Below are 335,092 nucleotides of genomic sequence, written 5' to 3' on the forward strand. Positions count from 1 at the left end.
CCGTTCCCGTTCCCGTTCCCGTTCCCGTTCCCGTTCCCGTTCCCGTTCCCGTTCCCGTTCCCGTTCCCGTTCCCGTTCCCGTTCCCGTTCCCGTTGCGGCAGTGCTTTTTACGGTTGCCTGCGGCCGGATTTGTGCCTGAATAGTTGCGCCTGAATAGCTGCGTGTGAAGAGCTGTACCTGAAGAGTTGCGGCCGGAAAATGTGGGTCCGGTACGGCAGGCGAAAAAAAAGCCCGTGCATAGGCACGGGCTGTCGGGCAGCGTGTACAGGGTCCGCTAGCTGGTCTGTTCAGCCGGCACAGGGTGCTGCGGCAGCGGAAAAACCGTGTCGTACGTCAGATTGAAAAGAAAAGCGTACACAGGGATACCCACCAGAAAACCGGCATCGTAGATGATGGCTTCGATAAAGGTGAAATTGAGCCACCACATGATGACGGGAATGGTGAGCGCCGCGAACAGCAGTTCAAAGCATACAGCGTGAACGGCACGGGTGATGAAAGGACGCGGCAGCAGGGGTTTGCCCAGTGCCAGCAGTATTTTGTCGAACATCACGTTGTAGGCGAAGTTGGATCCCATCGCCAGCATGCTCATAATCACGCTCAACCCGCCGATTTTCTGTACGGAAACACCGAGCAGCGGGGGGAGAATGAGAATGAGCAGAACCATGAGAACTGCTTCAAACAGCAGGGTATGACGAATTCGATCCATGCGTGTGCGCATTTTGACCTCCGGACACAAAAATACAGGGCAACGGGGCCTGCCGGAATTCTTCAGTTTCGGGAGAAAGTCTGATCAGGAGTTTCCTGTCCGCATGGCATAGCCATGTACGGGGACCGGACGGGAAATCAGGGCAGATCAGAACGAAACAGCGATGAATACCGGCAGTGCCGCTTGCCCAGAATGTGGGTATGAACTATCACATTGAGTGAGGGTGTAAAGATAGAGTCTATCTAATTTTGTGATAGAAAATGGAGGCGACGTGTTTTCTCTTGATCAGCTTGAGGCTTTCCGCGCGGCGGCGGAAACCGGTTCTTTTTCCGCTGCGGCCCGCAGACTGGGCAAGGTGCAGTCTGCCGTCAGCACCGCGGTGTCCAATCTGGAAATCGATCTGGGGGTAGAGCTTTTTGACCGCAGGGGGCACAAGGCGGTGCTTACTCCGGCGGGAGAAACTCTGCTGCGTGAGGCGTGGACCGTACTGGGCGAATGCGACCGTCTGCTGGAACGTGCCGTGGCCATTGCCGGCGGTGAAGAGGCCAGACTGAGTCTGGCTGTGGACGACGCCGTGCCGGTGGACTGGTTTGTGGACGTGCTGGCGGCCTTTGGCGAGCGTTTTCCTTTTGTGCAGCTGGAAACCTATTACGGCGCCATGGGCGATGTGGCCCAGATGGTGGGCGAAGGACGCGCCGATCTGGGCATTGTGATGCCGGTCAGCGGCACTCCGGCCGCCATAGATGCCGTACTGGTGGGGCATATGCCTTATGTGCCGGTGGCGGCAGCGCATCATCCTCTTGCCGCACTGCCTGCGGTGGGGCGGCGTGACCTTATGCGCTACCGGCACATTGTTGTTGCCAGCCGTACAGGTGACAGAGAGCCCGACTGGGCGGGGCACGGCGGGCCGGTGTGGTTGCAGGAATCCACATATGCCACATTGCAGCTGGTGTTGCGGCATGCGGGCTGGGCGTCGCTGCCGGGCCATCTGGTGGACAGGCACGTGCGCGCAGGACGGCTTGTGGTGCTGCCGCTTGATTTTCATGCGGTGAAGTTTGCGGCTCCGGTGTTTGTGGTCCGGCGTCCGGGAGCGGCACAGGGCGTTGCCGGTATATGGCTGCGCAAGGAACTGGAAGGGCTGCGGCTTGAAGAGTAAGTCTGCGCGCAAGGGGCAGCGCAAGTGCGCCCGCAAGTGCCCGGGCGAGTGCGCCCGTGAGTGATCGGGCAAGTGCGCCCGCGGGTGCTCGGGCGGATGTGTACAGGCTGCACAGTCATGGCATAACGCAAGCATGCAGTCCGTGCTGAGCATGCGCAGACGGCGCGGGTTATGATGCTGCCGCGGGCTGGCCTGCCAGCTCCAGCATCTGGGCATAGCAGGCGTCAATGGCCTGCTTGTCCTGCACCTGCTGCTGCAGAAACTGGTTGATGCGCGGTACCATGCCGATGGCCTGATCAATGTCCGGATTGGAACCCTGTGCGTAGGCACCGATGTTGATCATGTCTTCGACCTTGCGGAAAGTGGCCAGATGACGCGTGAGGGTGCGGCCTGCGGCGATGACTTCCTGAGGGCAGATGTCGGTACGCAGACGGCTGATGGAGCGGAGCACATCAATGGCCGGATAGTGCCCCATGTCCGCCAGATCGCGGGTGAGCACAATGTGCCCGTCCAGAATGGAACGCACCGCGTCTGCTATGGGTTCGTTGAAGTCGTCGCCGTCAACCAGCACTGTGTAGATGCCGGTGATGGTGCCGTGCCGGTTTCTTCCGGCACGTTCGAGCAGCTTGGGCAGCTGGGCGAAGACGGTGGGGGTGTAGCCTTTTGTGGTGGGCGGTTCTCCCACGGCCAGTCCCACTTCACGCGCAGCCATGGCAAAACGTGTTACGGAATCCATCATCAGCAGCACGTCTTTACCCTGATCGCGGAAAAATTCCGCCACGGCTGTGGCGGCGTAGGCTGCGCGCATGCGCACCAGCGGCGACTGGTCACTGGTGGCAATGATGAGCACCGAGCGTGCCATGCCCTCAGGACCAAGATCTTTTTCCATAAATTCGACAACTTCGCGGCCACGTTCGCCAATGAGGGCAATGACGTTGACATCAGCCGATGTGTAACGGGCCATCATGCCCATCAGGGTTGATTTGCCGACGCCAGAACCGGCCATGATGCCGACACGCTGGCCTTTGCCGAGTGTTATCAGGCTGTTGATGCAGCGCACGCCCACATCAAGGGGTTCGTCTATGCGCGGCCGCGAAAGCGGATTGGGTGGCTGTGCATAAATGGGGTTGTGTCCGGCCACCGGCGGCATGGTGCTGCCGTCCATCGGTGCCCCGAAAGCATCGAACGCCCGCCCCAGCATGGATTCGCCCACAGGAAACAACGGCGGCATGCTGGTGTTGCGTATGAGGCTGCCCGACTGTACGCCGCGCATGTCACCGTACGGCATGAACAGAATATTGCCGTCGCGGAAGCCTACGACTTCCGCAGGCAGCGGGGCGGAACCGTCTTCCGGAATGATGTGGCACACGGCGCCCAGAGGCGCTTTTACACCGCAGCCTTCGGCCACAAGGCCGACAATCTTGTTTACCTTGCCGTAGGTGTCCACCAGTTGCACATCGTGCAGAAGTTCAAGACAGGCTTTGGGGTGCATGAATCTGTTCCGGAAAAAAAGATGTATGCCGACCGCACGGCGGGTCACGCCTGACCGGGGTCGTCCGCGGGCAGTTCCAGCTGCGAGAGTATTTCATCCACAACGGCAAGCCTGCTTTCCACTGTGCAGTTTGCCATGCCTTCGTTGTTGTCGATGACCAGTCCGCCGGGCTGAACGGAATCGTCGGGCTTCACAGTCCAGCGTTCCAGTTCCGCCATGCGCTCCTTGGCGGTGCCCACAATATCCTCCACCGCGGGGGTGTCTTCCGGATTGCAGCGGATAACCAGCACGCGGCGCGAATCAAGAGCTTCGGCAGCTTTTGTGAACATGGCCTCAAGCACGGCTTCGCGCTGCTGCGAAAGCTGCATGGCGACGCTGCGCTGTACACAGGCACGCAACAGGGTGACAAGATCCTGACGCCATGCGTTGAATACGGAAGTGCACTGGGCCTGAATGGCTCCCAGCACGGCGGAAACCGAATCGCCCATGGTTGCGCGGAACTCTTCCAGTTCCTGCTGTGCCTGTTCTATGCCCTGCTGGTATCCCTGCCGCCGGGCTTCTTCACGCAGCCGTGCAGCGTCGGAATGTGCTGTTTCCAGTATGATGCGCGCTTTCTCTTCCGCGCGGGCGCGAACACGGGCAAGATATTCCGCTTCGGTATCTTCGTCCCAGCGCGGAGAATTGCGCCCGCTTTCCAGCTGGCTCAGGGTGCGTTCTCTCATGGAGCCCGGCCCCATATATATGGTGCCCCAGCGTTTTGCCGGTGATTCGTCAGATGAAGACATCTCCGCCTCCGCGTCCGATGGCTATACGGCCTTCCGTCTCCAGCCTGCGCACGGTTTTCACTATGTTCTGCTGTGCGCCTTCCACATCGGCAAGGCGGGTGGGGCCCATGATTTCCAGATCTTCTCTGATCATGGTGGCCGCGCGTTCCGACATGTTCTTGAAGAATTTTTCCTTCAGGTCGTCGGAGGCGCCGCGCAGAGCCATGGTCATGTCCTCGTTGGATATTTCCTTCATCAGTTCGCGGATGGCTCTGTCGTCCAGCGAATTGACATCCTCGAACACGAACATGAGGTTGCGGATATCTTCTGCCATCTGGGAGGATTCTTCCTCGATTTCCGAAAGCACTTCTTCTTCCGTGGCACGGTCCACGGCGTTGAGTATTTCGGCAACGGACTGGACACCGCCCACTTTTTTGCCTTCTTTGCCGCCCATGGCGATAAGCTGGGTCTGCAGCACCTTGTCCACTTCCATCAGCATGTCTTCGGGCACTGCTTCCAGTTTGGCAAGGCGCATCAGCACTTCGGGGCGCACACCTGCCGGCAGGTTGCTGATAAGCTCGGCGGCCTGTTCGGCATGCAGGTGTCCCAGAATGAGCGCCAGCGTCTGCGGGTGTTCGTTGCGCAGTATCTGAGCCAGAATACGCGGGCTGACGTTTTCCAGTTCTCTGAAAGGAGCCGGGCCGGTATCCAGCGACAGCGCGTCCATGATGTACTTGGCCGTATCGCTGTCGAGGTTTTTCATCAGCATGCGTTTTACCGCGTCTTCGCCGCCCATTATCAGCTCCTTGCCGGTGACAAGGGCGTAATGGAATTCGCGCAGCACCTCTTCAACCTCTTCCTTGGGCACGGTGTCCAGTTCGACCATGGCCTTGGATATGGCCGTGATCTCAGACCGGTCCAGCCTTTTGAAGACTTCAGAGGTGAACTTGTCCCCCATGGCAAGGAGGAGAATCGCGGTCTTACGGGGACCCTTAAGCTGCTCCGCCAACTTTGGCTCCTTCGCTGTCCTTCAGCCAGCTTTTCAGAATACCCACTGCCTGTTCCATGTTCTGTTCGGAAAGCTGCAGCGCATGGGCTTTGATATCGTCGATTTTTTTCAGGGCGTCCATGGCGTCCATGTCTTCTTCGCCCTCGATAAGGGCCAGACGCTCTTCGCCGGTGGGCAGACCTTCCAGGCCTTCGACCACTTCACCTTCGACCTTGGGCCGTATGAGGGCCAGAACCACGGGCCGCACCACCATGACGAGGAAGAGGAAGACCAGCAGCGCGTTCAGCAGGGGTTTACCCAGTCGCAGCGCGTAGTCCATGATGACTTCGGCCAGCGACATGTAGGTGTCGGCTTCCGGCCCGCCAAAGGATATGCTGCTGACTTCCAGCACATCGCCGCGGGCACGGTCGAACCCGACGGCACTGGCCACCAGCTGGCGGATGCGCGCCACCTCTTCGTCGCTGCGCGGCACATATGTCCATTCGCCCGTTTCTTCGTTCTTTTCATACGTGCCGTCGACGATAACCGCAACACTCAGCCGGTCAAGCTGCCCCACGGGAGCGATGATATTCTGTTCTTCTTCGTTTATTTCGTAGTTGGTGTTGCGGGTTTCACGGTTGGAGTCTTCCGTGCTGGTGCCGCCGGACATGCCGTCGCCGCGGAAGTTCGCTTCCGGCACGCCGGCATTGACGTTTGACGTGCCTTTGCGGGCCTCTTCGGTACGTATTTCGCTGCGTACCACAGAGCTTTCGGGGTCAAACAGCTTTTTGCGGATGGTTTTCTGCGAAAAATCAAGATCGGCATTGACCTTGGCAATGACTTTGCCCGGGCCGATGACAGGGTAGAGCAGCTCTTCGATCCGGCGTTCGAAATTCTGCTGCATGGTCAGCTTGTGTTCCAGCTGGGTGGAGGTCATGCCGTCAAGCGACTGTTCGTCTTTGGGGTAGTACAGAATCTTGCCCGAAGTGTCCGCCACGGAAATTTTGCCCTGGTCCAGCCCTTCCACAGACATGGTGACCAGATTGACGACGGCCTGCACGTCCTTTTCGTCCATCTTTTTGCCGTCCTGCAGCTTCAGCACCACAGAAGCGGAAGGCTGCATCTGCTCTTCGATGAACAGGCTGCGGTGCGGAATGACCAGATGCACGCGGGCGCTCTCCACAGCGGGAAATTCAGCTATGGTACGCGAAAGCTCGCCCTGCAGGGCGCGCTGGTAATTGATTTTCTGAACAAAATCAGTCTGACCGACCTTGATCTGGTCAAAAATTTCAAAGCCGACACCCTGTCCCACCACTGAACCTTCACCGGCAACCATAAGCCGCATGTCGTACACGCGGTCGGCGGGTACCATTATGGTGCTGCCGCCGTTATCCAGCCGGTACCTGACCTTCTGCGCCTGCAGCACGGTGACCACCCTGTTGGCGTCTTCCGGGGTAAGCTTGGAATACAGCACCCTGTAGTCGGGCTGATTTATCCAGAAGATAAGGCCGAAAAATATGCCCACCACGACCACAGTCAGGCCGACGATGAACACCCGCTGCGACATGCTGATGCGGGTCCAGAAAGTTTTTGCCTTATCCACGGCGGAATTGAGCGCGGTCATGTGTTTCTCCGGAAAAATAAGTAGCGGGAATCAGCCGGTTTTAGAACTGCATTTTGCTCAGTTCGCGGTACGCTTCCATCACTTTGTTGCGTACTGCGGATGTCATTTTTACGGCAACACTGGCCTTTTGCAGCGTTATCATCAGTTCGTGCACGTTCTGTGTTTCGCCGGAGGCGAACGACTGGATCATGGTGCTTTTTTCACTCTGCATGTCGTTCACTTTTTTTACCGACGAGTTGATGGTGTCGCTGAAGGAGCGCTCCACTCTCGGTTCCGGCGTCAGTTTGCCCGACTGGATGCTGCGTTCTGCCTTGGTAAAGTTTGACAGCGCGTTGCTGTAGGCCTTCAGGCCGATACTCTGAATGGTCATGATGCGTTACCCCGCCTATGAACGGCCTATTTCCAGTGCCTTGGTGTACATGCTTTTGACAGCCTCGATGGTGGACACGCTGGCCTGATACCCGCGCTGCGAGGTCATCAGGTTGGCCATTTCCTCCACCACGTTGATGTCCGGGTATTTAACGTAGCCGTTGGCATCGGCGTCGGGGTGTCCGGGTTCGTACACCTGACGGAAAGGGCGGTTGTCGCGCACGATGTGTTGTACGCGCACCCCGCGCAGTTCGCGGTCAAGCGCGCTCTGCATATGCTTGCTGAAGGGGTCGTCCACCTCTGTGGCAGCCATGACAACGGCCTTGCGGCGGTATGGCCCGCCGCCTATGGTTCTGGTCGTCTTTGCGTTGGCCAGGTTCATGGAGGTTATGTTCATGCTCGTGCGTTCCGCACTGAGTGCCGATGCGCCGATGTCGAGTGCTGTCATGAAATCCATTATTTCTGCCCTGTCATGATGACGTCTTTAAGGCCCTGAAAGTTGCCTTTGATGATGGTGGAAAGCGTGTTGTACTGCAGGGTGTTCTTGGCCATCTTGGCCATTTCCTTGTCCAGATCGACCTGATCTTCGCCGTGGACGACACGCGGTCTGAACGCCTTGGTCCATTCCGGGCCGAAAGTCTCGGGGTCAAAGGTCGCCGGTACGTGCTTTTCATGGGTACGGGCTATCTTGCCTTCCGTACCCAGCGAAAGTGCTGCCTGCAGGTCTTTTTCAAAGTCCAGTTCGCGGGCCTTGTACCCGGGCGTGCGCACGTTCGCCATATTGCTCATGATGACGTTCTGGCGCTTGAGCTGCATGTCCATGACCTTGGCGGTCACTTCCATGTGCTGTCCGAAAAGTGTTTTCATGGTGTCTGCCTCCGATGAAGCCATGCGCCGGAAAGCCGGACGCTGCCATCTGCACAAAGCAAGGTGTGTTCCATGATTGTTAACTGTTTGAAAAATATATTTTAAATATGATTTCTGCGCAGTTTTGCGGCCATGGTGTCAATATTTGGTCACTGGTGACCGTCGCCGGCGGCAGAGGGGTTGCTCTTTTGGCGCACGGGGCGTATCTGCCTGTGATTCTGCAGGGTGGCACGGTTCCTGCTTGTTCCGTGGCAAAGGAAAAAAGTTCCCTGAACTCCGCGGGGTCGCGTCGGCCCGGAATTTGCTTAACTCTTGCAGCGGCAGAAAAAAGGGAACAGGTTGCCGTTTTCGAACGGAGGGGAACCATGAGCAATCATCTTGATTACGAGATCAACAAGGAACTGGGCGAGTGCTACCTGTTTATGGGTGAGCTGGATAAAGCCGAGGAATACTACCGCAAGGCTGCGGGCAGTAACGGTGTGCATCCTGACCCGTATCTGGGGCTGGCTACCATTGCCGTGCAGCGCGGGTTGTTTGACGATGCGCTGGTGCTGTACAAAAAAGCCGCCGATATCGAACCCGGCGACAAGGCACTGGCCGGCATGGGCCTGATTGAAATGGAACGCGGCGAAAATGAACCCGCTTTCAGCCATTTCGCGCAGGCGCTGGATATGAATCCGGCCAATATGATCGCCGTGCACGGTCTGGTGCAGCTTGGCTATGTGCTGGGCCGTATCGACGATGTCATTCCCAGACTGCATGCTTTTCTTGAAGTGGACCCTGCAAAGGACGCAGTGCGCGTTTCTCTGGCGGGTTGTTATATTTCCGTCGGCCGTACAGAGGACGCCGCAGGGCAGCTTGAAGAACTGCTGCGCCGCGACCCTGCCAACACGGCCGCGCAGGAACTGTACGCCACGCTGCACCGTTAGCGGCGTATGGTTCTTGTTTCCGGCTTTGCCGGATGAAAAATCTCCCCTCCCCATTGATTTTCCGGCCCTGACGCTGGCGCAACGGGCCGGAAAATCACCTTTTTGCGGGAAGAGGAAAATAAGAACAAAGCCACGCACGGGCCTATGGGCACCGTGCGTGGCTTTGTTCTTGTTATGCAGGCAGGCTGCTACAGGTTTGCTGCGTACCAGTCGCCGGAAATGCGCAGCCCCTGACGGACGGAAATCTGCGGATCATAGCCCAGCAGGGTGCGGGCACGGCTGATATCAGCCAGAGAGTGGCGCACGTCGCCCGCGCGGAAATCGCGGTACTGTGCTTCTTTTTCTGACGCCTGCGGATTGTGGCGCGCCACTTCCTCGCGGATGAGGCCGTACAGTTCGGTCAGCGATGTGCGTTCTCCGAAGGCCACGTTGTATACAGTATTGGTTGCTTCGGGATCGGGAGCGGTGGCCGCCAGCAGGTTGGCCTGCACAGTGTTGTCTATGTGGCAGAAGTCGCGGCTGGTTTCGCCGTCACCGTTTATGAATACTGGCTGGTCGCGCAGCAGACCGGCAAACCACAGCGGGATGACCGCGGCATAGGCGCCTTCAGGATCCTGACGTTTGCCGAATACGTTGAAATAGCGCAGTCCGGTGCATTCCATGCCGTAGGTTCTGGCAAAGACGTCTGCATACAGTTCGTTGACATACTTTGTAACGGCATACGGCGAAAGCGGCCTGCCGATGCGGTCTTCCTGCTTGGGCAGGTTGGGCTCGTCACCGTAGGTCGAGCTGGAAGCGGCGTAGACAAATCTGCGGACATCCGCATCGCGTGCGGCCACCAGCATGTTTACAAAGCCGTCGATGTTACAGGTATTGGTCAGCAGCGGGTCATCAATGGAACGCGGTACCGAACCGAGCGCAGCCTGATGCAGAACGTAGTCCGCGCCGGCGCATGCTTCGCGGCAGGTTTCCAGCGAGCGGATGTCACCTTCGATGAACCGGAAGCGGCTCCACTGTTCCGGAGTGACAGCGTCGCGCACCATGTCGAGGTTTTTTCTGTGTCCGGTCATGAAATTATCAAGACCGGTGACGGTCTGGCCGTGGCTGAGCAGGGTTTCAAGCAGGTTGGAGCCTATGAAGCCCGCCACGCCGGTTATGAGCCATGTGCGGGGAGCCTCCTGCAATTGACGGAGCAGTTCGGTATATCTGGACATGCGTTGTCTCCTGTCGGACGTGTGATGTGCCGGAGTTGCGGACACCTGCCGCAGGGCGTATGCTGCGGACTCTGTTGTATCTTCCGGCTGCCTCCTTCCGCGTCCTTGAGCGCCGGAGGGAAGCACGGTCTTGTTCCGGCGACTGATACACCATTACGGGCGCTGCGTCCATTCACTGCATTTTCTGTACTGGCGGTTGGATTATCATGGATTCACTTGTTCTTTTTGGTGCGGGCGGCCACGGCAAAGTGCTGCTTGATGCGGCGCGTGCCGGCGGCGGGCGTGTGCTTTTCTGCGCGGACGATGATGCGGCACGTGCCGGAACGGTTTTCTGCGGTCTGGAAGTGAAACCGGCCGCGCAGCTGGGCAGTTTTTGCAATTGCGGCAACGTCGCACTGCTGAACGGCATCGGGTATGTGGGCGGCCGCAATGTGCGGGCACATGTCCATGCCCGCCTGACAGCCGGGGGCTGGCGTTTTGCGACGGTGTGTCATCCGGCGGCCGTCATAGCGCAGGATGCCGTGCTGGCGGATGGCGTGCAGGTGCTTGCAGGCGCTGTGGTGGCGCCGTCGGTCAGAGTGGGGGTGAATTCCATCATTAATCACCGTGCGGTTGTCGACCATGACTGCGTGGTGGGCGAACATTGCCATGTGGCGCCCGGAGTCACGCTGTGCGGCGGGGTGCGGCTGGGCAGCGGTGTTTTTGTGGGAGCCGGAGCCACCGTTGTTCCGGGGGTCAGCATAGGCGACGGTGCGGTCATAGGCGCGGGGGCCACTGTTCTGCGCCATGTGTCCGCAGGCAGTGTGGTGGCGGGCACTCCGGCCATACCCCTTGCGGGCAACGTGTGATATTTTTTTATATTTCATGATTATAAAAAAGCGGCCCCGGCGTCATGCCGGGGCCGTTTGTTGTATCTGCGGGGCAGCGAACGTCACGCAGGTTCCGGCCGGAGTGCGGCAGGTTCCGGCGCGCCAGACGCGCCGGTCTCTGTGTGCGTATGTTCAACTTCGGTGTATTCGGGCACCAGCACATGCAGCGCTCTGCGCACTGCTGCACCGTCGTGCGCCTGTGCTGCCTGCACGGCCTGTTGCAGGCCCTGTTCCAGAGCCTGCAGGGCGCTTTCAGATATCTGGGCGCTGTCACAGCAGCGCAGCACCATAATCTTGTCATGCTCGGTGCGCACCACGCCTTCGTCAGCGGTAATCAGCTCTTCGTACAGTTTTTCACCTTCGCGCAGACCGGTGAAGACAATGGGAATATCCACTTCGGGTTCCAGTCCGGCAAGGCGGATAAGGTCTTTGGCCATATCTGCTATTTTGACAGGTACCCCCATATCCAGCACAAATATCTCGCCGCCCTGCGCCATGGTGCCCGCCTGCAGAATAAGCTGCGCGGCTTCGGCAATGGACATGAAGTATCGGGTTACTTCGGGATGCGTGACCGTGACGGGGCCGCCTCTGGCAATCTGGTCGAGAAACAGCGGCACAACGGAGCCGGACGACCCGACCACATTGCCGAAGCGCACGGCCATAAACCGTGTGGAACTGCCGGAGAACCTGCGCATGAGCAGTTCTGTTACCCGCTTGGAAGCCCCCATGACGTTGGTGGGGCGTACCGCCTTGTCGGTGGAGACCACCACAAAACGCTGCACTCCGGCATCGTGGGCGGCCTGCATGAGTGTCTGGGTGCCCAGAATATTGTTCTGCACGGCCTGCCACGGGTTACGCTCAAGCATGGGCACATGCTTGTACGCCGCGGCGTGGAAGACAGCCTCTGGTTTGTGTGCGGCAAATGTGGTGCGCATCAGGTGGGCATCGCGGATATTGCCCAGTACGGCCACATAGTCGTGAAAGCCGTGTACGTGTTCAAGATCCATCTGTATTTTATACAGATTGAATTCGCTGGCATCCACCAGCACCAGACGGGCGGGAGCATACCGGATAATCTGCCTGACCAGCTCTGATCCTATGGAGCCGCCGCAGCCGGTGACCAGAATGCATTTGCCCTGCAGGTAGCGGCTGATGGCTCCGGTATCCAGTTCCACCGGCGACCGGCCCAGCAGGTCGAGGTAGTTGACCTCGCGCATGTTTTTTATGCCGCGTTTGAAATCCAGAATTTCGTTCATGGGCGGCAGTATTTTGCAGGGCAGACCCGTTTCCGAACAGGCCTGCACTATGTGGCGCACCTGCTCGGAAGAAGCTTCCGTAAGGGCGATGAGCAGTTCTTCGGCACGGGTGGAGACAATGGCTTCGGGCAGGCGGTCCAGCGTGCCCATGACGGGACGGCCGTGGATGGTTCTGCCTTTCAGGGCGGGGTTGTTGTCCACGAACCCCACGGGGAAGTAGCCCAGCGACACATCACGGTTCAGTTCGCTGACCAGCCGTTCTCCGGCTCTGCCGGCGCCGATTATGATGACCCTTCTGGCTCCCTTGCGCGCGGTGCGGCCCGTCATGGGCAGCCAGAAGCGCCCTGTCTCGCGCAGGGAGAACAGAATGCGGATACCCAGACGCGCGCCGCCGGTGAACAGAAAGGTAAGCAGAAAGTCCATGCCGAAGACGGCGCGTGAATAGCCCGCAAATCCGGTAAGGTATGCCACCCCTGCGATGACAAGCAGGCTCTGCACGCTTGCGGCGCGCAGCAGCAGGATGGAGTCGCGCAGGCTGGTGTAGCGCCACATGCCGCGGTACATGGAAAATACCACGAACACGGCGAGCTTCATGGGCAGTACCCATGGCAGCAGTCCTTTCATGCGTTCGACATGCAGATAGGGAATGGAAAAGTCGAACCGCAGCATATAGGCGGCGTACAGCGCGGCTGCAAAGCACAGCAGGTCCACGCACATCATGATGTAGAAGTTGGCGGTGCGCAGTGCTATTCGCATGGCTGTCCGTCAAGCGCGCGCAGGATGGCATCCGTTACGCGGGTCAGGTCTTGTCCGGTCATGGCGGTACCCGAAGGCAGGCACAGACCGGTGTGGAAGAGACGTTCGCTCACGCTGCCGCCGAACACCCTGCAGTCTTTGAATACCGGCTGCATGTGCATGGGTTTCCATACGGGGCGCGATTCGATGTTGCAGTCTTCCAGTGCCCGGCGCAGTCCTTCCGGCGTGCACCGGCAGCGGGCCGGATCCAGCGTTATGACCGTAAGCCAGCGCGAGCTCTGGCCGTAGGGCGCTTCAGGCATGAAGGCGATGCCCTCGCGCGGCTCCAGAACCCTGCGGTAATGTTCGCATATGGCTCTTTTCTGGGCCACGCGCCGTGCCAGCACTTCCAGCTGACCGCACCCTATGGCGGCGCAGATGTTACTCATGCGGTAATTGTAGCCTATCTCGCTGTGTTCGTAATAGGGGGCGGGGTCGCGTGCCTGCTGGGCAAGCCAGCGGGTTTTTTCGGCCACGGCCGGATTGTCCGTGCACAGCATGCCGCCGCCGGAAGTGGTGATGATTTTATTGCCGTTGAATGAGAAGACAGAGCAGTAGCCGCCTGTGCCGGCATGACGGTTTCTGTAGCGCGCACCGGCCGATTCCGCTGCATCGATGATCAGGGGAATGCCGTGAGGGGCGCATATTTCAAGCAGCCTGTCATAGTCGGCGCATTGTCCGTACAGGTCGGTAACTATGACCGCACGGGGAATGCGACCGGCAGCTGCGTATCCGGCCACGGCTTCGGCCAGCAGGTCGGGGTTCATGTTCCATGTTTCGGTGTCGCTGTCGATGAAAACAGGCTGCGCTCCGGTGAAGGTGATGGGGCTTACGCTGCCGATGAATGTCAGTGTGGACGCCAGCACGATATCGCCGGGACCCGTGCCCAGAGTGCGCAGGGCAAGGTGCAGGGCGGCGGTGCCGCTGCTGAGGGCGGCGCAGTGGGGAATACCGGTAAACGTACTGAAATTGCGTTCAAAGGCATCTACCATGGGGCCGAGCGGTGCGACATAATTACTTTCAAATGCGGTATGTATGAAATCAAGCTCGCTGCCGCCCATATGCGGCGGCGAGAGGAATATGCGTTTTTGTGTCTGTGTCATAAAATTCTCCCCTGTGAGGGTGATATGGAACGCAACAGCGGTGCTGTTATAGTCTATCAGGGCAGTTGTTACAATGCCTGTTGTAAATTATGCAGCATGTCTGAGAATGTTCTGTGCTGAGTAACAGATATGGCAGTCTGTGTGCCGTAGGAAGGTTACGGCGCGGAAGGAAGACGTGCCTGCGGCACGCTCAGGCGGGTGCGGCGCGGCATCCTGCGCAGGGCACCGGATAAAACGGCGGATATGCGGCCTGCGTAGCTGCCGGTGGCGCGGCGCCGCATGAAGCACAGGTTACTGTTCATGGTTGCGGCCGTATCTGGCAGAGCGTCCGTCATCGTTCCGTGCACTGCCGGTGAACGTATCCGTGGTGGCGTGCCCCTGTTTGGCCACACCTTCACGGCGGAAGACTTTTATGACGGTCATTAAGATGATGCGGATGTCAAGGCAGAGCGTGTGGTTGTCCACATACCATGCATCCATTTCCAGCTTGTCGTCCCAGTCCACGGCATTGCGGCCGTTGACCTGCGCCCAGCCGGTTATGCCGGGCAGTACATCCATGCGTGACGCCTGTCTGGGTGTGTACAGCGGCAGATACTGCATCAGCAGCGGCCGCGGGCCGACCAGACTCATGTCGCCCCGTATCACGTTCCACAACTCAGGCAGTTCATCAAGCGAGCTTGCGCGCAGAAACCGGCCGAAGTCTGTCAGGCGTTCGCCGTCGGGCAGCAGGTTGCCGCGGGAGTCTCGCGCATCGGTCATGGTGCGGAATTTGATGATGGTGAAGGGCCTGCCGTTTTTACCGGGGCGTATCTGCCGGAAGAACACGTCTCTGGACAGCTTGCGCCGCACGGCAACCGCAACGGCGGCCATGACCGGCAGCAGCAGGATGAAAGCGGGGACAGCCAGCCCGAGATCAAAGGCCCGTTTGAGCGCGGGAGGCGTCACCCTGCGCGGGCGGGGGCCGTTGGCTGCTTCGGGCAGGCGCATGGTACGGAATATGATGCGGTTCACTTCGCGTACGTCGTACCGTTCTTCGGCCATGGCGCGGCTGCGGGCGCCCATGGGCGCGATGAGCTGCGGCTGTGTGATAAATTTTTCCATGGCGGCAGCCAGTGCCGCAGTGTCACCTGCGGGTACCAGAAAGCCGTTTTCGCCGTGTTTTACGGTCTCACGGCAGCCGGGTGCATCTGTGGTGATGACAGGACGGCCGGTGCTCATGGCTTCCATGGTGGAGCGCGGAGTGCCTTCGCGGTGAGAGGGCAGCACATACACCGAGGCGCTGTGCAGCGCGGGGCGCACATCGTCCGCGGGGCCGTCATACTGCACGCCGCCTGCCGTCCAGCGGGCGATATCAGCCTCCGAGACGGAATCGGGCCCCTTGTCGTGCCAGCCCACAAGGCGGAACCGTGCCTGAGGATAACGCGGGGCGAGCATCAGTGCGGCCTCGCAGAATTCCGGCACGCCCTTGGCCCTGAGCAGCCGCGCCACCAGCAGAAATTCCACAGGGTCCTGCTGCGGCGGGCGGCAGGCATAATGGTCAAGGTTCACGCCTTCACCGTTCAGCACCACGGCCGTGGTGCTGCGGGTCAGCTTTTCAGCGTCGAACAGGGCTTTGTCGTCCGGATTAAGAAAAAAAACGGCCTGATACCGGGGCATGACAAGAGCATAAAGCCCCCTGACAAGCCTGTTGAGCAGTCCCCGCAGGCCCTGCCTGTGCGAAAATGCGTACCCCAGTCCGGTGATCATGCCGAAACGGCGGGGCACGCGGGCAAGCCACGCCGCCAGTCCGCCGTAGATGACCGGCTTGATGGAGCTGGTGAGCACCACATCGGGACGTTCTTCAAGAAAAGTCCACAGATAGCAAAGGAATGTGATGCAGTCGCGCAGCGGGTTCATACCGGTGCGCTTCAGCGGAACCGTCCGGTAACGCACCCCCATCTGTGCCAGTGCGTCGCGGGTTTTTTCGTCGTCTTCCGGCGCGGTGCACACCACTTCGTGACCGGCGCGCACCAGATCACGGATGAATTCGCCCCTGAAGAGCAGCAGGGCGGGAGCATAGTTGCCCGCCAGAAGGATTTTGGTTCGCATGCTGCACCATAATTGAGAACGCCGGACAGGACCGTCCGGCGTTCTGTAAATTGTTTATGTCGTGCCGACGGCACCGCCTGTACACATCAAAAAAGGCGGTACGTCAACAGGTGCCGGGGTGCACCGCAGACGGCTGTCAGCAGATGCGGGGCAGCTGTTCGCCCTCCAGCATGTTCAGCAGTCTGTGGCCGCCCAGCGGGGTCTGCATCACCACCTGACCGGCTTTGCCCGGGCCGTCGCCGGGGGCAAGCACCTGTCCGATAACGGCAGCGTCGCCGCCGAACTGGGTCTGGCGCATGATTTCCAGCGCCTGCTGTGCTTTATCGGCGGGCAGTATGCAGATGAGTTTTCCTTCGTTGGCCAGATACAGCGGGTCGAGACCGAGAAACGAGCACCCGCTGCGTACCGATTCGCGCACGGGGATATCCTCTTCGCGAATGGTGAAGACCATGCCGGACTGCGCGGCGATTTCGTTGAGTGTGGTGGCCAGCCCCCCGCGGGTGGGGTCGCGCAGCACATGTATGCTGCCTGTTTCGTATGTCAGCCGCTCGACCATGCGCGCCAGCGGTGCGGAGTCGCTGGCCACGTCGGTGGCAAAGGAAAGGCCTTCGCGGTGCGAAAGGATGGTCAGTCCGTGGTCACCCATGGTGCCCGAAACCAGTATGACGTCTCCGGGGCGGGCTTTGTCGCCGGCAGGGGCGGGGTCGGCGATTATCTCGCCCACGCCCGTGGTGTTGATAAAAATTTTATCCACGCAGCCGCGGGGAACAACCTTTGTGTCGCCGGTAACGATAAGTACGCCGGATTCGCGCGCGGCAAGCCCCATGGAAGTGACAATGCGTTCCAGTGTTTCCATGGGCAGACCTTCTTCCAGAATGAAGCCGCAGCTGAGGTATGCCGGACGCGCGCCCATCATGGCCACGTCGTTGACTGTGCCGTGCACGGCCAGTGTGCCTATGTCTCCGCCGGGAAAAAACAGCGGGTCAACGGTATAGCTGTCTGTGGACATGGCCACGGGGCCGCGGATGTCCAGCACGGCACCGTCGTTCATGGCCGTCAGATAGGGGTTGTCAAAATGCTTGAAGAACAGCTCGGCGATAAGCCTCTGCGAGGCGCGGCCGCCGCTTCCGTAATCGAGCAGCAGAGTTTCTGCAGTCATGGGGTCAGCTCCCGATATTGTATTTGAAATAGGCGGCGCAGCTTCCTTCGGTGGAAACCATGCACGGTCCCACGGGGCGGGCGGGTGTGCAGGCCTTGGCAAACAGCGGACAGTTGTCGGGCTGCATTTTGCCCTTGAGCACATCGCCGCATCTGCATCCGGGTGTGTTGGGCACGTCCCGCAGGGTCAGTTCCTGCTGTTCCATGGCGTCGAATTGTCTGTAGGCGTCGGTGAACACCAGCCCGCTGTCGGGTATGGTGCCGATGCCGCGCCACAGCGCGTCTGCAGGACGGAATACCTCGTACATGATGCTGCGCGCCTTGGGGTTGCCGTTGTCGCTTACCGCGCGGCTGTACTGGTTGGTGATGGCGTATTCGCCTCGGCGGCGCATCTGCACCATCAGCAGCAGCGCCTGCAGAACGTCGGCAGGGTCAAAACCGGCCACCACGCCGGGGGTGTGAAACTGTTCGGCCACAAAGTTGTACGGGGCCGTGCCCAGAATGGTGGAAACATGTCCCGGCAGCAGAAAAGCATCCACTGCACAGTCAGGGTCGGAAAGCAGCGCGCCCAGAGCGGGGGGCACCAGTTTGTGAAAGGAAAGTACCTGAAAATTCTTCAGCCCCTGCCGGTCTGCGGTTTTGATGGTGGCGGCCACGGCGGGGGTGGGGGGTTCAAAACCGATGCCCAGAAAAACCACCGTGGACTGCGGGTGGGCAGCGGCAAGTGACAGTGCGTCCACGGGTGAATAGACCACTTCGATGCGGGCACCGGCGGCCTGTGCGCTTTTAAGTGTTTTGCCGCCGGGGCCGGGAACACGCATAAGGTCGCCGAACGTGGCGATGATCACCTTGTCGCGTTCCGCCAGTTCCAGATAGGCGGCTATCTCGCTTTCGTGGGTCACACAGACCGGACACCCGGGGCCGGACACATGGACGACCTGTTCCGGCAGCAGCGGGCGCAGACCGCTCTGGAATATGGCCACGGTATGTGTGCCGCACACTTCCATGAAACGCAGCGGGGCGTCTGTCTCGGCACGAAGCCGGTCCAGCAGCCCGCGGCACAGCACAGGATCTTTGAACGCATTGGAAAAGTTCACGTGGTATCCTTCCTTCCTCTAGAGGTGCGGGGGCCGCAGAAGCACGGAACGGCAGAAGGGCGTTTTTTCCGCGCGTTGCGGCAGGGCCGCGGTGCGGCGGGCCCGACGCCGCGGCACCGGTACGCGTGACAGTCTAGTAGCTACGCTCAAGAACCTTTACCTGTCAACTTGGCGGGATTCGTGATGATTTGGGCATACAGACAGCCCGCACGGGGGCGGCGGCTTTGCTTTTTTATCTGCGTGTTGGTACACCGGAATAAAGCAAGATGCAGCACGGGCTGCCGAGCGAGGTATTGCAGTTATGAAAACGGGCACACAGGCCGCGGAACGCAGACCGCTGCGGGAAGAAGAAACCCCGCCGCGGTTTTTTGCCGCGGATGCGCGCTGGAACGTGCCGGAACCGGCAGCCTGCCGGCTGCTGTGGAATAAATACGCCATGCCGGACCACATCCGGCAGCACAGCGAGGCCGTGGCGCAGGTGGCGCACACCATAGCCCTGCATGCGCGGCGCAGCGGTATGAATGTCTGCGCCGACACGGTGCTTGCCAGCGCCCTGCTGCATGATCTCGCGAAAATATATACCATACTGCACGGCGGCAACCACGCACAGCTGGGGGCTGCATGGGTGCTGAAAGAAACCGGCAACCCCGCCATAGCACAGGGTGTCGTGCACCATGTGTGGTGGCCGTGGAGCATCTCGCTTGACAGGCATTTTCTGCCGTGCGTCATCATATATGCCGATAAACGCGTACGCCACGAGCGTATCGTGTCGCTTGCCGAACGGTATGACGACCTTATGGTGCGTTACGGCAGAACGGAAAAAAGCAGGCAGTACATAACCCTGTCGCTGGAACAGGCTGCAGATATTGAGCGCGCTCTTGCAGAGCGACTGGAGATAGATTTCAATGCGTATTCTTTTGATAGCCGGGGGCTGGTCTGAGGAACGGGACGTATCGCTTTCCGGTGCGCGGGGCATTCACGCCGCGCTGGAGCGGCTGGGGCATCAGGTTACTCTTTTTGACCCCTGCCGGACGCTTGCGGGCCTTCTGGAGGCTGCACAGGCACATGATTTCGCCTTTTTAAACCTGCACGGGCAACCGGGAGAAGACGGCCTTGTGCAGGCGCTGCTGGAAACGGCCGGCGTGCCGTATCAGGGGTCCGGCCCTGCGGGGTCTTTTCTGGCGCTGAACAAGGCCGCGGCAAAGGAAGTGTTTGTCAGAAACGGCCTGCCCACACCGGAATGGGTTTTTCTGCCGGCGCATCCGGGAGCGGACTGGGAGCCGCCTTTCGCTTTTCCGGCATTTATCAAGTCCAACAACGGCGGATCAAGCCTTGCTCTGCACCGCGTCAGCTGCCCGGGCGAGCTTGCCCGCGCGCTTGACGAGCTTTTCACCCGCGGCGGCGAGGCCATTATAGAACCCGCCGTGGAAGGCGTGGAGGTGACTTGCGGTGTGCTGGGCGACGAAGCCTTGCCGCCCATTCTCATCCGTCCGCTGGGCGCCGGATTTTTTGATTATGCCAGCAAATACACTCCGGGGCAGGCGGAAGAACTGTGTCCCGCGCCGCTGCCCGGAGAAGTTACGGCCAAGGTGCGCGAATACGCGCTGCGGGCGCACCGCGCACTGGGGCTGCGCGGTTACAGCCGTTCAGATTTTATTCTGACGCCTGCCGGAGCATTGTCCCTGCTGGAAGTGAACACGCTGCCGGGCATGACGGCCACAAGCCTGCTGCCGCAGGAAGCGGCTGCCGTGGGCATTTCCTTTGACGGGTTGATCGGGCGGCTTATCGAGCTGGGACTGGCCGCCCACGGCAAACAACAGGAGAAGGCATGACCCTGAGCGCAAGACACCGTCTGCTGCTTTCGCTGTATGGCGCGGCATGGCGGCTGTGCCGCCCCCTGCTGGCACGTCACCGCCGGCTGCGGCACGGTTTTGACGAGCGGCTGGCACCCCGCGGGCGCACCCCGCAGGCAGATCTGTGGATCCAGTCGGCATCGGTCGGTGAATCGTATCTTGCGTGGCAGCTGCTGCGCCATCTGCCGCAGGGCAGTGCAGGCAGCGTGCTGCTGACCACATGCACGGTGCAGGGGCGCGGTATTCTTGATTCTGCCGCGGCCTGGTGTGCGGAGCACCGGCCGGACATGCGTGTGGAAGTGCGCTTTTTTCCTTTAGACGAACCCGCCGTGATGCGCCGCGCGCTGCAGCTTACGGGCGCCCGTGCCGTGGTGCTGCTTGAAACGGAGCTGTGGCCTGCGCTGATGGCGGCCTGTGCGCAGGCCGGTGTACCCTATGTTGTTGTCAACGGACGCATGACGCCGGGAAGTCTTGCGGGCTATCTCAATTTTGACGGATTTCTGCGCGCGGTGCCTCCGGCTGCCGTGCTGGCCATGTCGGAGCACGATGCGGCCCGTTATGCGGTGCTGTTCGGCCACGGGCGGGTGCGCGTGATGCCCAACATCAAGTTCGACAGAGTTCCGCAGGGCGCAGCGCAGGGACCCAACCCGCTGCTGGGTACGGTGTTCAGGCCGGGAACATCAGTTGCCGTGCTGGCTTCTGTGCGCCGCGAGGAAGAAGAGGATGCGGAATATCTGCTGCGGGCGGTGGCCGGAGAACGTCCGCGCACCTGCATCGCGCTGGTGCCGCGCCATCTGGAGCGGGTGGCCCGCTGGCGCGTCCGGCTTGACGAGGTGGGGATGCCGTGGGTGCTGCGTTCTGCCGTGCGTGAACCCGTGGCGCCCGGTACGGTGGTTCTGTGGGATGCTTTCGGCGAACTGGACCATGTGTACGCACTGGCCCGCGGTGTCTTTGTGGGCGGCAGTCTGCGCCCGCTGGGCGGACAGAATTTTCTTGAACCGCTGGCACACGGCATCGTGCCTGTTATCGGGCCGCACTGGAGTAATTTTTACTGGGTGGGCGACGATATAATGGAGCAGGGGCTTGTGCAGCGTACCGGCGGGCCGGAGGAGGCAGCGCAGGAACTGCTGCGTCTGCTCAGACGTCCGGCCCCCAAGACAAGAGTGGCGGCACGGTTTGCCGGATATGTTGAAAAACGCCGCGGCGGTGCCCGCATGGCCGCTGAAACCGTGGCGGAAATTATCCGCAGCTGACCTGCATTTTCGGTTTACGCACAGCTTCAGGCTGCCGCCGGTGTTATCTCCGGTTGGCAGCTTTTTTAGTGTCTGCGGGGTGCCGCAGCCGCGCGCATGGCGCACGCCAGCGCATTGCTGCATGCGTGTGTAGCCCGCAGTTTGCATAGTGCAAACTTTTGTTTGCATTTATTCTGCCGGCAGAAAAACGTCCACAGCACATAACCGTTGTAAAGACGAACGTCTGTGGTGTTCAGTGCCGGTGGCATTTAATTTGCTTGATATACGGATTTGTTCTTCCGCACTGTGGCGGGTATTCTTTCATGCTTTCAAAGGGGGAGGCATCGTGAATTGTTTCAAGACCATTAAAGGCAAGATAACAGGTATCATTGTTATCTGTATAGTCTCCATGCTCTGCATTCTCGGTTTATCTGTGGGTACGCTGGCCAAGCTGCACGGATCTTTTGTCAGCATGAAGGAAAATACACTGGATGGTAAAGTTGCCACAACGGCCATAAACAGAGACATTAACTATGTAAGCCGTCTTACCCGGAATATAATGCTTGGTAGTGACGCAGATAAAGATATAGATAAGCTGCAAAAGCGCATTGAAGCCATAGAAAAAAACTTTGTGATACTTGAAGGCGGCGCTGTGGGTGCAGAAGAGCGACAGCTTGTTGTCAAGGCAAAGAGAGCTGCGCTTGCTTTTGTACAGGACGGATTGCGCTTTGCCACAAAAATGCAGTCCATTCCTGAGGGGATGCGGCATCTGCAGTATGCGGAATACGGTCAGTCCGCCACACCGCTGGCGCAGCAGTCGCGTAAATATTTCGGCGAACTGACTACAATAAAAGACAAAGCCTACGATAACGAAGTCTACCGTTTCAAGGACACCATAGCGTTTCTCAAGTGGTGCATCATCGGTGTTTCAGCAGGAATCATTGTGCTTATAGTCACATTGTGTCTGCTGCTTATGCGTTCCATTATCCGTCCGCTGGGCGAACTGACAGCCTACACCGGTGCAGTGGCCGCAGGAGACTACAGCTGCAGCATTGATTCCACACGTTTTTCCGGCGAACTGGGCGAAACGGCTGTTTCTGTGCATACCATGGTGGACAGTTTGCGGCGCAGCATGACGGAAGCCGAGGAACACAGCGCGCAGGCAGATGAAAAGGCGGAGCAGGCAAGGAAGGCGACTCTTGAAGCCGAAGAGGAACGGGCACGCATTACATCGCTGCTTAACATGATGCACGATCTTACGTCGCAGGTGGCTGCCATTGTTGACGAGCTGAATGTGGAAGCGGCGGGGCTTGAAAGTGATTCCAACGAGATTGCGGCAGGGGCGCAGTCCCAGCATGCCCGTTCGCAGGAAACGGCCACCGCCATGGAGGAGATGACTGCCACCATAGCGGAAGTGGCGCGCAATGCTTCGCTGGCGGCGCGTAATGTCACGCAGAGCAAAGCCGATGCAGAAAGCGGTTTTGCCGTGGTGCAGCAGGTTATCACTGCCACCAACGACGTCCATGTGCAGACCACGCGTATGCAAGAGACTCTGGGCGAACTGAGCCATCGCGTGGAAGGCATCGGAGACATTATGGGCGTGATCACCGATATCGCCGACCAGACAAATCTGCTGGCGCTGAACGCCGCCATCGAGGCCGCACGCGCAGGTGACGCCGGACGCGGTTTTGCCGTGGTGGCTGACGAAGTGCGTAAACTGGCCGAAAAAACCATGCAGGCAACCCGCGAGGTGGGCGAGGCCATCAAAGGTATTCAGGCCGGAGCCGGAGCCAACGTGGAGAGCATGAACAAGGTTTCGGAAGCCGTGGCCCACAACAATGCGCTGACCAACGAGGCGGGTGCCGCACTGGAAGCCATCACCGCACTGGTGGGAGAGTCGGCCGTGCAGGTGACTTCCATTGCCACGGCCGCGGAACAGCAGTCTGCCGCCTGCGAGGAAGTGAATGAAGCCACTGCCGCGGTGAACAGAATCTGCGCGCAGACTTCTGAAGGCATTTCCCGCTCCGTGCAGCGTATCCGCAATATCGCCGCGCTGACTGCCGAACTGCACGGTCTGACGGATAAAATCAGTGACGGTTCCGCAGCCTGATGTTCATGCACGGGTTGCCATAGATTCTTCCGGTGCATGCGCCGTGGCCCGCAGTGCGGCGTATGCGTATGAAAAAGGCTTCCCCGTCGGGGGAAGCCTTTTTGTTTTTGCAGCCTGTATGTGCCGGTGCATGCGCAGGCGAGGGGGATGACCTCCGGCATTATGTTTTGTGTGCGGGGGACTGTGATGGTTCCCGCTGCGTTTTTCGGGCTTCGCGGTGCGGCTCCGTATCGTCGTTGTCCGTCGTGCCTTCTGTCTGCTGCCTGCCTGTCTGGGGGATGACGGTATGGCCGGTGCGCTGGTTTTCCAGCATGGTGACTTCCTGTGCGGCGTCCGCAGCGGCGGTGCCCTGTCCGGACTGACCGGTGGTTGCGGTGTCGCCTGCCGCACCTGCCGGCGGCTGCCCGGATGTCTGCTCTGCCTGCCTGTCCGTCGTCACCGTAGTGGCGGATTTGTCGGCCTGCCTGTCTGTCATGTGTTCTGTGGTGTGCTGCGCAGCTGCAGGGGGCTGTTTTCCGGAAGTTTGTTTTCGGGCAGCCTGTTCTTCGGCAGTCTGTTCGCCGGTAGCTTGTTCTTCGGCAGTCTGTTCCGCCAATTTTTCCGCATTTTGCCCCGCCGTGTGCTCTTCGGGGGCAGGCAGCTTTGCACCGTCTGCCTGATACTGCGGTGCGGGGGCTCCCGTATTGCGTTCCAGCATGGCAAGCAGCTGCTGCTTACGGAAGGGTTTGGTCAGATAATCGGTAAAGCCCATGGCAAGACAACGCTGCTTAAAATCTTCCAGCGCATGAGCGGTAAGCGCCACCACAGGAACGGCGGGCATACGGTGGCGCTGTTCATAGTCGCGTATGGCGGTGGTGGCCATGTAGCCGTCCATGACGGGCATTTCCAGATCCATGAATATGATGTCGTAGCTGTTGAGCATGAAAAGGCGCAGCCCTTCTTCACCGTTCTCCGCTTCGTCCACCTCGTGGCCGGTGTTTTTCAGATACATTCTGAACAGCAGGCGGTTGTTGGCGCTGTCTTCCACACACAGTATGCGCAGCGGTGCGGCCTGTACCGGCATGGCACATTCTTCGGGCTGCGTTTCCGCGGCGGAACGGTCATGGAGGTCGAGCCGCATTTCCACATACACGGCTGTGCCCTGTCCCTGTGTGCTTTCCAGCCAGATGCGCCCGCCCATCATGGTAGTGAGCATACGGCAGATGGAAAGCCCCAGCCCTGTACCGCCGAACTGCCGCGTGATGGAAGAATCAGCCTGCGTGAAGCTTTCAAAAATGGTCTGCTGCACGTTTTCCGGAATGCCGATACCCGTATCGCGCACGCAGATGCGCACCATGACCGGTTCACCCGCTGTCAGTTCCTGCTGTCCGGGGGCAGGGCCGACATGTACTTCCACCGAGCCTTCCCGGGTGAACTTTATGGAGTTGCTGAGCAGGTTGCCCAGAATCTGACGCAGCCGCAGCGAATCACCGCAGTAATTGTCGGGCAGTGTTTCGTCCACATGCAGCGAGAGAGACAGCTGTCTGCTTTCGGCCTGCGCCGCATGCATGTTTACGGTCATGGTCAGGGTGTCCCGGAGAGAAAACGGCAGACGTTCCAGCGTCAGGCGTCCTGCCTCCAACCTTGAGTAGTCAAGGATGTCGTTGAGAAGAGCGAGCAGGGTCTGGCCTGACTTGCGGAAAATGTCCACATACAGCCGCTGGTCCGGCGTCAGGTCCGACTCCCAGAGCAGATCGGCCATGCCCACCACTGCATTCAGAGGGGTGCGCACTTCGTGGCTCATGCGGGCAAGAAATTCACTTTTGGCCTTGCTGGCGGCTTCTGCCGCTTCACGCTGCTGTTCGGCCTCGCGGCGCCGTTCGCGTTCTGTAATATCTGTCAGTGCGCCTTCAAGATACTGCGGCAGGTCATTTTCGTCATAAACAAGCCTGACGGAAATGGACACAGGTACCTGACTGCCGTCGCGGCGGTAAAAGCGGGTTTCAAAATCGGAAAGACTGCTGCGTGTGGAAAGCAGTGATTTCAACCGCTGTCTGTCTGCGGGGTTCACATACAGCTGCGACCCGATATCGGTCACCGTGCCGATGAGTTCTTCGGCGGAACCATAGCCCAGCATTCTGGCCAGTGCTCTGTTGGCCTTGATGAACCTGCCTTCCAGCGTGGTCTGGTAAATACCCTGTACGGAGCCTTCAAATATTTTGCGGTATTCTTCACGTGCTGACAGCAGTTCGCGGTTAGCGTATTCCAGCCCTTTGTTGGCATTGGCCAGCCGCAGGGTGGTTTCTTCGTGCTCGTGCAGGGCGTCTAGCAGGTGCGCGCGCTGCTCTTCCAGACGTCCGGCCATTTTATTGAACGACTGCGCCAGTTCTCCCAGCTCGTCGGAGCCGCCTTCGGACACGCGTACACTCAGGTTGCCGCCTGCCATGCGCCGGATGGCCTGTACCATTTCATGCAGGGGGCGGGTCAGTTTTTCCGCTGTCCACATGCCCAGCCCCGCTGCCATGACAAGGGCAAGAACAAGGGTGAGCACCAGTGTCTGCACGGCGTCGTGCAGATACTGCCGCAGCATGTTGCGGTTGAGCGCCACGGAAAGCACCGCCTGTGTCACGCCGGCGTTGTTGCGCAGCGGAATGCTGCTGAGCGCATAAGTCGAACCGGCTATCTGCGCCTCGTACTGTGCAGGGCCTTCGGCATTGCGCATGACATCGTAGGTGTTGTCCCAGTCATGTGTCACCGGCAGCTTGCTTGCGTCGTGCAGAGTGCTTTCCACCCGGAGGTCGGGGTAATGCAGGGTAATGTCGGCCTGTGTCTGTTCTTTGATGTGCTGGAGCATGCTGCGGTCCAGCGGAAAGGTGGTAACCACGGCGCCGATGGCCTGCAGAGACGACGGCCGGTATACGGGGGCGACGGCTCGCGCGGCCAGACCCGCCGGAGTGCGTACAATGTCCGATGCCGTGTGCAGCAGAATGCCCTGCATGACCAGCGGGTCTTCCGGCGGGGTCATCCACTGGCGGTTGGCCGTGCGCAGCGGAACACTGCGCGCAAGTATCCGCCCCTGTGCGTCAAAAACCTCCACAAAGCCCTTGTCCCAGAAGTGCTGACGCGAGAACAGCATGTCGCGCAGGGAGTCAGGCTCGGGGTTGCCCTGCAGCGTGTTGAATCCGGCAACCAGACGCGAGACGTTTTCCGCTTCGCGCGTGGTTCTGGATATGGCGGCGCTGACTTTATCCAGCGCCGTGCGGCTTTGCAGACTCAGGGCGGATGCCGTCTGCTGCATGCTGACCAGCAGCCCCGCCACGGTCATGGTGCAGACAGGCACAAGCGCCACAAGCAGGGTTACAAGAATGACCCGTAGTCTGATGGATGAAATGCTGAGGCTGATCTTCATGGTGCCGGCCGTTGCTGAGCGCGGTCTGCAGGCGCTGTTTTTACGGTGTTGCGAAAGATCAGGTACGAGCCCGTGGTAATGCGCATGCCGGAAATTCCGCGGCGCAGTATGACCGGCAGGCTGCTGTGCATGACGGGTATGCACGGCAGCTGTTCACGTTCTATACGCTGTATGCGGCGGTAGGCCCGCGCTCTTTCGCCGCGTACGGGGGTGGAAACACTTTCTTCTATCAGCCGGTCCAGCTCGGGTATGTGTACCCTGTGCAGCGGGTTGTCCGGCCCTGCATACAGGTGCGTGCTGTACAGATTGTCGGGGTCTGCCGTATCGGCAACCCATGCGTTGATGAACAGATCATAGTCGCCCTGTGCACGGCGTTCCCGCAGAGCATCGGGGGGCAGGGTTTCTATGGAAAGCGTTATGCCGGCTCCGGCCATGAGATATTTGAGCGTGACGGCGAAAAGCCGCGGCGAAGGCATGAAAGGCCGTGAGGCGTCGAGCTGCAGCGCCGTAAGGCTGATGCCCTGCGGGTAGCCGCTGCGAAGCAGAAGTTGCCGGGCTTTATCCGGCGCGTATTCGTACGGAGGCAGCGAATGGTCTTTGGCCCACATTTCCGGCGGCAGCAGCCCTGTGGCGGGCATGCCGTTGGCGCCCAGCACCACGGTGGCCAGACTGTTTCTGTTGATGCTCAATGATACGGCGCGGCGGATTTCGGGGGAGCGCATTTTTTCACTGGCACCGTTGCAGGCCAGAAAAATGACCGAAAGCTGCGGGTGTCTGATGATGGTGTAGGCACCCAGCCGCTGAGCCGTTTTTTCATCCTGTTCTGTCAGGCCGGGTACAATGTCGGCCCTGCCGGAGAGCAGCGCTTCCAGAGCGCTGCTGCTGGAGGCATAGTATTCGTAGCGGACATTGCAGCGCGGCGGCGGGGTATGCCCTGCGGCGGGTATCAGGGTGACTGCCTCGGGCGAATATGACGCCACGCGGAACGGCCCTGAACCGGCAGGGATGGCGGTTCTGCCGTCGTGCATCTCCTGCAGCGAGCGCGGCGAGACTATGCTGGCACCGGGCGTTGCCAGATTATGCAGCAGCGGGGCATAGGGGTTGTCCAGTTCTATTTCCAGCGTGTTGTCATCCAGAGCACGTATGGAATTGACCTGACCGAACAGCAGCCGTTTCCAGTCGGGATAGGGGGTGTACTGCGGGTGCGCCGGATCCATGAGCCGCTGAAAGCTGTATTCCACGGCATAGGCGTTCAGGGGAGAACCGTCGTGAAAGCTGCGGCCTTCATGCAGGGTAAAGGTCCAGCGCCTGCCGTCGGGCGTCACATTCCACGATTCCGCCACAGCGGGCTGCACGGTGCCGTTGCGCGAAACGGTGACCAGTGTTTCAAAAACATTGGCAGCGATGCTGTGGGGTTCGTACAGGCTGCTGTGTGCCGGGTCCAGACTGGCAATGCGCTGGAACATGGCCACGGTGACTGTCTGCCCGGCTGTGGTTGCCGCAGCCGCTGCGCCGTGAGCGGAAAACACGAGCACGCAGGCAAAAGCCACGGCCGTAAGAGTCCCCCCGTATGAACGGGGAGCGGGCAGAACGCTTCGGGCACTTGCTGACGCCTGAGACCGGAACAAAGCAGCTCCTTGTGCTCTTTTTCACATTTGAAGGACTATATAGAAAGCGGATAAGCCTTGCAAGGATACATGCTACCCTGTTGTCAATCACAAGGGAATGATTACGATTTGCGTCAGGAGGGCCGCTCTATGGCAAAGTTTCGCGCGTTGAAAACCCGTATCCGCTGTCTGCTGGCGGATGACGGCTGGGAAGGGAATCTGGACCAGATAACGGCACTGCCGCCGGCGGAGGTTGTGGGGCCGCTGCTTTCTTTTCTGCTGTCGGGCGGTGAGATGAAATGGCGCGCCGTGACGGCGCTGGGCATTGCCGTTTCACGTATGGCGGACGAGGGCATGGAAGACGCCCGCGTGTTCATGCGCCGGTTGCTGTGGCACATGAATGAGGAGTCCGGAAACATAGGCTGGGGCATTGCCGAGGCCATGGGGGAAATTATGGCCTGTCACGCCCGTCTGGCTGCGGAATATGACAGAATGCTTGTTTCGTATGTGCGCGAGACAGGCGACGACGACAACTTTCTTGACCATCCGCCCCTGCGGCGCGGGGTATACTGGGGTATAGGCAGACTGGCACAGGCGGAGCCGGCGCGCATGCGGCTGGCGGTGCCTGCACTGGTACGCGCGCTGGATGACGAGGACGGTGAAGGCCGCGGACTGGCCGCATGGGCGCTGGGAAATCTGGCGGAACACTGCACACCGGACGAAATCAGCCAGGCACGGGCGCGGCTGCTGTCTTTGCAGGGTGATGCATCGTCTGTCGAGCTGTTTGAAGACCGGCGGCTGTTGTGCACCACCGCGGGCGCTCTGGCTGGTCAGGCGCTGGTCAGGCTTGACGCCGTTTCGTAAGGGCGCTCTGCGCCATGCGCAGACACTGGAGCACCACCAGCGCCACGGCTATGCCGGTCAGCCATCCGCCGATGACATCACTGGGGTAGTGTTTGCCCAGATAAACACGAGACCAGCCGATAAGCAGCGGCAGGGGCAGCATGAGCCAGCGCAGGGCGGGCCATACGGCGCATCCGGCAAGCACGGCGGCCATGCTGTTGGCTGCATGGGCTGAAACAAACGAGGCCCCGCGGGGTTTGGTCTGTACAAAACCGGCGGGGCGCTGTGTCCACTGGCCGTGCTCCACAAAATGAACCGACGGCAGGGCGTTGAGCGGCCTTACCCGCCCGAAGGTGTCTTTTACCACTCCGCAGCTCAGGTCTGATATGCCTGCCGTGGCCGCCACCAGCAGCAGGCCCGCCAGAATGCGGCGGCGTCCCTGCGGGGTGCTTCTGAAAGCCGCTCCCAGAGCAATGACAGCCGCTATGCCCCACAACAGGGCACTGTTTGAAACAAGCGGCATGAACACATCAAGAAACGGTGTGCGCCAGTCATTGTTGAGCACCGTGAACAGCTGTGCATCCCATGATGGTGTGGCAAACGGCATGAGTTCTCCTGAAATTTTCTGTGCGCGCACTGTAGCCGTATGCTTTTGTACAGGCAAGCGGCGGAAGGCATGAAAAAAAGCGGCGCGGCCGTATGGCCGCGCCGCGGTGATGCCGGATGGGCGGATCAGATTTCGTTGCCCTGCTTGGTCACCGAAGCCATGCCGCCCTGAACGCTCAGGCTTTTGCGGCCGTGACGGTTCATGATCAGCTGCGATTCAAAGGAACGCAGACCGGTGTTGCAGATAAGCACCACGGTCTTGTCTTCGGGTATTTCGTCGAGGCGCTGCTCCATTTCTTCCAGCGGAATGGAAAGCCACTGACCGGGGTATTTTTCCACCAGCGATTCAGCGTTGGAGGCCAGACGCGTGTCCACAAAGGTGCAGCTGCCCGACTCGCGGTTCTGCCACATGACGGCGAATTCATCGGGGTCCAGCGTGTGGTTGCGGCCCTCAAGCACGTTTTCCGCCACGTTGGCCACGGTGTTGATGATGTCCATGGCAGAGGCGAAAGGCGGCGAGTAAGCCACTTCAAGGTTGGATATGTCTTCCAGCTTGGGTTTGTTCTGCAGCAGCGGCGCCACGGCATTGATGCGGGCCACAAGCGCGTCGCCCAGACTGCTGGTGCCCTGAATGCCCAGTACGCGGCGGGTGGGGCGTTCCACAACCAGATCCAGTGCCATGACGGTGTGTTCGGGGTAGAAGTGAGCGCGGTCGAAGCCTTCCACGTGCACGTTGACCGCATCAAATCCTTCGCGCAGGGCCGACTCGATGGTCAGACCCGCACCGGCCGCGTTCTGTTCAAACAGTTTGACGGCCCAGGTGCCCACGCCGCCGGGGAACCGGGCATCGCCGCCGGCAAGGTTGGTGCCGATGACGCGTCCCTGTCTGTTGGCCATGGAGCCGAGAGGGAAGAAGCCGGGTTTGCCGGTAACCAGATTGGGCACGGTTACGCAGTCGCCGCCGGCATAGATGTCGGGGTCGGACGTCTGCATGCGGTCATTGACGATAATGGCGCCGCGTTCGTTCAGCTCGATACCGGCTGCACGGGCAATTTCGGTGTTGGGTCGGATGCCTGCCGCCATGACTACCAGTTCGGCGTCAATGGTGCGTTTGTCGGTGACCACACGGGCAACCTTGCCGTTTTCGCCTTCGATGCGGATGACTTTTTCGCCGCAGAAGACGTCCACGTCATTTTTACGCAGATCGTGTGTGGCAATCTTGACCATGTTGCCGCTCAGAAAACCGGGCAGAATCTGGTCTGCTATTTCCACCACAGAGGTTTTGATGCCCCACATGTCGGCCAGCGAGACAGCCACTTCAAGGCCTATGAAACCGCCGCCCACAACCACGGCACCGCTTACGGAACCGGCGGCCACGGCTTCGCGGATGGCCTGCGCGTCGTCCAGCGTGGTGCAGGTGTGCACGCCTTCAAGGTCAATGCCTTCAAACGGGGGACGGTTGGGTGCGCTGCCCATGGCCAGCACCAGCTTGTCGTAGGGCAGTTCTGCTGTCTCACCTGTGGTCAGGTCTCTGATGAGTACTTTTCTGGCCTGCCGGTCGATGGATTCGACCTTGGTGCGGGCCAGCACCTTGACGTCTTTGTTCACCCGGAAAAATTCGGCGTCGCGGATGGTGTGGTAGGGGGTCATCTGCAGCTCTTCAAGCGTGTTGACCTCGCCCGAAACATAGTAGGGAATACCGCAGCCGCCGTAAGAGATGCGGTCGGACTGGTCGATCATGATGACGTTGTCTTCGGGGCACAGCCGCTTGAAACGGCATGCGGCTTTGGGACCTAGCGCAACGGCGCCGATAACGACGATATTCTGGGGCATGAATTCCTCCGGTCTGCGTGAATTGAACGGCAGCGGCGCAACAGGAATCCTGCTGCCGCGGCATGATGACCGCATACCGTCTGTCGCCTGTATCCTTGCGGCAAAACTGTTCAAAAAAAGGCACTGTGTGCCGGAGTAAGCCTACTTTTCAGGTAGGACTTAGGCTTTTTTTTATGCATTGGCAAGGTGTGTGCGCACTTACCGCAGCATGATGCAAGGCACAGAAAATAAGACTGTTTCCTGTTTTTGACAATACCCCATAAGGGTATATGTGCCGTTACGGCGATGCAGGGCATGGGGCGATGGGCGCAGATAATGCCGCAGCCCGGAAATTCTGCCCGTGGCGGCGGGCGGGAAGGCTGAGGGAACCATTGTGCAGGTGTGAAAAAGCGGGACAGAGCGTGAAAACGCGAAAAACGGAGCGGTTAAGGAGTCAGACCGGAAGTATCAAAAAGAAGAAGCGTGTGCGTTCCGGTGACCGGAAGGCCCTGACATTTCAATGCTGTTCAGGGGTTTTGCACACGCTTCGTATACTGACTTGCGTCGTTGGTTTCCATTATGGGCAACTCACTTTGCCGTTATGTGTTTGCATCTCTTCCAGAAGCACCCTCCCGTTGCAGTTGGGCAAGTCCGGGTTCCAGCCTGGTTTGTGCGTCGGGCCGTACAACGGCGTGGTTCTGATGCAGCGCCTTGTGCATCGACGAACCTGAAGGCACGGTTCAATACACTGGCAACTCAATTTGCCGTTTGTATATTGCAAAAGGTCTTATTCCTGTGCGCGGCCATAACCACTGCCGCGGATCCGGATGCCTTTGGTAATACTTTATGACAGTGTTGTTACTGTGTCCATAGGGTATTTGCAATTGTAACGATGTGTTTTTACAGTATGGTTTTTTAACGTGCTGTAAAAAAAGAATAAAAATGTGAAAATAAAATAGTGCAGCGCCAGCGGCGTGTTAGCTCCGCTTGCGGGGGCCTGCGGCCTGTGCGGAATATGCCGCAGCGTGTTCTGCCGTGCAGGCCCCGGCTTACGGTTGTGTGCGGCGGTTAATACGCGGAGGCTGCAGGGGCCGGCTACAGCATCCGCTCCCAGTCTATGCGTCTGATGATTTCTGCGGTGAGGTCATCAAGGCCAAGCCGTGTTCTGGCGGAAACGCGGATGGCGGCAGGGTACAGGGCGGCAAGGGCCAGACGGGTTTCATCGTCCAGCGTTTCCCATTTGTTGAGCACCAGAAGCCGCGGAATATCCTGCAGTTCCAGCTCGTCCAGAATCTCTTCCACCGCGCGCAGCTGCATTTCCAGCTCGGGGTGTCCGGCATCGGCCACATGCAGCAGCAGATCAGCGGCTTCCAGTTCTTCAAGAGTGGCCCGGAATGCCTCTTTGAGTTCCTTGGGCAGCGAGCGGATGAAACCCACCGTGTCGGTGACGATGAGTTCGCGTTCCTGCGGAAAGCGCAGTCTGCGGGTTGTGGTGTCCAGTGTGGCAAACAGCTTGTCTTCGGCCAGCACGTCTGCATTGGTCAGTGTGTTGAGCAGCGTTGATTTGCCCGCGTTGGTGTACCCCACCAGCGATGCCACAGGCACACGCGCCTTGGCTCTGCGGCCGCGGGTGAAACCGCGCTGGGTGCGCAGAGCTTTGAGGTCCTGCTTGATGCGGGCTATGCGTTCGCGCACCTTGCGGCGGTCGGTTTCCAGTTTGGTTTCACCGGGGCCGCGGCCGCCAATGCCGCCTGCCAGCCTGTCCATGGCGCGGTTTTTTCCGGTCAGGCGGGGCTGTGTGTATTGCAGCTGGGCCAGTTCCACCTGCAGTTTGCCCGCACGCGTGGAAGCGCGCTGGGCGAAAATATCCAGAATAAGCTGGGTGCGGTCTATAACCTTGCGTTCGGTGATATCGGCAAGGTTGTGCAGCTGCGCGGGCGACAGTTCTCCGTCAAAAAGGATGACTCCGGCGTTTGCCGTAAGCGCAAGCACTTCAAGTTCGGCCAGTTTGCCCTTGCCCAGAATGAATTTGTAGTTGAGCTGCCGTACGCGCTGCACCATGGTGCCCGCTACGGTCAGCCCGGCGGTATCGGCCAGTTCGGCCAGTTCGGCCAGCGACGATTCCTGCACGGAACGCGGGTCGGGAGAAACACTCACCAGCACTGCCCTGCCGGATTCGCTGCCGGTTTCGCGGGCATCGGCGGTGATGCGCGAAAGTTCTTCTTCCAGCGCCTGCGCCTGTGCGGTGAAATCTGTTATTACCCTGTCCCACCCCTGCGGGTCGTGCACCATGTAGGGCTGTGTGCCGCCGGGCAGCAGATGCGCATGCTGAAAGCTGGCCGGCCCGCCGTGCTGGTCCACGGTGAGCACGCCCACGTCGTCAAGACGCAGAAACAGCATGTCCATGAGGTCTTCCTGCGAAAGCAGGGAGTCAGTCAGGTGGGTGTGCAGCAGCCTGAGCCCCCGCAGCCTGCCCGCGCCCGTTCGGGCGCGGGGAAGCTCGGGAATATAGATGGAGCCCGTATCGCCCACAATAACCAGAGAAACCCTGCCCTGTCTGTCGAGCATCAGCCCTATCTGACGGCCTATGCTGCGGCTCAGGGCGGCCAGTTCTCTTGCCTGTTCCGTGGTGTAGCCGCCCTCGGCAGGGTAGCGGCGTGTGTACAGACGCGAAAGCGCCTTGACCTGACTGGGCTTCAGCCCCTGAGTATTGCCGAGAACCTTGGTTGCTATGGCGGGTCTCCGTCCGGCGTTTAAGCCGTTTTGCTGCCCAGATAACCGGCAATCATGCCGTCATAGGCGGAAGTGGCGCGGAATGTTTTGACAGCCATGGCCTGACGCATGGCAAGTCCCACCCGCATGTCGTTGTCGCGCATTTCCTGCATGGCTGCCTGATAATCGGCAGGGTCGGGCAGTACAAGCATGGAATGGAAGTTTTTGGCGGTGGCGCGCAGCATGCACGGCCCGCCGATGTCCACTTCCTCCACGGCACCGCGCAGGTCAAGACCGCGGGCGGCGGCATCCGCAAAGTTGTACAGGTTGACACAGATGAGGTCGAACGTGCGGATTCCCAGCTCCTTGAGAGTGGCAAGGTGTTCGGGGTTGTCCTTGTCGGCCAGAATGCCGCCGTGGATGTGCGGGTGCAGGGTCTTGACGCGGCCGCCCATTATTTCAGGAAAACCGGTGACCTTGCTCACAGGGGTGACGTCCAGTCCCGCTTCGGTCAGCGTCCGCTGGGTGCCGCCGGTGGAAACCAGTTCCACGCCGTTCTGTGTGAGAAACGTGGCAAATTCCACAAGCCCGCTTTTGTCGGTCACGCTCAGCAGCGCTCGCCGTATGGGCAGAAAATCCATATCGCCTCCGTATTCGGTTTTTTGAGGCAGTGCCAGAAACATCGGCCCTTGGCAACAGTATCCGCACCTGACGGCAGGGGCAACGTGTTTGTGCCGGTGCCGTCGAAAGGCTGACACGGCCTTGCCCTGCCGCCTTTGCCAAAAGGCCGTACGCGGCATTTACCGGCCTTGCGCGGGCTTTTGCGTCCGGCTGCGGTGCGATGGTCTGTTTTTTGCTTTTTGAGACGGCATGGATCTCTTCAATTTTGATGAAGCCTCTTTCCTCAGCTTTCTGCTTACCCTCATGCGCATCAGCCTTGTGGTTTTTCTGCTGCCGGTATTCGGGGGCAATTCGGCACCCCGGCTGGTAAAAGGTGCGCTGTGCATGGTGCTTACGCTGGCGCTGTGGCCGCATCTTTCCTTTTCCGGAAGCCTGTTGCCGGGGCATCCGTTCGGCATTGCGCTTATGCTTGCGGGTGAAATCATCATGGGCATCATGCTTGGGCTGCTGGTGCGTTTTTTCTTTGCGGGTATCCAGACCGGCGGCGAACTGCTCGGGTTTCAGATGGGGTTTACCATGGTCAGTGTGGCAGACCCTCTTTCGGGGCAGAGCACCAGCATCAGTTCACATTTCATGTATATGGTCAGTCTGCTTATTTTTCTGGTGCTTGACGGGCATCTGGTGATGCTCAAAGGCCTTACGGACAGCTTTGCGCTGGTGCCGCCCGGTCAGCTGGTTTTCAGACACGCCTCGCTGCACAACATGCTGACGTTGGCGGGGGGCATGTTTGTCATGGCCGTGCATATTGCCGCGCCGGTCATGGCCGCGTTGTTTCTGGTGGAACTGGCGCTGGCACTCATGGGGCGCGCGGCACCGCAGATGAACCTGCTGATGATCGGGTTTCCGCTGAAGATCGGAGTGGGGTTTCTGTTCATGGGGCTGCTGTTCACGATCATGCGGCATCAGGTTCAGGATTTCATTCTGGGGCTGGGCCCGCAGATGACCAACATGCTCAAACTGATCAGCCCGCTGTAGGAGCCGGACACCATGCCGCAGCAAGACCCGAGCAGAACAGAACAAGCCACCCCGAAACGCAGGCGTAAAGCGCGGGGTGAAGGTAATGTGCCCAAATCGCAGGAGGTGCCCAAAACCTTTGTGACCATGGCGGGCACCATAGCGCTGTATGTGTACATGGACCATATCGCCAGCGAGATGATGGGGCTGTACGAACATTTTTTCCGCAATGCCGTGATGTTCGAGGCAACACCGCAGGCCGTTTATGATCTGCTGCTCTGGATTTCGGGCAAGCTGGCGCTCATGCTGCTGCCCATCATGCTGTTTCTCGCGCTTGTGGCGTATGTGGTCATCCGTCTGCAGGTGGGCAAACTGTGGGCGCCCAAAGTTTTTAAACCAAAATTTGCGCGGTTCAACCTTATCAAGGGGTTGAAACGTCTTTTCATATCGCCGCAGACACTGATCCGGCTGGGCAAAAGCATACTGATGGCTGCGGTCATCGGTATTGCGCCGTACATTGTCATCCGCAACGAGATGCATCACTTTCTGCCGCTGTTTTACGCCACACCCACCGCCATAGGGGTGTACATGCTGGAAATGGGCATGAAAATGGTCAAGTACGCCATGCTGCCCATGCTGGTTATAGCCATCGCCGACCTGTGGTACACTAGGTGGGATTATGAAGAAAATCTGAAAATGACCAAGGATGAGGTGAAGGACGAACGCAAGCAGGCCGAAGGCGACCCCGCGGTGAAAGCGCAGCAGCGTCAGAAGATGATGGAGGTCATGGCCCAGCGCATGCTGGAGAATGTGCCCAAAGCGGACGTTGTGGTGACCAACCCCACGCACTATGCCGTGGCGCTGCGCTACGATGCCGTGGAAGCTCCTGCGCCTGTGGTGCTGGCAAAAGGGGTGGATCATCTGGCCGAGCGCATCAAGGAAGTGGCCCGCGAGCACCGGGTGCCCATCCGGGAGAACGTGCCGCTGGCACGGGCCTTGTATAGGCAGGTGGAGGTGGGGGACATGATCCCTGAGGAACTCTATCAGGCAGTGGCTTCGCTGCTGGCTTCACTGATGAAATTCAAGGCCCGCCCGCAGGGGCGGTAAACGGAACGGAGCGTCAAAACAATGGCGGATGTAGGAACAGCACCCAGAATAGATTACGAGCGCTTCTCCAAGCACGGCGATGTCCTGCTCGCCGGCGGCGTGGTGGTGATTCTGTTCGTCATGCTCATTCCCATGCCCACCATTGTCATGGACATCATGCTGTCGCTCAGCATTTCGCTGGCGCTGCTGGTGCTTGTGACTTCCATGTTCATGCTTTCCCCGCTTGAATTTTCCATTTTTCCTTCGCTTCTGCTGGTTACCACGCTGCTGCGTCTTGCTCTTAACGTGGCAAGTACCCGTCTTATTCTGCTGCACGGTGACGAAGGCACAGATGCGGCCGGTTCCGTTATCCAGTCCTTCGGCGAATTTGTTGTCGGCGGCAGTTATATCATCGGTATCGTGATTTTTCTTATTCTGTTCATTCTGAACAAAATGGTTATCACCAGCGGTACCACGCGTATCGCGGAAGTGGCGGCACGTTTTACCCTTGATGCCATGCCCGGCAAGCAGATGGCCATCGAAGCCGACCTGAACGCCGGACTCATAGACGAGACGGAAGCCACGCGGCGGCGTGAGAATATCCGCAAGGAGGCTGATTTCTACGGCGCCATGGACGGTGCCGGCAAGTTTGTTCAGGGCGATGTGAGCGCGGGCATGTTCATCACCATGGTGAACATCATCGGGGGTATTCTCATCGGCGTGCTGCAGAAGGACATGACATGGCAGGACGCCATGACCGTGTACACGCTGCTGACCATCGGTGACGGTCTGGTCTCCACCATTCCCTCCATCATCATTTCCACCTCTGCGGGTATCATTGTTTCGCGTGCCGCTTCCGAAGCCAAAATGGGCGAGGAATTCATAGGCCAGCTGACGTTCAACTCCCGCGCGCTCAAACTGGTTTCCGGCGTGCTGCTTGTTTTTGCACTGGTACCGGGCATGCCGTTCATCCCGTTTGTCATTTTTGCTTCGCTGCTGTTTTTTATCTCCAGAGTGGTCGGCGGTGCCAGCGACGATGTGGCCGAGCGCAGCGGTGCTGCGGGCAAGGCCGGTGTCAAGGGCGGCGCCCCCGGCGGTGCGCTGGACAGCCCGGAAGAGGTGCAGGCTCTGCTGCCGCTGGACGTGCTGGAACTGGAAGTGGGCTACGGACTTATTCCGCTTGTGGACGAGGAACAGGACGGCAACCTGCTCTCGCGCATCCGCTCCATCCGCCGGCAGTTCGCTCTGGATATGGGGGTTGTCATCCCCTCGCTGCACCTGCGCGACAACCTGCAGCTCAAGCCCGGTCAGTACACGCTGCTTATCAAGGGCAACGAGGTTGCCTCGGCAGAGATTCTCATCGACCATTATCTGGCCATGGACCCGGGCGACGCGCGGCACCGCATCAAGGGTATCGAAACGCGCGAACCGGCATTCAATCTGCCTGCGCTGTGGATTCCCGAGTCGCAGAAGGAAGAGGCCATGCTGGCCGGTTACACCGTGGTGGACCCCGCAACCGTCATTGCCACGCACCTGACCGAAGTGTTCCGGCGCAATCTCGGTTCGTTCCTCGGCCGTCAGGAAGTGCAGAACCTGCTGGACAACCTTGCCAAACATTCGCCCAAGGCGGTGGAAGAACTGGTGCCGGGCATCCTGTCGCTGGGTGTGGTGCAGAAAGTGCTGCAGAATCTGCTGCGCGAAAACGTATCCATACGCGACCTGCTCAGCATTGTGGAAGCGCTGGCAGACTACGGCCCGGGCGTAAAGGACGCCGATACGCTGACGGAATACGTGCGCGAACGGCTTGCGCGGACCATCGTGAAGCCCTACATGGACAGCCAGGGGCAGCTGCCCATCGTGACACTGGACCCCGGCGTGGAGAAAACTTTGCAGGAGGCCATCCGTCATACCGACGGGGGGGCGTATCTGGCCATGGACCCCGGCAGGGCGCATCAGCTCATCCAGCGGGTGAATGCCGCCGTGGAAGGAGCCGTGGGTACCGACGGGCAGCCTGTGCTGCTGTCGTCTCCGGTGGTGCGGCCGCATCTGGCGCAGCTGCTCCAGAGGTTTCTGCCCACAGTTCCTGTTATTTCGCAGGCGGAAATTCCTGCTGACATACGGCTGACCGCCGTGGCAAACGTGGTGCTTGACTGATGCAGGTGAGAACATTCAAAGGCCCCAGCGCCAAAACAGTGCTGGATATGATCAAGGCGGAGATCGGCCCCGAGGCGGTCATTCTGTCGTCACGCGACTGTTCCGGTGACGGGGTCACATGGTGCGAAATGACCGTGGGGGTGGAGCGTGAAGCCGCAGCCGCACCCCGCATGGGCCGGGACGAACCCGCAGCCGGTGATCATACGCCTCCGGCCGGATGGGATGAGTGGCACAGGGAATGGGACGAGATAAAAGGGCACATCATGGCGTTGATGAAGCCCGCCCTGCGCCTTGACGAGCTTGCCCCCCGCCAGCGGGTGGCGCTGGAATATCTGGAACGCGAAGGCGTTGAGGACAATGTGATTCTGGCCCTGTACAGAAGGCTGCGCGGTGCGCCCTCGCTGTCTGTACTTGAGCCGCTGTCCGCCGTGGTGCCGGTGAAAGGCTGGGGCGGGGCGGACTGGCCGCAGAAAATGCAGATAGTATGCGGGCCTTCCGGCGTGGGTAAAACCAGTGCCGTGGTGCGCATGGCGCTGGCACTCCGGCGACAGAATGCGGGGGTGCGCATCTGTGTGCTGAATGCGGACAGCCAGCGCGGCAGCGGCCGCATGGTGCTGCGCCATTATGCCGAACTGTGCGGCATGGGCTATCATGAAATTTCCGGCCCGGCAGACGCCGCTGCCTTGCTGGGTGAACTGGACGGATACGACAAGATTCTTGTGGATACTCCTGTTCCCGGACGCGGCGCAACGCTGCGCAGTCTGCTGGAAGAGACCGGTCTGGATGTGCTGGAGCAACAGGTGCCCGCAGCGGTGCAGCTGGTGATGTCGCCGCTGTACGGCGATGCCCAGATAAGTTTCTTTCTGCGGCAGTACGCGTGCGGACTGCCGTGCGGCCTTGTCTGGACGAAGCTGGACGAAGCCTGTAACTTCGGAGCGCTGATAAATGTTCCGGCGGCTTCGGGCCTGCCGGTGACGGCGCTTTCATTCGGTTCCGGCCTGAAGAATTCTCTGGCGTCCGCGCGCGGAACCATGATCTGGCGGCTGGTGTTTAAAAAACAGCTGCCGGGCGATGTGGCCGCACGCTGACGGCATTTTTCTGTAACGCTGATTTTTTGTGCAGGCGAACGTGAACCTGTTGGAGCATAGCTGATGAGTGCTGAACTACCTCTGGTTTTTTCCGTCACCTCCGGCAAGGGCGGGGTGGGTAAAACCAATATGTCTGTGAACATAGCCTGCTGCCTGAGCCGCATGGGCAAGCGCGTGGTCCTGCTGGATGCCGACCTCGGGCTGGCCAACGTGGACGTGGTGCTGGGGCTTGCGCCGCCCAGAAACCTGTTTCACCTGTTTCACGAAGGGGCGGATCTGGGCAGCATTCTGTGCGAGACGCCTTACGGGTTCCGCATTCTGCCGGCTTCGTCGGGCGTGGGCGAAATGCTTTCGCTTTCCACCGGTCAAAAGCTTGACCTGCTGGAGGCCATGGACGTTCTTGAAGATTCTGTTGATTATCTGCTAGTGGACACTGGAGCAGGTATCAACGATAATGTACTGTATTTCAATATCGCCGCGCAGGAACGCATTGTCGTGCTGACGCCGGAGCCCACATCGCTGACCGATGCCTATGCGCTTATCAAGGTGATGAAGCTCAATCACGGCGTGGAACATTTCAAGGTGCTGGTGAACATGGCGGGCGACATGAAGGCCGCGCGCGAGGTTTTTTCCCGGCTGTACAAGGCCTGCGATCATTTTCTCAGCGGTGTGTCGCTGGATCTGCTGGGGTATGTGCCCCGCGACAGAACCGTGCGGCGGGCAGTGGTGGAGCAGACGCCGTTCTGCGTCCTCGACAGCCGGAGTCCGGCGAGTCTTGCCGTGCAGAAAGTGGCTGAAACAGTGCAAACATGGGACGTATCGGCGAGCTTAGATGGCAATATCAAGTTCTTCTGGAAAAAGCTCCTCTTCAGGTAATCAGCCCTGGGAACGGCTGGAGTCCGGTGCCACCGCGTGGCCCGACTTCACCCCCGCGGAACAGGAACAGGTGGTCAGGCACTATGCGCCCAAGATCAAGTTTCTGGCTTTGCGGCTCAAGGGCAAACTGCCGAAGAGTGTCGAACTGAACGAGCTGATCAGTGCCGGAACGCTGGGGCTTATGGAAGCCTTCGGCAAATTCCAGCCCAAGCTCGGTATCAAGTTTGACACCTATGCCGAAAACCGCATTCGCGGGGCCATGCTTGACGAGCTGCGCAGGCTGGACTGGTTTCCGCGAAGTCTGCGGCAGCGCGTGCGGCTGCTGGAAGACACTATAAACCGTCTGGAGCACGAAAAAGGGCGGCGTCCTTCGGAAGAAGAACTGCAGAAGGCCACGGGGCTTGAGGAAAAAGACCTGCGTAGTGGCCTGGAAGCATTGCAGAATCATCTTTGTATCAGTCTTGATGCCATTCAGGAGACCTTTGCCGCAGACGGCAGAGACCATCTTGAGGGCGAGCCCTTCCATTCTACAGCCACACAAGAGCTGATCGAGCGCATAGCTTCGCTTATAGATCAATTGACACCAAGGGAAAAGCTGGTATTGTCGCTATATTATAGTGATGAACTGAACATGCGGGAAACTGCCGAAGTAATGGGTGTTACCGAAGGCAGAGTGTCGCAGCTTCATTCTCAGGCTCTCAACCGGCTCCGCAAACAGTTTCATGAACAGTTTGGAACTCAGGGCGCCGTTTAATACCAAGGAGATACGAGCATGCCTTATGATCCGAATATGCGTGTGCTGGTGGTAGACGATTTTTCGACCATGCGCAGAATCATCAAAAACATCCTGCGTCAGCTCGGGTTCAACAACGTGGTGGAAGCCGATGACGGAACAACCGCATGGGATGTTCTGAACAAAGATAAAATCGATTTCATCATCTCCGACTGGAATATGCCGCAGATGACCGGCATCGACCTGCTGCGCAAAGTCCGCTCCAGTGAAGAATTCGCTGACCTGCCTTTTCTTATGGTAACGGCAGAAGCACAGCAGGAAAACATCATCGAGGCTGTTCAGGCCAAGGTTTCCAACTATATCGTCAAGCCGTTCACTGCGGAAACCATGAAGCAGAAAATCGACAAGATTTTCCCGTAAGGCCCCGCCTGCCGGACGGCGGAACGGACATGGGGTAGAGGGCGCGATGCATGTTGCTGATGTTAGACGACGACCCTTTGGGCGGCGAGGCCGGCGACAGCACCCAGCTTGACACCGAAGAGCTGCAGCCTGTGGATGCGTCTGCGGGCGGTGACGAAAAGGTTGAACTTGACCTTGAGGATGCTCCTTTTCTGGAAGAAGAAGAGGAGCCGGTGGAAGAGCCCCCTTCCGATGACGGCGGTGACGGTTCGCTGGATATCGACGCGGACGGCGGCGGAAAAAGAAAAAGCGGATTCAGCGCTGCTGCGCTGCTGCGCGACAGGCGTGTGCAGATAGGCGGCGGTGCCGTCTTGCTTCTGCTCGTCGGGCTGCTTATCTTTCTGTTATGGCCATCGGGCGAACCGCCCGCAGAAAAGCAGGCGCAGCCCGTGGTCAAAAAAAAGATTGTCCGCAAGGCGGGTGAGCTGCCCCCCCCGAAAGAAGAAGAACCTGCAAAGCCGGAGTATGTGGTTGCGTGGGAGCCTTTCTGGGTTGAACAGACAGACCAGCAGGGAAATATCCGTTTTCTGGTCTGCAAGTTTGCCGCCGTTACCGAAAGCGAAAGGCTTTCGTGGGAAATCGGCACAAAGAAAGTCGTTCTGCGCGATGCAATCTTTTATTACCTGCGCAACAAATCGCTTCTGTTCCTGACGGAAAAAACCAACGTGGAAACGCTGAAAAGCGATCTGCTTGCCGTAATCAACCAGTATCTGGACAATGGTCAGCTTCAGGACTTGCTTATAGAAAACTATCTGGTGAAATAATATGTCGTTGCAAAGCAGCCTTCCGGTGCTGCTCGTCCAGATGGGACATGTGCAGAAGATAACGCACAACGAGCAGGCACATCCGGAAACGCAGCAGGCCGTTGCACAGCAGTCGGTTGCGGAAACGCTCAAGCGCGGCCAGAGCCAGGTGGAAAAAACGCAGAAGTCCGGTAAAGGCAGGATCGAACCGGATGGCGGCGGCAAAAGCGGCAATCAGGCCGCGGCAGAACAGCAGGAGCGGCAGGAGACTGCTTCCGGCGAACAGTCACCGGAGCAGGAGCAGAAGAAAAGCCCCTGGACAGGAAACATTGTCAACGTGAAGGTCTGATACGGCCCGCCACTGCGGCGCGTTCCACAAACGCGGCGGCCAGAGGCGGGCGTTGTTGTTCCGTGCACCCTGAAGTCTGATTTTTCCGGAAAGCTTTGTCATGCAGTTATCACTTCTGGCGCTTGTTCTTGTCACCGTGGCGGAAATTCTTCTCCTCGGCCTGCTGGTGATCTTTTTTTTCCGTCTGCGCCGCTCGGAAAACGTGCTCAGCCAGCTGCAGGCCAACCATGAAAAACTGCTGGCCCGTCTGCATTTTAATGCCGAGCTTGAACAGGAGCTTGTGGAGTCGTTTGCACAGCGTCAGGAAGAGCTGCGCCAGCTGGATATCAGGCTGGAACAGCGGGCGGCCGACCTGCGCAGACTGATGGAGCAGGCCGAAGGCATAAGCCGCAGTCCGCAGTTTCTGCGTGAGATAATTATGAACGGCAGGCGCAAGGGGCGTACTGTGGATCAGCTGGCCCGTTCCACGGGGCTTTCCGCAGACGAGGTGGAGCTGATTCTGGGCAACGGTTCCGCGGGGTGATCAGGCGGTGATGATGCAGTTTTTGCAGCGGCGCAAGCCGCTTTTTTTTACCGGCACGATGCTGCGCCCGCCGCGCGGCTGATGACGCGGAGAGAAGCGCATGGTGCGTATCGGACAATACGGAGGCCGCGGGGGTAGTGGCGGCGCCGGCGCGCGCGGAGGCAGAGCCGCTGTCTTCCGTCAGGGGCGTCGTGTGGGTGACCGGCTGTGCGGGACGGTTGTTTCCGCCGCGGACGGCGGCCATGCCTGGGTCGAGGTGGACGGACAGCGCCTGCTGGCGCGTCTGGAAGTGGCGGCCGCGCCGGGCGATACCCTGGAATTTGTCATAACCAGCCTGCATCCTGAAATAGTGCTGCGCACGATACAGGGCCGGGCCGGAGGACAGGGCGGCGGGGCAGGCGACAGCGAGCTGGCGGCACGGTACAGGGCTGCGCGTGATGCGTTCTGGCTGCGCTTGCGCGAAACGGAAACGGCTGATACGCAGCCCTGCGCGCAGAAGGATTCCCGCGATCTGTTCCGTGACAGGCTGTGCCGGTTTCCGGAACTGGCGCTGGCTTTTATGGAGGCGGTCCACGCACTGGGCGCTGTCCGTGCTTTGCCCGTCATGCGGCAGGGCGCGCTGTGGTTGGCGCCGTGGCGGCTGCCCCGTGCTGATGCGGTGGAAATTTTTGTGTACGGAACACAGACGCCTTCTGCTGCCATGACCAGAATGCTGGCCGCTTTCAGACCGGCGGGTTTTTCTTCCGGTGCGGGGCAGGTACTGGCGGACGTGCGCGCCGGTGGCGGGCTTGTTTCGTTTAAACTGTATGCGGAGCATCCGTCCGTGCTGGGTCATGTGGATATGGTGGCGCTTACGGGCGGATTTGCCGCCGAAGCCCGTTGCATCGGGGTGGAACGCCTGACATTTTTTCCGGGGGACGTCCCCGCTTTTCTGATGCAGGGCGGCAATGCGGGCTATACTGCCCCGCGGGGCCGCATCTGATATTTTGTGGAATGAACATGATGAAGGTTTCCCGCGAGTCTTGTTTTGATGCGGCATCAGTGGTGCCCGGCGTGCCGTCCGGTTTTGCACAGCCCGTGGTTTCTGACGGGCTGACGGTGCTGCCCGCCGGCGGTGATGCCCCGTGGCTTGCCCCGCTTGCCGGATTCACCGATCTGGCGTTTCGCCTGCTGTGCCGTGAATTCGGCGCGCGTGTTGTCTGTTCCGAGATGGTCAGCGCCAAGGGGCTGGTATACCGGAGTCCGGGTACGCATGCTCTGCTGGAAACCTGTCCGCAGGACGCGCCCATGGTGCTGCAGCTGTTCGGCAACGAGGTGCCCATCATGGATGCGGCCATGCGCGAACTGGTGGACAAGGGATACCGCTGGTTTGACCTCAACATGGGCTGCTCTGTGCGCAAGGTGGTCAAAACCGGCTGCGGCGCGGGTATGCTGCGCGATGTGCCCAATGCTGTCCGCGTGGCCCGTGCCATGACGGCCGTGGCGGGGGCGGGCCGTGTGGGGTTCAAGTTCCGGCTGGGCTGGGAACAGGGGGCACAGGTCTGCATGGACCTTGCCCGCAGGCTGGAGGACGCCGGAGCTGGCTGGCTTACCCTGCATCCGCGGTTTGCCCGGCAGGGATTCAGCGGGACGGCGGACTGGGATGCGCTGGCGCGTCTCAAGGAGCATGTGACTATTCCCGTCATTGCCAGCGGCGACCTGTTTACCGCCGGAGATGCTGTGCGCTGCATGCGTGCCAGCGGGGTGGACGGAGTCATGTTTGCCCGCGGGGCACTGGCCAATCCTGCCGTGTTCGAAGATTTTTCCGCCATGATGTCCGGCGGTGAGCAGCCGCAGCCCGACCCTGAAAGGACTGTGCGCATCATACGTCGGCATGTGGCGCTGGCAAGGGCGCTGTGCGCCGACAAAACAGCGCTGTTCAAAATGCGGACTTTTGTGCCCCGCTATGTACGGCAGTTTCCCGGAGCGCGTGCGCTGCGCAACCATCTGGCCTCGTGCCTGACATGGGAAGGGCTGGACCATCTGCTGGATACTTTTTTTGAGCGGTGGCGGGCGCAGGGCGCGCCCATGCTGGATGACGGTGCATGCCGTGTTCAGACCGCCCCCGCGGGAGACGATCAATGCATGTAAAACGTGCGGCCACTGCCGGTTTTTGCATGGGCGTGGGACTTGCCCTGAAAAAACTGGACAGGGAACTTGATAATAACGCGAAAGATATAGCCACGCTCGGCCCTATCATTCATAATCCACAGGTGCTCAGACGCTACGAGCAAAAGGGCGTGCGCTGTTATACCGACCCTGCGGAAGCCCGTTCCGGGCAGCGGGTCGTCATACGGGCGCACGGTATTCCCGAAGAAACGGAAAGAGCGCTTGCCGCGGCGGGGGTCGATCTGGTGGACGCCACCTGTCCCAAGGTCAAGCGTGCGCAGCTGGGCATAGCAAGACAGCGGGAAAAAGGCCGTACGCTGTTGTTGTTCGGCGAGCATGACCATCCTGAAGTTCAGGGACTGCTGAGCTACGCCGGAGAGGGCGCCGTGGTTTTCGGTTCGCTGGAGGAACTGCAGAACGGTCCGCTGGAAGATGACCGGCATTATTTTCTGGCAGCCCAGACCACGCAGGATAAACATGCCTTTACAAGTGTGATAGAATGGGTGCGCCGTCGTTTCGGCGACCATGTGCCCGTGCTGGACACCATCTGCGATGCCACCCGCGAACGGCAGGACGAAGCCATAGCCATTGCGCGCAGTGTGGATGTGATGGTGGTGGTGGGCGGATTTGCCAGCGGTAACACGCGGCGGCTGGCCGAGGTGGCACAGGCTCAGGGTGTGCCCACATACCATGTGGAAACGCCGGACCAGTTGCCTCTGGACGCCATACGCGGGTATGGTGCGGCCGGACTTACTGCCGGGGCTTCCACACCCAAGAGTATTATTGACGAGACCCAGAAATTGTTGGAGTCTTTGTAAAAGGGCTGACAGCCCCGCTGCTGATTTCATCCGGAGGAAACCATGTCGCAGACAAATATCCTGCTTGAGGCGGGCACCAATGAACTGGAAATCGTCGAATTCTATCTGGATGAAGTGACGAACAATCCGGATGAGCCGCCTTACAGGGGGTATTACGGTGTAAACGTTGCCAAAGTGCTGGAAATAATCCGTATGCCCAAGGTGACGGAAATGCCCGAGGTGCAGCATCGTTCGGTGCTGGGGGCATTCAACCTGCGTAACCAGATCATTCCGCTGGTGGACCTGAGCATGTGGCTGGGTAAACAGCGTGCGGGAGAAGAACCCCCCAAGGTTGTGGTGACGGAATTCAATAATGTCACCACGGCATTTCAGGTTTCAGGGGTGAACCGCATTCACCGCATCAGCTGGGAAGAGGTGGAACCGCCCAACAGGTATGTGGCCAGCCTGTCCAACAATTCCATTACCGGCGTGGTCAAGATGGAAGGGCGCATCATCTTCATTCTTGATCTTGAGCGTATTGTGGCCAGCATGAACCCCGATCTTGCCCTGAAGCTTGATGAAGCCGTGGACTGGGAGGCGAACACCGGCTACAGAGCTCTCATCGCCGATGATTCCGGTCTGATCCGCGAGATGCTCAAGGACCTGCTGCAAAAAGCTAAATTTGAGGTGGAGGCCGTGAACAACGGCCGCGAGGCATGGGACCGGCTGGTGGAACTGAAAGCAAAAGGCGAAGAAGAGGGCCGTCCTGTCACCGACTATGTGCAGGTGCTTGTCACCGACATTGAAATGCCCAGCATGGACGGACACAATCTGTGCAAACGCGTGAAGGATGACCCCGCGCTGCGCATGCTGCCTGTTATTCTGTTCTCATCGCTGATTACAGACAAGCTGCGGCACAAGGGCACTTCGGTGGGGGCCGACGACCAGATTTCCAAGCCTGAGGTGACACACCTCGCCCGCCGTGCACAGGCACTTATCGAGGCCATCGGCACGGAATAACAGTTCGGAACATTGTCTTTCACACGCCCCCGCAGTTGCTTCCGGCAGCCGCGGGGGTGTTTTTTATGCATATGGCGGGCTAGCGTTGCCGCACGTTCTGCCGCCACGGGTTCTGGGGGGCGCAGCAGCCTTCGCCCATGCGCAGATTGTCGCGGAACCTCCGGCCGCGCACCGCATCGGCCGCCAGCCGGCACAGGTACCGGTTCCGGCTTTTGCTCCAGCAAAGTTCGGGGCAGCGGTCTGTGTAGCCGTGCAGGTAAACGGATTCATCACAGGGATGATCAAGACAGCACCACCCGCAGCCGTTGCAGGGAGTGCACGCGCGGGTGGAAACGGCGGGCGCCGGTGCCGCGAATTCATGAAATGCCGCCGGACGCGGCTGGCAGGAGTCGAATTCTGCCGGTGCGGTGCCATGCTGGCAGGAAAAATGTGGCATGATGCCCTCGGGTGTTTTTGCATCCGTACCGGAAAATCGTCTGCGGCGTGGCTCGCGGGGGGCCGGGCTCGGGCGGCTGTTGCAGGCAGTCAGTGACGGTCAGCGGCGGTTGCGTGGCATGGATATCCGCAGCCTGACAGCTGAAGCCGCAGGTGGCAAGCGGCAGATGAAAAAAACCGCCCGGAGGCGGTTGTCCTGACGGGGGTCAGCCCCGCAGCGCAGGAATCCGTTCCAGTTTTTGCAGGAACACGGCTGCGGGCCGGAAACCGGGGTTGGTGCTGACAGCTTTTTGCAGCACCGCCTGGCATTCTTTGTATCGCTTCATATCAAACAGTGTGCGGGCGATGTTGAAGTCGAGATGTTCGTCTTCGCCGTGAAATTTGCGCAGCACCATGTAACAGTCCAGCGCATTCTGCGGTTCGCCGCCTTTACGCAGCGAAACAGCCACCTTGTTCAGCAGCATGCGCAGCTTTTCATTCAGCCCCGCGCCGTTCTGCACCAGATACTCCACCACGGTTTCCGCTTTCGGGCGTTGCCCTGTGGCCAGATAGGCGGGAATAAGCGGCAGATAGGCACGCATGTTTTCGGCTTTGTTTTGCGGATAGCCCGTGGCTGCGCCCTGAAGGGCCACTGTGGGCATGGCATCGCGTTGGTACAGGGCCGGTTCCGGCCAGTACTGGGCAAGAAAGCGCATGCGCTCCACGCGCTTGGCAAGTTTGAGCGCCGGGTCTGCCGGAAGGCCGTTGAACAGCGGAGTCACTTCCACGGCTCCGCCGTCAAGTGTACGCGCAGCCCACAGAATAGCTCGCGGCGATGCGGCGGCGGCGCCGTTCTGCGTGTTTTTGTTGCCTGCACTGGAAAAAAAGCCTGCGGGCCGGATGCTCCCTGTCAGCTGCCTGACAAGGGCCTCTGTGGTATTCTCGGACGGTTCCATGTGAGTATGTCTCGGGTTCGTAAAACTGAAATGCGCTGCCTGTGTGCAGCGCGGGTGAAAGACTCTTCTAGGCCTACGAAGGCGGGTTCGTCAATGCGGCGCGGAAGGCGCGGCAGGGGAGGAAAACGGGCTAAACGGCAAAGCTGCCGGTGCAGGATGGCCGCCCTGTACTTGCGGAAAGTGCGGCATCGCGGGCGCGTTCGCATGCCTGCCGGAAACGCTGTGCATACAGGCTCAGGCAGCGTTCTGCCATATGTCTGTGCGTGAACCCGCACAGCACATGCATCCGGCAGTCATAGGGGTTTATGCTGTCCATGTGCCGCAGCTGCATGCGGGCGTCGTCCATGCAGCGGAAAAAAAATCCCGTCACCCCGTGGCTGCATACTTCGGGCAATGCGCCGGTGGCCGTGCACAGCACAGGAGTGCCGGAAACCAGCGCCTCAAGAACGGCCATGCCGGTCCAGTCGGGGGTGAGCGCAGGGTGAATCAGCGCTCTGGCTCCCGCCAGCAGTTGTGCATACTCTGCGTGTGTCAGACTGCCGGCAAAGCTGACGTGCGCGTTGCCGGCAGTGCCGGCAAACTGCTCTGCGGGAGCTGCAACCACCAGCGGCAGTCCTGCTGCGCGGGCCAGACCGGCGGCCAGCAGAAAACTGTGCTGCGGCAAAAGGCAGTCCTGCATGTGCTCCTGTGCCGTCTGCCCCGTGCCGCGGGTACCGGCATAGAGCAGGTACCCGTCATTATCCGCCCTGAAAAAGTACTGCTGCGGATCGATGCCGCAGTGTACCACGGCCCCTGCAGGATGGTTGCAAAAACGGCCCAGCGCGGCGCTGGCGTATACCGGTTCGCTTTGTGCCGCGGGGTGCGTGGTGCAGGACATGACGTGGTGCAGGCAGATGCTGCCCTGCACCGGTGCAAAGGGTTGCAGTGCGTGTATCACATCGGCGCCGTCCGGCAGACGCAGCATGTCTTCTGCCTGCTGTGGCGGCAGGAAGCGGGTGCTTTCGGAGAGTACGCAGGAGCAGGCCTCTCCGGCGGGCTTTGCGGCAGGTTGTTCTGGTGCAGGCGTTGCGGCGGCCTGTGTGTCGGGCGGGCACGGACATGCGTCGGGGTCTGCTCTGCGGGGCGGTTCTGCGGAGGGTTGGTGCAGCACCCCCTGACTGTCATACAGCGCCACGGCATGACCCATCTGCCGCAAGGCATCAGCCAGCGCGGGCATGGGGCCCGTACAGGGGGCGGTATGCGGCGGGCAGCCCGCGGCATTGTCAAGCAGGGCGATGCGCATGACCGACGATAGCAGCATTCATGCGGCCGTGCATAGTATAACGCCGCAGCGTGTATCCTGCGGTATGGCTTTGACATGCATGGCGGCACGGCATTGACAAGCATGGCGGCGCCCGCATACTTCATCAGACCATCAACGCGCAGGAGGACGCTTGTATGCAGACAGCCATCCGGAAGCTGAAGACTGTTCTGGTGCTGCTGTGCGCCGTGCTGACGGGGACAGCCGGCGTATGTGCGGCACAGGGGCTGCCCGATCTCGCAGGGCGCACGGTGCATGCCGTGACCGGCAACGACTACCGGCCGCTCAATTTCATCGATCCGCAGACCGGCAACGGCATCGGGTTTGAGTATGATGCGGTGAATGAAATATGCCGTCGCCTCAACTGTACGGTGCAGTGGCACGTCACATCCTGGGATACCATGATTTCCGCCGTGCGCGGCGGACAGTACGACGTGGGCATGGACGGCATAACCATCAATGATGAACGCCGAAAGCAGGTTGAGTTCACCGAACCCTACCTGACCAGTGAGCAGTTTATGCTGGTGCGCGCCGACGAGCAGCGTTTTGCCGATGCGCAGACCTTCCGCGCCGACGAGCGGTTGCTCATCGGCTCGCAGCCGGGCACCACCAATTTTTATGTGGCCGTGTACGATGTGCTGGACGGCGACGAGGCCAACCCCCGTATCAAGCTTTTTGAAACCTTCGGACCGGCCGTGCAGGCCCTCATCCACGGCGATGTGGATATGGTGCTGATGGATGCCTCGTCCACACGCGGCTACATAGGCGCACGCCCCGGCAAGCTCAAGGTTGTGGGCGGTCCGCTTGGTTCGGAGCAGTTCGGCTTTATCATGACGCCGGGCTCGGATCTTGTGGAACCGTTCAACGCCGCCATAGGCAGCATGAAGAAGGACGGCACGCTGGACGCTCTGAGCCGGCGGTGGTTTTACGAATACAGGTAACGCAACGTGCAGCGGCCGGTTCTGCCCGGGCAAAGCCGTTCCGCTGTATCCGTAAGAGAACGATGTCATCATCCCGTACTGCCGCAGGCCGCCGCGGGGGCCTGTTTGAACGCCTGCCTCTGTGGCTGCTGGCCGCTTTGTTCATTGCCGTGCTGATATGCTGGAACATGGCCGCCGATGCAGACTATACCGCTATTTTCGTGACGGTCCGCAAAGGCGTGGCCGTCACCCTTTATGTATCATTCATCGCATATGCGCTGTCTCTGCTGGCAGGGCTGGTGCTCGGGCTGTGGCGCGTTTCGCGCTGCAGGCTGCTGCGCGAGGCGGCCACGTTTTATATTGAAATAGTGCGCGGCATCCCCATGCTGGTCATTCTGTACTACATTGCCTTTGTGGGTGCCCCCGGTCTGGTGGATGCACTCAACTGGCTGCTTTCGCCGCTGATTGAAGCCGGTCTGACCGCCCGCATCAGTGTGCGCTCGCTGGATTTTACATGGCGGGCCATCCTGGCGCTTACGGTGGGGTATTCTGCATTTATTGCCGAAATAGTGCGCGCAGGTGTTGAGTCTGTGGCCGCAGGGCAGATGGAAGCGGCGCGTTCTCTGGGACTGAGCCGCTGGCAGGCCATGCGCAAGGTAGTTCTGCCGCAGGCGCTGCGCAATGTGCTGCCGCCTCTGGCTAATGACTTTGTGGCCATGCTCAAGGATTCGGCTCTGGTTTCGGCTCTGGGCGTTCAGGATATCACGCAGCTGGGCAAGGTGTATTCCGCATCCACATTCATGTTTTTTGAAACGTACAATGTTGTGGCTTTTTTGTATCTGGTGATGACCATTGGTCTTTCGCTGTGCATCAGGGGGCTGGAACGGCGGCGGGGCTGCGGGCCTGTAAGGTTGTAGATGCGCAGACCCGCGGTGCGGCAATGCCCCCCGCGGTGCGGTGGCTGAGTGTGCAGACACCCGCACCGCGCGGCGGGCAGTGGGACGGCAGGGCATATCCGCCACCCGCGTATGGCGGGCCTTCCCGGCGGACAGCAGCGGCGTTGGCCGTGGCATGCCGTTACGGCTGCCGGCAGAACGCTCTTCCGGTATTTCTGCGGCAGCGGCCCGGCCGCGGCACGGTACGGGCGCGGCATGTCGGATAACGTATCTGCGGCGGGGCGTCATCTGCATTCCGGCAGGTGATGAAAGGGTGCTGTGCAGTCTTTCACAGACTGTATGCGGCTCCAAATAACCTGTTGACGAAAACGTCAAGCCGGGATTAGGGTTTTTCAGCTTCACTGCTCCGTGAACGCGGCAACGCGAAAAAAAGAGATTACGAATGACTTACGGCTACGCTGACAACGCTGCTTCTTCCCAGACCCTACTGGGTCTCTGCGCCGTTGTTTCCGTCGTCGTCTCTGTCGTAGTCGTCGTCGTTCGCGTCGTTATAAGCGCGCCGTAGCGGAGGAGCACATACACAGTATTCAGTCCAACCCCCGCCGGCGCAAGCCGGCGGGGGTTGTCTTGTTGCAGCCGGTCGCCGGAAGCCGCCCGGGGAAAGCGAAGGAGGAGTCTCCATGAGCCGTTCCCGATCACGCGACCATGCCGCCGAAGCGCGGCCGTCTGCCGGAAAGGCTGCCATGCATGGCAGCAAAACGCAGTGTCCGGCGCCGGAAAAACAGCAGCCTGCCGCCCGGCCGGAGCGCATGACAGGTGCAGCAGCCGTTGTGCGGATGCTTGAGCGACAGGGGGTGCGGCATGTGGCCGGCATTCCGGGCGGTGCCAGCCTGCCGCTGTACGATGCACTGGCAGCACGCGGCAGCATCCGGCACATTCTCACCCGTCATGAACAGGCTGCCGGCTTCATTGCGCAGGGCATGGCCCGTGCCACCGGTGTTCCTGCCGTATGTCTTGCCACTTCCGGTCCCGGCGCCACCAATATCCTTACCGCACTGGCCGATGCCAAGCTTGATTCGGTTCCGGTTGTCTGCATCACGGGGCAGGTACCCACCACACTCATAGGTACCGATGCCTTTCAGGAGGTGGATACCTATGGCATGAGCATTCCTGTGACCAAACATAATTTTCTGGTCCGCACGGCGCAGGAACTGCTCACGGTCATTCCCGAAGCATTCCGCATTGCGGCTTCCGGCCGTCCGGGGCCGGTGCTTGTGGATATTCCGCGTGATGTGCAGCTGGCCACGCTGGAGATAGACAGCTGGCCCGGACCGGGGCTGCCCGATGCTCCCCTGATGCCGGATATGGAAGACGTGGTGGGTGCCGCCGCCATGATAGACGAGGCGGAGCGTCCGCTGATGTATCTGGGCGGCGGGGTCATCAGTTCCGGTGCCGCACCGGCGGCAAGGCGCATAGCCGAAAAGGCTGGCATACCGGTGGCCATGACGCTTATGGGACTCGGGGCCGTTCCTTCGGAGCATCCTCTTTCACTCGGCATGCTGGGCATGCACGCCGCGCGCTGCACCAACATGGCCATGGAAGAGTGCGACCTGCTTATTGTGGCGGGTGCCCGTTTTGACGACAGGGCCACAGGGCGTGTGGACAGCTTCTGCCCGCGGGCGCGGGTGATTCATATCGACATCGATGCCAGCGAACTGGATAAAATCCGCTCTGCCCATCTGGGTATTCAGGGCGATGTGCGGGCAACTCTGGAGGCGCTGGAGCCGCTGGTTGCCCCGTGCGCCCGCGAAAACTGGCTGCACCGCGTGGAAGAGCTGCGCAACGGCTGGGGGCTGGATTTGCCGCGCACCGACGACCCCGTAAGTCCTTACGGCATGATTTTACGGACGGCGGAAATAGTGGGTCCGGAAGCCGTGGTGACCACCGATGTGGGCCAGCATCAGATGCGTACGGCACAGGCATATCCTTTCAGCAGACCCCGTCAGTGGCTTACCTCTGGCGGGCTGGGCACCATGGGGTTCGGTCTGCCCGCCGCCATCGGGGCCGCGCTTGCCTGTCCGGAAAGAACGGTGGTCTGCTTCACGGGTGACGGCAGCCTGCAGATGAATATTCAGGAACTGGCCACCGCCGTGGAGCAGCGCTGCAACATCAAGATAATTCTTGCCAATAACAACGCTCTGGGACTGGTGCAGCAGTTGCAGAACCTGTTTTTCGAGCGGCGGGTTTTCGCCACGGATTATTCGGTACAGGTTGATTTTGTGCGTATTGCGGAAGGATTCGGCATGCCTGCCGTTGATCTGGGCGCCAGCCGTGATCCGCTGGGCATGCTGGAGGCCGCACTGACCACGGCGGGGCCTTGTCTTGTGAACATTCCCGTGGCGGTTTCGGAAAGTGTTTTTCCCATGGTGCCTCCCGGCGCCGCCAACACAGAAATGATAGAAGGAGACGGCCATGACCGTACAGAAGCAGCAGCCTGACAGCGCCGCGGGGCTTATTGCCCTGCGCCTTACCGTGCGTAACCACCCCGGTGTCATGTCGCATGTGTGCGGTCTTTTTGCCCGCCGCGCGTTCAACGTGGAAGGCATTCTGTGCACGCCGGTGGACGATGGTTCCATAAGCCGCATATGGCTGCTGGTACACGATGATGCCCGTCTGGAGCAGATGATCAGGCAGGCGGCCAAACTGCAGGACGTGAGCGAAGTGCGTCCTTTTCCGGCTGACGGAGCTGCTTTTGCCCGTCTGGAATCCTGTGTTGCCGCGTGGGAAACCGGTGATGCGGTGTATGAGCGGCCTGCGGTTTCTGCACCGGTTTCGTGACGCTGTGCGGCCGGATGCCGTTGCGGGGTGCATGACAGAAAAAGGGCCGGAATATTCCGGCCCTTTCTGTGTCTGTGCGTCTGAGACTGCCTGCAACGGTCAGCGCTGACTGCTTCCGGCGTCCTGCGCCGTCTGCTGCAGTGCTTCCATGGTCTGCCATCCGCCGCCCATGGATTTGTAGATGCGTACCAGGCTGTCCACCACGGCGCCCTTGCTTACTGCCAGCTGGTCTTCGTACGAGAGCAGCGACCGGCGGGCTTCCAGCACGTCGCTGAAGTCCACAAGGCCGTTCAGGTACTTGTCCTGCGCCAGTTCAAGCGCTTCGCGGGCTGCCAGTGTGGCTGCCTGCAGCGCGTCACGGCGGTTCTGTTCCTTGGCGTAGTCCGTCATGGCCGTCTGGGCTTCATTCAGCGCGGCCAGCACCGTGTGCTGGTAACGGTGCAGGTACTGTTCCTGCACGGCTTCAGCCACATCTATATTACGGCGTATGGCTCCGGCGCGGAAAATGGGCCAGCTGATGCCCGGCCCGAAACTGTAGACCTGACTGCCGCTTTCAAACAGGCTGCTCTGGGCAAACGATTCCAGCCCGATGGAGCCGACCAGCCGGAATTTGGGGTACAGTTCAGCCGTGGCCACCCCCACTTCAGCGGTTCTGGCTGCCAGCGTGCGTTCCGCCATGCGGATGTCGGGCCGGTTGCGCAGCGCGTCTGCAGGTATGCCCACGGCCACACTGACCGGTGGCATGGGTATGGGACGCCGGGTGATAAGCTCGGCATGCAGCGTGTCGGGCTGCTGCCCCAGCAGCAATGCCAGCCGGTTGATGGCGGCATCCAGCTTGGACTGCAGTGCGGGAATCTCGGCGCGGGTGCTTTCAAGGCTGTAGCGCGCCTGCTGCACACCCAGCGCATCGCTCAGGCCGGAATCGTAGCGCGAGGCGACGATTTCATAGGTTTCTTTCTGTTCTTCAAGGTTGGCCTGAGCCACGGAAAGCCGGGTCTGGTAGGTGCGCACGTCCACGTAGGTGGATGCTATTTCCGCCAGCATGGATACGTATACATCGCGCAGGTCGGCTTCGCTGGCTTCCAGTTCGGCTCCGGCGGCTTCAACGGCACGGCGCGTGCCGCCGAAGATGTCTATTTCCCATCCGGCATCAAATCCGGCTTTGTACAGGTCACGTTCCTTGCCGTCGTATCCCGCGTTTTCAGACTGTTGGCCGGTGGACAGGCTGCCCGAGGCATCCAGCGTGGGGTACAGGTCCGCCTCGCTGATGCCCAGACGGGCCCGTGCGGCGCGGACGCGGGCCCGGGCTTCCTTCAGGTCAAGGTTGCCGGTCACGGCGCGCTGCATCAGGCTGTCCAGCATGGGATCTTCCAGCACTTTCCACCATTGCGACAGCGCGGTGGTGGCGTTTCTGGTCTGCCGCAGGCCGGAAACGTCCTCCGTGCGCCATGCGGCGGGCGAATCCAGTTCCGGTGCGGTATAATCCGGCCCCACGGCGCAGCCGCCTGCAAACACTATGGTCAGCAGAGCGGAGGCCAGCAGACCGTTTCTGCGCGGCGTGGCGTATGCCTTGTTATGCGTCATTGTTGCTCCCCGTATCGGTCAGTTCTGCGTGCGCGGCGTCGCGCCTGCGGTGTACCCAGTCCATGGTTCTGGTGCGCATGGTTTCAAAGGCGGCATACAGCGGCGGGATGAAGAATATCCCCACCATGGTGGATGCCAGCATGCCCGCGAACACCGTGGTGCCGATGGACTGACGGCTGCCTGCACCGGCACCCTGGGCGATGACCATGGGGAACACGCCCAGAATGAACGAGAACGCCGTCATGAGCACCGCACGGAATCTGATACGCGCGCCCGTGGTGGCGGCTTCCATGATGGAGGCGCCCTCAAGCCGTTTGTCGCGCGAGAATTCCACGATGAGGATGGCGTTTTTGGCCGCCAGCCCCACCAGCAGCACAAGCCCTATCTGGGCGTATATGCTCAGCGGCATGCCTGCTATCATCAGCCCCGCCAGCGCGCCGCCGGAGGCGAACAGAATGGAGAGCATGACAGGCAGCGGCGTTGTCCAGCTTTCGTACTGTGCCACAAGGAACAGGTAGCCGAACAGCAGTGCCAGTCCCACAAGAATGCCGGTCTGTCCCTGCGTCTGCTTTTCCTGATAGCTCTGGCCGGACCATTCATAGGTGTAGCCTTCGGGCAGTGTTTTGTCCGCCAGTTCCTCGAACAGATCCATGGCCTGACCGGAGCTGAAGCCCGGAACAGGTATGGCCATTATCTGCGCCGAGGGGAACTGGTTGTAGCGCGAGTAGCTTTGCGGTCCAAGCACAGTCTCTATGGTTGCTATGCTGCCCAGCGGCACCATGTGTCCGTCACCGCTGCGCACGTGCAGGCGGCTGATGTCGTCCACCGCATTGCGGTAGTCGTTTTCGGCCTGAATGTTGACCTGAAACGCGCGGCCCAGCATGTTGAAGTCGTTTATATACCGCGAACCGAGCTGTGTCTGCAACGTGGCGAATACGTTGCTGACGGCCACACCCATGCTTTCCGCCTTTGCCCTGTCCAGCTTGATGAACACCTGCGGCACGTTGGCGGAATAAGAGCTGAACGCGGCCATTATTCTGGGGTCGCTGTTGGCCGCGATGAGCATGGAGCGCACTGCGGCGGCCAGTTCCTGAGGGCTTTGACCCTGCGTGGCCAGCACGCGGAAGTCTATGCCGCCCGCCATGCCCAGACCGGGAATGGCCGGCGGCAGCAGTACGCGGGTGTTGGCGTAAGGGATGGCGTTGAAGGCCACGGTCATTTTGGCCTGCAGGGCCGTTGCGTGCAGCGAAGCATCGCTGCGTTCGTCCCACGGGAGCAGGTTGGCGATGAGCAGACCGGAGTTTGCCCCGCGGCCGCTCAGAAAGCTGAAGCCGTTGATGCCCAGCACTTCCTGCATGCCGTCCATGGTTTCCATCTGTGCGCCGATTTCGTCAATCACATTGCCTGTTCTGGGCTTTGCGGCTCCGTCGGGCAACTGCACATCCACAAACAGAGCGCCCTGATCTTCATCGGGAACAAAACTGGTGTGGATACTGTTCATCATGTAGTACGTGCCCGCGGCCACTGCCAGAAAGAGCACGCCGGAGATGACCATCTTGCGGATGAGCCATGCCGTGCCGGAAACAAAGCTGTTGCGGCACTTGTTGAGCACCGTGTTGAACACGGCCAGAGGTCCGTGCTGATGCATGCGCACCGGCCGCAGCAGAATGGCGCACAGCGCGGGGCTGAGCGTCAGCGCGTTGACCGAAGACAGCAGCACCGACGTGGATATGGTGACCGCAAACTGCCGGAAGATGTTGCCGGTGATGCCCGAGATGAAGCCAATGGGCACAAAAACGGCCAGCAGCACCAGCGTGGTGGCGATGACCGGCCCGGTCACCTGTTCCATGGCCTTGATGGTGGCCTGAGGCGCGGGCAGTTTTTCCTCGTACATGATGCGCTGTACGTTTTCCACCACCACAATGGCATCGTCCACCACCACGCCGATGGCCAGAATGAGCGCAAACAGGGTGAACGTGTTTGCGCTGTACCCCAGCGCCATGAGCACCGCAAATGTGCCCAGCAGCGAAACAGGGATGGTCAGCGTGGGAATGAGCGTCGCCCGCAGGTCCTGCAGGAAGATGTATGTCACGCCCATGACCAGTGCAAAGGTGATGAGCAGGGTGAGGATTATTTCCCACAGCGCGGCACGCACATAGTCCGTGGTGTCGTACATCAGCCGGTATTCCACGTCTTCGGGAAAGAATCTGGAAAGCCGGTCGAGTTCTTTGTTCAGGTTTTCAACGGTATCCAGAGCGTTGGCTGTGGGGCTCTGGTACACGCCCAGCGCAATGGCGGGGTGTCCGTTGAATGTGGCCTCTGTGCCGTAGTCCTTGGCGCCCAGCTCCACGCGCGCCACATCGCCCAGACGCAGCAGGCCGCCTGTGTCGTTGCTGCGGATGACAATGTTGCGGAACTCTTCCACCGTGGTCAGACGGCCTTTGGCGCGTACGGTGAACGTGAGCTGCTGGTCGGGCGAAGACGGGGCGGAGCCCACACTGCCCGCGGCAGCCTGAATGTTCTGCGAGCCGACGGCTTCAATGACTTCCTCGGGGCTTACCTTGAGCGCGGCCATTCTGTCCGGATCAAGCCAGATGCGCATGCTGTAGTCTTTGGCACCGAACACCGTGACGTCGCTGACGCCGTTCACGCGGGTAAGCGCGTCTTTGATGTTTATGCTGACGTAGTTGCTCAGATAGAGCGAGTCATGCGATCCCTGAGGGGAGATAAACGAGTATACAGCAAGCATGTTTGAGGATTTCGAACGGATGGAAACCCCCTGCTGCTTGACTTCCGTGGGCAGAACAGGTTCTGCCAGCGCGACGCGGTTCTGCACGTTGACCTGTGCTATATCGGGGTCCACATCAGGCCCGAAGGTCACTGTAAGTGAGTAGTTGCCGCTGTTATCGCTGCTGGACGACATGTAGACCATGCCTTCGACGCCGTTGACCTGCGACTCGATGGGCGCTGCCACGGTATCGGCCAGAACCTGTGCGCTGGCACCCGGATACGCGGCCGAAACCACGATTTCCGGAGGGTTGATCTGAGGGTACTGCGCCACGGGAATGGTGAACATGGTCACCAGACCGGCAATGGTGATGACCAGTGATATGACCATCGCCAGCCGCGGGCGGCTTACAAACAGTTTGGCGATCATGGGCTACTCCTGACCGCGGGTGGCGTCAAGCTTGGGTTCCACGGGCTGGCCCACGCGGGCTTTCTGCAGTCCGTGCACAATGATGGTTTCGCCGCCCTGCAGTCCGTCTTCCACAACCCAACTGGCGCCGACGGTTGCTCCGGTGACGATGCGGCGTACACTCACCACGTTGCCTTCTCCCACTACCAGTACAAACCGGCCGTCCTTGTCTTCCTGCACGGCTGCCTGCGGTACCACCGGGCGCGGCTTTGCGGCGGCCTTGGTCAGTTCCACGGTTACATAACCGCCCGGCAGCAGCAGCTGGCCCGGGTTGTCAAACACCGCGCGCACGGCAATGGTGCCGGTACGGGCATCTATTTCGTTATCCACAAAATCTATGCGTCCCTGTGCGGGGTAGACCGTTCCGTCGGAAAGGCGCAGGCGCGGCACAACCACGTCGGAAAATGAAACCTCGCCCGAAGGCAGCGGAGACACCTGCCGGCTCATGGCCAGATAATCCTGCTCGTTCAGCGAAAAGACCACACGGATGGGGTCTACCTGTACGATGCGTGCCAGCGCTCCCGTGGAGGGAGTCACAAGGTTGCCCTTGGTCACCTGAACACGACCGATGCGTCCGTGGATGGGGGCAGTGATGGTGGTGTACCCCAGATTAAGTCTGGACTGCTCAAGCGCGGCCATGGCTTCCTGCAGCTGGGCCTTTGCCTGCAGCTGGTCGCTGACTGCCGCGTCCATGTCTGCCGCGGCCACACCGCTTTTACGGGTGGAACGCAGGCGCTTTAAGTATTTTTCGGCCCTGTCCAGCGAAGCCTGTGCCTTGTCCACGGCGGCGGCGTCGGCGTTGACACGGGCACGGTAGGTTGTCTGCTCGATGACAAAAAGAACGTCACCGGCGTTTACCATGCCGCCTTCGGTGACGTTTACTGCCGTGAGATATCCTTCGACTCTCGGCTGCAGGTCCACTGCCTGAATGGCTTCAACCCTGCCCACATATGCCTGCGGGGGGTTGGCGTCCTTCACCTGAACTTTTTCCACGGTGACGGCGGGGGCAGGGCCTTGTGCTCCGGCGCCGGGCGCCGCATAGGCAAAGGTGGCCAGCACGGTGAACCACAGCAGTACCGATGCCGTGAATACCGCGGAGACGTGAACTGTGCGCGATGTTGCCGGTGCAGGATGACCGGATCGCAGATGACAATGGTTATGCATACGTAAATCCATAAAAAAAGTTTGTGGAATCCCGACGAGTGCCCGTCTATCGGGTCGTTTCCAGTTCTCTGATGATGATATCCACCACTTCTGACCAGCAGCGCATGCGTTCTTCTCCGATGATGGATGAAATGCCGGCAAGCTTTTCATTAAGCAGCTGATCGGATGCCAGTAAATAACTTTGCAGCGGGCCGGAAAGCGAGATGCGTACCGCCCGTCTGTCTTCCGGACAGTTCCGGCGTTCAAGGATACCTTTTCTTACCAGCGCGTTCACCATGGTGGAGGCGGAAGAAGGGGAAACCTCCGCTTTTTCGGCCAGTTCTTTAAGCAGCATGCCCGGACGGCCCGATTCGGTATGGTCACGGATGATCATTACCATACGTATCTGTCTTTGGGTAAGGTTGCTTATGGGGTCGTTGCCCAGTCTGCGCGAAAGCTCACGGGTGCTGTAATCGCCCAGTGCGGCAGCGGATTTGAAATGGCGCTTCCAGATGGGATGGCGTTGGAGGTTGCTCATGATCAGGCTCCTGTAAAATAAATAATTCGATGGAGCAAAGTATGTCTGTTTTCAAATAATGTCAATACACATAATTCGACACTGGTGTATGTTTATGGCTGCGGGCGCTATAACATGCATGATTGTATTTAAAATTTCCACAAAAAAATAAGGCGGGCAGATGCCCGCCTTGTTCTTTGGCGTTTTGTGGCTATGCGGAACGGCGGCGCAGACGTCCGGCTACGCCCAGCAGGCCCAGTCCTGCGCCGAGCAGCAGCAGGGTGGAAGGTTCCGGCGTGGCCACAATGGCCACCTGTGTCAGCCGCGAGTTAAGGCCGCCTTCACCGGTTATCCAGCCCACTGCCAGCGACGGGTCACCGAAGTAGTCAGGGTCGTTGGCAAGGAACTGCTGATAGCCGGCCGGGATGGGATCAAATCCGCCCTCGAACGAGAATCTGTATTCCTGACCGCCATAGACGAAAGATTCAGTTGTCGCTTCGGGATTGAGCAGTACAAACAGGTCATCCGGCATGCTGCCCGAGTTGGGAGTTTCATAGAAGACAAAGTCGAGAGTGGTGGAGAACGGCGGCAGCGAAGGATCGCCTGCGGGAGTGAGCGTGAGCACCGCCCGCACCACGCCGCGCTCCAGCTGGATGCTGCCTGCGTCGATGGCCTGATTGTTATGGTTGAGCACAAGCCCGTCTTCGGCGGGACCGTTGGTGGTCAGCGTGCCGCCGGCAGGGGTGATAAACAGCGAGCTGGTTGTTGCTCCGGGCAGAACATCACCCAGATCTTCACCGAATCCGGTTCCGTCCGCGATGTTGCCCCACGAGATGTTTCTGTAAGCGTTCTGGATGCCGGGCGAAAAGACTCCGCCCTCGAACACCCACGAAAGAGCGACCGGATCTGCCCCTGTGATGCCCAGAGCAGGGGCGTCAGCCGTGCCTGTGGTGCCTACCGTGGTGTCCCAGCTGATGAAGGCGCCGTCCACGGTATAGGTCCAGTCAGTGACAATGGCAGCCGAGGCGTTGAAAGCCAGCGTTGCTACCAGAACCAGTGCGGTTGCGATAATGCGGGAGATTCGGGTTGCCATAGAGGTATCCTCCTCGGCAGTAGCCTTTGATGGTGGCAAAGGTGGTGCCACTTCATTTGTCTGCCGTGATGCATTAGGTGTGCCGGAGAAAATAAATTTTATATATCAAGATATTAAAAAAACTGCTTTGCCTGAGGGAGGTAATCCGCTGTCAGATAAGTCGACAAATCAGGCAGGAGTCCGGCCTGAATGCCATTCCATGCAGTAAAAAATAATTGTTTCAGCGTGATGTATGCAGGCAGCAGGATAAGGGGCGTGTAATGAGTTCCGACAGACAGCCGTTGCGGCTGCGCGCGCAAACGGGCCTTTGCAGATAAAAAGTTTTTTATGGCGGTGTATTATGAATTATTGTCAAGAAAATATGACTTTTGTATTGCATAATTCACACGGGGTGACATATGTTCATACTGTGAACATATGTTAAACGCGGCGGTCACAGCAATGTACGCAGTAAGGCAGCACCATAGCATAGTCAGTCAGGCAGAGGCAGCATGTTTCTGTCGCTCCGGCATGTGCGGCTGCCGTGTCCCGCTGCCTGCCGGGCTATGGAAAAAACTCTCCGCATTCCGGCCTGCCGGTGCGTATCTTTCTCCTCCCGGCATATGCTCACATGCAGGAGTAATGCAGAACAGCCCTGAAGCCGCCTGTTGCGGAACCAAGGGCTTTTTTCATGCCGTTTGTACACTCACTCAATGTCTGTTGCAGGTCGCAAGGCATGCCTTGCGGCCGGCATACGCATAAGGCTGGTGGACGATGTCCGGATATTCGCATGAAGAACGCGAACTGCTGAGCAGGATTGCATGGGCGTACCATGTGAACGGCATGACGCAGGCCGAGGTGGCCGACTGGCTGGGCGTGAGCAGAGCACGGGTTGTCCGGCTGCTGCAGGTCTGCCGCGACGAGGGGTTTGTCCAGATTATCGTCAATACGGACAGAGCCGTGTGCAATGAACTGGAGCGGCAGCTCGAGGCTGCATTCGGTCTCCGGCGGGCCATCGTCATTCCTGCCCCTGCCAATCCGCGGCAGCTTAACCATAATCTGGGACAGGCGGCGGCGCATTATCTTTCGGGCGCGCTGCGCGACGGTAATTCGCTGGGGCTGGGCTGGGGCACCACCGTGGCCGCTGCGGCCTCATCCGTGCCGGTGGAGCCGGCGCAGGGGCTTACCGTCGTTTCCATGTACGGCGGGCTGCCCTACAGCATTGTGGTCAATCCTTATGAAATCGTGACAACGTTTTCGCGCAGGCTGAAAGCCTCGCAAACCTACTATATCGCGGCGCCCATGTTTGCGCCCAGTCCAGAGTCCTGCCGGCTCCTGAAATCACAGGAACTGTTCCGGTCTGTCTATGCACGCGCCATACAGGTTGATATCGCCCTCATCGGTCTGGGTGAACTGGCGGTGAACGCGACCAACATCGTTCTGGGCGCCATCACCCGCGAAGACTTCCGCTCGCTGGTGGATGCCGGTGCCGTGGGCGAAGTGTTCGGTGCGTTTGTGGATGCCGCAGGCCAACCGGTGGATCATCCCAAGAACCATTGTTTCATGGGGCCCACTCTGGAAGAGGTGCGCAGCATTCCGTTGCGCATTGCCGCGGCGGGCGGTCCCAGCAAAACGGCCATCCTCAGAGCTGCTCTGGTGGGCGGCTTTGCAGATGTGCTTGTGACGGACGAAACCACGGCAGGGACGCTGCTTATGGCAGAAACCGGAGGTGAATCATGAAAAGAGAAGAATTACTGGACCGCCTGAAGGCCGATAAGGAATTCGACCTGCTTGTTGTCGGCGGCGGAGCCACCGGCTGCGGCGTTGCGCTGGACGCAGCCACCCGCGGACTGGATGTGGCGCTGGTGGAACGGGCTGACTTTGCCGAGGGGACAAGCAGCAAAAGTACAAAGCTGGTGCACGGCGGCGTACGCTATCTTGAAAAGGCTGTGCTCAAGCTGGATAAGGAACAGTTTGATCTGGTGCGCGAAGGGCTGAAGGAACGCGGGCTGCTGTTGAAGAACGCTCCTCATCTGGCGCATCCGCTGCGGCTTATCACACCGGTGCACACGGCACGCGAGGCCGGGTACATGTATGCCGGACTGGTGATGTATGACCTGCTGGCCGGCAGGCTGGGGCTGGGGCGCAGCAGGCTTGTGACGCGTAAAAAGGCGCAGCAGCTTTTTCCCACGCTTAATCTGGATGGCTACAAGGCGGCGGTCATATATTATGACGGTCAGTTCAATGATGCCCGTATGGCCGTGACTCTGGCCCGTACGGCCAACCTGCACGGTGCCACCTGCGCCAACCATGTGGAAGTGACCGCCCTTGTGCGCGAGCACGGTAAAATACGCGGAGCCGTGGTGCGCGACAACCTGACAGGTGACGAATGGACCATCAGGGCGCGCGGTGTGGTCAATGCCACCGGCCCCATGGCCGACAGGCTCAGACATATGGACGACACCCGGCTGCCCGATATCCTTAAAGTGAGCTCGGGTATCCACATCATGCTGGATGCCGGATTCACTCCCCCCGATCTTTCATTGATGATTCCCAGAACAGAGGACGGGCGTGTGCTCTTCATGATTCCGTGGATGGGACATGTGGTGTTCGGCACCACAGATGAACCCGCCACGCCGGAATACAGCCCGGTACCCGTTGAAAAGGATGTGGAATACCTGCTGGAATATGCGCGCAGATATCTGAACCGCCCCGTGGACCGCAGTGATGTGCTTTCCGTGTGGAGCGGGCTGCGGCCGCTGGTGTTTGCATCGGGCAAATCAAGCACGCAGGAACTGGCCCGTACGCATGTCATCGAGGTATCACCCGGCGGGCTGCTGACCATTACCGGCGGCAAGTGGACCAGCTACCGGCGTATGGCCGAAGACACCGTGGACAGGGCCGATTCGCTGTTCGGTTTCAATCTGCGGCGTCCGTGCGTGACGGAAAAGCTGAAGGTGCTGGGATCACGCGGGTATGTGCCCGGCGCCCATGCCGAACTGGCCCGAGAATACGCGGTGTCAGAAGAGCTGGCAGCAGCGCTGTACACCACATACGGCGATGAAGCCTGCGCGGTGCTGCAGGTGGCCCGCGAAACTGGATTCACCGAACCTCTGCATCCCGACCACCCGTATATCGGGGCGGAGGTTGTGTATCAGGTGCGGCACGAAATGGCCTCGCATGTGAGCGATGTGCTGGTGCGGCGCCTGCCGTTGGGACTTGTGAATATTGCCCATGCCGTCGAAGTCGCCCCCGTTGTGGCGGAAATCATGGGCAGCGAGCTGAGTTGGGACCCGGCCCGGTGCAAGGAGGAATCGGATGCCGCCATAGCCATGCTGCACAGCTGGCATATGCCGCAGGGCAGCGAAGGGTAGCAACGGGGATTGTATCTGTGACTCGGAAAATGCGGCGCAATGGGCGGCGCACCAACATGATTCAAGGATTGCGGAGGATGTATGAAGGAACTGTCTCTGGGTAAGGAACTCGTTTCCGAGTTCATGGGCACACTGGTGCTCATTCTTTTCGGTACCGGTACGGTAGCCATGACCGTGCTGTTCGGCGAAGCCCTTAACATCACCTGGGCAAACATCACCCTCGGGTGGGGTCTTGCGGTGCTTCTGGGCGTCATGGCCGGTCTGCCTTCCGGTGCACACATCAACCCTGCGGTCACTCTGGGGCTGGCTGTGACGGGCCGCTTCCCCTGGCGCAAAGTGGTGCCCTTCACCCTTGCCCAGACCGCAGGCGCATTTGTGGGTGCGGCTCTGGTTTTTATCGACTTCAAGGCCAAGTGGCTGCTCGTGGACCCCAATCTGGCCAGTACTGCCGGTATTTTCTGCACCTTCCCCGCCATTCCCGATTCGTTCATGCCCGGCTTCATCGACCAGATAATCGGCACCGCCATTCTGCTTTTCGGCATTCTGGCTGCCGGTGACTTTGCCGCAAAAAATAATGCCGGCTGGTCCGTGCCTTTCATCGTTGCTCTGCTGGTTACCGTCATCGGTATGGCTCTGGGCGCCATGAACGGGTACGCCATCAACCCCGCCCGTGATTTCGGTCCGCGTCTTTTCGCGCTGGTTGCCGGATTCACGCAGGCAAACCTGATGGATATTTCCATCGTGCTCACGCCCATCATCGGTCCTTTCATCGGCGGTGCCGTGGGTGCCGTGGTGTACGACTGGACCACCGGCGCCGTGCATAAGGCTCAGAACTAACAACGTGTAATCTCCCGCAAGGAGGACGAAATGAGCAAATACATTCTGGCACTCGATCAGGGCACAACCAGCTCCCGCGCCATTCTGTTCACCCGCGAGGGCGACATCAAGCAGATCGCCCAGAAAGAGTTCACGCAGATATACCCCCAGCCCGGCTGGGTTGAGCATAATGCCAACGAAATATTCGACACCCAGTCGTGGGTGATGACCGAATGCCTGCAGCGTGCCGGCGTCAACGCCAGCGAAGTGGCCGCCATAGGCATCACCAACCAGCGTGAAACCACCGTGGTGTGGGACAGAAAAAGCGGCGCTCCCGTGCACAACGCCATTGTGTGGCAGGACCGCCGTACCGCCTCCATCTGCGATGAAATGAAAAAACGCGGACTGGCGGAAACCATCCGCGAAAAAACCGGCCTTGTCATCGACGCCTATTTTTCGGGCACCAAGGTCAAATGGATTCTGGATAACGTGCCCGGCGCCCGTGCAAAGGCGGAACGCGGCGAACTGTGCTTCGGCACCATCGACACGTGGGTTATCTGGAACCTGACCAAAGGCAAGGAACACGTCACCGACGAATCCAACGCCAGCCGTACCATGCTGTTCAACATCCACACCGGTGACTGGGATGAAGAACTGCTCAAGATTCTGGATGTTCCGCGTTCCATGCTGCCCCGCGTGGCCGGTTCTTCCGAAGTGGTGGCCGAAACGCATCCCGAGTTCCTCGGCAAGGCTGTGCCGGTTTCCGGCATCGCCGGCGACCAGCAGGCTGCCACCTTCGGCAACGCCTGCCTTACCGAAGGGATGGCCAAAAACACCTACGGTACAGGCTGCTTCATGCTGCTGAACACCGGCAAGCAGGCTCACATCAGCAAAAACAACCTGCTGACCACCACCGGTTGGAACACGCCTTCCGGCCGTTACTACTGCCTTGAAGGCAGCGTGTTCATCGCCGGTGCCGTGGTGCAGTGGCTGCGTGACGGTCTGGGGATTATCCAGAGCGCTCCCGAAGTGGAACAGCTGGCACTGAGTGTGCCGGACAACGGCGGTGTGGTGCTTGTGCCTGCATTTGCCGGTCTGGGTGCACCGCACTGGGACCAGTACGCACGCGGCACCATGGTGGGCGTCACCCGCGGTACCACCAAGGCGCATATAGCCCGTGCCGCGCTGGAATCCATAGCACTGCAGACGCTGGATATCATGGACTGCATGCAGAAGGACGCCGGAATCAATCTGGCTGCCCTGCGTGCGGACGGCGGTGCCACCCGCAACAACCTGCTCATGCAGTTCCAGGCAGATGTGCTCGGTGTGCCTGTCGAGCGTCCCAAAGTGACGGAAACCACCGCGCTGGGCGCTGCGTATCTGGCAGGTCTTGCCGTGGGCTTCTGGAAGAGCGAAGACGAAATCACCGCCATGTGGCAGCTTGACCGTCGTTTTGAGCCGAACATGAGCGCCGAAGTGCGTGAAAAGCTGGTCTACAACTGGAAGCGCGCCGTGGAACGTTCCAAGGAGTGGGCGGAAGACTAACCGCCGCGTACTGATATGACCATACGGTGTGCCCGCAGCGGCGTGCCATGAAAGTGCAGGCACCCCCGTCCGCAACAGGGCGGGGGTGCCGTATTATTGGGGTTATTCATCCCGCAGGTAGGGTGCCGGTTTTTTGCCCAGTGCCGAGACTGTGCCTGCCAGTCCGAAACACAGTGAAAACAGGGTGCCTGCGGCGATGGTGGCGGCCACGGCGTCCGGCTGCACGGTAAAATGCAGCCCCAGCAGCCCTTCAACGGCCACAAAGGCGGCCAGTGTGCCCGTGGCCGCGCTGAAGATGCCTGTGGCTGTGCCGGAAACAGCGAATTCCGTCACCAGCGCCAGCACTATGTCCGTACGGGTGGCGCCGCAGACCTTGTAAATGACGGCGTCGTAGATACGCTGGTGTCTGTCTGCCAGTATGGCACCCGCCAGCACCAGCAGGCCGGTTGCCAGCAGCACTCCGGCCATGGCGCGGAAGACAGTGCCCATGCGCTCCATGATGCCGCGCACATCGGCCAGTATCTCGCGCATGCTGAATACCGTGATGTTGGGATATTCCGATGTTACCGTGCGGTACAGCCTGTCCATGGCCTCGCCTTTGCCGTACGCGGTCATGATCCACGTGACAGGGGCCTTGTCCAGCAGCCCCGGAGCAAACAGTACGGCGAACTGCAGCTGAAAGGTCATCCAGTCCACATTGCGGATGTTGGCAATGGTGGCTTCGGTTTCGCGGCCCAGAATGTTGAAGGTCAGCGTGTCGCCCACAGACACCCCGAAACCGCGCGCCAGATCAGCCGTCAGCGAGATGAGCGGAGGGCCGTCATAATCTTCGGGCCACCATTCACCTGCAATGATTTCAGTATCTTCAGGACGGGCCGCAGCCTGACTGAGCCCCCTGTCACCCCGGACAGCCCAGCGCACGTCCTGCGCCACCTCGGCCTGCCCGACGGGAACACCGGCAATGCGCACAATGCGGCCGCGCACCATGGGGCCTTTTTCCATGCGGGTCACACCACTGGCGGTTCCGAGCGTTGTTACCGGCTCCAGCTGGTTCTGCAGCACGTTGACAAAAAAGAAGGCCGGAGCGTCGCGGGACAGGTCGCGTTCCAGCGTGGCGCTGAGATTCTGTTCTATCTGGGCGATGGCCACCAGTGCGGTAAGCCCAAGCCCCAGCGCCAGCACAAGATGCACGGTGGGCGCCCCCGGTCTGTGAACGGCCGACAGGCCAAGCCGTATGCTGGGATGACCCGCAACAGGCAGTCTGCGGGCGATATGCTGCAGCCCCAGCGCCACACCTCTGAATATCAGTGCGCAAAGCACTGTCAGGCCCAGAAACCCCCAGGCCATGCGTTTGTCCGGTGTATACAGCAGTACCAGCCCGGCCAGAACGCCAAACGCCGCAACGGTGAGCAGCCTGCCTGCCGTGCCGCTGCCCGCCGTGCTGTCTGCAGTGTAGCCGCGGAAAAGCACTGCGGGAGAAACACCGCCGGCCTGCAGCAGAGGCCGCAGCGAAAATGCCGTGATGATGGCAAAGCCCAGCAGTGCCGCACGCAGCAGAGGCGCCGGATGCACCGCCGTGTCCAGCGGGACGGGCAGCAGCGTTTCCAGCAGGCGGCCGGCGGCCGGCGGCACCAGCGCTCCTGCCAGACATCCGGCGGCTATGCCGGCGGCGCCGATGATGAGTATCTGGAAATAATAGGTCCACAGCACCGTGCCCACGCTGCCGCCCAGACATTTCATGGTGGCCATGTGCCGGATGCGGCTTGTCATATACCCGCGCACGGCTTCGGCTATGCCCAGCCCCCCAACCAGCAGCGCGGCAAGCCCTATGAGCATCAGATCCATGTCCAGCCTGTCGAGAATGGAACGGATGCGCGGTGCGGCTTTGGTATAAGGTTCCGCCCGCCAGCCCTGTCCGCCGAACCGTTCGCCCGCAAGAGCTGTGAACGCGTTGACCTGCGCTTCCGGTGCCGGACGTCCGGTGTCGGTATGCAACCTGATGTGCATGCGGCTGTGCAGCAGGCTGCCCGGCAGTATCAGGCCTGTTTTGCGCAGCGAAGACAGACTCATGATTACCCGCGGCCCGAAGGTCACCCCCTGAAACGCCCTGTCCGGTTCGCGCAGCAGCGCGGCCCGCACGGTGAACGTCTGGTTGCCGATGCGCAGCGTGTCGCCGGTACCGATGCCAAGACGGGTCAGCAGCAGACCGTCCGCCACCAGAGGCGGATGTCCGTTGTCCGGTTCTTCAAGCATGGCTGCAAAAGATGTTTCACGGGGGACCGCCGGACTGGTCTCCACAGTGCCGTATAACGGGTATGCCGCGTCCACGCCTTTGACTGAGACCAGCGCCGATTCGCCCGCAGAGCTACGGGCTATGCCGCGCAGTGTTATGGTGTGACTGACTGCGCCGCGGGTTTCCAGCCAGTTGCGTTCGTCTGCCTCGATAAAGGGCGCGGGCAGTATGATGCTGGCGTCGCCGCCCATGAGCATGCGGGCGTCGCGTGATATGGCCGAACGTGCCGCTTCGGAAATGGATCCCACGGCGGCTATGGCGAAAACGCCCAGAAAGAGGCAGGACAGAAAAACGGTGAATCTGCGTTTGCCTGATCGCAGTTCGCGTATTGCCAGTGTGAACGCCAGATGCAGGTCGCGGTATGTCATATGCGGCTCCGGTGGTGCTGCTTTCCGGTGGGTATGGGGCCTTTGTAACGCCGTGCTGCGCAGGGTCAGCGTGCGGGGGCGGTCTCTGCGCTGTCTGCGGGTTCCGGCGCGGCGGAACACCGGGGGCAGCCGTCGTGCAGCATGCCGTCTTCCATGTGCACCTGCCGCGAGCAGTTGGCTGCAAGCGTTTTGTCGTGGGTTATCAGCACCAGCGTGGTATCCAGCTTCTGCTGCATGCTGAAAAGATGTTCCATGACGCGGCGCCCTGTTTCGGAATCAAGGTTGCCGGTGGGTTCGTCGGCCAGAATGACCCGCGGTTCACCGGCAAAGGCTCTGGCCAGCGCCACCCGCTGCTGCTCGCCGCCGGAAAGCTGCGCGGGGTAGTGACCGGCCCGGCCCTGCAGTCCCACGGCGGCCAGTGCGTGCATGGCCCTGTCGCGTGCATCGGGGCGGTGGGCAAACTCCAGCGGCAGTGCGGTGTTTTCCAGTGCGGTCATGGTGGGCACCAGATGAAACGACTGGAACACAATGCCCAGATTGCTGCGACGGAAACGGGCCAGCGCGTCTTCGTGCATGCCGGTAAGATTCTGCCCCGCAACGCGCACAAAGCCTGATGACGGCCTTTCCAGACCGGCCATGATCATAAGCGTTGTGGTTTTGCCCGAGCCGGAAGGCCCCACCACGGCGAGGGTCTCTGCCTTGTCCACCTGCAGGTTGACACCCCGCAGTATATTGACCTTGCCCGAACCGCCTTCTAGAGTCAGATGTATGTCCGAAAGTTCAATCATGAGGTTGTCTGTCATGAGGTTATCCATGGTCGAGGTCCTTATGCGTCCGGCAATGTCCGGTTTGCGGTATCTGCCGGTGCTGCTGTGCTGGTGTTTTGTGCTGGCCGCCGTAACGGCGGCCCCTGCTTCAGATGGTAAGCAGCCTGCGCCGGCTGGCAACGGTTCTGCAGGGTCAGCAGCCAGAGTAACGTATATTCTGGCATTAGGCGACAGCCTGACTGCGGGATACGGCCTCGAATCCGCGGATAGCTTTCCCGCCGTGCTGGAAAAAAGACTGCGCGGGGCGGGCCTTTCTGTCCGGGTGATCAACGCCGGTGTGTCAGGTGATACCTCCGCAGGCGGGCTGGCGCGTCTCGGCTGGGCAATGGACGCCGTGCCCGGCGGCAGGCCGGATCTGGTCATTGTGGCGCTGGGGGCCAATGACGCGCTGCGGGGGCTTGATCCGGCAATGATGCGCACCAACCTGGCCCGGATACTGGAACAGTGTCTGGATGCAGGGGCGCGGGTGTTGCTGGCAGGTATGCAGGCACCGCGCAATATGGGAACAGATTATGCCGCACAGTTCGATGCGGTGTATCCGGAACTGGCGCAGCAGTATGATGTGCCGCTGTACCCTTTTTTTCTTGAAGGCGTGGCTCTTGATCCTGCATTGAACCAGCCGGACGGAATACATCCCGATGCGCAGGGCGTGCAGGTGATTGTGGAAAAAATGCTGCCCCATGTGCTTTCAGCGCTGCGGGATTTATAGCAGGGAGTGTTGTGTCGTGCTCTCCGGCGGCTGTGGCTTTCTGCACAGGATAAAGGGCCGCTGCTCTGCATGCGGATGCACAGCATGGTGACTGTTATACAGCGTTTCAGCGTTGTATAATGTGTACGATAAATAAAAAAGGCGGTCTTGAGACCGCCTTTTATGTTTTTTTTCTTTTTATCTACCACAAAGTGCAGATGTAGAAAGAAGAAGCAAAAACAGTAGCGTACATAACTCCGAATCCGATAGCGTAATTTTTCATGGAAACTGACATCCTTTCCCGTATAACAGGAATTCAGGTTCACGGAACAAGGCGATTTAATGCAGTTATGCATATGTCGTATTGCATTTGGCGCAATACGTAATCGCTGTAAAAACCCTACGACGAGCGCACCGTAACAGCCATGAGGCTGAGCGCAATGAAAAAAAGGATGGCGTTTCAAAATGTTTTGAGTCCGGTAACACTTTGAAAAACAGAAGATAAACAGCATCCGGCAGATAACGGTCAGATAACGGGGCAGCTGTTTTTTTCTGTTTGTGTGTCAGGATATGTTCAGAATCTCCGGCAGGTTATTGGCCAGCCGGTAAAAAAGCAGAAAAAAAGTCCGTTTTTTTACCCTTCGGCGGATTTGTGCTGTGCAGGGCCGTCCCTCCGGCTCATGGTTCTTGCATATGCGCCCGGCCGGCGGTAGACCATGCGCCATGTCAGCGGGCGCGGGCCCGTGTTTTCCGGTAACTGCAACAATCTGGATGAAGAAGTATGACACCGGCTATTGCAGCAGCAAAAAAAGCGAAAATATGGTTTGCGGTGCACGAATACGAGCATGACCCCGCCGCGGAGTCGTTCGGTAAGGAAGCCGCGGAAAAGCTGGAAACGGACCCTGCGAGGGTGTTTAAAACGCTGGTGGTTGCTGTTTCGGAGCGTGATCTGGCCGTGATGGTGGTGCCTGTGCTGCACCAGCTGGATCTGAAGCTGGCGGCAAAGGCGCTGGGTGTGAAAAAGGCGGCCATGGCTGATGTGAAACAGGTGGAGAGAGCTACAGGCTATGTGCTCGGGGGCGTGAGCCCGCTGGGACAGAAAAAGCGGTTGCCCACCGTGGTGGACGCTTCCGCGGCGGAACATGCCAGTGTTTTTGTCAGCGGAGGACGCAGAGGGCTTGATATCGAGCTGGCACCGTCAGACCTGTGCGCACTGACGGGCGGCGTGTTTGCTCCGGTTGCCCGCTGATTTCGTGTGATCCTCGTGTGACTGCCGACCTGCTTTCCGGTGTGCTGCGGGCGCTGTTGAGGCCTGTTTTTTTGCGGCGCAGCGGTGGGCCTGTGTTGTTCAGCGGTTGTAAGGGGTTATGCTGAATGAAAAACAGGGAGCTGGTATGACCTTGCGCACACCGTTGCCGAAACGTGACGTGTCATCCACTTCCTGCAGCGAGAACATGATTCTGGCAAAAAAAGACGGAGAAGCTTCGCGGTAGGTCACCATGCACAGCGCAGCGGCCGAATCTCCGGTCAGTGTGATGCGCAGTCCGTGGCGGGCGTCGCCGAATTCCGCCGTACCTTCTGTCATACCGGCGGCGCATGACGCCGAAACCAGAAACGATACAGCTCTGCCGTGGTCTGTGCTGCTGCCGTACAAAAGATGTTCTTCCGGTTCGGTTCCGCCGTTGTGGGTGGCATAACGCAGCGTGCGCCGGTCATAGGACTGCGGCGTAAGGGTGATGTACCCCAGCCGCAGGCTGCCCGCAGGCAGGGGAGCGCCGAAGCGGTAGCGTATGTCCGCACGGGGGGTGTCTTTATACAGCGTGATGCTTTTATGCAGGAGCAGCGGAGCGCGGCTGATCTGCGTTTCCACGCGGATTGTCCGCGCTGTTTCAGTTATGCGGGGCACCACGGGCACAAGATCAGTGGCTTTGGGTTCGCCGGGCATTTCAAATGTCACATGTCCCGAATAGAAATCAGCCCCCAGCGCCATGTCGTCATATGTGCCCAGTGCCAGCGTGCCCGCTACGGGCAGTGTATTTACGCCGCCGAACCGCAGCGCCTGTACGGCCAGCCCGCGGTTGCGGTTGAGCGTGATGGCTGTATGGGGTGTTTCCAGTTTCAGCAGGCGGTTGGCGGCGGGCACGCGCTGGGGGGGCACGGTACAGGTGGCGGGCAGCGCGTCTCCGGCGGGCATATGCGGCATGTGGGTCTCATAAAATGCCAGCAGCCGCTGGCGGAATGCCTGCCACCGTTCCGGTACGATGTGCGTGCGGAAGTCGCTTGAGCACAGGTAGACAAGCTCTTTCCAGAGGCTGTCATGCCCGCTTTGTGCAGGGCTGTCCGGCCGGTCTGATGCGTTTTTGCCTTCGCAGGCGGCGAAATGCCGTGCAAGGCGTCTGCACAGCGTGTTTGCTCCGGTGTCGTCCACGCCGGTCACACCCCAGCGGGTGATGTTGTATTTGGCCTGCTTTTTTACAGGGACGGGTTGTGCGGGGCTTTCCAGATGCAGCAGTGCCGGACGCTGCGGCATGGTGTTTTTCAGCGCCTGCGAGGGCAGCACGGGCCGGACGCCCGGCAGGGCGCGCACGGCGCACAGCAGGTCCCGGATGGTCTGCCATTCGCTGCGTCCGGTCAGTTCGGGTTCGGTGCAGAACCTTCCCGGACGGAAGTCGAAAATTTCCGCATCATTGCCGTACAGACACAAGGCGGCGTCCGTACCGGTCCGGTTTCGCAGGCCCTCCAGATATTCTTCCGGCGTGACTTCGTCGTGCACGGCGCGCTGAAACTGCTGAAAGGGCAGTGAATGATTCCACAGCAGGTCCATGCTTTCACCCCGCGTGCCCGCAACCCGCTGGGGGGCGGCCTGCAGATGGTGCTCCCAGTGCGGGTGCGCCTGCCGTGCGTTTTCCCATTCCATGATGATGCCCGTGTAGCCGGCGGCACGGTACAAAGGCACAAGGCCCGGAGAAAAGGCCTGTTCGTTGACCAGCGCCAGCCGCGGCGTTACGCCCAGCAGCGAGCTGTAGACGCTGTTGCCCAGACGCAGGTTGTGCATGTTGACACTGGCCGGATTAAGGGGGCCGATGATCTGGGCATAGCCGGAGCCGATGAATTCGCACGCGCCGTCGCGGACCAGCCCCGCCAGCCGGCTGACCCATCGGGGGCAGCAGTCGTGCAGCAGCTCAAGGGTCAGCCCGGAAGCTTCGATGCCCAGCGGAAAGCAGCCCTCTTCCGCCAGATCAAGCAGCGGCGTATAGCATCGCCTGACCAGCTCCGTACGCATGGATTCGGGTACGGAAGAGAACATGAGATTCATGTGGAAAAAAATGTAGACGTTCATGGCGGCGATCAGGTCAGCCCGTGTATCCAGGCGTGGGCGGGGTCGTCAGCAATGATGCTGCGCCGCTGCGTACCGCACAGCACCCACAGATAATACAGGCTGTACCCCGGAGCTGCCGCCACGGGATGATAGCCGCGGGGCAGCACTGTCACATCAAAGTCGCGCACGGCGTAACATTCGTCCAGCTGCGGCCCGCGGATGCCCGCGGGAGCGTACACATGCTGCACTCCGAACCCCTGAGGCTTGTCCAGCCGGAACAGATAGACCTCTTCGTGCTGCGTTTCATGCGGCGGGGCGTCGGTATCGTGCTTGTGGGGCGGATAACTGGACCACCTGCCGGGCAGGTTGTACGTTTCTCCCAGCACCAGCCGGTGTGCGGGAAAATCCGGCGGAATGACATCATAGACGTTGCGCAGCCATTGTTCACGGCCCACTATGCGGCGTCCGTTGTCCTGAGGAGAGATGACCACCGGCACCGGACTGCAGCGGTCGGCATGGGCAGGCACGCGTACCACGGCGCATTCCGCCGCATCCAGCGCTGTCAGCACGGCGGTGTGTCCGGGGGGCAGATACAGCGCGTGGGCCTGCCCTGCAAAGACGTCTTTCCTGCCGCCAATGACGGTTCCTTGCGGCAGCCCCGTGCACGAAACCAGCAACCGGCCGCTGTGCGGTATGACTGCCCACTCGTCTTCAGGGCTGCCGGCAGATAATGTTTCCTGCCGCGCCAGCACTGCGGTGCCCGCGCTGATAAATTCCAGCTGCGCGTTCTGCGGAGTGACGGCCCAGTGCAGACCCGCACGCCCGCAGCCGCGGTACAGCAGACTGCCGCTGTTTTCTGTCTGTGGATGCATGAATGTTCCTCAGCGGTCTGTCCCGGCGGACAGGGCTTCATCAAAGCATTGTGTCAGTACGTCGATCCCCTCGAGCACGGCGTCCGGCTGCATGATCAGCGGGGGGCATATTTTGATGGTTGCGCCGCCTGTGCCCACGGGAGCGAACAGCAGCAGGCCCTTGCGGAATGCCCGCTCTGTCACGTCAAAAGCCAGCGCCCCGTCCGGACAGGGGGTGCCGTCCGGTTCTGTCCGGCCCACGTGGATGCCCTGTACCATGCCCCTGCCGTGTATGGCCATTATGTGCCCCGCATGCCGCTGCCGCAGACCTTCCAGACCCTGCCGCAGAATGTGCCCTGTGGCGGCGGCAGCTTCTGTCAGTCCGTCACGCAGCAGTACCTCCAGATTGGCCGCTGCCGATGCGCAGGCCACGGGGTTGCCGCCGTGCGTGCTGGTCATGGAACCGGGGGCATGCATGTCCAGCACATCGGCCCTGCCTGCCACGGCGGAAACGGGCAGCCCGCCGCTTACGGCCTTGCCCAGACAGACAAGGTCCGGCGCGATGCCGTAATGTTCAAAGGCGAACAACCTGCCGGTACGGCCGAATCCGGACTGCACTTCATCCATGATGAGCAGTGCCTCGTGGCGGGAGCAGAAACTGCGCAGTTCGCGTACGTATTCTTCGGGGGCAAAACTGGCCCCGCCGCCCTGATAGCTTTCCATGATAACACCGGCCACGCGTTGCGGGGCGATGCCCAGCTGCGCCAGCCGCCGGCTGAAAAGGTTGAATGACGTGTCCGTGCAGTGCAGTCCGTCGGGAAAGGGCACCTGTACAAATGCCGGATCAAGGTTGCCTATCCAGCTTTTGGCTGCGGGGTACCCGCCCATCTGCTGCGCGCCCAGCGTGCGTCCGTGAAAGGCGCGGTCAAAGCTGACGATGACGTTTTTTTCGGGATGCAGGCTGCGGCCGTGCGCCCGTGCGAGTTTCAGGGCGTTTTCCGTTGCCTCGGAACCGGTGCTCATGATGAAGGCTTTGCATGCCGTACCTATGTGCGGTTGCAGCATGTCCACCAGTCTGCGGGCCAGCCGGATACGCGGTTCAGTGGCAAAGCAGTACGAAAAAAAACGGTGTGCATCCAGTTCTGCCCGGGCGGCCTGCACCATTTCGGGCTGGCAGTGGCCGATGTTGGTCACAAGCACGCCCGAGGTGAAATCAAGCCAGATGTTGCCGTAGGGGTCGTATACCTGCACGCCCTGTGCGCCGTGCCAGACCAGCGGCGGCTGGCAGTCAACCGAACGGGGTTCGCAGGCGCGCATTTCTTCCAGCAGTGCAAGGGATTCCGGCACCGGCAGCGGTGTGGCGATATGTCTGTAGCCTGTGTGTACAGGCGGTACCGGCACAGGGGTTGTGCAGAATTGCGGGGCCATATGTTCTCCTGAGGACGGCAGCGGTACCGTCCGTTGTTCAAAAAAAGTGTGGTGCTGCGGTGCGGGATTCTGCGTCCGGTCACACCGGTTCTGTTTCAATGCGGATGCACCGCACGGCCGCTTCGGCGCGGCTGACGGCCTGCTGCCGTGTATCGCCCGTGGCCATGACGGAGGCAACACGCTCTCCCATGCATGTGGCGGGAGAAATCACAGTGCCGGTGGTCAGGTTCTGCCAGTGCGGTTCAAAGCGCACGGCGTATACGCCCGGCATGCTCCGGGCCTCTTCCAGACCTGTCACCGCGGTCACTCTGCCCGGACGCGGCCAGACATACCGCAGGGCCACGCCGTTGCAGCGGTCCGGTATCAGGCGTGCGGAATCCACCGGCAGCCCCAGCGCCTGATCCATCACCATGTCCAGCAGGCGGACTCCGTTGTGCAGCGGCACGGTTTCGCTGCAGAAATAATCACCGGAAAGACGTGCAGCCATTTCCAGAACACGCGGCCCCGCGGCATCGACAAGAATATCGCCTTTGACAGGGCCGCAGGTGATACCCAGTGCGCGTACCGCCATGTCCGCGGCGCGGTGCACAGCTGCCAGAGTCTGCGGGGCAAGAATGGTCGGCAGGGTGTCTCCGTCTTCCAGAAAATAGGGCGGATACAGTTCCTTGCGGTCATAGTTTCTGTCAGAAAAACCCGTCCAGTGTATGCGTCCGTCCAGTACAATGCCTTCGATGCTGTGTTCGGTGCCGGTAAGAAATTCTTCCACCAGAAATTCAGGCCGTTGCGAAATGCGGCGTATCTCCGCCACGGCATCGTCCATGGCATCCGGGTGCGGCACTTTGCGCACGCCGCGTGCTCCGGCACTGTCGGCCGGTTTGACCACCACGGGCCAGCCCAGTCTTTGCGCGGCAGCGCATGCCTGTGCGGCGTTTTGTGCCCGTGCGTACAAAGGGGCGGGTACGCCCGCCGCGGCAAAAGCTTCCTGCCGCAGCACTTTGTTGGTGGCCTTCATGGCGGCCGCGGTACCTGTGCCGGGCAGGCCGAGGGCTTCGGCCACGGCGGCCACGGTGACGGCGCTTTCCGATGCGATGGTCATCACGCCGTTCAGCGGTCTGCGGTCATGCAGGCTGAGGGCGAACGCCACGGTCTGTTGCGGACTGCGTGTGTCGGCGATGCCTGCATATGTGGCTTTGCGCAGCCCCGGTGCCTGCGGATTCATGTCCGTCGCGGCCACCTCGTATCCGCGCTCAAGGGCTTTTTCTATGGCGGGCAGCTGGTTGGGGCCCGCGCCCACTATCAGTATGCAGGGTTTCATGGAGTGTGGTCTCCGGCAGGGGCGGCAAGTGCTGCCGCAATGTCGATGTAGCCTGCAAGCTGCTGTTGCAGCTGTTCTATACGGTGCAGCATGTGGTCGCGCACGGCCTGCACCCGTAGCATCAGGCTGTCCAGCAGGGCCAGAATATCCGTTGCCGGTGCATCCCACGGCAGGCACTGGTCTTCCGCCTGCAGCTGTCCGAAAAATCCGCGCACCTTGTCTTCGTATGCCAGCCCCACAACGGGTATGCCCATGCGTGCGGCAAACACGCTGCCGTGCAGGCGCGTGGCCACGGCACAGTCAGCCTGTGTGTACAGCGATTCTATGTCGTCGTAATGGTAACAGCCCTCAATTACATGCACTTTGTCAGAAAACCGGCTGCGTCCGCGCAGGGTGCGGCCCAGAACTCTGTCGTCGGTGATGCCGGAATCGGCATGGTAGCAGCACTGCGGCACCAGCAGCACGTCGTTGTCCTTGCGGGCGCACCACAGGTTTATCAGTTCTGTCTGATGCCGTTCGTACAGTGCGGCGGCATGGCTGCCCATCCACGACAGGTCGCGTACGGCCAGTGCCAGCCTGAGTCCAGCAGTACGGGAAGGAATTTGTTCCTGCCGCAGTATTTCGTCTCCGCGTCCCTGCGGTGCACGGGGTGCGCCCAGAGCGGCATCGGGCAGCAGCGTATGCTCCGGCAGGGCCACGCCGCAGGCGCGCAGATTTTCCACGGCCATGCGCTCGCGGAAGGTGACAGCGGCGGCACCCCGCAGCAGCCAGCCTGCTGCGCGGACGGCCCACGGATTGTGCAGCACATTGGCGCTCAGTCCGAAGAGCATATACGGCGTTCCGGCCATCTGGGCCATGAGAGCCATGGTGCAGAACCGCGGAAGATGGCCGCGCAGCACGTCCATGCCCACTTCGGTGATGAAGTTGCCCGCTCCCATGATCAGAAGATCAGCCTGTGCAACGGTGTCGGCAACAGCCGCAAGTTCGCCGCGCGGATCGGTAAAATTTAGCCCGCGGAACCAGCGTCCCGCGGCTCCGGCTTTGGATTCATGCTCCAGATTGGGCAGTGTCTGCACGCCGAACCGTCTGTCAAAAGAGGCATGGGGATGCCGGACAAACGCCTTGAACACGGGGGTGCCCAGACGGCGGGCAAGTCCGTCGGTCATAAAGGCAAGCGGCGCGTCGTCACCGGCGCTCCACAGGGTGTAGCCGCCGTCAAACACAATGGTGGGCGTCATTCGGTAGTTCCTTTTACCGCGTAAACAAGAAGTGAGCGGCCCGCTCCCTGTTCCGCAAGGGCACGGTACAGCGTTCTGCGCAGTCCGCCCTGCGGTCCGCGGCCCAGATTCAGGTCGGCGGCCACGCGTCGTTTATGGCATTGCCTGCCGGTTTGCGGGGCGTCCAGATAATTGTCGCCCTGCATGATGAAAAGCTCCATGGGAAACGTGGCATCGCGCACGGCAATGCGGAAGCCGCACTTTTCCAGCAGTGCGCACAGGCTGTCCATGGAAAAATAACTTACATGGTCAGGCGTTATCCACCACATGTCCTGCTGCCGCACAGCCTGACGGGTCTGTTGCAGCGCAGCATACTGCAGCTGACTGAAGTCGTTGCTTGTTTCAATTATCAGCACGCCGCCCGATGCCATAAACGCATCATGAATCAGGGTGAGTGCCTCACGGGGGGAACGCATGTGGTTGAGCACCTCGCCCATGTGCACCACATGAAACGGGCCGCCCAGCGTATGGGGGGACGTGTCTTCCAGCAGGGCGTTTACCACGTGCACGCCCGGAATCTGCGCGGCCTGCGCGGCAGCCAGTGACGAAGGCTCGATGCCTGCGCACTGCCATCCGGCAGCTGCCCAGTGACGCAGAAACTGGCCGAACGAAGCCCCGACGTCCAGTACGCGGCCCGGGATATGTGTGCCGCCTGCGGACAGCAGCGCCGCAGCCTGTTCCATTTTTTCCCGCGCCCAGAAAGCGAAATGCCCGGCGTCTTCCTGCACAATGCGGCTGTAGTCCGGTTTCATTTCTTCGTAGTAGCCTTCGTGGTACAGCCGGGTGCTGTGTGCCGCAGGGGGAAACGGTATCTGATGGATAAATCCGCATGTTTCGCAGCGGACCACGGTGACGCCGTTGCGTGTCCACTGTTCATTCCAGCGGCATGGGGTCATGATCTTTTTCCTCCGGAGAAAAAATCGTGCAAAATGCCGGCCACACGCAACGCACCTTTACCGTCCACGGCCTGTTTGTGCGCAACTGACATGGCCGCGCGTACATCACTTTTGCTAACTTCTTGAAAAGATTTGATGAACTGCCTGCAGAACGGGCTTTCGAGCACATGCCCGCCGCGTATGGAACGGACATCTCCGGCCGGCAGGCTGCCTGCGATGCGGGCAAATTGTGCCGCAGCGGCACTGTTCAGGTCGTTGTCCGTCACCAGCAGTACCGGCAGGCCGGTGGCGGCCATTTCATACGTGGTCACACCCAGCGCGGAAATGCCTGCATCGGCCTGTGCCATGGCTTTGTCCATGCGGCGCACATCCCACAGGGCACTGCCGCGCAGCCCGCAGTGTTTCATGATGTGCTGTGCGGTGCGTGCCTGCTGCCGCGTGCCGCATATCACCTGTACGGCCGCCGTGCAGCCTGCTGCGTGCAGGGCCAGCAGCACCGGTTCAAGCACTGTGCCGCGGTCTCCGCCGCCCAGCGCCACAAGCACCCGCCTGAGAGACGGCGATATGATTCTGCGTGCTCCCGCACGGGCGAATCCGGAGGGCAGCGGCAGGTATTGCAGCCCGTCGTAACAGGCGGGGTGTTCATGGGGTGAGTACCCCTGATAATCAGGATGGGGCAGCGCATTAAGCAGCAGGTCCCCCTGCCGCCATCCGGGCGGCAGGGGGTTATCCTGAAATATCAGCCGGCAGCCTTCTTTTTTCAGAGCGGCAAAGCCGTCCTGATACCGTTCAAGGTCTGCCTTGCAGCAATTGAATACCAGACAGGAATGGTCAGCCAGCGCATAACGGCGGGCGGCAAAGCGCAGTTCATCTTCCGGTGCGGCATCCTGCGGCAGCAGGGAAACGGCAAATCCCGCTTCTGTCACAAGGCGCTGCGAACGCTCATCGGGACGCATGATGAATTCCACTCCGGCACCGAGCTGCTGTGTCATCACACGGGCAAGCCGCAGGGCACCGGATATGTGCCCGTACCCTGTCCGGCCATTACCGTGACATACAAAGGCGGCCCGCAGCGATTCGTGCAAGGTTGTCTTGGCTCCGGCACAGGCATTGACGGCGGCAAGCTGCGGGTGCCGCTGCAGGTGCCGCATGATGTCGTGCACGGTGAGACTGTCCGGCGTGCGCCCCATGGAAGCGCAGAGCCCCGTGAAAAATTCCATGTCTGCGGGGGTATCCACGGTAAGCCGTACCCCGCCTTTTTTCAGCAGGGGATCGCCGTCTATGTACCGTACGGCAAATTCTGCGGGCAGGCGGTACATCAGCGCGGTGACATGCTCTTTGTCGTGCGCCGTGGCTGAAGGATGATGCCACGCCCGCCGCAGCGCCTCTGCGCTAACCGCTTCAACGCCTTTATCGGCGTATTCCGCTCCCGGACGGTAGTTGACGATGTCGCAGCCGGTATGCTGCAGCTCGTACAGCATGCGGCGCAGCCCGCCGGCATTGATGACCGGACAGTCCGCCGTGACGCGGATGACGTTTTCAGCAGGCATGGAGTCCAGCGCGGTCACAAACCGGCCCAGAACATCGTCTTCCTGCCCCCGCACGAGGTGTACCGCAGGCCAGTGTCTGCGTATGTGCGCGGCCAGCGGATCATCCTGCGGCCGGTTCGATGTGGCCAGCACCACACCGTCCAGCACGGCCTGTTCCGTCGGGCGCCTGCCGCGCAGCAGCGCCGTGAGGTGACAGAGTACATAATCCACCAGCGGACGACCGCACAGAGGCAGCAGCATTTTGCCCTTCAGCCGCGCAGAACCCATGCGGGCCTGAACCACGGCTATGGTCCGGCCTGTCTCAGCGTTTGCCAAGGGCTGCCTCCTGCCGCAGGTCTGCATACATGATGATTTCCCCCGTATCGGGTGTTTCTTCCAGCGTTGCCCAGCCCAGCCGCCGGTAAAAAGGTGCAGCGGTCTCCGTGACAAGGTAGAGGCGGGAATAGCCCAGCCGTGCGGCGTTGCGTTGTGCGGCGCAGACCAGCGCGGTGCCTGCGCCCCTGCCTCTGCAGGCAGGATGCACATACAGGCTGGCCAGCCACGGGGTGAGTTCCGGCCGCGCGGGGCAGTCGCCGGTGCGCAGCACCACACAGCCTGCCGGTGTGCCTGCGGCAAACGCCAGCAGCATCATGGGCAGCGTTGTTCTGCCCGCGTACCGGGCTGTTCTGCCGCGGGCTTCTTCCAGCGTCACACCGGGGGCGGCCCCCCATTGTTCATAAATCCATTGCAGGGCCAGAGGGCCGAAGGCCGGCTCGTCCGCCAGCAGACGGACGGCAAACGGGCTGTCATGCATGTTCCGCCTCCAGACCGGCGCGCACTGCGCGCAGCGGACGCAGACCGTCCTGCGGGTCGGCGCGCCAGTTGCGCTCCTGCTCCTCGCATGGCGCAGGCTCTTTCACACCGTTGCCGTCGGCGCTGAAAGCCTGCCGTATCTGGCTGATGACCGGTGCTATCTGATGGGGCAGCCAGCAGTGGCCGCTGGCGTATTCCGCACCGTCGCCGTCAAGATCAAGATGAAATTCCACAACCTGAGCACCCCAGCGGTGCACGGCGCGGTGAATGACACCGGCATGCACGGTATGGTCGGACCAGCCTGCGGCGCAGCCGAACTGCCTGCGCAGGGTCTCCACCGCCGCAAGATTGCATTGTTCCGGCGGGGCGGGATAGCCGGACGTGCAGTGCAGCAGCGTCATATCACGGCAGCCGGCGGTGCGCAGCACGTCCGCGGCATGGGCCACTTCCTGCAGAGCTGCCATGCCGGTGGAAAGCACAACGGGCTTGCCCGTGCCGGCACAGGCGTGCAGCAGGGCATCCCAGAGCAGTTCGTAGGATGCAATTTTATAAAAATCGACATGAGGTTGCAGTGCATGCACCGCCTGAAGCGAAAAAGGGGTGGCGCTGAATGCCACACCGTGTCTGCGGCAGGACTGCGCCAGCACGGGCAGGTAGTCTTCAGGCAGTTCCCATGCTCTGCGTCCGGTTACCTGCGGCATGGCGGCAAAGACTTCCGGCGCAAACAGATCGTCCAGCCGGAAGAGCTGGAATTTGACCGCATCGCATCCGCAGCCTGCGGCTGTTTCGATAAATGCCAGACAACGGTCCAGATCGCGGTTGTGGTTACTGGAAACTTCTGCAATGAAATACGGCTGCATGTGGTATCTCCGGCTTTGCGGCTGTTGCGCCATACCGTCACCGTGCTGACGGGGGCGTGTGTTTGTGCACGCCGGTGCGGTGCGGCGGCGCGCCGTGCGCGGTGCAGATTCTCTTACCGTGTCTTGGCAAAAAGCAACAGGGGGCATGGCGTCTGTGTACCGCCTGCTTTTGCATCTTGCATGGAACACGCCGTGGTTTATTGTTTTTTGCTGCGTACTGATGCAGGGTTGCGGGGGCTGCGGTATCAGGATGCTGCGGCGGACACACCGGAAGCGGTTTGCCGTGTTTGCTGCTGGACCGGTTTTTGCTTGCCACAGGGGTGCGGCCGACGCAGCCGCGGCGCCGGGTGTGCGGACGTCATTTTTTTGGGCTTTTGTATATGTAAGGGTATGTCATGACCATTGATACGGATGCTTCGATTTTTGTAGCCGGCCACCGGGGACTTGTGGGCAGCGCCATTGTCCGCTGTCTGCAGGGGCACGGTGCACGCAATCTGCTGCTGAAGACTCATGCCGAGCTGGACCTGACCGACCAGCATGCCGTTGCCGGTTTTTTTGCACGTCACCGGCCTCAGGTGGTGTTTCTGGCGGCGGCCAGAGTGGGCGGCATTCTGGCAAACGATACATATCCTGCTGACTTTATACACATCAATCTGGCAATTCAGAACAATGTGCTGCATCAGGCGTATGTGCACGGGGCGCGCAGGCTGCTTTTTCTGGGCAGTTCGTGCATTTACCCGCGGCTTGCTCCGCAGCCGCTGCGCGAAGAAAGCCTGATGACCGGACCGCTGGAGCAGACCAATTCCGCCTATGCCGTGGCCAAAATAGCGGGCATTGAAATGTGCCGCGCCTATAACCGGCAATATGGTACGTCATTTGTGCCTGTCATGCCGACAAACCTTTACGGGCCGGGCGATTCCTTCAGTCTTGAGTCGTCGCATGTGCTGCCTGCGCTGCTGCGCAAATGCCATCTGGCGCGGATGGTCATGCAGGGCGATATGCAGGCCGTGGAACGGGATGAGCAGGTGTTCGGTCCGCTGCCCGCCGACGTGCGGACGCATCTGGGGCTGGACGCTGCGGGGACTGCGCCGCGCATCGCCGTGTGGGGATCGGGCAATGCGCTTCGTGAGTTTCTGCATGTGGATGATCTGGCGGCGGCGTGCGTGCATCTGGTGTTCCGCACGCAGGAAACGGACCTTGTGAACATAGGTACGGGCGAAGACCTTACCATCCGCGAACTGGCGGAACTTGTCCGCAGTGTGGTGGGTGTGGATGCGCCGCTGGTTTTTGATGCTGCAAAACCCGACGGCACACCGCGCAAGGTGCTTGACGTCTCGCGGATGCATTCGCTGGGCTGGCGGCCTTCCATCGGGCTGCGTCAGGGCATTGCACAGGTGTACCGCTGGTATCTTGACCGGCTGGAAAGCGCGGCATGAGGCATGCCGCAGACGGGCTGCCGTGCAGGCCGCAACGGAGAATCCGATGACACAGGAATACGGCGGGCTGAAGCTGTCAGTAATTATTCCCACGCATAACCGCATGGATATCGTGGTGAAAAATTTGCTGTGCCTTGCACGGCAGACGCTGCCGGCGGACAGCTTTGAGGTGCTGGTCTGTGACGATGCATCGACGGACGGCACATGGGAAGCGCTTCAGTCGCTGTCCACCCCGTATGCGCTGCGTCTGTTCCGCCTGCCGCAATGCGGGGGGCCGGGCAGGGCCAGAAATCTGCTTATCCGCGAGGCGCGCGCAGAAGCGTTGGTTATCCTTAACGATGACGCGCTGCTGACACCTGCCGGACTGGCCATGCACGCGGCGGCGCTTGAAATGACCAGAGGCGAGCGCATAGCGGTGCTGGGTCGTTTTTCCTTTCCTGCCGATTACCAGCGCACGCCTTTCGGCTGTCTGCTGGAACATACAGACCTGTCTTTCCGTTTTCCGCTGTTCACACCTGGTAACTTTTACGGTGCCAACGCGTTTTATTCCTGCAACCTTGGCATTTATGCCGAAGCCGTGGCCGAAGCAGGGTATTTTGATGAAGGATACGCCGGTGCCGGTGCCGAAGACATGGAACTGGGCGACAGGCTGGCGAAGCTGGGCAATATGGTGGTGTATCTGGATAAATGCGTTGCCGTGCACGAGCACAGACTTACCGTGCATGACTTCTGCCGTTCGCAGATAGGCAGAGGCGGCGGCGGAGTGGTGCGCTGCATGAATGATTTCAGTCAGGTGTTTCATTACGATGACATGGACACAGCCGCGCTGGAACGGCTGCGCAGGGGGCTGCACAGGGCCGAGGATGCGGTGCTGCGTCTGAAAGATGCCGTACACGCGCTGCACCGGCGTGCTGCCGTAGGCGAAGATGTGGCGCCGCAGGACATTCCGTGGCGGGGCGTGCCGCTGCGGTACAGCGCGCATGACCAGTGGCGCATGCCGCCGCGCGCCGTGGAGCGCGAGGCGCAGCAGGCACTGGCGGATATGGTGCCGCTGCTGAAAAGCAGAGAACTTTCCGCCGGCGATATGGGCGCGCTGTATCAGGTGTGCTCTTTTCTTAAATGGCGGTACGACACTGTGGGCATTTCCCGTTCGCCGTGGATTGACGAATACGCGGCCCGCAAGGCCGAGCGTCAGGCTTCGAGACAGGCGGGACAGTCCTTGTGCGCAGCGGCGCAGAATCAGGAATCCCCGGCCGGGCGGCAGGAGACATGATGGTTAAAACGGTTCTGGTGACAGGGGTCAACGGCTTTATCGGCAGCCATGTGGCCGCGCTGCTGGGCAAAAGTCACCGTGTATACGGCACGGGCGGCGCGCCTGCCTGTTCCGTGCCGCTGGCCGGATACAGGCAGATGGTTCTGCCCGACCCGCAGCTGGCCGCGTTCATGCGTCAGGTGCGGCCCGATGTGGTCATCCATTGTGCCGGTCGCGGTTCCATACCGTATTCCGTCAACCATCCTGCAGAGGATTTTGACGCGGGACCGCGTCTTGTTGCCCATGTGCTGGACAGCATGCGCCGTGCGGCAGTGCCTGCGCGGTTCTTTTTTCCTTCCAGCGCTGCGGTGTACGGTAATCCGGAGCGCCTGCCCGTATCCGAGGACGCCCCGCTGTGCCCTGTTTCGCCCTACGGTTGTCACAAGGTCCTCAGCGAAAAACTTATCAGCCAGTATCACAGCCTGTACGGCATTGAGTACGTGGTTCTGCGGGTGTTTTCCTGCTACGGCGAGGGGCTTTCAAAACAGCTGTTGTGGGATGCGGCGGTGAAGGCCTGTGCCGGCAGGGTGGAACTGAGCGGCACCGGCGAAGAAACACGCGATTTCATTCATGTGCACGATCTGGCCCGGCTGGCTGAACTGCTGATGCTGCGTGATGTGTCGTGCGTTACGCTCAACGCCGCAAGCGGCAGACAGGTTTCTGTAAAAGAGCTGGCCGGTCTGCTGATGCGCGGGCTCGAGGCCGATGTGCCTGTGCTGTTCAGCGGCGCACAGCGGCAGGGCGACCCGCTGCGCTGGCAGGCCGATGTTGCGCGCATGCAGTCGCTTGGTTTTGAGCCGCATATTTCTCTGGAAGAAGGTGTGCGCCGCTTTGCCCGCTGGTTCAGGCAGCAAGGGGCCCGCCGCAACGGCAGCTGACGGCGTGCGCGCCGCGCAATACGCAACACGATTCAAGGAGGCGGCAGTGTCCACACTCGGACTTGTCATTCAATGGGGCAGTGACGGCTGGCAGGGCGGTCCCAATTATCTTAAAAACCTCGCGCTTGCCGTGGCTTCCGTGCCGCAGGCCCGGCGCCCCCGCATGGTTTTTTTTGTCAGCCCCGATCAGGTGGACCATCTTGAGCAGTACAGGAACATCATTCCGCTGGCTCATGACGTGCGTGTGTTCGATCCTGCCGCACAGATGGACGATATCGATGTGCTGTATCCTTTTCCCGGCAAGGGACAAGCCCCCGCCGGAGTCACGCGGGTGCACTGGATTCCTGATTTTCAGCACTGCCACCTGCCGCATCTTTTTTCCGAAGCGGATCTTGCGTGGCGTAACAGGCATTTTGCCGCGCTGGCTGCCGGTTCCGACATGGTGGTGCTGAGCAGCCGTGCGGCGCTGGATGATTTTTGCCGTTATTTTGATGTCCGGTGCCCCACCCATGTGCTGCGCTTTGCCACATCGCCCGAACCGGACTGGTTTTCCGGAAACCCGCGGGCGGTGCAGGCCCGTTACGGTATCAGCGGCCCGTATCTGATGTGCTGCAACCAGTTCTGGGTGCACAAGGATCATAAAACCCTGTTTGCCGCTCTTGCCCTGTTGCGGCGGCAGGGGGTGGAACTGCCGCTGGTGTGCACGGGAGCCGCTGAAGATTCCCGTCATCCGGAGTATATGGCTTCGCTGCGCGGTATGCTGGAAGATAACGGACTTTCCGGTCAGGTCGCCATACTGGGGCTTATTCCCCGCAGCGATCAGATACAGCTGCTGCGCGGCGCCAGAGCAGTGGTGCAGCCGTCGCAGTTTGAAGGCTGGAGCACCGTCATTGAAGACTGCCGTCTGCTGGGTACCAGTGTGGTTTATTCCGACATTCCCGTACATCTGGAACAGGCCGTGCCCGCGGGCATTCCCTTCCGTGCGGGAGATGCCGCCGCGCTGGCCGATGTGCTGGGTACTCACTGGCAAAGCTGGCACGCTGCTGCCGGTACCGCGGTGGAAGAAAAAGCGCTGCAGGATTCGTATGAAACCCGCGTGCGTTTCGGTCTGGAGGTGGCCGGTATGATGGAACAGGCGCAGAAAGCCGCCGCAGGGTCTGCCGCCGTGTGCGCAGGTCCGGCACCGCGGCAGGACGCAGCGGTTCGCGGGGCAGTCCCCGTGACGGACGAGGTTTCGGGCAGAAACAGCTACCGGGTGAAAGGCACCCAGTGGTATGCGCCGCCGCTTGCCGGTGCGGCCACGTTTGCGGCGGCCTTGTTCGAGGCCCCGGTTTACGAGGGCACACTGGAGGTGCTGCGCAGGCTGCCGCAGGACGACTATCTGCGCTATCTCAAGGGATTCATGTCCAGCGGTATGCGCCGTTTCGGTCCGCACTGGAAATATGCCGATATCTGCACCGTGCTGTACACGCTTGCCGGCATGCTGGGTGCCGGACATTATCTGGAAATAGGTGTGCGTCAGGGCCGCAGCATGGCCATGGTGGCCGCGCGCCGGCCTCAGGTCGACATAGCCGCATTTGATATGTGGTGCGCCGGTTATGCGGGCATGGACAATCCCGGCCCCGACTTTGTGCGCGCCCGGATGCAGGCGCTGGGACATACGGGAAAGCTGGAGTTTGTGGACGGAAACTCGCACGAGACTCTGCCCGCATATTTTGCCCGCAACCCGCAGGCGGCGTTTGATCTGATAACCGTGGACGGCGACCATACCCCGCAGGGCGCGGAGCAGGATATTACGGATGTGCTGCCGCATCTGCGTGTGGGCGGAGCCATTGTTTTTGACGATGTGGCTCATCCCGCCCATCCCGAACTAATGCAGGTATGGCAGGACGTGGTGCTTTCGCGTCCGGAAATGAGCGGCTTCACCTTTTCCGAAGTGGGATACGGTGTGGGCTTTGCAGTGCGCATGCGCTAGCGCCGTGCGGAATTTATGGGAGAAACGTTGATGAACGGCATACAGTCTGACTCTGCCGGAGCCGCCCGTCTGGTAAAGGATGTCCGGCGTTCGCCCGAACCGCTTTCGTGGGCAACCCAGCTGTATGCGCTGAAGCCGGTGCAGCAATGTCTTAAACAGGGGAACTATTCGGGAGCTGTTGAAAAACTGGCCGCGTTGGGCAGAGAGTACCCCGGGTCAAGCGTGTTTGCCTGCGAACTGGCGGCACTGCTTTACAACCTGCAGTACCGGACGCAGGCGGTTGCCGCTCTGGAGGCTTTTTCGCGCCTTTATCCCCGCGACCACAGGTCACGGGCGTATCTGGGCACGATCAGGCTTCAGGAGGGGGACTTCAAGGCGGCGCTCGGGTTGCTTGCCGGAGCGCTGGAGTCGGGCAGCCACGATCTGTTCACCCGTACGAACTACAAGTATGCGGTGCGCCGCATAGCAGGAGCAAAGCCCGTACAGGCGGAAAAGCCGTCCTATGTCATAGCCACCAGCATTCCTCCGCGGGATATTGAGGAAAGCCGCAGAGCGCTTGCATCGTGGACAGCGACAGGCGCTGCCATACATTCGCTGAACACGGCGGAAGAGATAGAACTGCTCAGCCCGCATTTTGACAATGTGCATTTTGTGCACAGCCCGCGTACGGCCAAAGCCAGTTTCGGTAAAGACTATCAGTACCTTTCCAGCATACTGGAGCATCTGGCACAACAGACGGCGCAGGTGTGCGCCATAATCAATTCCGACATAATTCTGAGTTGTGAACCCGAAGACATGGCGCTGCTGGTGGAACAGGCCCGAACAACCTTTCTGTTCGGTTCGCGGCTGAATGTGGATACTGCCGGGGATGACTGCGGCAGAGTGTATGAGCGCGGATTTGATTATTTTCTGTTTCCGCGTCAGCTTGCCGCCGCCATTCCCCGTACCGAGTATTGTCTTGGCATGCATTGGTGGGATTATGCTTTTCCATGGCTCGCAAAGAGGGCTGGGGCTGCCCTTGCGTTCTGCTATTCCCCCGTAGCCAGGCATGTCAATCATCCGGCGCGCTGGAATGAACAGATGTTTTATGATTTCGGAATGTATACGGCAAAAATTATGATTCCGGAAATTGCCGCACTTATTGAGCAGAGTGCGGCAGGTCATATTTTTTCCGATGAATTTTTCTGCAATATGGCATTGTCCACATATTCTTCGCTTGTCGGGGCCTCCAAGCCTGTGCATTGCCGATCAGAATGCATGCAGAATGTAATAGCCCCTGTTGACGGAATGCGTATCGCCGTCGACCTGCTTTCGACAAATCTTTGCACAACCAGCGTAAAAAGCGAGGATAGTCATGCATAATGCGTCTTCATCAGCCAACAGTGTCAGAATGATACCCGCAGAAAGCGACGCACTGCGGGCACTGCATCAGGCAGGTCTGTACAGGGCGGGTACTCCGCTCAGGCTGCATCTCGGATGCGGCGAGACGCATCTTGAGGGGTATGTGAATATAGATTACCCGCAGGACAGGCATGCCGTGATGCGGACAAAGGCCGACATCTGCGCGGAGATAAAGCAGCTGCGTTTTCCCGACAACAGTGTGGATGAAATCAGGCTGCATCATGTGTTCGAGCACTTTAACCGTGTGGAGGCACTGGGACTTCTGGTGCGCTGGCACCGGTGGCTGCGTACGGGCGGAGTGCTGCACATCGAAACGCCTGACCTTGAAGGAAGCGCCCGCACGGTGCTGTCGGACGTGCCCCTGAAGGAAAAAACCGCCGCGGTGCGGCATCTGGCGGGCGATCAGACAGAGACATGGGCGTATCATATCGATCATTGGTTTCCTCAGCGGTTTCAGACCACGCTCAGTCATCTGGGGTATGGTGAACAGCGTATAACAGCAGATCGGTGGAAGAAGCCTCCGCACCTTGCCAATGTTACCGCCGTGGCTGTCAAACAGGCTGATATACCGCTGGAAAAACTGCTGCAGGCTGCTGATGAACTGCTGTGGCTGAGTACCGTGGCTCCGGCGGAAATTCCCACCTATGAGGTGTGGAAAAAACAGCTGCGCGAATTTATGGCCTACCGCCCTGTGCACCCTGCTGCCGGGCAGCCTGCACAGCAGCAGACTGCCGGTACTGTGCTGCCGCCGCTTTGCGCCGCCCCGTTGAAGGACATTCATGATTTCAATCAGCGCGGGCGCGACCGCTGGATGGCGGCAAAGGCGGCCGCGGTACCGGACGGCGCCCGCGTGCTGGACGTGGGGGCGGGAACGTGTCCGTACCGTCCGCTTTTTTCACACTGCCGCTATGTGGCTCATGATTTCAAAGAGTATCAGGGCGAAAAGCTGGGTGGCGGCACGGACTACGGCGATATTGATCTGGTGGGCGACATTACCGCCATACCGGCTCCCGATGCGTCGTTTGACGTGGTGCTGTGCACGGAGGTTCTGGAGCATGTTCCTGATCCGGCAGCAGCCCTGCGCGAGATGGTCCGGCTGCTGCGTCCGGGCGGCAGGCTGCTGCTTACGGCCCCTCTCGGGTCGGGGCTGCATCAGGAGCCGTTCCACTATTATGGCGGATTCACTAGGCATTTTTATGAAAAATTTCTGCCGCCTCTGGGCATCAGGATAACGGAGCTGCGGCCCAACGGCGGTTTTTTCCGTCATCTTGCGCAGGAATGCGCCAGAGTATCGTGGCTGCTCGATAAAAAACCGGAACTTGCCGACGGGCGGGCAGAAGAACTGCGTGCGTTTTTCGGCGAAATGCTGCCCCGTTATCTTGCAGGGATGGATGACAGATACATGCTGGAAGATTTCACTGTGGGATATTTTGTGGAAGGAGTGAAAGCGTGAGGACGCAGGCCGTCGTATTCAGCAAGGACAGGGCGCTGCAGTTGCGCGCCACCCTCGAATCGCTGCTGCTGCGGTGCACTGATGCCGCGGAGGAACTGCGTGTGCGAGTGCTGTACAAGGCTTGCGGCGAGATGCACAGGCGGCAGTACGACAGTCTCAAAGAGAGCTTTCCGCAGGTGGAATTTGTGGCCGAGACGGATTTCCGCATCCAGCTGCTGCGTCTGCTGGCGGACACGCCGTACGTGCTGTTTCTGGTGGATGACAATATTTTTTACCGCGATTTTTCACTGGGCGGCGTGCTGGAATGTCTGGAAGCCGCCCCCGGGGCTGTGGGGTTTTCATTGCGGCTGGGGCGCAACACCACCTACTGCCACACGCAGGATGCACCTCAGCGCGTTCCCGGCTGTACGGTACTGCGTGACAACGTGCTCTGCTGCCGGTGGCGCGGGGCGGACCATGACTTCGGGTATCCGCTCGAAGTTTCCAGCTCGGTGTACCGTACAGCGCACATGCTGGCTTTGCTGCATGATATGCCGTTCACCAACCCCAACCTGCTGGAAGCGGGGCTCTCGCGCCGGACGGGTGCGGTGGAAGATTCGTTTCCGCAGCTGCTGTTTTTCGACCGGTCAGTGACTTTCTGCAACCCGTTGAACAGGGTGCAGGATACCTTTGCAAACCGGGTTGCGGACGAGCCGGTGGACGCGCAGGCGCTGGCGCAGCTGTACGCGCGCGGACAGATGCTGGATGTGGCGGCATACGGTGACGCCCTGCCTGACGCGGCACATTACGAAATGCCTTTGCGGCTGCGGTCTGTGCCCGCAGAGCCGGAGCATCTGTCAGTTACGGACAGGCCGTTTATTTCCGCGGTCATCCCTGTGTACAACGGGGCGTCGTTTTTGCCCGATGCCGTGCGCAGCCTTCACCGGCAGCGCTACGAACCCATGGAAGTCATCATAGTCAACGACGGCAGCACAGACGATTCTTCTGCCGTCGGCGCGGCGCTGGCAGCGCAGTATCCCGCCCTGCGCATACGGGTGGCGGACAAGGAAAACGGCGGGCTGGCATCGGCCCGCAATGCCGGTATAGGTCAGGCCGGAGGCGGCTGGATACTGCCGCTGGACTGCGATGATTGTTTTGCGCCGGAATTTGTGGGCCGGGCGGCTGAAATAATATCGCAGCGGCCCGGGGTGAATCTGGTATTCGCCAATATGCAGGAATTCGGAGCCCGTCAGGGGCGCTGGAATCCTGAACCGTACTCTCTGCAGGAACTCATGCGGCGCAATACCTTTCCGTACGCTTCGCTGTACCGGAAAGAGCTGTGGGAACAGAGCGGCGGGTATGACCCTTCCATGCCGTGGGGGGCCGAAGACTGGCTTTTCTGGCTTTCCTGCGCACCGTTCGGGTTGTGCCCGCACAGAATAGAAGAGCCGCTTTTTCTGTACCGTACCCATCCGCACGGTTCCATGTACACCCGCATGATGGAACGGTGGGATGTGGTGCGCGCCTGTCTGCGCACGCTGCTGCCCGCCCTGTATCCTGCCGCGGCACTGCTGCAGGACCATACCCTTGTGGCCGGTATGGATGCGGATACGGCCGGTGTCATAGCGGACATACGCACACGGCATCCCCGTGCGGCCATGCCCGCCTTCTGGCAGGGGCTGGTGCACGAGGCCTCGGGCCGTACGGCGGAAGCCGTTGCAGGGTACATGCATGCCGCCGCGCATGCCCCGTATGCGCAGTGGCAGCCGCATCTGCGTCTTTTTATGTGCAATCTGCGGCTGGGCCGGAAAAAAGCGGCGCACGGCGCCGCGGTGCAGGCCGTTCTGCGCCGTCCCGAACTGGCTCCGCTGTTCAGCGGATATCGCGAACTGGACCTGCAGGCGCTGCTGCCGCGGAACATGTGTCCCGAAACTCCGCCCCGCTGAGGAGCCGCAGACGTCCGGACCAGAAACACAGGTATGACCATGACCACTACCGCGCCGGAACGAACCGGCATTCCGCATATTTCCGTAATTATTCCGGCACGGCGTTTTACGCCGGAGCTGGCGGATTGTCTGCGCAGTCTTCAGGCGCAGCGGCTGGCTGCGGAGCATTATGAAGTTTTGCTGGCCGGCGATCTGCCCGATGAGAATCCGGCCGGACTGGCTGAAACGGCCGGACTGCGGCTGCGTGTGCTGCGCGGTGCGGACATGGCCGGATGCGGCAGAGCCCTGACGGCGGCCGTGCAGGCAGCGGCGGGGCGCATAGTGCTTTTTCTGCCGCCGGATGCGGTGGCAGACCCTGCCTGTCTGCTGCTGCATGTGCGTGCGCATGATTCGGTTCCCGATGAGGAATTCGGTGTGTTCGGCAGGGTGGATGCCGTGTGCGGTCCGCAGGATACTGTCTGGTGTCATATGCTTGCGCGCTGGAACGCGGTGCAGCGCGGCGGGCCGTTTGAAACCGGCAGGCTGTACGGCGCGCAGGGTGTTTCCGCCGTCAACTTCAGCCTGCCGCGCAGAACCCTGCTGGCGGCACTGCCGTTGTCCGGAGATTCTGCGGGTGCAGTTGCCGGTGTGCTGGCGGCCCATCTTGAGTCGCTGCCTGCGGGAGTGGTCTATCTGGACGGGTGCTGCATCCGCCGTCGGCAGAACGGCGGGGTGCGTGATTTTGTGCAGGGAGCCGCCGGAGATGATGTCAGGCCTTTTCTGCGGCAGGAGCACTTCAGCGCCGCGGACAGGGCGTACTGGGCCAAGCCCCCTGCGCGGCTGCTGCGTGCCGTGGAAGAGATGACTGCCGTGCTGGAAGGACTGGAGCGGCAGATATGCCCGTTGCCTTCTTTTGCGCACATGCTGTCGCAGCAGGCGGTTTCCTGTCATGCAGAAGGGCTGGCCGCCCTGCGCACGCGCGATGTGCTGGCACTGCTTGAAAACGCCCGTACCGGACTGGATGCGTTTGTCCTGAATGTCGGCGGTGCGTGCGGGACCGGCCGGAATGTGTCTGCCGACTGGTTTTCCGCCATGTACCTGTTACGGCGGCTGCATGAGGTCATGCACCTTTCCGCCTGCGGTGCGCTGGCAGAATCCGGAGACTCTGCCGCCGCCCCTGCCATGCAGACCGCACAGCAGGGCAGAATTCTGCTGGCCTGCAATTATTTCTGGCCCATGGTGGGCGGCACCGAAGTGGTGGTGGAAGAGCTGGGTGAGCAGTTTGTGGCGGCCGGTTATGCTGTGGATGTGGCCTGCCGGCACATGGATACCCGTCCCGCGCTGACGCACAAGGGCATGCGCATTATTCCTCTGCACTGCTGGAAGGGGTTTCGCGATGACATGGGGCCTGATGCCCCGGCGTACCGCACGCTGGTGATGCAGGGGGGCTACGATGCCGTCATAGCGCTGGCCCATCCTGACAGCTGGGTCTGCTGTCTGCTGCGCGGCTTACCGAGCAAAGGCCGTCCGCGCATTATCATGATGCCCAGCATGAACGCCGATAACCTGCGTACATGGCGGCAGCAGAACGAAATGGACAGCATCCATGACGTGCTGCGTGCGGCAGACAGGCATGTGAGCGTGTCGGAACGGGGAGTGGATGCGGAGGTGCTGGACGGTCTGGGGCTGACGCACACGTTTATTCCCCATGCCGTGGACACGCGGCGGGCCGATATAAACATGCGGCAGCGTCTGGGTCTGGATGAGGACGTGCCGCTGGCGGTCTGTGTAGGAAACTTCTGGCCGGTGAAAAATCAGCTGGAGCTGCTGCGCACCATGACGGCGGCGCAGGGACGCTGGCAGCTTGTGCTGGCCGGAGGGCCCGCGCCGTGGCCTTCGTTGCGTGAGTATTTCATGCAATGCTGCGCGGCTGCGGAGCGCGATCCCAGAGTCCGCATGACGGGGACGCTGCCCAGAGAGGAGGCGGCCGCTCTGATTTACGAGGCGGATGTTCTGCTGCTTCCCTCGCTGGGAGAAAGTGCAGGCCCGCTGGTGGTGCTGCAGGCCATGGCCATGGGGACACCCTGGATAGCCACACCGCAGTGCAATTCCGTACAGGACGAGGCGGGCGGGCTCATTGTTCCGCTGGATTCTTTTCCCGCCGCCATGCAGGCCCTGCTCCGCGGGCCGCACAAAGCCCGTCTGCTGGCGGCGCTGGGGCGCGAACACTGGCAGCGCTGCTTTACGTGGGCGCGTTCGTTTCCGGTATTTATGGATCTGGTGCAGGGGCGCGAACCGGCCGCAGACCTGTCCATGCCTGCCGGGTTGCGCAGCCGCTGGCAAGAGGTGGCTCAGCAGATTGTGCCGCTGCAGACCTGCGACGGCAGTCCCGGCCTGCATGACTGCGGGCAGACTGCTGACATCTGTTCATGTGCTGTCGGCGGCGGTGCACGGGACTTTCTGTTCAGCGTGGTGACGGCCGCGTATAACTGTGAACCGTGGCTGGATGCCTGTATTGCTTCGCTTGCTTCCCAGTCACTGGGGTTTGAAGAGCACATCCAGCTGGTGCTGGTGGATGACGGTTCGCAGGACGGCACGGCAGCTGTTGCCGGACGCTGGGCCGCGCGGTATCCGGATAATATTCTGGTGCTGCGTACGGAAAACGGCGGTGTGGCTGCCGCACGCAACACGGGGCTGCCCCATGCGCGGGGCCGGTGGGTGACTTTTATAGACGCCGACGACTGCGTGAGCGAAAACTATTTCACCGCCGTGCGGGAAGCGCTGAAAAACAATGAGGACGGTCTGGCGGCGGTGTCCTGCCGTCCGGTGTATCTGTTTGACGACAACACCCTGCACGACACCCACCCGCTGCGGTATAAATATGCCCGGTCTGCGGCCGTCGTGAACCTGCAGAAACAGCCGGAATACATTCAGCTGGCGGTCAATGCGGTGTTTCTGGACAGGCAGCGTCTGGCGCAGTCGGGTGTGCTTTTTGACAGCCGGGTCAGGCCTTCCTTTGAAGATGCCCATTTTCTTAACAGATACTTTCTGCATACCGGCATGAGCACGGTGTGTTTTCTGCGTGACGCCGTGTATTTTTACCGCAAGCGGGGCACACAGGACAGTCTGGTGGACAGCGGCTGGAAACGGCCGGAAAAATATCGTGACCAGATAGTGTTCGGTTATCTGGACCTGCTGCGGGCATACGCTGCAAAAACAGGGACTGTGCCGGAATTTATCCAGAATACGGTTTTTTACGATGTGTACTGGTATTTCCGTAAAATGCTGGACAGTACGCTGGAGTATGCTTTTTCCGACGGCGAGGCCGCGCAGATGTTCGGTCTGCTGCGCACGGCGTTCCGTTTTGTGGACGTGCAGACCATGCTGCACAGCCCGCTGCCCATGATTCCCCTTTTTGAGCGGCTGGTCATGCTGCATGCACTCAAGTCGCTCGATCTGTCTTCGTTTCCGCTGGTGGTGCAGGAAGTGGCCGCGGACCGCGGTGCATTTGCCGTGTCCTGTTACGGAGGAGCTTCGGCCGTTATCAGTGCCGTGTCTGCCGAAACGGCAGGGCAAGGAGCGGGCCGGACGCTGGAGCCTGCGTGGTCCGCGGTTATCCGCTATGCCTGCGGCGGCGAAGACATGCTGGTGGAAAAGCGCGTCTGGTTCCGGCCGGAGCATGGGCGGAAGCTGCGGTTTACGGTAAACGGCAACCCCGTGCAGGTTCTGTGCGGCGGGCAGTTGTCCGATGAGGTCTCTGCAGCGTCGGTGGCCGCCGCCCGGTATCTGCCGCTGTCTGCCATGCCGGAACCGTTGCGTGCCCGTTACGACCGCGCCTGTGCCGGTGCGCAGGAATATGCAGGCTGCTGGCTGCTGATGGACCGCGTGCACAAGGCGGATGATAACGCCGAACATTTTTATTTCTGGCTGCGCGAACACGCCCCCCATATTCCCGTCTACTTTGTGCTGTCGCGCCGCTGTGCGGACTGGACGCGTCTGGCGCACGCCGGAGTGCGCCTGCTTGCATACGGCAGCGAGGCGCATTTCAGTGCGCTGGCGGGTGCTGCATGGCTTGTCAGTTCTCAGGTGGACCCGCCGGTGGTGGACCCGCTGGAAGTGCGCGAAAATTTCGGCGTACCTGCATACAAAGTGGCTTTTCTGCAGCACGGTATCATTACGCAGGACCTGTCCCGCTGGCTTAATAAAAAGCAGCTTGATCTTTTTGTGACATCATGCCGCAGGGAATATGATTCCATAGTGGAGGGTGATTACAAATTCACCCCCCGTGAAGTGGTGCTTACCGGTCTGCCCCGCCATGACACCCTGCTGCATCGTGCCCGTCAGCGCAGGCCGGGCAGGGTAGTGCTGTTCTGTCCCACATGGCGTATGCATCTGCGGCAGACCGCCGACCTGACAAGCCCCCTGACGCCGGAGGAAGGCCGGATTTTTACAGCAAGCTGCTACTTCAGGGCGTGGAATGCCGTGACCGGCAGCAGGCGGTTGGAACGGCTGGCTGCGGAGCATCGCTACCGCTTCATTTTTCTGCCCCATCCCGAAGTGTCGCGGTATCTGCCGCTGTTTGAAAAAACGGAAGCGTTTACGTTCATGAGTTATGCCGACCTTGCTTCCGTGCAGGATATTCTGCTGAGCAGCCGCATGCTGGTGACGGATTATTCCTCGCTGGCGGCGGAGGCGGCTTTTCTGGGCAGAAGCCTGCTGTATTATCATTTTCCGGAAAAGCGTTCGATATTCAGCGGGCATGTGTACACAAAAGGATACTTTGACTACGCGCGTGACGGCTTCGGCCCGCAGGCGGACAGCTTTGAAATGCTGGCGCACGAGCTGGAGACGGCCATACACCGGGGGTGTGTCAGGACCGCAGAATACGAGAAGCGTGCCGGTGAGTTTTTTACCCTGAGGGACGGCGGCAGCTGCCGCAGGGTGTTTGACGCCATAACCGCCCGTTCGTGATTGCAGGCGCGGTGCAGACGCGGTGCTGGCCTTTGCGGCGGCATGATGCATCATGCCGCCTGATGTTTCAGGCGGATGTAAAAAAGCGGGCAGGATGCGGTGCATCCTGCCCGTCGTTGCATGCGGCCGTGCCGGAAAAACAGAAAAAAGTTGCGGATGTGTCTGCAGCGTGCGCCGGGCGTACGTTGCGGTGCGTCTAGTCGTTGTATTCAAAAACGGTGAAGCCGCTGTCCAGACAAACGCGGTCGCGCGCGGCGATGTTCACATCTGTCTGCACCATTTCACGGACCATCTCTTCAAAGCTGATGCGCGGCGTCCAGCCGAGTGTTTCCTTGGCCCGCGAGGGGTCGCCCAGCAGTGTTTCCACTTCCGTCGGGCGGAAATAACGCCGGTCTACTTCAACTATGACATCACCGGGCGACGGCATGCGTGCCGTGCCGCTTTTACCGTTCAGGCATGCGGCAAGCCGGGTTTCGTCCACGGCCCGTACCACACCTTTTTCTTCGGCGCCGCTGCCCTGCCAGTCCAGAAAAATACCGACTTCAGCTGCCGAAATATTGACAAAATCACGAACGGAATGCTGTCTGCCCGTGGCGATGACAAAGTCCTCGGGGTGTTCCTGCTGCAGCATGAGCCACTGCATTTCCACATAGTCGCGGGCATGGCCCCAGTCGCGTTTGGCGTTCATGTTGCCCAGATAGACCTTTTGCTGCAGTCCCAGCGCTATGCGGGCCAGAGCACGGGTTATCTTGCGGGTGACAAATGTTTCGCCGCGTACGGGCGATTCATGGTTGAACAGAATGCCGTTGCATCCGTAAATGCCGTATGCTTCACGGTAGTTAACGGTAATCCAGTATGCGTACAGCTTGGCGCAGGCGTAGGGAGAACGGGGGTAGAACGGCGTTGTTTCCTTTTGCGGAATTTCCTGAACCTGCCCGAATAGTTCTGAAGTGGAAGCCTGATAGAAACGGGTATGCTTTTCCAGTCCCAGTATGCGGATGGCTTCGAGAATGCGCAGAGTACCCAGCGCATCGGTGTTGGCCGTGTATTCCGGAGAGTCGAATGAGACCTTTACATGGCTCTGTGCGGCCAGATTGTATATTTCATGCGGCCGCACTTCCTGAATGATCCGTATCAGGTTTGTGGAATCGGTCAGGTCGCCGTAGTGCAGAATGAACTTCCGCCCGTCCACATGCGGGTCCTGATACAGGTGGTCGATGCGGTCGGTGTTGAACGAGGAAGCGCGGCGCTTGATACCGTGCACCTCGTAGCCTTTGTTCAGCAGAAATTCGGCAAGATAGGCACCGTCCTGTCCGGTGATGCCTGTGATGAGTGCTTTTTTCATGACGTTCCGGAAAGTTTGTGTTGCTTTTTATGCGGTATTGTCAGGTTCTGGACATACAACGTAGTTGCCACCGTGACAATAGCATAAAGAATGCCGCAGCGGGATATATGCCGGTACTGCGGCATGATGCATACCCGCGCAATACGGGCGGCTCCGTCAGGGATGCCGTGCGCCGGAAAAATGCCGCACCGGTGTCCGGAGCGGCATCTGCGGGCGTATGCGGCGGTAAGGCTGTTCAGGCGGCATGCGGCTGTGCGGGAGTGCCGGGGGGCAGGCGCGGGGCGTCAGCGCACCCCTTTGCTGTTCAGAAACGCGGAGTACTGCTTATCCACCACCTGAATGTGGTTCAGTATCCATTCCTTGAGAAATTCCAGCAGTTCCAGCGAGACGGTTATTCTGCCTGAAACAATGTCCTGCTCCACGCTGAGCACTTTTTCACGCAGACTCTGGTGTATTTTTTTGTGATCTCTGGCACCGGGCACATCGTATCTGTCAAAAAGATCCTCTTCTTCCTTGAAATGGGTCAGCGTGTATTCCTTCAGCCTGCCCAGTGTATCCAGCATGACGCTTTTTGCCTTACCGGCCTTCATGGCGGCGGCCAGCTCGTTGATGAGCGCCACCAGATTTTTATGCTGGCTGTCCAGATGCCCTATATTGACGGAAAGGTCGTCCGTCCAGTTGAGGAACTGCCCGTCGCCCGTTGATACGGTTTTGCCGGTTTCGGCTTTTGCCAGAGCTGCCAGAATGGATTCCAGCTCCGCGATGAGCCCTGTAATGCGTGCCAGAGCTTCTGCCGAACGGGTCATGCCTGCGGTCGTTTCTTCTGCCGTGTCTTTTATTCCGGCGATGGCCGCGTTGATCTGGTCCGACGTGGCTGATTGTTCCTCGGATGCTGCGGCCATGTTCTGCACCATGTAGGATGCCTGAGAGATAATATCGATAAGATCGGTCATGTAGCGTTCTGAGTCGGCCGCGGCTGTGGCGGAATGGCCTATCTTGCCGGCAGCTTCGTCCACGGCATCCATGCTGTTTCTGGCCACGCGCCGGATGCCGTGCACCACCTCGTTCACTTCCTTGGTGGCGGATACCGTTTTTTCCGCCAGCTTGCGCACTTCGTCGGCCACCACGGCAAAACCGCGTCCCGCTTCACCTGCGCGGGCCGATTCTATGGCCGCATTAAGCGCCAGCAGATTGGTCTGGTCTGCAATATCGTTGATGACATTAAGCACCACACCTATGGATTCGGCCTGCGCGCCCAGTTCGTCCATGGTTGTTTTCAGGGCGCCTATGTTTTCCTCGACATCGGTTATAAGCTCCAGTGCCTTGTGCACCTCGCGCGATCCGGCCTGCGCCTTTTCCTGCGACCGGGCAGCCTGTGATGCCGCAGATGCCGCGTTGCGTGCCACTTCAAGCACCGCCGTGTTCATTTCGTTCATGGCAATGGCTATCTGTTGTGTTTTACTGTTCTGCACGCTTATGCCGCCGGTCACATGGTCTATGTCCGCCGTCACGGTTCTGAGCGAACCGGTAAGTTCTCCGGATATGTCGCCGGCCTTCTGTGTGGCTTTGTGCAGCGAAGAGAGCATAATTTCCACATCGGTGCGGTAGGCCTGTGCCTCACGGGTACTTTGTTCGAATTTTTCCGACAGGGTGCCGGCAGCCTGCGCTGCGGGGCTGTAGCTGTCGGCATTCTGCACCAGCGTCGTTGCCGTGCGGTGTATTTCCTTTGCCAGCGCGTGCAGTTCCGCCGCGCCTGCAAGCTGTGGCGTTACAGTGGCGGGGCTGTCACGCAGGGCGGCCGTATAGGCATGCAGCTTTTCAAGGGGGCGGCTGAAGCCCGCATGCAGCTGATACAGCCCCGCGGCAATGAAACCGCAGCCCGTGAGAGTCAGTACGCCGTACACGGTTATAAACGTGCCTGTGTGCGCCTGTACGGGCAGGATGAGCCATGAGCACACCGGAAAAAGCACAATGCAGATTCCGGCTGCCAGTAAAACGGTGTTCATGCGTGTGTAAAAAGACATCGTTCCCTCGCGGTTGCCGGTGGCAGATATGACCCTGTAAAAAATCAGGGTGCTGTATACTGTAAACAGGACAGGCCTTCCGCCCCCATGATTTTTACAACACATGAATGCCGTATACGGCGTTTTACGCGATAAGCCCTTGTTTTTACCGGAAGGGGGCCATACACTGAAACAGCCCCCGCATATGCGGCGGTTACAAAGAATCACCGGCGGGCTGCGCTGCCGCAAACCGGCCGGTTGTCGGCTGTTGCGCGGCGTACTGCCATGCCGGAAATCAGGCCAGAGGGTGACCATGTTTTATGAACTGATTCCCGCGCACGCTGTGTGCGCACATCGCGGCGCACGTTCTCTTGCGCCGGAAAATACCATGCTGGCCGCACATAAGGCTCTTGCATGCGGCGCGCACTGCTGGGAACTGGATGTGCAGCGTTCGCGCGACGGTGTGCCGGTGGTCTTTCACGACCACGACCTGTCGCGCACCACCGATGCGGCGCGGTTGTTTTCGCACGGCGGTTCTGCCCCGGTGCTGCAAACGGCGCTGCATGATTTTGCGCAGCTGCGCAGTCTTGACGCGGGCAGCTGGTTCGGCCGCAAGGATCCTTTCGGTACGGTGGCGTCGGGCGAAGTGACCCGCGGAGCGCTGGCAGCCATGGAAGGACAGCCCGTGCCCTCGCTGGCGGAAGCACTGCGCTTCACCCGTGAACATAGTTTTCCCGTCAACATAGAGATAAAGGAACAGGTGCATTCCCCGGGTGACATGCGCATCATCACAGAGGTGCTTGACATCATACAGGCCGAAGACTGCGCCGGACTGGTGCTGCTGTCTTCGTTCAGCCATGAGTATCTGCGCGAAGTCCGCCGCCAGTGGCCCGAGGTGCCTCTGGCGCTGCTGAGCGAAGGCGCAACGCCAGAAGAAACCCACCCGGCGGACGGCACTGCCAGCGGCATAGCCGGATACCTGCGGGGAATAGGGGCGCAGTCGTACCATCCCGACCATACGGTAACCGATGCCGGGCTGGTGCGCGAGCTGGCGGCGCTGGGCATAACCGTCAATGTGTGGACGGTGAATGACGCCGCCGCAGCCCGCGGTTTTCATGATGCCGGAGCGCGCTGCATCATCACGGACATGCCCCAGCGGCTGGTGCCGGACGGGCGGGGTTAGCGGTACTGCAGAACAGAGAGTGCTCAGTCCGCGCGGTTTTCCGCGCGGACTGTTTTTTTCTGCATCGTTGTGTATGCTGAAGGGCACAGGCGCAGGCACACCCGCACGGTGAACACCGGCGGCCCTGCCACGGAGGAATCATGGCCCGTTTTCTGAAAAAGATGGACACAAGGGCGGGGCGTCCGCCGGGTGCTCTGGTTTTTGTAGGCAGACAGAAAATAGATACGCCGCGTCTGCGTGTCATCGAATACGATGCGGACATGGCACGCGACGATTTTGTGCAGCACCCCGGTCAGCTTGCCGGCCGTACGCGGCCCGATACCGTGCTGTGGTGCAACGTGGACGGCGTGCACGATGCCGGACTGATGGAAACGCTGGGCGGGCTGTTCGGCATACCGGCGCTGGTGCTTGAAGACATCATGAACACAGGTCAGCGCCCCAAGCTTGAAGAGTTTCCCGGCATTGTCTTTGTTTCCATCAAAATGCCTTCACTCAGTCAGGACCGTTCGGCAGTGACGACAGACCAGTTGAGTGCCGTGCTCAGCGACGGCTGTCTGCTTACTTTTCAGGAACGTCCGGGAATGGTTTTTGAGCCGGTGCGCGAGCGGTTGAAAGGGCAGACAGGAAGACTGCGGCGGTACGGGCCGGATTATCTGCTGTACGCGCTGCTGGATTGCGTGTTTGAGGGGTATCTGAAAACCATTGAGGCACTGGGCGAGCGCATAGAAGAGCTGGACGACGAAATTTTTGAAGACCCCACGCCTGAACTGCTGCAGGAGATAACGCATTATCGCCGCGAGATGGCCTACATACGCAAGGCGGTGCGCCCCGCGAGGGAAATCGCGTTGCGCATGGCGCGGGTGGAAAACGGCCTTGTGGGCGAGGGCATTCAGCCTTTTCTGCGCGACCTTGCCGATATGGCCGAGATGACCGCCGATGCCGTGGAGGTGTACCGCGAACTGCTGAACGACCATCAGAACAGTTATAACATGGCGGTGGGCAACAGACTGAACGACATCATGAAGTTTCTGACCATTTTTTCCACGGTATTCATTCCGCTGTCGTTTCTTGCCGGTGTGTACGGAATGAACTTTGACGTGATGCCCGAACTGCACGTGGAGTATGCCTATTTTGTGCTGCTGGGCGTCATGGTGGCTGTCGCGGGGGGCATGCTGGTGTATTTCCGCTGGCGCCGCTGGCTGTGACACTGCACGCCGCGGCATGCCGCCGCGGTGCATGACAGTGGCGGAGACAGCACGGACGCAGTCTGCCGGAACCGCTCCGGCAGGCAGACTGCCGCCTGAAGGCGCCGCGCCGGCTACAGCGTTACCGGAGTGCTCCGGGTTGTGTGCAGGGTTACATCGCCGGCAAGCCAGTCTTTTGTGGTGCGGCGGTGCTCGTTCATGTGGGGCTGTTCAAGGTGGGCGCGCAGCGCATCCATGTCCTGCCATTCTTCGTACATGAAAAGCATATCAGGCCGGTACGGGTCGGTGTACAGGTTGTACGTCAGACAGCCCTGTTCGGCGCGTACCACCGGTGCCAGCGCATGCATATGGCTGATGAAGTCCGCCGCATGCTGCGGTTTGACGGGTATGTGTACGGTGACGGTTATCATGATGCTCCTTGCTGCCGCGCTGCGGAACAAGCCGCCCGCGGCCGGTGTATGAGGTCTGACGGGGTTTTGACAGCGACTCCCGCCTGCCGGTTGTATATCAGATGCCGGTCAGTCAGTCACGGGCCGCACGGCGGGCAGCGTCCGGCAGTTTCTGGCAGTTTCAGGCTGTGTCAGGCCGTGCCGGGCAGACTGTGCCCGGACGTGGCATGCAACTTGCTTGGTTCTGCGCAGGCCGGGCCGTTTTTCTTACCTTTAGCCACAGGGGCGTATGACATGAAAGCAGTCATCCTTGCCGCCGGCGTCGGAAGCCGTCTTGGCAGACCGTTTCCCAAATCGTTGTCCCGTCTGCCTTCGGGCGAGTGCATTCTGGGCAGACAGATACGCATTCTGCGCGAGATAGGCATCAGAGAAGTGCATGTGGTCGTGGGCTTTAAAAAGTCGCTGCTCATGGAAGAATTTCCCAATGTGTGCTTCCGCTACAATCCGGTGTTTTACATCACCAACACTTCCAAGAGTCTGCTTGCGGGCATAGAAGATCTGGACGATGATATTCTGTGGGCCAACGGTGATGTGGTTTTTGACCCCGAGGTGGCGCTGCGTCTGATGCAGGCCGGGGGCAATGCCGTGGCGGTGGACCGCAAAAAATGCGGAGAAGAGGAAGTGAAGTACCGCACGGATGCCGCAGGCTTCATAACCGCCATTTCAAAGCAGGTCGAGAATCCGGAAGGTGAGGCCGTGGGACTTAATCTTGTTTCGCGCGGAAGCCTGCCCGATCTGGTTGCGGCGCTGGAATCCTGCCGCCCCGACGATTACTTTGAACGGGCGCTGGAAATGCTGGTGGAAAAAACGCCTTACCGGGCCGTTGATATTTCCGATTACCGGTGCATTGAGGTGGACTTTAAAGGGGATCTGGACGAGGCGCGCCGTCTTTTTAACGAAGGTGCGTGACGTTCTGCCCGTAACTGACGCGTAATTGCGGGGAAACAGATGGGAACCGATATCGGCAGCCTGTTTACGGCGCTATCGCAGCGTGCACCCAAGGAAAATCTTGCAGTGTTCATCGGGCGCATAGGCGGGCGCTTCATGGACAATACCAAATATCTGTTCCGCCACTGCGTGCAGACAGAGCAGCCGTTTTCTTCGGTCTTTCTTACCCATCATGCCGATGACTATGACATGCTGCGTGACGCCGGACTGCCGTGTCTCATGTTTCCGTCGGAAGAGGCCATAGCCATGTTGCCGCGGGCAAAGGCAGTGGTCTGCGATGATTTCTGGTGGCGTATGGAGACACCGGCGCGTTTTCTGCTTTCCGGCGCGCAGATACTGCAGTTGTGGCATGGTATTCCGCTGAAGCTGATAGGCATGCCGGAAGCGGAATCTGCCGTGAACATGGATGCGGAAAAACGGCAGATGCTGCGTGCGGGCTATTCGGGATACGATGCGGTTGTCTCCACGTCGCCCTTTGTCACCGGAACGGGGCTGGGGCGGGCTTTTGCATGTGATGAAATATGGGAGACCGGGTATCCGCGCAACGACATGCTGTTCCGCACGCCTGATGCCATAGATATGCTGGGCGTGGACAGGGAAGCATACGACGCCATGGAGCGGTTTCGCGGGGCGGGGTTTAAAACGGTGTTTTACATGCCGACCTTCCGCGATACCGGCGGGGACGCTTTTGAAAACGGTGCGCTTGATCTTGAGCGGCTGGATATTTTCTGCCGCCGTCAGAAAATCGCGTTCTTCTTCAAGTTTCACCCGTATGTGAACGTACCCGTGCCCCGGCATCTCAAGGCCGTGCACAGCGTGCAGTTCAGTTCCGACGCCTACCCGCTGCTGGCGCAGACAGATTGTCTGCTGACCGATTATTCTTCGGTGGCCTATGACTTTCTGCTTACGGGCAGGCCGGTCGTGTTTTTCCCGTATGATCTTGAAAAATATCTGGCCTGCGACAGGGCCATGTTCTACCGCTACGAAGATATGTCTCCGGGCCCGCGGCCGGTGAACGAGCCTGAGCTGTTCGAAGCGTTGTTCAGGGTATGCAAGGGCGGTGAAGACCCGTGGCGGGAAGAGCGCAACGCGTTGTGCGCCAAACTTTTTTCCGCATGTGACGGCCATGCTGCCGGCAGGGTGGCCCGGCTGATGCGGTCGCGTTTTTTTGCAGGGGGGGCATAGCGCGCGTTACGGTATGTTTGCAGAGAACTTTCTGCTGTGGCACCCTGCCAGGAGAGACGGGGATGTTCCGCTGATATGCGGAGATGTTCCGGGGTGCAAAGCATAACAGGAGGACGCCTGTGATTCTCGGAGTTGAAGGCAGTCCGCGCCGGTCCGGTAATTCGCATAAACTGCTTGAAGCGATACTGGAAGGCGCTGCGGATGTGGGGCAGGAAGGGTACGCCGTACACCTGCGCGATTACCGGTACGACCCGTGCGTGGGCTGCGAACAGTGCAGAACGGAAAAGGCCTGTACGCGTTTCCGTGACGGCATGACGCTGCTGTATCCGCATGTGGACGGCAGCACGGGACTTGTGCTTGTTTCGCCGGTGCACAATTACAACATCACGGCGTGGATGAAAGCTTTTATCGACAGATTGTACTGTTATTACGATTTCAGCGATACACGGCCACGCGCGTGGCGCAGCAGGCTGGCAGAACAGAACAGGGCGGCCGTCATTGCCGCGGTGGCGGAGCAGGAAACTCCGGAAAATCTGGGTGTTGCGCTGGAGGCCATGCGTCTTCCGCTGGAGGCGCTCGGGTACCGTGTGGTGGCGCAGCTGCCTGTGCTGAGGCTGTTTGACAGGGGGCTGGTGGCAAAGCATGAAGATGTGCTGCAGGCCGCCCGTGAAGCGGGCAGAAAGCTTGCTGAAGCCGTGACATAGTCTGTCTGCGGCGCGGTGGTCTGGCTGTCCGCCGCCAACAGTTGTTCCGCTGCGGTTCATGCGCTGCCGCGTGCGTTGCCGCTCTCCGGCCATGCGCTCTATAAAACCGGTGCCTGCAGATATTGCCGTGCCCATCTGCAGGCGGGTGTCATTTGTGGCAACCGCTCTGTTGCTGCTTTTTGTCCGGCAGATATAGCGGCAGATATACCGGCAGCCATGCGCCGCTCCGGCTGTCTGCAGACGGGCCGTGTTCATCCGGCGGCAGCATGTTTCCTGCCCGCTGTTTGTCCGCTGTTTGCCCGCTGCATTTTTCCGCGGTTATCCGCAGTTCTCCGCCACACTCCGGCGTTCATCTTTTTTCCGCAGAACCGGCCGCGTTGCATCGCGGTTTTTTTGTGTCCGCATGCAGTGCCGCACCGGTATACCGCATTGTTGCGGTGCGCTTTTCTTCGGGTATCTGTTCATGTCTGCCCCTTTGCAGGGGGCATCATACCGCTGCGTAACGTCTGTGTGTCGTGTTTCGCAGCTTTTTTACGTGCGTTCTGCTGTGTGCAGCCGTCCCGCTTTTCTCTCAGGCAGCCCGTTGCACTGATGTATCGCTTTCATTGTCTGGTGTGACGATCGGACATGATGAAAAATGCATAATCCGCTTGCCTTTTACGGAGGGGTTGGGTACTGGACGGACTGAACCCAATAATGAAAATAAATTTCATTTTCATAACGTAGAAAACACAACATTCCGGGAGAGATCATGCGTCAGTTGAAAATGGTTCCTGTTCTGTTGCTGCTTATGGTGGCCATAGGCTGCGTGCGGACAGTTGCCCCGCAACAACCTCAGGGTGAGGCATGGTGGCTGGACGGCCTGTGGCCGCATGAAAAAAGCGACCTGCCGCAAAGCGACAAAGCTGTGTTCGGACGTCTGGACAACGGTCTGCGCTACATAATCATGCAGAATGAAAAACCCGAAGACAGGGTGACGGTGCAGCTGAATGTGCAGGCGGGCTCGCTTATGGAGCGCGACGACGAACTGGGGCTTGCCCATTTTCTTGAGCACATGGCCTTTAACGGTTCCACAAACTTCGCTCCGGGCGAGCTGATTCCCTTTTTCCAGGAGAACGGTCTTGCTTTCGGGCGCGATGCCAACGCGCACACCTCGCTTCTGGAAACGGTGTACAAGCTTAATCTTTCGGCAGAAGAGGCCAATGTGGAAAAAGGGCTGCTTGTCATGCGCGACGTGGCGGACGGTCTGAGCATTCTGCCTGAAGAGGTGGAAAAAGAGCGCGGTGTCATTCTTTCGGAAAAAGCGGCCCGCGATTCCAAGCAGTACCGTGCCGCACGGCGACTGACCGCGCAGGTGTACGAGGGTACCCGTTTTGTAAACGACACCATAGGCAGCGAAGAGATTATCAGAACCGCCACGGCGGAGACCATCCGCGGATTCTACGATGCGTGGTACCGTCCCGAGCTTATGGTGCTGGTGGTGGTGGGCAGTGTGGACCCTGCCGATGTTGAAAGTGATATCAAAAAGCTGTTCGGCGATCTGGCCGCCCATGGCGAACGCCGCGTGCTGGAGCCGTGGGGCGATGTGCAGCGTGAAGGTGTGCACGGTTTTTACGATAATTACGATGCCGACTTTACAGTGGTGCGCATAGGCGCCATGAAGCCGCGCCGGTGGGCCGATGATTCGCTGGACCTGCAGCGCCGCATGGCGCTGGGCGCCATGGCCAACAGCATTGTCAGCAAGCGGTTGCAGCGGCTTAAAGCTGCCGGTAACGCACCTTTCCTTAATGCCTTCGTGCGAGAAGTCGACTCCATGTATCTTTTTCCCACGGCGGACATGATTGCCCGTACCGAGGCTGCAAACTGGCGCGAGACGTTTGCCGTGTTGCAGGATGAGCTGCGCCGCACCATGAAATACGGCTTTTTGCCTGAAGAAGTGGATGAAGTGCGCGCCGAACTGCTGCGCAGCTATGAACGCCGCGCCAGATTCGAATCCCAGATTGCCAATGATGATGTGGCTTCGGTCATGATCGGCTGCTTTAACGGCAACCGCGTGTATCAGTCGTGGCAGCAGACCTACGACATGTACAAAACATTTTTCGCCGGGGCCACTGCAGAAGAGCTGCACCGCGTGTTTCTTGATATGTGGGACAGCGGAAACAGAATGCTGTTCATCACCGGTGATGCCGTGATCGAGGGCGATGCCGGCGAAGAACTGCGCAGGCTCTGGAAAGAGGGCATGCAGCGTCCTGTGGCTCCGCTGCAGTCTGCTGCCGCGCTCGATTACCCGTATGTGGATGAACCTGCCGTTCCCGGTGAAGCGGCTTCCTCCGTCACCCGCCCCGTTCCGGGATCCGATCTGGTGCTGCACGAGGTGGTGTTCCGCAACGGACTGGTGCTGCGCATGCTGCCCACTCCGTTCATGAAGGACCACAGCTCGCTTTCGCTGCATGTGGGCGGCGGCAGCGATGCGCTGGACGATGAAGAATACGTTGTTGCGCAGTTCGCCGTGGACGCCGACAAACGTTCAGGTTTCGGCAGACTGACGGCGGAAGAGGCCGGACGTCTGTTCCGCAGTACCGGGTACGGAGCATCCTATAATCTGGGCTCTGAATCGCTGCAGATAAGCGGCCGCGGAGAGACCGCCGACATGCGCGGCATACTGCAGGCCATGTGGACGCAGTTCCGCGACCCGCATATCGAAGAAAAAGACCGGCAGGAAAAGCTGCGCGAACTGGCCATTGCCGACGCCGCCCGCGACAAGGATGTCTCTTCTGCCGCAGGCACGGCCGGCCGCAGGCTGTTCTTCGGTGATTCCGTGCGCATCAACCCCCTTACGGCGCAGCAGGGTGCCGGTATCAGCCTGCAGCAGATGCGTGATGCTCTGAAAAAACTGTATGCCGGTGGCGGCGGTGTATTGAATATCGTAGGCGATTTTGATCCGGAGGAGGCCCGCAGACTGGTGGCGGCATACTTCGGCGCGCCCGAAGTGCAGTGGCAGCCCGCCGCCGCCCCCGTGCACGCCTTTGTACCGCGTTTTCCCGCACCGGACAGCCGTACGGAACATGTGGTAGTTGATGCCGCGCTCAATCAGGCCGAACTGCGTGTGGGATATCTGCGCAGACTGCAGGACCCCGCCGACAGAAAAACGCTGGCCGCGCGCCGTCTGCTGGCTTCGGTGGTGCGTGACAGGCTGCGTACCGAAGTGCGCGAAGAGCTGGGCGCATCGTATTCTCCGGGGCTGTTCTACTGGGCGGATGATGTCAACGGCTACGGTATGTACATGGTGCGCATCGGCACGCAGCCCGACAAACTTGATATGCTGGTTTCCGTGGTGGACGACGTCATGCGTGACGTGGCCGCAGGCGGCGTGACCGCCGAAGAAATGGAGCGCCAGCGGCTGCCCATGCTCAGCGGATGGGAAGAAAACCGCCGCGAAAACGGGCTGTACATTTTTGCGCTTGACGCCGAAGCCCGCCGCCCCTTCCCGTACTTTGTCTGGGATATCGAATACATAAAAGCGCTGCGTGCGCTGACTGCGGAAGACCTGAACCGTGAGGCCCGTGCCGCCTTTACGGAAGATTCCAGAGCCGTTCTGACAGTCACCGAATCCGGAACCGCCCCTCAGGCATCTGCGGAGTGACAGAGCAATGAGCGTACTCATCGAATGCCGTGACCTGAGCCATTCCTACGGCGAAAAAACGGTTCTGCACGACCTGTCGTTCACCGTGCGGCAGGGAGGTGTGTTCGGGCTGCTGGGAAAAAACGGCGCGGGCAAAAGCACGACGATCAACATTCTGATGGGATTCCTCAGACCCGGCAGCGGCAGCTGCCGGGTGCTGGGGGAGCCCAGCCACGCCCTGAGTCCCCATGCGCGCAGGCGTATCGGCCTGCTGCACGAAGGATTCATCCAGTATGATTTCATGACCATAGCCGAACTGGAACGCTATTATGCCGCGTTTTACCCGTTGTGGGACCGCAGCGTGTTTTTTGACCTGACAGACCGCCTGCAGGTGCCCTACAGCCGCCGCATATCGTGTCTGTCATGCGGCCAGCGTTCACAGGTGGTGCTGGGGCTTATCATGGCCCAGCAGCCGCAGCTTATGATTCTGGATGACTACAGCATGGGGCTGGATGTGGGCTACCGCAGGCTGTTCATCGATTTTCTGCGCGAATATGTGGCCAAACGGGGAACAACGGTGCTGCTTACCTCGCATGTGGTGCAGGAACTGGACAAAATCGTGGACAACATGATCGTGCTCCGCGAGGGAAGAGTGGCCGTTTCCGGTTCCAAAAAAGAATTCATGGATTCTTTCCGGTGCTATTCTTTCGCCCGTTCGCCCGCCTCGGACGCGCTGCATGCCGACACGGTGCTGGAAAACGTGGAACATATGGGTTCCGTAACCACCGTATATGCCTTTGCCGACGGCGAAACCGTCGCACGCCACCTGAGGGACCGCGGAGTTGACCCGCAGAACATGACTCCGGTTCCCATGGATTTTGAAGACGCCTTTGTCGGACTGACCGGAAAATACTGATTCCGGACAGGGCGCAGACACACAGCGGGCGGGGGGTGAGCCCTGTCCGCCGGTCCGCTGCATCCTGTGTGCGGCTTCATGGACTTTTTAAAAATGCCTAACATGCTATAATCGCGGAACAATCATGAATAGACAGGTACAGGCCCTGCTGGCCAAGGAATGGATAAAGCTGCGCCGCGGCATATGGATAATCCCGCTGCTGCTGGGATATGCCGCCATCGACAGCGTGCTTGTTCTGAACACCATAGACAGAGTGCACGGCACCTTCGGTCTGTGGGCGACGCTGATAGCAAAGCAGCCTCCGTTTTTCGCGTCGTTCCGTCTGCTGGTTGCCTGCGGCGTGCTCACAGGGTTTCTGCAGGCCTGGCCGGAGTGTCAGGGCAAAAGGCTGCGTCTGCTTTTTCATATGCCTGTCATGCCCGGTAACATTGTCGGGGTGATGGTGGGCACGGGTCTGTGCGTGATGCTGCTTACCGGTGCGGCAGCCTGCGGGCTGCTTGCCGCGTCCATGAACGCCTTTCACATGCCGGCGGACATGATACTGCCTGTTATGGTTTCGCTGCTGCAGTGGGTGCTGCTGGGCATAACCGCCTATCTGGGAACGGTGGCTTTTTTTGCCATGCGCACCATGGGCGGCAGGGTGCTGGTGCTCTGGGTAATGCTAGCTGCTTTTAAACTGCTGTGGAATTACGGCGACTACGGCGCCTCGGAACAGGCTTTGTGGCGGTACGGACTGTTTGCGGCCGGTTTTCTGCCGCTGGTGTTTTTCAGTTACCTGCGTTTTATGGGCGAACGTGCGGACAGCCGTCTGTACAACGGCACACGCGCTGCCGGTCTGTTGCTGTTTGCTGTGGCGCTGTGCGCCGTGCTGCCCGACCTTTACTGGCGTACGGTCATGCCTTCGCGCGTCAGACAGCAGCTGCATTTCAGCCCTGTCGAACAGCAGTTTGTGATTATGAGCAGCTACCCCGAAGGAACAACGGGGCCCGGAGGTCTTTCGGGAACGGTCGTCACGCTGGAGGACGGCAAGGTGCTCAGCAGGAGCGAGACGGCTCAGGCTCTGCCCGTGAAGTATTCCCATGACCTGATCAAGTGGAAGGCCTTTCCGGAGTCTGTAAACGGTATTCCGCTCAGCGAACATGAAGCCCAGTACGGCTGGCAGTTCATCCGGTTCATGCCGAGAGACTGGAATTCCCCCGCACCCATGCTGCACATGCTTCTGGAGTCCGCCCCGCAGGGGGCACGGCTTGAAATGCCTGACGATATGTTCCGTCTGGGTGCCGGAGCCGGTTCACTGGAATTTCTGCGCCCTGAAGACGGCAGCGTGGATACGGTCAAAAGCGACAAGTTCACCGCGGCGCTGCGCGATGCGGGCTTTGTGTTTCCTGTAAAGGCGCTGGGCGGCAATCCGGATACCCGAAAAGAGTATGATGCGGGGTATCTGCTTGTGGATGCTCAGGGCACGTTGTTTAACCTGCAGATGGTGCATGGACTGCCGCGCTGCGTGAACAGCGGCGAGCGTGTGCCCGGCAATGTGCGCGGCGTGGTTGTGACAGAAAGCAGACGCCGGGAAATGGTCGGTTTTGTCATGACCGACACGGCGCTGTTTGCGGTGATGCAGGACGATCTTTCGTTGCGTGAACTGCCGCTGGACAACCTGAATGCCGATTCCGGCCATATGTATCTGTGGGCCGACAAACTGGGCAAGTATCTGGTGCAGGGCGACATTACCCGGCCGGAAGAGGGCCTGACGGGCAAGGCCATGACAACCGGCTTTGCCGTGACACACACCTATTCGCTTCCCATGCGCGCCGCGGACATCAAGGCGCTGGAAAGGGTCACCGACGCCGCTTCCGTACTGCTGCCTGTGCGGGTGGTGCAGCGTTCACCGCAGAGCAGATTCCTTTCCATGGGCTTTGAATATGCCACCAGCCCGCTGCTGGCGCTGGGCAGCGGCATGCTGCTGGCACTGCTGCTGGTGTGGCGCACCCGGGCTGCGGGGCGGTCTGTACGCTGGTGGGACTGCCTGCTGGTAATCGTCTTCGGCCCTGTGGCCCTGCTGGGCATCGGCCTTGTCAGTCCGGCGGTCCGCCTGCCCCGCTGGCGCTGATTGTATGTGTTCCCGTCCCTGCGGCGACGGAGACTCGCCGCAGGGATTTTTTTATACATCTTGGTTGAAAATGAGACTCATTACCTAAGGGGGTAGAGATGAAAAAGCTTCTTCTGGGCTGCATGCTTCTGCTGCTGATGTCCGGCGCATTGCCTGCGTCGGCTGCAGAGGCTGAACAGAAGGGTGATCCGGCGGCGGGAGACCGGCCGGAAAACGCGGTGCAGCTGGAACCGGCGCGCAAAAATGGCGGGCCTGCAGCCAATGCCACCGGTCCGGCGGCACATAACGGCACCGTGTACCGGCTTGCTCCGGTTGATGTGCAGGAGGAGACGCGCGAGACCGGCCGGGCCACCATAGGCGGCAAGGCGCTGCGGTCCATGCCTTCGCATACCGGTTCGCTTACCGAAGCCCTGAAGGGCATGCCCAACGTGCAGTTTTCCAACGACATGATTTCCGGACAGACAGCAGGGGAAATAGCTCCGCCGCGTATCTCCATTTCGGGTGCAAAGCCGTATGAAAACAACTTTATGATTGACGGCATGAGCATAACAAACCGCATCAACCCGAGCGGGCTGGGGGACAGTGCCTCCCAGAATGATCTGACCGTGGGCGGGGGGGACCAGACACTTTTTTACGATACCCAGCTGCTGGACAACATAACCGTGTACACCAGTAATATTCCTGCCAGTTTCGGAGGATTTGTGGGCGGCGTGGTGGACGGAGAACTGCGTGATCCCAAAATGGATGAATGGCATTTCAGCGTGACAGGCAAACATACCCGCAGCAAGTGGTTCACCCTGCGCGGCGTGGATGAAAATTCTGAAAAACCGTCCAGCCAGCCCCGTTTTTCCATCAACACGGTTTCCGCCACTGCAGAAGGGCCGGTGAGTGATACCGCGGGGCTGCTGCTGGCAGTTTCGCGCAAGCATTCTGTCATACCCCTTAAGCGTGAAGAAAACGACGGCACCATCAATGATGGTGACCAGCACCGCATAAGCGACAACTTCATGGCCAAGATGGTCGTGCGTCCTTCCGACGACCTGACGCTGAAAATCGACGCGACCTATGCCCCCTACGAAGAAAAACGCTGGCGCGAAAAGTGGCCGGACAGCGACTGGTTTTTGCAGAACGATGCATACCGTCTGGGGCTGCAGGCCGAATACGAGACTCAGCACGGTACGCTGAGCGGCAAAACATCGTACATGCTGCACGGCTACAACCGCGAATCGTCTTCGGCGCACCGTTACAGCAACACCTCCACCGATGAGCAGCGCGGCGGCGTGGGTGACCTGAAGCAGGACACGCAGGAACTGGACATGCGTTTCGACTTCGACTCGGTGGACTACACCGCGGGCATGCTGACGTGGAACGTTTCCACAGGGGTGCTGTGGCACAACACGCTGGTCGATTTTACGGCCGGTGCTGCGGAAGTGGACGTGGACGTGCTGATGGCGGGCAACCGGAGGATTCTCACCAATTCCAAATACCTTGAGCATAGTCAGGAACTGTCGCTGAACACGCTTGGCTACTACGCGCAGACCGAACTTACGCTGGGCAACTTCACCCTTACTCCGGGGCTGCGTGCCGATTATGACGATTTTTCCACCAATCTGGACATAGCCCACCGCCTGAAGGCCGAATACGACACCTTCGGCGACGGTTCTCTGCGGCTGACAGCGGGCCTGAACCGTTATTACGGCGGTCAGCTTTCGGCCTATGCGCTTAGGCGGTACCGCCCGCAGATTGTGTTTCAGCAGCGCGACATGGATGGCGACGGCGTGTTCGAGTCGAGCAAGACCACCTATGGAACGGACAAGAAGCACAGCATGTCGGGGCTGGATACGCCGTATACCGATGAAATTTCCGCCGGTGTGCAGGGTGATTTTCTGGGCTTTGAATACGGGGTCGAGCTGGTGAAGCGTGACTATAAGAACCAGCTGGTAAGCAAGAGCGACGACAAGAAAAGCTACTATATGACCAACGAAGGCAAGAGCGAATACGAAGGCATAACGCTGACCCTTGCCAGAGCCGTGCAGACGCAGTCCATGGGCGACCACGTGTTCGGTCTGGGCATTACCAAGTCCAAGCGCAAGACATTCAACGGCAGCTACGACGAAGATGCCTACGACGAGTCCAACGGTGTGCGGCTGGATTATGACAAGGTCTACTACAACGGCGAACTGACCGACCGTAATGCGCTGCCGGCAGACGATTACAACGCGCCTGTGGTGCTGACCTTTTCGTGGCAGGGGCATTTTATGGAAGATACGCTGCGCCTGAATACCGTCACCCGCTGGCGTGATTCGGCAACGGGGCTCATGGCCGATTCCCGTTTCAGCGATGACACGCCCCACGGCACCACTTCGGGCAGCAATACCAACAAAAGCGACAAGTGGATGGGTGAAAACGGTGAATACCACAACGCCTACAGACACGGTGTGATTTCCGGCGGGTTTGTGACCGACCTCGGCGTGGAATGGGATGTGCTGAAAGAAGAAGAGTACACCCTGACCATGCTCATGGATGTGAACAACGTGTTTGATGAATCGCAGGAAGTCAGTGTGACCGAAGGCGAAGCCTCGCGCGGGCGTTCCTTTTATGCCGGTTTCCGCTGCGAGTTTTAGCTGAATCGCGGAGTATATGACGCAGTACCCGGCGGCGTGCCGCCGGGTGCTGCCTGTCCTTTCCGGCTGGGGCGTGTACGGGCGCCGCAACCGGATGATGTTGTTTTGCAAGGTAAGGAGAATAGCAATGCAGTACGCATTGAGACGGCGGAAAGGCGTGAATATGCTGGCTGTAGTGAGCGGTACGGCGGCAAGGGTATGCATGATGGCTGTGTGCGCGTTGTGGCTGATGCAGGCCGGTGCGGCAGCGGCGCAGCCGCTTACGGTGCTGACCATGGACGGCGAACCGCGTTTTGCATGGAATGGCCGTCACTTTCCCCATGCCGACCCGGCCGCGCCCAAAGGCGGCACACTGCGTCTTTCGGCCAGAGGCAATTTCGACTCCATGCATGCCTTCATCGCACGGGGACTGCCCGCGGCGGGCATAGGGCTTACCGTGGAGACGCTGGGCACGGGAGCACCTGATAATACCCTGTTTGAATATTACGGGCTTATCGCGCAGTCATTTGAGGTTGCACCGGATTTTTCCCATGTGACGTTCAACATCAATCCCGCGGCGCGTTTTCATGACGGCAGGCCCGTCACCGCGCACGACGTGGCCGTCACCTTCCGCCTGCTGATGGAGCACGGCGCTCCCCGCTACAAGCAGTATTATGCCGCGGTGGACAGAGCCGAAGAACTGTCGCCCCTGAGCGTGCGGTTTTATCTGAAGGAAAAAAACAACAAGGAGCTGCCAGTCATACTGGCCCAGCTGCCGGTGCTGCCGGCGCACTACTGGCAGAATCATGACTTTTCGCAACCTTCGCTTGTGCCGGCCGTCGGCAGCGGGCCTTATCGGGTGAAGGATTTCGCCATGGGCAGTTACGTGGAGTACGAGCTTGTGGACGATTACTGGGCGCGCGACCTGCCCGTGAACAAGGGGCGTTATAATTTCGGCACCATCCGGTACGAATACTACCGTGACGAGACCGTGGCCAGAGAGGCGTTCAAAGCGGGAGAATTTGATCTGTACCCCGAGGGCACGGCCAAGGCATGGGTTTCTGCCTATACGGGACCGGCGGTTGCGGCGGGGCATATCAGACGTGAAGAGCTGACCACCAACAGGCCCATGGGCATGTACGGTTTCTTTTTCAATACCCGCAAAGATTTGTTTCAGGACAGACGCGTCCGTCAGGCGCTGGCCCTGCTTTTTGACTTCGAATGGACAAATAAGGCCATTTTTCACGGATCCTATACCCGCAGCACCAGCTTTTTCGCCAACAGCGAACTTGCCAGTTCCGGCAAGCCTTCTCAGGCGGAACTGGATGTGCTGCGGCCTTTTGCCGGACAGCTGCCGCCGGAAGTGCTGACCTCTGCCTGGGATGTTCCCCGTACGGCGGGCGACGGTAACATCCGTCCCCAGATGCGTCAGGCGCTGGCCCTGCTGCAGCAGGCCGGCTGGACGCTGCAGGACGGCCGTCTGCGCGATGCTGCCGGCAGGCCGTTTGAGTTCACCCTGCTGTTGCAGTCGGCGGGTTCCACCCGCGTGGTGCTGCCGTACCGCCGCAATCTGGAACGGCTGGGAATAATCATGAATGTGGCCATGTCAGACCCCACACAGTACGTCAACCGTGTGCGTTCTTTCGACTATGACATGATCATGGGCCGTGTGCCGCAGTCTGCCTCGCCCGGCAACGAACAGCGGTCCTACTGGACATCAGCGTCGGCCGGTACACCCGGATCGCGCAATTATGCCGGTGTGCGGTCAGCGGTGGTGGATGCTCTTGTGGAGCGGCTCATCGCTTCTCCGGACAGAGACTCGCTGGTGGTCAACTGCCGCGCGCTGGACAGGGTGCTGCTGTGGGGCGCCTATGTCATTCCCGGATGGTATTCGTCCTCTGTGCGCATTGCTTACTGGGACAAGTTCGGGCGCAGCGAAACGCCACCCGCCACAGGTTTTGACGTGCATTCGTGGTGGGTGGACAAAGAGGCGGAAAAAGCGCTGCGCAATGCCGGAACAGGATACGGGAACTGACCATGGCCGCGTATATCCTGCGCAGACTGGCACTGCTTGTGCCTACGTTTTTCGGAATAATCGCCCTGAATTTCTTTGTCATCCAGTCGGCACCGGGCGGGCCTGTGGAGCAGTACCTGCTCCGGCTTGAAGGTGCGGATTCGGTGTTCATGGAAAGGGTGGGCGGCGAGTCGGGCGATACAGGTATAGCCACCCCGCAGCTTGATGGCGGCAGTGCCGCACAGGGCGACGGGCTTTACAAGGGGCAGCGCGGTCTGTCGCCTGAAGTGGTCGAGGCCGTCAGACGCATGTACGGGTTTGACAGACCCGTGCACGAGCGTTTCTGGCTTATGCTCAGGAACTACCTGACCTTTGACTTCGGCGACAGCTTTTTCAAAGGGCGCAGCGTCATGCAGCTGCTGGGCGACGCCCTGCCGGTGTCCATCTCGCTGGGACTCTGGAGTACGCTCATCATATACTTTGTGTCCATTCCTCTGGGTATCCGGCGTGCCGTCAGACACGGTAGCAGGTTTGACGCGGTTACGGGCACACTGGTGGTCATCGGCGACGCCATACCCGGGTTTCTGTTTGCCGTGCTGCTGGTGGTGCTGTTTGCCGGCGGCAGCTACTGGAACATCTTTCCGCTGCGGGGGCTTGTTTCGCCCGATTTTGCCCAGATGACCCTGTGGCAGAAGATAGGCGATTATTTTTCGCATCTTGCGCTGCCGCTGACATCGCTGGTCATAGGTGGTTTTGCCACGCTGACCACGCTGACCAGAAACTCGTTTCTGGACGAGATACACCGGCAGTACACGGCTACGGCACTGGCCAAGGGACTGACCATGCGGCAGGTGCTGTACGGCCATGTGTTCCGCAATGCCATGCTGATTGTCATTGCCGGCTTTCCCGGTACGTTCATCCACATGTTCTTCACCGGCTCTGTGCTCATCGAAGTCATCTTTTCGCTTAACGGGCTGGGGTTGCTGGGGTTTGAAGCGGCCATGACGCGGGATTATCCGGTCATGTTTGCCACGCTGTACATGTTCACCCTGCTGGGGCTGCTGACGCGCATCATTACGGATATCACCTACTCGCTGGTGGATCCGCGGATAACCTTCGGCGGCAGGGGGGTGGCCCGTGGCTGAGCTTTCTCCCCATACCGTGCGCAAGCTTGCGGCTTTCCGTGCACACCGGCGCGGCTGGTATTCGCTGTGGGTGCTGGCGGTCTTTTTTGCACTGAGCATGTGCGCCGAGCTGGTAGCCAACGACAAACCGCTGCTGGTCTCGTACAAGGGCGAATGGTTCGTCCCTGTTTTTAAAAGCTATCAGGAAACGCAGTTCGGCGGCGTACTGCCCGTGGAAGCCGACTACAGAGACCCCGCTGTCAGTGAAGCGATACGCGGACACGGATTCATGATCTGGCCGCCTGTGCGTTTTTCGTACGATACCGTCAACTATGCGGCCGAGCTGTATCCGGCACCGCCTTCCGCCCAGAACTGGCTGGGTACTGATGATCAGGGCCGCGATATTGTGGCCCGGGTGCTTTACGGGTTCCGTCTGTCCATTCTGTTCGGCTTCGGGCTGTGCCTTGTCAGCTCCGCTGTGGGCATTACTGCCGGAGCGGTGCAGGGGTACTACGGCGGCGCGGTTGATCTGGTGTTTCAGCGTTTCATGGAAATCTGGTCAGGCATGCCGGTGCTGTATCTGCTTATCATTCTGTCCAGCATCGTCACCATGGGGTTCTGGTCGCTGCTGGGCGTAATGCTGCTTTTCAGCTGGATGGGGCTGGTGCATGTGGTGCGCGCCGAATTTCTGCGCTGCCGCCAGCTTGATTATGTACGGGCGGCACGCGCCATCGGCGTGCGCGATTCGACCATCATGTTCCGTCACATACTGCCCAACGCCATGGTGGCCACCATCAGCTACCTGCCGTTCATTTTCAGCGGGGCCGTGACCACGCTCACTTCGCTCGACTTCATCGGATTCGGCATGCCGCCGGGATCGCCGTCGCTGGGCGAACTGCTGGCACAGGGCAAAAACAATCTTCAGGCTCCGTGGATAGGGCTGACCGCATTCGGCGTGCTGGGCACGCTGTTGTGTCTGCTGGTTTTCATCGGCGAGGCCGTGCGCGATGCGTTTGATCCCAACGGAGGGAAAAAATCATGACACAGGCAGACAATGACGTGCTGCTGGCCGTGGAGGGGCTGCGTATCCGCTTTGACGGTCCCGCCGCGGAAGCGGAAAAAACGGGCGGAACCGGACAGGACGTGGTGCGGGGGGTCAGCTTTTGCCTGCGCCGCGGCAGGGTGCTGGGCATAGTGGGCGAGAGCGGTTCAGGCAAATCGCTTACGGCACGGGCCCTTATGGGGCTGCTGCCCGCCGGGGCGCGCATCTGCGGCGGCACCATTGAATACGGCGGCAACAATCTGGCCGGACTGGATGACGACGCCATGCGTCTGCTGCGCGGCAGACGCATAGCCATGCTGTTTCAGGATCCGCTGAGCAGCTTTAATCCGCTGCACCGCATCGGCAGACAGATCGGCGAAACACTGGCTGTACACAGCGGCTGGAAAACAGCCCGGATCCGCCGCAGGGTGGCTTCGCTGCTGGAGCAGGCAGGCATGGACGAGCCGCAGCGCATCATGGATTCGTTTCCGCATCAGCTTTCGGGCGGACAGCGGCAGCGCGCCATGCTGGCCATGGCTCTGGCGGGCGGGCCGGAAATCCTTATTGCCGACGAACCCACTACGGCGCTGGATGCCGCCGTGCAGCGTCAGGTCATTGATCTGCTGCTGGCGCTGCGCGCCTCACTGGGGCTGTCGCTGGTGGTTATCAGCCACGATCTGCCCATGATGCGGCTTCTGGCCGATGACCTGTGCGTCATGCAGGACGGCTGCGTTGTGGAGTCCGGCCCTGCGGAACGTGTGTTTGCCGCCCCGCAGCACCCGTATACACGCATGCTGCTGGACAGCGGGGCCGACGAACAGCCCGTGCCGGTCGATGCCGCAGCGCCGGAAGTGCTGCGTGTGCAGGGGCTGGACGTACGCTACCCCGCCGGACAGGCACTGCCCTTTACGCCCCGCCGTTATCACCATGCGGTGCGCGATGTATCGTTTACGGTGCGCCGCGGCGAATGTCTGGGCGTGGTGGGTGAAAGCGGTTCGGGCAAGTCTTCGCTGGGGCTTGCCGTACTGCGCCTTATAAGGTCGCAGGGCAGCATTTTGTTTGAAGGCGCCCCGCTGCACACGCTGGATGAAAAACAGCTGCGCCCGCGCCGCAGCCGTCTGCAGATAGTTTTTCAGGATCCGCTGGCCGCGCTTAATCCCAGACTGAGTGTGCAGGAATGCATTGCCGAAGGGCTGCATGCCCGCGGAGAACTTTCCCGTGCCGAAACAGAAGAGCGCGTCATCAGGGCCATGCGTGAAGTGGAACTGGATCCCGCCATGCGGCACCGGTATCCGCATGAGTTTTCCGGCGGGCAATGCCAGCGTGTGTGTCTGGCACGGGCGCTGGTCATGCAGCCGGGGTGCATCGTTTTTGACGAGCCTACTTCCTCGCTGGACCGCAACACGCAGTTTCAGGTGGTGCGTCTGCTGCGCGCTCTGCAGCAGCGCCACGGCATGGCGGGAATTTTCATAGCGCACGACCTGTCGCTTGTGCGCCGCATCTGCCATCGGGTGCTGGTGATGCAGGGCGGGCAGGTGGTTGAGGCCGGCGATACTGCAACAGTGTTTGCCGCACCGCGGCATGCTTATACACGCCGCCTGCTCGAGGCCGCTCCGGCGGGGCTGCAGAGTGCGGCGGGAGGAATAACCGGATGAACCGTATCATGATGAACCGCGCCGTTCCGACGGGCTGCGCGGCATTGGCCCTGTGCCTTGTTGTTATGTGGGGCGGCTGCCGCGCTCTGGCGGCCCCGGCGTCACCGGATGCACTGCTGGATACAGTGACATCGGCCATCGCCATAGAAAAAGCAGCGCATGAACGCGGCTCCGAATGGGAGCGCGAGCAGGCCCTGCTGCAGGAAGAACTGCGGCAGGCGCGTCTGGAAGAGGCGTGGTACGCGCTGCAGGTAAATACTTTTACCCGTTATGTGGATACGGCCCGCAGCCGTGTGGATGAGCTGACGAAAACCCGTGACGAGCTGGTGCGCATGGAGACAGAGCTTGAGGGTTCGCTGGTGGAAAGCGTGGAGGCGCTGGAAAACTTTGTGCGGCAGGATATGCCTTTTCTGCAGCAGGAGCGGGACCAGCGTCTGCGGTTTCTGCATGCAAGCATGAATGACTATGAACTGGGCGGAGCGGAAAAGCTGCGCAGAGTGCTGGAGGCGTTGCAGGCGGAACTCGGCTACGGCCGGGGTGTGGAACTGGCCGCCGCGCAGATAGACGTGCAGGGCGTTTCCCGCCGTGTGCAGTTGCTGAGGACGGGACGCGCAGGGCTGTATGCGCTGTCGCCGGACGGTTCCGCCGCATGGCGCTGGACCCGTGCCGCGGGGTTTGTACCCGTGGAAGACGTGTATCTGGATTCGCTGCGTGAGGCTGCGGAAATGACGGAATCGGGCAGTGCGTTCTCGCTGCCGGTGTTGCCTTTCGGGGAGGTGCGGTAATGCGGCGTTTGTTAACGGCAGTGATGCTGGTGGTGCTGGCCGCATGGCCTGTATACGGCGCCGAAAGGCAGGAAAAACCCGTACTCGGGCGCGTGGCCGAGGATGTTTCGCAGATGCGGCGCGAGACTGTGGAAAATGTGGAGGAGGTCCGGCGCTCCATAGACGCGCAGCGCAAAGAGCTGAAGGAAACCCTGCAGCGTGTGAAGCGCGATGCCGCGGCAGCGCGTGAACATGCCGGAAGGCTGGAGACCGAACTGGCCGGCCTGAGAGCCCGCGAAGCCGAACTGACCGCTGAACTGGGCGGCAGGCAGGAGGCCATGCGCAAAATACGCAGTGCCGTGCGCGACAATGCTGCCCTGCTGCTGGAATCCGGCCCCATATATGATGTTCCCGGCATGGCGGAAGGCTGGCGCGGTGCGCTGGAGGGCATGACCGCTCCGGAACATTTTCCTTCGCTGGAGGAAGTCAGACTGCTGCTGCACTCCATGCTGCTGTCCGTGGAGGCGGGAGGCCGCATGGCCGTGGTGCGGCAGCCTGTGCATATCCGCGACGGCAGTCTGGTTGAAGCGCAGGTGCTGCATTATGGCGCGTTTCAGGCTGCATATGCCGCGGGTGACGAAACAGGTTTTCTTACAAGAGTGCGCGGTGCTGATGCGCCTCAGGCTTTTGCCTACCGGCCGGACAGTGCCGAGTCCGGCATGATTGCGCAGGCCGTGAGCGGTACCGGAAAAGGGCCGGTACCTCTTCCGGCGGATGTCACCGGCGGCAGAGTTCTGGCTGACCCCCCTGCGCGGCATACCATGCTGACGGCTGTCATGGACGGCGGCATGTTTCTGTGGCCCATTATGCTCATAGGCGTGGTGGGACTGCTGCTGGTGGCAGAGCGGTGCGTGACGCTGGGCAGGGTGCGTGCCAACGGCAGGCAGGCCGTGGAGCAGGTGCTGCACGGGGACCGGAACATGACTGCACAGGCCGGGCGTACTCCGGCGGAACGAGTGGTCCGGCGTATGTGCACGCCGGGCGGCACACCGGATGATGCCGAACAGATGGAGCGCCGTCTGGAACAGGCGGTGCTTGAAGAACTGCCGCCCCTTGAGCGTTTTCTGCAGACCATACGCGTGCTTGCCGCCATATCTCCTCTGCTTGGTCTGCTGGGTACGGTGTCAGGCATCATCCAGACGTTCCGGATTATCACGGCGCACGGCAACGGCGATCCCAAGCTGCTTTCCGCAGGGATATCCGAAGCGTTGCTCACAACGGAGGCGGGCCTTCTGGTGGCCATTCCCCTGCTGCTCTGCCACCATTTTCTGACCCGCAGAGTCAACACGGTGATGCTGGACATGGAAGCCGCCGGAACATCGCTCATCGCGGCGGGGAGCAGCGGGAGGCAGCAATGATGCCGGGTATCTTTTCCGAAGGCTTCATGAGCGGTCTTGCTTCGCTTTCTTCCGGCGCCGGTATTCTGGCGTTGCTGGGGGTGCTGTGCGTCTGGGTGTGGACGCTGATCATTCTGACGGCGGTGGCCCTGCGCGATGCCGCGCGCGGCACTGCATGCACCGGCGCTGCCGCCGGGCAGCAGGATGACGGATGCCCCGCTCCGACGGCGGCAGGTGCGGCGGGGCTTGTCGCCGCACATGCCGTTTTTTGCCGCGGGCTGCGTCATGGCGGGCTCAGCCTGCGGTTGCGGCGGCGTATTGTGCGGGCCCGTATGGATATGGTGCTGCGGCAGGTGACAAAAAATGTGGGCACCATTCTGCTGCTTTCGTCGCTGGCGCCTTTGCTGGGGCTGCTGGGCACGGTGGAAGGTATGGTGGGTACATTCCGTGCGCTGGCAGAGGCGGGCAGCGCAGACAACGCCGCACTGACCGGCGGTATTTCAAAAGCGCTGGTGACCACGCAGGGCGGCCTGCTGGTAGCCATTCCCAGCCTGCTTGCGGGCGGCATTCTGTACCGTAAAAGCCGCAAGCTGCGTAATGCGCTGCGTTCCGTTTCGCTGCGGGCCGCAGAAGCATCGGGCCGGACGGCGCCCGCCTGTTCCGGGCAAGGAGATATACAATGAGATGGCGCGGTACGACACAGGATGAAGTGGTCAACGATATCGATCTGACACCCATGATCGACATGGTTTTCATTTTGCTGATCTTTTTTATTGTATCCACAAGTTTTATCAAAGAATCCGGCGTGGTGGTGGAACGTCCCGCTGCGGCTACGGGCGAAGGCCGTCAGGTGCAGGTGGTTGTGGCCATAGACAGCGACAACGTGCTGTGGATGGAAGGTGAAAGTGTTGATATCCGCTCGCTGGAGTCGCGCATGGCGGGGCTGCTGGCGGAAAAAGACAACCTTGCGGTGATTGTGGCTGCCGATGTGCAGTCCAGTTCCGGTGTGCTGGTGCGCGCCATCGACCTGTGCCGTCAGGCCGGAGTGCGCGATGTGAGCGTGGCCACCAAGGATGCGCCATGACGGATTGGTGCGTGCGGATGGCGGCCGTGGGCGGCGGAGTGGGGGTCACGCTGTTGCTGCTGCTTTTCCTGCTGGCAGGAACTGCTCCCCGCGTGGTGACAGATGAGCCTGTGGTGCATGGCGCGGTCAGGCTGTCTTCGTTTACCGAAGCTCCGGTACGCGAGACCGAGACCTATGCCACCCGCGATGTGCAGCAGGTGCAGCCCCTTGAAAAGATGTCAGAAATGGATGTGTCTCTTGATTCGCCGCAGTTGGAAATGGACATGCCCTCCATGGAAATGGATTTCGCGCCCGAGCTGGCAGGCACCGTGCCGCTGAGCGGAGTCCCTTCCGTGGCTTCGGCCGGCGGGTTGTCGGCGCCGTCGGGCGGTGCCTTTACGCTGGGCGAGGTTGATGAACAGCCGCGCCCGCTTTATGCGCCGGCCCCGCTGTATCCGATGCAGGAAAAACGTCTGGGGCGTGAATGCACCGTGGTGGTGCGCATTCTGCTGGCTGAGGACGGAACGGTGAAACAGGCGACTCCCGTGTATGCGGAAGACGATACCCGGACGTTTCATGAGGCCGCCGTGGAAACGGTGCTGCGGTGGCGTTTTGTACCCTGCCGCAAAGACGGCAGGGCCGTGCAGTGCATTGCCGAGCAGCCTTTTACCTTTTCACTGCACCAGTAAAGGGCATGGAGGTGGTTATGACCGGATATGCCATGCTTGAACGATTGTGGCACACCCCGGCGCGGCAGATGCGGTTGGCGGTGCTGTGCGTGGCTGTATGCACAATGCTGCCGGTGCTGTGCGACAGCGCGTTGGCGGGCGTCCGCTCCGTGACGGCCATGGAATACGAGATATTCACGGAAGCCAAGCGGCTTGCGGACAAAGGCCGTCACGATATGGCCGCAGAAAAGATGGCCGTGTACTTCCGCCGTTATTCGGACAGGCATCAGTACGCGTACGAGCTGTACGGGGCCGTGCTGCTGGAGATGAAACGCGAAGACCTGGCGGTTTCCGTGCTGCGTGAAGGCGCCGGAGAGTATGCCGACAGCGGGTCGCTGGCCCAGATGCTGGGCACGGCGTTGTACCGGGCCGGAAAGCCGCTTGAGGCTGCCGACGCCTTTTTGAAGGCGTATGCGCTTTCGGGAGAGGCCAAAACGTATCTGGCATATTCGGCCGCGGTGTTTCTGGCCCGCGGCGAACAGTACGGCAGGGCCGCCGCCGTACTGCGCCCTCTTACGGGCAGGGCGGAAGCGAAAGCCGACTGGCATATTCTGCTTGCCCAGTGCCTTATGCGGCAGGACAAATTGCAGGAAGCGGCGCAGGGACTGCGCGCCGCAGTGCGGGTGTACCCTGAAGATGCCAAGGTGTGGCGCATGCTGGGCCTTGTTTATTACCGGCAGGGACTGCGCGACAAGGCTGCGGCAACCTATGAGATAGCGCACAAACTTGCACCGCCCAGCAGCCGCGAATCAGCCCAGCTTGCTTCGCTGTATTGTTCGCTGGGGGCTCCCTCTCTGGGGGCCCGCGCGGTGGGTGAAGCTCCGCCGACTCCGGAAATGCTGGACAATCTGGCACATTCGCTGGCCCGCGGAGGCGATCTGCCCGCTGCGCTGGAACATGCGCAGAAGGCCTTGGAACAGGCCCCCACTGATGACCGCCGTTTCAGAAAAGGGCAGATACTGCTGCGTATGGAAAAAAAGGCCGAGGCTGCGGTTGTTTTTGGCGATCTGGCAGCAGGCGGGGGGCGTCTGGCGCGCAAGGCCCGCTGGATGCTGGCCGTGATGGCGTGGAATGACGGGGACTGGCAGCAGGCGCGGGTCGAGCTTGAAAAACTGGCTTCGGGAGGGGACCGCATGGATAAACGTGCCAGAAGGCTGCTGGGAATTCTTGATCAGGTTTCCGGCGGCGCGGAACATGAAGGCAGACAGCAGAAAGAGGGCTCCGCTTCCTGACGCTGTGACGGTTTGTGAACCGGACTCCGGCGCGGGAGGCAGGGGAATGCCGCACGGCATCCTGCCCGCGCGGAACCCGCTGTCCGCCTGCGGGGGCGCCGGTCTCTTTTGCGTTTAAGCGTGCGCCTGCGGGGTGGCGGCAGTGCGTGCTGCGGCAACGGGTCAATCGTATTGCGATACACTGGCTCTGCCTTGTGCCTGAAAAGAATGCCTGCGGGAGATTCCGGCTTTGCCGGAAGCGGCGCTTTGCATGCACACGGGCGGAAAAAGCGTTCAGGCCGCCCCGTACGGGGCGGCCTGTCTGTTTTTTTGTGCGGGGTCTGCCGGATTGCACCTGTGTGCGGTTCATCACGCGGGTGCAGGCGCTTTACGCTGCTGTTTGCGTGCAGTTCATGCTGTTTTTCCGGCTTCTTCCAGCGACTGGATGAGCGAACGCAGTTCGTTGGCCTGCGTGGCCAGTTCCTGCACTGCTTCCGCCGCCTGCATCATGCCTTCGGTGGTTTCGCTGACTATCATGGTCACCTCTTCCACCGAGCGGTTTATCTGCTCCATGGCCGCGGCCTGTTCTTCGGCTGCGGTGGCGATGCTGGAAACCTGCAGTGCAGTGCCGTCCGCCACGGTGACAATGGAGTCCAGCGCCGCGCCGGAGTCGTTCGCTTTGCCTGTGGCCTGCTGGATGGCGGCCACGGCCTTGTCCATGCTTTCAATGTTTTTGCCTGCGGCCTGCTGAATGCTGCTGATGCGGTCGCCCACTTCCTTGGTGGCGCTCATGGTTTTTTCTGCCAGTTTGCGCACTTCATCGGCCACAACGGCAAAGCCGCGTCCCGCATCACCGGCGCGTGCGGCTTCAATGGCCGCGTTGAGCGCCAGCAGGTTTGTCTGGTCGGCTATATCGCTGATAACGGTCATCACCTGTCCGATGGAATCGGCCTGTTCGCCCAGCGACCGCATGCTGTCCTTGAGCGACAGAGCAGTGGTGTTAACCTGATCTATGGCCTCGATGGCCTGCTGCACGATGCCCGCCCCGTCCTGTGCGCGGTCCCGTGCTTCGGAAGAGCTGGTGGCGGCCAGTGTCGAGTTCTGGGCCACCTCGTTCACCGTGGCGTTTATCTGTTCCATGGCGGTGGCTGTTTCCTGCATTCTGTCGCGCTGTATGGAGGCACCGTTGCTTACCTGATCGACCTGTGCGGTCAGTTCGTCGGCGGCTGATGACATGCGTTCGGCAATATTGTTTGCCCGGCCGGAAAGTTCCTGCATATGTTCCACAAGCTTGGCCACGCGGGCCTGCTGCTCTCTGGCCTGCTCCAGAGCCTGCTGCGCATTGTCGGCCTGTAGCGAGGCTTCTTTGCTTTTGGCGTTGGCCTCGGCCATTTTTTCTTTCAGCGATCCCACCATGGTGGCAATGGAATGTTGCATGGAGGCTATTTCGGGCGAGAATGAGCCGCTTACCTGCGCATCCAGATTGCCGCCGGCCACGTCGCTGGCGTAATGTTCGATGATGGAAAGCGGAGAGATGAGCTCGCGCCTGAGGATGAACAGTGTGGTGGCGGTGACCAGCAGCAGTATGCCCGCACCGGCGATGAAAAGGGCGTTGCGCAGTGCCGTTACGCCGGCAAAGGCTTCAGCCTCGTCTATTTCGGCGATGATGCCCCATTTTACGCCGGACAGCACTTCCAGCGGTGCGAATGACGACAACACCGGATTGCCGTTGTAGTCGGTGATGATGCGTGTGCCGGACCTGCCCTCAAGCGCGCTGCGTGATGCTTCGGTATCCACCTTGCCTTTCTGCGGATTGCGGAATGATCCGGCAACGGAATGAAATTCCGGTTCAAGGAATGAATCCGAGCGCATCAGCTTGTCCTGACCTACAAGATAGGTTTCACCCGTTTGACCCATGCCGTCGCGCAGCTGCATGAGCGCGTTGATGCGGTCGAGGGGTATCTGCAGGATGACGGTGCCCTCAATGCCGCTTCTGTTTTCCATCTTTCTGGCGATGAAGGCGGCGGGCTCTCCGTTTGAGGGGGCATAGGGCCGGAAATCGGCAAAGCCTATATCGCTCTGCTGTGCGGTCTGCCATGCCTGCGCTATGCTGCTGCCGGCAAGCGGTCCCTGTGTCAGACTTTGTCCCAGGTCTGATTCTCTGGCCTGTGTAAAAAGAATGCGTCCTTTTCCATCCACCAGAAAAAGGTCGTAATAGCCTTTTTCGAGCACATAGTTTTCAAAGTGCGGCACCGCGCGTTTGTGCAGGCGGGTATATGCAGCGGAGGTGATATCAAGGCCTGATGCCGTGTTTGCATCCGGTGTTTCGGCATACATGATGAAGCGTGAAAGAAAATCCGCAGCCGCCGTGCTGCGTGCCAGCTGCAGTATTTCGTTGTTCCATGAGCGGATGATTTCCTGCGCGGCATGCTGCTTGATTGCCCTGAGCGAGGTAAGCTGACCGAAATACTGTTCTTCGAGTTTGTCTGAAGCTGATGTGAAGGCGTAATACCCCATGCCGATGAACGGCAGAAGCCCGATGGCAAGGCAGAACGCGATCATTTTGGTCTTGAGCGATATGGTTCCCTTCATGCTGAATCCTCCGGAATGTGCATGTGCACAGAAAAAATAAGCGTGCTGTCAGGTGAGCCCGGCGGCAATGATAACTCCGCAGGCTGCGCGGATATGTCGGCTCCGGCGGCGGAACAACAGGTTATCATCTGTCTGCCTGCGGCTCCGGATCTGCAGGGTGGTCACTCCTGCCCGGGCATGAAGTATGCCCGGTACAGATCCCGGTACCCTTCTGACGCTTTGTACTCCTTCAGCCGGAAGGAAAACTCCTGTACAAATTTTTCTGTCACGGTGTTTTTGTTGAAGATGGCGTACAGACCGTCAGTCTTTACTACAATATCGGTATGCGGTCTGATTCCCTTTAGGTGGAGGGAGTTCAGCACATGCCGCCCGTTGCCGTATTCCGCGGCAATGGCGTCCAGCCGGCCCATGGCCAGTTTTTTAAAGTTGATGGCGTCGGAATGCACCTTTTCCACCACGCAGTGGGTCTCGATGTAGTCCCAGAATTCCAGAGTATAGCTGTAACCGCTTACAACACCGATTTTAAGCCCCCGCAGGTCGTCAAGCGAGCGCAGGTTTTTCTTCCTGCTCCAGAGTATCCATGGTGAATCCACCAGAGATTCTTCCGGGTAGCGCGCAAACATCTCCCGGTCGGCCGTATGGTTTGCCGAAAACAGCACATCGGCCCCGCCTGCCTGAAAAATGCCCATGGCGCGCTGCCATGGAAACGCCTTGGTGCTTTTTACCGGCACCCCCATGCCGTTAAGCACGTGGTGCACAACGCGTGTGGCAAACCCGTTGACACGCCCGTCGTGCTGGGTCTGATAGGGTGGCCATACGTCGCATACAAGCACCAGCGGCCGTTCCGTTTTTTGCGCGGCATAAAACGGCAGCGCCGTAACGGCCAGCAGAAGCATGATGAAAACAACTGTACGTATGGAATACCACATGGTTGAGGATACTACAGAAAATGCGGGGAACCAGACAGTATTTTTTTAAGTCGGCTTCTGTCCGGCGCGCACATGGCACGAGGCGCGGGTGAGCATTTTTTCACAAAAAGGGCAGACTGTAGCAAATGCTACGGTGCGGGACTGCGGGTGCCGCTAGAGTCTGTCATGCTGTCAGGCGGCGGACACAGGCGGTAGTATGGTGGCGGACACCTTGCGCACATTGCCCTTGTGCGGAATATAAAATGACTGATATGCGCTGTGGTGCCGGACTGTTCCGGCGCGCGGAAGCTGCCTGAAAGCGGCGGACCGGCCGCACGGACGCGTGCGGAGAACCGGTTGATGTTGCGCAACTTTTACTACGCGAGGAGTGGATATGAGCGGGTCTAACAACAGAAACACGCAGGACGCCGGTGCCGGTCCCAGACCGGGATTGCTCTGGGCCGTGCTGTGCTTCACGCTGCCTGTGGGCGTCATCCTGTACGGAACCGTTTTTGTGGGAGTGCGCCCGCCCGTGCTGCCGTTGCTGGCCGCCGTGGCGCTGGCCGGATTGATGTGCCTGCCTGTGGGCTACACATGGAAAGAGCTGCAGGAAGGCATGCTGGAGTCTCTGGGCAGGGTGCAGCTTGCCGTGGCCATTCTGGTCATGGTGGGCATGACCATCAGCGCGTGGCTGGCATCGGGCACCATTCCGGCCATCATCTACTGGGGGCTTAAACTTATCGCTCCGCAGTATTTTTTTGCATCGGCTTTTGTGCTGTGCGCCGTTGCTTCTGTGGCCACAGGAACATCGTTCGGCACCATGGGCACCATCGGTGTCGCCCTGCTGGGCGTGGGCGGGGTGATGGGTTTTTCGCCCGCCATGACCGTGGGGGCCATCGTTTCCGGAGCCTATTTCGGTGACAAAATGTCTCCGGTTTCCGACTCCACCAACATTACCGCCACCATCTGCGAAACTCCGCTTTTCACGCATATCAGTTCCATGATGTGGACCACCGTGCCCGCCGCGCTGGTGGCCATGGCCGGCTTTATGCTGCTGGGGGCCACGCAGACGGCTGCCTCCGGCAGTCTGGAAAGCCTTTCCGGCATTCTGGCGGGCCTTGAAAACGGCTTCAACCTGTCGCCGGTGGTATTCATTCCTCCGGTGCTCATGGTGATACTGGCTTACAGAAGATACCCCGTGCTGCCGGTCATGGGCGTATGTCTGCTGAGCGCGCTGCTCATCGCGCTGGCAGGCGGCGCCACGCTGGATGTGCTGGCAAAGCAGCTGACCACCGGCTACAAGGCCGCCACGGAATCGGCACAGCTTAACAAGCTGCTTTCGCGCGGGGGGCTTATGTCTGTCATGCCCACCATTCTGCTGCTGACTTCGGGTATGGCTTTCGGCGGCATTCTGGAGCGCGCCCGCGTGCTGGAAGTGCTTCTTGATGCCATGCTGCGCGGTTCCAGGTCGCCTGTGCGGCTTGTGGCGTCCACGCTGGGGTCCGCATATATCATACTGCTGGGCACCGGCAGCCAGATGCTGGCTGCCATTATTCCCGGCCGTGCCTTTCTGCATGCCTACGATGAAAACGACCTGCACCGCTCCGTGCTTTCGCGCACCTGCGAAGACGCCGGTACGCTTGGCTGCCCGCTGGTGCCGTGGAGCGTGCACGCATTTTATATAATGGGGGTGCTGGGTGTCAGCGCCTATGAATTTGCCCCGTACGCTTTGCTTAACTGGGGCGTTCCCGTGTTTTCCATTCTGTGCGCCATGACCGGCATCGGCATGCGCAGGCGCGACGGTTCGCCCGTGCGCCGTGCACCCGCACAGGTGGAAAACGCCTGACAAAACATGAAAAAACGGGAGACCGGTGTATAGTATGGCTTCAGAATCCATAAAGAACGTCATCTTCATCATGCTGGATACTCTGCAGTTCAACTATCTGGGCTGCTACGGCAATAAAGAGGTGAAGACGCCTAATCTGGACCGTTTTGCCGGGGAAGGCTTTCTTTTTGAAAACGCCTACAGCGAAGGGCTGCCGACCATCCCTGTGCGCCGTGCGCTGATGACCGGACGCTACACGCTGCCTTACGGCGGCTGGAAGCCGCTGGACCCCGAGGATACCACGCTGACCGATATTCTGTGGTGCCGCGAGGTGCAGACGGCTCTGGTATACGATACGCCGCCCATGCGGCTGCCCAAATACGGCTATTCGCGCGGGTTTGACTATGTGCGGTTCTGCAACGGGCACGAACTGGATCACGAGACCTTCAGCAAGGTACCGCTTTCTGAAAAGTTCAAGCCGGAAGACTATGTTTCGCCCAACTGGCTTACGCGTGATGCGGACGGCGAACTGGACAGCTCCGGCAAATCGCTGCTGCGCGAGACGGAATGCTATCTGCGTCAGCGGCAGAAGTGGCAGTCGGACGCGGACAACTATGTGGCTGTGGTTGCCCGCGAAAGTGATGACTGGCTGCGGACCAAGCGCGATCCCGAACGTCCGTTCTTTTTGTGGGTTGATTCCTTTGACCCGCACGAACCGTGGGATCCGCCTTCGGTGTGGGAAGGCCGCCCCTGCCCGTACGATCCCGACTACACGGGCAATCCGCTGCTGCTGGCGCCGTGGTCCGAAGTGGCCGGTGTGCTGACTGAAGAAGAATGCAGGCATATCCGCGCCCTGTACGCCGAAAAGGTGACTCTGGTGGACAAGTGGATGGGCCGTCTGTTTGATTCTCTGAAAGAACAGGGGCTGTGGGACAACACCATGGTTGTGGTCACATCGGACCACGGACAGCCCATGGGCGAAGGCGAACACGGCCACGGTATCATGCGCAAGTGCCGTCCGTGGCCCTATGAAGAGCTGGTGCATGTGCCCCTGATGGTGCATGTCCCCGGTCTGAAAGGCGGTAAGCGTATCAGCAGTTTTGTGCAGAACGTGGACATATCGGCCACCATCATGGACGCGCTCGGATACTATAATACGGAAGCCCTGCATGATGCGGGGCACGAAAGCATAAGCACCTACGATGCGGAAGATATGCACGGCATCAGCCTGCTTCCGGTCATGCGCGGAGAAACGCAGACCGTGCGCGATTTTGCCATTGCCGGGTACTATGGCATGTCATGGTCTATTATAACACATGATTACAGCTATATACATTGGATAACGCGCGAGATCGACACAGACTCCATGAACAAGATATTCTACGACGGTTCCGGCAAGGGCGGTAACGCCGGCAGGCAGTCCGCCCAGCTGGAGGTCAAGGAAGAGATGTGGACCTGTGTGCCCGGTGCCGAGGTGGCATTGCCGCAGCAGGACGAGCTGTACGACCGGAAAAACGATCCGTTCCAGCTTAACAACATCATCGCCGAACAGCCGGAAAAAGCGAAAGAGCTGCTGCAGCAGCTCAAGCTGTTCATCGGCGAGCTGAGAACAACCTGACAGAAACCCGCCGCGGCAGGCAGCCGCCTGCCGCGGCGGGCATGGCGCGCAGGGCGCGCCGGAGAACATCATGGAAGATTTCTGGAGAATACGCGCCACGGACACCGCATGGAAAGGTGTGCTGCATCTGGCGTCGCCGCGCAGGTACAGCAGGGGCGAAGTGATTATCCGCGCCGGAGAAATGGTGGACAGCCTGTTTTATCTCGAATCCGGCGAAGTGCGCATGATCCGTACCAGTATGGAAGGATCGGAAAAGATCCTGATGTACATCGAGGAAGGCACTCTGTTCGGCGAAACGCCGTTTTTTACCGGTCAGCCCATCCTGAGCACGTTTGTGTGTTCGCGGCCTGCGGTTATCTGGCGCTTTTCGCGGCACAGCGTCTATGCCGATCTGCTGCCCAACCATCCGGAAATCGTCAGTTCGCTGCTGCACACGTTTGCGGCAAAGGTGAGCACGCTCAGCAACCAGTCCGCCTCGCTGGGACTGCAGAATGTGGCGGAGCGGCTGTGTACGTTTTTGTATGTCACCAGCGGCGAGAGCATATCCGGTGCCCATGGCGCCGAACTGAAACTTTCCATGAAAATGCGCGATATCGCCAACCTGCTGGGCGTGCATCGCACCACGCTGTACAAAGCCATCCGCGATCTTGAAAAAGAGGGTGTGCTGGAAAATTTTACCAGAGACAGTGTGCGCATTGCCGATGTGACGCGGTTTCTGGAAATGGTGCATAAATAACGGACCGCTGCGGCGGTTTTTTTCTCACGCAGGGGCGGGCTGCATTGCCCGGCACCTGCCGTGCGGAACATGACGGCAAGGAGCTGTATATGAGTTTGCAGACTGTGACGCCGGGCGATCTTGATGCCCGCATAGAACAGACCGCGCAGGGTATTGTGCTGTTTCACAAGGAACTGTGCCCGCATTGCAAGAATATGGAAAAAGTGCTGGCCAAATTCGGCGCCAAAAATCCCGATGTGGAACTGCTGGCCGTGGACAGCGAAGCAGACCCCGCGGTGATGGAAGCCTACGGCGTGGAGCGTGTGCCGTCGCTGGTCATCGTGCGCGGGGGGCGGGCCGTGTATACCCGCACCGGTCTTATGAATCCTAAGGAACTGACAACACTGTATCATTCAGTATAGCGCCGCGGCGCGGGGAGTATGGCTGAGCACCATGGAAACCAGACAGGTTGATGTGCTTATACTGGGCGGCGGGGTGGCCGGCATGACCGCCGCCGTTTACGCCGCCCGCGCGGGGCTGCGTGTGACGCTGCTGGAGGAGAATGCCTGCGGCGGGCTGGTAAACTGGACGCGTGTTGTCGAAAATATGCCGTCCTACATCAGCATACCCGGCATGGAACTGGCCGACCGCATGGCGGAACAGGTGGCCGCGCTGGGGGTGGATGTGGAAGAGGCCGCCTGCATTGAAGAAATATCACTCGCGGCCGGAGACAAAACTGTCGTGGCCGACGATGTGCGGTATGAGGCCCGTGCCGTCATTGCCGCCACGGGGCGCAGGCCGGTGCTGCTGGACTGTGCCGGCGACTGCTGTCAGGTGCATTACTGTGCCATATGCGACGGCAGCGCGTACAAGGGCCGGCACGTGCTGGTGGTGGGCGGCGGCAACAGCGGATTTGACGAGGCTCTGGCCCTGCTGGACACGGGTGTGGCACGGGTGACTCTGATCGAGGCGCAGGACAGGTTTTTTGCCGCGGCCGCGGCGCAGCGTGCGCTGGCCGCCCGTGAGGGTGCAGTCATGTATACCTCCACGCGGGTGACGCAGCTGCACGGGACGGATGCTCTTGAGTCCGTCACGCTGACCCGTGCAGACGGTTCGGAACAGCAGCTGCCGTGCGACGGAATATTTGTGTTCATGGGGCAGGAGCCAAGCACGCAGCTTTTCCGCGGGCAGCTGGAACTGGACGCACAAGGCTACGTAGTCACTGACGGCCTGATGGCCACATCGGTGCCCGGCGTGTTCGCGGCGGGTGACGTGCGGCCCAAGCGTTACCGGCAGATAACCACGGCCCTGTCTGACGGCACCGTGGCCGCGCTGGAGGCGGAAAGGTATATCCGCCGTACGGCGGGCTGATGCCGGTTTTTTACTGCGGTCGCCGGGCAGGGGCATGATGCGCGGCGGCTCCGGATTTTCGCGTCCTTTCCGGCTGACGCTGTATGACCCAGACCCGCGCCGGTGCCGGGCCACGGCGGATATGCTGCGTCGCGAGCTGGGCCGGCATGTGTTTCGGGACTTGCGCGGCGGCGTTGTTTCGGCCAATGTCACCGAAGTTGCCTGTTATCTGGCCATAGCCCGGCAGGGATACGCCGACAGTGTTCCCGTGCTGGAGCTTGACGGCGTTCCGCTGAGCCGGTGTCTGGTGCTGGAACCGCCTCATGTGCGCAGCTTTGCCGCATGGCTGGAGCAGCAGGCGCAAAAGGAAGACAGGGGCGGTTCTCAGCCGCCCTATCTGCAGCATTGTGGCGGCAGGTTCCCCGACAGGAGTCAGGAGAGCGAACTTATTTTTCCGGAGGATAAACCGTGAATCCCATTGAGAAACTGTGTAGGGACGAGGCCGGCAACTCTGCCGTGCTTCAGGGGAACATCGCTTTTGCCGTGGGCTGCGTGCGCGCCGGCATCCATGCCGCGGACGGTTATCCCGGCACACCCAGTTCCGAAGTGATAGATAAAGGCCTTTCGCAGGTGCAGGACATGATCGCCGTGGGATGGTCCGTCAGCGAGGCCGTGGCCGCCGGTGTGGGGCACGGACATTCTCTGGCCGGACGCGACTGCGTCGTGACCATGAAAATACCCGGCCTGTATCAGGCGGGTGACATATTCACCAGCGTGGCCACCTATACCGCTGACCGCGGCGGGCTGATATTTTATGTGGCCGCCGACTATACACCCAGTTCCACGCAGCACGTCATCGACCCCCGCTACCTGTACAAAAGCTGCTTTGTTCCCGTTTTCGAGCCGCGAACCCATCAGGAACTGCACGAGTCGGCGCTGGTGGCGGTGGAAATAGCCCGCCGGTTCAATACGCCCGTGGTTATCCAGCCCAGCGGCGTGCTGTGCCACAGCGAAGGCCTCGTGCGCATGATGCCCGTCACTTCCCGCGAGCCTGCTCCGGTGTCTCCGCTGCGGCTGCAGAACTCTCTGCCCGTGTTTGCCCGCGCCAACTACGACAAAGTTATGGCCGAACGCATGCCCGGTCTGCTGGAAATGGTGGAGCAGAGCCCCCTCAATGTGCATATCAAAGGTTCGGGCAAGCGCGGTGTCATCACCCACGGCATCAACTCCATGTACATGGATGAGTACCGGGCGCTGTTCGACAACGACATCGATATCCTCTCGCTGGGATTCACCAACCCGCTGCCCATGGAAAAAATCCGCAATTTCTGCGAATCCATCGAAGGCGAAGTGTTTGTCATCGAGGACGGCTACCGCTTTATTCAGGAAGCATGCGGTGCCGCAGGTCTGAAGGTGACCGGCAAGGAAGAATACAGCAACGTGACGGAATGGACGCCTGCCAGCATTGCGGCATTTCTGGGCCAGCAGGCCGCGGCGGCTCCCCGTCCGCAGGCTGCGCCTGTGCCGCGTCCGCCCATGATATGCGCCGGATGCCCGTACCGCCTGTTCGGCGAAGTGGTTGCCCGTATGAAGCGCAAAGGCGAGATTGAAGCCGTTTTCGGTGACATAGGCTGTAATACGCTGCTGTATTTTCTGGGTGCGCTTGATACAGGCCTTGCCATGGGCGCCAGCGAAAGCAAGCGTACCGGCTATGTTCTTTCCAAGCCCGAATCGGTGAGCAAATGCATCAGCCTGCTGGGCGACGGCACAGAATGCCACAGTGGCATGGATGCCACCAGAAATGCCGTGTTCCGCAACGTGGCCGGTGTAAAGGTGGTGCTGGACAACGAATGGACAGCCATGACCGGCGGTCAGCCCGGTCCTACTTCTCCCGTCAACCTTGCGGGCGACCCCACACGGTTTGATCTTGTGGCATCGCTCAAGGCGCAGGGGGCGGAAGTGGCGCTCATCGACGCATACGACATGAAAAGCGTGCGCAAAGGGCTCAGGGCAGCGTTGAAAGCCGCGGAAGACGGCACCTTTACCACGCTTGTCATCCGCGGCACCTGTATCCGCAAGGTACCCGCAGCCGATTACGGCCAGAAGCTTATCGTGGATACCGAAAAATGCGTACAGTGCGGCGCGTGCAATATCTGCTCGGGCATTCAGCCTGATGAAAACGGTGTGCCTTTCTGGAACAACCTGTGCACCGGCTGCGTTTCCAAGACTCCGGCCTGTCTGCAGATGTGCCCCAAGGGTGCCATAGCGGTGGATACCGAATGCAGCACCGGCGCCTGTGCCGAAAAGCCCGTACTGCCCGAAGCTCCTGAACATATCGATGTGCCTGTGCTTACCGATGCCCAGCGTCCCGCTCGTCTCAGCCTCGGGATCCGCGGTGTGGGCGGGCAGGGCAACCTGTTCTTCGGCAAGGCGCTGGCGCAGATGGCGTTCATCGCCGGTTACGGCGAAAAGAATATCCTGAAGGGCGAAACCCACGGTATGGCCCAGATGGGCGGTCCCGTCATTTCCACATTTGCCTGCGGCGACGTGCACAGCACCCAGTTTGTGCCGGGTACGGCTGATGCGCTTATCGTCATGGAGCAAAGCGAAGTGCTGCGCCCCGGTTTTCTTGATATGCTGCGCCCCGAAGGCACTGTTCTGCTGGCGGAAACCGTCATTGTGCCGCAGGGCTTCGACCCGGAAAAATACCCCACCAGACAGGCCATTGACGAGCTGCTTTCGGGCTGCAACGTGGTGCGTATCGACGTGCTGAAGATGGCCCTTGCACTGGGAGACGAACGCGGCCGCTGCGCCAACGTGGTCATGCTGGGTGCGCTCAGCAGGCTGTCGCCGTTTGACGCCTTCCCCGTTGAGGTATGGCTGCAGGCGCTTAAAAAAGTCAGCCCCCGTCCCGCGGTATGGACACTGAACCACGCCGCCTTTCTGCAGGGGCGCACACTGGTGTAGGCCCATGTGATACCAAGGCCCGGAGTGTGACGCTTCGGGCCTTTTTTTACCCCGCAACACACTGTAAAAAATTTGAAAGAGCCTCCGCATGAGCATGACCATTCCCATTGATTATTCGCGCATAACGGATCTGTTCCGCACCGCGCGGGAAGAAGGCCGTGATTTTCTGTATGAGTACGAGGTCTACACCCTGCTTGCCAGTTCCGGAGCGGAAACCCCGCCGCGGGCGAATCTGATTCCCCGCGGGGCCAGACCCTCGGACGAGGAACTGATGGCCATTCCCGGAGACAGGGCCGTGCTCAAGATTGTCTCGCCCGCCATTGTGCATAAGACCGAAGTGGGCGGAGTGCGCATTGTGGAAAAAACGCCGGACCGCATCCGCTCCGCCATGCGGCGCATGCTGTATGAAGTGCCGGAGAATTTTGCCGCCTGCATAGAACGCGACCCCGACCATGCCCCGCTGCCGTACAGAGGCCTGCGCGGAGAAACATTACAGGCTGCCATCAGCAGAGACCTGAAGGGGGTACTGCAGGTACAGTTCATGCCGCCGGATTCCGGTGCGTTCGGCAATGAACTTATTGTGGGCCTGCGGCGCACGCGCGAGTTCGGAACTGTGATAAGCGCCGGTCTGGGCGGTACGGATACCGAGCTGTATGCCGAGCGCTTCCGCAAAGGGCAGGCCGTTGTGGCCGCGTCCACCCAGCTGACGGACGAGGATGCTTTTTTCGAGCTGTTCCGCAAAACCATTTCGTATCGCAAGCTGGCCGGTCTGACACGGGGACAGCAGCGCATTGTCACCGATGAACAGCTGGTGGAATGCTTCGGGTCGTTCATCCGCATGGCACGTTATTTTTCCGACGCCAACCCGCAAGCGCCTTTTGTCATTGATGAGCTGGAAATAAATCCCTTTGCATTCAGTGATTACCTGATGGTGCCGCTGGACGGCCTGTGCCGTTTCAGTGAACCGGCACAGCCGGCCAACGTCCGGCCCGTGGCAAAAATAGACAGACTGCTGCACCCGCGGTCGATCGGTATTGCCGGTGTTTCAGCTTCCCGCCGCAATTTCGGGCGTATTATTCTGGAAAACGTGCTCAACGAAGGTTTCGGGGCTGAAAACGTCACGGTGTTCCGTCCCGGTGCTGCTCCGGGCGATACGCAGGAAGGCGTACGCGTGCTGCCGGAACTGGCCGCGCTGGGGCTTGATGCGGCAGGCGGCAAGGTGGCGCCGCAGAATGCGCTTGATCTGTTTGTAGTGGCTGTGGGGGCACAGCAGGTGCCCGATATGGTGGATGAGATCATCAGACTGGGGGCTGCCCACAGTGTTATGCTCATACCCGGCGGCATGGGTGAAACAGAAAACAGCCGTGAACGTGCGGCGCGCGTCATAGCGCGCATCAACGATGAACACGGCAGGGGCGACGGCGGGCCGGTGTTTCTGGGCGCCAACTGCATGGGGGTGGTTTCCCGTCCGGGCCGGTATGATACATGGTTCATTCCGGAGCAGAAACTGCCCAAGGACAGAAGCGGCACCTGCCACAGGGCCGCGCTTGTCAGCCAGAGCGGCGCGTTCATGCTGCACCGCAGCAGCCAGTGCCCCGAACTGAAACCCGCCTATATGATATCCATGGGCAACCAGACAGACCTGACGCTGGGAGACATGGTCACATATTTCAAGGACAGCGATGCGGTGGATGTCATCGCTGTATACGCCGAAGGATTCAATGATCTTGACGGGCTGGCATTCTGCCGCGCTGTGCGCGAAGCTGTCATAGCCGGAAAGGAAGTTGTTTTTTACAAGGCCGGGCGCACGCCGGAAGGCCGCAGCGCCACCAGCGGACACACTGCTTCGCTGGCCGGCGATTATATGGTCTGCGAAAGCTGCGTACGTCAGGCCGGAGCCATTGTTGCCCGCACCTTTACCGAGTTTCAGGAGCTTTTTCTGCTGGCGGAGAAGCTGTACGGCAAAAAAGTGCGCGGCACCCGGCTGGCGGCTGTGAGCGGAGCGGGCTTTGAGGCCGTGGGCATGGCGGACTCCATCCAGTCCGACGATTACCGCATGGAACTGGCGTCGTTTTCCGCTTCAACAGTGGCAGCCATAAGCGAACTGCTGCGTGGCAAAAAACTTGATGCGCTGGTTACGGTAACCAACCCGCTGGACATCAATCCCGCCGCCGATGACGAAGTGCACGCCGAAGTGGCCCGCCTGCTGGCGGCAGACCCCGCTGTGGACGCCGTTGTCATCGGACTTGACCCGCTGTCACCCGCGGTGCACACGCTGGACAGTCCCGATGTGCCGGATTTTTCCATTCATGAAGAAGGTGCCGTGACACGCCGCATCATACAGGTGGCTGCCTGCAGTGATAAGCCCGTGGTGGGCGTGGTGGACGGCGGCAGGTTGTTCGACCCCATGCGGGCGCAGGTGCTGGCCGGCGGAGTGCCGGTGTTTTCCGTATGCGACAGGGCTGTCTCTTCACTGGCTGTGTACATAGAAGGCAGGCTGCGGGCGGACATACTGCGGGCCTGTGTCCATGACAACAGCTGCAACGGCTGACGGAGGCACTCTGTCCGGCCTGTTGACATTCAGCGGCCGCGGCATCAGTCGCGGCCGCATTTTCATAGAACTGCGGACGGAGTGGCATGCTGTGTAAAGCCGATGTGACAGTGGCGGCCAGTGCGGTCGGTGCGGCCGGTGTGTGCTGCACAAAACCATTCCGTTGTTCTGTGTTCCCGCGCATACGGTCACGTTTCTGCTTCCGGCGGCGCTGCAGACACTCTTTGTCGCCCTGCCGGGCATAGTGCGGGGGGCTGCCTGCCATGGCTGCCCTGCGCAGTCCCAAAGCGCGGTCTGATTTTTTTATATCTATCCAGTCGGCCTTCCCGGGCGGCGCGGGCTGTAAAGACGCCTGTGCCGCCCTTTTTATATGCGGCACGCAAGTCCGTCACGGCATAGAGCAGTATCCGTGCGTGCGGTACCTGATGGCGTCTGTACCGGCGTTACCTTTATTTTTTGCCGTAAACACACATGTACTTTATGATTGATAGTCAAGATGAATGGCGTGAGTGCATGCTTGAACTGTGTTCATGCAGCAGTTTTTTACAATGCATAAAAATGACTTGTCCTTTTTATCTGTACGGGAGTAAGGCAGGCGTGTCCGTAAGCCAAGTGTAAAATGCGGCTGCTACGGAATGCAACAGCAACGCCGGAATGCAGTTACTGCTTTCCGGCATACTGCGTACAGGTGGTAAAAGATGAAAGAAGTATTAACAACGTGTCCTTACTGCGGTACAGGGTGCGCTTTTTACCTTCAGGTGCATGACGATACTGTGACAGGAGTCCGTCCGGCCGTCAGCAACACGGTGAATAAAGGCAGGCTGTGTTCCAAGGGGCATTTCGGCTTTGATTTCATTCACCATGGTGACCGGCTGAAAACTCCGCTTATCCGCAGGGATGGCCGGCTGGTGCCCTGCAGCTGGGAAGAAGCCTACGATTGTATCACATCGCGGCTTTCAGAGATTATCCGTCAGAGCGGGCCCGATGCCGTGGCAGGATTCAGTTCCGCCCGTTGTACCAACGAAGAAAATTATCTGATGCAGAAGTTCATGCGTGCGGCCGTCGGCACCAATAATGTCGACCACTGCGCCCGTCTCTGACACGCTCCCACCGTGGCCGGTCTGGCCGCAGCATTCGGAAGCGGAGCCATGACGAATTCCATTGATGAACTGGAGAGCATGGGGGCCGGCGATGTGATTTTTGCCGTGGGTACAAACACCACGGAATGCCATCCGGTCATAGGGGCCAATATGCTTCAGGCCGTGCGTCAGGGGGCCCGTCTGGTGGTGGCCGACCCGCGCGCTGTTACGCTTGCGGCGCACGCCGCGGTGTGGCTGCGTCTGCGTCCCGGCACTGATGTGGCGCTGCTGAACGGCATTGCTCATGTGATTATTTCCGAAGGTCTTGCCGACGAGGCATTCATCGCGCAGCGCACCGAAGGATATGCGGCGTTCCGCGAAACCGTGCTGCGCTGCACGCCGCAAAAGGCATCGGCAATCACAGGCGTACCGGCGGACGACATCCGCTCCGCGGCACGCATTCTGGGCTGCGCCGCCAACGTCTCCACCTATTACACCATGGGCATCACGCAACACACCTCCGGCGTGGACAATGTGCGCGCCGTGGCCAACATCGCGCTGCTTACCGGTAATGCGGGGCGGCCGGGTACAGGGGTCAATCCGTTGCGCGGACAGAACAATGTGCAGGGCGCATGCGATATGGGTGCCCTGCCCGATGTTTTGCCCGCGTACCAGCGTGTGACCGACCCTGCCGTGCGTGAGCGCTTTGCGGCCGCGTGGGGCAGAGAAGTTCCCGGAAAGCCGGGGTTGCGCATACCTGACGTGCTGCACGGGCTGGAACACGGCACTGTGCGGGCTTTGTATGTTTTTGGTGAAAATCCCATGCGCAGCGATCCTGATGTGGGCCATGTGGAACACTGTCTGGACGCTGCGGAGTTTCTGGTGGTGCAGGATATTTTTCTTACCGAGACAGCCGCAAAGGCGCATGTGGTGCTGCCGGGAGCGTCCTTTGCCGAAAAGGACGGCACGTTTTCCAGTACCGAACGCAGGGTGCAGCGCATCCGCAGGGCGGTGCCCCCCGCAGGCGGCAGCCGCCCGGACTGGCAGATACTCAGCGAGCTTCTGACCCGTATGGGGGCAGGGCCGGAGTATGGTTCGCCGGAGGAAATATTTGACGAAATGCGGGCGCTGACCCCCAGTTACGCAGGCATAACCTATGCCCGTCTGGAAAAGGGCGGCCTGCAGTGGCCTTGCCCGGATGTTGATCATCCGGGCACGCCGGTGCTGCACCGGAACGCATTTATGCGCGGCCGGGGGGCTTTTCTTGCCGTGGAGCACCGTGAACCGGCGGAACTGCCGGATGACGCGTATCCGCTGATGCTGACCACCGGAAGGGTTGTTGCCCATTATCATACCGGCACCATGACCCGCCGCTGCTGGGGGCTGAACGGCGTGGCCCCTGAAGAGCAGGTGGAGCTGCATCCTGACGATGCGGCGCCTCTGGGAATAGCCGACGGCGATATGGTGCGGCTCACTTCGCGCCGGGGCAGTATGACCGCGCGGGTGCATGTGACCGAAAAAACCATGCGCGGTCTGGTCTTTGTCACATTCCACTACAGCGAAAGCTGCGGCAACGTGCTGACCAACAGCGCGGCAGACCCTGAAACAGGCACCGCGGAACTGAAAATATGTTCGGTGCGCGTGGAAAAAGCAGACCGGCAGGGCCCCTGTCCGGCGGATACCGCCGAACGGCGGCCGGTGGCGGCTGCTCAGAAACACTATTCCGAACCGGCGGTGCATCCTGCCGGAACACCGGAGAAAATATGCAATCCCAGTTGAGTGATTTTGTGGTGGCAGATGCCTCGCGCTGCATAGGCTGCCGCGTGTGCGAGGTGGCCTGCGCCGTGGCGCACAACGCTACAGGCAAGGAACACCCCGTGGCCGGCAATCTGGACAGCCCGTTGCTTCCCCGTCTGTATCTGGTGCGCACGCCGCTGGCCACAGCCCCTGTGCAGTGCCGTCACTGCGAGGATGCCCCCTGCGCTGCAAGCTGCCCCGCAGGTGCCATCAGACGTAAGGACGGCGCACTGGTGGTGGAAGAGGCCCGCTGTGTGGGCTGCAAGACCTGTATGCTGGCCTGCCCGTTTGGCGCCGTGGAACTGGTGCCTGTATACGCGCAGGGTCGTGCCGTCATGCAGACCGTGCAGACAGAGGACGGGGGTGTATGCACGGTTTCTCCGGTCATGGTGGCCGTCAAATGCGATATGTGCACCGGCAGGCAGGCAGGACCGGCGTGTGTGCAGGCCTGCCCCTGCGGCGCTTTGCGCATGGCCGCGGTGAGTGATCTGCGCCGCAGACGCTGCGCGCAGGCTGCGGCCGGACTGGCAAAATACGTGACGGCATTGCATCCGGAGGACGGAAGGTCATGAATGGACAGCAGAATGTGATACGCATTGACAGCGATATATGCACGGGCTGCGGCCGGTGCAAAGATGTCTGCCCCGTGGGGGCGGTGGAAGGGGTGCAGGGGACGCCGCACAGTATCAGAGAGGATGTCTGCGTATTGTGCGGGCAGTGCGTGCAGCAGTGCAGTGCTTTTGCCTCTTTTTACGAACAGCACCCTGCCTGCATTGCCGAAAAGAAGCGGGAAAGAGGCCTTTTTGTTTCGGAGGCAGCACCGCTTTTTGCCGCATGGCACACGGGGGATGCACCGCGGGTGGCCAGTCGTCTGGCAGAAGGCTGCCACAGCATGGTTCAGTGTGCGCCAGCCGTGCGTGCTGCCATCGGCGAAGAGTTCGGTATGCCTGCGGGGGCGCTGACCCCCGGAAGGCTGGCCGCAGCATTGCGCAGGCTGGGATTCGACAGGGTTTACGACACCAATTTTGCAGCCGACCTGACCATAATGGAAGAGGGCAGTGAGCTGCTGCAGCGTATGGAAGGCGCCGGACCGCTGCCCATGTTCACGTCGTGTTGCCCCGCATGGGTCCGTTATGCCGAACAGCAGTTCCCCGACCTGCTGGAACATCTTTCATCCTGCAAGTCTCCGCAGCAGATGGCCGGAGCCGTTTTCAAGTCGTACGGGGCGCAGCTGGACGGTGTGGACCCGCGGCAGGTTTTCAGCGTGGCGGTGATGCCCTGTACCTGCAAAAAGGCAGAAGCGCAGAGACCCGGGATGGAGCATGACGGGGTGCGTGATGTGGATGCGGTGCTGACCACCGGCGAGCTTGCGGCCATGCTGCGTCAGGCGCACATAGATTTTGCCGCTTTGCCCGACGAGCCGTTTGACCGGCCTTTGGGCAGCTACTCAGGTGCCGGGAACATTTTCGGACTGACCGGCGGAGTGATGGAAGCCGCGCTGCGTACTGCCTATGAACTGGTGACCGGAGAACCCGTGCCCTGCACGGAACTGGTGTATGTGCGGGGCGGCGAAGGAATCCGGCACGCAACCCTGACCATGGACGGCCGCACCTTCCGCGTGGCTGTGGTGGCCGGATTGCAGCATGTGCGTCCGCTGCTGGAAGCCGTGCGCGCGGGTACCTGTGATGTGAATTTTGTGGAGGTGATGTGCTGCCCGCAGGGCTGCATAAGCGGCGGGGGCCAGCCCAAAGTGCTGCTGCCTTTTCAGCGGGATGAGGTGTATGCCGCGCGCAAGGCGGCGCTGTACCGCCACGATGCCGAGCTTGCCTGCCGCAAATCGCATGAAAATCCGCAGGTGCAGGCGTTGTACCGTGAGTTTCTGGGCGAACCTCTGGGCCATGTTTCGCACAGTCTGCTGCATACTGTTTACGGCCAGACGCGTTAGGGAGGCTAAGATGAATGCTTTTATTGTGGCGGACCCGCACCGGTGCATCGGGTGTGCCGCGTGCGAGGTGGCGTGTGCCGCGGCGGCGGCAGGTCAGTCCGTGTTTGCCCCCGGGGGACAGTCAGCCGTATTCAGCCCCCGGCTGCATCTGGTGGCGGAAGCTGCGGTTACAGCGCCGGTGCAGTGCCGGCAATGCGCCGATGCTCCCTGTGCGGCAATTTGTCCGCGCGGAGCCATACGGATGGCGGAGGGCGTGGTCACCGTGGACAGCGGGCTGTGCATCGGCTGCAAAATGTGCATGGTGGCGTGTCCGGTGGGGGCCATTGAGGTGCGGGGCGGCAGGGCGTCCAAGTGCCAGCTGTGCACGGACCGTCCGGAAGGTCCGGCCTGTATGCAGGTGTGCCCTGCGGAAGCATTTACGCTGGTGCGTGCGCAAACCCTGCGCGCCGAACTGGTGCGCCGCAGAGCGGCCGGATTATGCCCGGCTGCTGATGCGCGGCCCTGACAGTAGGTCGGGCTGTAATGCCGGATGCTGTCTGATGTGCATTGAACGCCGTATCCTGTAAAAGGATACGGCGTTTTTTTATTTGCGGCCGGTAGGGTGCGGCAGGGTTACCAGACTGTGCCGGACAGGGCGTCGCCGATAAGTTTTTCCATACGGGTGCGGAAAAACGGGGCATCCCATGCGGCAGCATGTGCGGCGATGTCAGCGGCTGAAAAGTCCACCCCGCTGGATTCAAAGCGGCTGATGGCTTCTGCCAGACATTGCGCGGTCTGCTGCCCGAAAAACAGTCCCGTGCGGTTGTCCTGCACCGTTTCCAGCGCGCCGCCTCTGCCGTAGGCGATGACAGGAGCGCCTGAAGCCATGGCTTCCAGCGGTATGATGCCGAAGTCTTCCGTTCCGGGAAAAAGGAGTGCCTTGCAGCGGGAGTAGTGGTCTGCAAGTACGTTGTCCGGCTGGCGCCCCATGATGTGCACCGTAGGGCCGGCCATGCGGCGCAGCATCGGTTCCATGGAGCCGCCGCCTATGACGACAAGGGGTTTTGCCAGCGCGTTGCAGGCCTGCACGGCAAGCTCGGGCCGCTTGTAGGGTGCCAGTTCGCCGGCATACAGATAAAAATCGTCGCGTTGTGGAGAGTATGAAAACTGTTTTACATTCACAGGAGGATGTATAATGCGGCTTGCCCGCCTGTAGCATTTGTCAATGCGTTTTGCTACGTACTGCGAATTGGCGGCAAAGCGGTCAACCCTGTCTGCTGATGCTCTGTCCCACAGGCGCAGGTAATGCATCACGGGTGCAGCTAAAAGACGCTTTATCCGGCCGCTCTGCTCCATATAGTCGTGATACATGTCCCACACATACCGCATGGGGCTGTGGCAATAGCACAGATGCAGTGTGTCAGGCGAGGTTATTATTCCTTTGGCAGGTCCGGATTCGCTGGAAATGACCAGATCATAGCCGCGCAGGTCCAGCTGTTCGAGAGCCAGAGGCATGAGCGGCAGGTAGTACTGGTACAGTCTGCGCGCGCGGGGCAGACGCCCGATGAACGATGTGTGTATGCGGTGGCGGGTAATGACGGAAGACGCGAACTGCGCGGGGTCGTACATATGCGTGTAGATATCCGCATGGGGAAACATGTGGCAGAGTTCTTCAAGAACCCGCTCCCCCCCGCGTCTGTTGACCAGCCAGTAATGTACAAGTGCAGTTTTCACAAAGCATATATACCGGTTGTGATGATGTGAGTCCAGTGCGGACTATACAAAAAGTCTTATAGATGCTAGTGCGCTGAACGTTATACCCGACTGTTGGAGTCTTCGATGCAAGAGACCGGTTCGTCTGATATGCGACATGTTTTGTGCCGGAAAGGGGGCTGGGCACGCGCTGCCGCTTTTTCCGCGTCTGCTCTGCGCCGGCTGAAAGTCTGGCTCGGGCAGGAAAAGATTGTGGCGCAATCGTATGCCCTGCTGCGTGTTGTTTTTTTTGCCGGTTGTCTGCTTTTTCCGCTGGGCAAGGCGTTTCAGGTGGGTGCCGGTGTTGCCGGACTTGTTCTGCTGGCGGCGTATTACACCGGCGGGTATGCCCGTTCCAATCTGGCCCGTCTGCCGTTCCGCTGGATTTTCGCAGTTTTTTTCCTCTACCCGTTTGCCGCGACGATTTTTTCGCAGTGGCCGGGGCACAGCTTCGGCTACACACGACATATTCTGCATGAATCTCTTGTGTTTTTTTTCATGGGACTGGAATGCATCAGGTCGCCCCGTGACATGCGCACGGCGGGCGTGTGTCTGCTGCTGGCAGTATTCGGGCAGGGGGCCGACGGCATATGGCAGTTTGTGACGGGATACGATCTGGTCAAGGGTACCCCCGTAACTGTTGACGGCAGACTGACAGGGTCCATGGGGACATACCGCGTGGGCAATTATCTGGCCATCGCCATGGTGCCGGCACTGCTCACGTTCTGGGCTCTGCCCCGAAGCCTGTCCGTCCGGTGGCGCAGCCTGTTTGTGGCCGCTGTTTCCGTCCCTCCGTTTTTTGTGCTGGTCATGTCGCAGACGCGCAGCGCCATGCTGGGGCTTGCCGGTGCGTTATACTGCTATGCCGTGCTCTGTCTGCGTGTGCACCGCAGGCTGCTGATGGTGCCGCCTGTGCTGCTCGGTATTCTGCTGCTGGCAGGGCCGGACAGAATCCGTCTGTCCACCGCGCTGCGTGACGGCCGCTGGGAGCTGTGGGAAGCGGCATGGCGTATCTTCCGCGAGCATATGTGGTTCGGCACGGGAGCAAGCACTTTCAATCCGGCGTTTAACAGCATGGGCATAACGCTTGTCATCAATGACAACACCATTCCGCATCCGCATGGTATTTTTGTACAGTTTCTTTCAGATGGCGGCATTGCGGGTTTTCTGCTGCTTGCCGGTGTTCTGGCGGGTATAGGTTTTATCTGGTGCGGCATCCGGGTATGGAAAGGTGTCCGTGCGGCAGACGTGGATGAAATCCGCTACTGGCGTATGGCCGGTCTGTTGTGGGCGGGGTTTGCCGCATATCTCGGAACCGGTGTGTTCGGCCATAATTTTTACCGGACATGGTGGCTTGCCATGGGACTTATGATGTTCGGGTGTATCATGGGAGCGGTGGTTTCCGCCGGCAGGTGCACCCGCGGGGAGGCTGTGCCCCATGAATGAGGGATGTACGCTGCAGGGCTGTTGCCGGCTGATGACTTCCGGCATGCGTATGACGCTGCTGATGCTGGCATCGGATATCTTTGCACTGGTCTGCGCCATCGGGGCCGCTGTGGTGGTCCGGTATCTGTTTGACGGGCAGTTTCATCTTTCCTTTTATCTGCGGTGTGCGCCGGTGGTGGTGTTTTTTCTGGCGGCATATGCCATGCGCGGGCTTTATCCCGGAGTACTGGTGGCTCCTCATGAGGAACTGAAAAGCCTAACACTGGGTACCACATTGATTTTCTTCTTTCTCATCACCACCACCTTTTTTTTCAAAGCCAGTGAAGAATTTTCGCGTCTGGTGATGCTGGGCGGATGGCTGGGGTCGGTCATTCTGGTGCCGTTCTGCCGTATTGCCGTGCGCCGGCGGTTTTCACGCCGGCCGTGGTGGGGGATTCCCGCCGTGATATGGGGGGCAGGAGCCGACGCCGACACATTGGCCGGGCGCTTCAGTAAAGACCGGCGGCAGGGGATCAGCGTGCTTGGCACGGTGCAGCCCGATGATGCAGGCGATGACCGCCTGCAGCCGCTGAGAGAGTACGCCGCCATGCGACCGCAGCCCATGCTGGTGTGCACGCCTGAAAGTCGCGATTTGTTTTTTTCCGACGAGGTGCTGCGTATCGAGGAATTGTTTGAGCGGACGCTGGTCATGCCGCCCAAGGCTTTCGATGCACTTAATGTTCAGGTGCGCGATGTGGGGGGTGTGCTTTTTTTCCAGATGCAGACCAAACTGCTCGACCCTGTGCGCCAGCGGCTTAAGCGGGCACTGGACCTGACGGTCATCATGCTGGCGCTGCCCGTGCTGCTGCCGGTCATGGCGGTGCTGGCCGCCGCGGTGCGTCTGGAAGGGGGCGGACCGGTCTTTTATTCACAGCCGCGCATCGGACGGTGGGGCAGACACTTCAGAATCATCAAGTTCCGGACCATGGTGTGCAATGCGGATACGGTGCTGCAGCAGCATCTGGCGCAGCACCCCGAACTGGCCGAAGAATGGGCTGAAAATCAGAAGCTGCGCTGTGATCCGCGTATAACCGCCATTGGCGGCTTTTTGCGGCGTACCAGTCTGGACGAACTGCCGCAGCTGCTTAATGTGCTGCGTGGTGAAATGAGTCTGGTGGGGCCCCGGCCCATAGTGGATGCGGAAGTACCGCGTTATGGCGAGGCGTTTGAACTGTACAAGCGCACTCTGCCGGGCATTTCAGGCTTGTGGCAGATATCCGGACGCAATGACACGACATATGAAGAGCGTGTGATGCTGGATACCTATTATTCACGCAACTGGTCGGTGTGGATGGATCTGCATGTGCTTTCACGCACATTGTGGGTGGTTATTAAACGCAGCGGTGCATACTAGCTGCGGTTTTGCATGCGGACTGTGACAAGCCCCGCCGGTAACCGGCGGGGTTTTTTTCGTGGTGCGGCAGTCTGACCGGATGCGTTGTCCGGCAGGCGTGCTGCAACGTACGCTGCGCACTGTGCTGTACACTATGCGCCATGGCACGCCGTTTTCTTCTCCCCGCTGTGCAGGCGCAACTCCGCACGGTGTCAGAGTTCTTTCCGGCTTTTTCAGATGCTCCGGTGCAGCGGACGTGGCCGTCCGGCATGGCAGGAGAGCTTTGCGGCGGGTGCGGAGGCTGTGCGGTCTGCCTGCAGCATTCCGGAACTGTGGTATGTGCCTGCAGCATCCTGTCATGTTTTGTGCTGGCGGCAGTATGGCTGTGTACGCGTACCGCCCGCAGTCATGCATATGCCGTCCGCATGCCTGCACCTGCAGCCCGGCACAGACGTTTTTAGCGTAATACCCGCAATGGTCTTGCCGCGGGCACCATCTGCACGGGCGTATCTTCGGGTTGACTCTGAGATTGGTTTTCAATATCAGTCTTGAAAGAAGAACGTCCGCCTTTGAGGTCGCCGTGTGTTCTTCAGTTGAAAATGAAATTTATAGTCAGGAGGCGCAATGCGTCCTACGGAAATAAAAAAGGCTCTGGAGCTGCTTGTTCCTCTCGGGCAGCCCGCCTTTGTATGGGGTGCCCCCGGAGTGGGAAAAAGTCAGATTGTGGCCCAGACAGCCCGCCTGCTCGGCCGCGAACTGGTGGACCTGCGGGCGGTTCTGCTCGATCCTGTGGATCTGCGCGGCATTCCCAAGATAGGGCAGGATGATGTGGCCCGCTGGTGTCCGCCCTCGTTTCTTCCCCGCTGCGGCAGCGGCATTCTTTTTCTGGACGAGCTTAACGCGGCACCGCCGCTTGTTCAGGCGGCCTGTTATCAGCTGGTGCTGGACAGAAAGCTGGGTGAATACGAACTGCCCGCGGGGTGGACTGTTGTTGCCGCGGGTAACCGCGAGTCTGACAGGGCGGTCACGCACAGAATGCCTTCCGCCCTTGCCAACAGGTTTGTCCATCTCGATTTCGAGCCTTCGGTGGAGGACTGGATAGCGTGGGCGCAACAGGAAAACATGCCCGAAGAACTGGTGGCGTTTATCCGTTTCCGGCCGTCCCTGCTGCATTGTTTTGATCCGTCCGGACCGGAAAAGGCTTTTCCTTCGCCGAGAACATGGGAATACGCCGGCCGTATAGTGCAGAGCCGTCCGGAGGAGGCACTGGAGTATGCCCTGCTTAAAGGTACCGTAGGAGAAGGTGCGGCAGCCGAATTTACCGGTTTCTGCCGTCTGTGCCGCGACCTGCCCGAACCGGAAGCGGTGCTTGCGGCGCCCGACTCGGCTCCGGTGCCCGAAGAACCGGCCGTGCTGTATGCATTGTGCGAGGCGCTGGCACGGGCCATGAACCCCGCGACCATGGACGGGCTGGTGCGCTACGCTTCCAGACTGCCTGCAGAGTTCGGCGTGCTGCTGGTGCGGGGAGCGGCCGCGCGTGACAAAGCCGTGCTCGATTCCGGAGCCTTCACCCGCTGGGCCACTGCCAATGCGCAGGTGCTTTTTTAAGGGGCCTGTATGTCATATTCCGCAGCCGTGGCAGAGTGCCGTGCGCGTATGGTCAAAGCCCGCATACGGCTTGTCATGGCCCATCCCTTTTTCGGAACACTGTGCCTCAGAATGAATCCGGAGCCTGACATCCGCTGCCGCACCGCATGGACTGACGGTACGCGTCTGGCTTTTAATCCGTACTATGTCAGAGGACTGTCCGACGCCGCTTTGCAGGGATTGCTGGCGCATACGGTGATGCATCCTGCCTGCCAGCACCATATGCGCCGCGGCAGACGTGATGCCGACCTGTGGAACAGGGCCTGTGACTATGCCATCAACTGGGTGCTGACAGATGCCGGCATCACGCTTCCGCCCGGATATCTTGATGATTCACGGTATCGCGGGCTGAGTGCCGAAGCGATTTATGCCGAGCTTTCGGCGGGCATGGGGGGCGACGGCATGCGCGGAGACAATAACGCCGCCGACGGTCCCGAAAAGGAAGAGACGCAGGCGGATGAAGGCGCTGCCGCACAGGCGCAGACCGGCGACGGTGAAGAATCTTCCGGCAGTGATGAAGGAGCCGGTGCAGAGCAGGGCGACGGGGCAGAGGTTCAGCCTTTGCCACAGGATACCGGTGACGACTATGATGCGTCGCAGGGGGACCCCGGCGGTTCGGGCGAGGTGCGCGATGCCGTTTCGGACAGCGGATCGTCGAGTCCCGCGGGTACGCCCCCCGCTGATGAAAACTGGCTGGTGGCACTGGCGCAGGCGGCGGAGCAGGCCCGCGGCAGCGGTGATCTGCCCGGCGGGCTTGAACGCCTTGTCCGCACGGTGCTTGCACCTTCACTGGACTGGCGCATGCTTCTCGACAGATTTCTGCAGCACCGTGCCCGCAACGATTATACATGGTTTCCGCCCAGCCGCAGGCATGTGCACATGGGCATGTACCTGCCGTCGCTGGCGCAGGTCAGTCTGGCAGAGGTGATACTTGCCATTGATACGTCGGGCAGTATCGCCCCCCGTGAACTTGACCTTTTCGCTGCGGAGCTTTCGTCGCTGCTGGAGCAGTACGAAACCACCGTGCGTGTCATTTTCTGCGATACGCAGATAACAGGAGAACAGGTGTGCGGCAGGCAGGACCTGCCGCTCAGTCTGGCGCCGGAAGGCGGCGGCGGAACAGATTACCGTCCCGTCTTCCGCCATGTGGATACCATGGGATATCTGCCTTCCTGTCTTGTATATCTCACCGACCTTGAGTGCATGCATTTTCCGGAGGACGAGCCGCCTTATCCTGTGCTGTGGGTGCAGACCGGCGGGCAGGAAAGGTCTGTTCCTTTCGGCGATATAATTCACATGCACTAGGAGAGCCTGCATGATTATCGAATGGCGTATTGTTAAAAAACGGGGGAATTACCGGCCCGAGCTCTGCTACAGCATCACGCTGGAACCGTTCGAACGTGAACTGGCGGTGCCGCAGGTGCTTATGGAAAGTTCCATCCCCTGTCCGCCCTGCGAATGGGAGCCGCATTGTCTGCCCGGAACCCATGAGCGTGCGGGGCGGCAGCCGGGCGTGTACAGACTGTATACGCCTGACCACAAGCGTGGCGAAGCAACGGGAAGACTGCGTCTGCCCTGGCGGGAAGAACAGCAGTATCCGGAGGTCGAGGAGTCATTCAGGGAGCTGCGCGCACGGTTCGAGGTGGTGCTTAAAAATGCCTATGACAGCGCTCCGGCTGATATTTCGGGCTGCCTTGAGCTGACGCAGGCCACCCGCAGCCATATTGCCTGCGGGGTGGTGCGGCAGCAGTTTCTGCAGGTGATGGGACTTTAAAGCACAGTCGATAACTGAGGTCAGCCATGAGAATGAAAGCCAATGGCCTGCGTTGACAGTATTATCGCATATGCAGCATAGGATAACTGTGAAAAATAGAGTCCGGATAAAACATAGTGTTGCGGGGCGTGTGCGTTTTTATGTGCAGGCACTGCGCCGTAATGACATACTGGCAGATTCCGTGTGCAGTGCCATGTTGCAGTACGACGGCATAGAGCATGTGCGCGCCAATACGGCCTGTTCAAGCCTTGTGGTGTTTTTCGTACCGGCACAGATGTCGGTGCACGATGTGACAGCCGGCCTTGAAGCCGTGATGGCGCAGAACCACGCTGCGCGGCAGCCGGTGTGCGAGCCTGCCTGTGCCTCCGGCTTATGCGGGGGTGTTGCCTGCAGGACAACGCGTACCGGATGCGATCCCGTGCGTCCCGCCGCCCGTAAGTTCGCTGTTCTCAGCGCGCTGATGGGCGGCGTTTTTGTGCGCCGGACAGTGCTGGGGCTGCCCCTTGCCGTCACCGCCTTCAGTCCGCTGGGGCTTGTGACCGTTGCTGCCTGCGTGCCGTTGTTCCGTCAGGCGTACAGGCAGATACGCCAGCGGCGGTTTACGCTTGAAGCATTTTTAGGTGCCAGCTGCGTGGCTGCCGTGGCTGCGGGAGAAGCTGTCACCGCGCTGGAGGTGCTGTGGATAAATTCCGGTGCGGACCTGCTCAAGGCATGGATCACGGAGCGTTCGCGCAAATCCATCTCTGATATTCTTACGGTGACGACACACCATACGTTTGTGCTGGTGGACGGTGTGGAGGTTGAGGCGGATGTGGCCTCGCTGCGCTGCGGCGATGTGGTGGTGTTCCATACCGGAGAAAAAATTTGTGTCGACGGCGAAATAGTGGACGGTGAAGCCCTGATTGACGAATCACCCATAACCGGCAGGCCGGATTTTGTGCCGCGCACGGTGGGAGACGAGGTGCTGGCCGGTGTTTTTGTACGTCAGGGAGTAATTTACGTCAGGGCGCGTTGCGTGGGCGACCGCACCTATCTGGCGCGCATGCTGCGGCGGGTGGAAGACGCACTGGAGCACAGGGCACCCATCGAAGGCGCCGCGGACAGGCTGGCAGCCCGTCTGGTAAAGCTGGGATTTGCCGCCACGGCGGCCACATTTGTATTCACCGGCAGCGCATGGCGGGCGTTCACTGTCATGCTGGTGATGGCCTGCCCCTGTGCAACGGTGCTTGCGGCGTCCACCGCGGTCAGTGCGGCCATGAGCGCCGCTGCACGCCGCAATATATTGATCAAGGGCGGCCGTTATCTGGAAGAGGCAGGCAAGGCCGATGTGGTCTGCTTTGATAAAACAGGCACTCTGACCGGCACAGCGCCGGTGCTTGCCGACATGGTTGTGTTTGCTTCTGAAAACACCGCGGGCGCGGCCGGACAGCCTGAAGACCTGCTGCTGCGTCTTTCCATGTCCGTCGAGATGCACAACCACCATCCGCTGGCGCAGGCCATAAAGGCCGAAGCGGAGCGCAGGGGGCTGCAGCCGGAACCGCACGCCGTATGCGAATATTTTCTGGGCAAGGGAATGCGGGCGGAAATCGGCGGAGACGAGGTGCTGGTGGGCAACCGAAAGCTGCTGGAGCAGTTCGGCGTGGCCACCGGCAAGGTTTCCCGCAGGGCGTCCGTGCTGCGCAAAAAAGGGCTGACGGTGCTCTATGTGGTGCGCGGCGGTGAAATTCTGGGTCTTCTGGGCTTTGATAACCAGCTGCGTCCGGAAAGCCGTGCCGTGGTGCAGCGCCTGAAAGCATGCGGAGTGCGGCGGGTTGTCCTTGTGACCGGCGATGAGGAGAACACGGCGGCGGAACTCGCTTCCAGACTGGATATCGAAGAGGTGCATGCCTCCGTCATGCCGGAAGAAAAAGCTCTTATTGTGGAAAAACTGCAGGCTCAGGGAGCCTCTGTGCTGATGGTCGGTGACGGCATAAACGATGCGCTGGCGCTTACCGGGGCCGATGTGGGTATAGCCATGGGAGCCATGGGGTCTGAAGTGGCCATAGAAGCGGCAGATATCGCACTTGTGACCGATGATCTGCAGGGAATTACCTATGTGTATTCCCTCAGCACGGCCACCATGCGTGTCATCCGTCAGAATTTCTGGATTGCCACCGGTTCGAACCTGCTGGGTGCGGCACTGGGCGCGGCGGGTATTCTTTCGCCTGTCATGGCCGGTGTGCTGCATATCGTGCATACGCTGGGCGTGCTGGGCAATTCATCGCGGCTGCTGCGCCATGAGCCGCCGGCGCTGTCAGATTTGCCGGGCAGCGCGGCAGAAGCGGCATCTGCAGGAGACGGATAGATGGATCTTGAATTGATAATGCGGCTGCGGCGCCATTTCGGCATAGCGCATCATATTCCGGGCAGACTGCGCGTGAAGTTCAGCCTTTCGCTGCTTTCAGACCCTCAGGCCCGGCCGCTGCTCGACGGTGCCGCCGCTGGCGGTCTGCCCCCCGCGGTGCGCGATGTCAGGGTTAACCCCGCGGCACGCACCGCTGTCATCGAATATGACGCGGCCGCCATCAGGCCCGCACTGCTTGACGAGGCATTCCGCACGCAGGACGGCGCGCGGTTTGAGACATTGATGCAGGAACTGAAGGACAGCCTGAAGGCTGCCTGACACATAAAGGAGGAATGAACATGTCTGAAAAGTATCAGGAAGGTTCCGCAGCCGGAAGCGGTGCGGCAGCCGGTGCATGGGGCGCCGGACAGGCCGCGCCCGAAGGTTTCCGTCCGGAAGCCGGGCCGCAGCCGGGCGGATTGTATCAGTTCTGGCCTCAGGCCGGATTTGTGCCGGTGCAGTGCCCCACTCAGGGGTATGCCGGACAGGAACAGGGGCCCCGTTATCAGCCGGTGCAGGGTGCTCCCTACGGCGGGCAGCAGATGTATTACGGTCCGCAGGGTATGGCGCAGGGCATGGCGCAGGGCGGATACGCCCCGCAGCCGGAAGCAGGCATGTACGGCGGACAGGGCGCGGCCGGTGCAGGCATGAACACCGCCGGAGCTTCCGCGGCGGAGGGCCTTAATCACGACCAGAACCGTCTCGGCGAAATGTACGGCATGGTGAACGACCTGATGGAAGGCAAAGCCGACAGCTCAAAAATTCTGGGTTTTCTTGGCGGTTCGGGCGGCGACTTCTGGAAAGGCGCTCTGGTAGGAGCCGCGGTTGTTTTTCTGCTGAACAACAAGGACGTTAAAGACGCAGTGGCCGGTACGCTGGGGGCTGTTTTCGGCGGTGCCGCAGGTGCGGCTGCCGCGGAAGAGCCGCAGGAGGAACAGCAATGAGCAAACATGTGCACAGACCCACAGTGACCGCAGGTGCGGCTTTTAATGCCGGTCTGCTGGGTGCGCTGGTGGGCGGAGTGGCAGAAGCCGCCGGCTCGGCTGCGCAGGTGCGTGCAGGAACCATCACGCGGCAGCAGGCGGTGACGAACGTGGCCCGCGAGGCGGGCACCACGGGGCTTGCCACCGGCGGTGCCGTGGCGGTGGCCGGTTCGCTGGGGCTGACAGGGTTTGCTTCGCTGGCGGGTATCATTCTTGTGGCCACAGGGGCCAAATATGCTCTCGATTCTCTGCTGCGGCCCGTGAAAACATCATGCTGCCCGGCTGCCGTCAGTCCTGCCGCAGAGGAGCAGCCCGTTTGCGCGGCTGTCGATGCGGCGGAGAAAAAGACTCCGGCCAGACCCCGCAGGCAGTCATCGGCAAAAGGTGCCGAAAAGAAAGCAACATCTGCTGACAACGCCGGTACGCATGCAGCCGGAACAGAATAACGAGGTGATTCCATGAGCGAGTATAAACGTGTTCCGTATCCTCAGGCCGGTCAGGCTCCCGACGGTTCGTATTACAGCGGGCAGATGCCTCAGCAGGGCTATGCACAGGCGCAGGCCGGCATGCAGTACGGCGCCGGTGCGGCGGTTCCTTCCTCTCCTTCCTCTCCTTCCGCCGCTCCCGCTTCCGGGCTGTCTTCGTGGGTCAATGTGTCTAACCCCGACTACCTGAAAGGGCTGGCACTGGGAGCGGGTGTCGCTCTGGTTGCCTGCAACCCCTCAGTGCGGCAGGCCATTATTTCCGGTGCTGTCAAAGTATGGTCGGCAGTGCAGGGCGGGGTGGAAGAGGTAAAGGAACAGATTCAGGACGTGAAAGCGGAGCTCAGCTACAAGGAGTAGCCCTATGGCCGGTTCGCGACCTTATACCGGTGCGGAGATGACCCCCGCTGTGGTTCTGCGCAATAAGAAGACGCTGGCAAAGACCGGCATGGCGGTTGCGCTGGGGGCCCTTGTGGCCACCGGACTTATGAACACAGACCGGACACCCGCCGCGCGCAGGGTGCACCTGCTGTCCGGTACGGCGCTGGTGGGTTTTTCGCTGTGGCATGTGAGCCTTTATAACAAGACCCGCGGCAGGAGCGGCTAGACAGTCATGAATGCAAGGGAATCTTCTGCGGCATGCAGCGGACACTGCAGCGTGGCGCATGAAATACCGGGGCGTATCCGTCTGCGCAGCAGGCGGCTGTACGACCCCGAGCTCGATGTCGCCTATCTGCAGGCCGTTGTGGAAGCCTTGCCCGGTGTGACGCAGGCGCGGATCAATCCGCGGGCGTTTTCCATGACGGTGGAATATGACGGCAATCCGCATACCAGAACGCGGGTGCTGGGCGTGCTGCGCGATATCCCCGCGGAAGCGTATCTTGCGGGGGCGCGGCACGCCGCGCAAGCTTCGCTTTCCGGCGTGGTGACGCAGGGTGTTTCGGCGGTGCTCACACCATTTCTGCCGGAACACATCAAGGCGCCGCTCAGCTGGCTGCTTGGTCTGGGCACCATTAACGACGGGTTGCTCACGCTGCTGACGGAAGGAGTCAAGGTGGAGGTTCTGGATGCTTCCGCCGTGGGGTTCTCGCTGCTGCGCAGGGACTATTCAACGGCCAACGCCATAGTGGCCATGCTGGGGCTGGGTGAATATCTGGAGCAGTGGACGGAACAGAAATCCAATGACCTGCTGAAAAATCTGCTGCGGCCTTCAGTGGAGCATGTCTGGGTAGAACGGGACGCAAGAGAGGTTCAGGTACCGTTCGGCTCCCTCGGCGTGGGTGATATCGTTATCTGCGGTGCGGGAGAACTGGTGCCGGTGGACGGCACTGTGGCGGACGGCGAAGCCGCGCTCAACCAGAGTTCCATCACCGGCGAATCACTGCCCGTACATGTCCGTCCGGGCGATGATGTGCTTTCCGGTGCGGTGGTGGAGGACGGACGGCTTAAAATAATAGCCCGCACCGTGGGCGGCGAGACCAGCATGGCCCGTATCGGCCGTTTTCTGGAAAATTCGCTGCGCAGCAAATCCTCTTCGCAGACACGGACCGATGAGCTGGCGGACAGGCTGGTGCCTGTGACGTTTGCTCTGGGTCTGGGGCTTTTTGCCCTGACGCGCGATATCCGCCGAGCTGCTTCCGTGCTTACCGTTGACTATTCCTGCGCCATCAAGCTGGCATCGCCGGTGGCTGTAAAGTCGGGCATGTACACCGCCGGACATTGCGGTGTGCTGCTCAAGGGCTCTCAGGCGCTGGATAACCTTGCCCGCATAGACACCATTGTTTTTGACAAGACAGGCACCCTGACCAGAGGCAACCTGAAAGTTACCGATCTCATTCCCCTGACAGATATGGACGAGCACGAGCTGCTGGCGCTGGCAGCCGGTGCCGAAGAGCATTATTCGCACCCTGTGGCGCGCGCGGTGGTGGCTGAAGCGCAGCAGAGGGGACTGACTCTGCCACCCATCAGTCAGGTCGATTTTATTGTGGCCCACGGAGTGTCTGCCTTTGTGCAGGGCGAGCAGGTGCTTGTGGGCAGCAGGCATTTTCTTGAAGACGACGAGGGCGTGGATTGCTTTGCCGCGGCCTCATTTGCCCGCAGGTTGCGGGGACAGGGCAAATCGTTGCTGTATGTGGCGCGTCAGGGTGTTCTGGCAGGAGTCATAGCCCTGCGTGACCAGCTGCGCCCCGAAGCCGCAGAAGCGCTTGCCCTGCTCAAAGAGCGCGGTATCCGGAACATTGTCATGCTTACCGGCGACCACAAAGATACGGCGCAGGCCATAGCGGAGCAGCTCGGCTGCATCGACGAAGTGCACTGGGAGCTGAAGCCCGATGACAAGGCCGATATTGTCCGCAGGCTGCAGAGCCGCGGGGGACTGCTGGCCTTTGCGGGTGACGGTGTGAACGATGCTCCGGCGCTTATTTCCGCCGATGTGGGCATATGCATGCCGGGCGGTGCCGACCTGGCCCGCGAGGCGGCGCAGGTGGTGCTGCTGGAAGACAACCTGAAAGCGCTGGCTGTTGCCCGTGACATTGCCACACATACACAGCATGTTCTGCGGCGTTCATTTCAGGCTGCTGTGGGCATCAATTCCGCGGTGCTTCTGCTGGCGGCCGCGGGCAGGCTTTCTCCCGTCACATCGGCGTTCATGCACAATGCGAGTACTCTGGGCATTCTGGGATATGCCGCGGCAAGCGGCGGCAGAAAGCCCGCATCGGTACGGCATGTGCGGACACAGCATGATTCTGTAAAGGGGGTCGCATGATTTCCAGCCTGACCAACGCGCCTTGTGGTGCGGGACTTGTCATCCAGCGTATTGCCGACCCTTCGCTGGAGCGGCGTCTTGCGCGCATGGGGCTGTTTCCTTCAAGCGTCATCACCCGTCTGGACGAAGAAGTGGCCCTGCACACCGTGCGGGTGCGCGGTCCCCGCGGAGAAGTGGTGCTGAGCGGCGGCATGGGGGGCAAGGTCATCGTGCATCTGGAAGACGGACGCATGCTGCCGCTGCCGGAACTGCATGTGGGTGATAAAGGTCACATCGAGGCGGTGACAGCCGGAGAGTCCCTGCTGGCGGCACTTGCCGCTCTGGGGTTGAAGAACGACGACGAAATAGAACTGCTGCGCCGGTTGCCGCCCATGGAATACGTGACCGTGGTCGAAGGCAGAGGGCGTATACGCCTGCCTGAAGGCATGGCAGCCAAGATTCTGGGCGTCATGGGAGACATCGAGTGCCAGTTTGTCAATGCACAGGCAGGCAGTCCTTTTCTGGTCAGGCGCATTCTGGGCGGCGAAAGAGCACAGAAGACCATTGCTCTTCTGGATATCCGCGAAGGAGGCACGCTGCGGCTGGAATCTGTGGAAAAGGCTCCCAGCTACAGAATGTCTTCGGGTGACCGTATCATTGTGAGCAGCCATGAAGGGCTGCGGCTTTTTCTGCGTGTGGATCAGGCCGATCTGATCATTGTGAACAGCGAATCAGGGGAGGCCTAGCTTGAGCGGCAAAAACGCGTATCAGACTTTTGTGGATTATCTGCTTTCCAATTCGCAGAACATGACACCGCAGCGGGCAACCATAGTGGGAGCCTTTCTGGAGACGGAAGGACATTTTTCTTCTGAAGATCTGTACCACAAGGTCAGAAAGACCGAGCCGGGAATAGGGCAGGCCACAGTGTACCGCACGCTTAAGCTGCTTGTGCGCTCGGGGCTGGCAGACTGCTTTGATATGGGCGAGGGGGTGACGCTGTACGAACATGCGTATGATCATCCCCATCATGATCATCTGATCTGCACACGCTGCGGCAGAAAAGAAGAAATTGTGGATGAGACCATAGAGCGCCGGCAGGTGGAACTGGCGGAGCGTTCCGGCTTTACACTGAGCCGCCACAGGATGTTTCTGTACGGACTTTGCCCCGCATGCCGCCGTAAAGGTATAAAGGACTGACCGTGGCACAGTATCCTTTGCCGCAGCTTGTACACCGCACCCGCGGCAGATTGCGCTACAGGTGGCGCAGGCTGTCCGACCCCGCGCTTGATCCGGAGTATTTTGAAGCATGGCTTGAAAATACAGAAGGTGTGGCGCGGGCCAGAGTGAACCCCCGCGCCGCCTGTGTGGTGATAGAGCTTGCCCCGCAGGGGAGCGGGGCGGATTTCGGCAACGTGCTGCTGCGGGTACCGGCACGGGCTTTTTCGCGCGGGGTGCCCGCACCGCCGCGCAGAGGTCTGGGCGATGCGGTGTTTCATGCGGCAATGACCGCAGCTGTTGCCGCGATGCCGCCCGGGCTGCAACTGCCGGTGGCGGCCGCAATGGGCGCTCCCGCAGTGCTGAAAGGGGCTGAAACGCTGCTCACTCAGGGACTCAAGGTGCGGGTGCTGGACATGGCGACCATAGGCTTTTCGCTGCTGCGCGGCGATTATGTGGCTGCCGCGTCCATATCCACCATGGTTGTTGTGGGCGAATTTCTGCGTCAGGCAACCGAGGACCGCTCCAACGGGCTGCTGAAGAGCCTTGTGGCCGCTCCTGTGGAGTCGGTATGGGTGCGCCGCGGAGATGCGGAGGTCGCCGTTGCCTTTGCCGATGTGGTTCCCGGCGATCTGGTGCTTGCAGGCAGCGGCGGGCTGGTGGCTGTGGACGGACTGGTGGTGGCGGGTGAGGCTTTGCTGGACTGCAGTTCCATAACCGGAGAATCCGCTCCGGTGTATGTGAAGGAGGGAGCGGAGATTCTCTCCGGCTGCATTGTCCGTGAAGGCGCTGTGACCATTGAGGCCCGGCGTACCGGTGCCGAAACAAACATGGCCAGAATTTCGGGCTTTATGGAAAATGCGCTGCGTGAAGTTTCGGCCAGAGAACGCCGCAGCGACAGGCTTGCGGACATGCTTGCCCCCATCACGCTTGGTCTGGGCGCCGTCCTGTATGCCGCCACGCATGACGCCTCGCGCGCTCTTTCTGTTCTTACCATCGATTATGCCTGTGCGGTAAAGCTGCCCGCGCCCGTGGTTATTAAAACTTCGCTGCATACCGCTGCCAGAGAGGGCGTGCTGATTAAAAGCGGCTCCGGACTGGATGCGTTTGCAGAAGCCGACACTCTGGTTTTTGACAAGACCGGAACTCTGACCACAGGGCGGCTGCGGGTCACTGATGTGCTTACGGCCGGTATTGCTGATGATGAATTTATCCGTCTGGCCGCATCGGTGGAAGACCGGTCGGATCATCCCGTGGGGCAGGCCGTGGTGGCGGAAGCGGCGCGCAGGGGCCTTGATCTGCTGCCGGCGGGCAATGCCTGCTGCAGTATCGCACACGGCATAGAGGCCGTGGTGGCCGGCCGCGTGGTGCGTGTGGGCAGCCATCACTACATTGCCGAAGACTGCGGCATCAGCTGCGCGGCACTGGCCGGAGAGGCTGAACGGTTGCGCAGTGAGGCCAAGACGCTGGTGTTTGTTGCTTCCGGCGATTCGCTGCTGGGCCTTATTGCCCTGCGCGACGAGATACGCCCCGAAGCATGCGATGTGCTGCGGCAGATGCGTTTGCGGGGCATACGGCATGTTTATGTGCTGACAGGCGATCATGCCCGGACTGCTGAGACTCTGCTTGCACAGGTGCCCGGTATTGACGGGATGCATACGGACCTGCTGCCGGAAGAAAAAGCCGCTTTTGTGAAAGACCTGCGGAGCAAAGGGCACAAGGTGGCCATGATCGGCGACGGCGTGAACGATGCTCCTGCTTTTGTGGCGGCAGATGTGGGGGTGTCACTTTCACGCACGCAGGGACTGGCCAGAGAATCGGCCCGCATTGTGCTGCTGCGTGACTCTCTGCACGGGCTGGTGGTGGCGCGGGATACCGGCCTGAGGGCTGCGGGAATACTGGATAACTGCTTTACGGCAGGGGTGGGCATAAATACCGGCCTGCTGCTTGTGGCCGGTGCGGGGCTGCTGTCACCTGTTGCGGCAGCTGCTGTTCATAATGCCACAACGTTCGCCATACTTGGCGGCTCAGCCTGGGCGGCCGGCAGACGGCCGGCAGCCGGACAGCAGGCAGACCGGCGGAACTGACCCCGCCGCGCAGACGGAATACAAAAAAGCCTTTCCCCGCGGAAAAGGCTTTTTTTGTGTGTCAGCAGGATGTCAGGCTTTTTCCTCTTTTACCGTCACGGGACACGGTGCCGGTTCTTTGCGGGCTTCTTCCACCATGTCTTTTACATTATCACGGGCGCATTTGTAACGATCTTCCGCCCATGCCGAGGCCTTTACCCCGCCGCGGATGACTCCCACGGCAGCCTTGCGCAGCAGCCCGCTTTTGTAGACCGCATATGCAGCCAGCCCGATGACGGCCACACCAAGAGACGTTGATACAGTTGAACGCAGATGAAGCATATGTCCTCCTGAGGGGTTTGTCTGTATATATGCCTTATACACCTGCAGCGGGCAAACCGTGAAAACGGAAATCAACGCTGATGATATATTTCCCGCAGCAGGAGCATATTTCTCTCTGTAGAATCAACTGTAACAGATTGCGTACGGTAACGGAGTATTTTCCGGACAGAGACTGCGCGGCCTGCGCCCGTCGGTTTTTCAGGCCGCAGGTGCGTTGTGTTCCGCCTGATGCCTGTGGGCAGTATGCCGGGATGAATGAAGACAGCGCGCGGGCCGCAAAAAAAAGCGCTCCCCGCACGCCTTCAGATAAAGGCGGCAGGGAGCGCATCGGGTGTCTGACAGACCGCTGTTATTCCACGGTGACGCTTTTTGCCAGGTTTCTGGGCTGGTCAACGTCTTTGCCCAGATAGTCTGCGGCTTCATAGCTGAAGAGCTGCAGAGCGGGCAGGGCCAGAAACGATGAGAGCGGGCCCCATGCCTCGGCCATGACCCACGGGCTGTCCACGGCAAGGTCGGCCCCCGGATGCACCAGTGCGATGATGCGGCCGGAGCGTGCCTGTACTTCCTGCAGGTTTGATTTGACTTTGGGGTACAGATCGTCGGCGGGCGCCACGGCAAACGTGGGGAATTCCGGATCGATAAGCGCTATGGGGCCGTGCTTCATTTCACCGGCGGCATAGCCTTCGGCATGGATGTAGGAAATTTCCTTGAGCTTGAGTGCGCCTTCCAGTGCCAGCGGATAGCTGAGCCCGCGCCCCAGAAAAAAGAAACTGCGTGCCGAAGAGTATTCGCGGGCAAGACGTTTGGCTTCTTCCCGCATTCTGGGCAGTTCCGATTCAAGCTGTCCGGGCAGTTTTTCCAGCCCGTCCACCGCGGCTCTGCGGGTTTCATCGGGCAGCACGCCTTTGCGTATGCCCCAGTAAAGCGCCAGCAGTGCCAGCGCAGTCATCTGGCTGGTCATGGCCTTGGTGGAAGCCACACTGATTTCCGGCCCTGCCTGCGTGTAGACCACCGTGTCCGCTTCTCGCGCGATGGATGAGCCGACAACGTTGCACAGGCCGATGACCGGCAGGCCCTGCTCTTTGGCCAGCCTCAGCCCTGCCAGTGTGTCTGCGGTTTCACCGGACTGGCTGATAACCAGTACGGCTTCGCCCTGTTGCATGATGGGCTGGCGGTAGCGGAATTCAGAGGCTATTTCAACGCTCACCGGCACACCGGCCCATTGTTCCAGCAGCTGTTTGCCCCACAAACCGGCGTGAAAACTGGTGCCGCAGGCCACGATATGCAGCCGCGAGGGAATGGCAGCCTGTTCCAGTTCCGGCAGGGTGACGGTGCGCTGTTTCCAGTCCATGCGTCCGGTCAGGCAGTCGCTGATCACACGGGGCTGCTCGAAGATTTCCTTGAGCATGAAGTGCTTGTAGCCGCCTTTCTGTGCGGCCTGAACGTCCCACGTGATGTGGTGAACCTGTTTTTCAACCGGAGAAAGGTCTTTTACATTCATGACGCTCCAGCTGTTGGCGTCGATGCGGACCATTTCTCCGTCTTCCAGAAAGACCACGTCACGCGTGTAGGGCAGAAATGCGGGAATGTCGGAAGCAAGGAAATTTTCGCCCTGCCCTATGCCCATGACCAGCGGGCTGGACTGCCGTGCGGCGTACAGCGTGCCGGGGTTGCGCGAATCGCATACCACAATGGCGTATGCGCCTTCGGCCCGCTGCAGCGCCATGGATATGGCCGTATCCAGCGAGCCTGTGCTGCGCAGACATTCGGCAATGAGGTTGGCACAGACTTCCGTGTCGGTTTCAGACCGGAACTCATACCCTTTTTCCAGCAGTTCAGCCTTGAGCTGCTGGTAGTTTTCGATGATGCCGTTGTGAATGATGGCCAGCGAACCGTCCTGACAACAATGCGGGTGTGCGTTGCGTTCTACGGGCACCCCGTGTGTTGCCCAGCGGGTATGACCGATGCCGCTGGTCGCCATGGTCACGTTTATGCTTTCCAGCTTTGTTTCCAGATTGGCCAGTTTGCCTTCGGCGCGGACGATGTTCAGCTCTTTGTTCTGTACAAAGGCGACCCCTGCGGAGTCGTAACCACGATATTCCAGCCTGCGCAGGCCTTCAATGATGACGGGAACGGCGGGGCGGTGCCCCGCGTAGCCGATTATGCCACACATAGGGTTCTCCTTGCGGGATGTGCCGGAGACTTGCGATTCCGGACGGGAAGTAACAGTCGGGCATAGTACGTTGTCGGGGGCATCAGCGCAAGAGTATGAGACACTCACCACCACCAGCGCGGATAACTGCGCCTGCGGCTGAGGTTGTTGACCACAAGAGCCACGCCCAGAATGATGGCTGCACCCGCGCCGGCGGGTATGATTACATACATGTAGCCCAGCGCGTGCACGGCGGGGCTGCCGATAACGGCGATAAGCGCGGTGGCACCGCCCGGAGGATGCAGCGTGCCGGTAAGATGCATGAAAAAAATGGCCAGCGAAACAGCCGTCGCCGCGGCAAAGGCGTCGTTGCCCAGCAGCTGGAAACAGGCAACGCCTGTCGCGGCCGACAGCAGGTGCCCGCCCACCAGATTGCGCGGCTGCGACAGAGGAGCATCGGGGGCGCCGTAGGCCAGCACTGCCGATGCGCCGAAGGACCCTATCAGCAGCACGCTGTCTGCGCGGGAAAGAAACGAATTGAGCAGTCCCAGCAGCAGGATGCCCGCAAAAGCACCTGCGGCTGACCAGCAGGCTTCGTGCATGCAGGGGCGCCAGTCATTGGTTGCACAGCCCCGCATTTTGCACAGGTATCCCGCAGGGGCCGATTTTTTCTCCGGTTGTGTCATGTGCCGGATATGCCCTGTCCTGCGGCGGAACACTGTGACGTGCGTCACATCCGGCATGCGGTGTGTACCGCCACGCCCGGCCGTGCGTTTTAAAAAAAGCCCTGTTCCTGACAGGATAGTCAGAAACAGGGCCGGAAGTGTGCGGCTGCGGCAGCCTCAGCAGGCCTGCTGCCAGAACTCGGGCCAGATACGCATGAGTGCGGCAAGAGCCTTGCCGCGGTGCGAGCGGGCATTTTTCTGTTCGGGCGGCAGTTCTGCGGAGTGCAGGCCGGAGTCTGAATCGATGAACAGCGGGTCGTACCCGAAACCGTTGCTGCCTCTGGCGGCTGTGGCTATGTGGCCTTCCCACGAGCCGCGGGCCGTGGCGGTGTGTCCGTTGGGCGCGGCTGCGGCCATGACGCACATGAACCGCGCTGTACGCTTTTCGTGCGGTACGCCTGCCAGCGCCCCCAGCAGCTTGGCATTGTTGCGCTGGTCGCGGGTTTCGCCGGGCAGGTGCGGGCTGTCGTCACTGTAGCGGGCCGAATATACGCCCGGTGCCCCGTCCAGTGCGTCCACGGACAGGCCGGAATCGTCGGCCACGGCCACCAGACCTGTGGCCTGCGCCACGGCACGCGCTTTCAGCAGGGCGTTTTCTTCAAACGTCGTGCCGGTTTCCTCTATTTCGCCCACCTGCGGAAAGTCATCCAGTCCGCGTACGGTCAGTCCCGTGTCTGCAAGCATGGCGGAAAGTTCCGCGATTTTTCCTCTGTTGCGGGTGGCAAGTACGATAACCTGCTGTTTCATGCGGTTCAGGCTCCTGAAAGACGGGTAAACGGGTCAGAGCGCTGCCGGTGCGTCGTCCACCGTCAGCAGCGGTTGCAGAAACAGGGTGACGGATGTCCCCTTGCCCTCGGCGGTCTGCAGTTCAACGGCGCCGCCCATTTCCTCGATAAGTTTTTTGGTCATGGCAAGGCCCAGACCGGCCCCTTTGTCTTTGGTGGAAAAAAACGGGCTGAAGACATTTTCCCGTATCTCTTCGGGAATGCCGGTTCCGGTATCCTCTACCTGAATGAAGATTCCCCTTTGCTTCATTCCGGTACGCACCGTCAAGCTGCCGCCCCGGGGCATGGCTTCCTGTGCGTTTTTAACAAGGTTGATAAGGCACTGTTTGGTCATGTCGGCATCGCCGCGCGCCAGAGGCAGCGGTTCTGTCAGATCCACGCCGGTGGTTATGCTGCGTTTTTCATCGTTCAGCCGCATCAGCCCCATGGTGTCGCGTACTATGTGGTTCATGTCCACATCGCCGCGGCGCGGGTCGCTGGGCTTGGCAAAATTCATGGTGCTGCGCAGAATTGTGTCCAGCCGTCTGGATTCTTCCAATATGATGCGTGCTTTTTCGCGTGCGTTGTCGTCCAGCGAAGGCGACCGGAGAAGCGCATTGGCAAAGCCGCCGATGGCAAAAAGCGGGTTGCGGATTTCATGCGCGATGTAGGTTGCCAGTTCGCCTATGGCCGCCATTTTTTCAGATTGATGGAGTTTGCGTTCCATGTTGGTGCGGCCTGTGATGTCGCGGCGCATTTCTATGATCCGTGTAAGGGTGCCGTGTTCGTCATGCACGGGATACGTGTACACGCGGTGGTAACTTACCTTGCCTTCGGGGGTTACGCGGGTGTGTATCTGTTCCGCCTTGGCTCCTGTGCGCAGGGTCTCTTCAAACGGGCAGGCTCCCTGACAGGTGGAGCAGAAGTCCTGTCCTTCCAGATCGCAGCAGTAGCGGCCCAGCCAGTCTTCTTTGGCCCCGCCGCGCCGTTCCAGCACCTTTTTGTTCAGGTCGGTTATGCGTCCTTCCGCGTCCAGCAGCAGAATGTCTTCGTCAATCTGGTCGATGAGAGCGGCGAAAAGAGTGCGCGCATGTGAAAGATGCACATGGCATGTGCGGCACAGCTGTTCCGATGTGATGATGCTGAAAAAAGCCGTGACGGTACAGGCGTCCAGCACTGCCATGCGCGGCGGTGCCTCGCGGCGCAGACAGGCCATGTGTCTGCCGTCTTCCGTCATGTCTGCCAGCACGGTTGTCAGCGGTTGCGCTTCCAGCAGCGGCGCAAGCTGTGCATAGCGCGGAATGTGCGCCAGACCGGCGGGCGGCTGGGTGTCATCATCCAGCAGCAGCGCGGTGATGCATACCTGCGGAAATGCCTGCCGGAAATCGGTGCGGCTGAACAGCCCCGCCAGAAGCTCCAGACTGCTTCCCGTGCCCACTGTGGCTATGCCCAGTCTGACAGGCCGCACGGGGTGCAGTTCCGCCAGCGGCGGCTGGTGTGTGTTTGCGGTCATGATGCCTCCTTGACTGTGACGTACGCGGTCCCGTCCGGCCGGCATTATTTTACTTGCATAGTGAGTCCCGCCGTGGCAATGCGCGGGTTGCACAGTTACCTTTTACCCTGTCTTACTCCTTATGATAAGCGTTTATTCGATAAGTCTCGGCTGTCCCAAGAACCGCGTGGACACCGAGTGGCTGCTGGGCGTGCTGGGGCCGGAGGTCCGACCCGTCCGGGAGATGGCGGATGCCGACCTTGTACTCATCAATACCTGCGGGTTCATTGCTCCGGCGGTGGAAGAGTCTGTCCGGACGGTGGTCGAGGCCGTGGCCGAACTGGAAGACCTGCCCCGCAGGCCGCTGCTGGCTGTGGCCGGCTGTCTGGTGGGCCGGTACGGCCGGCAGGATCTGGCCGCAGAACTGCCCGAGGTTGATCTGTGGCTGACCAACAGAGACATGGATGCATGGCCGGAGATGATAGGCCGCGCGCTGGGAGTTGCGGTGCATGTGCCGCCGGTGCGTCTGCTTTCCACCGGTCCGTCATATGCCTACCTCAAGGTCAGCGACGGCTGCGGCCATAACTGTTCTTTCTGCACCATACCTTCCATCCGCGGCGGGCTGGTGTCCACTCCGGCCGACGTGCTGGAAGCGGAGGCCGTCAACCTGCTTTCCCGCGGGGTGAAGGAGCTGATATTTGTGGCGCAGGATGTTGCCGCCTACGGCAGAGACATGGGACTCAGGCACGGTCTGCGTTCGCTGCTGGACAGGCTGCTGCCGCTGGACGGGCTGGAACGGCTGCGGCTCATGTATCTGTATCCTGCCGGTCTTGATGCCGGTCTGCTCCGTTATCTGCGTGATGCGGGCAAACCTTTTGTGCCGTATTTTGATATTCCCGTGCAGCACGCCCATCCTGATGTGCTGTCGCGCATGGGACGTCCTTTTGCCCGCAACCCGCGCGAAGTGGTGGACCGCGTGCGCGATGTCTTTCCCGAAGCGGCGCTGCGCACGTCCATCATAGTGGGCTTTCCCGGTGAGACACAGCAGCACTACGACCATCTGACGCGCTTTGTGCAGGATGTGCGTTTTATGCATCTGGGCGTGTTTGCCTATCGTGCCGAAGAAGGCACCCCCGCAGCCGGCATGCCCGGTCAGGTGGATGAAGTGGAAAAAGACTGGCGCCGCGATGCCCTGATGGAAGTGCAGGCAGAGATAAGCGAAGAAATTCTGGAAGGGTTTACCGGCAGCGACGAAGACGTGCTGGTGGACGCCGCGCACGAGGAGTGGCCGGGGCTGCATGTGGGCCGCACATGGTTTCAGGCGCCGGAAATTGACGGCGTGACCTACATAAGCGGACCGGGGGTGAAACCCGGAGCCATGGTGCGTGCCGAGATAGTGGAATCGCGGACCTATGATCTTGTGGCACTCTCATAAACAGGATTTACAGTTGAGTTCCTGCCGCCTTTTTGGTAATGAGGCAAATCCCGCAGGACGGTAGCGGGAAAATTTGTTGGTTGGAGGAAACGTATGACAACCGAAACCATTGATACCTCTCTCGATGCAGAAATGAGCTTTGAGAGCGCCCTCGAAAACTACCTCAGCTCCGATTTCGGAGATCTTGAAGAAGGTTCCATTGTAAAAGGCGAAGTTGTCCGTGTGGACGGCGACTACGTGCTGGTCGATGTGAACTTCAAGTCCGAGGGTCAGATTGCTGCAAGCGAATTCAAGGACGCCGAAGGAAACCTTGCCATCAAGGTGGGCGACACCGTAGACGTGTTCGTAGCCCGCAAGAACGAGATGGAAGGCACCATCACCTTGTCCTTTGAAAAGGCCAAGCGCATGCAGGTCTTCGACAAGCTCGAAGAAGTACAGGAAAGTGAAGGCACAACCTGCGGTCGTATCATTCGCCGCATCAAAGGCGGTTACACCGTCGATCTGGGTGGAGTGGAAGCGTTCTTGCCCGGCTCTCATGTGGACCTGCGCCCCGTGCCTGACATGGACGCACTGGTCAACCAGGAATTCGACTTCCGCGTGCTCAAGATCAACCGCCGCCGTAGCAACGTCATCGTTTCCCGCCGCGTGTTGCTGGAAGAAGAACGCGATTCCAAGCGTCAGGATCTGTTGAAAACCCTCGAAGAGGGTCAGATCGTTACCGGTAAGGCAAAGAACATCACCGAATACGGTGTGTTCGTTGACCTTGGCGGTCTGGACGGTCTGCTGCACATCACCGACATGTCCTGGAAGCGTATCCGTCATCCCAAGGAACTGGTTTCTCTGGGGCAGGAGCTGGAACTGAAGATTCTGAGCTTTGACCGTGACAGCCAGAAGGTTTCTCTGGGCATGAAGCAGCTGGTGAACGACCCCTGGGCCGATATCACCTCTAAGTACCCCGAAAACGCCCGCCTGAACGGCAAGGTGACCAATCTGGTCGACTACGGCGCATTTGTGGAACTGGAACCCGGCGTTGAAGGTCTGGTGCACATTTCTGAAATGTCCTGGACCCGCAAGCTGCGTCATCCTTCCCAGATGGTTCGCGTCGGCGACGAAGTGGAAGTGGTCATTCTGGGCGTTGATCCCGACAAAAAGCGCATTTCTCTGGGCATGAAGCAGGTCAAGCCGAATCCCTGGGAAGTTGTTGCAGAAAAATACCCCGAAGGCACCATCCTTGAAGGTGTCATCAAGAACATTACCGAATTCGGCATGTTCATCGGTATCGAAGACGGCATCGACGGTCTTATCCACGTCTCCGACATCAGCTGGACCAAGAAAATCCGTCATCCCAACGAACTGTACAACGTGGGCGACACCGTGCAGGCAAAAGTGCTGACCGTGGATCAGGAAAGCGAAAAGTTCACCCTCGGCGTGAAGCAGCTGACCGAAGATCCGTGGAGCAAGGTGCCCGCAAACTACCCCGTGGGTACGCTGGTGAACGGCGTTGTTACCAACATCACCGACTTCGGCCTCTTTGTGGAAGTTGAAGAAGGTATCGAAGGTCTGGTGCACGTGTCTGAAATCAGCCAGAAAAAGGTGAAGTCTCCCTCTGAAATGTTCAAGGAAGGCGTGACCATTCAGGCGAAAGTCATTCACGTGAGCGCGGAAGAACGCCGCCTCGGTCTGTCCATCAAGCAGATCAAGGACGACGAAGAACGCCGCCGTCCCAAAGAGTTCCGTTCCGGCCCTGCAGAAGCAGGCGGACAGACTCTGGGCGACATTCTCAAGCTGAAGCTTGAAGAGGATGCAGCAGACAACTAGGCTTACCTTTAGCCAGAGGCATCCTTTTCTCTTCGGAATGATGCTTATACTGGTGGCTGTGGCCCTCTTCTGGGGGGCCATGGCCACTTTGCGTTTGCTGTTCGGCGATGAAGATTTTTCGGGCGGCCAGCGGCTGGGTCTCATCAACGTGCAGGGCATGCTGCTGGACACCACCCCCTATGTTGATTTTGCCGAAGAACTGCGCCGCGACCCCGACGTGCGCGGGGTGCTGCTGCGGGTCAATTCGCCGGGCGGGGCGGTGGCGCCTTCGCAGGAGCTGCACGACGCGGTGAAGCGTCTTGCGGCAAGCAAGCCTGTGGTTGTTTCCATGGGGGCCGCTGCTGCTTCCGGCGGCTACTACATATCTGTTCCGGCAACCCGCATTGTGGCCAATCCTTCCACGCTTACGGCCAGCATCGGCGTAAAGATGGAAATGGGCAACGTGCACGAGCTGATGAAGGCGCTGGGCATACACCATGTGGCGCTGACCAGCGGCGAGTTGAAAAATGCCGGTTCTCCCTTTGCGGAGATGACCCCCCGCGAGCGGGAGTATCTGCAGTCCGTTGTGATGGATATGTACGACCAGTTTGTGCAGGCCGTGGCCGAAGGACGGCATCTGCCGCCCGAGGATGTGCGGCTGGTTGCAGACGGCCGGGCCATGACCGGCAGACAGGCGCTGCAGGCGGGGCTGGTTGATATGCTGGGAGACAGACATACGGCCATGCAGGAACTGCTGCGGCTGTGCAACGCCACGGGGGAACTGCCGGTGCAGGCGGGCCCCGAAGAAAAACGCAGCATTCTGCGCGAGCTGTTTCTTTCCGTGCTGCCTGCCGGTGTCATTTCCGGTATGGACGATGCCCCGTACCGCTTTTTCTTTTAACGCCATCCGGCGTACTTCTTTTTTTCCTTTCTTTTTTCACCGCTGCTCATCTGCGCCGAGCCTGCTGTCAGCGTGACCGACAGGCAGTTGCAGCCGGCAGCCGATGTTTGTGACCAGTCCGGCGGAACCACGGAGCCGCCGCGGTTGATGGCGCGTGAACGTGTGCCGCGGCACCGCGTACCGGTTGTTTCTGCCTGCGGGCGGTGTTCTGTTCTCTTCAGACAGAGAACCGCGGTGCGGGCGGATAACACATGGCAGGAAGTGTCGCGTTGTGGTACGCTGGCGGGAAAGCAAGAAAGCGGGAACGCATGCTGTGTCAGACTGCGTTGTTCCGTATTTCAGCCGGGAGGTTTTTTCATGAATGTACGTTCCAGCGGCGTGCTGCTGCATATCACCTCGTTACCGTCGGGGTACGGCATAGGAGATCTGGGACCGGCCGCTTACCGGTTTGCGCGGCTGCTGCGTAATACAGGTCAGCTGTACTGGCAGTTTCTGCCGCTGGGGCCCACGTCGCCCGCCATCGGCAACTCTCCGTATTCCAGTCCTTCCGCATTTGCGGGTAACCCGTTGTTCATCAGTCCCGAACTGCTGGTGCAACAGGGCGTGGTGGCATGGCCCGACATTCAGGTTGCCGATCACGCACCGTTGTACGACGACCCCGCGCGGGTGGAATATGACAGGGGGGAGCGGCATCGGGAACGGGTGCTGCGCGCCGCGTTTGAGCGCAACAGCCATACGCTGCCCAGTGACGGGTTTTATGCGGAATTCTGCAGACAAAACAACGCATGGCTGGACGATTACGCCCGTTTTGTGACCATCAAGCGGGCACATGGCGGGGCGGAGTGGCGACACTGGCCGGCTGCGCTGCGCAACCGCGACGAAGAGGCTCTGGCGGCATGGGACGAGGACAACGCCAGAGAGATGGAATATGAGCGCTTTGTCCAGTACCTCTTTTTCCGCCAGTGGGACGCTTTGCACGCCTACTGCCGCGAACTGGGCGTGGTGCTGGTGGGTGACGTGCCCATATATGTGACATATGACAGCGCCGATGTATGGGCCAACCCCGAATATTTTCAGCTTGATGCGTCAATGGATCCGGTTTACGTGGCAGGTGTTCCGCCTGATTATTTCAGCGAGACGGGGCAGCGTTGGGGTAACCCTGTTTACAACTGGCAGGCCATGCGGCAGGACGGTTTCCGCTGGTGGATAGACCGTATGCGGCATAATTTCCGGCTGGCGGACGTGGTGCGTCTTGATCATTTCAGGGGGTTTGCCGGTTACTGGCAGATTCCCGCGGCGGAAAAGACGGCTGTCAACGGCCGCTGGGTCGATGCACCGGGCATGGAGCTTTTTTCCGCGTTCGGGCGGGCCTTCACCAGCCTGCCAATCATTGCCGAAGATCTGGGAGTCATTACCGCCGATGTGCGCGAGCTTAAAAACACATGGAATCTTCCGGGCATGAAGATTCTGCAGTTCGGCTTTTCCGGTGATCTGACCCGTAATCCTGATGCACCTTTTAACCACGAACGCAGGTGTGTGGTGTATACCGGCACCCATGACAACGCTCCTGTGCGGGCCTGGTTCACGCAGGAAGCGGGCGACGAAGAGCGTTTCAGACTGGGGGAATTTGCCGGACATTCGGTGCGGGAGGAAGATGCCCATCATGCATTCATGCGGCTTGCCATGGCCGGTGTGGCCGATACGGTTGTTTTTCCGCTGCAGGATGTGCTGGGACTTGGCGCGGAATCGCGCATGAACACGCCTTCGGTGGCTGAGGGCAACTGGGCATGGCGCATGACTGCGGATCAGCTGGAAGCGTATCATTACGAACGCTTTGCGGCCATGACCCGTTTTTTCGGAAGGCAGAGCTAACGGCAAAGGAGCACGCATGAGCGGGCTGTTCATTGTAATGGTGGGGCTGCCCGCCAGAGGCAAATCCACTGTGGCATCCAAGCTGCGCGAAGGGCTGGAAAGTGAAGGCCTGCGGGTGGAGATTTTCAATAACGGTGAACTGCGACGGGAAAGGCTGGGGCAGGATTCATCGGCGCCTTCATTTTATGAGCCCGGCAATGAAGAAGGGCGTATGCGGCGTGAAGAGCTGGCGCGGATAAATATACGCCGTGCACTGGCATTTTTGCATGCCGGGGGCGATGTGGCAGTGCTGGATGCCACCAACGCCAGCCGCGCCCGCAGGGCCATGATAGAAGAATCCGCGCGCGGGCTGCCGACGTTGTTTGTGGAATGCTTCAACGACGACCCCGACCTGCTGGAAGCCTCGGTCCAGCGCAAGACGCGCCTGCCGGAATTTGCCGGTCTGACGCCGGAAGCGGCAGCCGAAAGCTTCAACCGGCGTATCGAATACTACAGGCGGATTTATGTGCCGCTGGGCGAGGAAAGCTGTTTTCTGCGGGTGGATACGCTGAACAACCGTATCGTGGAGGAACGGCTGGGGTACAGGGTGCCACATTACATCCGCATCCGCGATATTCTGGTTTCCGACTGGGTGCGCAACCTGTATCTGGTCCGCCACGGCGAGACCGTTTACAACGTCGAAGGGCGTATCGGCGGTGACGCGCCCCTGACGGAAAAAGGGCTGGCACAGGCCAATGCACTGGGGCGTCACTTCAGCAATATGGTCATCCCCTATATTTTTACCAGCACGCGGCAGCGCTCGGCGCAGACTGCAGCTCCGGTGCTGGCAGGGCAGGAACGTCAGGGGTTTGCCGCAACACGCATGGCCCTGACCGAGTTTGACGAGATAAACGCCGGAGTATGTGAAGGCATGCGCTATGATGAGATACGCAGCCGCATGCCGGAAATCTTTGATGCGCGCGCCCGCGACAAGTATAACTATGTGTATCCCCGCGGTGAAGGGTACTCCACGCTTAAAGCCCGCGTGGACAGGGGGCTGAAAAAGGCTCTGTTTCTGTCGGGCAATGCGCCTGCCATCATGATAGTGGGGCATCAGGCCATAAACCGTATGATACTTTCACACTTTCTGTTCCGCAGAACAGAGGACGTGCCGTATATCTATATCCCGCAGGATCAGTATTTCCATATTGTATCCACGCAGAAGAAAAAACTTTTCGAACTGGTCCGCTTTACGGGGCAGACTGCCTAGCGGGCAGTGCCGCCGCGATGCCGACAGAGCCGGCGGCCAGCAGAGCCGAAGGACAGCAACGGCCCGTTTTGCGGGCCGTTTTTGCGTGTACTTTGCGGCATCAGGAGCGGGGCCGCGCGGGGTTGCCGGAGGCAGGAGTAAGCCTGTGCAGTGCCGAGTGCAGTGTGGCGGTACCGCTGCGGCAGGTCACCGTCAGTGCCAGCCGGTGGTTATCCAGAACAGCCTCCATGCGGTTTGTGGCATCCAGCATGTCGGCAAGCGTATGGACAAAACCGTTGTCAAAAGCCGTGATGTGGACCCTTTCCGGGCGGCGCACGGCGCGCGCGGAGGCGCACAGCAGAGACGCATCCCGCACTGTGCGGCGCAGGATGTGGAATTCTGCGGCGGCGGGCAGCCACGCTGCCACGCGGCTGATTTTACGCACGGCTATATTGCCGCAGTCCACCCACAACGACACACCGCCGTCGGGCGCGTAGGCCGCAAGATCCGGTTTAAAGTGCCAGCCCACGTTTTCCTCTATGCGCGGGGTGTGCGGCATAAACAGGATATACCCCAGAATTTTGAGTGCGATGTGCCATGATACCTCGCCGGGGGCGGCGCGCAGTACCGTTTTGCCGCGCAGCGTACCGCGGCTGCTGTGTCTGGTGATGGTGCAGGTATACTTCATGGCTGTACCGGAGCGTTATGTATTCTGGCACGGATTGCCGCGCAGGAGCAAGCGGCACAAAAGGCATACAAGGGACATTGCGGGGCGGGACACCTGCGGCTATAGTGCCGCCGGAACGGGCAATGCCGCACCGCGCCGGATTGCTGCCGGACCATATCAATAAGGAGCCTGCCAGACATGACACAGACCCGCAGAGTTGCACGCCGTGTGCAGCAGATCAGGATTTCCGCCACCAAACTTATGCCCATGCTTGCCGCCCGTATCGGCGGGTGTGTTTCTCTGGGACAGGGGGTGCCCTCGTTTTCCACGCCCCCGCATATCGTGGATGCCGTCTGCAGGGTGCTGCGCGATGATCCGTCGGCGGGCAAGTATTCCTTGCAGCCGGGTATGCCCGCATTGCGTCAGGCCATTGCGGAGCATCTGACTGCCGCAAAGGGCTTTGCCGCGGACCCTGACAGTGAGGTGGCCGTCACCGTGGGTGCCATGGAAGCTCTGCTTATGGCGCTGCTGACTGTTGTGGACAGGGGTGATGAGGTCATCATTCCTTCTCCGGGCTATGCCTCGCATGCCGAACAGGTGCTCATGGCCGAAGGCGTGCCCGTGCATGTGCCGCTGCGCTCCGCGGACTGGGGGCTGGATGTGGAGGCCGTACGAGCTGCAGTGACGGAGCGCACCCGCGCGGTGATTGTCTGCAATCCGGGCAACCCCACGGGAACGGTCTACGCGGACGAGGATGTGCGTGCGTTGTGCCGTCTGGCGCTCGAACACAATCTGGTGCTTATTTCCGACGAAACTTACGACTATATGGTGTTCGGAGGACATGCGGCGCCGCTCAGTCCGGCAAGTCTTCCTGAAATGCGTGAAAATGTCATTGTCATCAATTCGTTTTCCAAAAAGTATGCCCTTACGGGATGGCGTGTGGGGTACGCTGCTGCTTCAGCCGGATGGATGGGTGAAATGCTCAAGGTGCACGATGCCACGGCCATCTGTGCTCCCACTGTTTCGCAGCATGCGGCGCTGGCAGCCCTGACCGGTCCGCAGGACTGCGTGGAACAGATGTGCGCCGCGCTGGAAAAACGCCGCAGTCTGACCATGGACCGCATGGCGGCTCTTGCTCCCGCTTTTACCTGCGTGCCGCCGCGGGGCGCTTTTTATGTGATGGCCCGTTACTCCTGTACTCCGGAGCCTTCGCCGGAAGTGGCCCGGCGCATTCTTGAAGAGGCGAGGGTCATCACCGTTCCGGGTGCCTCTTTCGGACCGGCGGGAGAAAATCATCTGCGGTTGTCCTTCGGGGCGGACGAGGCGGAGCTGACGGAATGTTTTGACCGGCTGCAACGCTGGGCGGAGCGGCAGTGAACAGGCATGCCGTCGGATTGCTGTCGCGGGGGTGCGCATGAGCCGCTCTGATGTTTTTGCCGATGCCCCGCCGGCTGACTGGGCACAGGCTGTGCCGTTGCTGCGCGAGGGGGCGCATCTGCCCCTGCTGCGTTCAGTCGCGCGTCTGCGTCGTAGCAAAACCGTCTATCCGCCGGAAGGACAGGTCTTTGCCGCGCTGCACTGCACGCCGCTGCATACAGTGCGGGTTGTCATAGTGGGGCAGGACCCGTACCACGGCGCAGGTCAGGCCCACGGGCTGGCGTTTTCCGTTCCGCAGGGGGTCAAGCCGCCGCCTTCACTGCGTAATGTGCTCAAAGAGGCCGCCGCACAGAAGCCTGAAGCTCCGGCTGCGGCGGGTATGCAGCATAACGGTGTGCAGACGGATCTCACTCCGTGGGCGGAACAGGGCGTGCTTTTGCTTAACACCGCCCTCACGGTGGAGGCGGGCCGGGCGGGGTCTCATGCCGCGCTGGGCTGGCACGCGGTGACGGACGATATTATCCGCACGGTTTCAGAGCGCTGTCCGGCCGTGGTATTCATGCTGTGGGGCAATCATGCCAGACAGAAGGCGGCTCTGGTGGATACGGGGCGCCATCTGCTGCTGGAAAGTGTTCATCCTTCGCCGTTTTCCGCGCACAAAGGGTTTCTGGGCTGCGGGCATTTTGTCACGGCCAACAGCTGGCTGGCTGCCAGAGGGCTTTTGCCTGTGCTGTGGTAGTGCAGGGGCTTTGCGGTTCCGCCCGCAGGCGGAGCCGCCGGACCGCGCTACCGCAGATTATGAGAGCAGGAAGAAAGATTTGTCCCACCAGTGCACATTGGAGCGCCCCAGTCCGTGGCGTGCCCATCTTGGCACCAGCGTGTTGCGGTGTCCCCAGAATTCACCCTGAAAACGTCTGGGGGCATACAGTTCGGTGGCCTTGCCGCCCAGCATGAGCGTGTGGAAGGACACAAGACCGGCCAGTGCTTCGCCTCTGGCCATGCTGCCCAGCGCAGGATGATATGCGCCTGCCAGCACCTTTCCGGCCAGCGAAGGCACATGCGCCACACCGGCGCGGATGACCCGTATACCGTGCTTCCAAAATGTGTTCAGGGCCATGCCCAGCATCACTGATGCGCGGGCGACTTCCCATGGTCTGTATCTGCCGTCGCGCCACCACGAGGCCAGCAGCGTCCCCTCGAAAACAAGGCAGGGATACAGGCGTACCATGTCAGGGCCGAGTGAACAGGCTGTCCGGACATCACGCAGAAAGGCTCCCTCGCTGTGTCCCGGAAGGCCGGGCATCAGCTGTATGCCCAGTCCCAGACCGGCTTCGCGCACAATGCGGCAGCCGGTTACGGCGGTATGCGCCGTGTATCCGCGGCCGCTGCGGGTCAGCGCGTCGTTGCTGAAGCTCTGTATGCCCAGCTCCACCGTATCCAGCCCCATCCGGTGCAGCCGCTGCAGACCGGCAACGTCCACACAGTCGGGACGGGTGGAACAGCGTATGGAGGTGACCAGACCTTTATGACGGTACTGCCGGCCCAGCGCGATGAATTTTTCCTGCCACATGTCATCCAGCGCAGTGAATGTGCCGCCGTAATACGCCAGTTCAAAAGGAGATTCCCCTGCTTCATAGGCCAGTTGCAGTTCTTTCTGCAGCTGGCTGTACCGTTCGCTCAGGGCGGCGGGGCCTACGCCTGTCTGGGCTGTCTGCGCACAGAACACGCAGCGTCCCGGACAGCCTGCAAACGGAATGAAAACTGGCCGGATATGCCGTGTACGTGGTGCAGGTTCGGGATGGTAAAAAATAATGTCACTCATGAGCTGCTTCGATTATTAGTGTATTGCTATGGGGTTAGGAAGTTTTTTTACCTGCTGGTCAGTATAAATATGCCTAACCTTGCAAAGAGATACAAAATCTTCTTGAAAAAAGCGAATCGGATGTTTATATAACCATTTAGGAGACCTCGTGTTGACTCCGGCAGATACGTTCTGAAGTGCTGCAGACAGCGTATGGCGAAAATATACTATGATAATGGCGCGATACTGTTTGCCGGAACGCTGCAAGTCGTTTCGTTTCGCCGGAACAAGCTGTCTGAATCCACGCCGGGAATACGGCGGTTGCCGTTGAGACACGGCACTGTGAATCTGCGGAGAACAGCCTGAGGGTTTGTCATATATGACGCACCGGGGCACTGTGCTTTTTTGTGTGTACCAGGGACGCGAACACTGAAAGGAAACACCCGGCCGACCGGGTACAGGAGGGATACCATGAGTGGTAAGACCTTGACCAAGGCTGACATCGTTGATGCCATTTACGAAAAGACCGAAAGAAACCGCGCTGAAGTGAAGAACGTGGTTGAATCCCTTCTGGGAATCATGAAGCAGGCCATTAAAAAAGATCATGCCCTGCTGATCAGCGGGTTCGGTAAATTCGAAGCATACGACAAAAAAGCCCGCAAGGGCCGTAACCCGCAGACGGATGAAACCATTACCCTGCCTCCGCGCAAGGTTGTGGTGTTCCGCCTGTCGCGCAAATTCCGTGCAGAGCTGAACGGCGAATAGCATTGCGCACTCCGTCCGGATGAGAAGCCGCCCGCTGCAGAGCAGGGGCGGCTTTTCTTGTTTTACCGTGTGCTGCGGGGTTAGTGTCTGCCTGTGGTTTCCAGCCGTGAAACATGCACGGCGGGAACGCGTGTGTGCCACGGAGCGGCCTCCTCCAGCCGGGCAGCCAGACGGAACAGCAGCCCGTCGCGGCCTGTGCCTGCGCCCAGCTGAACACCCACGGGCAGACCGTGTTCAGTGGCATACAGCGGCAGCGATACGGCGGGTGAACCGGCCATGTTGAAGGGCGGCGTATAGGGAATGAATGTTCCCAGCATGGCGGCATAGTCGTCCAGCTCCATCTGCTGCAGGGAATATGCGCCCAGCTTTGCGGGGGGCGTGGTCATGACAGGCGTCAGCAGCACGTCGTAGCGCTCGAAAAAGCGGGCCATGGCCCTTCCCAGCAGGTGCATGCGGTTGAGTGCACCCGCATAGTGTGCGCCGGTTTCGCGCTGCCCTTTTTCCCACAGAAGGCGGGTCAGTTTTTCGGCATGGCGTTCATCCGGCATGCCTGCGGGCGAAATGAGCGGGCCCAGCGTGACTATCACCTGTGCGGCGACAATGGTCATGAAAATGTCGGCCACTTCGTCGCAGTGCAGGTCGGGAGCTGCTTCTTCCACATGGTGTCCCATGCCTTCCAGCAGACGGGCCGTGTGCATGACCGCATTGCGGCAGTCTTCGGACGCGGGGGCCGCTCCGGCGGGCCACTGCAGTGCGTATCCTATCTTCAGCCGTCCGGTTTCTCTGCGTATTTCGGTACTGAACGGCAGCGGCGGCCGCGGAAAAGGATACGGGTCGCCCAGCCCTGTGCCGCACAGCCCGTCAAGGGCTGCCGCACTGTCGCGTACGGTGCGTGTCAGCACGCCGTTGGTGGCAAGCGCGCCCCAGCATTCTCCCAGCTCCGGCGCCCATGAAAGCAGACCCCGGCTGCATTTGAAGCCCACCAGACCGCAGGCTGCAGCAGGAATGCGTATGGAGCCGCCCCCGTCGTTGCCATGTGCAACGGGTACGATACCGGCTGCCACGGCAGAAGCTGAACCACCGCTGGAACCGCCCGGAGAACGGGTCACATCCCACGGGTTGCGTGTCTGGCCGTGCAGCACACTGTCCGTGGTGGCTGTCAGGCCGAATTCCGGCGTTGCGCTTTTGCCTGCCGGCACCATGCCCAGCGTGCGGAAGCGGTGTGTCAGGTGGCTGTCTTCGCCGGGAAAAAAGCCGTCTTTCAGCGCCATGCACGCCATGCGGGTGGGCACACCCGCGTATGACGGGCCCAGGTCTTTGAGCAGATACGGTACTCCGTAGAGAGCCGCTTCCGGATCAATATGCCGCAGTTCGGCATATGCCTGCGTCTTCATGGGCTGCACCACGGCGTTGATGGCCGGATTCAGTGCCTCCATGGCTTGAAATACGGTATGCAGCACTTCGTCCGGCGTAATCTGGCCGGAACGGATAAGCCCCCGAAGGGCCACGGCATCCAGTGTTCCCAGTTCCTGCATGGAAAGGGCGGCATATGGCGGGGTGTCTGACTGCGTGGTCATGGTAAACCTCCGGTTATATTGTCACCGGAATCATGATACGCGTTTTTAAATAATTAACAATGGCTGCGGCATATAAAAAGGGAAGCCCTCCTGCGGAAGGCTTCCCCCGTGTGCGGCATGCTGCGGCGGTCAGTCCGCCACAATAAAGCTGTTGGGGAATTCGCGGCGCATGGATTCACGCACGGCTTCGGCATTGGACAGTTTGGAATACACACCGACCTGCACCCGCCAGAAGCCGATATCATCGGCATAGACCAGCCGTGCCGGTTTGCCTTCGGCCTTCATGCGGCTGCTCAGGCTTTCGGCGTTTTCGCGCTTGGCAAAAGCGCCTACCTGCACATAGAAGCGTCCGCTCATTTCGCCGTTGGTGTATGTGGGCACGTCTTCCAGCGATTCGATGCGCACCCGTGCAATGCCCGGCCCCACCATGTCGAGACGCTGCGCGCCCGTGTAGGTAAGGTCGATGATGCGGTCTTTCACAAAGGGGCCGCGGTCGTTGACCACCACGTTGATGGCTTTGCCGTTTTCAAGGTTGGTCACGCGCAGCCGCGTGCCGAAGGGCAGCAGTTTGTGCGCGGCGGTCATGCCGTACATGTCATAGACTTCGCCGTTGGCCGTGCGCCTGCCGTGAAAATCTTTACCGTACCATGACGCCAGCCCTTCTTCGGTGTAGCCGTGAGCGGATGTCATGGTGGTGTATGATTTGCCGTCAATGGTATAGGTGTGCGATTTTACGGGGCCTTTAGGTGCCGGACGGGGTGAGGTGTCCAGAACTTTTTTGCCGCAGCCGCCGGCAAGAGACAGTAATGCAGCGAGCATGAGCAGCAGTATGATTCTGGCGGTACGGCGTTGCAGTGCCGGATGGTGCATTCCATATCCTCCTGTAGTGGTCGGGCCGCGCGGTACAGCGCAGTCGGCATGCGGTGCGGCCGGAAAAACAAAAAACATCACATTGTTTGTAGTACGCTGCCGCGTTGCGGGCAAGTAAAAGAGGGCGCGGTTTTCCGCGCCCCCGTCAGTTGCCGTGTTGTTGCGCCGGCGCAGTCTGCGCCGGTTCAGTCTGTGCAGGGCAGATCAGGCGTCTTTTTCATTATCTTCAAGCATGGCCTTGCGGTTAAGCAGTTCTTCCAGCTGGATGTCCGCCCCCACGATACCCATGATGTCGTCATTTTCATCGGTCACCGGTGCCGAAACGGTCAGAATAAGCTTGCCCGTGAACTGTGACTGGTACAGGTCGGTCACATGCAGTTCGCCGGTCTGCGAGGGCCGCTGGAACCATTGCCTGTTGGAGAAGTCGTAGCCCAGCGGCAGTTCCTGATAACGCTCGTTGTAAGCCGGATCGGTGATGACGGAAGCCAGCAGCGTGCCGCGTACGTCGGTGAGGTACAGGTACTGGATGAACGAGAACTGCCGCACAAAATCGCTGAGGCAGGGATACTCGCTTTTCTGCGGTACAATGACACATTCGGCGGCCAGTTTGAGAATGATGGTGGATGCCAGCTGCCGGGCCACCGTCTTCAGCGAATCGAATTCGGAGACGAAAAGCTCGGGCAGGTAGCGTTTGACCAGTTTAGTCATTTCCTGATTGGAGAACGACGTGGTGCGGCCGCCTTCATAAGCCTGCATGATGCGGTTGTATATCTGCCCCACGGCGGGATGCGTTTTGGAAACCTGTCTTCCTTCAGGCACCCGCAGGTAGTTGTTGATCCAGTATGCGACCCCTGCGCGTCCCGATTTATCGGTGATGATAATGGGTACGGAACGGTTGAGTATTTTGCGGGTGTCGAAGATGTTGTAGATCTCTTCGTTTTTATTCAGCCCGTCCACATGGATACCGGCGCTTGTGGCGTTAAAGTCTTTGCCCACAAACGGATAGTTGTCCGGAATGCGGTACTCAAGCTCGCGTTCGAAGTATTCGCCTATTTCGGAAATGATATGCGTGTTGGCCGCGTCATCCTCTCCGGTAAGCGAAATGTATTCGATGACCAGCGCCTCTATGGGCGAGTTGCCCGTGCGTTCGCCAAAGCCCATCAGTGTGCCGTTGACACCGCCGCAGCCATACAGCCATGCGGTGACGCCGTTGACCAGCACCTTGTGGAAGTCGTTGTGTCCGTGCCATTCCAGCCAGTCTCCCGGCACGCCCGCTTCGTCGGTGAAGGCCCGCACCACACGGGGAACAGAACGGGGCAGGGTGGCGCCGGGATAGGGCACACCGTATCCCATGGTGTCGCACAGACGTATTTTGACGGGCAGCTTGCTCTGGCGCGACAGTTCCATCAGGCGCGAGGCAAAGGGCAGGCAGAAGCCGTGAATGTCTGCGCGGGTGATGTCTTCGAAATGGCAGCGCGGGGTGATGCCCCATTCAAGCGCTTTTTCGATCACGCGCAGGTAGTTTTCCATGGCCTGCTGCCGGTCAAGTCCCAGCTTGAGATGTATGTGATAATCCGAAACCGATGTGAGCATGCCCACTTCGGTGAATTCCATTGATTTTGCGATCTTCAGATCATTTTCATTGGCCCGTATCCATCCTGTGATCTGCGGATATTTGTACCCTTTGGCGCGGCAGGCATCTATGGCGCGCCTGTCTTTGTCGGAGTACATGAAAAATTCCGACGCGCGGATGAGGCCGCTCATGCCGCCCAGCAGGTGCAGCATGTCAAAAATTTCGGAAATCTGCTTTACCGTATAGGGCGGCCGGGCCTGCTGTCCGTCACGGAAGGTGGTATCCGTGATGAACATGGGATCGGCAGGGCGCGGCATGATGTGGATATCGTCAAAGGCGATTCTGCTGATTTTGGAATAGGGAAATATGTCGCGGTACAGTTCGGGATCTTCTCTGTTCTGCAGCGACAGCCGGGTTACCGGGCGGTTCAGGTGCAAAAGGCTCATGCGTCGATCGCCCTCCTGTTGGATGAATTGTTTTGCAGCGTTACGGCCTGCCTGTGCAGCTGCCGCGCCTTTTCGCATCGGGGGGCCAGATTTACGGCCATGGCCGCGGCATGGGCGGCTTCGGCGTAGCGGCCCCCTTCCACCAGGCTTTCGCCCGCCTGAATATACAGGCGTTCGGGTTTGTCTTCGTATATGCCGCGCAGCAGCGCGTCGTAATGCCCGCCGAAAACGGAACGCACCAGCTGGTCGCGATCGTGCAGCAGCCGCGCCAGCAGGCGGTTTCCGGCATGGGATTCGTAATAATTGCAAAGCATGAGCTTGGTCTGTTCCAGCAGAAAACGGATACGCTGTACTTCGCGGGTCATGCTTTCCTGCGTCTGCGGCAGCACTTCTTCCATACGGCCCGCCAGCGGTTCCACGTCCTTGCCCTGCAGCGAACGCGAAAGCGTGCGGTAACGCAGACCGTAGCGTTCATGCTGGTAGGCGTCTTCTTTCAGCTTCACGCATTCATGAAAAATATAGCCCAGAGTCCAGTCGATCATGGGGGCTATATCGCGTGCTCCGTCGTCGTTGCCGAAAAGATGGTGGGCAGTGTCCTTCAGGCGCCACAGCAGCCCCTTGTTCATCATGGTGCCCTGCAGTTCGTTGAACACGGTGAACGAGACCGAGCCCGTGGTGTCGAACTGGGTGAACTGTTTTTCGAGAATGCGGCACGACAGGCAGAAGTCACGCATGACGTCGCGCGCGAATTCCTGCATGTTTGATCTGATCCACCGTGTGGACATGAAACCTCCGACCGTGACGCCGCGGCTGATGCGGCTTTTCATTGGCGGTTGCGGCGCAGCCGGTTGTGTTGTGTGCAGCCGGACGGCGGCAGACGGGCATGCGGGCCGGCATGCGGCGGCATAAAAAAGGTGCTGCCCTGCCGCTGTGCAGGGGCCGTGACCACGCGTAAAGCCGCGTTGTATTCCAAGTGATTTGATGAATCAATATCCGCAGGAGAAAACTGCGGAACCGGCAGCACCTTTCAATGAAGCACGCGTTGACATATTTGTCAACGTCGCCTGTCAGAGCATGCACACGGATTCGTCGCAGCAGGTCTTCATGAATTCACTGTATGTGTACAGGATGCGCTGCTCACGCAGGGTGCGTTCCGGCGTCAGAGGAACGGCGGGGTGCTGCCGCGCCAGTTCCAGCGCGCGGGAGCGCGGCGGCAGTGCGCGCATGCCGTCGCGCAGCGTGGTGCCGCCGGCGGTTTCCAGCAGCAGGGCGTCACGGGTATCGGTAACGGCCACCAGAGGAACGGGGCCGTGCTTGCCCAGCCGCGCTGCGGCCAGACTTTCGCGGGTGAAGGTGTTCACCTGGCCGGGCACGAAAAGAATATACAGAAACGGTCTGCCGTCATCATCCTGCGCGGCAAGGTCCACAGTGCGGCAGTATTGTTTTCCGTCAACGGGAAAACGGACGGAAATTCTGGGTTCAAGCAATGCTGCCGGATACCCCAGCTCTTCCACCATCAGCTGCGCCAGCGCCTGCCGCAGGTCTTCGTAGGTGGTGTTTTCTATGTCCGTTCCTGTCAGATAGTCGCGGATGGTCTGTCCCAGACTGACTTCATGCATGGCTGCCTCCTGTGCGGAGCAATGTCCGGTTGCGTGACTGTTACCATACGGTAAGAACGCCGGCGCAACCGGACAATACCGCAGGGGCGGAAAAAAAAGACAACCCGCGGACACGGCATCGGGCAGGCGCTGTTAGCCGTTTTTCAGCAGCACCTGTGCCACGGCCTCGTCGTACAGCGCCATGGGGTTACTCTCGCGGCCCATGTCGCGGTACATCTGTGCCGCATTGCGGATGACGTCTATGGAAATCCATTCATGTTGTTCCCACACTTCGGGGCGGTCCTGATGCCACAGGCGGAACTCTATGGAATCTGAACCGTTGCGCACATAAACGCGTACCTGCTTGTTGCTGGGGTCGGGGTAGTAATAATGTCCCTTGTCGTCTTTCATGATACACCTCTCGTATGAAATGGCCGCACGCCGCTGCCTTGCCCGTGCGTGTGACCCGCCGGAGGGCTGTTAGTCAAGTAAAACCGCCTGTGCCTGCCGCAATGCTGCGTGCACACTGCAGGCGGCAGGGGCAGTGTGGCATGCCGTGCCAGTAGTGCCGTAAATGTGCGCGGGCAAGGGCTTTGTATGTGTCGCAGGGCTTGACAAAGGTCCTTTTTGCTTCTAGCAATGAATTACTTTGTCCAAAAAATCACGTAGTTTTCGGTGGACGCGGTGCGCTGACCAAGCACCGGTGCAAGTCGAAAACGCCGCTTCTTCCCCATGTTACAGGGGGGGGAAGCGAGTTCATGTATGGTTGTGAACACAAACTAACCAATGTGGAGGAAAGGCAATGGCTAAACATGCAACTCCCAAGTTGGACCAGCTCGAGTCCGGGCCTTGGCCCAGCTTCGTGTCCGACATCAAGCAGGAAGCCGAAATGCGGGCGAAGAACCCCAAGGGTCTGGACTACCAGATTCCCGTGGACTGCCCCGAAGACCTGCTCGGTGTCCTTGAGTTGTCCTACAACGAAGGTGAAACGCACTGGAAGCACGGCGGTATCGTGGGTGTTTTCGGTTACGGCGGCGGCGTTATCGGCCGTTACTGTGACCAGCCCGAAATGTTCCCCGGCGTGGCACATTTCCACACCGTCCGCGTGAACCAGCCTGCAGGTAAGTTCTACACCTCCGAATACCTGCGCAAGCTCTGCGATATCTGGGACCTGCGCGGTTCCGGCCTGACCAACATGCACGGCTCCACCGGTGACATCGTTCTGCTGGGTACCACCACTCCCCAGCTGGAAGAGATTTTCTGGGAACTGACCCACGATCTGGAAACCGACCTCGGCGGTTCCGGCTCCAACCTGCGTACCCCTGCTGCCTGTATGGGTGAATCGCGCTGCGAATACGCATGTTACGATTCCCAGCAGATGTGCTACGATCTTACTCAGGAATATCAGGACGAACTTCACCGTCCCGCATTCCCCTACAAGTTCAAGTTCAAGTTCGATGCCTGCCCCAACGGCTGCGTTGCTTCCATCGCACGTTCCGACTTCTCCGTGATCGGTACATGGAAAGACTCCATCAAGATCGATCAGGACGCAGTTGCCGAATACGTTGCCGGCAAGATCGCACCCAACGCCGGTGCACACTCCGGCCGCGACTGGGGCAAGTTCGACATCGAAGCTGAAGTTGTTAACCGTTGCCCCTCCAAGGCTCTTAGCTGGGACGGTTCCAAGCTGTCCGTGAACGCCAAGGACTGCGTACGTTGCATGCACTGCATCAACACCATGCCCAAGGCTGTTCGCATCGGTGACGAGCGCGGCGCCTCCATTCTGGTCGGCGCAAAGGCTCCCATTCTCGACGGCGCCCAGATGGGCTCCCTGCTGGTTCCCTTCATCGAAGCCAAGGACCCCTGGGACGAAGTCAAGGAAGTCATTGAGAACATCTGGGACTGGTGGATGGAAGAAGGCAAGAACCGCGAACGTGTGGGTGAAACCATCAAGCGCCTCAGCCTGCAGAAGCTGCTTGAAGTTACCAATACGGCTCCCCAGCCGCAGCACGTTGTCGAGCCTCGTTCCAACCCCTACATCTTCTTCAAGGAAGAAGAAGTTCCCGGTGGTTGGGATCGTGACATCACGGAATACCGTAAGAGACACCAGCGCTAAACTTAAGAGGGGTACCCAAAAATGGCATTCATCTCTTCTGGATACAATCCCGAAAAACCGATGGAAGGTCGGATTACCGACATTGGCCCGCAGCATTACGCACAGTTCTACCCGCCTGTTATCGCACGTAACAAGGGTAAGTGGCTGTACCACGAAATCATCGAACCCGGCGTTCTGGTGCACGTGGCTGAATCCGGCGAAAAAGTGTACACCGTCCGTGTGGGCGCTGCACGTCTGATGTCCATCACCCACATTCGCGAAATCTGCGAAATCGCAGACAAGCATTGCGGCGGACATCTGCGTTTCACCACTCGTAACAACGTTGAATTCATGGTGGAAACCGAAGAAGCCATGAAAGCTCTGCGTGACGACCTTGCTTCGCGCAAGTTCGACGGCGGTTCCAAGAAGTTCCCCGTGGGCGGCACCGGTGCTGGTATTTCCAACATCGTGCACACTCAGGGCTGGGTACACTGCCACACCCCCGCCACCGACGCTTCCGGTCCGGTTAAGGCCATCATGGACGAAGTCTTCGAAGACTTCCAGAGCATGCGCCTTCCCGCTCCCGTGCGTATTTCGCTGGCCTGCTGCATCAACATGTGCGGCGCCGTTCACTGCTCCGACATCGGCGTTGTGGGTATCCACCGCAAGCCCCCGATGATCGACCACGCATGGACCGACCAGCTGTGCGAAATCCCGCTGGCCGTTGCTTCCTGCCCCACCGCCGCTGTTCGTCCCACCAAGGTTGAACTGGACGGCAAAAAGGTGAACAGCATCGCCATCAAGAACGAACGCTGCATGTACTGCGGTAACTGCTACACCATGTGCCCCGCACTGCCCATCTCCGACGGTGAAGGCGACGGTTGCGTGATCATGGTCGGCGGTAAGGTTTCCAACCGTATCAGCATGCCCAAGTTCTCCAAGGTTGTGGTTGCGTACATCCCCAACGAGGCTCCTCGCTGGCCCACGCTGACCAATACCATCAAGCACATCATCGAAGTCTACTCGGAAAACGCTATGAAATACGAGCGTCTGGGCGACTGGGCTGAACGTATCGGCTGGGAACGCTTCTTCCAGCTGACCGGTCTTGAGTTCACCCACCACCTGATCGACGACTTCCGCGATCCGGCCTACTACACCTGGCGTCAGAGCACCCAGTTCAAGTTCTAGGCCACTGAGCCAATTATGCCGGGCGGAGATTTTCTCCGCCCGGTTCATCCCAGAGAGGATACAATCATGGATGACAAGCAGATTATTGTGGACTTCATCGAGTCCAAATCCAAATCCAAATCCAAGTTTTACTTCAACGACTTCCTGCCCCTGTTCCCCGACATGAAGCCCCGCGAAGTGAAGAAGATTCTGACCAAGCTGGTGAACGAAGAAGTGCTGGAATTCTGGTCTTCCGGTTCCACCACCATGTACGGCATGAAAGGCGCCGGCAAGCAGGCCAGCGCTGAAGGCGAATAAGTTTTTCTGCCAGGAAGGTTCGCCTTCTTGACGGGACAGCGTATGAACTGCAAAGTTCATACGCTTTTTTTATGTCAGCCATACGGCAGGAGGGTCAGGTGAGCATTCCCAGAGTCATCATAGCGGGTCTGAACGGCGGTTCGGGAAAAACCATAGTCAGTCTGGGGCTTTGCCGTGCATGGACACGCGCCGGCCGCAACGTGAAGCCGTTCAAAAAAGGGCCGGACTACATTGATGCCCGCTGGCTTGCGCTGGCAACGGGTAACCCGGCCACGAATCTGGATCCGTATCTGGTTTCCGCGCAGGTCATGCGTTCACTGTTTGTCACGGCGGGCAAAGGCTACGACGGAGCCGTGATTGAAGGCAACAGGGGGCTGTATGACGGCAAGGATGTCACAGGCAGCTGTTCCACGGCCGAAGTGGCGCGGCAGCTGGACACCCCGGTGGTGCTGGTGATGAACTGCACCAAAATGACCCGCACTGCCGCCGCACTGGTGGGCGGCATGGCGGCTTTTGAGCCTGATCTCAATCTGGCCGGAGTGGTGTTGAACCAGACAGCCAACGAACGGCATCGCGGCGTACTGCGCGCCGCCATCGAACAGTATACCGATGTGCCCGTGCTCGGGGCGCTGCCGCGTATGCGCAGCAACCCCATACCGGAGCGGCACATGGGGCTGTGGTCAGATACCGAAATGCACGACAGCCGGTCGCCTTTAGATGCCGTGGCAGATTTTTTATGTGACAACGCCGATGTGGAGCGCATCTGGCAGATAGCGCGTCAGGTCCCTGCTGCTGATTCAGCTCTCATCCCCGACCTGTGGGATATGCTGCCCGCGGATGCCGCTGCGGGGCCGGTGCGCATCGGCTATGTGCGCGATGCGGCGCTGTGGTTTTATTATGAAGAAAATCTGGAAGCCCTGCGCCGTGCCGGTGCCGAGCTGGTGGAACTGACCCTGCTGGATGATGCGCCGTGGCCGGAACTCCATGGCCTGTATCTGGGGGGTGGTTTTCCCGAGACTCTGGCGGAGCGTCTTTCCGCCAATATTGCGGCGCGGGCGCGTGTAAAGTCGCTTTCAGAAGCGGGTATGCCCGTGTATGCCGAGTGCGGCGGTTTTATGTATCTGGGACGCACCCTGCGGTATGGCGGAGTTGAATACCCCATGGCGGATGTTTTTCCGGTATGCACAACCGTGCATGAACGGCCGCAGGGGCTGGGCTATGTGGAAGCCCGTGTGGTGGAGGACAACCCTTTTCACGCCACAGGTACCCGTGTGCGCGGCCACGAATTTCATTATTCGCGTGCGGTGGCGTATGAGGGCGAATCTGTGCGCCATGCGTTCAGAATGGAGCGGGGCGAAGGTATGGGTGAAGATGCAGACGGCATGATAGTACGCAATACCTTTGCAGGGTATACCCACCTTTTTGCTCCGGGCGAACCGCACTGGGCAGTGAATTTTGTGCGGGCTGCGGCCCGTTATCGTGACGCAGAAGCTGATTGAAGCCTGTCTGCGGGGTGGTCGGCGCTCAGTGTCTGTTGGTCAGCCACACGCCGCAGCCTACCAGCACTGCGCCGCCCAGCAGCGAAAGGGCCACGGGTTCGTCCAGCAGCAGGGCAGCCAGCAGAATTGCGCTTACCGGCACAATGTTGATGAAAACGCCTGCGCGTGATGCTCCTATGGCTTTGACCCCCTGATAAAACCATGTGAATGCCGCCACGGTGCCCAGCAGGGCAAGATAGGTTATGGATGTCCACGTGGTGAGTGAGATGGAACCCATGCGGGCCGGAAGGCCTTCGGACAGGGCGAAAGGAAACAGCATGAGCGCGCCGGTGATGCATGACCATGTTACCGATGCCAGCGGCGAAAGATCGGCCATGACTTTGCGTCCGGCCAATGAGTAAGTCACCCAGCTTGCCACACATCCGAAGATGGCCATGTCTCCTGCGGAAAGCGCGTGTGTGAACAGGGCCAGCGGGTCCGCCCGTGAGATGACGGTGATGGCGCCGCAGACAGAGAGTGCTATTCCTGTCAGGCGCAGGCCGGACAGCGGCTCGCGCAGCAGAAGCGCGGCGAAAAGAGCTATGAATACGGGGTTTAGGGCAATGATTACTGCAGCGCGACCGGCAGCTACGGTCTGAAGCCCCAGAAAGAAAAAGGCATTGTAGGCGAATACGCCGGACAGCCCCAGCAGCAGCACGCCCGGAAGGGTTTTGCGCGTCAGGGCGGGCAGTCCGCCTTCCTGCAGGCGGGCGAGGAAGGTCAGGCATACCGAGGCCATGGCAAAACGCAGAAATGCACAGGAAAAGGGGCCGAGTTCGGCCGCTGCCAGACGTCCCGCCACAAATGTTCCGCCCCAGATGAGTGCGGAAAGAACAAGTTTCAGGTAGATCATACTTATTCCGGCATGGAATTGCAGAAAACGTGTGCCATACTCCGGTTGCGGCAGGCGGCCTGCACGGCTGCGTGACGCAGGAGTGAAGGTGAGACATAACATTGGACGCCTTGCAGGCGTATACAGGATAAGATCAGGTGGAGTCGATGACTTTTTCATTGCGCATAAGGGGATGCCGTTCCGCGGCCGTGCTGGCTGCTGCGGCGTTGTTGTGGATGCTGGCCGCTGCGGGGCATGCTGAAACTGTAAAAACCCCTCCCCGGCTGCTGGAAGGAATGGCTTCGTGGTACGGCGAATTTTTTCAGGGCCGTCCCACAGCCAGCGGCGAACCGTTTGACATGAATGCGCTTACTGCGGCGCATATGACTCTGCCGCTGGGCAGCATCGTGCGGGTGGTCAATCTGGAAAACGGAAAAACCGTCATCGTGCGTATCAATGACCGTGGACCGTTTAAAAAGCAGTATGTCATTGACCTGTCACGTCAGGCCGCCGTGCGGCTGGATATGCTGCAGAAAGGAACAGCCAGGGTGCGCATAGAACCGCTCGACCGTAATGTCATTGACGGTGAGGCACCGCAGGCTGTTGTTCCTGCCGCCATTCGCAGAACTGCGCAGCGCAACGCCACGGGTGATGAGCAGAAGGCGGTATCGCAGGCCGGAACCGCACCGGCTGGTGGTCAGACCGGTACGGCGCAGCCCTCTGCCGGACAGCATGATTCTGCTGAGACAGCTGCTGCCGCTGGTGCAACAAAGGCCGGTATGACCGCTGCGGTTTCACAGGGCCGGGCGGACAGTTCTGTTGCCGCCCCCATCGCAGAGCGGGACGGCGTGGCTTCTCCGGACCATGCGCCGCAGGGCGGCAGCCATGCAAAAGAGCCGGTGAAGGAACAGCAGCCACAACCGGCAGCTAACAGTACCCGTCAGGCGCTGGCTGTGGCGGCTGCCATAACCGGCGCAGATCATGACAAAGCGGCGCACAAGACGGCACTGCCGGAAGAAAGCGGCGTACGAGACGGAAATTATGTGAAAAAACTGCCATCCGGCGTGTATGTGCAGGCCGGTGCATTCAGCAGACGCGAAAATGCGCGTAATTTCGCGCAACAGCTTGAAAAAGAAGGATTCGGACCGGTGTTGTGGAGTGCCAAAAACAGTGCCGGAAGCCTGTGGCTGGTGGTTGCGGGGCCGTTTGCAGATAAGGCGCAAGCCTATAACAGACTTGCAGCATTGCGAAATGCGGGTCACAATGGCTACTTGAAAGTGGTTGCTCCATAAGGCGGTTACGCCGCGGCGGTGGGGTGTGTAACTGTACGGATGCAATGATCCGGAACTTTCGCCGGCCGGTCAGCAGGCCGGCAATATCGCTTTTTTGTTCAGCAAGGTAGGCATATGCAGCACGATCCGCCCAGAGTTCTGTCGATAGACGATGATAGAAATGTCCGTGAAAATATCGTCGCCTATCTGGAAGACAGCGGTTTTGATGTGGTCGAAGCCGAAAACGGCCGTCAGGGGCTGGAGGAGTTCGAAAGGTCCGCTCCGGACATCGTGCTTGTTGACCTGCGCATGCCGGTGATGGACGGCATGCAGTTTCTGGCCGAGCTGCGCAAGATTTCCAAACGCATTCCCGTTATTGTGGTTTCCGGCGTGGGTGTGCTTGAAGAAGCTGTGGAGGCTTTGCGGCATGGCGCGTGGGATTATGTAACCAAGCCCATCAGTGACATGGTGGTGCTGGAACACGCCGTGAACAAAGCGCTGGAGCGCGCCCGCCTGCTGGATGAGCGCGACAGGTACCGCGAGCGGCTGGAACAGGAAGTGGCGGAACGTACCGGAGAGCTGCGCGAATCCAACGAGCGTCTGCTGGAGTTTCAGAGTCTGCTGCAGGAAAAAAACCAGTTTCTGGAAGCGCTTATCGAAAGCATGCCCAACCCTGTGTTTTTCAAGTCGCTGGAAGGTGAATATCTGGGCTGTAATGCGGCGTTCTGCCGCATACTGGGCAAACCCAAAGAGGACATTGTGGGGCGCAGGGCAGAAGACCTGCTGCCCGAAGAAGTGGCCTGCCGTGTGCTGGAAGGAGGCGTGCTGTCCGGTGCTCAGGAACGCGCGCATTCGTGCACCATCACCATGCTGGGCGACGACGGCGGTCCGTTGCAGCTGGTGCTGTACAAGTCGTTTTTTCAGAACAGGGCGGGCGAAAACGCCGGTGTGGTGGGCACGTTCCACGATATCACCGAACTGAAGAAAAAAGAGGCCCAGATTTACCATCAGGCCTACCATGACGAGCTGACAGGGCTGGCAAACCGTGTGCGTCTGAAAGATGCCATAGCCGACCGCATACGGCTGGGCGGCGACGGTGGTCTGGCAGTGCTGATGCTTGATCTGGATAATTTTAAAAACGTCAACGACAGTCTGGGGCACGGTGTGGGCGACAAGCTGCTGCTTGAGGCATCGCGCCGGCTGCGCGATGTTGTGGGCCCGCAACCGCTGCTGGCCAGAACCGGCGGCGACGAATTCGCGCTGCTGCTCGACGGCTGCAAGGACGTGGCAAACCGGCTTGCAGCCAAGGTGCTGGATGCCTTCACCGTTCCGTTTGTCATTGATGAACACGAACTGTACATAACCATCAGCATCGGGCTTACCTGCTGGCCGGAAGACGGTGCCGATGCCGATTCACTGGTTAAAAACGCCGATGTGGCCATGTACAAGGCCAAAGAGCAGGGCCGCAGCCGCTGCCTGCATTTTGATGCCGAGATGACCGAACAGGTCACCAGAAGGCTGAGTATTGAAAAGAGCATCCGCAAAGGGCTGGAACGGGATGAGTTTCAGGTCTACTACCAGCCCAGAATCAATATTTTTAACGGCAAGCTGGTAGGCATGGAGGCGCTGGTGCGCTGGGTGCCCGAACACGGTGCCGTGGTCAGCCCGGCGGAGTTTATTCCCGTTGCCGAAGAAACGGGGCTTATTGTGGCGCTGGGCGAAAGGGTGCTGCGGCTGGCATGTGCCCAGATGCGTATATGGGCGGACAGAGGGTGGGGTGACCTGCGTATGTCCGTCAATATTTCTGCCCGTCAGTTTCAGGCCAATCTGACGGAACGTGTGGCCGCCGCACTGCGTGATTCCGGCATTTCTCCGGATTCGCTGGAGCTTGAAATCACGGAAACCACCATGATGCGTGATATCGGGCAGACAGTGCTGCTGCTTGAACAGCTGAACGGCATGGGACTGAAGATAGCCATCGACGATTTTGGTACGGGGCATTCCTCATTGTATTATCTCAAGCGTTTCCCCATCAGCACGCTGAAGATAGATCGTTCCTTCGTGCGCGATATCATGAAGGACGACGGCGATGCCAACATTGTATCGACCATTATCACCATGGGGCACAACCTGTCGCTGAATGTGGTGGCCGAAGGAGTGGAAACGGACGAACAGCTGGCTTTTCTGCGCGACAAGGGATGCGTTGAAGTGCAGGGCTTTTATTACAGCAGGCCCGTGCCGGCTGCGGAGTTTGAAGAATTTGTGCTGCGGCACCGGTCGTGACCGCAGCGGCTTGAAATACCTGTCAGCCCGCCTTCCGGCGGGCTTTTTCATGGCTGTCAGGGGGTTACGGGGCGGTGTCTGCGTGTGCCTCTGTCAGACATCTTTCAATTTCGCCGAAAAGCTGAGCTTTGTTCACCGGTTTTTCCACATAGCCGTTCATGCCGCTTGCCAGATAATATTCTCTGTCTCCGGCCATGTTGTTGGCGGTAAGGGCAATGACGGGAATCCGCGCCCACGCCCTGCCGCTGTTTCTGATGCGCTTTGTGGTTTCCAGTCCGTTCATGCCGGGCATCTGCACATCCATCAGAACCGCATCAAAAGACCGCTTTTCCAGATTTTCCAGCGCACCGGTGCCGTTGTCTGCCGCGGTCACGGTGTAACCGCCCTCCTGCAGAAACAGCGATATGAATTCCTGATTAAGTGTGTTGTCTTCCACCAGCAGAATATGCGCGCCTGTTGCCGCCGCGGCAGCAGGTTTTTTTGTTGTGACGGGGGCCTCTGCCGCAGGCAGGGCCGGTGTGATGCCGGAGGCGGCAGCTTCTTGCGCCGCCGGCAGGGGCAGGGCAAGACGGAAAAGACTGCCTGTCTGTCCGGCTTCGGCCAGTTGCAGCGTGCCGCCCATCAGCAGGGCCAGTCCGCGTGAAATGGCCAGCCCCAGCCCGCTGCCCTGATGCTGGCGCGAAAGCGAGCCATCAAGCTGTACAAAGCTTTCAAAAAGCAGATGGCGCTTGCTGTGCGGTATACCCGGTCCGGTATCGCACACGTCAAAGCAGATGACGTCGTTTTTGTCCGGATACACGTCAACCCGTACAAAGCCCTTTGTGGTGAATTTGACAGCATTGGCTGCAAGATTAGTCAGTATCTGCGACAGCCTGCCCGCATCACCCCGCACTGCCTCAGGCAGTGCGCTGTCCAGCCGCAGGGTGAGAGCCAGCCCTTTCTGCGCTGCTGCAAGACGCAGCGGGGCCAGAACCTGCTCCACGGTGTCGGGCAGGGAAAAGGTGCGTACATGCAGGGGCATCTTGCCTGCCTCGAGCCGTGAAAAATCCAGAATGTCATTGACCACAAGGCGCAGAGCCTCGGCCACGGACCGGATCATGCCCAGATGACTGCGGGTCTCTTCAGGCTGCGGTCTGCCCAGCATGACATCGGTTATGCCCAGTATGCCGCTCAGGGGAGTACGCAGTTCATGGCTGATGTTGGCCACAAACTGTGATTTGAGCCGTACGGCGTGCTCCGCGGTTTCCAGTGCGTCTTTAAGTGCGGCCTCCGTGGCCTTGCGTTTGGTGATATCAAGAATGACCAGCAGTCCGTCATATCCGCCCAGATGGGCAGGAACGGGAATGGCGGTCACCTCGTGCACGCGTTCGGCGTGCACCATTTCCATCTGCGACCGGCGTCCTGCCACGGCCTGGCGGCACAGCGGTTCCAGAACAACGGTGAGAGCCTGAGGCATCACTGCCGAAAGCCGTGTACCCGCGGGGGTGTCGCCCGACATGCCCAGCATGTCCGCCCGCTGCCCGTCTGCAATCAGCAGCCGCAGCTCGCTGTCAAAAAGACAGACGGCGGCATTGGGCAGATTGGCGGAAAGCGCCCGGTAGCGTGCTTCGCTCTGCAGCAGCGCCATGCGGGTGTTGTGTTCCTCGGTTATGTCCTGAAACGTGCCGGAAAGGCGCAGGGGCGAGCCGGAAGCATCTCTGATCAGTTTTACCCGCAGCATGCCGAACCCTGCCGATCCGTTGATGGCGCGGTAGGGTATGCCTGCTTCTTTGTAGCTGATGGATTCGTGCAGGGGCGATTGCAGCATGGCCCTGAATATGGGCGGCACTGCCGGTGCAAGGTGTTCAAGCAGGCCGCGGGCCTTTGATACGTCAAAATCGCGCGGCAGTCCGGCCATCTGCAGCAGCTCGGGCGAGCAGTAGGTGCGCTGTGTCATAAACTGCATGTCAAAGTGCCCTATTCTGGCCAGCCGCTGTGCTTCACTGAGCATGGTCTGGCTTTCGCGCAGCCGGGCCTGCGTCTGCTGCAGTTCGGTTATGTCTTCCAGTACGGTCATGCCGCCGCTGACATGGGTTTCGCATGAAAAAGGCAGACTGTGTCCCATATAAATGCGGCCCCGTATCACAAGGGTGAAATGCACGGGACGTCCCCGCAGCGCCATGGCATGGTGCGCCGCCAGATTTCGTCCCGCGGCGGGCGGCAGGATTTCGTGCGGGCGGCGGCCTTCGGCATGCTGTTTGTTCAGCCCCATGCTTTCCATCTGACGGCCGTCAGCTTTGCGTATGATGCCCTGCCCGTCAAAAAGCAGCAGGACGCCGTTGGGGTAGTTTTCGGCCAGCGAACGGTACAGTTGTTCGCTCTGCTGCAGGGCGTCTTCGGCATTACGCCGTTTGTGGTGCTGCCGCATGCCTGTATATGCCAGTGCGGCGGTAAGGGTAAGAAGCGCCAGCGCTGCAAGCATGGTACGCATGAGGCTTTTGTGCCACGGCCCGAGCACCCGTTTTTTATCGCGCAGTGCAGCAATGTGCAGCGGCAGGTGGGGCAGCTGATAGGCTGCGATGAGATTGGCGGCGGTTTGTGCCTCGCGCAGCCCGCCGCCCGAAAGTTCGTCTTCCGTGCCCGCAAACACGGCGGTTTCTTCCAGCGCGGTGCCGCTGTGCAGGTCGGCCCGCGCCGGCCAGCAGGCGATTATCTGCATGTCGTGGTTAAGCAGCAGCACCGTGTCGATGTCAAAAAAACTGCTTTCCTGATACGGGTCATACAGCGCTGCGGGGTATACGCTGGCAGTGAGCACGCCGGCAAAGGCGCCGGAGGCGTCCAGCATGCGGCGGCTGATGAGAATGCCGGGTTTATGTTCCGCGGCTGCGGCGGAGTCTTCGGCTTGCAGTTCAAGGAAAAAGTCGTGCCACTGATCGCGATGGCGTTTGAGCAGCCCTGTCACGTCCGGCGGTTTGCTGTATCTGTCACCTGAATGGCGGGCCACCAGCGTGCCCTGTGCGTCAAACAGAAAAATATCAGCCACGCCGGGATGCAGCAGGGCGGAGTTGGGCAGGTGCAGGCGCCGGATTGTCTCCGACGGTGCCGCGGCATGGGCGGTCAGCAGCTGCGCCGCCGTGTTCTGGGCATTAAGCAGCACCAGATCTATGCCGCCCAGCGTGGCGGCCAGCCTGTCACCCAGTATGGTGGCCTGTGACTGCAGCTTGATACGCGCCAGGGACAGATGATTGTCTTTTTGCGAATAGACGGTGACGAACAGGCCTGAGAGCAGAGCGAGAACGATCAGCTGCAGGGCGAGAATGACGCCGCGGGGAGCATGGTTGCCGAGAAGAGCTGGTTTCATGGCGTTCCTGCAGCTGCGTGCGTGTTGCTGAAGAGCAGGCCGCTACGGTTCCTGTGCTGCGGACAGCTTGTGCGGCGTTTCTTCGGGCAGAGTGGCAAAGATGTTTTCCAGAATGGTATTCGATACCAGCATGCCGTTTCTGGTCAAGCGCAGATACCCGTTGCTGATGCGTACCAGCCTGTTGCGGTGCAGGGCGTGCACCAGCTGTTTGTGCTCGCGCAGAAAATCGCGTCCGGTAAGGTCGCGGTATGATTTCACGCGCAGGCCGCGTGCCGTGCGCAGACGCAGCATGATAAGTTCTTCGGCCCGCTCCAGCGGGGTGAGTGCCGCGGCATCGTGCCCCAGCGTACCCTCGGCTGTGCGGCGGGCGTACTCCTGCAGCCCGTGGGGGTTTTCCCAGCGTCTGCCGGACAGCGTGGAAACCGCCGAAGGCCCCATGCCCAGATATTCGGCGCCTTCCCAGTAGCCCAGATTGTGCCTGCACTGAAATCCCATGCGGGCGAAGTTGGAAATTTCGTACTGCATATAGCCCCGCGATTCCAGAAATTCCGCACCGTAGATGAACATGCGGGCCTGTTCCTGCTCGTCGGGCAGCGTGTGCCGCCCCTGCAGACATGCCTGTTCCAGCGGGGTACCTTCTTCCAGCGTGAGTCCGTAGCATGACAGATGGTCGGGCTTGAGCTCTGTTACTGCTTTCAGCTCGTCAAGCCACAGCTTGAGCCGCTGCGATGGCAGCCCCCATATCATGTCCAGATTGATGTTGCCAAAGCCTGCCTGACGCGCCAGCCGGAAGGCATTTACGGCTTCGCGCGCCTTGTGGGGCCGCCCCAGTACGCGCAGACCGTCGTTGTTCAGGCTCTGCACTCCCAGACTCAGTCTGTTGATGCCGCATTTGAAAAGGGTGTCAAGATACCCGTAGGCGGAGACGGATTCGGGATTTGCCTCAAAGCTGATTTCGGCCCCGTTCTGTATGTCGAACGCGCGTCGCAGCCTGTCCATGATGACGGCCACCGCTTTTTCCGGCAGCAGACTGGGCGTGCCCCCGCCGAAAAAAACGGTATGCACCGCTCTGTTGCCCAGCCGGTCGCCCCACAGGGCTATCTCGCGCAGCAGCGCATCAAGATACTGTTGCATGCCGTCCGGTCCCGCGGCGGCCACAGGGACGGAATGGAAAGCGCAGTAGCCGCATTTGCTGCGGCAGAAGGGCACATGAATATACAGCAGCACAAAGGCTCCGGATGTCCGGCGGTGAACGGCCGCGCGGGTCTGTCTTTCTGCTTCGCCGCCCGGTGGTTGCGGATACCGCGCGGGCTGCGGGCGGTTGCGGTCAGCGCATGCGGCGTGTGCCGCGCCGCGTTGCGGCACAGTATGTCTTATCTGCCTGCATTGCCGGCTGCGGGGGTGGCGGCGGCCTGTTCTGCCTGTTTTTCTGTACCGTCTGCGCAGCAGGGCGTGCCGGCGGTCTGTTGCGGCACCTGCGCACCGGCGTTTTTCAGTTCGCGGGCGTACCGTTCGGTTTCGCTGTACAGGCAGCCGCAGTACTGCTGCCGGTATATGCCCCACGCTTTGGAAGTCTCTATGCCCTGCTGCCAGCCTTCACGGAAGTCGCGGTACAGAAAACGCAGCCTGCCGTCGCCGCACAGGTCGCTGCCCAGCGCGGCGATGCGCTCGTGCTGCTGTTTGCGGGAATACAGCAGGGTGGAGGTAACCATGTCGAACCCGCCTCTGCGGGCTACGGATACGGCCCGTTCGAGCCGTATCCTGTAGCAGTGAAAGCATCTGTTCGCTTCACGGAAAGCGATTTCGCGCATCCATGCCTGCGGGTCATATTCACGGTCAAAGTATATCACTTTGACCCCCAGCCTGTGAGCCACATCCACCATGCCCTGTCTGCGGGCCAGATACTCGCGCAGCGGGTGAATGTTGGGGTTGAAGAACAGGCCGGTGACTTCGTGTCCTTCGCGCAGCAGCGTCTGCATGGTGGTGATGGAGCAAGGCCCGCAGCATGCGTGCACAAGCACTCTTGCCATGCCTACCTCCGTATGGCGATGTCGATGTCGCGTTCGAACCTGTTTTCCAGTTCGGTCAGGTGTCCGCGTTTATGGTTCAGCAGGTACATGCCCAGTTCTTCCGGAGCTTCCCAGCGCAGCGAAGAGGCCGTGGTGGCGCGCAGCTGTCTGTGGATATCCTTGAGGGCCTGCATGGCCTGCCATTCCATGTTGCGGCGCAGCCCTGTGCCTTTGCAGCACGGGCAGGGTTCGGTGCTTATGGACAGGGCGGAAGACCCCAGACGCTGCCGCACTATCTGCAGCAGGCCGAAACGGCTCATTTTGCCCACATCGTGTCTGGCGCGGTCGTTTTTCATGGCGGCGCGCAGGGTTTTTTCCACTTCGCGCCAGTGGTTTCTGTCGCGCATTTCAATGAAGTCGACAACTATCTGCCCGCCGATGTCACGCAGCTTGAGCTGCTGGGCGATGGTTTCGGCGGCTTCCATATTGGTGCGCAGAGCCATGGATTCGAAATTTGTCTTGCCGGCGATTTTTCCGGAGTTGATATCGATGGCCATAAGCGCTTCGGTCTGGTCGAAAACCAGCCTGCCGCCGCTGGGCAGCGATACTTCGCGCGAATATATCTGGTCCAGCTGCTTCTGCATGCTGAACCGCTCCCAGAGTGTGCGGTCGGTGTCTTTATGCCGTTTGACCAGATTGGTGCGCCGCGGAAAGACGATGGCGGCAAATTCCTGCACGGCATCGGCTGTCTGTTCGTCGTCCACCCACACTTCGCCCACATCGTCGGTCAGATAGTCGCGCACTGCCCGTGCGGCAAGGTCCAGTTCCTTGTAGATAAGGCTGGGGGCTTTTTCCACGGTGCCTTTTTTGCGCACATCCTTCCACAGGCGTTTAAGAAACTGCAGGTCGCGCTGTATGCTTGTTTTGCTCTGCCCCACCGAAACCGTGCGTACGATAAGCCCCAGCCCGGGACCGGGGGTGGCACCTTCAAGCAGGGCGCGCAGGCGCACTCTTTCTTCTTCCGATTCCACCTTGCGCGAAACGCCTATCTGTTCGCGTCCGGGGGTGAGCACCAGAAAACGTCCCGGCAGCGAAAGATACGAGGTGAGGAAGGCACCTTTGGAACCCGTGGGTTCCTTGACCACCTGCACCAGTACTTCCTGTCCTGCTTTAAGCACTTTCTGCAGCAGAGGATATTTTTTGCCTTTGGAAGGGTCGTGGGGGGCCGAGTAGTATTCGGGGTGAACTTCATCCACCTGCAGAAAACCGTTTTTTTCGGCGCCGTAATTGACAAAGGCGGCCTGCAGGTTGGAGTCTATGTTGTTGATGATGCCTTTGTAGATGTTGCCTTTGGTCTTGGCCTGATGCACCATCTCTACATAATATTCAACAATTACGCCTTCTTCAGAGAGAACAACTTCAACCTGTTCTTCGGGCAGCACGCTGATGAACATCTTGCGTTTGCCCTTGCGGGTCTTTTCCATGAGAACCTCATGAGGATAAAAAAAGTGTACGGGTAATCCCGTGCGACGGAACAGATGTGCCGGTTATCTGTCTGCCAGGGCGAAGAACGGGTCTTCGTCCTGCTGCTGCAGGTTTTGCGAGGGCAGCGGCGCTACTGTGCCGGACTGCAGAAGAGGGCGGAGTGCCCGTTCCACACGGTCAAGCGGCAGTGAAAGCGCCAGCGCCAGCTGTCCTGCCGTCTGAGGACGGCGCGACAGCGTCTGCAGCAGCATGGACTCCACCGCGCGGTCATCCCGCTGGGTAAAGTCGGCACGCTGTCCGGTGCGCAGAAAAATTCCGGTCTGCTGCGGGTCGGCCGCAGGCAGGCAGGCATTCAGCGCATCGCACCAGGCGGCCCTGACATCGGCGTCTACGGGTGCGGCCTTGCTGTAGGCCCCCGGACGCGACAGTGTGGTGACATCCACCCTGTCCGGTGCGAGTTCGGGCACAAACTGCCTCAGCAGGGCCAGATTCTCCTGAGAATCATTGATGCCTTTCGAGAGCAGTATTTCCAAAAAAATTCGTCCGCCATATTCTTTGCGGAAGGTCAGCAGCGCAGCGGCTACACCGCTTGCGGTCAGTTCTTTTTCCGGCCTGTTCAGGGCGCGGAATTCCGTCTCCACCAGTGTGTCCAGCGAAGGAAGCACCACGTCGGCACAGGCCGCTTCGTCGCGCACGTCCTTTCTGTGCAGCAGGGTGGAGTTGGTGAGCACCGCCACGGGAACATCAGGTAGTATGGTTCTGCACCCGCTGATGATGCGGCCCATGTCGCTGTTGAGCGTAGGCTCGCCGGAACCGCCCAGCGTCACATGGTCCACATGTGTGCCGGGATTTTCATTCCGCCATGCCGCAAGTTCGTCTAATATGGTTGCGGCAGGTACATACGGGGCGCGCTCGCAGGTGAGAATATCTGTGCGGCCCACCTCGCAGTAGAGGCAGTCCATGGAGCAGATGCGTCTGCCCAGAAGATCAAGGCCGAGAGAATGGCCCAGTCTGCTGGAAGCAACAGGCCCGAATACATAGGCAAAGGTCATGTGGCGGCTGTCCTTACGCGTCGCGGCGGCGGATAGTGCGCATACCGGCGGACCGGCAGTCGGGCCGCGACCACTCATAAGAACGCTTTTCAGCAAAAAAAGCAACAGGAATACCTGAACGGCGGCGTTGTCTGCCACTTGACAGGAATAGTGCGCCGCTGTAGGGCGCTACCATCATAATGGAGGACACTATGCCCAGAATCGGCGAGCTTGTGCTTTTGGTTTCGCCCAAAGGCAAACGATACCTGCGCAGGGTCGAACCCGGCGCGGACCTGCATTGCGGCGACGGAATCGTGGCCATGGAGGATGTCATGGGGGCCGATTTCGGCACCATAGTGCGTTCGCACTCCGGCAAACCCTTCCGGCTGTACCGGCCCGCGCTGCCCGACCTGCTGCGCGGTATAAAACGCCAGACTCAGGTTATTTATCCCAAAGACATCGGATATATATGTATGCGTCTGGGCGTCGGTCCGGGGCGCAAGATCATTGAATCAGGTTCCGGTTCCGGCGGGCTTACGCTGGCCATGAGCTTTTTTGCCGGTGAAACGGGCGAAATTCATACCCATGAAGCCCGCGAAGAATTCATGAAGCTGTGCCGCAAGAATCTTGACTGGGCAGGGCTTGGCAGCAACGTGACGCTGTACCATCAGGACATCAAGGACGGATTTCTGACCGGCGACGCGGACGCGCTTTTTCTCGACGTGCGTGACCCGTGGGAATACCTGCATCATATCCCCGCAGCGGTGAAGTCCGGCGCCATGCTCGGTTTCCTTGTACCTACGGTTGATCAGGTTTCGCGTCTGCTTTTCGGTCTGGAAAAAGGCCCCTATGACGAGGTGGAGGTCTGCGAGGTGCTGGTGCGCGGCTGGAAACCCGTGCCTGACAGGCTGCGTCCCATGGACCGCATGGTGGCACACACCGGTTTTCTTATTTTTGCGCGGCATCAGGAGCAGATAGATGCGCTTGACGCGTACAAATATATGGGAACCCGCGAACGCAAGCAGGAAAGCGCCCGCCGCGAGCGGCTGGGACTGCCGCCCCTGCGCGGAGAAACAGGCGGCGAAGCGGGCGATGATTTTATCGACGAGCCCGACGGCAGCTGCGAAGACTGACAGGCCGGTACAGACGGCTGACGGCTGTGACGCGCCTCTGGAAACAGGGGCGCTTTTTTTGCGCACGCGGTCTGCACGTGTGTGGAAAAAAGGCTGTTGTTATTGCAATAAGTTGTAATGTATGGTAAAAAATAATTTTTCTTGATTTATGCTTTGGGATGCCGTATACTGATTAACTACCATTGTGTAGGCTTATTTCATCTCTGGAGCAGAAGCATGACCCGTAAAGACAGAACAGAAGGCATATACAGCCGTCGTGAAGTGCTGGACGAGAGCGAGCGCAAGCAATATTACCTCATTCAACTCAAGGACCTGCTGTCCTATGCGTACCGCTACTCCGAAGACGTGAAAAAGCGTTTCGACCGTGCGCAGTTCAATGTCGAAAAATTCAAGACGCTGACCGACCTGAAGCATATTCCCATTCTGAAAAAGAAGGAGCTCATCTTTCTGCAGTCCATGGGGCCGCGGCTGGGCGGACTGCTGACCAAAGACCTCGGCGAACTCAAGCGCGTGTTCCTTTCGCCCGGGCCCATATTCGACCCCGAAGACCGTCAGGACGATTACTGGGGATACACCGAGGCTTTTTATTCCGCAGGGTTCCGTTCGGGCGATGTTTCGCAGATAACCTTCAACTATCATCTGGCGCCTGCCGGTCTGATGTTTGAAGAGCCGCTGCGCAATCTCGGCTGTGCCACCATACCCGCCGGACCGGGCAACGCCGCCACCCAGCTGGAAATCATGCAGAAGCTGCGCGTGACCGGCTATGTGGGCACTCCCAGCTATCTGATGCACCTTGCCCAGAAAGCCGAGGAAAAAGGCCTGAATCTGCGTAAGGATCTTTTCCTTGAAGTGGCGTTTGTCACGGGTGAAAAGTTTTCTGAAAAAATGCGCAACCAGCTTGAGAAAAAATTCGATCTGGTCATGCGGCAGGGGTACGGCACGGCCGACGTGGGCTGTGTGGGCTACGAGTGTTATCACAAGACCGGTCTGCACATAGCCAACCGCGCCTATGTTGAAATATGCCACCCTGATACCGGCATTCCGCTGAAAGACGGTGAAGTGGGTGAAATTGTCGTCACGGCGTTTAACAAGACGTATCCGCTTATCCGTCTTGCCACGGGCGATCTTTCATACATTGACCGTTCGCCCTGCCCCTGCGGCCGGACAAGCCCGCGTCTGGGCAACATCGTCGGCCGTGTGGACACCACCGCCCGCATCAAGGGCATGTTCGTGTATCCGCATCAGGTGGAACAGGTCATCTCGCGTTTCGAAGATATCAAGCGCTGGCAGATAGAAGTGACCAACCCCGGCGGTATCGACGAAATGACTCTGTTTATCGAGGCGAGCAACTTCAAGCGGGAAGACGAACTGCTGCACGCGTTCCGCGAGCGCATCAAACTGCGGCCCGAGCTCAAGGTGCTTGCACCCGGTTCGCTGCCTCCGCAGATCCGTCCCATCGAGGACAAGAGAGTATGGGACTAGCCTTCAGGCTTGCCATACTCGGCCTGCTGATTCTGACGGCAGGCGGGTGCGCCGTTATGCGCCCGCCTGCCTCTTTCCGGCCGCCGGAGCGTGAAGGACAGCTTTTCACCGCCCTTCAGGCTCCTGTTTCTCCTGCCGCTTTTGCTCAGGCGGCGCTCTCATACGATTACATTCTGCTGGGCGAGGGGCACACCTCGGCCTGCGACCATCTGATGCAGGCCCGAATGCTGCAGGCTCTGGCTGCTGCAGGCATGCGTCCCGCCGTGGGGCTGGAGATGGTGCCCGCGGAAAAACAGCCCGTGCTGGACAGGTTCGGGCCTTTTGCCGTTGCTGCGGATACCGCCCTGCAACAGCGGCTGGATGCGGATACACTGGAAGAGGCCGTGGACTGGAAAACCGTGTGGGGATACCCCTACGATCTGTACAGACCGGTTTTTGAAGCGGCATATGCCGGCGGGCTGCCGCTTTTCGGGCTTAATGTGCCGCGTGAGGTGGTGCGCAAGGTGAGCCGCGGCGGTATTGAATCACTGACAGACGACGAACGCAGCCTGCTGCCGTCAAAGATTATTTTTCCCTCCGACGAGCAGCGCGAGGCGCTGACCCGTATGTTCCGCAAACATGACTCCATGCGCAGGGCGCGCCATAACTCCACGGCGGAACAGACCGGCATGCCGGATACGCCTGCCGCGCCGGAACGCAGGCCTTCCACAGACACTGCCGCTGCAGACACGGCCGCTGTGCCGGGCGGCAATGCCACCGCCCGCACCGCTCCCGGCTCTGCCGGAATTTCCGCAGTCGAGGCCGGTGCCGCTGCCGCTGACGGTGAACACGGTACCCGTGAACGCTTTTTTCTTGTCCAGTCACTGTGGGATACGGCCATGGCCGAAAACGCCATGCGGGCGCGTCGCCGCCACGGAGGGCCCGTGGTCGTGCTGGCGGGCAGCGGGCACGTGGAACGCGGCTGGGGTCTGGCCCGCAGGCTGGGCATCCTTGACCGCGGGGCACGCGTGCTGCTGGTCATGCCGTGGCGTGCCGAAGGCCCCCCCGACCCCGAAGACGGCGATTACTTTTTCTATTGCCGTGCCAGCCACCGAAGCCGTATGGGCTTTACGCTGGTCATGGCTGAAGGACGGGTGACGGTACAGGACGTGGCGGAGGATTCCCCCGCCCGGCGTGCCGGATTCCGCGCCGGCGATGTGCTGCGTTCTGCCGACGGGGCGCAGGTGAATTCGCTGTGGGATATGCACAAGGCCGGTATGCAGGCGGCGCGTGAAAAGCGTCCTGTGGTTTTCGGCGTGCAGCGCGACGGAGCCATGCTGTCGCTGGAACTGTCTGTGCAGCACGAAGACGGGGCGCAGGAGGACACGGACAGGCGGTGATGTCCGGCAGGTATCTGGTGCCTGCTGCATGCCGTCCATACCGTCCATACCCCCATGCCGTCCGTTGTCTTCCGGATTTTTCCGGCCCGCTGCGGCGTTCCCTCGGTGTCCCTGATGCCTGTCCGGTGGCCGCGGCAGGACTGGATTGTGCTCCTGCAAAAGGCGGTTGCTGTCCTGCGGGCGGCTTTTTTGTGCGCTGCCGCCGGTGTTCCGCGCGGGCAGCATGGTCTGCCGGTGCACTATCATACCACTGCGCACCGTACGGGTGCGGCGGAGGATGTCATATGCCTGAACTGCCAGAAGTGGAAACCATCGCCCGCGGGCTTGCCCCCGAACTTACCGGGCGCAGAATAACGGAAGTTGAAGTGTTCAATGCCGGAAGCGTGCAGGGAGACAGAGAAGTCTTTGACGCCTGCACGCCCGGACGCGTCATTGCCGGTGTGGGCCGCAGAGGCAAACTGCTGCTGGTGCATCTGGAAAAAGAGCGGCGGCAGGGTGCCGCCTGCAGAGCGGTGCTGGACCACAGACCCGCCGGTGATACGCCGGATATGCTGGCGTTTCATCTGCGCATGAGCGGCAGACTTTTCATTTACGGACCGGAGCAGCTTCCCGGTCCGCATACACGCATAATCATCACGCTTGATTCGGGACGCAGGCTGTTTTTTGACGATGCGCGCAAGTTCGGTTCGTGCCGTGCGCTTTCGCCGTTCAGCAGGCCGCTGTGGCGGTTCTGGGCCACACTGGGGCCGGAACCGCTGGACGTGGACCGTGAGACATTCATTGAGCAGTTCGCAGAACGGCGCAAAGCCGTGAAAGCCCTGTTGCTGGATCAGACAGTGATAGCAGGGGTGGGCAACATCTATGCGGACGAGTCGCTTTTCAGGGCCGGAATCAGACCGGATGCCCGGCCGGGCGACTGGACGCGCGACGAAGCTGAACGCCGTCTGGGCAGGCTGTATGATGAACTGCGCGAAGTGCTGCTCGAGGCCATCAGCGAATGCGGTTCGTCCATACGCGATTACCGTGATGCCAGAGGCGATGCCGGAGCCTTTCAGAACTGTTTCAGGGTTTACGGGCGCAGCGGAATGCAGTGCGTCAGCTGCAGAGATGCACTGACCACGGCCAGAGTGGCCGGGCGCACCACGGTGTACTGCAGCAACTGCCAGAAATAAGGTGCAGCCGTATCATGAACGGTGAAGTTCCGGAACAGGGCAGCCCATCGCTGACGACTTCTGGCGCTCAGGGCGGGCACGAGCAGTGTGCTGTGGCGCGCAATGCGGCGGTTATGGGCGCGGCCACGCTCGTTTCGCGCGTGCTGGGGTTTGTGCGCGATGCCGTGCTGGCTTTTGCTCTGGGGGCCGGTCCGCTGGCGGATGCTTTTCTGGTGGCTTTCCGGCTGCCCAACCTGCTGCGCCGTCTTTTCGGCGAAGGTTCGTTGAGCATGGCGTTTGTGAGTGTCTTCTGCGCCACCCGCAGCCGGCAGGGGGATGAGCGCGCTTTTGCACTCATGCGGAGCATGTTTTTCTGGGTGGCCCTTGTGACCGGTGTGCTATGCACTGCCGGAGTGCTGGGTGCTCCGGTGCTGACAGCGCTCATGGCGCCGGGGTTTGTGCGCGATGCGGAACTGTTCCGCACCGCCACGGTCATGGTGCGGATATGCTTTCCGTACGCGTTTTTTATCTGCCTTGTGGCGCTGTGCATGGGCGTGCTGAACGGCATGGGACGCTTTGCTGCTCCTGCGCTGGCGCCCTGCGTGCTCAATGTGGTGCTTATCGCCGCGGCCTTGCTGGCTTATGCCGGCGGGTATGACGTGGCCATGACACTGGCATGGGCAGTTCCGGTTGCCGGAGCGGCCCAGCTGGCTTTCATGCTGCCTTGGCTCGGACGCAGCGGCGTGCGCATGACCGGTCCGTGGCGCGCGGCGGACAGGCTGGCGGTGAAGGTCGGCAGGCTGCTGGGGCCTTCGGTCATGGGAGCGGCGGTATATCAGCTGACCATCGTGCTGGGCACGCTGCTGGCATCGTTTCTGCCCGCAGGCAGTATTGCCTGTCTGTATTACGCCGACCGGCTTGTGCAGTTTCCTCTGGGGGTGTTCGGCGTGGCCGTGGGAACGGCAGCCCTGCCCAGCCTTGCCAGACTGCACGGTCCGGGCATGGAGCAGGCTTTCGGCGGTACATTGAGTGCCTCGCTGCGGCTGAGCCTGTTTGTCAGCCTGCCTGCCGCGGCCGGTCTGCTGGCGCTGGCCCAGCCACTGGTGACTCTGCTGTTCGGCAGAGGCGCCTTTGACGCTGCAGCGGTGCGCGACACTGTGGCTGCACTGGCCGCCTATGCGCCGGGCATTCCGGCCATCGCGCTTGTACGGCCTCTGGTGGCCGCTTTTTATGCCGCGGATAACACCCGCACACCGGTTGTCATCGCCGTGGCCGCGCTGGGGGTGTACGCCGGTACCGCGCTTTTGCTTATGCCGTTTGCCGGTCATGTGGCTCTGGCCGCCGCAGGCAGTGTTTCTGCATGGTTCAACGCTGTGTTGCTGTATACCTCGCTGCTGCGCTCGGGGGTTCTGTTGCGGGACATTCTGCGGCCCGCAGCCGTCTACCTGCTGCTTTCCGCCGTCATGCTGGCCGCTGTGCACACCGGTGCCCTGTATTTCTCTTCTTCTTTTGCCGCCGTGGCTGTTCTGGTACCTGCGGCCGTGGTTTTTTATGCGGCGGCGGCCCTGCTGCTGCGTTCCGGCGAGGCGCTTCTTCTGCTGCGCAGCTTCCGCAGCTGACCTGCCTGCGCGTCTCAACGCAAATATCTGATAACTTGTTATCATGGCATCGCATTGCCGTTTGTTTCATGGTATGTGCTGGTGATATTTGCCGGGAGCTTTTCACATGATGAACAACATGCTGCGCTACGGCGTGCGGGGGGTGCAGACACGTATCTGTCTGCTGACGCTTGTTGTCTCCACGCTGGTGGCCCTTGCCTTCGGAAGCTATGAATATGTCACGGCGCTTGATGCCGAGTATGCCCGCCTTGAACGGTTTGCCGTTTCTCAGGCCGACAGGGTGGCGCGTCTGCTGCTTGTGCCGGTGTGGAACGTGGACAGGCAGGCTTCCATGTCCATAATAGACACGGAAATGGATGACGAACGGGTGCATGCGGTTATCGTGTACGACGAAGGCGGCAGTATTTTCATCGGCCGCCAGCGCGGTTCGGGCGGGGTACTGGTCAACACGTCCAGAAGCATTCCGCGGGGCGAGTTTATTGTCACGTCGCGGCCGCTGCGGCAGGGCAGTCTGCGTTTTGCCACTCTGCAGCTGTATGTGACGCCGGAATATGTTCACAGAACAATGAAGGATAATGTCGTTGCCGCGGTAATGCACATGCTGGCGCTGGAACTGGTGCTGGTGCTGGGCATTCTGCTGGTGGTGCGTCGTTCGCTTATTGTGCCTCTTTCTGCGCTTACCGCATGGGTACGCAGAGAATCGCCCCTGTACGATTACGGCACCCGCATTCCCAAACAGGCGGACGATGAACTGGGCGAGCTGGTAGACAGCATGAACGGCATGCTGAGCGAAATAGAAAAGCGCGACAGGATGTTGAATGATCACAGCAAGCATCTGGAAAAGCTGGTGGCCGAGCGGACACAGGAGCTTGAGCACGCGCGGCATACGGCCGAGCAGGCCAGCAAGGCCAAAGGCGATTTTGTGGCCAGCATGAGCCACGAACTGCGCACCCCCATGAATGCCATCATCGGCATGATTGAAATAGCGCTTAAAACGGAGCTGACCGTCAAACAGCGCGAATACCTCACCATCATACGTTCTTCTGCACGTTCTCTGCTGGGCGTGGTCAACGATATTCTGGATATCAGCAAGATAGAGGCCCAGAAAATGGAGCTGGAGCATATTCCGTTTTCCACGCAGGAAATGCTGGAGGAAGTCACGGACCTGTTCCGCGAACGGGTGGGCATGAAGGGGGTCGAGCTGGTGCTGGATATCGAGGCCGATGTTCCCGCCGTGCTGGTGGGCGATCCGCTGCGGCTCAAACAGGTGCTTGTGAATCTGGTGACCAATGCGTTCAAGTTTACCAAACAGGGCGAGGTGCGCATCAGGGTTGCCGTGGGCAGCCGTTCTCAGGATGTGGTGCAGCTGGAATTTTCCGTACGCGATACGGGTCTCGGCATCGGCGAGGAGGCACGCAACAGGCTGTTCGACACGTTTTCTCAGGCGGAAGGTTCCACGGCGCGGCTGTTCGGGGGCAGCGGGCTGGGTCTTTCCATAGCGCGGGAGCTGGTGCGGCTGATGGGCGGCACCATCACAGTGGCCAGCGAACCGGGCAAAGGCAGTGATTTTCGCTTTACCGGACGCTTCAGCCTGCCCGTCGAAGCTGTGGAAGCCAGACATCACCGCACGGGAGAAGCCCCGCGCGGCAGGGTGCTGCTGGTGGAAGATAATGAAAGCAACCGTCTGGTCATGACAAGAATGCTTGAACGGCTGGGGTATGACTGCGATGCGCTGCAGGACGGATACACGGCCTATGAGCGGCTGAAAAGGCAGGCTGCGCTGTATGATCTGATACTGCTGGACTGGCGGCTGCCCGGTGTGGACGGGTTGGAGGTGCTGGAAAAACTGCGTGCGGAAAAGCAGCCCCTGCCCCCTGTGTTCATGATGACGGCATTCGGGCGCGAGGCGGAACTGGAACGTGCCGAAGAGCTGGGTGTGGCTTCTTTTCTTTCAAAGCCGGTCAAGCTGTCTTCGCTGTCGGACGCCATACGGGCCATGCGCGGTGAAATGACACCGGAAGAGCAGACAGACACCGCCATGATAAGGCAGTTTGACGGTATGCGGGCCCTGCTGGTGGAAGACAACATCATCAACCGCCATGTGGCGCTGGATATGCTGCAGGACATGGGATTTTCCGTTGTCAGCGCGGAACACGGAGAAGAGGCGCTGGCTGTGCTGGACGATGTGGAACCGCCCTCGGGTCCGGGGTTCGATGTGGTATTCATGGACATCCAGATGCCCGTCATGGACGGTATAGAGGCAACGCGGGTCATCAGACAGCACCCGAGGTGGCGGCATATTCCCATCATTGCCATGACGGCCCATGTGATGAGTGAAGACCGTGACAAGGCACTGGAAGCGGGCATGAATGACTATGTGACCAAGCCGGTGGACCGCATGATGCTGCTGCAGGTGCTGCAGCGTCATGTGGGCGAACACGCCGCGCGGGCGGCGGAAGACGGCGCGAGGCGTATCCGGCAGTCTTTTGACGCACGCTCTGAACACCTTCAGGAGCATAACATACTGCATATGCACGGTATGGGAGTCGCCGGAGCGGAACAGGAGGGGGCAGTTGGCGGTGTTTCTTCCGGACATGCCGGAGCAGGTGTGCCGGAACAGGGCACGGACATCATCTCTGACGGCGGGCCGGACGGTGTGCCGCCCATGCCCGCGCGTCTGCCGGGGCTGATTCTGGAAGAAGGCGTGGACAGACTGGGCGGAAAACAGGATATTTATTTTGAAATTTTGAAAAAGTTCGCCGAAGTATACGCGCAGGCCGCTGATGCGGTGCGGCAGGCTGCGGAGCAGGACCACAGGGATGTCGTGGCGGAAAAAGCGCACGCCATAGCCGGTGCTGCGGCCAACATCTCTGCCGGTGAACTGCGCGAGTCCGCTCTGGCGCTGGAACGTGCCGCCCGCGACGGCGCCCCCATGGAGCTTGAGCTTGAGCAGTTTGCATACTGGCTTGAGCAGGTCGTCCGTTCCATCGGCGTGCTTAAAAGCCGTATGAGGCCGGTGCCGGATGCACCGGAAGACGGTATGCATCCGTAACGGGTACAGCACGTTTCTGCACGTTGTGGCGCTGCCTTCAAGCAGTGCAGGGTGCGTTGCGGCACCTTGTCTGACAGTTGCTGAGTGAACTTTTTTTATGATACCGGCGGGCTGCGCGAACGATACCGGCAAAACGCACAGCAGGCCCCGATGCAGCGCATCGGGGCTTTTGTTTTGGCTGCTAAAAGCGTATGGTGCGCATCGCACGCAGACAGGGTGCCGCCCGCTGTAATGTATGGATGCCGGTAGTCTTTTTTTTGACAACACACCGGTGGCGGCACACAAAAAAAGCCCTGCTGTCGCAGGGCTTGAATGCGTGGGGCGAATGACGGGACTTGAACCCGCGGCCACACGGGCCACAACCGTGTGCTCTACCAACTGAGCTACATTCGCCGTTTGAGACTGAGGCATATATACCCCACAGAAAGCAGCGTCAAGCATAAAACGTGATAAAAATTTCGTCAGGGAAGAAATTTTCCCGCGAGGAGATGTATGGATAAACTGGTTATCAAAGGTGGCGTGCCGCTGGAAGGCACCATACGGGTCAGCGGTTCGAAAAACGCCTCTTTGCCAATCCTCATGGCCTCCATCCTGCTGGATGAGCCTGTGATTTACCGCAATGTACCGCGTCTGCGCGATATTCATACCACCAACAAACTGCTGGGCATTCTTGGTTGTCCTGCCGAGTTTCAGGGCGATGCAGTGCATGTCAGGCCCTGCGATCTGAATCCTGAGGCGCCTTACGAACTGGTGAAGACCATGCGCGCTTCCGTGCTGTGTCTGGGGCCGCTGCTGGCGCGGCTGGGCGAAGCGCGGGTGGCATATCCGGGCGGCTGCGCCATAGGAGCCCGTCCGGTGGACCTGCACCTGAGCGCGCTGGAAAAAATGGGTGCGGAATTCGAGCTTGATTCCGGTTATATAGTGGGCCGCTGCCGTCAGTTGCAGGGGGCGCATATCCGGTTTGACTTTCCCACCGTTGGCGGTACCGAAAACCTGCTGATGGCCGCCACGCTGGCCAAAGGCGAAACCATACTGGAAAATGCGGCACGCGAGCCGGAGGTCATCGATCTGGCCGACTTCCTGTGCGCCTGCGGAGCGGATATTACAGGGCAGGGCACAGATGTCATACGCATACGGGGTGTGGAACGCCTGCATGGTTGCGAATACCGCATCATGCCTGACCGCATCGAGGCGGGAACCTTTATGGTGGCGGCGGGCATAACCCGCGGCAACCTGCTTATCGAAGATTGTCCGGATGACGCGCTGGATGCCGTCAGCCAGAAACTGCGTGATATGGGACTGCATGTTTCGCGCGAAGAAGGCGGAACCCGCGTACGCTATCAGGGCCACCTTGAGTCCACCGATATCGTTACGCATCCGTATCCGGGATTTCCCACCGACATGCAGGCGCAGTTCATGGCGCTCATGTGCGTGGCAGACGGGTTCGGCATGGTGGAGGAAACCATTTTTGAAAACCGGTTCATGCATGTGCTCGAGCTGGTACGCATGGGAGCCGATGTGCGTCTTGTGGGGCGTACAGCCCGCGTGCGCGGCGGCCGTCAGCTGAGGGGGGCGCCGGTCATGGCCTCCGACCTGCGGGCTTCTGCTTCTCTGGTTCTGGCGGGGCTGGCCGCGCAGGGCGAAACCCATGTACAGCGTATCTACCATCTGGACAGAGGCTACGAGAGCATCGAGGAAAAACTCTGCCCTGTGGGCGCGGATATCAGGCGCGTGCCTGAATAGCATGTCTGCCATGTTTGTAACGCCTCCGGCTGTGCCGGAGGCGTTTTTTCTTGTCCGCACGCAAGGTGAAGCATGACACGCAGCACACCCCCGCAAACCGCACAGGGCGGTCCCCCCGCCGGTTACAACCGCAGTGCCGCCCTGCTGCCGCACGGCGCGCCACCTGCACTGTTGTGGCGTCAATGGTGCCTGCTGGCTGTGCTGGCCGGTCTGGCGGCAGGAGAAATGGGCCTGCGGGACGCTGCCCCGGCGTGGGGGGCGGCAGTGCTGGGATTTATGGTGCTGTGGTCCGGCCGTCAGAATGCGGGCAGGCCTACCGCGGTTTTGCGTGCGCTGGTGCTGGGGGTATGCATGGCTGCCGGTGTCTGCTTTATGCTGCTGCACCGCCAGCCCGCTGCGGAAGTGCCCGGCTGGATGACCGCGCAGGAAAAGGTGCGGGTGCAGGGGGTGGTGCGGATTGTGGAAAGCCGTCCTGAAGGACGGCTGCGGATGGTGCTGGCAGATGCGCGCTGCCGCACGGCGCAAGGCTGGCAGACGTTGAAGGCCGATGTGGTTTGGACATGGCAGTATCCTGTTTTTCGGCCCCGCAGCGGCAGTACAGTGGAATTTGAAGGCAGAGTGAAGCCGGTACGCGGTTTTCTGAACCGCGGAACATGGGACAGCGGGAGCTTCTGGCTGCGCAACGGGGTAGGGTACAGAGTCTGGACACGGGCAGAGCAGGGACAGGTGCATGAGGTGCCTGCCGGTAAGCCCGCAGCGGAGTCAGCCTTGTTCCGGGGTGATGCCCTGCAGTCCGCAGAGGTGATGCGGGGCCTGCGCAGTCTTGTGCTGCAGCGGGTGGAACGGGTGCTGGCGGGCATGTCTGACCCGATACCGGCAGATGCGGACGGGCAGGGGGCTTTGCGGCAGATGCCGCGCTGGCGTGACCTGCCTCAGCGGTATGCCGTGCTGCCAGCCCTGCTGCTCGGAGAGCGTTTTTACCTTTCACAGCAGACGATGGACAGGCTGGCCGATGCGGGGTTGATGCACAGCTTTGCTCTTTCCGGCATGCATCTGGGGCTGGCGGCAGCGCTGGGTGCGTTGGCGGCGCTGCTGGCCGGCAGAATTTTTCCCGGACTGTACCTTGTGGTGCCGCGGCAGCAGCTGGCCGTACTGTGTGCCGCACCGCCGGTGCTCGGGTATGTCTGGCTGGGCGGCGCCACGCCTTCACTGCTGCGGGCGGCGCTGATGTTTGCCTTCTGGGGCGGGTTGCTGCTGGCCGGCAGGCGCGGAGTACTGACAGACGGGCTGTTGTGGGCCGTGGCGGTGGTGGTTGCATGGCAGCCGCAGGCTCTGTTTGATCTGCGGCTGCAGCTTTCTGCCGTGGCCGTGGCGGGCATTGCCTGCACCATGCCTGTGTACCGTGCTGCGGCGGGCAGGCTCGGCACCAAGCATGGCACGGCTGCCGGTGCTGTCATGCGCCTGACGGGGGGGCTTGCCGGAGTGCTGGCTGTAAGCATGGCTGCCCAGCTGGCCCTCATGCCTCTCACGCTGGATGCGTTCGGCAGTGTGACGCCGTGGTTTGTGCTTAATGCCCTGTGGCTGCCCGCGCTGGGGCTGTGGGTGCTGCCGCTGGCCTTTGCCGGGCTTGTGTCGCTGGCTCTGCCGCAGGCTGCCCCTGTTGCCGTGTGGCTGTTTCATGTTGCCACAGTGCCGGTGGAATGGTTGCTGGAGATGCTGGGCACACTGGAGGCCGGCGGACTGCTTTATCCGGTGTTGTCTGTAAGACCGCTGCCCTGCGCTGCTGCGGGGTTCTGGATGCTGTTGGGTACGGCATGCCTGCTGTGGCGGGGAACCGCCGGTCCTGCCGTGCAGCAGAGCGGCCGCAGCGTTCTGCTGCCGTATGGTCTGCGCACTGTCTGCGTGACGGTGACTGCAGGGGTGGTGCTGCTTGCCGCGCCGGTGTGTCTGCGTTTTTCCGCGTACCTGCAGGATGAGGTTTCTGTTTCCGTGCTGGATGTGGGGCAGGGGCAGGCCGTGCTGGTGGAGGCGCCGCACGGAGTGCGCGTTCTTATTGACGGCGGGGGTTTTCCTTCGTCTTCTTTTGACACGGGCAAGGCACTGGTGGCACCCGTGCTGACGTATAACAGACCGCCGGTGCTTTCCGCCGTGGTCAACACCCATCCGGACAGTGATCATCTGGGCGGCTTGCCGTTTATTCTGCAGTCTTTTGACGTGGGCGCCTTTTATACCAACGGCGAGCTGCCGCAGGAGGGGGCGCATGCGGCTGCTCTGGAACGGGCATGGCGGGCCGGTGCTCCCGTGCCTGCGGTTCTGGCTGCCGGTGATTCGCTGTTGCTGGGCAGCACCGCGGAACTGCAGGTGCTTGCACCGGAGGCCGGACGCATGACGGGCAATACCAATGACAATTCGCTGATTCTGCGGTTGACGCGCGGTGGCAGAGGGCTGGCGCTGGTGCCCGCCGATGCGGGTACCGTAGTGCTTGACCGGCTGGCGCAGGCGGTGCGGCGGCAGAATATTCCGGTGGAAGCCGCGCTGCTTGTGGTGCCGCATCACGGCAGCGGAAACAGCCTCTCTCCCCTTCTGTACGATGCGGTTGCGCCCTCTCTTGCAGTGGCTTCGTGCGGATACATGAACTACTGGCGGTTTCCGCGTCCTGAAGTGCGCGGGGCGCTGGAGGCGCGTGGAATTCCGCTGCTTACAACGTCCGGAAGCGGACAGATTACCGTGTGCTGGCCGGACAGCGGACATATGCAGGTACGCAGTGTGCGCTGACCGTCCTGCCGCCGGGGCTGAGCTGTTGCGGTGCCGTGCCTGCGCTTACGGTGGCCTGAACAGCATGACGGCCGGAACAGGTAACTGCTCCGCCCGTCATGCTTGCTTTTTTTGTCTGTTGCGCTGGGCAACGGCCGGTGCACCGCGGTCAGTCGGTCTGCGTTTCCGCGGTCTGCATTCTGCGTGATTCCAGAGCGTAAAACGCTACGGGCACCACCACAAGGCTGAACACAGTGGAAGCCAGCAGCCCGAAGATAAGCGCCCATGCCAGACCGGAGAAAATGGGATCGAGCGTGATGGGCCATGCGCCCAGCAGCGTTGTGGCCGCTGTGAGCAGAATGGGCCGCAGCCGTGTGGTGCCGCTTTCCAGTACGGCTTCGCGCAGCGGCATGCCCTGCCGGATGGCCTCCTGAATGAACTCGATGAGCACCAGAGAGTTGCGTATGACTATGCCTCCCAGTGCTATCATGCCGATCATGGATGTGGCGGTGAAGAATACCGGATCGGCATAGCCGCCGGCATGTCCGGTGAACAGCAGATTAAGCAGCCAGAATCCGGGCATGATGCCCAGCAGTGTCAGCGGAATGGCCGACATGATGAGCAGCGGCAGCGTGAACACCCCTGTCTGGATGACCAGCAGAATGTAGATGCCGCCCAGTGCCGCGCCGAACGCCAGTCCCAGATCGCGGAACACGCTCAGGGTTATTTCCCATTCACCTTCTCCCGCCCAGTCTACCCGTGTGCCCGGCGGCATGGGGTCTTTTTTCAGCGCCGTGTTCATGTCCAGAATCGCTTCACCGGGGGCTCTGCCCGCCATCTCGCCGTAAACATAGACCACCCGGTGCAGGTTTTTATGATAAATGGGCTGGTCTTCGGGCAGCTGGACAAAACGGCCCAGTTCACCCAGCGGCACTATGCCGCCCTGCGGCATGTCCGGCGCGGCAGCGGTGGGAACAGGCATGGCTTCCAGCGCCGCGACGGAGGAGCGGCTTTCGCGCGGCAGCTGCACGACGACCGGCAGGGGCTGGCGTTCGCGGGGTTCGTGCACGTTGGCGGGGATAACGCCCCCCGCGGCGATGCGCAGTGTGCGGGCAATGTCTTCGGTTTCCACACCGTGCAGCGCGGCTTTGACCCTGTCGGTGACAAAATTGATGCGCGTTGCGGCGGCTTCCATGGTGGAGTCTATGTCTGTGACGCCGGGTTCGCGCCGCATGATTTCCATAACGTGCCGGGCTGCCTGATGCAGCTGCTCCGGTGTTTTTTCGGCAGACCCGTACACTTCGCCGGTGATGGTTGAAAAAACAGGAGGTCCCGGGGGCACTTCCACCAACTTTATGTCAGCGCCGGATGCGTCTGCAATGCGCTGCAGATCGTCGCGCAGACGCAGCACAATGGTGTGACTTTGCTGTTCACGGCGTGATTTTGCAGCCAGATTCACACGGATATCGGCCTGATGCGGCTCTGCGCGCATGTAGTAGTGCCGCACCATACCGTTGAAATCCATGGGTGATGATGTGCCGGTAAATGTGGTGACGTCACTGACTTCCGGCACGGTGCGCAGATACGTTTCATAACGGCGTACCACCCGGTCGGTTTCTTCCAGACTGGTTCCTTCGGGCATATCGATGACAATCTGGAATTCATTTTTGTTGTCAAAGGGCAGCATCTTCAGCGGGACAAGCCGCATCAGCGCCAGTGAGCAGCTGCCCGCCAGCAGTATGACGATGGCCGCCAGCATTGATTTGCGCATGAACTTTGAGTCGAGAAAGGGCGAAACGATAGTTCTGTACAGTTGCGAGGCGCGGTCTGCCCTGCCTGATTGACGGGAGGGGGCGGAATTTTTCTGCCGGACGGTTGCGGGGGGCGTCTGCTGTCCTGCCGGTACTGCTTTGTGGCGCAGCAGCAGATAGCTGAGCCAGGGCACCACTGTCAGTGCCGCCAGAGTGGAAAACGTGACGGTAAGGGGCACGTTGGCTGCCATGGGTGCCATGTACGGGCCCATCATGCCGGTAATGAAAAACATGGGTGTAAAGCTGACTATGATGGCCAGCGTTGACATGAGCACAGGCGGCAGCACTTCCTGCACGCCTGCCAGCGTGGCGGCCAGCGGGCCTTTTTTGCGTGCCAGTATGTGGCGCTGTATGTTGTCCACATTGGTTATGGGGTCGTCCACCACAAGGCCCAGCGAAAGAATAAGGGCGAACAGCGTGACCCTGTTGATGGTGTAGCCCAGCATGTAGTTGACAAAGAGAGCCAGCGCAAAGCTGAGCGGTACGGACACAGCCACCACAAGGGCTTCGCGGCGGCCCAGTGTCAGCATGAGCAGCCCCACGACCGTCAGTATGGCAAACCCCAGCGAGGCAAGCAGGTCATTCACTTTCTGACTGGCTGTTTCGCCGTAGTTGCGGGTGACGCGCAGCCCTATGCCGTCGGGCAGAATGTCATGCTGCAGACTGCTAGCTTCGCGGATGACGTTTTCCGCCACTGAGACGGCATTGGTACCCTTTTTTTTGGCAACGGCCAGTGTAACTGCAGGCAATGAGCCGTGCGGCATGCCTTCTTCCTGTGCGGTACGGTCGGAAAAGCCTATGCGCGTGTAGCTCACAGGTTCTGCCGGGCCGTCGTGCACGGTGGCCACATCGCGCAGATATACAGGTCTGTCCGCGTCTGTGCCCACCACCAGCCCGCGTACTTCCCGCGCGCTGCGCAGAAACGAGTCGGCGGTGATGGTGAGGGTGCGGTTGTTTTTGTCCAGCGTCCCCGCGGTGACAGAAGAGTCAGCACCGGAAAGTGCCGTGACAACATCCTGCGCGGAAACAGAAAACCCCGTGAGCCGTTCGGGGTCGGGATACACATGCACGCGGCGGGGTTCGCCACCGGTGATGGTGACTGATGAAACATCTTCAACGGCCGCAATTCTGTTCAGCATTTCTTCGGCCATGCGCCGCAGCGTATGGCTGTCGGCAGCACCGGCCTGTTCCGGATACAATGTCAGGCTGACGATGGGCACATCGTCGATTTCCACAGGGCGTACGGCCCAGCCGGTGACGATGCCCGGTGCCATGTCTTTGTTTTTGGTAATGGTGTTGTGCAGTTTGATGAGTGAGTCTTCGCGGTTTTCACCCACATAGAAGCGTACCGTGGCCATGGCGCTGTCACGGCGCGATATGGAATAGACATGCTCGACTCCGTCTATCTGCCAGAGCAGCCGTTCCAGCGGGGTGGCCACCAGTTTTTCCACTTCTGCCGCAGATGCGCCGGGCACCTGCACCAGTATGTCCGCCATGGGCACGATGATTTGCGGCTCTTCTTCTCTGGGCGTGAGCAGCAGCGCGGCCATGCCCAGCCCGAGACCGAAAATGAGCAGCAGCAGAGCGTTTTTGCCGGTGACAAATGTGCGGACAATGGCGGGGATTATTCCTGCCGGTGCGGCGTCATGCTGCGGCATGGCTGTCTCCTGCGGCTGCTTCCTGCGGTGTGCGTTCCGGCGGGGTCCGTGCCCCGCCTGCGGGCAGCACAAGAGTCTCGCCGCCTGAAAGACCCGAGAGTATTTCCACCTGCTGGCCGAAATGTCTGCCCGTTTTCACATGCACGGTGTACGGGATGCCTTCATCTGACAGGATGCTCACTGTTTCGAGCTGCCCCACACGGTGCACCGCCGCAGCAGGCACAAGAACGGCAGGCTGCGCATCAAGGGGAATGAGCAGCGTGCCGTACATGCCGGGGTACAGTCCGGGGGCGGGCGGCAACCCCACCTTGACCAGAAAGGTTCGTGTGCGCGGGTCTGCCGAGGGCACCACCTCCTCCACCACGCCGTCCAGCGTGTCTGTGCCCAGCGCAGAAATGTTCACCTGCAGACGCACTCCGGGGCGCACGCGTCCTATAAGTCCTTCACGGACCTGTGCTTCCAGCCGCAGTGCTCCGCCTGCCTGTACCACCAGCAGAGGTTTGCCGGGAAAAGCCAGATCGCCGGCTTCGGCCTCACGCCGGACTATCTCGCCGTCCTCCAGCGCGGTGATGGTGGCATAACCAAGAGCTATTTCAGCTTCTTCCAGTCTTTTCTGCGCCTGCTGCACGGCAGATTCCGCCCCGCTCAGACCTCCGCGCGCACTGCCCAGAGCAGCTTCCGCCTGCAGATAATCCGCTTCCGCCTGATCAAGTTCGCGCTGGGCAACAGCTCTTTCGGAAAACAGCGCCTTGATGCGTCTGTACTGGTTGCGGGCTTTATCAAAGGCGGCTCTGGCTTCGGCCACGGACTGACGCGCCTGCCCCAGTGCTGCCCTGCTGCTTATCAGCGCCTGCCCCGCCTGATCCCGCCGCGATACAAGTTCTCGGGCATCCAGCTCTACCAGTACGTCTCCTTTTTTTACCACATCGCCGGTGGTAACGGCCATACGCAGAATTTTTGCGGTGACCTGCGCTTCCACGCGGGTCTCGGTGCGCGGACGCACTGTGCCGGTGGCTTCCGCCGTATCTGTCACGGGCACGGCAGCAGCCGTAATCGTGTTTACTGTACTGTTGCCCGCAGGCAGACGGGGGGATGAAAATGTGTCTTCCGGGCTGATGCGTTGTGTATTCAGCATATTGGCAGACCACATGAAGATAACCGCCAGTACTGCGATGCCTGCAGCGGCTGTCAGAAGCGTTCTGGTGCGCATGGGTGTCTCCGCGGAGCTGTTGTCGTCCGGCGTGGATTGTATTAAGCATACGGCTTGTTTTTCGATGCCGGCTTTGCAGAACAGTACCTGATATAGTGTTTTGTGTACAGACTGTCAGCCGTGCCGGTGTGTTGTAATAATAAACCGGTTTTGTTCCGGGGGATGTCCATGGGCCGCACCGCAGATGAGCACTCACAGAAAATCGGCAGGTCCGGTGCTGCGCAGGGCTGTGCCGTTGCCGCTGCCCTGTGGGAAAAAGAACAGCTTTTCAGAGTGCTTCTGGAATACAGTGCCGACTGTGAAATCTGGATTGATGCCTGCGGCGTGGTGCGTTTTGTCTCGCCGTCATTTGCAAGCATCACCGGATATACCCCTGAATGCCTGTACAGAAATCCGGACTACCTTGCAGCCATAATGGTGCAGAGCGATCTGCCCGCATTCCGCGCGCAGGAGCGGATTCTGGCGGAACGCGGTGGCTCTTTTGACGTGGAGGTGCGCATACGCACGGCTTCCGGCAGGGAACGCTGGGTGCTGTGCATATGCCGGAGCATCACCGATGATGAGGGACGGCCGCAGGGCCGGAGACTTACCTGCCGTGATGTGACGCGCCGCCGCCTGCTTGCCATGCAGCTGCAGCATCAGGCCGGTCACGATCCGCTGACAGGACTGCCCAACCGGTCTCTTTTTCTTGAAAAACTTGATGCGCGTGTGAATGGCGGCCGCGCAGCGCGTGACGGCGGCGCATCTGTTGTGATGATAGATGTGGACCGCTTCAAGCAGATAAACGATGTGCTGGGTCACGAGGCGGGAGACGGCGTGCTGCGCGTGGTGGCCGACAGGCTGCGGGGTATTCTGGGCGGCAATGACGCTCTGTGCCGTCTGGGCGGTGATGAATTCTGCCTGCTGCTGGCCGGCGGCGGCCGTGCCGAAGAAGTGCTGGCACGGGTACAGCAGATACAGCAGCGGCTCATGGACTCTGTTGACACGGGGGGCAGGCGGCTGCATCTGACGGTAAGTGTGGGCGTGGCCACCCACCGGCCGGGGCAGAACGCGCCGGAAGACATGATGCGCAACGGCGGCATTGCCCTGCAGCATGCCAAACGTGCGGGCGGCGGCGGACTGGAGGTGTTCAGCGACTGGATGCTGGAAAGTGCGCTCAACCATGCCCATCTGGAAATGGAACTGCACCATGCGCTGAAAGACAACGCCTTTCATCTTGAGTTCCAGCCTCTTGTCGATCTGCATTCTGGGCGTCCCGTACGGGTGGAGGCTCTGGCCCGCTGGGATCATCCTCAGCGTGGGGCCGTTTCGCCCGCTGATTTCATTCCCGTTCTGGAAGAAACCGGTCAGATTCTGCGTCTGGGCAGCTGGGTGCTGGAAAATGCCTGCATGGCTGCCGCACGCTGGCAGCGCAGGCATCCTGAGCTGCGGTCCGTCGGCGTCAGTGTGAATCTTTCGGCCCGGCAGCTTGCACAGCCTGCGCTGGTTGATCAGGTGGCGGCGGTGCTTTCCCGCTCCGGACTGGAACCGGCCAGCCTGAAGCTGGAGGTGACGGAAACCATGCTCATGGACAATCCGGAACTGTCCAATCTGGTGCTTCGCAGGCTGAAGGATCTGGGCGTTTTTCTGGCCATCGACGATTTCGGCACAGGGTATTCTTCACTGGCCTATCTGCAGAGTTTTCCCATTGATACGCTGAAGATCGACAAGTCTTTCGTCATGGGCATGACCAGCGACCCCGGCAAATTCAACATTGTGAAAGCGGTTACCGCGCTGGCTCATAGTCTGGGGCTGGATGTGGTGGCCGAAGGAGTGGAGGAACAGGAACAGCGCATCATGCTGCATGCCGTGGGCTGCGAGTACGCGCAAGGGTTTCTGTTTGCCCGTCCTGTGCCGGAAAAAGACCTTGCCGCGCAGCTCGGCAGCCTGCTGCGCAGTTCCTGCGATCCTGCCTGAGCCTTCTTTTCCGCGTTTTTCCGCTATTCCTTCATACCCGCTTTGCGCAGGATGGTCATCAGCGGGCACCAGTCGGTAAATGCCGACTGCAGCAGATTTATACCCACAAAAGCAGTGAAACCGAGCCAGTAGGGCGAGTGCAGCCATGCCAGCAGCAGACTGAGCAGAATGAACAGTCCGGCGGCGGCCCGTACAGTTCTGTTGACGGTCATGGGCAGCTCCTTTTTGCGCCAGCATAGCACAGTCGCGGCGCTATTGCAGCCGGTATGCTGCAGACACCGGCGGTACGGTTTTATCCTGCCGCGTTCTGTGTTACATACCGTATACGTGCGCTCTGCAGCGCCATTGCGGCGGGCGTACCTCCTGCGGATATTCACACCGCCCTTTCAGGGCAAAGGCGGATTTGAGATAGTGAAGCTTTACTCATGGAACGTGAACGGATTCAGAGCCATCCGGCAAAAACCCGAATGGGACTGGTTTTCCAGCTGCGATGCTGATGTCATCGGCCTGCAGGAAACCAAAGCCATGCCGGAGCAGATAGACCCTGCGGACCGCAATCCTGCTGGGTATCACAGCTACTGGCTGGGAGCGACGGTAAAAAAAGGCTATTCCGGTGTGGCTGCTTTTTCGCGCAGGGAACCGCTTTCGGTGGCGTATGATCTGCCCGTGGAGCAGTATCAGGGCGAGGGGCGCGTCATCATGCTGGAATACGATGCCTTTTACTACTTTAACATCTATTTTCCCAACGGACAGAGCGGCGACGAGCGGCTGCAGTACAAACTGGGCTTTTATGACGCTTTTCTTGAGCACGCGCAGACCCTGCGCCGGAAAAAGCCCATCGTGGTATGCGGCGACTTTAATACGGCGCATCGCCCTGTCGACCTTGCCCGTCCCAGAGAAAACGAGGGCACGTCAGGGTTTCTGCCCGTGGAACGGGCATGGATGGACAAGTTTATAGACCACGGCTACGTGGATACCTTCAGACTGGTGCATCCCGACGCGCAAGCCATGTATTCATGGTGGTCATACCGTTTTAAAGCGCGCGACAGAAATGTGGGCTGGCGCATCGACTATTTTTTTGTTTCCGATGAATTACGCCATGCCGTAAAGGATGCCACCATCGAAATGGAGGTTTTCGGTTCGGACCATTGCCCCGTGGGGCTTGAACTGGCACTGTAACGCGGCCATGCATACAGCACCGCGCGGCAGACAGGCCGCAGGCGCGGGGCATACCGTATGCGGCCGCAGCACGCTGCACGGCGCAGCCGTACAGCCGGCTGTAATGAAAAAAAGGCAGGCACGGAAACCGGACACCGGTTTTTCCGTGCCTGCCTTTATTATCTAACGCTTCTCTGCGGCCTTTGCCACTGCGTGCAGAATACAGTCCAGCGCTTCACTGAGTTCGGGCGCAAAATATGGCTCGGCGCTCAGCAGGCGCACCACTTCGGTCACTGTGGCATCGGGCGGCACAGGCAACCCGTTTTCTCTGGCCAGTCTGATAAGTTCTTCTCTTTGTTCCTGCATGGGGCCAACCTCTGTTGTGCAAAATTTCCCAAGCTCTTTTTTCCCCCATAATGCGGCCTGCGAAAAAAAGCAAATGGTGCGCACCGTTCATCCCCGGCGGTATCCGCTTCAGCGGAACTTGCGGCTGATGTGCCAGAACTCGCTGAAACTCAGCTGTCTGTTGCCCGGTCCCTGCCGTACAAGAAACATCTCGTCGTCTTTGTGACGCAGAAAGGCGGGTTCGGTGGCCTGACGGCACACCGCAGCCAGTACGGTTTTGCCGTCCAGCGTCAGTGCATGCAGGCTTATGGCGTTGATATGCCGTATGCCGATATGTTCCGCCACCAGATTGCTGATATGCCGCAGGGCATGGTCGTCGTTGCGGAAGCCGTCCGGGTCCATGCCCAGCACCTCGCCTTCGTCGCTCACGCCTACCAGCAGGGTGCCTCCGGCCGTGTTCAGAAATGCGGTGATGCCTTTCAGAACGGCAAGCTCTATACTTTTATCATTTTTACCGCTTTTCAGGTTAAAGCGCAGCGTTGATTTGAACTCCACATGGTCGCCTTCGCCCTGCCGCAGCAGGCGCCGTACCTGCTGGGATGACAGCGGTTTGTTGGGCCTGTACGCCTTGCGCATTTTGCCCGCATACAACGTGTAGCCGATGATGATGGCCGCCAGCGCGGCCAGCAGGGCGGCTGTGGCCACCAGAAACCGCGTGTCGCGCAGCAGCATGGAAAGCAGGTTGACCTCCCGTGCCAGCATGGTCACGGCAAGGCCTGTGGCTTTGGAGGAGACAAGCGTTTCGGAAGTGATGCCGTAGGTGCCTTCGCGTCGTCCTGTCAGTGCCTTGAGCGTGAGCTGCTTTTCTTCCTGCCGGGCTTTTTCCAGTTCCTGACTGAAACCGCCGCTGGCTGCCAGAATGATTCCGTTGACAGATACCACGGCTTCGGCATGCGGAAAATGCTGCACCACACTGCCGATGAGCGCTTCCGGCGTGTACAGCAGAAAAGCTGTCCTTCCGGCGGCCTGCGCCAGAATGTACAGCAGACGCCCGCCGTCCGTTTCAGGCGATATTTCCAGCAGGGGCAGGCCGGGGGCAACCTCCAGCGATGTGTCCAAACCGGCACGCAGCCATCGGGCAAGAGCCGGGCTGAGCGATTCCGCGGCCGGTTGTCCGGTGCTGTTGCCGGCTATGGCACCGGGCCGTGATTGTGCGGGAGCGGTGTTTTCAGTCTGTTCCGCCGTGCCGGACTGCGGAGCCAGAGGTGCGGGTACGCGGGCTTTTCTGCCGGTGAGCGTATCCAGATACACTCCGCTGCCGTCAGTGTTGAAGACCACAATGCCGGTGGCACCGCTGACCCGCAGCATTTCGTGCAGGATTTCAGATTCGGCGTTGTCGTCCAGCGGGGTGCTGTCGGACAGCATGGCCGTCATCTGGGTGCGTGTGTCGCGCAGCGACTGCCGCGCGGCATCGACAAAGTAGTCTACTGCCACGCCGCTTACCAGTCGTGCGACAATGGCGGTGTTGAACACAATGAACAGCAGCACGATGCACAGAGTGGCGGCGATGACTGCATAAGCTGTTTTGGGAATGCGCATGGCCGGATGCTACTATAGAGACACGAGCGCTGCCAGTGTTTTGGCCGCAGCAGAGCAAAGCGGCTTCTGCCTTGTGGCAGAGCGGCGGCAATGATATACCGGTATAAGGTGTGTTGCCGTTCCGGCGCAGTGGTGCGCATACATGTCTGCGTCATTTACGGCGGCCTTTGTACTGCGGATACAGGAGGCTCTGATGGGATTTGTACTGCCTGAGTACCGGCATCCGGATTTTAACGGCGCTCCGCTGGCCGGTGCGCCGGCGGCCGTATTCTGTGCCTGCCCGGCAGACGGGGTGGCCCCCGCGGGATTTCATGCCACGTCTGTTTTTCCTGAATATGTGCGCATGCAGGACGGGCACTGGGAGCTGCTGCGCCGTTCGCGTATGGACTGTGTCATCAGGCTGGGAACTGACGGCAGGCCCGAAGTGACGGAATTCCGCAGGTTGCGCAAAGGCGACATGGTGGCCGTGGGCCGCGGTGAAAACGGTGAACAGGGCATCTATCTGCATACGGGCGGATTCGAGCCCGCCCGTCAGTGCGGCGGCGAAGCGTTCGCTTTCAGAACGGGCACCAGCAGAGAGACTTCGTTTTCCATCGCATACGATACGCTGTACGACATCATGCGTCACGACCGCAGCCACGGACGCATTATCTGGGTTGCGGGGCCTGCGGTGGTGTTTGATTCGGACGCGCGGGCGGCATTCTGCCGTCTGATAGACAAAGGTTATGTGCACGGCCTGCTGGCGGGTAACGCCTTAGCCACCCACGACCTGGAAGGAGCGCTGTACAATACGGCGCTGGGGCAGGGGATATATGATAAGCGCCAGATGCCGCTGGGGCACTATCACCATCTGGACACGCTGAATACGCTGCGGGAAGCCGGCGGCATAGAACGCGCCGTGCAGCAGGGGCAGATACGGGGCGGTGTGATGCACGCTCTAACCCGTCAGGGCATTCCTTACGTGCTTGCCGGTTCCATACGCGACGACGGCCCGCTGCCGGAAGTGGAGCCGGACGTGTACAGTGCGCAGGATGCCATGCGGAATCTGGCGGGAGAGGCCACAACGGTGGTGGCGCTGGCCACCCAGCTGCATACGATAGCAACGGGAAACATGACGCCGTCCTATCAGGTGACGCAGGACGGCGGCGTGCGGCCGGTATATTTTTTTATCGTGGACATGTCGGAGTTTGCGGCGGGCAAGCTGGCAGACAGAGGGTCGCTGACCGCACACGCCATACTGACCAACGTGCAGGATTTCATGGTGAATCTGGACAGGGCCCTGTAAAGACGGGCGGCGCGGCAGCCGCGCAGAGAAACGAGGGTATTTGTTACTGCTGCATCAGCATGCGGCGGCCCCAGTCTGCCTGTCCCAGCGAAATGCAGCCGTCGCCGGGCGGCAGTTCACGGTGCACCAGTACAGAGAGCCCGCGACGGCGCAGCAGCGGCGGCAGTTCGGCGCTTATGGTTCTGTTCTGCATCACGCCGCCGGAAAGCCCCACCGTGGCAATGTCCATGACTTCCGCCAGACTGCCGGCGGCTTCTGCCAGACCATGCATGAGACCCAGATGGAAGCGGCGGCTGATGACACCTGCGGGAACATTTTGCAGCCAGTCGGCATATGCGGCCATGAACAGGGCGTGTGTGTCGAGCATCAGCGGCTGCACATCGGTACGCATGGGGCATGGGTAGGGGGCTGTCACGCCCATGTCCTGTATGCGCTCCAGCATTATGGCCGCCTGTCCTTCGTATGTGACTGAAATACATATGCCCAGCATGGCGGATACCGCGTCGAACAGACGCCCGCAACTGCTTGTCAGCGGAGTGTTCAGTCTGCGCTCCATGACCTGCGGCAGAACGCGCGCCGCATCTCTGAACTGCTCCTGCCACGGCCAGGGTATGTCTCCGGGGCAGGTTGTGCCGTTCTGCCACAGTATTCCCTGTGCGATGCGCCAGGGCTCCCGTATGGCGGCCTCGCCGCCGGGCAGCAGCATGGGGGCAAGATGTCCCAGCCGTTCATGGTCCAGCCGGCTGTTGTCTACATACAGCAGTTCTCCGCCCCATATGGTACCGTCTTCGCCGTATCCTGTGCCGTCCAGCGCAATGCCCAGCACCGGCCCGGAAAATCTGTTTTCTGCCAGTACGCTGTATATGTGCGCATAATGGTGCTGCAGACTCAGCGCGGGAATGCCGTCGCGCTGCGCGCGGCCTTCGGCATAGCTGGTGGTCAGGTAGTCGGGATGCAGATCGTGCACCACCGCCTGCGGAGTCACTTCCAGCACGGACTGCAGGTGCCGTGCGATTTCACGGTAAAATCCGAACGATTCAAGATTCTGCAGATCGCCTATGTGCTGGCTGACAAAAGCCTGATCACCCCGCGTGTAGCAAAGGGTGCTTTTCAGCTCGGGACCGGTGGCCATGACGCACGGCCCTTCACCGTCCAGAAAGACAGGGCGGGGGGTGTAGCCGCGGGCTCTGCGCAGAAACTGCGGTTCGTGCGTGTCGGGGTTGACGCGCACCACGGAGTCGTCGGTGCGGATGAGAATGTCGCGGTTGTGCAGCAGAAAAATATCGGCAATGTCGTGCAGGCGCAGCAGCGCTTCCCTGTTTCCCAGACTGATGGGTTCGCTGCTCATGTTGCCGGAAGTCATGACCAGCGCGGCGCAGGCTTCATGCGGCAGAATTTCGCGGTACAGATGAAAAAGTACATGGTGCAGCGGCGTATAAGGCAGCATAAGCCCCACATGGTCCGTATGGGGGCTGGCCTGCGGAGCCAGCGGGGTGCCCTGTTTTAGCCGGCACAGCACAATGGGGCGTTCCACTGACTGCAGCAGGGCCGCTTCGCCGCTGCCGATGTGGGCCAGAGCCTGAGCTGCTGCCATGTCGGGCACCATGACGGCCAGCGGTTTGCCGGGTCTTTTTTTGCGTGCGCGCAACCTGTCCACCGCTGCGGTGGCGGTGGCGTCGCATGCCAGATGAAAGCCCCCCAGCCCTTTGATGGCGGCAATATGGCCTTTGGCCAGTGCCTTTGCCGTCTGGACAACAGCTTCCGTGTCGCGGGCCAGTTGCGTGCCGTCCGCCGAGGCAAGCCACACATGCGGGCCGCATTTCGGACAGGCGTTGGGCTGGGCGTGGAATCTTCTGTCCATGGGGTTTTCGTATTCTTCGCGGCATTGAGGGCACAGCGGAAAACACGCCATGGACGTTTTGTCTCTGTCATACGGAATGGCCCGCGTAATGGTGTAACGCGGGCCGCAGTTGGTACAGTTGGTAAAGGGATACAGGTAACGTCTGTCCGACGGGTCGAACATATCGCGCAGACAGTCCTGACAGGTGGCCACGTCCGCGCTGATGAGCACATTCTGCCCGCTGCCCCCTTCGCTGGCCACAATGGTGAACAGCTGCTCGTCTTCACGGGGGGGGATATCTTCTTCCGTGCGCGACACAACCCGCGCCAGCGGCGGCAGCTTGTCCGTCAGGTCGGTACCGAATGCGGCAACGGCCTGCGGCGTGCCCTGTGCTTCGATGAATACTCCCTGCGAGGTGTTGGACACCGTGCCCGTGATGCCGTGTTCGCGGGCGATGCGGAAGACAAAGGGCCGGAAGCCGACACCCTGTACCTGTCCGGAGATGACGTATTTTCTGCGGATTGTTGCTGCAGCCATGTATAATTCATAGCCTATTCCCAGCCGGTGGGAAAGCCTTTGGTGATACTGCGCGGCAAAATAGGAGTATTGCTATCTTTTTGTGCTGCATGTAGTCTGTGCAGCCCGGTTCCGGCAGGGCCGGACGGCATCATTTCCTTGAATTACCGTCAACTCTTGTATAGTTCTGAACGGTGAATCCTTCAGGGATGCAAATGGTCTGAAACAGGAGCAGAAAAACATGGCCGCAAAAAAACTGGGAGCGCGCATCTGTAAGTTCCGCGAGGAGCGGGGGATGACGCGTGAAGAACTGGCAGAGGCCGCCGGCCTCGGAGCCGACTTTATCACGGCGCTGGAAGAAGAGGATCTTTATCCTTCCATCGGCCCGCTGCAGAAGATTGCCCGCGCGCTTAACGTGCGTCTGGGCACGTTTATGGATGATGAAGTGACCCGCGACCCCATTGTGGTGCGCAAAAGCGGGCGTGAAAGCGACCTGACCATGCAGAAGGCACGGAACAAACGCGCCGCGTTCATGTTTCATTCGCTGGGCAAGGGAAAAAGCGACCGCAACATGGAACCTTTTTTCATTGAGATAGCTCCGGAACCCAACGAAGACAGGCAGCTCTCTTCGCATCAGGGCGAGGAGTTCATTGTTGTCGTTTCGGGCAGCATTCTTGTGCGCTACGGCAATGAAGAGCATGTTCTGGAACAGGGCGACAGCATTTACTACAACTCTATCGTGCCGCACTATGTGGGCGCGGCGGGTGACGACAAGGCGGAAATATACGCCGTTATCTATTACCCGCGCTAGAAAGCAGGTTATTGACGCATGGAAAATTTTGAGCTTCGCGAATGGACTCTCGGTCAGATTCTGGATCATGCCGTGGCCAATTGGCCCGACAATGAAGCCGTGGTATACGTAGACCGCGACTACCGCCAGACCTACCGCGAGTTCGGCAAGGTGGTTGACGATCTTGCCAGAGGGCTGATGGCTCTCGGGGTGAAACATGGCGAAAAGGTGGCCGTATGGTCCACCAACGTGCCGTACTGGGTGGCCCTGCAGTTTGCCACGGCAAAAATCGGCGCCGTGCTGCTGACGGTCAACACCAACTACCGTAAAAGCGAGCTACAATACCTGCTAACCCAGTCCGAATGCGAAAACCTGTTCATTATGGACGGGTACCGCGACCATGATTATCTGCAGACCATTTACGACCTGATGCCGGAGCTGAAAAATCAGCCCCGCGGCAACCTGAATCTGAACGGCTTTCCTCATCTCAGAAGGGTCATGTTTCTGGGCGTGGAAAAGCACCGCGGCATGTATTCCGTGCCGGAAATCATCAGCCTCGGGGTTATGGTTTCCGATCAGGAGTATGCCGAACGCCAGCGCATGCTCAGCCCCGGAGACGTGGTCAACATGCAGTACACATCCGGCACCACGGGCTTTCCCAAAGGGGTTATGCTGACGCATGTGGGCATAGGGCTTAATGGGTACTGGATAGGCCGCAACCAGAACTTCACACACAAGGACAGGTTGTGCCTGCCCGTGCCGCTTTTCCATTGTTTCGGCTGTGTGCTGGGTGTTCTGGCTGCCGTGAATCACGGAGCCACGCTGGTTATTCTGGAAAACTTCAACCCCGTGCATGTGATGGCGTCGGTGGATCAGGAAAACTGCACCGCCCTGTACGGTGTACCCACCATGTTTCTTGCCGTGCTGGAGCACAAGCTGTTCGAAAAGTTCGATTTCAGCTCGCTGCGCACCGGCATCATGGCCGGGTCGGTATGTCCGGAACCGCTTATGCGCCGTGTCATCGAAAATATGAACATGACCGAAGTCACCATCTGCTACGGTCTGACCGAAGGTTCGCCGGTGATGACGCAGACGCTGCCCACAGACAGCTTTGAGCGCCGTACCCGCACCGTGGGCAAGGCCATGCCCGGCATCGAAGTGCAGGTGGTGGACCCCGACACGGGTGAAGAGCTGCCGCATGGCTCGCAGGGCGAGGTTGTCTGCCGCGGGTACAACGTGATGAAAGGCTACTACAATATGCCCGAGGCCACGCAGAAAGCCGTGGACGCTGACGGCTGGCTGCATTCCGGTGATCTGGGCATTATGGACGAACACGGATACGTGACCATAACCGGCCGCATCAAAGATATGATTATCCGTGGCGGAGAAAATATCTACCCGCGCGAAATAGAAGAGTTTCTGTACGGGATGGAAGGCGTGCAGGACGTGCAGGTGGTGGGAGTGCCCAGCCGCCGGTACGGCGAAGAAGTGGGGGCGTTCATCATTGCGAAAGAAGGTGCCGATCTGGCTCCGGAAGATGTGCGCGATTACTGCAGGGGGCAGATAGCGTGGTACAAGGTGCCGCGTCATATCGCCTTTGTGGAGGAATATCCCATGACCGCCAGCGGCAAGATTCAGAAATTCAAGCTGCGCGAAATGTGCGCGGAGCTGTTTCCCGACGTGCGCTGACCCTCACCGGCGTAAGCCGGTGCAGCAGGTCCGACAATGACAAAACGACGCGCCCCGTCATGCGACGGGGCGCGTTTTTTGTGCACTGAGCCGGAAAGCTGTCTGCACGCCGTCAGCGCGGCAGCAGAATGGTGAAACAGGCGCCTTTGCCCGGTTCGGAATCCACGGTGAAGGAACCGCCGTGGTTGGTGGTGATGATGAAGTACGAGACCGAAAGCCCCAGTCCGGTGCCTTCTCCCACACTTTTGGTGGTGAAGAAGGGTTCAAAAACCCGCTTGCGGGTTTCTTCGTCCATACCGGGACCGTTATCGAGCACCTGAATGCACACCTTGTCGTGTTGCAGGCGGGTGCGCAGGGTGATGCGCGGCGGTTCGGTGCTGTCTTTGGGCCTGCCTGCCATGGCTTGTGCCGAATTTTTCAGCAGGTTCAGCAGCACCTGCTCTATTTCCGTCGGGGTGCAGTGTATGCCGGGCAGGTCGGGGGCATAATCGCGGACAAGTTCTATGTGCCTGAAGTCATATTTCTTTTTCAGATCATAGTCGTTGGCGGCCAGTTCCACTGTTTTGTCCATCAGGGCATGCATGTCGGCCAGCTGTCTGCGCGACTCGCTGCGGCGGCTGAACTCCAGCATGTTGGAAACTATTTTTGCCGCACGGTTGCCCGATTCCTGAATGCCGTCAAGGAACCGGGTGATGCCGCGTTTTTCCATATAGGCCCGTATGGCCGTCAGGTCGCAGCCCACTTCGTCCGCAGCGGCATGGTTCGCTTTTATCTCTGTGGAGATGCGCCGTACGATATTTTGCGCCCCCTGCAGAATGCCCCCCAGCGGGTTGTTGATTTCGTGCGCCATACCCGCCGCCAGTCCGCCCACGGACATCATTTTTTCTGTCTGTACCATCATCTCTTCAATGCGGATGCGGTCTGTCACATCGTCAATGCGTATGACTGCGCTGTGTTCGCCGCGTTCGGTCACGGGGTAGATTATGATGTCAAACGTGCGCACACGGTCGCTGTAGGTGATGGCTTTGCGTTCCAGTGATATGGTTTCGCCGGAATTGAGCGACTGAAGCACCTTGCCCATGAGAAAAGAGAATTCAGGCAGCGTGTTCTCAAAAGGCGTGCCGATGGCATCGCGGGCGGAAACGGAGGTTTCCTCTTCCGCCGTGCGGTTCCATTGCAGAATGATGCCGTTGTCGCTGACGCCCACGATGAGCGACGGCATGGAATTGAGAATGTTGTCCAGCCGGTTTTTGGTGGCCAGCAGTTCGCGTTCCGATTCTTTTCTGTCGGTGATGTCGGTATGTGCACCGGCCATGCGGTACGGCTGGTCGGCGTCGCTCCACAGCGCCAGCCCGCGTCCCAGAATCCAGCGGTAGCTGCCGTCTTTGTGCCGCAGCCTGTATTCCACTTCAAAAGCGGGCAGTTCGCGTGAAAGATACATTTCGTGCGCCTTGAGTATCTTGGCCAGATCATCAGGGTGCACGCGGCTGGTCCACTCGGGAATCTCGTTGGGTATTTCGTGGTCCTGAAAACCGATGATTTCCTTCCAGCGGGGTGAAAAATACACTTTATTCGAGATCAGATCCCAGTCCCATATGCCGTCGTTGGTGCCGCCGACGGCCAGAGAATACCGTTCTTCGCTGTTGCGCAGCGCCTGCTCTGCCCGCTCACGTTCGGCCACTTCTTCCTGCAGCTGGCTGTTCATGCGCTGCAGGGCTTTTTCGCGCGCTTCAACCTTTGCGCTCATGCTGGCAAAGCTGCGGGCTATGGCTGCCAGTTCGGCCTGCTGTATGGTGCTGAAGTCGTGGCGGAAATCACCCTTTGAAACTTTGTCTATGCTGGACAAGAGCACATCAAGCGGGCGGCGTAGATAAATACGCAGCAGAACACCCGTTGCCAGCACAATGACCAGCGCAACCCCGCCGATGGTCAGCGCCGTGGGGGAAAGCATGCGGCGCAGGCTTCTTTTGTATTCGCGCAGGGTCAGCACCACCCGCACGTTGCCGATTATTTCACCGTCATAAAAAATATCACGCTGGCGGATGAGTGTGGCGTCGGGATCGGGGGCTTTGGTGACAGAAAACAGCGTGTGTCCCGCCGGGTCTTTGATGACCACTTCGTTGACCAGATCGTACTGGGTGAACACACTGCCGATCTGTTCGATGGTACGGGTGTCGAAATTCCATATGGGAACCGAGAGTATGTCGGCCAGACGCGTGATATATTCATCGGCCTTGTTGTCCAGCTCTTCCAGCGACGTGCGCGAGTGGCTGATGTACTGTATGGACGCCATGCCCCCCACCACGACCATAAGCATGACAAGCAGGCTGATGGTCAGATCGCGGGAAATACTGCGTCCCACGAACTGCTTCGGGGTCGGGGCAAGTGTTATTCTGGGTGGCATCGGTTCGGGTCTCCACAGGTTGACTGCGTCTTCATATTCTTTTTTTAGCGTAACAGGTGCCAAAAAGGAAGATGAAAGCCGTTATTACACATATCATGCGTCGTGTGCGGCTTGACTCCCCTCTGGTTATGGGCAAAGAAATGCGTTTCGGGTCATTGTCAGTGTTGCAGTTGTGCACCGGGCCGTAACTGAATGATGTGCGGTGACGGTGTTTGAATTTTTTGAGGAGCGAAGATGGGTTTTTTCAGCAAGCTGAAGCGGTTCTGGGGTGGGGCGGAGACTCCTGCCCCTGAAAAAGCCGGAAAGCGCGACGCCGCCGCGCAGCCGGAAACGCAGGTATCTCCGGAAGAATCGTCCGGTGATGCGTTGTCTGATGACGCACCGCATGACACTGCCTCTGCAGAGGCGGAGCAGGCAGACATACAGGCCGCGGCCCAACGCGGCGGCGTAGCGGAACAGCCGCATGCCGCAGCAGCCGGAGATGCGGCGGATATGCCCGCCGCCGCTGCGCCGCCTGCTGCACAGGCTGCGCAGCAGGCGGCTGATGCAGCCCCCGTCTGGCAGACGGAGCTTACGCTGGCGCTGCGCGGGGCCGAACCGCGGCTGAGCGTCTGGCTGGGGCATGTGCTGCAGGGCATAGACCGTGCCGGTGACGAGCTGTGGGATCGCCTGCTGTTCTTTTTCCGCGCTCTGGATGCTCCGGCGGATGAGGCATCGGCCTTTGTGGGTAATTTCCGCAAATGGCTTGATGACATGGAATACGAACGGGTGGAGGATTTCCGCTCGGAACTGCAGTACCGTCTTGCACTGGCGCTGGAGCTGGAAGACGAGGAAGACGAGCGCAACAGACTTTTTCTGAAGCTTTCAGAGGGGCTTACCAGAACAAAAGAGCAGATAACGCGTCGTATCGACGGTCTGCTTTCGGCACATAAGCAGATAGATGAAGCCTTCTGGGAGGAACTGGAAGAGATTCTTATCATGGCGGATGTGGGGTACGAACCGGCCATGGAGCTTGTGGGCAGACTGCGCGCACGGGTACGCGCCTCAGGTTCTGATGATCCTGCACTGTTCAAGGAACTGATGCGCGAGGAGCTGGAAGATATTTTCAGGACGCCGCGCCGTATAGCCGCCATCAATCCGCCTGAAGTGGTGCTGATGGTGGGCGTGAACGGTGTGGGAAAAACCACCACCATAGCCAAGCTGGCCTATCGGGCGCGTCTGCAGGGTAAAAAAGTGCTTATCGCCGCAGGTGATACGTTCCGTGCGGCGGCCATTGAACAGCTTAAGGTATGGGCCGACCGTGTGGGGGCAGGCTTTCACTCCAAGGGTGCCAATGCGGACCCCGCAGCCGTGGCCTATGAAGCCATGGATAAAGCCGTGAAGGAAGGATATGACATCCTTTTTGTCGATACGGCGGGGCGCATTCATACCAAGGTGAACCTGATGGAAGAGCTGCAGAAAATACGGGGCGTGCTGGGCAAAAAGCATCCCGGAGCACCGCACCGTTCCATTCTGGTCATTGACGCCACAACAGGCCAGAACGCTCTTTCGCAGACAAGACTTTTTGACGAGTCGTGCAAGCTGGATGAAATTGTCCTCACCAAGCTGGACGGCACGGCCAAAGGCGGCATTGTGGTGGCCGTGGCCATGCAGTTCGGCATACCCATTACCTATGTGGGGCTGGGCGAAAAAATGGAAGACCTGCGCCCCTTTGACGGCAGGGATTTTGCGCAGGCCCTGCTGGGATCAGACTGATCGCGGCGTGATACAGGTGTTCTGCTTTGCAGAACTGACGCCTCTTGCATATTCCGCAGTACGCCGGAGAAGTATTGGCTTCTCCGGCGTTTTTTTGCGTCCGGCTCATGTCGTCCGGCTCCTGTTGTTGTTTGGGCCGGCGTCCGACGCATGCCGTCGGCGCATATGACCAGCGCATATGACCAGCGCATATGACCGGATAACAGATGTCTGCCGTGGATAATAATATCCATCCGGCGGCGGCGGAGCATTAATGAAACGGTGGCGTTCCTGCGTGCGCCTGTCGCTGTTCTGCGGCCGGATGCGTGCAGGATGCTGCCGGGCAATGGGATACGGCCGACGGACACGCGCGGAGCGGTGGGAGTCGCGCAGGCGGGTGCCGCCGTTTCAACCGGGCATGACATTAGTAAGGAGGTTGTATGGACAGCAGATACGGGCTTTGCGTCAGGGGAGGTCTGTGCCGTGCGGCGGTGCGGGCGCTGCTGCTGGTGGCAGTGCTGTGCGTAACGCCGGTGCTGGCGGCGGACGGCAAGACGCTGTACGGGCAGCATTGCGGCGTGTGCCATTCCGTGGGCGGCGAAAATGATATCATGCCGCTCACCGCGCATTATCCGCTTATCGGCATGGATGCCAAAATTTCAGGCTTCGGGCGGTTATCCGCGGCCATGCCGCCTTTTTCCGGTACGGTTGAAGAGCGCATGCTGGTGGCGGCGTATATTGTCAACGAACTGCATGGCGGCGCGGTGGAAAACATTCCTGTGAAGCCTGCGGAACTGACGCTGGAAATACCCCCGTTCAATCCGGACAAGGACGAATATGTTCTGCTGGCCTGGAACAATCTGGGCATGCACTGCATTTCGGACAGCTATTCCGAATGGGTGCTGCTGCCGCCCGCCAATGACATATGGGCGCAGCTCATCAGGCGCGGCGAACGCCCTTCGGTGGTCACGCAGGGCGTGATTCTGAGTTACTCCGTCGAGGCCGGATTTGAAAAACCGGCGGAAAGGTCGACTTTCTGGCAGTATGCCGAAAGTCTTTTCGGGGTGCGGCCGCCGGATAACGTGGGGCTTTCGGGCAACGGCATGCAGGGAGTCATGAAGCTGCATGCGGACCTGAAAAGTTTTGAGGCCGCACTGATTCCTGTGGAACCCTATCCGGCGCAGGGCGGCTACAACCCGTATCCGGTGTTCACCGTGCAGGCGCGTGACGCCGCCACAGGCAGACTGCTGGCGGAAACAAAGACCGTGGCCCCCACCTCCACGGAAATGGGCTGCCGCAACTGCCACGGCGGTCCGTGGAAGCATGAAAGCATCGCGGGCATATCGCAGGAGACCGGCCGCAATGTGCTGAAGGCGCATGACCGGCTGAGCGGCAGTGAACTGGCGGCGCTGGCGGACAAGGGAAAACCGCAGCTGTGCCAGAGCTGCCATCCCGACCCGGTGCTTAATGCCAAAGGCGACCCCGCACTGCTCAATCTGCCTGCGGCCATACATGGTTTTCATGCCAATTATCTCACGGGCCGCGGGTCTGAAGCCTGTGCCTACTGCCATCCCAACAATCCGCAGGGACCCACGCGTTGTCTGCGTGGGGTGCACGCCACAGCCGGTATAGGCTGCGTGAAATGTCACGGCTATATGGAAGACCACGCCATATCGCTGCTTAAAAAAGAGCAGGAAGCAGGCAAGGCCGGTGCGGCGCGGCTGATGGAGCATTACGGTCCCCGTATGGTGGCCGGTACGGCCGATGTGGCGGCCCGCACGCCGTGGCTGCAGGAACCAGACTGCGCCACCTGCCATAAAGATTACCGCAACAGACCCGTGGCTGAGCAGGCCAATGCATTCAATGTGTGGACTGCCGGCGGTGCGGAGCTGTACAGAAACAGGCCGGACGCCATGGGCGCTGTGATGTGCATTGCCTGCCATAACAGTCCGCATGCGTCATACCCCGCTGTCAACGCTTACGGACGCGACAGAGACAACATAGGCCCCATGCAGTACCAGAACGCACCCGGCCCCGTGGGGGCGGGCGGTAACTGCGCCGTGTGTCACACCAGAATGATGCAGACCGACGCGCATCATATGGGCCGGACTGACGGCTAGCTGTCAGCTGTATTTGCCCGCGGTGCCGTTGTGCCGCGGGCTTTTTTGCTTTGCGGTGTGTTGCCGCAGACCGGGCGGAGCGTGCGCCGGTGATTCTGCAGGCGGCTGTCCCGTGCGGGCAGCGGTGTCGCGGTACCGCGCAGGTGTCTGCCGGCGGAGGGGGGGATGCCTGCAGCTGATACGCAAAAAAAAACGGCACCGCGTGTGCGGTGCCGTAAGCCGGCTTGAAGAAAGCAGCAGGCATCAGCCGTGCTTGCTTATGTAATGACTGTGCAGCGGCCTGACGGACACGGCCCGCTTGTACCCTGAAAGCCGGACCGATTCCTTGCGGCTGCGTTGCAGCTCTTCACGCAGCGACTGGTGCAGTCTGCGTGCTTCACTGGTCAGTCTGCCCTGCAGGGACTGAAGCTGCAGCAGTTTTTCGCGCAGTTCGTCTTCCTGTACGCTTCCGCGTTTTTCCCACGCCATAGCTATCAGTCTGCTGCGCTGCTGTGCGGAGGAATCGGCGGAATCCACGTCGCCGTCCGCCAGCGCGGACAGTTCGCTTTCGCCCAGAGTCAGGGCCTGATCTAACAGGGCAAGGCTGTCGGTCATGGCTGTTACCCCTTTACGCTTTTGATATCTTCCCGGATAAGATGGATAACCTGTTTCCATTTATCCACGGCAGGCAGAAATTCGTATTCAAGCAGGTCTGCCAGCAGAATCCAGTCTTCGTTTTCCATTACTTCGGTCATTTCACCCAGCAGGGAGGAAATTTCTTCCACCGCTTCGTTGAAGACTTTTTGTTCCTGCAGCGAAAATTCGTTGCGCAGCACACCTATCATACCAAGGAAATCACGGATGACTTCCAGAAGATCCTGATAGGTTTCAAGTGCTTCACTGTCGTCTGCCTGGCGGAACAGCTCAGCAACCTTACGGCTGCCTTCGGACATAATCTGAACGACCTTGTACAGTTCGCGCGAAATGCTCATGGCCATTTCGGCCACGGGCACGCTGCGTATCTCCACAGAGGCAATTTCGCGGGTTTCGATGTCTTCCGCCTGATGGGGGTATATTTCCGAAAACGACTCGTCGTTGATCAGAACATCGGTAACCACCCTGTTTTCAAGGTAGTCCTGCTCCATTACCTTTACCAGCAGCTCTTCCAGATTGGCAAAGTTGTTTACCTTGAAGCTGCTTTCCTGTCCGTCGATGATGATCATGGGGTTTCTCCCTCCTCAAAAAATACTCGCTGATGGGAAACGATTATCAGGGATGTTTATCGTTATGCAGTATCCGTGCCGGTCAGATGCCTTCACGGAGCAGATGCGTGCGCCATGTGGTGATCAGGGTCCGGTAACGGGCGGCCAGTGCCAGCACCGTATCCAGACAGGCTCCGGCCTCCTGCGTTTCGCTCATCCATAAGAAGCCGAGAACATTGAACCGCGGGCTTGCATCCCAGAGCACCTGAAGCTTCTGCCATGTGGCCAGAAAACGTTTTTTCAGCATTTCCACCGAGCGGTGGCGCAGGGCGTTGCCCTGTTCCTGCAGCAGGTGAAGCAGGGCGTCGGCCTGTGCCAGCTCATCCAGAGCGGCCTGCAGGGTGTCATTTTCCGGTTTGAGCAATTGTTCCGGTTCGTTGATGGTGCGCACGGTGCCTGTGCCGAAACGGGCGGCCGGTGCGCGGTCAAGAAATTGACTGTAAAAATGGCGCTGCAGACGCACCCATACCGTCCGGTCGGTGTTTTCGTGTCCGGAAAGTGATTCCAGATCAAGAAACCCGTCGGACCGCAGGCGTGAAATCCACACACGGGCATCTTTTTCCTCCGGCTGGGCGGACCAGACGCCTGTATCAAGCCAGCGCGCCGTCATGGCGTGCACTGTGGCCGGCTGTATGTGCCTGCGGCAGATGTGTTCATGCGGGCACCGGCTGTTGAAAGGGCAGGGGTGGCAGGGCAGGTCCGGTTCCAGACTGCACATACCTTCTTTGTAGGGGCCCGTGTCCCACGGTTGGGCTGTGGCCAGAAAGATGGCCAGAACGGGCACCCCCAGCCCGGCCGCAAGATGCATTGTGCCGGTGTCGTTGCTGATGAGCAGCCGCGCTGCCAGCAGCGCGGCCCCCAGTGAGGGCAGGTCGGTTGCACCTATAAGGTTGATGTGCGGGGCAGTGGCGGCTGCGGCGTATCTGCGGCCCAGCTCCGCTTCGGCGCCGGAACCCAGCAGTACGGGGCACAGGCCGTGAGACTGCCACAGCATGTCACCCGTGCGGGCGAAATACTCCACCGGCCAGCGGCGGCGTTCTTCGCTGGCGCCGGGCTGCAGGGCGACAAAGCCGCGCGGAGGGTGCCGCATGGCCCCGCTGCGCAGCAGGTTGCCGGTGTGCGCCTGCAGCGTGCTGTTCATGGCTTCGCGCACGCTGTCCGCGGGGCTGTTCAGTTCAAAGGGGCACTGCGTGCCGTCCAGACCGGCGGACATGCGGAACAGGTCGATGATATTGAACGGACTGCAGCCGCGCATGCGGGTTGATGCCTGCAGAAAGGTGGACCACGGGTCGGTGTTGTGCCCGAAACCTTCACTGTCCAGCGCAAAGCCGTGCAGTTGCGCGTCGGCACCTGTCAGATGCCGCGCAAGCAGCCGCACACTGAGCGATGCCGTCAGATTGAGCACTGTCCGCGGTGCGGCGTTGCTGCGCACGGTGCGCGACCACTGCCACAATTCGCTCAGTCCGCCGTGCCATCCTGATTCCATAAGCGAAAGCAGGCGCGCGCCGGGCAGCGGGTACACCGCTTCCACATGACGCAGCATGGCCGTGGCCGGAGCAAAATTTTCCAGACACACCAGACTGACGCGGTGCCCGCGTGCTGTGAGGCCGGAGATGACGGGCTGGGTCTGCAGCAGGTCGCCGAAGCGGGTCAGGTTGATAATCAGCGTGTTCATGTCGGTTTCCTGTCGTGATAACGAAGCTGCGGGCTGTGCTGCGGTTTTCGTGCCAACGCGTGCCGGTTTACGTGTGCGGCGGTGCAATACAAAAGGCAGGCGCACATGCACCTGCCTGTCGTATCGTCCGGCAGCCGGAAAGAATGAGGGCGTCAGGGCTTCAGCCGCGCCACGTCGTCCACTTTGCCGATGACCACCATGATGTCGCCTTTGACAAGCGGACGGTCGGCGGAAGGCACAAAGGTGTATTCCCGTTCGCCGATGTATCGTATGGCCACAACCATCACGCCGGATTCGTTGCTCAGCTTGAGGTCCAGCAGGGTTTTTCCCGCCCAGCTGTCCACTGTGAATTCCTGCAGCAGCACCCCGCCGCCAAAGGGTAGCAGGTCCAGCATGCCCGGATTGGCCAGCCGGTGGGCCAGCTGCGTGGCCACGTCGTGCTCGGGCTGTATGACATAGTCCACCCCAAGCCGGTTGAGCACCTTGCGGTGTTCGTTGCTTACCGCTTTCACATACAGGCGCCGGGCGCCTACTTCCTGCAGGTTCAGCGTCACCAGAATGGATGCTTCCATGGAACCGCCCACGCTGACTATGACGGCATCAAGGTCCTGAAAGCGCAGCTGCTGCAGCACGCCGATATCTGTGGCATCGGCGGCGTATATGTGGGGCAGGTCGTCCTGCAGCTGGCGGACGCGTGTTTCTGAACGGTCAAGGGCGACCACGCCGTGTCCGTTGTCCAGAAGGGTGCGGGCCAGCGGCTGGCCGAATTTTCCCATGCCGATGATGCCCACTTCAAGTTTTTTCTGCATGCCGTGACGGCCTCCTAACCGATGGGAAGCTGGGTTTCAGGCCAGCGGTACTTGGGTTCGTGCTGGAAGCGCTGCAGGGCGGAAAGCAGCCATATGGGCCCTATGCGCCCGATAAACATAAGCGCGGTGACGATAAGCTTGCCGGGGTCGCTCAGCTGAGGGGTGACACCGGTGGAAAGCCCCACTGTGGCAAACGCCGAAACGCTTTCAAAAAGCAGCTCCAGAAACATGCCTTTTTCCTGCGCCAGCGCACCGCCGGCCGATTCTGTGATGGAAAGCGCCAGAGTGGCCCCCGTGACGGTGAGCACCGCAAAGATGAAGAGGGTGATTGCCTTGTTCATGGTGGCGTCGTCAAGCGCCCTTTCCATGACAACGGTCTGACGGCGGCCGGAAAGCTGTGCCGCCACAAAGGCGCTCAGCGCCCGCAGCGTGGTTGTTTTTATGCCGCCGGCGCAGGAGCCGGGCGAACCGCCCACAAACATGAGAAACAGCATGACCAGCAGCGAAACATTGGCCATGCCGCCTATGTCCACGGTGTTGAAGCCTGCCGTGCGGGCGGTGACGGATTGAAAAAGCGCCTGCAGCACGCGGGTGGGCATGTCTGCGGAACCGCCGCTGTGCAGTTCTGCCAGAAAAAGGCAGGCCGCGCCGCCGAAAATGAGCCACAGCGTGGTGCGCAGCACGATGCGCGTATGACGGCTGAGAGCGGGAATTTCGCCCCGGATGCGCAGCACGGATTCTTCCATGACGGAAAAGCCCAGCCCGCCGGCGATGATCAGCAGCATGAACACCAGATTGACCCCTGCATGGCCTTCCCAGCGCATGAGACTGTCGGAAAACAGGGCGAAACCGGCGTTGCAGAAAGCGGAAACAGCATGGAACAGCGCATGGAACCACGGCATATCCTGCGGAATGAGCACCATGAGCGCCGCGGCGCCGGCCAGCTCGATGCACAGTGTGAAAATGACCATGTGGGTAAGAAAGCGCCCCAGATCAAAAGAAGGGTCATGCAGCAGCACCTGCCCCACGGCGGCCTTGTCCGTCAGCGACACTCTGCGCCGCAGCAGAAAGAAAATGAGGCTGGAATAGGTCATGATGCCCAGCCCGCCCAGCTGGATAAGAACCATGAGCACTGTCCGGCCCGTGGTGGAAAAGGTGGACGGGGTATCCACAACCGCAAGGCCGGTGACGCATACCGCGGATGTGGCGGTGAACAGAGCGTCGATGAAGCTGATGGACACGCCGTTGAGGCTGTCTTCAAGCCGCAGCAGGCACGCTCCGGCAACAATGACAATGCCGAATGCGTAGACCGGCAACCAGAAGGGTGACAGATATTTCTGACGCATGCCACGCCATATACGCCGCGCAGCATGATACGGCAAGCATCAAATGGCAGGCTCCGGCATCCCGCATGCGGGCAGGCATTCCGATGTTTTCACGGCATGTTCTTGCCTTCGTGTCTCCGGTGCACTACTTTTTACAGCGGTCTGCCTCTTTCCGCAGGAAAAGGCGGCCTATGTCTGCGGTCATGTCCCTGTCCCGCGCGGCAGGGACTGCTCATATCACGGCGTGCTGCGGCCCGCCGCAGTCAGCGGAGGATTAGCAATGGATCTCAGGTTTCAGAGAGGCCCTTCCGGAGAATGGAAAGCAAGCGTGGTGCTTGCTTTTGCCTTCAAGGGCGAAGACATACGCAAACAGGCACAGGCACTCATCGATGTGGCTCCGTGGCTGGACATCGCTCCGGCACTGAACGACTTTACGGGTGCCGCGGGCGAAACAGGCGTTCTGTACGGCCATCCCAAAATAGCCATCCCGCGCATCATTCTGTGCGGCCTGGGCGAACGGGAATCCTACACCGTTGAAACCCTGCGCAAGTCCGTGGCGGCCGCCATGCAGAAATGCCGCGAACTGAAGCTGGAAACAGTGGGCATAGATGTGCAGACCCTTGCCGGTCTGCCCGGCGATGCCGCGCGCAATGTGGAAGAAGCCGTGGTTTCGGCATATCTGCCGCTGTATACCTACGAAAGATTCCGCACCACGCGCAAAGAGCCGCTGTTCACCCCGTCGTGGATCAGCCTGTTTTTTGCGGAAGATATAGACAGCACGCTGCGAGATGCCGCCCGCAGGGGCGAATCGGCCGCAGCCGGTATTTTTCTGACCCGTGATCTTGTCAACGGTCCGGCCAATCTGGTGACACCGTCATTTCTGGAAGAACAGGCCCGCAAGCTGGCGGCCCGCTATGGTTTTACCGTGCGTTCCATGACCCGTCAGGAAATAGCCGCGGCGGGCATGGGGGCCTTTGAATCAGTTTTTAAGGGCGCTGTGGAAGATGCACGGCTGCTTGCCATCGAGTATTGCCCCCGCGGGATGGAAAAGGAACAGCCTCTTGTGTTCGTGGGCAAGGGCGTGACCTTTGATACCGGCGGCATCAGCCTGAAGCCTTCGGCCAACATGGGCGACATGAAAAGTGACATGGGCGGAGCGGGTGCCATTTTCGGCCTGTTTGAAACCATCGGTCAGATGGGCGGACAGGCCGGCGCTGCATCGGCCGGATTCACCCGCAGGGTCATCGGCGTGATGCCCTGCACCGAAAACATGCCCGACGGGCAGGCCACACGCCCCGGTGATGTGGTCACGTCACTTTCCGGACAGACCATCGAAATCATCAATACCGATGCCGAGGGCCGTCTGATTCTGTGCGATGCCATGACATGGGCGCAGCGGGAATACGATCCCGCGGTGATGGTCGATCTGGCCACGCTGACCGGCGCCTGCCTGATTGCGCTGGGAACCGATGTGGCAGCCGTGTTTGCCACCGATGATGCACTGGCAGAAACCGTGCGCACCCGGGGCGGCGACGTGGGAGACCTGTACTGGCGTCTGCCGCTGTGGGACAGGTACTTTGAAGACCTGAAAAGCGATGTGGCCGACATGAAGAACGTGGGCGGCCGCGAAGGCGGCACCATTAACGCGGCACTGTTTCTGAAGCAGTTTGTGGATGAAGGACGCCGCTGGGCGCATCTGGACATTGCCGGTCCTGCCTACCGCAACAAAAAAAGTCCGCTGTGCCCGTTCGGCGCCACCGGATTTGCCGTACGTACCCTGATGCAGCTTGCACTGCACGGCGTGCCTGAACCGTCCGGCGACTGAAGCCGCCCGCAGGCTGTCGCGTCGCCCCGCTTTTGGCGCGGGCCGCAATAGTTTGCCGGTGCATATGATGCATGCATAAGGGCGGCCCGCGGGCCGCCCTTTCTTTATGTGCACAGTGTCCGCCGGATACATGGCGGCAGAAGAACAAAACGGCGTCAGGCTATGAGTTCCTGCGGCATCAGTTCCTCTATGTTGCCGCTGACCACTTTGTTGCGGCCGTGTTCCTTGGCTATGTAAAGCTTCTGGTCCGCGACGCGGATGTGGAATTCGGGGCTTTCCGTCAGGGTGCATTCCTGCACGCCCAGACTCAGTGTGATGTCTATGGGCATGCCGTGGTAATTGACGGGCGTCTGTTCCACGGTGGAGCGCAGTTTCTCCGCCAGATTCAAGGCTCCCTGCTCGTCGGTTTCCGGCAGAATGAAGAGAAATTCCTCGCCTCCCCAGCGGCAGACGACATCCTGCCCGCGCACGCTGCGGCGGAAGTGCTCGGCAAGCTGGTGCAGCACATGGTCGCCGCACTGATGGCCGAAACAGTCGTTGACGTTTTTGAAGTGGTCCACGTCGCACAGTATCACCGAAAATGTGGAACCCGACCGTGTGGCCCGCGCCCGTTCTTCGTTAAGTCTGTCGTATATGCCCCGCCGGTTGAGCAGACCTGTCAGCGGGTCGGTGCAAGCGCATTGTTCCATTTCTCTGGTAAGGGCCACCAGTGTCCGTTGCGTGTGTGCGCGAGAATATTCACCCAGTGCGGAAAACAGGCTCAGAGTAAAGAAAGCGGCAATTACGCGCACGAAGTAAGACAGCGAAAACGTTTCCGGCGGCATGGCTGCGGGAGAAACAAAAGGGCTGAGCAGCAGCGCAATAAGGAGGAGCCCCAGCGCCACAGCTGCACGCTTTGTACCGAAGGTGAAAAACGCTGCAGGCGGCAGTGCGAAAAGCCAGAGGATATATGTTATCTGGTCATTCAGACGCCAGATAAGCAGTACGCCGAGTGTGACGGTAAGAGCCAGCGCAAAGTCGCTTGCCACTTTAAGCATACCGCTTGAGCGCAAAAAAAAGTATAACACACAGTATGCCCCTGCAGAACACCATAAAATGCCTTTAAGCACCGTAAAGCTTTCGGTATGTTTCAGTACTGCCATCAGTGCACATATAAAGGCACTGAGCAGCAGAAAGCCGTTCAGCATATAAGTGCGGCGGACTAATTCAGGATCACTGTCTTTCTCTGTTCCGCTGTGCAGTGTCTGATGCAGTTTTATACGCAGATGTTGCTTCAAGACGCATTCCGTATATGCCGGGCGTGTGAAATAGAGGCGCCCGCAAGGGTAAATTCCGATAAGTTGAATTGAGCGCAGACCGGTTAGCACAGAAAATGCGTGGTGGCTATAGGGGGTTGGCTCCGATAAGCAAAAAAGTGTAGGGCCTGCGGATTAAATGGTGTATGCTGCAGGAGCCAAGGCGTTATAATCCGATACGTTGCATGCCTGTTGCAAAGAACATCTTTTTTATTGACAAGTCAGGGGTGACGCTTCTACTTAGCTACCCTGCCTGAATGGCAGGGTGCGGTGTGCGGCGTATATGCAGCCGGCAGCGCGCAGTATGGCAAAGGTCGGGCGCGCCCTGCGGGGCGGCCTGTGCAGGTAACAATGAAACGGGGTATTTATGAGGATCAGAGATTGGCACGTAAGCACACTCTGCAACGGTGGAGCGCCGAAGACTCCGCCGAACTCTATGGCATCCGCAACTGGGGTGCCGGGTACTTCGATGTTTCCGCCGAAGGCGACGTCGTGGTGTATCCTTTCGGGAGGTCGCATAAGCTGAACGTCAGCGTTCCGGACATCATCCGGGGCATGAAGGAGCGCGGGCTTGATATGCCTGTGCTGCTTCGCATCGAGAACATTCTCGAATCACGCATCTCCCTTCTTCACAAATCATTCCGCAACGCCATCGAATCGCTCGGTTATCAGGGCGGCTACCGGGGCGTTTTTCCCATCAAGGTCAATCAGCAGCAGCAGGTTATCGAAAAGATAGCCACATACGGCTCCATGTACCATCACGGTCTGGAGGTCGGTTCCAAGGCGGAGCTTATCGCCGCCATCTCGCAGGCGCAGGATAAAGAAGCGTGCATTGTCTGCAACGGGTACAAGGACGAGGAGTTCATTGACCTGGGGCTGCATGCCGTCCGCATGGGGTTCAAGTGCTTTTTTGTGCTTGAAATGCCGCGTGAGCTTGAGCTTATTCTGCGGCGTTCGCAGCAGATGGGTGTGCGTCCGCTTATCGGCACCCGTGTTAAGCTTGCCAGCAAGGCGGGCGGTCACTGGAGCGATTCCGGCGGCGAGCTGTCCACTTTCGGCCTGACCACGGCGCAGATAATGGACGTGGTGGACCGGCTGCAGAAAGAGGACATGCTCGACTGCTTCCGCCTGCTGCATTACCACCTCGGTTCGCAGGTGCCCAATATCCGCGATATCCGCAGTGCCGTAATGGAAGCCACCCGCGTTTATGCAGGTCTGGTGTCCGAAGGTGCCGCCATGGGCTATCTTGACCTGGGCGGCGGCCTTGCCGTGGATTACGACGGGTCGCATACCAATTTCGTTTCCAGCCGCAACTACACGCAGGACGAGTACTGCACGGACATTGTGGAAGCCGTCATGAGCATTCTGGACGAAACAGGTGTGCCGCATCCGCATATCATCACGGAATCCGGCCGGGCCACCGTGGCGTATTATTCCATGCTGCTTTTTAACATCCTTGATGTGAGCGGCGCCGAAGCCTTTCCCGACAATCTGCCGGATACACTGGATGAAAGTGAACCGGAAATGATCCGCAACCTGTTCGAGGCGTTCAGAGGGCTTACTCTGCGCAACCTGCAGGAATGCTATAACGACGCGTTGTACTACCGCGACGAAATCCGCCGTAATTTTCTGGACGGACGGGTGACGCTGCGTCAGCGCACGCTGGGCGAGCGGATTTTCTGGGCACTCATGCGGCGTGTGGCGGAGGAAAAAGATAAACTCCGTCATGTGCCCAAAGAACTTGCCGAGATAGACCGTGTACTGGCCGATGTCTATTACGGCAACTTCAGTGTGTTCCAGTCGCTGCCCGACTCTTGGGCCATCGAACAGCTGTTTCCTGTCATGCCGGTTCACAGGCTCAGGGAATTTCCCGACCGTCCGGCCATTCTTTCGGACATCACCTGTGACAGTGACGGACGCATAGACCGCTTCATCGATCCGCAAGGGGTGCGCAATACCATTGACCTGCATTCCCTTAACGGCGAGGAGTATTATCTGGGCGTCTTTCTGGTGGGCGCGTATCAGGAAACGCTGGGCGACCTGCACAACCTGCTGGGCGACACCAACGTGGTCAGCATCCGCGTGGAAGAGGACGGCAGCATTGAATACCGGCGTGAACTGCTTGGTGATTCCGTGGCCGATGTGCTTTCCAGCGTGGAATACGATCCGAGGCGCATCATGGAACAGCTGCGCGACACGGCGGAACAGGCAGTGCGCGAGGGGCGCATCACCCCTTCCGAAAGGTTCGGCATTTTGCAGGCCTACGAAAACGGTCTGCGCGGATACACCTATTTCGAACGATAGAAGTGCACGCCGCATGATGCGGCTGCAAGGAGATGCCCTATGGCAAAAGTGCTCATTCTCGGCGCCGGCGGTGTCGGCTCTGTTGCCGCGCATAAGTGCGCGCAGGCCCCGGATATTTTTTCAGAAATCGTGCTGGCAAGCCGCACGGTCTCCAAATGCGTCGCCATTGCCGATTCCATCCGGCAGCGCACCGGCCGCACCATAGAAACCGCTCAGGTGGATGCCGACAACGTGGCGGAAATGGTGCAGCTGATCAACGCGGTAAAGCCTGATCTGGTGGTGAATCTCGCCCTGCCGTATCAGGATCTGCCCGTCATGGATGCCTGCCTTGAAACCGGCGTCAATTATCTGGACACGGCCAACTACGAACCGCCGGACACTGCCCGTTTTGAATACAAGTGGCAGTGGGAGTATCAGGACCGCTTCAGGGAAAAAGGGCTCATGGCACTGCTGGGCAGCGGGTTTGATCCCGGTGTGACCAACGTGTTTGCCGCCCATGCCGTCAAGCACCATTTTGACGAGATTCATGTTCTCGACATTATCGACTGCAATGCCGGTGATCACGGCTATCCTTTTGCCACCAATTTCAATCCGGAAATCAATATCCGTGAAGTAACCGCCAGAGGGCGCTACTGGGAGCGCGGCGAATGGGTGGAGACCGATCCTCTTTCGTGGAGCATGCAGTATGATTTCCCCGAGGGCATCGGCAGGAAAAAGTGCTTTCTCATGTACCACGAAGAGCTTGAGTCGCTGGTGCGCAACCTGCCCGGCATCAGGCGCGCCCGGTTCTGGATGACGTTTTCAGACAACTATCTCAACCACCTGAAGGTGCTTGAAAATGTTGGTATGACCCGCATTGATCCCGTGCGCTATAACGGGCAGGACATTGTGCCGCTGCAGTTTCTCAAGGAACTGCTGCCCGATCCCGCATCGCTGGGCCCGCGTACCAAAGGCAAGACCTGCATCGGCAACGTGATGCACGGTGTCAAGGACGGCAAGGAAAAGAGCCTGTACGTATACAACGTGTGTGATCATGAAGAATGCTACCGCGAGGTAGGTTCTCAGGCCATTTCCTACACCACCGGCGTGCCCGCGATGATAGGTGCCATGATGATGGTCACCGGCAAGTGGCAGGGCCGCGGCGTGTTTAACATGGAACAGCTTGACCCTGACCCGTTCATGGAAGAGCTCAACAAGCGTGGTCTGCCGTGGAAAGAGGTTATCTTGAAAGGTTAGGCATCGGAAGGGTGCCCTCGCCGTGCTTTGTGGTGGACGAGGGCCTTCTGAGCCGGAATCTTGCCGTGCTGGACACGGTTCAGCAGCGCACCGGTGCCAGAATTCTGCTGGCACTCAAGGGGTTTGCCATGTTCAGCGTGTTTCCGCTGCTGCGCACGGTACTGCATGGAGCCTGTGCCAGTTCGCCGCATGAGGCCCGTCTTGCGCGGGAGGAATTCGGGCGCGAGGTGCATGTTTTTGCCGCCGCGTACTCCGATGACGACATGCAGGACATCCTGCGGCATGCTGACCATGTGGTGTTCAACTCATTTGCACAGCTGGAGCGTTTCCGGCCTGCGGTGCAGGCCTGTCCGCGGCATGTGAGCATGGGTATACGCGTCAATCCCGAACACTCGGAAGGCGCGGTGCCCATATACGACCCGTGTTCGGACGGTTCTCGTCTGGGCGTGCGTCTGCGTGAGTTTGAAGCGGCTCTGGAACGGGATTCCGGCGCACTGGACGGTGTGGAGGGGCTGCATTTTCATACGCTGTGTCAGCACAATGCCGATGCGCTGGAGCGTACGCTGGCCGAGGTGGAAAAGAAATTCGGCCGGTGGATGCACGGCATGCAGTGGGTCAACATGGGCGGCGGGCACCACATTACCCGCAGCGATTACGATGTGGACACGCTGTGCCGGTGCGCCGCGCATGTGCGCCGCACATACGGTGTGCAGGTGTATCTGGAGCCCGGCGAGGCGGTGGCGCTGGACACCGGCATACTGGTGGCCACCGTGCTGGATGTGGTTCAGGCGGATATGCCTGTGGCCATACTGGACGCTTCGGCCGCATGCCATATGCCCGATGTACTGGAAATGCCCTACAGACCCCATGTCATCGGCTCGGGGCTGCAGGGGGAAAAAGCGTATTCCTACCGCTTTGCCGGCAAGTCGTGTCTTGCCGGTGATGTCATCGGCGAATACTCGTTTGATGAGCCGCTCAGGGCCGGAGACAGGGTGGCCTTTACCGATATGGCCATCTACTCCATGGTGAAAACAAACACCTTCAACGGGCTGCAGCTGCCTGCCATAGCACGCTACAGACCCGCCACCGATGAAATACTGGTCGAGCGTACCTTTGGGTACGAAGACTTCAGAAACAGGCTTTCCTGAACCGGTGACCGCCCCGTGCCTTGCGGGGCGGTCTTGCGCGGTGTGCCGCGCGAGGAGCTGATATGAGTTTGTGCGAACATGAAGAGCGTTTTCTGGACTCCGAGCTGGAGCCTGTGGCGCCCGGAAAGGCGCGGTTTCATATTATTCCGGCGGGCTACGAAGCCTCTGTATCGTACGGCGGAGGCACCTTCAGGGGGCCTGCCGCCATTCTGGCCGCATCGCGGCAGCTGGAGCTGTGGGACGGGCTGTCCGACCCTTCACGGCTGGGGCTGTTCACCCACTGCCCTGTGGACTGCGATGCAGAAACGGCAGAGGTGCTGATGCGTATCGAAGCCTCGGTGCAGGCCGCGCTGGACGCTGCGCCGGAGAATCCGCCTGTGCCTGTGCTGCTGGGCGGAGAGCATACCGTCACGCTGGGAGCGCTGAGGGCTTTGCATAAACGGTACGGATCGTTCGGGGTGGTGCAGTTTGACGCGCATGCCGATCTGAGAGAACGCTACGACGGTACCCCCTACAGCCACGCCTGCGTCATGCGCAGGGCGCTTGAAATGGGCCTGCCGCTGGTGCAGGTGGGCGTGCGTGCCTGCAGCGAAGAAGAAGTCCGGGTGCGCACGGCACATGGCGTGACATGCTGGGACGCCCGTCAGCTGGCGGAACACGGTCTGCCGGAGCATATTCTGCCGCCGGACTTTCCCTCGCGGGTGTATGTGACGTTTGATGTGGACGGGCTGGACCCTGCGGTCATACGCGCCACGGGAACCCCCGTGCCGGGAGGACTGGGCTGGTGGGACGCTCAGCACATGCTGCGGCAGGCAGTGGAAGGGCGCCATGTCCTTGGTATGGATGTCGTGGAACTGGCACCGGATCTTGGTGACATTGCCTCGGACTTTGCCGCGGCGCAACTGGTGTACAACATGATGGGCATGGTGCAGCGGCATGCCGCAGCAAAGGGGCGCGTCTGACCCTGAGCTGTAGTTCGCCTTGCGCGCCGCTGCCCTCTACGGGCACAGCCGTTTCACCGTTCACCTGCTGCGGCCGTCCTTGAGGGCGCTGCAGGTGACAGCCGTACGGACATGCATTTTCTATCCGCCGCCGGAAGCCGTTTTTCAACGGGCAGTCCGGCGGCGGTGTTTTTTTGCGTGGTAGTGCATTGCCGGTGCCGTGCACCGCTGACGCCGTCACAGGAACACCGTGACGGGGGGTGCGCGGCCGTATGATGAAGGAGAGACAATGACCCCGGTGTGCCGTGTATGCGCCCGCGGCGGGGCATGCCGGACTGAGGCGGGCTGTTTTTACAGGGGGGCCGCCGGCGGCATTTCCATTTCCGCCTGCGAAAAAAGCCGTTCCGCGTCCAGCAGCATGACAAACGCGTTGTCGTGGCGGGTAATGCCCCTGATGTACTCCGGTTGTATGGCTGTTCCCATGCGGGGGGCCGGTTCCACGGCATCGGGGCTGATGTCCACCACTTCGCGCACTCCGTCCGCCAGCGCTCCGATGATGGACAGCTCGCCGTCCATCATCACCTCCACGATGATTATGCAGGTATCCACGGTGTCCTGCACTGCGGGCATGGCGAATTTGCGCCGCAAATCGACCACGGGCACGGCATGCCCCCGCAGATTGATGACACCGCGCATAAATGCCGGTGTTCGTGGAATGCGTGTGATGTGAGGCAGTTCCAGCACCTCGCGTATGGAGTCTATTTCAAGTGCAAACAGCTCGTTATCCAGAACAAAAGTGAAGTACTGGCTGCATTGGCTGCACTGTGCGGTGGTATCTTCTGTCATGGGAGGTGCCCTGCTTTGTTGATGGCGGCGGGTGCGCACGCGGCATTGTCCGCGTGTACCCGCTGCATTCTCTGCTTGTTACGATGATGCCGCACTTCACGTGCGGGCGCAATAGGATGATTACCAGCCGCCGCCCCCGCCGCCGCCTCCTCCGGAACCGCTGCCTCCGCCGCTGCTGCCGCTTCCGCCGCTGCTGAAGCCGCCGGAAGAACCGGAGACGGTGGATTCCGGCATGCTGGCGGAGACTGATGCCCCGATGCTGCTGCCCAGCGCGGCGCCCAGTCCGGCATGGCGCATCTCTGTGCCGGAAAAACCTCTGTCATACCAGCGTATGCCGTAGTTGGTGCTGTCTTCGCCGCGCAGCTGCATGGCAGCTTTAAAGCTGTCCTCCCAGCGGCGTTCAACGCCGAAAGCCATGGCAAAGGGCAACAGGGCCTCAAACCGCTCGCGGGTGATTTCAGGCTGGTCCTGCATCTGCAGCCGCTGCTTTTCGGTGAGCGAAAGAAACAGTCTGAATCCTTTTAGCTCATTGACGAGAGCCATGCCTTTTTCGGTGTAGGCGGGCATCAGTCTGCGGAAAAGCCAGAGCAGAAACACGTTCCACAGCACGATGACCATGCCGGTGTTGGCTTCTGCATGTCTGTTGAAAGAGGCAAAAAAGATGAGCGCGAAACTGAAAAATATCAAAGAGAACAGTATGCCCGGAATGCTGAACCGCCTGCTGAGAATCTTGTAGGGCACAAGTCCTGCCATGAGCAGCAACATGCCGGAAGCGGCCCCCGCCATAAATCCTCCGGCATCACCGGCGAACACAAGCGGTACGCTGCCTGCCAGTGCGGCAATGCTGCTCAGCACACACAGCAGCAGCTTGGAGGTGTTGTTGCGGCGTATTTCAGGGGTGTCATAGCGTTCTTTCATGGAGCGCTGCAGCGCATCCGCCGCCGAAGAAAGCGCCGGCCGGTTATAGCTGCTCAGCTGCACTGTGTTGCCTGTCCTGAACAGCTCTTCCAGCACCTGCCGGTTGGCGGGTACCGACGAGGGCTTGCCGGTGGCATGCAGAACATGTGTCATTTTTTCCGTTTCGATGGTCAGACAGCCTTCTGCTGCCAGATGCACGATGCTGAGCATCAGTGCGCGTTTGCGCGGCATGGGGGCGTTTTGCAGCAGGCTGCCGGCAGAGGCCGCGTCCATACCTGCGGGCGGCTCATAGCGGGGGATAACCACCGGGCCGTGCGGGTCGCGTCCGAATTTGTGCCAAAGGAGGGCAAAGACCAGAAGGGGCAGCAACTGCAGCGCGATTCCGGCAAAGAAAAGCTTGTTGTCAGCCCATACGGCAGCAAAGCCCTGCGGTCCCGCAAGGCCGTCCGGCGGTGTCAGCCGCGTGAATATGGTGAAGCCTTCCCGGGGCGGCAGCGGCTTGGTGGTGGCAAATGCGGCTTCTGCCCCGTGGTACGATGCGGTGAACGTCGTGCCGTGTTCACCGGGTCTGCCTGTGGCCCCCGTGGCGGACACAACAGATACCCCGGGAGGAGCCACAACGGTGCACGTGGCTTTGTCGATGGTGAAGTCCCAGTAGTTGCCTGTCACGTTCCACGCCAGCAGCGCTTCTTTGCCGTCTTCGGGTACACCTATCTGTTTGTCCAGCGTGTAGGTTATCTCATAGGTATGCACCCCGTGGTCCAGCATGGCATGCCCCGAGCCGATGAGTATGCGCAGTACATGATTGCGCTGTTCCACGGCATAGGGTTCCGGTTTTCCGTTGCGCAGCACGTTCTGCACAATGAGCGCATGACGGCGGCGTAACCCCATGCCGAGCTTGTAGCGCACCGGAATATCGCGGAAAATACCGCGCCGGATGTTTTGGCCCAGAACGTTGACCCTGATGGTCTCACGCACGGACAACAGCCCGTCGGGCTGAATGTGCACGGTGGAATCAAACAGCAGAATGCGTTCTGCCGCAGGGGCCTGCCGGGCTGCGCAGGCGGGAACGGGAGAAGACAGCAGCAGAGCGCAGAGCAGCGGCACGGCGGCCAGACAGGCGGCAAGCAGCGCTGTCCGCTTTTGCAGGGTGTGGGACATGGTGATGATCCTGATAAGCAAGGGGCGTCGTAAAGGCCGCAACGCGTTGCGGCCGGTTTTCAGGTGCGTACGGCTGCACAGGGCCGGTATCAGCGGCGGGCAGTGCCCCGTGCTAAAACTGCACGGCGGGGACAGCACGCTGGGCGGCGTCTTCCAGTTCAAAATAGTCTGCGCGGGAAAACTTGAATATTCCGGCTATGATATTTGACGGGAAACTGTCTACGGCCACATTCATCTGGCGTACTGTGCCGTTGTAGTAGCGGCGGGCGTTCTGGATGTTGTCTTCCAGAGAGGCAAGCTGTTCCTGCAGCTGCCTGAATCCGGCATCAGCCTTCAGTTGGGGGTAGCTTTCCGAAAGGGCGAACAGATTGCCAAGCGCCTGACCCAGAAAGCTTTCCGCCACTGCAGCCTCCTGCGGTCCGCCCGCTGTCATGCAGCGGTTTCTCGCTTCGGTGACAGCCGTCAGGGTCTGATTTTCGTGGTCTGCATATCCGCGCACAGTGGCGACAAGGTTGGGCACAAGATCGTGACGCTGCTTCAGATGAACGTCGATACCGCTCCAGGCTTCTTCAATCATGGCCCGGAAGCGGACAAAACGGTTGTACAGCATGATGCCCCACAGCACGATCAATGCTGCGGGTGCCGCCGTTGCTATGAAAATATACATCGTGTTTGCTCCAAGGTAATCAGATGCTGTTGCTGCTGCCGCGCAGCGCGGGTGATGTGCAGTACCGCAAAGAGGCTGCGGTGCGGCGCATCGGCGCAGAAACGGGGACATACGTTGCGGGGCGGGCGCAGCATAGCAGAAAAGCAATGCAGGAGGCCAGAAGTTACTTGTCCTGTGATACTGATTGGTTGGCAGGGCTGCTGCCCTAAAACACGGCTTGCGGCAAGATGCCTGCCCGGCGTTGTTTCAGACAGCATGTCCGGCGGCGGTTTCATAAAGTGGCGCGGTACTCCGATGTGGTGCAGGCAGCAGTGTATGACGCGGGAGCTGGTACCGCATAGCCGGGGTGCACAACATGCACCGTGTGCTCCGCCGCTTGCCTGTATGCGAGGGTGCCGGGTATGTGAAAAATTTAATTAGTGTTGTGATATCGCATGGTTGAGTGACCACACAAGCGTTAACATTGCGGTAATACACAGCAAACTGTCTGCGTGTTGAGTAGGAGTGTCGGTTTCTGCGGGTACTTTCCAAAAACGGCAAAATGTTCTAAGCAAATCCAGCCGGCAGATATCTTTCGCAGAATCGAATAGTTAATGGTTCAACTTACATGTTGAGGAAGGTGTCCATTGCCAAGGAGATACGTTCCCACAGTGGTGATTGTTGGTATTCTGGCGGCCGTGGCTGCTTTCGGCTATCTGAGCCCTAAGCAGACGCAGGCCGAGCCCATGCGTATTTTGTTCGATAATTCGGGCGGAAAGGTGATTTTTGATCACAAAACGCATGCAGAGAATTACGGCATAGAATGCCAGACATGTCACCACGAAAGCGAGACGGCGAGACCTGACCCCATGGCCTGTGGCGACTGCCACGGCGTGGCCGTCACGGACGAGTTCCGTAAAGAGCATGTGGCCAGTTACTCCGACGAAGCATGTGTGACCTGTCACCATGTGGAATTTACCGGAGTGGACTGGAGCCATGAAGAGCACACCGGATACGATGACTGTACCGCGTGTCACCATGGACCGGACATCGAGCCAGAACCCATGGCCTGCTCCAACTGTCATGAAGCTCAGGGAGATGAATCCATGCCCGGGCTGCGTGATTCCGTTCACCGCCGCTGCCAGACCTGTCACGCCGACATGTTCGAAGAGAAGATGGACGGGTGCGACAGTTGCCACACCAGCGCCAGCCAGCGCGAAGCTCTGAAAAACGGAACCCTGGACAAGGCATTCACGGCCTGTGCCTCGTGTCACTACGAGGAAAAAGTGGACGAACTCATTCCCAACAGAATGGGCGCTTTCCACGGTCAGTGCATGGGATGTCACGAAGAGGTCCAAAGCGGCCCCTTTGAAAAGAGTCAATGCAACCAGTGCCATTTCCGGTGATGTCTATGAGTACTACTCCCTTTGCTCTCATCTGCGGCGACAGGAGCGCATTTATCAACGGGCCGGAGCCTGCTGAGGTGCGCATACCCTTAAGTGGTCACGGTCAGAAGGCCGTGAAGAAAAAAGCCCAGGTCCATACCGGAATGCTGGTGGCCGATCACCCCGGCGACAAGCGCGGAGAGGCGCACAGCTCCATATGCGGTGTTGTGGCCGAAGTTACTCCGGAATGTGTGGTCATAACGGCGCAGAAACCTGCAGAACCGGCCGAAGGCGAAGAGCCTGCCAAGACGCAAGCCGATGCGATTGATCTGTCATCGCTTGAAAAAGACGGGCTGAAAGCAGCCCTGAAAAGCCTCGGCATCGACCTGCGGGTGTTTCTGCGCAGGGCTGAACTCCTTATCATCAACGGGCTGAATCCCGATCCCGGCATCCGCTGGGCAGAAGCTCTGCTGGAGAATCATAAAGCCACCCTTGAAAAAGGGCTCGCACTGCTCAAGGTGCTTTCTCCGGCGGAAAATATCATTCTGGCCGCACACGATGCGGGCATCAGCCTTGCCGGCGCATCCACCAGAGCGGTGGCCCCCGTTTACCCCAACAGTGTCGAAAGACTGCTTGCCGCTGCCGTGACCGGCAGTGAACAGGCCAAAGGCGTCAATGTGATAGGTCTGCACGAACTGTACAGACTGGGCTGTGCCGCCGAGACCGGACTGCCCGTCACGCAGACAGTGATGACCGTGCAGGACAAAAACTACCTGGTCAAAGTGGGCACCACCGTGCAGGCTTTGCTGGACCATGCCGGTATCAGCGTGGGCGAAGGTGACAGGGTTGTGCTGGGCGGTCCCTTGCGGGGCAGAAGCCTGAGCCGGCTGGACATAGGCATAGGCAAAGATGACACCGCGCTTTTTGTGGTGCCTGCCGGTACATATCCGCCTGTCAGCGACACCGCCTGCATCAACTGCGGCGAATGTATTCTGCGCTGTCCTGCGCGTATACGGCCCAACCTGCTGGGACGCTACAGCGAATTCCGCATGTACGACAAGTGCAAGGACGAATACATCGATTCCTGCGTGGAATGCGGACTGTGCAGTTACTGGTGCGTGGCCAGACGCCCTGTGCTCCAGCTTATCCAGCTGGCAAAACATCAGATCGTGCTTCAGGAGCAGCAGGTGACCGCCTGTTCCCTGCAGGGCGAGACCAAGTAGACAGGGGGTAACAGCAAATGGCAAACGAATCATTGGCCAAAGCCCCGTTTCTCGCCGTCGGGGCGGCTCCGCACTGGCATTGCGGGCGCACCATACACGGCATGATGCGGGATTATCTTATCGCCCTGATGCCCGCGGTGGCCATGGCCGTCTATATGTACGGTCTGGACGCGCTGCGGGTTATGGCCCTTTCATGCGTGACTGCGGTGGTTATAGAGGCCGTGTGCCTGAAAGCCATGGAGCGCGATGTCACGGTGGACGACAACAGTGCCCTGTTGCAGGGGCTGCTGCTGGCTTTTCTGCTGCCTGCCTCCGCCCCGTGGTGGCTGGTTATTCTGGGCAGCGCCTTCACAATTTTACTCGGACGTCTGGTCTTCGGCGGACTGGGGGCAAACCCCGTATGTGCGCCGCTGGTGGGCTGGGCCATTCTTTCCATTTCGTGGAAGCTGGAAATGGATATCGACGCGGCCATGCTTAACACCATGCTGATCAACCCGCTTACGCAGCTGAAGTATTTCGGTGCGCAGAAAGTGGCGGACATCAGCTACACCGGCCTGCTGGCCGGACAGCAGCTGGGGGCTCTGGGCTCTTCGCAGGTGGGCGCGCTGCTGCTGGGCGGAATATATCTGCTGGTGCGGCGCACCGTGCGCTGGCAGCTGCCCGCGGCATTCTTCGGCGGCGTGCTGCTGATTTCAGGCATTTTCTACGCCATAGACAGCAGCCAGTACGCTTCGCCTCTTTTCCATCTGCTCACAGGCAGTGTGGTGTTCGGCGCCTTCTTTCTGGTGACGGACTCTTCCTCTTCTCCCGTGGGCAAGGCCGCCATGGTCATCTTCGGCCTGCTGGCCGGAGGTATGGTGGTAACCATCAGGGTCTACGGCATGTATCCCGACGGCGTGCCCTTTGCCATTCTGCTGGCAAACATGACATCGCCGCTGCTGGATATGATCCGCCCCAAGCCTTTCGGAGCGAGGTAAGCCATGCGTGAAATCATTAAAATGATCGTGGTGCTTTCCACAATCTGCGTCATATCGGGCTTTGCCCTTTCTTCGCTGAAAAAACTGACCGCCCCCCAGATAGAGCTTCAGGTTCTGACCTATGTGCAGGGACCGGCCATCAAGGACGTGCTTTCCGGATACGACAACGACCCCATTGCAGACCGGCGCAGGTTTACCGACCCCTCCACGGGGGCCGAGTACAACGTGTTTCCGGCCAAAAAAGGCGGCAAGCTTTTTGCCGTGGCGCTTGAAAACTTCGGCGGCGGTTACGGCGGCGATATCGGCGTGATGGTGGGTTTTGACGTGGAAAACGACGTTCTGACGGGAATAGGCGTCACCACCATGAAGGAAACCCCGGGCCTTGGCACCGTCATTGCCGAAGATTCCTTCACCTCGAAGTTTACGGGCAAGGGGCTTGATGTGGCCCTGAAGTCCGACGGCGGAGAGATTGACGGTATTTCCGGTGCGACGTTCTCCAGTATCGGCTGCATGGTTGCCGTGCAGAAAGCCTCTGCGGTCTACAAATCGCTGAAGAGCGAGATCGTCACAGGCTTCAACTAGGCGAAAACCAGACGCAACATGCGTACCCCGCGGCACGCGGGCGACGTCATAGGAGAATACAATGGCCAGCATGTGGAAAGAGTTCAGCAAAGGCCTGTGGAGGGAAATTCCTCCGTTCAGGCTGGTTCTGGGGCTGTGCCCGGTGCTTGCGGTCACCAAGTCCGCCAATAACGGCTTCGGTATGGGCATGGCGGTAATCTTCGTGCTCTTTTTATCCAACGTCATCATTTCGCTGGTGCGCAACCTTATTCCCAAAAAGGTGCGCATCGCCTGTTATATCGCCATCGCCGCCTCGCTGGTGGTGGCCATCGAGCTGCTTATGCAGGCATATGCCTATCCGTTGTACCAGCAGCTCGGCATCTTTGTTCCCCTGATTGTTGTTAACTGCATCATTCTGGGGCGTGCAGAAGCTTTTGCAGGTAAAAACCCGGTGCATCTGGCCGCGGCTGACGGGCTGGGCATCGGCATGGGCTTCTGCCTGTCGCTCACCTTTCTCGGCTCGCTGCGCGAAATGCTGGGCACCGGTACGGTTTTCGGCCATCAGGTGATGTGGCAGGGGTTCAAACCCCTCACATTCATGGTCGAAGCGCCGGGCGCGTTCATTTCTCTGGGGCTTGTTCTGGGCGCCATGAACCTGCTCAGCATTGTGCAGGCCAAGCGCAAGGGCATCCCCGAACCGGAAAACCCGACCCCCGGCTGCGAATCGTGTCGCGGCTGCGCCGCAGGTCACAGGTAAGGGAGGCTGAACATGGATTATTTCCTGCTTTTGATCTCGGCGATCTTTGTCAACAACATTGTTCTTGCCCAGTATCTCGGCCAGTGCCCCTACCTTGGCTGTTCCAAGGAAAAAGGTGTCAGTCTGGGCATGGGCGGCGCCGTCATATTCGTCATGATGCTGGCTACCCCCATCACATGGCTGCTGCAGAAGTTTGTGCTTACCCCGCTGCATCTTGATTATCTGCAGACCATTATGTTCATTCTGGTCATTGCGTCTCTTGTGCAGCTGGTCGAGATGTTCCTTAAAAAGATGGTGCCCCCGCTGTACAGCTCACTGGGCATTTTTCTGCCGCTCATTACCACCAACTGCGCGGTTCTCGGTGTGGCCATTCTGGTGCAGCGCAAAGAGTTCGACCTCGGCACGTCGGTCTTTTACGCGTTTGCGGCAGGGCTCGGCTTTATGCTGGCTCTGGTGCTGCTTGCCGGTCTGCGCGAGCGGCTGGAGATCACCCGTGTGCCGCGCGCCCTTGCGGGTGTGCCGGTGGGGCTGGTTATGGCGGGGCTTATGTCCATGGCTTTCATGGCCTTCCAGGGCATGATTTCCTAGGGAAGTACCGGAACAAGGACAAGCCCTTTCCGCGGGAAATCCGCAAAGGAAAGGAAAACAGACAAGGACAGCGATATGGTCGTAACATCCGTGCTTTCCCTGCTGGCGCTCGGTTTTGTCGCAGCCTGTGTGCTGGCGGCCGCTTCCCGGGTTTTTTATGTAGAGGAAGATCCGCGCGTTGAAGCTGTGCTGGACGCCCTGCCGGGCGCTAACTGCGGCGGCTGCGGTTTTGCCGGCTGTGAAGCGTATGCCCAGGCTGTGCTGGCCGATCCTTCGGTCAGTGCCGGGCTGTGCTGCGCAGGCGGTCCGGAAGTGGCCCACAAGGTGGGTGAGCTTTCCGGCAAGGCCGCAGGCGATGATGAACCGCTGGTTTCTTTCCGGCGCTGTGTAAAAGATGAAGGTAAGGTGGCATCCCGTTACGGGTACGAGGGATTTGCATCCTGCACTGCCGCGGCAATGATCGAAGACGGCCCCGACGCGTGCCGTTTTTCGTGCATCGGCTACGGCGACTGCGTGCGCGGGTGCCCCTTTGACGCCATGTATATAGAAAACGGCCTTGTGCATATTGACGAAGAAAAATGCACAAGCTGCGGCGCATGCATCCGCATATGCCCGCGCAATATTCTGGAACTCATCCCGCGCCGTGCGCGTGTCATGGTTTACTGCTCAACGCAGGATAAAATGAAGGCCGTGATGAACGTGTGCGAAGCAGGCTGCATCAACTGCGCAAAATGCGTCAAGAAGTGTCCGGCAAACGCCATAACGCAGGAAGGCGGCAAGATCATGATTGATCAGAAAGCCTGCCTCGCGTTCGGGCCGGAATGCGGTGAAGCCTGTGTGGAAGCGTGCCCGCGCAACATTCTGCGCCATACATGCCCCACAGCCAAAGTCAGGCTGGCCGAGCTGAAAGCGCAGGACGCGGCTCAGGATGAGGCTTCCGCCTGAGGGCGGCGGCAGGTTTACAACCGCGCCTGAAAAAGCGCGTGTGATACTTGGAGTCATTCCATGGAAAAAAATACCGCATCCAGAAGACAGTTTATCCAGACATGCGGTCTGCTGGGGCTTTCCGTGGCGGCAGGGGCAGCTTTGCCCGCTGTGGCCGGCGCCGCACGCATAGGCGGTGAGCACACCGTAACCCAGACGCGTCTGCAGATGGGCACCCTTGTGACGCTGACAGCCGTTCATACCTCGCGCCTGCAGGCCGAGGAGGCTCTGGGGCGTGCTTTTGAAGAAATAGACAGGCTTGCCGCCGTGTTCAGCCGGTACGACAGCACCACCCCCGTGTATGTGCTTAACCGTGACGGAAGGGTCTCAGGCATCGGGCCTGAACTTAAGGAAGTGATGGACCGCGCGCTGCGTTTCGGCAGCCTGACGGATAATGCGTTCAACATTACGGTGAAGCCTGTGGTCGACCTGTTCAGCAGCCGGCAGAACCTTGCCGGCAGCGTGCAGCTTTCTCAGGAAGACGTGTCGCATGCGCTTAGTCTTGTCGATGCGCGTGGTGTGCAGCTGGGGCGCGACAGCATCCGGCTGCAGCGCGAAGGAATGGGCGTGACGCTGGACGGCATTGCCAAAGGCTACATTGTAGACAAAGCTTCTTCCGTGCTTAGCGCCTGCGGCGTGCGCAATCATATGATCAACGCCGGCGGCGATATACGCACCAGCGGAGAAAAAGCCGGCGGCAAACCGTGGGTTATCGCCATTCAGGACCCTGATAAAAAGCGGAACTACCCCGCGACTATTGCCCTGCGTGATGGTGCCATTGCCACTTCCGGAGGTTATGAGGTCTTTTACGACCGCAAACGCATGTACAGCCATCTGGTAAGCCCCGCCACCGGCAGCAGCCCGCACAGCGTGCTCAGTGTGTCGGTGACGGCTCCCACCGTGATGGAGGCAGATACACTGGCTACTGCGGTGTATGTCATGCAGGCCCGCAGCGGTCTGCAGTTCATGGACAGCCTTACGGGACGCGAATGTCTTATTCTGGGACGTAACGGGGCTGCCTATACATCGCGCAACTGGGCAAAAGCATAAAACTGCTGCCCGGGAGCATTAAAGTCCGTTCTGTCCGGTCGCTTTGCGGCCGGACTTTTTTTGTTCCGGTGCCGGTGGCGGCTGCTGCCGCGGGATGGAAAGCAGAGGCACTGCGTGGCGTGTTCCGGCATGTGCTGCGGGGCCGAATTCAGGCGCGGCAGGCTTGCCGGGCGTTTTTTGTCCGCGGATAGTATTGTTTCCGCAGCAGGTTGTCGCCGGCCTGTCCGTGTGCTAGTGTCGGCATCATCCTTTTAGTAACAACGTTCCGGCCGCCGTGCCGGAGCGTACTGACATCACATTCAATGACACTTGCAGTGAATGATCATTGCGCGGAGGTTGTTATGGCGTTTAAAAAAATACTGCTGGCTGTGGACGGTTCCAGCAATTCCCGTTTTGCCATGCGTCACGCCGTGGCGCTGGCCAGATGCTCGGAAGGGCAGGTAGTGCTGATGCATTGTTTCGGCGAGGTGCCCAACCTTATCGGCGGTGCGGCCCGTACTGAAATTGCAGCCGAAATGCATAAGAATGCTGAAGAAATGATACAGGTCTTCCGCGAAGATCTGGAACGCGAAGGCGTGAAGTTTACCGTGCGCATCGAACACGGCAAGCCCAGCGACACCATTGTGGAAGTAGCCGATGACGAAAAGTGCGATGTAATAGTCATGGGTTCGCGTGGGCTGAATGATTTTGAAGGTATGCTGCTGGGCAGTGTGGCCCACCGGGTACTTTCCATGTCCGGCGTGCCGGTGCTCGTGTCGCGCTAGCGGTTGCGCGTAAAATTATACAGGCGGTTCCGCTGGGGCCGCCTTTCTTTTTGTCTGCGGCATTGCCCTTCTGTGTGGCTGGCGGTAAGAAGAATACCAGCCGCGTTCCTGCGGCTGCCCCGCAGCATGCCGTTGTCTGCCCGTTTGCAGCAGCATGCCGCGGCCGGAGTTGTAACTGAAAGCGGAGTCGCGAGATGGATTTCACTCTTCTCAGCGGCCTGCTGGTGGTGATCAACCTGTGCGTGTCGTTCACCGCTGCGGGCCATGCCCTGCTGAACAAGCGGGAGCCCAGAGCCTCTCTCGGGTGGGTGGCGGTGTGCCTTACCTTTCCTCTGGCGGGGCCGTTGCTCTATTTCGTGTTCGGCATCAACCGTGTGCGCAGCAAGGCAGAACGGTTGAATGAAGAAAATTCGGCCAGAGGCACCGCCACAAAAGGGCGGCTGCACGGCGGAACCCATCCCTTTCTGCCGCCCGGCTCCATGGACGATTATCTTATTGCGCCGGTCTACCGCACGCTGCAGCGTTCCGGTCTGGCTGTCACCGGAATGCCGCTGGTGGGCGGTAACGATGTGCGCATCATGCATAACGGCGAGCAGGCCTACCCCCGCATGATCGAAGCGGTGGAATGTGCCGAAGACTCACTGTACCTTGCCACATATATTTTTGAAACCGGTCCGGAAGGCCGGCGCTTTATCGAAGCTCTGAGCTCCGCTGCGGCACGGGGCGTTGATGTGCGTGTGCTGGTGGACGGCGTGGGCGAGCTGTACGCCTTTCCCCGCGCTGGAACCCTGCTGCAGCGGCGGGGAGTGCGCGTGGCGCGTTTCCTTCCGCCTCGTCTTTTTCCTCCCCAGCTTAGTGTCAATCTGCGCAACCACCGCAAGGTGCTGGTGGCCGACGGGCAGGTAGGCTTTACCGGCGGCATGAATCTGGGTGACAGGCATATGGTGGACAATCCGGAAAACAGACGCCCCGTGGTGGACATTCATTTCGGATTTTCCGGCCCTGTGGTGGCCCAGCTGCAGGAAGCTTTTCTGGATGACTGGGGGTTTGCCACCGGCGAATATACGCTGCCCCGCCGCGTGACGGAAGAGCCGTGCGGCGATACGCTGTGCCGCGTGGTCAAAGGCGGTCCCGGGCAGGATATCGACCGTATTTCGGCTTTGATGACGGGCGTCATCTCCAGTGCGTGCCGCTCGGTACGCATCATGACTCCGTATTTTCTGCCGTCCGGCGATCTGATAAGCGCCATGCAGGCAGCTGCCCTGCGTGGGGTGCGGGTGGATGTGGTGCTGCCCGGAAAAAATAATCTGCCGGCAGTGCACTGGGCCACACGCAACATGCTGTGGCAGCTGCTGCGGTTCGGGGTGCATGTCTACTACCAGCCCGGCCCTTTTGTACATTCCAAGATCATGCTCATCGACGGCAGTTACGCGCAGGTGGGGTCTGCCAATCTGGACCCCCGCAGCCTGCGGCTTAATTTCGAGCTGAATGTGGAGATATTTGATACGTCCGTCGTGCGTCCGCTGGTAAGGCATTTCGACAACGTGCGGCGCAATGCGCGCAGCATAACCCTGAGCGAACTGGAAAACCGTTCCCTGCCGGTGCGTATGCGCGATGCCGCATTCTGGCTGTTCACCCCGTATTTGTAGCCGTGCTGTGTATATGTTAAAAAATGAAGTGCTGCTATTCCTTCCGGTTGGCACAAAGGCGGCTGATAGCTGTTGACATGTCGTGCCGGAGAGCTAGTACATAGGGTGTTTGGTACATTGCGTAAAAAGAATCTTTAGCGGTACACATTCTGTGGAAAAACGCACAAACCGACCGGAATCACCGGAAGCATATATTCTCATGAAGCATGGTGATAAAATTGTACGGCGCGGCGCAACGCCCGGCGCCGGACGCACTGGCAGATGGCCTCTGGCGGTGGCTTTCAGTATTTTCATGCTGCTGCTTCTGCCTGATGCGGCCATGGCATGGGGACCGGGGGTGCACATGGCCTGTTCCGAGTGGCTGTTTGCCAACCTGACCCTGCTGCCTGCCGGTGTGGCTACTGTTATTTCCGCGTATGAGTCGGTTTTCCGCTACGGGGCGCTCAGTGCCGATATTTTCATAGGCAAAGGATGTGCCGTCACCCCCGGTCACAGCCACAACTGGGAAACCGCACACACGCTGCTGCGCAGTGCCGACTCGCCCCGTCTTAAAGCCTATGCCTACGGCTATCTTTCTCATCTTGCGGCGGATACGGTGGCCCACAACCACTATGTGCCCAACAGCATGTGCAGTACAGGCGGCAGCAAGCTGAGTCATGTTTATGTCGAAATGCTGGCCGATTGCATGGTTCCGTGGAACAGAGGCACGGCAGGCGCATTGTACCGGCTGGGTTCGGCCGAGGCAGACAGGGTGCTGCGGGCCGCTGTGACGCCGCAGCGGGTGCCTTTTTTTGTTAAAAAGCAGATTTTTATGGGCAGTGTGGCCTTGTGTGGCCATCGGCGCTGGCGCCGGTCGGTCAAGCTTGTGGACAGAGTGCTGCCTTTCGGCATGAATGCTGTTTATCTGGCTGAAATGCTCAATGTCTCGCTGCGGGCCGTTGTGGATGTTCTTTCCGACCCCTTCGGTTCGGTGGTGACGGGCATTGACCCCATAGGCGAGCACAATCTGGCAGCCATACGCAGCCGGACGCAGGGAGGCGCCGTCAGGCGGGCTTTGCGCGGGTTGCGAACCGTCCGGAGGGGCCGTTCCGGCACGGTTGCCGGCGGATGTGAAGGGGTATTGTTTCCTCTTGACCCGCGTCTTGCGTCACTAGATTTTCCGGCCGGTCGTACTGCCTGTCAGGCTGCGTGACTGCAGTCTGTCTGTGCGTCTGCCAGTCAGAAGGGAGCCATCCGGCTTCCTTTTTTTGTGTGCGGCATCAGGCGGCGGCCGCTTGCCCGCGACGGCGGCACGGTGTACCAACGTGTTGCCCTGATATCTGGCGCGGGTAATCGCACGCCGTGCCGCATTCATGCAGGAGAAAAAACATGCCGGAACCAGTTCTGGTCATTGTGAAATATTGCGATCCTTCCACAGGCGGCGAAGGGGTGGCCTATCGTTTCTGCCGGTATATGCAGAGCCGCGGGGTTCCTTTTCAGCTTGTCTGCGGCAGAAACAAGGAACCGCACGGTCCGCTGGCGGAGCACGTGGTGGAACTGGGTATGCTGCGGCCCACAAGGCTGCTCAAATATGCATCGTTTTTCCGCAGGGCAGAACGGTACATCGCCTGTACGCGCGGGGTGCCTTTTTCGTTTGAATATGTCCGCGGTGCCGCCATTGTGCGGCAGACAGGCGTACATGCCACTTTTCTCAGGCGTTCGCTGGAGGGCCTGCCCGAAAAGGAAAAACGCCGTAAAATGCGCAGCCGGTGGTGGAATCTGTACAACAGATATGTTCCCGCACAGGAACGCCGAGTCCTTGATTCCGCCGAGCTGCAACGCATTCTGGTGCCTTCGGGCATGACACGGGACGAGGTGTGCCAAAGCTATCCGCAGCATTGCCACAAGGTGACCGTCATTCATAACGGGGTGGACACGGAACGCTTTCATCCCGCGGATGAGGCGGCGCGCGTGGCTGCGCGCGAACGGTACTGGCCCGGTGCGGGCGCACGGCGCATAGTGGGGTTTGCGGGCAATATATTTATGCGCAAGGGACTGGCCCATTGTATAGGCAGTCTGCGCGGTCTGCCCGAAGATGTGGTGCTGCTGGTGGCAGGCGGTGATAATGCCGCCCCGTACAGACAGCAGGCCGCTGCGCTGGGCGTGGAGCACAGGGTCCGCTTTGCCGGAGCCGTGGCCGATATGCCGCAGTTTTTTCATGCGCTGGATGCCTTCTGTCTGCCCACCCGCTACGATCCGTTCGGTCTGGTCATAGCCGAAGCCGTGGCGGCAGGAGTGCCCGTTGTTACATCGCATCTGGCCGGCAGTGCGGAGATTGTGCAGGACGGCGTGACCGGTGCGGTATGCCGTTCTCTGGATGACAGTGCCGTGGCGCAGGCCGTGGATAAGGCCCTGAGGCTGGACAGATCCGGTATTGCCGCTTCGGCCCCTGACGAGCGCGATATGTTCGCCCGCTATCTGGCGCTGGCAGATGACGTGCGTGCCGCACGCCGACCCGTCAGGCCATGAAACAAGGAACACAGATGCATATTGTATACGTTATCGGCGGACTTTTCCGCGGAGGCATAGAAAACTGGCTGCTGAACATCACGCCCTGCCTGCAGCGCGAAGGCTGCCGCGTTACCGTGGTCAACATGACAGGAAAGGGTGATCTGGTGCCGCTGTTTGCGGAGGCGGGCGTGTCCGTGGTCAACGTGGGAAGGCGCGGTCTGCCGGCAGGCACACACCGGCTGGATACGACACTGAGGCTGCGGCGCCTGCTGCGCCGTTTGCAGCCGGATGTTATACAGACCATGCATTTTGCCGCCAATTACCATACCCGGCTTGCCGCGGCGGGCACCGGAGTGCCTGTCATCACCAACATACGCACCATGGCCCGCGAGACCAAGCCGGTGCGCAGAATAATGAACAAGCTTCTTTCGGCGCGCACAGCCATGTTTGTCTCTGTATCACAGGCCGTTGATGCCGTGGTGCAGCAGGATCACAACCTGTTCCGCGCACCTTCGCGGGTGGTGTACAACGGTATTCCCGAGGGGCATTTCAGCGCTGCTGCGGCGGATGCGGGTACTCTGGTGCCGCAGGGGGCGCCTGTGCTGGTGACGGCATGCAGGCTGGTGCCGGTGAAGAATATGGACTTTTTTCTGCGCGTCTTCCGGAAAATAACCGCCGATGTGCCTGATGCGTTCTTTGTGCTGATGGGCGACGGCGGCGAGCGTGCGGCGCTGGAACAGCAGGCCGGAGAACTGGGCATTGCGTCACAGGTTGTTTTTACGGGTATGCGCAGCGATGTGCCCGCGGTGCTGAAGGGGCTTTGCGACCGGCGCAGTGTTTTTGTCATGCCCTCCCGCTGGGAAGGCTTTCCCAACGCAGCGCTGGAAGCCTTGGCCTGCGGGGTGCCGCTGGTTGTTTCCGATACTGTGCCGGTAAAGGAAGTTACGGAGGATGCCGCCGTTGTGCTGCCGCTGGATGAAGACGTATGGGCGGATGGCCTGACAGCCCTGCTGAATGACCCGCAGCGGCTTGATGCCATGCGTGCAAAGGGGAGCGCCGTGGCGGAGCGGTTCAGATTTTCGGCGCACGTGGCGGAATGGAAACAGCTGTATACCGATGTTGTCCGTCAGGCGGCCCGCTGACTGCGGGAGCGGCGGAGGATATGAATGAAAAAGGGCGCCTTTGCGGCGCCCTTTGGTGTTTTTTTGCCCCCGTTGCTGTTACGGGGTTCCCAGAATGATGTTCAGTTCGTTCAGCTGATCGGTCATGGATGTGGCATCCACTCCGTGCAGGGTGATTTCCTGCACCACCTGTGTAGGAGCACCGTCGGCGTGTATGCTGATGGTGGTGTCTGTGCCGTCGCTGCTTATGGTGATGTTGTCGTGCAGGTTGCTGTCCGAAGACACGCCGGAGAGCAGGTCGCGCAGATCAAGGCTGTCACCCTGTGTGGTGTCGTAGTCCATGATGTGGTCGTGTGCAGGCGTGGTTACTGTGCCCTGATCGCCGTTATGCCACATGAAGGTGTCGGCACCGGTTCCGCCCTCAAGCGTATCGTTGCCCGGTCCGCCCACCAGAATGTCGTTTCCGGCGCCGCCCAGCAGCACATCATTGCCGCTCTGGCCGTACATGATGTCATCTCCGGCTCCGCCGTCAAGTGTGTCGTCGCCGCCGTAGCGCGAACCGGAAGCAAGAGCTTCGTGGTTGTCGCGGATATAGTCGACGATGTTTTCCCACGATTCACCGGCAGCGACCAGCTTCTGCATGACAGCCCAGCCCTGTCCGTCGGGGTGGGCGTCTATGCTTGCGTTGCCGCTGATGGAAGTGATGCCGTCGGTGTTCAGCACATCGCCGAACATGATGTCGTTGCCGTCGCCGCCGGTCAGCAGGTCGTCGCCGAGCTGCTGATGGACATTCTGCATGGCATGCGACAGATCGGGGGTGGTGTTGACAAATTCCGATCCGCCGGTGTTGTCGAACTGATCGGCCACCCAGCCTGCGGTCTCGTCACCCGCGGGGTTGATATCCTCGCCGGGACGGGTGCGTATTATGGTGTCAGCCTGTCCGAGACCGAAGGTATGGACCTCCACACCCCATGATGCGCCGATAAGTGCGTTGTATCCGTCCAGCGCGGGGTCAAAGTCGTTCTGGTCCATTACCTTGCCGTTCAGGCTGGAGCCTTTGTCGTACCCGTCGGTGCTGCCCGGATCATTGTGCACCGTGGGGGCGCCGTCGGTTACAAAGATGGCTACATTTTTGTAACCGGCATGACCGGGGTCCTGATTGGCGGCATCGAACCATTCTCTGCCGGTTTCCATGGCGGCGTCGAAGTTGGTTCCCTGCGGGTTCACAGGCGGCTGGTCAATCCCCAGTGCATGCAGCGCGTTGCTTATGACGGTGGCCATATCGGGGTTGGTCAGGTCGATAGTTACCGGTCCGGTAAGCGTGGTGTAGCCGAACGTGGTCACGGCAAGGTTTATGTTGTCGTGGCCTGCGTATTTGCTGATGAAGTCGCTCAGCGCCTTTGCCGCCGCTTCGTAGCGCGCCTGCGTGCCTCCGTTTCCGTCTGATATGGATTCGGACATGCTGTACGACATGTCGATGACAACAAGCACGTTGGCGTTTTCCAGCTGACCCTGCGCATCACCCACCAGCACATCATTGCCGCCGGTGCCGGTAATGGTTCCGCTGTCCACCGGCACTTGCGTGCCGTCGTCCACGCGGTCGGTGTGCGGTTGTGTGCCGGTCAGGTTGTCACCTTCGTTGCTGCCCACAATAAGTGTGGACAGCGTGCCGCCTGCGCCCGTTCCGCCGTCGTCGGGGTCCAGACCTTCCTCGTCCAGCGGGCCTTCGGGCAACGGATTGACAAAGTTGACGTTACCGATGGGGTCAAGCGGATCGATGCCGTCGTACAGCAGGCCGGGATCGTCGGAATATTCCCCCGACCCGCCGCTTGCTGCGCCGGGACCGGCGGCTGTTTCAATTTCAAGTCCCTGCATCTGGAAAAACGCCTGACCGTCCAGCACGGTGCCGTCGGCAAGTGTCAATTGCGGAGCTTCACCCGCTGCAAGGCCATCGACAAAGCCTTCCAGCGTAATGGTGCCGCCGTCGGCAAACTGGAAAATCAGATCGCCGCCATCCTGCACCAGCGTTGCTTCATCCAGATTGAAGCCCAGCATAATGGCCTGAGCTCCGGTCGTCAGTTCCGTCTGCCGGCCCGCTTCGGGCCGCCGGAGCAGAACCTGTCCCTGTCGGGCTGTATCGGTTGTTGTTGCGGTAGTCATGGCTTATCCCTCCCCCCGGCAGCATTTTGCTGCGGGTGATACTGGCCGTGTTTCCGGCGTGCGGACTGCCGTGGGCAGCCCGTGCCGCGGGGTATGTACCTGCTGCCGCCGGCGCGGGCAATATTTTTCATATTGCTGCCGTCATGTTGCACGCATCAGGTACGTATAAAGCACAGTAGTATTCAGAAAGATATGTTGTTGCGGCGCTGCGGGCAATATTATGCAGGCTGAAAAATGCTCCGGAGGGCAAAAGTGTTTTTTTCTGTAAAGTAAACTGACACTGCGGGCACAGGCATGATTGAAACGTGTATTTGTGCTGTACAGGTTGCGCTTGTGTGGTACTGTTACCTGCATTCCGGCCCCGGGCAGAGCGGTGCCGGTTGTGCTTTATGGTGCAAGGCGCTTTTCCGGTCCGGAAAGCAGAACGCACTGGTCTTTTTCTGCTCTCTTTGTGGCATTGTCCGGTAAAAGTGCTGCCCTGCGAGGCATGTGGTATATATGGTTATTTTGTTATAATGTTCTGATTTTATTACCTTAGCGTTGTCTAATTGTTAAATGATTCACAATCAGGTGATGTTTTGAGAGGGTTTGAGAGGGTGAGTTCGTGAAAAAAAATCCTTTTTTTCTCATTCGCAAAGAATCTTGAGCGGTAGTGCGGGCATTGGTAGTGAGCGTCGACAACACAGCAAGACGCGAGGGCGATACAGGCAGGCGCGTGGGGATGCAGCCTCCGGAACCGCCCTTTCCGCACAACGAAAAGGAGAGTACCGCCGTGAATTTCAAGGAAATGCAAGCCACCCTCATGCACGAACTGCGCCTGTACCATTACCCTGTCGCTGTTAAATTTTTCTTTGATCAGGCAGAAGTGGACAAGTTCAAGGCTGAAACCGAGTACTACACTCCGCTGAAGGCCATGACATTCTGTCAGTGGCAGATAGCCGCCCGCATGAAGGGGCAGACCGTCTATTCCGAACGCGAAGGTCTGGGCTGCAGCAACGCGGTTTTCAGCTTCGGCTGGAAAGATCTGGACGAAGCCGAAGTGAAGAGCCATGCCAAATACTGTAAGGACCTTGATCAGGCCAAGCGGTTTGTTGAAACCAAATCGCGCCTGCCCGAAGGTCTTATAGGCATTGCGGTGGCTCCTCTGGCCGATGCCACATTTATGCCCGATACCGTGCACTTTTACTGCGACAACATGCAGGCCTATCATCTGGCCGTGGATTACATGGCCGCCACAGACACCCACCCCCTGCGTCCGCAGATCACCATGAACTCTTCCGCCTGCGGCGGTAACGTGTACACCATGGTGGAAAAGCAGTTCAACATGCTGCCCGCCTGTTCCGGCAGTTACAACGCCGGCAAGACCGAACGCGGCGAAATCAACGTCATTATTCCCGGCGAGCAGATGCAGATGGTGTACGAACGCCTGCTCGAGCGCATGGAAAAGCTGGGCAGCTCTTCCATCACCAAGCCCGGAGACGGCTTCCCCGGTGCGGACGTGTGCAAAAACTGCCCGCTTATCGTATTTAAAAAAGCAAAGGATTAACCTGAAGGGTTTGTTTGTCCGCCGCCGCATGCAGCGCGGCGGCGGGCGCATAGCAAAGGAGAACAGCACCATGAAAAACAAGCATCTTTTGATTCTGGGTCTGCTCGGGCTGGTTATTCTGGCCGGTGCACAACCCGCTCTGGCAGACCGGCTGGCTGACGCCATTGCCGCCACCCCCGCCGGCACCGGTGCCGGACAGATCGACCCCAATGCGGCTCCCGGCTATCTGGGTATTGCGGGCGCTCCCAACGTCAACCTGATTCTCGGCTTCTTCTGGGCCTGCTGGGTAGGCTGGATTTTCTCCACTGTCGGCGCTTTCGGCGGCATCATGGCAGGTGTGGGCCACATCACCATTTTCGGCTTCGGCAACTACGCTTCCAGCTTCAAGGAAACGTCTCCCGCGCTGAACAAGGTCATCACCGACTCCATCCGCGTGTCCAACCAGTGGCTGGTTGGTACCTCTGCCGGTATGTCTTCCTTCAACTACTGGAAGATGGGCCGTCTGGTGCTGCCCCTCGGTCTGGCGCTGGGCATCGGTTCCGTCATGGGTTCCACCCTTATTCCGTGGCTGACCGCCGGTAAAATTTCACTGAAGTCCTACATCGGTTACTTCGGCCTGTTTGTTCTGTTCCTCGGCTGCTACCTGCTGTACGAAACCTCTCCCAGAGGTCAGGCAGGCAAAAAGGCTGCCAAGGAAGCTGCAAAGGCTTTTGAAGCTTCCATGAAGGCAGAACGCGAAGGCGCAAAGGTTGATACCGCCGCACAGGGCGTCAAGGTTGTCAGCATTTCGCTCAACAGAGTCGTGTTCACATTCTTCGGTGTTGAATTCTCCTTCAACCCCATGGTTCCTGCCATCGGCGGTTTCTTCATCGCCGGCATGGCTTCTTTCCTCGGCGTGGGCGGCGGCTTCCTGCTGGTGCCGTTCCTGACCAGCGTTGCCGGTCTGCCCATGTACCTTGTGGCCGGTACTTCGGCTCTGGCTGTTCTCATCGGCATGGTGACCTCCATCACCACCTACATGCTGGCCGGCGGCACTCCGGTGTTCTGGCAGCTCATCGGTGTTGAACTGGTCGGCATCCTTGTGGGTTCCTTCATCGGTCCCCGTACTTCCAAGTATATCCCCGATGTATGGCTGAAGCGCATCTTCATCGTGCTCGCCTTCTACGTGGGTATCCGCTACGTGACCAAGGGCTTCCTCGGTTACGCCGTACTGCCCCCGTTCTAGCAGACGGGCGGTGCCGCGGCACTGCATGACCCCTGCGGCGGGCGGATAACGCTGCTATCCGCCCGCCTTGTTCCCTCTTCACTTGCCCGTATTTGCCTGTACTGCTGCCCGCAGTGCAGCCGCAGAGCACCCGGTGCGCGAGATGGTTTCCTGCCCCGGAAGCCCGCCCCTCTCGCCGCCGGGACTTTGCTTTTCAGCCGGACCGGCACCGCTGCGACTCTGTTCCGCCATGCGGAGGTGCCGGTTCTGCTGTGCGGGCATGCATATGAATAGGATGACGCACGGCTCCGGCCCTGCTAGTATCGTCCGTAAAGGAGTAGCCCCTGATGGAGTACTGGAATCTGTTTATATTGCTGCTGGATGCCGTTATCATAGCGCCGTACCGCTGGCTGCCGTGGGCAGAACCGGCCTTCTGGCTGGGTACGGCCTGCCTTTCGCTGTGGTGTATCCTGCTGGGCGAATTTTCCGGTGCTCTTGTGTACTTGTGGAACAGAGAGTTCTATGACGGGCAGCAGCGGGAAATGGTGCGCATGCACAATCTTTCGGTGGAAGCTATCCGCCACAAGGATAAAGCCACCTACAAAGCCACAAACCGCTGGGCCAATGAATATTTCGGCAAGGTTTTTTTCAGCGGGGCGGCTTTGTTTGCCGTCAGCCTGTGGCCGGTGCCGTTTGCCATGCACTGGCTTGACGGCAGGTTCCGCGGTGTCGAGCTGTACCATGTTCCGTACGGCGGCTGGGCTCTGGGATATGCTTTTGTATTTTTCATGACGTACATTCCTCTGCGCATCCTGTTTTCACGTGTGCGCGACAGGTTTCCTTTTTTCCGCAGGGTTGCAGGACTGCGCCGCGAATCGGCGGAATCTGCCGGCAAGGTTGTCTCGTGGGGCGAGCTTGCTTCGCCGCAGGCGGGCCATGCCGGAGGACAGGACACTGCATGCAGTGCAGCGGAAAAGAAAACGGACACCGTATAATGCCGCAGCGTGCCGGTTGCGGCTGCGCTGCGCAGGGGCTGACGGAGCGGATATACTGATTCGGACTGAGGGCAGGTGACGGTTTGGAGAACTCAGACAGAAGAAAGGCCGCGCGGGCCGGCGGAGGCGCTCTGTCCGCAGAAGCAGGGGAAAGCGCTCTGCGCCGTATTTTTTTCAGGCAGCCGGAACTTTTTGCGTTCCTGCTGCTTTTCTGCGTTCTGGCGGGGGGCTGCGGCGAAAATGAAGAAGTGGTGCGGGTGGACCTGTCGCACCGCGAACGTATTGTGGTGGCCAAACCGGCAGAGGCGGTCACCTACGCCTACCTGCCCCAGTATTCGCACACCACGTCCTACACGCGGCATAACCCGCTGGTGGAATATCTTGAGCGGGAATCGGGCCTTACCATGCGTCAGGTGTTTCCCGACACGTTTGAAGAACACACCCGCATGGTTGAGCGCGGCGAGATAGATATCTCTTTTTCCAATCCGTTCACATACGTCCGGCTGGCGCAGAAAGGGGCCACCGCTTTTGCCAGAGTCATCGAACCGTCGGGCAGACCTTTTTTCCGCGGGCAGATAATCGCACGCATCGACAGCGGCATACGGCGGCTTGAAGACTGCGAGGGCAAACGCTGGATAGCGGTGGATCCGCTTTCCGCGGGCGGTTATCTGTTTGCGCTGGGTATGTTCCACGACATGGGGCTGGATACGGATGATTTTGCGGCCGTGGATTTTGCTCCGGGCCCCGGAGGCAAGCAGGAAAAAGCTGTCCTTGCGGTGTACGCGGGCAAGTACGACTTTGCTTCCATACGGGAAGGTACGCTGGATATCGTGCGTGACAAAATAGATCCGGAACGCATACGGGTTGTCGCAACCACACAGGCGTACCCCGGCTGGGTGTATGCCGCGCGCAAGGGGCTGGACCCCGCGGTGGTCGACCGCATACGCAATGCCATGTTCAGGCTGTCCATGGAAGAACCCGAAGGCGGGCGCATACTGGCCAATGCGGGCATACGCGGTATAATTCCCGCTGCCGATGCCGATTACGCCCCCATAAGGGAGCTGATGTCCAAACTTGATCTGTACGGGGAGGTGGACTGGTGAGTCCTCTTACCCGGATGCGTTTCCGCAACAAGCTCAATGTGGGCATCACGCTGATAGTGCTGGCTGTTTCCGTGGTGCTGGCCGTTGTTTCCATTCACATTTCCACATCAGAACTGCTGGCCGAATCGCGGCGCAGGGGGCTTGTGCTGGCCAGCAACCTTGCGTTGCGAGTGACAGACCCCATGCTGTCGGTGGATCTGCTGCGGCTCAAGACCATGGTGGACGAACTGTCCACAGTTGATGAAGACGTAAGTTATGCCTTTGTGCTGGACAAGGCCAACAGGGTGCTGGTGCATTCGTTTGAAGATGGTTTTCCCGTTGAGCTGCGCACCGCGAACCTGCTGCCCCACGGTGCCACCCGCCGTATCAGACTGGTGGATACGGGCACGGAACGCATCTATGATTTTGCCGTGGCGGTACGCATCGGGCAGGAGCGTCTGGGCACCGTGCGCATGGGCCTTTCGCGTACCAAGGCTCAGAAGGTCGTGCAGCGGCTTGTTTCCATCATTTCCACACTGACAGTGGTCTCTCTGCTGCTGGCTGTGCTTGTTTCCACGCATTTTGCCAGAAGAATAACCCACAGGCTGGGCATGCTGCGTGAATATGCAGAACAGATTGTACGCGGCAACATGGATGTGACCGTGGGAGCCCACGACGCGCCGTACTGCTGGCAGCTTACACAATGCGGCTGCGACGACTGCCCCGCGTACGGTGATACGCTGCGGCGGTGCTGGCATGTGGCCAACACGCGCTGCATGGAAAACGGTCTGGCACATGACATGGCCGCGTCGTGTGCCGACTGCCCCGTTCACGGCAGGCTGGCCGGTGACGAGTTGCAGGACCTTGCAGAAACATTTGACGTCATGGCGCTGTCGCTGCGTCAGCATATGGCGGAACTGTGCGCGGCCGAGCAGGATCTTTCGCGTCAGCAGAAGCTGCTGCGTACCATCATTGAATCAACTCCCGACCTTGTTTCACTGGTCGGACGCGACGGAACATATCTGGCGGTCAACAGAGCCTTCGGTCACTGGGTGGGGCATCCGGCGGAAGACCTGCCCGGCAGAAAAGACAGAGATATCTTTCCGCCGGAACTGGCCATCCAGCGGGAACAGGAGCATGTGCGCATCCTTGCCACCGGTGTGACCGTAAGCCGCGAGGCAAGGCTGAAGGCGGCAGTGGACGGCAAGGAAGGCTGGTTCCATGTGGTCAAGGTGCCGGTGACCGATGAAAACGGCAGAGTGACCGGTATTTTGTCAACAGCCCGTGATATTTCGGAAATCCGCAGTTATCAGGACCAGCTGATCCATTCGCAGAAAATGGAATCGGTGGGCAGTCTGGCCGGCGGGGTGGCACATGAAATAAACACGCCTCTGGGTATTATTCTGGGATACGCCCAGCTGTTGCAGGAAGATGTTCCCGAAGGTTCGCAGACGCACGAGGATCTGAAAATCATCGAACGGCAGGCCAAGTTCTGCCGCAAGGTCGTTGCCGACCTGCTGGGATTTTCACGGCATTCGCAGAGTGAAAAAAAGGAGATGTGTTTCAACAACTCCATCATGGAAGTGGTGCAGCTGGTGCGGCACGCGTTTTCACTTGAGAATGTGCGTATAGTCACCATGCTTGATGACCGTCTGCCTATTATCTACGGCGATCCGGGCAAATTGAAACAGGTATGGATGAATCTGCTTTCCAATGCGGTGCAGGCCAATGAAGGCGGCGGGCTGGTTGTGGTGCGTACCCGTCTTGATATCGACAACCTGACGGTAAGCGCCCTTTTTGCGGATACCGGTACCGGCATAAGCAAAGACAACATGGCATCGGTGTTTGACCCGTTTTTCAGTACCAAACCTGTGGGCAAAGGAACAGGGCTGGGCCTGTCTGTTTCGTTCGGCATCATACGTGATCATGAGGGGGAAATAACAGTGCACAGCCCCCTGCCGCCGGATGTCATTCCGGACGAAGTGCGGGGTGACGAACCGGCCGGTCCCGGTGCGCTGTTTTCGGTTACGCTGCCGCTGGAACCGCCTGACTGGCCCCTGCCGGACGATTCCGCATCTGACGACACTGCTCCGGACGATTCGGAACGGCATACAGGCCGTAGTGACGGAGCAGGGGCTGCGCAGCGTGGCTGACAACTGCACCGGCAATTGTCCGGTCATGCCGCTGACGGCGGCTTATGTCTGTCTGGATGATATCCGTGAAACCGTGTAGGATTGCACATATTCTGTTAACGGCACCTGCGCCGGAGCGGGGCTGCCGCCACCGGCACCGCAGCGGCATGTGCGGGCCGCAGCCGAAGAATTCTGGGAGCGCGACATGGCGAATATACTGGTTCTGGACGATGTGATTGATGCCGGAGTGCTGATTAAACGGATTCTGGAGCGTAAAGGGCACAGCGTGACGGCGTTTACCGAAGAGGAAGAAGCGCTGGCCCACGCCCGCGGCAACGAAGTTGATCTGGCCATTCTGGATATAAAGCTGCGCCGCATGACAGGCGTCGAGGTGCTGGAGGAGCTGAAGAAGATACGGCCCGCGCTTAAAGCCATCATGCTTACGGGGTATCCCACGCTGGAAACGGCCCGTGAATCCATGAAGCTGGGTGCCAATGAATACTGCGTGAAGCCCATCGACAAAGACGAGCTGGAAAGCAAGGTCAGCGATGTGCTGCGCGGCTGACGCTTAAGAACGGCACAGGCCGTCTTTGCCCATGGGAGCAGATATGCCGCTTAAGGAACTCTTTCGGCACTGGACATATCAGGCGTTTGCGCCGGGCACTCTGCTGCGCAATAAGTATAATGCGTTCAAGGAACTGCTGCGGCTGGACGATGCCTGTCTGGAGCTGATAGCCGATCTGGAGGAAATTCATTACGGGCGCGAAAAAGCCGACTGGGCGCGCGTGGTATGGCTGACGGAAGAACTGGGCAGCACGGTGCGCGAGCTTATCGGTCAGTTGCAGGTTATGAGCCCGGTGCGTTACATGGACCTGCTGGAATATTTTACAAAAATTGAATTTTATGCGCGCATGGCAGTCAGCGTGCCCGAACCGGAAATCATTCCTCCTTTTGTCATTCCGCTGGAAGAAGCCGGACTGCACGGCGGGCGCTCAGGAGGCAAGGCGCGCAATCTCGGGCGCATACTGCGTGAAACCTCGCTTCCTGTTCCTTCCGGCGTGGTGGTTTCCACTTCAGCTTTTCATTATTTTATAGAATCCAATGACCTGCGCGGCCGTCTGGACAACCTGCTGTGCAGGCTGCGTCTGGACAGACCCGACGACATGGCGGAGCTTTCGGGTGAACTGCGCGGGCTTATCATTAATGCGGCCGTGCCGGAACGTCTGGCAGATGAAATAGAGATCGCCGCCATGGAACTGGCACGGGGCGGCCGCTTGCTGGCTGTGCGCAGCAGTGCCGTGGCCGAAGACGGTGAAGCCTCGTTTGCGGGGCAGTACGGGTCTGAGCTTAATGTGCGTCCTGCCGGTGTGCTTGATGCATGGAAGAGTGTGGTTGCGGGAAAATACACCCCCCGCGCGTTGGCTTACCGCATCATGCACGGGCTGGCGGATGCCGAAACCCCCATGGCTGCCATCATCATGCCGATGGTTGACGCCGAGGCAAGCGGGGTGGTTTACACGCGTGACCCTTCTCCGCCCGCGTGTGCCGCGTGTGCCGACGGGGTACTGTCTGTTTTTGCCGTGCCCGGCGCCGGAGAATCTCTGGTCAGCGGCACCGCCGTGGCGCAGTCTGTATACTACCGGCGCGGTTCTCTGCGTCGTGCGGTGCCCCTGCGCGAAGACGCTGTGGTTCCCGCCCCCACGCTGCGCCGTCTGGCAACCATGGCCATGGAGCTTGAAACCCTGTTCGGTGTTCCGCAGGATGTGGAATGGGCGGTGGACGGACGCAACAGGCTGCACATTCTGCAGAGCCGCCCCGTGCTGACAGCAGCCGTGGCGGAAGAAGCGGCCGATGAGCGTCAGCTGGCGGGAATGCAGGTGGTGCTTGATGCGGCTGACTGCGCCTCGCCGGGATTCGGCAGCGGTGTGGTGTGTCAGGTGGAACACTGCGCCGAAGTGGATGACCTGCCGGAAGGCTCGGTGCTGGTCACCCGCAATCTGGGACCGGCGCTCACCCGCGTCATTGACAGGCTGAGCGCCGTGGTGGCCCGTCAGGGCAGCAGAGCCAGTCATTTCGCCTCGGTGGCGCGTGAATTCGGCCTGCCGGTCATCGTGGGGGTGGAGCAGGCGTTTTCGGCGCTTGCCGATGGCATGGAGGTAACCGTGGACGCCGCACGGGGCAGGGTATACTCGGGTTGCCCGGGCGGGGTATGCGGGCTGGAACGCGAAGAACGCCTTGCCGGTGTGCGGCCGCGGGTGCACGCCGGCGGCGGGGTGACCAGACGCATGGGCAAGGCCATGCAGCATATTTCGCGCCTCACATTGCTGGATGCGCAGTCCGAAACCTTTGCTCCGCGTTATTGCCGCTCGCTGCATGATTTTGTCCGCTTTGCGCACGAAAAAGGCGTGGCCGAAATGTTTTCGCTGGTGGGGCGTTCCGGCAGGGGGCTTGCCGGTGCCAAGCAGCTCAGGTCGCCGCTGCCCATTGCATTGTATGTGCTCAATCTGGAAGACGGTCTGTTTCCCACCGCTGCGGGCAAAAAGGAAATAACACCCGATGATGTGCGGTCGGTCCCCATGTGGGCGCTGTGGTTCGGGCTGTCTTCCGACAAGGTGCAGTGGCATCAGGGGCTGCCCGCCATGGACTGGGAATCCTTTGACCGGGTGAGCGCAGGCGTCGGTGTGCGGGCGGATTCTCAGGATCTGGCAAGCTATGCCGTTGTTTCGCATACCTATATGCATTTCATGGCCCGCTTCGGCTATCATCTTTCCGTGGTTGATACGCTGTGCGAACAGAGCGGCAAGAATAATTATATCAATTTCAGGTTCAAGGGCGGCGGTGGCACGCCGGAACAGCGTTCCCTGAGACTGGGATTCATCCGTTCCGTGCTGGAGAAGCAGGGCTTTTTCATACAGATACGGGGCGATCTGCTGGATGCCCGGCATCCGCACGACGACGATACCGCCATTCAGAAGCAGCTGGCCATGCTGGGCTTGCTGCTGGCCAGAACGCGTCTGATGGATATGACGCTGTTTGAGGGGGTGGATGTGGATGGTCTGGCTGCGGACTTTATGACGCTGCTGGAGGACGAATGAGCTCCGGCACCAGCGGGGACGGCGTTGCGGTCCGCGGCGGATGCCTGGCGCTGATCAGACGCGGGGTTCAGGCGCTGCGCTGCATGCTGGGTGACTTTATGAAACCGCAACGCCCCGCAGGTGCGCCGGAACCTCATCCTGACCTGCATGTATACTGGGTGACATCACGGCTGGGGGTGGGGGCGGCGCCCATGTCCCGCAGGCAGTTGCAGGCTCTGCGCGATATGGGGGTAAGCAGCATTCTGAACCTGTGTTCCGAACTGCCCGGTCTGGCAGACCTTGAGCGCGAAAACGGTTTCGACACATGGTATCTGCCTGTGGTTGATGAAGAAGCCCCCGCACTGGATGCACTGGAAGAAGCGCTGGAGTGGGTGGATGAATGCCTGTATCTGGGAAAACGGGTATACATTCACTGCCGTCACGGCATAGGGCGGACCGGCACGGTGCTTAATGCCTACCTGCTTCGGCGGGGGCTGGGGCACCGGCTGGCGGCGCGCACGCTGCGCGGGTTACGTGCCAGACCGAGCAATTTTGACCAGTGGCGGCTGGTGCGCCGTTACGGCACGGTCAATGCCCCGCTCACGGTGCGTGCTCCTTCGCTGGAATGTCAGGGCGGGGTGGACCTTGCGCCGTACGTTGACGACTATCTGCTGCTCGAGGCCGAGGTAGAACGTCTGGCGCTTAAACGGCACGAAGGGCTGCCGCGCTGCGGCAGAGACCATGCCCGCTGCTGCAGTTCTCCTGTGGCTCTGACGCTTATCGAAGCGCTGACGCTGGGAACACGCATCAACACCGCGCTGTCCAGCGATATGCGCAGGCAGGTCATGGAGCGCGCCCTGACGGCTTCGCAGCAGGAAAGCAGCATCCGTGCGGATGTGGGTTCCGCCGCTTTTCCCGGTGCGCAGGACCCGTGCCTCACCGCCGAGCTGCTGTGTCCGCTTTCGGTTGAAGGGCACTGCCTGCTGTATAATTACAGACCGCTGAAGTGCCGGCTTTTTGATGTTCCGGCTGACGATGCCTTCCGGCTGTGGGCAGAAGAACTTTCCGGCCCGCTGGGCAGGCTTTCCGAACACGTTTTCGTGGCGCTGGCGGGTGCCTTTCCTGCCAGCGAACTGCCGCGTTTTCCCCTTCCTGATGTTCTTTCCGGACGATATGTGCAGACGGTGTTTCATTGTCTGATGCGCAATGCCGCAGCCGACTGCACCCTGCCCGACGAGCCGGAAACAGACTGCCCTGTGCTTTCTCCTCCGGTGTAAGCAGTTACAGGGCCACTGCCGTCTGCTTTATGGGGACTTGCATTTTTTTCTCCGGTGCTTACTCATTGGCTATGCCCCGTACGATGCACGGTGCGGGCGGCATTATCCGTAACCTGCGGTGTTTTCATCCGGTTCCGGTAAAATAATGTACAGTGCGCGACCTTGTGATATCGTCCGGAATAGTGTGACGAGCATTCGACTTCAGGAGGATAGAACTATGGCGAATATGGATTACCCCGGCCCCTGCCAGAGCTGTTCCGGTATTGACGGATGTGCAACTGATGAACAGCGTCAGGCTGCCGTGGAACATTATTGCAAAGGCCTTGAAATGGAGCTGAACGCATGGAAGTCCAGACTGTACGATGTGCTCGCCAATGACCAGCACAAGAGCAGTCAGGAGTTCATGGACACGCTTGACCATATCAAATCAACCGTGCGTGAGATGGAAATGCTGGTTGAAAAAATGCGTGACGAATGCCCCCTGAGTCTGGCCCAGCCTGAAGAACAGATGGCGGGTATGCTCAACCAGCTGCGCACGCATTACAGCAAGGCACTCTCGGTTATCAGCCCCGGTTATTTCGGCGGCTGATGGCGGTTTATCCCCTCGTAAAGTACAACGCAAAACGCCGTCGTCCCTGCGGACGACGGCGTTTTTTTTGCTGCGGGCCTGTGACGGTGCGCATGCGCGATTGTCAGGTCACATGCCCAGATAGGCTTTTTTCACATTGTCGTCGGCCAGCAGGCTGGTGCCCGTGCCGCTCATGGTTATGCGTCCTGTTTCCATCACATAGGCCCGGTCGGCGATTTTCAGCGCCTGATTGGCGTTCTGTTCCACCAGAAAGACTGTCACACCGTCCTGATTGACCTTTTCGATTATCTGGAAAATTTGCGTGATGATGATGGGGGCCAGCCCCAGCGAAGGTTCGTCGAGCAGCAGCAGACGCGGACGCGCCATCAGTGCGCGCGATATGGCCAGCATCTGCTGTTCGCCGCCCGAAAGGGTGCCGCCCAGCTGTCTGCGGCGTTCGGCAAGAATGGGAAACAGCGAAAACACATAGTCCAGATCGCGTTTTATTCCGTCTTTATCGTCACGCAGAAAGGCGCCGAGATCAAGGTTTTCCATGACCGTCATGTCGGAGAATATAAGACGGCCTTCCGGCACCTGATTGATGCCCAGCCGGACTATCCGGTCCGCCTTCATGGTGTGCATCGGTTTGCCTTCAAACAGAATCTCGCCGCGGGTCACCGGCACGCCGCCGCATATGGACATGAGCGTGGTCGATTTTCCCGCTCCGTTGGCACCGATGAGCGAGACTATCTCGCCTTCGTTGATGGTCAGCGAGACATCGCGCAGGGCCTGTATGTTGCCGTAGTGGGTGTCTATGTTGCGCAGCTCAAGCATGGCTTTCTTCTCCGAGGTAGGCCTTGATGACTCTGGGGTCTTTGCGGACTTCTTCCGGAGTGCCCTGCGAAATGAGACAGCCGTACTCCATGACATAGATGCGTTCAGAAAGATTCATCACCAGACTCATATCGTGTTCGATGAGCAGCACTGCCACGTTGAATTCTTTGCGGATGCGCAGAATCAGGCGCACAAGATCGGCGGTTTCCTGCGGGTTCATGCCTGCGGCCGGTTCGTCCAGCAGCAGCAGCCCCGGTTCCGTGGCCAGTGCACGGGCTATTTCCAGCCTGCGCTGTGCGCCGTAGGGCAGGTTGCTGGCCTGTTCGTCATACAGTTTGTGCAGGCCGATGTATTTCAGCAGTTCATAGCTTCTGCGCACGGTTTCTTTTTCTTCCTGCCGGACCGAAGGCGGCCGCAGCAGCGCACCCAGGATTCCGGCATGTGTCCGGCAGTGACGCGCTATCATCACGTTTTCCAGCACGGTCATGTTTTTGAACAGGCGTATGTTCTGGAAGGTGCGCGCCATGCCCATCTGGGTGACCAGATTGGGCTTCATGCCGTTTACCAGCGTGCGGCGCCCGTCGGCGCGCGTGTAATGCACGGTGCCCTCGGACGGAGTGTATATGCTGGTGATGCAGTTGAAGAAGGTGGTCTTGCCGGCTCCGTTGGGGCCGATAAGCGCTACTATTTCGCCGGCGTCTATCTGCATGTCCACTTCGTTCAGGGCGCGCAGTCCGCCGAAATTTTTTGAAAGGGAATCTACCTCAAGAACCGGCATCAGGCCTCTCCTTCTTTACCGGCGTGCAGCTCGGGATCATCAATTTCGTACTTGCGTTTTTTGGGCGTGATCAGCCCCTGCGGACGGAAGACCATCATCAGTACCATGGCCGATGCGAACATGAGCATGCGGTATTCTGCAAATTCGCGCAGGTATTCGGGCAGCAGGATGAGAAAAGCCGCGCCCAGTATGACGCCGAAGTTCGATCCCATGCCGCCCAGCACCACAATGGAAAGAATGATGGCCGATTCCATGAAGGTGAAGCTGGCAGGGTTGATGAAGGTGGTTTTGGCGGCAAAGATGACGCCGGCAAAACCGGCCCATGCCGTGCCCACGCCAAAGGCGGTCAGCTTTACGTTCACTCTGTCTATGCCCATGGCCTGACAGGCAATTTCATCTTCACGCAGCGCCTGCAGGGCCCGGCCTATGCGCGAATCCTTTATGCGCTGCACTGCGGCCACGGTAAGCACAGCCATCACAAGAACAATGTAGTAGATGTAGATGCCGGTTTCGGCCACGCCCAGTTCCGCTCCGAAAAGCGAGGGCCGGGGAATGTTGGATATGCCGCTGGGCCCTTGCGTGAAGTCGCTCCAGTTTTCCAGCACCAGCCGTACTATTTCGCCGAAACCCAGCGTGACGATGGCCAGATAGTCGCCGCGCAGGCGCAGCACGGGAAAAGCCAGCGCAACGCCGGCTGCCGCGGCCAGAATGCCGCCCACAGGCAGCACCGTCCAGAATCCCAGGCCGAAATAGGTATTGAGCAGCGCGTACGAGTATGCGCCGATGGCGTAAAACGCGGCATAGCCCAGAAAGAGCATGCCCGCCACGCCCACCACAATGTTCAGCCCCAGCCCCAGAATGACATAGAGCAGGAACGAGATCATGATGTTGGTCTGGTAGGTGGAGACAAGCCAGGGCAGTACAATGCCCAGCCCCAGCACGGCACAGTAGAATGCGGCAGAAAAACGTCTGTCCTGTCCCAGTCTGTGCACCATGCCGGTGGCAGGTGACGCCGCGGGGCTGCCGGTAGCACGTTTTGAATTGCGGCGGGCCATGGCCCAGCGCCACACAAAGGAAAGCACGAAACTGCCCGCGCCGATATAGACCATGTTGAGCCAGCGCCATGTCACGGTGTCGTTGATGGTGTCCACGCGGATGACCACCAGCGGAAATGTCATGAACATGAACCAGAAGCAGATGAGTAACGATTGCTTGATTTTATCCATTCTATGCGATCCTGAAAAAGCGCGGCGGGCGTGTGCGCGCCGCCTTCTGGTTACACCTTTTCGACCGGAGCTTTGCCCATGATGCCGGAAGGCCTGAAGATGAGAAACAGAACCAGCAGCAGAAAGGCGAAGACGTCTTCATAGTCGCTGGAGATGTAGCCGGTGGCGTAGCTTTCGCTCAGCCCCAGAAAAAGTCCCCCTGCCATGGCGCCGGGTATGGAGCCGATGCCCCCCAGCACCGCCGCCGTAAAGGCCTTGATACCGGCCAGAAAACCTACGTTGAAGCTGACCTGCCCCACGTGCGAGGCAATGAGCACTCCGCCCAGCGCCGCCAGCGAAGACCCGATGATGAACGTGATGGAAATGATGCGGTCGGCGTCTATGCCGAGCAGCATGGCCATCTTCCGGTTCTGCGCGGTGGCGCGCATGGCTTTGCCCATGCGGGTGTATTTGATGAACAGGGTCAGCCCCGCCATGGAAAAAGCGCTGGTAGCCACTATGAGCAGGTCGGAAGAGGCAAAGATGTGCGCGATGGGTTCCATAAAGGCGAAATCCGGTACCAGTGCCGGAAAAGGCAGAAAGTCTGAGGTCTGAGCCAGTATGACATAGTTCTGCAGAAACAGTGACATACCGATGGCGGAGATGAGCGGTGCCAGCCGCATGGAGCCGCGCAGGGGCTTGTAGGCTATTTTTTCCAGCGTGTACCCGTAGGCAGCGGAATAAATGATGGCAACCACCACTGCCACAGCCAGAATGGCCAGCAGCGGAAAGCCGTAGATGCCCAGAACGCCCGCGGTGATAAGACCGGTAAAGGCGCCTATCATATAAATTTCACCGTGGGCGAAGTTGATAAGCTCGATGATGCCGTACACCATGGTGTACCCGATGGCGATAAGCGCATAGATGCTGCCGCGCGTCAGCCCGCCCAGAAACAGTTCCCAGAAATAAGTCCAGTCCATGAATGCCTTCCGTTCTACGCTATCCCGCGCTCTTCATCGGGAATCAGCCGTGTGGGGATGTTATGGTGTGCAAAATGCGGGGGACAGGCAGATATCCGCCTGCCCCCCGCCTCAGTCTGCGTGTCAGTTCAGTTCCACGTACTGTCCGTTCTGAACCTGATACATGGAGAAGCCGACGCCTTCGGCATCGCCTATGCTGTCGAACTTGATGGTGCCCACCGGGGTTTCCACAAAGTTGTTGCGCAGCGCGTCCATGATGAGGGCAGAGTCGGTGCTGCCTGCTTTTTCCACGGCGTTCAGCAGGGCGATGGCGGCGGAGTAAGCTTCCTTGTAAAAGGCGCCCGGCTCGGTGCCGAATTCCTGCTTATGTCTGGCAATGGCTTCCTGATACATGGCCAGCTTGCTCACGTCTTTGGAGCTGGTAGCGTAAACGCCCTCGGCGTTTTCACCGGCAACCTTGATAAACGTGTCGTCCTTTACTCCGTCGTCAGAGATGAACGGCAGGTCCATGCGCTTTTTGCGCATCTGGGAAACCAGCTTGGATGCTTCGGGATGGTAACCGCCGAACATCACGCCTTCGGCACCGGAACGGCGCAGTTTCTGCACCACTGCGGAATAGTCCATGGCGCCGGGAGTGATGCCTTCAAACATGACCACTTCGGCTTTGCCGCTTTTTTCGATGAACAGCTTGGCAAATTCGGCATAGCCTTTGCCGTAGTCACCTTTGTCGTGCAGCACGGCGATTTTTTTCAGGCCCAGCTTTTCCGTGGCAAAATCAACGCCCAGTTTCGCCTGCTGGTCGTCGGAAGCAATGGTGCGGAAAAATGTCGGGTACTCGCCGCTCTGGGTGAGGGGCGGGTTGGTGGCGGAAGGCGACATGACAACGATGTTGGCTTCCTTGTAGATGGGCAGCGCAGCCTTGGTGGCGCCGGAGCAGATGTGTCCCAGCACAACGGTCACTTTGTCGGAAATAAGCTTGGTGGCGGCGTTGGTGGCCAGTTCGGGTTTGCACTGGTCGTCCTGCGGCAGCACTTCTATCTGCATGCCCAGTATGCCGCCTTTTTCGTTGTACTGCTGCGCAACCAGCTTGGCTGCGTTGACGGTGGGCAGCCCGTAAGAAGCCAGATCGCCGCTGTGTGCCCCCGGCACCCCCAGCTTGATGGTGTCGGCAAAAGCGGGACCGGCCAGCAGGGTCAGTGCCACACCGGCAACAACAGATTTCAGCCATCCTTTACCCATGATTCTTCCTCCGTTTCAATCCAGGAAACAAATTTGTGAATACTATTCAGAAGTGCCGCTGAAGCGAATATGAAGCGCAGCATCCTTTCCGATGACGGTCGGATGCAACCGCCCTTCATGGTCTAAGTGCCATGAGACAAGGAAAACTGTCAAATCTGTAACGGTACAGATGGTGATTATTATATTTTTGCATAATAAAAACAAAATGTTATATGGATTGTCAAAAATGATATAAAAACAAAAAGTGTCTGAAATTCAACAAGTTGACAGCGGGCGTCAGGGAGTTGTGTGTCATGGAAAAATGAAAAAAAGAATATTCCATCTGTTTGTCAGCACTGAATTTTATTCAGTGATGTTGGTTGATTGGTCAAATTGCAGGAGGCTGCGCAATGTCCGCAGGAGTGGCCTGTGACGCGGCAATCTGACCACCGGATCAGCTGCAGCAGCAGTGCCGGACATTGGTTGTGTGGTCATGCTTATTTGCAAAATAGGTAAGATGTGTTTTCAAAACTGTATAAAACGGTGGCGCACTGCCGTGCCGATTTGTGCGCAATGTGAGGTCGGTTGCGGAGGAGGTTTTTCGCTTGAGGGGCTTTGCGGGCGCAGGAGCGCAGACAGGCAGCTGTCTGCCTGCGGCATGACTGCCTGAATAACATTCGGAAAACTGTGCGGTGCCGGTGTCAGCCCGGCAGGCACAGGCACGCTGTGGCGGGGCTTTGCGCGGGGCTGGATGGATATGGCGGGCCAGCTGAACTGCCGGCGGCGGTTGAAACGCCGCGGTCGCAGCCTGAAGGGGTTGAAACGCTGCGGTCGCAGCCTGAAGCGGTTGAAAAGCTGCGGTCACTGTCGGCGGCGGGCAGGGAATAAAAAAAGCGCTCCTGCATGGAAGCAGAAGCGCTTTTTTTATTCATGGCGTCCCCAAGGGGATTTGAACCCCTGTCGCCTGCGTGAAAGGCAGGTGTCCTAGGCCAGGCTAGACGATGGGGACACAATGAAAATTTTTGGCTGGGCTGCAAGGACTCGAACCTTGATTAACGGAGCCAGAATCCGTCGTCCTGCCAATTGAACGACAGCCCAACAGCGAGGTGCCTTTGTATAGAGACAGGGGTCTGTTGTCAACGGACAAATTTTATTTTTTTTATTTTTTTATGAAGCAGTCCGGTATGTTTATAAAAACAAGCATGTTATCACTTCATATATTTTGTGGCGGCGATGCTTTTCTGCATGGCTGTTCCAAGCCTGCGCATGGCTTCTTTCAGGGTGTTCTCGTCGTGTCTGCAAAAATTTATGCGGATATGGCGGGCGCCTTCCTGAGGCTGAGGAAAAAAAGCCGTGCCGCTGGCAACAGCCACCCCGTGGTGGGGGGCCGTTTCGGCAAGGGCGTCGGCATGCACGTCTTCCGGCAGCCGCAGCCACGCAAACAGCCCGCCGGACGGCGGGGTGATATGCACGCATCGGGGCAGCCATTTTTGCGCACAGTCCAGCATTATGTCGCGCCGCATGCGGTAGGTGCGGCACAGTCTGTTCAGGTGGTTGCGGTAGCTGCCCACATCAACGAATCGTTCCAGCACCCGCTGCACAAGTCCGGGCGAAGAAAGATCAAGCATGCGTTTATAGCGTTCAAGTTGTGTCAGCACCGGCCCTTCGGCAACAATGTAGCCCACCCGCAGGCCGGGTACGAGCATTTTTGAAAACGTGCCGATGTACAGGCAGTTGCCTGCGGCACTCAGACTTTTGATGGCCGGTTGCGAATGCCCTTCATAGCGGATATCGCCGGCGTAGTCGTCTTCCACCACCGCAATGCCATGCGCTTCTGCCATGGAGGCAAGAATACGCCGGCGGTGTCCGTCCATGCAGATGCCCGTAGGGTTGTGAAACGTGGGCATGGTCAGAACCAGCCCTTCGCCGTGTGTGCGCATGGCCTGTTCCAGCAGGTCGGTGCGCATGCCGCCGCTGTCCATGGGTATGGCGGCTATGCGCATGCCCATGGTGCGGAAAAGCCTGAGTGACTCGGGATAGGTGGGGGTTTCGGTGTAGACGGTCTGCCCTTTGCGCAGCAGCACCTGCGCGATGATGAAAATGGCCTGCTGCGAGCCGGATGTGACCACGATGTTGTCAGGCGTCACACCTATGCCCTGATCGACAAGAATGCGGGCGATGGTCCGGCGCAGCGGACGGTAGCCTGCGGCTTCCTCGTATTCCAGCGCGGCGGTGCCGTCGCGGCGCATGACCTCGCGCAGGGTCCGGCTGAAAGCTTCGAAGGGGAAAAGCAGGGGGTCGCTGTTGCCGTCTGCCAGCGAGATCACCCCCGCAGGAGTTGCTCCGCTGTGCAGCGGGGCGGGGTGTCCGGGCCATATGGCCTCGAAGCGTTCGGCGGCTGCGTGCTGCCATGCGGGCCATCTGCCGGGTGTATCGGCCTGCGGGCCGTCGTGGCCGGGAAAAGGCGGCAGCACAAAAGTGCCGCTGCCCCTGCGCGATGTCACCAGCCCGTCAGCTTCCAGTTCGGCATAGGCGGTTTCCACGGTAATGCGGTTGATACCCTGACTGCGGGCCATATGGCGGATGGACGGCAGTTTTGTGCCCGGTTCCAGTTCACCCAGTTCGATGCGCTGACGCAGGTAGGCCGCAAGCTGTTTATACAGCGGCAGCGGGGTGTTGTGGTTCAGCGGAATACTCATGAAAGCCTCCGGAAAGACGGCTGTGTCCGGCGGTGCGGAACAGAGGATGACGTCGTTAAAGTGACCCTGTAAATATTCATAAAAAGTGTCCCTTATCAAGGGGTCAATGCAGGCGTAGAGGCATGCTTCATTTTTTGTTGATCGAGGATGCATGCCATGCAGAACACCATGTCTTTTTCGTTGCGCAGCCCCCTGAACGGACTGCGGTTTTCCGGCGCTTCGGCCGGTTATCTTTCGGCTCTTGTGGCCGCTGTGGTCATGTCGTTGACCGGCATCATCATTAAACACATAAGCGATGAATACGCTCTGCCGCCGGCGCAGCTTGCCTTCTGGCGCAATGCGCTGGTTTTTCTGACGCTGCTGCCCGTGCTGACGCTGCTGCGCGTGCCCGTGCGGGTGCACGGCAAGGCCGACAACAGGCTTCTGGTTGCCTACGGTTTCATGCTGGCTTCCATGAACCTTGACTGGACCATCGCCGTCATTGAAACGGGTGCTTCCGTGGCCACGGTGCTTTCTTACTGCTCCGCGGCATATTCCGGCATACTCGGCTGGCTGCTGCTGGGCGAAAGAATGAGCCGCTCGCTGGCGCTGGCGGTTGTCATCTGCCTTTCGGGCTGCGCACTGGTGTGCGGCGTGCTCACACCGGAAGTCTGGAGCGGTATGAGCACTCTGGGGCTTGTCACGGGATTCGCCTCGGGGCTTCTGTATGCCGGTTACGGAATGATGGGGCGTCTTGCAGCCTGCCGGGGGCTTAACCCTTGGGTGACGCTGCTGCATATCTTCGGGTACGCCAGCCTGTTTCAGGTGCTGTTCAACGTCATTGCCGCGCTGTTTGTTCCTTCATGGGGGCTGGGCGTCATGAGCATACAAGGCATGAATATGGAACCGGGGTGCTGGGTGGCCATGCTGGCTCTTGCTGTGGGTCCCACGCTGCTGGGTATGGGTATGTACAACGTGTCGCTGGGCATGCTCTCCGTAGGAGTGGCCAACACCATCCTGCTGCTTGAACCGGCGCTGGCCGCCACTTTTGCCTATTTTACCATCGGCGAGATGCTTACACCCATGCAGTGGGCCGGCATAGCCATGATAACCGGCGGTGTGGCCGTTCTGCCCCGTTCATCTTCGCCTGCCCGGCTGACAGAAGAACACGCGGCGGCCGTGGCAGACGCCGTGGGTGCCGTGGGTGCGGCTGTTCAGGCTGTGCCCGGAGTGGTGGGCAACGCCGTGCAGTCGTTGCCGGAAGTGCTGCCCGATGCCATAACCGGTGCCGTGACAGCCGCTGTGAACGCCGTGCCGGGGGCAGTGGACGCAGTGGTGCAGGCAGTTGCCGCACCGCAGGGGCAGACAGCAGCTGCCGGTATGACCGCAGCGACACAGGCTGCGGCCTGCACCGGCACAGACAGGCCGGTTTCTCCGGCCATGGGCGGTGCCGCCGTGCACAGTGCGTAAGCGTGCCGCCGGATGTTTTCTGTCGCCGGATGTCTTTCGCCGCATGTCTTCCGCCGCATGTGTGAACGCGGCCGTTAGTGTTTTTGCTGATTGAATGCCCTGCGTCTCCGGGGCGCGTTACCCGCAACCTACACCGCACATCGCTTCTGCTCCGGCAGGGCCGTGTGCGGTGTTTTTTTGCGTGCTGCCGGGCATAAAAAAGCGCCGCACCCGAAAGGTGCGGCGCTTTGTCAGGCGGAGACGGTACCGGCGGATCAGTCCTGCTTGTTGGCTATTTTGGCCCAGCTGTCCTTCAGCGTCACGGTACGGTTGAACACGGGAGCGTCCGCTGTGGAATCGGGGTCGACGCAGAAATAGCCGATGCGTTCAAACTGCACCCGGCTGCCGTGTTCCATGTTTTTCAGTGCCGGTTCAAGGTAGCCCGTCACCACGGAAAGTGAATCGGGATTCAGATAATCCACAAATGTTTTGCCTTCTTCGGCGGCATTGGGATTTTCCACGGTGAACAGCTTGTCGTACAGGCGCACCTGAGCCGGTACGGCGTGGGCGGCGGAAACCCAGTGCAGGGTCCCTTTGACCTTGCGTCCGTCGTCGGACCAGCCGCCGCGGGTGGCGGGGTCGTACGTGCAGCGCAGTTCGGTTATGTTGCCGTGTTCGTCCTTCACCACATCGTTGCAGGTGATGTAATAGGCATAGCGCAGCCGCACTTCCTTGCCGATGGCAAGGCGGAAGAATTTTTTGTTGGGTGCCTGTTCGCGGAAGTCATCCCTTTCGATGTACAGTTCACGCGAGAACGGAACCATGCGGGTACCCTGTGATTCGTCTTCGGGATTCAGGGGCATTTCAAATTCTTCCACCTGTCCTTCCGGATAGTTTTCGATAACCACCTTTACAGGATCCAGCACCGCCATCAGGCGGGGGGCTATGCGGTTCAGGTGTTCGCGTGCGCAGAATTCCAGCAGACCGTAGTCCACCATGCTGTCGGCTTTGGCCACGCCGATGCGTGCGCAGAATTCACGCAGCGCTTCGGGAGTTATGCCGCGGCGGCGTACACCGCTCAGCGTGGGCATGCGCGGGTCGTCCCAGCCGCTTACATGACCTTCTTCCACCAGCTGGATAAGTTTGCGTTTGGAAAGCACGGTGTGGGTCAGATTCAGCCGGGCAAATTCTATCTGCTGCGGATGATAGAGTTCCAGCGTATTCAGCATCCAGTCATACAGCTCGCGGTTGTTTTCAAACTCCAGCGTGCAGATGGAATGGGTGATGCCTTCGATGGAATCGGAAATGCAGTGCGTGAAGTCGTACATGGGATAGATGCACCACGCGTCGCCCGTGCGGTGATGGTGCGCACGGCGTATACGGTAGATCGTGGGATCGCGCATGACCATGTTGGGCGATGCCATGTCTATTTTGGCACGCAGTACGCGGCTGCCGTCTTCAAATTCGCCGTTGCGCATACGCATGAACAGGTCGAGGTTTTCCTCGGCGCTGCGGTCGCGGTAGGGGCTGTTTTTGCCGGGCTCTTTCAGGGTGCCGCGGTATTCGCGTATCTGTTCGGGAGTCAGGTCATCCACATATGCCTTGCCCGCCTTGATAAGCTGTACGGCAAGTTCGAACAGACGTTCGAAATAGTCCGAGGCATGAAACATGCGCTCTTCCCAGTCAAAGCCCAGCCAGCGCACGTCTGTTTTGATGGACTCGACGTATTCGGGGGTTTCCTTGAGCGGGTTGGTGTCATCCAGTCGCAGATTGCACTTGCCGCCGTATTCCTGAGCAAGGCCGAAATTCAGGCAGATGGATTTTGCATGGCCCAGATGCAGGTACCCGTTGGGTTCGGGAGGAAAGCGTGTGTGGACGCGGCCCTGATATTTGCCGGTCTTCATGTCTTCGTTGACAATGGCGCGGATGAAATCGACGCCGGCTTCCTTTTTTTTGTCCGTATCGGCTGGGTTGATGCTCATGGATGGTATTCCTCGTGTATATATGCGCAGGTCCGGGCAACACGGTGCCGCGCGTCTTTGGCAATGAAAAGCAAAATGATGCGTCTGGAGATACGGCAAACCGGCGGCAGGGTCAATTATGCCGCTTTGCGGCACGCGGCAGAGGCAGTGCTTCCGGCGCGGGCGGGGGTGTTACAGATACCAGCGCCAGCTTCTTCCGGCGGCATGCAGCCCGCGCAGCGTGGTTATGCCGCCGCCTTTCAGTTTACGCACAAGATACAGAAAAAGATAGGCGGTCTGCAGGGCGTCTTCCAGCGCGTCGTGTGCGCGGAACTGCGGCAGACCGTATCGGGCGGAAAGATCGGCAAGGGTATATGACACCGTGGGCTGAAAAGGATCGAAAGACCGCTCCCAGCGTTCACGCTCCCATGCCTGCGCCAGCCGCATGGTATCCACGCAGGGGTTGGCCGGGGCGCCGCCCAGATGCCGTCTGCACGCCCGTGTCAGAAAGCCCATGTCCAGCCCCACGTGGTGGCCGGTAATCAGCGCCTGTCCGCACCAGTCCACAAAGCCGGGCAGCAGACCGGCCAGTGCCGGGCTGTGCCGCAGCTGCGCCGGTGTGATGCGGTGGATGAGCGTGGCCGGACGGGCCATGGAGCGCTGCGGCCTGACATAGGTGTGAAACACGTCGCCGGTGATGATGGACAGACCGCGGATGCGCACGGCACCAATGGCGACAATTTCGTCATGCGCGGGGTCAAGCCCTGTCATTTCCATGTCTGTCACCGCAAATTCGCAGTCTTCAAGCGGTATATCCTGATTGAAGTCGGCAAATGCGCTTTTGTTGCGCTGCAGGGCAGGATGCAGCGGCGGTCTGTGGCGCAGGTTGCGCAATAACGAGCGTATTCCCATAATAACTTCTCCGGATAGCTGTACACGCCTGCTGCGTGCACAGAACTTTCAGGACACATCCAGCTTGAAACGTTGCCGGGTGAATGCCTGCAGCCGCTCGGTTACGGCAAACACCTCTTTGAGCGTCCGTTTTTCCAGTCCGGTCAGTTCGGCCGGTGAAATATGATTTCCCGCGGGTTCGCCGCGCCGTATCTGTCCCAGCTGGTGTACCAGCCGGACATGCATGAGAAACTCGTAGCCTTCGCGCGCCTCGCGGCACAGCTGGGCGGGCATGTGACCTTCCTGTTCCAGCGCCGTCAGCCTGTCAGGCGTGGATGTTTCGTCAATGCCGTGCGCCAGCGCCATCAGGCGTGCAATATTGACGAAAGGCAGCATGCCGCGGCGTTTGATATCCAGCATGTTCCGGTGGTCTCCGCTTTTTTCGACCACAAGGTTGCGGAAAAAAGACAGGGGCGGCCGGTCGCGCAGTGCGTCTGCGGCCAGATGACGCAGAAAGACCTGATCGGCCTGCGCCGCGGCAGCCACCGATTCACGCAGGTGCCGTACCAGCGGGGCATGACCATGCCCGTGGCGGAAGTCGAAAAAGATTGACGACTTGAGCAGTTCCTGCGGTTCCGGCGTGTGTATCCAGCGGATAAAGCGCCGCTGCCAGCCGGAAACAGACAGACGCATGCCCGGCTCCGAAGCCATTATGCCTCCGGCGCACCGGGCGAAACCGCATGCTTCCAGCTCTGCCACGGCCCGCGTGCAGAAAGCGTCAAAGTACACCTGTGCAGCCCGCTCTATGATATCGTCAGGGCAGTCTTCCAGTACAAGGGCGTTGTCCTGATCGGTGGCAAAGGTCTGCTCTCTGCGGCCTTCGCTGCCCAGCAGCATCCAGCTGAATTTTGCCGGCGGCGGACCCGTTTCGGCCTGCAGCAGAGTGAGCACCTTTTCCAGAAAAAGGTCGTTGAACACTGTTATCATGCGTACTGCCGCAGCCGCGCGGGCACCTTCTTCGACCACGGCGCGCACAACATGCGCCACGCGCGGGCCCAGCGGGTGCAGACTGCGCAGATCGCGCTGCTGCATTATTTCGCGGAAGAGTGAAAACGGCGTACGTCCCTGTACGACCATGATGTCGTGGGCCGTGATGACGCCGACAACCCTGCCCGCACGCAAAACGGCAAGGTGATGAATCTGGCGGCGCATCATTTCGAGCAGCGCGTCAAAACAGGTGCAGGTTTCGTCCACAGCCGCCACCGGAGCGGACATGACGGTTTCCGCCGGAGCCTCGTGACCCATGCCCAGCGCCACTGCATTGCGCAGATCTTTATCGGTGACGATGCCGATGACCGGCCCTGCTGCGGGGCTGCCCCCGAGTGCGGCAGTCCGGACCGCAGCGTGCAGGTGCATGTCTGCCGCGTCCGGTTCTCCGTGCGGCGGAGCTGCTTCGCAGACCAGCAGCGATCCTGTGCCGGATTTCATCATACGGTACGCGGCCTGCTGCAGGGTGGTGCCGCGCACCACCGTTTCCGGCGGCCTGTGCACCAGATCGCCCGCCAGACCGGAAAAAAGATACAGACCTCCGCTGCCGGAGGCTCCTTCGCAGCGCAGGCGCATTTCGTCAAAGGCCCGTGTAAGGTACTCTTCCGGCAGAGTGCGCATGAAATAACGTTCTACGGCAGGAAATTCCGAAGCAAGTCCGAGAAATGTTTTTCCCGGTATGCGGATGAAAAAAGTATCCTCCAGTGTTGTTGCATGTACTGAAGCAGTGCTGCGCCCCAGCAGCGCGGCGGCCCCGATGATGTCGCCTTCGCCTCTGGTGTCCTGCAGCGCAGGGCTGCCGTCTTCCTGCGCAACTGTCAGCCGCACGGCACCCTGCTGTACCACGCGCAGGGCCTCGGGGCGCTGCGCGCCGTGCGGCAGTGCCGTACCTTCCGGAACAAACTCCACCGTGCAGACTTCTGCAAGGCGGCGCAGGCTGTCTGCTGGCAGTTCGCTGAAAGGCAGGGTGCGTTGCAGAAACGTGCGTACCAGTCCGGGCTGGCGGGCGGGGTTGCCTTGTGTCATGGCTTCTCCTGTGCAGCGGTAAAAGCGGCGGACGGCCGGGCGTGTCCCGCAGCCGTCCCCCGCAGGGCCGGTTCAGCAGGACGCCGTCCGCCATGCCGTCATCAGTGGTCTATGGCCGCCGATGCGCCTCTGGGAATGCGGATGGATTCCACCATCTCCTGCACTTCAGCCGGCGGCGGCGGGGTGACCAGCGAAACGGCTGCCGTAAGCACAAAGTTGACAAGCATTCCTATGCAGCCGATGCCTTCGGGGCTGATGCCGAAGAACCACGGCGATACACCCATGAATTTGGTCTGCACTATGTAGAAGATGGTGAACCCGATGCCGCAGACCATGCCTGTTATGGCGCCTTCACGGGTGGCGCGTTTCCAGAAGATGCCGAGTACAAGAGTGGGAAAGAAGGATGACGCGGCAAGCCCGAAAGCCAGCGCCACAACCTGCGCCACAAACCCCGGTGGATTCATGCCGAAATATCCGGCAATGCACACTGCCACGCCTATCATTACACGCCCTACAAGCAGCCGTTTTTTTTCCGAAGCCTGCCTGTCGAGCATCCGGTAGTACAGGTCGTGCGAAATGCTTGACGCGATGACCAGCAGCAGTCCGGAGGCCGTGGAGAGGGCCGCTGCCAGCGCGCCGGCAGCCACAAGGGCGATGACCCACGGCGCCAGCCCTGCTATTTCGGGATTGGCCAGCACAATGATGTCGCGGTCGACATACAGTTCGTTTTCGCCGTCCAGTGCGGCGTTGTGCAGCAGCCGCTGGCCGTGCGCGCCTTGCAGGGCGCTGAAATCCGGCTTGCCGGCAAAGGCGTTGCCGCTTCTGTACTGGATGATGCCGTCGTTGTTTTTGTCCAGCCAGGCCACAAGCCCTGTGCGTTCCCAGTTGGCAAACCACGACGGCGCCTGTGTGTAGGCCACGTTGTTGAGCGAATTCACCAGATTGTACCGTGCAAAGGCTGCAATGGCCGGTGCCGTGGTGTACAGCACGGCGATGAACAGCAGGGCGTATACTGCGGAAAGGCGCGCCCCGCGTACCGTGGGCACGGTGTAGAAGCGGATGATCACATGCGGCAGCCCGGCTGTGCCCACCATAAGTGCCATGGTGATGGCTATGACGTCCTGCATGGAGCGTCCGCCCGCTCCGAATGCTTCGGTGTACCCGGCAAACCCGAGGTCGCGGCCTATGGCGTCCAGCGTTTCCAGCAGGTATTTTCCCGCATGGGGACCGTGTGCGATGGCCGACCCGAAGCCGAGCTGCGGTATGGCCGTGCCTGTGATCATTTTGGAAATGGCCGCGGCCGGAATGATGAATGCCACAATCAGCACGGAATACTGTGCTACCTGCGTCCATGTTATGCCTTTCATGCCGCCGATGCCTGCATAAAAGAACACGATGGCCATGCCGATGATGACGCCGGTGTTCACGTCCACTTCCAGAAAGCGGCTGAACACAATGCCCACGCCGCGCATCTGTCCGGCCACATAGGTCAGCGAGACAAAGACGGCGCACAACAGGGCCACCACGCGGGCGGTACCGGAATAATAGCGGTCTCCCACAAAGTCGGGAACGGTGAATTTGCCGAATTTACGCAGATAGGGCGCCAGCAGCAGCGCAAGCAGCACATAGCCGCCTGTCCAGCCCATCAGATAGATGGAGCCGGTGTAACCGGCAAACGAGATGATTCCGGCCATGCCCATGAACGATGCCGCGCTCATCCAGTCGGCCGCGGTAGCCATGCCGTTGGCCAGCGGCGGTACACCGCCTCCGGCCACATAAAAGCCTCTGGTGTCGCGCACGCGTGAAACCCAGGCGATGCCGAGATACAGGCTGAAAGTTATCCCCACCATGATGTAGGTCCATACCGTGGTACTCATGTTCCGCCCTCCTTACTCGTCAATGCCGTATTTGCGGTCGAGCCTGCGCATGAGCAGAAAGTAGACCAGTATGATCACAAGAAACCCGAAGATTGATCCCTGCTGCGCAAACCAGAAGCCCAGCGGAAAGCCGCCCAGCATGACGGCATTCAGTTCGCGCACGAACACGATGCCGCACAGGTACGAAACAGCGGCCCATACGCAAAGCAGTACGGCCATATAGCAGATGTTGGTGCGCCAGTAGGCGCGCAGATCGTGTTTCATGACCGGCCTCCATGTTCCTGAATTGTGTTTGCCGGCAGGTGCGGCGGCCCGTGCTTTCTGCCGCATGCGCTGCTGCGGGGGGCTTCCTGCATCCGGAAGCTCCGGCGCGCTGCAATTCCCTGATGGTGCGTACCGTCGTGCTTCCGCATTGTCTTTCCTCCGTTGTGTTGTGCCGCACTTGCGGCGTCAGGGGGCATGTGCCCTGATTTGCCTATACAACGGCATTTGGTGTACTGCAGCACGGTTTCGGCGGAAGGCTGTAATAAATTGGTGTACGGCTTTTGTGTGGCGGCAGGCCGTTTGTAGCCGCAGATGCACCGTTTACCGTACACGGAAACCGCGAGCGGCGGCTGTGCGTACTGCGTGCGGCAGGTTGTACCGTGCGCGGGGCGGAATACCGGTCAGAAGGAAGGGGCGGCAGTCGCCGGCCGCACCGCCATCAGCGGGGCCGGTGGCGGAAGCTCAGACCGGACAGAATCCTTTTGCGTTCAGGTATGCCGGCCGTGCTACGGCAGGAACGTGATGATAGTCAGTGCCGGGCATGCGGGGCTGTGGTATGACCGCAGGCAGATGCGGCGGGCCGCGGCACATGCCCGGCGCTCAGGCCCAGTATGTGGAATCCGTTGTGCATCAGCTTGGTGTGCATCAGCTTGGAAAAAGGGCTTGATATTCAAGAAACATTATTGATATGAGTGCTAGTCATATGTGGTATGATTTTTAGCAACCTTTCCGGAGCCGTTATGAAAAGTACATTTGCCGCGCTGTTGATCATGGTTGGCTGCCTTGTGTCCGGCGCTCTGCTGACGGGGTCGGAGGCGGCCGCCGCGCAGCCCGTCACACTGAACTATGCCAACTTTCCGCCTGCATCCACGTTTCCCTGCATCCAGATGGAGCAGTGGGCACATGAGGTGCGCACCCGTACCCGCGGCAAGGTGGATGTTCTGACCTATCCCGGCGGTACATTGCTGGGTGCCCGCAACATGCTGCGCGGAGTCATGTCGGGGCAGGCGGATATCGGCTGCATCAGTCTTGCCTATCATCCGGGCGTGTTTCCCGTTATGAGTGTTTTCGAACTGCCTCTGGGGTTCACCAGTGCAGAGGCTGCGAGCAGCGTCCTCTGGGAGCTGTATTCCGGCCTGCGTCCCGCTGAACTGGAGCGTGTCAAAGTGCTCACCATGTTCACTTCTGCTCCTTCGCATTTCATGACAGTGACGCCGGTGCGTTCGCTGCGTGATCTGCAGGGCATGGAGATACGCGGCGCGGGAACGCTTTCGGCCATACTGGAAAAACTTGGTGCCACGCCTGTTTCCATGCCCATGCCCGAAGTGCCGGAAGCGGTGCAGAAGGGGATCATCAAGGGGCTGTTCACATCGCTGGACGTGATGAAGGACATGAATTTTGCGGAAATGACCGGCCATGTGACCAGAGCGGATCAGGCCGTGTATCCTTTTGCCGTCATTATGAACCGCGAAGCGTGGGAGCGCCTGTCACCCGATGTGCAGCAGGTGCTGGACGGGCTGGCGGCGGAGCACGCGGCATGGACGGGACGCTATCTGGACGCGCATGTGCAGGACTCCATGCGCTGGGCGGAAGAGAAACACGGCGTGCAGGTGCACACCCTGCCGGAAGAGGATATCGCCGCCATGCGACGCAGCGTGCAGCCTTTGTTTGACGCATGGGCGCAGAGGGCTGCGGACAAAGGCGCCGACCCCGATGCAGTGATGCGCACCGTGGATGCTTTGAAGGCGCAGTACGGCGGGTAACCCGCGGCCATGCAGACAGCAGGGCGTCCGGGGCATGCCGGGCGCTCTTTTTTTGATGCCGCCGCTGGCGGATGAAACGAGGCGTAAATGGAAAAGATACTGACGGCTATGGAGCGGCTGGGAGAGCTGCTGGCAAAGGTGATGGCCGCTGCGGCGGGCTGCACGCTGGTGCTGATGGTGATGCTTGCGTGCGGCAATATTGCGGGGCGTGCGCTGGGTATGCCGGTCAAGGGGACCTTTGAACTGCTCGGGTTCATGGGGGCGCTGGTGGCCGGTCTTTCTCTGGCTTTTGCCCAGCGCCATAAGGCGCATATCTTCGTGGCGTTTTTTGTGGCGCGTTTCACCCGTCCCGTGCGTCTTGTGCTGGATGCCGCGGTGTATTTCTGCTCGGCACTTTTTTTTGCCGCAGCCAGCCGCGAACTGATCGGTCTTGGCGCATTCATCACCGACTTCGGCGAGCTTTCCGAAACGCTGCATCTTGCATACGCCCCGTTTGTCTATGTGGTGTCGGCAGGTTGCGGGGTTATGGCGTATATTCTTTCGGTTTCGTTTCTGAAAACCGTTCTTCTGGGCAGAGAGGTGTGATGTGGAGCCGGTGACTCTGGGGGTTCTTTCCGTAGGTGTTCTTCTGGCGGCCATTCTGGCATCACGCATTCCGGTGGGGTTTGCCATGGCGGTCACGGGGCTTGGCGGGTATGCCGCAGCCATGGGCCCTGCTGCCGCATGGTCCATGCTGGGGGGCGAAGTGTGGGAGGTGTTTTCCTCTTACGGGCTTACGGTTATCCCGTTTTTCATTTTCATGGGGCAGATCTGTTTTTATTCCGGCGTCAACGAACGCCTGTACAGGGCGGTATATGCATGGATGGGACATATCCGCGGGGGCATAGCCTACGCAACGGTGCTTGCCTGTGCGGGGTTTTCGGCCATCTGCGGGTCAAATACCGCCACGGCCGCCACCATGTCTGCCGTGGCCCTGCCGGAAATGAAAAAATACGGCTATGCACCGGTGCTTTCCACCGGCTGCGTGGCGGCGGGAGCCACTCTGGGGGTGCTGATTCCGCCCAGCGTGGTGCTCATTGTCATCGGGCTGCAGACCGGTCTTTCCATTTCCACGCTGTTTATGGCGGGCATTATGCCCGGCCTGCTGCTTACGGGGCTTTTTCTGGCTGTGGTCTGGCTGTTGTGCCGGCGGCACCCCCAGTGGGGTCCGGCCGGAGAAAAAAGCAGCTGGCGCAGCAGAATGCGCGCACTACCCGGCGCGGCCGAGATTCTGATTCTTTTTGTTCTTGTCATAGGCGGGCTGTTCATGGGGGTGTTCACCCCCACGGAGGCAGGTGCTGCGGGGTCGGCCATTGCTCTGCTGCTCAGCCTTGCGGGGCGCAGGCTGTCGTTGCGGGGGCTGGTGGATGCTGTAAACGACACGCTGCGTATTTCCAGCATGATTATGGTCATCATTCTGGGGGCCGTGCTGTACGGGCGCTTTCTGGCCGTAACCCGTCTGCCATTTGCCGTGGCGGAGTGGACGGCTTCGCTGCCGCTGCCGCCGCTGGGCATTCTGCTGCTGATCTGCGGGGTGTACATTGTGGGCGGCATGATGATGGATGCGCTGGCGTTGCTGCTGGTCACCATTCCCATTTTCTTTCCGGTGGTGCAGGCCATGGGGTACGACCCCGTGTGGTTCAGTGTGTTCATTACCGTGATAACCACCATGGGGGCCATCACGCCGCCTGTGGGGGTGACCGCGTTTGTGGTGGCCTCCGCTGCCGGAGACGTGGGAGTGCAGGATGTATTCAGAGGGGTGACCTTTTTTCTGGCGGCGTATGCGGTATGTGCTCTGCTGTTGCTGCTGGTGCCCCAGATAGTTCTTTTTATACCATCCCTTATGTAAATAATTAGCTTGTCGATGCGGTACTGCGCGCGTATATATCCGGTAATACTCTGCCTTGGCCCGGCGGTATGCATTGTGCCGCCGTGCAATCCGTTACTGCAACCAGTATAAAAGGGGGTGAACGTGATGGCGTATACGGCAATCCGCCGACGGGTGTCTGTTGCATTGTGCATGGTCTCGGCATGCATTGTATCACTTTGCATGCTGACGGGCGCGGCCGGTCAGGCTTTTGCGGGTCCCGCCGCGGCACAGGCTTTTAACGATGGCCGCACCGTGCTGCGCGTTGCACTGTATCCCGACATTCCCGGTGATCTGGAGTCCATGCTGCGCTGGGTGGAACGGCATTTCGAGGCGGAGAATCCCGATGTGGATCTTGAACTGGTGGCGGTGCCCGTGATGGACATGTACGAGGTGAGTAATATTGCCTCGTGGCTGACACAGCCCGTGTCCGGCGGAGGCATGCATCTGCTGGAAATAGACAGCCTGCTGCTGGGCGCGGCAGTGGCAACGGGCAGCGTGGCACAGCAGACGCTGGTCATGCCCGACTGGCATCCGGCAGCCTATGCCACCGCCCATGTGGACGGCAGACAGTACGGGGTGACGCACTGGCTGTGCGGGTATTTTCTGATGACACCTCACAGGGCCGCCGCAGAGGCTGACAGTATGCAGCAGATGCTGGAAGCATTGCAGATAGTCCGGCCCGAGCCGCCGTATCTGGGGGCGGATTATACCAGCAGCTGGTTCATATCCGGCTATTATCTGCAAAGCTGGATGGACAACTTCGGTCGTGATTCGGTGCGTGTGGGCGTATATGCCCCGGTGAACGAGGTGCCTGCATCGGCTGTGGGCGATGTGGCGCACATGTGCGTCTCGCGGGGGAATAATCCCTGCGTGGACGGTACATACGCTGATTTTTCCGTCATGGTTGCTGACGCTCTGCAGGGCAGACTTGCAGGGCTTGCCGGTTTTTCCGAGACCATGCGCGAGGTGGTGGCGCAGGGCGGCGATGCTGCGGACTGGTATGTCACGCCGTTTGTGCTGGGGCCGGAAAAAGACATGATGCTGATGTCCGACGTGTTCGTGGGCCGGAAAAATATGACACCGGATGAAACGGACGCTGCGGAGCGTTTCATGCGTTTTATGCTTGAAGACAGCACCTATGCCGGAATTCTGTTTCCTCAGGGTGCGCCGCCGCGGTATGTGATTCCCGCAAGAATGGATGTGCTGCAGGAAGGGCCTTTTGCAGCAGATGTCTATTACAGCCGCCTGCGCGATGCTATCCGTACGGCGGGGCATTTTCCCAATCAGGGAGTGCCGGAGAACAGAGAGCGGATTTTCAGCGGTGTGCTGCCGTACCTGCGGGACGATGCCCTGCCGGAGGATTTTCCTGCCAAGGACGTAAAGAGAACGTCAGTGCCTGTGCACCGCAAGGCCCGCTGGCAGCGGCACAAGGGACATTTTGTTGTGGATGAACCCATGCTGCCGCTGCATCCGTAGCCCCGTGCCACCGCATGTTGCGGCTGTAAGGGCAGCCCCTGTCCCGCGGCGCGGAGAAGCGGCCCCGTAAATGCGGGCATCTGCAGACAGCAGGCTTATACAAAAAAACAAGGCGGCATGAGCCGCCTTGTCTGTATTTATGGCATGCGGACCGCACCGGAGTGCGGTTTGGCGGAATGGCTGCGGAAAAGGATTTCCGCCGGACCGGTTCCGCCCGGGGTGCTGCGTCGTGAAACGTGTCCGGTAACGTTTTTGTCTGACAGCCCGGCTGAATATCTGCCGGAGAGCAGATCAGGCCAGAAAGTCGGTCTCGTCACGCAGCAGTTTGCGCGCGATGTCTTTGGAGTCGATGCGGTATTCGCCGGACGCAATGCGGTCTTTGATTTCGGCAACCTTTTCGTGCCGTATTTCCGGCGTGGAAAGAGCACCCGTGTACGCTTCGGTGCGCAGCCGCGCATCATTGGACAGGCTTACACGGTCTCCGCCCGAAGACGAATCACCACTTTTGCGGCGTGCATCGCCGGTATTTTTGCTGTCCGCTTTTTCAAGCTTTGCCTGATACGGATCCAGCTTGTTAAGCAGGTTCTTGATTTGCATAGCAACCTCCCCGAGGGACGCTGTGACATCTATAGCATGGTGTCGTCCACCTTGTCCAAGGTGATGGCCCACAGCCTTTCCATGAGCTCTGCCTTTTCACCTGTGTTCAGTTCCACGGGCCCCTCCGGGGTATCGCGGAAAATCTGCATCTCAAGCTCGGTGGGCGGATATTTGAATATCAGCGGAAAACCCGCCTGCGCCTCCAGCTCTTCTTTGATGCTCCGGACAACGGGGTTGTCGCTGCCTGAAAGGATAAGGTTCTCCACCACCTCTCGGGCTATGCGCTCCACCATCATTTTCCGTTTCACGTCTGCGGGGATGGCGCTGGCTTCCTCCCCTGCCGCCAATCGCAAGGCATGACGGTATCGTGCCAGCCTGCGGGCGGTTACAAGCTGCTTGTCGTACTGCAGCAGCATGTTGCGGACATAAAACGACGTATCGGTCACAACGTTCTCCCCTCGTCTCCTCTTATCGGTATCTTTGGAGAGAACTTTAGGGGGCGAGGGGGATTTTTTTTGTTTTTTGTCCTTACTACTCTTAACGGCAAAACCCTGTGAAACATTAGGGGAAAAAATATATTGTCCGGCTGCTGCAGGCTAACAGGGTGCCGATACGGGAAGAAAAACTGCATGAAAGAATGCGCGACAGCCGTAAAGGGTGCAGAGCACGGCCGCTGCGGTTGCGTCCGGTGCGGAAATCGGGCATCTGGCGGGTGCGGTGCTTTTCTGCCGCCGGATGTACTGCAGGAGAATGCGGAATGAACGTTGACGGACCTTTTACGGCGTCCTGCCCCGTTGTACTGGCTTCGGGGTCGCCCAGACGGCAGGAGTTTCTGCGCGCCATGGGAGTGCCTTTTTCAGTGGATACGGCCGGTGCAAGCGAGCCGGAACCGGTTGAGGGTGAGGCCGCAGTGGCCTATGCGCGCCGTGCGGCATGCGCCAAAACCCTGCCGGTGGCCCGTCGCCACGCTGCGGCCTGTGTTATCGGGGCCGATACCGTGGTGGCACTGGATGGTGTCATAATGGGCAAACCTGCCGGCCATGCGCATGCGCTCTCCATGCTGCGGGCTCTGGCCGGTGCGCGGCACGAGGTGGTCAGCGCGTGCTGCATCTGCCTGCCCGGCAACGCGCAGGAACCCGTGGTGCTTCATGCGGTGACATCGGTCTGGATGCACAGGTGGGACGATGCCGCCCTGAAAGCCTATATCGCCACGGGAGAACCGGCGGACAAGGCAGGCGCCTACGGCATTCAGGGTATAGGGGCTTTTCTGGTTTCGCGCATTGACGGTTCGTGGAGCAATGTCGTGGGGCTGCCGCTGACAGAGCTGCTGACCGAACTGCAGCGTCGTGGATTGGTTGTTCCGTCGGGTGCGCAGACTGCGGAACAAGACGGACATGCCCCGGATGTGCGGGACTGACACACCTGTCCGGGCGGCGTCGCGGGGTACGCGGTGCGCGGCAGCCGGACGGAGGAGAAGACAAGATGACTGAGCAGCGTTCTTTTATGGACAGAACGGCCCTGTTTGTGGCCAGAGGTCTGGGAGCAGGGTTGTTTCCCGTGGCACCGGGAACATGCGGCACTGCGCTGGGGGCATTGCTGGCTCCCTGGCTGTTTCTGCCGCTGTCTTTTCCCGCGCGCCTTGTGGTGGTGATTCTTGTGTTTATGCTGGGCTGCTGGGCCGCCGACAGAGCGGAACACCTGTTGGGCCGCAAAGACCCCGGCGAGGTGGTTATCGATGAGATTTTCGGCTTGTGGCTTTGTCTGCTGCCTTTTGCGCAGGTGAGCACGCAGGGGCTTGTCTGGGCGTTTGTGCTGTTCCGCATTTTTGACATTGCCAAACCGTGGCCTGTGCGTCAGGCGGAATCGTGGCTGCCGGGCGGCGGCGGCGTGATGATTGACGACGGTGTGGCCGGTCTGTGGGCCATGGTTGTGTTTGCGGCCATACACGGCGTCTGATGATGTCTGCTGCTGCGGCAGGGCCATGACGGGCGCTTCTTTGCCGGAGCGCCGTATGTGGCCTTTGGCCGCAGGGCTGCCGGTTGCCGGTGTGCGCAGTCTGCATAAATCTGCTCCGGCTTCTTTTCTTGCGGTATGTTGTTCTGTTGCATGGCCGCAGGGGGGCTGCGGTATCCGCTGCTGAGCGCCGTGCGGTATACGGCATGGCACAGCTCTCGCGGCGGCCCGCAGTGTTTCGGGGCCGCCGTGCTGCTGTCCGCATGGCTTTTGCGTGTTCTTTTGTCCGGTACCGGCTGTCAGGGCGCGTCGTCGTCTTCTATGGGGCCGCGGGGAATGATGATGCGCGCTGCCCGTTCGAAAAAGATATAATCCCAAGCCCACGTGAAAAGTACAAACAGCCTGTTGCGGAAGCCCACAAGATACAGCAGGTGAATGAACAGCCACATGACCCAGGCAACAAAGCCGGTGGCTGTGTGTTCTTTGCCCATGCGTACCACGGCGGCGGCCCGCCCTATGGTGGCCATGGAGCCTTTGTCGCGGTACCGGAAAGCGCGCAGCGGTCTGCCTGCCAGTGCGGCGCGTATGTTGTCCGCGGCCAGAGCGCCCTGCTGTATGGCATTGGGAGCAATGAGCGGAGCGGGCGAATCGCCCTGCGGCAGAGCCATGTCGCCCGCAACGAAAACATCAGGATGTCCTTCAACCTGCAGTGTGGGCAGCACCGGCACGCGGCCGCCGCGTCCCGTGGGCAGACCCATCTGGCCGGCCAGAGCGTGCCCCTGCACACCTGCTGTCCACACCACGGTTTCGGTCCGTAACGGGCTGCTGCCTTCCAGCTCGACGCTGTCCGGAGTCACGGCCGTCACTTTGGCATTCAGGCGTACGTCCACCCCCATGTGGGTAAGCCGTTCAAATGCGTAGCGGCGCAGGTGGTCGGGAAATCCGGCCAGCAGACCGTCGCCTGCTTCCAGCAGCACCACGCGGGCCTGTCCCGTGTTCAGGGTTGGAAAGTCTTTGGTGAGCGGCTGGCGGATAAGTTCGGCCAGCGCTCCTGCGTATTCCACCCCCGTGGGGCCGCCGCCCACCACGGTGTATGTGAGAATACGGTCCTTTCTGTCCGGATTGCGTTCGTGTGTGGCCTGTTCGAAGCATGAGACAATATGGTTGCGCAGCGTGATGGCCTGTTCCAGATTTTTCAGCCTGAAGCAGTGCTTGTCCGCGCCCGGTACGCCGTAAAAGGCCGTGAAGCTGCCCATGGCCACAACCAGTTTGTCAAAGGGAATGTGCGGTCCGTCAGTGTGCAGCACCTTGTTTTTCATATCGATGCTGCGCACGTCACCCATGACGAAATGCACATTGGGATATTTGCGGAAAATGGCCCGCAGCGGGTAGGCTATCTGCCCCGGTTCCAGTTCGGCCGCGGCAACCTGATAGAGCAGCGGCAAAAAAGTGTGGTAGTTGTTTCTGTCGACCAGAATGATATCCAGATTTTTGTCGCGCGCCAGTCTGCGCACGGCCCAAACGCCCGCAAAACCGCCGCCTGCGACGACGACCCGCGTTCTGCTGTTGCCTGTGCTGCCCGTCATGCTGATTTCTCCTTTTGCCGGCAGGTTATGTGCCCGTATGAGATTCTTTTGTTTCGAGCATCACCCTATACTGTAGCGTATGCAGTCTTTCGGGTAAACAGAATAGGCAGCGGTGGCGGATGAATCCAAAGAAGGCTATGCTGCCTGTGAAGAGGAAAGCGAGTGGAGCATTCATGGGAAAACTGAATGTCGATGATCTGAAAGAAGGCATGGTGCTGGCCGCAGACGTATGCGGCCGCGACGGCAGGACACTGCTGGGCGCCGGTGCCGCGCTGCAGGAGCGCCACCTGCGTATATTCAAGGCGTGGGGTGTTACCGAGGCGGATATCGAGGGTGTGGACCGCTCTGACATGGAGCAGGAACACGAAGCCGAACTGCCGCCCGAAGTGCTGGAGGCCGCGCGTGCGCGTGTGGATGCCCGTATGGGCCGCCACGGCGGCAGCGAGCTGGAGCATGAGCTGCGGCGTATAACAACGCTGCGGCTGAGCGCCCGCATACTGCACGATGGCATGCCCGAAACCGAGGAACTGGATTACGGGGCGTTGCGGGCCTGTGCGGCCAAAGACTCGTTTGATAAAGACCGCACCTCGGTCCATTCGGTTGTGGATGATCAGGTGCAGCTGCTTTCTTTCCCCGACATTTATTTTCGCATTGTCAAGGTGCTGGAGTCGCCCAGCAGTTCTTCGCGCAAGCTGGCGGAAGTGGTCAGCACGGACGCCAGTCTGGCGGCACGGCTTCTGCGGCTTGTGAACAGCCCGTTTTACGGGTTCCCTTCCAAAATCGACTCCATAGCGCGGGCCATCACCCTGATCGGCGCCAACGAACTGGTCACCCTTGCTCTGGGTATTTCCGTCATGCGGGTTTTTTCCGGTGTGCCCTCGGGGGGCTTCAACATGCGGCGCTTCTGGGAACATTCCATCCTGTGCGGCCTGTTTTCGCGGCTGATCGCCGGGCACAAGATGGGGCTTTCGGAAGAACGGCTGTTTGTAGGCGGGCTGCTGCACGATCTGGGCGAGCTGCTCATGCTCAGCAGGCATCCGCGTACCATGTGCCGGACCATGGTGTACGCCCATGAGCAGCAGGTGCCGCTGTATCAGGCGGAAAAAGCCGTGTTCGGCTTTGATCATGCCGGAGCAGGCAGCCTGCTGCTGAACCGCTGGAATCTGCCCGACGGCCTTGTGCGCATGGTGGGGTATCATCACCTGCCGGACAGAGTGCGGGCGCCTCTGGAAGCTTCCGTGGTGCATGTTGCCGATATCATGTCTTTTCTGTTCCGTATTGAGGATGTTCCCGCGGGAATGGTGCTGTCCGGACTGAACGGCGCGGCAATAAACAAACTGGGGCTGGCGCCTTCGGCTGTGCAGACAATGATGGCGCAGGCGGGCAGGCAGTTCGAGGCCATTTCCGGTGTGTTCTTTGACGCCGGTCAGGAAGCGCGGGACAAGGCATGAATCAGCAAGGGGCAGAAACGGAGCAGGATCTGCGGGCGCGGGTGCCGGACGAGCGCAGAGCCACGCTGGCCGCGCTGGAGCTGGCAGCCACCCTGAGCCATTTTGACCAGCGGCTTGACCGTATGGAAGGAGTGGACAGCATTCTGCGAGAGACCGCGGCCAAGGCTCAGGGACTGGTGGAAATGCAGTCATGGGCTTTTTTTCTGGTCGATCCGGAAACCGGAGATTTTACCTGTGCCCTTACTGACGGGCCGGAAGACCGTCTGCGTTTTGAACGTGAAGTGGACGCACTGATAGAAGACAGAACCTTTGCGTGGGTTCTGGGTCGCAACAGGGCCGTGCTTGTGCCTTCGGGCATCGGCGCTGCCGGCAGGCTGCTGCTCCATCCGCTGGCGACATCTTCGGGGCTGTGGGGCATGTTTGTGGCTTTTACCGGTGAAGGGGCAGAGTCCACAGACCTCGGGTTTTATCTGCTTACGGTGGTGTTTTTTTCCTGCGCATCCATGCTTGAAAGCTATTCTCTGTACCGCCAGCTGCAGCAGGTGAACGAGGGACTGGAACAGCAGGTGGCCGACCGCACCCGCGAACTGGTGTCCATTAACTCCAGTCTGGAACGCGAGGTGGAGGAACGCAGTCTGGCAGAGCAGCAGCTGCGGCGGACTCTGAACGAAAAAGAGTCATACCGGCAGCATCTTGAGGCCGTTTTTTCCAGCATACAGGATGCCATCATCACCGTAGACCTGAATGGTGTGGTACTGAACACCAATGCCGCTGCTGAAAAAATGCTGGGCATTCCGGCTGCACAGGCTGTGAGAATGCATCATACCGCCCTGCAGCTGCCCTGTGCCAGAGCATGTCAGGATGTGCTGGGAGCCACGCTGGGTTCCGGTACGCCCGTGCGCGAATTCCGCGCCGTGAGTGAAGACGGCGCTCAGGTGATGATTCTGGGCGGCACGCCGCTTATCTCGCTGGACGGGACGTTTTCCGGCGCCGTTCTTTCCTGCCGCGATATCACGCGGCTTGTGTCGCTGGAGCAGCAGCTCCGTCAGCGGCATTCATTCAGCAATATCATCGGGCGCAGCAAGGTTATGCAATCGCTGTTCGGCCTGCTGGAAAATCTTGCGGCATACGACACCACAGTGCTGGTCACCGGTGAATCCGGTACCGGCAAGGAACTGGTGGCAGAGGCTCTGCATTACAACGGGGCGCGCTCGGGCGGACCGCTGGTCAAGGTGAACTGCACTGCCTTGTCTGAAAGCCTGCTGGAAAGCGAACTGTTCGGCCATGTGCGCGGGGCCTTTACCGGAGCCGTGCGCGACAGGGCCGGACGGTTTGAGACAGCCGAAGGCGGTACTATTTTTCTTGATGAGATCGGCGACATCTCCATGCGTATTCAGGTACTGCTGCTGCGCTTTCTCGAGTCAAAAGAATTTGAACGGGTGGGTGACACCACTCCGCGGCGGGCTGATGTGCGCATAGTGGCTGCCACCAATGCCGACCTGCACCGGCGCATCAGTGAAGGTACTTTCCGCGCGGACCTGTTTTACCGGCTCAATGTCACCAGTGTGCATCTGCCGCCGCTCAGGGAGAGGCGCGAAGACATCCCGCTGCTGGTCCAGCATTTTGTGGAGCAATGCAACACCGAACTGGGAACCCGTGTGGCCGGAGTGGATGATAAAGCCATGGCTGCGCTGGTCCGTGCTCCGTGGCCGGGCAATGTGCGCGAACTGAAGCATACGCTGGAACATGCCTGCGTGCTGTGCCGCGACGGCTATGTGGAAGCCGGTCACCTGCCGGCGGAGCTTGCGGCGGTTGAGTCTTCCCCTGTCCGGTTTGATGCGGCGGTGTCCGGGCCGGTTTCTGCCGCCGCGGGCGGCGCAGTTCCGCAGCCCGTGGCGGGCGGATTCGGACGGCGGCAGCTGGACGCCCGCAGCATCACGGCGGCCATCGAACAGACCGGAGGCAACAAGGCCAGAGCGGCGCGCCTGCTGGGAGTAGGGCGGGCGACTCTGTACCGCAAACTGCGGGAGCTGGACATGTCCATATAACATGTCTCAAGTGTCTCAAGCGAGACATCTTTGTGTCTCAAGTGTCTTGTTTGAGACAGCGATTAGGTGTCTCACCGACAGGGTTATTCTTAGTGGAAATCTGTAATAATTTTATATTACAGATTTTTTTTATTTTGGCACCGGTGTTGTAATACAGGATGCAAGGACAAGGGGGGCCGGCATGGTAACAGTGGTTACGCCTGAACAGTTCGCCAGCATACTGGATACGGAAGACAGACCGGTGCTGGCAGGATGCCTGCAGAGAGATTCCGCTTTTATGGAGCAGTGTATGGTGCTGCAGGCTGCGTCCACCGCAGTGGAGGGAAAGGCCAGAGTCTGCCTGATGGACCCGGACTGGCTGAACGAGTTCTGCCGCAAGTTTTCCATAAGCGGTACCCCGTCGTACCTGCTGTTTAACGGCGGAACAGAATACGAGCGGTTTCTGGGCAGGGCCGAACTGCACAATCTGACAGCCATGGCCCGCAGACTGCTGCCGGCGGCACGGCACCCTGAGGCGCAGGGCAGGCAGGCACCGCGGTTTGATATGGAACTGAGCCGCGCCGGATACTGGTCCTGATGAATTTTGCCAGCGCTGCGGCATAGCGGAACAATGCCTTGATGATCCCGGAAGGCGTCCGTTTATCAGCCGCAGACAAGACCGGAGCAGGTCAGGAAGGAGTAAGTCTCCGCCGCTGCAAGGCGGAGCACATACGGACACGAGATGCAACGGAAGCCGTGCACCATAGCGGGGGCTACGGGGGGAAGCACGGCATCCGGATACCGCGCAATCAGTGTGCGCGGCCCGCAACGGGCCCGGTCCGCCTTCGGGGGTTGGCGGACACATAGCGGATACGTCCGCGCACACTGCGCGTATTTCGGCCCTGCCGCGCACAGGCGGCACGGCAAACACGGTATCAGCGAAAAACGGCGCGGCCATGTTGCAGGCATTACAGGGGGGAAGTGCTGTACATCTTGTACGCATGACCGCGCCGCACTTCGCACAGAGTACGTGCGGCAACGCAAACGACTTATGCAGACGCTGCGGTTATCTAATCCCGGGGGGGATTGCAGCGTCGGCCGGGGCATCCGGGGGGATTGTGCCGGTACTGAAAAAAGCGGTCTGCCTGATGGCAGACCGCTTTTATTGCGGTATGTGCGTTGCGGACGCGTTCAGCAGGCCTGCCCCTGTTTGGGGCACAGCTCCGCGTCGTTGATCAGGTCTGCCAGCGTGAACGAATTCAGCTTTTCATACATGGCCTTGGCCGCTTCGTTCCAGATGGTTCTGGTCAGGCAGTAGTCCATGCGGGGGCAGCACGGTTCGGGGTCCACACATTCAAAGGTGGGAACCGTTTCCTCCAGAGCGAAAACGACATCGCCCAGCAGGATGGATTCCGGCGGCCTGGCCAGCATGTAGCCGCCCTTGGATCCCAGTCTGCTGGAGATGTAGCCGGCACCCTTCAATACCCTGATAAGCTTTTCAAGGTACTTCATGGATATGCCCTGCCGGTCAGCGATTTCCTTGATGGAAACCGGCTGATCGTCACCATGGGTATGCATGGCGATGTCGAGCAGCATGCGCGTACCGTAACGGCTTCGTGTGGTAAGCTTCATGGGTATCCTGCGTGGATGCGGATGCACGGGGCATCACGGGGAGCGAAACGGGGCGGAAGCGTCTGCTTCCGCCCCTGTTGTTGTTATTCGTCGTCTGCGGCTTTCAGATGGTCCGGCACAATGGCCATCTTGATGAGGAGCGGTTTGAGGAAGCTCCACTTGATGCCGATTTCGTATTCTTCTTCAAGGTCGCGGATGGCGTCCCAGCAGTTATGGCAGGGGGCCACCACCAGCGTGGCGCCTGTGGCCAGAATCTGGTCGCGCTTGGTCTGCAGGGCCTTGTTACGCTCTGCGCGGTACTTGCCGATACCGTTAAAGCCGCCACCGCCGCCGCAGCAGTAGTTATGCTCGCGGTTGGGGGTCATTTCACGGTAGTCTTCGGCAATATAGCTCATGATCTCGCGGGTGAAGTTGGCAAGACCATGGTTGCGCACATAGTTGCAGGAATCCTGAAGCGTACAGGGTTCCTTGATCTTTTTGGCAGGATCGATCTTGATCTTGCCTTCGCGCAGAGCTTCGGCAACCCACTCCACATAGTGCATGCACTTGACCGGCGGCAGGCCGTCTTCGCGTCCTGCCCAGTACGGCCCTTCGATGACGGTGGCGCGGTGTGCGTGGCCGCATTCGGTGCCGACCATGCGTTTGGGTTTCAGGCGTTCCATGGCGGCATACACCTTGTCCACCTGCATTTTGCACGCGGCCCAGTCACCGGCAAACATGGCCAGCGACGTCTGTTCCCAGCCTTCGCTGGGCACGGTCCAGTCTTCACCGGCCAGATGGAACAGGATGGCGGCTTCTGCAAGGTCTTCAGGGTAGTGCTTGGGTTCGCGGGCGTTCAGCGTGTACATGATGTCCGCGCCTACTTTGTCCACGGGAATGGTAAGACCCGGCCATTCTTCGGCTGTTTCCTCTTCCATCCATTCGCAGGTCTCTACCCAGTCCTCGGTGGTCACGTCCATCTGCGCGCTGTACACGCGGTGCATGCCGGAACCGATTTTCAGTTCCCACGGCACAAAACCCTGAGAGTACATGAGACCGCGCAGGTAGCTGAACATGACGCCCATGTCTATGCCGTGGGGGCAGTACATGCCGCAACGGTTGCAGCAGGTGCACTGCGACCACGCCACTTCCATGCAGTGCTGCATGAAGGCGTTGTCCACCTTGCCTTTGCGTTTAACCATTTCGCCCAGCGTGGACTGTATCTTGTACGCGGGAACCTGCTTGGGGTCGCGGTTGTTTACGCGGTACAGAAAGCAGCTGTCGGCGCACATGCCGCAGTGGGCGCATATTTCCAGCCAGGTGCGGATGCGTGACTGGCAGGTTTTTTCAATGGTGGACCACAACGCGTCGGTGTCCACTTCCAGCGAGTTCATTTCTTCGTAATACTGATTGCCGCCCTTGTCGCCGAGCAGGGCCTTCAGGTCCTCTTCGGTGTTGACCGGACGTTTATTACAGAACTTACCTTCAGGCATTGTTCACTCCTTCTGGGTGTGCCGGTTACCAGGGGAAGCCGGCTGTACGCTTCATACCGCCACGCTTGATGTTGTAATCCATACCCAGCTGGCCGCGTGACATGAAAAAGAGTGCCACATGAGACAGCTTGGTGAACGGAATGAGCACCAGCAGCAGTTCGCCCGTGATTATGTGCATGACCAGCCAGAACTGGTAGTCGCCCACATGCAGACGGGCGATGAAGCCTGTGAGGAACGGTGCGGCGGAAACGGCCAGAATGAACCAGTCGTAAGCGCTGGTCAGGATGCGCACTTCCGTCAGGGCGATGCGGCGCAGGGCCAGCATGGCCGCGCCGGCCAGAGCGGCAACTGTCAGGCCGTCTGCCAGCCACCACGGCAGGGTGGGCAGGCTGAAGCCGAAGCGTTCTTCCAGAATGATGTTGTGACCCATGAGAAACAGCGGAACCAGCACAGCCCCGATGTGGAAAAGGAAGAACCCTGCAGCCATGAAAGGCTGCTGACGCCAGCTGTGGGTTCCCATGGGGGTTATCCAGCAGAGTACGGAACGCAGCGCTCCGCGCAGTCCGATGCTCATATGCGGCCGGTAGGCCACTCTGTCGAGCTTCCAATCAAGGCCGCGGATGTACCAGACAACCCGTGCCAGCAGACCGCCGAAGCAGACCACCAGGGATATCCAGAGCATGGGGCCGGTCAGGAAATCGATCATTATTGTCTCCTTGCTTGCTAAGACGTGTGTTCGGGCCGGAAGTTAGTACTTCCGCATTTTTTCGTCCCGACCGGTCAGAAACTTCCAGAAGCCGACGAAGCAGAGAAGGGTCACTCCCATAAGGATATAGGTGATGCCCTTGGAGTGCAGCATGAATTCATGAAGCGTGTAAAACATCTGTTCCATGAGTTTTCTCCTTCACGCCAGCCTAGTGGGCGTCTTTGTAGTCGGGGTGCTCGAACAGCACGGGCATACGTGTGGCGATGAACCGGTACACCGTGATGATCATGGTCACGATGAAGATGGAAATGCATATTTCCATCCAGTGGGGGAAGTAACGTTCGTCTGCGGGCAGCTGATAGTTGAATGCCACCAGAGAAACGTTGAAGCGGTTCATCACGATGCCCAGCACGGCGTTGATGGAAGCCACGCGGATGATGGTCTTGTTCTTTTCGCGTACGCCCAGCGCATACAGAAATGCGGGCAGCGCCACAAAGCCGAACATTTCCACCAGAAACCACGCGCCGTAGCCGGTTGCAAGGTAGTGCCAGTCGTTGTCCATGGCTATGTCCATGGTCTTGATGCAGAAGTAGCCCGCCAGCACAAAGGCGGCGGCTTTGCCGAAGCCCAGCACCACGTCGTCAGCTTCGTCCAGATGGGTTTTGTCCATCATGTGATGCAGCCCCTTGTGCGCCAGCGTACCTTCAAAGATAACCATGGAAAGGCCGGCAACCATGGAAGAGATGAAGAAGAATACGGGCAGGAACGAGGAGTACCACAGCGGGTGCAGCTTGCTGGGTGCGATGAGGAACAGGGCGCCCAGCGAGGACTGGTGCAGTGTGGAAAGCACAACGCCGAAGATGGTGAGCACCAGCGTGAACTTGACCACGATGTTGCGTATCTTGCGCAGTCCCAGCCATTCCAGCGCTGCGGGCGACCATTCGATGAACAGCACGGTGAGATACGTCATGACGCACAGACCCACTTCAAACAGCAGCGACGTGGTGCCCTGCGAGTAGAATATGGGATAGGGCAGACGCAGCGGATGGCCGAGGTCGTAGGTGAGGGCGATAACCACAAAGAAGTAGCCGAGGAACGCCGTGGTTATGGCCGGACGCACCGCGGAATGAAAACGTTTGAGACCGAACAGGTAGCATGCGGCGCTGGTGACATAGCCACCGGCTGCCAGTGCCACACCGCACAGCAGGTCAAATCCGATCCACACCCCCCAGGGGTTGTTGTGGTCAAGGTTGGAAACGGCGCCGATACCCTGAGTGAAGCGGATGAACGTCAGAATGAGACCGCCCACAAGGATAATGGCCGTCAGGATGTTGCCGGGTGTCAGCAACCCGTTACGGTTGTTCTGTATGTCAGCCATTTATGCGTCCTCCTCGGGCTTTTCCGTCCCGGATTCGGCGGATTCGGGTTCGTTTTGAGCGGCAAGGCGCGCTTCGAACTCTTTTTCAGCCTCTTCCTTTGCCTTTTTCACTTCGCGGGCAATGGCGGCTTCTTTTTCCTTGGCGGCCTTTTCCATGGCGGCCTGCAGCTTGGCGTCCGCTTCGGCCTGCGTTTCGCCCACGGCATGGCGTACGGCGGCGGCCTGTTCTTCCTGCGCTATTTTATCTTTGCGTTTGGAAATGGCGTACGCACCGGTAAGCAGCACGGGCCAGATGCCTACAACCATGGGCACGGAACCCAGTGCGCCGGCGGTATGTTCCTGCGCGGGCTTGGTGCCCAGATGTTCATCCTGACCCAGTTCGCCGAAGGGTACACCGGCAAGGTACAGCCAGTTGGTGCCGCCCATTTCGTGTTCGCCGTAGATGTGGTCCTGATAGCGTTCAGGGTTTTTGCGGATTCTGTCGCGCGCGATGCGCAGCAGGTCTTCGCGCTTGCCGAAAGTCAGAGCTTCCTTGGGGCATTTTTCAACGCATCCCGGCAGCTTGCCTTCCTGCAGACGGGGGTGACACATGGTGCACTTGGTAATCAGCGGATCATATGCTTCACCGTATTCAAACGCGGGCACGTTGAACGGGCAGGCGATCATGCAGTACCGGCAGCCCACGCACAGCTTGGGGTTGTATGTAACCGAGCCGTCGGGGTTTTTGGTAAACGCCTTTACAAAGCAGGCCGAGGCGCAGGCGGGTTCCAGACAGTGGTTGCACTGCTGTTTGCGGAACACAGGGTGTTCAAGGCCGGCCACGTTGTATTTGTTGACCACTGTATAGGTGGCGTCATCTGTTCTGCGCTTGGTTTCAAGCACCGAAAGGTCGTCAAACGGCTTTTCGGGCATGGGCAGATTGTTCACCTGCTGGCACGCTTCCTCGCATTTGCGGCAGCCGATGCAGCGGGTGGAATCATGCAGAACGCCGTAGCTGTCGGGGTAGCCGGAAAAGCTGTGATTGCCCCCCGCGGCGGCGGGCTTGCCCGCTGCCACCGAAAGTCCGGCAGCACCGAGCAGGCTCAGAAAGGTTCTTCGACGCATGGACTAGTCTCCTTGCTAATATCCTACAGATCGCGTTTTTTGTGACACTCGTTGCAAGCCGTGTTGGCAGGCTTTTCAATGCGCATGGCGGTGTGGCATCCCATGCACTGCTGGTGGTAGGCGGCCTTCAGGCCCGGGCGGTCGCCCTGATCCAGCTCAAACGGCTTGCCGTGGCATGTGGCGCATGCGGGGGGTGTCTTTGAAACGGGGCTGTTGTGGTGGCAGCCCTGGCAGAACGTGCCGGGCTCGTTGTGGAAAGCGGCGGCAAGTCTGTCGCCTTCAATTCCCGCCAGCATGGTCTTGATGATCTTGCGGTGCGGGAAGTCCACAGCCTCGTACTCGTTCACCATCGCATCAATGGTAACGCGGTCGGGGACGTCGTTAAGGTCGTAAGTGCCCTTGGTGTACTGGCGCGAAGAAGCCACCAGCATGCCTACGGAGACGCGCTCTTCCTTGCTCAGTGCCTCAGCGCCCTGCGGAGCGAGCTCAGCGGGAACATTGTGGCATTTGGCGCATGAATCTTCCGTGTTTTTGTAGGGGACAAAGCTGTGGCAGCCGGCGCATACGGGCTGCTCTTTCTGCTTGTTATGGCAGCCTACGCAGCTGGCATCGGCCTGCTTGGCATGCATGGCCTGCGAAAGCTGAACAAAGCCGCCTTCCTTCTTGCCTTCGGTCGTATGGCATTCGGAGCAGCTGGCGATTTTTTCGTGATGGCAGACGCGGCAGGTATCATTGGCCTGTTCGTGCACCTTGTGGTTGAAGGCCACGGCGGCGATGGAGCCGGGACCGGCTTCTTTTTTGACGGTCTTTGAACCGGCAGGGGGAGTCATGACGACGGCGTCGGGCTGTCCGCGGTCAAGGCGGGGCACATCCTTCACCACTTCGTACGCGGCCTGCGCCTGTGTGGTGTGGCACCCTGCGCAGTTGACGGGGCCGGTCTTCTGCTGTGCCTGTGCCGTGGTCACGTGGCACACCACGCACTGGTTGTGGGCTGCATCGGCAAAAGCAGAAACAGTCACGCCGTCAGCCGTGACGGGGGCGTCCTTGTGGCAGGCGCGGCAGCTGTCTTCCTCGCCTTTTTTCCACACGGTCTTTTCAGCTGCTTTGTCGTAAACATGGTGGCAGGTGCCGCAGTTGACATCTGCACCGCCGGCGGGCTTGATGCTTGCCGCGGCAATGTGGCGGTAGTGCAGCGATTTGTCCATGCCGGCTTCGGCGCGGTCTGCCGGTGCTTCCTGCGCCACGTGGCAGCTGCGGCATTCACTGTCCAGCGGACCGGACTTCTGACCGTTGTCCACCATCTCGGTATGGCAGCCGATACAGTTGTCATGGTAGACTTTTTTCAGTTGCTCGGCGCTTTCGTCCGCGGTGCGCTGAAACTTGAGCGACATTTTGCCGTCCACGGTTTTGTGGCAGGCGGAACAGTCTTTGTCTTTCAGCGCGGCAGTGTGCTTGTCGTGGCGGAAAGAAGCCGGCGGCAGCTCCAGATCGTCGAACTGTTTAACAACGTCGATCCGGATAAGGTCGGCATTGCCGCCGCCCGCGCCCGCGGGTTCGGGCATGGCGCTGGTGCTCCGGACCAGGAACCCCGATGCCGATATGACGGCAACGGCAGCCAGAATCCCTGCCCATTGCAGCAGTGATTTTTTTTTCAACATAGTGGCAGTCCTTTGAAAAATGGTGAAACGCATCCTCAGACATCCTGTACCGACGGCCGGACAGATCCCCGTGACCGGTGGCGGTAAGCCTGCGGGCAGAACGCAAAAAGGGCGCAAAAAACGACACACCCATCAGCCGGAGCCGTATGTCTGTGCCGGTTGTCGAGCCTGTTTCTGCGCATGGCAACCTTCCCGTAGGCATCTGCAGAGGGGGTATGTCCGGTTCCGTCCGGAACGGGGTGGCGCCCCGCGGGCGGGCCGGATTTTGTCCCGAAATACCCTACCTGCATGGTATGATTTATTTCCTACCGCTGAGGTATGCGATTATCAAGAGTGCGTCAAGAAAAATATGAAAAATCGTTGGGAGAGAATGAGATAAGCGTGGTTAGTGAGTGGTCATTCATATGGTAAAACGCAGGGTTGTTCAATGGTTTTTCATGCCCTGAAAGTAGGCTTTGCGGTGCCGCGCGCTCATGTGTAATCAGAAAGGCAAGGAGAATGACGATGCATTTTTTTGTTAACCTGCCGCTGAGCTATGCCGCGGCAGACCAATCGTATCTTGAAATGATTGTCGGCCGCGGAATTTGTCCGGAGCTTGGCATGGATACCGTGGCTGTGCAGGACCTGCCGGAAAGCTGGCACATAAAAACCGCTGCCCTGCTGCGTGAAAAGGGGCTGGCGTGTTCTGTTCATCTGCCTTTTTTTGACCTGCACCCGGGCAGTCTGAACAATGCGGTGCTGGAAGCCAGCCGGGCCACACTTTACAGGGCCGCCGGGCTGGCGCGGCTGTACGGGCCCCGTTTGCTGGTGGGCCATCCTGCGTATGACAGGGGGCAGCATCCGCCCCGTCACGATGAATGGCTGCGCCGTAGTGCAGAAACATGGCGCACCGTGCGCGAACATGCTGCCATGGCTCCTCTGCGGCTGGAAAATACGCATGATATCAGTCCGGAACCGCTGGCCGCCCTGATAGATGAACTGACCGCTAAGGGCGGAGAAGACGGCGGTACGGGGATATGCCTTGATGCGGGGCACTGGTTCAGCTTCGGCAGGGGCAGCCGTGATCCCGCGGGGCTGGAAAAATGGCTGGATGTTTTCGGCACGCGCATACGGCATATGCACCTGCACGACAATGACGGTTCAGATGACCAGCATCTGGGACTGGGCAGCGGCCGGATACCGTGGAGCCGGATTTTTGCGGGGCTGGAACAGCGGGGGGTGCGTGCAACGGTGACGCTGGAGCCCCATAGCGAAAAGGATTTTGATACAAGCATGCGTTTTTTGCAGTCGGAAACGTCTGCTGTGCAGGCTTTGCGACGTGTGGCTTTACCCCGTTGCTGAACGGGGCAGGGCCATGCTGCCGCGCGCATGGCCCTGCCTGATTGAATCCGTCCGGCAGATGCGCACACCGGAGCGGTTCAGCGGCGCGGGGCAAGCCATGCCCCGCGGCCGGTCATTCTGAATGCCAGAGACGCCAGTCCCAGCAGGGCCGCCAGCCCCAGATGCGACCAGTCGATAATCATGGTTGTCACCGGCGGCCAGTAAAACTCCGGCAGATTTTTAACCACGCGCAGATAGCCTGTGGCAGCCAGCCCAAGCAGCAGGCCCAGACGCCATACGCCAGCTGTTGTCAGCTGCCAGCGGCGGCGTTGCTGCAGCAAAAAGACGGCCGTCATCCAGCCTCCGGCGGCCAGCAGAACCACGGCGCCCAGATAGTGCAGCAGATGCGTGGTCATGGGGTCGGCAGTCCATGCCAGTCCGGGAATATCGGCGATATAGTACCGTTTAAAAACAGGCATCTGAGCTATGCCTGTCACAGCCAGCAGCGTGACTGCGGCCGGCCAGACAACACGTATGAACCGGTGCTGCGGTGCGGGGTTATTCATGGTCCTGTTCCTTATTGTGCGCGGCTGCCGGAGCATGACCGGAGTCACGCTCTTTCCGCAGTGTCCCGAGTATTTTTAACGCTCCTGCGGCCATGCCCGCCAGCGGAGCAACCATCAGGGCTCCCGCAAGGTGCTTCTGGGGTTGCAGTACGGGTTGCACCGGCGGAAAATCAGGGTGTCCGGCACTTCGGGTCAGCGAAGTGTTCAGCAGATCAAAGGGAACGGGAGAAACATAGATGGTGCTGGTGCCGCCCGCTTCATCCAGTCCGTACAGATAGCCGTCAGTTGCCTGCGCCAGCTTGCGCGCTTTGCTGATAATTGCGTCACGCGGGCCGTACTCCTGCACTCCCAGCGGACAGGCTTCCACACAGGCGGGCAGCGCTCCCTGTTTTACGCTGTCGTGGCAGCGGTCGCATTTGTACATGACACCGTTTCCGGCAAATCGCGGCAGCAGGTCAAGGTACAGCCCCACGCCGGTCTGGCGCTGGGGAATGTCCCACGGGCAGACCTGACGGCATTTGGCCCCGCCCAGACAGATATCGTCATCAATGCGGACCGTCCCCGAGTTTTCTTTGTAGGCGGCCCCCCACGGGCACAGATTGGCGCACAGCGGGTTGTCGCAGTGCATGCAGCGGCGCGGAATGTGCAGTTCGTACGTCTTTTCTTTATATGTTACAGATACATGCTGTATTGTGAGCCAGTTGTAGGGTGTCAGTCTGTCCGTCACCTCTTTTTTGTCCGACCAGTCCTCCGCCCGGACACGGGCGGGAAACATGGCAGGAAAAGGATGCCGTGGCTGCGGGTATTTGCGGGCGTTGCGTTCCGTGCATGCGTCGACGCAGGCGCCGCAGCCTTCGCAGCGGGACAGATCGAACAACGTTGCCATGGGCTGTGCTGTACCGGCAGCGGGGGCGGAGTCTGTCTGCGCCGCATCCGCAGAGGAAGGCAGTGCGGATGCGCAGGCAGCCATGCCGGCGGCACACACACCGGTCAGAAATGCTCTGCGGTTTACCGCGCCGCGTGCGGAAGGAGCGCGGGATAATGTAATGTCGTGTTGCTTCATGGTAATAAGGGGTTCGGGTGAACGGCCCGGGCACAACGGCAGGCCGCATGATATGCCGGCACAGCAGCACAAACCGTGCCGGCAATCTAATATGTTGTTTTTATTTTTATAATCGAAATATTGAACGCATTGTGGGCATGCGGGTTGCCGTGCGTTGTGATAATGTCTAATCATATGGTTAGACGTGTGTTGAAACGGGAGAAGCAATGACCGGAACATCATCATGCAGCGATCTGGTGGCCGAAGTGGTTGCCACCATTAGTGAGGGGCTGATGCTTGTTTCTCCGCAGGGCAAGATAGAAATGGTCAATCCCGCGCTGGAGCGCCTGACGGGATATTCCGCTGCGGAGCTGACGGGGCAGCCGTGCACTGTGCTGGGCTGCGGTGCGTGCGATGAAGCGCGGCGCGGTGCTTCCGGCTGGTGCCGGTTGTTTGAACGCGGGACCGAGAGCAGCCGCCGGTGTGATATTGTGCGCAAAGACGGTGTGCGGGTGCCGGTTTCAAAAAATGCCCGCGTGGTGCGCAAGGACGGCCGTGTTGCAGGAGCGGTGGAAACGTTTACCGACATGAGCGAAGTTGTGGAGCGTGACAGGCGCATCGAGGCGCTGGCACGCATGCTGGACAGGGCTGACGGATTTGCCGGTATGGTGGGTGTTTCTCCGGCCATGCAGCGTGTTTACCGCATCGTGGAACGCGCTGCGGACAGCGATGCGCCGGTGCTCATACTGGGGCCGTCCGGCTGCGGCAAAGAGCTTGCCGCACGGGCTGTGCACGATCTGGGACACCGGGCAAACGGCCCGTATGTGCCGCTTAACTGCTCAGCCCTGAATGAATCTTTGCTGGAAAGTGAACTGTTCGGGCACGCCAGAGGTTCGTTCAGCGGGGCAGTACGCGACAGACAAGGCCGTTTTGAGGCAGCGCACGGGGGAGACCTTTTTCTGGATGAAGTGGGTGATCTGCCCCTTGCCACGCAGGTCAAGCTGCTGCGCGTGCTTGAGACAAAGCATATCGAGCGGGTGGGGGAAAACAGGTCGCGGGCGGTTGATGTACGGATCATCTGTGCCACTCATAGAGATCTCGGCAGCCTTGTCCGGACAGGACAGTTCCGCGAAGACCTGCTGTTCCGCATCAACGTCATTCCCGTGGTACTGCCTGCGCTGCGTCAGCGCGCGGAAGATATTCCGCTGCTGGCAGCGCATTTTGTTGCGGGTATCCGGCAGAGAACAGGCAAGGATATCGAAGGGTTTACTCCTGATGCCATGCACCGCCTGACAGCCTACGACTGGCCGGGCAATGTGCGCGAACTGCGCAGCGCCGTTGAGTATGCCTTTGTGCTGGCTGACCGCGGGCGGCTGGGGGTGGAACATCTGCCGGCACACATCACGGGAACCCGTGCGGAGTGTTGTCCTCAGACTCTGCATGTAGCTTCCTTTGCCGGGGAGGATCTGGCTGCACAGCAAGCGGAACAGCGGAATCAGGAACACGATGAGCTGCTGCGGGCACTGCGCCGGACCGGTGGCAATATGGCTGCAGCGGCGCGCCTGCTGGGCGTGCACAGAGGCACGGTGCGTAACAGAATGCTGAAATACGGCATGAACCTGCGTAAGGAAATACGTGACGGAACCACTGAAGGATGAAAACTGGACGCCGCCTCCGGCTATGCCCTGGCGACCACACTGTGCGGCACCTCGGCTGACCGTTGCAGGCCGGTGCCGCGTGCAACCCCGCCGGAGCGTGTAGAGGCGTCTTCTCCCCAAGCCGGCTCGTCTCCGGCGACCGCCAGATGGTCGGGTGCCCTGACGCTGTTGCTTGCTGGTGGAAATTTACGTGTGCCAACGGGCACCGGAAGCGACGTCCATGATGACTGTATCGGCTTGCGGGCAGTATTCTTTACCTTGTTTACTTTTTAAAAAAATTCAGTTGACACCGGTACCTCGTTTCTATAGATAAACCACCGACGGGCGGTTAGCTCAGCTGGGAGAGCATCGGCCTTACAAGCCGAGGGTCACAGGTTCGAGCCCTGTACCGCCCACCATCAAAAACAAGGGTTTATTGCATACAAAGCGATGAGCCCTTTTCCTTTTATCTACCCTATATCTACCTAGTCTTAGTTTCTCGTCTCTTATCCCTTTTTGTAAGGCGGCGCGGGATTTGGCACTTCGTGGGGATGGATTCGGCATAGGTTTGTCGGGCTATCTGACAGGCAGCAGGATTCTTTCTGCGAGGATTCTGCCGGCGGTTGTCCGGGCGGTAATTGTCACCGGATGATGGTGCCCCGGGGAGCCGCCGGAGATCAGCGCGGTGAGCAGCGGGCCGGAGATTGTTTGCTGCTCGACTTTCAGGGCAGCCGGCGCTGACCATATGACTTCGGAGATGTTTTCTCCGGGGGCCAGTCTTGCGGACATATCCACTGCGTAATCCAGTTTTTCAGTTGCCAGCTTGGGCGGCCAGGACGGGTACATAATCACCTCGTTGCCGGCAGGATGATCTGCCTTTGAATGGTGGATGCTGTATGCAGCCTGTGCAGCGGGCGGGCGGTGTAAATGCGCTGCCGGGGCGGCACGGGCATCTTGGCATGGCCGGCATACGCCAGCAGGCGGGCAAGACACAGGGCCGAGGATGTTCCTGCCAGCTTTTTGTGCGCCCGGGCAGTGATGCGGACTGCGCCGCTGTTAACGGCAAGGGCGGCGGTCTGTTTTGTGCCTGTTGTCTGTACTGTGGCTGCGTGGCGGATATGGCCGGTACAGCCTGACAGCGCCATTTTATTGCCGCTGGCCGGATCTGTTCCGCAGGCGGCGACATGCGATGCCGCTGTGCCGTTTTTACAGGCTGTTGTCTGCTGGTATGGCACACGCGCGCCGCCGGTAAGGCCGTGGGCGCCGCGTCGGCCGGATGCCAGACACACAAGACGGGCGATACCGGCCGCGGTGCCGGAGGCTCCTGCGCCGGTCGAAAGGTCGGCAAAGGAATAGCTGCCGAACAGAATCCCGCTTTGCTGTTTGTCCCATGCCGTTGACCATGTCCCCATACAGGCATGGCCCTGTCTGTATTTTGTCAGAGTAACCGGACCGATGACCGGTTCTCCATTGCGGTACACTGTGAACTGCTCACCCTCTGCCCGGACAGCCAGAGTCTCTGAATCTCCAACGGCGAGGTCGCGGGTAAACGTCCCGTATGTCGTATAATCCTGCACCAGCTTGATCTCGCCGGCCTTTATGTAAATGCGGACACACGCGTATTTGTTGTCCGGAGCGTCCTGCCGTGCCATCAACACCAGAGTGTTATCCGTCAGATCGTCGCGCCGCGTAACCGTGACGATCTGCTCGGTATCGGTGTACTGCCGGTCGGAGTGACTCATGCCCACGGTCATGCCATAGGCATAGCCATCACCTGTCAGCCGGTACTTGTAGTCGCCGTAGGCAATGACCGTATGCCAGCCCAGACTTTCCAGCGTGGTGCCCGCCGCCCCTGTGAAGGGTGTGTAAAAATCAGCCATCGGTCGGGACCTCTGTACAGCCGGCGGCCAGCAGCGCGGCGTGCTGCTGCGGGCTGACCTGCGGACAGGCTACCAGCGCGGTACCGTCGGGCAGCAGGCGTACCACCCACCACCAGGCCACACAGTCGGCCGCCGCAGGCCGCTGGTCCGTTGTTTCTGCACCTATGATCGGGCAACGGTATTGTTTCATCGCCGCAGCCTATTCCAGCGCCAGCACCGCGCCGGTAAGCTGGTAGGTACCGGCGTTGTTGTATATCTCCGGCACGATGCGGGTCACACGGGCCACCCCGTCTGCGGTGATATCCACGGCGGCGCCGCCAGCGGCTGCCGCCACTCTGAAGGTGTCGCCCGCTACATCGCGCACATGATAGATAACGCCTGTCTGCAGCCCCGCAGGCGGTTCTCCGCTGAACACCACGGTATATCCGTCTGCGAAGCCGTGGTTTTCACAGGTGACGATATCTGTTGCGGGGTCGGTGATGGCCGCTCTGGGCGCTTCGCCCCCCAGCGGTGTGACCGCAACGCAGCTTCCGTCCGCCTTGCGCCACGACAACCAGGCCACTGTGGCGCCGGAGGGAACTTCAAACGTGACGGGGGCTGAAAGAGTGCGGGCGCGGGCGGAAGCTGCCTGCAGTGCCACGGGCCTGCGGGCATAGTTTCCGCCGGAAAGCTCCGCATCTGCCCCGTCGGCTCCCGGATAGGCCGCATGCAGAGCTGCATACGCTATGTCCAGCGCATCAAGCATGGTATGTGCCGCTGTATCAGTAAACATCATGTCGCTCCTGCCGGCCGGCGCAGTCCACACACAAAGAAACACCGGCCACGGCGGCCAGTCGTGCCGCCGGAATAGGTTCACCGCATTCCCGGCAGCAGGCTATGCCGTCAATGATCTGCGGTCCGCCGGCGGAACGTAATGTCCCGGAGCGGGCACGGGCTATGGCAGCCTCGCGCTGCAAACGTTCCACCTCGGCTGCCATATCAAGAATATCTGTCATCTACGCATCCTCCGGCAACGTGTAGACGGGGTTGATGCCCTGTATGGTATCTGCCGCCTGCGCATCGTCCAGCCCCTGTGTTGCTTCCAGCGCATCCTGATAGGCAAGGCGCTGGCCTACCACATGGCCGGATACGGCAACCCATGCGGTGCGGTTGGCAAGGATACGGGCGGCAAGCTCACCCACGGGCATGCCCCGCGTGGCGGCAATGGCCCGAACCAGCGGGGCCGGTGCGTCCGCATCCGCCTGCAGGGCTTCGGCCTCTGCCGCCTGCTGGTCCCATGTCTGGCGTTCCAGCGGAGCGTATTCCGCGGCCAGCGCGGTCAGCATGGATTCGGCCCCGTCGCGGATTTCCGCCTGTTTAGCCGTGTACAGTTCTGCGCGGGTAGGCGCAGGCGGTGCGGCGGGCGTAACAGCCACGGGACAGCCGTTTTCACCGGGCCGGATTATCTGCCCCCGCGCCTGTGCGGCCAGCAGTGCTTTATGCTCCGCATCCGTAATTTCAACCGCATCGGCGGGGATATTGGTGCCGTGCAGTTCGGGGGTGTAAAAACCGTTTGTTGACGGGCTGTATTTCATTGTGCGGCCTCCTTAGTAGCCGATGGAAATGTATGAATATGGCATTACAGTTGAACCGGAGTGTTCTCCCTTCAGGGTGAACTTGCCTGCCATCCTGTTGTATACAGCGATGGCGTCGTTGCCGACAGAACCGTAGTCAATGCCGATAACAGCAACGCACGAAAGATGCGCGTTCGGGTAGGCGATCGGCAGCGTTACCTCTGTGGCGACTCCAGTTGATACAGAACCGGTGCCCCACTGCAGAATCAGCCCGCTGGGCAGCCGTTGCCAGCCGCTTTCGCCCAGACTCTGTGTCCATTCGCTGCGGTCAACCTTGTTGCCGTTAATGGCGCTGACCTGTGCGGCAAGAGCCTGCATGTCCACCTGTGCGGTATTTACAGCCACATCAAAGGCTTTGATGCAGGGCAGCAGATAACTGGTTTTCGGGCGGTTTTCTTCGGCTGTGGGGACTACGCGGGAAGCGTCGAAAATGACGCGCTCCGCAGCAATGTATGTGTTCACGGATTGGTCAATACGCCCGCCAAGGTCTTCTGCATTGACCTGAAAGACGCCGGTTGCAGAAGCGGTGTCTCTGAGGCTTGGGAAAAGGCTGTTAGGCGAAGTGGATGACTTGAGTTCACCAGTAAGGTTCCGTATGGCATCACCGGCCCAGTCGCCTGCCGCTTTACCCGCCGCACCATTCTGCGCGGCCGAGAAGTAGTGTCTGTAGCAAGGCAGAATGATATGCGTATCCGTCAGGCAGTACTTGCCGCAGGAGCCTTCCTGTGCGGCGGCCTCTGCGTCCCATTCCGCCTCTGTGGCCAGATAGCCCCCGCAGCTGCGCACCCATGCTTCCAGCTGGGGGTAGGTGCCCAGTGTAAATTTTTGTTTAACATTGACCGCCACTGTGCCGGGCAGCGGTGTGCCGGTGGTGGAAAAAAGCAATGCGCCCACAGGCATACC

Annotated in this window: 265 protein-coding genes and 4 tRNA genes; 155 read left to right on the top strand and 114 right to left on the bottom strand. The window is 59.8% G+C overall.

Annotation, left to right across the window (positions count from 1 at the left end; translation table 11 throughout):
• Positions 1-275: 275 nt before the first annotated feature.
• Positions 276-719, bottom strand: a complete 444-nt coding sequence (locus H586_RS0106720) for a PACE efflux transporter (protein WP_027181661.1) — start codon at positions 717-719, stop codon at positions 276-278.
• A gap of 259 nt (positions 720-978) precedes the next feature.
• On the opposite strand from H586_RS0106720, the gene H586_RS0106725 reads away from it, so the two are divergent.
• Complete coding sequence (locus H586_RS0106725; RefSeq protein ID WP_011366488.1) at positions 979-1,863, top strand: LysR family transcriptional regulator; 885 nt, start codon at positions 979-981, stop codon at positions 1,861-1,863.
• Positions 1,864-2,032: 169 nt separating this feature from the next.
• On the opposite strand, the gene H586_RS0106730 is transcribed toward H586_RS0106725, so the two are convergent.
• The 7 genes from H586_RS0106730 to flgB are packed head-to-tail and all read right to left on the bottom strand — an operon-like array spanning position 2,033 to position 7,967.
• Positions 2,033-3,355, bottom strand: a complete 1,323-nt coding sequence (locus H586_RS0106730; RefSeq protein WP_027181663.1) for a FliI/YscN family ATPase — start codon at positions 3,353-3,355, stop codon at positions 2,033-2,035.
• Positions 3,356-3,399: 44 nt separating this feature from the next.
• Positions 3,400-4,140 carry a FliH/SctL family protein gene (locus H586_RS0106735; protein WP_027181664.1) on the bottom strand — a complete coding sequence of 247 codons (741 nt, stop codon included), beginning with the start codon at positions 4,138-4,140 and terminating at the stop codon, positions 3,400-3,402.
• On the bottom strand, positions 4,127-5,077 hold the full coding sequence (gene fliG, locus H586_RS0106740) for a flagellar motor switch protein FliG (protein WP_234702945.1): 951 nt from the start codon (positions 5,075-5,077) through the stop codon (positions 4,127-4,129). Before fliG ends, H586_RS0106735 begins: the two co-directional genes overlap by 14 nt.
• A 34-nt stretch (positions 5,078-5,111) precedes the next feature.
• On the bottom strand, positions 5,112-6,731 hold the full coding sequence (fliF, locus tag H586_RS0106745; protein ID WP_011366492.1) for a flagellar basal-body MS-ring/collar protein FliF: 1,620 nt from the start codon (positions 6,729-6,731) through the stop codon (positions 5,112-5,114).
• 40 nt (positions 6,732-6,771) lie between these two features.
• Positions 6,772-7,101 carry a flagellar hook-basal body complex protein FliE gene (fliE, locus tag H586_RS0106750; RefSeq protein WP_027181665.1) on the bottom strand — a complete coding sequence of 110 codons (330 nt, stop codon included), beginning with the start codon at positions 7,099-7,101 and terminating at the stop codon, positions 6,772-6,774.
• Positions 7,102-7,116: 15 nt separating this feature from the next.
• On the bottom strand, positions 7,117-7,557 hold the full coding sequence (gene flgC, locus H586_RS0106755; protein ID WP_011366494.1) for a flagellar basal body rod protein FlgC: 441 nt from the start codon (positions 7,555-7,557) through the stop codon (positions 7,117-7,119).
• Complete coding sequence (gene flgB, locus H586_RS0106760; RefSeq protein ID WP_011366495.1) at positions 7,557-7,967, bottom strand: flagellar basal body rod protein FlgB; 411 nt, start codon at positions 7,965-7,967, stop codon at positions 7,557-7,559. Before flgB ends, flgC begins: the two co-directional genes overlap by 1 nt.
• Positions 7,968-8,332: 365 nt before the next feature.
• On the opposite strand from flgB, the gene H586_RS0106765 reads away from it, so the two are divergent.
• Entirely contained in the window at positions 8,333-8,896 is a 564-nt protein-coding gene (locus tag H586_RS0106765) for a tetratricopeptide repeat protein (protein WP_011366496.1), read from the top strand.
• A 188-nt stretch (positions 8,897-9,084) separates the two neighbouring features.
• On the opposite strand, the gene H586_RS0106770 is transcribed toward H586_RS0106765, so the two are convergent.
• Entirely contained in the window at positions 9,085-10,110 is a 1,026-nt protein-coding gene (locus tag H586_RS0106770) for an NAD-dependent epimerase/dehydratase family protein (protein WP_027181666.1), read from the bottom strand.
• A 206-nt stretch (positions 10,111-10,316) separates the two neighbouring features.
• On the opposite strand from H586_RS0106770, the gene H586_RS0106775 reads away from it, so the two are divergent.
• The gene (locus H586_RS0106775; RefSeq protein WP_027181667.1) at positions 10,317-10,958 is read left to right on the top strand and encodes an acetyltransferase; all 642 of its coding nucleotides are present in this window, start codon (positions 10,317-10,319) and stop codon (positions 10,956-10,958) included.
• Between the two features lie 83 nt (positions 10,959-11,041).
• Here H586_RS0106775 and H586_RS0106780 read toward each other — a convergent pair whose 3' ends face one another.
• The 5 genes from H586_RS0106780 to hypD all read right to left on the bottom strand — a co-directional run bounded on the left by H586_RS0106780 (position 11,042) and on the right by hypD (position 18,476).
• Positions 11,042-12,991 carry a nucleoside-diphosphate sugar epimerase/dehydratase gene (locus tag H586_RS0106780; protein ID WP_027181668.1) on the bottom strand — a complete coding sequence of 650 codons (1,950 nt, stop codon included), beginning with the start codon at positions 12,989-12,991 and terminating at the stop codon, positions 11,042-11,044.
• Complete coding sequence (locus H586_RS0106785; protein WP_011366500.1) at positions 12,982-14,133, bottom strand: DegT/DnrJ/EryC1/StrS family aminotransferase; 1,152 nt, start codon at positions 14,131-14,133, stop codon at positions 12,982-12,984. The genes H586_RS0106780 and H586_RS0106785 overlap by 10 nt, the downstream gene beginning before the upstream one ends.
• Before the next feature lie 291 nt (positions 14,134-14,424).
• Positions 14,425-16,221 carry a sugar transferase gene (locus H586_RS21145; RefSeq protein ID WP_081701792.1) on the bottom strand — a complete coding sequence of 599 codons (1,797 nt, stop codon included), beginning with the start codon at positions 16,219-16,221 and terminating at the stop codon, positions 14,425-14,427.
• 136 nt (positions 16,222-16,357) lie between these two features.
• Positions 16,358-17,380 (bottom strand): hydrogenase expression/formation protein HypE, encoded by a 1,023-nt coding sequence (hypE, locus tag H586_RS0106800; RefSeq protein ID WP_011366502.1) that lies wholly within the window; start codon positions 17,378-17,380, stop codon positions 16,358-16,360.
• A gap of 4 nt (positions 17,381-17,384) precedes the next feature.
• The gene (gene hypD / locus H586_RS0106805; RefSeq protein WP_027181669.1) at positions 17,385-18,476 is read right to left on the bottom strand and encodes a hydrogenase formation protein HypD; all 1,092 of its coding nucleotides are present in this window, start codon (positions 18,474-18,476) and stop codon (positions 17,385-17,387) included.
• Positions 18,477-18,777: 301 nt separating this feature from the next.
• Between hypD and H586_RS0106810 the strand changes: the two genes are divergently transcribed.
• From H586_RS0106810 to H586_RS19955, 4 genes are all read left to right on the top strand, one after another.
• Entirely contained in the window at positions 18,778-19,416 is a 639-nt protein-coding gene (locus H586_RS0106810; protein WP_011366504.1) for an HD domain-containing protein, read from the top strand.
• A complete protein-coding gene (locus tag H586_RS0106815; protein ID WP_011366505.1) occupies positions 19,382-20,308 on the top strand; it encodes a D-alanine--D-alanine ligase family protein in 927 nt (308 codons plus the stop codon). The genes H586_RS0106810 and H586_RS0106815 overlap by 35 nt, the downstream gene beginning before the upstream one ends.
• Complete coding sequence (locus H586_RS0106820; protein WP_027181670.1) at positions 20,305-21,582, top strand: 3-deoxy-D-manno-octulosonic acid transferase; 1,278 nt, start codon at positions 20,305-20,307, stop codon at positions 21,580-21,582. The genes H586_RS0106815 and H586_RS0106820 overlap by 4 nt, the downstream gene beginning before the upstream one ends.
• 325 nt (positions 21,583-21,907) lie before the next feature.
• Complete coding sequence (locus tag H586_RS19955) at positions 21,908-23,671, top strand: HAMP domain-containing methyl-accepting chemotaxis protein (RefSeq protein ID WP_155891358.1); 1,764 nt, start codon at positions 21,908-21,910, stop codon at positions 23,669-23,671.
• A 160-nt stretch (positions 23,672-23,831) separates the two neighbouring features.
• On the opposite strand, the gene H586_RS19960 is transcribed toward H586_RS19955, so the two are convergent.
• Both H586_RS19960 and H586_RS0106840 read right to left on the bottom strand, forming a co-directional pair.
• Positions 23,832-27,059, bottom strand: a complete 3,228-nt coding sequence (locus H586_RS19960; RefSeq protein WP_051363907.1) for an ATP-binding protein — start codon at positions 27,057-27,059, stop codon at positions 23,832-23,834.
• The gene (locus H586_RS0106840) at positions 27,056-28,609 is read right to left on the bottom strand and encodes an ABC transporter substrate-binding protein (RefSeq protein WP_027181671.1); all 1,554 of its coding nucleotides are present in this window, start codon (positions 28,607-28,609) and stop codon (positions 27,056-27,058) included. Before H586_RS0106840 ends, H586_RS19960 begins: the two co-directional genes overlap by 4 nt.
• A 207-nt stretch (positions 28,610-28,816) precedes the next feature.
• Here H586_RS0106840 and H586_RS0106845 point away from each other — a divergent pair, with 207 nt between their 5' ends.
• Entirely contained in the window at positions 28,817-29,530 is a 714-nt protein-coding gene (locus H586_RS0106845; protein ID WP_027181672.1) for a DVU0298 family protein, read from the top strand.
• Here H586_RS0106845 and H586_RS0106850 read toward each other — a convergent pair.
• From H586_RS0106850 to H586_RS0106870, 4 genes are all read right to left on the bottom strand, one after another.
• Positions 29,508-30,116 (bottom strand): phosphatase PAP2 family protein, encoded by a 609-nt coding sequence (locus H586_RS0106850; RefSeq protein WP_011366511.1) that lies wholly within the window; start codon positions 30,114-30,116, stop codon positions 29,508-29,510. The genes H586_RS0106845 and H586_RS0106850 overlap by 23 nt on opposite strands.
• Positions 30,117-30,241: 125 nt before the next feature.
• Positions 30,242-31,948: an FAD-dependent oxidoreductase gene (locus H586_RS0106855; protein WP_027181673.1), complete on the bottom strand. Its 1,707-nt coding sequence runs from the start codon at positions 31,946-31,948 to the stop codon at positions 30,242-30,244.
• A 1,074-nt stretch (positions 31,949-33,022) separates the two neighbouring features.
• Positions 33,023-34,495 (bottom strand): GTPase HflX, encoded by a 1,473-nt coding sequence (hflX, locus tag H586_RS0106865; RefSeq protein WP_011366513.1) that lies wholly within the window; start codon positions 34,493-34,495, stop codon positions 33,023-33,025.
• Between the two features lie 185 nt (positions 34,496-34,680).
• On the bottom strand, positions 34,681-35,280 hold the full coding sequence (locus tag H586_RS0106870) for an IMP cyclohydrolase (RefSeq protein ID WP_027181674.1): 600 nt from the start codon (positions 35,278-35,280) through the stop codon (positions 34,681-34,683).
• A 229-nt stretch (positions 35,281-35,509) separates the two neighbouring features.
• Here H586_RS0106870 and fliR point away from each other — a divergent pair, with 229 nt between their 5' ends.
• From fliR to H586_RS0106945, 14 genes are all read left to right on the top strand, one after another.
• Positions 35,510-36,295, top strand: a complete 786-nt coding sequence (gene fliR / locus H586_RS0106875; protein ID WP_011366515.1) for a flagellar biosynthetic protein FliR — start codon at positions 35,510-35,512, stop codon at positions 36,293-36,295.
• Positions 36,296-36,307: 12 nt separating this feature from the next.
• Positions 36,308-37,381 carry a flagellar biosynthesis protein FlhB gene (gene flhB, locus H586_RS0106880; protein ID WP_011366516.1) on the top strand — a complete coding sequence of 358 codons (1,074 nt, stop codon included), beginning with the start codon at positions 36,308-36,310 and terminating at the stop codon, positions 37,379-37,381.
• 21 nt (positions 37,382-37,402) lie between these two features.
• Positions 37,403-39,514, top strand: a complete 2,112-nt coding sequence (flhA, locus tag H586_RS0106885; RefSeq protein WP_027181675.1) for a flagellar biosynthesis protein FlhA — start codon at positions 37,403-37,405, stop codon at positions 39,512-39,514.
• Positions 39,514-40,602: a flagellar biosynthesis protein FlhF gene (locus H586_RS0106890; protein ID WP_027181676.1), complete on the top strand. Its 1,089-nt coding sequence runs from the start codon at positions 39,514-39,516 to the stop codon at positions 40,600-40,602. Before flhA ends, H586_RS0106890 begins: the two co-directional genes overlap by 1 nt.
• Positions 40,603-40,665: 63 nt before the next feature.
• Positions 40,666-41,478 (top strand): MinD/ParA family protein, encoded by an 813-nt coding sequence (locus H586_RS0106895; protein ID WP_027181677.1) that lies wholly within the window; start codon positions 40,666-40,668, stop codon positions 41,476-41,478.
• Positions 41,435-42,232: a FliA/WhiG family RNA polymerase sigma factor gene (locus H586_RS0106900; protein WP_011366520.1), complete on the top strand. Its 798-nt coding sequence runs from the start codon at positions 41,435-41,437 to the stop codon at positions 42,230-42,232. The genes H586_RS0106895 and H586_RS0106900 overlap by 44 nt, the downstream gene beginning before the upstream one ends.
• 18 nt (positions 42,233-42,250) lie before the next feature.
• Positions 42,251-42,631 (top strand): chemotaxis response regulator CheY, encoded by a 381-nt coding sequence (locus tag H586_RS0106905; protein ID WP_011366521.1) that lies wholly within the window; start codon positions 42,251-42,253, stop codon positions 42,629-42,631.
• Between the two features lie 50 nt (positions 42,632-42,681).
• On the top strand, positions 42,682-43,434 hold the full coding sequence (locus H586_RS0106910) for a flagellar basal body-associated FliL family protein (RefSeq protein ID WP_011366522.1): 753 nt from the start codon (positions 42,682-42,684) through the stop codon (positions 43,432-43,434).
• A gap of 1 nt (position 43,435) precedes the next feature.
• On the top strand, positions 43,436-43,762 hold the full coding sequence (locus H586_RS0106915; protein ID WP_011366523.1) for a hypothetical protein: 327 nt from the start codon (positions 43,436-43,438) through the stop codon (positions 43,760-43,762).
• A gap of 100 nt (positions 43,763-43,862) precedes the next feature.
• Entirely contained in the window at positions 43,863-44,285 is a 423-nt protein-coding gene (locus H586_RS0106920) for a hypothetical protein (protein ID WP_011366524.1), read from the top strand.
• Between the two features lie 100 nt (positions 44,286-44,385).
• On the top strand, positions 44,386-45,267 hold the full coding sequence (locus tag H586_RS0106930; protein WP_027181678.1) for a hypothetical protein: 882 nt from the start codon (positions 44,386-44,388) through the stop codon (positions 45,265-45,267).
• Between the two features lie 17 nt (positions 45,268-45,284).
• Positions 45,285-46,415, top strand: coding sequence for a tRNA dihydrouridine synthase (locus H586_RS18480; protein WP_027181679.1), 1,131 nt, complete (start codon positions 45,285-45,287; stop codon positions 46,413-46,415).
• Positions 46,406-47,251 (top strand): 4-hydroxy-3-methylbut-2-enyl diphosphate reductase, encoded by an 846-nt coding sequence (gene ispH / locus H586_RS0106940; RefSeq protein ID WP_027181680.1) that lies wholly within the window; start codon positions 46,406-46,408, stop codon positions 47,249-47,251. Before H586_RS18480 ends, ispH begins: the two co-directional genes overlap by 10 nt.
• 42 nt (positions 47,252-47,293) lie before the next feature.
• A complete protein-coding gene (locus H586_RS0106945) occupies positions 47,294-48,250 on the top strand; it encodes a chemotaxis protein (RefSeq protein ID WP_011366528.1) in 957 nt (318 codons plus the stop codon).
• A gap of 79 nt (positions 48,251-48,329) precedes the next feature.
• Here the strand turns inward: H586_RS0106945 and H586_RS18485 are convergent, their stop codons facing one another.
• The 3 genes from H586_RS18485 to H586_RS0106965 all read right to left on the bottom strand — a co-directional run bounded on the left by H586_RS18485 (position 48,330) and on the right by H586_RS0106965 (position 50,920).
• The gene (locus H586_RS18485; RefSeq protein ID WP_011366529.1) at positions 48,330-48,686 is read right to left on the bottom strand and encodes a hypothetical protein; all 357 of its coding nucleotides are present in this window, start codon (positions 48,684-48,686) and stop codon (positions 48,330-48,332) included.
• 205 nt (positions 48,687-48,891) lie between these two features.
• Positions 48,892-49,620 carry a tetratricopeptide repeat protein gene (locus H586_RS0106960; protein ID WP_011366530.1) on the bottom strand — a complete coding sequence of 243 codons (729 nt, stop codon included), beginning with the start codon at positions 49,618-49,620 and terminating at the stop codon, positions 48,892-48,894.
• Positions 49,621-49,750: 130 nt separating this feature from the next.
• On the bottom strand, positions 49,751-50,920 hold the full coding sequence (locus H586_RS0106965; RefSeq protein WP_027181682.1) for a glycosyltransferase: 1,170 nt from the start codon (positions 50,918-50,920) through the stop codon (positions 49,751-49,753).
• 137 nt (positions 50,921-51,057) lie between these two features.
• Between H586_RS0106965 and H586_RS0106970 the strand changes: the two genes are divergently transcribed.
• The 4 genes from H586_RS0106970 (at position 51,058) to ilvN (ending at position 55,574) form a co-directional block, all read left to right on the top strand.
• On the top strand, positions 51,058-51,861 hold the full coding sequence (locus H586_RS0106970; protein WP_211232559.1) for a transporter substrate-binding domain-containing protein: 804 nt from the start codon (positions 51,058-51,060) through the stop codon (positions 51,859-51,861).
• Between the two features lie 62 nt (positions 51,862-51,923).
• Positions 51,924-52,757 (top strand): amino acid ABC transporter permease, encoded by an 834-nt coding sequence (locus H586_RS0106975; RefSeq protein ID WP_011366533.1) that lies wholly within the window; start codon positions 51,924-51,926, stop codon positions 52,755-52,757.
• Positions 52,758-53,416: 659 nt separating this feature from the next.
• Entirely contained in the window at positions 53,417-55,234 is a 1,818-nt protein-coding gene (gene ilvB / locus H586_RS0106985) for an acetolactate synthase large subunit (protein WP_081701793.1), read from the top strand.
• Positions 55,209-55,574, top strand: coding sequence for an acetolactate synthase small subunit (gene ilvN / locus H586_RS0106990; RefSeq protein ID WP_011366535.1), 366 nt, complete (start codon positions 55,209-55,211; stop codon positions 55,572-55,574). Before ilvB ends, ilvN begins: the two co-directional genes overlap by 26 nt.
• A 99-nt stretch (positions 55,575-55,673) precedes the next feature.
• Here the strand turns inward: ilvN and H586_RS0106995 are convergent, their stop codons facing one another.
• The 5 genes from H586_RS0106995 to H586_RS0107015 form a co-directional block, all read right to left on the bottom strand.
• Positions 55,674-57,158: an efflux transporter outer membrane subunit gene (locus H586_RS0106995; protein ID WP_011366536.1), complete on the bottom strand. Its 1,485-nt coding sequence runs from the start codon at positions 57,156-57,158 to the stop codon at positions 55,674-55,676.
• Complete coding sequence (locus tag H586_RS0107000) at positions 57,148-60,315, bottom strand: efflux RND transporter permease subunit (RefSeq protein WP_027181686.1); 3,168 nt, start codon at positions 60,313-60,315, stop codon at positions 57,148-57,150. The genes H586_RS0106995 and H586_RS0107000 overlap by 11 nt, the downstream gene beginning before the upstream one ends.
• A 3-nt stretch (positions 60,316-60,318) precedes the next feature.
• Positions 60,319-61,518: an efflux RND transporter periplasmic adaptor subunit gene (locus H586_RS18490; RefSeq protein WP_011366538.1), complete on the bottom strand. Its 1,200-nt coding sequence runs from the start codon at positions 61,516-61,518 to the stop codon at positions 60,319-60,321.
• A 46-nt stretch (positions 61,519-61,564) separates the two neighbouring features.
• On the bottom strand, positions 61,565-62,035 hold the full coding sequence (locus H586_RS19965; RefSeq protein ID WP_011366539.1) for a MarR family transcriptional regulator: 471 nt from the start codon (positions 62,033-62,035) through the stop codon (positions 61,565-61,567).
• 190 nt (positions 62,036-62,225) lie between these two features.
• Positions 62,226-63,107 (bottom strand): THxN family PEP-CTERM protein, encoded by an 882-nt coding sequence (locus tag H586_RS0107015; protein ID WP_011366540.1) that lies wholly within the window; start codon positions 63,105-63,107, stop codon positions 62,226-62,228.
• A 753-nt stretch (positions 63,108-63,860) separates the two neighbouring features.
• On the opposite strand from H586_RS0107015, the gene H586_RS0107025 reads away from it, so the two are divergent.
• From H586_RS0107025 to glpK, 4 genes are all read left to right on the top strand, one after another.
• On the top strand, positions 63,861-64,826 hold the full coding sequence (locus H586_RS0107025; RefSeq protein WP_011366541.1) for a sugar-binding transcriptional regulator: 966 nt from the start codon (positions 63,861-63,863) through the stop codon (positions 64,824-64,826).
• Positions 64,823-66,460 (top strand): glycerol-3-phosphate dehydrogenase/oxidase, encoded by a 1,638-nt coding sequence (locus H586_RS0107030; RefSeq protein WP_011366542.1) that lies wholly within the window; start codon positions 64,823-64,825, stop codon positions 66,458-66,460. Before H586_RS0107025 ends, H586_RS0107030 begins: the two co-directional genes overlap by 4 nt.
• An 81-nt stretch (positions 66,461-66,541) precedes the next feature.
• Positions 66,542-67,297, top strand: coding sequence for an MIP/aquaporin family protein (locus tag H586_RS0107035; protein ID WP_011366543.1), 756 nt, complete (start codon positions 66,542-66,544; stop codon positions 67,295-67,297).
• A gap of 30 nt (positions 67,298-67,327) precedes the next feature.
• The gene (gene glpK, locus H586_RS0107040) at positions 67,328-68,821 is read left to right on the top strand and encodes a glycerol kinase GlpK (protein WP_011366544.1); all 1,494 of its coding nucleotides are present in this window, start codon (positions 67,328-67,330) and stop codon (positions 68,819-68,821) included.
• 102 nt (positions 68,822-68,923) lie between these two features.
• Here glpK and H586_RS0107045 read toward each other — a convergent pair whose 3' ends face one another.
• Together H586_RS0107045 and H586_RS0107050 are read right to left on the bottom strand one after the other, a co-directional pair.
• Positions 68,924-71,482 (bottom strand): ABC transporter permease, encoded by a 2,559-nt coding sequence (locus H586_RS0107045; protein WP_027181689.1) that lies wholly within the window; start codon positions 71,480-71,482, stop codon positions 68,924-68,926.
• Between the two features lie 65 nt (positions 71,483-71,547).
• Positions 71,548-72,297, bottom strand: coding sequence for an ABC transporter ATP-binding protein (locus tag H586_RS0107050; RefSeq protein ID WP_011366546.1), 750 nt, complete (start codon positions 72,295-72,297; stop codon positions 71,548-71,550).
• Here H586_RS0107050 and H586_RS0107055 point away from each other — a divergent pair.
• Positions 72,296-73,018, top strand: coding sequence for an arylesterase (locus H586_RS0107055; protein ID WP_234702942.1), 723 nt, complete (start codon positions 72,296-72,298; stop codon positions 73,016-73,018). The genes H586_RS0107050 and H586_RS0107055 overlap by 2 nt on opposite strands.
• Before the next feature lie 760 nt (positions 73,019-73,778).
• Positions 73,779-74,246: a Cys-tRNA(Pro) deacylase gene (gene ybaK / locus H586_RS0107070; protein ID WP_011366548.1), complete on the top strand. Its 468-nt coding sequence runs from the start codon at positions 73,779-73,781 to the stop codon at positions 74,244-74,246.
• Between the two features lie 99 nt (positions 74,247-74,345).
• Here the strand turns inward: ybaK and H586_RS18500 are convergent, their stop codons facing one another.
• The 9 genes from H586_RS18500 to H586_RS0107115 all read right to left on the bottom strand — a co-directional run bounded on the left by H586_RS18500 (position 74,346) and on the right by H586_RS0107115 (position 85,285).
• Positions 74,346-76,337, bottom strand: coding sequence for a glycoside hydrolase (locus tag H586_RS18500; RefSeq protein ID WP_011366549.1), 1,992 nt, complete (start codon positions 76,335-76,337; stop codon positions 74,346-74,348).
• Positions 76,338-76,345: 8 nt separating this feature from the next.
• The gene (gene iolB, locus H586_RS18505; RefSeq protein WP_051363908.1) at positions 76,346-77,188 is read right to left on the bottom strand and encodes a 5-deoxy-glucuronate isomerase; all 843 of its coding nucleotides are present in this window, start codon (positions 77,186-77,188) and stop codon (positions 76,346-76,348) included.
• Positions 77,189-77,197: 9 nt separating this feature from the next.
• The gene (locus H586_RS0107085; protein WP_027181690.1) at positions 77,198-78,595 is read right to left on the bottom strand and encodes an aspartate aminotransferase family protein; all 1,398 of its coding nucleotides are present in this window, start codon (positions 78,593-78,595) and stop codon (positions 77,198-77,200) included.
• 79 nt (positions 78,596-78,674) lie between these two features.
• On the bottom strand, positions 78,675-79,910 hold the full coding sequence (locus H586_RS0107090) for an ATP-grasp domain-containing protein (RefSeq protein WP_011366552.1): 1,236 nt from the start codon (positions 79,908-79,910) through the stop codon (positions 78,675-78,677).
• Positions 79,907-81,148: a polysaccharide pyruvyl transferase family protein gene (locus H586_RS0107095; RefSeq protein ID WP_011366553.1), complete on the bottom strand. Its 1,242-nt coding sequence runs from the start codon at positions 81,146-81,148 to the stop codon at positions 79,907-79,909. The genes H586_RS0107090 and H586_RS0107095 overlap by 4 nt, the downstream gene beginning before the upstream one ends.
• Entirely contained in the window at positions 81,145-82,083 is a 939-nt protein-coding gene (locus tag H586_RS0107100) for a class I SAM-dependent methyltransferase (protein WP_011366554.1), read from the bottom strand. Before H586_RS0107100 ends, H586_RS0107095 begins: the two co-directional genes overlap by 4 nt.
• Positions 82,080-83,948, bottom strand: a complete 1,869-nt coding sequence (locus H586_RS18510; RefSeq protein WP_051363909.1) for a cytidylyltransferase domain-containing protein — start codon at positions 83,946-83,948, stop codon at positions 82,080-82,082. Before H586_RS18510 ends, H586_RS0107100 begins: the two co-directional genes overlap by 4 nt.
• On the bottom strand, positions 83,935-84,426 hold the full coding sequence (locus H586_RS19970; RefSeq protein ID WP_051363910.1) for a GNAT family N-acetyltransferase: 492 nt from the start codon (positions 84,424-84,426) through the stop codon (positions 83,935-83,937). Before H586_RS19970 ends, H586_RS18510 begins: the two co-directional genes overlap by 14 nt.
• Positions 84,419-85,285, bottom strand: a complete 867-nt coding sequence (locus H586_RS0107115; protein ID WP_027181691.1) for an N-acetylneuraminate synthase family protein — start codon at positions 85,283-85,285, stop codon at positions 84,419-84,421. The genes H586_RS19970 and H586_RS0107115 overlap by 8 nt, the downstream gene beginning before the upstream one ends.
• A 395-nt stretch (positions 85,286-85,680) precedes the next feature.
• Here H586_RS0107115 and H586_RS0107125 point away from each other — a divergent pair, with 395 nt between their 5' ends.
• The 8 genes from H586_RS0107125 to H586_RS19990 are packed head-to-tail and all read left to right on the top strand — an operon-like array spanning position 85,681 to position 100,615.
• Positions 85,681-86,721, top strand: coding sequence for a GDP-L-fucose synthase family protein (locus H586_RS0107125; protein ID WP_051363911.1), 1,041 nt, complete (start codon positions 85,681-85,683; stop codon positions 86,719-86,721).
• Positions 86,722-86,767: 46 nt separating this feature from the next.
• Entirely contained in the window at positions 86,768-87,994 is a 1,227-nt protein-coding gene (locus H586_RS0107130; RefSeq protein WP_011366559.1) for a glycosyltransferase family 2 protein, read from the top strand.
• On the top strand, positions 87,991-88,911 hold the full coding sequence (locus H586_RS0107135) for an NAD-dependent epimerase/dehydratase family protein (protein WP_081701795.1): 921 nt from the start codon (positions 87,991-87,993) through the stop codon (positions 88,909-88,911). Before H586_RS0107130 ends, H586_RS0107135 begins: the two co-directional genes overlap by 4 nt.
• A gap of 46 nt (positions 88,912-88,957) precedes the next feature.
• Positions 88,958-90,886 (top strand): class I SAM-dependent methyltransferase, encoded by a 1,929-nt coding sequence (locus tag H586_RS20400; protein ID WP_027181695.1) that lies wholly within the window; start codon positions 88,958-88,960, stop codon positions 90,884-90,886.
• Positions 90,887-90,916: 30 nt separating this feature from the next.
• Positions 90,917-92,248 carry a tetratricopeptide repeat protein gene (locus H586_RS0107145; protein WP_155891359.1) on the top strand — a complete coding sequence of 444 codons (1,332 nt, stop codon included), beginning with the start codon at positions 90,917-90,919 and terminating at the stop codon, positions 92,246-92,248.
• Positions 92,241-93,740, top strand: coding sequence for a class I SAM-dependent methyltransferase (locus tag H586_RS19980; RefSeq protein WP_051363912.1), 1,500 nt, complete (start codon positions 92,241-92,243; stop codon positions 93,738-93,740). Before H586_RS0107145 ends, H586_RS19980 begins: the two co-directional genes overlap by 8 nt.
• Positions 93,737-95,665: a glycosyltransferase family A protein gene (locus H586_RS19985; protein ID WP_051363913.1), complete on the top strand. Its 1,929-nt coding sequence runs from the start codon at positions 93,737-93,739 to the stop codon at positions 95,663-95,665. Before H586_RS19980 ends, H586_RS19985 begins: the two co-directional genes overlap by 4 nt.
• Positions 95,666-95,698: 33 nt before the next feature.
• The gene (locus H586_RS19990) at positions 95,699-100,615 is read left to right on the top strand and encodes a glycosyltransferase (RefSeq protein ID WP_051363914.1); all 4,917 of its coding nucleotides are present in this window, start codon (positions 95,699-95,701) and stop codon (positions 100,613-100,615) included.
• 196 nt (positions 100,616-100,811) lie between these two features.
• Here H586_RS19990 and gmd read toward each other — a convergent pair whose 3' ends face one another.
• Both gmd and H586_RS18535 read right to left on the bottom strand, forming a co-directional pair.
• Positions 100,812-101,960, bottom strand: coding sequence for a GDP-mannose 4,6-dehydratase (gene gmd, locus H586_RS0107170; RefSeq protein ID WP_027181698.1), 1,149 nt, complete (start codon positions 101,958-101,960; stop codon positions 100,812-100,814).
• A gap of 284 nt (positions 101,961-102,244) precedes the next feature.
• Positions 102,245-103,984, bottom strand: a complete 1,740-nt coding sequence (locus H586_RS18535) for a bacteriohemerythrin (RefSeq protein WP_162147960.1) — start codon at positions 103,982-103,984, stop codon at positions 102,245-102,247.
• A gap of 292 nt (positions 103,985-104,276) precedes the next feature.
• On the opposite strand from H586_RS18535, the gene H586_RS0107180 reads away from it, so the two are divergent.
• Complete coding sequence (locus H586_RS0107180) at positions 104,277-105,146, top strand: glycerophosphodiester phosphodiesterase (RefSeq protein WP_011366567.1); 870 nt, start codon at positions 104,277-104,279, stop codon at positions 105,144-105,146.
• A gap of 140 nt (positions 105,147-105,286) precedes the next feature.
• Positions 105,287-106,351 (top strand): magnesium/cobalt transporter CorA, encoded by a 1,065-nt coding sequence (corA, locus tag H586_RS0107185; RefSeq protein ID WP_011366568.1) that lies wholly within the window; start codon positions 105,287-105,289, stop codon positions 106,349-106,351.
• Positions 106,352-106,464: 113 nt separating this feature from the next.
• Here corA and H586_RS18540 read toward each other — a convergent pair whose 3' ends face one another.
• Positions 106,465-106,761 (bottom strand): putative quinol monooxygenase, encoded by a 297-nt coding sequence (locus H586_RS18540; protein ID WP_011366569.1) that lies wholly within the window; start codon positions 106,759-106,761, stop codon positions 106,465-106,467.
• 273 nt (positions 106,762-107,034) lie between these two features.
• On the opposite strand from H586_RS18540, the gene H586_RS0107195 reads away from it, so the two are divergent.
• From H586_RS0107195 to H586_RS0107285, 17 genes are all read left to right on the top strand, one after another.
• Positions 107,035-107,709: a phosphocholine cytidylyltransferase family protein gene (locus tag H586_RS0107195; protein WP_011366570.1), complete on the top strand. Its 675-nt coding sequence runs from the start codon at positions 107,035-107,037 to the stop codon at positions 107,707-107,709.
• 39 nt (positions 107,710-107,748) lie between these two features.
• Entirely contained in the window at positions 107,749-108,933 is a 1,185-nt protein-coding gene (locus tag H586_RS18545) for a CDP-glycerol glycerophosphotransferase family protein (protein WP_051363916.1), read from the top strand.
• Between the two features lie 119 nt (positions 108,934-109,052).
• On the top strand, positions 109,053-109,637 hold the full coding sequence (locus tag H586_RS0107205; protein WP_027181699.1) for a flavodoxin family protein: 585 nt from the start codon (positions 109,053-109,055) through the stop codon (positions 109,635-109,637).
• Positions 109,638-110,388: 751 nt separating this feature from the next.
• Positions 110,389-113,280, top strand: a complete 2,892-nt coding sequence (locus tag H586_RS0107220; RefSeq protein ID WP_027181701.1) for a M16 family metallopeptidase — start codon at positions 110,389-110,391, stop codon at positions 113,278-113,280.
• A 7-nt stretch (positions 113,281-113,287) separates the two neighbouring features.
• Positions 113,288-114,175, top strand: a complete 888-nt coding sequence (locus H586_RS0107225) for an ABC transporter ATP-binding protein (protein ID WP_027181702.1) — start codon at positions 113,288-113,290, stop codon at positions 114,173-114,175.
• 124 nt (positions 114,176-114,299) lie between these two features.
• The gene (locus tag H586_RS0107230) at positions 114,300-116,285 is read left to right on the top strand and encodes a DUF4857 domain-containing protein (protein WP_027181703.1); all 1,986 of its coding nucleotides are present in this window, start codon (positions 114,300-114,302) and stop codon (positions 116,283-116,285) included.
• A gap of 98 nt (positions 116,286-116,383) precedes the next feature.
• Complete coding sequence (locus H586_RS0107235; RefSeq protein WP_027181704.1) at positions 116,384-118,909, top strand: TonB-dependent receptor plug domain-containing protein; 2,526 nt, start codon at positions 116,384-116,386, stop codon at positions 118,907-118,909.
• A 127-nt stretch (positions 118,910-119,036) separates the two neighbouring features.
• Entirely contained in the window at positions 119,037-120,923 is a 1,887-nt protein-coding gene (locus H586_RS0107240; RefSeq protein ID WP_027181705.1) for an extracellular solute-binding protein, read from the top strand.
• A gap of 2 nt (positions 120,924-120,925) precedes the next feature.
• Positions 120,926-122,047: a microcin C ABC transporter permease YejB gene (locus tag H586_RS0107245; RefSeq protein WP_011366578.1), complete on the top strand. Its 1,122-nt coding sequence runs from the start codon at positions 120,926-120,928 to the stop codon at positions 122,045-122,047.
• Positions 122,040-123,068, top strand: coding sequence for an ABC transporter permease (locus tag H586_RS0107250; protein WP_027181706.1), 1,029 nt, complete (start codon positions 122,040-122,042; stop codon positions 123,066-123,068). The genes H586_RS0107245 and H586_RS0107250 overlap by 8 nt, the downstream gene beginning before the upstream one ends.
• Positions 123,065-124,723 carry an ABC transporter ATP-binding protein gene (locus H586_RS0107255; protein WP_027181707.1) on the top strand — a complete coding sequence of 553 codons (1,659 nt, stop codon included), beginning with the start codon at positions 123,065-123,067 and terminating at the stop codon, positions 124,721-124,723. The genes H586_RS0107250 and H586_RS0107255 overlap by 4 nt, the downstream gene beginning before the upstream one ends.
• Complete coding sequence (locus tag H586_RS0107260) at positions 124,720-125,508, top strand: DUF3450 domain-containing protein (RefSeq protein ID WP_027181708.1); 789 nt, start codon at positions 124,720-124,722, stop codon at positions 125,506-125,508. The genes H586_RS0107255 and H586_RS0107260 overlap by 4 nt, the downstream gene beginning before the upstream one ends.
• On the top strand, positions 125,508-126,905 hold the full coding sequence (locus tag H586_RS19995; RefSeq protein ID WP_051363918.1) for a MotA/TolQ/ExbB proton channel family protein: 1,398 nt from the start codon (positions 125,508-125,510) through the stop codon (positions 126,903-126,905). Before H586_RS0107260 ends, H586_RS19995 begins: the two co-directional genes overlap by 1 nt.
• A complete protein-coding gene (locus H586_RS20000; RefSeq protein WP_011366583.1) occupies positions 126,902-127,567 on the top strand; it encodes a MotA/TolQ/ExbB proton channel family protein in 666 nt (221 codons plus the stop codon). Before H586_RS19995 ends, H586_RS20000 begins: the two co-directional genes overlap by 4 nt.
• Positions 127,564-127,968, top strand: a complete 405-nt coding sequence (locus H586_RS0107275; RefSeq protein ID WP_011366584.1) for an ExbD/TolR family protein — start codon at positions 127,564-127,566, stop codon at positions 127,966-127,968. The genes H586_RS20000 and H586_RS0107275 overlap by 4 nt, the downstream gene beginning before the upstream one ends.
• Positions 127,965-128,636 carry an energy transducer TonB gene (locus H586_RS0107280; RefSeq protein ID WP_011366585.1) on the top strand — a complete coding sequence of 224 codons (672 nt, stop codon included), beginning with the start codon at positions 127,965-127,967 and terminating at the stop codon, positions 128,634-128,636. The genes H586_RS0107275 and H586_RS0107280 overlap by 4 nt, the downstream gene beginning before the upstream one ends.
• Positions 128,637-128,668: 32 nt before the next feature.
• On the top strand, positions 128,669-129,907 hold the full coding sequence (locus tag H586_RS0107285) for a tetratricopeptide repeat protein (RefSeq protein WP_162147961.1): 1,239 nt from the start codon (positions 128,669-128,671) through the stop codon (positions 129,905-129,907).
• A gap of 390 nt (positions 129,908-130,297) precedes the next feature.
• On the opposite strand, the gene H586_RS0107290 is transcribed toward H586_RS0107285, so the two are convergent.
• Both H586_RS0107290 and H586_RS0107300 read right to left on the bottom strand, forming a co-directional pair.
• A complete protein-coding gene (locus tag H586_RS0107290; protein ID WP_027181710.1) occupies positions 130,298-132,478 on the bottom strand; it encodes a methyl-accepting chemotaxis protein in 2,181 nt (726 codons plus the stop codon).
• 161 nt (positions 132,479-132,639) lie between these two features.
• The gene (locus H586_RS0107300; protein WP_027181711.1) at positions 132,640-133,407 is read right to left on the bottom strand and encodes a substrate-binding periplasmic protein; all 768 of its coding nucleotides are present in this window, start codon (positions 133,405-133,407) and stop codon (positions 132,640-132,642) included.
• A gap of 373 nt (positions 133,408-133,780) precedes the next feature.
• Here H586_RS0107300 and H586_RS0107305 point away from each other — a divergent pair, with 373 nt between their 5' ends.
• The 12 genes from H586_RS0107305 to H586_RS0107375 all read left to right on the top strand — a co-directional run bounded on the left by H586_RS0107305 (position 133,781) and on the right by H586_RS0107375 (position 149,738).
• Complete coding sequence (locus H586_RS0107305; RefSeq protein WP_011366589.1) at positions 133,781-135,232, top strand: Na+/H+ antiporter NhaC family protein; 1,452 nt, start codon at positions 133,781-133,783, stop codon at positions 135,230-135,232.
• 34 nt (positions 135,233-135,266) lie between these two features.
• Positions 135,267-136,829, top strand: a complete 1,563-nt coding sequence (locus H586_RS0107310; protein WP_027181713.1) for a sulfatase family protein — start codon at positions 135,267-135,269, stop codon at positions 136,827-136,829.
• A gap of 70 nt (positions 136,830-136,899) precedes the next feature.
• The gene (locus H586_RS0107315; protein ID WP_011366591.1) at positions 136,900-137,565 is read left to right on the top strand and encodes a Crp/Fnr family transcriptional regulator; all 666 of its coding nucleotides are present in this window, start codon (positions 136,900-136,902) and stop codon (positions 137,563-137,565) included.
• An 89-nt stretch (positions 137,566-137,654) separates the two neighbouring features.
• A complete protein-coding gene (locus H586_RS0107320; protein ID WP_027181715.1) occupies positions 137,655-137,966 on the top strand; it encodes a thioredoxin family protein in 312 nt (103 codons plus the stop codon).
• Positions 137,956-138,915: an NAD(P)/FAD-dependent oxidoreductase gene (locus tag H586_RS0107325; RefSeq protein WP_267878768.1), complete on the top strand. Its 960-nt coding sequence runs from the start codon at positions 137,956-137,958 to the stop codon at positions 138,913-138,915. The genes H586_RS0107320 and H586_RS0107325 overlap by 11 nt, the downstream gene beginning before the upstream one ends.
• 34 nt (positions 138,916-138,949) lie before the next feature.
• A complete protein-coding gene (locus H586_RS0107330; RefSeq protein ID WP_027181717.1) occupies positions 138,950-139,366 on the top strand; it encodes a hypothetical protein in 417 nt (138 codons plus the stop codon).
• The gene (locus tag H586_RS0107335) at positions 139,363-141,861 is read left to right on the top strand and encodes a 2-oxoacid:acceptor oxidoreductase family protein (protein WP_027181718.1); all 2,499 of its coding nucleotides are present in this window, start codon (positions 139,363-139,365) and stop codon (positions 141,859-141,861) included. Before H586_RS0107330 ends, H586_RS0107335 begins: the two co-directional genes overlap by 4 nt.
• Positions 141,862-141,955: 94 nt before the next feature.
• Positions 141,956-144,412 (top strand): acetate--CoA ligase family protein, encoded by a 2,457-nt coding sequence (locus H586_RS0107340; RefSeq protein ID WP_027181719.1) that lies wholly within the window; start codon positions 141,956-141,958, stop codon positions 144,410-144,412.
• 698 nt (positions 144,413-145,110) lie between these two features.
• Complete coding sequence (gene fdhF / locus H586_RS18560; protein ID WP_081701797.1) at positions 145,111-147,270, top strand: formate dehydrogenase subunit alpha; 2,160 nt, start codon at positions 145,111-145,113, stop codon at positions 147,268-147,270.
• The gene (locus H586_RS18565) at positions 147,255-147,860 is read left to right on the top strand and encodes a 4Fe-4S dicluster domain-containing protein (RefSeq protein ID WP_034618801.1); all 606 of its coding nucleotides are present in this window, start codon (positions 147,255-147,257) and stop codon (positions 147,858-147,860) included. The genes fdhF and H586_RS18565 overlap by 16 nt, the downstream gene beginning before the upstream one ends.
• A complete protein-coding gene (locus H586_RS0107370; RefSeq protein WP_027181722.1) occupies positions 147,857-149,233 on the top strand; it encodes a [FeFe] hydrogenase, group A in 1,377 nt (458 codons plus the stop codon). The genes H586_RS18565 and H586_RS0107370 overlap by 4 nt, the downstream gene beginning before the upstream one ends.
• 10 nt (positions 149,234-149,243) lie before the next feature.
• Entirely contained in the window at positions 149,244-149,738 is a 495-nt protein-coding gene (locus tag H586_RS0107375; RefSeq protein WP_027181723.1) for a 4Fe-4S dicluster domain-containing protein, read from the top strand.
• A gap of 107 nt (positions 149,739-149,845) precedes the next feature.
• Here the strand turns inward: H586_RS0107375 and H586_RS0107380 are convergent, their stop codons facing one another.
• Positions 149,846-150,946, bottom strand: coding sequence for a glycosyltransferase (locus H586_RS0107380; protein ID WP_027181724.1), 1,101 nt, complete (start codon positions 150,944-150,946; stop codon positions 149,846-149,848).
• Positions 150,947-151,177: 231 nt separating this feature from the next.
• Here H586_RS0107380 and H586_RS18570 point away from each other — a divergent pair, with 231 nt between their 5' ends.
• The 15 genes from H586_RS18570 to H586_RS0107460 all read left to right on the top strand — a co-directional run bounded on the left by H586_RS18570 (position 151,178) and on the right by H586_RS0107460 (position 167,096).
• Positions 151,178-152,410 (top strand): O-antigen ligase family protein, encoded by a 1,233-nt coding sequence (locus H586_RS18570; protein WP_162147962.1) that lies wholly within the window; start codon positions 151,178-151,180, stop codon positions 152,408-152,410.
• Positions 152,403-153,803, top strand: a complete 1,401-nt coding sequence (locus H586_RS0107390; protein WP_051363920.1) for a sugar transferase — start codon at positions 152,403-152,405, stop codon at positions 153,801-153,803. The genes H586_RS18570 and H586_RS0107390 overlap by 8 nt, the downstream gene beginning before the upstream one ends.
• Before the next feature lie 603 nt (positions 153,804-154,406).
• Positions 154,407-155,390 carry an AAA family ATPase gene (locus tag H586_RS0107400; protein WP_011366605.1) on the top strand — a complete coding sequence of 328 codons (984 nt, stop codon included), beginning with the start codon at positions 154,407-154,409 and terminating at the stop codon, positions 155,388-155,390.
• A 9-nt stretch (positions 155,391-155,399) separates the two neighbouring features.
• The gene (locus H586_RS0107405; protein ID WP_027181727.1) at positions 155,400-156,734 is read left to right on the top strand and encodes a vWA domain-containing protein; all 1,335 of its coding nucleotides are present in this window, start codon (positions 155,400-155,402) and stop codon (positions 156,732-156,734) included.
• 10 nt (positions 156,735-156,744) lie between these two features.
• Positions 156,745-157,203: a hypothetical protein gene (locus tag H586_RS0107410; protein ID WP_027181728.1), complete on the top strand. Its 459-nt coding sequence runs from the start codon at positions 156,745-156,747 to the stop codon at positions 157,201-157,203.
• Positions 157,204-157,291: 88 nt separating this feature from the next.
• The gene (locus tag H586_RS0107415) at positions 157,292-159,547 is read left to right on the top strand and encodes a heavy metal translocating P-type ATPase (protein WP_027181729.1); all 2,256 of its coding nucleotides are present in this window, start codon (positions 157,292-157,294) and stop codon (positions 159,545-159,547) included.
• A complete protein-coding gene (locus H586_RS0107420; protein WP_011366612.1) occupies positions 159,548-159,865 on the top strand; it encodes a cation transporter in 318 nt (105 codons plus the stop codon). It begins immediately after the preceding gene.
• Between the two features lie 20 nt (positions 159,866-159,885).
• Complete coding sequence (locus H586_RS0107425; RefSeq protein WP_011366613.1) at positions 159,886-160,530, top strand: hypothetical protein; 645 nt, start codon at positions 159,886-159,888, stop codon at positions 160,528-160,530.
• Positions 160,527-161,015: a magnetosome protein MamC family protein gene (locus tag H586_RS20005; protein ID WP_011366614.1), complete on the top strand. Its 489-nt coding sequence runs from the start codon at positions 160,527-160,529 to the stop codon at positions 161,013-161,015. Before H586_RS0107425 ends, H586_RS20005 begins: the two co-directional genes overlap by 4 nt.
• A gap of 12 nt (positions 161,016-161,027) precedes the next feature.
• Complete coding sequence (locus H586_RS0107435) at positions 161,028-161,411, top strand: YtxH domain-containing protein (RefSeq protein ID WP_155891361.1); 384 nt, start codon at positions 161,028-161,030, stop codon at positions 161,409-161,411.
• Between the two features lie 4 nt (positions 161,412-161,415).
• Complete coding sequence (locus tag H586_RS0107440; RefSeq protein WP_027181731.1) at positions 161,416-161,658, top strand: hypothetical protein; 243 nt, start codon at positions 161,416-161,418, stop codon at positions 161,656-161,658.
• 6 nt (positions 161,659-161,664) lie between these two features.
• Entirely contained in the window at positions 161,665-163,815 is a 2,151-nt protein-coding gene (locus H586_RS0107445; protein ID WP_027181732.1) for a heavy metal translocating P-type ATPase, read from the top strand.
• Positions 163,812-164,540, top strand: coding sequence for a FeoA family protein (locus H586_RS0107450; RefSeq protein ID WP_011366618.1), 729 nt, complete (start codon positions 163,812-163,814; stop codon positions 164,538-164,540). The genes H586_RS0107445 and H586_RS0107450 overlap by 4 nt, the downstream gene beginning before the upstream one ends.
• Position 164,541: 1 nt before the next feature.
• Complete coding sequence (locus H586_RS0107455; protein WP_027181733.1) at positions 164,542-164,991, top strand: transcriptional repressor; 450 nt, start codon at positions 164,542-164,544, stop codon at positions 164,989-164,991.
• A 2-nt stretch (positions 164,992-164,993) separates the two neighbouring features.
• Entirely contained in the window at positions 164,994-167,096 is a 2,103-nt protein-coding gene (locus H586_RS0107460; protein WP_051363922.1) for a heavy metal translocating P-type ATPase, read from the top strand.
• Between the two features lie 72 nt (positions 167,097-167,168).
• Here the strand turns inward: H586_RS0107460 and H586_RS18580 are convergent, their stop codons facing one another.
• From H586_RS18580 to H586_RS0107490, 5 genes are all read right to left on the bottom strand, one after another.
• Positions 167,169-167,417 carry a hypothetical protein gene (locus H586_RS18580; RefSeq protein WP_011366621.1) on the bottom strand — a complete coding sequence of 83 codons (249 nt, stop codon included), beginning with the start codon at positions 167,415-167,417 and terminating at the stop codon, positions 167,169-167,171.
• A gap of 349 nt (positions 167,418-167,766) precedes the next feature.
• A complete protein-coding gene (glmS, locus tag H586_RS0107475; protein ID WP_011366624.1) occupies positions 167,767-169,590 on the bottom strand; it encodes a glutamine--fructose-6-phosphate transaminase (isomerizing) in 1,824 nt (607 codons plus the stop codon).
• 104 nt (positions 169,591-169,694) lie between these two features.
• Complete coding sequence (locus H586_RS0107480; protein WP_051363942.1) at positions 169,695-170,255, bottom strand: HPP family protein; 561 nt, start codon at positions 170,253-170,255, stop codon at positions 169,695-169,697.
• Positions 170,256-170,411: 156 nt separating this feature from the next.
• Positions 170,412-171,041 carry an XTP/dITP diphosphatase gene (locus tag H586_RS0107485; RefSeq protein ID WP_011366626.1) on the bottom strand — a complete coding sequence of 210 codons (630 nt, stop codon included), beginning with the start codon at positions 171,039-171,041 and terminating at the stop codon, positions 170,412-170,414.
• 33 nt (positions 171,042-171,074) lie between these two features.
• Positions 171,075-172,571, bottom strand: coding sequence for a two-component system sensor histidine kinase NtrB (locus H586_RS0107490; protein ID WP_051363923.1), 1,497 nt, complete (start codon positions 172,569-172,571; stop codon positions 171,075-171,077).
• A 121-nt stretch (positions 172,572-172,692) separates the two neighbouring features.
• On the opposite strand from H586_RS0107490, the gene rimO reads away from it, so the two are divergent.
• The 5 genes from rimO to H586_RS0107525 all read left to right on the top strand — a co-directional run bounded on the left by rimO (position 172,693) and on the right by H586_RS0107525 (position 179,804).
• Positions 172,693-173,985, top strand: a complete 1,293-nt coding sequence (gene rimO / locus H586_RS0107495) for a 30S ribosomal protein S12 methylthiotransferase RimO (protein ID WP_011366628.1) — start codon at positions 172,693-172,695, stop codon at positions 173,983-173,985.
• A gap of 93 nt (positions 173,986-174,078) precedes the next feature.
• Entirely contained in the window at positions 174,079-175,803 is a 1,725-nt protein-coding gene (locus H586_RS0107500; RefSeq protein WP_011366629.1) for a 30S ribosomal protein S1, read from the top strand.
• Positions 175,787-176,683, top strand: coding sequence for a signal peptide peptidase SppA (gene sppA, locus H586_RS18585; RefSeq protein ID WP_034618807.1), 897 nt, complete (start codon positions 175,787-175,789; stop codon positions 176,681-176,683). Before H586_RS0107500 ends, sppA begins: the two co-directional genes overlap by 17 nt.
• A gap of 357 nt (positions 176,684-177,040) precedes the next feature.
• A complete protein-coding gene (malQ, locus tag H586_RS0107520) occupies positions 177,041-178,555 on the top strand; it encodes a 4-alpha-glucanotransferase (RefSeq protein WP_027181739.1) in 1,515 nt (504 codons plus the stop codon).
• Positions 178,556-178,571: 16 nt separating this feature from the next.
• Positions 178,572-179,804, top strand: a complete 1,233-nt coding sequence (locus H586_RS0107525; protein ID WP_011366632.1) for a bifunctional nucleoside/nucleotide kinase/histidine phosphatase family protein — start codon at positions 178,572-178,574, stop codon at positions 179,802-179,804.
• Between the two features lie 100 nt (positions 179,805-179,904).
• Here H586_RS0107525 and H586_RS18590 read toward each other — a convergent pair whose 3' ends face one another.
• Positions 179,905-180,471 (bottom strand): YaeQ family protein, encoded by a 567-nt coding sequence (locus tag H586_RS18590; protein ID WP_011366633.1) that lies wholly within the window; start codon positions 180,469-180,471, stop codon positions 179,905-179,907.
• A 177-nt stretch (positions 180,472-180,648) separates the two neighbouring features.
• On the opposite strand from H586_RS18590, the gene H586_RS0107535 reads away from it, so the two are divergent.
• Both H586_RS0107535 and ung read left to right on the top strand, forming a co-directional pair.
• A complete protein-coding gene (locus H586_RS0107535) occupies positions 180,649-181,827 on the top strand; it encodes a pyridoxal phosphate-dependent aminotransferase (protein ID WP_027181740.1) in 1,179 nt (392 codons plus the stop codon).
• A 37-nt stretch (positions 181,828-181,864) separates the two neighbouring features.
• Positions 181,865-182,566 carry a uracil-DNA glycosylase gene (gene ung / locus H586_RS0107540; RefSeq protein WP_011366635.1) on the top strand — a complete coding sequence of 234 codons (702 nt, stop codon included), beginning with the start codon at positions 181,865-181,867 and terminating at the stop codon, positions 182,564-182,566.
• A gap of 57 nt (positions 182,567-182,623) precedes the next feature.
• Here ung and H586_RS0107545 read toward each other — a convergent pair whose 3' ends face one another.
• Positions 182,624-183,649, bottom strand: a complete 1,026-nt coding sequence (locus tag H586_RS0107545; RefSeq protein WP_051363924.1) for an elongator complex protein 3 — start codon at positions 183,647-183,649, stop codon at positions 182,624-182,626.
• Positions 183,650-184,099: 450 nt separating this feature from the next.
• Here H586_RS0107545 and H586_RS0107550 point away from each other — a divergent pair, with 450 nt between their 5' ends.
• Positions 184,100-184,393 (top strand): integration host factor subunit alpha, encoded by a 294-nt coding sequence (locus H586_RS0107550; RefSeq protein WP_011366637.1) that lies wholly within the window; start codon positions 184,100-184,102, stop codon positions 184,391-184,393.
• An 80-nt stretch (positions 184,394-184,473) separates the two neighbouring features.
• Here H586_RS0107550 and H586_RS0107555 read toward each other — a convergent pair whose 3' ends face one another.
• From H586_RS0107555 to H586_RS0107585, 6 genes are all read right to left on the bottom strand, one after another.
• On the bottom strand, positions 184,474-185,970 hold the full coding sequence (locus tag H586_RS0107555) for an amidase (protein ID WP_051363925.1): 1,497 nt from the start codon (positions 185,968-185,970) through the stop codon (positions 184,474-184,476).
• A gap of 129 nt (positions 185,971-186,099) precedes the next feature.
• Positions 186,100-186,840 carry a septal ring lytic transglycosylase RlpA family protein gene (locus H586_RS0107560; protein ID WP_011366639.1) on the bottom strand — a complete coding sequence of 247 codons (741 nt, stop codon included), beginning with the start codon at positions 186,838-186,840 and terminating at the stop codon, positions 186,100-186,102.
• Between the two features lie 204 nt (positions 186,841-187,044).
• Positions 187,045-188,859, bottom strand: a complete 1,815-nt coding sequence (locus H586_RS0107565) for a triose-phosphate isomerase (protein ID WP_011366640.1) — start codon at positions 188,857-188,859, stop codon at positions 187,045-187,047.
• On the bottom strand, positions 188,856-189,644 hold the full coding sequence (locus H586_RS0107570; protein ID WP_011366641.1) for a hypothetical protein: 789 nt from the start codon (positions 189,642-189,644) through the stop codon (positions 188,856-188,858). Before H586_RS0107570 ends, H586_RS0107565 begins: the two co-directional genes overlap by 4 nt.
• A gap of 282 nt (positions 189,645-189,926) precedes the next feature.
• A complete protein-coding gene (locus H586_RS0107580) occupies positions 189,927-190,478 on the bottom strand; it encodes a type I restriction enzyme HsdR N-terminal domain-containing protein (RefSeq protein WP_027181743.1) in 552 nt (183 codons plus the stop codon).
• A 132-nt stretch (positions 190,479-190,610) separates the two neighbouring features.
• Positions 190,611-190,868: a hypothetical protein gene (locus H586_RS0107585; RefSeq protein WP_011366643.1), complete on the bottom strand. Its 258-nt coding sequence runs from the start codon at positions 190,866-190,868 to the stop codon at positions 190,611-190,613.
• A gap of 391 nt (positions 190,869-191,259) precedes the next feature.
• Between H586_RS0107585 and dsrA the strand changes: the two genes are divergently transcribed.
• From dsrA to H586_RS0107605, 4 genes are all read left to right on the top strand, one after another.
• On the top strand, positions 191,260-192,573 hold the full coding sequence (gene dsrA / locus H586_RS0107590; protein ID WP_011366644.1) for a dissimilatory-type sulfite reductase subunit alpha: 1,314 nt from the start codon (positions 191,260-191,262) through the stop codon (positions 192,571-192,573).
• Between the two features lie 21 nt (positions 192,574-192,594).
• Positions 192,595-193,740 carry a dissimilatory-type sulfite reductase subunit beta gene (dsrB, locus tag H586_RS0107595; protein ID WP_011366645.1) on the top strand — a complete coding sequence of 382 codons (1,146 nt, stop codon included), beginning with the start codon at positions 192,595-192,597 and terminating at the stop codon, positions 193,738-193,740.
• Between the two features lie 66 nt (positions 193,741-193,806).
• Positions 193,807-194,037, top strand: a complete 231-nt coding sequence (locus H586_RS0107600) for a dissimilatory sulfite reductase D family protein (protein ID WP_011366646.1) — start codon at positions 193,807-193,809, stop codon at positions 194,035-194,037.
• Between the two features lie 98 nt (positions 194,038-194,135).
• A complete protein-coding gene (locus H586_RS0107605; protein ID WP_027181745.1) occupies positions 194,136-195,536 on the top strand; it encodes a cobyrinic acid a,c-diamide synthase CobB in 1,401 nt (466 codons plus the stop codon).
• Between the two features lie 25 nt (positions 195,537-195,561).
• Here the strand turns inward: H586_RS0107605 and H586_RS0107610 are convergent, their stop codons facing one another.
• Positions 195,562-196,428, bottom strand: coding sequence for a DMT family transporter (locus H586_RS0107610; RefSeq protein WP_027181746.1), 867 nt, complete (start codon positions 196,426-196,428; stop codon positions 195,562-195,564).
• Between the two features lie 146 nt (positions 196,429-196,574).
• Here H586_RS0107610 and H586_RS20010 point away from each other — a divergent pair, with 146 nt between their 5' ends.
• Together H586_RS20010 and H586_RS0107620 are read left to right on the top strand one after the other, a co-directional pair.
• The gene (locus H586_RS20010) at positions 196,575-197,699 is read left to right on the top strand and encodes a septal ring lytic transglycosylase RlpA family protein (RefSeq protein ID WP_027181747.1); all 1,125 of its coding nucleotides are present in this window, start codon (positions 196,575-196,577) and stop codon (positions 197,697-197,699) included.
• Positions 197,700-197,813: 114 nt separating this feature from the next.
• Positions 197,814-199,961 (top strand): GGDEF/EAL domain-containing response regulator, encoded by a 2,148-nt coding sequence (locus H586_RS0107620; RefSeq protein ID WP_027181748.1) that lies wholly within the window; start codon positions 197,814-197,816, stop codon positions 199,959-199,961.
• 64 nt (positions 199,962-200,025) lie between these two features.
• On the opposite strand, the gene H586_RS20015 is transcribed toward H586_RS0107620, so the two are convergent.
• The 5 genes from H586_RS20015 to H586_RS0107645 all read right to left on the bottom strand — a co-directional run bounded on the left by H586_RS20015 (position 200,026) and on the right by H586_RS0107645 (position 207,847).
• Positions 200,026-203,301, bottom strand: coding sequence for a response regulator (locus H586_RS20015; RefSeq protein ID WP_051363926.1), 3,276 nt, complete (start codon positions 203,299-203,301; stop codon positions 200,026-200,028).
• A gap of 42 nt (positions 203,302-203,343) precedes the next feature.
• Positions 203,344-204,528 carry a radical SAM family heme chaperone HemW gene (gene hemW, locus H586_RS0107630; protein WP_027181749.1) on the bottom strand — a complete coding sequence of 395 codons (1,185 nt, stop codon included), beginning with the start codon at positions 204,526-204,528 and terminating at the stop codon, positions 203,344-203,346.
• Between the two features lie 146 nt (positions 204,529-204,674).
• Complete coding sequence (locus H586_RS0107635) at positions 204,675-205,331, bottom strand: epoxyqueuosine reductase QueH (RefSeq protein ID WP_027181750.1); 657 nt, start codon at positions 205,329-205,331, stop codon at positions 204,675-204,677.
• Between the two features lie 2 nt (positions 205,332-205,333).
• On the bottom strand, positions 205,334-206,794 hold the full coding sequence (locus H586_RS0107640; protein WP_011366654.1) for an Rne/Rng family ribonuclease: 1,461 nt from the start codon (positions 206,792-206,794) through the stop codon (positions 205,334-205,336).
• 63 nt (positions 206,795-206,857) lie between these two features.
• On the bottom strand, positions 206,858-207,847 hold the full coding sequence (locus H586_RS0107645; RefSeq protein ID WP_011366655.1) for a radical SAM protein: 990 nt from the start codon (positions 207,845-207,847) through the stop codon (positions 206,858-206,860).
• A 191-nt stretch (positions 207,848-208,038) separates the two neighbouring features.
• On the opposite strand from H586_RS0107645, the gene H586_RS0107650 reads away from it, so the two are divergent.
• The 6 genes from H586_RS0107650 (at position 208,039) to H586_RS18605 (ending at position 217,642) form a co-directional block, all read left to right on the top strand.
• Positions 208,039-208,959, top strand: a complete 921-nt coding sequence (locus H586_RS0107650) for a tRNA (adenine-N1)-methyltransferase (protein WP_011366656.1) — start codon at positions 208,039-208,041, stop codon at positions 208,957-208,959.
• A 216-nt stretch (positions 208,960-209,175) separates the two neighbouring features.
• On the top strand, positions 209,176-210,441 hold the full coding sequence (locus H586_RS0107655) for a phenylacetate--CoA ligase family protein (RefSeq protein WP_011366657.1): 1,266 nt from the start codon (positions 209,176-209,178) through the stop codon (positions 210,439-210,441).
• Positions 210,432-211,820 carry a ChaN family lipoprotein gene (locus tag H586_RS0107660; RefSeq protein WP_027181751.1) on the top strand — a complete coding sequence of 463 codons (1,389 nt, stop codon included), beginning with the start codon at positions 210,432-210,434 and terminating at the stop codon, positions 211,818-211,820. Before H586_RS0107655 ends, H586_RS0107660 begins: the two co-directional genes overlap by 10 nt.
• 284 nt (positions 211,821-212,104) lie before the next feature.
• Positions 212,105-212,992 (top strand): bifunctional DNA-formamidopyrimidine glycosylase/DNA-(apurinic or apyrimidinic site) lyase, encoded by an 888-nt coding sequence (gene mutM, locus H586_RS0107665; RefSeq protein ID WP_027181752.1) that lies wholly within the window; start codon positions 212,105-212,107, stop codon positions 212,990-212,992.
• Between the two features lie 14 nt (positions 212,993-213,006).
• Positions 213,007-214,590 (top strand): murein biosynthesis integral membrane protein MurJ, encoded by a 1,584-nt coding sequence (gene murJ / locus H586_RS0107670; RefSeq protein ID WP_027181753.1) that lies wholly within the window; start codon positions 213,007-213,009, stop codon positions 214,588-214,590.
• 106 nt (positions 214,591-214,696) lie between these two features.
• Positions 214,697-217,642 (top strand): hybrid sensor histidine kinase/response regulator, encoded by a 2,946-nt coding sequence (locus tag H586_RS18605; protein WP_051363927.1) that lies wholly within the window; start codon positions 214,697-214,699, stop codon positions 217,640-217,642.
• A 317-nt stretch (positions 217,643-217,959) separates the two neighbouring features.
• Here the strand turns inward: H586_RS18605 and H586_RS0107680 are convergent.
• Positions 217,960-218,035 (bottom strand) — tRNA-His (locus tag H586_RS0107680).
• 99 nt (positions 218,036-218,134) lie between these two features.
• Between H586_RS0107680 and murA the strand changes: the two genes are divergently transcribed.
• A complete protein-coding gene (gene murA, locus H586_RS0107685) occupies positions 218,135-219,385 on the top strand; it encodes a UDP-N-acetylglucosamine 1-carboxyvinyltransferase (protein ID WP_011366662.1) in 1,251 nt (416 codons plus the stop codon).
• A gap of 72 nt (positions 219,386-219,457) precedes the next feature.
• Complete coding sequence (locus tag H586_RS18610) at positions 219,458-222,160, top strand: ComEC/Rec2 family competence protein (RefSeq protein WP_051363928.1); 2,703 nt, start codon at positions 219,458-219,460, stop codon at positions 222,158-222,160.
• Positions 222,161-222,308: 148 nt separating this feature from the next.
• Here the strand turns inward: H586_RS18610 and H586_RS0107695 are convergent, their stop codons facing one another.
• Both H586_RS0107695 and H586_RS18615 read right to left on the bottom strand, forming a co-directional pair.
• Positions 222,309-225,608, bottom strand: a complete 3,300-nt coding sequence (locus H586_RS0107695) for an efflux RND transporter permease subunit (protein ID WP_027181754.1) — start codon at positions 225,606-225,608, stop codon at positions 222,309-222,311.
• Positions 225,595-226,818 carry an efflux RND transporter periplasmic adaptor subunit gene (locus H586_RS18615; protein WP_051363929.1) on the bottom strand — a complete coding sequence of 408 codons (1,224 nt, stop codon included), beginning with the start codon at positions 226,816-226,818 and terminating at the stop codon, positions 225,595-225,597. The genes H586_RS0107695 and H586_RS18615 overlap by 14 nt, the downstream gene beginning before the upstream one ends.
• A 168-nt stretch (positions 226,819-226,986) precedes the next feature.
• Here H586_RS18615 and H586_RS18620 point away from each other — a divergent pair, with 168 nt between their 5' ends.
• Positions 226,987-228,774, top strand: a complete 1,788-nt coding sequence (locus tag H586_RS18620) for a putative bifunctional diguanylate cyclase/phosphodiesterase (protein WP_051363930.1) — start codon at positions 226,987-226,989, stop codon at positions 228,772-228,774.
• Positions 228,775-228,797: 23 nt separating this feature from the next.
• On the opposite strand, the gene H586_RS0107710 is transcribed toward H586_RS18620, so the two are convergent.
• Positions 228,798-228,986 (bottom strand): YgaP family membrane protein, encoded by a 189-nt coding sequence (locus H586_RS0107710; RefSeq protein WP_011366667.1) that lies wholly within the window; start codon positions 228,984-228,986, stop codon positions 228,798-228,800.
• A 199-nt stretch (positions 228,987-229,185) separates the two neighbouring features.
• On the opposite strand from H586_RS0107710, the gene xth reads away from it, so the two are divergent.
• Positions 229,186-229,953, top strand: coding sequence for an exodeoxyribonuclease III (gene xth / locus H586_RS0107715; RefSeq protein WP_027181755.1), 768 nt, complete (start codon positions 229,186-229,188; stop codon positions 229,951-229,953).
• A gap of 162 nt (positions 229,954-230,115) precedes the next feature.
• Here the strand turns inward: xth and H586_RS0107725 are convergent, their stop codons facing one another.
• Together H586_RS0107725 and H586_RS20020 are read right to left on the bottom strand one after the other, a co-directional pair.
• Complete coding sequence (locus H586_RS0107725; protein ID WP_027181757.1) at positions 230,116-230,298, bottom strand: hypothetical protein; 183 nt, start codon at positions 230,296-230,298, stop codon at positions 230,116-230,118.
• Positions 230,299-230,406: 108 nt separating this feature from the next.
• The gene (locus H586_RS20020) at positions 230,407-231,876 is read right to left on the bottom strand and encodes an AlbA family DNA-binding domain-containing protein (RefSeq protein ID WP_027181758.1); all 1,470 of its coding nucleotides are present in this window, start codon (positions 231,874-231,876) and stop codon (positions 230,407-230,409) included.
• A 193-nt stretch (positions 231,877-232,069) separates the two neighbouring features.
• On the opposite strand from H586_RS20020, the gene H586_RS0107735 reads away from it, so the two are divergent.
• Entirely contained in the window at positions 232,070-233,161 is a 1,092-nt protein-coding gene (locus H586_RS0107735) for a putative NPN-dependent ornithine cyclodeaminase (protein WP_027181759.1), read from the top strand.
• A 43-nt stretch (positions 233,162-233,204) separates the two neighbouring features.
• Here H586_RS0107735 and hypF read toward each other — a convergent pair whose 3' ends face one another.
• Complete coding sequence (gene hypF / locus H586_RS0107740) at positions 233,205-235,538, bottom strand: carbamoyltransferase HypF (protein ID WP_027181760.1); 2,334 nt, start codon at positions 235,536-235,538, stop codon at positions 233,205-233,207.
• 220 nt (positions 235,539-235,758) lie between these two features.
• On the opposite strand from hypF, the gene H586_RS0107745 reads away from it, so the two are divergent.
• Together H586_RS0107745 and H586_RS0107750 are read left to right on the top strand one after the other, a co-directional pair.
• Positions 235,759-236,328: a helix-turn-helix domain-containing protein gene (locus tag H586_RS0107745; RefSeq protein WP_011366673.1), complete on the top strand. Its 570-nt coding sequence runs from the start codon at positions 235,759-235,761 to the stop codon at positions 236,326-236,328.
• An 18-nt stretch (positions 236,329-236,346) separates the two neighbouring features.
• Complete coding sequence (locus H586_RS0107750; protein ID WP_011366674.1) at positions 236,347-237,996, top strand: AMP-binding protein; 1,650 nt, start codon at positions 236,347-236,349, stop codon at positions 237,994-237,996.
• A gap of 112 nt (positions 237,997-238,108) precedes the next feature.
• Here the strand turns inward: H586_RS0107750 and H586_RS0107755 are convergent, their stop codons facing one another.
• On the bottom strand, positions 238,109-240,400 hold the full coding sequence (locus H586_RS0107755; RefSeq protein ID WP_034618815.1) for a PAS domain-containing sensor histidine kinase: 2,292 nt from the start codon (positions 240,398-240,400) through the stop codon (positions 238,109-238,111).
• A 234-nt stretch (positions 240,401-240,634) separates the two neighbouring features.
• Between H586_RS0107755 and ftsY the strand changes: the two genes are divergently transcribed.
• Both ftsY and H586_RS0107765 read left to right on the top strand, forming a co-directional pair.
• Complete coding sequence (gene ftsY, locus H586_RS0107760; protein WP_027181762.1) at positions 240,635-242,155, top strand: signal recognition particle-docking protein FtsY; 1,521 nt, start codon at positions 240,635-240,637, stop codon at positions 242,153-242,155.
• A gap of 419 nt (positions 242,156-242,574) precedes the next feature.
• On the top strand, positions 242,575-244,254 hold the full coding sequence (locus H586_RS0107765) for a c-type cytochrome (protein WP_027181763.1): 1,680 nt from the start codon (positions 242,575-242,577) through the stop codon (positions 244,252-244,254).
• Between the two features lie 243 nt (positions 244,255-244,497).
• On the opposite strand, the gene H586_RS0107770 is transcribed toward H586_RS0107765, so the two are convergent.
• From H586_RS0107770 to H586_RS0107790, 5 genes are all read right to left on the bottom strand, one after another.
• Positions 244,498-244,848: a hypothetical protein gene (locus H586_RS0107770; RefSeq protein WP_011366678.1), complete on the bottom strand. Its 351-nt coding sequence runs from the start codon at positions 244,846-244,848 to the stop codon at positions 244,498-244,500.
• 5 nt (positions 244,849-244,853) lie between these two features.
• Positions 244,854-245,456: a DUF8043 domain-containing protein gene (locus tag H586_RS0107775; protein WP_011366679.1), complete on the bottom strand. Its 603-nt coding sequence runs from the start codon at positions 245,454-245,456 to the stop codon at positions 244,854-244,856.
• 82 nt (positions 245,457-245,538) lie between these two features.
• Positions 245,539-247,170: a glycosyltransferase family 9 protein gene (locus H586_RS0107780; RefSeq protein ID WP_027181764.1), complete on the bottom strand. Its 1,632-nt coding sequence runs from the start codon at positions 247,168-247,170 to the stop codon at positions 245,539-245,541.
• 152 nt (positions 247,171-247,322) lie between these two features.
• On the bottom strand, positions 247,323-247,979 hold the full coding sequence (locus tag H586_RS0107785; RefSeq protein ID WP_011366681.1) for a potassium channel family protein: 657 nt from the start codon (positions 247,977-247,979) through the stop codon (positions 247,323-247,325).
• Positions 247,980-247,993: 14 nt separating this feature from the next.
• Entirely contained in the window at positions 247,994-249,325 is a 1,332-nt protein-coding gene (locus H586_RS0107790) for a TrkH family potassium uptake protein (RefSeq protein WP_027181765.1), read from the bottom strand.
• A 259-nt stretch (positions 249,326-249,584) separates the two neighbouring features.
• Between H586_RS0107790 and H586_RS0107795 the strand changes: the two genes are divergently transcribed.
• Positions 249,585-251,129 (top strand): leucyl aminopeptidase, encoded by a 1,545-nt coding sequence (locus H586_RS0107795; RefSeq protein WP_027181766.1) that lies wholly within the window; start codon positions 249,585-249,587, stop codon positions 251,127-251,129.
• Between the two features lie 155 nt (positions 251,130-251,284).
• Here H586_RS0107795 and H586_RS18630 read toward each other — a convergent pair whose 3' ends face one another.
• Positions 251,285-252,166, bottom strand: a complete 882-nt coding sequence (locus tag H586_RS18630; RefSeq protein ID WP_162147963.1) for a GGDEF domain-containing protein — start codon at positions 252,164-252,166, stop codon at positions 251,285-251,287.
• 639 nt (positions 252,167-252,805) lie between these two features.
• Between H586_RS18630 and speA the strand changes: the two genes are divergently transcribed.
• The 4 genes from speA (at position 252,806) to speB (ending at position 258,074) form a co-directional block, all read left to right on the top strand.
• Positions 252,806-254,728, top strand: a complete 1,923-nt coding sequence (speA, locus tag H586_RS0107805; protein ID WP_027181767.1) for a biosynthetic arginine decarboxylase — start codon at positions 252,806-252,808, stop codon at positions 254,726-254,728.
• 39 nt (positions 254,729-254,767) lie between these two features.
• Positions 254,768-255,964 carry a saccharopine dehydrogenase family protein gene (locus H586_RS0107810; protein ID WP_027181768.1) on the top strand — a complete coding sequence of 399 codons (1,197 nt, stop codon included), beginning with the start codon at positions 254,768-254,770 and terminating at the stop codon, positions 255,962-255,964.
• Positions 255,937-257,112, top strand: coding sequence for a carboxynorspermidine decarboxylase (gene nspC / locus H586_RS0107815; protein ID WP_011366687.1), 1,176 nt, complete (start codon positions 255,937-255,939; stop codon positions 257,110-257,112). The genes H586_RS0107810 and nspC overlap by 28 nt, the downstream gene beginning before the upstream one ends.
• Before the next feature lie 62 nt (positions 257,113-257,174).
• On the top strand, positions 257,175-258,074 hold the full coding sequence (gene speB, locus H586_RS0107820) for an agmatinase (protein WP_027181769.1): 900 nt from the start codon (positions 257,175-257,177) through the stop codon (positions 258,072-258,074).
• 330 nt (positions 258,075-258,404) lie between these two features.
• On the opposite strand, the gene H586_RS0107825 is transcribed toward speB, so the two are convergent.
• The 3 genes from H586_RS0107825 to H586_RS0107835 form a co-directional block, all read right to left on the bottom strand.
• Positions 258,405-258,899 (bottom strand): chemotaxis protein CheW, encoded by a 495-nt coding sequence (locus tag H586_RS0107825; protein ID WP_011366689.1) that lies wholly within the window; start codon positions 258,897-258,899, stop codon positions 258,405-258,407.
• A gap of 120 nt (positions 258,900-259,019) precedes the next feature.
• Complete coding sequence (locus H586_RS0107830) at positions 259,020-260,978, bottom strand: DUF2207 domain-containing protein (protein WP_027181770.1); 1,959 nt, start codon at positions 260,976-260,978, stop codon at positions 259,020-259,022.
• Between the two features lie 112 nt (positions 260,979-261,090).
• The gene (locus H586_RS0107835) at positions 261,091-261,645 is read right to left on the bottom strand and encodes a LemA family protein (protein WP_034618817.1); all 555 of its coding nucleotides are present in this window, start codon (positions 261,643-261,645) and stop codon (positions 261,091-261,093) included.
• 650 nt (positions 261,646-262,295) lie between these two features.
• On the opposite strand from H586_RS0107835, the gene H586_RS0107845 reads away from it, so the two are divergent.
• The 13 genes from H586_RS0107845 to H586_RS18640 all read left to right on the top strand — a co-directional run bounded on the left by H586_RS0107845 (position 262,296) and on the right by H586_RS18640 (position 275,194).
• Positions 262,296-263,030 carry a cytochrome c3 family protein gene (locus H586_RS0107845; RefSeq protein WP_049753747.1) on the top strand — a complete coding sequence of 245 codons (735 nt, stop codon included), beginning with the start codon at positions 262,296-262,298 and terminating at the stop codon, positions 263,028-263,030.
• 5 nt (positions 263,031-263,035) lie between these two features.
• A complete protein-coding gene (locus H586_RS0107850) occupies positions 263,036-264,232 on the top strand; it encodes an NADH:quinone oxidoreductase subunit RnfC (RefSeq protein ID WP_148204100.1) in 1,197 nt (398 codons plus the stop codon).
• 17 nt (positions 264,233-264,249) lie between these two features.
• Complete coding sequence (locus H586_RS0107855; protein ID WP_027181773.1) at positions 264,250-265,209, top strand: RnfABCDGE type electron transport complex subunit D; 960 nt, start codon at positions 264,250-264,252, stop codon at positions 265,207-265,209.
• 3 nt (positions 265,210-265,212) lie between these two features.
• Positions 265,213-265,791 carry an RnfABCDGE type electron transport complex subunit G gene (gene rnfG, locus H586_RS0107860; RefSeq protein WP_011366696.1) on the top strand — a complete coding sequence of 193 codons (579 nt, stop codon included), beginning with the start codon at positions 265,213-265,215 and terminating at the stop codon, positions 265,789-265,791.
• A 61-nt stretch (positions 265,792-265,852) separates the two neighbouring features.
• Positions 265,853-266,527: an electron transport complex subunit RsxE gene (gene rsxE / locus H586_RS0107865; RefSeq protein WP_011366697.1), complete on the top strand. Its 675-nt coding sequence runs from the start codon at positions 265,853-265,855 to the stop codon at positions 266,525-266,527.
• Between the two features lie 12 nt (positions 266,528-266,539).
• Positions 266,540-267,115 carry an electron transport complex protein RnfA gene (locus tag H586_RS0107870; RefSeq protein ID WP_011366698.1) on the top strand — a complete coding sequence of 192 codons (576 nt, stop codon included), beginning with the start codon at positions 266,540-266,542 and terminating at the stop codon, positions 267,113-267,115.
• Between the two features lie 75 nt (positions 267,116-267,190).
• Entirely contained in the window at positions 267,191-268,060 is an 870-nt protein-coding gene (rnfB, locus tag H586_RS0107875) for an RnfABCDGE type electron transport complex subunit B (protein WP_011366699.1), read from the top strand.
• A gap of 60 nt (positions 268,061-268,120) precedes the next feature.
• Positions 268,121-269,149, top strand: coding sequence for an FAD:protein FMN transferase (locus H586_RS0107880; protein ID WP_011366700.1), 1,029 nt, complete (start codon positions 268,121-268,123; stop codon positions 269,147-269,149).
• A gap of 341 nt (positions 269,150-269,490) precedes the next feature.
• Positions 269,491-269,913: a universal stress protein gene (locus tag H586_RS0107885; RefSeq protein WP_011366701.1), complete on the top strand. Its 423-nt coding sequence runs from the start codon at positions 269,491-269,493 to the stop codon at positions 269,911-269,913.
• A 194-nt stretch (positions 269,914-270,107) separates the two neighbouring features.
• Positions 270,108-271,562 carry a cardiolipin synthase gene (gene cls, locus H586_RS0107890; protein ID WP_011366702.1) on the top strand — a complete coding sequence of 485 codons (1,455 nt, stop codon included), beginning with the start codon at positions 270,108-270,110 and terminating at the stop codon, positions 271,560-271,562.
• 199 nt (positions 271,563-271,761) lie between these two features.
• Complete coding sequence (locus H586_RS0107895) at positions 271,762-272,754, top strand: zinc dependent phospholipase C family protein (protein WP_051363932.1); 993 nt, start codon at positions 271,762-271,764, stop codon at positions 272,752-272,754.
• Between the two features lie 176 nt (positions 272,755-272,930).
• Entirely contained in the window at positions 272,931-274,070 is a 1,140-nt protein-coding gene (locus tag H586_RS20025; protein WP_051363933.1) for a glycosyltransferase family 4 protein, read from the top strand.
• Between the two features lie 14 nt (positions 274,071-274,084).
• Positions 274,085-275,194, top strand: a complete 1,110-nt coding sequence (locus H586_RS18640; RefSeq protein WP_051363934.1) for a glycosyltransferase — start codon at positions 274,085-274,087, stop codon at positions 275,192-275,194.
• Between the two features lie 78 nt (positions 275,195-275,272).
• On the opposite strand, the gene H586_RS0107910 is transcribed toward H586_RS18640, so the two are convergent.
• Positions 275,273-277,333: a type I secretion C-terminal target domain-containing protein gene (locus H586_RS0107910; protein ID WP_027181775.1), complete on the bottom strand. Its 2,061-nt coding sequence runs from the start codon at positions 277,331-277,333 to the stop codon at positions 275,273-275,275.
• Between the two features lie 772 nt (positions 277,334-278,105).
• Between H586_RS0107910 and H586_RS0107920 the strand changes: the two genes are divergently transcribed.
• The 9 genes from H586_RS0107920 (at position 278,106) to H586_RS0107970 (ending at position 289,232) form a co-directional block, all read left to right on the top strand.
• Positions 278,106-278,879, top strand: coding sequence for a DUF169 domain-containing protein (locus H586_RS0107920; protein WP_011366707.1), 774 nt, complete (start codon positions 278,106-278,108; stop codon positions 278,877-278,879).
• Positions 278,880-278,949: 70 nt separating this feature from the next.
• On the top strand, positions 278,950-280,104 hold the full coding sequence (locus H586_RS0107925) for a sulfite exporter TauE/SafE family protein (protein ID WP_011366708.1): 1,155 nt from the start codon (positions 278,950-278,952) through the stop codon (positions 280,102-280,104).
• A 326-nt stretch (positions 280,105-280,430) separates the two neighbouring features.
• Positions 280,431-281,078: a hypothetical protein gene (locus H586_RS0107935; protein ID WP_011366709.1), complete on the top strand. Its 648-nt coding sequence runs from the start codon at positions 280,431-280,433 to the stop codon at positions 281,076-281,078.
• A gap of 200 nt (positions 281,079-281,278) precedes the next feature.
• Entirely contained in the window at positions 281,279-282,181 is a 903-nt protein-coding gene (locus tag H586_RS0107940; RefSeq protein ID WP_234702947.1) for a phosphate/phosphite/phosphonate ABC transporter substrate-binding protein, read from the top strand.
• Positions 282,178-284,313, top strand: a complete 2,136-nt coding sequence (locus H586_RS18645; protein WP_011366711.1) for a two-component system sensor histidine kinase NtrB — start codon at positions 282,178-282,180, stop codon at positions 284,311-284,313. Before H586_RS0107940 ends, H586_RS18645 begins: the two co-directional genes overlap by 4 nt.
• A 184-nt stretch (positions 284,314-284,497) precedes the next feature.
• Positions 284,498-284,857, top strand: a complete 360-nt coding sequence (locus H586_RS0107955; RefSeq protein ID WP_011366712.1) for a response regulator — start codon at positions 284,498-284,500, stop codon at positions 284,855-284,857.
• Between the two features lie 43 nt (positions 284,858-284,900).
• A complete protein-coding gene (locus H586_RS0107960; RefSeq protein WP_011366713.1) occupies positions 284,901-287,387 on the top strand; it encodes a PEP/pyruvate-binding domain-containing protein in 2,487 nt (828 codons plus the stop codon).
• Positions 287,384-288,643, top strand: a complete 1,260-nt coding sequence (locus H586_RS18650; protein WP_027181778.1) for a protein-tyrosine phosphatase family protein — start codon at positions 287,384-287,386, stop codon at positions 288,641-288,643. Before H586_RS0107960 ends, H586_RS18650 begins: the two co-directional genes overlap by 4 nt.
• Positions 288,644-288,860: 217 nt before the next feature.
• Positions 288,861-289,232 (top strand): hypothetical protein, encoded by a 372-nt coding sequence (locus H586_RS0107970; protein ID WP_011366715.1) that lies wholly within the window; start codon positions 288,861-288,863, stop codon positions 289,230-289,232.
• Between the two features lie 108 nt (positions 289,233-289,340).
• Here H586_RS0107970 and H586_RS0107975 read toward each other — a convergent pair whose 3' ends face one another.
• The 8 genes from H586_RS0107975 to pdxR all read right to left on the bottom strand — a co-directional run bounded on the left by H586_RS0107975 (position 289,341) and on the right by pdxR (position 296,925).
• Positions 289,341-290,045: an ABC transporter ATP-binding protein gene (locus tag H586_RS0107975; RefSeq protein WP_027181779.1), complete on the bottom strand. Its 705-nt coding sequence runs from the start codon at positions 290,043-290,045 to the stop codon at positions 289,341-289,343.
• Positions 290,038-290,826 carry an ABC transporter ATP-binding protein gene (locus tag H586_RS0107980; protein WP_027181780.1) on the bottom strand — a complete coding sequence of 263 codons (789 nt, stop codon included), beginning with the start codon at positions 290,824-290,826 and terminating at the stop codon, positions 290,038-290,040. Before H586_RS0107980 ends, H586_RS0107975 begins: the two co-directional genes overlap by 8 nt.
• Positions 290,823-292,049: an ABC transporter permease subunit gene (locus tag H586_RS0107985; RefSeq protein ID WP_027181781.1), complete on the bottom strand. Its 1,227-nt coding sequence runs from the start codon at positions 292,047-292,049 to the stop codon at positions 290,823-290,825. The genes H586_RS0107980 and H586_RS0107985 overlap by 4 nt, the downstream gene beginning before the upstream one ends.
• Positions 292,050-292,099: 50 nt before the next feature.
• On the bottom strand, positions 292,100-293,008 hold the full coding sequence (locus H586_RS0107990) for a branched-chain amino acid ABC transporter permease (RefSeq protein ID WP_011366719.1): 909 nt from the start codon (positions 293,006-293,008) through the stop codon (positions 292,100-292,102).
• 123 nt (positions 293,009-293,131) lie between these two features.
• Positions 293,132-294,247: a branched-chain amino acid ABC transporter substrate-binding protein gene (locus H586_RS0107995; protein WP_011366720.1), complete on the bottom strand. Its 1,116-nt coding sequence runs from the start codon at positions 294,245-294,247 to the stop codon at positions 293,132-293,134.
• Between the two features lie 910 nt (positions 294,248-295,157).
• A tRNA-Glu gene (locus H586_RS0108005) sits at positions 295,158-295,235 on the bottom strand.
• A 14-nt stretch (positions 295,236-295,249) separates the two neighbouring features.
• Positions 295,250-295,324: transfer RNA gene (locus H586_RS0108010), tRNA-Gln, on the bottom strand.
• Between the two features lie 110 nt (positions 295,325-295,434).
• Positions 295,435-296,925, bottom strand: a complete 1,491-nt coding sequence (gene pdxR, locus H586_RS0108015; protein ID WP_027181783.1) for a MocR-like pyridoxine biosynthesis transcription factor PdxR — start codon at positions 296,923-296,925, stop codon at positions 295,435-295,437.
• 156 nt (positions 296,926-297,081) lie between these two features.
• Here pdxR and H586_RS18660 point away from each other — a divergent pair, with 156 nt between their 5' ends.
• Positions 297,082-298,374, top strand: a complete 1,293-nt coding sequence (locus H586_RS18660; protein ID WP_234702943.1) for a DMT family transporter — start codon at positions 297,082-297,084, stop codon at positions 298,372-298,374.
• Positions 298,375-298,628: 254 nt separating this feature from the next.
• Here H586_RS18660 and H586_RS0108025 read toward each other — a convergent pair whose 3' ends face one another.
• From H586_RS0108025 to H586_RS0108045, 5 genes are all read right to left on the bottom strand, one after another.
• Positions 298,629-300,335 (bottom strand): glutamine--tRNA ligase/YqeY domain fusion protein, encoded by a 1,707-nt coding sequence (locus H586_RS0108025; protein WP_027181784.1) that lies wholly within the window; start codon positions 300,333-300,335, stop codon positions 298,629-298,631.
• Between the two features lie 171 nt (positions 300,336-300,506).
• Entirely contained in the window at positions 300,507-301,226 is a 720-nt protein-coding gene (locus H586_RS0108030; RefSeq protein WP_051363935.1) for a 3'-5' exonuclease, read from the bottom strand.
• Positions 301,227-301,274: 48 nt separating this feature from the next.
• Entirely contained in the window at positions 301,275-303,278 is a 2,004-nt protein-coding gene (locus H586_RS0108035) for a putative nucleotidyltransferase substrate binding domain-containing protein (RefSeq protein ID WP_027181786.1), read from the bottom strand.
• A gap of 101 nt (positions 303,279-303,379) precedes the next feature.
• Positions 303,380-305,155: a sodium:solute symporter family protein gene (locus tag H586_RS0108040; protein WP_027181787.1), complete on the bottom strand. Its 1,776-nt coding sequence runs from the start codon at positions 305,153-305,155 to the stop codon at positions 303,380-303,382.
• Positions 305,156-305,167: 12 nt separating this feature from the next.
• Positions 305,168-305,419 (bottom strand): DUF4212 domain-containing protein, encoded by a 252-nt coding sequence (locus H586_RS0108045; RefSeq protein ID WP_027181788.1) that lies wholly within the window; start codon positions 305,417-305,419, stop codon positions 305,168-305,170.
• 740 nt (positions 305,420-306,159) lie between these two features.
• On the opposite strand from H586_RS0108045, the gene H586_RS0108055 reads away from it, so the two are divergent.
• From H586_RS0108055 to H586_RS0108070, 4 genes are all read left to right on the top strand, one after another.
• On the top strand, positions 306,160-307,182 hold the full coding sequence (locus tag H586_RS0108055) for a TRAP transporter substrate-binding protein (protein WP_011366730.1): 1,023 nt from the start codon (positions 306,160-306,162) through the stop codon (positions 307,180-307,182).
• 87 nt (positions 307,183-307,269) lie between these two features.
• Entirely contained in the window at positions 307,270-307,767 is a 498-nt protein-coding gene (locus tag H586_RS0108060; RefSeq protein ID WP_011366731.1) for a TRAP transporter small permease, read from the top strand.
• Between the two features lies 1 nt (position 307,768).
• Positions 307,769-309,070, top strand: coding sequence for a TRAP transporter large permease (locus tag H586_RS0108065; RefSeq protein WP_027181790.1), 1,302 nt, complete (start codon positions 307,769-307,771; stop codon positions 309,068-309,070).
• Between the two features lie 201 nt (positions 309,071-309,271).
• The gene (locus tag H586_RS0108070; protein ID WP_155891364.1) at positions 309,272-310,567 is read left to right on the top strand and encodes a type 2 periplasmic-binding domain-containing protein; all 1,296 of its coding nucleotides are present in this window, start codon (positions 309,272-309,274) and stop codon (positions 310,565-310,567) included.
• 291 nt (positions 310,568-310,858) lie between these two features.
• On the opposite strand, the gene flgM is transcribed toward H586_RS0108070, so the two are convergent.
• Positions 310,859-311,164 carry a flagellar biosynthesis anti-sigma factor FlgM gene (flgM, locus tag H586_RS0108075; RefSeq protein WP_011366734.1) on the bottom strand — a complete coding sequence of 102 codons (306 nt, stop codon included), beginning with the start codon at positions 311,162-311,164 and terminating at the stop codon, positions 310,859-310,861.
• Between the two features lie 29 nt (positions 311,165-311,193).
• Entirely contained in the window at positions 311,194-311,610 is a 417-nt protein-coding gene (locus H586_RS0108080; protein ID WP_011366735.1) for a DVU0524 family FlgM-associated protein, read from the bottom strand.
• Between the two features lie 311 nt (positions 311,611-311,921).
• On the opposite strand from H586_RS0108080, the gene H586_RS0108090 reads away from it, so the two are divergent.
• Both H586_RS0108090 and H586_RS0108095 read left to right on the top strand, forming a co-directional pair.
• Positions 311,922-312,581 carry a Maf family nucleotide pyrophosphatase gene (locus H586_RS0108090; RefSeq protein WP_027181792.1) on the top strand — a complete coding sequence of 220 codons (660 nt, stop codon included), beginning with the start codon at positions 311,922-311,924 and terminating at the stop codon, positions 312,579-312,581.
• A 65-nt stretch (positions 312,582-312,646) separates the two neighbouring features.
• Positions 312,647-313,120 (top strand): phosphatidylglycerophosphatase A family protein, encoded by a 474-nt coding sequence (locus tag H586_RS0108095; RefSeq protein ID WP_155891365.1) that lies wholly within the window; start codon positions 312,647-312,649, stop codon positions 313,118-313,120.
• Between the two features lie 296 nt (positions 313,121-313,416).
• On the opposite strand, the gene H586_RS0108105 is transcribed toward H586_RS0108095, so the two are convergent.
• Entirely contained in the window at positions 313,417-314,703 is a 1,287-nt protein-coding gene (locus H586_RS0108105) for an NAD(P)/FAD-dependent oxidoreductase (RefSeq protein WP_027181794.1), read from the bottom strand.
• Positions 314,704-314,876: 173 nt separating this feature from the next.
• Here H586_RS0108105 and H586_RS18665 point away from each other — a divergent pair, with 173 nt between their 5' ends.
• From H586_RS18665 to H586_RS0108120, 3 genes are all read left to right on the top strand, one after another.
• Positions 314,877-316,154: an HDOD domain-containing protein gene (locus H586_RS18665; protein WP_051363936.1), complete on the top strand. Its 1,278-nt coding sequence runs from the start codon at positions 314,877-314,879 to the stop codon at positions 316,152-316,154.
• Positions 316,151-318,202 carry a sigma-54 interaction domain-containing protein gene (locus H586_RS18670; RefSeq protein ID WP_051363937.1) on the top strand — a complete coding sequence of 684 codons (2,052 nt, stop codon included), beginning with the start codon at positions 316,151-316,153 and terminating at the stop codon, positions 318,200-318,202. The genes H586_RS18665 and H586_RS18670 overlap by 4 nt, the downstream gene beginning before the upstream one ends.
• Positions 318,203-318,383: 181 nt before the next feature.
• Entirely contained in the window at positions 318,384-318,779 is a 396-nt protein-coding gene (locus H586_RS0108120; RefSeq protein ID WP_011366741.1) for a thioredoxin domain-containing protein, read from the top strand.
• A 593-nt stretch (positions 318,780-319,372) separates the two neighbouring features.
• Here H586_RS0108120 and H586_RS0108125 read toward each other — a convergent pair.
• From H586_RS0108125 to hmcA, 7 genes are all read right to left on the bottom strand, one after another.
• Complete coding sequence (locus H586_RS0108125; protein WP_011366742.1) at positions 319,373-319,813, bottom strand: RrF2 family transcriptional regulator; 441 nt, start codon at positions 319,811-319,813, stop codon at positions 319,373-319,375.
• 83 nt (positions 319,814-319,896) lie between these two features.
• On the bottom strand, positions 319,897-321,285 hold the full coding sequence (gene hmcF / locus H586_RS0108130; RefSeq protein ID WP_011366743.1) for a sulfate respiration complex iron-sulfur protein HmcF: 1,389 nt from the start codon (positions 321,283-321,285) through the stop codon (positions 319,897-319,899).
• Positions 321,286-321,310: 25 nt separating this feature from the next.
• Entirely contained in the window at positions 321,311-321,991 is a 681-nt protein-coding gene (hmcE, locus tag H586_RS0108135; protein WP_011366744.1) for a sulfate respiration complex protein HmcE, read from the bottom strand.
• A gap of 42 nt (positions 321,992-322,033) precedes the next feature.
• Positions 322,034-322,177: a sulfate respiration complex protein HmcD gene (gene hmcD, locus H586_RS20885; protein WP_011366745.1), complete on the bottom strand. Its 144-nt coding sequence runs from the start codon at positions 322,175-322,177 to the stop codon at positions 322,034-322,036.
• A 22-nt stretch (positions 322,178-322,199) separates the two neighbouring features.
• Positions 322,200-323,369 (bottom strand): sulfate respiration complex protein HmcC, encoded by a 1,170-nt coding sequence (hmcC, locus tag H586_RS0108145; protein ID WP_027181795.1) that lies wholly within the window; start codon positions 323,367-323,369, stop codon positions 322,200-322,202.
• Positions 323,370-324,473, bottom strand: coding sequence for a sulfate respiration complex iron-sulfur protein HmcB (gene hmcB, locus H586_RS0108150; protein ID WP_011366747.1), 1,104 nt, complete (start codon positions 324,471-324,473; stop codon positions 323,370-323,372).
• A gap of 23 nt (positions 324,474-324,496) precedes the next feature.
• The gene (hmcA, locus tag H586_RS0108155; RefSeq protein WP_011366748.1) at positions 324,497-326,131 is read right to left on the bottom strand and encodes a sulfate respiration complex hexadecaheme cytochrome HmcA; all 1,635 of its coding nucleotides are present in this window, start codon (positions 326,129-326,131) and stop codon (positions 324,497-324,499) included.
• A 504-nt stretch (positions 326,132-326,635) separates the two neighbouring features.
• Here hmcA and H586_RS18675 point away from each other — a divergent pair.
• Positions 326,636-327,472 carry a sugar phosphate isomerase/epimerase family protein gene (locus tag H586_RS18675; protein WP_034618825.1) on the top strand — a complete coding sequence of 279 codons (837 nt, stop codon included), beginning with the start codon at positions 326,636-326,638 and terminating at the stop codon, positions 327,470-327,472.
• A 77-nt stretch (positions 327,473-327,549) separates the two neighbouring features.
• Here H586_RS18675 and H586_RS20890 read toward each other — a convergent pair whose 3' ends face one another.
• Both H586_RS20890 and H586_RS0108170 read right to left on the bottom strand, forming a co-directional pair.
• Entirely contained in the window at positions 327,550-328,017 is a 468-nt protein-coding gene (locus H586_RS20890; RefSeq protein WP_027181796.1) for a hypothetical protein, read from the bottom strand.
• Positions 328,010-328,987 carry a 4Fe-4S dicluster domain-containing protein gene (locus tag H586_RS0108170; RefSeq protein WP_234702944.1) on the bottom strand — a complete coding sequence of 326 codons (978 nt, stop codon included), beginning with the start codon at positions 328,985-328,987 and terminating at the stop codon, positions 328,010-328,012. Before H586_RS0108170 ends, H586_RS20890 begins: the two co-directional genes overlap by 8 nt.
• A gap of 299 nt (positions 328,988-329,286) precedes the next feature.
• Here H586_RS0108170 and H586_RS0108175 point away from each other — a divergent pair, with 299 nt between their 5' ends.
• The gene (locus H586_RS0108175; protein ID WP_011366752.1) at positions 329,287-330,717 is read left to right on the top strand and encodes a sigma-54 interaction domain-containing protein; all 1,431 of its coding nucleotides are present in this window, start codon (positions 329,287-329,289) and stop codon (positions 330,715-330,717) included.
• Positions 330,718-331,039: 322 nt separating this feature from the next.
• Positions 331,040-331,115, top strand: a tRNA-Val gene (locus H586_RS0108180).
• Positions 331,116-331,272: 157 nt separating this feature from the next.
• On the opposite strand, the gene H586_RS0108185 is transcribed toward H586_RS0108180, so the two are convergent.
• From H586_RS0108185 to H586_RS20800, 7 genes are all read right to left on the bottom strand, one after another.
• Positions 331,273-331,542 (bottom strand): phage fiber-tail adaptor protein, encoded by a 270-nt coding sequence (locus H586_RS0108185; RefSeq protein WP_034618827.1) that lies wholly within the window; start codon positions 331,540-331,542, stop codon positions 331,273-331,275.
• A gap of 2 nt (positions 331,543-331,544) precedes the next feature.
• On the bottom strand, positions 331,545-332,576 hold the full coding sequence (locus H586_RS0108190) for a hypothetical protein (protein ID WP_027181799.1): 1,032 nt from the start codon (positions 332,574-332,576) through the stop codon (positions 331,545-331,547).
• Entirely contained in the window at positions 332,569-332,766 is a 198-nt protein-coding gene (locus H586_RS0108195; protein WP_027181800.1) for a hypothetical protein, read from the bottom strand. Before H586_RS0108195 ends, H586_RS0108190 begins: the two co-directional genes overlap by 8 nt.
• 9 nt (positions 332,767-332,775) lie before the next feature.
• A complete protein-coding gene (locus H586_RS0108200) occupies positions 332,776-333,351 on the bottom strand; it encodes a hypothetical protein (protein ID WP_155891366.1) in 576 nt (191 codons plus the stop codon).
• Complete coding sequence (locus H586_RS0108205) at positions 333,338-333,571, bottom strand: TraR/DksA family transcriptional regulator (RefSeq protein ID WP_027181802.1); 234 nt, start codon at positions 333,569-333,571, stop codon at positions 333,338-333,340. The genes H586_RS0108200 and H586_RS0108205 overlap by 14 nt, the downstream gene beginning before the upstream one ends.
• Positions 333,572-334,150 (bottom strand): hypothetical protein, encoded by a 579-nt coding sequence (locus H586_RS20030; RefSeq protein ID WP_051363938.1) that lies wholly within the window; start codon positions 334,148-334,150, stop codon positions 333,572-333,574.
• Positions 334,151-334,162: 12 nt separating this feature from the next.
• Positions 334,163-335,092: gp53-like domain-containing protein (locus H586_RS20800; RefSeq protein ID WP_027181803.1), on the bottom strand; the 930-nt coding region annotated here is incomplete at its 5' end.

Origin of the sequence: Oleidesulfovibrio alaskensis DSM 16109 (assembly GCF_000482745.1) — a bacterium.
Classification (GTDB): Bacteria; Desulfobacterota; Desulfovibrionia; order Desulfovibrionales; family Desulfovibrionaceae; genus Oleidesulfovibrio; species Oleidesulfovibrio alaskensis.

Coding starts and splice junctions, on each gene's coding strand:
- malQ (WP_027181739.1), top strand. CDS start 177,041: ATGAATGTACGTTCCAGCGGCGTGCTGCTGCATATCACCTCGTTACCG.
- H586_RS18640 (WP_051363934.1), top strand. CDS start 274,085: ATGCATATTGTATACGTTATCGGCGGACTTTTCCGCGGAGGCATAGAA.
- hmcA (WP_011366748.1), bottom strand. CDS start 326,131: ATGTTGAAAAAAAAATCACTGCTGCAATGGGCAGGGATTCTGGCTGCC.
- H586_RS0107125 (WP_051363911.1), top strand. CDS start 85,681: ATGACCATTGATACGGATGCTTCGATTTTTGTAGCCGGCCACCGGGGA.
- sppA (WP_034618807.1), top strand. CDS start 175,787: ATGCAGCAGACAACTAGGCTTACCTTTAGCCAGAGGCATCCTTTTCTC.
- H586_RS0107850 (WP_148204100.1), top strand. CDS start 263,036: ATGAGTACTACTCCCTTTGCTCTCATCTGCGGCGACAGGAGCGCATTT.
- H586_RS0108105 (WP_027181794.1), bottom strand. CDS start 314,703: ATGACGGGCAGCACAGGCAACAGCAGAACGCGGGTCGTCGTCGCAGGC.
- H586_RS0107050 (WP_011366546.1), bottom strand. CDS start 72,297: ATGGATAACCTCATGACAGACAACCTCATGATTGAACTTTCGGACATA.
- H586_RS0107305 (WP_011366589.1), top strand. CDS start 133,781: ATGAGCGGGTCTAACAACAGAAACACGCAGGACGCCGGTGCCGGTCCC.
- H586_RS0107745 (WP_011366673.1), top strand. CDS start 235,759: ATGGCCGCAAAAAAACTGGGAGCGCGCATCTGTAAGTTCCGCGAGGAG.
- H586_RS0106890 (WP_027181676.1), top strand. CDS start 39,514: ATGCAGGTGAGAACATTCAAAGGCCCCAGCGCCAAAACAGTGCTGGAT.
- H586_RS0106855 (WP_027181673.1), bottom strand. CDS start 31,948: ATGCCCCAGAATATCGTCGTTATCGGCGCCGTTGCGCTAGGTCCCAAA.
- H586_RS0107810 (WP_027181768.1), top strand. CDS start 254,768: ATGGCAAAAGTGCTCATTCTCGGCGCCGGCGGTGTCGGCTCTGTTGCC.
- H586_RS0108070 (WP_155891364.1), top strand. CDS start 309,272: ATGCTGACGGGCGCGGCCGGTCAGGCTTTTGCGGGTCCCGCCGCGGCA.
- H586_RS0107115 (WP_027181691.1), bottom strand. CDS start 85,285: ATGCAGCCGTATTTCATTGCAGAAGTTTCCAGTAACCACAACCGCGAT.
- H586_RS0106820 (WP_027181670.1), top strand. CDS start 20,305: ATGACCCTGAGCGCAAGACACCGTCTGCTGCTTTCGCTGTATGGCGCG.
- H586_RS18670 (WP_051363937.1), top strand. CDS start 316,151: ATGAATCAGCAAGGGGCAGAAACGGAGCAGGATCTGCGGGCGCGGGTG.
- H586_RS0107645 (WP_011366655.1), bottom strand. CDS start 207,847: ATGACCTTTGCCTATGTATTCGGGCCTGTTGCTTCCAGCAGACTGGGC.
- H586_RS20010 (WP_027181747.1), top strand. CDS start 196,575: ATGACTTTTTCATTGCGCATAAGGGGATGCCGTTCCGCGGCCGTGCTG.
- glpK (WP_011366544.1), top strand. CDS start 67,328: ATGAGCAAATACATTCTGGCACTCGATCAGGGCACAACCAGCTCCCGC.
- H586_RS0107390 (WP_051363920.1), top strand. CDS start 152,403: ATGAATGAGGGATGTACGCTGCAGGGCTGTTGCCGGCTGATGACTTCC.
- H586_RS0107260 (WP_027181708.1), top strand. CDS start 124,720: ATGAACCGTATCATGATGAACCGCGCCGTTCCGACGGGCTGCGCGGCA.
- H586_RS0108170 (WP_234702944.1), bottom strand. CDS start 328,987: ATGGCTGCCTGCGCATCCGCACTGCCTTCCTCTGCGGATGCGGCGCAG.
- H586_RS0107870 (WP_011366698.1), top strand. CDS start 266,540: ATGGATTATTTCCTGCTTTTGATCTCGGCGATCTTTGTCAACAACATT.
- H586_RS0107375 (WP_027181723.1), top strand. CDS start 149,244: ATGAATGCTTTTATTGTGGCGGACCCGCACCGGTGCATCGGGTGTGCC.
- hmcD (WP_011366745.1), bottom strand. CDS start 322,177: ATGGAACAGATGTTTTACACGCTTCATGAATTCATGCTGCACTCCAAG.
- H586_RS0107400 (WP_011366605.1), top strand. CDS start 154,407: ATGCGTCCTACGGAAATAAAAAAGGCTCTGGAGCTGCTTGTTCCTCTC.
- H586_RS0107145 (WP_155891359.1), top strand. CDS start 90,917: ATGAACGGCATACAGTCTGACTCTGCCGGAGCCGCCCGTCTGGTAAAG.
- H586_RS0107585 (WP_011366643.1), bottom strand. CDS start 190,868: ATGAAAGACGACAAGGGACATTATTACTACCCCGACCCCAGCAACAAG.
- H586_RS0107565 (WP_011366640.1), bottom strand. CDS start 188,859: ATGAGCCTTTTGCACCTGAACCGCCCGGTAACCCGGCTGTCGCTGCAG.
- H586_RS0107410 (WP_027181728.1), top strand. CDS start 156,745: ATGATTATCGAATGGCGTATTGTTAAAAAACGGGGGAATTACCGGCCC.
- H586_RS18580 (WP_011366621.1), bottom strand. CDS start 167,417: ATGCTTCATCTGCGTTCAACTGTATCAACGTCTCTTGGTGTGGCCGTC.
- H586_RS20000 (WP_011366583.1), top strand. CDS start 126,902: ATGATGCCGGGTATCTTTTCCGAAGGCTTCATGAGCGGTCTTGCTTCG.
- hmcE (WP_011366744.1), bottom strand. CDS start 321,991: ATGATCGATTTCCTGACCGGCCCCATGCTCTGGATATCCCTGGTGGTC.
- H586_RS21145 (WP_081701792.1), bottom strand. CDS start 16,221: ATGCGAACCAAAATCCTTCTGGCGGGCAACTATGCTCCCGCCCTGCTG.
- H586_RS18630 (WP_162147963.1), bottom strand. CDS start 252,166: ATGCTTAAAGTGGCAAGCGACTTTGCGCTGGCTCTTACCGTCACACTC.
- H586_RS18610 (WP_051363928.1), top strand. CDS start 219,458: ATGACACGCAGCACACCCCCGCAAACCGCACAGGGCGGTCCCCCCGCC.
- H586_RS0106945 (WP_011366528.1), top strand. CDS start 47,294: ATGTCGCAGACAAATATCCTGCTTGAGGCGGGCACCAATGAACTGGAA.
- H586_RS0106720 (WP_027181661.1), bottom strand. CDS start 719: ATGCGCACACGCATGGATCGAATTCGTCATACCCTGCTGTTTGAAGCA.
- H586_RS0106775 (WP_027181667.1), top strand. CDS start 10,317: ATGGATTCACTTGTTCTTTTTGGTGCGGGCGGCCACGGCAAAGTGCTG.
- H586_RS0107995 (WP_011366720.1), bottom strand. CDS start 294,247: ATGGGTAAAGGATGGCTGAAATCTGTTGTTGCCGGTGTGGCACTGACC.
- H586_RS0107330 (WP_027181717.1), top strand. CDS start 138,950: ATGATGCGCGGCGGCTCCGGATTTTCGCGTCCTTTCCGGCTGACGCTG.
- H586_RS18615 (WP_051363929.1), bottom strand. CDS start 226,818: ATGCGCACCAGAACGCTTCTGACAGCCGCTGCAGGCATCGCAGTACTG.
- H586_RS0107780 (WP_027181764.1), bottom strand. CDS start 247,170: ATGAACACGCTGATTATCAACCTGACCCGCTTCGGCGACCTGCTGCAG.
- H586_RS0107485 (WP_011366626.1), bottom strand. CDS start 171,041: ATGAAACAGCAGGTTATCGTACTTGCCACCCGCAACAGAGGAAAAATC.
- H586_RS0108120 (WP_011366741.1), top strand. CDS start 318,384: ATGGTAACAGTGGTTACGCCTGAACAGTTCGCCAGCATACTGGATACG.
- H586_RS0107640 (WP_011366654.1), bottom strand. CDS start 206,794: ATGGAAAAGACCCGCAAGGGCAAACGCAAGATGTTCATCAGCGTGCTG.
- H586_RS19970 (WP_051363910.1), bottom strand. CDS start 84,426: ATGCATGACAGCCCGTTTGCCGTCCGTCTGCTGGCGGACGAGCCGGCC.
- H586_RS0106845 (WP_027181672.1), top strand. CDS start 28,817: ATGGCAAAGTTTCGCGCGTTGAAAACCCGTATCCGCTGTCTGCTGGCG.
- flgM (WP_011366734.1), bottom strand. CDS start 311,164: ATGCAAATCAAGAACCTGCTTAACAAGCTGGATCCGTATCAGGCAAAG.
- H586_RS0107490 (WP_051363923.1), bottom strand. CDS start 172,571: ATGACCGCAAACACACACCAGCCGCCGCTGGCGGAACTGCACCCCGTG.
- H586_RS0106910 (WP_011366522.1), top strand. CDS start 42,682: ATGTTGCTGATGTTAGACGACGACCCTTTGGGCGGCGAGGCCGGCGAC.
- hmcB (WP_011366747.1), bottom strand. CDS start 324,473: ATGCGTCGAAGAACCTTTCTGAGCCTGCTCGGTGCTGCCGGACTTTCG.
- H586_RS18660 (WP_234702943.1), top strand. CDS start 297,082: ATGCAGAACACCATGTCTTTTTCGTTGCGCAGCCCCCTGAACGGACTG.
- H586_RS20020 (WP_027181758.1), bottom strand. CDS start 231,876: ATGCGCATTCCCAAAACAGCTTATGCAGTCATCGCCGCCACTCTGTGC.
- H586_RS0107015 (WP_011366540.1), bottom strand. CDS start 63,107: ATGGCAACCCGAATCTCCCGCATTATCGCAACCGCACTGGTTCTGGTA.
- H586_RS19990 (WP_051363914.1), top strand. CDS start 95,699: ATGACCATGACCACTACCGCGCCGGAACGAACCGGCATTCCGCATATT.
- H586_RS20005 (WP_011366614.1), top strand. CDS start 160,527: ATGAGCAAACATGTGCACAGACCCACAGTGACCGCAGGTGCGGCTTTT.
- H586_RS0107450 (WP_011366618.1), top strand. CDS start 163,812: ATGATTTCCAGCCTGACCAACGCGCCTTGTGGTGCGGGACTTGTCATC.
- H586_RS0107440 (WP_027181731.1), top strand. CDS start 161,416: ATGGCCGGTTCGCGACCTTATACCGGTGCGGAGATGACCCCCGCTGTG.
- H586_RS0107725 (WP_027181757.1), bottom strand. CDS start 230,298: ATGCAGGAACAAAGAGAAGAACTTATCAGACTGGCCAGAGAAAACGGG.
- H586_RS0106960 (WP_011366530.1), bottom strand. CDS start 49,620: ATGGAACCGTCCGAGAATACCACAGAGGCCCTTGTCAGGCAGCTGACA.
- H586_RS0107425 (WP_011366613.1), top strand. CDS start 159,886: ATGTCTGAAAAGTATCAGGAAGGTTCCGCAGCCGGAAGCGGTGCGGCA.
- H586_RS0107560 (WP_011366639.1), bottom strand. CDS start 186,840: ATGCACCATCCGGCACTGCAACGCCGTACCGCCAGAATCATACTGCTG.
- H586_RS18480 (WP_027181679.1), top strand. CDS start 45,285: ATGATGAAGGTTTCCCGCGAGTCTTGTTTTGATGCGGCATCAGTGGTG.
- H586_RS18545 (WP_051363916.1), top strand. CDS start 107,749: ATGGGAACCGATATCGGCAGCCTGTTTACGGCGCTATCGCAGCGTGCA.
- H586_RS0107030 (WP_011366542.1), top strand. CDS start 64,823: ATGAAAAGAGAAGAATTACTGGACCGCCTGAAGGCCGATAAGGAATTC.
- H586_RS0106780 (WP_027181668.1), bottom strand. CDS start 12,991: ATGCGAATAGCACTGCGCACCGCCAACTTCTACATCATGATGTGCGTG.
- H586_RS0107230 (WP_027181703.1), top strand. CDS start 114,300: ATGAATAGACAGGTACAGGCCCTGCTGGCCAAGGAATGGATAAAGCTG.
- H586_RS0107650 (WP_011366656.1), top strand. CDS start 208,039: ATGCCCAGAATCGGCGAGCTTGTGCTTTTGGTTTCGCCCAAAGGCAAA.
- H586_RS0107635 (WP_027181750.1), bottom strand. CDS start 205,331: ATGGCAAGAGTGCTTGTGCACGCATGCTGCGGGCCTTGCTCCATCACC.
- ilvB (WP_081701793.1), top strand. CDS start 53,417: ATGAGCCGTTCCCGATCACGCGACCATGCCGCCGAAGCGCGGCCGTCT.
- fliR (WP_011366515.1), top strand. CDS start 35,510: ATGGATCTCTTCAATTTTGATGAAGCCTCTTTCCTCAGCTTTCTGCTT.
- H586_RS0107370 (WP_027181722.1), top strand. CDS start 147,857: ATGAATGGACAGCAGAATGTGATACGCATTGACAGCGATATATGCACG.
- H586_RS0107885 (WP_011366701.1), top strand. CDS start 269,491: ATGGCGTTTAAAAAAATACTGCTGGCTGTGGACGGTTCCAGCAATTCC.
- H586_RS0106765 (WP_011366496.1), top strand. CDS start 8,333: ATGAGCAATCATCTTGATTACGAGATCAACAAGGAACTGGGCGAGTGC.
- H586_RS18620 (WP_051363930.1), top strand. CDS start 226,987: ATGGGCCGCACCGCAGATGAGCACTCACAGAAAATCGGCAGGTCCGGT.
- H586_RS0107300 (WP_027181711.1), bottom strand. CDS start 133,407: ATGTGGTATTCCATACGTACAGTTGTTTTCATCATGCTTCTGCTGGCC.
- H586_RS0108185 (WP_034618827.1), bottom strand. CDS start 331,542: ATGTACCCGTCCTGGCCGCCCAAGCTGGCAACTGAAAAACTGGATTAC.
- H586_RS18590 (WP_011366633.1), bottom strand. CDS start 180,471: ATGAAGTATACCTGCACCATCACCAGACACAGCAGCCGCGGTACGCTG.
- H586_RS0107290 (WP_027181710.1), bottom strand. CDS start 132,478: ATGAAGGGAACCATATCGCTCAAGACCAAAATGATCGCGTTCTGCCTT.
- H586_RS19965 (WP_011366539.1), bottom strand. CDS start 62,035: ATGAGCAACCTCCAACGCCATCCCATCTGGAAGCGCCATTTCAAATCC.
- H586_RS0106785 (WP_011366500.1), bottom strand. CDS start 14,133: ATGACACAGACACAAAAACGCATATTCCTCTCGCCGCCGCATATGGGC.
- H586_RS0108125 (WP_011366742.1), bottom strand. CDS start 319,813: ATGAAGCTTACCACACGAAGCCGTTACGGTACGCGCATGCTGCTCGAC.
- H586_RS0108090 (WP_027181792.1), top strand. CDS start 311,922: ATGAACGTTGACGGACCTTTTACGGCGTCCTGCCCCGTTGTACTGGCT.
- corA (WP_011366568.1), top strand. CDS start 105,287: ATGGCCCGTTTTCTGAAAAAGATGGACACAAGGGCGGGGCGTCCGCCG.
- H586_RS0108205 (WP_027181802.1), bottom strand. CDS start 333,571: ATGACAGATATTCTTGATATGGCAGCCGAGGTGGAACGTTTGCAGCGC.
- H586_RS0108025 (WP_027181784.1), bottom strand. CDS start 300,335: ATGAGCATCAACCCAGCCGATACGGACAAAAAAAAGGAAGCCGGCGTC.
- rsxE (WP_011366697.1), top strand. CDS start 265,853: ATGGCCAGCATGTGGAAAGAGTTCAGCAAAGGCCTGTGGAGGGAAATT.
- H586_RS0107255 (WP_027181707.1), top strand. CDS start 123,065: ATGACACAGGCAGACAATGACGTGCTGCTGGCCGTGGAGGGGCTGCGT.
- H586_RS0107990 (WP_011366719.1), bottom strand. CDS start 293,008: ATGGACTGGACTTATTTCTGGGAACTGTTTCTGGGCGGGCTGACGCGC.
- H586_RS19995 (WP_051363918.1), top strand. CDS start 125,508: ATGCGGCGTTTGTTAACGGCAGTGATGCTGGTGGTGCTGGCCGCATGG.
- H586_RS18540 (WP_011366569.1), bottom strand. CDS start 106,761: ATGATAACCGTCACCGTACACATACCCGTCAAACCGCAGCATGCGGCG.
- H586_RS0107970 (WP_011366715.1), top strand. CDS start 288,861: ATGGCGAATATGGATTACCCCGGCCCCTGCCAGAGCTGTTCCGGTATT.
- H586_RS0107985 (WP_027181781.1), bottom strand. CDS start 292,049: ATGGATAAAATCAAGCAATCGTTACTCATCTGCTTCTGGTTCATGTTC.
- murA (WP_011366662.1), top strand. CDS start 218,135: ATGGATAAACTGGTTATCAAAGGTGGCGTGCCGCTGGAAGGCACCATA.
- H586_RS0106735 (WP_027181664.1), bottom strand. CDS start 4,140: ATGTCTTCATCTGACGAATCACCGGCAAAACGCTGGGGCACCATATAT.
- H586_RS0108045 (WP_027181788.1), bottom strand. CDS start 305,419: ATGAAACACGATCTGCGCGCCTACTGGCGCACCAACATCTGCTATATG.
- H586_RS18665 (WP_051363936.1), top strand. CDS start 314,877: ATGGGAAAACTGAATGTCGATGATCTGAAAGAAGGCATGGTGCTGGCC.
- H586_RS0107610 (WP_027181746.1), bottom strand. CDS start 196,428: ATGATCTACCTGAAACTTGTTCTTTCCGCACTCATCTGGGGCGGAACA.
- H586_RS0106895 (WP_027181677.1), top strand. CDS start 40,666: ATGAGTGCTGAACTACCTCTGGTTTTTTCCGTCACCTCCGGCAAGGGC.
- H586_RS0107500 (WP_011366629.1), top strand. CDS start 174,079: ATGACAACCGAAACCATTGATACCTCTCTCGATGCAGAAATGAGCTTT.
- H586_RS0107240 (WP_027181705.1), top strand. CDS start 119,037: ATGCAGTACGCATTGAGACGGCGGAAAGGCGTGAATATGCTGGCTGTA.
- H586_RS0107895 (WP_051363932.1), top strand. CDS start 271,762: ATGAAGCATGGTGATAAAATTGTACGGCGCGGCGCAACGCCCGGCGCC.
- H586_RS0107310 (WP_027181713.1), top strand. CDS start 135,267: ATGGCTTCAGAATCCATAAAGAACGTCATCTTCATCATGCTGGATACT.
- H586_RS0107695 (WP_027181754.1), bottom strand. CDS start 225,608: ATGCCGCAGCATGACGCCGCACCGGCAGGAATAATCCCCGCCATTGTC.
- hmcC (WP_027181795.1), bottom strand. CDS start 323,369: ATGGCTGACATACAGAACAACCGTAACGGGTTGCTGACACCCGGCAAC.
- ftsY (WP_027181762.1), top strand. CDS start 240,635: ATGGGTTTTTTCAGCAAGCTGAAGCGGTTCTGGGGTGGGGCGGAGACT.
- H586_RS18535 (WP_162147960.1), bottom strand. CDS start 103,984: ATGTCTTTTTACACACGCATGAACACCGTTTTACTGGCAGCCGGAATC.
- H586_RS0107775 (WP_011366679.1), bottom strand. CDS start 245,456: ATGATCATCATCGACGGACAGGAAAGCAGCTTCAAGGTAAACAACTTT.
- mutM (WP_027181752.1), top strand. CDS start 212,105: ATGCCTGAACTGCCAGAAGTGGAAACCATCGCCCGCGGGCTTGCCCCC.
- flhA (WP_027181675.1), top strand. CDS start 37,403: ATGGCGGATGTAGGAACAGCACCCAGAATAGATTACGAGCGCTTCTCC.
- speB (WP_027181769.1), top strand. CDS start 257,175: ATGAGTTTGTGCGAACATGAAGAGCGTTTTCTGGACTCCGAGCTGGAG.
- H586_RS0107085 (WP_027181690.1), bottom strand. CDS start 78,595: ATGGCCCCGCAATTCTGCACAACCCCTGTGCCGGTACCGCCTGTACAC.
- H586_RS18490 (WP_011366538.1), bottom strand. CDS start 61,518: ATGCATAACCATTGTCATCTGCGATCCGGTCATCCTGCACCGGCAACA.
- H586_RS0108030 (WP_051363935.1), bottom strand. CDS start 301,226: ATGGGAATACGCTCGTTATTGCGCAACCTGCGCCACAGACCGCCGCTG.
- H586_RS0107090 (WP_011366552.1), bottom strand. CDS start 79,910: ATGAAACCCTGCATACTGATAGTGGGCGCGGGCCCCAACCAGCTGCCC.
- H586_RS0107655 (WP_011366657.1), top strand. CDS start 209,176: ATGACCCGTAAAGACAGAACAGAAGGCATATACAGCCGTCGTGAAGTG.
- H586_RS0107855 (WP_027181773.1), top strand. CDS start 264,250: ATGGCAAACGAATCATTGGCCAAAGCCCCGTTTCTCGCCGTCGGGGCG.
- hypF (WP_027181760.1), bottom strand. CDS start 235,538: ATGGCTGCAGCAACAATCCGCAGAAAATACGTCATCTCCGGACAGGTA.
- flgC (WP_011366494.1), bottom strand. CDS start 7,557: ATGGATTTCATGACAGCACTCGACATCGGCGCATCGGCACTCAGTGCG.
- cls (WP_011366702.1), top strand. CDS start 270,108: ATGGATTTCACTCTTCTCAGCGGCCTGCTGGTGGTGATCAACCTGTGC.
- H586_RS0108095 (WP_155891365.1), top strand. CDS start 312,647: ATGACTGAGCAGCGTTCTTTTATGGACAGAACGGCCCTGTTTGTGGCC.
- H586_RS0106970 (WP_211232559.1), top strand. CDS start 51,058: ATGCAGACAGCCATCCGGAAGCTGAAGACTGTTCTGGTGCTGCTGTGC.
- H586_RS0107055 (WP_234702942.1), top strand. CDS start 72,296: ATGGTCGAGGTCCTTATGCGTCCGGCAATGTCCGGTTTGCGGTATCTG.
- rimO (WP_011366628.1), top strand. CDS start 172,693: ATGATAAGCGTTTATTCGATAAGTCTCGGCTGTCCCAAGAACCGCGTG.
- ilvN (WP_011366535.1), top strand. CDS start 55,209: ATGACCGTACAGAAGCAGCAGCCTGACAGCGCCGCGGGGCTTATTGCC.
- H586_RS0107770 (WP_011366678.1), bottom strand. CDS start 244,848: ATGACCGACAGCCTTGCCCTGTTAGATCAGGCCCTGACTCTGGGCGAA.
- H586_RS0107710 (WP_011366667.1), bottom strand. CDS start 228,986: ATGACCGTCAACAGAACTGTACGGGCCGCCGCCGGACTGTTCATTCTG.
- hypE (WP_011366502.1), bottom strand. CDS start 17,380: ATGACTGCAGAAACTCTGCTGCTCGATTACGGAAGCGGCGGCCGCGCC.
- H586_RS0107435 (WP_155891361.1), top strand. CDS start 161,028: ATGAGCGAGTATAAACGTGTTCCGTATCCTCAGGCCGGTCAGGCTCCC.
- H586_RS0107180 (WP_011366567.1), top strand. CDS start 104,277: ATGTTTTATGAACTGATTCCCGCGCACGCTGTGTGCGCACATCGCGGC.
- H586_RS18500 (WP_011366549.1), bottom strand. CDS start 76,337: ATGAACGTCTACATTTTTTTCCACATGAATCTCATGTTCTCTTCCGTA.
- H586_RS0106870 (WP_027181674.1), bottom strand. CDS start 35,280: ATGGATTTTCTGCCCATACGGCGAGCGCTGCTGAGCGTGACCGACAAA.
- H586_RS0107220 (WP_027181701.1), top strand. CDS start 110,389: ATGCGTCAGTTGAAAATGGTTCCTGTTCTGTTGCTGCTTATGGTGGCC.
- H586_RS0107280 (WP_011366585.1), top strand. CDS start 127,965: ATGACGGATTGGTGCGTGCGGATGGCGGCCGTGGGCGGCGGAGTGGGG.
- H586_RS0107550 (WP_011366637.1), top strand. CDS start 184,100: ATGAGTGGTAAGACCTTGACCAAGGCTGACATCGTTGATGCCATTTAC.
- H586_RS0107880 (WP_011366700.1), top strand. CDS start 268,121: ATGGAAAAAAATACCGCATCCAGAAGACAGTTTATCCAGACATGCGGT.
- H586_RS0107275 (WP_011366584.1), top strand. CDS start 127,564: ATGAGATGGCGCGGTACGACACAGGATGAAGTGGTCAACGATATCGAT.
- flgB (WP_011366495.1), bottom strand. CDS start 7,967: ATGAAAACACTTTTCGGACAGCACATGGAAGTGACCGCCAAGGTCATG.
- H586_RS0108190 (WP_027181799.1), bottom strand. CDS start 332,576: ATGGCTGATTTTTACACACCCTTCACAGGGGCGGCGGGCACCACGCTG.
- H586_RS0107245 (WP_011366578.1), top strand. CDS start 120,926: ATGGCCGCGTATATCCTGCGCAGACTGGCACTGCTTGTGCCTACGTTT.
- H586_RS0108060 (WP_011366731.1), top strand. CDS start 307,270: ATGGAAAAGATACTGACGGCTATGGAGCGGCTGGGAGAGCTGCTGGCA.
- H586_RS0106965 (WP_027181682.1), bottom strand. CDS start 50,920: ATGCTGCTATCGTCGGTCATGCGCATCGCCCTGCTTGACAATGCCGCG.
- fliG (WP_234702945.1), bottom strand. CDS start 5,077: ATGGGGGACAAGTTCACCTCTGAAGTCTTCAAAAGGCTGGACCGGTCT.
- H586_RS18565 (WP_034618801.1), top strand. CDS start 147,255: ATGCAATCCCAGTTGAGTGATTTTGTGGTGGCAGATGCCTCGCGCTGC.
- ispH (WP_027181680.1), top strand. CDS start 46,406: ATGCATGTAAAACGTGCGGCCACTGCCGGTTTTTGCATGGGCGTGGGA.
- H586_RS20890 (WP_027181796.1), bottom strand. CDS start 328,017: ATGAATAACCCCGCACCGCAGCACCGGTTCATACGTGTTGTCTGGCCG.
- H586_RS0107525 (WP_011366632.1), top strand. CDS start 178,572: ATGAGCGGGCTGTTCATTGTAATGGTGGGGCTGCCCGCCAGAGGCAAA.
- H586_RS0107045 (WP_027181689.1), bottom strand. CDS start 71,482: ATGACATACCGCGACCTGCATCTGGCGTTCACACTGGCAATACGCGAA.
- H586_RS0106770 (WP_027181666.1), bottom strand. CDS start 10,110: ATGTCCAGATATACCGAACTGCTCCGTCAATTGCAGGAGGCTCCCCGC.
- H586_RS0108195 (WP_027181800.1), bottom strand. CDS start 332,766: ATGAAACAATACCGTTGCCCGATCATAGGTGCAGAAACAACGGACCAG.
- H586_RS20015 (WP_051363926.1), bottom strand. CDS start 203,301: ATGAAACCAGCTCTTCTCGGCAACCATGCTCCCCGCGGCGTCATTCTC.
- H586_RS0107225 (WP_027181702.1), top strand. CDS start 113,288: ATGAGCGTACTCATCGAATGCCGTGACCTGAGCCATTCCTACGGCGAA.
- H586_RS0107340 (WP_027181719.1), top strand. CDS start 141,956: ATGACCATTCCCATTGATTATTCGCGCATAACGGATCTGTTCCGCACC.
- H586_RS0107285 (WP_162147961.1), top strand. CDS start 128,669: ATGCTTGAACGATTGTGGCACACCCCGGCGCGGCAGATGCGGTTGGCG.
- gmd (WP_027181698.1), bottom strand. CDS start 101,960: ATGAAAAAAGCACTCATCACAGGCATCACCGGACAGGACGGTGCCTAT.
- H586_RS0107555 (WP_051363925.1), bottom strand. CDS start 185,970: ATGACCACGCAGTCAGACACCCCGCCATATGCCGCCCTTTCCATGCAG.
- H586_RS0107960 (WP_011366713.1), top strand. CDS start 284,901: ATGCCGCTTAAGGAACTCTTTCGGCACTGGACATATCAGGCGTTTGCG.
- fliF (WP_011366492.1), bottom strand. CDS start 6,731: ATGACCGCGCTCAATTCCGCCGTGGATAAGGCAAAAACTTTCTGGACC.
- H586_RS0106920 (WP_011366524.1), top strand. CDS start 43,863: ATGCAGTTATCACTTCTGGCGCTTGTTCTTGTCACCGTGGCGGAAATT.
- H586_RS0107035 (WP_011366543.1), top strand. CDS start 66,542: ATGAAGGAACTGTCTCTGGGTAAGGAACTCGTTTCCGAGTTCATGGGC.
- H586_RS0107955 (WP_011366712.1), top strand. CDS start 284,498: ATGGCGAATATACTGGTTCTGGACGATGTGATTGATGCCGGAGTGCTG.
- hmcF (WP_011366743.1), bottom strand. CDS start 321,285: ATGCCTGAAGGTAAGTTCTGTAATAAACGTCCGGTCAACACCGAAGAG.
- H586_RS0107735 (WP_027181759.1), top strand. CDS start 232,070: ATGGGATTTGTACTGCCTGAGTACCGGCATCCGGATTTTAACGGCGCT.
- H586_RS0107405 (WP_027181727.1), top strand. CDS start 155,400: ATGTCATATTCCGCAGCCGTGGCAGAGTGCCGTGCGCGTATGGTCAAA.
- H586_RS0107925 (WP_011366708.1), top strand. CDS start 278,950: ATGAAAAACAAGCATCTTTTGATTCTGGGTCTGCTCGGGCTGGTTATT.
- glmS (WP_011366624.1), bottom strand. CDS start 169,590: ATGTGTGGCATAATCGGCTACGCGGGGCACCGCCCCGCCGTTCCCGTC.
- H586_RS0107660 (WP_027181751.1), top strand. CDS start 210,432: ATGGGACTAGCCTTCAGGCTTGCCATACTCGGCCTGCTGATTCTGACG.
- H586_RS0107765 (WP_027181763.1), top strand. CDS start 242,575: ATGGACAGCAGATACGGGCTTTGCGTCAGGGGAGGTCTGTGCCGTGCG.
- H586_RS0107910 (WP_027181775.1), bottom strand. CDS start 277,333: ATGACTACCGCAACAACAACCGATACAGCCCGACAGGGACAGGTTCTG.
- H586_RS20030 (WP_051363938.1), bottom strand. CDS start 334,150: ATGAAATACAGCCCGTCAACAAACGGTTTTTACACCCCCGAACTGCAC.
- H586_RS0107790 (WP_027181765.1), bottom strand. CDS start 249,325: ATGCGTCAGAAATATCTGTCACCCTTCTGGTTGCCGGTCTACGCATTC.
- H586_RS0108035 (WP_027181786.1), bottom strand. CDS start 303,278: ATGACACAAGGCAACCCCGCCCGCCAGCCCGGACTGGTACGCACGTTT.
- H586_RS0106810 (WP_011366504.1), top strand. CDS start 18,778: ATGAAAACGGGCACACAGGCCGCGGAACGCAGACCGCTGCGGGAAGAA.
- H586_RS0107600 (WP_011366646.1), top strand. CDS start 193,807: ATGGATGACAAGCAGATTATTGTGGACTTCATCGAGTCCAAATCCAAA.
- H586_RS20025 (WP_051363933.1), top strand. CDS start 272,931: ATGCCGGAACCAGTTCTGGTCATTGTGAAATATTGCGATCCTTCCACA.
- rnfB (WP_011366699.1), top strand. CDS start 267,191: ATGGTCGTAACATCCGTGCTTTCCCTGCTGGCGCTCGGTTTTGTCGCA.
- H586_RS18485 (WP_011366529.1), bottom strand. CDS start 48,686: ATGCCACATTTTTCCTGCCAGCATGGCACCGCACCGGCAGAATTCGAC.
- H586_RS19960 (WP_051363907.1), bottom strand. CDS start 27,059: ATGAAGATCAGCCTCAGCATTTCATCCATCAGACTACGGGTCATTCTT.
- ung (WP_011366635.1), top strand. CDS start 181,865: ATGAGCCGCTCTGATGTTTTTGCCGATGCCCCGCCGGCTGACTGGGCA.
- H586_RS0107545 (WP_051363924.1), bottom strand. CDS start 183,649: ATGAGTGACATTATTTTTTACCATCCCGAACCTGCACCACGTACACGG.
- H586_RS0107935 (WP_011366709.1), top strand. CDS start 280,431: ATGGAGTACTGGAATCTGTTTATATTGCTGCTGGATGCCGTTATCATA.
- H586_RS0107830 (WP_027181770.1), bottom strand. CDS start 260,978: ATGTCCCACACCCTGCAAAAGCGGACAGCGCTGCTTGCCGCCTGTCTG.
- iolB (WP_051363908.1), bottom strand. CDS start 77,188: ATGCATCCACAGACAGAAAACAGCGGCAGTCTGCTGTACCGCGGCTGC.
- H586_RS18605 (WP_051363927.1), top strand. CDS start 214,697: ATGATGAACAACATGCTGCGCTACGGCGTGCGGGGGGTGCAGACACGT.
- pdxR (WP_027181783.1), bottom strand. CDS start 296,925: ATGAGTATTCCGCTGAACCACAACACCCCGCTGCCGCTGTATAAACAG.
- H586_RS0106900 (WP_011366520.1), top strand. CDS start 41,435: ATGGCAATATCAAGTTCTTCTGGAAAAAGCTCCTCTTCAGGTAATCAG.
- H586_RS0107000 (WP_027181686.1), bottom strand. CDS start 60,315: ATGATCGCCAAACTGTTTGTAAGCCGCCCGCGGCTGGCGATGGTCATA.
- H586_RS0107620 (WP_027181748.1), top strand. CDS start 197,814: ATGCAGCACGATCCGCCCAGAGTTCTGTCGATAGACGATGATAGAAAT.
- fliE (WP_027181665.1), bottom strand. CDS start 7,101: ATGACCATTCAGAGTATCGGCCTGAAGGCCTACAGCAACGCGCTGTCA.
- H586_RS0106905 (WP_011366521.1), top strand. CDS start 42,251: ATGCCTTATGATCCGAATATGCGTGTGCTGGTGGTAGACGATTTTTCG.
- dsrA (WP_011366644.1), top strand. CDS start 191,260: ATGGCTAAACATGCAACTCCCAAGTTGGACCAGCTCGAGTCCGGGCCT.
- H586_RS18675 (WP_034618825.1), top strand. CDS start 326,636: ATGCATTTTTTTGTTAACCTGCCGCTGAGCTATGCCGCGGCAGACCAA.
- H586_RS0106850 (WP_011366511.1), bottom strand. CDS start 30,116: ATGCCGTTTGCCACACCATCATGGGATGCACAGCTGTTCACGGTGCTC.
- H586_RS0108175 (WP_011366752.1), top strand. CDS start 329,287: ATGACCGGAACATCATCATGCAGCGATCTGGTGGCCGAAGTGGTTGCC.
- H586_RS0107535 (WP_027181740.1), top strand. CDS start 180,649: ATGACACAGACCCGCAGAGTTGCACGCCGTGTGCAGCAGATCAGGATT.
- H586_RS0107785 (WP_011366681.1), bottom strand. CDS start 247,979: ATGCAGAAAAAACTTGAAGTGGGCATCATCGGCATGGGAAAATTCGGC.
- H586_RS0106815 (WP_011366505.1), top strand. CDS start 19,382: ATGCGTATTCTTTTGATAGCCGGGGGCTGGTCTGAGGAACGGGACGTA.
- H586_RS0107795 (WP_027181766.1), top strand. CDS start 249,585: ATGGATCTCAGGTTTCAGAGAGGCCCTTCCGGAGAATGGAAAGCAAGC.
- H586_RS0106930 (WP_027181678.1), top strand. CDS start 44,386: ATGGTGCGTATCGGACAATACGGAGGCCGCGGGGGTAGTGGCGGCGCC.
- H586_RS0107195 (WP_011366570.1), top strand. CDS start 107,035: ATGAAAGCAGTCATCCTTGCCGCCGGCGTCGGAAGCCGTCTTGGCAGA.
- H586_RS0107025 (WP_011366541.1), top strand. CDS start 63,861: ATGTCCGGATATTCGCATGAAGAACGCGAACTGCTGAGCAGGATTGCA.
- H586_RS0107320 (WP_027181715.1), top strand. CDS start 137,655: ATGAGTTTGCAGACTGTGACGCCGGGCGATCTTGATGCCCGCATAGAA.
- H586_RS0107130 (WP_011366559.1), top strand. CDS start 86,768: ATGACACAGGAATACGGCGGGCTGAAGCTGTCAGTAATTATTCCCACG.
- H586_RS0107580 (WP_027181743.1), bottom strand. CDS start 190,478: ATGCATGAAGTCAGTCTGGGACAGACCATCCGCGACTATCTGACAGGA.
- H586_RS0107235 (WP_027181704.1), top strand. CDS start 116,384: ATGAAAAAGCTTCTTCTGGGCTGCATGCTTCTGCTGCTGATGTCCGGC.
- H586_RS0107135 (WP_081701795.1), top strand. CDS start 87,991: ATGATGGTTAAAACGGTTCTGGTGACAGGGGTCAACGGCTTTATCGGC.
- H586_RS0108040 (WP_027181787.1), bottom strand. CDS start 305,155: ATGAGTACCACGGTATGGACCTACATCATGGTGGGGATAACTTTCAGC.
- rnfG (WP_011366696.1), top strand. CDS start 265,213: ATGCGTGAAATCATTAAAATGATCGTGGTGCTTTCCACAATCTGCGTC.
- H586_RS0108055 (WP_011366730.1), top strand. CDS start 306,160: ATGAAAAGTACATTTGCCGCGCTGTTGATCATGGTTGGCTGCCTTGTG.
- flhB (WP_011366516.1), top strand. CDS start 36,308: ATGCCGCAGCAAGACCCGAGCAGAACAGAACAAGCCACCCCGAAACGC.
- ybaK (WP_011366548.1), top strand. CDS start 73,779: ATGACACCGGCTATTGCAGCAGCAAAAAAAGCGAAAATATGGTTTGCG.
- H586_RS0107445 (WP_027181732.1), top strand. CDS start 161,665: ATGAATGCAAGGGAATCTTCTGCGGCATGCAGCGGACACTGCAGCGTG.
- H586_RS18650 (WP_027181778.1), top strand. CDS start 287,384: ATGAGCTCCGGCACCAGCGGGGACGGCGTTGCGGTCCGCGGCGGATGC.
- H586_RS0106995 (WP_011366536.1), bottom strand. CDS start 57,158: ATGACGCATAACAAGGCATACGCCACGCCGCGCAGAAACGGTCTGCTG.
- H586_RS0107420 (WP_011366612.1), top strand. CDS start 159,548: ATGGATCTTGAATTGATAATGCGGCTGCGGCGCCATTTCGGCATAGCG.
- dsrB (WP_011366645.1), top strand. CDS start 192,595: ATGGCATTCATCTCTTCTGGATACAATCCCGAAAAACCGATGGAAGGT.
- murJ (WP_027181753.1), top strand. CDS start 213,007: ATGAACGGTGAAGTTCCGGAACAGGGCAGCCCATCGCTGACGACTTCT.
- H586_RS0107835 (WP_034618817.1), bottom strand. CDS start 261,645: ATGTATATTTTCATAGCAACGGCGGCACCCGCAGCATTGATCGTGCTG.
- H586_RS19980 (WP_051363912.1), top strand. CDS start 92,241: ATGCATAATGCGTCTTCATCAGCCAACAGTGTCAGAATGATACCCGCA.
- H586_RS0107825 (WP_011366689.1), bottom strand. CDS start 258,899: ATGACAGAAGATACCACCGCACAGTGCAGCCAATGCAGCCAGTACTTC.
- H586_RS0107315 (WP_011366591.1), top strand. CDS start 136,900: ATGGAAGATTTCTGGAGAATACGCGCCACGGACACCGCATGGAAAGGT.
- H586_RS0106730 (WP_027181663.1), bottom strand. CDS start 3,355: ATGCACCCCAAAGCCTGTCTTGAACTTCTGCACGATGTGCAACTGGTG.
- H586_RS0106915 (WP_011366523.1), top strand. CDS start 43,436: ATGTCGTTGCAAAGCAGCCTTCCGGTGCTGCTCGTCCAGATGGGACAT.
- H586_RS0107750 (WP_011366674.1), top strand. CDS start 236,347: ATGGAAAATTTTGAGCTTCGCGAATGGACTCTCGGTCAGATTCTGGAT.
- H586_RS0107480 (WP_051363942.1), bottom strand. CDS start 170,255: ATGACACAACCGGAGAAAAAATCGGCCCCTGCGGGATACCTGTGCAAA.
- H586_RS0108200 (WP_155891366.1), bottom strand. CDS start 333,351: ATGATGTTTACTGATACAGCGGCACATACCATGCTTGATGCGCTGGAC.
- H586_RS0107570 (WP_011366641.1), bottom strand. CDS start 189,644: ATGTCCACACGGTGGATCAGATCAAACATGCAGGAATTCGCGCGCGAC.
- H586_RS0107975 (WP_027181779.1), bottom strand. CDS start 290,045: ATGCTTGAGCTGCGCAACATAGACACCCACTACGGCAACATACAGGCC.
- H586_RS0107095 (WP_011366553.1), bottom strand. CDS start 81,148: ATGACGCCCACCATTGTGTTTGACGGCGGCTACACCCTGTGGAGCGCC.
- H586_RS0106975 (WP_011366533.1), top strand. CDS start 51,924: ATGTCATCATCCCGTACTGCCGCAGGCCGCCGCGGGGGCCTGTTTGAA.
- hflX (WP_011366513.1), bottom strand. CDS start 34,495: ATGCTCGACAGACAGGGCAGGGTTTCTCTGGTTATTGTGGGCGATACG.
- H586_RS0107100 (WP_011366554.1), bottom strand. CDS start 82,083: ATGACCCCATGCCGCTGGAATGAACAGTGGACACGCAACGGCGTCACC.
- H586_RS0107755 (WP_034618815.1), bottom strand. CDS start 240,400: ATGCCACCCAGAATAACACTTGCCCCGACCCCGAAGCAGTTCGTGGGA.